Annotated in this window: 485 protein-coding genes, 5 tRNA genes, 5 pseudogenes, 3 riboswitches and 2 other annotated features (2 of these 500 running past the window's edge); of the genes and pseudogenes, 75 read left to right on the top strand and 420 right to left on the bottom strand. The window is 37.2% G+C overall.

Annotation, left to right across the window (positions count from 1 at the left end; all coding sequences use genetic code 11):
• From IGI80_RS14100 to IGI80_RS13980, 25 genes are all read right to left on the bottom strand, one after another.
• Positions 1-160 carry the 5' portion of a helix-turn-helix domain-containing protein gene (locus IGI80_RS14100; RefSeq protein ID WP_438723889.1) on the bottom strand. Its footprint begins 122 nt before the window's first position, so 160 of the gene's 282 nt are visible here — the first part of the coding sequence; its start codon is at positions 158-160; its stop codon lies off the left edge, out of view.
• Positions 161-192: 32 nt separating this feature from the next.
• The gene (locus IGI80_RS14095) at positions 193-465 is read right to left on the bottom strand and encodes an HU family DNA-binding protein (RefSeq protein WP_438723888.1); all 273 of its coding nucleotides are present in this window, start codon (positions 463-465) and stop codon (positions 193-195) included.
• Positions 466-559: 94 nt separating this feature from the next.
• Positions 560-2,062, bottom strand: a complete 1,503-nt coding sequence (locus tag IGI80_RS14090) for a relaxase/mobilization nuclease domain-containing protein (protein WP_438723886.1) — start codon at positions 2,060-2,062, stop codon at positions 560-562.
• The gene (locus IGI80_RS14085) at positions 2,063-2,449 is read right to left on the bottom strand and encodes a plasmid mobilization protein (protein WP_438723884.1); all 387 of its coding nucleotides are present in this window, start codon (positions 2,447-2,449) and stop codon (positions 2,063-2,065) included.
• Positions 2,450-3,093: 644 nt separating this feature from the next.
• On the bottom strand, positions 3,094-3,477 hold the full coding sequence (locus IGI80_RS14080) for a hypothetical protein (RefSeq protein ID WP_438723882.1): 384 nt from the start codon (positions 3,475-3,477) through the stop codon (positions 3,094-3,096).
• Positions 3,461-5,179, bottom strand: a complete 1,719-nt coding sequence (locus IGI80_RS14075; protein WP_438723880.1) for a hypothetical protein — start codon at positions 5,177-5,179, stop codon at positions 3,461-3,463. Before IGI80_RS14075 ends, IGI80_RS14080 begins: the two co-directional genes overlap by 17 nt.
• Positions 5,180-5,368: 189 nt before the next feature.
• Positions 5,369-5,716, bottom strand: coding sequence for a hypothetical protein (locus IGI80_RS14070; RefSeq protein WP_438723878.1), 348 nt, complete (start codon positions 5,714-5,716; stop codon positions 5,369-5,371).
• Between the two features lie 26 nt (positions 5,717-5,742).
• On the bottom strand, positions 5,743-6,192 hold the full coding sequence (locus tag IGI80_RS14065; RefSeq protein ID WP_438723876.1) for a hypothetical protein: 450 nt from the start codon (positions 6,190-6,192) through the stop codon (positions 5,743-5,745).
• Positions 6,193-6,343: 151 nt separating this feature from the next.
• Positions 6,344-7,714 carry a hypothetical protein gene (locus IGI80_RS14060; RefSeq protein ID WP_438723875.1) on the bottom strand — a complete coding sequence of 457 codons (1,371 nt, stop codon included), beginning with the start codon at positions 7,712-7,714 and terminating at the stop codon, positions 6,344-6,346.
• A 219-nt stretch (positions 7,715-7,933) separates the two neighbouring features.
• A complete protein-coding gene (locus IGI80_RS14055; RefSeq protein WP_438723874.1) occupies positions 7,934-8,284 on the bottom strand; it encodes a hypothetical protein in 351 nt (116 codons plus the stop codon).
• 9 nt (positions 8,285-8,293) lie between these two features.
• Positions 8,294-9,487: a CHC2 zinc finger domain-containing protein gene (locus IGI80_RS14050; RefSeq protein ID WP_438723872.1), complete on the bottom strand. Its 1,194-nt coding sequence runs from the start codon at positions 9,485-9,487 to the stop codon at positions 8,294-8,296.
• 203 nt (positions 9,488-9,690) lie between these two features.
• Entirely contained in the window at positions 9,691-10,083 is a 393-nt protein-coding gene (locus tag IGI80_RS14045) for a hypothetical protein (RefSeq protein ID WP_438723870.1), read from the bottom strand.
• A gap of 73 nt (positions 10,084-10,156) precedes the next feature.
• A complete protein-coding gene (locus tag IGI80_RS14040) occupies positions 10,157-11,449 on the bottom strand; it encodes a hypothetical protein (RefSeq protein ID WP_438723869.1) in 1,293 nt (430 codons plus the stop codon).
• On the bottom strand, positions 11,436-11,777 hold the full coding sequence (locus IGI80_RS14035; protein ID WP_438723867.1) for a hypothetical protein: 342 nt from the start codon (positions 11,775-11,777) through the stop codon (positions 11,436-11,438). Before IGI80_RS14035 ends, IGI80_RS14040 begins: the two co-directional genes overlap by 14 nt.
• Positions 11,755-12,516, bottom strand: a complete 762-nt coding sequence (locus IGI80_RS14030; RefSeq protein WP_438722327.1) for a hypothetical protein — start codon at positions 12,514-12,516, stop codon at positions 11,755-11,757. Before IGI80_RS14030 ends, IGI80_RS14035 begins: the two co-directional genes overlap by 23 nt.
• A 21-nt stretch (positions 12,517-12,537) precedes the next feature.
• The gene (locus tag IGI80_RS14025; protein WP_438722328.1) at positions 12,538-14,556 is read right to left on the bottom strand and encodes a CHAP domain-containing protein; all 2,019 of its coding nucleotides are present in this window, start codon (positions 14,554-14,556) and stop codon (positions 12,538-12,540) included.
• Positions 14,546-16,933 carry a VirB4-like conjugal transfer ATPase, CD1110 family gene (locus IGI80_RS14020; protein WP_438722330.1) on the bottom strand — a complete coding sequence of 796 codons (2,388 nt, stop codon included), beginning with the start codon at positions 16,931-16,933 and terminating at the stop codon, positions 14,546-14,548. Before IGI80_RS14020 ends, IGI80_RS14025 begins: the two co-directional genes overlap by 11 nt.
• Positions 16,863-17,246 (bottom strand): PrgI family mobile element protein, encoded by a 384-nt coding sequence (locus IGI80_RS14015; protein WP_438722331.1) that lies wholly within the window; start codon positions 17,244-17,246, stop codon positions 16,863-16,865. Before IGI80_RS14015 ends, IGI80_RS14020 begins: the two co-directional genes overlap by 71 nt.
• Positions 17,247-17,250: 4 nt before the next feature.
• On the bottom strand, positions 17,251-18,078 hold the full coding sequence (locus IGI80_RS14010) for a type IV secretion system protein (RefSeq protein WP_438722332.1): 828 nt from the start codon (positions 18,076-18,078) through the stop codon (positions 17,251-17,253).
• A gap of 25 nt (positions 18,079-18,103) precedes the next feature.
• A complete protein-coding gene (locus IGI80_RS14005) occupies positions 18,104-18,391 on the bottom strand; it encodes a hypothetical protein (protein ID WP_438722333.1) in 288 nt (95 codons plus the stop codon).
• A gap of 53 nt (positions 18,392-18,444) precedes the next feature.
• Positions 18,445-20,226: a VirD4-like conjugal transfer protein, CD1115 family gene (locus tag IGI80_RS14000; protein ID WP_438722334.1), complete on the bottom strand. Its 1,782-nt coding sequence runs from the start codon at positions 20,224-20,226 to the stop codon at positions 18,445-18,447.
• On the bottom strand, positions 20,223-20,954 hold the full coding sequence (locus IGI80_RS13995) for a hypothetical protein (protein ID WP_438722335.1): 732 nt from the start codon (positions 20,952-20,954) through the stop codon (positions 20,223-20,225). Before IGI80_RS13995 ends, IGI80_RS14000 begins: the two co-directional genes overlap by 4 nt.
• Before the next feature lie 220 nt (positions 20,955-21,174).
• A complete protein-coding gene (locus IGI80_RS13990; protein WP_438722336.1) occupies positions 21,175-21,486 on the bottom strand; it encodes a hypothetical protein in 312 nt (103 codons plus the stop codon).
• Positions 21,487-21,522: 36 nt separating this feature from the next.
• Positions 21,523-21,849: a YdbC family protein gene (locus IGI80_RS13985; RefSeq protein WP_438722337.1), complete on the bottom strand. Its 327-nt coding sequence runs from the start codon at positions 21,847-21,849 to the stop codon at positions 21,523-21,525.
• A gap of 89 nt (positions 21,850-21,938) precedes the next feature.
• A complete protein-coding gene (locus IGI80_RS13980; protein ID WP_438723866.1) occupies positions 21,939-26,516 on the bottom strand; it encodes a VaFE repeat-containing surface-anchored protein in 4,578 nt (1,525 codons plus the stop codon).
• 1,285 nt (positions 26,517-27,801) lie between these two features.
• On the opposite strand from IGI80_RS13980, the gene IGI80_RS13975 reads away from it, so the two are divergent.
• Positions 27,802-28,041, top strand: a complete 240-nt coding sequence (locus IGI80_RS13975; RefSeq protein ID WP_438723865.1) for a hypothetical protein — start codon at positions 27,802-27,804, stop codon at positions 28,039-28,041.
• Positions 28,042-29,315: 1,274 nt separating this feature from the next.
• Here IGI80_RS13975 and IGI80_RS13970 read toward each other — a convergent pair.
• Positions 29,316-30,227: a helix-turn-helix domain-containing protein gene (locus tag IGI80_RS13970; RefSeq protein ID WP_438723864.1), complete on the bottom strand. Its 912-nt coding sequence runs from the start codon at positions 30,225-30,227 to the stop codon at positions 29,316-29,318.
• A 196-nt stretch (positions 30,228-30,423) separates the two neighbouring features.
• Positions 30,424-32,259 (bottom strand): translation elongation factor 4, encoded by a 1,836-nt coding sequence (lepA, locus tag IGI80_RS13965; protein WP_010708102.1) that lies wholly within the window; start codon positions 32,257-32,259, stop codon positions 30,424-30,426.
• Positions 32,260-32,505: 246 nt separating this feature from the next.
• Here lepA and IGI80_RS13960 point away from each other — a divergent pair, with 246 nt between their 5' ends.
• Entirely contained in the window at positions 32,506-33,726 is a 1,221-nt protein-coding gene (locus IGI80_RS13960; protein WP_002356813.1) for a GNAT family N-acetyltransferase, read from the top strand.
• Between the two features lie 23 nt (positions 33,727-33,749).
• Positions 33,750-34,229 (top strand): nucleoside 2-deoxyribosyltransferase, encoded by a 480-nt coding sequence (locus tag IGI80_RS13955; protein ID WP_002362157.1) that lies wholly within the window; start codon positions 33,750-33,752, stop codon positions 34,227-34,229.
• A 34-nt stretch (positions 34,230-34,263) separates the two neighbouring features.
• Here IGI80_RS13955 and clpB read toward each other — a convergent pair whose 3' ends face one another.
• The 10 genes from clpB to IGI80_RS13905 all read right to left on the bottom strand — a co-directional run bounded on the left by clpB (position 34,264) and on the right by IGI80_RS13905 (position 44,990).
• On the bottom strand, positions 34,264-36,870 hold the full coding sequence (clpB, locus tag IGI80_RS13950; protein ID WP_002356811.1) for an ATP-dependent chaperone ClpB: 2,607 nt from the start codon (positions 36,868-36,870) through the stop codon (positions 34,264-34,266).
• A 271-nt stretch (positions 36,871-37,141) separates the two neighbouring features.
• The gene (locus IGI80_RS13945) at positions 37,142-37,513 is read right to left on the bottom strand and encodes a DoxX family protein (RefSeq protein ID WP_002359784.1); all 372 of its coding nucleotides are present in this window, start codon (positions 37,511-37,513) and stop codon (positions 37,142-37,144) included.
• 183 nt (positions 37,514-37,696) lie between these two features.
• Entirely contained in the window at positions 37,697-38,992 is a 1,296-nt protein-coding gene (gene purB, locus IGI80_RS13940; RefSeq protein WP_002356808.1) for an adenylosuccinate lyase, read from the bottom strand.
• A 42-nt stretch (positions 38,993-39,034) separates the two neighbouring features.
• Positions 39,035-40,150 (bottom strand): 5-(carboxyamino)imidazole ribonucleotide synthase, encoded by a 1,116-nt coding sequence (purK, locus tag IGI80_RS13935; protein WP_002382795.1) that lies wholly within the window; start codon positions 40,148-40,150, stop codon positions 39,035-39,037.
• Between the two features lie 327 nt (positions 40,151-40,477).
• Positions 40,478-41,797: a nucleobase:cation symporter-2 family protein gene (locus tag IGI80_RS13930; RefSeq protein ID WP_002382793.1), complete on the bottom strand. Its 1,320-nt coding sequence runs from the start codon at positions 41,795-41,797 to the stop codon at positions 40,478-40,480.
• Between the two features lie 2 nt (positions 41,798-41,799).
• Positions 41,800-42,381, bottom strand: coding sequence for a xanthine phosphoribosyltransferase (locus IGI80_RS13925; protein ID WP_002356804.1), 582 nt, complete (start codon positions 42,379-42,381; stop codon positions 41,800-41,802).
• A gap of 154 nt (positions 42,382-42,535) precedes the next feature.
• Positions 42,536-42,633: riboswitch (purine riboswitch) on the bottom strand.
• 146 nt (positions 42,634-42,779) lie between these two features.
• The gene (locus IGI80_RS13920) at positions 42,780-43,466 is read right to left on the bottom strand and encodes a hydrolase (protein ID WP_002356802.1); all 687 of its coding nucleotides are present in this window, start codon (positions 43,464-43,466) and stop codon (positions 42,780-42,782) included.
• 19 nt (positions 43,467-43,485) lie between these two features.
• Positions 43,486-44,127 (bottom strand): glycoside hydrolase family 73 protein, encoded by a 642-nt coding sequence (locus tag IGI80_RS13915; RefSeq protein WP_002366997.1) that lies wholly within the window; start codon positions 44,125-44,127, stop codon positions 43,486-43,488.
• A 99-nt stretch (positions 44,128-44,226) separates the two neighbouring features.
• The gene (locus IGI80_RS13910) at positions 44,227-44,406 is read right to left on the bottom strand and encodes a hypothetical protein (protein ID WP_002384259.1); all 180 of its coding nucleotides are present in this window, start codon (positions 44,404-44,406) and stop codon (positions 44,227-44,229) included.
• Between the two features lie 59 nt (positions 44,407-44,465).
• Positions 44,466-44,990: a hypothetical protein gene (locus IGI80_RS13905; protein ID WP_002382789.1), complete on the bottom strand. Its 525-nt coding sequence runs from the start codon at positions 44,988-44,990 to the stop codon at positions 44,466-44,468.
• Between the two features lie 166 nt (positions 44,991-45,156).
• On the opposite strand from IGI80_RS13905, the gene IGI80_RS13900 reads away from it, so the two are divergent.
• Together IGI80_RS13900 and IGI80_RS13895 are read left to right on the top strand one after the other, a co-directional pair.
• Positions 45,157-46,116, top strand: coding sequence for a Gfo/Idh/MocA family protein (locus tag IGI80_RS13900; RefSeq protein WP_002382786.1), 960 nt, complete (start codon positions 45,157-45,159; stop codon positions 46,114-46,116).
• A gap of 81 nt (positions 46,117-46,197) precedes the next feature.
• Positions 46,198-47,591, top strand: a pseudogene (locus tag IGI80_RS13895) (IS3 family transposase).
• 81 nt (positions 47,592-47,672) lie between these two features.
• Here IGI80_RS13895 and asnS read toward each other — a convergent pair.
• The 17 genes from asnS to rseP form a co-directional block, all read right to left on the bottom strand.
• Positions 47,673-49,025 carry an asparagine--tRNA ligase gene (gene asnS / locus IGI80_RS13890; protein ID WP_002391815.1) on the bottom strand — a complete coding sequence of 451 codons (1,353 nt, stop codon included), beginning with the start codon at positions 49,023-49,025 and terminating at the stop codon, positions 47,673-47,675.
• A 16-nt stretch (positions 49,026-49,041) separates the two neighbouring features.
• On the bottom strand, positions 49,042-50,241 hold the full coding sequence (locus IGI80_RS13885) for a pyridoxal phosphate-dependent aminotransferase (RefSeq protein ID WP_002359774.1): 1,200 nt from the start codon (positions 50,239-50,241) through the stop codon (positions 49,042-49,044).
• Positions 50,242-50,279: 38 nt separating this feature from the next.
• Complete coding sequence (locus IGI80_RS13880) at positions 50,280-50,798, bottom strand: cell wall elongation regulator TseB-like domain-containing protein (RefSeq protein WP_080280404.1); 519 nt, start codon at positions 50,796-50,798, stop codon at positions 50,280-50,282.
• 75 nt (positions 50,799-50,873) lie between these two features.
• On the bottom strand, positions 50,874-53,663 hold the full coding sequence (locus tag IGI80_RS13875) for an ATP-dependent DNA helicase DinG (RefSeq protein ID WP_002364421.1): 2,790 nt from the start codon (positions 53,661-53,663) through the stop codon (positions 50,874-50,876).
• Positions 53,664-53,843: 180 nt separating this feature from the next.
• Positions 53,844-55,220 (bottom strand): hypothetical protein, encoded by a 1,377-nt coding sequence (locus IGI80_RS13870; protein WP_002397162.1) that lies wholly within the window; start codon positions 55,218-55,220, stop codon positions 53,844-53,846.
• Positions 55,221-55,439: 219 nt separating this feature from the next.
• Entirely contained in the window at positions 55,440-56,897 is a 1,458-nt protein-coding gene (locus tag IGI80_RS13865; protein ID WP_002356790.1) for an amino acid permease, read from the bottom strand.
• A 211-nt stretch (positions 56,898-57,108) separates the two neighbouring features.
• Entirely contained in the window at positions 57,109-61,464 is a 4,356-nt protein-coding gene (locus IGI80_RS13860) for a PolC-type DNA polymerase III (protein WP_002382781.1), read from the bottom strand.
• Positions 61,465-61,707: 243 nt separating this feature from the next.
• On the bottom strand, positions 61,708-62,043 hold the full coding sequence (locus IGI80_RS13855) for a hypothetical protein (protein WP_368553380.1): 336 nt from the start codon (positions 62,041-62,043) through the stop codon (positions 61,708-61,710).
• Between the two features lie 3 nt (positions 62,044-62,046).
• Positions 62,047-62,337: a hypothetical protein gene (locus tag IGI80_RS13850; RefSeq protein WP_010818970.1), complete on the bottom strand. Its 291-nt coding sequence runs from the start codon at positions 62,335-62,337 to the stop codon at positions 62,047-62,049.
• A gap of 13 nt (positions 62,338-62,350) precedes the next feature.
• Positions 62,351-63,664 carry a hypothetical protein gene (locus tag IGI80_RS13845; protein ID WP_438723863.1) on the bottom strand — a complete coding sequence of 438 codons (1,314 nt, stop codon included), beginning with the start codon at positions 63,662-63,664 and terminating at the stop codon, positions 62,351-62,353.
• Between the two features lie 13 nt (positions 63,665-63,677).
• Positions 63,678-64,223, bottom strand: coding sequence for a hypothetical protein (locus IGI80_RS13840; RefSeq protein ID WP_016618577.1), 546 nt, complete (start codon positions 64,221-64,223; stop codon positions 63,678-63,680).
• 50 nt (positions 64,224-64,273) lie between these two features.
• Positions 64,274-64,615 (bottom strand): hypothetical protein, encoded by a 342-nt coding sequence (locus tag IGI80_RS13835; protein ID WP_010820168.1) that lies wholly within the window; start codon positions 64,613-64,615, stop codon positions 64,274-64,276.
• A 12-nt stretch (positions 64,616-64,627) separates the two neighbouring features.
• A complete protein-coding gene (locus IGI80_RS13830) occupies positions 64,628-65,164 on the bottom strand; it encodes a hypothetical protein (RefSeq protein ID WP_016632310.1) in 537 nt (178 codons plus the stop codon).
• A gap of 50 nt (positions 65,165-65,214) precedes the next feature.
• Positions 65,215-65,550, bottom strand: coding sequence for a hypothetical protein (locus IGI80_RS13825; RefSeq protein ID WP_016617422.1), 336 nt, complete (start codon positions 65,548-65,550; stop codon positions 65,215-65,217).
• A gap of 13 nt (positions 65,551-65,563) precedes the next feature.
• Positions 65,564-66,100 (bottom strand): hypothetical protein, encoded by a 537-nt coding sequence (locus tag IGI80_RS13820; protein WP_016626707.1) that lies wholly within the window; start codon positions 66,098-66,100, stop codon positions 65,564-65,566.
• A 515-nt stretch (positions 66,101-66,615) separates the two neighbouring features.
• The gene (locus IGI80_RS13815; protein ID WP_002359769.1) at positions 66,616-68,334 is read right to left on the bottom strand and encodes a proline--tRNA ligase; all 1,719 of its coding nucleotides are present in this window, start codon (positions 68,332-68,334) and stop codon (positions 66,616-66,618) included.
• A 71-nt stretch (positions 68,335-68,405) separates the two neighbouring features.
• Positions 68,406-69,674: an RIP metalloprotease RseP gene (gene rseP / locus IGI80_RS13810; RefSeq protein ID WP_002362168.1), complete on the bottom strand. Its 1,269-nt coding sequence runs from the start codon at positions 69,672-69,674 to the stop codon at positions 68,406-68,408.
• A gap of 415 nt (positions 69,675-70,089) precedes the next feature.
• Between rseP and IGI80_RS13805 the strand changes: the two genes are divergently transcribed.
• Together IGI80_RS13805 and IGI80_RS13800 are read left to right on the top strand one after the other, a co-directional pair.
• On the top strand, positions 70,090-70,869 hold the full coding sequence (locus IGI80_RS13805) for an SDR family oxidoreductase (protein ID WP_002378538.1): 780 nt from the start codon (positions 70,090-70,092) through the stop codon (positions 70,867-70,869).
• Between the two features lie 84 nt (positions 70,870-70,953).
• Positions 70,954-71,556 carry a YczE/YyaS/YitT family protein gene (locus IGI80_RS13800; RefSeq protein ID WP_002393123.1) on the top strand — a complete coding sequence of 201 codons (603 nt, stop codon included), beginning with the start codon at positions 70,954-70,956 and terminating at the stop codon, positions 71,554-71,556.
• 162 nt (positions 71,557-71,718) lie between these two features.
• Here IGI80_RS13800 and sufB read toward each other — a convergent pair whose 3' ends face one another.
• The 11 genes from sufB to IGI80_RS13745 form a co-directional block, all read right to left on the bottom strand.
• Positions 71,719-73,113, bottom strand: coding sequence for a Fe-S cluster assembly protein SufB (gene sufB / locus IGI80_RS13795; RefSeq protein ID WP_002356769.1), 1,395 nt, complete (start codon positions 73,111-73,113; stop codon positions 71,719-71,721).
• 18 nt (positions 73,114-73,131) lie between these two features.
• The gene (gene sufU / locus IGI80_RS13790; RefSeq protein ID WP_002410794.1) at positions 73,132-73,599 is read right to left on the bottom strand and encodes a Fe-S cluster assembly sulfur transfer protein SufU; all 468 of its coding nucleotides are present in this window, start codon (positions 73,597-73,599) and stop codon (positions 73,132-73,134) included.
• On the bottom strand, positions 73,586-74,821 hold the full coding sequence (locus tag IGI80_RS13785; RefSeq protein WP_002410793.1) for a cysteine desulfurase: 1,236 nt from the start codon (positions 74,819-74,821) through the stop codon (positions 73,586-73,588). The genes sufU and IGI80_RS13785 overlap by 14 nt, the downstream gene beginning before the upstream one ends.
• Positions 74,818-76,104 carry a Fe-S cluster assembly protein SufD gene (gene sufD, locus IGI80_RS13780; protein WP_002364433.1) on the bottom strand — a complete coding sequence of 429 codons (1,287 nt, stop codon included), beginning with the start codon at positions 76,102-76,104 and terminating at the stop codon, positions 74,818-74,820. The genes IGI80_RS13785 and sufD overlap by 4 nt, the downstream gene beginning before the upstream one ends.
• Before the next feature lie 14 nt (positions 76,105-76,118).
• Positions 76,119-76,889 (bottom strand): Fe-S cluster assembly ATPase SufC, encoded by a 771-nt coding sequence (gene sufC, locus IGI80_RS13775; RefSeq protein ID WP_002356763.1) that lies wholly within the window; start codon positions 76,887-76,889, stop codon positions 76,119-76,121.
• Between the two features lie 369 nt (positions 76,890-77,258).
• On the bottom strand, positions 77,259-77,816 hold the full coding sequence (gene frr, locus IGI80_RS13770) for a ribosome recycling factor (RefSeq protein WP_002356762.1): 558 nt from the start codon (positions 77,814-77,816) through the stop codon (positions 77,259-77,261).
• A 3-nt stretch (positions 77,817-77,819) separates the two neighbouring features.
• Positions 77,820-78,542 carry a UMP kinase gene (gene pyrH / locus IGI80_RS13765; protein WP_002356761.1) on the bottom strand — a complete coding sequence of 241 codons (723 nt, stop codon included), beginning with the start codon at positions 78,540-78,542 and terminating at the stop codon, positions 77,820-77,822.
• Positions 78,543-78,802: 260 nt separating this feature from the next.
• A complete protein-coding gene (tsf, locus tag IGI80_RS13760) occupies positions 78,803-79,684 on the bottom strand; it encodes a translation elongation factor Ts (protein WP_002356760.1) in 882 nt (293 codons plus the stop codon).
• Positions 79,685-79,789: 105 nt separating this feature from the next.
• Entirely contained in the window at positions 79,790-80,575 is a 786-nt protein-coding gene (gene rpsB, locus IGI80_RS13755; protein WP_002356759.1) for a 30S ribosomal protein S2, read from the bottom strand.
• Between the two features lie 183 nt (positions 80,576-80,758).
• Positions 80,759-81,196, bottom strand: a complete 438-nt coding sequence (locus tag IGI80_RS13750) for a GNAT family N-acetyltransferase (RefSeq protein WP_002359755.1) — start codon at positions 81,194-81,196, stop codon at positions 80,759-80,761.
• Between the two features lie 19 nt (positions 81,197-81,215).
• The gene (locus IGI80_RS13745) at positions 81,216-81,992 is read right to left on the bottom strand and encodes a TrmH family RNA methyltransferase (protein WP_002356757.1); all 777 of its coding nucleotides are present in this window, start codon (positions 81,990-81,992) and stop codon (positions 81,216-81,218) included.
• Positions 81,993-82,098: 106 nt separating this feature from the next.
• Between IGI80_RS13745 and IGI80_RS13740 the strand changes: the two genes are divergently transcribed.
• Together IGI80_RS13740 and yidC are read left to right on the top strand one after the other, a co-directional pair.
• Positions 82,099-82,374, top strand: a complete 276-nt coding sequence (locus tag IGI80_RS13740; protein ID WP_010706543.1) for an acylphosphatase — start codon at positions 82,099-82,101, stop codon at positions 82,372-82,374.
• Between the two features lie 166 nt (positions 82,375-82,540).
• Entirely contained in the window at positions 82,541-83,473 is a 933-nt protein-coding gene (gene yidC, locus IGI80_RS13735; RefSeq protein ID WP_002356755.1) for a membrane protein insertase YidC, read from the top strand.
• A gap of 33 nt (positions 83,474-83,506) precedes the next feature.
• Here yidC and IGI80_RS13730 read toward each other — a convergent pair whose 3' ends face one another.
• The 12 genes from IGI80_RS13730 to IGI80_RS13675 form a co-directional block, all read right to left on the bottom strand.
• Complete coding sequence (locus IGI80_RS13730; protein WP_425136590.1) at positions 83,507-83,698, bottom strand: DNA-directed RNA polymerase subunit alpha C-terminal domain-containing protein; 192 nt, start codon at positions 83,696-83,698, stop codon at positions 83,507-83,509.
• Positions 83,699-83,737: 39 nt separating this feature from the next.
• Positions 83,738-85,822: a glycine--tRNA ligase subunit beta gene (glyS, locus tag IGI80_RS13725; protein WP_438723860.1), complete on the bottom strand. Its 2,085-nt coding sequence runs from the start codon at positions 85,820-85,822 to the stop codon at positions 83,738-83,740.
• Between the two features lies 1 nt (position 85,823).
• Positions 85,824-86,732, bottom strand: a complete 909-nt coding sequence (glyQ, locus tag IGI80_RS13720; RefSeq protein WP_002379669.1) for a glycine--tRNA ligase subunit alpha — start codon at positions 86,730-86,732, stop codon at positions 85,824-85,826.
• Between the two features lie 646 nt (positions 86,733-87,378).
• On the bottom strand, positions 87,379-88,167 hold the full coding sequence (gene recO, locus IGI80_RS13715) for a DNA repair protein RecO (RefSeq protein ID WP_002359746.1): 789 nt from the start codon (positions 88,165-88,167) through the stop codon (positions 87,379-87,381).
• Between the two features lie 82 nt (positions 88,168-88,249).
• The gene (era, locus tag IGI80_RS13710; protein ID WP_002359745.1) at positions 88,250-89,152 is read right to left on the bottom strand and encodes a GTPase Era; all 903 of its coding nucleotides are present in this window, start codon (positions 89,150-89,152) and stop codon (positions 88,250-88,252) included.
• A 13-nt stretch (positions 89,153-89,165) separates the two neighbouring features.
• Positions 89,166-89,567 (bottom strand): diacylglycerol kinase family protein, encoded by a 402-nt coding sequence (locus IGI80_RS13705; protein WP_002382764.1) that lies wholly within the window; start codon positions 89,565-89,567, stop codon positions 89,166-89,168.
• Complete coding sequence (gene ybeY / locus IGI80_RS13700) at positions 89,551-90,030, bottom strand: rRNA maturation RNase YbeY (protein WP_002387079.1); 480 nt, start codon at positions 90,028-90,030, stop codon at positions 89,551-89,553. Before ybeY ends, IGI80_RS13705 begins: the two co-directional genes overlap by 17 nt.
• Positions 90,030-92,228 (bottom strand): HD family phosphohydrolase, encoded by a 2,199-nt coding sequence (locus IGI80_RS13695; RefSeq protein WP_002356744.1) that lies wholly within the window; start codon positions 92,226-92,228, stop codon positions 90,030-90,032. The genes ybeY and IGI80_RS13695 overlap by 1 nt, the downstream gene beginning before the upstream one ends.
• Positions 92,229-92,256: 28 nt before the next feature.
• The gene (locus IGI80_RS13690; RefSeq protein WP_002356743.1) at positions 92,257-93,279 is read right to left on the bottom strand and encodes a PhoH family protein; all 1,023 of its coding nucleotides are present in this window, start codon (positions 93,277-93,279) and stop codon (positions 92,257-92,259) included.
• Between the two features lie 134 nt (positions 93,280-93,413).
• Positions 93,414-93,863: a GatB/YqeY domain-containing protein gene (locus tag IGI80_RS13685; protein ID WP_002356741.1), complete on the bottom strand. Its 450-nt coding sequence runs from the start codon at positions 93,861-93,863 to the stop codon at positions 93,414-93,416.
• Between the two features lie 25 nt (positions 93,864-93,888).
• Entirely contained in the window at positions 93,889-94,065 is a 177-nt protein-coding gene (gene rpsU / locus IGI80_RS13680) for a 30S ribosomal protein S21 (protein WP_002356740.1), read from the bottom strand.
• Positions 94,066-94,230: 165 nt separating this feature from the next.
• Complete coding sequence (locus tag IGI80_RS13675; protein WP_002387080.1) at positions 94,231-94,671, bottom strand: Fur family transcriptional regulator; 441 nt, start codon at positions 94,669-94,671, stop codon at positions 94,231-94,233.
• Between the two features lie 98 nt (positions 94,672-94,769).
• On the opposite strand from IGI80_RS13675, the gene IGI80_RS13670 reads away from it, so the two are divergent.
• Positions 94,770-95,627, top strand: coding sequence for a pyruvate, water dikinase regulatory protein (locus IGI80_RS13670; protein WP_002382760.1), 858 nt, complete (start codon positions 94,770-94,772; stop codon positions 95,625-95,627).
• Between the two features lie 41 nt (positions 95,628-95,668).
• On the opposite strand, the gene thrB is transcribed toward IGI80_RS13670, so the two are convergent.
• The 12 genes from thrB to guaD all read right to left on the bottom strand — a co-directional run bounded on the left by thrB (position 95,669) and on the right by guaD (position 109,034).
• Entirely contained in the window at positions 95,669-96,532 is an 864-nt protein-coding gene (thrB, locus tag IGI80_RS13665; RefSeq protein ID WP_002359743.1) for a homoserine kinase, read from the bottom strand.
• Positions 96,529-97,584 carry a threonine synthase gene (gene thrC, locus IGI80_RS13660; protein WP_002356733.1) on the bottom strand — a complete coding sequence of 352 codons (1,056 nt, stop codon included), beginning with the start codon at positions 97,582-97,584 and terminating at the stop codon, positions 96,529-96,531. The genes thrB and thrC overlap by 4 nt, the downstream gene beginning before the upstream one ends.
• Before the next feature lie 2 nt (positions 97,585-97,586).
• Positions 97,587-98,879, bottom strand: a complete 1,293-nt coding sequence (locus IGI80_RS13655) for a homoserine dehydrogenase (RefSeq protein WP_002359742.1) — start codon at positions 98,877-98,879, stop codon at positions 97,587-97,589.
• Positions 98,880-98,930: 51 nt separating this feature from the next.
• On the bottom strand, positions 98,931-99,239 hold the full coding sequence (locus IGI80_RS13650) for an ArsR/SmtB family transcription factor (protein WP_002356730.1): 309 nt from the start codon (positions 99,237-99,239) through the stop codon (positions 98,931-98,933).
• A 116-nt stretch (positions 99,240-99,355) separates the two neighbouring features.
• Complete coding sequence (gene proC, locus IGI80_RS13645) at positions 99,356-100,138, bottom strand: pyrroline-5-carboxylate reductase (RefSeq protein ID WP_010819539.1); 783 nt, start codon at positions 100,136-100,138, stop codon at positions 99,356-99,358.
• A gap of 106 nt (positions 100,139-100,244) precedes the next feature.
• Positions 100,245-101,969, bottom strand: coding sequence for a phospho-sugar mutase (locus tag IGI80_RS13640; protein ID WP_002356727.1), 1,725 nt, complete (start codon positions 101,967-101,969; stop codon positions 100,245-100,247).
• Between the two features lie 120 nt (positions 101,970-102,089).
• Complete coding sequence (locus IGI80_RS13635) at positions 102,090-103,541, bottom strand: PLP-dependent aminotransferase family protein (RefSeq protein ID WP_438723859.1); 1,452 nt, start codon at positions 103,539-103,541, stop codon at positions 102,090-102,092.
• A gap of 134 nt (positions 103,542-103,675) precedes the next feature.
• Positions 103,676-104,704 carry a permease prefix domain 1-containing protein gene (locus tag IGI80_RS13630; RefSeq protein ID WP_033626428.1) on the bottom strand — a complete coding sequence of 343 codons (1,029 nt, stop codon included), beginning with the start codon at positions 104,702-104,704 and terminating at the stop codon, positions 103,676-103,678.
• Positions 104,701-105,033, bottom strand: coding sequence for a PadR family transcriptional regulator (locus tag IGI80_RS13625; RefSeq protein ID WP_002362678.1), 333 nt, complete (start codon positions 105,031-105,033; stop codon positions 104,701-104,703). Before IGI80_RS13625 ends, IGI80_RS13630 begins: the two co-directional genes overlap by 4 nt.
• A gap of 161 nt (positions 105,034-105,194) precedes the next feature.
• The gene (gene guaC, locus IGI80_RS13620; RefSeq protein WP_002356720.1) at positions 105,195-106,172 is read right to left on the bottom strand and encodes a GMP reductase; all 978 of its coding nucleotides are present in this window, start codon (positions 106,170-106,172) and stop codon (positions 105,195-105,197) included.
• Between the two features lie 141 nt (positions 106,173-106,313).
• Positions 106,314-107,645 carry a nucleobase:cation symporter-2 family protein gene (locus IGI80_RS13615; protein ID WP_438723858.1) on the bottom strand — a complete coding sequence of 444 codons (1,332 nt, stop codon included), beginning with the start codon at positions 107,643-107,645 and terminating at the stop codon, positions 106,314-106,316.
• Between the two features lie 3 nt (positions 107,646-107,648).
• Positions 107,649-109,034 carry a guanine deaminase gene (gene guaD, locus IGI80_RS13610; protein ID WP_002362676.1) on the bottom strand — a complete coding sequence of 462 codons (1,386 nt, stop codon included), beginning with the start codon at positions 109,032-109,034 and terminating at the stop codon, positions 107,649-107,651.
• A gap of 219 nt (positions 109,035-109,253) precedes the next feature.
• On the opposite strand from guaD, the gene IGI80_RS13605 reads away from it, so the two are divergent.
• On the top strand, positions 109,254-109,880 hold the full coding sequence (locus IGI80_RS13605) for an MBL fold metallo-hydrolase (RefSeq protein ID WP_010776006.1): 627 nt from the start codon (positions 109,254-109,256) through the stop codon (positions 109,878-109,880).
• A 40-nt stretch (positions 109,881-109,920) separates the two neighbouring features.
• The gene (locus IGI80_RS13600; protein ID WP_002359733.1) at positions 109,921-110,631 is read left to right on the top strand and encodes a histidine phosphatase family protein; all 711 of its coding nucleotides are present in this window, start codon (positions 109,921-109,923) and stop codon (positions 110,629-110,631) included.
• A gap of 49 nt (positions 110,632-110,680) precedes the next feature.
• On the opposite strand, the gene IGI80_RS13595 is transcribed toward IGI80_RS13600, so the two are convergent.
• The 5 genes from IGI80_RS13595 to IGI80_RS13575 all read right to left on the bottom strand — a co-directional run bounded on the left by IGI80_RS13595 (position 110,681) and on the right by IGI80_RS13575 (position 115,781).
• Positions 110,681-111,529, bottom strand: a complete 849-nt coding sequence (locus tag IGI80_RS13595) for a MurR/RpiR family transcriptional regulator (RefSeq protein ID WP_002404883.1) — start codon at positions 111,527-111,529, stop codon at positions 110,681-110,683.
• Positions 111,530-111,616: 87 nt separating this feature from the next.
• Positions 111,617-113,071 (bottom strand): PTS transporter subunit EIIC, encoded by a 1,455-nt coding sequence (locus tag IGI80_RS13590; RefSeq protein ID WP_002362674.1) that lies wholly within the window; start codon positions 113,069-113,071, stop codon positions 111,617-111,619.
• A 22-nt stretch (positions 113,072-113,093) separates the two neighbouring features.
• Positions 113,094-113,984, bottom strand: coding sequence for an N-acetylmuramic acid 6-phosphate etherase (murQ, locus tag IGI80_RS13585; protein ID WP_002356712.1), 891 nt, complete (start codon positions 113,982-113,984; stop codon positions 113,094-113,096).
• A complete protein-coding gene (locus IGI80_RS13580) occupies positions 113,959-115,068 on the bottom strand; it encodes a DUF871 domain-containing protein (protein WP_002364446.1) in 1,110 nt (369 codons plus the stop codon). Before IGI80_RS13580 ends, murQ begins: the two co-directional genes overlap by 26 nt.
• Before the next feature lie 152 nt (positions 115,069-115,220).
• A complete protein-coding gene (locus IGI80_RS13575; RefSeq protein ID WP_002380597.1) occupies positions 115,221-115,781 on the bottom strand; it encodes a PTS sugar transporter subunit IIA in 561 nt (186 codons plus the stop codon).
• A 115-nt stretch (positions 115,782-115,896) separates the two neighbouring features.
• Here IGI80_RS13575 and IGI80_RS13570 point away from each other — a divergent pair, with 115 nt between their 5' ends.
• Positions 115,897-116,727, top strand: a complete 831-nt coding sequence (locus IGI80_RS13570; protein WP_002356708.1) for an undecaprenyl-diphosphate phosphatase — start codon at positions 115,897-115,899, stop codon at positions 116,725-116,727.
• A gap of 38 nt (positions 116,728-116,765) precedes the next feature.
• On the opposite strand, the gene IGI80_RS13565 is transcribed toward IGI80_RS13570, so the two are convergent.
• From IGI80_RS13565 to IGI80_RS13555, 3 genes are read right to left on the bottom strand one after another with little or no spacing between them, the layout of a single operon-like run.
• Positions 116,766-117,551: a ChbG/HpnK family deacetylase gene (locus tag IGI80_RS13565; RefSeq protein WP_438723855.1), complete on the bottom strand. Its 786-nt coding sequence runs from the start codon at positions 117,549-117,551 to the stop codon at positions 116,766-116,768.
• Positions 117,552-117,570: 19 nt separating this feature from the next.
• A complete protein-coding gene (locus IGI80_RS13560; protein ID WP_002356705.1) occupies positions 117,571-118,194 on the bottom strand; it encodes a DUF47 domain-containing protein in 624 nt (207 codons plus the stop codon).
• Between the two features lie 12 nt (positions 118,195-118,206).
• Positions 118,207-119,241, bottom strand: coding sequence for an inorganic phosphate transporter (locus IGI80_RS13555; RefSeq protein WP_002356704.1), 1,035 nt, complete (start codon positions 119,239-119,241; stop codon positions 118,207-118,209).
• A 210-nt stretch (positions 119,242-119,451) separates the two neighbouring features.
• Between IGI80_RS13555 and rpsT the strand changes: the two genes are divergently transcribed.
• Complete coding sequence (rpsT, locus tag IGI80_RS13550; RefSeq protein ID WP_002356703.1) at positions 119,452-119,703, top strand: 30S ribosomal protein S20; 252 nt, start codon at positions 119,452-119,454, stop codon at positions 119,701-119,703.
• Between the two features lie 86 nt (positions 119,704-119,789).
• Here the strand turns inward: rpsT and IGI80_RS13545 are convergent, their stop codons facing one another.
• Positions 119,790-120,347, bottom strand: coding sequence for an acyl-CoA thioesterase (locus IGI80_RS13545; protein WP_002382741.1), 558 nt, complete (start codon positions 120,345-120,347; stop codon positions 119,790-119,792).
• A 168-nt stretch (positions 120,348-120,515) separates the two neighbouring features.
• Here IGI80_RS13545 and IGI80_RS13540 point away from each other — a divergent pair, with 168 nt between their 5' ends.
• The gene (locus IGI80_RS13540) at positions 120,516-121,457 is read left to right on the top strand and encodes a ketopantoate reductase family protein (protein ID WP_438723854.1); all 942 of its coding nucleotides are present in this window, start codon (positions 120,516-120,518) and stop codon (positions 121,455-121,457) included.
• A gap of 51 nt (positions 121,458-121,508) precedes the next feature.
• On the opposite strand, the gene holA is transcribed toward IGI80_RS13540, so the two are convergent.
• The 22 genes from holA to IGI80_RS13430 form a co-directional block, all read right to left on the bottom strand.
• On the bottom strand, positions 121,509-122,537 hold the full coding sequence (gene holA / locus IGI80_RS13535; protein WP_104845269.1) for a DNA polymerase III subunit delta: 1,029 nt from the start codon (positions 122,535-122,537) through the stop codon (positions 121,509-121,511).
• Positions 122,538-122,594: 57 nt separating this feature from the next.
• Entirely contained in the window at positions 122,595-124,859 is a 2,265-nt protein-coding gene (locus IGI80_RS13530) for a DNA internalization-related competence protein ComEC/Rec2 (RefSeq protein WP_438724255.1), read from the bottom strand.
• 34 nt (positions 124,860-124,893) lie between these two features.
• On the bottom strand, positions 124,894-125,397 hold the full coding sequence (locus tag IGI80_RS13525) for a ComE operon protein 2 (protein ID WP_002356697.1): 504 nt from the start codon (positions 125,395-125,397) through the stop codon (positions 124,894-124,896).
• A 122-nt stretch (positions 125,398-125,519) separates the two neighbouring features.
• Positions 125,520-126,128 carry a helix-hairpin-helix domain-containing protein gene (locus IGI80_RS13520; RefSeq protein ID WP_438723853.1) on the bottom strand — a complete coding sequence of 203 codons (609 nt, stop codon included), beginning with the start codon at positions 126,126-126,128 and terminating at the stop codon, positions 125,520-125,522.
• A 131-nt stretch (positions 126,129-126,259) separates the two neighbouring features.
• On the bottom strand, positions 126,260-127,330 hold the full coding sequence (locus IGI80_RS13515) for a SepM family pheromone-processing serine protease (RefSeq protein WP_438723851.1): 1,071 nt from the start codon (positions 127,328-127,330) through the stop codon (positions 126,260-126,262).
• Positions 127,317-127,808, bottom strand: coding sequence for a pantetheine-phosphate adenylyltransferase (gene coaD, locus IGI80_RS13510; protein WP_002356693.1), 492 nt, complete (start codon positions 127,806-127,808; stop codon positions 127,317-127,319). Before coaD ends, IGI80_RS13515 begins: the two co-directional genes overlap by 14 nt.
• 1 nt (position 127,809) lies before the next feature.
• Positions 127,810-128,403: a 16S rRNA (guanine(966)-N(2))-methyltransferase RsmD gene (gene rsmD / locus IGI80_RS13505; RefSeq protein ID WP_077932795.1), complete on the bottom strand. Its 594-nt coding sequence runs from the start codon at positions 128,401-128,403 to the stop codon at positions 127,810-127,812.
• Between the two features lie 59 nt (positions 128,404-128,462).
• The gene (locus IGI80_RS13500) at positions 128,463-128,813 is read right to left on the bottom strand and encodes a YlbG family protein (RefSeq protein WP_002359714.1); all 351 of its coding nucleotides are present in this window, start codon (positions 128,811-128,813) and stop codon (positions 128,463-128,465) included.
• Entirely contained in the window at positions 128,803-129,237 is a 435-nt protein-coding gene (locus tag IGI80_RS13495; protein WP_002356689.1) for a YlbF family regulator, read from the bottom strand. Before IGI80_RS13495 ends, IGI80_RS13500 begins: the two co-directional genes overlap by 11 nt.
• The gene (locus IGI80_RS13490) at positions 129,234-130,358 is read right to left on the bottom strand and encodes a CAP-associated domain-containing protein (RefSeq protein ID WP_002362207.1); all 1,125 of its coding nucleotides are present in this window, start codon (positions 130,356-130,358) and stop codon (positions 129,234-129,236) included. Before IGI80_RS13490 ends, IGI80_RS13495 begins: the two co-directional genes overlap by 4 nt.
• Before the next feature lie 16 nt (positions 130,359-130,374).
• Positions 130,375-133,803 carry a pyruvate carboxylase gene (locus tag IGI80_RS13485; RefSeq protein WP_002370447.1) on the bottom strand — a complete coding sequence of 1,143 codons (3,429 nt, stop codon included), beginning with the start codon at positions 133,801-133,803 and terminating at the stop codon, positions 130,375-130,377.
• 32 nt (positions 133,804-133,835) lie between these two features.
• Positions 133,836-135,044 (bottom strand): FtsW/RodA/SpoVE family cell cycle protein, encoded by a 1,209-nt coding sequence (locus IGI80_RS13480; RefSeq protein ID WP_438723850.1) that lies wholly within the window; start codon positions 135,042-135,044, stop codon positions 133,836-133,838.
• 3 nt (positions 135,045-135,047) lie between these two features.
• Positions 135,048-135,353 carry a YlaN family protein gene (locus IGI80_RS13475; protein WP_002356684.1) on the bottom strand — a complete coding sequence of 102 codons (306 nt, stop codon included), beginning with the start codon at positions 135,351-135,353 and terminating at the stop codon, positions 135,048-135,050.
• A gap of 226 nt (positions 135,354-135,579) precedes the next feature.
• The gene (gene recQ / locus IGI80_RS13470; protein WP_002381558.1) at positions 135,580-137,349 is read right to left on the bottom strand and encodes a DNA helicase RecQ; all 1,770 of its coding nucleotides are present in this window, start codon (positions 137,347-137,349) and stop codon (positions 135,580-135,582) included.
• Positions 137,350-137,666: 317 nt separating this feature from the next.
• Entirely contained in the window at positions 137,667-139,502 is a 1,836-nt protein-coding gene (typA, locus tag IGI80_RS13465) for a translational GTPase TypA (RefSeq protein WP_002356682.1), read from the bottom strand.
• 220 nt (positions 139,503-139,722) lie between these two features.
• Positions 139,723-140,505, bottom strand: a complete 783-nt coding sequence (locus IGI80_RS13460; protein WP_002379684.1) for an inositol monophosphatase family protein — start codon at positions 140,503-140,505, stop codon at positions 139,723-139,725.
• The gene (locus IGI80_RS13455; RefSeq protein ID WP_002356679.1) at positions 140,506-140,784 is read right to left on the bottom strand and encodes a UPF0223 family protein; all 279 of its coding nucleotides are present in this window, start codon (positions 140,782-140,784) and stop codon (positions 140,506-140,508) included.
• Between the two features lie 49 nt (positions 140,785-140,833).
• Positions 140,834-142,099 carry a voltage-gated chloride channel family protein gene (locus IGI80_RS13450; protein WP_438723848.1) on the bottom strand — a complete coding sequence of 422 codons (1,266 nt, stop codon included), beginning with the start codon at positions 142,097-142,099 and terminating at the stop codon, positions 140,834-140,836.
• A gap of 76 nt (positions 142,100-142,175) precedes the next feature.
• Positions 142,176-142,245: riboswitch (Fluoride riboswitch) on the bottom strand.
• A 117-nt stretch (positions 142,246-142,362) separates the two neighbouring features.
• A complete protein-coding gene (locus IGI80_RS13445; RefSeq protein WP_438723847.1) occupies positions 142,363-143,547 on the bottom strand; it encodes a glycosyltransferase family 2 protein in 1,185 nt (394 codons plus the stop codon).
• On the bottom strand, positions 143,544-143,687 hold the full coding sequence (locus tag IGI80_RS13440) for a hypothetical protein (protein WP_002356674.1): 144 nt from the start codon (positions 143,685-143,687) through the stop codon (positions 143,544-143,546). Before IGI80_RS13440 ends, IGI80_RS13445 begins: the two co-directional genes overlap by 4 nt.
• A 28-nt stretch (positions 143,688-143,715) precedes the next feature.
• On the bottom strand, positions 143,716-147,969 hold the full coding sequence (locus tag IGI80_RS13435; RefSeq protein WP_438723846.1) for an MSCRAMM family protein: 4,254 nt from the start codon (positions 147,967-147,969) through the stop codon (positions 143,716-143,718).
• A complete protein-coding gene (locus IGI80_RS13430; RefSeq protein WP_002359704.1) occupies positions 147,953-148,306 on the bottom strand; it encodes a hypothetical protein in 354 nt (117 codons plus the stop codon). Before IGI80_RS13430 ends, IGI80_RS13435 begins: the two co-directional genes overlap by 17 nt.
• A 97-nt stretch (positions 148,307-148,403) precedes the next feature.
• Here IGI80_RS13430 and IGI80_RS13425 point away from each other — a divergent pair, with 97 nt between their 5' ends.
• Positions 148,404-148,736 carry a helix-turn-helix domain-containing protein gene (locus IGI80_RS13425; RefSeq protein WP_002362215.1) on the top strand — a complete coding sequence of 111 codons (333 nt, stop codon included), beginning with the start codon at positions 148,404-148,406 and terminating at the stop codon, positions 148,734-148,736.
• 80 nt (positions 148,737-148,816) lie between these two features.
• Here the strand turns inward: IGI80_RS13425 and IGI80_RS13420 are convergent, their stop codons facing one another.
• The 7 genes from IGI80_RS13420 to pbp4 form a co-directional block, all read right to left on the bottom strand.
• The gene (locus IGI80_RS13420; RefSeq protein ID WP_002356666.1) at positions 148,817-149,317 is read right to left on the bottom strand and encodes an HD domain-containing protein; all 501 of its coding nucleotides are present in this window, start codon (positions 149,315-149,317) and stop codon (positions 148,817-148,819) included.
• 155 nt (positions 149,318-149,472) lie between these two features.
• Complete coding sequence (argS, locus tag IGI80_RS13415) at positions 149,473-151,164, bottom strand: arginine--tRNA ligase (protein WP_002359703.1); 1,692 nt, start codon at positions 151,162-151,164, stop codon at positions 149,473-149,475.
• Positions 151,165-151,235: 71 nt separating this feature from the next.
• Positions 151,236-151,439, bottom strand: a binding site (T-box leader).
• 42 nt (positions 151,440-151,481) lie between these two features.
• Positions 151,482-152,528, bottom strand: coding sequence for a tRNA (adenosine(37)-N6)-threonylcarbamoyltransferase complex transferase subunit TsaD (gene tsaD, locus IGI80_RS13410; RefSeq protein ID WP_002372207.1), 1,047 nt, complete (start codon positions 152,526-152,528; stop codon positions 151,482-151,484).
• Positions 152,525-152,989: a ribosomal protein S18-alanine N-acetyltransferase gene (rimI, locus tag IGI80_RS13405; RefSeq protein ID WP_002359702.1), complete on the bottom strand. Its 465-nt coding sequence runs from the start codon at positions 152,987-152,989 to the stop codon at positions 152,525-152,527. The genes tsaD and rimI (IGI80_RS13405) overlap by 4 nt, the downstream gene beginning before the upstream one ends.
• 7 nt (positions 152,990-152,996) lie before the next feature.
• A complete protein-coding gene (gene rimI, locus IGI80_RS13400; protein ID WP_002387121.1) occupies positions 152,997-153,551 on the bottom strand; it encodes a ribosomal protein S18-alanine N-acetyltransferase in 555 nt (184 codons plus the stop codon).
• Entirely contained in the window at positions 153,523-154,242 is a 720-nt protein-coding gene (gene tsaB / locus IGI80_RS13395; protein ID WP_002356660.1) for a tRNA (adenosine(37)-N6)-threonylcarbamoyltransferase complex dimerization subunit type 1 TsaB, read from the bottom strand. Before tsaB ends, rimI (IGI80_RS13400) begins: the two co-directional genes overlap by 29 nt.
• Positions 154,243-154,357: 115 nt before the next feature.
• Positions 154,358-156,400, bottom strand: a complete 2,043-nt coding sequence (pbp4, locus tag IGI80_RS13390; protein WP_002356658.1) for a penicillin-binding protein PBP4(5) — start codon at positions 156,398-156,400, stop codon at positions 154,358-154,360.
• Between the two features lie 207 nt (positions 156,401-156,607).
• Here pbp4 and IGI80_RS13385 point away from each other — a divergent pair, with 207 nt between their 5' ends.
• The 4 genes from IGI80_RS13385 to IGI80_RS13370 all read left to right on the top strand — a co-directional run bounded on the left by IGI80_RS13385 (position 156,608) and on the right by IGI80_RS13370 (position 160,861).
• A complete protein-coding gene (locus tag IGI80_RS13385) occupies positions 156,608-157,840 on the top strand; it encodes an SPFH domain-containing protein (RefSeq protein WP_002356656.1) in 1,233 nt (410 codons plus the stop codon).
• Positions 157,841-157,943: 103 nt separating this feature from the next.
• Complete coding sequence (locus tag IGI80_RS13380; protein ID WP_002359695.1) at positions 157,944-159,089, top strand: hypothetical protein; 1,146 nt, start codon at positions 157,944-157,946, stop codon at positions 159,087-159,089.
• Positions 159,086-159,895 (top strand): TPM domain-containing protein, encoded by an 810-nt coding sequence (locus IGI80_RS13375; RefSeq protein ID WP_438723844.1) that lies wholly within the window; start codon positions 159,086-159,088, stop codon positions 159,893-159,895. Before IGI80_RS13380 ends, IGI80_RS13375 begins: the two co-directional genes overlap by 4 nt.
• Positions 159,896-160,117: 222 nt before the next feature.
• The gene (locus IGI80_RS13370) at positions 160,118-160,861 is read left to right on the top strand and encodes a DUF3862 domain-containing protein (RefSeq protein WP_438723843.1); all 744 of its coding nucleotides are present in this window, start codon (positions 160,118-160,120) and stop codon (positions 160,859-160,861) included.
• Between the two features lie 360 nt (positions 160,862-161,221).
• On the opposite strand, the gene IGI80_RS13365 is transcribed toward IGI80_RS13370, so the two are convergent.
• A complete protein-coding gene (locus IGI80_RS13365; RefSeq protein WP_002362629.1) occupies positions 161,222-161,953 on the bottom strand; it encodes an HAD family hydrolase in 732 nt (243 codons plus the stop codon).
• A gap of 178 nt (positions 161,954-162,131) precedes the next feature.
• Between IGI80_RS13365 and IGI80_RS13360 the strand changes: the two genes are divergently transcribed.
• Positions 162,132-163,525 (top strand): IS3 family transposase gene (locus tag IGI80_RS13360; protein WP_438722946.1). Its coding sequence is split into 2 segments (ribosomal slippage): positions 162,132-162,672 and positions 162,672-163,525, totalling 1,395 coding nucleotides; the frame shifts between segments, so codons are not numbered across the junction.
• 84 nt (positions 163,526-163,609) lie between these two features.
• On the opposite strand, the gene IGI80_RS13355 is transcribed toward IGI80_RS13360, so the two are convergent.
• From IGI80_RS13355 to IGI80_RS13285, 15 genes are all read right to left on the bottom strand, one after another.
• Positions 163,610-163,837 carry a hypothetical protein gene (locus IGI80_RS13355; RefSeq protein ID WP_002356649.1) on the bottom strand — a complete coding sequence of 76 codons (228 nt, stop codon included), beginning with the start codon at positions 163,835-163,837 and terminating at the stop codon, positions 163,610-163,612.
• 87 nt (positions 163,838-163,924) lie between these two features.
• Complete coding sequence (locus IGI80_RS13350) at positions 163,925-164,575, bottom strand: diphthine--ammonia ligase (RefSeq protein ID WP_002370467.1); 651 nt, start codon at positions 164,573-164,575, stop codon at positions 163,925-163,927.
• A gap of 763 nt (positions 164,576-165,338) precedes the next feature.
• Positions 165,339-166,139 (bottom strand): phosphatidate cytidylyltransferase, encoded by an 801-nt coding sequence (locus IGI80_RS13345; protein WP_002380622.1) that lies wholly within the window; start codon positions 166,137-166,139, stop codon positions 165,339-165,341.
• Positions 166,136-166,951 carry an isoprenyl transferase gene (locus IGI80_RS13340; protein ID WP_002356646.1) on the bottom strand — a complete coding sequence of 272 codons (816 nt, stop codon included), beginning with the start codon at positions 166,949-166,951 and terminating at the stop codon, positions 166,136-166,138. Before IGI80_RS13340 ends, IGI80_RS13345 begins: the two co-directional genes overlap by 4 nt.
• A gap of 347 nt (positions 166,952-167,298) precedes the next feature.
• Positions 167,299-168,117 carry a MetQ/NlpA family ABC transporter substrate-binding protein gene (locus IGI80_RS13335; RefSeq protein ID WP_002359679.1) on the bottom strand — a complete coding sequence of 273 codons (819 nt, stop codon included), beginning with the start codon at positions 168,115-168,117 and terminating at the stop codon, positions 167,299-167,301.
• 14 nt (positions 168,118-168,131) lie between these two features.
• Positions 168,132-168,818: a methionine ABC transporter permease gene (locus IGI80_RS13330; RefSeq protein ID WP_002356640.1), complete on the bottom strand. Its 687-nt coding sequence runs from the start codon at positions 168,816-168,818 to the stop codon at positions 168,132-168,134.
• Complete coding sequence (locus tag IGI80_RS13325) at positions 168,811-169,848, bottom strand: methionine ABC transporter ATP-binding protein (RefSeq protein WP_002356639.1); 1,038 nt, start codon at positions 169,846-169,848, stop codon at positions 168,811-168,813. The genes IGI80_RS13330 and IGI80_RS13325 overlap by 8 nt, the downstream gene beginning before the upstream one ends.
• A gap of 113 nt (positions 169,849-169,961) precedes the next feature.
• Positions 169,962-170,209: a binding site (T-box leader), on the bottom strand.
• A gap of 53 nt (positions 170,210-170,262) precedes the next feature.
• Entirely contained in the window at positions 170,263-170,577 is a 315-nt protein-coding gene (locus tag IGI80_RS13320) for a glycine cleavage system protein H (protein ID WP_023894593.1), read from the bottom strand.
• Between the two features lie 5 nt (positions 170,578-170,582).
• Positions 170,583-170,942, bottom strand: a complete 360-nt coding sequence (locus IGI80_RS13315; protein WP_002359675.1) for an arsenate reductase family protein — start codon at positions 170,940-170,942, stop codon at positions 170,583-170,585.
• A 24-nt stretch (positions 170,943-170,966) separates the two neighbouring features.
• Complete coding sequence (locus tag IGI80_RS13310; RefSeq protein ID WP_002356636.1) at positions 170,967-172,154, bottom strand: FtsW/RodA/SpoVE family cell cycle protein; 1,188 nt, start codon at positions 172,152-172,154, stop codon at positions 170,967-170,969.
• A 243-nt stretch (positions 172,155-172,397) separates the two neighbouring features.
• Complete coding sequence (locus IGI80_RS13305; RefSeq protein ID WP_438723841.1) at positions 172,398-173,834, bottom strand: helix-turn-helix domain-containing protein; 1,437 nt, start codon at positions 173,832-173,834, stop codon at positions 172,398-172,400.
• Complete coding sequence (locus IGI80_RS13300) at positions 173,835-174,536, bottom strand: bacterial Ig-like domain-containing protein (RefSeq protein WP_002356634.1); 702 nt, start codon at positions 174,534-174,536, stop codon at positions 173,835-173,837.
• A 198-nt stretch (positions 174,537-174,734) separates the two neighbouring features.
• Positions 174,735-179,039 carry a bacterial Ig-like domain-containing protein gene (locus IGI80_RS13295; protein ID WP_438723839.1) on the bottom strand — a complete coding sequence of 1,435 codons (4,305 nt, stop codon included), beginning with the start codon at positions 179,037-179,039 and terminating at the stop codon, positions 174,735-174,737.
• Positions 179,040-179,214: 175 nt separating this feature from the next.
• The gene (locus IGI80_RS13290) at positions 179,215-180,546 is read right to left on the bottom strand and encodes a hypothetical protein (RefSeq protein ID WP_002380627.1); all 1,332 of its coding nucleotides are present in this window, start codon (positions 180,544-180,546) and stop codon (positions 179,215-179,217) included.
• Positions 180,547-180,658: 112 nt separating this feature from the next.
• Positions 180,659-181,210, bottom strand: coding sequence for a helix-turn-helix domain-containing protein (locus IGI80_RS13285; RefSeq protein WP_438723837.1), 552 nt, complete (start codon positions 181,208-181,210; stop codon positions 180,659-180,661).
• Positions 181,211-181,423: 213 nt separating this feature from the next.
• Here IGI80_RS13285 and IGI80_RS13280 point away from each other — a divergent pair, with 213 nt between their 5' ends.
• Positions 181,424-182,131, top strand: coding sequence for an AzlC family ABC transporter permease (locus IGI80_RS13280; protein WP_002359671.1), 708 nt, complete (start codon positions 181,424-181,426; stop codon positions 182,129-182,131).
• Positions 182,118-182,444, top strand: coding sequence for an AzlD domain-containing protein (locus IGI80_RS13275; protein WP_002359670.1), 327 nt, complete (start codon positions 182,118-182,120; stop codon positions 182,442-182,444). Before IGI80_RS13280 ends, IGI80_RS13275 begins: the two co-directional genes overlap by 14 nt.
• A 49-nt stretch (positions 182,445-182,493) precedes the next feature.
• Here the strand turns inward: IGI80_RS13275 and IGI80_RS13270 are convergent.
• Positions 182,494-182,566 (bottom strand) — tRNA-Thr (locus tag IGI80_RS13270).
• A 158-nt stretch (positions 182,567-182,724) separates the two neighbouring features.
• Here IGI80_RS13270 and IGI80_RS13265 point away from each other — a divergent pair.
• Positions 182,725-182,961, top strand: coding sequence for a hypothetical protein (locus IGI80_RS13265; protein WP_002381528.1), 237 nt, complete (start codon positions 182,725-182,727; stop codon positions 182,959-182,961).
• A gap of 73 nt (positions 182,962-183,034) precedes the next feature.
• On the opposite strand, the gene IGI80_RS13260 is transcribed toward IGI80_RS13265, so the two are convergent.
• The 8 genes from IGI80_RS13260 to IGI80_RS13225 all read right to left on the bottom strand — a co-directional run bounded on the left by IGI80_RS13260 (position 183,035) and on the right by IGI80_RS13225 (position 190,793).
• Positions 183,035-183,307 (bottom strand): membrane protein, encoded by a 273-nt coding sequence (locus tag IGI80_RS13260; protein ID WP_002356625.1) that lies wholly within the window; start codon positions 183,305-183,307, stop codon positions 183,035-183,037.
• 105 nt (positions 183,308-183,412) lie between these two features.
• Positions 183,413-184,042, bottom strand: coding sequence for a uracil phosphoribosyltransferase (gene upp / locus IGI80_RS13255; RefSeq protein ID WP_002356624.1), 630 nt, complete (start codon positions 184,040-184,042; stop codon positions 183,413-183,415).
• A gap of 131 nt (positions 184,043-184,173) precedes the next feature.
• The gene (gene glyA, locus IGI80_RS13250) at positions 184,174-185,412 is read right to left on the bottom strand and encodes a serine hydroxymethyltransferase (protein ID WP_002356623.1); all 1,239 of its coding nucleotides are present in this window, start codon (positions 185,410-185,412) and stop codon (positions 184,174-184,176) included.
• A gap of 75 nt (positions 185,413-185,487) precedes the next feature.
• Positions 185,488-186,510 (bottom strand): L-threonylcarbamoyladenylate synthase, encoded by a 1,023-nt coding sequence (locus tag IGI80_RS13245; protein WP_002407192.1) that lies wholly within the window; start codon positions 186,508-186,510, stop codon positions 185,488-185,490.
• 43 nt (positions 186,511-186,553) lie between these two features.
• Positions 186,554-187,387 (bottom strand): peptide chain release factor N(5)-glutamine methyltransferase, encoded by an 834-nt coding sequence (gene prmC / locus IGI80_RS13240; protein WP_002370481.1) that lies wholly within the window; start codon positions 187,385-187,387, stop codon positions 186,554-186,556.
• Complete coding sequence (gene prfA, locus IGI80_RS13235) at positions 187,380-188,453, bottom strand: peptide chain release factor 1 (protein ID WP_002356619.1); 1,074 nt, start codon at positions 188,451-188,453, stop codon at positions 187,380-187,382. Before prfA ends, prmC begins: the two co-directional genes overlap by 8 nt.
• Before the next feature lie 11 nt (positions 188,454-188,464).
• Positions 188,465-189,049, bottom strand: a complete 585-nt coding sequence (locus IGI80_RS13230; RefSeq protein WP_002356618.1) for a thymidine kinase — start codon at positions 189,047-189,049, stop codon at positions 188,465-188,467.
• Positions 189,050-189,275: 226 nt separating this feature from the next.
• Positions 189,276-190,793, bottom strand: coding sequence for a flavocytochrome c (locus IGI80_RS13225; protein ID WP_002356617.1), 1,518 nt, complete (start codon positions 190,791-190,793; stop codon positions 189,276-189,278).
• A 369-nt stretch (positions 190,794-191,162) separates the two neighbouring features.
• Here IGI80_RS13225 and IGI80_RS13220 point away from each other — a divergent pair, with 369 nt between their 5' ends.
• Positions 191,163-192,578 (top strand): Ktr system potassium uptake protein D, encoded by a 1,416-nt coding sequence (locus IGI80_RS13220; protein WP_002385738.1) that lies wholly within the window; start codon positions 191,163-191,165, stop codon positions 192,576-192,578.
• Positions 192,579-192,614: 36 nt separating this feature from the next.
• On the opposite strand, the gene nifJ is transcribed toward IGI80_RS13220, so the two are convergent.
• The 23 genes from nifJ to ssnA form a co-directional block, all read right to left on the bottom strand.
• Positions 192,615-196,148, bottom strand: a complete 3,534-nt coding sequence (gene nifJ / locus IGI80_RS13215) for a pyruvate:ferredoxin (flavodoxin) oxidoreductase (protein ID WP_438723834.1) — start codon at positions 196,146-196,148, stop codon at positions 192,615-192,617.
• Between the two features lie 20 nt (positions 196,149-196,168).
• On the bottom strand, positions 196,169-197,587 hold the full coding sequence (gltA, locus tag IGI80_RS13210; RefSeq protein WP_438723832.1) for an NADPH-dependent glutamate synthase: 1,419 nt from the start codon (positions 197,585-197,587) through the stop codon (positions 196,169-196,171).
• Positions 197,580-198,437: a sulfide/dihydroorotate dehydrogenase-like FAD/NAD-binding protein gene (locus IGI80_RS13205; protein WP_438723830.1), complete on the bottom strand. Its 858-nt coding sequence runs from the start codon at positions 198,435-198,437 to the stop codon at positions 197,580-197,582. The genes gltA and IGI80_RS13205 overlap by 8 nt, the downstream gene beginning before the upstream one ends.
• 37 nt (positions 198,438-198,474) lie before the next feature.
• A complete protein-coding gene (locus IGI80_RS13200; protein WP_438723828.1) occupies positions 198,475-198,939 on the bottom strand; it encodes a flavodoxin in 465 nt (154 codons plus the stop codon).
• 236 nt (positions 198,940-199,175) lie between these two features.
• A complete protein-coding gene (gene yqeB / locus IGI80_RS13195) occupies positions 199,176-200,006 on the bottom strand; it encodes a selenium-dependent molybdenum cofactor biosynthesis protein YqeB (RefSeq protein ID WP_002356611.1) in 831 nt (276 codons plus the stop codon).
• Complete coding sequence (gene yqeC, locus IGI80_RS13190; protein ID WP_002359659.1) at positions 199,970-200,725, bottom strand: selenium cofactor biosynthesis protein YqeC; 756 nt, start codon at positions 200,723-200,725, stop codon at positions 199,970-199,972. Before yqeC ends, yqeB begins: the two co-directional genes overlap by 37 nt.
• The gene (locus IGI80_RS13185; protein WP_002356603.1) at positions 200,713-200,970 is read right to left on the bottom strand and encodes a DUF3343 domain-containing protein; all 258 of its coding nucleotides are present in this window, start codon (positions 200,968-200,970) and stop codon (positions 200,713-200,715) included. The genes yqeC and IGI80_RS13185 overlap by 13 nt, the downstream gene beginning before the upstream one ends.
• A 20-nt stretch (positions 200,971-200,990) precedes the next feature.
• The gene (gene yedF / locus IGI80_RS13180) at positions 200,991-201,578 is read right to left on the bottom strand and encodes a sulfurtransferase-like selenium metabolism protein YedF (protein ID WP_002356602.1); all 588 of its coding nucleotides are present in this window, start codon (positions 201,576-201,578) and stop codon (positions 200,991-200,993) included.
• Between the two features lie 15 nt (positions 201,579-201,593).
• Positions 201,594-202,616: a selenide, water dikinase SelD gene (gene selD / locus IGI80_RS13175; RefSeq protein WP_002359657.1), complete on the bottom strand. Its 1,023-nt coding sequence runs from the start codon at positions 202,614-202,616 to the stop codon at positions 201,594-201,596.
• Between the two features lie 15 nt (positions 202,617-202,631).
• Complete coding sequence (sclA, locus tag IGI80_RS13170; protein ID WP_438723826.1) at positions 202,632-203,780, bottom strand: selenocysteine lyase SclA; 1,149 nt, start codon at positions 203,778-203,780, stop codon at positions 202,632-202,634.
• Between the two features lie 13 nt (positions 203,781-203,793).
• On the bottom strand, positions 203,794-204,375 hold the full coding sequence (gene mocA, locus IGI80_RS13165; protein WP_002356598.1) for a molybdenum cofactor cytidylyltransferase: 582 nt from the start codon (positions 204,373-204,375) through the stop codon (positions 203,794-203,796).
• Positions 204,376-204,388: 13 nt separating this feature from the next.
• The gene (xdh, locus tag IGI80_RS13160; RefSeq protein WP_002374261.1) at positions 204,389-206,962 is read right to left on the bottom strand and encodes a selenium-dependent xanthine dehydrogenase; all 2,574 of its coding nucleotides are present in this window, start codon (positions 206,960-206,962) and stop codon (positions 204,389-204,391) included.
• Between the two features lie 120 nt (positions 206,963-207,082).
• Positions 207,083-208,090, bottom strand: a complete 1,008-nt coding sequence (locus IGI80_RS13155) for an XdhC family protein (RefSeq protein ID WP_010707244.1) — start codon at positions 208,088-208,090, stop codon at positions 207,083-207,085.
• Complete coding sequence (locus tag IGI80_RS13150) at positions 208,087-208,446, bottom strand: LysR family transcriptional regulator (RefSeq protein ID WP_202577310.1); 360 nt, start codon at positions 208,444-208,446, stop codon at positions 208,087-208,089. The genes IGI80_RS13155 and IGI80_RS13150 overlap by 4 nt, the downstream gene beginning before the upstream one ends.
• Before the next feature lie 93 nt (positions 208,447-208,539).
• A complete protein-coding gene (locus IGI80_RS13145) occupies positions 208,540-209,859 on the bottom strand; it encodes a nucleobase:cation symporter-2 family protein (RefSeq protein ID WP_002356594.1) in 1,320 nt (439 codons plus the stop codon).
• 93 nt (positions 209,860-209,952) lie between these two features.
• Positions 209,953-210,333 carry a RidA family protein gene (locus IGI80_RS13140; RefSeq protein WP_002356593.1) on the bottom strand — a complete coding sequence of 127 codons (381 nt, stop codon included), beginning with the start codon at positions 210,331-210,333 and terminating at the stop codon, positions 209,953-209,955.
• A gap of 14 nt (positions 210,334-210,347) precedes the next feature.
• Positions 210,348-211,292, bottom strand: a complete 945-nt coding sequence (gene arcC, locus IGI80_RS13135) for a carbamate kinase (protein WP_438723824.1) — start codon at positions 211,290-211,292, stop codon at positions 210,348-210,350.
• Positions 211,293-211,532: 240 nt separating this feature from the next.
• Positions 211,533-212,726 carry a knotted carbamoyltransferase YgeW gene (ygeW, locus tag IGI80_RS13130; RefSeq protein ID WP_002359643.1) on the bottom strand — a complete coding sequence of 398 codons (1,194 nt, stop codon included), beginning with the start codon at positions 212,724-212,726 and terminating at the stop codon, positions 211,533-211,535.
• A 38-nt stretch (positions 212,727-212,764) separates the two neighbouring features.
• Positions 212,765-214,090 carry a YgeY family selenium metabolism-linked hydrolase gene (locus IGI80_RS13125; protein WP_002362247.1) on the bottom strand — a complete coding sequence of 442 codons (1,326 nt, stop codon included), beginning with the start codon at positions 214,088-214,090 and terminating at the stop codon, positions 212,765-212,767.
• Positions 214,081-215,274 (bottom strand): diaminopropionate ammonia-lyase, encoded by a 1,194-nt coding sequence (gene dpaL, locus IGI80_RS13120; protein WP_002356589.1) that lies wholly within the window; start codon positions 215,272-215,274, stop codon positions 214,081-214,083. The genes IGI80_RS13125 and dpaL overlap by 10 nt, the downstream gene beginning before the upstream one ends.
• A 23-nt stretch (positions 215,275-215,297) precedes the next feature.
• Positions 215,298-216,671, bottom strand: coding sequence for a dihydropyrimidinase (gene hydA, locus IGI80_RS13115; RefSeq protein ID WP_270284268.1), 1,374 nt, complete (start codon positions 216,669-216,671; stop codon positions 215,298-215,300).
• 29 nt (positions 216,672-216,700) lie between these two features.
• Positions 216,701-219,706, bottom strand: a complete 3,006-nt coding sequence (gene ygfK / locus IGI80_RS13110; protein WP_002362585.1) for a putative selenate reductase subunit YgfK — start codon at positions 219,704-219,706, stop codon at positions 216,701-216,703.
• Positions 219,707-219,736: 30 nt separating this feature from the next.
• Positions 219,737-221,071: a putative aminohydrolase SsnA gene (gene ssnA / locus IGI80_RS13105; RefSeq protein WP_025193883.1), complete on the bottom strand. Its 1,335-nt coding sequence runs from the start codon at positions 221,069-221,071 to the stop codon at positions 219,737-219,739.
• Positions 221,072-221,473: 402 nt separating this feature from the next.
• Here ssnA and IGI80_RS13100 point away from each other — a divergent pair, with 402 nt between their 5' ends.
• The 5 genes from IGI80_RS13100 to IGI80_RS13080 all read left to right on the top strand — a co-directional run bounded on the left by IGI80_RS13100 (position 221,474) and on the right by IGI80_RS13080 (position 226,565).
• Positions 221,474-222,112 (top strand): helix-turn-helix transcriptional regulator, encoded by a 639-nt coding sequence (locus IGI80_RS13100; protein ID WP_002381503.1) that lies wholly within the window; start codon positions 221,474-221,476, stop codon positions 222,110-222,112.
• Positions 222,113-222,771: 659 nt separating this feature from the next.
• On the top strand, positions 222,772-224,124 hold the full coding sequence (locus IGI80_RS13095; protein ID WP_002356584.1) for a Mur ligase family protein: 1,353 nt from the start codon (positions 222,772-222,774) through the stop codon (positions 224,122-224,124).
• On the top strand, positions 224,114-224,806 hold the full coding sequence (locus IGI80_RS13090) for a type 1 glutamine amidotransferase (RefSeq protein ID WP_002356583.1): 693 nt from the start codon (positions 224,114-224,116) through the stop codon (positions 224,804-224,806). The genes IGI80_RS13095 and IGI80_RS13090 overlap by 11 nt, the downstream gene beginning before the upstream one ends.
• A gap of 114 nt (positions 224,807-224,920) precedes the next feature.
• A riboswitch (PreQ1 riboswitch) is annotated at positions 224,921-224,965 on the top strand.
• Positions 224,966-225,042: 77 nt separating this feature from the next.
• Positions 225,043-226,023, top strand: a complete 981-nt coding sequence (locus tag IGI80_RS13085; RefSeq protein ID WP_002359623.1) for a nucleoside hydrolase — start codon at positions 225,043-225,045, stop codon at positions 226,021-226,023.
• On the top strand, positions 226,020-226,565 hold the full coding sequence (locus IGI80_RS13080) for an ECF transporter S component (protein ID WP_002359620.1): 546 nt from the start codon (positions 226,020-226,022) through the stop codon (positions 226,563-226,565). The genes IGI80_RS13085 and IGI80_RS13080 overlap by 4 nt, the downstream gene beginning before the upstream one ends.
• A 55-nt stretch (positions 226,566-226,620) precedes the next feature.
• Here IGI80_RS13080 and manA read toward each other — a convergent pair whose 3' ends face one another.
• From manA to licT, 10 genes are all read right to left on the bottom strand, one after another.
• Positions 226,621-227,592 carry a mannose-6-phosphate isomerase, class I gene (manA, locus tag IGI80_RS13075; RefSeq protein WP_002359619.1) on the bottom strand — a complete coding sequence of 324 codons (972 nt, stop codon included), beginning with the start codon at positions 227,590-227,592 and terminating at the stop codon, positions 226,621-226,623.
• A 41-nt stretch (positions 227,593-227,633) separates the two neighbouring features.
• Positions 227,634-228,677 (bottom strand): serine hydrolase domain-containing protein, encoded by a 1,044-nt coding sequence (locus IGI80_RS13070; RefSeq protein WP_002397094.1) that lies wholly within the window; start codon positions 228,675-228,677, stop codon positions 227,634-227,636.
• A 129-nt stretch (positions 228,678-228,806) separates the two neighbouring features.
• Positions 228,807-229,676, bottom strand: a complete 870-nt coding sequence (locus tag IGI80_RS13065) for a VOC family protein (RefSeq protein ID WP_002356578.1) — start codon at positions 229,674-229,676, stop codon at positions 228,807-228,809.
• A 162-nt stretch (positions 229,677-229,838) separates the two neighbouring features.
• Positions 229,839-231,707 carry an ABC transporter ATP-binding protein gene (locus IGI80_RS13060; RefSeq protein ID WP_002362577.1) on the bottom strand — a complete coding sequence of 623 codons (1,869 nt, stop codon included), beginning with the start codon at positions 231,705-231,707 and terminating at the stop codon, positions 229,839-229,841.
• Positions 231,704-233,431 carry an ABC transporter ATP-binding protein gene (locus IGI80_RS13055; RefSeq protein ID WP_002356575.1) on the bottom strand — a complete coding sequence of 576 codons (1,728 nt, stop codon included), beginning with the start codon at positions 233,429-233,431 and terminating at the stop codon, positions 231,704-231,706. Before IGI80_RS13055 ends, IGI80_RS13060 begins: the two co-directional genes overlap by 4 nt.
• Before the next feature lie 20 nt (positions 233,432-233,451).
• Positions 233,452-234,129 carry a TetR/AcrR family transcriptional regulator gene (locus IGI80_RS13050; RefSeq protein WP_002359614.1) on the bottom strand — a complete coding sequence of 226 codons (678 nt, stop codon included), beginning with the start codon at positions 234,127-234,129 and terminating at the stop codon, positions 233,452-233,454.
• A gap of 146 nt (positions 234,130-234,275) precedes the next feature.
• The gene (locus tag IGI80_RS13045; protein WP_010824830.1) at positions 234,276-234,845 is read right to left on the bottom strand and encodes a guanylate kinase; all 570 of its coding nucleotides are present in this window, start codon (positions 234,843-234,845) and stop codon (positions 234,276-234,278) included.
• A 181-nt stretch (positions 234,846-235,026) separates the two neighbouring features.
• Positions 235,027-236,472: a glycoside hydrolase family 1 protein gene (locus tag IGI80_RS13040; protein WP_002362575.1), complete on the bottom strand. Its 1,446-nt coding sequence runs from the start codon at positions 236,470-236,472 to the stop codon at positions 235,027-235,029.
• A gap of 24 nt (positions 236,473-236,496) precedes the next feature.
• Positions 236,497-238,377, bottom strand: coding sequence for a beta-glucoside-specific PTS transporter subunit IIABC (locus tag IGI80_RS13035; RefSeq protein ID WP_002388379.1), 1,881 nt, complete (start codon positions 238,375-238,377; stop codon positions 236,497-236,499).
• A 162-nt stretch (positions 238,378-238,539) separates the two neighbouring features.
• Complete coding sequence (licT, locus tag IGI80_RS13030; protein ID WP_002359608.1) at positions 238,540-239,382, bottom strand: BglG family transcription antiterminator LicT; 843 nt, start codon at positions 239,380-239,382, stop codon at positions 238,540-238,542.
• A gap of 300 nt (positions 239,383-239,682) precedes the next feature.
• Between licT and IGI80_RS13025 the strand changes: the two genes are divergently transcribed.
• Positions 239,683-240,309, top strand: a complete 627-nt coding sequence (locus tag IGI80_RS13025) for an FMN-dependent NADH-azoreductase (RefSeq protein WP_002367152.1) — start codon at positions 239,683-239,685, stop codon at positions 240,307-240,309.
• Positions 240,310-240,370: 61 nt separating this feature from the next.
• On the opposite strand, the gene IGI80_RS13020 is transcribed toward IGI80_RS13025, so the two are convergent.
• From IGI80_RS13020 to IGI80_RS12895, 26 genes are all read right to left on the bottom strand, one after another.
• Positions 240,371-241,540, bottom strand: a complete 1,170-nt coding sequence (locus tag IGI80_RS13020) for an AI-2E family transporter (RefSeq protein WP_002381494.1) — start codon at positions 241,538-241,540, stop codon at positions 240,371-240,373.
• A 4-nt stretch (positions 241,541-241,544) separates the two neighbouring features.
• Positions 241,545-241,913, bottom strand: coding sequence for a PTS glucitol/sorbitol transporter subunit IIA (locus tag IGI80_RS13015; protein WP_002356567.1), 369 nt, complete (start codon positions 241,911-241,913; stop codon positions 241,545-241,547).
• 127 nt (positions 241,914-242,040) lie between these two features.
• Positions 242,041-242,217 carry a DNA-directed RNA polymerase subunit beta gene (locus tag IGI80_RS13010; protein WP_002356564.1) on the bottom strand — a complete coding sequence of 59 codons (177 nt, stop codon included), beginning with the start codon at positions 242,215-242,217 and terminating at the stop codon, positions 242,041-242,043.
• A gap of 13 nt (positions 242,218-242,230) precedes the next feature.
• On the bottom strand, positions 242,231-243,532 hold the full coding sequence (murA, locus tag IGI80_RS13005; protein WP_002356562.1) for a UDP-N-acetylglucosamine 1-carboxyvinyltransferase: 1,302 nt from the start codon (positions 243,530-243,532) through the stop codon (positions 242,231-242,233).
• A 102-nt stretch (positions 243,533-243,634) separates the two neighbouring features.
• Positions 243,635-243,871, bottom strand: a complete 237-nt coding sequence (locus tag IGI80_RS13000) for a DUF1146 family protein (protein ID WP_002356560.1) — start codon at positions 243,869-243,871, stop codon at positions 243,635-243,637.
• 188 nt (positions 243,872-244,059) lie between these two features.
• Positions 244,060-244,479 carry a F0F1 ATP synthase subunit epsilon gene (locus IGI80_RS12995; protein ID WP_002356559.1) on the bottom strand — a complete coding sequence of 140 codons (420 nt, stop codon included), beginning with the start codon at positions 244,477-244,479 and terminating at the stop codon, positions 244,060-244,062.
• Positions 244,480-244,495: 16 nt separating this feature from the next.
• Positions 244,496-245,902, bottom strand: a complete 1,407-nt coding sequence (atpD, locus tag IGI80_RS12990; RefSeq protein ID WP_002356558.1) for a F0F1 ATP synthase subunit beta — start codon at positions 245,900-245,902, stop codon at positions 244,496-244,498.
• 73 nt (positions 245,903-245,975) lie between these two features.
• Positions 245,976-246,884 (bottom strand): F0F1 ATP synthase subunit gamma, encoded by a 909-nt coding sequence (locus IGI80_RS12985; protein WP_002356556.1) that lies wholly within the window; start codon positions 246,882-246,884, stop codon positions 245,976-245,978.
• Positions 246,885-246,899: 15 nt separating this feature from the next.
• Positions 246,900-248,456 (bottom strand): F0F1 ATP synthase subunit alpha, encoded by a 1,557-nt coding sequence (gene atpA / locus IGI80_RS12980; RefSeq protein WP_002356555.1) that lies wholly within the window; start codon positions 248,454-248,456, stop codon positions 246,900-246,902.
• Between the two features lie 28 nt (positions 248,457-248,484).
• The gene (gene atpH / locus IGI80_RS12975) at positions 248,485-249,027 is read right to left on the bottom strand and encodes an ATP synthase F1 subunit delta (RefSeq protein WP_002397092.1); all 543 of its coding nucleotides are present in this window, start codon (positions 249,025-249,027) and stop codon (positions 248,485-248,487) included.
• Positions 249,014-249,544, bottom strand: a complete 531-nt coding sequence (gene atpF / locus IGI80_RS12970) for a F0F1 ATP synthase subunit B (RefSeq protein ID WP_002365031.1) — start codon at positions 249,542-249,544, stop codon at positions 249,014-249,016. Before atpF ends, atpH begins: the two co-directional genes overlap by 14 nt.
• Positions 249,545-249,681: 137 nt before the next feature.
• Positions 249,682-249,903, bottom strand: a complete 222-nt coding sequence (atpE, locus tag IGI80_RS12965) for an ATP synthase F0 subunit C (RefSeq protein ID WP_002356552.1) — start codon at positions 249,901-249,903, stop codon at positions 249,682-249,684.
• A 48-nt stretch (positions 249,904-249,951) separates the two neighbouring features.
• Entirely contained in the window at positions 249,952-250,671 is a 720-nt protein-coding gene (gene atpB / locus IGI80_RS12960) for a F0F1 ATP synthase subunit A (protein WP_002356551.1), read from the bottom strand.
• 302 nt (positions 250,672-250,973) lie between these two features.
• Complete coding sequence (gene smpB / locus IGI80_RS12955) at positions 250,974-251,438, bottom strand: SsrA-binding protein SmpB (RefSeq protein ID WP_002356550.1); 465 nt, start codon at positions 251,436-251,438, stop codon at positions 250,974-250,976.
• 12 nt (positions 251,439-251,450) lie between these two features.
• Entirely contained in the window at positions 251,451-253,820 is a 2,370-nt protein-coding gene (gene rnr / locus IGI80_RS12950) for a ribonuclease R (RefSeq protein WP_438723822.1), read from the bottom strand.
• Entirely contained in the window at positions 253,820-254,593 is a 774-nt protein-coding gene (locus tag IGI80_RS12945) for an alpha/beta hydrolase (RefSeq protein ID WP_025186670.1), read from the bottom strand. Before IGI80_RS12945 ends, rnr begins: the two co-directional genes overlap by 1 nt.
• 145 nt (positions 254,594-254,738) lie before the next feature.
• Positions 254,739-254,975: a preprotein translocase subunit SecG gene (gene secG / locus IGI80_RS12940; protein WP_002356546.1), complete on the bottom strand. Its 237-nt coding sequence runs from the start codon at positions 254,973-254,975 to the stop codon at positions 254,739-254,741.
• Positions 254,976-255,142: 167 nt separating this feature from the next.
• Positions 255,143-255,418, bottom strand: a complete 276-nt coding sequence (locus tag IGI80_RS12935) for a GNAT family N-acetyltransferase (RefSeq protein ID WP_002356545.1) — start codon at positions 255,416-255,418, stop codon at positions 255,143-255,145.
• Complete coding sequence (locus tag IGI80_RS12930; RefSeq protein ID WP_010710643.1) at positions 255,408-255,692, bottom strand: (4Fe-4S)-binding protein; 285 nt, start codon at positions 255,690-255,692, stop codon at positions 255,408-255,410. Before IGI80_RS12930 ends, IGI80_RS12935 begins: the two co-directional genes overlap by 11 nt.
• A 91-nt stretch (positions 255,693-255,783) precedes the next feature.
• Positions 255,784-257,613 carry a heavy metal translocating P-type ATPase gene (locus tag IGI80_RS12925; protein WP_438723821.1) on the bottom strand — a complete coding sequence of 610 codons (1,830 nt, stop codon included), beginning with the start codon at positions 257,611-257,613 and terminating at the stop codon, positions 255,784-255,786.
• A 168-nt stretch (positions 257,614-257,781) separates the two neighbouring features.
• Positions 257,782-258,609, bottom strand: coding sequence for an ammonia-dependent NAD(+) synthetase (gene nadE, locus IGI80_RS12920; RefSeq protein ID WP_002356540.1), 828 nt, complete (start codon positions 258,607-258,609; stop codon positions 257,782-257,784).
• A 2-nt stretch (positions 258,610-258,611) separates the two neighbouring features.
• A complete protein-coding gene (locus IGI80_RS12915) occupies positions 258,612-260,096 on the bottom strand; it encodes a nicotinate phosphoribosyltransferase (protein ID WP_438723820.1) in 1,485 nt (494 codons plus the stop codon).
• A 77-nt stretch (positions 260,097-260,173) separates the two neighbouring features.
• The gene (locus IGI80_RS12910) at positions 260,174-260,584 is read right to left on the bottom strand and encodes a GtrA family protein (RefSeq protein WP_002356537.1); all 411 of its coding nucleotides are present in this window, start codon (positions 260,582-260,584) and stop codon (positions 260,174-260,176) included.
• A gap of 218 nt (positions 260,585-260,802) precedes the next feature.
• Positions 260,803-262,350 (bottom strand): glucosaminidase domain-containing protein, encoded by a 1,548-nt coding sequence (locus tag IGI80_RS12905; protein WP_438723819.1) that lies wholly within the window; start codon positions 262,348-262,350, stop codon positions 260,803-260,805.
• A 16-nt stretch (positions 262,351-262,366) separates the two neighbouring features.
• Positions 262,367-263,077, bottom strand: coding sequence for a hypothetical protein (locus IGI80_RS12900; protein ID WP_174113909.1), 711 nt, complete (start codon positions 263,075-263,077; stop codon positions 262,367-262,369).
• A 23-nt stretch (positions 263,078-263,100) separates the two neighbouring features.
• Positions 263,101-263,820, bottom strand: coding sequence for a response regulator transcription factor (locus tag IGI80_RS12895; RefSeq protein WP_002356534.1), 720 nt, complete (start codon positions 263,818-263,820; stop codon positions 263,101-263,103).
• 361 nt (positions 263,821-264,181) lie between these two features.
• Here IGI80_RS12895 and IGI80_RS12890 point away from each other — a divergent pair.
• A protein-coding gene (locus IGI80_RS12890) for an IS3 family transposase (protein ID WP_438723124.1) occupies positions 264,182-265,326 on the top strand; the annotation gives its coding sequence in 2 pieces (ribosomal slippage) (positions 264,182-264,455 and positions 264,455-265,326; 1,146 coding nt in all).
• A gap of 79 nt (positions 265,327-265,405) precedes the next feature.
• Here IGI80_RS12890 and groL read toward each other — a convergent pair.
• Together groL and groES are read right to left on the bottom strand one after the other, a co-directional pair.
• Positions 265,406-267,031: a chaperonin GroEL gene (gene groL / locus IGI80_RS12885; protein ID WP_002362559.1), complete on the bottom strand. Its 1,626-nt coding sequence runs from the start codon at positions 267,029-267,031 to the stop codon at positions 265,406-265,408.
• 57 nt (positions 267,032-267,088) lie between these two features.
• Complete coding sequence (gene groES / locus IGI80_RS12880; protein WP_002356531.1) at positions 267,089-267,373, bottom strand: co-chaperone GroES; 285 nt, start codon at positions 267,371-267,373, stop codon at positions 267,089-267,091.
• Between the two features lie 232 nt (positions 267,374-267,605).
• On the opposite strand from groES, the gene IGI80_RS12875 reads away from it, so the two are divergent.
• Both IGI80_RS12875 and IGI80_RS12870 read left to right on the top strand, forming a co-directional pair.
• Entirely contained in the window at positions 267,606-267,782 is a 177-nt protein-coding gene (locus IGI80_RS12875; protein WP_002356530.1) for a hypothetical protein, read from the top strand.
• Positions 267,783-267,800: 18 nt separating this feature from the next.
• Positions 267,801-268,454: a lysostaphin resistance A-like protein gene (locus tag IGI80_RS12870; RefSeq protein WP_438723818.1), complete on the top strand. Its 654-nt coding sequence runs from the start codon at positions 267,801-267,803 to the stop codon at positions 268,452-268,454.
• 42 nt (positions 268,455-268,496) lie between these two features.
• Here the strand turns inward: IGI80_RS12870 and IGI80_RS12865 are convergent, their stop codons facing one another.
• Complete coding sequence (locus IGI80_RS12865) at positions 268,497-269,147, bottom strand: redox-sensing transcriptional repressor Rex (RefSeq protein ID WP_002356528.1); 651 nt, start codon at positions 269,145-269,147, stop codon at positions 268,497-268,499.
• Between the two features lie 213 nt (positions 269,148-269,360).
• Between IGI80_RS12865 and IGI80_RS12860 the strand changes: the two genes are divergently transcribed.
• The 4 genes and pseudogenes from IGI80_RS12860 (at position 269,361) to IGI80_RS12845 (ending at position 275,047) form a co-directional block, all read left to right on the top strand.
• Positions 269,361-271,307, top strand: a complete 1,947-nt coding sequence (locus IGI80_RS12860) for an ABC-F family ATP-binding cassette domain-containing protein (protein ID WP_002404856.1) — start codon at positions 269,361-269,363, stop codon at positions 271,305-271,307.
• Between the two features lie 14 nt (positions 271,308-271,321).
• Positions 271,322-271,954 carry a GntR family transcriptional regulator gene (locus tag IGI80_RS12855; protein ID WP_002356525.1) on the top strand — a complete coding sequence of 211 codons (633 nt, stop codon included), beginning with the start codon at positions 271,322-271,324 and terminating at the stop codon, positions 271,952-271,954.
• A 201-nt stretch (positions 271,955-272,155) separates the two neighbouring features.
• A pseudogene (locus IGI80_RS12850) lies at positions 272,156-273,345 on the top strand (quaternary amine ABC transporter ATP-binding protein).
• Positions 273,338-275,047: an ABC transporter permease/substrate binding protein gene (locus tag IGI80_RS12845; RefSeq protein WP_010776044.1), complete on the top strand. Its 1,710-nt coding sequence runs from the start codon at positions 273,338-273,340 to the stop codon at positions 275,045-275,047. The pseudogene IGI80_RS12850 and the gene IGI80_RS12845 overlap by 8 nt, the downstream one beginning before the upstream one ends.
• Positions 275,048-275,330: 283 nt before the next feature.
• Here IGI80_RS12845 and IGI80_RS12840 read toward each other — a convergent pair whose 3' ends face one another.
• The 29 genes from IGI80_RS12840 to IGI80_RS12700 form a co-directional block, all read right to left on the bottom strand.
• Complete coding sequence (locus IGI80_RS12840; RefSeq protein ID WP_002384134.1) at positions 275,331-276,065, bottom strand: YcjF family protein; 735 nt, start codon at positions 276,063-276,065, stop codon at positions 275,331-275,333.
• Between the two features lie 119 nt (positions 276,066-276,184).
• Positions 276,185-277,087 carry a diacylglycerol/lipid kinase family protein gene (locus tag IGI80_RS12835; protein ID WP_002362556.1) on the bottom strand — a complete coding sequence of 301 codons (903 nt, stop codon included), beginning with the start codon at positions 277,085-277,087 and terminating at the stop codon, positions 276,185-276,187.
• Positions 277,088-277,209: 122 nt separating this feature from the next.
• Complete coding sequence (locus IGI80_RS12830) at positions 277,210-278,223, bottom strand: CdaR family transcriptional regulator (RefSeq protein ID WP_002370502.1); 1,014 nt, start codon at positions 278,221-278,223, stop codon at positions 277,210-277,212.
• Between the two features lie 140 nt (positions 278,224-278,363).
• Positions 278,364-279,512, bottom strand: a complete 1,149-nt coding sequence (locus IGI80_RS12825) for a glycerate kinase (protein ID WP_002370503.1) — start codon at positions 279,510-279,512, stop codon at positions 278,364-278,366.
• 21 nt (positions 279,513-279,533) lie between these two features.
• Positions 279,534-280,826 (bottom strand): GntP family permease, encoded by a 1,293-nt coding sequence (locus IGI80_RS12820; RefSeq protein WP_002359581.1) that lies wholly within the window; start codon positions 280,824-280,826, stop codon positions 279,534-279,536.
• Positions 280,827-280,935: 109 nt separating this feature from the next.
• Positions 280,936-281,619 carry a TVP38/TMEM64 family protein gene (locus IGI80_RS12815; protein WP_010823099.1) on the bottom strand — a complete coding sequence of 228 codons (684 nt, stop codon included), beginning with the start codon at positions 281,617-281,619 and terminating at the stop codon, positions 280,936-280,938.
• Between the two features lie 149 nt (positions 281,620-281,768).
• The gene (locus tag IGI80_RS12810; protein ID WP_002362278.1) at positions 281,769-282,842 is read right to left on the bottom strand and encodes an ABC transporter substrate-binding protein; all 1,074 of its coding nucleotides are present in this window, start codon (positions 282,840-282,842) and stop codon (positions 281,769-281,771) included.
• On the bottom strand, positions 282,839-283,675 hold the full coding sequence (locus IGI80_RS12805) for an ABC transporter permease (protein ID WP_002356512.1): 837 nt from the start codon (positions 283,673-283,675) through the stop codon (positions 282,839-282,841). The genes IGI80_RS12810 and IGI80_RS12805 overlap by 4 nt, the downstream gene beginning before the upstream one ends.
• On the bottom strand, positions 283,675-284,481 hold the full coding sequence (locus IGI80_RS12800; RefSeq protein WP_002356510.1) for an ABC transporter permease: 807 nt from the start codon (positions 284,479-284,481) through the stop codon (positions 283,675-283,677). The genes IGI80_RS12805 and IGI80_RS12800 overlap by 1 nt, the downstream gene beginning before the upstream one ends.
• 17 nt (positions 284,482-284,498) lie before the next feature.
• Positions 284,499-285,584 carry an ABC transporter ATP-binding protein gene (locus IGI80_RS12795; RefSeq protein ID WP_002356508.1) on the bottom strand — a complete coding sequence of 362 codons (1,086 nt, stop codon included), beginning with the start codon at positions 285,582-285,584 and terminating at the stop codon, positions 284,499-284,501.
• 25 nt (positions 285,585-285,609) lie between these two features.
• Positions 285,610-286,152 (bottom strand): helix-turn-helix domain-containing protein, encoded by a 543-nt coding sequence (locus tag IGI80_RS12790; protein ID WP_002356507.1) that lies wholly within the window; start codon positions 286,150-286,152, stop codon positions 285,610-285,612.
• Between the two features lie 725 nt (positions 286,153-286,877).
• The gene (locus IGI80_RS12785) at positions 286,878-286,964 is read right to left on the bottom strand and encodes a putative holin-like toxin (protein WP_438724254.1); all 87 of its coding nucleotides are present in this window, start codon (positions 286,962-286,964) and stop codon (positions 286,878-286,880) included.
• Between the two features lie 288 nt (positions 286,965-287,252).
• Complete coding sequence (locus IGI80_RS12780) at positions 287,253-287,456, bottom strand: cold-shock protein (protein ID WP_438724253.1); 204 nt, start codon at positions 287,454-287,456, stop codon at positions 287,253-287,255.
• 2 nt (positions 287,457-287,458) lie between these two features.
• Positions 287,459-288,097, bottom strand: coding sequence for a hypothetical protein (locus IGI80_RS12775; protein ID WP_438723814.1), 639 nt, complete (start codon positions 288,095-288,097; stop codon positions 287,459-287,461).
• Positions 288,091-288,312, bottom strand: coding sequence for a hypothetical protein (locus IGI80_RS12770; protein ID WP_438723813.1), 222 nt, complete (start codon positions 288,310-288,312; stop codon positions 288,091-288,093). Before IGI80_RS12770 ends, IGI80_RS12775 begins: the two co-directional genes overlap by 7 nt.
• 46 nt (positions 288,313-288,358) lie before the next feature.
• On the bottom strand, positions 288,359-288,913 hold the full coding sequence (locus IGI80_RS12765; RefSeq protein ID WP_438723812.1) for a hypothetical protein: 555 nt from the start codon (positions 288,911-288,913) through the stop codon (positions 288,359-288,361).
• Positions 288,894-289,448: a hypothetical protein gene (locus IGI80_RS12760; RefSeq protein ID WP_438723811.1), complete on the bottom strand. Its 555-nt coding sequence runs from the start codon at positions 289,446-289,448 to the stop codon at positions 288,894-288,896. The genes IGI80_RS12765 and IGI80_RS12760 overlap by 20 nt, the downstream gene beginning before the upstream one ends.
• A 161-nt stretch (positions 289,449-289,609) precedes the next feature.
• The gene (locus IGI80_RS12755) at positions 289,610-289,744 is read right to left on the bottom strand and encodes a DUF2292 domain-containing protein (RefSeq protein ID WP_438723810.1); all 135 of its coding nucleotides are present in this window, start codon (positions 289,742-289,744) and stop codon (positions 289,610-289,612) included.
• A 156-nt stretch (positions 289,745-289,900) separates the two neighbouring features.
• Positions 289,901-290,035 (bottom strand): hypothetical protein, encoded by a 135-nt coding sequence (locus tag IGI80_RS12750; RefSeq protein ID WP_438723809.1) that lies wholly within the window; start codon positions 290,033-290,035, stop codon positions 289,901-289,903.
• Between the two features lie 6 nt (positions 290,036-290,041).
• Positions 290,042-290,218 (bottom strand): hypothetical protein, encoded by a 177-nt coding sequence (locus tag IGI80_RS12745; protein WP_438723808.1) that lies wholly within the window; start codon positions 290,216-290,218, stop codon positions 290,042-290,044.
• 364 nt (positions 290,219-290,582) lie between these two features.
• Positions 290,583-290,993: a DUF3206 domain-containing protein gene (locus tag IGI80_RS12740; RefSeq protein WP_438723807.1), complete on the bottom strand. Its 411-nt coding sequence runs from the start codon at positions 290,991-290,993 to the stop codon at positions 290,583-290,585.
• A gap of 344 nt (positions 290,994-291,337) precedes the next feature.
• Positions 291,338-293,686 (bottom strand): phage/plasmid primase, P4 family, encoded by a 2,349-nt coding sequence (locus tag IGI80_RS12735; protein WP_438723806.1) that lies wholly within the window; start codon positions 293,684-293,686, stop codon positions 291,338-291,340.
• Positions 293,687-293,738: 52 nt separating this feature from the next.
• Positions 293,739-293,951 carry a hypothetical protein gene (locus tag IGI80_RS12730; RefSeq protein WP_438723804.1) on the bottom strand — a complete coding sequence of 71 codons (213 nt, stop codon included), beginning with the start codon at positions 293,949-293,951 and terminating at the stop codon, positions 293,739-293,741.
• Positions 293,948-294,175, bottom strand: a complete 228-nt coding sequence (locus IGI80_RS12725) for a hypothetical protein (protein WP_438723803.1) — start codon at positions 294,173-294,175, stop codon at positions 293,948-293,950. Before IGI80_RS12725 ends, IGI80_RS12730 begins: the two co-directional genes overlap by 4 nt.
• On the bottom strand, positions 294,176-294,334 hold the full coding sequence (locus IGI80_RS12720) for a hypothetical protein (protein WP_438723802.1): 159 nt from the start codon (positions 294,332-294,334) through the stop codon (positions 294,176-294,178). It lies immediately after the preceding gene.
• A 140-nt stretch (positions 294,335-294,474) separates the two neighbouring features.
• A complete protein-coding gene (locus tag IGI80_RS12715) occupies positions 294,475-295,179 on the bottom strand; it encodes a BRO family protein (RefSeq protein ID WP_438723801.1) in 705 nt (234 codons plus the stop codon).
• A gap of 3 nt (positions 295,180-295,182) precedes the next feature.
• Positions 295,183-295,431, bottom strand: coding sequence for a hypothetical protein (locus tag IGI80_RS12710; protein WP_438723800.1), 249 nt, complete (start codon positions 295,429-295,431; stop codon positions 295,183-295,185).
• An 84-nt stretch (positions 295,432-295,515) separates the two neighbouring features.
• Positions 295,516-295,827, bottom strand: coding sequence for a hypothetical protein (locus IGI80_RS12705; protein WP_438723799.1), 312 nt, complete (start codon positions 295,825-295,827; stop codon positions 295,516-295,518).
• Positions 295,828-295,865: 38 nt separating this feature from the next.
• Positions 295,866-296,057 (bottom strand): helix-turn-helix transcriptional regulator, encoded by a 192-nt coding sequence (locus tag IGI80_RS12700; RefSeq protein WP_438723798.1) that lies wholly within the window; start codon positions 296,055-296,057, stop codon positions 295,866-295,868.
• Positions 296,058-296,223: 166 nt separating this feature from the next.
• Here IGI80_RS12700 and IGI80_RS12695 point away from each other — a divergent pair.
• The 7 genes and pseudogenes from IGI80_RS12695 to IGI80_RS12665 all read left to right on the top strand — a co-directional run.
• Positions 296,224-296,436 (top strand): annotated as a pseudogene (locus IGI80_RS12695) (helix-turn-helix domain-containing protein); the annotation flags it as partial.
• 367 nt (positions 296,437-296,803) lie between these two features.
• Positions 296,804-298,120, top strand: a complete 1,317-nt coding sequence (locus IGI80_RS12690) for a DUF4041 domain-containing protein (protein ID WP_438723796.1) — start codon at positions 296,804-296,806, stop codon at positions 298,118-298,120.
• A 70-nt stretch (positions 298,121-298,190) separates the two neighbouring features.
• Complete coding sequence (locus IGI80_RS12685) at positions 298,191-299,336, top strand: tyrosine-type recombinase/integrase (RefSeq protein ID WP_438723794.1); 1,146 nt, start codon at positions 298,191-298,193, stop codon at positions 299,334-299,336.
• Positions 299,337-299,649: 313 nt separating this feature from the next.
• The gene (locus IGI80_RS12680; protein ID WP_002356506.1) at positions 299,650-300,642 is read left to right on the top strand and encodes a YhdH/YhfP family quinone oxidoreductase; all 993 of its coding nucleotides are present in this window, start codon (positions 299,650-299,652) and stop codon (positions 300,640-300,642) included.
• Between the two features lie 15 nt (positions 300,643-300,657).
• Positions 300,658-301,431, top strand: coding sequence for a phosphopantothenate--cysteine ligase (gene coaB / locus IGI80_RS12675; protein ID WP_002381480.1), 774 nt, complete (start codon positions 300,658-300,660; stop codon positions 301,429-301,431).
• Positions 301,428-301,982 (top strand): phosphopantothenoylcysteine decarboxylase, encoded by a 555-nt coding sequence (gene coaC / locus IGI80_RS12670; protein WP_002359573.1) that lies wholly within the window; start codon positions 301,428-301,430, stop codon positions 301,980-301,982. The genes coaB and coaC overlap by 4 nt, the downstream gene beginning before the upstream one ends.
• 3 nt (positions 301,983-301,985) lie before the next feature.
• Entirely contained in the window at positions 301,986-302,621 is a 636-nt protein-coding gene (locus tag IGI80_RS12665) for an ECF transporter S component (protein WP_002356501.1), read from the top strand.
• 55 nt (positions 302,622-302,676) lie between these two features.
• Here IGI80_RS12665 and IGI80_RS12660 read toward each other — a convergent pair whose 3' ends face one another.
• The 59 genes from IGI80_RS12660 to IGI80_RS12370 all read right to left on the bottom strand — a co-directional run bounded on the left by IGI80_RS12660 (position 302,677) and on the right by IGI80_RS12370 (position 342,384).
• Positions 302,677-303,882, bottom strand: coding sequence for an aminoacyltransferase (locus tag IGI80_RS12660; RefSeq protein WP_289867470.1), 1,206 nt, complete (start codon positions 303,880-303,882; stop codon positions 302,677-302,679).
• A 237-nt stretch (positions 303,883-304,119) separates the two neighbouring features.
• Positions 304,120-304,626: a QueT transporter family protein gene (locus tag IGI80_RS12655; protein WP_002356499.1), complete on the bottom strand. Its 507-nt coding sequence runs from the start codon at positions 304,624-304,626 to the stop codon at positions 304,120-304,122.
• Positions 304,627-305,080: 454 nt separating this feature from the next.
• Positions 305,081-305,154, bottom strand: a tRNA-Ile gene (locus IGI80_RS12650).
• A 456-nt stretch (positions 305,155-305,610) separates the two neighbouring features.
• Positions 305,611-306,453, bottom strand: a complete 843-nt coding sequence (locus tag IGI80_RS12645; RefSeq protein ID WP_438723793.1) for a lytic exoenzyme target recognition domain-containing protein — start codon at positions 306,451-306,453, stop codon at positions 305,611-305,613.
• Complete coding sequence (locus IGI80_RS12640; RefSeq protein WP_438722389.1) at positions 306,440-306,622, bottom strand: hypothetical protein; 183 nt, start codon at positions 306,620-306,622, stop codon at positions 306,440-306,442. The genes IGI80_RS12645 and IGI80_RS12640 overlap by 14 nt, the downstream gene beginning before the upstream one ends.
• Before the next feature lie 2 nt (positions 306,623-306,624).
• Positions 306,625-307,143, bottom strand: a complete 519-nt coding sequence (locus tag IGI80_RS12635) for a phage holin family protein (protein WP_438723602.1) — start codon at positions 307,141-307,143, stop codon at positions 306,625-306,627.
• A gap of 55 nt (positions 307,144-307,198) precedes the next feature.
• On the bottom strand, positions 307,199-307,324 hold the full coding sequence (locus IGI80_RS12630) for a CD1375 family protein (RefSeq protein WP_438723791.1): 126 nt from the start codon (positions 307,322-307,324) through the stop codon (positions 307,199-307,201).
• Positions 307,325-307,361: 37 nt separating this feature from the next.
• Positions 307,362-307,475 carry a CD1375 family protein gene (locus tag IGI80_RS12625; protein ID WP_438723600.1) on the bottom strand — a complete coding sequence of 38 codons (114 nt, stop codon included), beginning with the start codon at positions 307,473-307,475 and terminating at the stop codon, positions 307,362-307,364.
• Positions 307,472-307,786: a hypothetical protein gene (locus IGI80_RS12620; protein ID WP_438723790.1), complete on the bottom strand. Its 315-nt coding sequence runs from the start codon at positions 307,784-307,786 to the stop codon at positions 307,472-307,474. Before IGI80_RS12620 ends, IGI80_RS12625 begins: the two co-directional genes overlap by 4 nt.
• An 11-nt stretch (positions 307,787-307,797) precedes the next feature.
• Positions 307,798-308,946, bottom strand: coding sequence for a pyocin knob domain-containing protein (locus tag IGI80_RS12615; protein WP_438723788.1), 1,149 nt, complete (start codon positions 308,944-308,946; stop codon positions 307,798-307,800).
• Positions 308,927-309,217, bottom strand: coding sequence for a hypothetical protein (locus IGI80_RS12610; protein WP_438723787.1), 291 nt, complete (start codon positions 309,215-309,217; stop codon positions 308,927-308,929). The genes IGI80_RS12615 and IGI80_RS12610 overlap by 20 nt, the downstream gene beginning before the upstream one ends.
• Complete coding sequence (locus tag IGI80_RS12605) at positions 309,214-309,795, bottom strand: putative phage tail protein (protein ID WP_438723786.1); 582 nt, start codon at positions 309,793-309,795, stop codon at positions 309,214-309,216. The genes IGI80_RS12610 and IGI80_RS12605 overlap by 4 nt, the downstream gene beginning before the upstream one ends.
• Entirely contained in the window at positions 309,792-310,925 is a 1,134-nt protein-coding gene (locus IGI80_RS12600) for a baseplate J/gp47 family protein (protein WP_438723785.1), read from the bottom strand. The genes IGI80_RS12605 and IGI80_RS12600 overlap by 4 nt, the downstream gene beginning before the upstream one ends.
• Positions 310,922-311,302, bottom strand: coding sequence for a DUF2634 domain-containing protein (locus IGI80_RS12595; RefSeq protein WP_438723784.1), 381 nt, complete (start codon positions 311,300-311,302; stop codon positions 310,922-310,924). The genes IGI80_RS12600 and IGI80_RS12595 overlap by 4 nt, the downstream gene beginning before the upstream one ends.
• A gap of 3 nt (positions 311,303-311,305) precedes the next feature.
• Positions 311,306-311,608, bottom strand: a complete 303-nt coding sequence (locus tag IGI80_RS12590) for a DUF2577 family protein (RefSeq protein ID WP_438723783.1) — start codon at positions 311,606-311,608, stop codon at positions 311,306-311,308.
• On the bottom strand, positions 311,608-312,582 hold the full coding sequence (locus IGI80_RS12585; protein WP_438723781.1) for an XkdQ/YqbQ family protein: 975 nt from the start codon (positions 312,580-312,582) through the stop codon (positions 311,608-311,610). The genes IGI80_RS12590 and IGI80_RS12585 overlap by 1 nt, the downstream gene beginning before the upstream one ends.
• A complete protein-coding gene (locus IGI80_RS12580) occupies positions 312,579-313,256 on the bottom strand; it encodes a phage baseplate protein (protein WP_438723780.1) in 678 nt (225 codons plus the stop codon). The genes IGI80_RS12585 and IGI80_RS12580 overlap by 4 nt, the downstream gene beginning before the upstream one ends.
• Before the next feature lie 10 nt (positions 313,257-313,266).
• Positions 313,267-317,880 carry a tape measure protein gene (locus IGI80_RS12575; protein WP_438723779.1) on the bottom strand — a complete coding sequence of 1,538 codons (4,614 nt, stop codon included), beginning with the start codon at positions 317,878-317,880 and terminating at the stop codon, positions 313,267-313,269.
• Between the two features lie 9 nt (positions 317,881-317,889).
• Positions 317,890-318,060, bottom strand: a complete 171-nt coding sequence (locus tag IGI80_RS12570) for a hypothetical protein (RefSeq protein ID WP_438723777.1) — start codon at positions 318,058-318,060, stop codon at positions 317,890-317,892.
• A complete protein-coding gene (locus IGI80_RS12565; RefSeq protein ID WP_438723775.1) occupies positions 318,060-318,467 on the bottom strand; it encodes a phage tail assembly chaperone in 408 nt (135 codons plus the stop codon). Before IGI80_RS12565 ends, IGI80_RS12570 begins: the two co-directional genes overlap by 1 nt.
• 75 nt (positions 318,468-318,542) lie before the next feature.
• A complete protein-coding gene (locus IGI80_RS12560; RefSeq protein WP_438723774.1) occupies positions 318,543-319,007 on the bottom strand; it encodes a phage tail tube protein in 465 nt (154 codons plus the stop codon).
• Between the two features lie 15 nt (positions 319,008-319,022).
• Positions 319,023-320,330, bottom strand: a complete 1,308-nt coding sequence (locus tag IGI80_RS12555) for a phage tail sheath family protein (RefSeq protein WP_438723772.1) — start codon at positions 320,328-320,330, stop codon at positions 319,023-319,025.
• Entirely contained in the window at positions 320,330-320,524 is a 195-nt protein-coding gene (locus IGI80_RS12550; RefSeq protein WP_438723771.1) for a DUF735 family protein, read from the bottom strand. Before IGI80_RS12550 ends, IGI80_RS12555 begins: the two co-directional genes overlap by 1 nt.
• Positions 320,517-320,942 carry a phage tail terminator family protein gene (locus IGI80_RS12545; RefSeq protein ID WP_438723769.1) on the bottom strand — a complete coding sequence of 142 codons (426 nt, stop codon included), beginning with the start codon at positions 320,940-320,942 and terminating at the stop codon, positions 320,517-320,519. The genes IGI80_RS12550 and IGI80_RS12545 overlap by 8 nt, the downstream gene beginning before the upstream one ends.
• Positions 320,939-321,409, bottom strand: a complete 471-nt coding sequence (locus IGI80_RS12540) for an HK97 gp10 family phage protein (protein ID WP_438723767.1) — start codon at positions 321,407-321,409, stop codon at positions 320,939-320,941. The genes IGI80_RS12545 and IGI80_RS12540 overlap by 4 nt, the downstream gene beginning before the upstream one ends.
• Entirely contained in the window at positions 321,406-321,777 is a 372-nt protein-coding gene (locus IGI80_RS12535) for a hypothetical protein (protein ID WP_438723766.1), read from the bottom strand. The genes IGI80_RS12540 and IGI80_RS12535 overlap by 4 nt, the downstream gene beginning before the upstream one ends.
• 4 nt (positions 321,778-321,781) lie before the next feature.
• The gene (locus tag IGI80_RS12530; protein ID WP_438723765.1) at positions 321,782-322,156 is read right to left on the bottom strand and encodes a phage head-tail connector protein; all 375 of its coding nucleotides are present in this window, start codon (positions 322,154-322,156) and stop codon (positions 321,782-321,784) included.
• Between the two features lie 9 nt (positions 322,157-322,165).
• Positions 322,166-323,194, bottom strand: a complete 1,029-nt coding sequence (locus IGI80_RS12525) for a head protein (protein ID WP_438723763.1) — start codon at positions 323,192-323,194, stop codon at positions 322,166-322,168.
• Positions 323,195-323,196: 2 nt separating this feature from the next.
• Positions 323,197-323,778: a phage scaffolding protein gene (locus IGI80_RS12520; protein ID WP_438723762.1), complete on the bottom strand. Its 582-nt coding sequence runs from the start codon at positions 323,776-323,778 to the stop codon at positions 323,197-323,199.
• Between the two features lie 124 nt (positions 323,779-323,902).
• Positions 323,903-324,931 (bottom strand): minor capsid protein, encoded by a 1,029-nt coding sequence (locus tag IGI80_RS12515; RefSeq protein ID WP_438723760.1) that lies wholly within the window; start codon positions 324,929-324,931, stop codon positions 323,903-323,905.
• A complete protein-coding gene (locus IGI80_RS12510) occupies positions 324,918-325,112 on the bottom strand; it encodes a hypothetical protein (protein ID WP_438723758.1) in 195 nt (64 codons plus the stop codon). Before IGI80_RS12510 ends, IGI80_RS12515 begins: the two co-directional genes overlap by 14 nt.
• Positions 325,105-326,532 carry a phage portal protein gene (locus IGI80_RS12505; RefSeq protein ID WP_438723757.1) on the bottom strand — a complete coding sequence of 476 codons (1,428 nt, stop codon included), beginning with the start codon at positions 326,530-326,532 and terminating at the stop codon, positions 325,105-325,107. The genes IGI80_RS12510 and IGI80_RS12505 overlap by 8 nt, the downstream gene beginning before the upstream one ends.
• Positions 326,523-327,842 carry a PBSX family phage terminase large subunit gene (locus IGI80_RS12500; protein ID WP_438723756.1) on the bottom strand — a complete coding sequence of 440 codons (1,320 nt, stop codon included), beginning with the start codon at positions 327,840-327,842 and terminating at the stop codon, positions 326,523-326,525. Before IGI80_RS12500 ends, IGI80_RS12505 begins: the two co-directional genes overlap by 10 nt.
• Positions 327,823-328,674 (bottom strand): phage terminase small subunit, encoded by an 852-nt coding sequence (terS, locus tag IGI80_RS12495; RefSeq protein ID WP_438723755.1) that lies wholly within the window; start codon positions 328,672-328,674, stop codon positions 327,823-327,825. The genes IGI80_RS12500 and terS overlap by 20 nt, the downstream gene beginning before the upstream one ends.
• 51 nt (positions 328,675-328,725) lie before the next feature.
• On the bottom strand, positions 328,726-329,007 hold the full coding sequence (locus tag IGI80_RS12490) for a hypothetical protein (protein ID WP_438723754.1): 282 nt from the start codon (positions 329,005-329,007) through the stop codon (positions 328,726-328,728).
• A gap of 468 nt (positions 329,008-329,475) precedes the next feature.
• On the bottom strand, positions 329,476-329,559 hold the full coding sequence (locus tag IGI80_RS12485) for a putative holin-like toxin (RefSeq protein WP_438724252.1): 84 nt from the start codon (positions 329,557-329,559) through the stop codon (positions 329,476-329,478).
• Between the two features lie 222 nt (positions 329,560-329,781).
• Positions 329,782-329,855, bottom strand: a tRNA-Lys gene (locus IGI80_RS12480).
• A gap of 701 nt (positions 329,856-330,556) precedes the next feature.
• On the bottom strand, positions 330,557-330,973 hold the full coding sequence (locus IGI80_RS12475) for an ArpU family phage packaging/lysis transcriptional regulator (RefSeq protein WP_438723753.1): 417 nt from the start codon (positions 330,971-330,973) through the stop codon (positions 330,557-330,559).
• 403 nt (positions 330,974-331,376) lie between these two features.
• On the bottom strand, positions 331,377-331,556 hold the full coding sequence (locus IGI80_RS12470; protein WP_438723752.1) for a hypothetical protein: 180 nt from the start codon (positions 331,554-331,556) through the stop codon (positions 331,377-331,379).
• A 4-nt stretch (positions 331,557-331,560) separates the two neighbouring features.
• On the bottom strand, positions 331,561-331,863 hold the full coding sequence (locus tag IGI80_RS12465) for a hypothetical protein (protein ID WP_438723750.1): 303 nt from the start codon (positions 331,861-331,863) through the stop codon (positions 331,561-331,563).
• On the bottom strand, positions 331,864-332,385 hold the full coding sequence (locus IGI80_RS12460) for a DUF1642 domain-containing protein (protein ID WP_438723749.1): 522 nt from the start codon (positions 332,383-332,385) through the stop codon (positions 331,864-331,866).
• An 11-nt stretch (positions 332,386-332,396) separates the two neighbouring features.
• The gene (locus tag IGI80_RS12455; RefSeq protein ID WP_438723748.1) at positions 332,397-332,648 is read right to left on the bottom strand and encodes a hypothetical protein; all 252 of its coding nucleotides are present in this window, start codon (positions 332,646-332,648) and stop codon (positions 332,397-332,399) included.
• Positions 332,645-333,022 (bottom strand): hypothetical protein, encoded by a 378-nt coding sequence (locus IGI80_RS12450; RefSeq protein ID WP_438723746.1) that lies wholly within the window; start codon positions 333,020-333,022, stop codon positions 332,645-332,647. The genes IGI80_RS12455 and IGI80_RS12450 overlap by 4 nt, the downstream gene beginning before the upstream one ends.
• Positions 333,019-333,453: a YopX family protein gene (locus tag IGI80_RS12445; RefSeq protein ID WP_438724251.1), complete on the bottom strand. Its 435-nt coding sequence runs from the start codon at positions 333,451-333,453 to the stop codon at positions 333,019-333,021. Before IGI80_RS12445 ends, IGI80_RS12450 begins: the two co-directional genes overlap by 4 nt.
• Positions 333,454-333,468: 15 nt before the next feature.
• Complete coding sequence (locus IGI80_RS12440) at positions 333,469-333,801, bottom strand: hypothetical protein (RefSeq protein ID WP_438723661.1); 333 nt, start codon at positions 333,799-333,801, stop codon at positions 333,469-333,471.
• A gap of 6 nt (positions 333,802-333,807) precedes the next feature.
• Positions 333,808-334,329, bottom strand: coding sequence for a hypothetical protein (locus IGI80_RS12435; protein WP_438723659.1), 522 nt, complete (start codon positions 334,327-334,329; stop codon positions 333,808-333,810).
• Between the two features lies 1 nt (position 334,330).
• Positions 334,331-335,233 carry a tyrosine-type recombinase/integrase gene (locus IGI80_RS12430; protein ID WP_438723657.1) on the bottom strand — a complete coding sequence of 301 codons (903 nt, stop codon included), beginning with the start codon at positions 335,231-335,233 and terminating at the stop codon, positions 334,331-334,333.
• Positions 335,230-336,150: a hypothetical protein gene (locus IGI80_RS12425; protein WP_438723656.1), complete on the bottom strand. Its 921-nt coding sequence runs from the start codon at positions 336,148-336,150 to the stop codon at positions 335,230-335,232. The genes IGI80_RS12430 and IGI80_RS12425 overlap by 4 nt, the downstream gene beginning before the upstream one ends.
• 108 nt (positions 336,151-336,258) lie before the next feature.
• The gene (locus tag IGI80_RS12420) at positions 336,259-336,552 is read right to left on the bottom strand and encodes a hypothetical protein (protein WP_438723654.1); all 294 of its coding nucleotides are present in this window, start codon (positions 336,550-336,552) and stop codon (positions 336,259-336,261) included.
• A gap of 249 nt (positions 336,553-336,801) precedes the next feature.
• Positions 336,802-337,398 (bottom strand): hypothetical protein, encoded by a 597-nt coding sequence (locus IGI80_RS12415; RefSeq protein ID WP_438723653.1) that lies wholly within the window; start codon positions 337,396-337,398, stop codon positions 336,802-336,804.
• Positions 337,399-337,419: 21 nt separating this feature from the next.
• On the bottom strand, positions 337,420-337,938 hold the full coding sequence (locus IGI80_RS12410) for a hypothetical protein (protein ID WP_438723651.1): 519 nt from the start codon (positions 337,936-337,938) through the stop codon (positions 337,420-337,422).
• A 3-nt stretch (positions 337,939-337,941) separates the two neighbouring features.
• Positions 337,942-338,844 (bottom strand): Lin1244/Lin1753 domain-containing protein, encoded by a 903-nt coding sequence (locus tag IGI80_RS12405; protein ID WP_438723650.1) that lies wholly within the window; start codon positions 338,842-338,844, stop codon positions 337,942-337,944.
• Between the two features lie 82 nt (positions 338,845-338,926).
• Entirely contained in the window at positions 338,927-339,472 is a 546-nt protein-coding gene (locus IGI80_RS12400) for a DUF669 domain-containing protein (protein ID WP_438723648.1), read from the bottom strand.
• Between the two features lies 1 nt (position 339,473).
• Positions 339,474-340,142 carry an AAA family ATPase gene (locus tag IGI80_RS12395; RefSeq protein WP_438723647.1) on the bottom strand — a complete coding sequence of 223 codons (669 nt, stop codon included), beginning with the start codon at positions 340,140-340,142 and terminating at the stop codon, positions 339,474-339,476.
• A complete protein-coding gene (locus IGI80_RS12390; RefSeq protein ID WP_438723645.1) occupies positions 340,139-340,639 on the bottom strand; it encodes a hypothetical protein in 501 nt (166 codons plus the stop codon). Before IGI80_RS12390 ends, IGI80_RS12395 begins: the two co-directional genes overlap by 4 nt.
• Before the next feature lie 94 nt (positions 340,640-340,733).
• Positions 340,734-340,961, bottom strand: a complete 228-nt coding sequence (locus IGI80_RS12385; RefSeq protein ID WP_438723644.1) for a hypothetical protein — start codon at positions 340,959-340,961, stop codon at positions 340,734-340,736.
• Complete coding sequence (locus IGI80_RS12380; RefSeq protein WP_438723642.1) at positions 340,958-341,293, bottom strand: hypothetical protein; 336 nt, start codon at positions 341,291-341,293, stop codon at positions 340,958-340,960. The genes IGI80_RS12385 and IGI80_RS12380 overlap by 4 nt, the downstream gene beginning before the upstream one ends.
• 115 nt (positions 341,294-341,408) lie before the next feature.
• A complete protein-coding gene (locus tag IGI80_RS12375; RefSeq protein ID WP_438723744.1) occupies positions 341,409-341,600 on the bottom strand; it encodes a hypothetical protein in 192 nt (63 codons plus the stop codon).
• A gap of 13 nt (positions 341,601-341,613) precedes the next feature.
• Positions 341,614-342,384 (bottom strand): ORF6N domain-containing protein, encoded by a 771-nt coding sequence (locus IGI80_RS12370; RefSeq protein WP_438723743.1) that lies wholly within the window; start codon positions 342,382-342,384, stop codon positions 341,614-341,616.
• A 91-nt stretch (positions 342,385-342,475) separates the two neighbouring features.
• Here IGI80_RS12370 and IGI80_RS12365 point away from each other — a divergent pair, with 91 nt between their 5' ends.
• Positions 342,476-342,640: a YjzC family protein gene (locus IGI80_RS12365; protein ID WP_438723742.1), complete on the top strand. Its 165-nt coding sequence runs from the start codon at positions 342,476-342,478 to the stop codon at positions 342,638-342,640.
• 9 nt (positions 342,641-342,649) lie between these two features.
• Here the strand turns inward: IGI80_RS12365 and IGI80_RS12360 are convergent, their stop codons facing one another.
• On the bottom strand, positions 342,650-342,781 hold the full coding sequence (locus IGI80_RS12360; RefSeq protein ID WP_438723741.1) for a hypothetical protein: 132 nt from the start codon (positions 342,779-342,781) through the stop codon (positions 342,650-342,652).
• Between the two features lie 121 nt (positions 342,782-342,902).
• Between IGI80_RS12360 and IGI80_RS12355 the strand changes: the two genes are divergently transcribed.
• The gene (locus IGI80_RS12355) at positions 342,903-343,172 is read left to right on the top strand and encodes a DUF3892 domain-containing protein (RefSeq protein ID WP_438723740.1); all 270 of its coding nucleotides are present in this window, start codon (positions 342,903-342,905) and stop codon (positions 343,170-343,172) included.
• Here IGI80_RS12355 and IGI80_RS12350 read toward each other — a convergent pair.
• Entirely contained in the window at positions 343,162-343,338 is a 177-nt protein-coding gene (locus IGI80_RS12350; protein WP_438723739.1) for a hypothetical protein, read from the bottom strand. The two genes, IGI80_RS12355 and IGI80_RS12350, sit on opposite strands and share 11 nt — an antisense overlap.
• 123 nt (positions 343,339-343,461) lie before the next feature.
• On the opposite strand from IGI80_RS12350, the gene IGI80_RS12345 reads away from it, so the two are divergent.
• The gene (locus tag IGI80_RS12345; RefSeq protein ID WP_438723738.1) at positions 343,462-343,953 is read left to right on the top strand and encodes a DUF2321 domain-containing protein; all 492 of its coding nucleotides are present in this window, start codon (positions 343,462-343,464) and stop codon (positions 343,951-343,953) included.
• A 214-nt stretch (positions 343,954-344,167) separates the two neighbouring features.
• Positions 344,168-344,332: a hypothetical protein gene (locus tag IGI80_RS12340; RefSeq protein ID WP_438723736.1), complete on the top strand. Its 165-nt coding sequence runs from the start codon at positions 344,168-344,170 to the stop codon at positions 344,330-344,332.
• On the opposite strand, the gene IGI80_RS12335 is transcribed toward IGI80_RS12340, so the two are convergent.
• From IGI80_RS12335 to IGI80_RS12320, 4 genes are all read right to left on the bottom strand, one after another.
• On the bottom strand, positions 344,333-344,482 hold the full coding sequence (locus IGI80_RS12335; protein ID WP_438723735.1) for a hypothetical protein: 150 nt from the start codon (positions 344,480-344,482) through the stop codon (positions 344,333-344,335). It lies immediately after the preceding gene.
• A gap of 375 nt (positions 344,483-344,857) precedes the next feature.
• Positions 344,858-345,043 carry a helix-turn-helix domain-containing protein gene (locus IGI80_RS12330; RefSeq protein ID WP_438723733.1) on the bottom strand — a complete coding sequence of 62 codons (186 nt, stop codon included), beginning with the start codon at positions 345,041-345,043 and terminating at the stop codon, positions 344,858-344,860.
• Between the two features lie 61 nt (positions 345,044-345,104).
• Positions 345,105-345,419: a DUF771 domain-containing protein gene (locus tag IGI80_RS12325; protein WP_438723732.1), complete on the bottom strand. Its 315-nt coding sequence runs from the start codon at positions 345,417-345,419 to the stop codon at positions 345,105-345,107.
• A gap of 3 nt (positions 345,420-345,422) precedes the next feature.
• Positions 345,423-345,614: a helix-turn-helix domain-containing protein gene (locus tag IGI80_RS12320; protein ID WP_438723730.1), complete on the bottom strand. Its 192-nt coding sequence runs from the start codon at positions 345,612-345,614 to the stop codon at positions 345,423-345,425.
• Between the two features lie 281 nt (positions 345,615-345,895).
• Here IGI80_RS12320 and IGI80_RS12315 point away from each other — a divergent pair, with 281 nt between their 5' ends.
• The 5 genes from IGI80_RS12315 to IGI80_RS12295 all read left to right on the top strand — a co-directional run bounded on the left by IGI80_RS12315 (position 345,896) and on the right by IGI80_RS12295 (position 350,538).
• A complete protein-coding gene (locus IGI80_RS12315; protein WP_438723728.1) occupies positions 345,896-346,318 on the top strand; it encodes a helix-turn-helix domain-containing protein in 423 nt (140 codons plus the stop codon).
• A 12-nt stretch (positions 346,319-346,330) separates the two neighbouring features.
• Positions 346,331-346,774 (top strand): ImmA/IrrE family metallo-endopeptidase, encoded by a 444-nt coding sequence (locus tag IGI80_RS12310; RefSeq protein ID WP_438723726.1) that lies wholly within the window; start codon positions 346,331-346,333, stop codon positions 346,772-346,774.
• Positions 346,775-347,006: 232 nt separating this feature from the next.
• Positions 347,007-348,071 (top strand): type I restriction endonuclease, encoded by a 1,065-nt coding sequence (locus IGI80_RS12305; RefSeq protein ID WP_438723725.1) that lies wholly within the window; start codon positions 347,007-347,009, stop codon positions 348,069-348,071.
• Positions 348,072-348,139: 68 nt separating this feature from the next.
• Positions 348,140-349,267 (top strand): tyrosine-type recombinase/integrase, encoded by a 1,128-nt coding sequence (locus IGI80_RS12300; protein WP_438723723.1) that lies wholly within the window; start codon positions 348,140-348,142, stop codon positions 349,265-349,267.
• Positions 349,268-349,578: 311 nt separating this feature from the next.
• Positions 349,579-350,538, top strand: a complete 960-nt coding sequence (locus IGI80_RS12295; protein ID WP_002356498.1) for a diacylglycerol/lipid kinase family protein — start codon at positions 349,579-349,581, stop codon at positions 350,536-350,538.
• Positions 350,539-350,604: 66 nt separating this feature from the next.
• Here the strand turns inward: IGI80_RS12295 and recD2 are convergent, their stop codons facing one another.
• From recD2 to IGI80_RS12275, 4 genes are all read right to left on the bottom strand, one after another.
• The gene (gene recD2 / locus IGI80_RS12290) at positions 350,605-353,214 is read right to left on the bottom strand and encodes an SF1B family DNA helicase RecD2 (protein ID WP_033786484.1); all 2,610 of its coding nucleotides are present in this window, start codon (positions 353,212-353,214) and stop codon (positions 350,605-350,607) included.
• A gap of 26 nt (positions 353,215-353,240) precedes the next feature.
• Positions 353,241-353,885 (bottom strand): histidine phosphatase family protein, encoded by a 645-nt coding sequence (locus tag IGI80_RS12285; protein ID WP_002365042.1) that lies wholly within the window; start codon positions 353,883-353,885, stop codon positions 353,241-353,243.
• 217 nt (positions 353,886-354,102) lie between these two features.
• The gene (gene trmL, locus IGI80_RS12280; protein WP_002356493.1) at positions 354,103-354,609 is read right to left on the bottom strand and encodes a tRNA (uridine(34)/cytosine(34)/5-carboxymethylaminomethyluridine(34)-2'-O)-methyltransferase TrmL; all 507 of its coding nucleotides are present in this window, start codon (positions 354,607-354,609) and stop codon (positions 354,103-354,105) included.
• 314 nt (positions 354,610-354,923) lie between these two features.
• Positions 354,924-355,769, bottom strand: coding sequence for a methyltransferase domain-containing protein (locus tag IGI80_RS12275; protein WP_438723722.1), 846 nt, complete (start codon positions 355,767-355,769; stop codon positions 354,924-354,926).
• 129 nt (positions 355,770-355,898) lie between these two features.
• Between IGI80_RS12275 and cutC the strand changes: the two genes are divergently transcribed.
• The gene (gene cutC / locus IGI80_RS12270; RefSeq protein ID WP_002356490.1) at positions 355,899-356,528 is read left to right on the top strand and encodes a copper homeostasis protein CutC; all 630 of its coding nucleotides are present in this window, start codon (positions 355,899-355,901) and stop codon (positions 356,526-356,528) included.
• Positions 356,529-356,645: 117 nt separating this feature from the next.
• On the opposite strand, the gene mgtE is transcribed toward cutC, so the two are convergent.
• From mgtE to IGI80_RS12250, 4 genes are read right to left on the bottom strand one after another with little or no spacing between them, the layout of a single operon-like run.
• Positions 356,646-358,007, bottom strand: a complete 1,362-nt coding sequence (gene mgtE / locus IGI80_RS12265) for a magnesium transporter (RefSeq protein WP_002362548.1) — start codon at positions 358,005-358,007, stop codon at positions 356,646-356,648.
• Between the two features lie 30 nt (positions 358,008-358,037).
• The gene (locus IGI80_RS12260) at positions 358,038-358,931 is read right to left on the bottom strand and encodes an RluA family pseudouridine synthase (RefSeq protein ID WP_002362281.1); all 894 of its coding nucleotides are present in this window, start codon (positions 358,929-358,931) and stop codon (positions 358,038-358,040) included.
• Positions 358,932-358,938: 7 nt separating this feature from the next.
• Complete coding sequence (locus IGI80_RS12255) at positions 358,939-359,736, bottom strand: NAD kinase (RefSeq protein ID WP_438723721.1); 798 nt, start codon at positions 359,734-359,736, stop codon at positions 358,939-358,941.
• Between the two features lie 12 nt (positions 359,737-359,748).
• The gene (locus IGI80_RS12250) at positions 359,749-360,423 is read right to left on the bottom strand and encodes a GTP pyrophosphokinase (protein WP_002356484.1); all 675 of its coding nucleotides are present in this window, start codon (positions 360,421-360,423) and stop codon (positions 359,749-359,751) included.
• Positions 360,424-360,619: 196 nt separating this feature from the next.
• On the opposite strand from IGI80_RS12250, the gene IGI80_RS12245 reads away from it, so the two are divergent.
• On the top strand, positions 360,620-361,198 hold the full coding sequence (locus IGI80_RS12245; RefSeq protein WP_002356483.1) for a CYTH domain-containing protein: 579 nt from the start codon (positions 360,620-360,622) through the stop codon (positions 361,196-361,198).
• 63 nt (positions 361,199-361,261) lie between these two features.
• Positions 361,262-361,921: a ClpXP adapter SpxH family protein gene (locus tag IGI80_RS12240; RefSeq protein WP_104860082.1), complete on the top strand. Its 660-nt coding sequence runs from the start codon at positions 361,262-361,264 to the stop codon at positions 361,919-361,921.
• A gap of 91 nt (positions 361,922-362,012) precedes the next feature.
• Here the strand turns inward: IGI80_RS12240 and pepF are convergent, their stop codons facing one another.
• The 4 genes from pepF to spxA all read right to left on the bottom strand — a co-directional run bounded on the left by pepF (position 362,013) and on the right by spxA (position 366,543).
• Positions 362,013-363,824, bottom strand: coding sequence for an oligoendopeptidase F (pepF, locus tag IGI80_RS12235; RefSeq protein WP_002380671.1), 1,812 nt, complete (start codon positions 363,822-363,824; stop codon positions 362,013-362,015).
• Positions 363,825-363,871: 47 nt separating this feature from the next.
• On the bottom strand, positions 363,872-365,050 hold the full coding sequence (locus IGI80_RS12230; protein WP_438723719.1) for a competence protein CoiA: 1,179 nt from the start codon (positions 365,048-365,050) through the stop codon (positions 363,872-363,874).
• 89 nt (positions 365,051-365,139) lie between these two features.
• Positions 365,140-365,802 carry an adaptor protein MecA gene (locus IGI80_RS12225; protein ID WP_002356478.1) on the bottom strand — a complete coding sequence of 221 codons (663 nt, stop codon included), beginning with the start codon at positions 365,800-365,802 and terminating at the stop codon, positions 365,140-365,142.
• A gap of 342 nt (positions 365,803-366,144) precedes the next feature.
• Entirely contained in the window at positions 366,145-366,543 is a 399-nt protein-coding gene (gene spxA / locus IGI80_RS12220) for a transcriptional regulator SpxA (protein WP_002356477.1), read from the bottom strand.
• A 359-nt stretch (positions 366,544-366,902) separates the two neighbouring features.
• Here spxA and trpS point away from each other — a divergent pair, with 359 nt between their 5' ends.
• Positions 366,903-367,913, top strand: a complete 1,011-nt coding sequence (gene trpS, locus IGI80_RS12215) for a tryptophan--tRNA ligase (protein ID WP_438723718.1) — start codon at positions 366,903-366,905, stop codon at positions 367,911-367,913.
• A 43-nt stretch (positions 367,914-367,956) separates the two neighbouring features.
• Here the strand turns inward: trpS and IGI80_RS12210 are convergent.
• Positions 367,957-369,312 (bottom strand): annotated as a pseudogene (locus IGI80_RS12210) (ABC transporter ATP-binding protein); the annotation flags it as partial.
• Between the two features lie 89 nt (positions 369,313-369,401).
• Between IGI80_RS12210 and IGI80_RS12205 the strand changes: the two are divergent.
• A complete protein-coding gene (locus IGI80_RS12205; RefSeq protein WP_438723717.1) occupies positions 369,402-369,650 on the top strand; it encodes a hypothetical protein in 249 nt (82 codons plus the stop codon).
• Positions 369,651-369,883: 233 nt separating this feature from the next.
• On the opposite strand, the gene IGI80_RS12200 is transcribed toward IGI80_RS12205, so the two are convergent.
• The 59 genes from IGI80_RS12200 to IGI80_RS11910 all read right to left on the bottom strand — a co-directional run bounded on the left by IGI80_RS12200 (position 369,884) and on the right by IGI80_RS11910 (position 407,299).
• Positions 369,884-369,957, bottom strand: a tRNA-Ile gene (locus IGI80_RS12200).
• Positions 369,958-370,200: 243 nt separating this feature from the next.
• Complete coding sequence (locus IGI80_RS12195; RefSeq protein ID WP_438723715.1) at positions 370,201-370,410, bottom strand: hypothetical protein; 210 nt, start codon at positions 370,408-370,410, stop codon at positions 370,201-370,203.
• Positions 370,403-371,239: a lytic exoenzyme target recognition domain-containing protein gene (locus tag IGI80_RS12190; RefSeq protein WP_438723713.1), complete on the bottom strand. Its 837-nt coding sequence runs from the start codon at positions 371,237-371,239 to the stop codon at positions 370,403-370,405. Before IGI80_RS12190 ends, IGI80_RS12195 begins: the two co-directional genes overlap by 8 nt.
• A 2-nt stretch (positions 371,240-371,241) precedes the next feature.
• Positions 371,242-371,760 carry a phage holin family protein gene (locus tag IGI80_RS12185; protein ID WP_438723711.1) on the bottom strand — a complete coding sequence of 173 codons (519 nt, stop codon included), beginning with the start codon at positions 371,758-371,760 and terminating at the stop codon, positions 371,242-371,244.
• A 56-nt stretch (positions 371,761-371,816) separates the two neighbouring features.
• Positions 371,817-371,942, bottom strand: coding sequence for a CD1375 family protein (locus IGI80_RS12180; RefSeq protein ID WP_438722392.1), 126 nt, complete (start codon positions 371,940-371,942; stop codon positions 371,817-371,819).
• A 37-nt stretch (positions 371,943-371,979) separates the two neighbouring features.
• On the bottom strand, positions 371,980-372,093 hold the full coding sequence (locus IGI80_RS12175; protein WP_438723709.1) for a CD1375 family protein: 114 nt from the start codon (positions 372,091-372,093) through the stop codon (positions 371,980-371,982).
• Complete coding sequence (locus IGI80_RS12170; RefSeq protein WP_438723707.1) at positions 372,090-372,404, bottom strand: hypothetical protein; 315 nt, start codon at positions 372,402-372,404, stop codon at positions 372,090-372,092. The genes IGI80_RS12175 and IGI80_RS12170 overlap by 4 nt, the downstream gene beginning before the upstream one ends.
• An 11-nt stretch (positions 372,405-372,415) precedes the next feature.
• Positions 372,416-373,099: a pyocin knob domain-containing protein gene (locus tag IGI80_RS12165; protein ID WP_438723705.1), complete on the bottom strand. Its 684-nt coding sequence runs from the start codon at positions 373,097-373,099 to the stop codon at positions 372,416-372,418.
• 2 nt (positions 373,100-373,101) lie between these two features.
• The gene (locus IGI80_RS12160) at positions 373,102-374,166 is read right to left on the bottom strand and encodes a structural protein (protein WP_438723703.1); all 1,065 of its coding nucleotides are present in this window, start codon (positions 374,164-374,166) and stop codon (positions 373,102-373,104) included.
• Positions 374,167-374,172: 6 nt separating this feature from the next.
• Positions 374,173-375,273 carry a siphovirus ReqiPepy6 Gp37-like family protein gene (locus IGI80_RS12155; protein ID WP_438723701.1) on the bottom strand — a complete coding sequence of 367 codons (1,101 nt, stop codon included), beginning with the start codon at positions 375,271-375,273 and terminating at the stop codon, positions 374,173-374,175.
• 2 nt (positions 375,274-375,275) lie between these two features.
• Positions 375,276-376,175: a phage tail domain-containing protein gene (locus tag IGI80_RS12150; RefSeq protein WP_438723699.1), complete on the bottom strand. Its 900-nt coding sequence runs from the start codon at positions 376,173-376,175 to the stop codon at positions 375,276-375,278.
• Entirely contained in the window at positions 376,175-380,830 is a 4,656-nt protein-coding gene (locus IGI80_RS12145; protein WP_438723697.1) for a phage tail tape measure protein, read from the bottom strand. Before IGI80_RS12145 ends, IGI80_RS12150 begins: the two co-directional genes overlap by 1 nt.
• Before the next feature lie 206 nt (positions 380,831-381,036).
• Complete coding sequence (gpG, locus tag IGI80_RS12140; RefSeq protein ID WP_438723695.1) at positions 381,037-381,384, bottom strand: phage tail assembly chaperone G; 348 nt, start codon at positions 381,382-381,384, stop codon at positions 381,037-381,039.
• A 192-nt stretch (positions 381,385-381,576) separates the two neighbouring features.
• Complete coding sequence (locus IGI80_RS12135; RefSeq protein WP_438723693.1) at positions 381,577-382,170, bottom strand: phage tail protein; 594 nt, start codon at positions 382,168-382,170, stop codon at positions 381,577-381,579.
• Between the two features lie 33 nt (positions 382,171-382,203).
• Positions 382,204-382,599: a hypothetical protein gene (locus IGI80_RS12130; RefSeq protein WP_438723691.1), complete on the bottom strand. Its 396-nt coding sequence runs from the start codon at positions 382,597-382,599 to the stop codon at positions 382,204-382,206.
• Entirely contained in the window at positions 382,596-382,988 is a 393-nt protein-coding gene (locus tag IGI80_RS12125) for a hypothetical protein (protein ID WP_438723689.1), read from the bottom strand. Before IGI80_RS12125 ends, IGI80_RS12130 begins: the two co-directional genes overlap by 4 nt.
• Positions 382,985-383,371 (bottom strand): phage head-tail adapter protein, encoded by a 387-nt coding sequence (locus tag IGI80_RS12120; protein WP_438723687.1) that lies wholly within the window; start codon positions 383,369-383,371, stop codon positions 382,985-382,987. Before IGI80_RS12120 ends, IGI80_RS12125 begins: the two co-directional genes overlap by 4 nt.
• Positions 383,346-383,630 (bottom strand): phage gp6-like head-tail connector protein, encoded by a 285-nt coding sequence (locus IGI80_RS12115; protein ID WP_438723686.1) that lies wholly within the window; start codon positions 383,628-383,630, stop codon positions 383,346-383,348. The genes IGI80_RS12120 and IGI80_RS12115 overlap by 26 nt, the downstream gene beginning before the upstream one ends.
• A gap of 6 nt (positions 383,631-383,636) precedes the next feature.
• Complete coding sequence (locus tag IGI80_RS12110; protein WP_438723685.1) at positions 383,637-383,756, bottom strand: HeH/LEM domain-containing protein; 120 nt, start codon at positions 383,754-383,756, stop codon at positions 383,637-383,639.
• A 17-nt stretch (positions 383,757-383,773) separates the two neighbouring features.
• A complete protein-coding gene (locus IGI80_RS12105; RefSeq protein WP_438723684.1) occupies positions 383,774-384,952 on the bottom strand; it encodes a phage major capsid protein in 1,179 nt (392 codons plus the stop codon).
• Between the two features lie 4 nt (positions 384,953-384,956).
• Positions 384,957-385,661, bottom strand: a complete 705-nt coding sequence (locus tag IGI80_RS12100) for a head maturation protease, ClpP-related (RefSeq protein ID WP_438723682.1) — start codon at positions 385,659-385,661, stop codon at positions 384,957-384,959.
• A 1-nt stretch (position 385,662) separates the two neighbouring features.
• Entirely contained in the window at positions 385,663-386,817 is a 1,155-nt protein-coding gene (locus tag IGI80_RS12095; RefSeq protein ID WP_438723680.1) for a phage portal protein, read from the bottom strand.
• Complete coding sequence (locus IGI80_RS12090) at positions 386,814-387,014, bottom strand: hypothetical protein (RefSeq protein WP_438723679.1); 201 nt, start codon at positions 387,012-387,014, stop codon at positions 386,814-386,816. Before IGI80_RS12090 ends, IGI80_RS12095 begins: the two co-directional genes overlap by 4 nt.
• A 12-nt stretch (positions 387,015-387,026) precedes the next feature.
• The gene (locus IGI80_RS12085; protein WP_438723678.1) at positions 387,027-388,718 is read right to left on the bottom strand and encodes a terminase large subunit domain-containing protein; all 1,692 of its coding nucleotides are present in this window, start codon (positions 388,716-388,718) and stop codon (positions 387,027-387,029) included.
• Between the two features lie 2 nt (positions 388,719-388,720).
• Positions 388,721-389,275, bottom strand: a complete 555-nt coding sequence (locus IGI80_RS12080; RefSeq protein ID WP_438723677.1) for a helix-turn-helix domain-containing protein — start codon at positions 389,273-389,275, stop codon at positions 388,721-388,723.
• 132 nt (positions 389,276-389,407) lie between these two features.
• Positions 389,408-389,569: a hypothetical protein gene (locus tag IGI80_RS12075; protein ID WP_438723676.1), complete on the bottom strand. Its 162-nt coding sequence runs from the start codon at positions 389,567-389,569 to the stop codon at positions 389,408-389,410.
• A 4-nt stretch (positions 389,570-389,573) separates the two neighbouring features.
• The gene (locus IGI80_RS12070) at positions 389,574-389,885 is read right to left on the bottom strand and encodes an HNH endonuclease (protein ID WP_438723675.1); all 312 of its coding nucleotides are present in this window, start codon (positions 389,883-389,885) and stop codon (positions 389,574-389,576) included.
• The gene (locus IGI80_RS12065) at positions 389,878-390,141 is read right to left on the bottom strand and encodes a hypothetical protein (protein WP_438723673.1); all 264 of its coding nucleotides are present in this window, start codon (positions 390,139-390,141) and stop codon (positions 389,878-389,880) included. Before IGI80_RS12065 ends, IGI80_RS12070 begins: the two co-directional genes overlap by 8 nt.
• 7 nt (positions 390,142-390,148) lie before the next feature.
• Positions 390,149-390,463, bottom strand: coding sequence for a hypothetical protein (locus IGI80_RS12060; protein WP_438723672.1), 315 nt, complete (start codon positions 390,461-390,463; stop codon positions 390,149-390,151).
• A gap of 6 nt (positions 390,464-390,469) precedes the next feature.
• Positions 390,470-390,748 carry a hypothetical protein gene (locus tag IGI80_RS12055; protein WP_438723670.1) on the bottom strand — a complete coding sequence of 93 codons (279 nt, stop codon included), beginning with the start codon at positions 390,746-390,748 and terminating at the stop codon, positions 390,470-390,472.
• A 630-nt stretch (positions 390,749-391,378) separates the two neighbouring features.
• Positions 391,379-391,870, bottom strand: a complete 492-nt coding sequence (locus IGI80_RS12050) for an ArpU family phage packaging/lysis transcriptional regulator (protein WP_438723668.1) — start codon at positions 391,868-391,870, stop codon at positions 391,379-391,381.
• Between the two features lie 531 nt (positions 391,871-392,401).
• Positions 392,402-392,581, bottom strand: a complete 180-nt coding sequence (locus IGI80_RS12045; protein ID WP_438722506.1) for a hypothetical protein — start codon at positions 392,579-392,581, stop codon at positions 392,402-392,404.
• Entirely contained in the window at positions 392,582-393,193 is a 612-nt protein-coding gene (locus IGI80_RS12040; RefSeq protein ID WP_438722507.1) for a DUF3850 domain-containing protein, read from the bottom strand.
• Positions 393,193-393,648 carry a hypothetical protein gene (locus IGI80_RS12035; protein WP_438723667.1) on the bottom strand — a complete coding sequence of 152 codons (456 nt, stop codon included), beginning with the start codon at positions 393,646-393,648 and terminating at the stop codon, positions 393,193-393,195. Before IGI80_RS12035 ends, IGI80_RS12040 begins: the two co-directional genes overlap by 1 nt.
• Before the next feature lie 12 nt (positions 393,649-393,660).
• Positions 393,661-393,939, bottom strand: a complete 279-nt coding sequence (locus IGI80_RS12030; RefSeq protein WP_438723666.1) for a hypothetical protein — start codon at positions 393,937-393,939, stop codon at positions 393,661-393,663.
• Complete coding sequence (locus IGI80_RS12025; protein ID WP_438723665.1) at positions 393,927-394,259, bottom strand: hypothetical protein; 333 nt, start codon at positions 394,257-394,259, stop codon at positions 393,927-393,929. Before IGI80_RS12025 ends, IGI80_RS12030 begins: the two co-directional genes overlap by 13 nt.
• A gap of 12 nt (positions 394,260-394,271) precedes the next feature.
• Positions 394,272-394,481: a hypothetical protein gene (locus tag IGI80_RS12020; protein WP_317065494.1), complete on the bottom strand. Its 210-nt coding sequence runs from the start codon at positions 394,479-394,481 to the stop codon at positions 394,272-394,274.
• Entirely contained in the window at positions 394,474-394,830 is a 357-nt protein-coding gene (locus IGI80_RS12015) for a DNA topoisomerase (protein ID WP_438723663.1), read from the bottom strand. Before IGI80_RS12015 ends, IGI80_RS12020 begins: the two co-directional genes overlap by 8 nt.
• Positions 394,827-395,276, bottom strand: a complete 450-nt coding sequence (locus IGI80_RS12010; protein WP_438723662.1) for a Lar family restriction alleviation protein — start codon at positions 395,274-395,276, stop codon at positions 394,827-394,829. Before IGI80_RS12010 ends, IGI80_RS12015 begins: the two co-directional genes overlap by 4 nt.
• On the bottom strand, positions 395,269-395,568 hold the full coding sequence (locus tag IGI80_RS12005; RefSeq protein ID WP_438724250.1) for a hypothetical protein: 300 nt from the start codon (positions 395,566-395,568) through the stop codon (positions 395,269-395,271). Before IGI80_RS12005 ends, IGI80_RS12010 begins: the two co-directional genes overlap by 8 nt.
• Positions 395,569-395,583: 15 nt before the next feature.
• Entirely contained in the window at positions 395,584-395,916 is a 333-nt protein-coding gene (locus IGI80_RS12000; RefSeq protein WP_438723661.1) for a hypothetical protein, read from the bottom strand.
• A 6-nt stretch (positions 395,917-395,922) separates the two neighbouring features.
• The gene (locus IGI80_RS11995) at positions 395,923-396,444 is read right to left on the bottom strand and encodes a hypothetical protein (RefSeq protein ID WP_438723659.1); all 522 of its coding nucleotides are present in this window, start codon (positions 396,442-396,444) and stop codon (positions 395,923-395,925) included.
• Position 396,445: 1 nt separating this feature from the next.
• On the bottom strand, positions 396,446-397,348 hold the full coding sequence (locus tag IGI80_RS11990) for a tyrosine-type recombinase/integrase (RefSeq protein WP_438723657.1): 903 nt from the start codon (positions 397,346-397,348) through the stop codon (positions 396,446-396,448).
• Entirely contained in the window at positions 397,345-398,265 is a 921-nt protein-coding gene (locus IGI80_RS11985; RefSeq protein ID WP_438723656.1) for a hypothetical protein, read from the bottom strand. Before IGI80_RS11985 ends, IGI80_RS11990 begins: the two co-directional genes overlap by 4 nt.
• A 108-nt stretch (positions 398,266-398,373) precedes the next feature.
• Entirely contained in the window at positions 398,374-398,667 is a 294-nt protein-coding gene (locus IGI80_RS11980; RefSeq protein WP_438723654.1) for a hypothetical protein, read from the bottom strand.
• A 249-nt stretch (positions 398,668-398,916) separates the two neighbouring features.
• Complete coding sequence (locus tag IGI80_RS11975) at positions 398,917-399,513, bottom strand: hypothetical protein (RefSeq protein WP_438723653.1); 597 nt, start codon at positions 399,511-399,513, stop codon at positions 398,917-398,919.
• A gap of 21 nt (positions 399,514-399,534) precedes the next feature.
• Complete coding sequence (locus tag IGI80_RS11970) at positions 399,535-400,053, bottom strand: hypothetical protein (RefSeq protein WP_438723651.1); 519 nt, start codon at positions 400,051-400,053, stop codon at positions 399,535-399,537.
• Between the two features lie 3 nt (positions 400,054-400,056).
• Positions 400,057-400,959, bottom strand: a complete 903-nt coding sequence (locus tag IGI80_RS11965) for a Lin1244/Lin1753 domain-containing protein (protein WP_438723650.1) — start codon at positions 400,957-400,959, stop codon at positions 400,057-400,059.
• Positions 400,960-401,041: 82 nt separating this feature from the next.
• Positions 401,042-401,587 carry a DUF669 domain-containing protein gene (locus IGI80_RS11960; protein WP_438723648.1) on the bottom strand — a complete coding sequence of 182 codons (546 nt, stop codon included), beginning with the start codon at positions 401,585-401,587 and terminating at the stop codon, positions 401,042-401,044.
• Position 401,588: 1 nt separating this feature from the next.
• On the bottom strand, positions 401,589-402,257 hold the full coding sequence (locus tag IGI80_RS11955; RefSeq protein WP_438723647.1) for an AAA family ATPase: 669 nt from the start codon (positions 402,255-402,257) through the stop codon (positions 401,589-401,591).
• Positions 402,254-402,754 carry a hypothetical protein gene (locus tag IGI80_RS11950; RefSeq protein ID WP_438723645.1) on the bottom strand — a complete coding sequence of 167 codons (501 nt, stop codon included), beginning with the start codon at positions 402,752-402,754 and terminating at the stop codon, positions 402,254-402,256. Before IGI80_RS11950 ends, IGI80_RS11955 begins: the two co-directional genes overlap by 4 nt.
• A gap of 94 nt (positions 402,755-402,848) precedes the next feature.
• Positions 402,849-403,076, bottom strand: coding sequence for a hypothetical protein (locus IGI80_RS11945; RefSeq protein ID WP_438723644.1), 228 nt, complete (start codon positions 403,074-403,076; stop codon positions 402,849-402,851).
• Positions 403,073-403,408 (bottom strand): hypothetical protein, encoded by a 336-nt coding sequence (locus IGI80_RS11940; RefSeq protein ID WP_438723642.1) that lies wholly within the window; start codon positions 403,406-403,408, stop codon positions 403,073-403,075. Before IGI80_RS11940 ends, IGI80_RS11945 begins: the two co-directional genes overlap by 4 nt.
• Positions 403,409-403,523: 115 nt before the next feature.
• On the bottom strand, positions 403,524-404,276 hold the full coding sequence (locus IGI80_RS11935; protein ID WP_438723640.1) for a hypothetical protein: 753 nt from the start codon (positions 404,274-404,276) through the stop codon (positions 403,524-403,526).
• Between the two features lie 12 nt (positions 404,277-404,288).
• Entirely contained in the window at positions 404,289-404,732 is a 444-nt protein-coding gene (locus IGI80_RS11930; RefSeq protein WP_438723639.1) for a hypothetical protein, read from the bottom strand.
• Between the two features lie 254 nt (positions 404,733-404,986).
• Positions 404,987-405,181: a hypothetical protein gene (locus IGI80_RS11925; RefSeq protein ID WP_438723637.1), complete on the bottom strand. Its 195-nt coding sequence runs from the start codon at positions 405,179-405,181 to the stop codon at positions 404,987-404,989.
• Positions 405,182-405,194: 13 nt separating this feature from the next.
• On the bottom strand, positions 405,195-405,968 hold the full coding sequence (locus IGI80_RS11920; protein ID WP_438723636.1) for an ORF6N domain-containing protein: 774 nt from the start codon (positions 405,966-405,968) through the stop codon (positions 405,195-405,197).
• 277 nt (positions 405,969-406,245) lie between these two features.
• Complete coding sequence (locus IGI80_RS11915) at positions 406,246-406,416, bottom strand: hypothetical protein (protein ID WP_438723635.1); 171 nt, start codon at positions 406,414-406,416, stop codon at positions 406,246-406,248.
• Positions 406,417-407,047: 631 nt separating this feature from the next.
• Entirely contained in the window at positions 407,048-407,299 is a 252-nt protein-coding gene (locus tag IGI80_RS11910; RefSeq protein ID WP_438723634.1) for a hypothetical protein, read from the bottom strand.
• Positions 407,300-407,409: 110 nt separating this feature from the next.
• Here IGI80_RS11910 and IGI80_RS11905 point away from each other — a divergent pair, with 110 nt between their 5' ends.
• From IGI80_RS11905 to IGI80_RS11895, 3 genes are all read left to right on the top strand, one after another.
• Positions 407,410-407,700 carry a hypothetical protein gene (locus tag IGI80_RS11905; protein ID WP_438723633.1) on the top strand — a complete coding sequence of 97 codons (291 nt, stop codon included), beginning with the start codon at positions 407,410-407,412 and terminating at the stop codon, positions 407,698-407,700.
• Positions 407,701-408,205: 505 nt separating this feature from the next.
• The gene (locus IGI80_RS11900; RefSeq protein WP_438723632.1) at positions 408,206-408,379 is read left to right on the top strand and encodes a hypothetical protein; all 174 of its coding nucleotides are present in this window, start codon (positions 408,206-408,208) and stop codon (positions 408,377-408,379) included.
• A gap of 197 nt (positions 408,380-408,576) precedes the next feature.
• On the top strand, positions 408,577-408,921 hold the full coding sequence (locus tag IGI80_RS11895; RefSeq protein WP_438723630.1) for a hypothetical protein: 345 nt from the start codon (positions 408,577-408,579) through the stop codon (positions 408,919-408,921).
• Here the strand turns inward: IGI80_RS11895 and IGI80_RS11890 are convergent.
• Genes IGI80_RS11890 through IGI80_RS11880 form a run of 3 tightly spaced genes read right to left on the bottom strand, consistent with a single transcriptional unit; the run spans position 408,905 to position 409,617 of the window.
• Positions 408,905-409,087 (bottom strand): hypothetical protein, encoded by a 183-nt coding sequence (locus IGI80_RS11890; RefSeq protein WP_438723629.1) that lies wholly within the window; start codon positions 409,085-409,087, stop codon positions 408,905-408,907. The genes IGI80_RS11895 and IGI80_RS11890 overlap by 17 nt on opposite strands.
• A 52-nt stretch (positions 409,088-409,139) precedes the next feature.
• Positions 409,140-409,304, bottom strand: a complete 165-nt coding sequence (locus IGI80_RS11885; RefSeq protein WP_438723628.1) for a hypothetical protein — start codon at positions 409,302-409,304, stop codon at positions 409,140-409,142.
• A gap of 37 nt (positions 409,305-409,341) precedes the next feature.
• Positions 409,342-409,617, bottom strand: a complete 276-nt coding sequence (locus tag IGI80_RS11880) for a hypothetical protein (protein WP_438723626.1) — start codon at positions 409,615-409,617, stop codon at positions 409,342-409,344.
• Between the two features lie 149 nt (positions 409,618-409,766).
• Here IGI80_RS11880 and IGI80_RS11875 point away from each other — a divergent pair, with 149 nt between their 5' ends.
• The 4 genes from IGI80_RS11875 to IGI80_RS11860 all read left to right on the top strand — a co-directional run bounded on the left by IGI80_RS11875 (position 409,767) and on the right by IGI80_RS11860 (position 413,239).
• Positions 409,767-410,453, top strand: a complete 687-nt coding sequence (locus tag IGI80_RS11875; protein WP_438723625.1) for a LexA family transcriptional regulator — start codon at positions 409,767-409,769, stop codon at positions 410,451-410,453.
• 128 nt (positions 410,454-410,581) lie between these two features.
• A complete protein-coding gene (locus tag IGI80_RS11870; protein WP_438723623.1) occupies positions 410,582-411,229 on the top strand; it encodes a hypothetical protein in 648 nt (215 codons plus the stop codon).
• An 88-nt stretch (positions 411,230-411,317) separates the two neighbouring features.
• Positions 411,318-411,752, top strand: a complete 435-nt coding sequence (locus IGI80_RS11865; protein ID WP_438723621.1) for a hypothetical protein — start codon at positions 411,318-411,320, stop codon at positions 411,750-411,752.
• Between the two features lie 92 nt (positions 411,753-411,844).
• Positions 411,845-413,239, top strand: coding sequence for a recombinase family protein (locus IGI80_RS11860; RefSeq protein WP_438723619.1), 1,395 nt, complete (start codon positions 411,845-411,847; stop codon positions 413,237-413,239).
• Between the two features lie 25 nt (positions 413,240-413,264).
• On the opposite strand, the pseudogene IGI80_RS11855 reads toward IGI80_RS11860, so the two are convergent.
• Positions 413,265-413,642 (bottom strand): annotated as a pseudogene (locus IGI80_RS11855) (ABC transporter transmembrane domain-containing protein); the annotation flags it as partial.
• 331 nt (positions 413,643-413,973) lie between these two features.
• On the opposite strand from IGI80_RS11855, the gene IGI80_RS11850 reads away from it, so the two are divergent.
• Positions 413,974-414,687: an HAD family hydrolase gene (locus IGI80_RS11850; RefSeq protein ID WP_002356474.1), complete on the top strand. Its 714-nt coding sequence runs from the start codon at positions 413,974-413,976 to the stop codon at positions 414,685-414,687.
• 37 nt (positions 414,688-414,724) lie between these two features.
• Here IGI80_RS11850 and elrE read toward each other — a convergent pair whose 3' ends face one another.
• The 10 genes from elrE to IGI80_RS11800 all read right to left on the bottom strand — a co-directional run bounded on the left by elrE (position 414,725) and on the right by IGI80_RS11800 (position 429,436).
• Positions 414,725-415,750: a transmembrane protein ElrE gene (gene elrE, locus IGI80_RS11845; protein ID WP_129194977.1), complete on the bottom strand. Its 1,026-nt coding sequence runs from the start codon at positions 415,748-415,750 to the stop codon at positions 414,725-414,727.
• A 74-nt stretch (positions 415,751-415,824) separates the two neighbouring features.
• Complete coding sequence (elrD, locus tag IGI80_RS11840) at positions 415,825-416,601, bottom strand: WxL domain-containing protein ElrD (RefSeq protein ID WP_002362542.1); 777 nt, start codon at positions 416,599-416,601, stop codon at positions 415,825-415,827.
• A gap of 39 nt (positions 416,602-416,640) precedes the next feature.
• Positions 416,641-417,423 carry a WxL domain-containing protein ElrC gene (gene elrC, locus IGI80_RS11835; protein WP_002362540.1) on the bottom strand — a complete coding sequence of 261 codons (783 nt, stop codon included), beginning with the start codon at positions 417,421-417,423 and terminating at the stop codon, positions 416,641-416,643.
• A 1-nt stretch (position 417,424) separates the two neighbouring features.
• Positions 417,425-417,793: an LPXTG anchor domain-containing protein ElrB gene (elrB, locus tag IGI80_RS11830; RefSeq protein ID WP_002356469.1), complete on the bottom strand. Its 369-nt coding sequence runs from the start codon at positions 417,791-417,793 to the stop codon at positions 417,425-417,427.
• 3 nt (positions 417,794-417,796) lie between these two features.
• Complete coding sequence (elrA, locus tag IGI80_RS11825) at positions 417,797-419,968, bottom strand: enterococcal leucine-rich protein ElrA (RefSeq protein ID WP_126254666.1); 2,172 nt, start codon at positions 419,966-419,968, stop codon at positions 417,797-417,799.
• Positions 419,969-420,157: 189 nt separating this feature from the next.
• Entirely contained in the window at positions 420,158-421,063 is a 906-nt protein-coding gene (elrR, locus tag IGI80_RS11820; protein ID WP_002384093.1) for an Rgg family transcriptional regulator ElrR, read from the bottom strand.
• Positions 421,064-421,130: 67 nt separating this feature from the next.
• Positions 421,131-424,328, bottom strand: coding sequence for an SNF2 helicase associated domain-containing protein (locus IGI80_RS11815; RefSeq protein ID WP_438723616.1), 3,198 nt, complete (start codon positions 424,326-424,328; stop codon positions 421,131-421,133).
• A 19-nt stretch (positions 424,329-424,347) separates the two neighbouring features.
• Complete coding sequence (locus tag IGI80_RS11810) at positions 424,348-427,485, bottom strand: SbcC/MukB-like Walker B domain-containing protein (RefSeq protein ID WP_438723614.1); 3,138 nt, start codon at positions 427,483-427,485, stop codon at positions 424,348-424,350.
• 4 nt (positions 427,486-427,489) lie between these two features.
• Positions 427,490-428,758, bottom strand: coding sequence for an exonuclease SbcCD subunit D (locus IGI80_RS11805; RefSeq protein WP_173961587.1), 1,269 nt, complete (start codon positions 428,756-428,758; stop codon positions 427,490-427,492).
• Between the two features lie 51 nt (positions 428,759-428,809).
• Entirely contained in the window at positions 428,810-429,436 is a 627-nt protein-coding gene (locus tag IGI80_RS11800; RefSeq protein WP_002356461.1) for a lysophospholipid acyltransferase family protein, read from the bottom strand.
• A 188-nt stretch (positions 429,437-429,624) separates the two neighbouring features.
• Between IGI80_RS11800 and IGI80_RS11795 the strand changes: the two genes are divergently transcribed.
• Together IGI80_RS11795 and IGI80_RS11790 are read left to right on the top strand one after the other, a co-directional pair.
• Complete coding sequence (locus IGI80_RS11795; RefSeq protein WP_010821789.1) at positions 429,625-430,359, top strand: tRNA1(Val) (adenine(37)-N6)-methyltransferase; 735 nt, start codon at positions 429,625-429,627, stop codon at positions 430,357-430,359.
• Positions 430,349-430,615, top strand: a complete 267-nt coding sequence (locus tag IGI80_RS11790) for a GIY-YIG nuclease family protein (protein WP_002356455.1) — start codon at positions 430,349-430,351, stop codon at positions 430,613-430,615. Before IGI80_RS11795 ends, IGI80_RS11790 begins: the two co-directional genes overlap by 11 nt.
• Positions 430,616-430,681: 66 nt before the next feature.
• Here IGI80_RS11790 and IGI80_RS11785 read toward each other — a convergent pair whose 3' ends face one another.
• The 3 genes from IGI80_RS11785 to IGI80_RS11775 are packed head-to-tail and all read right to left on the bottom strand — an operon-like array spanning position 430,682 to position 432,270.
• Complete coding sequence (locus IGI80_RS11785; protein WP_002356454.1) at positions 430,682-431,377, bottom strand: 5'-methylthioadenosine/adenosylhomocysteine nucleosidase; 696 nt, start codon at positions 431,375-431,377, stop codon at positions 430,682-430,684.
• 15 nt (positions 431,378-431,392) lie between these two features.
• A complete protein-coding gene (gene macP, locus IGI80_RS11780; protein WP_002356451.1) occupies positions 431,393-431,689 on the bottom strand; it encodes a cell wall synthase accessory phosphoprotein MacP in 297 nt (98 codons plus the stop codon).
• Positions 431,686-432,270: an NUDIX hydrolase gene (locus tag IGI80_RS11775; protein WP_002356449.1), complete on the bottom strand. Its 585-nt coding sequence runs from the start codon at positions 432,268-432,270 to the stop codon at positions 431,686-431,688. Before IGI80_RS11775 ends, macP begins: the two co-directional genes overlap by 4 nt.
• A 402-nt stretch (positions 432,271-432,672) precedes the next feature.
• Between IGI80_RS11775 and IGI80_RS11770 the strand changes: the two genes are divergently transcribed.
• The 4 genes from IGI80_RS11770 (at position 432,673) to IGI80_RS11755 (ending at position 436,085) form a co-directional block, all read left to right on the top strand.
• Positions 432,673-433,353 (top strand): 5-bromo-4-chloroindolyl phosphate hydrolysis family protein, encoded by a 681-nt coding sequence (locus IGI80_RS11770; protein WP_002356448.1) that lies wholly within the window; start codon positions 432,673-432,675, stop codon positions 433,351-433,353.
• 19 nt (positions 433,354-433,372) lie between these two features.
• Positions 433,373-434,560, top strand: a complete 1,188-nt coding sequence (locus IGI80_RS11765; protein ID WP_002356447.1) for a toxic anion resistance protein — start codon at positions 433,373-433,375, stop codon at positions 434,558-434,560.
• 144 nt (positions 434,561-434,704) lie between these two features.
• Positions 434,705-435,544 (top strand): NUDIX domain-containing protein, encoded by an 840-nt coding sequence (locus tag IGI80_RS11760; RefSeq protein ID WP_002384084.1) that lies wholly within the window; start codon positions 434,705-434,707, stop codon positions 435,542-435,544.
• A gap of 16 nt (positions 435,545-435,560) precedes the next feature.
• On the top strand, positions 435,561-436,085 hold the full coding sequence (locus tag IGI80_RS11755; RefSeq protein ID WP_438723612.1) for a GNAT family N-acetyltransferase: 525 nt from the start codon (positions 435,561-435,563) through the stop codon (positions 436,083-436,085).
• A gap of 44 nt (positions 436,086-436,129) precedes the next feature.
• Here IGI80_RS11755 and IGI80_RS11750 read toward each other — a convergent pair whose 3' ends face one another.
• The 4 genes from IGI80_RS11750 to recX form a co-directional block, all read right to left on the bottom strand.
• Entirely contained in the window at positions 436,130-436,615 is a 486-nt protein-coding gene (locus IGI80_RS11750; protein WP_002356444.1) for a hypothetical protein, read from the bottom strand.
• 137 nt (positions 436,616-436,752) lie between these two features.
• Entirely contained in the window at positions 436,753-437,877 is a 1,125-nt protein-coding gene (locus IGI80_RS11745; RefSeq protein ID WP_002374081.1) for an LCP family protein, read from the bottom strand.
• A 180-nt stretch (positions 437,878-438,057) separates the two neighbouring features.
• Positions 438,058-439,242: an A/G-specific adenine glycosylase gene (mutY, locus tag IGI80_RS11740; RefSeq protein ID WP_002368823.1), complete on the bottom strand. Its 1,185-nt coding sequence runs from the start codon at positions 439,240-439,242 to the stop codon at positions 438,058-438,060.
• Entirely contained in the window at positions 439,232-440,032 is an 801-nt protein-coding gene (recX, locus tag IGI80_RS11735; protein ID WP_002379756.1) for a recombination regulator RecX, read from the bottom strand. The genes mutY and recX overlap by 11 nt, the downstream gene beginning before the upstream one ends.
• A 131-nt stretch (positions 440,033-440,163) precedes the next feature.
• On the opposite strand from recX, the gene rlmD reads away from it, so the two are divergent.
• Positions 440,164-441,534: a 23S rRNA (uracil(1939)-C(5))-methyltransferase RlmD gene (gene rlmD / locus IGI80_RS11730; protein WP_202563431.1), complete on the top strand. Its 1,371-nt coding sequence runs from the start codon at positions 440,164-440,166 to the stop codon at positions 441,532-441,534.
• Positions 441,535-441,740: 206 nt separating this feature from the next.
• Here the strand turns inward: rlmD and IGI80_RS11725 are convergent, their stop codons facing one another.
• The 3 genes from IGI80_RS11725 to IGI80_RS11715 form a co-directional block, all read right to left on the bottom strand.
• Positions 441,741-441,989 (bottom strand): GlsB/YeaQ/YmgE family stress response membrane protein, encoded by a 249-nt coding sequence (locus IGI80_RS11725; RefSeq protein ID WP_002356434.1) that lies wholly within the window; start codon positions 441,987-441,989, stop codon positions 441,741-441,743.
• 180 nt (positions 441,990-442,169) lie between these two features.
• Positions 442,170-445,292 carry a beta-galactosidase subunit alpha gene (gene ebgA, locus IGI80_RS11720; protein WP_438723606.1) on the bottom strand — a complete coding sequence of 1,041 codons (3,123 nt, stop codon included), beginning with the start codon at positions 445,290-445,292 and terminating at the stop codon, positions 442,170-442,172.
• A complete protein-coding gene (locus IGI80_RS11715; protein WP_002359464.1) occupies positions 445,225-446,724 on the bottom strand; it encodes an amino acid permease in 1,500 nt (499 codons plus the stop codon). Before IGI80_RS11715 ends, ebgA begins: the two co-directional genes overlap by 68 nt.
• A gap of 148 nt (positions 446,725-446,872) precedes the next feature.
• On the opposite strand from IGI80_RS11715, the gene IGI80_RS11710 reads away from it, so the two are divergent.
• Entirely contained in the window at positions 446,873-447,703 is an 831-nt protein-coding gene (locus IGI80_RS11710; protein WP_002356429.1) for an AraC family transcriptional regulator, read from the top strand.
• Positions 447,704-448,602: 899 nt separating this feature from the next.
• Here the strand turns inward: IGI80_RS11710 and IGI80_RS11705 are convergent.
• The 16 genes from IGI80_RS11705 to IGI80_RS11630 all read right to left on the bottom strand — a co-directional run.
• Positions 448,603-448,676: transfer RNA gene (locus IGI80_RS11705), tRNA-Thr, on the bottom strand.
• 558 nt (positions 448,677-449,234) lie between these two features.
• Positions 449,235-450,077, bottom strand: coding sequence for a lytic exoenzyme target recognition domain-containing protein (locus tag IGI80_RS11700; protein ID WP_438723604.1), 843 nt, complete (start codon positions 450,075-450,077; stop codon positions 449,235-449,237).
• Complete coding sequence (locus IGI80_RS11695) at positions 450,064-450,246, bottom strand: hypothetical protein (RefSeq protein ID WP_438722389.1); 183 nt, start codon at positions 450,244-450,246, stop codon at positions 450,064-450,066. Before IGI80_RS11695 ends, IGI80_RS11700 begins: the two co-directional genes overlap by 14 nt.
• Positions 450,247-450,248: 2 nt before the next feature.
• Positions 450,249-450,767, bottom strand: a complete 519-nt coding sequence (locus IGI80_RS11690) for a phage holin family protein (protein WP_438723602.1) — start codon at positions 450,765-450,767, stop codon at positions 450,249-450,251.
• A gap of 55 nt (positions 450,768-450,822) precedes the next feature.
• Positions 450,823-450,942 carry a CD1375 family protein gene (locus IGI80_RS11685; protein WP_438724249.1) on the bottom strand — a complete coding sequence of 40 codons (120 nt, stop codon included), beginning with the start codon at positions 450,940-450,942 and terminating at the stop codon, positions 450,823-450,825.
• A gap of 43 nt (positions 450,943-450,985) precedes the next feature.
• Positions 450,986-451,099: a CD1375 family protein gene (locus IGI80_RS11680; RefSeq protein WP_438723600.1), complete on the bottom strand. Its 114-nt coding sequence runs from the start codon at positions 451,097-451,099 to the stop codon at positions 450,986-450,988.
• A complete protein-coding gene (locus IGI80_RS11675) occupies positions 451,096-451,410 on the bottom strand; it encodes a hypothetical protein (RefSeq protein WP_438723598.1) in 315 nt (104 codons plus the stop codon). Before IGI80_RS11675 ends, IGI80_RS11680 begins: the two co-directional genes overlap by 4 nt.
• Before the next feature lie 11 nt (positions 451,411-451,421).
• Positions 451,422-452,126, bottom strand: a complete 705-nt coding sequence (locus IGI80_RS11670; protein ID WP_438723596.1) for a pyocin knob domain-containing protein — start codon at positions 452,124-452,126, stop codon at positions 451,422-451,424.
• Positions 452,126-452,395, bottom strand: a complete 270-nt coding sequence (locus IGI80_RS11665; protein ID WP_438723594.1) for a hypothetical protein — start codon at positions 452,393-452,395, stop codon at positions 452,126-452,128. Before IGI80_RS11665 ends, IGI80_RS11670 begins: the two co-directional genes overlap by 1 nt.
• A gap of 1 nt (position 452,396) precedes the next feature.
• Complete coding sequence (locus IGI80_RS11660) at positions 452,397-452,723, bottom strand: hypothetical protein (protein WP_438723592.1); 327 nt, start codon at positions 452,721-452,723, stop codon at positions 452,397-452,399.
• Positions 452,716-453,594: a phage baseplate upper protein gene (locus IGI80_RS11655; protein ID WP_438723590.1), complete on the bottom strand. Its 879-nt coding sequence runs from the start codon at positions 453,592-453,594 to the stop codon at positions 452,716-452,718. Before IGI80_RS11655 ends, IGI80_RS11660 begins: the two co-directional genes overlap by 8 nt.
• Positions 453,595-453,612: 18 nt before the next feature.
• Positions 453,613-456,417, bottom strand: a complete 2,805-nt coding sequence (locus tag IGI80_RS11650) for a phage tail spike protein (protein ID WP_438723588.1) — start codon at positions 456,415-456,417, stop codon at positions 453,613-453,615.
• Positions 456,399-457,133 (bottom strand): phage tail protein, encoded by a 735-nt coding sequence (locus tag IGI80_RS11645; protein ID WP_438723586.1) that lies wholly within the window; start codon positions 457,131-457,133, stop codon positions 456,399-456,401. The genes IGI80_RS11650 and IGI80_RS11645 overlap by 19 nt, the downstream gene beginning before the upstream one ends.
• Positions 457,123-460,020, bottom strand: coding sequence for a phage tail protein (locus IGI80_RS11640; RefSeq protein ID WP_438724248.1), 2,898 nt, complete (start codon positions 460,018-460,020; stop codon positions 457,123-457,125). Before IGI80_RS11640 ends, IGI80_RS11645 begins: the two co-directional genes overlap by 11 nt.
• Before the next feature lie 247 nt (positions 460,021-460,267).
• Positions 460,268-460,621: a phage tail assembly chaperone G gene (gene gpG / locus IGI80_RS11635; RefSeq protein WP_438723584.1), complete on the bottom strand. Its 354-nt coding sequence runs from the start codon at positions 460,619-460,621 to the stop codon at positions 460,268-460,270.
• Positions 460,622-460,818: 197 nt separating this feature from the next.
• A protein-coding gene (locus IGI80_RS11630; protein ID WP_438723582.1) for a major tail protein crosses the window boundary here: on the bottom strand, positions 460,819-461,373 show its 3' portion. Its footprint extends 48 nt past the window's final position; the window shows 555 of its 603 coding nt (coding positions 49-603); the start codon falls outside the window, past its right edge — the gene reads right to left on this strand; its stop codon occupies positions 460,819-460,821.

Raw genomic sequence — 461,373 nt, 5'->3', positions numbered from 1 at the left:
GTAGCTCTTCCTGTTCTTGTTTGGATAACTCGTTTAACCGGATTTCTTTGTCTATTTCTGGCTGATAAATCGCAAGTAGTTCGGTCATTGCTTGTTGATTACCCGCTTTTACTAATCTTACTAATTCTAGTAAATTAACGTTTTGTTCCTCTTTTTCCATTTCAAAACCTTCTCATATAGTTGTTTTCTTTGTTAATTCACCGCATCTTTTAACGGTTTTCCTGCTTTAAAAACTGGTGCTTTGGTAGCTGGAATGGTCAATTCTTTCCCCGTTTGCGGATTACGTCCTTTTCGTGCGGCGCGTTCACGAACCATAAAGTTCCCAAAGCCAACTAAGTTGACCGCTTCCCCCTTTGCTAAACTTTCTTGAATCGTATCTAGTAAGGCATTGATAACCCTTGTAGCTTCTTTTTTAGTTACTCCTGATTTTTTGGCGACAGCTTGAGCCAATTCTTGTTTATTCATTTCATTTACCTACCTTCAAAATTTATTTACTTTCATTTAAGCACATTTAAGCTCATGTTTCAATTTTCTTGAATAGGTTTTCATTCGTTTAAACCTACTTTTCAAAATCTTCTAGTTCCATCACTCCTTTTTCTGATAAAATGCCTACTGCTGCTTCATACGTCTTCAATTGTTTTTCGAATGCCTTAACGTGTTTTTCCAATTCTTTTCTTTCTGCTCTTAAAGCGGCTGCTTTAGCTTGTAGTTCCGGATTGTTGGGACTAAATTTCAACTTTTCATTGGCTTTAAATAGTTTTTCATTTAATATGGCCCGTGCTTCCTGAACTTCTTCGTAATTGTCATGAAAATCTTGTCCTAATACTTTAAGCACTCGATCATTTTTCACTTGTCGCGTTGAAAGAATATTTAAAGCCGTTACCATTTCACGCACATTTTGAATAGCAGAATTTTTTCTTTTCACTATTAACCCACTTTCACCCGAAAGATATTTTGCAACTGAGGATCCTTTTACAAATTTATTTTTTTGTGTACGATCATCATTCCAAAAATAAAATATATCTTTATATTTAAAGTGTGCCTCATATTTTCCATCAGTTCGTGTTTCTAACATATAGTCTGGAATTTTTATTACGCCTGTTTCATAGCGACCATAAGCTACTTCTACATAGATACCAGTCATAGTATCTTTTTGAATCTGCCACGGTTCAATAAGAAAGGTTAAATCCGGTAAGGATTCTTTTTCAGCTTTATGTTCTGCATACTTTCCGGCAATTTCTCCAATATGGTACACTGCTTCTGGATCATTCTTACTAGTACGTTCCAAAATATTTTCTTCATTATAGATTCGGTGTTTCTTATTTAAAGTGTAATCTCTTGCTGGCCGTTGTTGTGGCATATCTAGTAACTGATAATTAATGACTTTCCCATAATCTTTTGATTGGTGATCTGAATCAATGGCAATATTTAATAACCTGGCTTTCTTCACAAAATCTTCCCAGCTGATACTATGCTTTATCAAAAAATTTAAGCGCTCTTTTAATTCTATCCGATAAGCATATTTTCTTCGGTACTTTTGATACTTCGTATAAGAATTTTTCTTACCTGATTTTAAAAGCGTTACCCCATGGTAGTCAGCTACCTTGTCAGAAATATTTCTTAAGTCAGCTGCTGTTCCTCTTTGCCAACGAAATTTTTTCAAATCTACTGTAGAAGTTGTATTAAATATTATATGATTGTGCAAATTTTCTTTATCTGTATGTGTAGCGATCACAAATTCATAATCATTACCTAAAAACGCAAGCATAGTTTGTCGGCCAATTTCATGAACTTCTTCTGGTGTTAAATTGTCATTCGGATCAAACGATTGAATAATATGTCGAGCAATCACTTTATTATTTGAAATTTTGTTTGGCTGTACAAATATTTTTTCTGCCAGTTCTCTAGTCAAAGTCATTTCATAAAAAGCATTGTTCACTAAATTAATTTTGTACCCACTGGTTAACGTTTGGTTTTTCGTTTTTGCTGGATCAAGAATATAGTTAATGGCTCGTTTTAAATTTTTTTCCCGTTTAATAGTTAAAGTTTTAGTCGTTGGCATTTAATCCCTCCTTATAATTTTTTGAATACTTTTCATTAAAACTTCCTGGCTCTTAATATAATTGTTTTTGAGTTTAGTAAATTCAGAAACCAAAAATTGAACATCCTCTTTTTCCACTAGATCTGTTTGATTTAATTTATGGGCAATCTGATTTAAGTTATTTCCAATTTTATTTAGCTCATAAACATATTGGCCAGTTTCTGCTAGTGCTTCTCTTAATGTCACAAAATCATTTTTAACCACTTCTCCATGCAGAGCCATATTGCGCATGTAATTACTCATTTTTTGAAATTCTGCTTCTTTCATTTTTTCTAGAATTTTCTTTTTTTCGTCATTTGTCATATAGATTTTAATAATTTTACTGCGAAATAATTTTTTCTTTTTCATCCTTTTATCTCCCGATTTTTAATAAAAATTGTCGCGCAAGGCTTCACCTTGCGCCAGAGTTGACTCTAAAACGACTGCTTAAACAGCAGTGGGTCCCCTCTGGCAAGCATAGCAAGGTGGTCCCACCTCGCGAATCAAATAAAAAAGAGGAAATCGAAAATCTGCGATTTTCAATTTCTCTCTTTTTGTATTTTGAAATTTGGGGCGCACCCCAAACCCCCGTTTCGAATTTTTTTAGTCGTGATCAAATCTATTTTTTAATTTTTTTAGTCGTCGTCAAAAATTTTTATCAACTTTTTTCGCGACAATCAAATCAAAAAGATTTTTTGAATGTCGAATGGACGAAAAATGTTTAAAATTTTTCTGACAAAATTTATTTTTCCTGCAAAAAATTTCTATTACCAGAAAAAAGTGACCGAAAAAAATTCGAACACGCGGAAATTTTTTTGAAAAAATAAAAAGGCACCAACTACTTTTTGAATTTTTTTAGTCGTCATCAAAAATTTTCGTCAAATTTTTTTCACGGCCAACAAATCAAAAATATTTTTTTGAAATGCGAACATCCGAAAAAATGTTTAAAACTCTTCCGACAAAATTAATTTTTTGTTCAAAAAATTTCTCCTGCCAGGAAAAAAGTTAGCTGTTTATTTTTCAGTTTTTGTAAAAACACTATAAAAAAATTGGTGCGCAGCCATTTTTAATGAATGCATTTCATTTTTTTCAGGTTCACTTTTGTTACTATTTATCTTCTTAGAATACATAGTAGCTTGTAGCTCCTCTAGAAGCTGCTCAAATTCTAATTCTGACAAGGAACCCAATGTTTCTTCTAAAAAAGCTAAACAAACAATGTGGCTACTTAACCGTGCATCATTCACTTGTTCTAATTTTCTGCGAATCGCATTCACCTGACCGATTATTTGTTTAGAGACATAAGTATGATATTCTTCTTGATCTGGTTTTTTTATTTGTCGATACACTTGCCATAAATAATAGTGCGCTAGCGGGCGGTTTTTAATTATTTCTATCATCGCTCTCACCTTCTGCAGTTCCGCTTACTACTTCTTTTGATTGCTCGATTTCTTCATCTAAGTTGGTGGGATTGGTCGGGCGTTCATGGGATTGATTAGTTTTATTTTCTTGTACCGTAGCTAAGTTGGCTAACGCATTACTTTGTTTTTCCAGGGCTTCTTTAATTTCTTCTTCTAACGTTGGCCGTACTGCGTCTCCCGCTTTTATTTTTTGCATGGTCTGTAGTTGTTCCTTTAATTGCATTAAAAAGCGTTCACTGCGTTGAACAACTTGTGTAAACAATTGTTGGACATAGACCTTTCCGTTTTTTACTGTCTGTAGATTATCTAATACCGTATAATCCAACGGCAACAACTCTAACCCCAAGACCATTAAAATCACATCAGCGACACTCTGGTTTTCAAATCGCAGTAGCGGATCCGTCTCCGGTTTTTCTATCATTATTAATAGCACAATAAAATCAGTTAGTGTTTGTTTTTCATTTTTCCCGGTTCTTAAACGGATAGTATAGTCATCAAACGTTGCTTCTTCCAACGGCGCAAATACAACTTGCCTGGCAATCATTTTTTCTAACGCGACAAAAATTTCTTGGGGGCTAACTTCAAATGGTTCTGCGGTTCGACCTTCGGTATCACTTACTTCAAAATAAGGCACCAGCAATAATTCTTCCTGCATGAAAGCGAGTCTTTTTTCCTGTAAGATTTCTCCGGTTCTTGGCTCGATCGTATGCTCATTCGCTCCAAATAAAAACAGTGGTTGTGCCTGTTCTTTTAGATTGCGGTGTTCATTAGTCCAGCTATAGATTTCTTTGACGGGGACAACTTCTGAGCGCTGATACAACAAAAGCAATTGATTCAAGAGCGAGAGATTACTTGTTTTAGGGATACTACGTAAAAAGCGTTGATAAAATGCTTTCTGGATCCAATCCTGCCAATGGTCATGAATATAGGCCGCAATTTTTAGGCCTTGTTCCTTTTCTGGGTCTTGCTTTTGATTTAAAAGCTGTTGGAGTTCTTGATCGATGATAAACTGTTCTTCGGTTTTAGCTTTTAAGGCTGCGACTAAATAATCTAACAACATTTCTTGTGTTTCTTTCCGGTAATGTTTTCGATCATTACTGTAAAAATAAGACAAAAACATTTCTCGGGCCTGCATTAATTGCTTTTCTGGGGCGTTGCTTAACCCTTCTTTGACTTGTAGCCATACTTTTTCAAGTAATGCTTGAAACAACGCAGCTAAATCATACGCTTGTGGATCTGTGTTCACCAATAAAACATCTGGATAGTGAAACGATTCCCAAAAGGAAGCGGGTAATTCTTTAAAAAAGTTTTTAAGCATGGTTTCAAAATCAATCGTAATCTCAATCAATGGCCAGTCTGGTTGCTTTGGTTTTGGTGCCGCTGGATTATGAACACAGGACACCGCAAATAACGCCGCTTCGGTTAACGGTGTTTGTGTATAAAACGCTTCATCAATCACTTGATATGGCACGCCTAAGGCGGCCACTGCGTATTTAAAGGCGTCAACTAGTAGTTCATTGGGATTATCTGCCCCTTGTTGTTTTAAGTATGCATGAATATCATGGGCGTGTAAGGCGATACTCAATGCGGTTAGTTCATGCTCTTTTTTTAACCGTTGTGTTAGTTGATACTTTTGTGCAGTATGACTTGCCTCATAATCTTTAGGAAATATTTCTGCCACTATCTAAGTCCCTCCTTGCTAATTTTATAGTAACTATTAATCAAAAATTCTTTTGTTAAATAATTTTTATACTATAAAAAATTAAAAATAGTGATAGAACGTATAACATGGGAATTCTACTCGAATAAAAAAGGAAATCAGCTAGAACTGATTTCCCTTTTATTCGTATAAAATTGCATAACATTATTTTTAATTTATTATCTTGTTAAATATCAACTCATTACCAAGACGAGTAGTAATTAATCTAGGGTTTATTCTGAGTATCTCTGAATATAAAAATTGAGTTTCTTGGCTTATTTTTTTATTAATGATAAGAGGATAAATCATTTTTACAAATTCTAAGTTAACTTTATCATAGTAAATTTTATCGTCTAATAGTTTGTTTTTATACGTTACGAGGATACTTCGTTCTTGGTTACTTAAAAATTTACTAGCGTTATCTTTATCAAGAATATTCTGAACCTCATTTAGTAAATAGGAAACTATCTTTTTGGGAAATAATCTGCTAATTGGGGAACTAAATACTTGTTTTTTCATAATCTATCTCCTTTGTGAACTCTTAACTAACGTCGCGGTGGATTGTATGAAATATTCCAAGAAGGAGCCCCTGCCCATCCTCCAATCATTGTATTTACTAAATGATTGGTTGTGGACGTTACTTGTACCATTTTCCATTTCTTCGTTGTGGTATGTTGATAAAAAGCATAAGGTTCTGCGGTATATTTATATTTCCAATATCCTTTTGCTCTAAATAAAAGATAGGAATTATCTGCGACTTTATCTAGTTCATCGGCAATTTCTGGTATATCTATTTCTGATAATATTACTTCTGTAGCTCCAGACTCAATTGCTTCGGATAAAGACATTACAGGGACATTTGCATCATTAGTATCTAATAAAGCAGCTGGCATTTCACTACTCATATTTTCTTCTGCATGAGCATTATGAGTATCAATTAAACTAATTAAACCAATTGTCATGGAAATTAGCAATAATTTGCTTAAACGTTTCATTTTTAGCACCTCTTTTTATTCTATTTTTAACAACTAAAGCATAATTGAAAACGTTTTCCTTGACAATGTGATTTGACTCTCCTTTTTATTTTTTATGCTTTCAATAAAAGGATTAATCCCTAAACTCTTTATCTTTTTGCTCCATTTTTTATCATAATTCCAATCCCACTTCTTGATCAGGTATACTTTTACTTTGAGCCACTACTTTTGTTTCTAAGGATTGAATCAACGTTTTGATTTCAGCTGGTGATAACGCCGCAATATCCTGTCGATTTTTTTCACTAACTTCATAGCCCAGTTGTTGGCTCAAGCCTTTAATCTTAGTGAATTGGTGTTGCTGATATTCGTCGTCTACTGATTGTTCTTTGCCTGACGGTGTGTGATCTCCAGTCTCACTTTCTACCTGTTCATTCACTTCTTCATTTACTTCTTTTGTCGGTTGTTCTATTGGCTGATCCGTGCCTACTTGCTCCATAGCGGTGTTTTTTAATTGGGTTAATGGTTTTGTTGCATTCATAGCTTCAGACTCTGTTACGCCCTCAGAAACGTTCATTTCAGGGGTTGCTTTCACTTCGAACGACACCATCTGATCAATTTTCTTTGAGAAGTTTTTTAACGCCGTATTCATGTTTAAAATACGATAAGTGAGTTCATTTTTCACTCCTATCCGAATATCATCCAATGTATCTGATACGGCCAATACCGCCCGTTCTTTTTTGGTCGTTAAGTAGCTGGTTAGCTTCTCTTTACATTCCCGTAGAACCGTTTGAATGTCTCGTTTCAATTTTTGAGTAGCTAACTGAACCTGTTCATTCGTTGGTTCTTTGACCTCTATTAAAGCCGCGGTATGTTGTGCCATTATCGCTTCCATTCGGTCCATATGCTCGGTTAACAAGCGCTCAATTTCAGCTCTGGTAATAAATGGTTCTGTGGATTTTGGGACTTCACCCAATGTCTCATCTATTTCTTGTGTAAAATCAGTAAATAGTGTCGTAACTTCATACATAAACGGCTTATCATGGAGATCTACAATGAATTCTTCTGAACCTGGCCATTCTGGGCTAACCGTTTGAGTTTCTTCCTTTTCAGCGGATTCAGTTTCTAGTATGTTACCGATATGTGCATTTTGTTTTTCTTCTACTTGTTTGGGACCCAGCGTACTTTCTAGTATCTCAATACTGAATCCAGCTTCTTCTAATTGGTGAACCACTTCTAAGTGTTTATCAGTGTATTCATTCTCTTTTAAGAGCAGAACTATTTTAGTTTCAGGAATAACTTGTACCATTTCTTTTAGCGTTACAGACCAAAAGTCCTGGTGATAACGATCCATTGAATGATCGATTAAAAAGGCTTCAATCGATCCGTGGTCCACATCTCTAACGTAGCCATCCCCACCTTCTGAATAACCACTCCATAAAGAACCATCTCGAAAAATATAGATCGCTTGTTCGATCATGGTTGTTTTTTCAAAGCCTTCATCATAAAAATCAGTAAAATCAAAGCTTAATGTGTTTTCTGGCATATCATTCCCTCATTTCTACCTTTAGTGATAAAACAAAAAAAGTACGACTAAATTAGCCGTACTACACACTTTTCTATTCTGTTACACTGCTTCGTTCTTTTTATTCTATAAAACAAAAAAACAAGAACTCAACGTCCTTGTTTTTAATCTGCTACACTAGTTATATATTATTTGTGAGCCATCATATGACATCCTAGACTATAAACGTCTTTCCCCTCATCAATCTGCAAACAACCAACTTCTAACTCTTTTTTCTTGCCGAAGGAACTCATCAAATACACTCACTCCCGTAAACATAGTTTCTCCCCCGAGAATAGCATCTGTTGCTCTTCGACGCAATCGAATATTTATACCACTTACTAATTCGAGACGATCAATATCCAGTAAAAACTGTTCCATAATTGCCACAAATTGCTTGGCATCGTGTAAATTATCTCTTGCTACCCGAATAGCATAATAAAATAAGGTAAGATTTTGTGTGCGTAATTCATAGGGAATGTCTGAATAGTGAAGTTGATTAGTTAAAACCAGTTGTTCTACGATTTCTTTATAGCATTTCTCGTTTTCCATGGGTTCCTCCTAAATTTCTAATCCTGCTGTGCTTACTTCCCTAGTTTTTATTGGTACTTGAGCGATCTTAGCTTGTAACGTCTTAGTTTGCTCTCTCAATCGTTCTTTTTGATACTTTAATTCGTCATTCCAATCATTCTTGACTTGACCCGCATGACATTTTGGCATATGAGGAATCACGGAAATATTCTTTAAGCCAAAGCTTTGATAAAAATCTTTGCCTGGGGTCACTACGCGGGCCAGTTTAGGGTCAAATTTGGCCTCATCATCATCAACGGCTAAAACAATCCTTAATTTATCATTGATTTGGCCGGCTTTTCCTAACAAGTCATCATACGTTTGAAGCCACTCTTCAATCCGTACTTTTTTACTTATCGTTTCTACCTGCATCCGGGTCATAGCGAGCGCTTCCACTACTGCCCGGGAAACAATCCCTTTATTCAAGCCATTCATAGCGACTAAGCGGCAATTGGTTAGTTTTTCTTGGTGTAATTCGTAATAAGACATCATATCAATGGGGGCTTCAAAGGCATATACCGTAAAAGGTTGTTCTGGTGTGGCTTTACTGAATTGTTTTTTATCCCCAATATCTACCATGACCCCGCTGGAACTATTATATAAGGTCTTTTTTAAGCGGCCTTTCTCCGGATACAATTGTTGGTTAAACCAAATTCCTTGCCTTGCACCACCCACAATCTTCCCCTCTACGTCTAAGTGCTTAAAAACAATCATCGGTTCTGTTTTCCCCGTTTCATAATCGCGGTGAATAGCCTGGACCATTATCCCTTTTTGCCAAAAGAAATCAATTGTTTCATCAGATAGACCTCGTTCTGTTTTTAAATATTTCCGTGCATAATCAAAGGTTTTGACTTCTCGTACCCGATAGACAAAGGGCTCTTTTTTAGGTATCTTACGAGCATCAAACGTTCCTGCTTCTGTCCCTAATAGGTACCGGAGTGCTTCTTTAAAGGATACTTGTTGGACAACTTCCACCATTTTAATCACGTCGCAGCCTAAATACTCATTGCCTTTAGAAAACCAAGAAAAGTAATTTCTGGCCGGATTAATTTTAAAACTGGGGTGTTCTACCCAGGCATAATTTCGTCCTTCTCGTTTTAGTTCCATTCCTAGGGAATGGGCGACATCTAAAATATTTTTTTGTTTCGCTAAGTCTTTCAATCGGTTCGGGTTATACTTACTCATAAACTCCCTCCCAAAAAGAAAAAACAGACGTTGTTAATAAACAACATCTGCTTTTTTCTATTTTATTATATGTTCTACTCATGTATCCCTTAAACAAATATCTTAAGATCCTTGATTGGGGACAAGTCAAACTTGGAATAATTGATTACCTTAACATCTATAAAACTTAATTCCAGTGGTGGATTAATTCATCTAATAAAGTATCATGCATTATTTTCAATTCTTTTTTTCTTATCCCAAATAAATTCATCTAATTTTTTATCCATTCCCATTAGATCACTTGAACCGATAATCGCACTCTTTATCCGACATTCAAAATCATAAATTTGTCCAATGTCATTTTTTTTAGCATATTCTAAATCTAAATCAAGCAACTTAAATAACGCCAAATAGTCTGCTGGCTGTTTACGTTCTCTTGCTCTTCTAAACGCTACAACATACATCGACGATCCCTCCATCGATACTCGAATGTCCTGATTAATTTTAGATAATTCAATGCCCTCATGATAAATTAAGTCTATCATATTTTGTGAATATTGTTGCAACAGATACAAATCTGAATAATTATTTTTTAGTTGTGCAAAGTCTTCATGCATATTTCTTCGTTCCTTATATTCCTCTTCTAATGTGGTAGTCTATTAAAACAAATCCTATCCATTTAAATTAGTCTTACGCTTGTTTTAATCTCCGCCGTTCCACTAGATCAATCGGCGCACATTGCTTTTTTCTTTCTACCTCTTCAATTACTTGTCGATGTTCGCGGTTAAAATTGGCTAGTGCTGCTTTGAAATTCGCTTCTAAACCTACGTTCATAGCGTTTTGCCGTAACTGGAGTTCATCCATTTTTCCTTGCAGAATTCGTGCCAATTGTTTGGTTTGTTCTTCGTATTCTTCTTTAATCGCGGTCTCTTTCTGCTGGTTGAAATTATCTTGCAATGTAGTGCTTTGTTCTGCTAGTTGTGTCTGGTACGTCTGCTCAATCGCTTGTATCCTTTCTTCATGACGGCTTTGTTCAGCCTGCAATTCTTGTTCTTTTGTTGCTGAGAGACGCTGCTTAAGTTGTGTTAATTGTTCTTTTTGTTCCTTGTCAATCCGCTGTGCAACCGTGTTTTCAATTTGATCCCGTTGATCCAATTGTTGAATCTCCGCTTGAATTTTCTCCGTTTCATGCGTAATAAAATCTGTTAATGCTTGATTAAAGGTCTCTTTGGTGGAACTTAAAACAGTCTGCACCCCTTGATCATTGGACGCTTCATAAGAGAACGTCTGTAGTGAATCAACTATTGGTTCAGCTATCGGTTCTTTGCGTTGTTCTCCCTCGTTTTCTGCTTCTATAATAGGGGGTAGACTAGGACCACGATCGTTTTCATTGGTATTTTGTTGCCACTGGGCCATTTCTGAGCGTAATTCTTCTACTAGCGTTTGTTGCCGCGCCATTGCTTGTTTGAGCGCCTCAAACTCACTTTTAGTGAGCGTCACTAGATCTTGCTCTGCAGTAACCTTTTGACTTTGTTCTGTAGGAAGAATAGGGACTTCCTCTTGTGTGACTGCTTCTGAGGAAGTACCAAGATCCGCTTCAAAATCAGCCAAGGTATAGGGTGACTGATCAGGACGTGTTGAACTTGTTTCCGATGTCGATTTCTGCGTTGCTTTCGGTTCCATCAGTTCTTCTACTTCATATGCCAATGGCTTTTTGGTAAAAAAGTTAGTCAATTCTTCTAACCAGTCTACGTCTTCTCCTTGTGGTAAATGAATCCGTTGCGCATAATAAACGTGTCCTTTTTTATTGTTTCTTATTTTCGTAATTAGTAGGTCACCTTCATAATAGTCATTCTTAAAGCGATAATTTTCCTCCTGGATATGTTTAATTAAATCATAGGGATCACAAATCTCTTTCTCTTCAAATGCAGCACAACCTGAAAATTGATAAATAAACTTTGGTTTCCTGTTAAATCCCCACATAAGGCGCCTCCTCTGCTAACCCATCCATCACATTAGTCTCTGTCTGTTCTTCTATTTTTTCTTCTATTAGCTCTTTTGTTTCTTCCTCTAGTGCTACCAATCGTTCTTCCGCCTTCAGTGGCTCTTGAATCTTTGTTTGTATCCGTTCCAAAGCTTCGTCAAAGGATAGATCCAGCGCGGCCATGACATCCCGAAATTCCTTGATCTCTTCTTCGGCAATTTGTTCCTGTAAATCAGTCATCAATTTAGCTAAACTATCTCGTTTTTCCTTCGTTTCAGCTAGCTTCTTTCTTAACCTGGTTAATTTATTTTGCGTTGCTGCTTTCATCCTGTATCTCCTCCTTCGTGGCTACATTAAGCCGCTCTAATTGGGTCACTTTCCCTTTCTCAAAGCGGATGTGGTACACTTGTTGCCCAATAAATCCTTTCGTTTGATACGGTGCTTTTTGTTCGATCTTCACTTTAGCGGTATAAAGGGTGGGATCGGTGGTGGCTTGATAAATTTCTGATGCGAGATAGCGACTAGCTACCAGCTGTATCGCATTAGACGTATTAATCTCTTTCTTTTTTTCATACGTTTGAATGAGTTCTTGTAATGCCACACTGTCAGCGGCGATTTCTTGTCCGTCATAACAGTCGGGACTCATGAGTTCCTGCAATAATTGAGCGCGATCCGCTACCGACTTTTCTTTTAACTCCCAGGTAAAATAGACACTGAGAAATTTTTTCAATTGCTGGGTCTCGTCACTCGCTGATTCTGCTGCTGGTGTTTCTAGTGTTGCTGGTATTGGTTCTGTCGTGGCTGTTTCATTACTAGAACCAGGAGGAGTTGAGGAGGCAACTGTTCCTTCTGCCTCTTCAACTGTACTCGTTGTTTGATCTATTTGATTGGATTGTTCTGTGCTCTGATCAGGTGTCCCTTGATTAAATGTGGGGGCCGGAGAAAACGATTGTTGTGGGGCGTTTTCCCACCAATGCCACCCAATAAAAATCAGGCTGCTAATCAATAGGAGCACCACCAACAAGCCCAACCCCAACCATAAACGAATCTTTTTTTGATCTTTCATTTTCTAGTTTTCCTTTCACTTTTATTTAGGAGGGTGAATCACTGACGCTACATCCCCAGGAATATACGTAACCGTCCAAGTTTTTAATGGTCCGGGATTTTGATCGTAAATTAACAGTTGATTATGGCCAAGGAGTTTTCCAATCACCCCGGTATGACCGTATAAAGGATCAGTCAACCACGCCCCCATATTCGCTCCATTGCGGAAATTAATAATGTCACCCGGGCGCATGTCCCGATAACTTGGATTACGTACAACTTGCCAATGCCATTGTGCCCATGGATAATCTTCACCAATCGCACTGGCACTAATTCCATTACGTAAAATAATGGCCGGGTTAATACTATGGGCATAATACGCAGGAACCGCGTAGCACTCTCCCGGGTCACCACCAAACTCACCACTAACCGGTTGGCCTAACAGTTTATCTAATACTGCTAAACCAGCTCCCCCACCACCAATCGGGCCATAGCCCCCGGGTGGTTTCGGTGTGCCACCATGGGTATCAATCCAATGGTCTAGTTTTTCCGCCACTGTTGCGCGCGGTTTTCCAGCATTCAACGCGGTCCAATACACAAATTGACCTGGTTTTAAGCTGTTTTGGTGATAGGCCTGTGCTCGTTCATCCATAATCGCAATGGTTCGGTTACCAAAGTTATCAATTTGTGAATTTCGAAATTCTGTTACGGCCCGGGTATTATCCCAGGCCGCCCCCTGATTCGGATCATTATCCACTGCGCCATAACCAAATAAATTTGATTTAGGAAATTGACGCGCCACACCGGCAGTTCCAAACGAGGATTCCATTTGGGCAAAAGCCACTAACATCCGGACGTCGATCCCTGAACTTGCTTGTAAACGCAAAAACTCTTTACCGGTGGCGCGTTCATCAACGCTAAAACCTTCACTTTGAATAAAACTATCAATTTGTTCCGCTTTGATTCCATATCGTTGTGCCAACAGTGACGAATGATAGGCGTCTTTACCATCCCAATGTTCCACATACATCGTTCCCCCTTCTGATCCGGTATTGCTTTGACTAGTCATCATGAAGAGGATTCCCAAAAATAAAAAAAGAATCAAGACGAAGCCCGCGATCAACCATCCTAACGGATTACTAGTGGTAAAGGTACCGATTGCTCGGATAATTCCTTGTATAAATGCTTGTCGGACTTGGCGAGCCGTTTGAATGGCTTTTTGTCGTGACCAAAAATTTCTTTTTATCACTCGGTTAGTCAACTTTTGCGTTTTTTTTACCCCTTGTCCGCCGGAAAAACGCCAACTATCCAATTTTCCATGGGTTACCGACTGCGCATATTTTTGATTTTTCGTCACAAAGCCATGGACCTTTTGGGTCGTTTTAAACAGGTGCTCACTATTTTTTACGCCACTTTGAAATTGTTCTAGCCCTTCAGTATCTTCCTCTTGTCCTAGAATAGTAATGCTTTGATTGATTAACTGTTTTTTCCCGGCCGTTTTCAGCGAGGAGCCCCAAGAATTTCCTGGAAGCTCTTGTTTGTTCTTTTTCTTACCAAGTGGGCTACCATTCCTTACCAGCATTGGCTTGTTTGACCGGAGCTGCTGGTTTTGTTGCTCAATAACCTTGCGCTTATTGCTAGCTAATCTAAAACGCCTTGGGGATGATTGATTCTTATTCTTTAAAGGATTACTTGCTTTTTCATCTAGTGTGTATCGGATGTTTTTATTTTGTTGAAATTTAGCCTCGGACGGGTGTTTCGTCGGTTGAGTTTTTTGGTCAGCGGTCGTTTCTTTATCCGAAGCTAACGCTTGTTTCATGGTTGTCTCGTGGCCGGTTACTAAGACTTTTCCTGCTGCCCTTAAAGGGTTAACATTAGGCGTTAGTTTTTTAGCAGACTTCCCATTGGCACTTGCCCCTGGATAACGGGCTGAGCCATAGGCAGCTTTTTGTTTAAATTTCGCGATCGTCCCCGCCCGAATGGTTAACTGCTTACGTTCGACCTTAAAGCGTGGGCCTTGTTTCGCTGTAAAGCGCTCCTTCGTCGTTTCCCTAGTCTTCATAACTCGTATCCATTAACTCAAATAATTTGGTGTTTTGGGGAATCAGATTTGAAAAAGGAATCACCTGTCCACCCGCAATAATTAATCCTGTCCCAACCTTTGTATTTTCTAAATACATGGCTTGTTTTTCAGTCAATTTAAACCGCTCAACCAACGCTTCTAACACTTCCCCTTTTTGTTCAAGCAATACTAAAAAATCCGAATTAAACAGAATAGAACGTCCTTCTAAGGTCGATAACATCGTTTCCGCTGATTGCGTCATAAAAGTCGGACACCCTCTATACTTACGAATACGGGCGTAAATTTCGGCCGCTTGTGCTCGTAAAATGGTTGGTTGATTAGGATTAATAATTACTTGGAATTCGTCAATGTACACATACGTTTCTATTCCTTTGGCCCGATTCTCAACTACCTTATTCCAGACACGATCCAAAATAGCTAAATAACCAAAGGTCTTCATTTCATTTTTTAGTAAATACATGTCATAAATCGTTAAATTACTATTTGCATTCACGTTGGTTGCTTTCGCAAACATATTCAGTGACCCTTTAACATACAAACGTAATCCTTCTAACAATTCCTGTGCAGCACCACTTGTATCTCTACTTAACACGTCGTACCATTCCTGCAATGTTGGCGTCTCATATTCCTTAAAGGTTTGAATCGTGACCTCATCAATAATAGAACGTTGGGTAGACGAGATTGTGCCTAGTTGGTTTGTAATCAAGCTAATTAAAAAGTTTGATTTAATAGCCACTGGATCGTCGCCCACTTTCATCGCATCTGGATCGGCTAATTCAAGAATATTAATGGACGTATCACTCCCCGGCGCCACCGTTACAACTTCTCCATTTAAAAAATCTGCCAACGGCATATATTCCCGTTCAATGTCTAAAATAATAATCTCTGCTTTAGGGTTTCTTAACATGGTCGCAATGATCTCACTTTTTGCCGCAAAAGATTTCCCACCACCTGATACCGCCAAAAACCCACCATTGGCATTCTTCAGCTCACGCCCCATGCGATTGATTAAGATATTATTTTTAGAAAGCTGGTTAATGCCATAATACGTACCATTTTGATGGTGCACATCTTGGCTGGTAAAGGGACTATTAATGGAAATGTTCGGCGTAATTAAGTCCCGTAAAAACACCCGTTCAAAATCCAGGTAGTTTTTACCTAACGGTAAACTAGCATTTAAAGCCTGTTCTTGGGTTAAATACAAGGGCTCAAAGACAGCCCCAAATTTTTCTCCCACCGCTTTGACCTTATCCACTTGATAACGCAAAGCTTCTTTAGATTCATCCCACACGTACACTAAGAACGTAGACGCCATCTGTTTGTCGCCCGTTTCTTCTACAAATTCAATTTGTTCGTTCACGTCATTGTGCAGCTCTTTGATCGTTCGAGCAATTCGTTCAGGGGAAGAACCATTCCGACTGGCTTTTTGTTCTTGCTTGATCACATCAGCTTCAATGTTGGTCGCTTCCGTTCGTAATTTTTGGGTCGTTTTAGCAATGGAATAGGGGTGGGCATGAATGGTGATCACCATTTGCGTTTCAGCTTCTGTTAACTCTTTACACATTTTGTCGGAGAGATTGCGTGGGAAATCTCGTAAGTACAAGACTTGTCCATACTGTTCATCTAGTTGAAAATCTATTTTCCCTGGTTGTTTGAAATCCAATAAATTAGGCGCAATCAAATCTTTTGTGGTCCGACGACTGCGCGCAATATCTTGATAATTCCCATATAATGGTTTCCCTGGGCGCAAAATTTTGTTTAAGATTCGTAATCGTTCCATGCCATCTTGTCTCTCAAAGCTAGCTTTAATTCCCATTAGTTCATCCGCAAAGGCCTCACTAATATTTAATAGCTGTTTATTGGCACTTTGAACATTATCAGCAGTAGTTCCTAAGGTAATAAACCGTTCCACTTGCCAATTATTTCGACCAGCGTCATAGTTATCTGCTAGAATCTGATTTAATTCTTTTCTCAATACGTCCCCAGCATCGTTTTGTAAAGCATAGGCTGTTCTTTGCATGTACGCCCCCTTGGGGGTCTTCGTCACTAGTAACGTTAACTGAAATTGTTCCTTCTCTGATAACGAATTAATGGCTTTATTATACTGAGACAGAATATTCTTTTGTTGTTCGATATGAGCCGTTGTATAGTTAATCGCTCCTAAGGCGTAAGTTTTAGAATACTGCTGATCCACCACATGCATCAGTCCATCTTCAAAAAGTGCCGTATAGTACAACGAATTTTGCGTACTAGCAGCTGGTATTTTTTGTTTAGGTGGTTTTAACTTAGACTGTTTTAGTCTCTTTTGAGGTAGTTGCTTCTTTGATTTTTCGGTTTTTTTGGAAATCTTTCGCACGATATTTTTTCATTCCTTCCGCTTCTTTTTGATAGGTTCTAATTTGAATCGTCGTTTGAAATTTAATAAAAAGTTTCAACCAGGTGGGATAGGAGAAGCCATGCGGCTTATACATGGCATTACAAGCCACTAAACCTAACAATGGCAATAAAAGTAGCCGTAACAGCCACATGGGTAAAAACTGGAAAAAGATATTTGAAATATCACCGATTAAATAGAGCACTAGCCCCAGGATAAAGCCCCACTGCTTAAGGGTCAGTCCCCCGTAGGTATTTTCTTTTTTAGCAACATCTTTAAAAACTTTAATTTCCATTCTTTTACACTCCAAACATTTCCGAAGATTTTTTATGGGTCTGCCACAGAACAATGATAAAGACGATCGCTAAAATTAAGTTTTGATAAAACTGAACATCCGTATTCGTATCTAGCGGATTGCCTAACCCGGCTAAATTTATGGTGATTTGAGATAAGAAACGATACACCCCAAAAACCACCATGATTACAGCCGGCTGAAAGGCATACGCAGCCACCTTCTTTAAATAGGTTTTTCCAATATGGCTGTGTTCTTCTGACACAAAAGACGCCATCGGGATCGGCATTAAAGCCAACATCACATACAATTGGAAAAAGCGCAGTATCACGATTACCCACGTCATAAGAAAGGCTAACAAGGTGATTAAGGCCCCAATAATCATCAGTAAAAGTACCAAAATCCCCTTTCTTAAGGCCTCAGTTGGGTTCAAAAAGGCCCCCATTAAATCGCCAATCAAACTCATCATATCCGTTGACATTTCCACTTTGGGTAACACAAAGACATTAAAAGAATCATTGGCATGGTTGGCCACCAAATGGGCCAATCCCAAACCAATGACTAGAATAAAATGTAAAATGTAACTAGATAAGCCCACCATTAGGCCGCCTAAGGCCGCCCGAAAAGCCAAACCTTGAAACATTTTCAAGGTGACCAGGCCGCCATTGGAAGCATTGACTTTTTCAAACATGCGGGCAACTTCAATAATTAATAACAACCCCACCAGGTAATAGCCCACCGCACTAGTGGAACTCGTTACAATGGTATTGACCCAGTTCAATGCACTTTGGGAATATTCCCCCATACTCTGCGTCAGGGTATTGACTAAATCCATCGTTACTCGCCTCTTTCTTTCATGCTTATAATCCCGGAGGGTTCGCAAAGACGCCCGCAATCAACGTCCCAGCACCTAAGGTCAGGAGTAGTAACCCCCCGACAATTAACCAAGAGCCCTCCATTTTCCCAGTGGAATCTCCTTGTCGACCAGATTGAACCAGTTGGACAATGCCCCACACTGCCATTAATACGCCGCCGCCAGTAATCATCCATTGGATCCCACTAACAATCTTATTTCCAGCATCATTGGCATTCGTTTTCGTCGCTAATACTAGCGCATGTTGGGCAATATATAGTAAGTTTGTCTTCATTTGTTATTCTCCATTCATTGGTTTATTTTTGTCTTTTTTTCCTGTTCTTATCGCTAAGCCGCCCAATCAATATTGATGACTATAGGCGCTTCTTTGGACGTTTGTACATTGTCTTCAAACTTTTCTAAGCTATTTTTATAGCGTTTAATCTCATACCAGTTAGGGTCACCTTCTTTATGACCGAACTCCTTAGCATTTGGATGGTGCATATAATTGTATTTTGGGACTTTAAACATCGGAACCGAAGAAATCTTCACTAAGGCATACAGTCGATCTAATTCTCCCACTTCACTAACGGTTATCACTTCCCGTCCCATGGGTTCACTGCGAACCATGCCACGCTCGCGCTTCTTAACATAAATGGTCTTTTTTCCTGCCGCTTCAGAAAAATATTTCTGCGTAGTCGATTCCGTGGAACCCGATAGATAAACCCATGCATCACAATTACCAAAAAAAGATTCCCAGCTATCTTTATACATTTCCTTGATTTGGTTAATATTTTGAAGCATGATCGTAATACTCATTAATCGACTTCGAAAGACCGAGAGGGCTTGTTTAATATTGGGAACTTTACCGATATTACAAAATTCATCCATTAAGAATTGAATTGGGACAGTGGCTTCTCCGCCTAGTTCATTATCAATTTTGTATTCCAACGTTCGAAAGGCTAATAGGAAAATGAGTAGCGGTAAAAAATTAAAGGTATCATCTAGATCAGGAATTTTTAAGAAGACTGCGGTTTTTTCATCCACCCATTTTTCAATTTCCAAGTTATCATCTTTAATGAACTCTTTTACCTGAGCCAAATCAAATAATGAAAAACGAGTAATGGTAATCGCCAAGACACTATCCCGCGTTTTGCCTTCAAAGTTACGGAGGAAGTTTTGCCATTGCAGATACGCAAAATTTCCTTCACCAAATTCTTTGGCAAACTTTTCAAACATGAATTCCAACGGACTCGCAGCATTCGGATTTTCTCGTTTTAACAAGCGAATCAACATGCCAATTTGAGCCAAGTTCGGCATACCCCCGTCTCCTTTGACTTCTTCGGAACCTTTTTTTCCACCACGATAGCGATAATAGAGATAAGCAAATAACGCCGTAATTAACATTTCTTCGGAACGATCCCAAAAGGGCTCGCCTTTTTTCTCGTGTTCCGCATTGGTGGCTTCAATCAGGGCATTGATGACCTTTTTCAATGTGATCTCTTCTTTGACATACGCAAAGGGATTAAAGTGATCGGTATTAGTTAGCGTGTCAAAATCAAGCACTTTAATGGTATAACCATCGCTTTCCAACATTTTTCCCACCCGGTGGACGGTTTGTCCTTTGGGATCGGTTAAGACAAAACTTGAGTTTTTTTGGGCAATATTGGTCATAATATACGACGTGGTTTTCCAAGAGCCTGGACCACCAATAACAACGACATTGTTATTACGATTAAAACTAGGATTCTTCCCTACGTGAAAGTTTTTATAGCACCCGGCTCCAAGAATAATATTGTCTGCAAAGTTTTTTCGGTTACAAAAGCCTTTCATTTCTTTAGTAGTTCCCCAACGACCACTGCCATGTTCTTTGCCAGGCATATATTCTCGGGTATCCCGCACCAGATATGCCAGTCCTGCCGCTCCCATAACCATTCCACCAGCTAATAAAGCAGTGGAAGCGGTCGCGATATGAAACGGGTGCAACATCGTTTCTTGGGCTACTTGTAATGCCGCTATCAACCGTTCCCCTTCCGGGGCCTCAAGCGCTAGTTCAGCGGCACGATTAGCAATTAAGCCCCCCACACCGCCCAAAACTGCATACGGAAGAAAAGATTGTTTCTTCGTCATAATTCCATCCCATCCTTTAGGTCATCAAATAAAGAAATCTCTTTTAACGAATCTTGGGCCGTTTCAGCGACTTCTTTCGTTCCTTCCTTGATACTTGGGGCTCCTTGCTTCGTTTGAAGTTCTTCCTGTTTTTCTTGTATTTTTTCTTTGGTTTTATTTTGGGCCTGCTTGATTAATGCTTCAAAAGTTGGTTTCGTAACCGTCTCAGGATCCTCTAAAATCGTCTCCAGCGTCCGATTAATCGCTCGAGCGGCAATGTTGGCATCTTTCGCAAAAAAATGGAGCTCCCGCATTTGATCCGGAAGCTCCTTGATATGAAACTGTAAGCCATATTCAGTCATCATATTTTTTAATTGTTCGAGATTGAGGTCTCGATTTAATAGTTGGGGTTCAGCTAGCATTTTATTGGTTCCCATTAAGAACTCATACTCTTTTTCACCTGCTTGAATCAGTACTTTCTTCTCACAGTCACGAATAAGATCTATTCGTTGTTCACGTGGTAGTGCCATAAATTTTGTGGCTAATTCAGGTGCATCTGGTAAGCCTAGTTCCGCCCGTAAGTTAGAAAACTTCTGCCAATCATTCTCACGCAACGTTTGTTGATTTTTTTTGTGTTCTTTAGCTTTCGCAAATTGTTTCATCATAGAAAGCATTCGTACGACTTGATAGAGTTTTTGGGGCGTATTTTTGAAGATTATCTGATAGGCTTCTTGTTGGGATTGGCTCATTCGCTCGCCTCCTTGTAATTAGGAAAAGTTATTGCTTGATTAATAAATTTTCCTTGAAGTCTGTAATTTCTATGTTGATAAGTATTCCTGATTTCCGCTGCTATACTTTCAAATTGTTCTTCATCGCATTCGATCCTCCTTCCATAAGCCTAATAAAATAGGTGGGACACCTAAGTAATTTTAGTGTCCCACCTATAACTCATTCGCTTTCTTATTAAAATTATTTTTGTTGTGCTAAAAATTCTCTCAATGCATTGATTTGATCATTAAACTTAGCTATAAATACTGGTTGAATCATTCGTTCTTGTCTGATGGTCTCTTCTAAAAAATTAAGATAAGACTGAATGGCTAATTGTCCGTCTTCAGACTGGAGATTTTCACTTGGCAAGCGGTGAACTGCAGCCGCAAATTCGCCGAAAAACTGAATCTCATTCGGACTAATATCATCGAAAAAACAATACTCTCTAATGACTAGTGAAAAATCCTCATAAATTTGGCGAAACAATTCCTGACTCGTTTTAGCTTGCGTCATGTTTTTTCTTCCCTTCCTGCTACTTAAACGACATGCCTAAAAATCTGATGGTAATCGAACTGGGACCTGGTCTTCTTCGGTCTCATCTGTTTCGTTTGGTGGGACAACCCCTTCTAAATGCGCTTTTAACGCAATTAACAAGTTCTCTAGGGTCCGATTACTTAACGTCAGACCTTTTCCCATTCGTCCTTCTGGTGACCAAGAGCGTAAGTCATAGACCGGTTCACGACCATCATAGGACACTTTATTTAATTCAACGGTCCAACCTTTCCCATTACGATCTAACACGGCCAATTGTTCCGTCTTTTCAAACGCTAGTTTTTTCTGTTCCGTCGGTTGATTTTTTGTTAAGTCCAGTACCATCACCAATTCCTCCTTTGAAATAAGTACCAATTAACCGATAGCAGTGATCAATTGGCACTTTCTATCCTCTTTTAAAGCTGATTAAGCACTTATTTTCTTAATCTCCATCTACGGTAGTGTCGAAGCAACCAGTCACGCTTCCAGCAATAGAGCACGCCAACTAAAAGAACACCCCCTGCCATTCTTACCCACGGACGACTTAAATATTCTCCCGTTTGAGGTAGAATGGATGGGATTGGAACAGCAATGGTTAAAGTTTCTTTCTTATTGGTTAAGTCTGAATGATCGGCAATCACATGGCCTTTCTCATTCTTCAACTGTCCGGTCCATACGTAATACACACCATTGGTGTCTTTGGTAGTATCTATTATAGCCGTAACTTCTTTTTCTAACACGTTTTTTCCTGCTTTAAAGTCAAAATTATTTTTATGAACGACGGTGTCTTCTTTTCCTTCTATTCGGTGCAATTGATACTCATAGCGATACGAGCTACCCACTACCAATCGTTCCAATAAGATCTTATCCGCAACTTTGGTCTCTTTTTTGGCCTCAATACGTTGCGTCTTTCCATCACCGTTGTGCGCTTGGGTAGTAATGGTTGGAACGCTGACAGTTAGGGTTTCTTTTTTATTGGTTACATCCGAATGGTTGGCAACAACATGTTTTTTCTCATTCTTTAGTTGCCCGGTCCACACATAATACACCCCATCAATGTCTTTTGACGTATCAATCGTAGCCGTAACCTCTTTTTCTAACGACGTTTGTTTGGCGGTAAACGCAAAGTTAGCTTTATGAACAGTGGTATCTTTTTTCCCTTCTATTCGGTGCAACTGATACTCATAATCGTACTCACCAGCTACTACTAAACGCTCGAAATGGATCTTGTCTATTACTTTCGTTTCTTTTTGGGCTTCTATAATTTGTGTTTTCCCGTCCCCGTCACGAGCTTGGGTATCAATTACTGGGATACTTACCGTTAACGTTTCTTCTTTGTTGGTTAAGTCGGAATGATCCGCTAGGACATGGTTTTTATCATTCTTCAAGCGACCAGTCCACACATAGTATACCCCGTCAGTATCTTTTGACGTATCAATTGGCGCCGTGACTTCTTTTTCTAACGTCGTTTGTTCGGCTTTAAAATCAAAACTAGCCTTATGAACAATCGTATCCTTTTCACCATCCATCCGGTGTAATTGATAGTCATAGTGATAAGTTTCAGCTACTACTAAACGCTCGAACAAAATTTTATCTACTGCTTGGGCCTCTTTTTGGGCTTCTAGGATTTGCGTTTTCCCGTCCCCGTCACGAGCTTTAGTAGTAATCGTGGGAATACTTACCGTTACTATTTCCGTTTGGTCTTTTAAGTTGGAATGATCCGCTAATAAGTTGCCTTCATCGTCTTTCAATTGTTCCGTCCATACATAATAGACGCCGTCGGCATCTTCTGACGTATCAATGGTCGTCTTCACTTCTTTTTTCAACGTTGTTTTTTCCGCTTGAAATTCAAAGGAATCGTTATACAAGACTTGATCCTTTTCTCCCTCTATCCGGTGTAACTGTAAATCATAGTGGTAATGATCGCCAATAGTTAACCCAGTAAGAGAAAGTTGATCATAAACGAGCGTTCCTGGTTGCGCTTCTAAGACTTGACTTTTCCCGTTACCCGTATGGGTTTGGGTCGCAATGAGTGGTGTATCCTTCGCCACAACCATAATTGTTTGACTGGCATCATTGATATCATCATGTTTAATCACTAATTGTGTATGTTCAGGGTCTTGATAGACATATTCTAAATAAACTAACTCATGACCAGCCACTTCTTTTGTGTTTAACGCTTGTTTGATTCGCCAAGAATCAGCTGTACCCGCACTAGCCACTCGTTGTTTAGATTCTGTTTCTAAAAGAACTTGATTCGCTGTTTTATCCATTACTTTTGTGACCAGGTAATAAGGGCCCGCATGTAAATTTTGATAAAACACTTCTTCCACGGTCGTCACTTTTTCACCCGCATAGGCTTGTTTCTCCCCATTATCATAAGTAGCCGTACTCCAAAGAGCCGGATATTTTACTTTCATGGTTTGTTCAATACTGTCTGGTTCCTCATGGGTAACAATTACTCGTCCCTTATCATCAGAAAGACGCGCAAAAGAAGTCAGTTGTTTGACTGTAGCGGCATCTAATTTAGACGCATCAAATTCATAAGTCACATTGACAGTGCCTTTTCCTCTTTTCGGAGTAAATGTCGTGGTGGCTGTAATAGCTTTTTCATCTATTTGAACCGGTTCCCCATTTAAGGTTAAGGTGGCTTCCGCTTGAACGGTTTTACCAATAAAACTATCTAAGTGCCGATAGGAAAGCTGATCTGTCAATTTCACTACCCCGTCGGCATACAGAATTTTCCCTTCGTTTTCATCGGTTAACGTCGATTCCAATTCAGGAATCTGAATACTGTCATCAAATAAAAAGAGCTTGTTTAGGTTAATGATATTAGACCCCTTATTGATGGTATCCTCTGATACTGTCAGGGTTTTAATGGGTTCATTCTGACCTTTTTCTGTGATGGTAAATTGATAAGCTTGTAGGCCTTCATCATACGACGAATGTACGACTAATGGCGCAATTGTTTTGAAGCCCGCTGGGGCTTGAACTTCATTTAATTCATAGTCCCCATACACGATATTGTTAAACGAAAAAGCCCCGTCATACCCTTGGGCATCGGTGACTGTAGTCACTTTTTGTCGTTTTCCTTTGGTTGGTTCAAGCGGGGTTAAGGTGAAACCAAGGCCATTATAACCGCTTTGTGCCGAACCATTTTTAGACGTAACATACTTAAACCCACTAAAATTGAATTTAATGACGTTTTCTTTGGACGTAGCTTCAGCTACAACAACTGGGGTATCTTGATTCTGATACGTTAAAGCCACCTCATAAGGCGTTTTATCGATCTGATAACCAACTGGAGCTTTGGTTTCTTGCCAGCGATAATGGTTGAGGGCTAAATGATCCACTACAATAGCCGCTGTTTTTTCATCTAAACGTACCGTCACATGCTCATCATTCACTTTGGTTCCAGTCACTAGTTTAGGGTGATACGCTTCGCTCCATTTAACCGGTGTCCCGTCATCATGATACAACGTATATTCCGCTCCAGTAAACGTTGCTCGGCCTTGGGGTTCATTACCCGTTTCTGCATCTTGTTTGATAAGAGTAGTTCGTCCAGTCGTTTCTTGATTTTTACCAACTGCCGGTTTCACTACTAAGGGAACTGTTTGTCCGGCATAGGTTAAATCCACTTTGACTGGTTCAAAGCTTTTGACAAATCCGGGACTAGCCTTACTTTCAACTACAAAGTAAGTTCCTAGTTCTAACGCATTGGGACTATCCGCCGGCGTTTCAGCTTTACCATGGGCATCGGTTTTTAAGGTCTTTACAATTGGTCCAGTCACACTATCCTTCCGGATTTGGAATTCATTTCCAGCGAGTGTATAGTTACTGTTCCATAAAGTAGTCCCTGATTCTGTCCCTTGTTTTTCTAGCTTGATTTGGCCTTTTTGTCGTAAATTGTTTGACGTTACTTCAACAGTTTCACCCGCAATAATTTTGGCCTTTAAGGGGGTTTTATCAATCGTATACGGAGCTGGCACTGACTTTTCAACCACGGTTACTTCAGTATCATGAAGCGCTACGTCTTTCACCGTCACCGTACCGTCAGCCCCCGTGATAACGTCTCTATTGGGAGACTTGTCACTAAAAGACAGAGTAAAGGTCGTATTCGGTACCAACGCCCCGCTTTCCTTATCACGCTTAACAATTTTTAAGTCCCCCTTTTTTATAACTACCAGCTTAATTTGAAAAGCGTTAGGGTCATCAATTGCGCCAGCCACAACGGTTTGTTGGCCCGCTTTTTTATAAGCAACGGGTGTCCCTTTATCCATTGATTTACTAATACCTAAGGTGCCGTTTAAATTAGAGTCTTTCGTCGGTGTAATGGTTAACGTATTCCCACTAATTTTCCAATCTACATTAGCCGGATTTTTGACATTAGCTAATGTATCAAAACGAAACAGTCCCGCATCATTGGTATCTGTCAAAGTAACTGATTCGCCTAGTTTGGCTTTCACCGTTTGATTGTTAAAACTTGGTTGCTTTTTATAATTTGTCACGATCGTATTAATTTTTTCTTTGATTAAGCCGTAATTCGCCATCAAACTACCATCCGGCTTAGTAATAGAAGTGATCCTTTTTCCGTTCACTTCTTCCCACATAATGGCTTGCGCAACTACTTGCGTATCCATGTCTGTACCCGCGTATTTCCATAATACACTAGTAAATTTAGCTTTCGCATTCATGGCTGGTAATGGATTGGCCTCATAGCCTAGTGTTACTGGATTGTAAATGACAACGCCCGGCTCGATACAAAAAACTGGTTGTCGTACATTGTCATACACCGCAAACAAGCCCGTAGACACATCATAAAAGGGTGTGCCATCGGCATTCGCTCCTCGAAACGTATAGAGTTGGTTGATATCCCACTCAATTGTCACTGCTTTAGGAAAAGACAAGTCAGCGTGTGCTATAACGGGCATAAGTCCCACTAGCAAGAGTTGAATAACCGCTAGTAAGCGTAGCCAAACTCTCTTATTAAATTGCTTTTGTCTCTTATTCATGTGAACCTCCTTTTGATTCTTTGTTTTATGTTTTCATCAGGTGGTGCTCTGACTTTTCTCACATTTTAATCTGCCTCCTTTAGCAAAAAAACAGCCTCCAATTGGAAGCTGTTCCTCTCATTCGTTAATATTAAGTTTTAATATGGTTGAATATAGCCATTGTAAAATATCTAACCCATTAATTCTTCACTACCTACTGGAAACTATGCCTTGATCCAACCATTAGAAATGTCTAAAGTATGCGCTGATTGTGCTGGTGTTTCTTTTGATTTATATATGACCAAAGACCTTCGCAAAGTACATATTTTCGCCTTGCTATGAATCCATATCTGATGATATACCATGGGCTTAATCATAAAGCTAACAATCACCAACTTGTGCTAGGTTACTATTTCTTTAGATAAGTCCAAGTCCCCCAAAAGAAGTTACCTGCTTTCCCATTAGAAAAGTCTTGTAGTACTTGAATCTGGTAGTATGTTCGCCAACGAAACATTCTAGTCTCATTGGTTCGATATTTCTTTAATATAATCCTATCTCCTAGCCTCTCTTCATTTTTACTTACTATGTTCTTATTGTTATTAATAATATATTGGAAAATACTCTCTTATGATCTAAGTAAAATAAGAATATTTCCGTTACCACTAGAGTAATGACTATTAATAATTGAAGACTAAAACTGTATTTCAAGTTTTACTTTAAAAAATAACAACTACTATTGATGCTAAGACAGCCACTAGTACCACTATACTATTATTCAGTTTTATATCCTCAGAATTGTACATTACTTAAGCTTCACTATTTATCTAACTAATTAGAAGTTTCAACAGCCTTTTGTTCACTACTAAACGATCACATGCCTTTCATACAATTATATTAATATCTTTTTCAGTTGAAATCGTAGATGCTATCTCGATACACTGAATCCGTTTACTTAACACTAGACAAACTATGTGAGAAGTCTAAGTAACTTAGTAAAAATATTGCTTACCCATTTTTTGTTCATTGATTGCAGTTTCATATCGCGGTAGTTTTTTTATTTGGCATAATTCAAACGAGATAGGTCCTTCTTTTTAAAACTACATTAAACTGAAAGCATATTTCAATTATCTCAATAACTACTACTTTCATACTTTAGCGTCTTTTTTTACCTGCTTCCTTGGTTAATAACTTTTACCATTCCAAAGTTTAATAAACTTTCAGAATTATTCATATCAATTTTCTTCTAATATTGTTATAATTTTTCTAAATACTGCATGATTATAAAATTCATTAGGAGGTTACTATCTTGAAACTAACAACTATTCAAAATTGGACAATTGAATCAAAAAACTTAAACTTCTCCGTTTTAACTAGTAAAAATGAAGTGTGTATTAAATCTGTATCCGCAGATAAAAACGAACTTTTCTATGGAGAACTTAAAGAAAACTCGGTCTCAATTTACTCACTTGATTGTTATCAAGTTCATATTGAAATCGATACTGAGTACAAGACTATTAAATTATCTAGTATCGAATATGGGGAGTAATATTCATCGATAAACATTCACTATTGAGTTGGCTTTTTCATTTTATAGTGATGAAAAGACTATCAGTTGCTTTTTCTTAAAAGCTTTATTTCATCTAATTCTATCAGTGCGTACCTACTAAATATTAACAAGATTAGGAGTAGTTCACTAAAATTTCTTTTTTCTACAAATTTTTCTTCATATTTTACTAATAAGCTTTGCATGTGCCTAAAAGACCGCTAAATTTTGATCGACATGGCATCTCTTGGCGGAAAACAAGGGTTCTAACACTTGCAGCGTGCGGTCCGCTGCTTTTTACGTTATAGTTTTTGCTTGCTTAATAATTTATTAGACCATTTTTTTAATAGTTGTCTCTTTATCGATTCGGCGTCTGTTATGTTTAACCTAGCTACCAATGCTTGCTATTTCCTTCATTATTCTATGATATTTTTTTAGTGAGATTAATCGATTCTTTAGACAAGAAACGGCTCATGCAATCTACTAAAGTAATTTGAGAGAATCCTCTAAAATACCAAATGAAAATGGCTAATTATATTCTTTTTTAAACCCGCGTTGTCTCTACTTTCCACATTTTTCCTCGCGTGATAGGTAATATCAATCATTTAAGCTACATCCTCTATACTCGGACTTAAAACAGCGGTTTATTTTATGGGTTTGCTTTTTTACGTTCTTCAAAAGTAATGGAAAAATTATCATTTAGTGTATCTATATTTTTAGTATCTAATACTGAATTATTTAATTCACGTATTGATTTTCATATTGAATCATCAGTATTTTCACCGAATATTATTTTCATACCATTATTCCTATAAATGTTTCTAGCTCTTTTTAATAAATCACTGATCTTTTTGTAAAAGTAGACCGAAATCTCCTAGCTTTTTCTAATTGCAATTGCTTTCTGTTTTCTATAATTCAACATATTACATAATTCTAAAACTGCATAAGCTAAATGAACATTTCTCTGTTCGTTAACCTGCAAATCCCAGCCTATATTTTAAGAGCAAATAAGCAAATTTTGCTGAATTATTTATAATAACGTATTTATATGAAATGATACAAACTTTTGGAAATTGATAATATAATTCGTAATACACCCGATAAATTCTAAATAATTAAATTCTGTTATAGGATAACCTTTTTACTTATAAAAAAATTTATAGAGGACGAAAAAGACTTCATAGTGATTTAAAATGCATCACTTGAAGTCTTTTTGAGTCTATTAGTTAATATTATCCTTCTTCTTTTTTTATACATATATTTAGAAATCATCTAACTTAAATACCATAAACTAAAAATTCTAAGCGAATATTTCCGATATATGAGTATTGAACAATACGATTAGTATTTGGTATATCCTTACCATTTTCATATCTATTCATCGACCATTTTGTAATAGGCGGTGAAAAAAACTTTCCAAAGTCTTCTCTTTCTAAACGATAATCCCTTCGAATCTTCCTGAATCTTAGTCCCATTCGGAAAGGATCCAACTTTTCAAATTGGTTAATTGTATTTCCACTTTTCAACATCTTGCTAAAAGTCTCTCCATACAAAATATAAGGAACAGTCACTTTCCCAAGATAGGCAACATTCATTAATCTTTCGATATCAGGAATATTCTTACCTTTTTCCCATCTATTCACAACATTCTTACCGGCTGGTCGAGTAAAGTTCTTACCAAATTTTTCCAATGTCTCACCTCGATTTTTCCGAATCTCTTGGATTCGTTTTCCCATCGCTAATTTATCGACAATGGGTAATTTAAATGAACCATCACTTTGTTTTATATCCATCAAAATTTCTTTACCATCATTAGAGAGAAATACAGTAATTTTTTGCTGTACATCCTTTGATGGCTTTCGACTACCGCTCAATATACGACTCATCAAAGGTTCATCAATTCCAATCTTTTGTGCTAACTGTTTACTTGTTAAACTGTTCTTTTCTTTGAAAGACAACAATGGATTTACTGTAGTTGTTACTAATTCAGTTTGATCACTCAGAAGTGTATCTACATTGAAAATTTCACTCAACACAGTATCAATATCCTTTGAGATTTTTCTTGTTCCTTTTTCATACTTTACTAAAGCGCTTTGTGATATGCCTGCTAAATCAGCCAACTTCTTTTGAGATAACTTTCGATCTTTCCTTAAAGTTTTAAGCAAATCACCACTTATATTTTCAGACATGAAAAAAGCACCTCCTCATGAGATGCTTTCATCATACGCTGACGGTTAAAAACCTTCAAGGAAAATATTCCATTTTTGACAATTTTTTTCAATCCGTGACAACCATATGACAGTTTAAATTTTTTTAAACGGGTAAACCACAGATTTCACACCACTCGAAAAGGCTTGTTTAATAAGGTTTTTCGTTAGAAACAAGCTATTTCGCGTTGTCTTGGTCATCCATTTTCAGAACCGCCATAAAGGCTTCTTGAGGAACTTCCACGGATCCAATTTGTTTCATCCGTTTCTTCCCTTCTTTTTGTTTCTCTAACAATTTACGTTTACGAGAAACATCGCCACCATAGCATTTAGCCAGTACGTTTTTGCGTAAGGCTTTAATATCTGAACGAGCCACAATTTTTTGACCAATCGCCGCTTGAACTGGGACTTCAAACTGTTGACGTGGAATTAGTTTTTTCAGTTTCTCAACAATCGCTTTACCACGCTCAAATGCGAAATCTCGGTGAACAATAAAGCTTAAAGCATCCACTTTTTCAGCATTTAATAGAATATCCATTTTTACTAGACGGCTGGTACGATAGCCAGCCATTTCGTAATCTAAGGATGCATAGCCTTTTGTACTTGATTTCAATTTATCGAAAAAGTCAAACACGATTTCAGATAACGGAATTTCATAAACTACGTTTACACGATAATCGTCTAAGTAATCCATTGTAATGAATTCGCCACGTTTACGTTGTGATAATTCCATTACTGCTCCTACATAATCGTTTGGCACCATGATTTGCGCTTTAACATAAGGTTCTTCCACAGATTCAATCGTTACTGGTTCTGGAAATTCAGCTGGGTTGTCAACAACAACGGTTGTTCCGTCAGTTTTATTAACGTGATAGATTACGGACGGTGCTGTTGTAATTAACTCTAAATTAAATTCTCGTTCCAAACGTTCCTGAACAACATCCATGTGCAGCAAACCTAAGAAACCACAACGGAAACCAAACCCTAAAGCTTGCGATGTTTCTGGTTCAAATTGTAACGCCGCATCATTTAATTGTAATTTTTCTAATGCTTCCCGTAAATCATTGTAGCGCGACGTATCAATTGGATATAAGCCACAATAAACCATTGGATTCATTTTGCGATAGCCTGGTAGTGCTTCTGCTGCTGGATTGTCGGCCAAAGTCACTGTATCCCCGACCCGTGTATCTTGAACCGTTTTAATGCTAGCGGTGATATAGCCCACATCACCAACCATTAAATAATCACGAGCGATTGGTTTCGGTGAAAAAACGCCGACTTCTGTTACATCAAACGTTTTACCGTTACTCATCATTTGGATTTTATCCCCAGGACGAACGACACCGTCAATTACACGGATGTTTAAAACGACCCCCCGATAACTATCGTAAATAGAGTCAAAAATCAAAGCCTTTAAAGGAGCCTCAATATCGCCTGATGGAGCTGGTACATACTCCACCACTTGTTCTAAAATATCTTCAATCCCAATCCCTGCTTTTGCACTTGCTAAAACAGCTTCCGATGCATCAATTCCAATTACGTCTTCAATCTCTGTCCGAACACGCTCTGGATCAGCGGCGGGTAAATCAATTTTATTAATAACAGGTAAAATTTCTAAGTCATTATCCAATGCCAAATAGACATTTGCTAGCGTTTGCGCTTCAATTCCTTGCGCCGCATCAACAACTAGAACAGCCCCTTCACAAGCTGCCAAGCTACGAGAAACTTCGTAGGTGAAATCGACGTGCCCTGGTGTGTCAATCAAATGGAAAGTATAGGTTTCACCATCTTTGGCTGTATAGTTTAATTCAATTGCGTTTAATTTGATGGTAATGCCGCGTTCTCTCTCTAAATCCATTGAATCAAGTAATTGATCTTGCATTTCTCGACTGCTAACTGTATTTGTTTTTTCCAAAATCCGGTCGGCTAAAGTTGACTTCCCATGGTCAATGTGGGCAATGATCGAGAAATTACGAATTTTCTCTTGTCTTGCTTTCATTTCTTTATTGTTCATTTTTTGCCTCATTTCTTTTAAGAAAAGCTAGCTCCCTGCTAGCTTCATCAATCAATTGTTATATTTTAGTTGCCTTTTTTATCAAATTATCATGTTTAAAGGTCTAGGATAATCAGCACTTTTCATTATACCAATTTTTGAAGAAGATTTAAAGCACTTCCCTTTTATTCTTTTGGTTTCGAAAGGCTAACAGAGTTTCGAAAAATTTGGTATACTAAAAACAGTAAATTTATTGGAGATGGAAAAATGGATGAACAAGAATTTCGAAAGCAACTGACCTTAAAGCCTGTTGAGGAAGAACACATTGATCAATTTAATGAACTTCTTTCCTATGTTTTTCAAGTGACTGAAGCAGATATTGAAGAAAGTGGTTTTGAAAACAAACGCGCATTTATCAAATCAAAACAACCGATTTTAGAACTTTCAAAAGTATTTGGCTGGTTTCACGAAAATCAATTAATTTCACAAATTGCTATCTATCCATGCGAAGTCAATATCCATGGCGCTTTGTATAAAATGGGCGGCGTTACTGGTGTCGGTACCTATCCTGAATATGCCAACCACGGCTTAATGAAAGACTTGATTCAAACAGCATTAGAAGAAATGCGCCAAGATAAACAGTGGATTTCTTATCTTTTCCCTTACAACATCCCTTATTACCGACGTAAAGGTTGGGAAATTATGTCCGACAAGTTATCTTTTAAAATTCGGGATACGCAATTACCAAAAACCGTTCCTGTTCCAGGAATGATTGAACGGTTAGCTGTCGATCACCCAGATGTCTTTGATGTCTATGCGCGATTCGCTCGTCAAAATCACGGCGCGCTCATTCGTAGTGCCTTCAACTGGGAAGAATATTGGCGTTTCGAAAACGAGGAAGAACGGACTGCTGCTGTCTATTATGGTGCCAATCAAGAACCTTTAGGAGTACTTTTCTATTGGGTGGCCGATGAGGTATTTCATATTAAGGAAATGTTTTACTTGAACCAAGAAGCCCGAAATGGCTTGTGGAATTTTATTACTGCGCATTTTTCGATGGTTTATTGGGTCAAGGGCGATATCTATAAAAACGAACCATTAGCCTTTCTTTTAGAAGACAGCCAAATTAAAGAAAGCATTGAGCCCTATTATATGGCGCGAATTGTTGATGTCAAAGCCTTTTTAGAAAACTTTCCTTTTGAAAGTACAGCTAAGCCATTCCATTTTGTCGTTAAAGATCCTGTTGCTGAGTGGAATAATGGTATTTTTGGCTTAATTTGGGATGAAAATGATCAAGTAACCATTACGGATGAACCTCTAGGCACCGCCGTTCACTTAGATATTCAAACACTAACTTGTTTAGTCATGAATTACCGACGCCCTTCGTACTTACATCGAATTGAGCGCATTGATACAGATAAAGAAACTTTAAATTCTTTGGAACGGATTTTTCCTGACCAAGAAGCTTATTTTAGTGATTATTTCTAAACCCTTGGATTGGAGACAGACAAATGACAAAAATTTATTTTGCAGGACCTTTATTTTCGCAAGCTGACTTACGTTATAATGCCTATTTAGTCGAACAAATTCGACAATTGGATAAAACAATCGATCTTTATTTACCACAAGAAAATGCGGCGATTAACGACAAATCTGCTTATGCCGATAGCAAAATGATTGCCTTAGCAGATACAGAAAACGTCCTTGCTAGCGACTTATTGGTTGCTTTATTAGACGGACCAACCATTGATGCGGGCGTAGCTTCAGAAATTGGTGTTGCTTATGCCAAAGGAATCCCGGTGGTTGCCCTTTACACAGACAGCCGCCAACAAGGTGCTGATAATCACCAAAAGCTTGATGCTTTGAACGAAGTCGCTGAAAATCAATTCCATTATTTAAACCTTTACACAGTTGGTTTGATTAAATTGAATGGTCGGGTTGTTTCTTCAGAAGAGGATTTGTTGGAAGAAATTAAGCAACGATTGTCATAATAAAAAAGAACGAGCGAATTCGCTCGTTCTTTTTTTATACTTCTTCTATTGGTTCATTTTCAAAAACTAATTGATTGTCTAATAGACTAATCGTGACTTTTGTTTTTGGCATTACTCGACCAGAAACAATTTCTTTTGCTAATGGTGTTTCGACTTCACGAGTAATGAAACGTTTTAACGGACGAGCTCCATAAGCTGGCTCATACCCATTTTCAGCAATCCATGTTTTAGCTTCATCAGTGATTTCCAACACAATTTCTTGTTGCTCTAAACGATGAGCAAGTTGTGCGGTCATTTTACCAATGATTCCTTTCACATTATCCAAGCTCAATGGTGTGAATAAAATGGTATCATCAATTCTGTTTAAGAACTCTGGTTTAAAGTGTCCTTTTAGAATATTCATGACTTGATTTTCAACTTCTTCTGGAATTGTTCCTTCAGGTGTCACACCTTCCAATAAAAGCTGAGAGCCGATGTTACTTGTCATAATTAAAACCGTATTTTTAAAATCAACGACTCGACCTTTAGAATCTGTCAAACGACCATCATCTAAAACTTGTAATAAGATATTAAAGACATCTGGGTGCGCTTTTTCAATTTCGTCTAATAAGACAATTGTATAAGGGTTTCGACGAACAGCTTCCGTTAACTGGCCACCTTCTTCATAACCAACATAGCCTGGAGGGGCACCAACCAAACGAGACACGGCATGTTTTTCCATGTATTCACTCATGTCAATCCGTACCATATGATCTTCAGAATCAAACAAATCTTCAGCTAAAGCTTTAGCAAGTTCTGTTTTACCAACACCAGTTGGTCCTAGGAAAAGGAACGAACCGAGTGGGCGATTTGGATCTTGTAAGCCTGCTCTTGAACGAATCACCGCATCACTAACAGCATCGACGGCTTCATCTTGACCAATCACACGTTTGTGTAATGTTTCATTCAGTTTCATTAATTTTTCTCGTTCGCCTTCAACTAATTTTGTCACAGGAATGCCGGTTAAACGACCGACCACTTGCGCAATTTCGTTTTCAGTAACCGATTCTTGTACCATTTTGACGTTATCTTTAGCGTTCTTTTCTTCCAATTCTTTCAATTCATGTTCTAATTGTGGAATTGTTCCATGACGCAAAACAGCAGCTCGTTCTAAATCATAATTATTTTCAGCATCTTCTAATTCGTGTTTTGCTTTATCAATCTCTGCACGTTTGTTGGAAACCGCATTAACTTCTTCTTTTTCCGTTTCCCATTGCATTTTCATTGAGTTGGCTTCTTCACGCAAATCTGCTAATTCTTCTTGCAAGTTGGCTAACCGTTTTTTACTTGCATCATCTGATTCTTTTTTCAAGGCCGCTTCTTCAATTTCTAGTTGCATTAACCGACGTGTTACTTGATCGAGCTCTGTTGGCATCGAATTCATTTCCACTCGAATCGTTGCGCTTGCTTCATCGACTAAGTCAATCGCTTTATCTGGTAAGAAACGATCAGTAATATAGCGATCGGATAAAGTAGCGGCAGCAACTAAAGCATTGTCATGAATATTCACGCCGTGGTGAATTTCAAATCGTTCTTTTAAGCCACGCAAAATAGAAATTGTATCTTCTACTGTTGGTTCTTTGACTAATACTTTTTGGAAACGACGTTCTAAGGCTTTATCTTTTTCCATATATTGGCGATATTCATCAAGCGTTGTGGCACCGATTAAATGCAATTCACCACGTGCTAGCATCGGTTTTAATAAATTCCCGGCGTCCATACTGCCTTCAGTTTTACCAGCTCCGACGATATTATGAATTTCATCAATGAATAAAATGATTTTGCCATCACTTTTTTTCACTTCTTTTAAAACAGCTTTTAACCGTTCTTCAAATTCGCCACGGAATTTTGCTCCCGCAATTAAGGCACCCATATCTAAAGAAAAAATGGTTTTATCTTTTAAGTTTTCGGGAACATCTTTACGAACGATTCGTTGTGCTAATCCTTCAACAATCGCTGTTTTACCAACACCTGGTTCACCAATTAAGACTGGATTATTTTTAGTTTTTCTTGATAAAATCCGAATAACGTCACGAATTTCTTCGTCACGACCAATGATTGGATCTTGTTTTCCTGCTTTTACTTGTTGTACTAAGTCAACACCGTATTTTTCTAGTGCTTTATATTGTTCTTCCTGGTTTTGAGAAGTCACACGATCTCCTCCTCTCATCTCTTCAATATTTTTTCTTAACTCTTTTTCCGTAATGCCTTGTTGCATTAAATATTTTGTTAAACGATAATTTTTCAATTTCATTAAAGCTAAAAGTACAATTTCGGTTGATAAAAATTCATCTTGGAATTCTTCTCGAAGTGAATCAGCTTCTTGCAATAAATGGAACAAATTTTGACTTAAATTTTGACCATATTGCACATTACCGCCCGCCACACTTGGATATTCATCTAACGCGTTATCTACTTCTCGTTCAAATGCGTCAACATCTAAACCAGCATCTGTGTAAAAATTACGTCCAAAATGGTTTGGTTGAAGAAAAATTTTCCATAAATGTGCGATATCAATTTCTTGATGTTGCCGTGTCACCGCAACTTTTTGAGCTTCAGCAATCGCCTCTTGAAGCGTGGTTGTCATTTTTTCAATATTCATAAACGATCCCTCCCGTTTATTATTTTGTCTTTTTTATTTTAACATTCTTTACAATTATTATTATCCGACTTTTGATGGATTTCTTCAAAAGTTAAGGTATTCGTAAACCTTATAAATTTATTATACCCCATTGGTCAGTAAAGGTCAATAAATAAATTGACCTTTTTTGACCTTTTTTGATAAAAAAAACCTAAAACAACTAAATATCACTGTTTTAGGGCTTTTTTCGCAATCACAACTAGTTTGACCAACTCTTTATTGCTTTGATTTATTAAAAATAAAGTTTTAACGTAAGATACTTTTTATCGGCATAGCTAACCAAAATAGCCAAACTGGTTATCGCTAAAAATAATTCGTACTCATAACCACTAAAACCACTTGCCAAACCAAAAGAAAAAATAGCTCCGACTAAAACTGCTATGAATCCTACTGATACCAAAGGAATTAAAAAGCCAATAATCATAAATAATCCACCAATTAATTCAATTGCTGCTACACCATAAACAAAAAGACTTGGCAAACCAATACTAGCAAAAAACGCTAAAGTATCTTCCAATGACGTTACTTTCATCACTCCATGAATTAGCATCGTCACCCCTAGCCAAATTCTAATCACTTGAATGCCTCGCTGTTGTTTATCCATACTTCTCCTCCTTTGTTTGCATTAAATAGTTAATGTAACCATTTAAGTTACATTATAAAGGATAAATCGAAAAAAGTATAGAAAAAAACAAACGTATTTAACAATACGTTTGTTTTTTAATCCTTCAGTTTATAACATTATAAGAGAAAAGCGAGAAGAATCATCCTTCTTCTCGCTTTCTTGTTATCCTAAACCAACACGTTCAAAAATCGTGTCAACATTTTTTAAATGATAATGGTAATCAAAGGCATCATCTAGCTCTTCTTTTGATAAGACAGATGTAATTTTTTCATCCGCATCTAGCAACGGACGGAACGCCGTTTGATGATCCCATGCGTAAGCTGTTTTTGGTTGGACCAGATCATACGCTTCTTCACGTGTCATGCCATGGTCAATCAATTTTAACAAGACACGTTGGCTATAAATTAGTCCATAGGTCGCATCCATGTTACGCTTCATATTTTCTGGGAAGACCGTTAAGTTTTTGACAATATTACCAAAACGATTCAACATGTAATTTAGCAAAATCGTCGTATCGGGAATAATAATCCGTTCAGCAGACGAGTGAGAAATATCTCGTTCATGCCATAAACTCACATTTTCAAAGGCAGTAATGACATGACCACGAATCACACGTGCCAAACCAGTCATATTTTCAGAACCAATTGGATTCCGTTTATGCGGCATTGCCGAAGATCCTTTTTGTCCTTTTGCAAAAAATTCTTCTACTTCACGTGTTTCTGATTTTTGTAGACCACGAATTTCTGTTGCAAATTTTTCAATACTTGTCGCAATTAATGCCATGGCAGAAACATATTCTGCATGTAAATCACGTGGTAAAACTTGTGTCGAAATCTCTTGAGCACGGATCCCCAAATGTTCGCAAACATATTCTTCAACAAATGGTGAAATATTGGCAAAGGTACCTACGGCTCCACTGATTTTACCCGCTTCGACACCTTTGGCTGCATGTTCAAAACGTTCAATGTTGCGTTTCATTTCAGAATACCACAACGCTAATTTCAAACCAAATGTAGTCGGTTCTGCATGAACGCCATGCGTTCTTCCCATCATGACCGTATGTTTATACTCTTTGGCTTTGGCTCCGACAATCTCCGTAAATGTTTGTAAATCTTTCCGTAAAATATCATTCGCCTGTTTCAATAGATAACCATAGGCAGTATCCACAACATCTGTGCTGGTTAACCCATAGTGTACCCATTTTCGCTCTTCACCAAGCGTTTCTGAAACGGCACGAGTAAAAGCGACAACATCATGACGTGTTTCTGCTTCAATTTCTAAAATACGTGCAACATCAAATGATGCATTTTCTCGGATTTTTTGTACATCTTCTTTAGGAATCTCGCCAAGTTCTGCCCAAGCTTCATCCGCCAAAATTTCAACTTCTAGCCATGCCTTGTAGCGGTTCTCATCTGTCCAAATTGCGCCCATTTCGGGTCTTGTATAACGATCAATCATTGTGCCTTATCCCCTCTTTACTCCTCAATTTTTGAAAAATAATTACGACCAAATCTTTGTTTCTTTAATTTCTTCCAGTGTTTCATCGATTTCTTTGGTTAATATAGTAATATGCCCCATCGCTCGTTGCGCTTTTGCTTCACTATGGCCATAATAGTGGAAATGCCAATCTGGATGTTCATTAATAATGTCCATCGTTTCATAGGCTTCATTCCCAAGCACATTGACCGTAACCGCTTCTGACAACAGTTGAATCGTTGGCATTGGCCAATTACATAAACCACGAATATGCGTATCATATTGGCTAAAAGAACAAGCATCTATTGAAAAATTCCCAGCATCTTCTGGACGAGGTAAAATTTTATTTACATAAATCCCGCCTGTTTCTGTATAAAACATTTCAATTGAAAGGGTGCCGACTAAACCAACTGCTTTAGCAATCACCTTAGCAATTCGTTGCAACTCGCCACTGACTTCGTCATCAATTCGGGCTGGCGCAATCGTTTCATGTAGCTTACGCTCTTTTTTAATTGTTTCCACAACTGGAAATGTCGCAAATTCGCCACGACCATTACCAGAAATCAGAACAGATAATTCTTTTTCGTAAGGAATCCAAGCTTCCAAGACACAGGTTCCTTCTCTCAGAAGATTCATGGATGGCGCTAAGTCTGAAGTACTATGTAGTACATAACGACCTTCCCCTCGCGTATTCTTCAAGATACACGGATAACCAATGCCATCAATTGCTTCTTGAATATCAGTCGGACTAACAATCGTTGCATAAGGTGCAATCACAATATTATTATCTTCCAAGAAACTTTTTTCCATTAAGCGATCTTGCGTAATCGCTAAAATGTCTGTTCCTTGTGGTATATTCGCTAAATGTTGAATCGCTGTTAACGCATCAACATCTGCATGTTCAAATTCATACGTAATCACTTGGGCACGTTTTGCCAATTTCTCTAACGCTTCAGGATCATTATATGCTCCTAATAATTGCCAATCGGCAACTTGTGCAGCAGGACAATCAATTTGTGGATCTAGCACACCCACTCGAAACCCCATTTCTCTTGCACTAAGGGCCATCATTTTTGCTAAATGTCCGCCACCAATGATACCAATCACTTGACCAGGTAATAGTGGTTTATCCAAGTTCATCACAACTTTCCATCACAGTTTTATCCTTAAAATCCTTCTGCGGTTTCTCGTCGCAGTCTAGCCTTTAAGAGTGCTCTTTTTACATGATACAAGGAAAAAGGCTCAACTTCAAGTGCCAGCAGTGTTTCCCTTAGGTTTTCTCATCAGAATTTATTAACATACTTTAGGATAAAACAGCGGTAACTTACTACTCGTCTCTTTGTAACCAAGCTTTTTTCTCTTTTTCTCTTCAGATTGATGAAAACATTAAATTTTTCTAAACGATGATGAGGTCAAAAAAGTATGAAAGAAAAGCCACCTGACCTTATCTATCATACTTTTTTGAAACTATTCGTTACTTTCTGAGGTTTCTTTTAAACCATTGAATAAAAGATTTAAAATAATTGCGGTAATGCTGCTCATGACAATTCCATTACCAGTAAACATGCTAACAGTTTCTGGTACTTTATTAAAGAGCGTCGGCATAATATTAAAGCCTAAACCAAAGCCAATTGAGATGGCAATAATTAATAAATTTTTGTCATTTGAGTAGTCAACTTTTGACAACATGCGCATTCCTTGGACAGCCACCATTCCAAACATAACCAGCATTCCGCCGCCTAAAACTGGCTCTGGGATAATTTGGGCCATCGCACCAATTTTTGGTAATAAGCCTAAAATAATTAAGAAAAAAGCAGAAAAATAAATTGGTCGACGTGTTTTGATCCCAGATAATTGAACTAACCCGACATTTTGAGAGAAACCTGTATAAGGAAACGTATTAAAAATCCCCCCTAAAATGACGGCTAAACCTTCTGCATGATACCCACGACGTAAATCATCTTCGCCAATTTTCTTCCCTGTAATATCTCCTAAGGCAAAATAAACACCTGTTGATTCAACCATACTAACAATTGAAATAATAATCATCAACACAATAGAAGAAAGATCAAACGTTGGTTTGCCAAAATAAAATGGCTGTGGAAAATGAAACCACGTAGCTTGACCAACAGGAGATAAATCCACTAATCCCAGAAACGCAGCTAAAATTGTGCCGCCGACTAGGCCGATTAACACGGCAATTGACTTGATAAAGCCACGTCCCCAAACTTGCACAACAATGATTAAGGCAATTGTTACAAATGCGAGGAGCAAGTTTTTAGGATCACCAAAACTTTTGTCCGTTGCTAAGCCGCCACCCATTTTTTCAACAGCAACAGGAATTAAGGTCAAACCAATAACTGTAATGACTGTGCCGGTGACTAAAGGCGGAAATAGACGTTTAATTTTTGAGAAAAATCCTGCAATAAGAACGACAAAAATGCCCGAAGCAATAATTGAACCGTAAATTGCACCAACCCCTTTGTTCGTACCAATCATGATTAAAGGTGCAACTGCTTGAATGGCACAACCTAAAACGACTGGCAAGCCAATCCCAAAAAACTTATTCACCGTTAATTGTAAAAGTGTCGCAACGCCGCACATAAAAATATCGATTGAAATCAAATACGTCATTTGTTGCGAATCAAAATTCAAGCCGGTTCCGATTAATAAAGGTACGGCAACTGCTCCAGCATACATCGCTAATAAATGTTGCAATCCTAAAACGGCGGCTTTCCCATTTGGTGTTTCCGTCTGTTGTGGTGTATTCAATTGTTTTGTTTCCAAGATTATGCATCCTCCTCTAAAAACGTCACCGTTCCTTCACTTAATGAAGCAATACGTGCTAAAGAGACTACATTTAAGCCCATGTCTTCTAATAACTGACGACCATCTTGGAATGATTTTTCAATTACGATACCAATTCCTTCAACCTTTGCACCAGCCTGTTGGCATAATTCTACCAATCCTTTGGCAGCTTGTCCGTTAGCTAAAAAGTCATCAATAATCAACACTTTATCAGCATCAGATAAAAATTTTCTTGAAATGGAAATTTGACTTGTCACTTGTTTTGTAAATGAATAAACTGAAGCCGTTAAAAGCTCTTCATCCATGGTTAAACTTTTTGCCTTACGAGCGAAGATCATTGGCACGCCTAATTTTTGCGCTGCGTATAAGGCAGGAGCGATTCCTGATGCTTCAATTGTAATTACTTTGGTAATGCCTGCTTCTGCGAAAACCTCAGCAAAACGATTACCCATAGCCTCCATTAATTCTGGATCCACTTGGTGCGTAATAAAACTATCTACTTTTAAAACACCTTCACCTAATACACGGCCATCATTTTTAATACGTTCGACTAATTCCTTCACAATATGAACTCCTTTACTTATTTTTCGATAGATGCTTTGTTCTCATCCTGAGGAAAGGACGGTTCGTTAAAAACGAACGAAATAAAACAAAGTGCTATTTATATTCGTGTTCTAACAAAAGAAAAAAGCCCATTTTGCCAAAGCAAAAAAGGGCTATCCGCTCTTCTTCACTTATAGACCAGCATTTACGGTGCTGGGTAGAGACGGTCAACCGTATTTTGACCTTATACAAGCTTCTATGTTTCTCTAGGATAGTACAAAAATCTCTAACTTTCAATGGTTTAACAACTTTTTTTCATTAGAATTTTCAAATAATTGGTTCATTCTTCCATTGTTCCGTAAAAGCGAACATTAAATAGCCAAAAACGCTTTGGCAGGATCGGCTGCCAAAGCGTTTTTTATTCTTCATCGGTTGCTTTTTCTTGTTCACGATATTTTTTCATTTTTTTGCTGAATAATTCACCGTTACTAGGGGGCGTATATGTAATAGCATTCGCTCCGGCGATAATGGTTTCATGGATACTCGATTCAGTTGGTCCTCCTGTTGCAATAATCGGTAATTCTGGATACTTACCACGGAAATAGCGTACGGTGGCTGCAGTGTCTTTTCCTGCACTGATATTAATCATATCCACGCCAGCCGCAAGTTTTTCATCAATTGGCGTATGAATAGAAGTTACTGTGCTGATAATAGGAATATCGATTGCTTCATCCACCATTTTAATTGTTTCAATTGGTGTAGGACCATTCAAAACGACACCCATTGAGCCTTGTGCTTCTGCAAATAAACTCATATAAGCAGAACGCATGCCTTGCGTTAAACCGCCGCCGACTCCTGAAAAGACAGGAATATCCGCTGCTTCAATAATGCCTTTTGTAATCGCTGGATGCGGTGTAAAAGGATATACAGCAATCACTGCCTGTGCATCCGTATTGCGGATAATCGCAATATCTGTCGTAAAAATAATTGATTTTATTTTACGGCCAAAAATTTTAATGCCACTGGCTTGCCGAATAATCTCTGGCATTTTTACAATATCTTGTTTCAGCGGCGTCATAATTTCTGGAATCCACTTTTCGCTCATTGTCATCATTCCTCCATGCTTAACGGTCGTATTTATTTAAATTGTATTCTTCAATTACATGAATGATCTTATCAGCGTATGTAGGATCCGTTGCGTATCCAGCATCTTGAAGCGCTTGTGCAGCCTCTTTATAATTTTTGGCTAACAAGACTTTTTCATATAAATTTGGATCCCAATCGACCCCATCAACAAATAACTTGGTATGATCTCGCATGGATTCTTCCCAATTGTCATAAACTCGAAAATCACCCTGAATCGTAATCCAGACCTCATTGACATACTCTTTTGTTTCTAAATTGACTTTTGGTTGATTCCCATATGCTTTAATCCCAAAAAGATTGTTATATTTCGATGCTAATTGACTTTGTCCAAAATTTGATTCTAAAACTGCTTGCCCCATAATAATACTTGGTAATACCCCGTAAGATTCTTGTAATTCACGTGCATACGGTGTGATTTCAGCAACAAATTCTTCTTTTGAGATGTTTTCATTTTGGCGATTGACTGACTCGCTTTGTCCCTTATCTGAATCAGAAAGGACAGATAACGAAAAGACAAAGGCCAAACCGACGACAACTACGCCTAAGAATAACTTTGGCAAATTCAGCTGCTTTTTTCTTTTTTTCTGATAGTTGCTCACTTCATTAATTCCCCACTTCATCTTTTATTTTCCGATAAAATGTTTCACTATCTTTCACTTTCGTGATTGATTTCATTTGTTACTATAACCGAATAATTGTATCATTTTCACAGAAAATTATCAACTTTCATCACTGCTTACGCTCGTGATTTCAGTACTTGATTCAGTGGTAGCAGTTGAAGAAACTGTACTACTTTCAGAAATTTTAGTGGATGATTTCACTGTTGTTTCAGTTGATGTGTGAACAGATTCTTCAACTGGCTTTTTGCCAAAAAAGACAAAAATTACCGCACCAAACATAATAATCACAGATAAAATCCCAGCAATTGTGTATTTCAAAAGACCATCCTTCCTATTCGTTATTCACCTACGTAAGTATCCATCAGATTTTCATTGACCCAATCTAATAATTCAACTTTTGAACCTTCCAATTGTCGTTGAATCGTAGCTGGTAACCGGAATGTAATAATATCATCAAAACCCCATTCACCATAGGCCAGCGTCACTTTCAAATCAATATAACCAGCAGCAATTTCTTGTTCTTGTTTATTGTTAGGAATTAATTCTACAACGCCCAAATCAGATTGTAACCATTTTTTGGCAATTGTTGTTTTTAACCGTTTATATTCCGAAACAGCTAGGTTACGTTTTTCCGGAAATAAGATGGTTTGGCGGAGTATTTTTTGAGTCAGCATCCACTCATAATCCGTAAACAAATTCTTAATTTTTTGCATGACTTCATTGTCCAAACCAAATTGGCCTTCTTTCCAAGCTTGCCAATCGGCTGCTTGAATTTGATAAGCGGAGTAAAAATTTTCTTCTGTTTGGTACTGTTCAATAATTGCGTCAACAATAATATCTACATAAACTTGATGCATAATCATTCGCCTCCATTTTCTATTTTACTGAAATTCTCTAAAAAAAGCATCTTTTTATCTCTGGATTTTATCATATTTACAAAATTGTCCTTGTTTTCTAATTTCTCTTGCTTACAGTATAATAAATAATGAAGAAGATTTGAAGAAATTGCATAGATTAGGAGGACTTCTTTTGACAAAAAAATTATATCAATGGGGCATCGTAGGATTAGGTGGGATTGCCCACGAATTTGCTTCAACGTTTAAACAAGAAACTAGCCAACTTGCAGCTGTTGCTTCACGGACATTGTCTAAAGCAGAACAATTTGCCGCTGATTATTCAATCCCTAAAGCCTATGGTTCTTATGAAGAATTGCTAGCAGATGAAACAATCGATGTTGTTTATATAGCAGTGCCAAACAAACAACATGCTGAACACATTTTAAAAGCGCTCCAGGCCGGAAAACATGTGTTGTGTGAAAAAGCTATTACGATGAACGCGGCAGAATTAAAACAAGCCTTGGCAGTTGCAGAAAAAAATGACCTTATTTTAGCAGAAGCCATGACTATTTTTAACATGCCACTATACGACGAATTACGTCGCTTGATGGATGCTGGCAAATTTGGTCAGTTAAAAATGATTCAAGCACCATTTGGAAGTTACAAAGAACCCGATCCTAAAAATCGCTTTTTTAATCCTGACTTAGCAGGCGGCGCATTGTTAGATATTGGTACTTATGCGGTTTCGTTTGCTCGTTGGTTTCTCAGCTCACAGCCAGACGTTTTAGCTTCTAGCATGGTTCCCTTCTCTACTGGCGTTGATGAACAATCGGTGACATTGCTTCGGAATAAAGAAAATGAGTTGGCTACTATTTCATTAACATTCCAAGCAAAAATGCCAAAGCAAGGAATTGTTGCTTTTGAAGATGCCTATATTACCATTACAGATTATCCACGCGCAGATGAAGCGATTGTTCACTACAACGACGGTACGGTTGAGACCATCGTTTCTGGGTACTCAGCTGAAGCCATGAATTACGAAATCTACAATATGGTTGAAGCAATCAAAGGTACACAACCCAATCGCTCCTTATTTTTCACGACAGAAGTCATTGATATTTTGGACCAGATGCAAAAATTATGGCAGAATTAAAAAAAAGAACTTCGGCTTTTGCTGAATGTAGTGCGCCCCCAAAGTTAGACCAAAAAATCTAACTTTGGAGGCGTATTTAAATTGGCAAAATACGATTATGCATTCAAGAAAAAAGTAGTAGAAGCTTACCAAAATGGCGCAGGAGGTTATCGAATACTAGCGAATCAATTTGATATTGCTTCACTTTCGACTGTTCGTAAATGGGTTAAAACAGTCGAGAAATTTGGATTTAACGCACTTCATCGAAGAGTAAATTACCAACATTACTCTTCCAAATTCAAGCGGGATGTCATACACTATTATTTAACGAGTGGTGACTCTTATCTGACTGTCGCATTGAAATATGGTCTGCCAAACGATACCTTAGTCTTGGCTTGGCACCAGAAATTTCTAGAAACAGGCATAGAAGGGCTTTCACCAAAACAGAAAGGAAGACCTTCTATGTCAAAGAAAAAGAAACCCGTTCAGGTGAAAAAAACACGAACACGTGAACAAGAATTAGAACATGAAAATGAACTATTGCGAGCGGAACTAGCCTTCATAAAAAAGCTCCGCGCTTTAGGAATGAATATCCCGGAACGACTCAAGAACGAGATGCCCGAATCATCCACGAACTCCGAAAAAAATTCCGATTAACAATCTTACTGGAAGCAACCAAATTTCCTAAAGCGACGTATATGTATTGGCAAAAGCGATTTGAGCGAAAAAATCCCAATCAAAAATTAGAAGCCCTGATTAAGAAAATTTTTGACGAAAACAAAGGAAACTATGGCTATCGCCGTATTCAATTAGCTTTAAAAGAACAAGGATTGAACGTAAACCATAAAAAAATTCGTCGTCTTATGCGTAAACTTGGCCTAAAAGGGACAAAATTTATTCGTAAATCAAGAAAATATAATTCCTACAAAGGAACCGTTGGCTATGGCGAAAAAAACCGTCTACATCGTCGTTTCTACACTTCAGTACCCCATCAAAAGCTAACAACAGATACCTCTGAATTTAAGTATTATGAACGTGATCAAAGTGGAAAGATTCAAATAAAAAAACTCTATTTAGATCCTTTTCTTGATTTATTTAATGGTGAAATCTTGTCTTACCGTATTTCTAAACAGCCGAATGCCAAAGCAATTCTTGAGGCACAAAAAGAAGCCATTGATAAAACGCAAGATTGTCCATATCGGCGCACTTTTCATTCTGACCAAGGTTGGGGGTACCAAATGAAGCAGTACAAAAAGCAATTAACCAGTCACCAGATCTTTCAAAGTATGTCTCGAAAAGGCAATTGTTTTGATAATTCTCCTATGGAGAATTTCTTTGGTTTACTAAAACAAGAAACCTACCATGGCATTATTTATTCTAGTTTCGAAGAACTAGAACAAGCAATTGAGGAATGGATTGATTATTATAATCATCAACGAATAAAGACAAAACTAGGGTGCAGTCCCGTTCAATTCCGTAAACGGTTCGTCGCATAAAAATACCGACCAGATTTCTCCAGTCGGTATTCGGTCTAACTTTCGGGTCTCACTACAGAAGTTCTCTTTTTTATTTGTTCTCTATGGATAAATACGGTTTAACATACGTGGGAATGGAATCGCTTCACGAATGTGTTCATTACCAGTAATGAACGTAACAGCACGTTCTAAACCTAATCCGAAGCCAGAATGTGGCACAGAACCGTATTTACGTAAATCTAAATACCAGCTGTACTCTTCTTCTGATAAGCCAAACTCAGCTACTTTTTCTTTCAAATAATCATAATCAGTTGCACGCTCTGAACCACCGATAATTTCACCATAACCTTCTGGTGCAATTAAATCGGCACAAATTACAACATCTTCACGTGTTGGATGTGGTTTCATATAGAAGGCTTTAATTGCTTTTGGATAATTTAAAATGAATGTTGGAACGCCATAGTAATTTGAAATAAAGGTTTCATGTGGGCTACCAAAGTCTTCGCCCCATTCAATGTGATCATAATCATTGTTTGCTTCTTCTTTTTGTAATAACTCAATCGCATCATCGTAAGTAATACGTTTGAATGGTTCCAAAACATATTTCTCTAGTAACGCTGTATCACGTTCTAAAACATCCAATGGATATTGTTGATTTTTCAATACCGATTTAATTAAATGTTTTACATAGGCTTCTTGAATATCTAGTGATTCTTCATGAGTTGTGTATGCCATTTCTGGTTCAATCATCCAGAATTCCGTTAAGTGACGACGAGTTTTGGATTTTTCCGCGCGGAAGGTTGGTCCAAAAGTAAAGACTTTTCCAAATGCCATCGCACCAGCTTCTGCATATAATTGTCCTGTTTGTGATAAGAATGCTGGTTGTCCGAAGTAATCTGTTTCAAATAATTCTGTTGTGCCTTCTGGTGCTGAGCCTGTTAAAATTGGGCTATCAATTTTAATGAATCCTTGTTCGTTAAAGAACTCGTAAGTAGCACGAATAATTTCGTTACGAACTAACATGATCGCATGTTGTTTGCTTGAACGTAACCATAAATGACGATGATCCATTAAGAAATCTGTGCCGTGTTCTTTCGGCGTAATTGGGTAATCTTCTGAAGCGCCAACGACTTCTAAATCAGTGATATCCATTTCATAGCCGAATTTAGAACGGCTATCTTCTTTGATAACACCAGTAACCATGACTGATGTTTCTTGTGATAAATGTTTAATTTCTTGGAATTTTTCTGTACCAGCTTCTTCACCAAAGGCTTCAATGAAGTTTGGTTTGAACACGACACCTTGGAAAAAGGCTGTCCCGTCACGTAATTGTAAAAAGGCAATTTTTCCGCTTGAGCGTTTGTTAGCAATCCAAGCACCAATTTTTACTGTTTCTCCAACATGTTTGTTTGAATCAATAATTTGAATTTGTTCCACGTTTGTCTCTCCGTTCATTTCTTAGTTTATTCTTTTAGGCGTTGTGCTGAATTCGTTTCTTTTCTATAAAGTCGTTCATTCGCTCAATCGCTTTTTCTAACGTCATTAAATCTGTCGCATAGCTCATCCGCACATGTTCTGGTGCACCAAATCCCTCTCCCGTTACCAGAGCAACATGCGCTTCTTGTAATAAATCTTCCACCCAGTTAGTCACGTTATCATACCCACAAATTTCTAACGTTTTTTTGACATTCGGGAATAGATAAAAGGCGCCTTCAGGTTTTATTAGCGAAACGCCTGGCAAAGCTGCTACTTTTGGATAGATATGATTTAGGCGTTTTTCAAAGGCCTGACGCATGTCTTCAACTGTCGACTGTTCACCTGTTAAAGCCTCAATTGCCGCATATTGGCTAACTGCGACTGGATTACTGGTGGATTGTGAAGCGAGTTGTGTCATTGCTTGAATAATTTTTTCATCCCCGACTGCAAAACCAATGCGCCAGCCTGTCATTGCATATGTTTTGGAAACACCATTAATAATGATTGTCTGTTGACGAATTGCTTCTGAGATGGTTGCAATTGGTGTGAACCGATGTCCATTGTACACCAAACGACCATAAATATCATCTGCAATAATGAGGATATTATGAGCAACTGCCCATTCACCAATTTGGCGTAATTCTTCTTCCGTATAAATAACACCAGTTGGGTTAGATGGTGAATTTAGAATGATTGCTTTTGTTTTGTCCGTTCGTACAGCTTCTAATTGTGCAACTGACACTTTAAATGATTGCTCTTGCGTGCTTGATACAAATACTGGCTTGCCTTCTGCTAACTTGACTTGTTCACCATAACTTACCCAATAAGGGACAGGGATAATCACTTCGTCCCCAACGTTCAAAATGGCTTGAAATAATAGATACAGCGCATATTTGGCACCATCTGTCACAATAACTTGCTTGGGTTGATAACGAAGTTGATATTCTCGTTCCACATAAGAAACAATCGCTTGCTTTAATTCAGGAATGCCGCCAGAAGGTGTGTAATAACTTGCTCTTCCATCCTCAATTGAAGCAATTGCTGCTTTTTGAATATTTTTCGGGGTTACAAAATCTGGTTCCCCAACCGTTAAGCTTAAAACATCTACACCTTTTGCTTTTAATGCTTTCGCTTTGGCGGCAGCTGCTAATGTAACAGAAGGAGTCAATTGCTGTGCTCGATTTGATACGTTCATACACCTTTCACTCCCACTTTCATCAAAACCTATCTAAATTAAATATCTTTGACAACGTTGATCTCTTCGCCTTTATCAAAGCTCATCAGATAATACGTCAGTACTCCTTGATCATTTTCGGTGACCACTTCCCATGCAGGGCGCTTATCATAAAGCCCTAACGTAGCTTTCATCACCGATTCATCGGGATGGGCTTTAGCAACAATGTCTGTTATTTGTTGTTCAGTTTGACCATCTTTTTGATTTAAGACCGTGACTTTTTCTCCCGATTTAGGGACAATCACGACAATCTCTGTGCCTTTATCATTTTTGCCGGTTAAAGTAAAATACGTATTTTTGCGTGTAAACCAGTAAAATTTATCAACTGTTTCTAAATTAGCAGAAGTTTTGGCAATTGCGGTTGCTTCTTTTTTGGCTTGAGCCATTGGTTGATTGGTTCGTACAAAAAAGATAATTATTGTTACAAGAATTGCTAAAAGGATTGCCAATAGGGTTAAAAGGATAGTAATCCGTTTCTTCTCTTTCTTTTCTTCTAATTCCTCCAAAAATCCTTCCATCCTCTCTAAACTTACTGGGTCTTATTATAGCAGAAAAATAGCGGCCTTTCACAAATATGACCTAAAAATAATCAATTATTTGTTTAAAAATTCCTTTAATTCTTCTAAAATTTCAGGCATGGGCGCTTCTTTTACTGAGAGTCCCTTGGGAAACGCTTTGATTAATCGTTTGCCATATTTTGCAGTGACTAAACGACGATCCAGAATCAGCAATGCCCCTCTGTCTTCTTCAGAACGGATTAAACGGCCCAGTGCTTGTCGCAAACGTAAGGCTGCTTTCGGTACCGCTTCTTGAGCAAATGGTTGTATCCCTTCTGCTTCTAAATACGCATATTTTGCTTGCACAAGTGGTCGTTTCGGGTTTTCAAAAGGTAAACGCGTGACTATCAATAACTGTAAAGCTGTTCCTGGTAAGTCCACACCTTCCCAAAAGCTATCGGCTCCTAGCAAGACATTTGGTTTTCCATTAGAGAACCGTTTAAGAATTTTTTCACGACTGCCGCTAATCCCTTGGGCGAGGACCTCTTGTCCTTTTTCCAATAATCTTGGCTGGACTTGATGATACACGGTGGACAATAATTCATGCGAAGTAAAAAGAACCAACATCGAACGTTCCTCTTGCGCCATCAATTTTTCAATGGTATCTGAAATGTATTGACCCATTTCATAGGAAGAGGCATTTTGAATGGCTACTGCTTCTTCCGGTACATAGACTCGCGCATTTTCTGCATAGTTATATGGCGTTGGCAGGGTTTTGAACGTCACCTCTGTTAAACCTAACCGTTGCGGTAAATACTTTTTATTGTTGCCAAACTTCAATGTGCCGCTTGTATAAATAATTCGTTCATACCGCGGATACCACTTTGTTTCAGGAAGCAAACTAGCTTCTAAGTCATGAATTTCAATCAAGCCATGGTCTTCATTTTGTGGTAAATATTCTTTTACCCAACGTGGACGCCAATCATCAAGATAAATAGTAAAACAGTGATGAATACGTTCAATTTCATCAAAAAATTGAAATAAGCGAACAAAAACGATGCGATCAGCCAAACTAAAGGTTTCCAACTGACTCATAATTGTTTGCTGTAACTTACTTTGAATAGTCAACAGCTCCTGCAGTAAAAGCTGGAGCGTTTGACTATGTTTTTCTCCCGCAGCAGATAAATAATCAATACGTTCTTTGGTTAAAAGTAACTCCTGATGGTCTATCCGCTTCTGCGTTTTACTAAATAAACGATGCAATTCAAAAAGAAAATCTTGCCATTCATCCACAAAATCCAGTAAACCTTGCTGATAAATTTTTACAAACCGCTGCTCTTCAGAAAACTGTTGAAAAATTTGCTGTAAAGCAACAAAAAGTTGTTCTTTTTCAATAAAATGCGTGACTTGTTTTTTTAGTATCACACTGTTTACTCGTTCGCTTGCCATCCGACTAGCGATGTCTGGTAAATGATGTGCTTCATCAATAATTAGCCACGGACTTTCAGGTAATAACGGTTGTTTTCTTAGCGACTCTTGCGCCAAAAATGCATGATTAACAATCAACACGTTACTTTGAGCGACTTTTTTATACAGATGTCTTAAAAAGTCAACTTCATAAAGTTCATCTTTTTTTGAAAGAAAATCCAATCCGCGATGTGTAACTTCTTTCCAGAATAAATGATTTAAATTCGTCAATTGTAGTTCATCTAAATCGCCCGTTTCTGTTTCTAGCAACCAGACGAGAACGCCCATTTGATAAAGAGCGTATTGTTTTTGCGGAGTTGGCTGATTCAACGTTGCCTTAAAGCGTTGTAAATCAAGATAGTGTCGATGGCTTTTAATAACAATGCCTCGTAATTTCCCTTGGCAGATTTGATTGGCTAATGGTAAATCTTTTTCCACTAATTGATTTTGTAAAACAATCGAAACTGTTGAAATGATGACTGGTTTTTCTGGCGTTGCTAAATAGCTCATCGGCAACAGATAGCCTAATGTTTTTCCCGTTCCAGTCGCCGCTTCAATAAATAAATCTTTTGTCGTTCCTTCTGTAAAATGATCATAGACTAAATTCATCATCCGACTCTGTTCCGCACGATAAGCGAAACGTTCGCCAAACAGTTTTTCTTTGGCTTTTTTAGTTTTGGGATACGTGCTAGTCTGATAGAACGTTTCTTCAAAAAGAGGAACTTCTTTTTTGCGTAAAGCAATGCCACTGACCACTTGATAAGCTGGATTTAATGGTGTGACTTGTTTTTTCATTTGTTCATACGTTTGTTGAATAAAAGTACTGGTTTCCCGCGCTGTCTGTTGACTTAATTCCGCAATTTTTTCCATAGTGACTAATGGTAAAGATTTCATTTTTTCTTGAATTAATAACAAAAGTTCGGCTGTAACCTGCGCATCACTATCTGCTTGATGGGGATTCTCATGAGACAAACCTAAGCTTTCCGACAAATCACTTAAACGGAAACTTTTTTCTGTCGGTAAAAAAATCTGTGCCAATTCCACTGTATCAATGGCTGGAATAGTAAGTGGCGGCGTGCCACACCGTACCAGTTCACGAGCTAAAAAATTATAATCAAAGTGGACGTTATGCGCCACAAAAATAGTATCTTCCAGATAATGATAAATTGTATGTGCTACATCTTCAAAATAAGGCGCTTTTTGAACTTGCGTATTACTAATCCCCGTTAAACTTTGAATTTGTTTTGGTACTACTTGATTGGGATTCACATCTGTCGCAAAGTTCGCAATAATCTTTCCATCTTGAACGAGAACGCATCCAAACTGAATGATCCGATCACTTGTAGGATCTGTTCCAGTCGTTTCAAGGTCAACTACTGCATACACTTGTTTGTCTTTCAATGACTTCACGCCTTTCATTCATCTTTGAAAATTATACTACAATTTATAGGATTTTCACTAGTATTTCAAAAATTCTCTTGAAATCTTTTCCAGAAATAATAAGAAAGAGCCTGAAACAAAAATCCAAAGTGATTTTTGTTTCAGGCTTAAAAGCTGATAAACTGAATGGTTTTGTCTTACCTTCTCCTAAATAAACGATTAATAACAGTCAAGGATTTTCTGCATATACTGGTTTAATTGCCCATAGCCTTCCAATTCTCTGATTACTGGGAGCGGACAACGAACCTTTTTATTAAATAGTGTCCGCTTTTCAACATATTCTGTAACTTCGTCTAAAAATTTATCTAATCCTTTTTCTAATTTCATACAACTTAACTGATTGCAAATTCGCACGTCTCCTGCCTTTTTCTTTTGAACTTGTTTAAATGATTGTGAGAATGCTTTTGCTTCAAACATTTGTGCTTCTAACTGTCTTTTTTCAATCGTTATTTTCGGTACTGCTTGATTTCCATCAGTATCCTCTAACTGGCGACTCATAAAGCGACGATAAATTTCCTCTTCTAATTCGTCCAATTGTCGTTGAAAGTCCGCAGGAATTGTCCGACTTGATGAATTTTCTTTCTCACTTTCCATAGAGACAGCTTCTTTTTCTGGCTTCTGCTCCTCTTCTTTTTCGGCAGACTTATCCACTGAATTTAGCGAGCTTTTTTCTGTTTCTTGTGGAAAAGTAAATAAAGGTTTTGCCGCGGTACTCTGCTGGTTTTCTTGTTTTTTTTCTGGCAGCGCTTCTTTAATTGGCGCTGGTTCAGATAACACTGGTTCTTTCGCTGGTTCTTCAAGCACTAGTTTGTTAACGGGAAGCACTGCTTCACTTGTTGCTACAGTTGTTTCACCTTCTTGATTTTCCCGATTATCAGGCGAGAGATTGACGTCTGGTTGTTCCAGATTAGTATCCTCTGATACTTTCAGCGATGCCTGTTCTGCGGCTATCACAGGAGAAGCTCTTTTCAAATGGATCGTTTTTATTTGTCTAGAAATGACGGGATTTCTCGTTTGATTAACGGCTTCATTTAAGGAGGCTAAATTTTCTTTTAAAAGTGTCAACATTTCACGTAAGACAGCAATTTCACCAGCTAATTCCGTTAATTGATTTTCTTGCGGCACTACTTGCACATTGGTTTCATTCATACGGACTGTTTTTTTATTTTTAGTTGTCGGTATTTCATACATCCATTGTTTCAGTGCGGATCGTAAGTCACGAGTGGTCGGCTCAAAACTTCCAAAATAAACAGTGTAGTACATTAACTCCGTTTCAACATAGACATAAATCTTTTTAACAATTAACTCTTCAAACTGTTCTGATTCATCCCAACTTTCGCATAAAGCCTCAAAAAATTGTTCCCCTTCTGCTAAATTTTGATACTCTTTCGCTAAATAAAGCTTGCGAATTAAGTAAAAATTATACGGTGTTTCAACATTATCTGCATAAATTTCTCGTCCTAAAAAATCTGGATTCGTTTCTTTACAAAGAAAGACCGTTTTCTCTTCTGGTTGTGTTTCAAGTGTTTTAGTCATGAGATTCACTTCCTTTTTCTCCGTTAATAACCATTTTTTAATGATAGATACCTTTAGTATACAGGAGAAATTCTTCTGATTTTCTCATATTTTTAAGAGACAATAGAAATTTTAGAGAAAAATCGACAGAAAAAAAAACGTGAGATAAACAGTCCTATTGACCATTTATCTCACGTAAAATACTTAAACTGACTATTTTATCCTTGGACATGTAACCAATTATTCTGCTGAATCAATTGGCAAAATCGTGTCTTTTTTCTCGCGACGTGCAATTGCTGGTAAAATCATTCCTAATAGAATTAAGACGATTGGTGTCACAATGTTAGAAGCTAATTGGAACAACCAGCCTTGAGGGTCTGAAGCATACTCAAATTTAGGCACCATTCCTAGGATACAAGCAAAGGCTGTAAATAGGAAACACCAAAGACCAAACACAAAACCAATTTTAGGATTTTTAACAAATTTATATTCTGAATTAAATTGTTTGTATGCTTTGTTTAGAAGCATATAGGCAAAGAAGACCCACAAGTAACGCATTGGCATAACTACAGAATTTAAGTTAGTTAGCCATTTAACCACTTCGTTCATGTCCTTCAACCCAAACATTGGTAAAGCGATAATAATACTTACTAAAATACCTGTTAATAAGTAACCATTAATTAACGTACCTTTTTTCGTACGTTTACGTAACCAACTTGGAACAAATTCTGGATCTGCTTCAGCTAAAAGAATTTTCAGTGGAGCATCAATTGAAAAGGCTAACGCAGCCACTTGACCCACTGTATTCGTCAAAGCATAAACAATCATTAAGAGATTACCGACACCATAATATGCGCCTAATTTTTGGAAGGCACTGTAGGCACCATTTGCCATTAAATCTTTAGGAATATTGTCACTTGAGAATAACATTCCCATTGCAAATGAACCTAAAACAGCCGATAAACCAACCATTGCCGCTAGGAAAATCATTCCTTTAGGGAACTCTTTGGCTGGATTTTTAGTTGCATTTACGTAAGGAGAAATTTTTTCAGCGCCACCTACCGCAAAAACTAACATTGATACGGTTGTAAAATAACTAAAATCAAATTTAGGAATGTAGGTGCTGACTTGTGACATGTTTGGCGTCGCAAATTCAACCGTTGAATTAATAAATGGTGCGCCTACCGCTAATAAAATGAATAAAATAGACATCACAAACATGGCGGTTCCAGCTAAACCACCAATGACTTTTAAGGTGGTTAACCCTTTTGTTGATAATAACAAGAAAACCAAGAAAATTATTAATGAAATAAATGATACCGTTACGATTGGCATCGTATTGACTAGGTTTCCATTCCCTTGAACTGCCCAACCTAAGGCAATTAAAATTGCTTGTGGTTTTTGTGCCAAGTAAGGAATGTGCACTACCCAATAAGTCCATGCTGCATAATAGGCTAGACGTTTAGTACTGGTATTTTGCACCCACGAACTAACTCCACCATTACTGTCTTTAAATGTTGAACCTAACTGTCCTACGATTAACGCATAGGGAATAAAATATAAAACTAAAATCAAAAGCCATGAAGTGACCACTGAAATCCCTTGTTGTGCATAATTATTCACAACATTTCCAAGACCCCAGACCATGTTAAAGGCAATTAACCCGACGGTGAACCATCGTAATTGCTTTTTGTCCATATAACCAATTCCTTTCTTATTAAAAAAAATAAAGCTCTTCATTTATCATAAGCATTTTACTTTTTATGCACAAGCTCAACATAATTAAATAAAGATGGCTTTTTAATAAGTAATTAAAACGCTTCTAGCAATGATTTTCTAATTTATTTGATGACTAAAAAAGGCCGGTGAATAAGTTGCTTCACCAGCCTTTTTCTAAGAGATTTTTCTTTTATAACATATCAAATAATGATAATTGGTTTTCATCTGGCAAGTCTTTTAAGACACCATTTTCATTCATGTATTCAATTAACGTTTTAGAAACTTTGCCTCGTGTTGCCAAATCTTCTTTCGATAAGAACGGTTGCTCTTCTCGCGCAGCAACAATGGCTTTCGCTACGTTGAGGCCTAAACTTGGCACTGCTCGGAAAGGTGCAATCAAGGTATCCCCTTCAATCACAAAATTTTCAGCATCTGATTTGTACAAATCAATCATGCCAAATTTATAGCCCCGTTCCAACATTTCATTACATAATTCTAAAACCGTTAATAAGTTTTTCTCTTTAGTGGAGGCGTCCATCCCTTTGTCCGTAATTTCTTTCATTCGTGCTTTCACAGCTTCTTTTCCTTGTGACATTGCCACTAAGTCGAAGTCATCCGCCCGAACGGAGAAAAACGCACAGTAATATAAGATTGGGAAATAAACTTTAAAGTAAGCGACCCGCAACGCCATTAATACGTATGCTGCCGCATGGGCTTTCGGGAACATATATTTAATTTTAGAACAAGAATCAATATACCAGTCAGGGACGTTGTTTTCTTTCATCGCATTTAAATACGTATCCCGTAGTTCATCAGGAATCTTATTCCATTGTCCTTTACGTACCGTTTCCATAATCTTAAAGGCCATCCCACTGTCCAAACCAGCATGAATTAAATAAACCATGATATCATCCCGACAACCAATTACTTCAGCAAGATTGGCTTCGCCACGACGAATCAATTCTTCTGCATTCCCTAGCCACACATCGGTTCCGTGAGACAGTCCAGAAATTTGAAGTAATTCTGCAAAAGTTGATGGATGGGTCTGTTCTAACATACCTCGAACGAAACGTGTCCCAAATTCAGGAATTCCTAAAGTTCCTGTTTTAGAATAAATTTGCTCTGCATCCACACCTAGAACATCAGGTCCTTCAAAAATACGCATCACTTCTGGATCGTCTGTTGGGATGGTTTTTGGCTCAATCCCAGATAAATCTTGTAACATCCGAATCACGGTCGGATCATCATGTCCTAGAATATCAAGTTTTAAAATATTATCGTGAATGGAATGGAAATCAAAGTGCGTCGTTTTCCATTCTGCCTCTTGATCATCAGCAGGGTATTGAATTGGCGTAAAGTCATAAACATCCATGTAATCAGGAATTACAATAATACCGCCGGGATGCTGCCCAGTCGTCCGTTTAACCCCTGTTGAACCTTTGGCTAAGCGATCAATTTCAGCACCACGCAAATGTAAATTATGATCTCTTTCATATCCTTTAACAAAGCCATACGCTGTTTTGTCGGCTACTGTACCAATGGTTCCTGCCCGGTAGACATATTCTTCACCAAAAAGAACTTTCGTGTAGTTATGGGCTTCGGCTTGATAATCGCCAGAAAAGTTCAAATCGATATCGGGAACTTTGTCGCCATGGAACCCTAAGAACGTTTCAAAAGGAATATCGTGACCATCTTTAAACAATCGAGCGCCACATTTTGGACAGGCTTTTTCAGGCATATCAAACCCTGAACCATAGGAACCATCTTCATAGAACTCAGAATATTGACACTCAGGACAATAATAATGTGGCGCTAAAGGATTTACTTCAGTAATCCCTGTCATTGTCGCAACAAAACTCGAACCGACAGAGCCCCGTGAACCAACTAAATAGCCATCTTCATTACTTTTATGCACCAGTTTTTGAGAAATTAAATAAATGACCGAGAAACCATTCCCGTTAATCGAATTCAGTTCCTTTTCTAACCGTTTTTCGACAATTTCTGGTAAAGGATCGCCATACAATTCGCGCGCACGATTGTAGCTTAAATCAGTGATCTCTTGTTCAGACCCAGGAATTTTCGGCGTATACAAATCGTCTTTTACTGGAATAACTTCTTCACATAAATCAGCGACTTTGTTGGGATTTTCTACTACAATTCGCTTAGCGATGTCTTGTCCTAAAAATTGAAATTCCGTTAACATTTCATCGGTGGTTCTGAAATGAACCTTTGGTAAACTATGGCGATTTAACGGATTAGCGCCGCCCATAGACCCGACTAAAATTTTCCGATAGATGGCATCTTCTTCATTTAAATAATGAACATTTCCAGTGGCGACAACCAGCTTACCAAGTTCGTCACCGATTTTCACCAGATTACTAATAATTTCTTCCAAATCTGCTTCATTTTTCACCAATTCTTGTTCAATTAATGGCGCGTAAACTGGTTTGGGCATAACTTCAATATAATCGTAGAATTTGGCACGATTTTTTGCTTCTTCGACACCTTTTTGCATCATTGCTTCAAAAATTTCGCCGTTTGAACATGCGGAACCGATTAAAAGTCCTTCTCTTAACTTCGATAATTGCGAACGAGGAATCCGTGGTACTCGGAAAAAATAATCTACATTGGACATGGAAATCAATTTAAAAAGATTTTTTAATCCTGCTTGAGTTGTTGCTAAAATCGTTGCATGGAAAGGTCGAGCTCGTTTGTATGAGTCTCCTTCGCCAATATGACGATTCAAATCATCATGGAAATGCATATCATGATTCTCTTTCGCTTCTTTTAAGAAAATCCAGCACAAATGACCTGTTGATTCCGAGTCATAGATGGCGCGGTGATGTTGTTCTAAGTTGACGCCAAATTTTTTCGATAAGGTATTTAGACGATGGCTTTTGAAATGTGGATACAAGAATCTGGATAATTCTAATGTATCGATGACGGGATTAGCCGCTTCAGGTATTCCATGTTTGCCATAACTTGTATTTAAGAACCCCATATCAAAAGAAGCGTTGTGGGCCACTAAAATAGTTCCTTCTGAAAACTCTTTAAACATGCGTAAAACTTCTTCTTCGGATTTTGAACCGCGCACCATTTCATCTGTAATCCCAGTTAAATTGATTGTCGTTTGAGATAATGGATGGCCAGGATCAATAAACTGCTCAAAAGTCTCAATGACATTTCCTTTGTGCATTTTGACAGCGGCCAATTCAATAATTGTATCATAAACAGCGGAAAGCCCCGTTGTTTCCACGTCAAAGACCACATAGGTAGCATCTGTTAATTCAATATGTTCTTCGTTGTAAGCAATAGGTACACCATCATCAACAATATTGGCTTCCACGCCGTATAAAATTTTAACGCCTGCTTTTTTACCTGCAGCATGGGCATCAGGAAACGCTTGGGCTCCGCCATGATCCGTAATTGCGATGGCCTTGTGACCCCATTTCCCTGCTTGCGCCACCAAGTCACCGACTTTATTGGTCGCATCCATTGTACTCATGTTACTATGCATGTGTAATTCTACACGTTTTTCACCTTCTGGCGCGTAGTCTTTTCTTGGCGCATGGGCGACTTCCATCAAATCTTGAGCATTCATGACTAAATCACGCATGAAGGTATCTTCTTGTACACTACCACGAACACGAATCCAACTTTGCGGTTGAATCGCATCAAAAACTTGTTCATCTTTTTCCCCATTCGAAAATTTCTTCACCACGAAAGAGGAAGTATAATCAGTTATTTTCAAAATTAAAATTTTTCGTTTAGAACGCAATTCACGCACTTCTTTATCAAAAATAAAGCCTTCAATCGTTATCCGACGTTCTTCTTCCAGTATGTTTCCCATTGGCATAATGGGTTCATCATTGGGAATATTCCGCCCTAAACGAATTGGACCATCAAACGCAGGCGCTTGTTGTTGTTTTTCTTTTTTCATTTGTTCATGTTTAACAAGCGATTCAGCAGCTTGTTGTTGAAAGGCTGCGGCTTGTTCTAATTTTTGCTCTTCAAACTTTTTCAGCACTTCTGCAGCTTGCTGTTGATCCATTTTTGGTTCAATATGAAATTTAGGAAACCCATAAGAGAAATAAAGTTCCTCAATAATTGGTAAATATTGTTGCTTCAAATAAGGAATAACTGCTTCATTATCAACAGGTAAGATAATTTTCCGATCTTCAAATTGTGGTGTCTGTGTTTTTAAGACTTTCTGAACTAACGGCGTATTGCATTGACTATTTAACAAGGCCAACTGCCAATAATCCGTTAATTGTTCCTCTGTAAATGTTGTCTGATTTGTGGTTATTTGAACGGAAACCTGCGCAATTTGTTGAAAAGCTAGTTCCAATTGTTGCATAAATGTTTGATATAGCATCACTGGCATCAATTCATCAAAACTTAAATGAAATTCCCATAAGCGACTTTGTTGGTGAACAATGACCTTGTCAATCCGGCCATTTTGAATTAAGGGATGTTCTTTCGCTGTGTCATCTAACTGAATTTGCGTCATCAGTTTATCAAATAAATCGCGTGCTTTTTCTGTCACAAAATGAACCTCCTTCTATCATTGAAAAAAGGCCCTCAGACAAATCTGTCAAGTGCCTTTTTTCGGTTTCTCTGCATTCGCTTCTCTATTAAGTATACTCGTTTTTTGTAAAAAAACAATCTTGTTCCGTCAATGGCTTGCTAAAAATTAGAGAACAAGAATAATGTACTCCTGAAGAATTCCATTATTTGTTTGAACATATTGAACAAAAAGACATCTTGTCAATCCGTATTTACCAATCCCTTACAAATCCATTCTTGCCATTTCTTCCAATTTCTCAATCTCTTTTCGATAATTTTTTCGCATGGTTTGTTCTGTTTCTTCTAGGATTGAAACAAACCGATTTTCTGTTCGTTTCATTTCATCTAAACTGGCGGCTATTTGATGATGAAACATTCGTTTGTCCCAAGTATCATTTCTAGTAAAATAAGCCACCTTGTCTACTAGTTGGTTCGTTTGTTGTCTAAATCGCTGGATTTCAGCGGAAACATGTTGCTGTTGTTGATTGATTCTGCGCTTTTCTTGATAATAGTTGTCTTCAATCATCTGGTAACTGCGGCGTTTTTCTTCCGGTTTCATCTCCTAACCTCCTTTTGCTGGTGTTTTTAAATTTGCGTCAGGAATCGTTTTCAAATAATGGCTCGCTGCGTCCGCCACTTGCCCTTGAAAGGTACCTTTTAAGGAAGAAGGCAAGGTAGTTTTTGATTGTTTGCTCATCAATTCTGAAAGTTTCTTGATTGTATGTGTGGAGGTTTGTTTGATGGTTGCGATTCTGGTTTGTTTTGCTGTAATCACAGCTTGAATGGCTTGGCGTTCTTGTATCTTTTGTACGCGTTCTAATTCCAATTGAAGTTCTCTTTCCAGTTCATCCATGTGCAACATCCTTTCATTTCTGTGCAAATAACTGATTCCCTGCTTGGCGATCGTATTCTTGAATATTTTTAGCCGCAGTTGTTAACTTTTCACTAAATGTCATCAGTTTTTGATTATATTGTTTCACTTGTTTCCGATTGTGACTGGCCTGTGCCTCGTCCCACAAACGACTTTTTTCATAGGGTGCAATCATTGCTTGGACCTCAGAATAAGACAAATATTGTCTAATTTCATTGGCACTTGTTAAAATTTCCTTGGAAATTTCTGCTAACGCTTGTTCTGTGTCTTGCTGGCTTTGTTTCAGCAATTTCTCCGCTTCTTCACCGATTGTCCTAGCCTGATTAGCTACCTGTAATGCCAAGTCTGCTCGTAACTTGATTTTTTGACCGCCAGAAGCACTGGCAATTTTTGTATGTAAAGAACGAATAGCTTTATCAGTACCAGATTTTAATTTTTCCAAATTCGCATTCGTTTGCGCAAATTCGCCATAGAGTTCTAAGTACTCCTGCACTCGTTTTTTCGCTTCGGCTTCATTATTTGTGGTGGGATCCCAGTCGCCATTTTTCTTTGCCCAGACTTTCGCTGCTAACTTGACTTGCTCCAAAGTCATATTCGGTGCGAAAATGCCATCTTTGGCTAAACGATCCAAATCCAAGTCGTCTCCATCAAAATAGTTGGCTAAAGTATTATGTTCACCAACCCCTGAAATCGAAGAAATCGTGCCATATTTACTATCACGTCCTGACAGTGCTGCCCACGAATCATTTTGGTAGCGAATCAAAAATTCTGGATTTTCTTGTAGCCACTGTTTTTCACTCGTCGTTAAACGTTCAAATTGATTGCGGCCCCAATCATCAAAACTGGTGGTACGAAAGCCCATTTCTTGCCCGTATTTCCCTGCCATTTTCATCATGTAGCCACCTGATTGACTAAAGCCTGCAACATCGGTAATTGTGCCGTTTTGCGAGGCGATTTTTTGCTGCGTTTGTTTTAAAAATTTTTCAGCTTCCTGATATTCTTCAGAAAGTCCACCTACAAAAGCTGTCCCAGCTGTCTCAAAGCCTTTTTTACCTTCATCACCAAAGGAATTGGTACCAGCGTACACGACAGCGACGTTGTTATAGTCAGGTTTGCCTTGGTCATCTAAAGGGGCGATGGCCATGGCATTTAGTTGGCTGGATTTGGTGCTGGCGGCTTTGTTTATAAGGTAATAATCTTCCTCTAGCCCTTGAATAGATATTTTATTTCCATTTTCTCTATTTTGAACGATTTTTTTTGCTGAATCTATTGATTTTGCTAAAACTTCAGTAGTCATTTCATCACTCACTAAAACATGCCTCCTAATAAACTAATTCATGAATCTCTAAATTAGAGATTACTTTTGCATTTGAACTTCCTTCAGAAGATTTTTTAATTTTTTTAGACTCTGATATCTCTAATTTGTCTCCTATATTCAAGCCTTTTGTTGCATTTTCTACCTCCAACACTAAAATAGAATCTATTTTTTGAGGTCTTAGATAATCTAATTGAATATATTTTTCAAGTTTATCATCGTACTCAGTATTGTAATTTAACGTAAACGACATCGTAAAATAATTATCCTCAGATACATAAATTCTCACGTCACTATCCACATAATTCCCCAACAACGAAGGCCCATATCCTTTTGCATTCCGCCATTCCACGCCAACGCCTTGCCACTCAATCTTCTCAATGCCTTCATAGTTTTCTACTAAATAGTTCGATACATATTTTTGAATCAAATCGATTCCTTGTTGGTAATCTTTTTCTATTGCTTTTTTATCCATGTATTGTTTCCCTCCAATTCCTAAAATAATTAATATGATAGTAGCTAAGCTTATTAGCCACCACTTTCTTTTTTTCACTGACTCCCCTCCTTTCTTTTTATGTACACTAATTTTTTAAAACTTCTATGTTAAGCTATCTTCACTTCCTGATATTCTTCAGAAAGTCCACCTACAAAAGCTGTCCCAGCTGTTTCAAAGCCTTTTTTACCTTCATCGCCAAATGAATTGGTACCAGCGTACACGATAGCGACGTTGTTATAGTCAGGTTTGCCTTGGTCATCTAAAGGGGCGATGTCCATGGCATTTAGTTGACTGGATTTGGTGCTGGCGGCTTTGTTTATAAGTTGAAAGCTCTCCTTTCGTTGATTAATTTCTAACTTGAATTCTTCTCCGATTCTAATCTCTTTTACTCTATCTTTGGTGTCATCAATTGCTTTAGCTAACACTTCTGTTGTAATTTCATTGCTCATTACACTAACCTCCTAATACTTCAATTCATAAATATCTAAATTATAAATAATTTTAGGTATCGATAGCTTTACTGTTTTTTTCCTAACTTGCTGAAGTTTTATTTTTTCTTTGTCATTAAATCTTCTATTAGCATTCCGGATTTCCATTTCTAACATAGAATCTATGTTTTCAGAATTAAGAACATCACTTTGAACATATTTTTTTAATTCTTCGTTGTATTCTGTTTCATCAGTCAAGAGAAAATGTAATTTAATGTAACTATTTTGAGAAACAAATAACTTAACATCGCTTTTCACATAATTCCCCAACAACGAAGTCCCGTATCCTTTTGCATTCCGCCACTCTACACCAACGCCTTGCCACTCAATCTTCTCAATTCCTTCGTAGTTTTCCACCAAATAGTTTGACACATATTTTTGAATTAAATCGATTCCTTGTTGGTAATCCTTTTCTATTGCTTTTTTATCCATGTATTGTTTCCCTCCAATTCCTATTATGATTAGTAATGCAGTAGCTAAACCAATTAGCCACCATCTTCCTTTTTTCACTAGCTTCCCTCCTTTCTTTTTATGTACACTAATTTTTTAAAACTTCTATGTTAAGATATTTTTGCTTCCTGATATTCTTCAGAAAGTCCACCTACAAAAGCCGTCCCAGCTGTCTCGAAGCCTTTTTTACCTTCATCACCAAATGAATTGGTACCAGCGTACACGATAGCGACGTTGTTATAGTCAGGTTTACCTTGGTCATCTAAAGGGGCGATGGCTATGGCATTTAGTTGGCTGGATTGGGTGCTGGCGGCTTTGTGGATGATTTGATAGTCTGTTTTTTGTCTTTGAATATCTAAAGTCACAGTATCAGTTTCTTTTTGAACTGTCTTTTTAATGGCATCAATTGCCTTTGCCAATTCTTCTGTTGTAATTTCCTTTGTCAAAATCTTTTACCTCCTAATAAATTAATTCGTGAATTTCTATGTTATAAACTACTTTTGCATTTGGACTACCTTTATCGGACTTCTTAAATTTTTCAAAAAGTTTTTTTTCTTCTTGACTCAAACCATAGACTGCATTCTCTAGCCCTACCTCAATAGTACCATCTGTATTTTCAGGATTTAATGTTTTTGATAAAACATACTTTTTCAATTCGTCCTTGTATTCTCCTTTTTCACTTAAGCGAAAATCTGACATAAAATATTTATCTTCCGAAACATACACTTTCACGTCACTATCCACATAATTCCCCAACAACGAAGGCCCATATCCTTTTGCATTCCGCCACTCTACACCAATACCTTGCCACTCAATCTTCTCAATGCCTTCATAGTTTTCTACTAAATAGTTCGATACATATTTTTGAATCAAATCGATCCCTTGTTGGTAATCTTTTTCTATTGCTTTTTTATCCATGTATTGTTTCCCTCCAATTCCTAAAATAATTAACACGATAGTAGCTAAACCAATTAACCACCATTTTCCTTTTTTCACTGGCTTTCCTCCTTTCTTTTTATGTACAATCGTGTTTTAACATTCTACTGGATTCGTCCCATAAATCCCTTTCACTAGTACAGCGCCAATGCTACTGGATTCCCTTTACTAACCTAACTTCATTCAATCGTTTCTATTCTGAAAGAGTATTTTCTTTAATTTTCTAACCTATTTTTTATTGGTTATAACCTCCTCTATTTAATCTAATGAATTAGCCACCATTTTATAATACCATTAGCATATAATTACTGTAAATATAATTTTAAATTCTATATATATATGAAAAATTTGTTTAAAAACACAAAAATATCATTTAATCAGCTTAAATCACTTATTTATTTCCTTTGTTATTAAAAAAAATAAATGGAATAATTTTATATAGATTAATTTTTAAAATCGAATATTGTTTATAGCTTGAGACATTTAAGTTTTTTATTACATTAAAAAAGCTTAAAACAAAATCAGAGAAACTTTGATTTCGTTTTAAGCTTTATACTGTTATTAAGTTTGTTTATTTATTCCACTTCTGATGTTGTGTTCATCAAAATAGAAAGTGTACTTTCTAATTCTTCTTTGCGTACTTCCAACATTTCACCAGTACGTTTGATTTTGACTTCTACCACACCATCGACTGCTTTTTTACCGACTGTGATACGGATTGGACAACCAATTAAATCAGCATCAGCAAATTTTACGCCTGCGCGCTCGTTGCGGTCATCAACTAATACTTCGTAGCCCGCTTCGGTCATCATTGCTTCAACTTCTTGTGATAGTTTTGTTTGATACTCATCTTTCACATTCATTTGGACCACGTGTAAATCAAATGGCGCAATTCCTGTTGGCCAATTAATACCGCGCTCGTCTGCATTTTGTTCAACGATTGCTGAAAGTAAACGACTAACGCCGATGCCATAGCAACCCATGATCACTGATTTTTCACGACCGTTTTCATCTAAAACTGTTGCGCCCATAGCATCACTGTAACGCGTTCCTAATTTGAAGATATGACCAATTTCGATTCCTTTGGTAAAGGCTAAGACACCATTGCCATCAGGAGAAGGATCGCCTTCTTGAACAAAGCGTAAATCTTCGTAACTAATTGGTTGGAAATCACGATCTGGATTTACATTTGTCAAATGATAGCCATCTTCGTTAGCTCCAACAATGGCGTTGGCTAAATCTTGAACGGCTAAATCTGCATAAATTTTAACATCTTCGGAAACATTGACTGGACCAATTGAACCAAAGCCAGCTCCTAAGACACGGCGGGCATCTTCTTCCGTTGCTTCATCTAAGAAATCAGCGCCTAAGAAGTTTTTCAATTTGACATCATTGACATCATGATCGCCACGAACCAAGACCATTACTGGCTCTTCATCGGCAATAAATAGTACTGATTTAATAATACGTTGTGGCTCAACTTCAAAGAAGTTTGCCACTTCGGCAATTGTACCCACTTCTGGTGTTGCAATTTTTTCTAAATCTAATTGTGTTTCATGTGATTTTTTCGGCGTATAAAGACTTGTTGCCATTTCTAAATTGGCAGCATAATCACTTTCTGTTGAATAACAAATAGTATCTTCCCCAATTTCAGAAATCGCCATAAATTCTTTAGAATCTTTACCACCCATGGCACCACCGTCCCCAATAATGGCACGGAATTCTAGTCCACAGCGTTCAAAAATGCGTGAGTAAGCTTTTTCGTAATCACGGTATGATTGATCTAAACTAGCTTCATCGGCATGGAAAGAATAGCCATCTTTCATGATAAATTCACGGCCTCTTAATAAGCCAGAACGTGGGCGTTTTTCATCACGATATTTTGTTTGAATTTGGTATAAATTCAAAGGTAATCGTTTGTAAGAATTAATTTCATCACGAATTAATTCTGTGAAGGTTTCTTCATGCGTTGGGCCTAAGATATAGTCACGGTCATTGCGATCTTTTAAGCGATACAAGTTAGGTCCATAAGTTTCATAACGGCCTGATTCTTTCCAAAGTTCTGCTGGTAATAACGCAGGCATTAACATTTCAACTGCATCAATTTTCTCAAATTCTTCTCGCATAATCGTTTTTAATTTTTCTAAAACACGATTGGCTAAAGGTAAATAAGAATAGATCCCTGCAGCGACTTGACGAATATAGCCTGCGCGCAACAGAATTTGATGACTTAAGACTTCTGCATCATTTGGTACTTCTCTTAACGTTGGAATTAACATTTTTGACTGTTTCATTAAAACTCTCCTCTATTTTAAAATCAACTATTTTTGATTTCTTTACACACTTTTTTACTTAAGCTTTCTCCTTAAAAGAAAAAGCGTTGAATATCGTTCCAAGTAACTAACACCATTAACACCATGACAAACCCAAAGCCAATTAACGTAATGATGCCTTCTTTTTCAGGACTAATTGGTTTTCCACGTACACCTTCAATAATGTTTAAGACAATTTTCCCGCCATCTAAAGCTGGGATTGGCAACAAATTAATAATCCCTAAGTTCATTGACAACATGGCCATTAAGAATACAACTGTACTTACTCCAGCATTGGATGCTTCTTCCGATAATTTAAACATCATGACTGGCCCACCTAGTTTGTTTAAACTAAAGCCTGTGAATAGTGAGCCGAGTGCTTTAAAAATCTGTGTCGTACTATTCAAAGTATCCTGAATACCGCCCATCAATTTTGACGGTAAATCGGTTTTCATATAAGGATAAACGCCGACTTTACCAATCGTTTGTTTTTCCACTTTTTGTTTTTCTGGTGTCACTGTTAGTTGCTCTTCTTTGCCGTTACGCTCAACTACGAACGTTAACGGCTTTTCGGGGTTCTTCTGCACAATGGTTGTAAAATCTTCGTATTTTTTGATTTTTTGATTATTAATCGATAAGACTTTATCATTTTCTTTCAACCCAGCTTCTGCGGCTGGGCCATTAGGAATCACTTGTCCAATTTGATTCGTGTTTAAATCAGTAACGCCTCCTTGTAGAAAGACCGCTAACGTAAACAGAATAAACCCTAAGATAAAGTTATTCATGGGTCCCGCAAAGTTCGTCAAAATGCGTTGCGATAATTTCGCTGATTGAAATTGAACGTCAAGTGGCGCAATCCGCACCTCGGTTCCATCACTTTCAATAATCGTTGCATCATGGTCAACTTTATAAACGGTTTCTTCTTCCTCGTTTCCATTGACATAGCCCTTGATGAATAATTCTTTTTCAAGATCAAAATCAACGACTTCCATCGGAATACTATGAGGTAATTGTACTTTTTTACTTGTATTAATTTTAACCACATTACCCACGGCATTTAACTCAACAGATAGAGGCATACCTGGTGTGATTTCTGTCATGTCTTCGCCCATCCCAGCCATTCGCACATAGCCACCAATTGGCAATAAGCGAATCGTATAAGTGGTGCCATCTTTTCCACGATGCGCAAAAATCTTTGGTCCCATTCCGATTGCAAACTCACGAACTAAAATACCCGCTCGTTTTGCAAAATAAAAGTGGCCAAATTCATGTACGAGGACAAGAATACCGAAGACAATAATGAATGTGATAATTGTTTTCATAGATGTCCTTCTTCCTTCATTCACTGACGTTCAGTGCTTTTTATTATTACATGGGAAAGTCTCGTAAAACTTGCTCTGTTCCCTTCCCGATAAACCAGTGCAACTGTTTACTGAGAACAGTCGCCACTGTTAGTGAACAAATCTTTCCTTATGTAAGACAAGTTTTATTTTAGCATATTCACTCATAAATAACCATTGGACTTGACCACTTCGCCTAGATATTTTGTGTTTTTTTAGAAAACTCTATAAATGAGAGGAATTGATTACTACGACCAGTATTTTTTTAAAGACCTTCAACAATAGTAGCTAACTTTAGAGCCTAAACTTTTCCGACAGTTTGTCGTATTTTATCAACACGCTGATTGACATGTGCTACCATGAAAGTATTAATAGTAATTTTAGGGGGAATGAATCTATGTATGGAGAATTACATGGTAAAGTGGCCGTTGTCACTGGTGCAGCTACGGGTTTAGGATTATTTATTACTCTGCGTTATATCTTAGAGGGCATGAATGTTGTTGCTGACTATGTCGGTGAGCTGCCTAAAGAATTTGAAGATGTCCAAGCCAAGCACGCAGATCGCGTAAAATTCGTGAAGGCTGATGTCTCTAATGAAGAAGATATTAAAGCGTTAGCTGAAACCGCTTTAAAAGAGTTTAGTCATGTTGACATTTGGGTAAATAACGCCGGTGTGGAGGCTTCTTTTCCGACAATTGATATGCCATTAAAAGAATGGCAACGTGTCATTGATGTCAATTTAAACGGTGTCTTTTTGGGTTCTAGAGAGGCACTCCGAATATTTAGAGATCAAAAAATCAAAGGGTCAATCATTAATATGTCCTCCGTACACCAAAGAATTCCTTGGCCAACGTTCGCCCACTATGCGGCAAGTAAAGGCGCAACCGAAATGTTCACGAAAACAATCGCTTTGGAATATGCGGAATATGGTATTCGTGCCAACTGTATTGCACCTGGAGCGATTAACACACCTATTAATGCTGAAAAATTTTCCGATCCCGAACAGTTAAAACAAACAACGAGCATGGTTCCTATGGGCATTATTGGTAAACCAAATCAAGTAGCTGCTGCGGCCGCTTGGTTAGCTTCTGATGAATCCTCATACGTAACCGGAACAACACTCTTTGTAGATGGCGGGATGTCTCTATACCCTTCGTTCCAACACGGAGCTGGTTAAAAAGTAGTCTGCAACAAAATTCTCTATGAATTTTTGTTGCAGACTTTGTACTATCACACACAAAATCTATTCAGGAGGCTTACCATGAAACTAGTCAAAAATGTTCTTTTAATTTTAATTGGTTTAGTTATTATCGGGATTGGCGCATCCACTTTAAGAGTGGCAGGTTTAGGAGTTGATCCTTTCACTGCTATGAATATCGGACTTTCTTCAATGTTTGGTATGCAATTAGGCATTTTTCAAATTATTGTCAATGCGTTTATTTTATTCTATGTCTATTTAAAAAACAAAAAAGCCATTGGTCTAGGAACTATTTTAAATATGCTTTTAGTAGGGATTTTGATTCAACAGATTTCTACTTGGCTTCAACCTTACGCCGATAGTTTAGGAGGCTCAACAATTGGCAAACTACTTTCTTTATTCGTCGGAGTCCTGATTTTTACATTTGGCTGCGCCTTATACATGGCTACAGATCAGGGCGAGTCCCCCTATGATGCGATTGCGCCAACCATCTGTCAACAAATCAACAAACCTTACGCTTCTGTTCGAAAAGCACAAGATTTGTTGGTCCTATTAATTGGCTTTATTGCTGGTGGTCCAATTGGGATTGGTACAATTATTTGTGCATTTGGTGCTGGCCCACTCATTAGTTTCTGGAACAAGTTACTTCAACCTTTAGTAAAATAATTTTTTAACTAAAATATAAGAAAAAGCGATGACTCCATAGAGATTTTCTTCTCGAGTCATCACTTTTTTATTTGTGCTTCTTTGAAGAAGCATGATTAGTATGTTTCTTGTTTGGATTTCCGTTGTTATTTTGGTTGATTATTTTGTTGGTAGAGTGAAAAACTAGCCGACAGAGCCTTCCATCTCATAACTAATCAACCGATTCAACTCAACCGCATATTCCATCGGTAATTCTTTCGTAAATGGTTCAACAAAGCCCATAACAATCATTTCTGTCGCTTCGGCTTCAGATAAGCCGCGACTCATTAGATAATATAATTGTTCTTCAGAAATTTTTGAAACTTTGGCTTCGTGTTCTAAGGACACTTGGCTGTTATGGATTTCGTTAAACGGAATCGTATCTGATTTTGATTTTTCGTCCATGATAATCGTGTCGCATTCGATGTGGGAAATCGAGCCTGCGCTGTCTTTTCCAAAAGTCACTTGGCCACGGTAGTTAACTTCGCCGCCGTCTTTAGCAATTGATTTTGAAACAATTGAGCTAGAGGTATTCGGCGCATTGTGAATCATTTTGGCCCCAGTATCTTGGATTTGGTTAGCGCCAGCAAAGGCAATCGATAACATCGTGCCACGGGCACCTTTGCCATCTAAGTAAACGCTTGGGTATTTCATGGTTGTTTTAGCTCCTAGGTTCCCATCAATCCATTCGACAGTGGCACCTTCGTAAGCTTTAGCACGTTTGGTTACTAAGTTGTAGACGTTATCTGACCAGTTTTGAATAGTGGTATAACGACAATAAGCATCTTTTCTTGTGAAAATTTCTACGATGGCCGCATGCAAGCTGTTACTTGAATACGTGGGTGCCGTACATCCTTCAACATAGTGAACGCTGGCTCCTTCATCGACAATAATCAAGGTCCGTTCAAATTGGCCGGTATTTTCAGCGTTGATTCGGAAATATGTTTGTAATGGTACATCAACTCGAACGCCTTTTGGTACATAAATAAAGGTTCCACCTGACCAAACAGCTGAGTTTAAAGCGGCCAGTTTATTATCTGTTGGTGGCACAAGTTTTGAAAAATACTCTTTGAATAAGTCAGGATATTCTTTTAAAGCAGAGTCGGTATCTGTAAAAATGATGCCTAATTTTTCAAATTCTTCTTTCATATTGTGGTAAACAACTTCTGATTCATATTGAGCAGAAGCCCCAGCTAGATAAGCACGCTCAGCTTCGGGAATCCCAATTTTTTCAAAGGTTTCTTTGATTTTATCAGGTACATCATCCCAATCGCGTGCGGGTTTATCACTCGGTTTTTGGTAATATTTAATTTTACTAAAGTCAATATCTGACAGGTCTGGACCCCATTCTTGCATGGGCATTTTATTGAATTGTTCTAACGATTTTAAACGGAAGTCAAGCATCCATTCTGGTTCGCCTTTCACGCGAGAAATTTCGCGAACGACGTCTTCTGTTAGGCCGTCTCCGGTACTAAAGACTGGTTCCACATCGTCGTGAAAGCCAAATTTATATTCTTCTAATTCAGGTACTGTACTCAATTCGTCGTCACCCTTTCTTTATTTTTCACAATGTAAATGACCGGCTTCGCCTTGGCCGTTATTAGCAACAGCCTGCTCTAAGGCTTTCCAAGCCAGGGTTGCACATTTAATCCGAGCTGGAAATTTAGCTACGCCGCTTAACATTGCTGCATCGCCTAATTTTTCATCTTCGGCCACTACATTTCCTTGAACAAGTTGAGAGAAATCCTCTGCTAAGGCCGTTGCTTCGGCGATTGTTTTTCCTAAGACCGCATCAGTCATCATACTAGCACTTGCTGTACTGATAGAACAGCCACTTCCTTGAAAGGCGATATCTTTAATCACACCGTCTTCAATGGCCACATCCAGTTCAATCACATCTCCACAAGTAGGATTATTCAGTTCAATTGTTTGGCTAGACGCATCTAGCGTTCCGTGGTGATGTGGGTGGCTAGAATGGTCCAAAATGACTTGGCGATATAAGTTATCTAATTTAGAAAGTGCCATGCTGGAAAAACTCCTTTGTCGCTTTAATCGCTTCAACTAAGCGATCTGCGTCTTCTTTGGTATTGTATAAATAAAAACTTGCCCGTGCGGTTGCTGGCACGCTCAAATAGTTTAATAGCGGTTGCGCGCAATGGTGACCCGCTCTGACAGCGACCCCTTCCATATCTAACGCCGTAGCCACATCATGTGGATGTAAACCGTCAATATTAAAAGCAATCACACCTGTGTGGTCTTTTGGATTCTGTGGACCATAAATCGTCAAGCCCTCGATAGCTTGCAACTTCGGCAAAACATAGTGAACAAGGGCTGCTTCATGTTGATGAATGGCCTCTAAACCAATTTCTGTTAAATAATCAATGGCGGCACCTAAGGCAATTGCCCCAGCAATATTAGGTGTGCCAGCTTCAAATTTCCATGGAAGCTCTTTCCAAGTACTTTCTTGAAGATGAACAAAGTCAATCATTTCGCCACCAAATTCCACAGGTTCCATTTGTTCCAATAAATGACGTTTGCCATAAAGGACACCAATTCCAGTTGGTCCACACATTTTGTGACCACTAAATGCATAAAAATCAGCATCGATGGCTTGAACGTCCACAGGCATATGAGGAACTGCTTGCGCGCCGTCTACCACCATCACAGCGCCATTTTGATGAGCTAATTGTGTTAATTCTTCGATTGGATTAATGACCCCTAACACATTTGAAACATGAGCAATCGAAACAATTTTCGTTTTTTCTGTAATTTGTTGACGTGCACTTGCCATGTCTAAAAAGCCGTCTTCAGTGACGTCTATATACTTCAAAATGGCTCCTGTACGTTGGGCTAATTGTTGCCAGGGAATAATGTTTGAATGATGTTCCATGTAAGATATGACGATTTCATCCCCGGCTGTAACTGCCAAGTCACCATAACTTTTGGCAATCCAATTCAAACTGGTTGTTGTTCCTCGTGTAAATAAAACTTCCGCTGTTTCTTTGGCATGGATAAATTGGCGAACCTTTTCGCGGGAGGCTTCATAGTCCTTCGTTGCTCGTTCGGCTAACGTGTGCACCCCACGATGAACATTGGCATTATCGGTTTCATAATAATGTCGTAAAATATCTAACACTGCCGTTGGTTTTTGGGTTGTTGCAGCATTGTCTAAATAAACTAGCGGTTCATCATTAACTTCTTGAAATAAAATAGGAAACGATTGACGAATGGTTGCTGCATCCATCATGCGTTTAACTTCCCTTCAATTACTTCTACAAATTCATTTTGTACTTCTTTAACTGGAATTGCTGTAATGACAGAACCTAGGAAGCCACGAATCACCAAACGTTCCGCTTCTTCTTTACGCAAGCCGCGGCTCATTAAATAATACATTTCTTCTGGATCTACTCGACCAACGCTGGCTGCGTGTCCGGCAGTCACTTCATTTTCATCAATTAAAAGAATTGGATTGGCATCACCACGAGCTTTATCAGACAGCATTAAAACACGACTTTCTTGCTGTGCGTCGGCTCCTTTTGCTCCTTTTAAAATGTGGCCAATTCCGTTAAACGTTAAAGTACCACGTTCACGAATAACTCCATGTTGTAAAATATGACCAATTGAATGTGGCGCTTTATTTGTCACTCGTGTGTCGATGCCTTGTGTTTGTTTACCTGCACTAATTGCAACAACTTTAACTTCTGAATGAGCGCCTTCGCCAACTAAATCAGAATCAAAATCAGCAACAACATCGCCATCATTCATGACGCCTAGAGCCCAATCAACAGAGGCATCCCGCATAATATAGCCACGACGATTCATATAAGTCGTTACAGTTTGCCCTAATTGATCCACAGCTGAGTATTTAACTTTTGCGCCATCTTTCGCAATCACTTCCACAACGATATTTCCAGAAGCTTTCTCTGCGTGATGACCAGTTGATTGAAAACGTTCTAAATAACTGAATTCGCTATGATTATCTGCAACGATTAAAACATGTTTAAAGAAAGGTTGGTTGCTATCTGAATCCTGAATAAACAAAGATTCAATGGGCTCTTCAATCACTACGTTTTTAGGAACGTATAAGAAAACGCCACTATTCATGAAAGCTGCATGAGCTGCTGTCAGCTTATCTTCTTCTGGTAATACGGCTTTAGTCATATAGTATTCTTTAACTAATTCTGGATGCTCTTGTAAAGCAGTAAAAATGTCTGTAAAAATTACCCCTTGTTCCGCTAATGAGGCTGGCAATTGCTCAAAAGCATGAAAAGATCCTTGTTGAACAATTAAAGGATTGTCTTTCATTTGATCAAAACTTGCGACATTTCCTTCAGAAGGCACATAACTTTCCATGTGAACATTTAATAAAGGCCAACGATGAAATTTCACACGATCAATATGTGGTAACTCACTTTCGTCAGCGTTTCTTAAAGCCGTTGTTCGCAATTCAGTCATCCAAGCTGGTTCTTCATGTTCTAGTGAAAAAGCGGTGACTTCGTCAAGATAATCCATTAGATTTACTTTTTTCATTTATCTTGTCCTCCTTACGCTTCTTCTTTGTAATCAATACCTAATTCTTGGCTGATACCAGCATAGCCTTCTGTTTCTAAACGTTTTGCCAAATCAGCCCCACCGGTTTTCACAACGCGGCCTTCCATCATGATATGAACAACATCTGGCGTGATATAGTTCAATAAGCGTTGATAATGGGTAATAATTAACGCACCAAAGTTCTCGCCGCGCATTTCATTAACCCCTTTAGAAACAACTTTTAACGCATCGATATCTAAGCCTGAATCAATTTCATCTAAAATGGCAAACGTTGGCTCTAACATCAATAATTGTAAAATTTCATTTCGTTTTTTCTCGCCGCCAGAAAAACCTTCGTTTAAGTAACGCTCAGCCATTTCTTCAGGCATATTTAATAATTCCATTTTGCTATCTAATTTTTTTAAGAACTGCATGACTGACATTTTGTTGTCTTCGTCACGTTTTGCATTGATTGCTGCACGCATGAATTCAGCATTGGTAATCCCTGGAATTTCACTTGGGTATTGCATTGCTAAGAATAAGCCTAGGCGAGCGCGTTCGTCTACTTCTAAATCTAAAACGTTGACGCCGTCAAATAGAATTTCTCCTTCTGTGACTTCATAGTTGGGATTTCCCATAATTGCTGCTGATAAAGTAGATTTACCAGTTCCATTAGGTCCCATAATTGCATGGATTTCTCCAGTATTAATTGTTAAATCGACTCCTTTTAGAATCTTTTTATCTTCAATTGATACGTGTAAATTTTTGATTTCTAACACAGACATGTACAATTCCCTCCAACTTGTTTTAATCGTTTTTCCGTTCTCACTCATTTTAGCCTAATTGAGAATGAATCGCAAATTACAATTGCTAAAAATAACAACTCTTATCATCAAATTTTAGGATTCAATTTGTGAAGAAAAATTTTAAAAGGCTGATATTTCAAAGTTTCTTTATATTTTTAAGTGATCCTCCCTACACAAAGAAAAAAATTCTGGTAGAATAAAAAAATTTATTCAAGAAAGCGTTTTCTTAAATAATTACTTTAGAATGACTTTCGCAAAGAGAGCGTTGAGATACGCCTTCCTCATCTATACAAAAAAATCCAGAGCATTTGCTTCTCTGGATTCAATAATTTTTATTAGTGATTGGTTTTATACTTCTAAAAGTTCTTGTTCTTTTTCAGCAGTAATCGCATCGATATTTTTGATGCTATCATCTGTTAATTTTTGAACATCTTTTTCAAATGAACGTAATTCATCTTCAGTGATGTCGCCATTTTTTTGAGCTTTTTTCAACTCATCCATTGCATCACGACGAACGTTACGGACAGCAACTTTTGAGTTTTCCGCTTCTTTTTTCACGTCTTTGGCTAATTCTTTCCGACGTTCTTCCGTTAATTGTGGAATCACTAAACGGATGACATTTCCATCATTGGTTGGGCTAATGCCGATATCACTCATTTGAATAGCTTTTTCAATGTCAGCGATAGAATTTTTGTCAAACGGTGTAATCATTAATACACGTGCTTCTGGGATATTGATACTTGCTAATTGGTTAACTGGTGTTGGTGCACCATAATATTCTACTTGAATACGATCTAATAGACTTGCGTTCGCACGACCAGCACGAATTTGACCTAATTCACGGCGTAAGCTCTCTTCCGCTTTTGTCATTTTTTCTTTGGCTGTTGCTAAAACTTCTTTAGACATTCTTTATTTCCCCCTTACAGTTGTTCCGATATTTTCACCAAGGATGGCACGACGGATATTTCCTGCTTCATTTAGGTTAAAGACAACTAAAGGAATATCGTTATCCATACTTAATGAGCTTGCTGTTGAATCCATTACTTGCAGCCCTTTAGAAATAACATCTAAATGTGTTAGTTCTTCAAATTTTGTCGCTGTTTCATCCACACGTGGATCCGCAGAATAAACACCATCAACATTGTTCTTCGCCATTAAGATGACGTCCGCATCTACTTCTGCAGCTCGTAACGCAGCCGTTGTATCTGTCGAGAAGTAAGGATTTCCTGTTCCTCCGGCAAAAATAACAACGCGGCCTTTTTCTAAATGACGTTCTGCACGACGACGAATGTATGGTTCTGCAATTTGACGCATTTCAATTGATGTTTGAACACGTGTAGGCACACCAAGATTTTCTAATGTATCTTGCAATGCTAAGGCATTCATCACAGTAGCTAACATGCCCATATAATCTGCTTGTGCACGTTCCATGCCCATTTGAGCACCAATTTGTCCACGCCAGATGTTTCCGCCGCCAACCACGATGGCCATTTCGATACCTAATTCATGGACCTCTTTAATTTCTTGGACGATTTCTTTAATGACTGGTGGTTTAATGCCAAAACCGTCTTCTCCGGCTAGCGCTTCTCCACTTAACTTTAATACGACACGTTGATACTTAGGTTTAACCATCATAATTCCCTCCAAGATTCTCTAAAAATCATTCAATTCCTCATTTAGATGACTTTTCACCAAAATGATTTTTTAGACCAAGCAGTGCGATCCACTGGTTTTGCCTAAAAAAAGGGAGCGCATATCAAAGTTATGCGTTCCCAAATGGCTGAAAGACTGCCTTGAATCAAGCAGTAATCAATTTATGCAGCTTCCTTTGGGGATCGCTGTCTGTTTAGATACTTATGATTCACGGCTTTTCAACCGAGCGTTTGATGCTCTTAGTTTTTCATTTGGCTCATTACTTCATCCGCAAAGTTATCTTCACGTTTTTCGATACCTTCGCCAACTTCAAAACGTACGAATGATTTCACTTCGCCGCCTTTAGAAGCAACAAATTTTTCGACAGTCATATCTGGATCTTTAACAAATGGTTGGTCAACCAAAGCGATTTCTGCTTTGAATTTTTGTAGACGACCAACAACCATTTTTTCAACGATATTTGCTGGTTTACCTTCGTTTAATGCTTGTTCAGTTAACACAGCTTTTTCGTGTTCTAATTCTTCTTGAGGAATTTGAGATTCGTTGACATAGCGAGGGTTGATTGCCGCGATGTGCATAGCAACATCTTTCGCTACTTCTTCGTCAGTTGTGCCATCGATAACTGTTAATACAGCAATACGGCCACCCATGTGTAAGTAAGCGCCAAATGCAGCATTGTCAGCTTTTTCGACAACTTCAAAACGACGGAAGCTGATTTTTTCACCGATAACAGTTGTTGCTTCGATTAAATCAGATTCGATTGTGCCTTTTTCAGTTTTAATAGCCATTGCTTCTTCCATCGTAGCTGGTTTGTTTTCAGCAACTTTAGTCGCAATGTCTTTAACTAAATCTTGGAACATTTCGTTTTTAGAAACGAAGTCAGTTTCTGAGTTTACTTCAACGATTGCTGCAACGTTACCCACAGTTGCTACGTTTGCTAAACCTTCAGCCGCAATGCGGTCATTTTTCTTCGCTGCTTTAGCCATACCATTTTCACGTAAAAAGTCTACGGCTTTTTCCATGTCGCCTTCTACTTTTACTAATGCTTTTTTAGCGTCCATCATTCCAACGCCAGTCATATCGCGTAATTCTTTTACCATTTTAGCTGTAACGTCTGCCATTATTTGTGTCCTCCTCGGATATTATCAATTCTTTTTAAAAAAGCTATCTCAAAGGAGAATCAGGCTTTTTGTCGCCTAGCCTTTGAGACAGCTCCGTAATCATTATTATTCAGCTGATTCGTTGTTTCCTTCAACAACATCAACGATTTCTTCGATTGAAGTTGCTTCTGGTGTTTCTTCAACGAATAACTCTTCAGTTGCTTGGTCTTCCCCTTGGTTACCTTCGATGAAAGCGTCAGCCATTTTAGCAGTGATTAATTTCACAGCGCGGATTGCATCATCATTTGAAGGGATTACAACATCGATCTCATCAGGATCACAGTTTGTATCAACCATTGCAACGATAGGAATGTTTAATTTGTGTGCTTCTTGAACAGCAATGCGTTCTTTACGCGGGTCAACGATGTACATTACATCTGGAATTCTTGGCATATCAGCGATACCACCTAAGAATTTTTCTAAACGTTCACGTTCTTTGTTTAAGCCAGCAACTTCTTTCTTAGGTAAAACTTCGAAAGTGCCGTCTTCTTCCATTGCATTGATTTTTTTCAAGCGAGCAATACGTTTTTGGATTGTATCCCAGTTAGTTAACGTACCACCTAACCAACGATGGTTTACATAGTATTGACCAGCGCGGATTGCTTCATCTTTGATTGCTTCTTGTGCTTGTTTTTTAGTTCCTACGAATAAAGCAACGCCGCCTTCTTCTGCAACGTTTTTCATGTAATCGTAAGCTGCATCTACTAATTTCACTGTTTTTTGTAAGTCAATGATGTAGATACCGTTTCTTTCTGTGAAGATATATTTCTTCATTTTTGGGTTCCAGCGACGAGTTTGGTGACCAAAGTGTACGCCGGCTTCTAGTAATTGTTTCATAGAAATTACTGCCATGTTGTGTTTCCTCCAGTTTGGTTTTTATTTTCCTCTTCTTTTCGTCAACTCCTTGAAGAACTACCGTAGTAGCACCACTTCGCAGATGGAAAAGAATGTGGATTTCGTATGTGAAAATCACACCTTTAACAGTATAAGATATTTTCAGAAAAATAGCAAGCCTTAAAACTAGAAATGTCGCTCCTACTGCGCTTGCCAAACAAGATGACATTCTTCGTTTCCCGTTTCATCGATGGTTCGCTTTTGTTGGACAAAGCCTTGTTTTTGATAAAAGGCGTAAGCTGCTTGATTTTCCCTGTAAACAGCCAAAGATAAGACATCCTGTTCTTCTTTTGCTACTTGCAGTAATTTCTGACCGATGCCCTTCCCTTGAAACGCTTTTTTTATAAAAATTCCTGCGATATAGTTATCCATTAAGCCTAAAAACCCAATTATCTGACCCTCTTCTTCCGCTAAGATCAGTGTTGCTTTTGGTAACGCAGCGCGGACAAATGCCTTATTTTCTTGCCAATAAGTTGGTGCGACAAATGGATGAGCCTCTAGATTCGTTTGCAGCCAAATAGCCATAATGGTTTCTAATTCTTTTTCTGTTAACTGGGTTGTCTTTTTGATAGTCAGCATTTTTTGACACTCGTTTCTGTTATTGATTATTTTCAAAATAAAACATTAACACGCCCGCTGCGATAGCGACATTCAATGATTCTGCTTGACCTTTCATTGGAATATAAAGATTTTTCGTGGTTTCTGCTAACAATTCTGGCGAAACCCCGCTACCTTCATTGCCTAAAATCAACGCATAATTTTCCACTGCCTCTTGTTCATAATAAGCAATCGCAGCTTCATTTAGTTCTGTACCGAAAACTGGTAGACCTTGCTTCTTGAATGCCTGAACCACTTCAGTCAACTCTCGTTGGAGAACTGGTAAATGATAGTGGCTTCCCTGCATTGAGCGCAACACTTTTGTATTGTAAATATCTGCTGTGCCCTTACCTAAAATCACGCCTGCTAAACCCGCTGCATCAGCTGTGCGAATCATCGTACCAACATTACCAGGGTCTTGGATATTATCTAAAAGTAACCAACCACCTTTAAAAGAAAGCGACTGCTCTTGTTGCGTTTCCAAGGTGACAATTGCCAAAATTCCTTGTGAAGTTGGCAGCTCCGACAAGCTATTTAAAACCTCATCACTAACAAAAATTAATTTTTCTGTTTCTTGTTCAGCTAACCAAGTTCCCCATTCTTGTTGACCTCTTTGGTTAAACAAAATCCACTGGACATCGGCATTGGCCTTCACAGCTTCTTCAACTAAATGAAATCCTTCTATTATATATTGGTTCAGTTCTTCTCGGTACTTCTTTTTGTGTAATTTTTTCCATTCTTTTAATTGGTTATTTTTCGTTGATGTAATTTCTTTCATAAGTCACCTCGCCTTTGTATTATAGCATGCTTCTAGCTTGCTTGGATACTTGCTAGAACCAAGAAAAATCGCTATCATAAAGAAAAAAGCAAAGGAAGTGTCTCTCATGGAAAAACTAAGAATGAATGTACAAGGGCGTGTCCAAGGTGTTGGCTTCCGCTACATGACCAAAATGGTGGCAGATCAATTAGGTGTCACTGGTTCAGTGAGAAACGAAGACGACGGGTCCGTTTCAATCACAGCAATTGCACCTGAAGACATAATGGAAACATTTATCAAAAAAATCAAAGATTCTCCCAGTCCAGCGGGACGTGTAACGTATGTTGATATTCAAGAAGACCCTTTGTTAGAAGAAACGGAACAATTTAAAGTGATTCAATAAACTTACTTTCTAACGATTGATTTCTTTGGGAAGAAGCCTTGAACAGCAAGTAGTTCCTGCTTTTTATTGATTTTTGTAAGAGCTTCTTTTCGATTTTGATTGAAAAAGAGCGCTGTTTCAAGTATAGTTAACCATGTAAAAATTTTTTAGAAAAGGACCGAATTACATGCGTAAATTAAACCGATGGCTTTACGGCTCTGGCTTACTATTTTTAGTAATGTTTTTATCAGGCTGTGTGAAAACAGGAGCAGATGGACAACCAACTGGTGAAGGTTTTGTCTATAACTTCCTTGTTTTACCGATGAGTAATGCAATTACTTATCTTGTCGATAACTTTAATTGGAACTATGGTTGGGCGATTATTTTTATCACCATTATTGTACGGATCATTATTTTACCGTTAGGCTTACATCAATCGAAAAAAAGCTTTATCCAAACGGAAAAAATGCAAGCAATCAAACCCCAAGTGGATGTTGCACAAGCAAAAATGAAACAAGCAAGTACGCGTGAAGAACAAATGGCCGCACAAGCAGAACTACAAAAGATTTATAAAGAAAACAATGTGAGTATGGTTGGCGGAATTGGTTGTTTGCCTTTATTAATTCAAATGCCTATTTTCTCTTCTCTGTTCTTTGCTGCTCGTTATACAAAAGGTATTGCCACGGCAAGCTTCTTAGGAATGAATTTAGGGCAACCAAATATGATTTTAGTGGCATTAGCTGGTTTAGCCTATTTAGCTCAAGGTTATATTTCAATGATTGGTATTCCTGAAGAACAAAAGAAAACAATGAAATCAATGCTGATTGTTTCACCATTAATGATTGTTTTCATGTCCTTTAGCTCACCTGCAGGCGTAGCGCTTTACTGGGTAGTTGGTGGTATTTTCACATGTATTCAATCTGCCATCACAAATATCCTCTTACGTCCAAGAATTAAAAAACAAGTACAAGAAGAATTGAAAAATAACCCACCAAAACAAGTGGTTACTCCTATCAAGGATGTGACACCAAAAGAAACAAACAAAGTAACGCAAAAAACGAACCAACCAAAAGCAAACGGCAATAAAGGTCGTAATGCTGGAAAACAAAAACGTAAATAAAAAAAGGATCGCCTCTAAACGGCGATCCTTTTTTTACTTCAATTCTTTCCCAGTCATCTCTTCAATAATTCGAATAGACTTTGGACCAAAGCCATGCAACGAAAGTAACGCTTTTCGGCCTCGTGCATAGAGTTCATCCACACTGTTGATTTTTTCATTCGTTAGCGCACGAACAGCTGGCTTTGATAATTGTGTTAAAATTTTTTCAAATGTTGTTTCTAGCATGCTGTCGGTTCCTCCTTAGCGGTCGAAAAACAGCGCTTTTTATTTTACAATTAATAAATCTAAGCTAGCAATTGATAACGCCATTTTAGCAATTTGCATTAATTGTTTTAATCGGTTTTGTTTGACTTTTTCATCCTCAACCATAACCATCGTTTCATTGAAGTACGCATCAATTAACGGACGTAGATTTACTAGTGCTTCATAGTTTTCTGCAATCGTGCGTGTCGCAAAAGCTTCAGATAAATCGTTAACTGCTTGATACAGTTCTTTTTCTGCCTTATTTTCAAACAGACTTGGATCAATCCCTTCTTCAGTATCACCTAAAAGTTCTTGACCTTTTTTCGCTAAATTAATAACACGCGTTAAGGCTTCCATTGATGGTTTAAAATCTTGATCTTCAAAACGGCTTTTTAAAATATTCGCTGAAGCAAATAATTTCGATAAATCGGCTTGCTCAGCAGACACCACTGCATCGATAATGTCATGGCGAACATTTTTCGTCATTAATAATTGACGTAAGCGAGCTTTCACAAATTCAACGACTTCTGCTTGTCCTTCGTTTAGTAAAACGCCATATTTCTCAACATCTTGATTCACTGCTTCATCAACTTCTGTTTGTAATTGGACTAATGGGAAGGTCCAGCCTTTATCTTCAATAATTCGGATAACGCCATAGGTTTGACGACGAAGTGCATAAGGATCGTTAGAACCTGTTGGAATCATACCAACTGAGAAGAATGAAAAGACGCTGTCAAGCTTATCGGCTAAGGCCAAAACAGCCCCGATTGCTGTTTCTGGCAATTCACCTTCACTGGAAGTTGGTAAATAATGTTCTCGAATCGCCGTTGCTACGGCTGGTTTTTCGCCTTGTAATAAGGCATATTTTTCTCCCATAATTCCTTGTAATTCTGGGAATTCACCAACCATATTTGTTACTAAGTCAAATTTATAAATTTCAGAGGCACGTTTTAAATCTTCCAATTCCTCCTCAGATAAGCCAACTTTTCTACCAATGATTTGTGCAATTAAAGCAACCCGTTGCATTTTTTCATAAATTGAGCCAATCTTTTCATGGAAAGTCACATTTTTTAGTTTTTCAACACATGCTTCAATCGTTAATTTTTTATCTTCATTGTAAAAGAATTCTGCATCTTCTAAACGAGCAATTAACACTTTTTCATTTCCTTTAATCACGTTTTCAAGGTGAACATTATCCCCATTACGAACAGCGATAAAATGCGGCATTAATAAGCCTTGGTCGTTACGAACGTCAAAATAACGTTGGTGTTCTTTCATAGAAGTCACTAATACTTCATCTGGAACAGATAAATATTTTTCATCAAAACTACCTACAAATGCAGTTGGATATTCCACTAAATTCGTAACTTCTTCCAATAATTCTTCATCTAAAGCTAACTGCCAATTTTTTTCTGCAGCGAGTGCGTTCGCTTGATCAACAATCATTTGTTTCCGTTCATTCGGTTGAACCACTACAAATTGTTCTTTTAATTTTACTTCATATTCATTAGCATGTTGGAACGTCACATCGTCTCCCAAGAAACGGTGGCCACGAGAAGTTTGCCCCGTTGTCACATCTAACACTTTGAAAGGAATTACTTCATCATCAAGTAGTGCCACAATCCAATGAATTGGACGAATATATTCGAAATCATAGTTTGCCCAGTGCATTGTTACCGGGAAAGTTAGACTTGTAATCACGTCATTTAATTTTGTTAATACCTCTTTGGCACTTTGGCCTTTGGTAAACTTCGTCACATAGACATATTCGACACCATTTAGTTCTTTGAAAACAATGTCCTCAGTTGTAACTCCTTGGCCGCGTACAAAACCTTGTGCAGCTTTTGACCAATTTCCTTCAGCATCTAAAGCAATCTTTTTCGCTGGACCTTTTACTTCTTCTTCAACATCTGCTTGTTTTTCAGGAATCGCAGTTACTTTCACGGCTAAGCGACGAGGTGTGGCAAAGGATTGCACTGTTTCATAGTCTAAATGATGTTCATCTAAAAATTTGATTACTTTTTCTTCAAATTGGATACGGCTTGGTGTGACAACATGTGCGGGCATTTCTTCTAAGCCAATTTCTAATAATAAATCTTTTGCCATGTTATTCTGCCTCCTTGGATACACTTTGATCTTTATTTAATAATGGGAACCCTAATTTTTCACGTTCAGCCACAAAAATTTTCGCTACGGAACGAGCCATATTCCGAATGCGGGCTAAATATCCTGCACGTTCCGTTACAGAGACAGCGCCGCGAGCATCTAATAAATTGAATGTATGGCTACATTTTAAAATATAATCATAGGCTGGGTGAACTAAGCTTTCTTCAATACAGCGTTTAGCTTCTTTTTCAAATTTGTCAAAGTTTTCTAAAAGCATTTCTTGGTTACTAATTTCAAAGGAATATTTTGAATGTTCATATTCAGGTTGGACAAAAATTTCACCATATTTAACGCCTTGTGTCCATTCTAAATCATAGACACTTTCGACTTCTTGGATATATGATGCCAAGCGTTCTAACCCATAAGTAATTTCAGAAGTGACAGGATGACATTGTAAGCCCCCGACTTGTTGGAAATACGTAAATTGGGTGATTTCCATGCCATCTAACCAAACTTCCCAACCTAAACCAGCACAGCCCATTGAAGGATTTTCCCAGTTATCTTCTACAAAACGAATGTCATGTTCTAATGGATCAATTCCTAATAATTTCAAACTTTCTAGATAAAGTTCTTGGATATTTTCAGGAGAAGGCTTCATTACAACTTGGAATTGATGATGTTGGTATAGACGGTTCGGATTTTCACCATAGCGTCCATCAGCTGGACGACGAGAAGGTTCTACGTAGGCAGCATTCCATGGTTCAGGTCCAATGGCACGTAAAAACGTGTAAGGACTCATGGTGCCGGCTCCCTTTTCTGTATCATAGGCTTGCATTAACATACAGCCATTAGATGACCAAAATTTTTGCAAGGTTAAAATCATTTCTTGTACGGTTAGCTTGTTTTTCATTGTTTTCCTCCTTGGAATATTTTTTATAGACATAGGGATTGGCTTTGCTTCGGGAATGTAAATTTAAAAAGGGCTACAGAGAAACAATTTTGTAGAATGGGATAATTTTTATGCTGTTCATCATCTACTCTGTCGCCTTTGCGCCAATTGAGCTTTTTTGAATAAACGTTACTATTTTTTCTTTTGGTGTTAACTGTTTGCTTTTTTTATTCGGTTACAACGTTCCCTTTGGTCACCTTGTGCTGTTCATCATCTACTCCATGTTTTTGGCTAAGCAGTTTGTTTTAACATAGAGGAGACAACGTTCCCTTTGGTCACCTTGTGCTGTTCCACATCTGCTCTGACACTTTGTGTCAGTCGCAGTGAGGAACATGCAAAAAGTCCCCATGCCTATTAATAGACATAGGGACGAATAATTATCGCGGTTCCACCCTACTTCCGATGTGTTCATCGGCAGCTTCGTTTGTCGTACTCCAAAGTGCCTTTCAAAAGTTCCGTGTTTCTGGCTCCCACTCTCCCAGATTCGCTTAACAGAGGGTTCTTTTTACTTCTCTTTTTCTTCGTACGTATTTAACTTCTCTATCATAATACGGTGTCTGAGGGAAGTTGTCAAATTTTTTTTAGAAAAACGTCTGCTTGTTTATGTTTATTTTTCTTCCTTCTTTCGTGGCGGAATTTTTAACGTATTTTCCCACGTTTTCATTTGATCAATAAATTTTTTACTTTTTAAGTGCAAACCAACATATTCATCGTATAACATATCAATCGTTTCTCGAATACTCTTCTTAGTTTCTTCTTTTACTTGAATGTTTTGGACTTTTTCATAGGAGACTTGCGAAAATAAGCGAATAAAATGAATTGCTCTAGGATCTGCATGGTAGCGCTGTTCATCTAAATGCCAATGTTTTTCACAAAGCACACCGCTATATTTTGAGGAATAATCAAATTTCCCTTGTGTTTCGCCACAAGCCACACAATGATGCCATTCTGGTCGTACACCAAACCGTTCTAACAATTGAATTTCAAAAATATTTGTAATGATTTCCGGATCTTTTTGCTCATTTAAAGCGGATAATGCCATGTGGGTAAATTGAAATAAATTAGGGTCATAGTGCTGATCTTCAATTGCTGCATCGACTAAGTTTAAAATATATGTTCCATATGCGTTAATAAATATGTCTTGTTGAATGTTTCGAAAAGGTTGAACTTCTTTGCTGCTATTGAGAAAAGATAAGCCTTCTTCTCTAAAATTTCCGATGTAGACGGCTTCTGTAAATGGCAGAATCGCTGGCAAAAGAGGATTATTTTTTCGATGCGCGCCTTTCACAAAAAACATCAATTTTCCATAGGATTCTGTAAAAATTTTGACGAGTTTATCCTTCTCTTTAAAATCCTTCGTAAATAAAATAATGCCTTTGGTCTCCCCTAATGCCATTCAATTCACTTCCATTTCTTATGTAAATTAGTGTAGTGTTTGGAAAGTTCGTTTATACACTCGCTTCCCAAACACTACTTTCTTAATATTCTTCTTTGCGATAACCAAAATCTTGTAAATAGATTTTTTTGTCACGCCAGTCTTTTTGGACTTTTACCCACAGCTCCAAATACACTTTGTCATCTAATAAATATTCAATATCTTGACGCGCCTTGGTACCAATTTGTTTCAGCATTTTTCCGCCTTTGCCAATAATGATACCTTTTTGACTGTCCCGTTCCACAATAATGGTTGCTTGGACATGGACTTTATCGTTTTCATCCCGTTTCATTGAGTCCACAACGACAGCGACAGAATGAGGAATCTCATCTCTTGTTAAAAGTAACACTTTTTCACGAATTAATTCGGAAACGATAAAATATTCTGGATGATCCGTAATTTGGTCATCAGGGAAATACTGTGGTCCTTCTGGCATTTGCTCAACGAGAACATCCATCAAATGCTCAAAATTATTTCCTTCAGTGGCAGAAATGGGAATAATTTCTTTAAAGTCCATTTGTTTCGAATAGTCTTCAATGATACTCAATAAATCATCTGGATGGACTTTGTCAATTTTATTAATAATCAAGTAGACTGGACTATTATTATTTTTCAATCGTTCAATAATAAAGTCGTCACCTTTCCCGCGTTTTTGATCAGCACTTACCATAAATAAAGTAGCATCTACTTCACGCATCGCATTATAGGCACTTTCCACCATGAAATCGCCTAAGCGGTGTTTAGGTTTGTGAATCCCTGGAGTATCGATAAAAACAATTTGTGCTTCAGGAATTGTATAAATTCCTTGAATCTTATTACGAGTTGTTTGTGCTTTGTCACTCATAATTGCAATTTTTTGGCCGACAATTCGATTTAACAATGTTGATTTTCCAACATTTGGTCTGCCGACAATGGCTACGAAACCAGATTTATGTTCAGTTGTCATTGTATTTCTCCTCTTATTTCCACATTTGAATGATTTGTAAAATTTTTGGTACAAATAGAATTAGTCCTACTAGCACTGCGAAACCGGCTGTTAATAAAACAGCTCCTGCGGCCATGTCTTTAACTTTTTTTCCGATTGGATGAAAGTGAAAATCCGTAAACATATCTACGACATTTTCAAAAATTGTGTTGATAATTTCTGCCAACCAGACAAGAAAAACAGCCAATAACAACCACAGCCATTCAGCAAGTGTTAAGGAAAACAAGAAACCAAACACAATGGCCGTGACACCAAACGCCACATGTTTGCGCATATTACGTTCTTCTCGAAAAACTGTTTTGATTCCTTGCCAGGCAAATTCTAATGAATTAATAAAATGTTTATTTTTTCCTGTTTGCTCATCTTTTAAGGCCATACGCATCTAAAATCTCTTTCTGTAAACCAAACATTTCTTTTTCATCTTCAGGTTCCATATGATCGTACCCATTCAAATGTAAAAAGCCATGTACTGCCAAAAAGCCCATTTCTCGCTCCAATGTGTGCCCATATTCAACTGCTTGTTCTGCTGCTCGCTCTGTTGAAATAATTAAATCACCTAGATTCCGTGGTAGCTCTGCCAACTCTTCATCATCAAAAATAATTGGCAATTCGTCTTCCCCTTCATCCTCTAAAGCAAAACTGATGACATCTGTAGGCATATCTTTGCCCCGATAGTCACGATTAATCATTTGGATACCTGCGTTATCTGTAAAAGTCACCGACATCTCCGTATCTTCGGCAATTTCTAGAAAACCCGCTGCAAATTGCAGCAAGTTTTCGATTTCTTTGATTTCTTCTGTTGGTACTTTCTCGGTTTCATCAATGAAAGTAATATCCATTAGTCATCTCTCTTTTCTTGTTCATCTTTCATTTCTTCTGCTTCAGCTTTCATTTTTGGATACTTAATCCGTGAATGGAAGGTACTGCATAATCCATTAATTAATGATTTTTCAATGATGCGAATCTCTTTCATCGTTAACCCACATTCATCTAATTGGCCATCTGAAATTCTGTCTTGAATCACATTATGCACAAAGGCTTGAATTTTTTCGTTGGTCGGATGATCCATCGCCCGCACAGCAGCCTCACAAGTATCAGCAATACTCACAATCCCTGCTTCTCGTGTTTGTGGACGTGGTCCAGGATAACGGAAGTCGGATTCTTTAATTTCAGGATTGCGTTCTTTTGCTTTCACATAGAAAAATTTCATCAATGTTGTGCCATGATGTTGACGACAAATGTCAATCACCATTTGCGGCATATTGTACTCTTCTAAAATTTTGGCGCCATCAATTACGTGGCCAAAAATAATTTGTTTACTATCTTCTGGTAATAAAAAGTTATGTGGATTTTCTGCACCAGCAGGTAAGTTTTCCACAAAGAAATTGGCGTGTTTAATTTTGCCAATGTCATGGTAATAACAAGCAACTCGTGTTAATAGCGACCGCCCGCCAATCTCAGCAACAGCGTTAGCGCTCAAACTAGCCACCATCATGCTATGATGATAGGTACCTGGCGCTTCTTCTAACAGTTGTTTTAACAACGGATGGTTCGGATTACTTAATTCATTCAAGACAATCATACTATCATCGGTCACTAATAATTCGATATATGGATGCAAGCCCATTGTTGCTAAAAATGAAAGTACCGTTCCTGCACTTGCACAAATTAAAGCTGTCCACGTTTTACCATCTGTTAAACTCATCCCTTGATAAATCATTAAGACAACCGCCATGAAAACAGGAAAGACCACTACCCACATTAAAGCTGGGAAAACTTGCTCACTCATCCGTTTCCGTTTAACAACTGTTGCTAGAAATCCTGAGAATAAGTACATAATCAGAATAACCGTCAACGAGTTTGTGCCGATAGAATTATAAAAGATAAATAACGCAAAAACGACTTGGAAAATGGCAGCGATTATCCCTGAACGACGATTCACAAAATGATTTAGAATCAGCGGCGCAAAGGCTGCCGGATAGAACAAGGGAATATACATCAACTGCTCTGTTTGGAAAATCTGGAAGAATTTCATTAAAATAACACTGATTAGCATAGCACCCGTGTAAAAGATAATAAACGAGCGTTGTCGCGAAGGCTCAGTCACTTGTTTTGTAAAGAAAATTAACACTTCAACTTGAAGTAAAATAGCTAATGCTAATGCCACCATCGGAAAAATAGAGGTATTTTGACTAGTCATTCCTAGTAACTCAAGTTTTTCGACCGCTTTTGCATCAATTTGAGTACCTTCACGAACAATAATTTCGCCTTGATAAATCATTGCGGGTTGAACAGCATTCATCGCTTTTTGGCGTAGCTCTTCTGTTCGTTTTTCATTGGCAATATCGTTTACCACAATCCCTTGGTTAACAATGTAACGAATGACTTGTTGCATTGTACTCGTAATATCTAAGTATTGAATTTTACCGTTAGCTTCTTGGCGAATTTTATCCAAATCAGATTCTCGAACGTGATTTTGCATCGCGTCATCCACCAACATCAAACTTTCTGAACGAACCTTATCCAATTGCTCAGAGGTTAATGTAAAGATTGTTTGATAAAAAACATTAGGAAAACTTTGATAAAACGTAACTTCATCTTGCGGTAAAGATTCAAACAATGATTTTAAGCTAGCCACTCGTTCTTCCACGGTCGGCGCAGGAATCGTTTCTTCCTTTTTGGCCTTCGCTTGCTTGTTGCTGTACTCTTTGTCTACTTTTTCATTCGCAGAATCAATCAATTTAAATAATTTATCAATACGATTATGTTGGACAGATGCCGTATCTTCTTGATAAATATATTCGGGTGTGACAGCTTCTGCTGCCAATTTTTTTCTTTGTTCTGTTTCGTAGGTATTCTCGATATTTTTATTTGCACGAATGGTTTTCTCGGCCAGTTGACCTTCTTTAATTTCTACTCTTTTCTGATGGACACTGCCAAACATAATCATAAATAAAAGAAGAGAAAAAACGGCTAATAAAATAGGTAAATAGGCTTTACCTAAACGATCCCCTAACTTTGTAAGTACTTTTTTCAAAAGGTACTTTCACTCCTTCCCTAACTGCTTAGGAATGCTTTTGTTGTTCTTTTTCATAGGCTTGAATAATTTGCGCTACAACCGGATGACGCACAACGTCACTGGCTTCAAAATTTACAAAGGCAATTTTTTCAATGTCTTTTAACGTACGCTCGGCGTTAACTAAACCACTTGTTACACCACGTGGCAAGTCAATCTGACTAGTATCTCCATTAACAATCATTTTTGAACTAAACCCTAAACGAGTTAAAAACATTTTCATTTGGGCAACCGTGGTATTTTGTGCTTCATCTAGAATGACAAAAGCATCATCCAATGTACGACCACGCATATAAGCAAGCGGGGCAATTTCAATAACGCCGCGTTCCATTAAACGATTTGTATGATCCATACCAAAAATTTGATACAAGGCATCGTAAACTGGACGTAAATAAGGATCGACTTTTTCTTTTAAGTCACCTGGTAAAAAGCCCAAGCTTTCGCCAGCTTCCACCGCTGGACGAGTTAAAATAATTTTTTGTACTTCGCCTTTTTTTAAAGCTGCTACTGCCATCACCACGGCCAAAAAGGTTTTTCCTGTCCCAGCAGGTCCCACCCCGAAAATGACGTCATGAGTTTTAACTGCATCGATATATTTTTTTTGACCAACATTCTTAATTCGGATGGCCCGACCATGATGGTCCTTCATAATTTCTTCTTCATACATGGCAATAAACGCCTCTAAATTTCCAGCTTTGGCCATTTTTAAAGCAGAAACGACATCTGGCGTATGCACTTTGATGCCTCGTTGAATTAATGTTTGTAGCGCTCTTAACACGGAAGCGACTAACTCTACCTCTGATGATTCGCCAATTAACTGAATAACTTCGCCACGACTATTAATCGTTACGTGAGTATTCTCTTCTAAAAATTTGATATGTTTATCATGTGTTCCTAAAAGCATGTGTGCATCATCAGAATCAGTAAGTATTAATTCCAAAGATTTTGACTGATTATCTGTCAAAAAACGTCCATCTCCTTTATTATATAGTCCTTTACAATGATACCACATTCTTATCTGTTTAAAAAGAAGTCGTACCTGATTTGACTTTGAAAGTCAAAAAAGAGAAAACCGTAAAAAGCTACCGGTTTTCTCTTTGCATAAAAAAACTAGGACAGTATCCTGTCCTAGTTTCGATAACGCTCTTAGTTTTCTTGTAATAATTCTTTCACAATTGCGTTAACTTGGTTGCCATCGGCTTTGCCTTTGACTTTCGGCATCATAGCGCCCATCACTTTACCAAAATCTTTTGGTGAAGTGGCGCCAGTTTGCGTCATTACCTCTTGAACTAGTTGACGAATTTCTTCCTCCGTTAGTTGTTGAGGCATATATTTTTCAACAATTGCTATTTCAACTTTTACTTTTTCAACAAGATCGTCGCGTCCCGCCTTTTCAAACTCTGATAAAGAATCTTTTCTCTGTTTCATCTCACGAGACAATACAGTGAGTTCTTCTTCTCCGTTCAATTCACGGCCCGCTTTAATCTGATCATTTTGAATGGCAGTCTTTAACATACGAAGTACGGCTAAAGTTTCTTTGTCTTTAGCTTTCATCGCTGTTTTAATGTCGTCATTCAATGTGGTTAGCAATGACATACCACCAACTCCAATTCATTCAAAACTAGAATTTTTTACGTTTTCTAGCTGCTTCAGATTTTTTCTTACGCTTTACACTTGGTTTTTCGTAGAATTCACGTTTACGTGATTCTTGTAAAGTACCCGCTTTTGAAACGGAACGTTTGAAGCGACGAAGAGCATCATCAAGAGATTCGTTTTTACGAACGACTGTTTTTGACATGTTATTCCCTCCCTCCGAGCTTAAAAAGTAACCGTTTTTCTTATTTGTGTGAAAAACCCACAAATTAAAATACTGTCCTTGTTATATTATAGCTAAAGCATAAATAACCGTCAACCACTCTACTGATAAAATACGAAATTTTTGTTTGATTTTTCGTCTTATTCGCTATTTTTCGCAACAATCGGCACAACGACCAAGTATTTCAAAGCGATGTCCTTCAATTGAACAACCTTTTAACTGTTCTTCAAAAAAATTCATCGGACACATGTGAATTTCTTCCGTTTTGCCACAAACCGTACAAATAAAGTGATGATGATGTTCCACCTCTTGGCAACAACGGAAGCGAAACTTTTGCTCGCCATTTAATTCTGTTTTTTCTAGCAATTCTAAGCGCTCAAAGTCATGCAAGTTACGATAAACCGTATCATAACTGACTCCTTTAAAGGTTTCATTCATAAATTCATACACTTCACGTGCAGAAACATACCGATTTCGCTTAATCAAATAGCTCATCAGTAATTCTCGTTTTTTAGTATATTTTAATCCACTGGCTTTCATGGTTTCTAAGGCTTGTTCAATATTGGTTTTTACTGGTGCCATCGCCATTTCCTCCCTCACCAACCTAAATCAGAATCATTACGAAATAGATTCTGGACTTATGGTATAATAAAATTATTAAAAATGCAAGAAAGGACTTACCCTCTATGACTATTTCTGAAGAAAAAAAATGTGTGACGATTTTTGTCATCTCAGATTCTGCTGGCGAGACCGCTTCAAAATTGGCGGCTGCTTCAATGGCCCAGTACCCCACTGTTGATTTTACTTTGATTAGACGAACATTCGTTAAAGACGAAGATAAACTGGTGCAAGCGTTAGAAGATGCCAAAAAAGCAGAGGCCATGGTACTGCATACTATCATTAATGATCATCTCGTGGCGATTGCTAATCAATTTTTCAATGAGCATCAATTGTTCCATTTTGACATTTTGACACCACCTGTTGCGGAAATCGAACGATTAACAGGTGTCGCACCTATGCGGGAACCAGGTGCCTTACATCATCTGAATGAAAATTATTTTAAACGAATTGAAGCAATGGAATTTGCTGTCAAATATGACGATGGCAAGGACCCACGAGGCTTTTTAGAAGCGGATGTGTTACTTCTTGGTGTTTCCCGAACTTCTAAAACACCGCTAAGTCTCTTTTTAGCCAACAAGAACTTAAAAGTTGCTAATTTGCCACTAATTCCTGAAGCACATTTACCGAAACAATTATTCGAAATGGACCCTAAAAAAATTGTTGGCTTAACCAACGATCCCAATGTTTTAAACGGGATTCGTAAAGAACGAATGCGCGCATATGGATTGCCTGAAAATACTTCTTATTCAGATATTGAAAAAATTCGGCGAGAACTGGCTTTTGCTAATGATCTTTATCAAAAATTAGGTTGTATCGTTATTGATGTCGCTTCTCTTTCAATTGAAGAAACTGCCTCAATGATTCTTAATGCTTTGAACTTAGAAGATCATAGTTATTATTCCACGGAAACATCCGAGGATTAAAAAAAACGAGAAAAAATCACTAGTGATTTTTTCTCGTTTTTTTAAAAGACTTGAACGCCTTCTTGATCAATATTGAAAATTTGGATGCTCGCTTTGGTAGATAATTTCTCCAAACTTTGAACAATTTCGTTGGTTCGTTCTTCTGGCGACAAGATTAGCACAGTTGGACCAGCACCGCTTAAGAAAGAGCCATAAGCACCTTTTTGCTGAGTTAAACGACGAATTTCTTTTAAGTGAGGAACCAATGAACGACGATACGTTTCATGCCATTTATCTTGTTCCATCATTTTGCCTGCTAAAGGTAAATCCCCGTTTAAAATTGCGGCAATCATAACATTGGCAATTGAGCTGGCCGCGACCGCTTCTTTATAAGTCAATTTTTCGGGCAAAACAGCGCGACTTTTTTCGGTAAATAATGGTTCCTCTGGAATAAATGCAATGACATCACACATTGGAAAGTGATGTTTGACATGGTAGACTTGGTTTTCTACATGGCTAGCCACCACGAAATCTCCTAAAATAGCTGGGGCCACATTATCCGGATGTCCTTCCATCTCTGTGGCCAAACGGACTTTTTCTTTAGGGGACAAATTTAAATGTGCTAGTCGGTTAGCTAATTCAATGCCTGCTACAATCACACTTGAGCTACTGCCTAGTCCTCTTGCAAGGGGAATGTCAGAAACCATCCGAATAACTTTTGGTGTTAATTCTGGTGCAATTTTCAATGCCGTTTGAATTAATAAATTCTCTTCATTAGTAGGAATCTCTTCTCCCAGAGTATGTTGAATTTCCCAAAATTCACTTTCACCTAAAACGTTGATTGTTAAATAAGCGGATAATGCAATGCCACATGAATCAAAGCCAGGTCCTAAGTTGGCACTAGTGGCAGGTACTCTTATTTTCATAGTGTTGCGACTCCTTTTCGTAAGTGCAGACGCATTTCTTCCACGTCACTCATTTTTGAAATAGCTACTTCTGTCTCCATTGCTGTATCAGGATCTTTCAGTCCGTTACCAGTAAAGACTGCCACGACGGTTTCACCTGCTTTGATTTTACCGCTTTTAACATGTTGAATAACTCCAGCTAATGAAGCAGCCGAACCAGGTTCAATGAAAACCCCATCTTGAGCAGCAATTTTTCGGTAAGCCGTTAAAATTTCTTGATCTGTCACGGCATCAATGAAACCACCGGATTCATCCCGTGCCTGTTCTGCTAATTGCCAACTAGCAGGATTCCCAATCCGGATCGCTGTTGCCACGGTTTCAGGTTGCTCAATCACTTGGCCTTTCACGATCGCTGCGGCACCTTCTGCTTCAAAACCATGCATTCTTGGTAAAGTTGTTCCTTGTTTTTCATGCCATTCTTTAAAGCCTTTCCAGTAAGCGGAAATATTGCCGGCATTTCCAACTGGAATCGCTAAGACATCGGGCGCTTGACCTAATTGTTCACAAACTTCAAAAGCTGCTGTTTTTTGCCCTTCTAAGCGATAAGGATTCACTGAATTAACTAGCGCAACTGCCTCAGTTTTCGCAATCTCTCGCACCGCTTTTAATGCTTCATCAAAGTTACCTGGAATCGAAATAATGTCTGCCCCATACATAATAGCTTGCGCCAATTTTCCCAGTGCGATTTTCCCTTCTGGAATCACTACATACGCTTTAATGCCTGCTCTTGTGGCATACGCAGCAGCGGCGGCACTAGTATTTCCTGTAGAAGCACAAACAATCGCTTTGGCACCTTCTTCTACCGCTTTTGCTACAGCCATCACCATCCCGCGATCTTTGAATGAGCCAGTGGGATTTAAGCCTTCGTATTTTCCATATAATTGAATACCTAATTCTTTGGATAAATTAGGTAAAGGAATCAGTGGCGTATTTCCTTCGGCTAAAGAAATCATTGGTGTTTTTTCTGTTACGGGCAAATACGCTTGATACTGTTTTAACAAACCTTCATACATGTTTACTCATCTCCTATAACCTTCATTACATTCAATAACTGAAAGGCTTCCGTATTTTGAATAGCTATCACAACTTGTTGCATTTGTGCTTTTGATATCTGGTGTGTAATGGCAACAATTCTTGCTCGCTGTCCATCTGATTTCTGTTGAACTAATTGATCAAAGCTGACTTCTGCTTTAGTCATTAATTGCGTCAACTGCAAAAATTGTCCTGGTGTATCTGGAACATCTAATGAAAAATAGTACTGCCCAAATACATTTTCGGAACTCGTCAATTGGGTTTTATGTTGATACGAATTGAACATATGGCCAGTCGTTGCCAAGCGAATGTTTTTAGCAATCGTAATTAAATCACTGACCACACTGGTTGCTGTCGGTTTAGCGCCAGCTCCTGGACCGTAATACATTGATTCCCCCACGCCTGCACTTTTTATAAATACTGCATTGTACTCATTCCGAACAGATGCAATAGGATGCTTTTGATTGACTAGCATAGGCGCCACTTCCACCGAGATACTATTCTCATTTTGTTCAGCAGAGCCAATCAATTTGATTTCATACCCCAGTTGTTTAGCCATGGCGACATCATCTAAAGACAATCCGCGAATTCCACGAATATCAACTTGTGGTAATGAAACATTCATCCCAAAAGCAAATTGACTTAAAATAACCATTTTATAGGCTGCGTCAATTCCATCGACATCATTTGTCGGATCCGCTTCAGCAAAGCCCAACGCTTGCGCTTCTGCTAAAGCTTCTTCATAACTTTTATCAGCAGAAACCATTTGCGTAAGCATATAATTCGTCGTACCGTTCACAATCCCTAAAACTTGTTGAATATTGTCTGCCGCTAAGCTATTAGCAATTGTTCTTAAAATTGGAATCCCGCCAGCAACACTTGCTTCATAATATAAATCACAATGATGTTTTTGGGCTAACGCTACTAATTCACTCCCATGTTGCGCCAGTAAATCTTTATTAGCAGTCACAATATGTTTACCCTTTTCTAAAGCTTTCATGATATACGTTTTGGCTGGTTCAATGGTTCCCATTAATTCCACAACGATTTGAATCTCTTTATCTTCTAAAATATCATCAATTGAAGTTGTTAAAGAAAGACCGTATTCTTCCGCTTGCGCTTGTTTCGTTTCAAGATTTCGGACAAATGCTTTTTCAATGACTACATTCATTCCTGTCACTTGTGAAATTTTCTCTTGATGTTCTTTCAAGAGAGTTAAAACGCCAGTGCCTACAGTCCCTAATCCTAGTAACCCGATCTTTAAGGTATCCTTCATTTTTACCTCCATCAACAGCGCTATTCTAGTTACGCTATTTTTTCCTACTTTTTATCGATGTTCAATATGCTCAAAGGTCTGATTTAAAATATCTATTACATGATGATCATCCAATGTATAAAAAATCGTTTTTCCTTCGCGACGTGCCTTGACAACCCGGCTATCTCTTAATAATTTTAGTTGATGAGAAACGGCGGACTGTTCCATTCCCAATTGTTCACTAATCGCCGTTACGTTATGCTCGCCTTCTTTTAAAAGTAGCAAAATTCTTAAACGTGTTGGATCACTTAATACTTTATATAATTGACTTACTTGTTTGATTTCTTCCATTTGTTTCATTATAGTCGCCTCACTTTGCACTCATTATAACACAGAGTTTTTTAAAATAAGAACTGCGATTGTTCTTTCCTACGAAAAATATGGCACAAAGAAAGTTGGAAAAATGACAAACTTGTCGATTTTCCAACTTTCTTCATCTATTCGTGGTTGGCTTGCTGAACTGCATCCATCACGGCATAACGGAAGCCATTTTTTTCTAGAGCTACGACACCGCGAATCGTACTTCCTCCTGGAGAAGTCACTTCATCTTTCAATGCTCCTGGGTGTTTTTTCGTGTCTAAGGCTAAGGTCGCCGTTCCTTTTATCATTTGAGCGACAATTTCATAAGATAAGTCCCTTGGTAACCCTTCTAAGACTGCTGCATCTCCCAATGCTTCCATAAAGATATCAACAAAAGCTGGACTGCAACCAGCCACAGTACCAAAAGTTTCCAGTTGCGCTTCACGAATTTCTTTGACTAACCCTAAAGTAGCAAGAAGTTCCATTACCAGGTCCTTCGTTCGGCCTTCAATTGTTGGTGCCAAGGCTACGCCAATCACGCCTTGATTCACGCTAACTGGTGTATTAGGAATGGCATGAACAACTTTGGCTTCTTTATTGCCAAGAGCCATTTGTGCTTCTTCTATGGTATGACCTGTTGCAACAGAAATCAATAGACTTTCGTTGGAAAAATGAGGGGCTAATTCCTGAAGGACAGGTAACACGACCTTTGCTCCTGTCGCAATAAAAATAACCTTACATTCTTGGAAAAGTGCATAATCTGTGACAAGTTGAAAGCCCCACTCTTTTTGAAGTGCTTCTGCTGTTCCACTTGAGCCGCCTTTCACATATAAATGTTCCTTCTTGACTGCCTCAGCTTTCAGTAACCCTTTAATCATGGCACCGCCCATACTGCCAGCACCGATAAAGCCAATTTTCATAGCATTCCCTCCTTAGTTAAATAAAGTGTTTGCGCCAAAAGTCAATTAGCTTTTGACACAAACACTAACAGTCGTACTTTTTTCCGTACAGCTTGTTTCGTTTATTTTATTTTGTTAATTCATTAACGACTGCTTCAAACGCAGCAATTTTTTCAGAAGCTTCTGAACTACTTGTTGCTTTTGTTGCTAGATAGAATTTAATTTTTGGTTCTGTTCCTGATGGTCGGATAGCAATCCAACTGCCATCTTCTAAATGATATTTCAACACATCAGAAGGAGGCGTTTGTAATTGTTCTGTTTGACCATCTGCAAAAGTGCGTGTTAATTCTTTAAAATCTTCCGTTTGAGCAACTTGAATCCCGGCAAACTCAGTTGGCGCTTGTTCACGACATTTTGCCATTAAAGCTTTGATTTTACCGCTTCCTTCAATTCCGCTCATTGTTACGGAAATAGTTTTTTCTTCAAAGTAACCAAATTCTTCAAAGATATCTTGTAAGCCATCGTATAATGTTTTTCCTTGTTTTTTATAGAAAGCCGCTACTTCTGCTAATAAAACTAACGCTTGAATTGCATCTTTATCACGAACAAAAGGTTTCACTAAGTAACCATAACTTTCTTCAAAACCAAACATAAACGTTTGACTGTGGTCTTCTTCGTATTGTTGAATTTTTTCAGCAATAAATTTGAAACCTGTTAAAACATTAAACATCTTCGTATTATATTTCTCAGCAATCGCTGTAGCAAGTTCACTAGAAACGATTGATTTTAGAACCGCAGCATTTTGAGGCAACGTGCCTGCTTGTTGATGGGCTTCTAAAATATAATGAATCATAATTGAACCTAATTGATTTCCTGTTAATACTTGGTAGTCTCCGTTTGGCATCCGCACAGCAGCACCTAAACGATCAGCATCTGGATCTGTTGCAATCAATAAATCAGCGCCTTCTTTTTCCCCTAAACGAATCGCGTATTCAAAAGCTGAATGTTCTTCAGGGTTTGGTGACTTAACTGTAGTAAAGTCAGGATCAGCAACGGCTTGCTCAGGTACTAAAACAAATTTTTCAAAACCGGCTTGTTTTAATGCCTTTTCTCCTAACATTTTCCCAGTTCCATGTAAGGGAGTGTAAACTAATTTTAATTCTTTACCCATTTCGTTAATTAATTCTTGATTAATCGTAACTGTTTTAATTTCTTTCAAATACGCGTTATCGACTTCTTCACCAACAATGTTAATTAAACCGCTGTGGGCAACTTCTTCATCTGATAAGACATCAATTTTCAAAGGATTTTCGATACTACGAACATATTTAGTTAATGCATCTGCATCAGCTGGCGGCATTTGACCACCGTCTTCACCATAGACTTTGTAGCCATTATAGGCAGCTGGATTGTGAGAAGCCGTAATCATGATTCCCGCAAAAGCTTTAAAGTAACGGACCGCAAAAGATAATTCTGGTGTTGGTCGTAAGCTTTCAAACACAAAAGAAGGAATATCATGTTTAGCTAATGTTTTAGCTGCTTCCATTGCAAATTCTGGAGACATATGACGTGAATCATAGGCAATAGCTACACCGCGACGTTTTGTTTCAGGATCTTGCGTATCCATAAAACGTGCAAGCCCTTCTGTCGCTTGACGAACTGTAAAGATATTCATCCGATTAATACCGGCGCCTAAAATCCCGCGCATCCCGGCAGTCCCAAATTCTAATGGTGCGTAAAATGCATCTTCACATTTTTCAGGGTCTGTATTTAAGTCCTTTAATTCATTTTTTAAATTTTCTGGAATATTTTCTTCATTTAACCATTGTTGGTAAACTTGTTCCCAAGACATGGAAAACACCTCATTTGTTTTTTTGTTTTTACTTTTTAAGTATAGCATTGGATATTCGTTTAGAAAAGGGAAGTTGTAGCGTTTTCTCTCAGCAAATGATTTTTATAAGAAAAATCTTACTTAGTGTTCTATTTTTGTTTGTCTATTTTCAGAAAGCTGTCGTGTAATCCGTACCATTCGCTCACAAAAAAGAGGAATTTCTTCTGGTGAAATTCGGGAACAGTTCAAGCGAATACTTCCACGTTTTTCACTAAAAGCTACACTTGGTGCTACCAAAACACCTTCTCGTAAAAACACTTGCCAATCTTCTGGCTTAAGTGCCCCTTGACACCAATGTGCCCATAAATAAAAGCCGCCTTTTACTGGCGAAACTTCCCATTCTGACAACGATTTAAATACTTGATATACAGCTGTTGCTCGTTGTTCCACTTGTTTATTTAATAACGTAATTTTTTCAGAAAAAGAAGGATCTTCAATCGCCATTTTAGCGAGCATCTGCGGAAAAATACTCAACGAAACATCCATCATTTTTCTGGCTTCTGCAATTTGTTTCGTCACGGAGGCGGGCGCACTTAACCAACCAATTTTCGTGGTCGAACCTAAAATTTTTGACAACGAACCGATATACAAGACATTATCTGGATCTAATTTTTTTAAAGGAGGAATTTCTGTTTTCGGGATAAAACTTAGCTGCCCAAAAACATCATCTTCTAAAATAGGAACTTGATACGTTTGACAAACTTTCACGAGCTGTTCTCTTTTTCTTAAAGGCATCACTGTCCCAGTCGGATTTTGAAAGGAAGGATTAACCATAACCATTTTGATGCGATGTTGTCGGATTGTTTGTTCTAGCGCTTCAAGATCAATCCCTTCCTCTGTCATGGGCACACCAAATAAGCGCACACCAGCAGCTTGGAAAATTGGTAAGGCATAGAAGAAAGATGGATCTTCTACGGCAACACTATCTCCTTGTCTCAATAAAACTTGCAAAACTAAAAAAAGTGCTTGTTGCGCACCTGAAGTAAGCAATAAACTTTCACTTGGTAAATGAAGCTGATATTCCGTTGCTGTAATGGCTTGGATTTCTTTTCTTAACGGCAAATAACCTAATTCATCTTGTGCTTCCTCTTTTAAAAATTGTTTCCAATTTAATGCTGGAAAATCGAAACTGGGAATTAAATCTAACGGCAACTCGCCTGTATACATATCTAAGTCAGTCGGCAAATTTTGTTTAGCTCGTAACTCAATCTCTGCCACCAAGGGATGAACTTGTTTGAACACATTTTGTTCTAAATAACGATGCCAATCCGTTCGTGGCGTCATCATTACCCCCCATTTTCCTTCGTTGACAATCGTTCCGCTCCCTCTTTTTCGAACAATCCAGCCTAAGTCCACCAGTTCGTCTAATGCATGAACAACGGTTGAACGATTGACAGACAAGTATTCTGCCAGTTTACGTTCCGAAGGGATTTTTTCACCTGGTAATAATTCGCCTGTTTGAATCTTTTGAACAATCATTTCCATAATACTGCGATAAATGGGAACACTTTGTTCTTTTTTAAGTTGCCACATAGCAATCACCTCAACAATTGGATGAGTTAAAAGTAATCCAGTTTAATGCTTTTGTCAATCGAAAATACAAGAAAAGTGAGACAGCCGTTTTGACGAATGTCCCACTTTTCTGTTTTACTATTAACAGGTTTGTCTCAATGTTTGTGTAAAAATGCTTGGATGGTGTTATAAAAGATTCCTGCGAACATAAAGATTAACCAACTAAACCGCCAATCCCCTAAAACAAAACTAATAAATAGATAGAGTGCCACAACTAAGGGCCAATAAACGGATGCAATAATTGCACCGACAGGATTTCCCACAGGTCCTTCCTCTGTTTTTGTTTGTTGAGGGGCAAAATCAGGATGACCAACATGTTCTGAATAAAAATAAGTTTCATTCAACAATTTATTAAAACTTCCTTTAATTACTCCACCAAATATAAACAAGAAGACACCAACCGATACTAAAAAGAAGAGCCAACTAATCCCCATCGTTCCATTATAATATTGTCCGCCCATCATTTGATGCATGGAACGGCGCATCATCAGATGAAGGCCACTACTAAAGACAACAACTGGGATTAAACCCAAAATACAAAAAACGACGCCCGCTGCCATACAAAAAATAAATGATCGTTGAAAACTTTGTTCTCTTTGTGCAACTTCTTTTTTTAACTTAATCGGAATCAATCGTTGCCCCAGCTGTTTGTCCATTGCAACAAACCGATTACCAGCAACAATAAATAATGGAACGCCGATTGCCACACCTATGAAAAGACAAACTAAACCGAGACCGTTAGAAAGAACACCACGCATACCAACCAGCAAGCCAACACCCACCATGATTGCAACAACACCAAGACCAATTTGAATAGCACCTTTACGTTGGACAGCTAAATAGTCAAGTCCTTCCTCCACTGAAATTTCTGGCAAACCGTTCATTGAATCGTTTGTTTCATCCACTTGTTTATTTTCTAAATTCAATTCTTCCATTAATTCATCAATAGTACCAAATTCAGAAATAATTGTACCAATTGCTTCATTTTCCGATTTTCCTTGGCTGAGCAAATCTTCATAACGATCCTCAGCATTTGCTAATAAGTCCGCCTTTAATTGTTTTGTTTCAGTTGTTTCAACAACGCCTGAAAATAAGCTATCAATAAATTCTTCTATAATTTTCATTTTCCCATCTCCTTTACAAATGCTTCGACGACGTCTTTTGTTACTTCCCATTCTAGTAACTTTTCCTCTAAATAACGCTCTCCTGCATGGGTTATTTGATAATAGGTCCGCTTTTTGCCATGCGTTACTTCTCCTGGAAATGATTCAATGTAGCCATTTTTCTCTAAACGTGTAAAAGCAGAATAAAGTGTCGTTTCTTTAATCGAATATTGTTCATTAGAAATTTCACGAATGCGTTTAGAAATCGCATAACCATATGAAGCGCCGGATTGTAAGATTGAGAGAATAAAGGTATCGTTGTATCCTCGAATTGCATCACTACCAATCACATAAATTCCTCCCTCAAGTACTTCAACTATCGTACTACGTCTGTCGTTGTAATTATCTTAACACGATTACTACGATAGGTAAAGTAAAAAAAGCACGTAATGCAGAAATCATTTTAATTTCTGCACTACGTGCTGTCTTCTTTTCAGTCTATAGTTGAATGTTAAATGGTATCACCATTAAAAATAGAATTTTTTACAATCACATAATCAACTTTACGAATCGCTTCTAAATCGCGACCTCCCGCGTATGAAATGGAAGATTGTAAATCTTGTTGCATTTCGACTAAAGTATCTGCCAACTTCCCTTTATGGCGTAACCAGATTTTTTTGCCTTCAACGTTTTTCTTTTCGCCTTTTTGGAATTCAGAGGCGCTACCAAAGTATTCTTTGTAAACAACGCCATCTTCCACTTTTGTTTCACCTGGTGATTCTTCATGTCCAGCAAATAATGAACCAATCATGACCATAGTTGCCCCAAAACGCACAGATTTTGCAATGTCTCCATGGGTCCGAATTCCACCATCTGCAATAATTGGTTTCCGAGCAGCTTTGGCACACCAACGTAAAGCCGCTAACTGCCAGCCACCTGTCCCAAAGCCAGTCTTAATTTTAGTAATACATACTTTTCCTGGTCCAATCCCCACTTTGGTGGCATCGGCTCCAGCGTTTTCTAATTCGCGAACGGCTTCTGGCGTTCCAACATTGCCCGCAATAACGAACGTTTCTGGTAAAGATTTTTTCAAGTGTTGAATCATATTAATCACCGCATTTGAATGACCATGGGCGATATCAATTGTCACGTAGTCAGGAACTAAACCTTCTCGGGCTAACGTTTCAACAAAAGCGTATTCCCCTTCTTTCACACCCACACTAATTGACGTGATTAAGCCCTTTTGTTGCATTTTTTTAATAAATGGCACTCGCGCCTCTTCATCAAACCGATGCATGATATAAAAATAACCATTTTCAGCAAGGGTTTCCGCAATCGTTTCATCAATAATTGTTTGCATGTTCGCTGGAACGACAGGCATTTTAAACGAATGTTTTCCTAAAGTTACTGTAGTATCACATTCAGAACGACTATTCACGATACATTTATTGGGAATTAATTGGACATCTTCATAATCAAAAACTTTCATACTTACTGCCTCCTAGTTATTTACAAAAATAACGTAAAAACCGAACATTCGGTAATTTAACGTTCGTGTTTACAAACACCATTGTTAATTTACACTATTTACCGCCACTTGTCAAAGGCGTTTTAACGAAAATTAATCTTTTTACCCTTCTTGAACGTTTGGTAAAATGGCCTGCAATAAAATAGCAACAATTGAGGCAGTTGCCACGGGTGAACTAAATAAATATTGTAAAAATTGTGGTAGAGTTTCCAAAAACTCTTTTGGTAACAATGTCAACGCTAATGTTATAATAATCGGAACGGCAATTACATACATCTCTTTTTCATGAATTGTTACATCACTCATGACTTTCATTCCACTTACAGAAATGATGCCACAAACAACCACAAAAACACCGCCGATAACTGGTGCCGGAATGGCCGAAATCAAGGTGGAAAGTTTTCCAGATAAGCCAAATAAGACAAACCACGCACCTGCAGCCACAAAAACCTTGCGACTAGCAACTCCAGTGATTGAAATAATCCCAGCATTTGTAGAGTAACTAGTTACTGGCGTGCCGCCAATGAATGAAGAAACTAAGCAACCTAAGCCTTCACCAATTACGCCGCGATTAATTTTTTCTTCGGTCAAAGGTTCAGCGACAACATGACTCACAGCAAACCAAGTGCCTGTTGTTTCCGCCATTAAAACCAGATAAATAACTAACATCGTGGCAATGGCTGACCAATCAAATTGGAAAGAAAAGTTAACTAATGGTAACTGAGGCAAACTAAACCAAGCCGCTTCACTAACTGCTGATAAATCAAGTACCCCTAATAATTGTGCCGCGATGCTCCCAAATAATAATGCCAAAATGACAGAAGAAACGCGGAAAATCCGCCCTTTTTTCAAAGCAGAACCTAAGAGCGCAAAGAAGATCAACGTCCCCGCTGCTATAAATGCTAATAAAATATTTTGTCCTAATTCCCCTTTTGCATGGTAAATATTATCCGATAAAGCGACTGGCATTAACGAAAGCCCCACCACAAAAATAATTGTTCCTCCCACAATTGGTGGAACAAATTTAGTGATTAAACGATTAAAGATACCAGTAAATCCTAATATAATAACAACAATTGCCCCCACTAAACTAGCACCTAAAACTGCGCCCCAGCCATTTCCTTGTTGGTTATTGGCAAAATAAATTCCTGCAATTGCCCCGATTGGAATAAATGAAGGGCCTTGCGCAACTGGTAATCTCATACAAAAATGAGATTGAATAATCGTGGCAAGTCCTGCTGCTATGAATGTTGCTTGGATTAAAGAAGACATTTGTGCTGTGCTAATCCCAATAATTGAAGCAATGATCACAGGTACGACGTACACGTCCATTGCTAAGACATGCTGAATCCCTAACATAGTGGCCTGCCCAAAAGATACTGAATCTTCTGGCCCCACTGTTAAATGAAGATTATTTTGTTTCTTTTCACTCATTTTTTATACTCCTTTAGTTGCTGACATTAAATTTTTATCATGTACTTTTTCACCTTGTACCCAGACTTCTCGAATATTTTCTGGTCGTGCTAAATATAAGATTTTTTGGAAAATATCAAGCAATGATTCCCCTGGATTTTTAGGGATTCGTGCTTGTGACAAGCTTGTATTAATAATTTGAACATCCCAAGCATACCCTTTTTCTAATTTTCCAATTGGCAAACTTAGCGCTTGACCACCACCAGCAGTAGCTAAATAAAACGCTTCATTTACTGTAATCCGTGCTGTTTTAACACCTCGTACTTCTGGTTTTTTTGTAGCATCGACGCCATCTTCTAACATTCTAGAAGAAATAACCGCTTGCTTTAAATTGTCAAAAAGACTTGGTGAAAAACCACCTGAAAGATCACTACCTAAACCAACTTCTACTTGATGTTGATGTACTAATTTTGCAATCGGTGTTACTGCATTACCAAAATAAGCATTAGAGATTGGGCAGTGCGCCACAGCCGTCCCTGTTTCATGGAATAAATTCATATCTGCTTCTTCTAAAAAGCCTGCATGTGCCATCACTGCTTTTTCTGTCAATAAACCAAAATCATTCAATGCTTGAGTATCATTTTTTCCAAAACGTTCTTGAACAAATTGATGTTCCCAATCACTCTCACTACAATGACTTTGAACATGTACTTGATATTTCGCTGCTAATTCTCCTAATCCTTTAAGTGCTTCCTCTGTACAACTTGGAATGAAACGCGGAGTTACAACGGGATACACGCCTTGTTTTGTTTGCTGCGCTAATGTTTGAATTTCTTGAATAAACCGTTCCGTTTCTTCTAATGCTTGTTGCGTTGTTTGATCACGATAGTATTCTGGATTCTCATTAAGATCATCCATTACAACTTTACCAATTAAGCCACGCTGCCCTTTTTCCGCACAAATCTCTGCCAAACGACGGCTAGCTTCATAATGAATGGTTGCAAAATAAAGGGCTGTTGTTGTCCCATTAGCTAACAATTGGGTTACCAATTCATCATAGACTTGTTGGGCAAATGTTAAATCTGCAAATTTGGACTCCAAAGGAAACGTGTACGTATTCAGCCATTCATACAATGGAATATCCAAGGCGGTCCCAGATTGTGCCCACTGAGGTGCATGGACATGTAAATCAACAAAGCCAGGTAAAAGATAAGAATCTTGGGGCAATTCTTGAAAACGTTGCGCCTCTTTTTGTTCTGCTAGCACAGTTTCATACGCTTCAGCATCTGGTTCAATTATTTCCTGAATTACTCCGGCCTCATCTATACAAAAAAGTGTTTCTTCATAAACTTTAATCTCTTGCAAATTTTTACTAGAAAAACCTGTTCCTTTTATTACAAAATGAAACATTTAATACTCCTCCTTACTATCACATGAAGATTATACATAAACTTTCGCTTAATAACTATAAAAATGTGATTTTTTTTAAAAAAATACGTGTTGAAACAAGCAAAAACCGAACGTTCTAAGAATGATTTATTTTTTCTTTGGATAAACAAGAAAACTTTCTATTCTTAAGATTCTTCGGTATACTTGAAGAGAATCGTTAGAACTTTAGGAGGTCCTGAGATGATACAGATCGAACAAATTAGAACAGGTGTTATTCAAGAAAACTGTTATCTTGTTTATAATGAAGAAGCATTATTAATTATTGATCCAGGTGCAGAAGGAGCAAAACTAATTCAAGAAATTACCCGTTTAGGGAAGAAACCAGCCGCTATTTTATTAACACATACTCACTATGATCATATTGGTGCGGTAGAAGAATTGCGCCATCATTATCAAATCCCTGTTTATGTTAGTCCATTAGAACAAGCGTGGCTTTCCAATCCTATTTTGAATCTTTCAGGATTAGGCAGACATGATGATATAGCAAATATTATTGTTCAACCCGCCGAACATGAATTTAAACTAACCGATTATGAAATTGGCGGCATGAAATTTTCCGTAGTCCCAACACCTGGTCATTCAATTGGTAGCGTCAGCTTTGTCTTTGATGATTTTGTTGTTGTTGGGGATGCATTGTTTAAAGGTAGTATTGGTCGTACCGATTTACACACTGGTGATATGCAACAATTATTACACAGCATTATGACCTATCTATTCACTTTACCAGAAGAATTTCCTGTTTATCCAGGCCATGGTGATGCCACAACCATTCAACATGAAAAAGCCACAAACCCATTTTTTAATTAGAGATTTATTCACTATTTAAAGAAACTTAGGAGGAGTAGCAATGACTGAAGCAACGACACTTTATATTATTCGTCACGGAAAAACGATGTTTAATACGATTGGCCGAACCCAAGGCTGGTCAGATACCCCCTTAACCAAACAAGGAGAAGAAGGCATTTATCATTTAGGCTTAGGTCTTAGGGATATAGACTTTAAGGAAGCCTATAGTAGTGATAGTGGTCGTGCCATGCAAACCGCTCAGATTATTTTACAAGAACATCAAAACCACCAAAAGATTCCTTACCTAACCGATAAACGGATTCGTGAGTGGTGTTTTGGTTCTTTAGATGGTGGCTATGATGGTGAACTTTGGGGTGTGGTGCCACGCATTTTAGCTTTTAAAAGTTATGAGGACATGATGACCACGAAGATTACCTATCGTGAGCTAGCAAATGCTATTATTGAAGCCGATACGGCTGACTGGGCGGAGCCTTATGAAGTTATCCGTGATCGTGTTTGGTCTGGTTTCGAAGATATCGCTCATCATCGAGAAAAAAATGGTGGCGGCAAAGTCATGGTGGTTTCCCATGGACTAACAATTTCCTTTTTACTTTCCTTAATTGATGCAAGTTTGCCTATGCAGATGGCGCTGGAGAATGGTAGCGTGACGACCTTAACTTACGAAAAAGGAACATTTACCATTCAAGGAATTAATGATATTTCTTATATTGAAAAGGGAAAAAAGATCGCTGAAAAGCGCCGTTTGTTGTAAAAAAAGAGAAGGTTATCTGTCAAAATGACAGATAACCTTCTCTTTTTATTTATTCTTTTAAACGTTCTACGTTTTTTCTTGAAATTTGAATTTTTTCTAAGGTTTCCTTATAGTTTTTTGCTGCATAAGCAAAAAATAAAACATCGACTACATACAATTGTGCCACCAAGGAAACAGTAGCCGCACTTCTCAATGGCACGTCTTCCCCACTAGAGGTTTGGAGGACGATATCACTTTTTTCACCAATCACTGATTTTTCATCTTGTGTGATACTAACAATAGGAATCCCTTGCTGCTTCGCTAAATCAGCTAAAGTACTTGCTTCTTTATTCGTTCCAGAATTAGAAATAACAATAAAAACACTAGGCTTTTCTGTTGAGCCTAACATGGAAGCAAATAAATGATGATCCAATGTTGTAAATACCGTTCGGCCTAATCGCGTAAATTTTTGATAAATATCTTGAGCAACCAACGAAGAGGCACCCAACCCATAGACAAAAATTACTTCTGTTTTTTCCAACAAATCAACGGATTCATTCACTGCGACATCCTCTAATGTCTGACCGCTTCGCTCAACCACATGAACAAAGCGCGCCTGTAACTTTTGTTTAATGTCAGCTGTTGATTCCCCTTTAGTAACTTCAGTATACATTTGCTGCTTCATTTGGCCAAGATTTGCAGATAATAAAAGTTTCAACTCTGTGAAGCCATTCACATCCATAGAATGACAAAAGCGAATAATTGCCGCTGGACTTGATCCTGCTTGTTTCGCTAGCTCTTGCGCATTCATTGAAATAACTGTTTCTGTATTTTTTAAAATATATTCTGCGATTTTTCGTTCTGATTTTGGTAATTGTTGTAGACGATCTTGGATAGATAAGACAATATTTTGTTGCATAAACACCCCTCCTGATACACCATTTCCTACGCAATTAAATTTTAACAAAGAAAAAGGGAGAAGCCAAGTTCTCCTTTTTTCTATTTATTATTTAGTTGTTTGCATATCTTTAGGAATCCCAAAGAATAACGTTGCTACAAAACCACCTGCGTAAGCAGCCAATAAACCTAATACATATGCAAGCCATTGGTTGTTGGCAATTAATGGAATTAAAGCCACCCCACTTGGTCCAATAGCAATCGCACCAACATTACCGAAGGCACCAATCACCGCACCACCAATACCACCGCCGATACAAGCAGTAATGAATGGACGTCCTAATGGTAAAGTAACTCCGTAGATTAATGGTTCACCAATACCTAAAATCCCAACTGGCAAGGCACCTTTAATCATTTCAACTAATTTTTTATCTGATTTACAACGAATCCATAATGCTAAAGCTGCACCGACTTGTCCCGCACCAGCCATGGCCAGAATTGGTAATAACAAAGTCATCCCTGTTTGATTAATCATTTCAATGTGGATTGGCGTCAAAATTTGATGTAAACCAAACATTACCATTGGCAAGAAGGTTAAACCAAGAGTAAAGCCAGCAACCATGCCACCTTTTTCTAAGACAACATTGATAATACCAACTAAGCCATTAGAAATAGCTCCGGCTACAGGCATGATTAAGAAAATAGTTGCTAAGCCAATCACTAAAAGTGAAATGGTTGGCGTTACGATAATATCAATTGATTCTGGGACAATTTTATGCAATTGTTTTTCTAACAATGATAATAACCATACGGCAAAAATAACACCGATAATTCCGCCTTGTCCTGCAGATAATGTTCCCCCAGTGAAAATATTACTGATTGGAGCATCCGGATTCATTCCTGTTAACATTGTGACTGCCCCAATAACACCACCCAACGCTGGCGTTGCACCAAAAACGCTGGCACTGTTAATCCCAGTGTAAAGAGCTAAATAAGCAAAAATCCCATTTTTAATGATATTTAAGACATCAATATATTGTTGCCATGAAGCTGAAATATCACCAGCAACAACTAAGTTAGACATAACAGCTGCAATCCCGCCAATAATACCAGCCCCAACAAAGGCAGGAATCATCGGAACAAAGATACTAGAAATGGCTTTTAACACTTTTTTAAATGGTGAAGTGTTATTTTGTTTCGCTTTTTGTTGTGCTTTCATTTGAGCGGCTTTTTCTTCTACTAAATCTTTTCCAGATTTGCCTGCTGAAGCATCAGTTGTGGTGCCATGATTAAATGGTTCTCCCAATTTGACACCTGCTTGATCTACCATTTCTTGTGCAACCTTGTTAACAGTCCCTGGACCAACAACTACTTGTAACGTATCATCTTCTACGACGCCCATAACGCCATCAATTTTTTTCAATCCTTCAATATCTACTTTGTCATAATCGCGGATATCCATACGAACACGAGTCATACAATGAATGACTTTGTCCACGTTTTCTTGACCACCAACTTCTTTATAAATCCCATCAGCAATGCGTTTAATTCTTTCTTCTGCCATGTTAAAACACCCTCCTAATTCCTTAATTTAATGTATTCTTGATAAATTGATTCCCGTCAATTAATTTTTGTGTTGCTTCTTCTTTAGTACTATCAGTTAAAATCATTACAATTGCTAACTTCACATTTTCTTCTGCTTCTACAAATTTTAGTTCGGCAACTTCATAACTACAACCCGTTGCTTCCATAATAATCCGTTTGGAACGCTCCACTAATTTTTCATTGGTTGGTTTTACATCAACCATTAAGTTATTGTAGACTTTCCCAATACCAATCATGGAAATAGTTGATAACATATTTAAAATTAATTTTTGAGCTGTCCCAGATTTCAAGCGAGTCGAACCTGTTAAAAATTCAGGTCCTGCATCTACTTCAATCGGCATTTGCGCATATTTACTAATTTCGGCATTTTTATTACATGCCACAGTTGCGGTAGCTGCTCCCACCGTTGTAGCATATTCTAAACCGCCAATTACATAAGGCGTCCGACCACTGGCTGCAATCCCAACAACAATGTCATTTGCTGATAATTTTAGATCAACTAAATCTTGACGACCTAGTTCTTTTGAATCTTCAGCACCTTCTACTGCGACAGTCATTGCTTTTTGACCACCAGCGATGAGGCCTTGAACCATCTCTGGCTCGACGCCAAAAGTTGGTACGCATTCGGCTGCATCTAAGACACCTAACCGACCACTCGTACCAGCGCCCATGTAGATCAAGCGGCCGCCTTGATTGAAGCTTTTGATGATGGCTTCTACCACTGGTTCAATGGCTGCTAATTCTTGACCCACTGCCATTGCAACTTTTTGGTCTTCTTGATTCATTTTTTGTAAAGCTTCTTTGACACTCATCTCATCTAAACCCATTGTATTTTCATTTCTACGTTCAGTTGTTAAGTTTTCTAAATTCATTCTCTATCGTTCCTTCCGTGACTAGCGTAAATTGATTTCCTGCCTTGATTAACGGCAATATCGTTTGATCTTTTTCAATAATTCGTGTAATCGTATTGACTTTTTCATCTTTCGGCAAGTCCACAAGTGTGACTTGAATTTCTCCCATATAGCGACCATATTTTTCATTATCAATCGTTACGGTTCCCACTGGACGTGCTTCAGTCTGCTCTGACTCAATCGTTGCAATTTCATCTTTTCTGAACATTTCACTCGTTCTTGATAATTCACTTCGCAAAACATCTCTTGCAGCATCTAAACGATTGGTATGAGTCCCAAGTATTCGCTTCAAATAGCGGCTCTCGCTAGGTGCTACTTCTAAAAGAAATTGATTGGTTTGGTGATAATAACCAAATTGAGCCATGGTTCGCTCACTAATTGTGGGATCACCAATATAAACAGCATCGACATAAGGATCAGCCATCAAACCAACGGCAGCGGCGAAAGGATTTTGGCCCCGATGTTTTTCTAATGTTGGTAAACCAGCAAAAATTGGGCCTCTTGTTTGCCCATCTCCTGGCACAAAAGTAAAAACTTGTAAGCCTAATTCTTTAAGCCAGCGGTTCTTTTCATTAAAAAATGTTGTTCCAATGCCGGTTTCAGGTCTTGGATAATAATTATGCCAAGCTTCTAAGCGAGAAAAGTCCGCTTGGTGAGCCTTTAACTCAGCCACTTCTTCCAGTGTAATGGTACTAGCATTCAATCCTATATCAATCTTATGTGAAGCATGAGCCATTTGTTCTATCGTAATGCCATAATCCATCCGAAGGCCAGTTACGCCCAACTCGATTAAAGGCTCTAATTCATCGAAAGAAAAACCCGCTCTTTTTAACGCTTCACCTGAAATATCTACCATAATTTTCATTTTTTCTGCCTTAGCAATTGCCCCTAAATCAGTCAAGCGTTGGCGATAAAGAGAAGTATCATCTTCTGGAATGTGTAAAGAAGTGAAAATACCATCAAATCCAAGCGCTTTCATCTTTTTGATATAAATAATTGTATCGTTTGTAATCTCTTCACCAAGAAAAACTGAAATACCATACATCTTTTTAGCTCCTCTCTAATACGCTTTCATTATAACTTGTTTGAAATAAAATTTCAACTATTTTTCTAAATATTTTTTAATTCCAAAATAAAATTTTATTTATGTTCAAAAAAAAAACAGATATTCCTTTATAGAAATATCTGTCTAATGCATTAATTGGCTGTGGCAGAGCCAACTGGTGTACCAGCTGTAACCACGCCAGTTTTCTCTAACGAAAATTGTGCTACTTTATCCATGTTGGTAATAATGACAACCATTTCAGTTCCTTTACCAGCTGCTTTAATTGCTTCTAAATCAGCAATTGCGACCACCGTATCTGCAGTCACTTGGTCGCCTTCTTTCACTTTAATAGTGAACGGTGCCCCGTTTAACTCCACCGTATCGATACCCATGTGTAATAAAATTTCAAGACCGTTTGTCATTTTTAAACCAATGGCATGTTTTGTTTGGAAAACGCTTAAAACTTCTCCTTCAATAGGTGCATAAATTTCACCATTTTCTGGAACTACTGCATAGCCATCTCCCATCATTTTTTGTGAAAAAACAGGATCATTCACTTCACTAATTGGGATAACGGTTCCATTGGCAACGGCATACATTGTATTATTTTCGACAACTTCATTCTTTTTCTTCAAAAATCCAAACATTTCTCTTCCCCCATTTTTTAAAGTATCACTAGTATAGAAAAAAGTTTCATGAATTACAAGTGGCACCTTTGTATAATTCTAAAATTTATTTTAAAATAAGAATTTGCATTGGCATTTACTTTGTCAGCGGGTATACTTATACTTGATGTATTTTGCATTTATTTCAGAAAGGAATGGTGACATGCTTTTTGCTAACCTATGGAAAGCAATTATTCTTGGTATTATCGAAGGAATTACCGAGTGGCTTCCAATTAGTAGTACCGGACATTTAATTTTAGTGGATGAGTTTATTAAACTCGATCTAAGTAAAGATTTTATGGAAATGTTCAACGTCGTTATCCAATTGGGAGCAATTATGGCGGTTGTTATTTTATACTTCCACAAATTGAATCCTTTCTCACCAAAGAAAAATGGCGAAGAGAAAAAAGATACTTGGATTCTTTGGTCTAAAGTCTTAGTCGCTTGTTTACCAGCGGCAGTTATTGGTCTAAAATTTGATGATTATTTAGATGCACATTTTTATAACTTTTTAACAGTATCGATTATGTTAATTGTTTATGGGATTGCTTTTATTATCATTGAAAAACGAAATAAAAATGTTGCACCGAAGTGTACTAATCTAAAAGACTTCACTTATAAAGCCGCTTTAATCGTTGGTGCTTTCCAAGTACTGGCATTAATTCCAGGAACTTCACGTTCAGGAGCGACCATTTTAGGGGCAATCTTAATTGGGGCCTCACGTTTCGTTGCAACAGAGTTTTCATTTTTCTTAGGAATTCCAGTAATGTTTGGAGCAAGTTTTTTAAAAATCTTTAAATTCTTGGCCAAAGGAAATACGTTTGGGTCAGAAGAAATCATTATTTTATTAACTGGCTCTATTGTTGCCTTCGTTGTTTCCATCATTGCGATTAAATTCTTATTGAATTACTTGAAGAAAAACGATTTTACAGTTTTCGGTTGGTATCGCGTAATTTTAGGTGCGATTTTAATTGGCTACTGGTTATTCTCATAAAAATAAAACCGTTGCTTTCACTGTTGAAAGCAACGGTTTTATTTTTTTAAATCACCAAACGTTATTCGCTCAATCCCCTGTTCTTTAAACCACTGACGAACACGAGGATCACAAATCGTTGCTAATTCTTTGCAGCGTAAAGTGGTATATGAAGAATTATCTAACACAAATTGATCCAAATACCCAACATCAAAATGCATCTCAGCAATTGCCGATTCCGGCATCCGTAATAAACCAAAGTCATCTTCTAAAAAATTCTCCAATGATACGCCTTCGTGAATATAAGATAACGCCCCAGACTCTAACAAATGTGTCACCTGGAAATAACCTTGTTGCGGTGGATATTCTTTTTCCCCACTATATTTCAGGGTTGTATGAAGTCCGTACTCTTCTGCTAATTCTAAAAATACTTGATCAACCACTTCATCACCAATCGAATGGCAATCAAAATGTTCAGGATAATGTCCAGTTAGTTCCTTAAAGCGCGTCAATTGCGCAATCGTTTCAAGTCGTACTTCTTCATATACGAAGGTTACTTGCTTTTGTTGACGATAATAAGAAGAGCGATGAAAATTGCCTTGTTCATCTACCAGTGAAGGAATCATACATGGGTCCGCACAAGGTTTCCCTAATAAAAAATTCGTATGCTGACCTACAAATAAGCCTGGATAATTTTTTGCTAACGCAACGGCATGTTCTGCTGTTGGTAAATTGGGCATCAAAAGTGTCGACGTCGTTAAACCATCGACATAACTTTTGATAATGCCATGATTAATCGCTTCTGACATCCCAAAATCATCAGCATCAATAATTACTTTAACCAACAGCTCCCCCCTCTTTTCTTTACGTATTTTTGATGACAATTCCGACAATAATATTAACAGCTGATTCACAATCATTAATCGTGCGCTCAAGCTGATCATAAACATCTTTCCACTTGATAACTTTTAATAAATCTTTTTCGTTAGTCATCAAATCTTTCATGGCGCTACTGTATAATTTATCGCCTTGAGATTCAATCGTATTCACTTCATCAATCAATGAAACTAACGTTTTAGAATTTTTAAATTTTGCAAATTCCTTCGTTGCTGATTTAACGCCTTCTGTCGCTTTAACAATATAAGCAGTTAATTCTAGCGCGGGCGCAATCATTTCTTCGACAACTAAATGATCAAGTAAATAAGACAAACTATTAATGCTATCGATAATGTTATCTAAGTGATCCGTAATATCGACAATATCTTCTCGATCAATTGGCGTAATAAAGGAAATATAGAGTTCATTTAAAATTTTGCGAACAATTTCATCATTCTCTTTTTCCAATTGATGAATCGCTTCTGATTTTTTTACTAAGTTTTCTAATGAATAATTGTCTACAATTTCTTGCAAAACCTTTGCCGCTTCATAAGCATTTGTTGCTAACTGGTTTAATTCTCCAAAATAATCAAATTGTTTTTTACGTGCCATGTTTTTCTCTCCTTAAAAAATTGCAATAAATAATTTTGACATCACATAAGCGATCAGCCCACATCCTGGGAAAGTTAAAATCCATGCTATCAGCATTTCTTTCACGATACGCCAGTCAACACTTGAGATTCGCTTAGAAGCACCTACTCCCATAATCGCTGTCGTTTTTGTATGAGTAGTTGAAACTGGAATCCCAAAAGCCGATGCTAAAAATAAACAAATAGCCGTGCTTAAATCCGCAGTGAAGCCTTGATAGCGTTCGAGTTTTACCATATCCATCCCGACTGATTTAATGATTCTCATACCGCCCACAGAAGTTCCAATGCCCATTGTAATGGAACACAGAACCATAACCCATAACGGAATCACAAAACCGCCACCTGTTTTTTCGACTAAATTATTATAAAAAAGCACTAACATGAACACGCCCATAAATTTTTGCCCATCTTGCGCACCATGTAAAAAAGCATTAGCTCCTGCACCAAAGGCTTGTCCAACTGTAAAAAATTTGTTGGCTTTTCTTCTAGGCACAGCCGAGAAAGCTTTCACAACAAGTTTGGCAATTAAATAACCGCCACCAAAGCCCATAACGGTAGAAACAACTAGACCAACAAGCACTTTGATCCATTCCGAGCCATTGACTGCACCCAAACCACCTAATGCCATTGCCGAACCAGTCAAGCCAGCAATCAATGCATGACTTTCACTCGTGGGAATACCAAAATACCACGCAGCAACTGCCCAAACCACAATTGAAAAAAGCGAAGCAGCCAAAGCCACCTGTGAAGCGTTTCCATTTGCGTCAAAACTAACAATGTTGCTAATCGTTTCAGCTACTTGGGCATTAAAAAAGGTCATGACTAATGCACCTAAAAAGTTCATCACAACAGCCATCCAAATTGCGACATTCGGTTTTAACACCCGAGTCGAGACAGCGGTTGCAATTGCGTTCGGCGCATCCGTCCAACCGTTAACAAAAATTACACCCATTACCAAAGTAATCGTTACCAATAATGCAATACTCACAAAGACACCACCATTTTTCATTTATCTATTTTATCATAGCATGTTTTAAAAAAAATGTATGCTTTTTTCTTAAGGCTCTGGCAAATTTTCTTATTTTTTTCTTGAAATTGTCTGTTAAGGAAAAAAACTTGTCGTCTTTTATTGCAATGGAACAATGGATTAGGTATAATGATTACTGTTGAATTACATTGGCTGACCAGTGTAAAACCTAAATCATCGGAGGTGAAACAAATGCCAAATATCGAATCTGCAATCAAACGCGTACGTACAAGTGCTAACGCGAATGCGAAAAATTCATCTCAAACAAACGCAATGCGTACAGCAATCAAGAAATTTGAAGAAGCTGTAGCTGCTGGAGCTGATAACGTCGATGCTTTATACAACGAAGCTGTTAAAGCTGTTGATATGGCTGCAACTAAAGGTTTAATCCATAAAAACAAAGCTAACCGCGATAAAATTCGTTTAAGCAAATTAGCTAAATAATGTGAGATAGAAGTTAGCATTCATGTTAGCTTCTTTTTTCATCAAAAAATGTCCAAGTCTGTTTTCACAAAGACTCGGACATTTTTTTATAAAGGTGAATCAATCCACGGTAAATCCGTTGTGAGATGTTGACTAAATAATTTAGTCTCTTCTCGCAAAGCTAAACGTTGTTGTCGTCTCGTTTCATAATTGGAACAAATCAACTTTTCTTCTGCAGTTTCTGGGACGACTGCCGCTAATTGGAAGTCACTTTCAGGATTCATATGAGACGGAATGGCTACAAAAGTTGTAAAACAAGTCGCCGCTAAATAACGCTCTCCAGTTGTTAAATCTTCTCCTACAACTTTAACAAATACTTCCATCGATTTATGATGCACGCCAGAAACAAACGTTTCAACACACACTGAGTGATTTTCTTTTAAAGGTTTTAAAAAATTCAAGTTATCTAAAGATGCTGTAACTGCCCCTCTCCGACAATGCCGTGAAACGGAAATGGATGCGGCGTCATCAATTAAAGACATTAATTTCCCACCAAATAGTGCACCAAAGGGATTTAAATCAAAGGGAAATACACGATGTGTTTGAATCACTCGTGATTCTCGACAAAATTTTTCTTTCGTCATTAACGATTCCTCTACTTTCATTTATAAACTTTTCCACGCTTTACTTTAGCTTACTTTACCATTTGATGCAATCCTTACTTTTTAGGAAACATTTAAAAAATAACAAATTTGCAAGTCCCATTTATTCATTTTTAGGAAAGTTGCTGTATAATAATAACGGTTAAAGAACTTTTAAGGAGATGGATACACATGAAAATTGCAATTGCTGGTGCCGGCGCTATGGGCAGCCGTTTAGGAATTATGTTGCATCAAGGCGGAAATGATGTAACTTTAATCGATCAATGGCCCGCACACATTGAAGCCATTCGTAAAAATGGTTTAATCACTGATTTTAACGGAGAAGAAGTTGTCGCGAACCTACCAATCTTCTCACCAGAAGAAATTGACCATCAAAATGAACAAGTAGATTTAATTATCGCTTTAACCAAAGCACAACAATTAGATGCAATGTTTAAAGCGATTCAACCAATGATTACCGAAAAAACATATGTACTATGTTTATTAAATGGCTTAGGTCATGAAGATGTACTAGAAAAATATGTACCAAAAGAAAACATCTTGGTTGGCATTACCATGTGGACAGCTGGTTTAGAAGGACCGGGACGTGTTAAACTTTTAGGTGATGGCGAAATTGAATTAGAAAATATTGATCCTTCTGGTAAAGAATTTGCTTTAGAAGTCGTTGATGTCTTCCAAAAAGCTGGTTTAAATCCAAGCTATAGTAGCAATGTTCGCTACTCTATTTGGCGAAAAGCCTGTGTCAATGGCACGCTAAACGGTTTGTGTACAATCCTTGATTGTAATATTGCCGAATTTGGCGCACTACCTGTTAGTGAATCCCTTGTTAAAACATTAATCAGTGAATTTGCAGCAGTCGCAGAAAAAGAAGCCATTTATTTAGATCAAGCAGAAGTCTATACACATATTGTTCAAACTTATGATCCAAATGGCATTGGCTTGCACTATCCGTCTATGTATCAAGATTTAATTAAAAATCATCGTCTCACAGAAATTGATTACATTAATGGTGCCGTTTGGCGCAAAGGACAAAAATACAACGTAGCAACACCTTTCTGTGCCATGTTGACACAGCTTGTTCACGGAAAAGAAGAACTATTAGGAGCTAAATAATAAGAAAGTGCCAGAGACAATCGTTGTATGACGATTGCCTCTGGCATTTTCTTATTTTGCTTGTGCAGTCAATTTTAAAATAAATAATTGGAATAGTAATTCTTTATCCATTTGGCCCGTTTTCATGCGGTAATCATTTTCAACTAATTCATCATAAAGTCTTTCTAATCGAGACAATTCAAATCGTCGGACTTGTTGTAACGCTAACTTGACTCGATAAGGATGAACCTTTAATGTATCAGCGATATTCGCTTGTTGATAGCCCATCTTAGCCAAAATTTTTGTTTGTAGAAAAAGGCGAATCTGATTCAATAAGATTGCATTTAACTTAATGGTTTCTTCTCCTTGTAAAAGTAAATCTTCATACAATTGAACAGCTTTTTCACTGTTTCCAGAAAGTACTTCGTTGGTTAAGTCAAAAACATTATGTTCCAAAGACTTAGGGACTAATTCTTGAACCGCACTTCGTGTAATTGTCTTCGTTTCAAGGGCATATAAATACAGCTTCTGTAATTCTCCCATAATTTTTGATAAGTTCAAGTCTGTCAATTGAAGTAATAAATCAAAAGCATCGGAGCGAATAGTGTACCCTTCGCTCTCAATTGTTTGAGAAATGTACTGACGAATAGCCTTTTCATCCATTGGATTGACGTCAACTACTGTGGCATTTTTTTTCAATGCTTTGGTAATTTTTTTGCGTTCATCTAATTTTTCATAAGAGGCCATAAAAACAAGAACAGTTGTTGGTGATGGACTTTCCAAATAATTCAATAAAAGATTGACATCATGTTCCACACCGTTTGTTTTTCTTTCGGCAGTTAAAAAGTAAGGATTTTCCACAAAGACAAGGCGATAATCACCAAAAAACGGAATTGTTTCCGCTTCAGCAATCGCTGCACTTAAAGGTGTTTCCTCCATATCAAATGAGAAAAAGTTAAATTGATCATCCTCTTCCGTCAACAATTCTTTCATCAATGTTGTTTTAAATAATTCAGTTAAATAAAGTTCTGTTCCTATTAATAAATAAACTGGAGCGATTTTTTGCTCTCGCACTTCTTTCAAAGCTTTTTGTAACTCCATTGGCTCGCTCCTTTTCTCGTTTCTCTTGTTTATCCTATCATGTTACTTCTGGAAATACTAGTCTTGTTCTTTAACAAATTTGGCTTTAGAAAGCCCTTGCCAAGGTAACCATTGATAATAAATCATTCCTTGAAGATCGGTCCGATAATAATTTATTTTTTGCTCCTCCAGCGTCGCTAATGTCTCCTGATGAGGATGTTTAAAACGATTATTCAGTCCAGCTGAAATCAATGCTTCTCGCGGATTAAGCTGTTTGATAAATCTTTTAGTAGACGACGTTTTACTACCATGATGACCGACTTTCAAGATGTCGATTTTCAACTGGGGATAGCGAGCCAACACTTGTTCTTCTCCTTCGGCTTCCAAGTCACCAGTAAATAAAAAATGCCGTCCGCCTAATTGTGTGGAAAACACTATCGAGTCATTATTGCCCCCAATACTGCTCTTATTTGGTGATAAAATTTGAAAAGAAACGGGCCCATTAATTCGCTTGGGCGCTAAAATTGGCCGACAGTCTGTCCCGCTTTTTTGGAGTTGTTTCAAGACTTGGCGAAACGAAAAATTGGCTTCAGCTGCTCCTTTAGGAAAATAAAGAACAGAAATTGGAACCTTCTGCGCAATGGCTAATAAATCGCCAAAATGGTCTTCATGTGCGTGTGTGATGATCACTTCATCTAAACGTTTGACCCCTTGACTTTTGAGAAAAGGAATCACTGAATATTCCGCTCCTGATCGACTATTTTTCCGTTGCCGCCAAGCTTCTTTGTCAAAAGACAACCGACCACCTGTATCGATTAGTGTATTTTTTCTGTGAAAAGGCGCTTGGATAAACAAACTATCCCCTTGGCCTACATCGATCATTGCAACAATGCCAATTGGCGAAAGGTATTTACTATTTATCAAAACAATTAGTAGTCCGATTGAGAAAAAAATTTTTTTAGACTTGTCTGCTAAATAAATCATTGAAAATCCGATTAGTAATAACAAACTAATTTGTATCCAAGAATTTAAATAGCCGATGGTCAGCTTCGGATTTAAGTGAACTAGCACCCACTCAAATAAGCCATTCATTGTTAAAAATAGTGGTTCGAGCAAGGCTGCTAAATAACGTGCTGGCATAATAATCACTAGAAAAAAGCTCAACGTCAAAAGCGGTAACAAGAACCGTTCAAAAATTGGTAACAAGAGAAATGTTAAGAAACTTCCTAACAAGGGCCATTCATAAAATGATTGGACTAAAATAGGTAAGGAAGCCACAGCCAATAGGAAAGAGCCTAAACAATTTTTAATGAAAGGCGAAGAATAACCAACCAATGTTTGCTCTAAAAACAGCAGAACAAAGGAAAGTAAATAACTAAATTGACCGCCGACTGAAAAAAAGAGGGTTGGCTGAACAATCAAGTGCACTAAGAGAGTTAAACTCCAACAATCGAGGGCCGGAACCTGCCAATTAAACCGTCGATTGAACGTATTGAGGTTTGTTTGTAAAAGCGCCCGCATGACACTAACTGAGAATCCTGTTAAACCAGCATATATCAGAGAAAAACCGCATTGCCACAAAAAATAACTTTCTTGCGTTCGGCGAGCGATTCTTAGCATCAGCAAGCGAAATAAACGAAGGAAAAAAGAAACATGCATCCCTGACAAACTAAAAAGATGCAAAATGCCTAATGCTGAAAATTTATCGCTTATTTCAGCAAATTCTTCATTACGAAAACCTAAGAGCAACGCATTCATATACATTGCACTAGTATCAGCAAAATTTTTCTGAATATGTACCATCGCCCATTTCCGCCAGCCGCTAATGATTTCTTTAAACCGCCAAGAAAAAAAAGGACGCGGTTGTCCTATCTCCTCAATGAATAAAATAGCTTCGATTCCTTGATTCTTTAAAAATAGTTGATAATTGAAGCCATTTTTGTTGGTTTGACCTTGGGGCGAGTCTAAAATACCTACAGCGGTTGCCTGAATGGTTGTGGTTAGTTGTTGCCATTGCTGTTTTTCTTTCACACTTTTTAATTGATAAAATGCCATCACTTTCTGCCTTTTGCCTTTTACGATCCAATTGGCAGGAAATTTTACTTGATCACCATCTACTTGTATTTCATCTGGTAATATCGTTAGCTGTCCTGACAAGCGGACTTCTTTAGGCAACAAAGAGACTGGCTTTAACCACTGGAAAATCAATATGCCCCCTACTATTAAAAAACTGCACAAAAAACCTCCCAATATAACAGGAAAACTTTTTGTACAGACAATACGGATAACAGTGATAGAAAAAAGAAGAGCTCCTAATAGACTAGGTGCGAAAAAACACCACAGCCCACAACTAGTCAGCAGAGCTATGAAGAACCAATTATTCCTCAGCTGAGGAAGGATTGTCCTCAAGTGTGGCAAATTCTTCTCCCCATTGTAATTCGGCAAAATATTTTGGTACTAAAGTCACTTTTTCAACCGTGGCTCCTACTTGTTCAATTAAATTTAGGGCGTACGCATCATTACGGTAATCCTTTAAATAATAAATCTTTTTAATCCCTGCTTGTAAAATCATCTTTGTACATTGCAGGCAAGGGAAATGTGTCACATAAATTTCTGCCCCTTCTGTAGGGACGCCAAACTTCGCACATTGTAAAATTGCATTCATTTCTGCGTGGATTGTTCGAACGCAATGATTATCAACAACATAACATCCTTCATCAATACAATGCGTTCCGCCACTGACTGAACCATTGTAACCTCCTGCAATAATTCGTTTGTCGCGAACAATGGTTGCTCCGACAGTTAACCGTGTGCAAGTACTTCTTAATGATAATAAGACGCTTTGTCCCATAAAATATTGGTCCCATGGAATTCGTTCCATAATAAACCTCCTTTATTTTTAATGACTCCTGTGTTCGATTTGCCAAATCATTTAATCTTATTACAAATAGTATGTTATCCGCATCCCATAGTCAAGAATTCTCAGGAATTTTCTGTTAAAAGTTAGCCAGTCACTGTCAACATGTCTTTTAAACGTTCTACTGTTTTCTCTCCAATACCTGGAACATTTTTCAGTTCCTCGACGGTTTTAAACGGTCCTTGTTCGTCACGAAAACGAATAATCTCTTGTGCTTTTTTCGCACCGATTCCTGAAATCGTTTGTAGCTCTGCTTCTGTTGCCGTATTAAGGTTGATTTTTTCCTCCTGATTTTGCTGAGCAGTTGCTGATTCCTGCAGCGTTTCTAATGACTGTGGCACTGGTTCTCCTTTTTTGGGCACGTAAATAATCATTTGATCTTTTACTTTTTGAGCGTAATTGACCTGGGTAGTATCAGCTTCCTCGCTCACACCTCCAGCTAAAGCTAAAGCATCCCAAATCCGCTGCTGATTTTTTAGTTGATAGATTCCCGGCACTTTCACTGCGCCTTTAATATCAACATAGATCATTGTTTCTGCCCTTTCTTTTGTGGCATCTGTGGCGACCTCTGCCGTAGTGGTCAGACTTGTCTCCTCCCACATTGTGGTGTCTACTCGTGGCTCCTTATTAACCATCAAATAAATGCCCACTAATAGAGTTATCAAAATAACTATAGACGCGCCACTACCTAGCAATAGCTACTTTTTGGGTAACTGTTTCAACCAATCCATCGTTTGTCCTCCCTTCAAAATATAATTACGCATTTTTTAACAAAAAAATGCGCCTGGACCAAAAATCACTAGTAATTTTTGGCCCAGGCACACTTTTATTTTAATTTTTCTAGATAGTTCAAGGCATCTTGAACCGTTTTTACTGGGACAATTTTCATTTTTGTCCCAATTTTTTTCGCAGCTTCTTGTGCTTCTTGATAATTCGATTTGATTTTCGGCTCAACTTTTTTCATTTCTGAAGTTATTTCATCATCGGGTGCAAAGAAAATTTCTGCACCGTTCTCACTGGCTGTTACAACTTTTTTGTCAATACCACCGATTCTACCAACGATTCCTTGACTGTTCATCGTACCTGTTCCAGCAATTTCATGACCTTTACGTAAATCTTTATGACTTAATTGTTCATAGGTCTGCAAAGTAAACATTAACCCAGCCGATGACCCACCAATATCACCCGCTTCAATAGATACTGGGATAGAAGAATCAATTTCTGTATGATCGGTCAAACCAATACCAATCCCCGCTTTTTTATCTGTTGGCAATTCAATTAATTTGCCGGTCGCTTCTTTTGCTTTGCCATCTTGAATAAATTGAACAGTGACTTTTTGATTCACTTTTTGTGCTTTAATGTAATTCATTAATTCTTCACTGCTTTTAAAAGATTTACCATCCACGCCTGTCACGGTATCGCCAACTTCAATTTTTCCTTTAAAACTTGAGTTGTCTTCCATCGCTAACACATAGACGCCTTTAAATTTCATCTCATATGGAACCTTCGCTAATTTTAAGGCTTGCTCAATTGCGGCGTTTTTTGAGGAATCCATATAGTATTGTTGAATTCGATTATATTCGCTATTACTACTATCTCCCATTAATTCTTTTTTTGACATGACTTCTTGAAAATCCGAAAAGTTTGCTTTTATGGCAGAAAAAATAGTGGCCGAACAAATGCCCACCGTTGTTAAATAAAAAGCACCTGACTGCGTATCTTTTTTTCCATCAACAGTTACAAACTCTTTTAAATTTTCTGTCGTTCCTGGTCCTTCAATATAATAAGGAATTGGGACGATAAACAAACCAATTAGCAGCAATGCCAATACCATTGGAATGAGTGATTTAAACGAAAATTTTTCTGTTTTTTTATTCATTATTTTAGCTCCAGTCATTCTTCTTTTGTTTTAACGCATGATAAATATTGGGAGGAAGATAGTCAGACACATCGCCTCCAAAACGTAAAACTTCTTTTAGTAAACTGGAGCTTACATGTGCATATGGTTCTTCTGCTAATAGAAAAACCGTTTCAATTTCTGGCGCCAGATGTTGATTCATTTTAGCAATGTCTTTCTCGTACTCGTAGTCTTTGACGTTTCTAATGCCACGAATCAAAAAATTAGCCCCTAATGATTTTGCACTTTCCACAGTTAACTGGGTTTCTTGCATGATAACACGCACATTTGGCATTTCTTTAGTTGCTTCTTCAATTAAATATTTTTTCTCTTCTGGCGTAAATAATGTTTGCTTACTTGTATTTATAAAAACGCCAATGATGACTTCGTCAAATAACTTCGCACTGCGTTCAATCAAATTTAAATGACCATTTGTCATCGGATCAAAACTTCCGGGAAATAGAGCAATTTTACGCATCTTACGCCTCCTGACGATAAATCGTTACTTGAGTGATTCCGTAAACGGTTTCTCTTGTTTTTTCTAGTGTACCAATCGTTTCCGGTAATTTGACAGTTTTATCTGTTTCACAAACGATAACGGCTTCGTTTGTTAATAACTGCCGTTCTAACATCTTTTCTAATTGTGAAACAATTTCTTGTTTGGCATAGGGCGGATCCAATAAGACCAAATCAAATTGTAGCTTCTCTTCATAAAACTGTTCTAAGGCACGATTAGCATCCATTTTTCTAACTTCAAATTTTTCTGGTTCTTTTGTAATCGCAATATTTTCTTTAATTACTTTTAGTGCAGCAAAATTCTTTTCAATACAAATACTTTTGTCCATTCCACGAGAAACGGCTTCAATCGCTAACCCGCCACTTCCTGAATATAAATCCAGCGCCATTCCACCTTCGAAATATGGACCAATCATATTAAAAATAGATTCTTTTACTTTATCTGTTGTGGGCCTAGTATTGTCGCCATCTAACGCTTTCAGGCGCCGGCCACCATATTCTCCAGAAATAACACGCATTGTTTCGACTCCTTTATCAATCATTCTTTTATAATTCATTATAACAAAAAGAGTGAAAAATGTTTGAAATTTCTCATAACATTTCTCACTCTTTTGCATTAGACATTCTCTGCTAAGCGAATCTCTGTAGATAATTCCTCTACTACATAGCCGTCGTCTTCTTGTTCTTGATAAGCCGCTTTGGTACCAATTTTTTCAGCAAAATTCATTTCGACATCTGGTCGATACGATTTATCGACACTACGAACAAAATGTAACTGATTAATTTTTTCCATGTTACTTTCAATATTTTCTTCATTCATGTAAATCACCACATATTTCATTTTTCGTGAAACATAGTGAATCAGTCCATATCGGCGTAACTGTTTTAACGGTTTTAATGTGTATACCCAAACAATTAGGCAACGACGCTCTTGAAGCGTAAATTCTTTTTCTTCTTTAGCTTGCATGGCAGCTTCCTCCACAACCTGAATGTTTCTTTCCTCGTTCAAAGAAAGGATTTCCAGCATCTACTTTAATATCTTCAGAAATTAGTTGCGCAATCTTTAAACCAATTGTATCTAGCAACGTTTGAACGTTTGTCTCAGCAAAACGATAATTTGCAACGATTTCATTTAAATCAAGCGCCCGCTTCGCTTTACGTAGGGCTCGCTGTTTCTCCCGAAAATCGGGTGCATGAATTCCATAAGCCTCTACTCGTTCAAAGGCTGACTTAGCTTCTAAAAATGCTTTTTGTAACTGAGCAACTTCCGCCGAAGCATACATAGCTTTTTTTGTTTCTTTATAGTTTTGAACAGCATCACTTTCTAAAAGTGCTGAAATTAAGCATTCTGTTTGATCTTCAATTGCAAATAAATGTTCTGTTACAATCATAACTTTTCACTACTCTCCGTGATTTGCCTATTTTCTGGTCGTTTCTCTAATAAGACTAACACACCTTCATTGGAAAAGGCAACGCCCAATTCTGTCGTTTCTGACTCAGCAAAATAGCTATCATATTGCGGGTCCGAAAACCATGACAAAATAGTAAAGGTACTATCATAAACAGGTTCTTGGAAAATACCTGCTGGTTCTCTCAACGAAAGTTTGCTCGTTTTAACTAATAAAGAAAATTCGTCCTTAGTCAAATGAAAGGGATGAATGGCTGTATGTTCCTCTCTCGTTTGTAACAATTCTGCTTGTCGATTTGCCGACAAAATTGTTGGTGTATGGTTAGCCAGCGTTTGATACAATGTTTGGGCATCTTTTTGGCTTTGTGTAGAAACTGAAAAAGCAGCTTGATTTTCTTGCTGTTTAACCAGATTCATGACATAAATCGCTTGGTTACTTTGAACAGGATCGAAGGTCATTGACTGCGTTATATCAACTGGCAAAGGAGAACCTTCATTTAATTGATACGGCATTTCCGTGAGCAACGTTTCTTTATTGACATAATTAACTGCCATTAAACCGCCCGTCCGCTGATTAAAAAATAACACCGCAAAACTGCCATTATCAAAAGCAACCAGTGGTCGATAGTTCATATCTTCTTCCATCAGCTCGACATCGTAAGCTTCATGATGAAAATTAAATGCAAAATTCGAATAAATCGTCATTAAATCAGACAAGTCAGCAAGCTTCATATCTATTTTAAACGGTTCTATCATTTTGTCATTGTTAAAGGCCTTAATTGCGATGACTTTATTTTCTCGAACGTTGACTTCTAAGTAATCATTCATCGTCAAACCGAACGTCCATAATTCATACGTACGACCTGTTTTAATTTTTTCTTTAGGATTGCCAAACTGGCGGATAAAGGTTTCCACATCTTTCCCTATGTATGCTGCGTAGCCAGAAGCTGGCAATTCTTCATGAGGAACAGCGGTGTGAGCGCTGGATAAGCGCCCACTTTGAGCTGTTTCGGTTGGTTTTTCAGCAGGGAAAAAAACTGGCTCTAAATATCCAATGAGTAGAACTGTTAAAAAAACAGCAGTAAAGGCCCAAAATCGCTTCATTTTTTCCCCTCTCATCTTATTTTTCTTTCACTTCTAATAACAAATCACCTGAGCTGATTGCTTCGCCTTCTTCAACATAAATGTGATCAACCGTGCCCGCAAAACGTGCTTCGATAGTCGTTTCCATTTTCATGGCTTCTGTAATCAGCAACGGCTGACCTTTTTCTACTTTATCGCCACGTTTGACCAATACTTGTAGAACAGAACCAGACATCGTTGCGCCGATTTGTTCTTTATTAGTTGGTTCCGCCTTTTGTTTTACTTGAACAGCAGACTTAATGGAGGCATCTTTAACTAAAACCTCACGACGTTGCCCATTCAAATTGAAGAACAAGACACGGTTTCCGTCAATATCAGGTTCGCCAATTTCATCTAAACGAATAATTAACGTTTTTCCTCGTTCAATTTGAACTTCCAATGTCTCTCCTTGACGAATACCATTAAAGAATGTTGGCGTATCTAATAAGGTTATATCTCCAAAGGTTTCGTATTTTTGACGATACTCTAAAAATACTTGTGGATACATTAAATAACTTAAAACTTCTTCCAATTTAGGTTGATACCCAATTTTTTCGGCTAATTCTTCTTGTACTTTCGCAAAATCAACAGGTGCTGCTAAGTCACCTGGCCGCTCTGTGAAGGCTGGTCGACCTTTTAGAATAATTCGTTGGAGCTCTTTCGGGAACCCACCAACTGGTTGACCTAAATCACCTTGGAAAAAAGTCACAACTGATTCAGGAAAACTTAGTTCTTCACCACGCGCATAAACATCTTGTTCTGTCAGATTATTTTGAACCATGAAGAGTGCCATGTCTCCCACGACTTTTGAAGATGGCGTCACTTTTACAATATCGCCAAACATCAAATTCACTGTGTGATACATTTTTTTGATTTCATCCCAACGGTGCCCTAAGCCTACCGCTTTTGCTTGCTGCTGTAGATTAGAGTATTGACCACCAGGCATTTCATGCATATAGACTTCTGTTTGCGGGGCATTTAACCCATTTTCAAATGGTTGATAATACATGCGCACATCTTCCCAATAATGATTGATTTTCTGTGCATTATCAATGTTAATAGTTGGCGTCCGTTCACCATTGACTAAAGCATAATATAGACTGTTCATACTTGGCTGGCTAGTTGCGCCACTCATCGCACTCATTGCGACGTCAACAATATCAACGCCTGCTTTAGTAGCTGCTGAATAAGTGATGATCCCATTGCCACTAGTATCGTGGGTATGGAGATGAATTGGTAAATCCGTGGCTGCCTTTAATTCACTAATTAAACGATAAGCAGCTTGTGGTTTCAATAAGCCAGCCATATCTTTAATCGCAATGATTTGTGCCCCTAAATTTTCCAATTCTTTAGCCATATCAAGGTAATATTGAACATTATATTTTGCTCGGGCTGGATCATTGATGTCCCCAGTATAACAAATTGCTGCTTCCGCAATTTTTCCGGTATCCCGAACGACTTGAATACTTTTTTCCATTTGAGGAATCCAGTTTAAGCTATCAAAAATTCGGAAAACATCGACTCCTTGGCGAGCAGATTCTTTAATGAATTCTTCAATAACATTATCAGGGTAATTTTGATAGCCTACCGCATTAGAACCTCTGAACAGCATTTGTAAAAGTGTGTTTGGCATCAACTGACGAATTTTTCTTAAACGTTGCCATGGGTCTTCGGTTAAGAAGCGATAGGCAACATCGAACGTAGCGCCACCCCACATTTCACTAGAAAACAGCTCAGGCAGGGCTGCATCAGTTAGACCAGCAATTGCTTTAAAATCTTGTGTTCTCACACGAGTAGCTAATAAACTTTGGTGCGCATCACGGAACGTGGTATCTGTCATTAACACACTTTCTTGATTCTTAACCCAATCGATGACGGCGGTTGCTCCTTGAGCGTCTAGAATATTTTTAGCTGTGATCACTTTTTCTGGAACTTCAATATCTGTCGGCACGCGCGGGGCTTCAAAATATTTTTTCTCCGTTCGTTCAATGCCAGGGAACCCATTGACCGTTACTTCTCCAATGTATTTCATCGTTTTATTGCCACGATCGCGCATACGAGGAAATTCAAATAATTCAGGTGTATTATCAATAAAGGTTGTTTTGGCTTCGCCAGATTGAAACGCTGGATAGCTCACAACATTTTGTAAAAACGGAATATTTGTTTTCACGCCACGAATCCGAAATTCTTTTAAGCAGCGTTGCATTTTACTGATTGCCTGTTCAAAAGAGAAACCATGCGTACAGACTTTAACCAATAAAGAATCAAAGTAAGGCGTCACAGCGTAGCCAGAATAAGCATTTCCTACATCTAAACGCACACCAAACCCACCTGGTGAACGATACGTATCGATTTTCCCTGTATCTGGCATAAACTGGTTCAGGGGATCTTCAGTCGTAATCCGACATTGAATAGCCGCGCCTTTTAATGTCAATTCGTTTTGTTTTGGCAAATGCATATCTTTATGCAAATCAAGCCCTTGCGCAATTTGTAATTGAGAGATCACAATATCAATATCTGTAATCATTTCTGTGATAGTATGTTCTACCTGAACACGAGGATTCACTTCAATAAAATAAAACTGATCCCCTTCTACTAAAAACTCAACCGTTCCCGCATTCACGTAGCCGACATGCGCCATTAACTGCACAGCAGCCGAACAAATGGCTGCTCGTTGTTCTTCATTCATTGATACACATGGTGCGACTTCTACCACTTTTTGGTGGCGCCGTTGAACGGAACAATCACGTTCAAATAAATGCAAGACATTCCCATGATGATCGCCTAAAATTTGTACTTCGATATGTTTAGGATTAGAAATATACTTTTCAACATAAACCTCGTCAGAACCAAAGGCTGCTTTCGCTTCACTTTTTGCTCTTTCGTAACCTTCTCGTGCTTCCTTGGCATCGTGGGCAACCCGCATCCCGCGACCGCCGCCACCTAAAGCAGCTTTAATCATGATAGGAAAGCCATGCGTTTCACCAAAAGCTACGACCTCTTCCACCGTTGCTACTGGCCCATCTGAGCCTGGAATCGAAGCAATCCCCGCAGCTACAGCTGCTTCTTTCGCTTTAATTTTATCGCCAAAAATATCTAAATGATGTGTTTTAGGTCCGACAAAAATGATTCCTTCTTCTTCACAACGTTCGGCGAAGCGTAAGTTCTCAGATAAAAAGCCATAACCAGGATGAATGGCATCTGCTCCCGATTTTTTGGCAATTTGGATAATATTTTCAATGTCTAAATAGGCTTCAATTGGTTTTTTCCCCTTACCAACTAAATACGCTTCATCTGCTTTGAAACGATGAACAGAATACTCATCTTCTGCAGCATAAATCGCTACTGTACGGATATCTAATTCTGTACAAGCTCTAAAAATTCGAATCGCAATTTCGCCACGATTGGCAACTAATACCTTTTTCATAACGTCACTCCTACCATCAATTTCCTTCAAATTTATTGGTTCTGTTCTAAAGATAAATAGTACTCATTTTCTAATTTCTGACGTGTTTCATCTGCACTGATATTCAGGACAAAAGCCACAGCAATCGAAATAATCAGCAAACTATTCCCACCTTGACTCAAGAACGGGAAAGTAATTCCTGTTAATGGAATAATCCCAGTAATCCCACCAACATTAATAAAGACTTGAATCAATAACATTGTACCAATTCCAATACACATTAGTGAATTAAAAGGTTTCTTCGAGCGTACACCGACTAAAATAATTCGCGCAATCATAAACATCAACAATCCTAAAATCGCTAGACCGCCGATAATGCCTAACTCTTCTAAAGTAATCGCAAAGATAAAGTCCGTATGTGCTTCTGGTAAAAAGCCTTTTTTCTGAACACTATTCCCTAGACCTTTGCCAAACCAGCCGCCATTACTGATTGCATAATAAGAATTAGCTAACTGATGGCCTAAGTTCCGTTCATCTAAAAATGGATTTTTAAAAACAGCAAAACGATTATAAATATATTGGTAACGCGCTGGGAAAATTTTTCCTTTAGACATAATTAATAACTGAATAGCCGTGATACTACCTAAAATGCCCAAGCCACCGACCAAGTAGGTATACATATAATTAATCCCACTTGCTAAAACCATCACGATGGTAATTAATGTTAGAATGGCCGCATTCCCGAAGTCAGGCTGGATTGCAACTAGAGAAATTAATACAAAAACGAGCATCAACGGGCGCCCGGCAGCTTGTTTAAATTGATCCATGCCTCTATTAATTGTCTTTTGTCGCCGTGCTAAAATATAAGACAGATACCAGACAACCATAATTTTTAAATACTCAGCTGGTTGCATCGAAAATCCACCAATCTCAATCCAACCACGTGCGCCGTTAATTTCTTTCCCGATACCAGGAATCCGAACGGCTAAAACCATAACCGTAATTACTGCAATGGCAAACATGATAAAACTTCGATTCTGGAAAACGGATGTTTTCATCTTATAAATAAAAAACATTGCAACTAACCCTACTACCCAAAAGGCAACCTGGTTAATAACGAATGAGGTAGGTGAAAAACCTTTCATTACTTGTAATGCGGATGTGGAACTATATACCATAATCAATCCCACGATACTTAAAATTAAATATGGAATAAAAATACTATAGTCTAGCAAATGCCGTTTCTTTACTTTGTTTGGCAAAGCTTAACCCTCCTTGCCAATCTCGTTTTTTTCTTGTGTTTCTTCATAAACATCTGTATATAATTGATTCAATTCGCGTTCTAAATCACTTAGTAAGCGATGTCCTTCATCATTAGTTAAAATCCCCAAACGGGTCGCATAGGTCACTTGTCTTGAAAAACCATACATTTGTGTATCCACCACTTCTTCAAATGCTTTACATTGAGAAATGCACAAACTGTTTTTTTGATTACGAATAAGCATTTTAATGCGTTCTGCATCGTCTTCTAATAATTGAATGGCAAATTTCTTTGAAATTCCTTCGTCCATTTGTACAGAACCTCCCTATCTTAATTAAATAATTATAACATAATTCTCAGTTAGATACATGATGATTTCAGAAAATTTCCTTTAAGAAATTTTCTAAAACCAAGCGATATATTAAGTAAGAAATCTCTTTATATAACAAGCTTATTTTATCAATACAACAACAAATACATTAAAAGACTTTTTCCTTATTTTCTGCTTTTAATTTTAAATAAAATAACAAACTATATCATTTTTTTGTCTCTTGATATTCTTTAATTACTTCTAAAAAGGCGGTGCCATATTTATCTAATTTATTTTGGCCGACCCCTTTTATTTGCAATAATTGAATCGTTGTTTGCGGTAATTTTTCACACATTTCTTTAAGTGTACTATCGGAAAAGACTACATATGGCGGCACGCCTGCCTCTTGAGCCATGTCCATACGTAATTCGCGTAATCGTTCAAACAAGGCATCATCCACTGCTACTTTTCGAACTTTTTGGTCTTCTTTTCGGAAGACTTTCCGTTCCCCTAAAAGCACCTGAACACCTTCTGTCGAGACTGATAACAACGGAAATTGCCCATCAGAAGGAATTAAATAACGTTCTGCTGTCAAATAATCAATCAGTTGTGTGACTTCTTTTTGCGTGCGACCTTTCATTAGTCCGTATGTTGGCAAACGATCAAAATGCCATTGATCAATTTTTTGATCTTTTGAGCCAGTCAAGACTTTACCAACTAAGCCCTTACCGAAACGTTCTCCCATACGTTTTACACAAGACAAAACTTTTTGGGCATCGACCGTAATATCGACTAATTCTCGATTATCCAGACAATTCGAGCAGCGACCGCAGTCCGTCCCTTCTTCACCAAAATAGCGTAAAATATATTTTTGTAAACACATTTGTGCATTCGCATATTGTGACATTTCCCGTAATTTCAAGTACTCTTTCTGCTTATAATCAATGGTCATTTCAGATTGTTCAATAAAGTATTGTTGAATTTGCAAGTCTTGTGGAGCAAACATTAATACAGCATCACTAGGCAGACCGTCACGACCAGCTCGGCCGGCTTCTTGGTAATAAGATTCAATATTCCCTGGTACTTGTGCGTGAATGACAAAACGAACATTACTCTTATTAATCCCCATACCAAAGGCATTTGTTGCTACCATCACTTGCACTTGATCATACAAGAATGCTTCTTGATTCTCACTACGTAACTGTTCACTCATGCCCCCATGATACATCCCAGCTGCAATTTTTTTACTTTCTAATAAATGATAAATTCGTTCAACTTCCTTCCGCGTGCTTGCATAGATAATACCTGATTGCCCAGTATTCATCTTTAAATATTCCAAAAGAAAAACGTCTCTATTTTGATCCTTCACGACTTGAAAAGATAAATTTTCTCGAGCGAATCCTGTTTTGATTTCATTTTCTGATGGAATTCTTAATTGCTTGACAATATCCTCCGCTACTTGTGGCGTTGCTGTTGCTGTTAGTGCAATCACAGTTGGTTGCTGTTGAAATTGATCGATAATCTCTGCTAAACGCAAATAGCTTGGACGAAAATCATGCCCCCATTGTGAAATACAGTGTGCCTCATCTACTGCCAATAAATCAATCGGTACATGTGTCAGCATCTGTTGAAAATCATAAGATTCTAATCGCTCTGGCGCAACATACAATAGCTTGACTTCTTTGTTAACCGCTAATTGAATACGTTGATTCATTTCTTGATAGGAAATGGTACTATTGATATATGTAGCTGGAATCCCCATTAAATTCAGGGCATCTACTTGATCTTTCATTAAAGAAATTAATGGTGAAATCACCAATGTTAAATTATCCAGAAGTAAGGCTGGCAACTGATAACAAATCGATTTGCCTCCACCTGTTGGCATAATGCCTAAGACATTTTCTTGTCGCAATACATGACGAATAATCGTTTCTTGTCCTGGCCGAAAATCATCATAGCCAAATGTATCTTTTAATAATTCTTGTAATGCACTCATTTATTGCGCTCCAATCTTTGTTCTACAAGTCATTTTAACACGCTAATCTAACAGGAACAAGGTGTGTTAAAACAAGACACAATCGTGAAACACCAGTTAACGTGAAACATCAAAAAGAATGAAAAATTGTGAAAGCTTGCTATCAAAAGCTTTCAAAAATAGCGGCATTTGCTTGTTGTGGATAACGAGTAGTTATCCACACATAAAAAAATAACCTTATCTTAAAATACGCATTAATTCGTTTTTGCCATCAAAAAAACCAACTATTTTCGTAGTAAAACGAGCATAGTTGGTTTAAATGTTTATTTGTCGAAAAATTATTCAGCTTTTTTCTTTTTCTTGCTTGCTTTTTCGCGTTCGTTTTTGTTAAGAATTTGTTTTCTTAAACGGATGCTTTCTGGTGTTACTTCACAGTATTCATCTTCATTCAAGAATTCTAATGATTCTTCTAACGTTAATTTTTTCGGTTTTTTAATGACTGATGTTTGGTCTTTCGTTGCCGAACGAACGTTCGTCATTTGTTTAGCTTTTGTGATGTTCACAGTTAAATCGTTGTCGCGGTTGTTTTCCCCAACAATCATTCCTTCGTAAACTTCTGTCGTTGGTTCAACGAAAACTGTACCACGTTCTTCAATACTCATGATTGAGTAAGTCGTTGCCTTACCAGTATCGATTGAAACTAGTGCACCTTGATGACGGCCACCAATTGTTCCTTGAATCATTGGTAAGTATTGATCGAAGGTGTGGTTCATAATACCATAACCACGAGTCATTGATAAGAATTCTGTTGAATAACCAATTAAGCCACGAGCTGGCGCTAAGAAGATTAAACGCATTTGTCCGTTACCGGCATTAATCATATCTTGCATTTCGCCTTTACGTAAACTTAGGGATTCAATCACGCTACCCATGTATTCTTCAGGTGTGTCAATTTGAACACGTTCAAATGGTTCACATTTAACCCCATCAATTTCACGTTCAATAACTTCTGGACGAGAAACTTGTAATTCATAACCTTCACGACGCATGTTTTCAATTAAAATTGATAAATGCAATTCGCCGCGGCCTGATACAGTCCAAGAATCTGGGCCAATTGGATCAACACGTAAAGATACGTCTGTTTGTAATTCAGCCATTAAACGTTCTTCGATTTTACGAGCGGTGATGTATTTTCCTTCACGTCCCGCAAATGGAGAATTGTTAACTAAGAAAGTCATTTGTAAGGTTGGCTCATCAATGTGCAGAATTGGTAATGCTTCTTGATTGTGAACATCTACAACTGTTTCCCCAACGAAAATGTCTTCCATTCCGGAAACGGCAATTAAATCGCCCGCTTTTGCTTCATCAATTTCCACACGTTGTAAGCCAAAGAAACCTAAAATTTTCGTTACACGGAAATTTTTCACGCTGCCATCTAATTTCATCAACGCAACTTGGTCGCCGACTTTCATTGTGCCACGGAACACACGGCCAATCCCAATACGTCCAACGTAATCGTTGTAGTCTAGTAATGAGACTTGGAATTGAAGTGGTTCGTCTGAATTGTCAACTGGAGCTGGCACATGTTCAATAATTTTATCAAAAATTGGGGCCATTGTTGGCTCTTGATCTGCTGGATCATCTGATTCACTTGAAGTTCCGTTTAAAGCAGAAGCATAAACAACTGGGAAATCTAATTGATCGTCGTCTGCGCCTAATTCGATGAATAACTCTAAAACTTCATCTACTACGTGTTCAGGACGAGCAGAAGGTTTGTCAATTTTGTTAACAACCACGATTGGTGTTACTTTTTGTTCTAATGCTTTTTTCAATACGAAACGTGTTTGAGGCATTGTTCCTTCATACGCATCGACAACTAAAACAACACCATCTACCATTTTCATGATACGTTCTACTTCACCACCGAAGTCCGCGTGTCCTGGTGTATCTAGAATGTTGATACGTGTACCGTTATAATCTACGGCTGTATTTTTTGCTAAGATAGTAATTCCACGTTCACTTTCAAGTGCATTGGAATCCATTGCACGTTCTTGTAATTGTGTGTGTCCATCTAAAGTGTCAGATTGTTTTAAAAGTTCATCTACTAAGGTTGTTTTACCATGGTCAACGTGGGCGATAATTGCCACGTTACGAATATCATCTCTGTATTTCAATTTAATTGCTCCTTATCTATATACGCTTATGTTACTTAAGTCCATAAAAGCCGACTGCTTATTATAGCAAACTTTTTTCATTAAAAAAAGGCTTTCGCCTGCAAAAATAATGAAAGTTTTAGAAATTATTCGGCTTTTTCTGAAAACAAGGACATTTTTTTACAAATTTTTCTCTTTTAAAAAAGGAAGAGCCTTACCTTTCAGCAACGCTCTTCTTTGATTATTCCGATTCATTTAAATATCGGGTAAATACTTCATCATAGGTTTCAGGAGTTGCTGCAATAAAGTATTCACGACCCGCAAAAGTTAATGGTTTTCCTGTAATACCAGAGTATTTAAACCCAAATTCTTCCAAAAGTACTAAGCCTGCTGCATAATCCCAAGGACTTAGATTAGATAAATAGCCATGATGGTTGCCTTTTAACATAGCAATAATTTCCAAACCTGCACAACCGCTAATACGCACGCCCATGCTTGCTTGTCCGATTTCCGTTGCGTGATGAATATTTTTTCCATGCATGTAAGCATTCATGCCCCATAATCCATCTGCCAAGGCTTTCATAGTAGGCGCTTTTAATAATTGATTATTCCGATAAACGCCAAGCCCTTTGCCGCCCCAATAAAGTTCTTCTCGCATCACATCATAGATAAAACCTAATTTACCAATGCCGTCTTCATAAACAGCTAACATAATACAAAAATTTTCTCTTTCCATCACGAAATTCATTGTGCCATCAATCGGATCGATGATCCACACGCGACCAGCAAAACTTTTTAAAGTATTGTAGCCTTTTTCTTCCCCTAAAATTTGATCTTCGGGAAAATTTGTTTGAATTTTATTCATTAAAAATTCTTGGGTTTGTTCATCCATATTTGTCACTAAATCGGTGCGGCCATTTTTCTGTTGAACGGTTAACTCTGATTCCAAGTTCATTCGAATCACATCGGCTGCTTCAAAAAGCCAACTTTGAATTGTTTGAACAAATTTTTGCGTTTCAGTCATCTAATCATCCCCCAGCTTTAATTTACCGCTTCCCTGTTTTTTAGCTTGTTGAAGCGTACGATATAACGAATATCCTGAAGCATTTTCAAATTCACGACCTAAGCGTTTTTCTTCGCCGATACTTTTAACGACCGTTTTAAATTGTTGATAAGTTGTTAAAAATTTGTCAACAGGTAAGCCTGTTTCATTGGCTTGCTCAACTGCTGTCCACATATTAGTGACAATCACCATTTCCTCTGTCGTCCAATCTAAATCTAATGGATATTGATAGTCTTTCATGTCTTCACCTCATCTTCTCTAGTTTAGCATATTTTCATAAAAAAACATCTTATTTACGTCGATTTTTTAATGCGTTAAAGAGAGGATATTCTGCTGTTCCTTTACGATACAAACTTTGTTGCGAAGCATAAATACCGCTATTTCCTGAACACATAAAACTGATTAAGCAGACCATGAAAAAATAGACCGCCGCTTCACTACCAAATAGTTCAATGCCCATAATGAAACAAGCAATCGGCGTATTCGTGGCGCCAGAAAAAACACCAATAAATCCTAAACCTGCTAAAAAAGGAATTGACAGATGTAACAAAGGGGCCAAAGAACTACCTAACGTAGCCCCAATTTCAAACAATGGCGTCACTTCTCCTCCTTGGAATCCGGCACCCAAGGATAACACCGTAAAGAATAATTTCCCAACAAAATCAAAAGGCTGCGCATTGCCTGCAAATGCATCTTCTAATAAAGGTAAACTCAAGCCTAAATAACGTTGGTTGTTTAAGATGAGCACAAACAGAACAACAATGGACGCCCCAAGAAACGCACGAAGGTAGACATTAGCAAACCAATTTGCGTAGGTCTTTTTTAAAAAGACAATGGAACGACTAAAAACCCAACCTGCCAAGCCAAAACAAATCGATGCCAAAAATAGTTTTACGAATAGATCAACCGACCAAGTCGGAATTTTGCCCATCAGATAATGCGTATGTGTTACACCAAAACTTTCAGTCACAAAATTAGCAAATAAGCCTGCAAAAAAACTTGGGAAAAGTGCCTCTGCACGAACTTTTCCAATCGCCAAAACTTCTAATCCGAAAACGGTTCCCGCTAATGGTGTGCCAAAAACAGAACTAAAACCTGCACTAATTCCGCTGATAATAATTACTTGTCGTTCCAAAGCGGACAGTTTAAAGACTTTTCCTACAGCATTCGCGATTGCGCCCCCCATTTGCACCGCCGTCCCTTCACGACCAACAGAACCACCAAATAAGTGCGTAGTAATCGTGCCAAACAATGTTAAAGGAATTAAGCGCAAGGGAATATCTTCTTCCCCGCCATTGCCTTGTTCAATCACTAAGTTATTTCCTCGGCTAGCATTTTTCCCAAAACGCGTATAGAAATACGTAAAAACGACACCGCTAATGGGGAGGATAAAGAGTAACCAAGGATTTGCTAAACGAACATCTGTTACATAGGTAAGACTCTTTAAGAAAAAGGCGGATAACGCCCCCATAAATAAACCAATAATTGCGGTAATGAGCAACCATTTTGCCATATAACCGCCGATTGATAGTAGTTGCTTTGTTTCTTTTTTCACTTTACATGCTCCTTTACAATTTTCTTATCGCCAATCCTAGCGTACAGAAAAAGCCTACCAAAGGGTACACTTCTCCCGTTTGGTAGGCGTCATTAATTTATTCGTCCAATAAATAGTTCGTGGTGAACACCATCACCATGTTGCTATTAAACTATTAAAAATAATACCACGCAACTCTGGAAAGTGCAATAAAAAATCAATTGCGTTCCGTTTTTATCCACGTGCTATTACCTTTGATAAACCGATAATAAGCCATCACCACACTAACGAATAAAATTAAGTACATGTAGGAAATAGTAAAAGGCAAAAATAATCAGCCCCAGTTTTGCAGGTACTTTTAGTTGAAAATTTTTCAACTCGCGATAATAGTTGATTGTAAAAAAAATGCCGAAAACTAACGAAATACTGACGGCCAAAACAAAACTAATGACAAGCGATAACGAAAAGCCTAACCTATACAGGTGTTGCAGTTGAAGCCCAGTTAAGACAAAAACGAGCATCCCCGCTACGAGATTAATAAAGGGTTGCGCTAAAAAATAATAGATTCCACACTTCTGCCTTAGCGTTAATGACTTTGATTTAATCACCCTGGGTAAATACGCTAGGCAATCTAAATTTCCTTGAACCCAACGACTTCGTTGACGAATAAAACGTTTCACATCTCTCAGTGCTTCTTGAGCCATAAAGGCCTCGTCAATATAAGCAATCGATAACTCTTTCAGCATTAATTTAATGGTTAACTCATAGTCATCCAACAAAGCATTTCCCCAAGGCTGATAGCCTAAGTGTTCGGTAATCATTGATAACCGAAAAAACTGACCATTGCCACCAAGTCCGATGGTTTTTGTTGCTCGACGCGCCTTTTGAATAAAATTATTAATCGTAAAAAACTCAACATCTTGTGCAATAAACATAAAATTTGTGACATCTTTCATTTTGATTCTTGTTTGCGCAGCACAGACTGTTTTATCTGTGAAAACAGCAGTTAGCTCATTGACAATATTTTCACTAAAAAAACCATCTGCATCTACCACACCCACTAAAACTTGATCCCAAGAATAGTGTCCTTTTTCTGCATCTGTTAATACAATTTGGAAAGCGTGGTTCAAAGCGGCGCCTTTGCCTTGTTGCGCATTGGGAAATTGACGAGACAGAACTTGGATTGGACCAGCAATACTGTCCATCATTGCTTTGGTTTGGTCCGTTGATCCATCATCAATCGCAATTATTTTTTTCTTAATTGGTAAAGCAACCAGTTTTTTTAATGTTTCTCCGATGACTTTCTCCTCGTTTACACACGGTACAAGAAAGTAGCAGAAAAATTCTTCTGCTACTTCGACTTCTCTTCTTGTTTTTTTTCTTGTTCGAAAACTGAGAAATAAACTTGTAAATAAATAGGTTAAGAAGATGAACATAATTACTTTGTATAACTGATACAAATAAATCATGTAATTTGACCTCTTTTAAAAAAATAACGGTATAGAATGTAGGCAGTGACAATCGAAACTAGAATAACGCCAATTAAATCAACCACAAAAAAGGCGCCTGTTGAAATTACCCCAAGTTTCGGTAAAGCTGATTGGCTCATTAAATACCCCTTTCTCTCTATTTGTTTTTTACCAACACACCACCACGATGACCATCACACACCCCCTATAATAATACTTTGGAGGATTATAGTACACAGGTGGATTATAGTACGTAACTGGCGGAATATATCCTGGCCAATATGTTGGTGGTGGCGGATTATAAACCGGTATTTTTCGGTTTTCTCGAACAATTGCAATTGTTTGACCCGCATGATTTTGCGTCAGACTGACGCGTGTTGGCGTAGTATTTCGTGAATAATCAGCCGGCGCTTGAACTTCTCTAATTTCATATACCCGGTTGACAGATAGCCCACTAATAGTGACTGTACCATCCCAACCTGTTGTTACTCTTTGTGTATAGCCATTAGTTGTATCTTTCCATTCAAAAACAGCGCCCGCTAAACGTGCTTTTGTTTCAACATCTTGTTTAATAATTCTGATAGCACCATAGTTTGCTTTATTGTTTAACACTAACGTATACGTTTTTGTGCCTTGACCTCGTAAATCAATCCGATGGACCCTACTATCCAACGCATACCCAGTTGGCGCTTGTATCTCGGTGATTTCATAAATACGATCCGACGATAATCCTGGAATCAGTACTTCACCATTTCCATTTGCTGTAAATGTTGCCGTATAGTTATTGGTAGTATCGCGAAATCTGAATTTCGCTCCTGCTAAACGTTTTCTTGTATCCGTATCTTGCTTAATAATTTTGATGGCGCCTTTTTGTGCTTGATTATTTAAGACTAATGTATAGGTTTTACCACCTTGTCCACGTAAATCAACTTTATGAACACGTCTATCTATGATATAGCCATTCGGTGCTTTGATTTCTGTGACCTCATAGATACGATCACCGGCTAATCCAGTAATCAGCACTTCACCGTTCCTATTCGCTGTAAACGTTGCAGTATAATTATTGGTTGTATCTCGGAATTTAAATTGTGCGCCTGCTAAACGTTGTTTCGTATATCCATCTTGCTTAACAATTTTGATGGCACCTTTTTGTGCTTGATTATTTAAGACTAATGTATAGGTTTTACCACCTTGTCCACGTAAATCAACTTTATGAACACGTCTATCTATGATATAGCCATTCGGTGCTTTGATTTCTGTGACCTCATAGATACGATCACCGGCTAATCCAGTAATCAGTACTTCACCGTTCCTATTCGCTGTAAACGTTGCAGTATAATTATTGGTTGTATCTCGGAATTTAAATTGTGCGCCTGCTAAACGTTGTTTCGTATATCCATCTTGCTTAACAATTTTGATGGCGCCTTTTTGAGCTTGATTATTTTTGGTGAACGTGTAGGTTTTGCCAGCATAATTCGCAGGTAAAAGAATTTTATGCACCGTTCTGTCAAGTATATAACCATTTGGTGCTTTTATTTCTGTAATTTCATAAATCCGGTTGACGGAAAAATTATACAAAGTTGCTTCACCATTAGCATTAGCAGTTACTACGCCTGTATTCCCATTCACTGTGTCACGCCATCTAAATTGTGCGCCTGCTAAACGTTGTTTTGAGTAACCATCTTGTTTAATTAATTTTAAATTGCCACGTAGCGCAACATTTTCAATGGTATAATAACCAATCTTGTCAGCAAAATTAGTCGTTAGGGTAACTCGGTAAGTCTTGTTATTTAAGATATAGCCGTTTGGTGCTTTAATTTCTGTAATTTCGTATACACGATTGACTGGCAAATTCGTTATCAGGGCTTGTCCGTTTTTGTCAGCTACAACTGTTCCTTCTTTTCCTGTCACCGTATCACGCCATTTGAACTCTGCACCTGCTAGACGTTTTCTTGAATCTTTGTCTACTTTGATTATTGCTAGACTACCTTTTTGCGCTGTATTTTCAATGATTACTGTCACTACTTTATTTGCCTGTGCAGTTGTTAAAGTGACTTTATGCACGGTTTTGTCTAGTACATAACCTGTGGGTGCTTTCGTTTCTGTGAGTTCATACGTACGATTGACGGATAAGTTGGGAATTGTGATGGTTCCATCGGTTCCAACTGTCACTGTTCCTGTTTTTCCTGTCACTGTATCTTTCCACTGAAATTCTGCGCCTGTTAAACGTTTTTTGCTTTCTTTGTCTTGTTTAACAATTTTGATGGAGCCTTTTTGCGCTACATTGTCAACAGTTACAGTCACTACTTTATTGGCTTGTGCACTTGTTAAAGTGACTTTATGCACGGTTTTGTCTAGTACATACCCCACTGGTGCTTTCGTTTCTGTGATTTCATACGTACGATTGACGGATAAGTTGGGAATTGTGACCGTTCCATCGGTTCCAACTGTCACTGTTCCTGTTTTTCCTGTCACCGTATCTTTCCACTGAAATTCTGCGCCTGTTAAACGTTTTTTACTGTCTTTATCTTGTTTGACAATTTTGATGGAGCCTTTTTGCGCTACATTGTCAACAGTTACAGTCACTACTTTATTGGCTTGTGCACTTGTTAGAGTGACTTTATGCACGGTTTTGTCTAGTACATAACCTGTGGGTGCTTTTGTTTCTGTGATTTCATACGTACGATTGACGGATAAGTTGGGAATTGTGATGGTTCCATCGGTTCCAACTGTCACTGTTCCTGTCTTTCCTGTCACTGTATCCTTCCACTGAAATTCTGCGCCTGTTAAACGTTTTTTACTGTCTTTATCTTGTTTGACAATTTTGATGGAGCCTTTTTGTACTTGCTGCTTATTCTTCACCCGATATGTTAAAGTGTAGTCGGCTTTTCCAGCAAATGAAATAGGATGTTTAGTTTCGTCTAATTCATAGCCATTAGGCGCCTTCGTTTCAACTAAATAATATTCTCCATCAGGTGATAAATTTGAAAATAACAGCTCGCCATTTTCATTCGTGACACCTTTTTCTATTAGATTATTTTTTTGGTCATACAACGAAAATTCAGCACCTGCTAAACGTTTCGCCTCATTATTTTCATCTACTTTTTCTACTTTTAACTGGTTTTCTAAACGCGTATTTTCTTTTTTCAAGCGAATCGTCTGTGTTTGTTCTAACTTAATTTCAAATGGAACTGGCGTTGCATCTAACTTGTAACCAGTTGGTGCTTTTGTTTCAATGAATGCATACTGACCAGCTTCCAAACCAGCTAAACGAATTTGACCTGCTTGATTGGTGGTTAATGTTTCTTGAACAACTTGTTGTGTTTTTGTGTTCACGACTTTGAAAACAGCACCTTCTAAAACTTTAGCAGTTACTGCATCAATTTTTTCTAAAACGACACCCCCTCGACCTGTTCCATCACTACTCTCGTCTGCTGTGATGTAGGCAATATCATCATCTTCCCAAGCATCGAATCCCTCACTAGAAATACGCATATACGTGTAATTTGATAGCACGGCATCACTTGGAATATTTTCATTTGGAATCGTTTCTAAATAAATATAATAGGCATTTTTATTGGAAAGATAACTGCCCGTGGTCGTTGGTATTCCTTCAAATTTTTCTGCTTCATAATTAAATCCAGATTCAGAGGCATTTTTTTGGAAAAATTGACTGGCATCATAACTATATTCGTCATGTTCCAAATTCCGAATCATTTCACCATTTGTTTCTAAAATAGGCTGCTTGGTGAGATATGCAGCAATACTGTCAATAGCTAATGTTTGGTTTGGACCTACATTATCTAAAAATTTAAAGGTTGTTTTTTCTGAACCTGAAAGACCTGCTTGATTATAGTTAAAATAAATGACCCAGGCAATTCTTCCCTCTGAGGTAAATCCTAACGGGACTTTTCGAACCAGTTCAGTTGGCGGAACTTTCTCCACGTATTGCCCGATATTAATTTTGACAATTTTTTGTGAATCACCAAAAGTAAAAACGACTTGATCTTCAAAATCTTCTGATAAATTTTGATTATATCGTAGCTTCAGTTGCAAATCTGCTGAGTAATCTGTAAGCGTTTGTAAGGCTTTAATCGTCCAAGTACCATCATCGTTTGGAATCACTTGAAGTGCGTCTCCAATTTCAAAAGGTGTCATTGAATAGGAATATTTTTCGCTAGCCATCCTTAATGTCATCGTCTCTCCGCTTGCTAATTCAGAGATTCCTAATGACAAAGAAACTGTCGCCCAATCTTTTGTAGCAACAATTTCCGTTTTTTCCCCCGGATATTCAACAGCTATAGACCGGATTTGTGTGCCACTTTCATTATCCATTGCATAAGAAATAATACTTGTATTAGATCCTATAATAGTAAAGATAATTAAACAAATCGAAAATAACTTATTAATACTTTTTTTCATTCATCACAATCCTTTCAACACTAATATGTGTCTTTTTAGACACTAGCTCACTAAAAAAAATAGTCATAATTTCTTCATTATTCAAATCCAACAATTGTGAAATCAATTTAATATCCGATGCTTTGAAAACAACTTCTCCTTTTAATTTTTTGTAAATCGTTGAAGCGGATATTGGTTGCCCGTATGCAGTCATTTCATTTGCCAACCACTCAACATTTTTTCCTTTCATTTTCAATTTTGAGTGAATTAAATTTGATTCCATTTTACTCTCCCCCTTTTCAGTGTCTAATAAGACACTGAAAATTATATCATTTTGTGAAAAAAACGTCAATATCATTAAAAAACGCTGATTTTTCTATTATATTCGTTACTTTCATTTTGAAAAAAACATGTTTCTTTTGCGACACTTTTTGTGCTAGAATGTTTTTACGGAGGTGGTTTTTTTGAAAGAAAATTTTTTGAAGCAAAAAAGGATGGAGAAAAATCTTACATTAGAACAAGTTGGAAATTTTGTTGGTGTTGGAAAAAGTACCGTCAGGAAATGGGAAACTGGAATGATTGAAAATATGGGGAGGGATAAAATTGTCGCCTTATCTAAAGTTTTAGATGTATCACCTCTTGAAATCTTAGGTATTCCTGAAACGGAAGAAACGCCATTTGTTGTCCCAACCAATATTATGAACATTTACAAACAGTTAACAACTGAAAATCAAGAAGCAGTCTTTCGATACGCTCAAAAGAAATTAACAGAACAAAATTACTTTTAATATTTATTTTAAATAGATGAATGCTAGACTTTTTAGTCAACGTCAAACAAAAAAAGCTTATCCGTAAGGATAAGCTTTTTTTAGATTGACTGTTGACCAAAATACTGACGCCATTTGGTTTTCATGGCTGTCGTCATCGGCAACGCCGCTTCTTTCACAGCACAATATTTGTCAACAAAGGTTACAATGTAACTTTCTTTGTATTTTGGTGGTGCAATAGTTGCGCCCCACATATGTTTAATAATAATGTCTCGTTCTAAATCAGACAACTCTGTAATTTTTTCAGCATTTTTGGCTGCAATTCGTGGATGAACATAGGCATGAGAGCCTTCGTCAAACTTTGTTGTGCGCCAATCATAGTAAAACAAATCATGTAATAAACCAGCACGAGCTGTTGCACGAGCATTGCCGTTCCAACGCTTTGCTAATTTATAGCTATGATAGGAAACACTAATTGAATGTTCTAAACGAGTTGAATGCATATGTTGTGTGTATTCTGCTAATTTTTGGACTTCTTCGGTTGCTAATAAATCTTCTACATAAGAAAGATATTCTTCGTCTTCACGCCATTTTTCTGTCATATAATTGGGTGCCACCTTTTCTAATCCTTTTATAACTTGACTCGAGTATAGCACCCCAGCTATTTAATTACTATGAATTTCTCAATCTGTAACTTAACTTTAATATTTGCTTAATAAGTTTAGCGTTCAACGCAGTAAAATTTTCACAAAAACTTCTACATTTCTTCTGGTGCATGTAACCCTAGTAAACGTAAATCTTCTTTTAGAACAGTAGCTACTGCATAAACTAACGCTAAGCGTGCCTCTTTTTGAGCATCTTCATCCAAAATCCGAACATGGGCATAATATTTATTGAACGCTTGTGCTAAATGAATGCTATGTTTCGCAATAACAGATGGTTCATATTTTTCAGCAGCTTGCATCACAGTTTCAGGGAATTTTTGTAACAACTTCACGACTTCCCAGCTATCCTTGTCATTTAGTGCATAACGTTGTGTGGCGTCTGGTGTAAAGTTTGCTTTACGTAAAATACTCATCGCACGAGCATGTGTATATTGAACATATGGCCCAGTTTCTCCTTCAAAACGAACAACTTCATCTAATACAAAATCGAAATTATTTAGACGATCATTTTTAAGGTCATGGAAAATAACTGCACCTACACCTACTTGTTTCGCCACTTCTTCACGATTTGCTAAGTCTGGATTTTTCTCGTTAATTTGATTTCCTGCTAAAGTAACAGCTTCATTCAATACTTCTTCTAATAAAACAATTTTCCCTTTACGTGTGGATAATTTTTTACCGCCTTGAGTAATTAAACCAAACGGAATGTGTTCCATATCATCTGACCATTCAAATCCTAGTTCTTTCAAGACTGCTTTTAATTGTTTGAAGTGATTGCTTTGTTCGTTGCCGACTACATAAAGCGATTTGGCAAAATCATACGTCCGTTTACGGTAAAGCGCAGCCGCTAAATCCCGTGTGATATATAACGTCGCACCATCTGATTTACGAATAAGTGCTGGATTTAAATTATATTCTGTCAAATCAACAATTTCTGCACCTTGATTTTCTGTTAATAAATGTTTTTCTTCTAATAAAGTAACAATTTCATCCATTTTATCATTATAAAAGGCTTCGCCATTATAAGAATCAAATTCAACTTCTAACATGGAATAGATTTTATCAAATTCTTTTAGAGACTCGCTACGGAACCATTTCCATAATTCATTAGCTTCTTGGTCTCCTTCTTCTAATTTTTTAAACCATGCACGTGCTTCGTCTTCTAATTCTGGTTTTTCTTCTGCTTCTTCATGAAATTGCACATATAAGCGCAATAATTCATTAATTGGTTGTTGACGAACTGCTTCTTCAGAACCCCATTTTTTATAAGCTACAATTAACTTACCAAACTGTGTACCCCAGTCACCTAAGTGGTTAATCCGAATTGGCTGATACCCAATTTTTTCTAAAATAAAGGCAATTGAATTCCCGATTACCGTAGAACGTAAGTGCCCCATAGAAATTGGTTTAGCAATGTTTGGTGAAGACATATCAATAGGAACATTGCCATTATTACCAAAGGTACTGTTTCCGTAGTTGTTTTTTTCTTTGACTACTGCGCCAATGACAGCTTGACTGACTGCTTCTTTATTCATGAAGAAGTTTAAATAAGGTCCCACCACTTCAATTTTTTCAAAATTTGTGCCATCAATTTTTTCTGCTAATTCTGCTGCAATTTGTTGTGGTGCTTTACGATAAATTTTAGCTAATGAAAAGGCTGGAAAAGCCACATCTCCATGATCGACAGATTTAGGATTTTCCAATAATTGTTCGATTTGATCCATCGTTAATTCTTCATTTAAAACATCATGTAACGCTTTTGCTACGATTTCTTTGTTGTTCATAAGAACCCTCCTGATTAATTTGTAAGTATAAAAAACAAAAACGTCTCTGACAAAACAAAATGATTTGTTTTGTCAGAGACGAGAATTTACCCGCGGTACCACTCTAATTGTCTATACTACTTGGATAGACCTGCTTCATCGATAACGGTGATTGCCGTCTGCTTTCAGCAGAATTCTAAAAGTGCGCTTCCTCATTCCGATCACTCTTGGCTCCCACCTTCCCAAGATCGCTAAGCTGACGTTGAAATAAGTACTCTCTTTATCATCGAATGTCATTGTTAAACTGGCTTCATTATAGCAAATTTTTGTCTAGCTGGCTAGCCTTCTTCACTAATTGTCATAAAACTAACGCCAGGTTCTGCATTTAAGTTATACGAAGCGAAGTGATTCTTTTCAGCTTCGATAAAAGCAGCAGCGCCAATCATCGCCGCGTTATCCCCACAAAGTTTTAATGGCGGAATAAGTAATGTTACTGCTGGTAATTGTTCACTGATTGCATGTCTCATTGCTTCTCGTAATCCTTGATTCGCAGCAACTCCCCCAGCAATTAGCAATTGCTTAACAGGATATTCTTGACAAGCACGAATGGTTTTAGTCACCAATACTTCCACCACACTCGCCTGAAAACTTGCGGCTAAATCCTTTGTAGACAGTACTTCACCACGTTGCTCTGCATTATGAACCGTGTTAATAAACGCACTTTTCAAACCACTAAAGCTAAAGTCATAGTTATCCTCTTTTAGCATCGCCCGTGGAAATTGGTAGGTATCTGTGCCTTCATGGGCCAAAGCATCAATCTCTTTGCCACTAGGATAAGGCAACCCTAACACACGTCCGACTTTATCATACGCTTCACCAGCTGCATCATCACGTGTTTCACCAACAATTTTGAAAGAGCCATCTTCTTTCATGTAGACCAATTCCGTATGTCCTCCACTAACGAGTAAGGCCATCAATGGAAATTCGAGCGGTGCCACAAAACGGGCAGCATAAATGTGCCCAGCCATATGATTGACTGGAATAAGTGGTAATTGGTGCGCCCAAGCAAATGCTTTTGCTGCAGAAAGTCCTATTAATAAAGCACCGACTAACCCAGGCCCATAGGTCACAGCAACGCCACTGAGTTCTTCTGGTGTGACTTTTGCTTCTGTTAATGCTTCTTCAATACAGATCGTCACTTGTTCAACATGATGACGACTCGCAACTTCCGGAACGACTCCGCCAAAACGTTGATGGCTCTTAATTTGCGAAGCTACGATATTGGAAAGAATTTTGTCGCCATCTTCAATGACAGCCACACTTGTTTCATCACAGCTACTTTCCACAGCTAATAATAATTTACGTTCTTTTGTAAAAATTGTCATTGGGCTTCCTTCCTTAATTTCGCACACATTACAAAGGCATTTTCTTGAGGTTCTTTATAATAATTTTTTCGAACAGCTACTTTCCGAAAACCTGTTTTCTCATAAAGTTTTTGAGCTAATGTATTCGATTCTCTGACCTCTAAGAAAATTTGTGTAATGTCACGACTTTTAACATATTCTTTAAAAGCTTTCATTAACTGACAACCAATTCCTTGGTGTTGTTTCTGACCATTCACAACAACGTGACTAATTTCTGCTTCATCTAAAATAAAATGATAGGCAATATAACCTAACCACTGGCCATTTTCAACTAAAAAAAGATATTCGCTATTTTCCTGAGCAAAATCTTCCGCGAATTGTGTTTCTGTCCAAGGGGAGCCAGTTGTATAAGAAGAATTACTAAAACGCCATAATTCTTCACCAATATTTGCTACAGATATTTCTTTTTTTGTTACTAACATTTTTTCTTCACTCTTCTTTTAAATCAATTATCATTTCTAGTGCGTCTTCATTATTTTCGTCATAATAGCCTTTTTTCACCGTCTGTGAGACAAAGCCAATTTTTCGATATAAACGTTGGGCTTTAACATTACTCATTCGTACTTCTAGCGATAAGGTTTCACAACGATTTTTCTTGGCAAAAATTCGCGTTTCTTCTATTAAAGAACGACCTAAACCTAAGCCTTGGTATGCTGTGTGAACAGCGACATTCGTAATGTGTGCATCCGTTCCTTGAATCCGACAACCAATAAAGCCAACTGTTTTTCCGTTAATTGCCGCTAACAAATAGAGATGCGGCGCTTTTGAGCCAAGTTCTGCCATGAAAGCAGACATCGTCCAAGGAAGTTCCCCAGCATAAACTTCACGTTCAATTGCTAGTAAATCCTTAATATCTTGGTAGGTGATTTCACGCAATTGAAATTCTTGCTGGTTCATTGCAATGGTTTTAGTTATATACCGTTGCCGTCTTTTTGTAAAGTATTTTGTCACAAAATTAAAGTTTTTCCACATAGCTTTCTCCATTAGGCGTGTGTGTCTTCAACCAATTTTCTTCCGCTTCTACTTTTTTCAAATACGCAGGTAAGAACCCATGAACATTTTCAACAGGTTCAGCCACACTACCTAACGCAGCCAAAACTGCGGCATTAGGAATTTGCCATTGTGGAACATCACAAATTTCTCCATGAGGAATGATTTGAGCTATTTCTTCAGTGAATTTTTCAACATCTTCACCAACAAAAAAAAGATTTGGTTCATTTTTTAGTTGTTCTAATAACTCCCGCAGGGAAATATGTTGGTCCGGTAACTCATTTTGCCACACGCCATTGACAAACCGATAAGCACCAGCATAGACGTTTTTACGACGCGCATCAAAAAGAGGCACAATTAAACCAGTTTGTCCAACACAATTGGCAGCTAACGTTTGTAGACTGGAAATGCCTACTAGCTCTTTCTTTAAAGTATAGGCCAATGTTTTGGCAGTCGTCACGCCTAAACGTAAGCCAGTGTATGATCCAGGTCCTTCTGCTACGACAAAACGATCAATTGCCGTTGGCGCCAAGTTCAATTGACTCATCAAATAGTCAATTGCCGGCATTAATGTTAAGCTATGATTTCTTTTAACCGTTGCTGTATAACTTCCCAGAATTTTTTGATTTTCACACACAGCAATACTCAATGTTTGGTTAGATGTATCTATTGCTAAAATTCGCACACGAATCCCTTTCCTTCTACAATTTAGTCGCTTCATTGTAGCACACTTTCCTTTTTCTAAAAAGGGAAAACGAGGTTTCTTTTTACAGAAACCTCGTTTCGTTCATTTTCTCTTTTTATTTAATGGTTGCTTCTAAGTAATCAATTAATGGTTTACTGATATCTGTTGCAGAACCATTTTCTCCTGAATTTTCAACCATAATCATTGTTAAGAATTTATTGTTACTACGATCTAACGTTAGAAGGAAACTGTTTTCTTTGCCATCTGTATCTTGTTTATCTTTTATTTCAGCTGTTCCTGTTTTAGCAGCCAATGAGAAGTTCGGATTGTACATATTATAAACATAACCTGAAGGATCTTCCACACTACCTAAAAGATCTGTGGCAATTGTATTCGCTGCGTTGGCGCTGATTACATTGTCTTTTTTCTTCGTTTCTTTGTCTAAAACTAGTTTTGGATAGACTAATGTTCCATTATTTTGGAAAACACTATACATGGTAGCTTGCTGGATTGGCGAAATTAACAATTGACCTTGACCGTAGCCCGTATCTGCTAAAAGAATTTCAGAATTAAATTTATCTTCATTTGAAATTTGAGCAGGCGTCATGGCAATTGGTAAATCTAGTTCCTCACCGAAAATGAATTTATTAAGACCCGCTCTAAATTTGTCTTCTCCCATCCGTAATGTTTGTTGGGCAAAATAAATATTATCTGAATTAACTAAAGCGGTACGCAGATTGACTGGACTTGCTTCTTTTACACGTGTCGCAAAATAGCCGCCCCAAGATTTATCTTTTTGCCATTTCAAACCATTAATTTCTAGCTCTTCATCTGGCTTCAATGTCCCTGCATCTAAACCAATGGCACCGGTAATTGTTTTAAAGGTAGAGCCTGGTGCATAGCCTGTCGCAAAACGTGCTGTGAATGGTAAATCTTTGTTGTTATTGTAAGCATCATATTCTTTTTGAGAAATACCATTGGCCATTTTATTAGGATCATACGAAGGTGAACTAACCGTTGCTAATAAATCGCCTTTTTGAGGATCGGTAATGACCGCACTACCAGGACGTTTGTCAAATATAGCGAAGGCTTGTTGTTGTACGCCACTGTCAATCGTTAATTTAATCGTTTGACCATCTTTTTTCTCTTTGGTTTGTAAAGCTTTTTTGACATTCTCTTTGTCATCTAAAATAACTAGTGAGCCACCATCTTGCCCTCTTAATTCTTTATCAAACGCTCGTTCTAAACCAGTTTTACCAATTACGCCCGTACTACTTAACTCTGGATTTTTTTCAATATCTTCTGCAGTAATGGTGCCCGTATACCCGATTAATTGCGCAGCTGCTTCCCCCAGCGGATAATAACGTGACTCTGTATCTTTTGTCGCAGCCCCTGTTGGTAATTCTGTCACTGGTTCAGAAGCGACTGTGATTGGTACAAAGGAGTCTGCTTGGACCCATCCTTGGCTTAACTTTTGATTGATTTCATCAACAGAAACGCCGAATTTATCACTAAAAGCTTTGATATTGGCTGTTTTTTCTGCGCCAGAACCGAGTTTGCCAGGCACTACGCCCACTTCGTCAAACACTTTGTTAATTGCTAGCCCACTACCATTACGATCGACAATTTCTCCACGTTTGGCATTATCTACTTGAATCGAAATTTTATCATTTCCTGACATATCTGGAAAAATTAAAGACGGCTTCCAAGCGATTTGGTAGGTATCGCCTTTCTTGGCGATACTTGATTGATAAGACAAATCTTTCATTTCGCCTAAAGGAGTGCTCATCGATAATTTATAGGTAAATGTGTATTGATTGTCTTTCGCCTTTTTGACTTGAACATCACTAGCTTTGACTCCTTCTGCTTGAATCCCTGAATAAATTGCTTGGTATTTTTCAACAACAGATTTAGTATCATAGCCATTTTTCTTTAAGCTAGCTTCTTGAACAACGGACGGTAACTTATCAAATTCCTGTTTTGACAATACGTTTAAAAATGTAGTAGCTGTTTTCTTCGCTTCGGCTAATTCTTGTTTGGCTTGCCATTGACTATAAGCATAATACCCGCCACCGGCAGCAGCGATTAGAACCAAGGCAGAAACACCAAGAATAAGTGGTTTTTTTGAAGATTTTTTATTACGATTGCTTCGTTCCATTCAATAATCCCCTAACTATATAGTATGTCTTTTCTTCTATTATACGTAACTTTTTTTAAAATGCTTGTGTTTCACCTATACTTTTTTTAATTTCTTAATAAAGTTTGATCAATTTTTTCCATTTCATCAGGCTTTCGTTGGATTTCTCTGCATTCATTGTGTGGTATACTAGCTGTAACAATTAGTTTTTTATTAGGAGGAATGAACATGGGACTTATTAAAGCAGCAACAAGTTCAGTTGGCGGTGGCTTGGCCGATCAATGGCTAGAGGTTATTGAACCTGATAATATGGGAGACACAACCGTCATGACAAAAGGTGTTTTTGTACGTAAAGATGATAAACGTGGTTCTAATCGTAAAGGAACGGACGATGTTTTAACAGATGGTTCTGTTGTACATGTCTATCCCAACATGATGATGCTTCTTGTCGATGGGGGCAAAATCATCGATTACACTGCTGAAGAAGGCTATTATACAGTCAAAAATGATTCTGCGCCTTCAATGTTTAACGGTTCTTTAAAAGATGCGATTGCAGAGACCTTCAGTCGTTTCAAATTTGGTGGCGTAACTCCACAAAAACAACAAGTTTTTTATATTAACTTGCAAGAAATTAAAGGCATTAAATTTGGAACACCTGCGCCATTAAACTATTTTGATAATTTTTATAATGCCGAACTTTTCTTACGTGCACACGGAAATTACTCAATTAAAATTACAGATCCTTTACTATTTTATACTAATGCGATTCCTAAAAATCAAACGCAAGTAGATATTAATGATATTAATGAACAATATTTGGCAGAGTTCATTACAGCATTGCAAGCAGCCATCAATCAAATGTCTGCTGATGGACAACGTATTTCTTATGTTCCCTCAAAAAGTGTTGAATTAAGTAAATATATGCAAACTGCGCTTGACGAGGATTGGCGCACCAATCGCGGCATGGAAATTGTTTCTGTAGCAGTTGCGAGCATTTCTTATACAGATGATTCAACAAAATTAATCAACATGCGAAATGAAGGTGCTATGCTCAGCGATCCAGGTGTTCGCGAAGGCTATGTTCAAGGTTCCTTGGCTCGTGGTATGGAGGCTGCTGGTAAAAATGAAGGTGGCGCAATGAGCGGCTTTATGGGCGTTGGTATGGGCATGAATGCGAATGGCAACTACTTTGCGCAAGCATCTCAAACAAACCAACAACAAATGCAAGAAAAACAAAACCAGCAAAATGCACAAGGGGCTACAGACACTTGGACTTGCCCACAATGTGGGACTGAAAACACTGGGAAGTTTTGTTCAAACTGTGGTACACCAAAACCAACAAACGAAAAACCAAAATTAGAAATGAAATGTAGTGAATGTAGCGAAATTGTTGACTTAAGTAATGGTATTCCTAAGTTCTGTCCACATTGTGGTAAACCATTCCAAGGGGTTCCTTTATAAGCAAGTAGTGAACAATTAAAGAAAAGGGTCAGGCACAAGTCTACCCTTTTTCTTTGAATCAGATTCCTGTTATTTACTCACTCTATTAGAAAGGACGGTTGCAATGGAAACAACATTTACCCATAAATGCCCCAACTGTGGCGGCCCGCTCTTATTTAATCCCAAAGATCAAAAATTTCATTGTGAATATTGTTTAAATATTTACACGGAAGAAGAAGTGACTCGTTATGAGCAACAGCAACATGAGGCGCATTTAGAGAATCCCTCAACAACGACTGCCGAGGAAAATTTGACTTTCACAGCGGAAGAAGAATCCTCCGCTACGCAACAAACAGAGACCACTGAGAATGAAACAACTGCAGATGCAGGCACAATGGAAATTTTTAATTGTCCAAGCTGTGGCGCTCAAATTGTCACCGATGCAACAACGGCTGCCACATACTGTTATTATTGCCATAATCCAGTTGTCTTGGCTGGTCGATTAAGTGGCGAATTTTTACCAGAAAACGTCTTACCCTTTACAATTGAAAAAGACGAAGCGATTGAAAAATTTCTCGCTTGGACCAAGAAAAAATGGTTCATTCCCCGAGATTTTTTCAGCAAAAATCAAATCGATAAATTAACTGGGGTTTACTTCCCCTATTGGGTCGTTGATGCAGAAGTCGACGGACAACTGCAAGCTACTGGCACAAGTATTCGCATTTGGCGCGTAGGTGATATTGAATACACCGAAACAAAACGTTTCAATGTGGGACGTTCAGGAAAATTATCGTTTAAAGAATTAGTTAAAAATGCCTTGTCAAAAAACGTCCAACAAAAAATGGTGGAAGGCGTTCAACCATTTTTAATTGATCAAGCAGTGCCTTTCAAAAGCCAATACCTAGCAGGTTTTCAAGCAGAAAAACGCGATATTGAATATGAAGCAATCAAAAAACACGTCCAACAAGAATTACAAGATTATTCGGAATCATTGTTACGGGACTCTGCTTCTGGTTATACTACGTTGACAAATGTTCGCACGGATATTTCTCTAAACCAAGAAAATAATCACTATATGCTTTTGCCAATTTGGTTAGTCACCTATCGCAGTCAGGAACAATCAAAAAAAGTTTATTATTATGCCATGAATGGACAAACAGGTAAAGTAAGCGGTGTGCTTCCAATTAGTTACACTCGTTTAGGACTAGCAACGTTAGGCATTTTCGCTGGACTCTTAGCACTCTTTTTATTAGGAGGTTATTTCCTATGAAAAAACGACTTTTACCTATTTTTTTCCTAATACTTCTTGCTTTTGGCCTTGCCCTACCCGTTTCGGCGGCTGAAAATTCAATTGATGATGACGCACAATTACTGACACCTGATCAAATCAACCAACTAAAGCAAGAGATACAACCTTTAGAAGAAAAAACAAAAGCCTCTGTCTTTATTGTGACCACAAATAATAATACCTATGGCGATGAACAAGACTATGCAGATCATTATCTTTTAAATAAAGTTGGCAAGGACCAAAATGCGATTCTTTTTCTCATTGATATGGACTTACGGAAAATCTACATCTCTACTTCTGGAAACATGATTGATTATATGACAGATGCACGAATTGATGATACCTTAGATAAAATATGGGATAATATGAGTCAAGGAAATTATTTCGCGGCTGCTCAAACCTTTGTTCAGGAAACTCAAGCATTTGTTAATAAAGGGGTTCCTGGGGGGCACTATCGTGTGGACAGCGAAACAGGTAAAATCACTCGTTATAAAGTCATTACCCCGCTGGAAATGGTAATTGCTTTTGCTGCTGCGCTGATACTCAGTTTGGTCTTCTTAGGCATTAATATTTCTAAATATCAATTAAAATTTTCAAGTTATCAATATCCCTTTAGGGAAAAAACAACTTTAAACTTAACCTCCCGCACAGATCAGTTAACCAACTCTTTCATCACTACGCGTCGTATTCCTAAAAACAATGGCGGCAGTGGCGGAATGGGCGGTGGTGGTAGCACCACCCACTCAACTGGCGGCGGCACATTCGGTGGCGGCGGTCGAAGTTTTTAGATTTTTTATCTTTTTTAATTATTTCATAAAAATAATGGTGTTATTTTTATGAAATAATGATAAAATAAGTATACTGTGGTGTGTTATTTTTACACATGGCGGTATACTTATTTTCATTTAAACTAAGTGATTTGTAGTCCAAAGTTATTTAATTGGGGATTGTTTTCAACTATTTAGTAAGCGCTACAAATCATTAACTAAACTATGGGAGGGAAAGTGAAAATGAAAAAAAATGATTCAAATGAAGGAAAAGTAAAAAAACCATTTTATAAGAAAATTTGGTTTTGGGTTGTAGTAGTTATTGTACTGGGGATTGCTGGTAGTGGTCTTGGCAAAGAGGATAAAAAAGCAAGCAATGATACCAAAGAAGTGAAAACAGAAGCCTCTACTTCAAAAGCTACGAATAGTTCAAAAAATGATACAAAAAAAGAAAGCTCTGAAAAGAAATCAGAAGATAAATCGAAAGATAACTCTGATTTAAAAGCAACTTACGATAAAATTAATGTCGGTGATATTATGAACAGCAGCGAAGGCGGTTCTACAGAAGATGAAGTAAAAGCAATTTTAGGTGAACCAGCCTCTTCTTCTACAACAGATATCCAAGGCATCTCTACCACTACTCTATCTTGGACAAATGTCAAGGGTGGTGATCTTCTTGCATCTATTACTGTTTCATTCTCTGATGGCAAAGCAGCGAGCAAATCTGTAAGTGGCTTGAAGGTTGCAAAACATGATAAAGTTACTGCAGACCAAGTAAATAACATTGCTACTGATGGTTCATATTCTGAAGAACAAGCTAGAAAAGATTTAGGAGATCCAACAGGGATTACTTCTACAAATATCAATGGTGAAAAAAATGATACTTTAATCTGGATGAAAAACTTAGATGGTGATTTAGGTGCTACTGTTACGGTTTCTTTTTCTAATGGAAATGCAATTTCTAAATCAAGTTCAGGATTAAAATAAGAAAAACTTGTCATTGTAAAATATTAACAACGAAGTCAGGACAGAAGTGTTTAACTCCGAGCACCACGTAGGTAAGGATTAAGATATCCCGAACACTTGTGTGAGAAAGTCACTTTCGGCTTATTTCCGAAAGTGTTGCTTCTGTTCCCGCCGTTTATCAGTTTTTGAGCGTGGGACAAAAATCCAAAGTGATTTTTGTCCCACGCTCGTTTTCTATTTTAGTTGTAATTTTTTTCTTATTGAACAAAAATCTGTGAGCTGAAATTATAAAACCTATGAACATCATGGTATTTTATTGAAATACACTAGTATGCTTGCTTAGATACTCGAATAAAAGAAACGTTTTTCACAATACATATATCAAAAATAATAGATTTTTTTCTTCTTGGTATTTTCCCATAATTCTTGATAAGGTATTTCATGGATATCACGAAAATAAGCTACTTCAAAATTTTCAAAATCAGTTGACTGGCAGTTGCCGGTTAAAACACCAATTCCTGCTTTACCATGACAAGTTCCCATGAAAACATCCACGAGCGAATCACCTACCATAATTACTTCTGTCGCCTTCAATTGACATGACTGACAAAAGGCTTGGAGCATGTCCGCATCTGGTTTCGGTAAGTAACGATCTCCTGTCGCAATAAAATCAAACATTTCTGTTAAACCAAGATATTCCATAATCAACATAGTCGCTGGCAAAGTATCTGAAGTTGCTAATCCAATTTTATAGTTCTTCCGTTTTAGCTCAAGAAATAACTGTTTTAAATCACCAATTGGTTCAATCTTTTTCAGATTTTTTCGTAAATAATCATAAAAAAATTGCTCCAGCCATCGACTGCTGATTCCCTGTTCGACTAATTCCTCAAATTGCGCCAATTCCTGATAAAGTTCCTGATAAAGGACTTCATCAAGTAAATGTTTTTGCAAAAAACGTTGCTCCTGAATAGCTAATATCTTTTTTATTTCTGCTGAATGATGAGGGGCTAACATACTTAGTGTTTCAAAACAAGCTTGCAAACCTGCTTGCCAAAGAGTGTCAAAACGAATACACGTACCATCTTTATCAAATAAAATTCCTCGATTTTCCATGAAAGAACACCTCAAAACGTTTGCTTTGCTTCCTATTTGTTTCTTCAAGTATACTAATCATTTATTTGATTTTGATATTCTTTTTGTATCATTTGTGTAAAAAAATATAAAAAAGCAACGAATTGTAGTGCGCCCCCAAAGTTAGACCAAAAAATCTAACTTTGGAGGCGTATTTAAATTGGCAAAATACGATTATGCATTCAAGAAAAAAGTAGTAGAAGCTTACCAAAATGGCGCAGGAGGTTATCGAATACTAGCGAATCAATTTGATATTGCTTCACTTTCGACTGTTCGTAAATGGGTTAAAACAGTCGAGAAATTTGGATTTAACGCACTTCATCGAAGAGTAAATTACCAACATTACTCTTCCAAATTCAAGCGGGATGTCATACACTATTATTTAACGAGTGGTGACTCTTATCTGACTGTCGCATTGAAATATGGTCTGCCAAACGATACCTTAGTCTTGGCTTGGCACCAGAAATTTCTAGAAACAGGCATAGAAGGGCTTTCACCAAAACAGAAAGGAAGACCTTCTATGTCAAAGAAAAAGAAACCCGTTCAGGTGAAAAAAACACGAACACGTGAACAAGAATTAGAACATGAAAATGAACTATTGCGAGCGGAACTAGCCTTCATAAAAAAGCTCCGCGCTTTAGGAATGAATATCCCGGAACGACTCAAGAACGAGATGCCCGAATCATCCACGAACTCCGAAAAAAATTCCGATTAACAATCTTACTGGAAGCAACCAAATTTCCTAAAGCGACGTATATGTATTGGCAAAAGCGATTTGAGCGAAAAAATCCCAATCAAAAATTAGAAGCCCTGATTAAGAAAATTTTTGACGAAAACAAAGGAAACTATGGCTATCGCCGTATTCAATTAGCTTTAAAAGAACAAGGATTGAACGTAAACCATAAAAAAATTCGTCGTCTTATGCGTAAACTTGGCCTAAAAGGGACAAAATTTATTCGTAAATCAAGAAAATATAATTCCTACAAAGGAACCGTTGGCTATGGCGAAAAAAACCGTCTACATCGTCGTTTCTACACTTCAGTACCCCATCAAAAGCTAACAACAGATACCTCTGAATTTAAGTATTATGAACGTGATCAAAGTGGAAAGATTCAAATAAAAAAACTCTATTTAGATCCTTTTCTTGATTTATTTAATGGTGAAATCTTGTCTTACCGTATTTCTAAACAGCCGAATGCCAAAGCAATTCTTGAGGCACAAAAAGAAGCCATTGATAAAACGCAAGATTGTCCATATCGGCGCACTTTTCATTCTGACCAAGGTTGGGGGTACCAAATGAAGCAGTACAAAAAGCAATTAACCAGTCACCAGATCTTTCAAAGTATGTCTCGAAAAGGCAATTGTTTTGATAATTCTCCTATGGAGAATTTCTTTGGTTTACTAAAACAAGAAACCTACCATGGCATTATTTATTCTAGTTTCGAAGAACTAGAACAAGCAATTGAGGAATGGATTGATTATTATAATCATCAACGAATAAAGACAAAACTAGGGTGCAGTCCCGTTCAATTCCGTAAACGGTTCGTCGCATAAAAATACCGACCAGATTTCTCCAGTCGGTATTCGGTCTAACTTTCGGGTCTCACTACAAATTTAGAAAAATTCGTTGCTTTTTTATTAATCAATCACTTTTTTCACTTTGAATTCTTTTGTTTCAGTAGACGGTTCTGTTTGATCAGCTAATTCAAATAAAATATGGGTACCATTTTCTTCATCTTCAACGATAATCAGTTTTCCTGGAATCTTTCGAGTATCTTTCGCAATTTGGGCTTCTTTAATTAATTCTTTTTGGTCTCTTTTTGAAGCAAGGGCATTTCCTAAATTAAAAAAGACAGTTTCTTCCATAATTAACCACTCACTTTCTCTACTTTTCTTAAGTCAATTATAGCATATCCCTAGAAAAAGTGGCAGCTTGTGTCCTTTTACTTTCATTTAAGCATCAATAATCAAAGAATAAGCATAAGGACTTTCATAAATTCCTGAAGTATAATAATTGAGCCTCTTTTTAAATAGCGGGCCGTCAATTACCAACGTATGGTACTCCCCGTTTTCTCCGCAAATATCTAATTGATGCTCTTTAAGGTACGTGATAAATGTTTCATCTAACGGTTCTCCTAAAAATTTTATTGGAATACCTGCCTCTTTGCTGACCGTTTTGATAATTGCTGTGTACCCTTTTGCCAAGAATTCTTTCACAAGTGCTTCGCGATTCTCCTGCCAAAGAGGTAATTGTGGCTCAAGCCCAGCACTTAATGCAACTTGGCGATCCCAAGCACCATTTTGTTCAATATCTATATCGCCAAAACAAACCGTTTCTGCACCTAATTTTTTGGTTTCCTGCAGTGCCTCAACCACTTTTTCTGTGTAATTTGTTTCATTGTTATGTGATATAACAAGTGGTAAATCTAACGCTTCGGCTGCTGCTTCTAAGACGGAGATTGGTATGCCGTGAAACCAAGAACGATTAATTTCATCACTTAATGTTGTCACTAACGCAACTGGCTGATTTCCTGCTTGTACCAATCGATCCATCGCCAATAAACAATCTTTACCAGAGCTATAACTTAAACAAAATTTTTTCATAAACGTTCCCTCTTTTCTCTATGACTATACCTCAAAACAATACATCCGTATACATATTTATTATTTAAGTATAACTAATACTGAATAGTTATTTGAATCAAAACATGGTATAAAATAGAGGTAAAGCAAGCTTTATTCACTTCTTTATATCTCTTTTCAACGGATGATCAGCTGGCGGAAACCAGCTGATCTTTTTTTCAAAAAACACAGCTATCTTTTGCAGTTTTCTTTTCCTCATGTTATAAAGAGATAGTAGGAAGCATTTATTCACTTCTTTACAAATCTATCTTAATCTTAGACAGTCGGCGGAAAACGGCTGTCTATTTATCTGGAAAAATTATGAACTCGTCAGCTAGTGGTCAGTTGACGAGTTTTATGTTATAATATTTAGAACACGAAAAATATTTTTAAACGAACCATTCAATTGTTTTGATGATTTTATTCAAAACTGGCGTGTCTAGAGAGACACAAGGATGTATTAGAGGTAGGGAATACATCGCTTAAATGAAAAATACTTGAATACTAGAAATAGTCTGATCCAACTTTAAAATAATAATATTGATTCGTTAGATAGCCTTCTCTTTAAAGAGAAGGCTATTGTCAATTAAAGAGTAAAACCACCGAATGTTTAAAATTAAACTTATCTCAAACATACCCTGTCAGTGTTTCACGCATTATCTCAATAAACAGCAAAAATCCAGAAGAGAGACTCTTCTGGATTTTTGCTTATTTGACGATACTTTTTTAAATTTTGTTAATCAATTTAAAATAATCCACATAAGTGCATAATTGGGAAAACAAATAATAAACTATCAAAACGATCTAAAATACCACCATGTCCTGGCAAGATGTTACCAGAGTCTTTCACGCCATAATGACGTTTGATAGAAGATTCAACCAAATCACCGAATTGCCCTACTATAGAAAATAGAACCGTCAATATGAGCATCACCGGCATCGGATAAGGAAATAGCCCTTTATTAGCTGTGAAAACTAAAAACAACGCTGCTACAACGACGGCTGATAAAATACCACCAAGTGCACCTTCTATTGTCTTGTTGGGTGAAACATCTGGCATCAATTTATGACGACCAAATCGGCGTCCAAATAGATATGCACCAATATCCGTTGCCCAGACAATGAATAAAGCAAATAACAAGACTTCAAAACCTGCGGAACGGGCACTAATAAAGTTCTGGAACCCCATCCCTACATATAAACTGACAATAACTGGAAAGCCAGCTTCTTCAATCGTATATGTATTTTTAGAAATTACCGAAGCACCTAACAACAACATTACAGTGACATAAAATAAAATGAAATTTGTTTGCATTTCCGGCAAAAAGTTTAACCATTTAATTGTCGGGATAACTAAAAAAACGGCCCCTAATGCTGATAAAACACCTTCAAAACTTAATAACGTTAATCCTTTCATACGGAATAACTCGTACACGCCGACTACTGCCAAAGCAACAGCGGCAATCTCAATTGCAAAACCACCATACCAGATAATTGGAATAAAGATGATTAATGCGACGATAGCTGTGATGACACGTTGTCTCACTGCGGATCGCTCCCTTCTGTTTCTGTAGTTTCTTTTAGACCACCAAAACGACGATTACGATTTTGGAAAGAAGCAATCGCGGTTTCTAAAGTGTCTCCTGAAAAATCAGGCCATAATGCTTTTGTAAAAAACAACTCGCTATAAGCAATTTGCCATAGCAAGAAATTACTAATTCTCTCTTCCCCACTTGTTCGAATCAACAATTCTGGATCACGAAGTTCCGTGGGTAAAAAGCCAGTCATTAAGTGATCTGCGATCGTTTCTTCTGTAATCTCATCTGCCGTATATGTTTTTTCTGAAACCTCTGCAGCAATCTGTTTCATGGCAGTTAGTAGCTCCGCACGCGCCCCATAATTTAAAGCAAAGTTCAAAACCATGCCCGTATTGTCCTTGGTTTGCTCAATGGCGCGCTTAACAGCATCTTGCGTATGGCTTGGTAGAAACTCTTGGTAGCCCATTACATTGACTTTAACATTTTCCTTAATTAATTCAGGCACGAATGTATCAAAAAAATCAACAGGCAATTGCATTAAGAAATTGACTTCATCTGTTGGTCTCTTCCAATTTTCCGTTGAAAATGCATAAAGTGTTAAAACTTTAACGCCTAAATGACTAGCATGCTTCGTTATTTTTTTAACCGTATCCATGCCTTCTTTATGTCCAGCAATTCTCGGCAGTCTTCGATTCTGTGCCCACCGGCCATTTCCGTCCATAATAATGGCAATGTGCTGCGGAATTTGGCCTTCTTTATCAAAGGCGTACTGGCTTGCTTCTTCTACATATTTATTTTTTTGCGGAAAAAAACGTAACATCTTTTTCCCTCCATTCCAAAAAATCTATCTTAATTATTATAACAATAACTAATGCAAATGCCTATGCATAGTCCCTGAATTTTCCTGATAATTAAGAAATTCCTTGTAACTTTATCATTTATAGTCCTTTTTTAAAAGAAAAAAACTTAGACTTGGCAAGTAAATCAACATGATGTATCTGCCTAGCTCTAAAATTTTAAATAAACAACGGGACAGGAGCAGCTTCTTCGGAAATAAGCTGAACGTCCTTGAGAGACAAAAAGCATCTTTCAGAACTTTCTTCTTATTTCTTGAAGCTTAACATGCCTGTCCCGACCTCAAGTTTTTATTCTATTGTCTTTTTCTTTTTATTCATTGACTGGAACAATGGCACCGTTCCATTTTTTCGTAATCCAATCTTGGACTTCTTTGCTACGTAACACTTTGACTAATTTTTTTACATTTTCGTTGTTTTCGTCTTCTTTACGAACCGCAATAATATTGGCATAAGGTGAACTTTCTTTTTCTAAGGCAATCGCATCTTTTTTCGGATTTAATCCTTGATCCACGGCAAAGTTTGAGTTAATTAAAACCGCAGCCCCTTCTTCATTGTCATAAAGAGTGGTCATGATTGCTGGATCACTTTCATGATTGAATTTCAACTTTTTAGTATTTTTATCAATATCATCGAAAGTAGCAGTTGTCCGGTCTACCCCTTCTTTCAGCGTGATTAAACCAGCATCTTCTAAAATCGTTAAAACACGTGGCCAATCTGAAACGGAAGAGCTAACGTAAATCGTTGAACCATCAGGAATTTCTTGTAACGATTTGTATTTTTTCGAGTAAAGCCCAACTGGTTCTAAATGAATCGCACCTGCATTCACAAAGTCATAATCATTTTCTTTAACCGCTTCATTAAAGAACGGCACATGTTGGAAATAGTTGGCATCGATATCTCCACTTTCCAACGCCTTGTTAGGTAGCACGTAATCTGTATAAGTCGTCACTTCTAATTTTACGCCTTCTTTTTCTAATAAAGGTTTTACATGTTCTAAAATCTCTGCATGTGGAACTGGTGAAGCTCCAACTTTCAAGACCGAGTCATCACTCTTTTTATTGCCGCAAGCCCCTAAAACTAAGACAGCTACTGCTACAGTAATTACTGACCATAATGTACGTTTTTTCATCTTATTCCCTCCATTTATCGTTTATCTATTTTTTTAGCGACTGTATCCCCAAGCCATTGAATCGCAAAGACAATAATTAAGATACAAATCGTTGCTACTAAGGTAACTGTATTTTGACCACGTTGGAAGCCATCTTGATACGCCAAACTTCCTAAACCACCCGCTCCAATAGCAGCTGCCATTGCAGTGTAGCCCACTAAAGAAATGGTTGTAACGGTTAAGCCAGAAACAAGCGCTGGCAGACTTTCTGGTAATAGAACTTTCCAAATTATTTGGAAACGATTGGCCCCCATTGCTTTGGCTGCTTCAATCACGCCTTTATCGACTTCACGAAAAGCAATTTCGACCATGCGAGCATAAAAAGGTGCTGCGGAAATAATCAATGCTGGTAAGGAGCCTTTGACACCAGACATACTCCCTAAAATAATTTTTGTAAAAGGAATTAACAGAACGATTAAGATAATAAACGGAATCGAACGGAAAATATTTACAAAAATGGCCACTAGCCAATACAGTAATCGGCTCAAAATCCCTTTTCTGCCTGACGTTTCAAAAAGTAGTAGTCCTAAAATCAGCCCTAAAATGGCGACCACTATGATTGAAATTCCTGTCATATAAAGTGTTTCAATCGTTTTTTCTTGTAGTTTACTTATATCAATTTGGGAAAAATCAAAGAAACTTGCTAAGCCACGATTATTCATTTCCAATCACCTCTGTTTCTACACGAAGTTTACGTAATCCTTCAATGGCTGCTAGAATATTTTGCTCTTCGCCTAATAATTGAATATAAAGAGAACCCACTGCACCCTGCTTTGTTTGCTGAATGTTCCCTTGAATAATACTGACTTCTACTTGATATTCTTGGACAATATGCGAGATAATTGGCAATTTCGCTTGTTCGCCGTGGAAAAGTAGGCGAACAATTTTTCCATTCGGATATTGTTCCAACATTTCTTCAACAACCAGTTCCGTTTCTTCAATGTTTTTATCCGCTTCTTGTTGGATAAAACGTTTCGCAATTTCTGTTTGAGGCTTTTTGAAAATATCGATCACTTTACCTTCTTCAACAATTTCACCATATTCCATCACAGCTACGCGATTACAAATTTTACGAATCACGTGCATTTCGTGGGTAATTAATACAACCGTTAAATTTAATTCTTGGTTGATTTTTAGTAGTAATTCTAGCACTTCATCAGTTGTCTGCGGATCCAAAGCACTCGTTGCTTCATCACAAAGCAAAATATCAGGATTGTTAGCTAAGGCACGGGCAATCCCCACTCGTTGCTTTTGCCCACCAGAGAGTTGACTTGGGTAGGCGGTTTCCCGTCCTTCTAAACCAACCAACTTGATTAACTCTTCTGCGCGGCTTTTCCGATTTTGTTTTGGAACACCAGCAATTTCCAATGGGAGCATGATATTTTCTAGGACCGTCCGTGACCATAATAAATTAAAATGTTGAAAGATCATCCCAATTTTTTTACGGAAGTTTCGTAGTTCTTTATTTGGCAACAATGCAATATCTTGTCCTTGAATTTCTACTTCACCTTCTGTAGGTGTTTCAAGTCCATTCAATAAGCGAACCAACGTACTTTTTCCTGCACCTGAATAGCCAATAATGCCATAAATATCACCAGATTCAACCGTTAAATCAATATCTTTTAAAGCCGTGACTTTACCCGCTTTACCGGAAAACTCTTTTTTTACATGACGTAATTCAATTAATGCCATTTTGTTCTCCTCTTCTTTCTGTTCTACTTTCTTATTTTGAAGGTTTCGCACTTTTTATGAAACGAATTTGCTTAATAAAAACAAAAAAACTTCCATCCTTTTGCTATTACAGCAAAAAGGACGAAAGTTTGTCATTTCGTGATACCACCTTAATTCGCTATTATTTCTCAATAATAACCTCATACGGTACTTGATTCTTCGCATACCGTTGGCTGTAACGGGCGCCCCGTAGTAAGTTCACTGCTTCGCTCACTTACTCTGCTCAAAGACCATCTTCCATCTTAAATCTGTTACCCATTCTCAGCAAACAGGGCTCTCTTCAAACGTCCTTAACATGTACTCTTCTTTTCAAAGCTTTCTTTTGATTAGATTGAGAAAATTATAGCAATAATCATTGGCCTTGTCAACGTAAGACTAAAGATTTTCAAATTCTGTTGGTTCAACATCTGCTAAAACAGCAATCCAGGCATTTTCTTCATCTAATGCACTTGGCTCTTGATCAGCCGCTTCATTAATCGCAACTACCTTACCAGATAATGGACTACTGAATTCACTGACTGCTTTTTCTGCTTCTAATTCAATTAAAGAGTCACCTTTAGCTAATATTTGTCCAACTTTGGGAAATGTTGCAAAAGTAATCTTCCCTAAATCCTCTTGGGCTTCAGCGGTTAAACCAATTTTATAACCTGCTTCTGTTGGTAAGATCCATAATTGATCGATTTGTTTCATTTCACTCATTTTCCAAGCACTCCTTCGTAATCTGCTTCTTTAAAACCATTCGTTAGAAATGTATTGTCTTTTAAGAGAATTGGACGCTTAATCAACATGCCATCCGCAGCTAAACGCTGACTTGCTTCTTCAATAGAAAAACTGTCAACAAGATCTTTTAAGCCTTGTTCTCTATATAAAACCCCACTTGTGTTAAAAAAACGACGAACAGGCAAGCCGGTCTCTTTCATCCATTTTGCTAATTGTTCACTACTAGGCGGTGTTGCTTTAATATCAATTGCTTGGTATTTAACGCCTTGTTGGTCTAACCACGCTTTCGCTTTTTTACAAGTTGAGCATTTAGGATATTCATAAAGTGTGTACATTTCTACCCCTTCTTTCTTCTTTCTTTAACGACCACTTCTGGTACGAACCGTTTCTTGTTGGTAACGCATGGACATAATTAAGCCCACCCCAATCATGTTACCTAAAATGGAAGAACCACCTTGACTAATAAACGGTAATGGAATCCCAGTTAATGGTAGTAAACCAATATTCGCTCCAATGTTTTCAAAAACATGGAACAAAATCATCATGATAATTCCTGTGGCAATGTAGGCATAGAATTCATTATTTGTATCAAAACAAACGCGAATCATGCGGTAGATTAAAATAAAATACAACAAAATAATGAAACAGCCACCAATAAAGCCAAAGTTTTCACCAACAACTGTAAAAATCATATCTGACTCACGAACAGGGACATACACATCACTCACGTTAAAGCCTTTTCCGAAAAGGCCTCCAGAACCAATTGCTGTTAATGCTAGCGCTGGTTGGAATGAGCGATCTGGATCTGTATGGAAAGGATTTAGCCATAAATCAATCCGATCAAATTTATAGGCTTCGACCCCTAACTTAGACAATAAATCTCTACCTGTTTCTGTTGTAATCAAGTAAATAGTTCCTGCCCCCACTAGAGCAGCTAAAATAAAAACTGGCACAATAATTTTCCAAGTAATGCCAGACATTAAGAAAACTCCCCCAAAAATGGCTAAGAAAACTAACATCGTCCCGAAGTCTTTTTGTAAAAGTACTAAAACAATTACCGGAATCGCGACTAATAGCATTTTAGCGATTAGCCAAAAGTCGCTTTTGAGTGTTCGGTCCACATATTTAACATTATGCATGGTCACTATATAGGCCAACATCAAAATAAACGCAATCTTCATCAATTCCGATGGTTGGAATGTGGTGCCACCAAAGCGAATCCAGTTTTTAGAACCTGTTTGCTCTGCTAGCACGGGGTCATAGAATTTCAGTAGTAATCCCATTAATACTAATCCAAGTGCATAAAAAACGGGCGTTAACCGCCAGAGTAATTTTGAGCTAAAATGCATAATAATGACAATACTTAATCCTCCGACTAAATACCACAGTCCTTGTTTCATTAACAAGCTACCAATTTTAGGTTTGCTTGGATCATTGTAAAGCGCTACGTAAAGCGATAGCATACCAATTAGTGATAAAAGAAAAACTGGTAATATCACGCCGTAATCAATTCGACTATCTAAATTTGTTTTCTCTTTTCTATTCATTCGTCATCCCTTTTCCTTTGTTCATACGTTTTTTATTATATCTTTCTCACAGAAGAAAAGAAAGGAATTCTACTATATTTGAGAAAAACTTTAGAGAATTGGTCCTTCACTAGCAATTTTTTCTTTTTCTTCAATCCTATTTGGCTTTTATTTAAAATTTTTTACATCAGTGATAATGAGAAAGTTTACTATAAACATTCAGTAACAAAAAACAGTCGCAACTAAAACACGTTGCGACTGTTTTTATTCGCTTTTTCTTTGTTTCGTTTGTTGTAGCTCTTTATTAATTCGGACAATTTCGTTGCCAAAATTTTGCCAGTCACTGGCTCGCGGGGGCGCTAACCAAATTAAACATTTTACTGAAAATAACGTTTTTGGTAAATAATCCGAAACTACTAAATCAGTATCTGGTCGAATCGCTGAATGAAAGTGAATGCTGAAAGATTCGAATATTTTGATTTGTTCTTTGATAAACTGAGTATATTTTTCTCCTTGCGTAAAATTCACATAAAGATTGATCGTGCTTTTTTCATTCCTTTGGTCATAAAGACGGGATAACACTAATAGCAAATCAAAAAATAAAGAAAGCTTACTAAACTCAAACGCCGAGCAATCCAACGCAAATAAAAACTGACGACAGCTATTAAAAACAATTGGGTAGCGTTCCTGAAAAAATTCTAAATCCATAATTCGTAAGGTGATATCGATGAACGGCGTAATAAAACGATGTTGATAAATAATCGGAACAATTTCTTGATAAAATTCTTCGTCCGAAATTGTAAACGGCATATAAGAAAAGAATAATGTTTTCGTAGCCGTAATTGCCTCATTGTGAGAACTCAGCAAATGTTCCGAAATGAGTTCACTTTGATAGACCGATAAATTGCCGATAATTCCTTGAATTTCTGCGTTTTTCTCTGCATGAGTCGCCTTCATCACTTCGTTGATCCAACTTTGAATTTCTTGATAAATCGAACTTTCTTCATCAAAAGCGAATGGATTTTCTTCTTGGGATAAAAAATAATTAGCTTTTCTTTGCGTTCGTTCTAACACCACCAATACATAATGTTTAAATAAATGAAAATTAGTGATATTTTCATAAGAGCCTTTCAATTGAGCCAATAATTGGTTCACTGCGCGAAGATCTGTTTGATTATATAATTCTTCAGAATCTTTGTAAATTCGGTAATAGAGCATAGTAAAATATTGTCTAATCGCCATTTCATTGCCGCTAAGTTGTAAATTTTTGGATAACTTAATACCGTATTGACCTAATTCTTTCCGGATATGGTCAACAATTTTATATACAACCGTTCGACTCATCCCGTGCTTTTCACCATATTTTTTGATTGAGGTAAACTGATGAAAGAAAATCGTTTTTAATAGATTAAATTCTAACGAGTCTTTTAAATAATATTCTTCAATAATACTTGAAGAAATACGAAGGCTTTGAGATAACAAAATTTCATTATTTTTTTCACTGATTTCCATCTCATTAATCAGACCAAAGCGTTGCAAATCTGCATTGATTTCTGTTATGTTCCGTTCTAGCAAATAAGGAGAAATAGCTAATTGCTTACATAAACGATCTTTTCGTTCAGAAAATGAATATTGTTGCTCTAACTTTCTAATAATCGCTAATTTTAAATTTTCCCGATCATCTAATAACAAGAATTCCATTTAAACTCTCCTTGTTCCATACAAAAGTGAGCCTGACAGGAAGCTTAAAGTGGTGCCAAATTGAGAGGACCCACTTGCCGCTCCTCCAGTAATTTCCACTGGGGCTATCGTATCTATTTTTTTCAACAACTCATCATTTAACAGCACCTTTTTATTTACTCGTTCCTGTTCAATTTTATTTTTCTTTTTCTCCTGTTTTGTTTGTTGCTCCTTGTCCTGTCTCGAGGCAATAATTGGCCTTTCTGGGCCAATCATTGCTTGACTATAAGGAAGCTCTGCAAGCATATTCCCCTCTGCAGCAAAATTAGTAGGGTTGACATACACCTTCGCAATAGAAAGGTATGACTCGTAACGGAAGGTTACAAAATAAAGGCCTACTTTTTGAGTATTTACATTATTTTCTATAATTACATTTTCTAAATTTAAAGGGCGACCCTCTTTATCTTTTAGAAAAACGACATTGTCTAAGGGTGACCATGCTTGATTAACTCCTAAAAACGTGTCTTTTAATTTAAGTTCCGTTTGATTTTCTTTGACCGTAATGGTTGCTGTTTCAATTTTGCCATCCACTTCATAAGTCACGGTGTATTTGCCTGGTGTTGTCGCTTCGTTTGCATAGCTATTCACTGAAGCAATCAACATTCCTGAAGAAAGAAATAAGGCTGTGCCGATACTACCATAATAAATAGTTCGCTGGTTCATCTCGTTTATTATTCCTCCAAACTATTTCATAAAAATAACTATCTTAACAAAAAAACCTGCTAATAGGTGTTCTTAAAATAAAAGTCACTTGTAAAACTTCCTATTTTCCAAGGAAACAGCTACCCTCATTCATGCACTTATTCATCTTTTAAGCGTGGAACAAAAGTTACTTTAAACTTTTGCCCCACGCTCATTTAATTATTTTCGTTTCTTCTTGATGACTATACCACTAATAATCACAATAAGTAACACAACAAGTCCTAGCACACGATATAGACCATTAGTTTGTTCTCCCGTTTTTGGATAACGTCCTTGCTTGTCAGGTTTCACAATATGTGTGACATACTGACTACTTTTTATCGTGGTTTGATTCGTTGAGGAACTAGTCTGGTTGTTCTCATTTTTATCTGGTAGTGGTGTAGGATTACGATCAATCACATGAACAGTTGCTACTGTCGTCAATTGACGAGGTGTTTCGTTTGAAAACATTGAGAAAAGTCGTGACTGCACAGCTGGTTTGGTTTCATTAACTGGCTCAGTGGTATAGGAAATCTGGTACTCTCCTGTTTTCTTTGTATCAACTTCCCCTTTTACTTGAACCTTATCAAAGGATATAGCATGACCGTCACGATCTGTCGCTGAAACGAAATTATCTTCTGGTTTCCACGAATCACCAACATAAATCGTTGTATCTTTAACCTCTAACTTAGATTGGTCGGGTTTGACGGTCACATGGGCTGTTTCTTCTTTACCTTCGTAACTGTATACGATTGGATAAACGCCTGCTTTGCTAGTATCAACTTGACCTGAAACAGTGATTTTTTCGAATGGGACATCTTGACCTGTTTTATCTGTTGCTGAAACAAAGTTCTCTTCTGGTTTCCATGAATCGCCGACATAAATCGTTGTATCCTTGACTTGTAAACGACTATCATCACGGACATGAACGATTGCTTTCGCTTCTTTTGTGCCATTTTTATAGACAATTTCATAATCGCCTATTTTATCGACATTCACTGTTCCCTGAACGTCAATTTTTTCGAAGGGAATGTCTTGACCTGTTTTGTCTGTCGCGGAAACGAAGTTATCTTCTGCTTCCCATTTATCACCCACATAAATTGTTGTATCTTTGACCTCTAACTTAGACTGGTCGGCTTTGACGGTCACATTAGCTGTTTCTTCTTTACCTTCGTAACTGTATACGATTGGATAAACGCCTGCTTTGCTAGTATCAACTTGACCTGAAACAGTGATTTTTTCGAAGGGGACATCTTGGCCTGTTTTGTCTGTCGCTGAAACAAAGTTCTCTTCTGGTTTCCATGAATCGCCGACATAAATCGTTGTATCTTTGACTTGTAAGCGACTGTGATCAATTGTTTTAGTTAATGGAATTTTTAGTTGATTGTCTCCTTTGACCAGCTTAATGGCTTTTCCTGTCAAATACTCTTCATCCACGGAATATTCCTGCGGTACATTCGTTACTCGCAAAGTATAATCACCTGTCATGATGGCATCAAAGGAGTATTGACCTTTTTCATCTGTTGTAAATTCGGTTGCTGTATGCGTGACATTATCAATTAGTTCAAAAGAAACCTTCGCAATTGCTTGGTTTTCATCCTCTATGTTATGCGTATAGAATGTGGCAGTTGCTAAATAAACAATACCTTCCGCATCACCTTCTGAGAATTTCAATGTGATTGGTGCAGTGGTGACTTTTTTCTTGTTAGCAGACATCTGGTCCAATGTTTCAGAGTCGATTGTTGTTTCTGTATAGATTTGGCCAGCGTTTGCAGAGACAGTATTGTATTCAATCGTAATGTTTTCTGTCAATGTATAGTCTTTAAAAATAATTTTCGCACCGTTTGTAGTCTTCTCTAATGAATAAGCATCTTCTGGCACGCCTTTCACGGTAATAGAATTCAAATCGATTTGAGCATTGGTTGTGCCTTTGGGTGTTAATTCAATCGTTGGATTTTTCACACGATGTGTTTTATTATCAATATTTTTTGTTGTTACTGTCGTTTTTGTTACATTTTTTAATGTTGGATTCGCCGCTTGTGTTGCACTCAAAATGTCTAACGCTTCATTTTGAACAGAAACCGAAGCAGACCCTTCATTATTATTCGATTGTGGTTCTTTAGCTGTCCCTGTTATATAAAGAGTTGGCACGTCGATCCAGCCATTGGCGTTTTTATACTCAATAATGTAACGTTTGTTGGTTTTTCCAAAATCAAACGTGTAACTATTGGTATTTTCGTCAAAAGTAATCGTTGGGTATCCAGGACTGTCTGGTGACATTGGTTTATCAAAATAATAGCCACGATCCCAGTATTGTGGATAAATTGAATCTACCTGATCGTTTGAAACATCATAAATGTCAAAAAGAACATCGGCGCCAGCTGGAATTTTTGTACGGATGCTTAGTGAGTCAAAAGAATCATTTCGTGCATTGACAAGGAATTGATTTTTACTACTTTGAAGTGTTCGTTCAGAACCACGCTTACTATTAGTAGTTACTGTCGTATCAACTGGAGTTAAACCTTCAGCACTCATTGTTATCGGTATCGTATCGACTGGGATACTTTTATCTTTTGGCAAACTATCGGGCACATAATTAAAACCAATTGGAATTTGGATTTCGTTGGTTATTGGCGTAGTGAACTTAATAACTGAACCATCTGACGTTGGCGTTACTGTATAATCCGTTCCTAACTTGTAATAAAAATAAATTTCTTTTGTAGCTCGCAATGAAAGATAATTAGGATGCTTTACTTTAATTTCTAAATTTTGAATCGGTGTCTCTTTGCTTCCCATAACTGAGACAGTTGTTCTTGATGAATAGGCACCATTTTGATCATAATTACCCCAAGCAGTTTCAGCATTCAAAGGATTAACAACACTAATTGGTTCAATATATTGATCGGATACTAATTGAATGGCTTTATTGGGACCAATTACAGGTGTACTTAATGATAGATTAATGTCCTTCTTGTCAAAATCCATTGTTAAATCAGAAATATTTATTCTTAAATAGCTATCTTTTGTGGCCGTTAAGATGAGCTTGCCACCTTCAGTTTTAATATCAAAATAGTCTTCCAATTTTACATTTTCATATAAAGGACCATACGCCGTAAATTTAGGATTCTTAATTTCTTGACCGTTTGTACTCTCTAATACGATTTGTTGACCCACTTTTGTTTCTGTTAACGTGCCATAAATTGTTACATAATATTTCCCTTTGCTTTGAAAACTGATATAGGACATACTACGCATTTCACGATCAGCAATTACTTTACTTGTTTGACTCGTCTTAGCAGTAAAATCGGTTGTTTGTTTAGTTCCTGTCGTACTTTTCAAAGAAATTGACCCAATTTTTGTGGTTGGATACTGCTGCGAATATAAGTAGTTATAGTCCGAAGCACTCTCTAAATAAATTGTCCGATTAATCGATAAGGAATAGGCTTTTTGTTGATTCATGTTTGGAACAGTTACAGCAATCCGCCCGAGTGAATTATCGCTTAATGTATAATCTTTGCCAGGTGTTAACAGGGTTTGCGTTTCTGGTAAAATTTGACCATTAATGTCGACATCGTAACTGAAAACTTGAGGTTCCAAGTTATCTTGTTTTCCAAAGACAGCGCCTGGCGTCTCTGTTGTCAATAATTCTAATGTTTGATTGCCAGTTAACGTCCGGTCTAAATTATAAAAAATTTCGCCATCTAACCCCGTCGTTCTGGTTCGTTCGTTATATTGAATTGGTTCCACTTGTTCATATAAATCAAACGAGTAGGTTTTTTTATTTTTTCCTGGAGTTTCAATTTTGATTAATGGTTCCGCCTCTGTTGTTAGATAACTTTTTAGTTCTACTTTAAAGGAAGTATCTGAAACTCGTTGATTAAACGTAATACTTAATGTTTTGGTTGCCGCATCGACTGCCCAAGTTGCGCCAATGCCTGTCACTTCTCCGCTAACAGTTGAATAACCTAAATGTTCTGGTAATTGAACTGTATAAACTGATCCAGGTGCATAACCTGTGTTTCCAACAGCAAATTGGAACGTAGCGGTTACCGGTGTTGTATTTAATTCGCGGTGAACCTCTGTTTGACTGTATTCTGTTCCACCAATCGGCGCAAGACTCATACTTTCAAGTAGTTCATCTGTAATTGGCGCTTGAACATCTGGTAGGGCTTTTTCATTAAGTGAGTTGTCCTTGTCCTCCGTTGTTTGTTGTTCAGATGGTGTAGCAGCATCACTGGAAGCTGTTGTGCTCGCCTCTGTGGTTTGCGATTCAGTTGTTGCAGTTGGTTGATTCATTTCTGAAGTATTCGTTGTTGCTAAAGGTAAAGATGGTGTTGAGTTCGATAACTCTGCCTCTTTTTTTGCTGTATCAGTGGTCTCTGTTTGTGCTTCTGTCGTTGTTACAGCATAGGCATTTGCGGCAAACCCGAAATTTTGTGCGAGAAGTATACTCAACATCACAAAAGAAAAAGTTTTTTTCTTCATACTAATCCCCTTTCAATAAAATTCATATAACCTAATAATAGCTTGTTAAAAATGAAACAATTGATTAATTTTTTTTGAATCTTCGAAAAAAAAAAACAGCTTTTCATAAAAAAATACTTGGAAAATCAGCCACAATCACTGTTTTTCCAAGTATTTTTTTATTAATATTTGTAAATTATCGTTTCTTTTGACGAAAAACGACCACGAAATAAACTGCAATAAACAATAACACTAAGAGCGAGTTACTATTTTTAATGAAAGTTAAAAATTGACTTGTTTGCGTTGAAATACCTTTGCCGCCAGTCAATTCTAATAAAAATTGTGTCGTGCCACCTTTGCCTACTACAGTGACTAACATAAGCGCCATCAAAATAAATTGATGGAATAAACTCCCTTTTGTTTGTGTTGTATATTTGATAAGGATGCGGCTATCTTTTGGCAAATCTGTCTCTTGATAATATCGCCTAGCTAAAAAGCTATTCAATGTGCTTTTGAAAAAACTCAAGAGAAACAGGCCTAAAATAGTCCACGAGGTAAGAAGTAATATTCCCAAACTTCCCGCCAGACCAACCATTGGTATGTTGTTTGACCATTGTTTCGTTTTACTAGCTGCAATCATTGCAAAAATCATCCCTAAAACATAAGGTAAATAGAGATAGATGCCCATATGAGCTCTGCCATAAACCCCTGCAACATAAATGGAACCAAATAAAAATAAATAGTTCCCGACAATCCCGTTAATCAAGGTCGCAAGATTCATTTCTAGCGATACTTTATACGCGCCGCGTTTGCCATAATGACTAACGAAAAGGACAGCCACCACAAAGAAACAGCAGGCGCCAACAATCGCATAATCAAATTCCACCGCATTCGTTAATAAGCGACCACTTCTTAATAAAAGTAATAACACAAAAAAGATAACAAACAGAATTAATTCTTTTCGTGAAACTTCTGCTGATTCTTCTTCTAGCTCGTTTAATGAAACAGGATAGCTCTTGATTGCTACTAAAGCAAGCAGAAAATAGAGCGCGTACACCAATAACGCCAGTCCAATCTCAGTCGCTTTAAAAAATAAAGCGCCAAATAAAACAGCGGTCAATAAGACTGTCGTTAAAAGATTGCTGTGACTGATTTTTTGACCTTCTTCTTTCAAGAAAAAGCGAATTGATTGATTACTTGGTGGCAACAACGCCCCACTAAGTCCTAACAACATTCCTGAAATACTATAAAGCGGGAAAGAAAAAGCGCCGGCGATCCCAATTAAGGATCCTGCCAAGCCTAACAATAGAGAAATCTTTAGTAGACCTAGACTAGTCAAAGACAAATTAATTCCTCGAACTAGAAAAATGCCTGTCATACGCAATGTATAAAATAAGACAAATGGTAAAATTGTTAGAAGGTTGTGTCCATCACTCAATTGAATGTAAAGTAAATAAGGCACAACAATAATCGTATTACTTAGTAAACTTAATGCTGTATTACCAAGACTTTCAATTTTTTTATTCATTTTGACCTCTTCTTTTATCTTTCATTTTCTATTATTTTTAGGGTAGCATTGTTTACTTTTTTTGTCCATAAAATAACAGATGCAGCAATTTTCTAATGTTTATTTTCCACTGTTACGTATAATAGTTAATGACGACTGCTTGGACTTTCTCTGTTCCGTCATTTATATACGTGTGTACTTGATTAGCATCAAAATACATAGCAGCGTCTTTTGGAAGAAGATATCTCTGACCGCCCACTTCAAGAGCTAATGATCCTTGAATAACCATGACATATTCTGTCGAACGTTTTGAATGCCCAACAGCTTGATACTTTTTCCCTGGATCTAATTCAAACTGAAAGAGTTCAAAGTTTCTTTCCTGGTTGTCTGAGTAGTAATTAAAGACTCGATAGGAGTGATCTTCAGAATGTTGTGTTACCGTCTCAGTTTTTTTAACCACGGGATTTTCTTTAACATAGTCATCTTCTAATAAATACGTATATGGAACATTGAGTCCATTACTTATTTTCCAAATTGTATTTATGGTAGGATTGGTGGCTCCTTTTTCAATCTGCGAAAGCATCCCTTTACTCACTCCGGTTATCCCAGCTAGTTCATCTAACGTAAGTTTTTTTTCTTGTCTAATTTTTTTTAAATTATTGCCAATAATTGTATTAATCTCCAAAATAGTTGCTCCTTCTGTTTCTTTTTATCATCCAAAAGTTTAATATATTGAACAAAAGTATTCTTTATTGTATTATACAATATATATCTTAGTTGTTCAAAAGGAGTGGTTAATAATGAAAACGCTCATTCGCTCGTTGTGTCTTATTATCGAAGGTCTAGATTTTCAGACACACGTGTTTAAATTTTATACAGAAAGAAGGAAAAAAAGAGAATGAACCACCAATTAGATGCACGCACTGGCATTCGTGAAGCCTTGCCAACGGTTTTTGGCTATATTGGTATTGGCATTGCTTTTGGTATCGTAGGACAAGCAGCAGGTTTTTCCCCTCTGATTGTTAGTGCGATGTCGTTTTTTATTTTTGCAGGATCTGCTCAGTTTGTAACAGTTAGTATGTTGACTGGCGGCAGCCCTATCTTATCTATTGTGTTAGCGACTTTCTTAGTAAATGCGCGTATGATTCTTATGGGAATGACCATTGCGCCTTACTTTAAAGCCGAATCTCTCGGTAAAAATCTCTGGTTGGGAACCTTACTGACGGATGAAAGTTTTGCACTAGGAATGAATAAATTAAACCATACCAAAGGACGTTTAAGTTTTGAGTGGTTTAATGCTGCCAATTTGATTTCCTATGCGACTTGGGTTTTTTCGACGATCATCGGTGCCTATCTAGGGCGCTTTATTGCAAACCCTCAAGCATTAGGTCTTGAGTTTGCGGTCGTGGCTATGTTCATTGGTTTACTTTATCTGCAGATAATTAGTGATCGTTCCATGAAAATCGCTTTACAACTCATCATGGTCCTGATTACTTTTGGGTTGATGTCTATTGGTCTAATTTTTATTCCCAGTAATTTAATTGTCTTAGTTGTCACGTTAATCGGTTGTGGAATAGGAGTGATGATAAAAAATGCCTTCTTCTGAGTATCTCTTTTTAACAATTTTAGGCTGTACCGTTGCAACCTGGCTTTCAAGAATACTGCCATTTTTACTTTTAAAAAAAATCAGTCTGCCACAGAAATTATTAGAATATCTAAGTTTTGTTCCCATTGTGATTATGTCCGCCTTATGGTTTAGTAGCTTATTTGAACAAAGAATAGGACATTTACCAAGCCTCAATCTTCCTTATTTATTCGCTTCATTTCCTACCATTTTAGCCGCAATACTTACTAAAAACTTATTGCTTATTGTACTGGTAGGCATTGCTTCATTTGCACTAATCCAATATTTTATCTAAAAAAACAGACAGGCACTACCAGATGGTAGTGCCTGTCTGTTTTTTTAGATGCCAGCTGCAGGGATCGAACCTGTGACCTACGCGTTACGAGTGCGTTGCTCTACCAACTGAGCTAAGCTGGCCTGAAACAAATCTATTATAGGACTTTCTACTTTATTTGTAAAGTCTGTTTGTTATTTATTTATGCAAAATCTCTTTAAAATAAGCCAAATAGCGACTTTACAAACTTTTTTCTGAAAATGTGGTATAATAGAGATATCAAGAAAGGATGGTTTTTTGTATGTCAAATTTTAATGGTATGGTTACTCCTGTTGTTCCATCGGATGCTGGTAAGGATTTCGCCGTTGACACCCATGTTACTTTTCTTGTTCACGGACAGCCACAAACAGGCGTTGTTACGAAACAATTAAAAAATGCCGCTGTCGTCGAAATTGACGAAACGCAAAAAAACAATCACTTAATGGTGCACAGCAATGGTGTGATTGTTATTAATTACAAACAATTGAAAAAGATTTAATTCTTCAAGCGTGGGAAATTTCCCCCGCTCTTTTTTATGTACAGAATTGGAATACTTTCCAATTCGTCGGAAACTATAATGCTGTAATAAACGCAAAAAAACCAAAAATAATTCCAGGAACATTAGCAAAAATAATGGACTTATCACGTGTTTCTCCATCGTCTCCATATAGCCCGTGAATCGTCCAAAAAATACAATTAATCATTGCCACTAATGGTTGCGTCGGATTGCCTTTTTCCCCATGTAAATTTCCATAAATTTGTGGAATATATGAAACATACATCAAAACTGACATCACACTAGCAATCACAGCGATAGCGTGTAAGACTTTTTTATTCTTTTTCATAGCTACTCCTTTGTTTTTTTATTTTTTATTATACACCTAGAAAAGTTCTTTAAGCAAAAGAAAACCGTTAGTAACCATAATCGGTTACCTAACGGTTTTTTGTTATTATTTTGTTCCGAATAAACGGTCACCAGCATCCCCTAAACCAGGAACGATATAGCCGTCTTCGTTTAAGCGCTCATCTAAAGCTGCTGTATAAATATCTACATCTGGGTGCGCTTCTTGTAAAGCTTTCACACCTTCTGGAACGGCCACTAGACATACAAATTTAATGTTGCTAGCACCACGTTCTTTTAAGGAATCGATGGCCATAATTGCGGAACCACCTGTTGCTAGCATTGGGTCAACAACAAATAATTGACGACTTGCAATGTCTTCAGGTAATTTCACGAAGTATTCATGTGGTTGCAATGTTTCTTCATCACGGTAAAGTCCAACGTGTCCAACTTTCGCTGCTGGAATTAATTCTAAAATCCCATCAACCATGCCAATGCCGGCACGTAAAATAGGAATAATTGCTACTTTTTTCCCTGAAAGTGTTTTTTGTGTTGATTTACCCATCGGTGTTTCGATGACAACATCCTCTAAAGGCATATCCCGTGATACTTCATAAGCCATTAACATAGCAATTTCGTTGACAACTTCGCGGAAAACCTTTGTCCCACAGTTCTTTTCGCGAATCATTGTTAGTTTGTGTTGAATTAGCGGATGATCAATTACTTGAAATTTTCCCATATCTATTCTCCTTCATTATTTTATTCTTTCTTATTGTAAAACAAAAGAGCCTAGGACACAAGTTGAATTCCTTAAATCCTAAGCTCCGACTCTTATTTGTACAGAGAATCGCGCTTCAGCTATCCCTGATGTTAGTTATATAATGGATATTTTTTAGTTAGCGCTGCTACAGCTGCTTTGACTTCATCATGAACTGCTGTATTTTCTGGATCTTTTAAAACTTGGACGATTAATTTAGCAACTTCTACCGCATCTTCTTCTTTAAAACCACGTGAAGTAATCGCAGGCGTTCCAATACGGATACCACTTGTTTTAAATGGACTTAATTGTTCAAACGGAATTGAATTTTTATTGACAGTAATATTTACACTATCTAAAATAGCTTCTGCTTCTTTTCCATTTAAACCAAAACCTGTCACTTCAATCAGTAATAAGTGGTTGTCTGTTGCCCCACTAATTAAACGAGCTTCTGGCGCTTGATTGAAAACTTTCGTCATCGCTTGTGCATTTGCAATCACTTGCTGACTATATTCAGCAAAACTTGGATCCAAAGCTTCTTTAAAAGCTGCGGCTTTTCCAGCAATCACATGTTCCAATGGGCCACCTTGAATGCCTGGGAAAATACTACTATTTACTTTTTTCGCCAATTCTTCGCTATTTGTCAAAATTAAACCGCCACGAGGACCACGCAATGTTTTATGGGTCGTACTTGTTACGATATCAGCATACGGAACTGGATTTGGGTGCAACCCTGAAGCTACCAAGCCTGCAATATGCGCCATATCAACCATTAACTTGGCATCTACTTCATCAGCGATTTCACGGAAACGTTTGAAATCAATCGTTCGTGAATACGCACTTGCGCCAGCAACAATTAATTTTGGACGATGTTCTCTTGCTAAAATTCGCACGACATCGTAATCGATTACTTCTGTTGAAGGGTCCACTCCATAACTGACAAAATTATAGGTTTTTCCACTAAAGTTAACGGGCGAACCATGTGTTAAGTGACCACCAGCTGATAAATCCATCCCCAAAATGGTATCACCTGGTTCAACCAATGAAAGGTATGCCGCTGTATTGGCTTGAGAACCTGAATGGGCTTGTACATTCGCAAATTTTGCACCAAATAATTCTTTGGCACGATCGATAGCTAAATTTTCTACGATATCGATAAATTCACAACCACCATAGTACCGTTTACCAGGGTAACCTTCTGCATATTTATTCGTTAAAATACTTCCTTGGGCAGCCATAACTGCTTTTGACACAACATTCTCAGATGCGATTAGTTCCAAGTTATTTTCTTGGCGCTCTTCTTCTCTTGCAATTGCATTCCATAAATCTGGGTCATACGTTTTGTAATCCATTCAAACAACACTCCATTTTGTTTTCTTTTGTCTGATTGTATCATACTTCTGTGTCAGCTTCGTTACAAATACCTCTTATTTTTCAAAAAATTTTTGATTGGCTGATTTTTTCAAGCGATTCATGTAAGCAGTGCCTAAACCAGTTTCTGCAAATCCTTGCGCAAAAATCGTGGTAGCTCCTTGCTCATCTAACGCTCTTAACCCTGCAAATAGTTCTTTTGTGGCATTTTCAACCGTTTCTGCACCATAAGAATAAACAAACGCATTTTCTGTATCTAGTTGTGCTGCCTGTTCATCACTTAAAAATAAGCCGATTTTTTCCTGTTGTTCTTTTGCTTGCTGAATCGCCGCTTGCCATTCTGCTGTTTGACCGCTTATAATCCAAACTTCCGCATCAGGAGAATAGTGTTTGTATTTCATCCCTGGCGCTTTGGGTGCTGCATTTTCGCTAATTAAATGTGTATCGATTTTCACTTGGGGAATAATGCTTTCCAACTGCTCTTTGGTAATTGCTCCTGGTCGTAAAATAACTGGCACACCATCTTCCGCCGTTAAATCTAAGACCGTTGACTCCACCCCAATCTGCGTTGGGCCATCATCTAATATGGCAGCAATTTTCCCCTGCAAATCATGATAAACATGCTTTGCAGATGTTGGACTAGGCTTGCCAGAAGTGTTCGCACTTGGTCCGACCAACGGAACATTGGCTTGTTCAATCAAAGCTAAGGTCGCTTGGTTATCTGGCATACGAAAAGCGACTGTCTCTAAACCACCTGTTACTGTTTTAGAAAATGTATCGCTAGGCACATTAAAAATTAAAGTTAATGGTCCCGGCCAAAAGGCAGACACCAATTTTGTAGCGACTTCTGGTAAGGTCGCCACGTATTTTTTGACCATCTCAACGTTGTTCACATGAACAATCAATGGATTATCACTGGGGCGGCCTTTTACTTGGTAAACTTTTTTTACTGCCGCTTCATTTAAGGCATCGGCACCTAAGCCATAAACAGTTTCTGTTGGAAAAGCCACTAACTCGCCTGCTTGAATGGCTGCTGCTGCTTGGGCTATTTCTTGTTTGGTTAATTTTTTTGTTTCCATTGCAAATCGCTCCTTCTAGAAAAGTGGCGACGAAGAACCTTAGTTACTCGGCTATCGCGAGGCGATCGTTGCCAGATAAATCTTTTTCAATTTTAATTGTTTTTTGTGGATAGGCGGCGCTCAATAATTTTTGGAGGGCCGCGCCTTGTTGAAACCCTATTTCAAAATAAATTTTACCGTCTGCTTTAAGCATCGTTTGACTTTCATGAATTAATTGTTGGTATAAAGCCAAACCGTTATTTTCAGCGAATAAAGCGGTTTTAGGTTCATACGTTCGGACACTTGCATCCATTAAATACCATTCTTGTTCACTAATATAGGGCGGATTAGAAATAAGCAGATCAATTTTTTCAGAAGCAACTGGCTGTAAGCCATTCCCATGATAAAATTCGATGCCAGCACCTAATGCTTGCGCGTTTTGTTTAGCGACAGTCAACGCTTTCTCTGAAAGATCAATGGCAATAACTCGCCAGTTGGGCCGTGCCAGTTTCAAGCTAATCGCAATGGCACCTGTCCCTGTTCCGACATCCACGACCGTCAAAGGAGTATCTGGATTGGCTTTTAAGCAACGCTCGACTAATTCTTCTGTTTCTGGCCTAGGAATCAAAGTATGTTCATTAACAATAAAGGAATGTCCATAAAATTCAGCTTGTCCTAGTAAATATTGTGCTGGGTAATCTGTCAATAATTGGGCTAAATCCGTTTTTAATTGTTCCTCTTCTTCTTGGGGCATTTCTTCTTGCATATGCAGGAGCCACTGCGTTTTATCCCAACCTTTACGTTCTAAAAAAACATAGTGAATAGCGTAGCCTTCTTTGCCTTGCGCCTCTAAAAAAGAAGAAGCCCAGTTAAGGACTTCAAAGTAACGTTTAGCCATTTTGCATCTCTTCTAATTTCGATGTTTGATCATATAAGACTAATGCATCAATGATTTCATCTAATTTGCCAGCAAGAATCTGGTCTAGTTTTTGGATGGTTAAACCGATACGATGATCCGTTACTCGATTTTGCGGGAAGTTATACGTTCTGATTCGTTCTGAACGATCTCCGGTCCCCACCGCCGATTTACGGTTAGCATCATATTCACTTTGTGCTTCTTGTTGAATTTGGTCATACACACGAGCACGCAAAACTTTCATTGCTTTTTCACGGTTTTTTAGCTGTGAACGTTCATCTTGCATTGCGACTACGATTCCTGTTGGTAAATGGGTTAATCGAACAGCCGAAGCGGTTTTATTGACGTGCTGTCCACCAGCGCCACTTGCATGATAAATATCGACACGGATATCTTTATCAGCTAATTCGATTTCGACTTCTTCCGCTTCCGGCATAACTACAACGGTTGCTGTCGATGTATGAATCCGTCCTTGTGATTCTGTTGAAGGAACTCGTTGCACGCGGTGAGCGCCACTTTCATATTTTAATTTTGAAAAGACGTTATCTCCTGAAATCATCATAATTACTTCTTTATATCCACCGATTCCAGTGACGTTCGCTTCTAAAACTTCCGCTTTCCACCCTTGTGCTTCTGCATATTTTTGGTACATATTAAATAAGTCGCCAGCAAAAAGTGCGGCTTCATCGCCACCGGCTGCACCACGGATTTCCATGATGATATTTTTATCATCATTTGGGTCTTTTGGTAATAATAAAATTTTAATGCGGTCTTCTAACACTTCTTTTTCTTTTTTCAAATCAGAAAGTTCTTCTTTCGCCATTTCGGCCATTTCCGCATCTAAGTTTTCACTTAAAAGTTCTTCGGCATCGCTAATCCCTTCAACAACTTGTTTATATCGGCGATAAACCTCAACCGTCTCACGTGTATTAGCTTCTTCTTTCGATAATTCCATGAAACGTTTTGTATCGCTAATGACTGCTGGGTCACTTAATAATTCGCCCAATTCCTCATAGCGATCTTCAATAGATTGTAATTGATCGTACATAGTGTCTCTCCTTACTGTTCTTCATTCACTGTTTTTGGATGAAAATAATGTTTGCGACAAACAGGATAGTAGGCTTCATTCCCACCAATTTGGACTTGATCCCCTTCATAAACGGGTTTGCCATCAATATAGTGCAAGTTCATAGTTGCTTTTTTATGACAGAACCAGCAAATCGTTTTTAATTCTTCTAATTTGTCTGCATATAAAAGTAAATACTTTGAGCCTTCAAATAATTCATTTCTAAAATCATTCTTTAGCCCAAATGCCATTACTGGAATATCTAATTCGTCAACAATTCGTGCAAATTCAATGACATGATGCTTGTTTAAAAATTGACATTCATCGACTAATACGCAAAAAGGTTTGTAAGACAAATCATTAATCAAGTCAAAGACATTGGTTTCTTCAAAAATTGGAATAGCATCTCTGCGTAATCCGATGCGACTGGATACTTTCCCGACACCATCACGTGTATCTAGTCCACTGGTCATCAAAACAACTGGTTTGTCTTGTTCTTCGTAATTGTGTGCTACTTTTAAGATTTCAATGGTTTTACCACTGTTCATTGCGCCATACTTGAAAAATAATTGAGCCATGTTCACTACACCTTTCCGTTAGTTCCTTACGTATTTTACTATATTTTCAGCAAAAAAGCAGTATTTTTAGCTAAAATGGTCGTGCATTTTTCTGAAAAAAACAGAATCTACGCCAAAGTCATTTTAGCAGGGCTGTTTATACTCCAACTAATGATCCTGCTAGTATGCAATAAAAAAGCCCGAAATTGTAGTTATTTGACTACAATTTCAGACTTTTTAATGCTAGTTATTTTTGAGCAGAGGCAAATTCTGCTGATTGCGTACCTGCTTGACGACCATAAATGATAATATCGGCGATGGCATTGCCTCCGATACGGTTTTGACCATGTAAGCCACCTGTTAATTCACCAGCAGCATATAGACCTTTAATTGGTGTGCCATCTTCACGTAAAACTTCTGTTTTCGTGTTGATTTTCACGCCACCCATTGTGTGGTGAATCCCTGGTGCAATTTTAATTGCGTAGTAAGGCGCTGTGCTTAAGTCAGCTTCCATGCCAGTTGTCCGGCCAAATTGTTTGTCATCTTTGGCATTAACATCTTGGTTCCAAGTATCAATCGTTGCTTTCAATGTATCGGCAGGCATGCCAATTTTTTCAGCTAATTCTTCAATCGTTTCACCTTTTTCCACGAAACCTTTTTGATCATAGAAATCAATGGCTTTTGCACGGTCGCGAACGCCTTGGTCAAAGACTAAATAAGCTGATTTTTCTGGTAAGGCATTGATTGCTGCAGAAACTTTGTCACGTGTATCTAACTCATTAACAAAACGTTCTCCTTTTTGAGAAGCCAAGATTGCGCCTTCTCCACGAACTGCTTCACCAATTAAGAAAGCATCGCTTTGTTGAACAGTTGGGTGAATTTGAATTTCTTTCATATCTACTAACGCACCGCCAACTTTTTGAATCATTTGGATACCGTCACCTGTTGTGCCTTCTTGGTTCGTTGTAACATAGTTTTTCAATTCTGGTTTGTATTGTGTAATTAATTTTTCGTTGGCACCGAAACCACCTGTTGTGACAACGACTGCTTTTGCTTTAACTGTTTTTTCTTTATCATCTTTCATTTTCACTTTTACGCCATCGATTTGACCGTTTTCTTCAACTAAGTCTGTCACGTCAGCATCAACAAACAATGGAATTTTTTCTTCGCGAACGTTACGTACTAAACCGTCAACTAGATAGCCCCCAATTGCTGATCCGTCAGCAGGACGGTGTGTGCGTTTTTCGCTCATTCCACCTGTAATCGTTAAATTGCTCAATGTAATTCCTTTTGTATCTAACCAATCAATTGCTTCAGCTGAATGATCAACAAAATAACGTAGTAATTCTTGATCGTTGGTTCCTTTACCGCCTTTTAGTGTTTCTTCAAAGAATTTATCGTTGCTATCTTTAATGCCTTCTTTTTCTTGGAATTTTGTTTGTGAAGCATTCATTCCTGAAGACGATTTAATTGTATTCCCACCTGCAACAGGCATTTTTTCTAAAATAACTGGATTCATGCCAGCTTCTTTGGCTTGTAATGCAGCGGTCATCCCCGCACCACCTGAACCAACAATAACAACATCATAACTGTCTTTTAGTTCACTTGGATCTGTATAACCATTAGCAGAGGCACCAGATGTTGCTTCTGTTTTTTCAGAAGACGCTTTTGTTTTACCAGCGGCTTTTTCTTGATCGCTTGTACAACCTGTTGCTGCACCTAATAATAACCCTAGGGAAAGAACTCCCATTAACACTTTTTTCATTGTTTTCCCACCTTATAAACTATTGATTTCTACCAACACAATTTCTTATTTTTCATTTGAATAAAAATAACAGTTTGTTACATAAAGTGAACACATTCACATATCAACCGAAATAAAAAAGCTACCACTACTTTTTAAAGTTGTATCGTTAGACAAACTGACCAATTAGCAATAAGTTGTTTGGGGAACAACCTATTTTTCTATTCTTTCATAAAATATCATGTTCTCGCTTGTTTGTGGATGTTTTCCAATTATTTCTAACGAATTTCTTATTTTTATTTGTCATTTCAAGGATTTTCTGGCAGAATTATTCGTTTGAGGCGAAAAGTTTTGGTATACTTAGTTTAATTAGAATTGGGAGGTTATCTAGTGAACCATACACGTTTGCTGTGGCTGGCACAGCGAAAAAGCGATCGATTTATTCGCAAAAATTTTTCATCTATTCAAATCATCGTCGCTTACTACATATTAATGACGGTTATTTCTTATTTATTGTTTTGCCTCCCTATTTTCAGAGAACCTGACTCGCATGTTCCTTTTATTGATTTATTTTTCTTAGCAATCAGTACAGTCAGTGTTACTGGACTCACCACAGTCGATATTAATTCGGTTTTTAATGATCGTGGGATTGTCTTATTGGAGGTTCTTTTCCAAGTTGGTGGCTTAGGGATTATGATGATTTCAACGGTCTTTTTTATTTTATCAAAACGGCGAATCACATTAAAGCAACGTCAGTTAATTATGACTGACATGAATCAGCCGCGACTGAGCGGAATTGTTCGACTGATCCGCACCACTTTTTTGATTTTAATTTGGTTCCAAGTAATCTTCGGCTCGCTCTTTTCGCTTTATTTTTATATAAGTGGTTATTATACGAACTGGCGAGATGCGATATTTTATGGCTTTTATCAAGCTATTTCTGCAGTAACTAATTCAGGCTTTGATATTTCAGGTGATTCAATTATTCCTTTTGCTCATGATTATCTCTTTTTACTGGCAATTATGTTCTTAATTTTTATCGGCGGGATTGGATTTCCCGTTTTACTGGAAATTCATGAGTGGTTACATTTTAAGAAAAAGAACTTTCGCAAGAAGAAACGAGGCTTGCCTTTCCGCTTCTCATTGTTTAGTAAAATTGCTTTGCTAGCGTTTATTGTTCTGTTTATTGGCGGGACTATTTTGATTTACTTATTAGAAAAAGATCACCTATTTTTGACAATGAATGAAAGTGGCCGTTGGGTAAGTTCGATGTTTTATTCGATGACTACACGAAACGCTGGCCTCCAAATTAATGATTTAGGAGACTTCCAAATTACAACGTTGATTATTTTTTCTGTGTTAATGTTTATTGGTTGTAGTCCTAGCTCTGTTGGTGGTGGTGTCCGAACAACGACTGTTGCGATTATTGGCTTGTATTTGTTAGCCTTTTTAAAAAGTGAAGATGATATTAGCGTCTTTAGCCGTAAAATAGATGACGATGATGTCAAAAAATCGATTGTCGTCTTCATGTTATCTTTGATTATGTGCTTTTTCGCTGTCGTCTTTTTGTCAGCCACTGAAAATCTGCCCTTGATTTCAATCATTGTGGAAGTCGCTTCTGCCTTTGGGACAACCGGTCTTTCTTTGGGCATTACAGACGATTTAACAACAGTAGGTAAATTAATGATTGCCTTATTAATGTTTATTGGACGTATTGGTATGCTTTATACCTTAATGATTTTTGTACCAAAAGAAACACGTGACTTAGGCTACGAATACCCTTCAGAAAAAATTATTATTGGATAAAAAAACAAAGCCTCTCAAGTAAGAGGCTTTGTTTTTTTATTTTTTCATATGTGTGACTAGTTTGTTATAACTTTCAGAGCGTTCAATTGCATCTTCTTTAGTTTTATCAAGTAAATGTTCGACTACTTCTTGATTCTGTTTAATTGTATGCAACGCAGAGTAACGTGTTTGTTTTTCAAGGAAATCACGCATTTTGTCAAAATCTGTTTTCTTGTAGTCAATGACCATCGGATCTTTGCCTTTCTTAACTAACTCTGGATTATAGCGATAAAGTGGCCAATAGCCAGATTCAACGGCTTCTTTGGCTTGATCTAACGTCCGAACCATTCCACCTTTGACCCCGTGATTAATACATGGGGTATAACCAATGATAATTGATGGGCCTGGGTACCGCTCCGCTTCGTCAATTGCTTTAATCGTTTGCATTGAGTTTGCGCCTAAAGCCACTTGTGCAACATAGACATTCCCATAAGTGATTGCCATCATCCCTAAATCTTTTTTAGAGGTATGTTTCCCACCCGCTGAGAATTTGGCAATGGCTGAAGCTGGTGTAGCTTTAGATGTTTGTCCGCCTGTATTGGCATATACTTCGTTATCCATAACAAAAATATTAACATCTTCCCCACTAGCAAGAACATGATCAATGCCGCTAAACCCGATATCATAGGCCCAACCATCGCCGCCGACAATCCATTGACTCGTTTTCACTAATAAATCTTTTTGTTCGTAAATTTTTGTTAAAAGTGGATCTTCATCGGCTTCTTCACTTAATGCTGCCGCTAGTTTGGTTGCTCGCTGTTGTGTTCCTTCCCCTTCAGCCATGTGTTCCAACCAATCATTTAACAAGGCTTGAAGTGAATCTGATCCGACGTTTTTAGCAAGACTTTCTTCAACCAGACTAGCTAAATGTTGACGTTTCGTTCGATTGGCAATATACATACCATAACCATATTCCGCATTATCTTCAAACAGCGAATTACTCCAAGCTGGTCCTTGGCCACATTCGTTCGTTGTATAAGGCGTCACCGGTGACGAACCACCCCAAATTGATGAACAGCCTGTTGCGTTAGCAATCATCATTCGATCACCAAATAATTGCGTCAACAACTTAATATAAGGTGTTTCGCCACAGCCTTCACAAGCACCTGAAAATTCCATCAATGGCTGGTTAAATTGGGAACCTTTAACAGAAAGTTTTTTGACTGGGTTGGCTTTTTGTTTAAGAGTCATCGCAAAGGCCCAATTCATCGCTTGCTCTTTCTGAGTTTCATAAGGTTTCATTAAAATCGCCTTGTCTTTCACGGGACATGCCTGAACACAAAGACCACAACCTGTACAGTCTTCTAAAGAAACTTGGATACGATACATCAACCCATCTGTGCCACGCATTTCGCGCATGGCAAAACCTGCAGGTGCTTCTTTCAGTTCTTCTTCATCCGCTAAAAACGGTCGAATAGCCGCATGTGGACAAACAAAGGCACATTCATTACACATCGTACACTTATCCATTTGCCACTCAGGCACTTCTAACGCAATGCCACGTTTTTCATAAGCCGCAGTGCCCATAGGAATGGCACCGCCCTTCATTCCGTTTTCAATCAAATCTGAAACGGTCAGCTGATCCCCTTCTTGACGATTGATTGGTTCTAAAATATTTGTCACAAAAGCTGGAGCTTCCGACTCTTGATTTTCTGGCTCTAAAACAATGGTTGCCCAATCTTCTGGAACTACAATTTCTTGCAGCGATTCAAAGGTAGCATCAATCGCTTGGTAATTTTTTTCAACAATTTCCATTGATTTTTTTCCATAAGTCTTTTTCACTTCTTCTTTAAGTAACGGTAAATATTGCTCTTTCGTTAAAATATCTGTTACTTCAAAAAAGGCAGTAGACATCACTGTATTGATCCGACGGCCTAAGCCTACTTTGCGAGCTAACTCAACCGCATTGATAATATAAAATTTGATTTGGTGCTCCCCAATATATTTTTTTAACTTAGCCGGTAATAAACGATGAATCTTTTCTTGATCCCAAATAGTATTCAGTAAAAACGTTCCGCCATCTTTTAAACCTTTTAACAGGTCGTATTTATGCAAATAGGAAGCATTATGACAAGCGATGAAATCTGCTTGTTCAATTAAATACGTGGAAGTAATTGGCTCTTTACCAAAACGCAGATGCGAAACGGTTAAACCGCCTGATTTTTTAGAATCATAACTAAAGTAAGCTTGTGCATAAAGGTCGGTATGATCTCCGATAATTTTAATCGCTTGCTTGTTTGCTCCCACAGTTCCGTCAGAACCAAAGCCCCAAAATTTTGCTTGGAAGGTAGTATCTGGCGTTAAATCTAAAGTAGGTTCTTCTGGCAATGATTGATAAGTTACATCATCAACGATCCCCACCGTAAAGCGTTGTTTTAATTCTTTAAATGGCAATAACAAATGATCATAGATCGCTTTAATTTGATTAGGCGCTACGTCTTTAGAGCCTAACCCATAACGTCCACCAATCACAATTGGTCGATTTTCATGTTGATAAAGAGCGCTTTGAACATCTAGCAATAACGGTTCCCCTTCGGCTCCTGATTCTTTTGTTCGATCTAGAACAGCAACCTTTTCTACTGTAGCTGGTAATTTTTCAAGAAGGTTTTCGGTAGGAAATGGACGATATAAATGAATATTGATAAAACCAACTTTGCGTCCTTGTTGATTGAGATAATCGACTGTTTGTTTGATTACTGGTGAAGCCGACCCCATTGAAATAATGACTTCTGTTGCATCTTCACCCCCATAATAATCGGTTAAATCATACGTTGTTCCACGAAGATTGTTAATTTTTTTCATGTATTTTTGAACAATTTTTGGCATTTCTTCGTAATTTTTATTGACTGTTTCTCTTTGTTGAAAATGAATGTCAGGATTTTGAGCGGTCCCTGAAACAGTGGGATGATTAGGATTCATGCCTCCCATTCTAAAACGAGTTACAGCTTCCTGATTCACCATTTCTTTCAGGTCATCATAATCAATCACTTCGATTTTTTGTAGTTCATGGCTCGTTCTAAAACCATCAAAAAAGTTTACAAAAGGTAAACTACCTTCTAAGCTAGCTAAATGAGCAACTGCCGACAAATCCATCACTTCTTGAACACTTGATTCTGCTAACATACAAAAACCTGTTTGTCGGGTAGCCATCACATCGCCATGATCACCAAAAATACTCAACGCACTTGTCGTTACTGCCCGAGCCGCCACGTGGAACACAGAAGGCAGCAATTCTCCTGCGATTTTATACATATTGGGAATCATCAACAGTAAACCTTGTGAAGCAGTATAAGTAGTGGTTAACGCACCTGTTTTTAACGAACCATGAACTACTCCCGCTGCCCCAGCTTCTGATTGCATTTCAATAACTTGAACTTTTTGACCATAAATATTTTTTAAACCACTTTCCGCCCATTCATCTACCAACTCAGCCATTGTTGAACTTGGTGTGATAGGATAAATAGCGGCAACTTCTGTAAACGCATATGAAATATAAGCCGCTGCGGTGTTTCCATCCATTGTTTTTTTCATTTTTTCACCTTTTATCTTTCCTAAACATTGCTTGTGACTGTTGTTTTTTGTGTTTTGACATACTGATCAATTGCATTAGCTGCGATTTTCCCAGCGCCCATCGCTAAAATAACGGTGGCAGCACCTGTGACTATATCGCCCCCAGCAAAAACGCCAGGTATTGAGGTTGCTCCTGTTTTAGGATCAGCTTGAATGTAACCCCATTGGTTTAGTTCTATTTCTGGATATGTTGATAACAAGACTCGATTTGCCCCTTGGCCAATTGCCTCGATTACTGCATCAGCAGGAATGGTAAACGTGCTGTTTGGAATTGGTTCTGGCTGTCGTCTTCCAGACGCATCTGGTTCACCTAAAACCATTTTGACACATTCAACACCGGCTAGATTTCCTTGTTGGTCATCTAAATAAGCAATTGGATTCGTTAACCAATAATAGTTAATTCCTTCTTCAAGGGAATGGTGATATTCTTCAATTCTTGCTGGCAATTCTTCTAACGAACGACGATACACAATGTTCACATTTTCAGCGCCTAATCGTTTGGCTGAACGAGCGGCATCCATTGCAACATTCCCGCCGCCAATCACAACAACATTTTTAGCACGTTTAATCGGTGTATCATATTCTGGAAACTCATAGCTATGCATTAAATTGATTCGTGTTAAAAATTCACTAGAAGAATAAACCCCATTTAAACTAGTTCCTGGGATTCCCATAAAATTTGGTGCCCCTGCACCAACCGATAGATAACAGGCATCAAACTCTGACATTATTTCTTCCATCGTAATCGTTTTACCTACTACCACATTGGTTTCTATTGTTACACCTAAGGCTTCAATACTCGCAATTTCTTGTTTAACAATTTTTTTCGGTAATCGAAATTCAGGTATGCCATAGGTTAATACGCCACCAGCTTCATGAAGCGCTTCAAAAATAATTACTTCGTAGCCTAGCTTTGCCAAATCCCCCGCAACTGTTAACCCAGAAGGACCAGAACCGACCACTGCGATTTTCCCTTTTGTTGGTTCCGCTGTTTTCTTAGGAAACTTGTGATTTTCTAATGCCCAATCGGCAACTAAACGTTCTAATTTGCCAATTGCCACTGGTTCAAAGTTTTTGGCTTTCCCTAATTTACAAACTTGTTCACATTGTTTCTCTTGCGGACAAACGCGTCCACAAATAGCAGGTAAATTCGTATATTTACTTAAAATATCGGCTGCTTGTTCCATGTTTCCTTCACGAATAGCTAAAATAAATCCAGGAATATCAATCATCACGGGGCATTTAGCAATACAAGGTGCATTTTTACATTGTAAACAGCGAATCGCTTCTTCTTGCCCTTCTGCTAATGTATAGCCTAAGCAAACCTCTTCAAAATTATTCTTTCTGATAGTAGGTGCTTGTTCCGCAATCGGTGTTTTTATACGACTTTTTCTAGCCATTTTTCTCCACCTGCTCTTTCAAACGATCTGTAAAGCAAACTGCTTCTTCTTCCTGATATTGCTTCATTCGATTAATGAATTCATCCCAATTTACTTCATTGCCTTTAAACTCAGGTCCATCAACACAGGCAAATTTCATGGTGCCATCAACAGTGACCCGACAACCGCCACACATGCCTGTTCCGTCAATCATAATAGGATTCAAGGAAACATAAATTGGTAATTGATGTTTTTCAGCTGTCAAGGTACAAAATTTCATCATGATGCTGGGCCCAATCGCCCAACTGCACGCTACAGATTCACGTGCAATAACTTCTTCCATCGCTTCTGTTACTAAGCCCTTTTTACCTAATGAACCATCATCCGTTGTAATGATTAGCTCATCTGAATAACGACGGCATTCTTCTTGTAACAGAACTAACTCAGCTGTTCGTGCTCCCAAAATCGTAATCACTCGGTTGCCTGCTTCTTTTAAAGCCTTGATAATTGGATAAATAGCCGCGATACCAACCCCGCCACCGACAACCATCACCGTTCCATATTGCTTCACTTCTATGGGCATACCTAAAGGTCCAGTGATATCCAACAAAGAGTCTGAAGTTTTAAGTTGGGAAAGTGCAGCTGTTGTCTTACCGATTACTTGGAAAATAATTCGAATACTGCCTGCTTGTGGATTTGTCTCCGCAATCGTTAAGGGGATCCGTTCTCCCTTTTCGTCAATTCTTAAAATAACAAACTGTCCAGCCTGAGCATGTGTCGCTATTCTTGGCGCTTCCAGCCAAAAATCAAATGTATTACTAGATAATTGAGTCGATTGAAGAATATTAAACATTGAAATACCTACCTTCATCGTTCCTTTTCATTCTGACTCCTACTTTCTTAAACCCTTAGGCAACGCTATCAGATAAAGTTGTGGCGACACTTTTAACAAATGTTTTTAGCATTTCGATGTCTTCTTCTTCTGCATTGTTTTCAATTTCAACTGTTTCAGCTACTTTTTTAGCACCAGCTTTTTCAAAAGCTCCTACAAAATCATGCGCTGATTTACAGAAAAATTCACCATATTCACGATCACCGGAGCCAACAACACCAAATGGCTTACCTGCTAAATCCTTCTCAGTTAATTCATCAAAGAAATCTTCAAATTCAAAAGGCAGTTCCCCATCACCATAAGTATACGTTGAGATAATACAAGCATCTGCATCATCAAAGAAGTCTACATCAACTTCTGAACATTCTTCACGTTCTACTTCAACTCCAGCTTCTTGAAACTGTTTTTCCAAAATCTCGGAAATTTCTTCTGTGTTTCCAGTCATACTTGCATAAACAATTTTTACTAGTGCCATCTTCATTCATTTCCTTTCTTTTTTCCTAAATATTTCAATGCATTCAAATGCAATTGTAACCCCTTACATTAATTCCTAAAAAAATAACTTTTACAAATGATTTTATTCACAAACTAATCTAACTAAGTATGTACTCTTCCCCTTTCGAGATAGAGTATTTTTTACTACGTCTTTACTATACCACATTCCAAACCTTTTTAACAATATTTTTAAGGTAAAAAAAATATTATTTAGGTTCTTTTTTATAAAACGTTTTTCCTTCTTCCAATCATAAAAATTGCTTCTAAAACCGCTCCCCCTAATGCACGAGCTTTGTCGGAGATCGTCAAGCAATCGACTTTCTCAACTGGTCGAGGATCTACATCTGCACACTTCAACCCTTGATAACATGTTACCTTTTCTGAAATCAATCCTCTCAAAGTCCCTGTCAGAGGCGAATAAACTGGAACCTGATCGATTAAAAATAATGCTTCCCCTTTCAACACGAGATCCCCTATGTTTTTAAGGTGGGTAACTTGTCCTGAAGCAGGGGCATGGACAACTCGTTCCGCACTTTTTCCGCCAATTTCACCTGGAATACCTGTATTAGGTAAAGCTGTTCCTTCAAAGTATAAACGTCCCAACCTATGGCCACGCATTGTCTCAATCACAACATCGACATCTTGCGGTGCTGAAAAGCCTGGTCCTAAAGCAATCGTAATCGGTGCCATTCCTCGATGCGTACCTAAATTTTTCTTAGCCAAAATCGCATCGATAACAATCAGTGGTTTCAATTGTTGAATAGCACTTGCTGTTTGATCGACAAAAACAGGCAGCTTATTTTGCTGCCAACATTTCGCGCAATCCTTTAATGAAGTAATTCGAACAGCAACCAAATCTTCCACTCTTTGTTCTTTCTGAAAAATAGCATCACAAACTGAAACAGTCCGCCGAATGGCCAGAGGACATTCTGTTTCTAATACTAGTATTTTAAAGCCAACGTGCCATAATTTTTGGATAACACCTGTCGCTAGATCGCCCCCTCCGCGAACAATCACTAATTTTTCTTGGATGTTTTGACTGATTTCTCCCATAAAATAAGTCCTTTCTCTAATTCCATATTGCAAGCAATAATCTTGTCTAATTTTTCAAAACAGCTTTTGGGTAATTGAAGACAGACATTCATCGCTTGAACGAACTCTCTTCGCGTATGGGTTTGATTTAAACATAAAATTCGTTGGCCTTGGCTCTCTTTAAACAATCCTTTTGGATGATCAATCAGTTGAGCTAACAATGTTTCTGTGATTGGTTCTTGTAGTTGCGCATCGGTTAATTCCAAAAAAAGCGGCAACCGATGAATGGTCGTTTCATCTATCTTTTGACCAATCACAGAAATCGGAAGCACACCAATTGTGGTGGTTGTTTCTTTTAATATCACGGGTTCATAAGAGGACCAGCCTTTCAAAGGTCGTTGTTTGGACCCATCCGCTTCTAAAAAAACTTTCGTGAAGTGCTGAAACAATGTTTGAAACGAGGTCATTGCAGGCATCGTTAGTTTTGTTTGGTTGTTGATAGCGGTTCCTGCTAAAGTGATTCCGCAGATATTCGGCGTTATTTTTTCAAAATGGTTTGTATAAAAATAATCATACAATTGACGTTGGGGAAACCCAATTTTTGTGGTTGTACTAACCAGAACAGCTTCTTTTCGATATGTTTTTGCTAGCGCCCACATTAAGCTTGTTTTCCCACCACTACCAACAATTGACACAATCTCCTTTCCTTGTAAATCAAAACACTTTTTTAAGGACTCCACAGTTGGTACCTCCTTTCCCCAAGGTCATTTTTCACAGAAAAAATAGAGGCTACGCGTACTTTTGCTTCTTCTAAAAAACATACACTGTGAGTTATTTCCGCTTCATTAATGAGTAAACCGATCCCACAGCCATCCGTCAATGATGGTGGCAAAGTAAAGACGCGAACAGCCACCTTTCTTGCCAACAGTACTTGTTCTGCCAGAACAGCATAATGTGTATTCGGAAAGGTTAGCAAATACTCCATCTTTTCACCTTCTTTTTTTGTTAAAGCGTAATTACTTTAGCCGCTTGATTCATTGTTTCAACAATTTCGTACATATTAGTAATAGAGCCGATAGCTAAGGTGTCTGTTAAATGATAAAAATCTAAACAGGCCCCACACGTTTGAATCGTGGTTCCCTTCTCCGCTAATTGTTGCAAATCAGCTAAGGTATTCGCTGCTTGATTCGTTAAAAACGCCCCTCGATTAAAGAATAATAGCTGTGTAGGAACAGTTTCTGCTTCTGATAATGATTGAAGATAACTTTTCATTAATAGTCGTCCTAGCTGCTCGTCTCCAGTACCTAATTGATCGGAGCCAATCGTAATTACTAAATCTGTTGCTGACTGACTTGTTTGTTGAGTCGCTTCTTCAGGTACCGTAATTTTGACAGAGAAAACCGTGGCTTCTATCTGCTTCGCAGTCAAAGTGGCCTGTTTTTTAGTAGCTAATTTTTTTAAATTTTCAATGGCTACTTCGTTATCGACTAATACCTCGATAGTGCCTCCAGCTAAACCTAACTCCGCCAAAGCTTTTTTTGTTTCAATCACAGGTATTGGGCAAGGTTTCCCCAATGCATCTACTAATTTCATATTTGGCCCTTCTCTCTATAAAAGTACTACTGCTTGTTGTTCTTTTGGCAGAACCTCGCCAATAATTTTGGCAACAGGGTCCTCTTTTTGAATAGCTGCTAAACAGGCTGCCGCTTCGTCAGCAGCGACACTAATTAACAGTCCGCCAGAAGTTTGTGGATCAAACAAAAGTTCTTGCATTTCCATAGAAATTTTTGAATAATCGATTGTCGTTCCGATTGTTTGGCGGTTTCTTTGCCCAGCTGCAGTGACTAAACATTCTGCGGCGTAGGCCAACGCTCCTGTAATGGTTGGTAATGCTTCTGTATCAATCAGTAATGTTACCTGATTATCAGCCATTTCTTTTGCATGAATTAATAGACCAAACCCAGTCACGTCAGTACAAGCATGTACTGCGTAGGATCGAGCATTCGCAGCGGCATATTTATTTAAACGTTCCATCGAATCTTGTGCGATTTTTTGTTCCGTCTGCTTCGCCAATTGCCCCCGAACAGCCGCTTGAATAATTCCTACACCTAATGCTTTAGTTAAAATCAAGACATCCCCCACCTGTGGCGTATTATTATGCCACAAATTTTCTGGATGAACTTCTCCGGTTACCGCTAGACCATACTTGGGTTCATGGTCATAAATCGAATGGCCTCCCGCCAGTAAAGCACCCGCTTCCTTTAATTTTAAGCTGCCACCCAAGAGCATTTGTTCCAACCATTCTTTTGACATCTTTTGTGGAAAACAAACAAGATTTAGCGCATAAAGGACTGTTCCGCCCATGGCATAGACATCACTTAAAGCATTAGCGACCGCAATTTTTCCAAATGATAACGGATCATTGACCATTGGTGAAAAAAAATCTACCGTTGAAATCAAAGCTTTTTCAGACGTTATTTGGTAAACAGCGGCGTCGTCGGCATGTTCAAATCCGACGAGTAGCCGCTCATTTGCCGGTGTTTCGGGTAAGTGTTGCAACAATTGGTTCAGTACACGGGATTCAATTTTTGCCCCACAGCCACCTGATGTACATTGTGATAAAAAATCCATGCTGTCCGCTCCTTCTCAAATTAGTAGTTCTTGTAAAGCGTGAATTGTCCAAGTAATTTCTTCAGGCGTTGTCTGCCAACCAAAGCTAAAACGTAAGGTGCCAGTTGCTAAAGTCCCAGCTGTTTGATGGGCTAATGGTGCACAATGCAAACCTGCGCGCGTCATAATGCCATATTGTTCTGCTAGTTGCTGTGCCACTATTGTTTCTTCCTGATTCCACAGTGTGATAGAAACAACAGGGACAGTTTGTGCCACGTCCTTGGTTCCTAAAATTGTGACAGGTAACCCTGATAAACCATTTAAAAAATTCTGCATTAAGGTTCGTTCATGCTTTTGAATCGCTGCTAAACCAATTTTATTCAACTCTTTAATAGAACTATTTAAGCTTAGAATACCTAAACTGTTTAACGTACCAGCTTCAAATTTATCTGGTAAAAAAGAGGGTTGATCAAAGGAATTAGAATGGCTACCAGTGCCGCCCGCCATCAGTGGTTTGACCGCTTCAGCCCCTCGCTCACTAAAAGCTAACCCACCAATACCTGCTAATCCATATAAGCTTTTATGTCCAGTAAAGGCTAACACATCAATGGCCATCTGGGTCATTTTTATTGGTAGAAAGCCCGCCGTTTGAGCCGCATCCAAAACGGTTAATAATCCTTTCTGTTGGGTCCATTGAAAACATTTTTCAATGGGTAAAATGGTGCCTAAGACATTGGATGCGTGTGTCATTACCAAGGCTTTTGTATTCGTTCGCCAAGCTCGCTGAATATCTTCTACATCTAACAGGCCAGTTTTTTGACAAGCAACATACGTCACTGAAATGCCTCGTTCTTTCTCAAGTAAGTGAAGAGGTCTGGCTACTGCATGATGTTCTAACATAGTCGTAATCACATGGTCGCCAGGTTGTAAAATCCCTGCTAATGCAAGATTTAAGGAAGTTGTTGCGTTATTCGTAAACGTAATCTGAGCCGCACTGGGTGCCTGAAAAAAGTCTGCTAACAATTGACGTGTCTCTAAAAGAGGAAGCCCCTCTCTAAGCAAAGGGGCATTTCTTCCGTAATTCATGAACTGATTTTCTGCTAAATAGGCAGTCAAAGCCTCAATGGTTGCTGGAAATTTTTTATAGGAAGTCGCTGCATAATTTAAATAAACCAAATCCTTCATACGATTTTCCTCTCTAACTATTGGTTTCTTGAATTAATTTTCTGTACTCTTCTGGCGTATCGATATCTTTTAAACGGCCAGGAGTCGCTATTCTCAGCATCTGAACTGCTTCTGGAAAGCGTTCATAAATCATGCGTCCGCCTTTTTCACCAGTCAATGTTAATAGTTCTTGTCGAAATTGATTACCGAATAATACTGGACTACTAGGACAGCCATCTTTTTGTAATGGCACTACAATTTTATTTCTCTGACATTTATCTAACACGGGTTGTAGCATTTTAGGTGTTAACAATGGTTGATCACTAGGCAAGTATAAATAGCCAGCTCCCCGAGCTTGTTCGGTTCCTAAACGAATACTGCTACTTTGCCCTTCTTGCCATTGATGATTGAGAATCAACTGAATGTTCTTAGGTAAAGGAAACGCTGGCTGATTCTCAGGCGAAACAACTAAAATCCGTTCTAATACGTCTAATTGATTCACTAAGGTTAACGTGTGCTCTAAAAATGTTTTTCCTTGATATTTTAAGAACAATTTATTTTGGCCCATCCGTTGTGAATTGCCCGATGCTAGAATAATGACACTAACGAGTGACATGAGTTGTCTCCTTTTATCTTTTTTTCTTTTGATAAGGGGTATTTTCTAAAGGCAGACTTGGTCGGAGCTGACCATCCAAGGCAAAATATGCGCCTGCTAAAGCTGGTGCGGTAGGGATCGTTGCTAACTCACCTACGCCTTTAATTCCATAAGCTAAACCTTCGTGAAGATTGTCAGCATGAACCAAAATTGTTTCGATTGGTGGTACTTGAGTGGCGTTCACTAATCCTAGCGTTGCATATTTTGCTTTAACATAGCCTTCTTCTAAGGCAAATTTTTCAGTTAAAGCATACCCCATGCCCATCGCAATCCCACCTTCAATTTGACCTTCAGCAGCTCGTGGATTCACCACTTGCCCCATATCATACGCAGCCACAAATTTAGCTACTTTTCCTTTGTCATCTAGAATAGCTACTTCAGCAGCATAACCATAGCCAGCATGACTAACTGGACTTTTTTTATCATTAATTAATGGATCCGTTTTCGCTGAATATTCCCCATAAAATTCTTCGCCTTCCAAATCGCTTAAAGCACGTCCCATATCAAGCTCATACCGTAATTGCATTGCCGCTCTTCTAGTTGCTTCTCCTGTGAAGAGTGACTGCCTCGAAGCCGTTGTCGTTCCTGAATTCGGTGTTCTTCTTGTATCAGGGGCTTCCGCAACAATCATTTCTGGTGGTAAATTTAATGTTTCACAGGCAATTTGCGTCGTAACGGTTGCCATCCCTTGACCGATACAAGCAGCACTTGTGCGGACATGTATTTTTCCTTCTTCAACAGAAATAATACAACGCCCTGTATCAGGTAGCCCCACACCCACGCCACTATTTTTAAAGAAACTAGAAATTCCAGCAACTTCCGCTTGTTCATAGACGTCTTTAACCGCTAACAAGGCTTCTTTTAACGCCGCATTTTTCGAGACCAATTGTCCATTCGGTAAAGTATCTCCTGGGGCGACGGCATTTTTAAAGCGTATTTCCCATGGTGATAGTCCGACTTTTTCTGCTAACAAGTTTAAATTACTTTCAATTGCAAAAGCCGTTTGGCAAACACCAAATCCGCGAAATGCACCTGCTGGCGGATTATTAGTATATACAGCAAACCCTTCCACATCAATCGTTTGATACTTGTAGGGACCTGCCGCATGTGTACAAGCCCGTTGCAATACCGGTCCTCCTAAAGAAGCATAGGCCCCAGTATCCGCATAAATCACTGCTTTCATTGCAGTTAAATTGCCTTCTTCATCACAGCCGGTCGTAAAGTCCATTTCCATGCCATGGCGTTTGGGATGAACCATCAAACTTTCTTCACGGCTTAGCAGTACTTTTACTGGTTTCTTCAATAACCAAGCGGCTAAGGATGCATGATGCTGAACACTCATGTCTTCTTTTCCACCAAAACCGCCACCAACAAGTTTTGATTGAACATGAATTTTTTCCTTGTCCAGTCCTAACATCCGAGCCACTTCCCGTTGTTCATCATAGATACTTTGACCCGCACTAAAGAGTAAAATGCCCTCACCTTCAGGCTGTGCAATCGCACACTCGGGTTCCATAAAGGCATGTTCGTTAATTGGTACGGAATAATGTTCTGTCACTACAAACGCAGAATTTGCTAATACTTCCTCTGCATTGCCACGTACCAAGTGTTCATGAGACAAGATATTGCCCTTTTCATGAATAGCTGGTGCACCTTCTGCTAAAGCAGCTTCACAAGAAGTAAGCGGTATCATTTCTTCGTAATCAACTTCCACTAAATTTTTTATCTCTGGTAAGGTTTCTTTTCTTTTTGAAACAACGAGTGCCACTGCATCCCCAACATACCGTGTTATTTCTCCTTCTGGAATCATTACATCCCAATCGGAAATAAATTCTAAATGACCAATTTTATTATTTCCTGGAACGTCTTTAGCTGTGAACACAGCCACACAGTCAGGATGCGCCAATGCTTGGGTACTATCGATTGATAGAACTTTTGCGCGAGGATAGGCACTCCGCAAAGCAGATGCATGAAGCATTCCTTCTATGTTAATGTCATCTACATAAATCCCTGTGCCTAAGGTTTTCTCCACTGCATCGACCCGTTGGAAGTCTTCCCCTAATTTACCATTTGAATGTTCTTCTGGAATGCTCGTTTCTTCACAAAACATTTTAGCAGCTAACTGAATGGCTTCTATTATTTTCACATATCCTGTACAACGACAAATGTTTCCTCGTAAAGCTTTCTGAATGTCTTCTTTTGTGGGTTCGGGTTTCTTGTTCAATAATCCTTGTGCCGAAATAACCATCCCAGGGATGCAATACCCGCACTGAACTGCACCCGTTTTTGCAAACGCATAAGCATAGACATCTTTTTGCCGTTGGCTTAAACCTTCGATTGTCGTGACTTCTTTGCCAGCTAATTTTTCCAGAGTAAACAAACACGCTTTGGAAGCCTTTCCATTTACTAGCACCGTACATGCGCCGCAAGAGCCTTGGTTACAGCCATCCTTTGTTCCAGTTAGGCCCAGATCCTCCCGCAAAAAGTCCATTAATTTTTTGTTTGTTTCACAGGTTTCACTTTGACCATTTACAATAATTGAATACATTTCTTGCACCTCGATTTCTGATATAGTTTAGTGTTCAATCACCTAGATTATACCACAAATCTTCGTTCTAAAAATTATTTTTTAGCAAAAAAAGTTTTTTATTTAACTTAAAGGTCCTCATTATTGATAGCGCTGTTGAATTAATTCTCCCGCGATGCTAATCGCTAACTCTTCTGGTGTTTCGGCTGCAATGTCTAAGCCAATTGGCATGAAAATTCTTTCAATTTCATTCATTGTATAACCGACCTCTTTTAACCGTCGAACTTGTGAAGCAATTTTGTGTTTGCTCCCCATCACACCAATATATTTGGCTGGTGTTTCCAATAACTGTTTGGCAACGATGAAATCAAAATTGTGTCCTCTGGTAATTACTATACCATAATCGTCCGCCGTTATTTCAATAAACGCAGCTAAATTTTCTAAAGGAATCACCCGTAGTTCCTCAGCTTGTGGAAAAGCTTGTGCCGTCAAAAATTCTGGACGATCGTCCACTACAACGCAATAAAACGATAAATAGTTTAAAATAGGTACCAATGCGCGTGCGACATGTCCACTTCCAAAAATATATACTTTCCCTACTTGGAGGATTGCTTCTGTTAAAAAAGTTGTTTCCTCTTTTTGCACACAATGGATACCTTTAGGTAGCAAACTTAATTCCCCCTCCCAAGAAGTGGAACCAATCAATTCGCCTGTTTCACTATAAAAGGATACTTTTCCTAAATTGTTTTGATCTAGTTCAGTCATTAACCAACCTTGTTGGTTATTTTGAAAATGCGTTTCTATGGACTCACACAACTCTTTTAAAAATGGCGTTTCCCATGAAAGATAATGGAAAAAAATCGTGACATTCCCGCCACAGACCATGCCTAAATCAGCAATATTATTCGGGGCTAAAATAAATTGACGTTGTGCATTTTCTTTCTCAATAAGTAGCTTTTTTGCCACTTGTTCAGCCTGAAATTCAACCGCCCCACCACCAACAGTTCCGGCTATTCTACCTTCGGCGGAAACCAGCATTCTAGCCCCTTGACTTCGTGGTGTAGATCCTGAACTTGTACCAATCGTTAATAACATCGTGTCTTGCTTTTCCAATATTGCCTGTTTCAAACGCTGAAATACTTCTCTCATTTCAGTTCCTCCGATACTACATCCTGTTCTTTAAATATTTCTTCAAAGCATACCTCTACCTGTTGATACACTTTTTTCTCAAATAAAAGATATTGATCAATCAACTCTTTTCCTTGATCCGTAACAATTGACCCGCCACCATTACAACCACCAACACTTTTGATAATTAATGGAAAAGATAGCTCTTCTTCAGCTACCCGCACAATCCGCCATGCCTTATTATAAGACATTTTCATCTCTTTTGCCGCTAAGTTTAGTGAACCAGTTTGCTGAATTTTTTGTAAAACTTCGACAACGCCAGGACCAAAAAAGTTCCGATCTGTTTTTAATTTTAAGTTCAAGGAATACGTAAACATCTTCTCCTCCTTTATTCGTTCATTTTTTTATAGATAACGTAAGGGAAAAAGGATACGAAAGCTTACTCACTTTCGTATCAAAAAAAGCAATCTTCACTCAAGTGCTACGCGCTTTTTTGGTTTTAAAATGACATTTAAAAGGACTGCTACCAAAGTGGTTAAGATAACTTCCGAATTACCGAAAATCGTTGTTACCCAAGTTGGAAAACCAGCTAAGCTTCCAGTAGACAATGTGACACCAATTCCAAATGCTAGAGCTGTTCCGACAACCCCAGTATTTCGAGGAGTCATTTCCTGCGAAGCAATCATCCGAATACCTGTCATAGAAATAGAAGCAAAAACTGAAATCGTTGCGCCACCAATTACCGCGTAAGGAATCGTAGTTAATAATGCAGCTACTTTCGGAACAAAACCAGCAATTAATAATATAACTGAAGCGAAAACCAGAACATATTTATTAATCACTTTTGTTACCGTAACCAGACCAACATTTTGTCCAAAAGTTGCCACTGGGATTGATCCAAATAAACTGCCAATAAAGTTAGTGAAACCACTCCCCATAATTCCGCCAGATAATTCTTCATCCGTTGCATCCCGATCCATTGCCCCAACCGTTGTTGCTGTAAATTGACCGATGGCTTGAACAGCATCAACAATAAACATCACCACAAGAGTAAAGATTGGTACCAATTGAAAATCCAGTCCAAAGTGAAACGGGGTAATTACCTGAACGATTTTAGCATTTTGAACTGGCTCAAAACTAACCATCCCTAAAGCTAAAGAAATCAAATAGCCAATAACCATTCCGTTTAAAATTGCTGATAACTTCAAAAATCCTTTTGCAAAATAATTGAAGTAAAAGACAATCGCAAAGGTTAATAATGCAACTAACCAATTCCGGGCTGAACCAAAATCAGCACTACCAGCTCCTCCTGCCATATACTTAATCGCAACTGGAAACAGGGATAGTCCAATACTTAAAATAACCGTTCCCGTTACTAAAGGCGGAAACAACACACGGATTTTTTTAATGAACAAACCAACAATAATAACAAGAATACTGCCAACTAATTGGGAACCAAAAATTGCTGCAATCCCAAAATCAGCTCCGATGGCCATCAAAATCGGTACATACGCAAAACTTGCCCCCATCATAACTGGTAACCGTGAACCCACTTTTCCAAAAATAGGGAAAAGTTGAATTAACGTTGCAACTGCTGAAAAAATCAATGATGTTTGAATCAAAATAGTCGTATCACTAGGACTTAATTGGCAAACTTTGGCAATCATGATTCCCGGTGTGACAATCCCTACTACTGCTGCGACAACGTGTTGCAATCCCATCGGAATTGCTTCAGAAATTGATAGTTTCGCATCATATTCAAATAATGCTTGCTCTTTTTTTTCATTCATAGGATCGTTTCCTTCTTCTTTTTATTCTAAAAGGATTGTTCCCCTTAATCAGTAAAGAATGCAATCCTTTTTCCCTCAGAAACATCTTAAAAATTATCCTTTGACAGCAACTGCTTCAATTTCAAATAAACCATCTTTTGGCAACTTGGCTACTTCTACACAAGAACGTGCAGGCAAAACTTCTGAAAAGTAATTCCCATAGATTTCGTTAATTTTGCTAAAATCAGACATATGTTGTAAAAACACCGTTGTTTTCACAACATTATCATAGGTCATCTCGACCTCTTTTAAAATCGAACCTAAATTGATAAAAGCTTGTTTTGCTTGTTCTTCCACTGTAGCCTTCATTTCGCCCGATTGCGGATCTAATCCTAGTTGTCCAGAAATGTACAACGTATTTCCCGCTAAGACAGAATGTGAATAAGGTCCTACAGCAGCTGGTGCCTGTGCAGAATTAATCATTTTGTTTGTCATCGTTTTCCTCCATTCTATGATTCTTTATTTTCAATTAAAGTCCCTGTTTTTCCAGATAATCCTTCTTTGGCTTTTTCTAATAACGTAATCAATGTTTTTCGACCTGGCTTAGATTCAGCAAACTTAATCGCTGCTTCAACTTTTGGTAACATTGAACCTGGAGCAAACTGACCTTCTTGCGCATATTGTTTCATTTTTTCTGTTGAAACATTCCCTAAGGCTTCTTGATTTTCTTTACCAAAATTAATACAAACTTTTTCAACTGCTGTTAAAATCACGAGCAGATCAGCATCCACTTGTTCAGCCAGTCGTTCACTACAAAAATCTTTGTCGATGACTGCATTGACACCTTTTAGTCGGTTCCCTTCTTGAATGACTGGGATGCCACCACCGCCGCCAGCAATGACTGTTTGGCCAGCATCAACCAATGTTTGAATCGTGAGAAGTTCGACAATATTTTTTGGTTTAGGAGAAGCGACGACTTGGCGATAACCACGGCCAGCATCTTCCATCACTTGTATATTTTTTTCTTTGACTAATTGTTCTGCTTCTTCTTTTGTCATGAAGCGACCAATTGGTTTCGTTGGTTTTTTGAACGCCGGATCATTTTCATCCACGACCACTTGAGTGACTATGGTGGTGACGGCTTTACTTATATTTCGCTGACGCAACTCTTCTTGTAGCGCATTCTCTAAATCATAGCCAATGTAACTTTGACTCATGGCTACGCACATGGATAACGGAACAACTGGATATTGTGGATTATTAAAGTAAAATTCTTCCATAGCTAATTGAATCATCCCCACTTGAGGACCATTGCCATGAGATAAAATAACTTCATATCCTGCTTCAATCAAATCTGCAATCGCTTTGGAGGTCTGTTTTACGGCAGTCATCTGCTCCGTCAAATTATTTCCTAAAGCATTGCCACCTAAAGCTACTACGACGCGTTTGCCCATTGCTTCACCTCATTTTCTGTTTTATAAAAAGGACGATGCTTTTTCTTTTTCACAACGAGTTTTCGTATTAACTGTCTGTTGTCGTTGCATGAAGTCAACGCACATGACTAAGCGTTCTTGACTCGAGACAATCACACATTCATGAATAGACTTGGGAAGGTCTTATTTGTTCATGTTGAAGAGGCAACTTCTAATGATTCATTGTGTAAAGAAAAAGCATCTGTCTTCATGCCAAATTCATTATTTTACTTCTCTTGGTGTCGCTTTATCCGCTAAGTCTGTTAAGGTTTTTTGCGGATTTTTTACTTTACTTAAGAAAATCATAGCCGCAATAACATACGGTTTGTAGCTAGCTTCTTTGTAAAGTTCGACCCGATAACGATCGAAAACAGAAGCTTCCACTTCACCTTCTTCACAACTTACACCAGTAATATCAGCTGGTAGACAATGCATATACAAAGCTTTGCCGTCTTTCGTTGTTTTCATCAATTCTTCTGTACATTCCCAATCTTTGTGCTTTTTATTTTGAGAAAGTAATTCTTGTTCTAATTGATCAATTCCTGCTTGGTCACCATTGCCATATAATTCAGTTCGCTTTTCCATTGCCGCAAAAGGTGCCCAGCTTTTCGGATAAACAACATCCGCATCTTTGAATGCTTCTGCCATACTATTCGTTTTAGTAAAGTTTCCACCAAATTCTGCCGCATTTTTCTTCGCAACTTCTTCTACTTCTGGCATAATTTCATAACCTTCTGGATGTGCTAAGACGACATCCATTCCTAAACGGGTCATTAGACCAACAATTCCTTGAGGAACAGATAATGGTTTTCCATAAGATGGTGAATACGCCCAAGTCATGGCAACTTTTTTCCCTTTCAGGTTTTCAATGCCACCAAATTCATGAATTAAATGCAACGCATCCGCCATTGCTTGCGTCGGATGGTCAATATCACATTGTAAATTCACTAACGTTGGGCGTTGTTCTAATACCCCATCTTTATATCCTTCTTGGACAGATTCTGATACTTCGTGCATGTAAGCATTGCCTTTACCAATGTACATGTCATCACGAATACCAATGATATCAGCCATAAAAGAAATCATGTTTGCTGTCTCACGAACAGTTTCTCCGTGAGAAATTTGACTTTTTCCTTCGTCTAAATCTTGAACTTCTAAGCCCAAAAGATTACACGCTGAAGCGAAACTAAAACGTGTTCTTGTAGAGTTGTCGCGGAATAAAGAAATCCCCAAGCCACTATCAAAGATTTTAGTTGAAATATTATTTTCTCTTAAATAGCGTAATGTATCGGCAACTGTGAAAACAGCTTCTAATTCATCTCTTGTTTTTTCCCAAGTTAGGAAAAAGTCATTTTCGTACATTTTTTCAAATTCTAATTTATCTAATTTCTCAATATATTCTTTAAACGTTTCCATTCCATCTGCTCCTTTTTGCTTATCTAATAATCCTTTACTTAACCACAATAGACCGTTGGTAATGCCGCATAAACGGCTGCACAACGAACCAAATCATCTTTCCAAGTTTTTTCATTTGGTGCATGTGCTTGTGCTTCCGCCCCTGGCCCGAAACCAATACAAGGAATGCCATTACGTCCCATAATTGAAACGCCATTTGTTGAGAAGGTCCACTTATCTAACAATGGGCGCTCTTCACGCATTTCCACTGTTTCTACAGAGCCTTTCCGTGTTTCTCCATAGAGATTTTTATGCGTTTCCATCAAGGCTTTTGTTACATCATGATTTTCTGGAATTACCCATGTTGGGAAATAACATTCAATTTCATAAGTTAAATCAGTATAAGAAGGACGATCATAGTTGTACATTGAAACCGTCACATCATCTCCATATTTTTTAACAGCTGGTAAATTGCGAATTTCTTCCAAACAACTTTCCCAAGTTTCTCCAGCAGTCATTCGACGGTCTAGTGAAACGGTACAGCCATCCGCAACAGCACACCGACTTGGTGAAGAATGGAAAATTTGCGAAACAGTCACCGTACCACGACCTAAGAAACGGGCTTCTTGCCACTCTGGATTGTACTTAGGATCTAACATACGAACTAAACCACGAATCGCTGTGCTTTCTGTATCTCCATTGTTGTTTAAGGCACGAACATCTTGTAAGATATCCGCCATTTTGTAAATGGCATTATCTCCACGTTCTGGTGCTGAGCCATGACACGAAACGCCTTTGACATCAACTTTAATTTCCATTCGGCCTCGTTGACCACGATAAATCCCACCATCTGTTGGCTCTGTTGAAACAACAAATTCTGGACGGATACCGTCTTCTTTGATAATGTATTGCCAGCATAAACCGTCACAGTCTTCTTCTTGGACAGTAACTGTTACTAAAGCAGTGTATTTTTCTGATAATAGACCTAAATCTTTCATGATTTTAGCGCCATAAATAGCCGAAACAATCCCGCCTTCTTGGTCAGACGTACCGCGACCACCGATCTCAGTTTCTGTTTCATAGCCATCGTAAGGATCAAATTTCCAGTTACTCATTTCACCAATTCCGACAGTATCCATGTGCCCATCAAAAGCAATTAATTTTTCACCAGACCCCATATAACCAAGTAAATTTCCTTGAGGATCAATGTCAATTTTATCGAAACCTAATTTTTCCATTTCGGCTTTTGCTCGCGCAATTTTGTTGCCTTCTTCTGCACTTTCTCCTGGAATTTTGACAAGGTCTCTTAAAAATTTGACCATATCTTCTCTGTAACCTTCTGCTGCTGCATTTACTGCATTAAAATCCATTCCTTTTACCTCCATAAAATTTTTTTATAATTGTCTGGATCAGTGTCCCCTTCGGTAGAAAACATTAAAACGTTTGACGTCTCATCCAGTTGCAATGCCTCACGTAATTCTTGATAGTCGGGATCTTGCATCACTGTAGCTACTAAGCCCATTGCTACTGCCCCAGATTCGCCTGATACAACTTGCGGATCCCCTTTTAATGGCGCGCCCAACATACGCATTCCTTTTTCAGAAACCCAATCTGGTGCTGAAACAAAGAAGGATGTATGATTTTTTAGAATATCAAAAGAAATCGTATTAGGTTCTCCACATGCTAGGCCAGCCATAATTGTCTGTAAATCACCATCGACAAAGCGAATTTCTCCGTCTTTTTTAATTGCTGATTGATATAAACAGTCAGCCGCCTGTGCCTCAACTACGACCATAATCGGTGGGTTTTCTGGAAAAGCATTAGCAAAATAACCAATCACCGCCCCAGCTAAACTGCCGACACCAGCTTGAACAAAAACATGACTAGGTCGTTCAGAGCCAAATTTTCTTAATTGTTGAGAGGCTTCTAACGCCATCGTTCCGTATCCTTGCATAATCCAAGTCGGAATTTTTTCATATCCGTCCCAAGCGGTGTCTTGAACCATGACACCGTTTTCAGTTTCTTCGGCCATTTTATTAGCCATTCGTACACATTCATCGTAATTAACTTCTTCAATTGTGACGGTTGCGCCTTCTTTTTCAATATTTTCTTTTCTCGTCTGTGTTGAACCCTTCGGCATGAGTACAACTGATTTTTGGCCTAATTTATTCGCAGCCCAAGCGACTCCTCGTCCATGGTTACCATCAGTTGCTGTAAAAAACGTAGCTTGTCCAAAAGCTGATCGTAATTGATCAGAAGTTAATTCATCATATGTTAGTTCCGAAACATCTTTCTTTAATTTTTCGGCAATATAGTTAGCCATGGCAAAAGAACCACCTAAGACTTTAAAAGCATTTAAACCAAAGCGATAAGATTCATCTTTAACAAAGAAATCATTTAACCCCAGATAAGCGGCCATATGATTCAATTCTGCTAATGGTGTTTCTGAATACTGTGGAAAACTTTTGTGAAAAGCCAAAGCTTTCTCAATTTTTTCTTTAGACATCAGAGGTAAGTACTTATCCTCCGTCTTCGGCATTTCATTTGCTGTCCATTTAATTTTTTCCAAAAATACTTCTCCTCCTTCTATTTTTAAGTTGCTTTACGAAAAACAAATTTTCCTTGATTTGCCAAGATGACTTGCCCAGCTTCAGCAACTTTTTGACCTCTTAAATAAACCATTCGAGCCTGTCCTTGTGTTTCAAATCCTTCATACGGCGTATAATCGACATTTTGTAACTGCGTTCTCGCAGCAATCACGCCGGTTGTTCTAGGATCCCAAACAACTAAATCGGCATCACTGCCTTCTTGCACCACACCTTTTTGTGGATACATCGAGAATTGTTTAGCAATATTTTCAGAAAGCAGAGCAACCATTTTTTCCAAGGTGATTCGGCCCTTCGCCACACCTTCCGTGTAAATTAATTCTGGTCTCGTTTCAACACCTGGCATCCCATTGGGAATTTTACTAAAATCATCTTTGCCAACTGTTTTTTGTCCGTGAAAATTAAAACTACAGTGATCTGTCGATATTGTATTGATTGCCCCCTCTTTAATCCCTTGCCACAAAGCCTGTTGATCCTCTCGTTTGCGTAGTGGCGGTGAGCAGACATATTTTGCTGCTTCAAAATTAGGCGCATCATACAAGTGATCATCTAGTAAAAGATATTGAGGGCAAGTTTCTACATAGACTGATTGTCCTCTTTGACGAGCCCGTTCCACCGCTTCTAACGATCGATTTGTGCTTAAATGCACAATATTAACCGGCAAATCAGCCATTTCCGCTATCATCAAATATCTTGCTACCGCTTCTGCTTCAACCGCCGCCGGTCTTGATAACGGATGATAGTGCGGGGTTAGCTTTCCTTGAGAAACATATGATTGGATTAATTCATCTACTAAATCACCATTTTCACAATGAACGCCTAACATTCCATTAACTTTTTTTATTTCCTTCATCGCTTCAAAAATTTCCGCATCTGTGGTCCGTAAGTTATCATAAGCCATATACATTTTGAAGGAAGTAATACCTGCAGCAACCATTTCCTGAATTTCAGCAGCTATCGTTGGTTTCCATTCAATCATGGACATATGGTAAGTATAATCACATGAACTCTTGCCTTCAGCCAATTGATTCCAAGTAGCTAAACAGTCTTTCAATGAGCCGCCTTTATTAGGTGTAGCCATATCAATAACCGTAGTCGTACCTTTGGCCACCGCCGCTTGGCTTCCAGTGGTAAAGTTATCCGCCGTACTTAACGAACCTTTGCCATTATTTAATTCCAGATGCGTATGCGCATCAATAAAGCCTGGTAATACATAACACCCCGTAACATCCTCAATCTGAGAATTTTCTACTGGTAAATTTGCCCCCATCTCTACAATTTGCTCGCCGTCAATTCGAATATCCAATTGACGACGATTATATGCAGATACGACGGTTCCACCTTTGAGCAGAATAGACATTTATTTATCCCCCAGTCGTAAATTTCCTTTTATGCTTGCATACAATAAGCATATTCTTCAATCATAGTTACCATTAATGCAATTAAATCTTCTGGTACATCTAATCCTTGATCTGTTAATTGAATCGTTGACACCGTTCCCCATAGACGCAGTAAACAAATTTTATCCACAGGATTTTGAACATAGAAACCTGAATTAGTACTGTCATAAAAATCAGATTCACTATTAAATAAGGTAAATTTGTCTTTGTAAGGGGCACTTGCATAAGGGCAAAATGTTTCACAGTTACCACATTCGTTACACATCCGATCAACATGGACAATTTGTGGTTTTCCTTCGACGTACACAACAATATTTGCTCGGTTTGGACAGACATCCATACAAGATTCACAAATTGTGGAGCATTCTAAGCAACGACTAGCTTGACTACAAGACATCTCGTCTGTCACAAGGATACCCCGTTTGTTTCTAACAAATGCGACATCACTATTTAAATTATCTTTTTCATAGTGATGATTGTGGACAAGACAAATATTATTGGCCGCTTTGGTTGCATCAGCGATTGCTTCAACAATTGTAGCTGGTCCTAAATTAGCGTCACCAATGACATAGACGCCTGGTATATTTGTTTCCAATGTTTCTTTATTTGAAACGACTTTCCCATAGTTGTCCGTGTGAATGCCTAATGCTTGGTAAAACTCTGTATCTACTTTTTCACCAACAGCGGCAATCACTGTATCAGCAGGAATATCAATCATTTCTCCTGTACCAATTGGACGACGGCGTCCAGAAGCATCTCGTTCACCTAGGACCATTTTTTCACAAGTTAATTGTTGATTTTCATGTTTAATTGGCGAAAGTAATTCTAAAAAGTCAACGCCATCTTCTAAGGCTAAATAAAGTTCTTCTTCATCTGCTGGCATATTGCGTTTATTCCGACGATAAACTACTGAGACTTTTTTAACACCAGGCAATGTTGTGGCTGCACGAGCACAGTCCATAGCTGTATTTCCGCCACCAACGACGACAATCTGTTCTCCGTAAGGATTAATCGTTGGATTTTCTCGATTTGCTTTTAAAAATTCTAACGAGTTCAATGCTCGACCAGATTCTAAACGAAGGACCCCATGTTTCCATGCACCAATGGCATAAATAACATTCGTATAGCCTTGGTTTTTCAATTCCGCCAATGATGGCGCCTCTTGTCCTGTACGGAATTCGGCTCCCATAAATTCCGCTAACTGAACGTCTTTTTGAACAGATTCCATAGAAATTCGAAATTCTGGTACAATCTGGCTACAAACGCCCCCAATTGTCTCGGATTTTTCAAACACAGTAACAGGCATGCCTTCACGTGCTAATAAATACCCAGCAGAAATCCCAGCAGGGCCTCCACCCACAACAGCTGTTTTAGGTGCATTTTCTTTTGGCTGTGGCTTTTCTAGTGTCGTCAATAATTCATCATAAGCATGTTCAGCTGCTTCTAACTTCACTTCCCGAATATGAATAGATTCTTCATAAAATTGACGTGTACATTTAGTCATACAAGGATGTGCACAAATGGTTCCAGTAATAAAAGGCAATGGATTTTTATCGACAATTACTTGCAAGGCCTTTAAATAATTACCTTCACTTACATAACGAAGGTAAGCAGGAATATCCTGATTGATTGGACAACCACCGTCACTTCTACAAGGAGCAATATAACAATCTGTTAACGGAACTGTTTTTCTTAGTTTGGTACTTTCTGGTAATTTAATTGATTTTTGGTAACGTGCTTGTGTTTTAGCTTTCTCAACAACTTGAGCTAATTTATCCAAGTTGACATGAACCATCTGAGGATATTCTGCTGCGCTTAATACATTAGCAACTTGATTCATTCGTTGATAGCCACCAGGTTTCAACAGCGTCGTTGCCATAGTGATTGGCCAAATCCCAGCATCGAATATTTCTTTACTATTGAAAATATCTGCACCGCCAGAATAAGAAATTTGTAGTTTCCCATCAAATGCTTCTGATAATTTTTGTGCCAATGAAATACTAAGAGGAAATAGCGAACGTCCTGACATGTACATTTCATCACCAGGTAATTCATTTGCTGCAATCGTTACCGGGAAAGTGTTCGTAATTTTAACTCCGAAGCTTAGATTTTTACTATTAGCTAATAATTGCAGACGTTGTAACATCGGTACTGCTTCTTCAAATTGTAAATCTTCTTTAAAATGGTGATCGTCAAAAACCATATAATCAAACCCTAGCTCATCCATCGTTTGACGCGCATATTCATAACCTAACATGGTTGGATTACATTTAATAAAAGAATGGAGCCCTTTTTCACTTAATAAATAGGCCGCAATTCGTTCAATTTCATCTGATGGACAGCCGTGTAAAGTCGACAGCGTAATAGAATGACAGACTTTAGGACTAATTGCTTCGATATATGAGTCATCTACTTTTTTTAAATAAGATAGATATTTTTTAGCAGCTGCTTGGCATTCCGCCCAAATCGGCGTTCCTTCTGCGTTCTGCATTTCGTTAATATAACGATCAATTTTTGGCGATTGAATCCCTGCCAAATCATAGCCAACACTCATATTAAAAATGAAACCATTCGGGTCACCTAGCTCGAACTCTTTACTAAGTAACTTCAAAACGAACCATGCTTTGACGTATTCATCATAAGCTTGGGGGACGCGCAATTCTGTGGACCACTCAACGTTGTAACATTCATCCGCTGCTGCGATACATGGTTTACTAACTGGTAAATCTTCTCCATCCAGTATCTGGACTGTCTTAACTTCAAAAAAACGAGAACCTGTTAAATAGGCCGCAATAATATTTTGTGCTAATTGTGTATGAGGACCTGCTGCTGGACCACAAGGGGTTTCCATTTTTTCTCCAAATAACGAAATCGTTTTTGTAGGATCCGCATGATAAAATTTACGAATGCCAAAAATTGTGCCATCTTGTTGATACTCACTAAAAATCCAATTTAATAAAGCCTCAATTGAGATGGGATGCATAATATCACTCATTAACGTCACTCCTTTTATTTATAATGAAAGCTATTGATTTACTCGTTTCCAGAAAGATTGTGCTTGCGTTTGCGCATCATGCCAAACTTTCTCTTCATCAATTCCTTGAACTTCACGATTACGCATCCGAATTTCTCCATTAATCACCGTGTCAGTGACCATCCCACCATTCATGCCGAATAAAATGTGCATGTTATAATTCTCTTTTGTCATTGGTGTCGGGCCATGATAATCAACAATAATGACGTCTGCTGCTGCATTAGGTTCTAAAACGCCTAGCTTTGTTTTAAAATAACGATTAGCCATTTGCGGATTATTATCAAACAGCATTGTGGGAATTTCTGCCCAAGCCGCATTTGGATCAGCTAAATGATGTTTGTGGATAACATTTCCTACCTTATAAGATTCCGTCACATCATTCGTATAACCATCTGTGCCAAGACCCATCAAAATACCATACTCATTAAACATACGCATCGCAGGTGGGCAGCCGACCGCATTCCCCATATTCGACTCTGGATTCGTGACCACCATTGTGTCTGTTTCTCTTAGTAATTCCATCTCATGAGGGCCAATATGGATGCAATGGCCTGCCATTGTCTGTTTTCCTAAAATTCCTAAATCAAATAATCGGTTCACAATCGGCTTCCCATATTTTTTCAAAGAATCATGAACATCGGCTAAATCCTCTGCAATATGAATATGATAACCAATCCCATCTGGCGTATTGGCTGCACATAATTCTAAAGAAGCATCTGATAAAGTAAATGCTGCATGCATACCCATCATCGCTTTTTGCATATCATCATTTCTTAAGGAACTGGCTTTAATAAAGGCGGCATTTTCTTGAACTGCTTCCCGCATTTTCTGCTCACCATCGCGATCAGAAACTTCATAACAAAGGCAGGTTCGAATCCCTAACTCGTCCGCTGCATTAGATAATTGGGTTAAACTCCCTGTAATTTCTCCGTAACTAGCATGATGATCAAAGACAGTTGTAACGCCGTTGCGAATACTATCTAAATAAGCAACCTTACCACTTTGATAAGTGTCTTCTAATGTCAAGGCACGATCAATTCGCCACCATTGATCTACCAAAATATCCATGAAATTTTTAGGATGATAATTCGTTAAACTTAACCCACGTGCAAAGGTACTATAAATATGATTGTGCATGTTAATAAAGCCTGGCATAATCACTCCACCTTTAGCATCAATAAATGTCGCTTCTGGATAAGCTTGTTTTAATTCTTCTGTCGTTCCGACTTGTTTCACAACTTGACCATCAATCGCCACACACCCATTTTCAAAAAAATGATTCTGCGCATCCCGAGTGATTAAACGCCCATTTCCAATTAATAACATGTATTCTCCTCCTATTTTCCAACATATTCCCCACATGTAGCAAACGCTTACAAATCAATCGCTCAATCATTCACGAATATAGCTTGTCTATCTTTTCTAATCTATATTTCTACGAAAAGTATTTGAAGCGCTTGCATTTTTTTACTAACGAACTCATTAACTTGATTAAAGTATATCACCTTACCTTAAAAAAAACAATGCTACCTAAAAAATATTTTTTAGAATTTTGACAGCCGTTATCTTGTATTATTATTTTTATCATGCTATCATTATTTTTCAGAACAGGTAGTACGCGACATTAAAGGATTTAGCCCTGCCTATTCCATTTAAAAATATTATGTTAAATTTGACACAATCTTATAAAAACTGTTTGTGCCAGGCACATTAGAAAGGAGCTTATTTATGTTATCCGACGAAAAACTTACTTTTTTAACACAAATTGCTAAAGGTTTAGCTGGTCAATTTGGGGAAAACTGCGAAGTCGTTATCCACCAAATCAATGAAGACAATATTAACAATTCTATTGTTTCCATTGAAAATGGTCATGTCTCTTCTCGTCATCTGGGCGATGGACCTTCTCAAGTAGTCTTAGAAGCCTTAAAAAAAGATCCCAGTGAGTTGAATGATCATATTAACTATCTAACCCGTACCCATGATGGTCGTATTTTAAAATCTAGTACAATGTATTTTAAAGATGAGAATGGTCAACTCGATGGTATTTTTGCTATTAACTACGACATCACTACATTGATTGCTGCAGAGTCAAACTTAAAATCTTTGATTTCCACTGCAGAACCTGAAGAAGATAAAGACCCTGATTACATTCCTCAGGATGTTAATGAGTTGTTAGACGATTTAATTCACGAATCAGTCAAATTAGTTGGCAAGCCGGTCCCATTAATGACGAAGGACGATAAAATCAAGTGTATTCAATTTTTAAATAATAAAGGCGCCTTCTTAGTCACTAAATCTGGGGACAAAGTTTCTAACTTCTTCAATATTTCTAAATATACGCTATACAGTTATATTGATGCGAAATAAAAATGGAAATCGATGGAGGTCGGGACAGAAGTGTTTAACTCCAAGAACCACGTAGGTACTGTTCAACATCTATTTACTTTGCAAATAGTGTTTCTCAGCAATAAGATGGAATTTCCGAAAATTGTCATAAAACACAACGAGGTACGAGTTGATGTTGCATGATACCTACCCGGTGTTCTTTAATTTTTGGAGACCAAGTAGGTATTGTTCATCATCGAATCACTACGTTCTTCGTGATTCTCAACAATTTCGGCTTATTTCCGAAGGACCTTCACCAAGTAGGTACGATGATTTCATCTGTTCATTCTTCACAGTGAAACATCGCAACTCTTAGAGCTGTAGCTCTTTTGAAGGCTGTACTGTGACGAGACGCATGTCGAGAAAACACCTTAGAAGTTGTTGAGATCGAAGCAACGCGGAGTGTTGCTTCTGTTCCCGCCGTTTATCAGTTTTTTTAAGCCTGGGACAAAAATCCAAAGTGATTTTTGTCCCAGGCCCTATTCTTTTTTCCTTCACTATTCTACTTTTTCTAAAAGACTTTTTAAATAATAGTAAGAAAAAGTAAAAGGAATTAATTTTTTATTTTAGTTATGGTATGATAGATTGAGTTTAATTTAAAATAACGAAAAATTAAAGATATAGAAATTGGGGGACAACAAATGGGGATTCGAAGTCATTTAGCAATTGCTGCAGGAAAAACTTCGCAATGGGTTTTACAAACATTTTTTAAAGGCGGCAGTAGCTACCCAGGGAAATTAGCCCTAAAAATCGATCCTAAAATTTTAGATACATTGGCAAAAGACTATGAAATTGTCGTAGTCACTGGAACGAACGGTAAAACATTGACAACTGCTTTAACTGTTAACATTTTACGCCAAGAATTTGATGAGGTATTAACAAATCCAACTGGTGCTAACATGGAGCAAGGAATTGTCTCTACTTTTTTAAATGCCAAGGCGAAAAAAGGACAAAAGAAATTTGCGGTGTTAGAAATTGATGAAGCAAGTTTAAGCCGTGTCACTAAATATATTCAACCAAAATTATTTGTTTTTACGAATATTTTCCGCGACCAAATGGATCGCTATGGTGAAATTTATACGACCTATCGCTTAATTATGGAAGGCGCCGCCGCTGCTCCTGAAGCAACTATTTTGTGCAATGGTGATTCGCCAATTTTTAATTCAAAAGAAACTGTAAATCCTCGCAAATACTATGGATTTAATCATTTACCACCGAAAGAGCAATTGGCTCATTACAATACAGATGGGGTTTTATGTCCAAAATGTAATCATATTCTTCATTATAAAATGATTACGTATGCTAATTTAGGTGATTACTATTGCCCAAATTGTGGCTTCAAACGCCCTGAATTGGATGTGCAGTTAACGGAAATGGTCCGGATGGATAATACATCTGCTGATTTTGTGATTGATGGCGAAGAATACGGCATTGCTGTTGGTGGGATGTATAATGTTTATAATGCGCTAGCGGCCACAGCGGTAGCAGAATATTATCAGGTGGCACCAGATAAAATCCGAGCAGGCTTAGCTTATGATGAAAAAGTTTTTGGGCGTCAAGAAACCATTAAAGTTGGCGATAAAGAATGTACGTTAGTTTTAGTAAAAAATCCCGTTGGTTTAAATCAGGTCATTGATATGATGGGCTTAGCCCCTTACTCTTTCTCGCTGGTTTCATTATTAAATGCTAATTATGCAGATGGAATTGATGTCAGTTGGATTTGGGATGGTAATCATGAAGCCTTTGCTGATATGGACATTCCAAAAGTAATTGCTGGCGGTGATCGCCATGAAGATATGGCCTTGCGTTTAAAAGTTGCGGGTATTCCTGAAGAAAAATTACTAGAAATTGCTGATTTAGAGCAAGTAATTTCAGAAATTAAAACGTTGCCGACAGATCATGTCTATATTTTGGCAACCTATACTGCTGTTTTGCAATTAAGAAAATCATTAACAGCCCAAGGGTATATTCAAGGGGGAATGAATGGTGTCTAAAGAATTAGTCGTTTGTCATTTATATGGCAACTTATTAAATACTTACGGAGATAACGGAAATTTATTGATGCTTAAATATTTAACCGAAAAAATGGGCGTTACCTTCCGATCAGAAATTATCAGTATCTACGAACCGTTTGATCCCGAAAAATATGATTTAGTCTTTGTTGGTGGCGGTCAAGACTTCGAGCAACTGATCATCTCAGAAGACATTCAGAATAAAAAAGAAGCTTTGACTTCTTATATTGAAAATGACGGCGTCTTGTTAGCTATCTGTGGTGGTTATCAACTTCTAGGACATTACTATGTCGGCGCACAAGGCGAAAAAATTAAAGGAATCGGTGCATTAGATCATTACACTTTGAGCCAAGACAACAATCGTTTCATTGGTGATATCGAAATTTATAATGAAGAATTCGATGAAACGTATTATGGTTTTGAGAATCATAATGGCATGACTTTTTTAGGCGAAGGTGAACGACCTTTAGGAACAGTCAAACAAGGCAAAGGCAATAACGGTCAAGATAATGGCGAAGGCGTTGTCTATAAAAATGTGTTTGGCTCCTACTTCCACGGTCCAATCTTAGCACGCAACAAAAATCTAGGGATTCGGTTAATTCGGACCGCTTTAGAGAAAAAATATGGTGAACCGATCGCTATTCCTGAAACGCTTTATAAATAAAAGAAGAATCTAGTTCCTACATATAGGACTAGATTCTTTTTCATTTCTCCGACAACTATTTACATCTTTACAAAATATAGTAAGATAAAGAGGTGCATTTAAAATCGAGAATTTCTCGGACTGGTTCGGAAACTTCCCAGAATAAAAAACTAAGTATCTCTCAATACTAACTCAAGTCATAGCTTTTTTAACAAGAGTTATCATTTGTAGTTAACGAAAAAGGAGGATTGGAAAAAATGCAAAAAGTAATTATTGATTGTGATCCCGGAATTGATGACACGCTTGCTCTCTTGTATGCACTTGCTTCACCAGAGCTAGATGTCCAAGCGATTACCGTTGTTTGTGGAAATGTCCCTGTGGAGATTGGCGTGGAAAATGTTTTTAAATGTTTGGAAAAAGTTAATCGCTTAGATATTCCTGTCTACCAAGGGGCTGCTAGCCCTTTAAAACGGCCATTTGTTAGTGCACAAGATACACATGGCATGGATGGTTTAGGTGAAACATATTTCCCCAGAACTAGCAAAATCCAAGCACAAGCGCTTTCCGCTGCTGACTATTTAGCACAAACCTTTCAACAAGCTACCGATTGCTCAATCATTGCCCTTGGTCCTTTAACAAATATTGCTTTGGCTTTAAAAAAAGAACCTCTTCTGGGGCGAAATCTTCAACGTTTTGTCTCAATGGGTGGTACCTTTAAAAGCCACGGCAATTGCTCTCCTGTTGCAGAATTTAATTATTGGTGTGATCCTGATGCAGCAGCTTGGGTTTTTGAGAAATTAGGTGCAAAAATCGAAATGGTCGGCTTAGATGTCACACGAGAAATTGTTTTTACACCAACAATTCTCAATTATTGTCAACGACTCAACCCCAAAATGGGGAATTACCTCGCTGAGATTACTCAATTTTATTTTGATTTTCATTGGAAATATGAACGTATTTTAGGGTGTGTTATCAACGATCCCTTAGCGGTTGCTTATTTTATTGATCCTGCGCTCTGCCAAGGCTTTTCCAGTTACGGACAAATTGTTCCTGACGGCATTGCTATGGGGCAATCAATGATCGATCAGTATCATTTCCAGCAGCAACCAGCTAATTGTCATGTCTTGACTACGGTTGATAGTCAACAGTTTTTCGTGAAGTTTCTATCCATTCTTTTAAATGTACAAATAGATGAGATCGAAAGAGATTTCAAAAATTTAAGGATGGGACAACCATGAAAAAAATAACACCACGAATCATTACAATTATCGCTTTTAGTGTTGCTTTAAATTACCTTGGCAGTACCATTGCGTTACTCCTTCGTTTACCAATTTATCTTGATAGTGCGGGAACTATTTTTACAGGTGCGTTATTAGGCCCACTCTTTGGCGCACTGACAGGTATTTTAACAAGTCTACTAACTGGATTGACAACGGATATCTTTTCTCTGTATTATTCACCTGTCCAACTCTGCACAGGAATTTTAGCAGGTTTGCTCCTTCATCAGCAGTTAAAAGTAACCAAATTACCATTTAAAACGTTGTGGTTAACGATACCAGGAACAGTGATTTCTTCCTTAATCACAGTTTGTTTATTTGGTGGAATTACTTCTGCTGGCTCCAGCATAATTGTCCAATTTTTATATGGTTTAGGCTTAAATCAGTTAGCAAGCGTCCTGTTGGTTCAATTGATAACAGATTACGGGGATCGTCTGCTATCAGTCATCATCGTCACAGCTGTTATCGCTGCCTTACCTAAACGTTCCTTTATAACAAAATAAACTGTTTTAATGCCAAAAAATGAGGAAATCATCTGTTGATGATCTCCTCATTTTTTTAGCGACTGCCAGGTTCTGAAGCTATAATCGTTAAATCACCTTCAAAACGCCAGCTCGGAATATCTGTTGGAAAGATAAAGCTATCGCCTTTTTTCAAATCAAAAGTAGCCACATCTGCTTTTGTAGCATCTTCTGTAATCAATCGACCCACACCTTCAATAACTGTTGCTAATGTATAAGGTGCTTGTTTTTTGACTTTTAGAATCCCACTGACACGCCACTCATAGACATTAAAGAAATCTGTTTTTACATAAGTAACAATGCTTGATTGTCCTTGATTTTCTTGTTGAATAGAGAGGTCAGGATCCTTCGCCGGAACGGTTGTCACATCAATGGATTGTTGAATATGCAATTCCCGGGTCTTTCCTTGATCATCTGTTCGATCATAATCATAAACCCGATACGTAGTATCACTGCTTTGTTGCGTTTCTAAAATTAAAATACCCGAGCCGATGGCATGAATAGTGCCGCTTGGTACATAATAAAAATCGCCTTTTTTCACTGGTACTTTTCTTAAAAGATCGTCCCAACGACCTTCTTCAATCATTTCTGCAAGTTCTTCTTTTGTTTTCGCGTGATGTCCATAAATGATTTCAGCGCCAGGTTCTGCATCAATAATGTACCAACATTCAGTTTTGCCTAGCTCGCCTTCATGTTTTTGGCCATATGCATCATCAGGATGAACTTGCACGGATAAATCATCTTCAGCATCTAAAATTTTCGTTAATAATGGAAAGACAGCGCCACCTGCATGGCCGAATAACTCTTGATGGTCTGCCCACAATTCATCTAATTTTTTTCCTTTAAATTCGCCATTTAAAACAGTACTAACGCCATGTGGATGTGCACTGATTGCCCAATCTTCACCAATTTTATCGCTCGGTAAATCGAAACCAAATAGCGTGTGTAGACGATTGCCGCCCCAAATTTTTTCTTGAAAAACAGGTTGTAAAAATAATGGTTCTTGCATTGACTGTGACCTCCCAAATTGAATTCGCTCTCATTATATCACTAAAAACTAGTCATTTCATCTGAAACTGATGATTTCTCTTTTAAATAGGTTGCCAACAACTGATCTCTTTCTTCGATATAAGTGTTCCGGTGGTCCTCTGGATGGACTCGATTAGATAAAAAGATAAACGCTGATTGTTGTTGCACATCAATTAGCAAAAAAGTGCCTGTATAGCCTGTATGGAATAATAATGGCCGTTGCGTAGCTACATCATATTTAAAATCCCAGCCTAGAGAACGTGGTTTATCTGCAGCTGGCACTTGGTTAACTAGTAACAAATCAATTGTCTCTTTTTTCAAGAATTGGTGATTGTGATAACTGCCTCGATTTAAATACATTCGAACAAATTTTGTTAAATCATAGACATTGCTAAACAAGCCAGCATTCCCTGCATGTTCCCGTAAAACGAATGCCTTAGGATCATGGGTTGCACCTCGAATCAACCCTCTTTGTTCATGTAATTCTGTTGGCACACAGTTTAAAGGATTCTTTGGTAGAAACGTACTTTCGTTCATCCCTAAAGGAAGCAATACTCGCTCAGATAAAATTTCTATCATTGATTGTTGGAACATTTCTTCTAACATAAAGCCTAATAAAATAGTCCCTGCATCTGTATAGACGACTTTTTTACCTATTGCTTTGCCTGCGTGAAATGAATGATTGTAGGCGTCTTTTAATTCTTGGGCATTCAGCTGATCACGATTAGGAATATAGCCTTGTAAATCTGCCGTATGTGTCAACAAATGCCGGATTGTAATATTAGAATCTTGAAAAGAGGGATAATAAGTTTGTAATGATTGATCTAGAATAATTTTTCCTTCTTCCACTAATTGCAAAATAACGGTGGTGGTGCCGACTACTTTGGTTAAAGAAGCCACATCAAACAGCATGGCCGAGGTTAATTGTTCTTTGGTGGGTTTTACTTGTGCCAGTCCCCAACAATTGCTCTCCTCTTTTTCACCTTCAATGAAACAAAAACTAGCCCCCGAAAAAACACCTTTTTTCATCATTTTTTGAATTTTCCACTTTGTTTTTTCGTACATTTTTTCACCTTCTATTTTTAATATTAAAGGAAAAGTCTAGAATAAGTTCCGAACAAAAGTAGCGTTAAACTTTTATTCCGACTTTATTCCAGACTTGCTAAAACAAGCTTATTTTGTCTGTCTAAGCGTTTATTTTAAGACAAACCACCATTCCAAGCCAATTGGATCAAACACAGTGACAATTGCTTTTTTCTGGTCAATAAAGAACTCTTGATTTTTTGCCGTTAATTGTTGCTCTATTGCTAAAATATGGTCTTGATCAGAGAGCTTAATGGTAAAGAAATCTAAACCTAAGTGTGGATCAGGTAATTGATCCACTTCACTTGTTTCAGGTTTTTGGAATCCAATAGTTGCTTTGCCATCTTCTAAAACAAATTGATCTTTTTCATTGCGTTTTAAACCCAGAACTTCCTCATAGTATGCTTTTATTTCTTTTTGATTGTTTGTTTTTAATTGCACATGCGCTAAATATGAGCCAGCGGCTAACCCTTGATGTGGCTCTAAGTCCTCACTGATAAGATCTTTAAGCACAATTGGTTGCTTTTCAGAAGTCGAATTTGCTGTTGCTTCATCGTGAAAAATCTCAAATTGATTGCCTTCAAGATCAGTAATGAACATGCTTTGTCGTGTGCCAATTTGGAAACTTTCATCAATTGGGTAGTCTTGCTCAAGCACTCGTTGAGCAATTTGTAAAAATTCTTTTTCCGTAGGAACTTTAATTGAAAAATAAGCCATTTGCTTTTCTTCATTATGAAAATCTTCGGCTTTTCTAGTTTCTTCTAAAATTAATAATTGCGTTCCTGCTTCACGTGTACCCCAGATAGACAGGTTATTTTCTTCTGACTTTAAAACAAAACCCATTACTTTTTTATAAAAGTCGACCATTTCGCCAACTTTTTTCGCACGAATGGCAATTGTTTTTAATGTCGCAGCTTTTTCTAATTGAAATTCAGTCATTTTTTCTGTTACCTCCATTTTCTTCTCTCCCATTTTATACATCTCTTGCTATTTCATCAAGTAATATCCTGTTTTTCTCAAAAGAAAATAGAAATTTTTCAATTTCGCTAACTTTTTGTCAAAAAAATAAGGCTTTAGGAACCAGTCTTTACGACTATGGTTCCTGAAGCCTCATCATGAATTACTATTTTTTTGCTACGCCTTTTAGGCTACTTCTTCTGAAAACTGACTGTTATATAAGTCAGCATAAAAACCGTTTTTCGCCATTAATTCATCGTGGGTTCCTGTTTCTACAATTGAACCTTCTGCCATAACGATAATCGTATCGGCATCACGGATAGTCGACAAGCGATGAGCGACTACAAAGCTGGTCCGATTTTCCAATAAACGATTCATTGCTGCTTGAATCAGTATTTCTGTTCGAGTGTCCACACTTGAGGTGGCTTCATCCAAAATTAAAACGTCTGGATTTGCTAAGAATGCTCGAGCAATTGTAATTAATTGTCGTTGACCTTGAGAAATATTGCTGGCTTCTTCATTTAGAATCGTTTGATAGCCTTCTGGTAATTTTCTGACAAAATCATCCACATGGGCTGCTTTCGCCGCACGGATCACTTCTTCTTCGCTCGCTTGGTCATTACCATAATGAATATTGTCATAGATACTTCCAGTGAACAACCAAGTATCTTGAAGAACCATTGAAAAGTGTGCTCGCAACTCTTCGCGAGATAAATCGCGCGTATCTACGCCATCATATTTGATGCTGCCGCTACTAATATCATAGAAGCGTTCCAATAAGTTAATTAGGGTTGTTTTCCCAGCACCTGTTGGGCCCACGATTGCGACCATTTCCCCAGGTTTAACATTTAAATTGAAATCTTTCATTAATAATTTCTCTGGTGAATAGCCAAAAGCAACATGTTCAAAAGAAACACGATAAGGACTATCTGTTTCCACTGGTATGCCAGAAGGTTCATCCACCATTTCTTCTTCATCTAATACTTCAAAGACACGTTCTGCCGAAGCCACCGTAGCTTGGATTGTATTCATTAAATTAGCGATTTGAGTAATCGGTTGTGAAAATTGATTGGTATATTGAAGAAATGCTTGGACATCCCCTAAATCCATCATACCATTCGCTACTTTTACGCCACCAAGGACTGCAACAAACACGTAGCCTAGATTTTTGATAAAGTTCATTAAAGGCATAATGATCGCTGAAATAAATTGTGCTTTGCGACCAGCATGATATAATTTTTCATTTTCTTTTTCAAATACTTCTTGATCACTTTCTTCGTGGTTGAAACTTTTTACTACTACGTGACCACCGTAGGTTTCTTCGACTTGGTTATTCAATAATCCTAAGCTTTTTTGTTGAGCCGCAAAATGTTTTTGCGAGCGAGGCGCCACAACCATCACAACAATTAAACTTAATGGCACTGTTGCTAAGGCAATTAGTGTTAACTGCCAGCTAATGGTCAGCATCATCCAAAGTACACCCACAAATGTCACGATACTGGTAATTAATTGGGTTAAGTTTTGTTGTAAAGTACTCGCAATATTATCCATGTCGTTAATTGCCCGCGACATAATGTCCCCATTACTATGAGTATCATAATAGGAAATTGGAACTTTGTTCATTTTCGCTTCTAATTCTTGACGTAATTCATAAACTGTTCGCTGTGAAACACGTGTCATAATTACTTGCTGCAAGAAATTAAAGACAGCAGAAATAAGGTACATGGCAATAACAATTAATAAAATTTGACCGATTTTGTCAAAATCAATTGGAAAAGATGTTATTTTTAAGCCTTGTTTCATTTCAGCAGCGCCTTTCATGACGCCTTTAAAAATTTCAGTTGTCGCCTGTCCTAATACTTTTGGTGTTTGAATTTGGAAAACGACGGCTGCGATTGCTAATACTAAGACAGCAATAATTGACAGCATTCGTTTAGACATGTATCGAAATAAACGTTTCACTGTTTTCCAGAAATTTTTTGGTTTTGGCCCTTTTGCGCCAATGTTGCGTCCTGGTCCACCGCCCATTGGTCCGCCTTTTGGTCGACTACTCATGCAAGGTCCTCCTCTCTCAATTGAGAATGTACAATTTCTTGATACGTTTGGTTATTCGCTAATAACTCTTCATGCGTTCCTTTACCAACTAATTTTCCTTCGTCTAATACTAAAATTGTCGATGCTTCCATAACCGTACTTACACGTTGGGCCACTAAAACGACAATTGCATCCGTCATCTGCTCTTTTAAGGCTTTTCTTAAATTAGCATCTGTTTTGAAATCCAATGCAGAAAAGGAATCATCAAAAACATAGACATCTGCTGGTTTTACTAAAGCACGAGCAATAGCCAACCGCTGGCGTTGTCCGCCAGAAAAATTACCGCCGCCTTGTTCGACATGACTATCCAAACCTTCTGCCAATTCTGAAACAAACGCCTTCGCCTGCGCGATTTCTAAGGCTTGCCAAATTTCTTCATCGGTCGCATTTGGGGCGCCGTATTGCATATTTTCACGAATCGTTCCTGTAAATAAAACAGCCTTTTGCGGTACAAAGCCAATCATTTCTCGTAAATTATGCTGTGACGTATCTTTAATGTTTTTACCATTTAGCAAAATCTTGCCAGATTCAACATCATAAAAACGTGGTAAAAGATTAACTAGCGTTGTTTTCCCAGAACCTGTCCCACCAATAATTGCGACCGTCTCCCCAGATTTTGCTGAAAAATCTATATCTTCCAGTGCTAAGTTTTCAGCATGCTGGTAACGATAATTAACATGTTCAAACGCCAATGTTGCTTTGTCGCCTTTTAGAGAGAGTAGTTCTGGATTGGGTACATCTTTGATTTCTGAATCAGTATTTAGCACCTCATTAATCCGATCAGCAGAAGCTTGCGCCCGCGGTACCATGACAAAAATCATGGATAGCATCATGAAACTCATCAGAATTTGCATGGCATAAGTCATAAAGGCGATTAAGTTCCCTACTTCTAGTTGCATTTCCGCAATATAATGACCGCCAAACCAAGTGATTGCAATATTGGTACCACTCATAATGAGTGTCATTAAAGGAATCATCAAAGCGACAATCGTATTCACTTTAATCGCCGTTTGTGTATAATCCTTATTGGCTTCATCAAAACGTTGTTCTTCATAGTTTGCTTTGCCAAAGGCCCGAATCACACGAACTCCTGTCAGTCCTTCACGAAAAACTAAATTTAAACGGTCGGTTTTCTTTTGCATGCTCTTAAATAACGGAACCGCTAAAAACATGATACCTCCCACTAAAACAGCCATAATTGGTAAAACATATAGAAAAATTTTCGTTAATTGTGGGTCCTTGTTATACGCCATAAAACTTGCACCAATTAACGTTAAAGGTGCGTTAATCATTAAACGTAAAAACATTTGCATAACCATTTGAATCTGATTGACATCATTGGTTGTTCGTGTAATTAGCGAAGCTGTCCCAAATTTGTCAAATTCATTATTAGAAAAATTTTCAACTTTTCGATAAATATCAGTCCGTAATTTTTTACCTAAACTTTGTGATTCTTTGGTGGCAAAAAAGGTATTTCCAATAGAAGCGACAATGCTAATCAAAGAAAAGCCTAACATGACAACTCCTGTACTCCAAATATAGTTAATATCTCCTTTAGCAACACCGTCATTAATGATATTAGATGTTAATGTGGGCAGATATAAATCTGCGATAATTTGCACGATCATAAATAAAACCGCTGCAAAGACCGACCATAATGACATCCGTTTGACTAGTTTAATCAACTAACTTCTCCTCCTTTTTGCTACTTATAAGCGCCATTTTTCAACCAATTTAATTTCATTTTTAATTGTTTGACTGCTTCAGTTGAATCATAGGCGGTATTTTCTCTTTGTTGACGATACCCATCAACAATTGTTGAGAAAACGGCATGCATCGCCGTCTGCATGAACCATGTGAATTCTTTTGGCGTTTCAATGGTTAATTTCGAACGATCAATTATTTGATAAAGATGTTCTGCATAGGCAGCATGGCCTTTTCTTCCTCTATGCTTATGACAGTGCTGTTTCCTATTTTTTTCCTCTTCCCCAGTCGCTAAATTATCCGTCACCCGACGTGAAGCACGATAGTCCATGTTGACAAATAAATTCCGATAGAAAGAAGCATTCTCTCCAGTTAGCACTTCGACAATCATTTTGGAGAAATAGACATCCATGGCTTCGATTAAATCGCCATCTTCCGCAATAATTTGTTTCTCTAAATCTCGTTCACTATTTTTTCTTAATGTCGCAAAGTAATAAAAATACAAATCTTCTTTGTTCTCAAAATATTGATAAAAGCTACCGCGCGGAATTTCCGCTAATTTAACAATATTTGCAATTGACGCTTCTTGTAAAGAATGGCGCGAAAATTCAATTTGCGCAGCATCTAATAAGCGTTGTTGCTTTTCTTCTGGCAAATGAAAAAACGTATTCGTAGGCATATTTGTGTTCCTCCCTTTTATGACACATTGTCATATGACATCATGTCATTATAGCACTCTCTATTCAGAATGCAAGTTTTTTACAAAAAAATCAAGCACCTAGCAAGACAAAATTGATGTTAGATTCTGTCTCACCAGTTGCTTGATTAATAATAGTGTTTGATGCATTCTTGTAACAAGTCAGCGACCTCTTTTATAGGTCCATTGGCATCTATTCGTTGATAATTAGGATATTGTTCCAATTGGTTTTTGATAAGAATTTCTTGATCATAAAGGTTTAAACGTTCTTCAATAATTTTAGGATCAGATTCTCGTTGTTTTAAACGTTGATAAATATTTTCTTTTGAAACGTCAAAAAAAACTGGAATGACGGACTCGCCGAAACGCTCAAAGACCGCTTGAAAGCCTGGAAAAGTTAACGCATTATAGGCTGGATGCTCTTTCGTTGTTTCAACGATGGCAGCTACACCGACACCGTAATAGTTTCCATGGTAAAAATCATACTCCACTAACTGATTGGTTTCAATCAAGGTTTGAAAACTTGCTTTTGTTTCAAAATAGTAATCCACACCATCCACTTCATCCAATCGTTTTTTCCTCGTAGTATGCGAGATAACTTTATAGTTTTTCGGAAAAACCTTACTTGTAATTGCGGTCTTGCCAGAACCACTAGGACCCATAATAACAAAAAATGGATGTTGTAATTGCTTAATCATTAGAAACGCTCCTCTCAGTTGTTTCTATTATAACGTATTGTGCACTATTTTGAAAAATTGACAAAAAAGAGCTTGGGCCAAAAATCACTTTGGATTTTTGGCCCAAGCTTAAAAATTAATAAACGGCGGGAACAGAAGCAACAACCTACTACGCTTATCTTGTTTTGTTTAATTACAATAACTAGTCTAAGTTTTGTCCATTAGTTTCAATAACTTGTTTGTACCAATTAAACGATTTTTTTTCATAACGGTTTTTAGTACCATTTCCTTCATCGTCTAAATCAACGTAAATAAACCCATACCGTTTACTCATTTCACCTGTGGAAGCACTGACTAAATCAATACAGCCCCACGGCGTATAGCCCATTAAATCGACGCCGTCTGCAACTGCTTCTGCCATTGCTTCAATATGACGACGTAAATAATCAATCCGATAGTCGTCTGCCACATAGAAATTTTCGTCTACTTTATCAATTGCACCTAAGCCGTTTTCCACAATAAATAAAGGTTTTTGATAACGATTATATAATTCATTTAGGGCAATTCGTAAGCCTTCGGGATCAATTTGCCAACCCCATTCACTTGCTTCTAAGAAGGGATTTTTAACGCCGCCTAAAAGATTCCCATTTGCTGTATCGTTGGTAGTACCAGTAACATCGACAGCAGTCGACATATAATAACTAAAGCCAATGTAATCCACTGGGTATTCTTTTAATAATTCTAAATCTCCTTCTTCAATAACTAAGTCTTTCACAGCATATTTTTGATACATGCGTTCTGCGTATGCTGGATATTCACCACGAACTTGAACATCTGTACAATAATAATTAAACTCTTGGTTTTCAATCATTGTAGCAACTTGATTGACTGGATTCGAATCAATGCCATACGTTGTGGCATAAATAATCATACATCCAATTTGTAATTCTGGATTTAATTCATGGCCAATTTTTACAGCTTTACTACTTGCAACAAATTGATTATGCCAGGCTTGGAAAATGTTTTGATAATCATTGGCTCCATTGCTTTTCACCAATCCTTGACTAAGTGCTGGGAAATGGAACGCTGAATTAATTTCATTGAATGTCATCCAATAGTTAACTTTTTGGTGGTAACGTGTTAAAACAGTTTCCGCAAAACGTTCATAAAAGTCAACTAATTGACGATTTTTCCACCCGCCGTATTCTTTCGCTAAATGCAGTGGCATTTCATAATGAGAAATCGTAATTACTGGTTCAATGTTATAGCTTAAACATTCATCGATAACCGCATCATAAAATTTCAAGCCGGCTTCATTCGGTTGTGTTTCATCTCCTTGTGGAAAAATACGCGACCACGCAATTGAAAATCGATAACATTTGAAGCCCATTTTAGCAAACAACGCAATGTCCTCTTTAAAGCGATCATAGTGATCAATTCCTGTATGATTAGGGTAGCGATATTTCGTTTCGTCAATCGTCCAATCAAACGCTTCATCTCCTAAAATAGCGAAACGTTGTTTTCCTCCAGGCATCGCATCTGCCACAGATAACCCTTTACCATCGGCTAAGTAAGCCCCTTCTAATTGATTGGCTGCGGTTGCACCGCCCCATAAAAATCCTTTTGGAAATTTTGTCGTTGTTGTCATACTTGTTCCTCCTCCAATTGTCTTTTATTTAATAATGGCTAAAAAGTCTTCACCATGTAACACGTCTGTTTGGTTCATATCCAAAACATCTAAATAATCATTCGTATTCGTTACCACAATCGGTGTAACTACTGGATAACCAGCTTCTTTAATGGCAGCAATATCAAAAGTAACCAGCAAATCTCCTTTTTTAACAGAATCACCTTGTTTCACTGATAATTCAAAGCCTTTACCATCTAATTCGACCGTATCCATGCCAATATGCATTAATAATTCAACGCCCTCTGTTGTCGTCAAGCCAACAGCATGTCCTGTCGGAAATAATGTGGTGATTTCACCATCTGCGGGTGCATACAGTTTGCCTTCAGTCGGCTCAATTGCAACACCTTTTCCTAAAGCACCTGACGCAAAAACAGGGTCTTGTACTTTTTCTAGCGGTAAAATTTCACCTTGAAGTGGACTTGCTAAAATAATTTTGTCTTCTTGATTCGTTTTTACAGGTGCCACCACCTTATCAGTTGCTGTTTTTTCAGTTTCTGTTTCTGGATTAGGTTGATCTTCAAAACGTAAGACAAACGTTAAGACAAACGCAATGATAAAGGCAATTCCAGCACCAATTGCACCAGTAATCATCGGTGCAGTATCTTTTGTCTCTGCAGGAATAAACCCAGGTAAGCTCAACATACTAACCAAACCAAACGTAAAGTTTTTCACGTGATTCATAGCTACAAATGCACCACCGATACCGCCACCAATACAAGCTGCAATAAATGGTTTTTTCAATGGTAAAGTCACGCCATATACAGTTGGTTCAGTAATTCCAAAAATAGTTGTAATGCTTGAAGACAAAGCCAAACCTTTTAGTTTCACATTTTTTGTTAGGAAAAAGACAGCTAAAGCAGCCCCGCCTTGTGCAATAACGGCTGGTAATAACATTGGTACCATCGTATCGCCACCTTGTGTTAAGTTTAACATCATAATTGGTACAAAGCCCCAATGCATACCAAACATTACCAAGACTTGCCACAACGAACCCATTAATAACCCTGCGATAATTGGACTAAAAGCGTAAATTGCGTTGTATCCTTGTCCCAACCAATCGCCGATGACCGTCCCGATAGGACCAATAGCTAAGAAGGTAACAGGTGCCATAATAAGGAAAACAGCTAACGGAACGCAGATAATTTGTAGAAAACTCGGAATTACTTTTTTGAAGAAACGTTCTACATAACTTTGTGCAAAAACAGCCAAAATAATTGGTAAAACCGAAGAAGTATAGCCACTTGGCCCAATAATCACTGGAAGACCAGCAAAGCTAATTGTTTTGCCTGCTAAAGCAGTAATGCTGGGATGAACTAAGGCCATCGCCAAAGCAACCGCTAAAAAGGGATTAGTATTGAATTTTTTAGCAGCCGTAAACGCTAACATAATTGGTAAGAAAGTAAATAAACCATCTGCAATCGAAAAGAGAACAAGATATACGCCTGAAGTGTCAGCTAACCAGCCCATAGTTACAGCCAATGTTAAGAAGCCTTTTAGAACCCCAGCGCCGGCCATTGCACCTAAAAACGGTGTAAAAATAGAAGAAATAATATCAATTAAACGGTTAAAGATATTTCCGCCACTTTCTTTTTCTCTATTATCAGAATCATTACCTAGTCCACTGTTGGCCATCAAATCCTTATAGACATCACTAACGTGACTGCCAATAACCACTTGATATTGTCCTGCACTTTGAACTACCTGAATAACATCTGGGTCAGCATTCAATGCAGCAGTATCTGCTTTATTTTCATCTTTTAATTTAAAACGTAAGCGTGTAGCACAGTGAACAACACTATTAACGTTGCCTTCGCCCCCAACAGCTTTTAACACACGTGCTGCAATTTCTTGATTTTTACTCATCTCTAGATCCTCATTTCCATTAATTTTTAATATCAAAAAAACCTACATTGAAAAAGAGCCAGATCCTTCTCTTCACAGCTGCGCAGTCTGCGAAAATCGTTATCGGTTTTTTCAATCTAGGTTTTGCCTGCATTATCAGTAACAATCCGCGATTATTGGTTGTTATGCTTTTTTATCATTGACCACTCTTTGGATATGAATGGTTAAATAAATCATTTCCGCTTGATCAATTGGTCGATCATAGCTTTTTAATAAATACTCATTAATACGTTGGACCGCTTGAAACGCCTTAGGATACTTTCCTTGGACCAATGCAAAAAGAAATTCGTCCTCCTCATCATGCGCTTCTTGTTTTAAATAACGTTGCGCAAAATATTGAAGATGTGTAACAATTCGTTGATAGTTCAATGAATCTTCATCAAACACCTGTCCAAAGTAGCGACTAATAATCGTTAAAATATCACGAACCATCTTGGTTGCTTCCATGGTAACTTCCATATTGCCATTTCCTTGTTCAGCATTCACAATATGAAAAGCAATGAAGCCCGCTTCATTTTCTGAAAATTGAACTCCTAGCTTTTCAGCAATAATCGCTAATGCTTGCTTTGCGATTTCAAATTCTTTAGGATAAAATTTGCGTGTTTCGAATACAAGAGGATTCGGAATATCAATTCCTTCTTTGGCTCGAAGTAACGCATAGTGAATATGATCCGTTAAAGTTAAATAAATATTTGATGAAAGCTCAATCGCTAGCGTTGTTTCTGCTAAATCAACGATTTGTTTGACGACTTCTACTTCTTTGGTAGGGACGTCTTCAAACAGCTGCTGGAATTGCCCTGCCATAGCGGAGTCCTTTAACACGAATTCCTTTTCAACATAATCTGGATTGATCGTGTCTCCAATCTTCTTTTGAAAGGCTAAGCCGCGTCCCATATAAACAATTTCTTCGCCTTGCTCATTTCTTGAAAGCACGACATTATTATTTAAAACTTTTTCAATCCTCATGATGAATGCAACCTCACTTTTTTATAAAAAAAGCCCAGAATCCCTCCACTGATTGTGTTAATGGAAGACTCTGGTTTTGCCTGCAAAGCAGTAACAATCCTTATTTACAAAGTAATAATAGCATGCTTTTTTTTAATATGCAAGCCTTTCCAAAAAAATATTTTTATTTATTTTTTACTCTGTTGATCCATTTTAAAAAAAAGTTTACTAAAAGTAAAAAAAGACTTGCTTTCTCTTACTTTTTATTAGTAAAATAGAGATGTTGAATTTTTAAACTATTTATTTTAAGGAGATTACACAATGTCAAAATTATTAGTTGTTAAAGCACATCCATTAACAAAAGAAGAATCACGCTCAGTTCGTGCGTTAGAAACATTTTTAGCTTCATACCGTGAAACAAATCCATCAGACGAAATCGAAATTTTAGATGTTTATGCACCAGAAACAAACATGCCGGAAATCGATGAAGAATTATTATCTGCTTGGGGCGCACTTCGCGCTGGCGCAGCGTTTGAAACATTAAGCGAAAACCAACAACAAAAAGTGGCTCGTTTTAATGAATTAACTGATCAATTTTTATCTGCAGACAAAGTAGTAATTGCTAATCCAATGTGGAACTTAAACGTACCGACACGCTTAAAAGCTTGGGTAGATACAATCAACGTTGCTGGAAAAACATTCCAATATACTGCAGAAGGACCAAAACCTCTAACAAGTGGTAAAAAAGCCTTACACATCCAATCAAATGGCGGCTTCTACGAAGGAAAAGATTTTGCTTCTCAATACATTAAAGCGATTCTAAACTTTATTGGCGTTGATCAAGTTGACGGATTATTCATCGAAGGAATCGATCATTTCCCTGATCGCGCGGAAGAACTTTTAAATACTGCCATGACCAAAGCAACTGAATACGGTAAAACATTCTAAATTTTCCGAGTGATTTACATCAAAAAGAGACAAGCAGTTCGTTCACTGCTTGTCTCTTTTGTTACGTAGATTCTTGTTGATCTGGCTTATCTTCATCATACAAACCGGAAACGATTTGGTACCACTCAAAAATGTGTGTAATTATCACCTTAGCTGCGGCATAAACAGGAATTCCTAAAATCACCCCGACAATCCCAAATAGTTTACCAGACGTTAATAAAACAACCAAAATGGTGACTGGATGAATGGATAACTGACTGCCTAGGACAAGTGGTGAAATAAACCGACCTTCGACCGTTTGCTCAATGGCAAAAACAATCAAGACTTTAATTAACAAAGCTGGCCCACTGACAATTCCTAAAAAGACTGCTGGAATCATGGCTAAAAATGACCCTAAATAAGGGATTAAATTTAAAAAGCCTGCTGCAATACCTAAAGTGACTGCATAATCTAAGCCAATGACAGAAAAACCAATCATAAACATAATTGCCACTGCGAAAGCGACAGTTAACTGTCCTCTAATATAAGAAGAGACTTGATCATTGACTTCTGCAAGAACTTTTAAGGTTGGTTTACGCATCTTCACTGGTAAAAACTTCATTAAATATGGCGCTAAGTTTTTGCCATCTTTCAGTAAATAAAATAGAATAAACGGCATCGTAATGATGGCGACAAAGATCGTAGCCACCGCCCCAAAGAAATTACCAATTCCTTGTACTGTGAACGTTGAGACGTTTTTAATGATGGTACCTAACGAACTGACAACTTTATCGCCTGCCGCTTCAAGTTGTTCTCTAAATTGCGCGAAAAGTGGATCACTTAATATTTCCTGCGATTTTTGATCAATTGTATCAATATATTGAGGAAAATGATTCACAAAGCTGACAGATTGCTCACGAATTTTAGGAACGATTACAATACCACCCCAAATGAGTAGTGCCACAATTAAAATAAATAGGCCGATAATACTCCAGACACGTGAGATTTGTTTTTTCTCTAAATAATCGACAATTGGATTTAATAAATAATATAAAATCCCCGCCATAATTACTGGTAAGCCGACAACGCCGAAAAACTGCCAGACGGGCTTAAATAAATAAGAAACTTTCGTAAAAGTTAGAATAATTAACAGCACCAATAAGACAATCAGTAAGGCTGTTACTACTTGATTATTTAAAAACCAACGCCAAAACCAAGACAGGCGTTTATCAGTCGTTTGTTTTTTATCCATTGATTCACGCTCCATTTACTAAATAATCAATTGTTGTTCCAATGGTTATCTTTGGTAACTGATGGGGCGTTAAATAAACACCATTTCGGATAACATCATCCTCATCGGTTGGTGCATCAGCAAAGATTAAAGTGCTGTGAGCGATACTTTGCAAGTTACTATTGGCAAAAGAACCCACTTTTGTAATTGTATAGTTTGTATCGCCAATTTTCAGATGATCTCCTTCTGCCAAGGTAACTTGGTCTTTTTCTGGGAATGATTGAATAACTGCATGTTGCTTCAAGGTATCGGTAGCAGTTTCTCCAAAAAGAATAATCATTTTTTCTGAATCATCGATTGCATGTTTGCCTATTTCTGTTACGGTTGCTTGCATCTTCCATCCCACTCCTTCATTATCTTACTTCTATTATTATAGCATAGAATAAAATAGATATTCAGGAAAAAGAAAAGGCGGTGAACAATCGTCAATTGACTTTTGTTCACCGCCTTAAAATAAGTTTTTATTTAAAGAAGTTCATAATATGAGTCCAAATTTTTTCATCAAAGACATCCATTGGATTCCCATTTCCAATCAAACCATAACCAATCATTGTTCCCACAACAAATAAGATAATGACTAACGAAATGACCACTAGAATTTTCAATAATGTTACTAAAATATAACGAAATGAACTCATACGTTTGACTCCTTTAGATTACTGTCGTTGCTTGTTTTTCTTCAATTTTTTCATCATTGACACGTTCAACGTTCGCGCCTAATTTTTGAAGTTTTTTATGGAACTCATAATAGCCACGATCTAAATATTTCAAATTAGAGACACGTGTAATGCCATTTGCACGTAACCCTACTAAAATCAATGCGGCAGCTGCCCGTAAATCAGTGGCTTCCACTGCTGCTCCTTGTAACTCGTTGCCGCCATTAATAACGGCAATGTTGCCGTCAATTTTTAAGTCAGCGTTCATTCGACGCATTTCCTCTAAGTGTTGGTAACGATTTTCAAAGACTGTTTCTGTCACGATGCTTGTTCCTTCAGCAAACATTTGGATCGCTGTCATTTGCGCTTGCATGTCTGTTGGGAAACCAGGATGCGGCATTGTCTTAACATCTGTTGGTTTTAGATGTTTTGGTCCAATTACACGGATGCCGTTTTCTTCTTCTTCAATGATTGCACCCATTTCAGTTAATTTAGAAATTAGCGGACGATTATGTTCAGAAATTGCTTCTTCAATTAAAACATTGCCCTCAGTCATTGCTGCAGCTACCATGAACGTACCTGCTTCAATTCGATCTTGAACGATTGAATGCTCTACGGCATGTAATTTATCGACGCCTTCGATACGCATCGTTTCTGTTCCAGCACCGATAACATTGGCACCCATTTTGTTTAAAATGTTTGCTAAGTCAACGATTTCAGGTTCACGAGCAACGTTTTCAATGATAGTTGTTCCTTTCGCACGAACAGCAGCCATCATAATGTTTTGCGTAGCGCCGACACTTGGGAAGTCTAAGTAAATAGTGTTACCGATTAGTTCATCCGCAATTGCTTCAATATAACCATTTTTTTGGATGATTTTTGCACCTAATGCTTGGAAGCCTTTTAAGTGTAAATCAATTGGTCGTTTTCCAATGGCACAGCCACCTGGCATTGCCACTTTGGCATGGCCATTACGAGCCAATAAAGGTCCCATTACAACGATAGAAGCACGCATTTTACTAACGTACTCATAGTTTGCTTCGATCCCTAAAGGTTGTGTTGCGTCTATTGTTACTTCATTCGCGTCTTCATCAAAATCAATGGCTACATTCAAATGCTTAATTACTTGATTCATTGTAAATACATCAGATAAAATTGGTACATTTTTTAAAGTAGTAACGCCTTCTTCAGCTAAAAGAGTAGCTGCTAAAATTGGTAAAACAGCGTTTTTGGCGCCTTCAATTTTTACAGTTCCTTCTAATTTTGTATTACCACCATGAACAATAATTTGTTCCATTTTGTTCCCCCCAAAAAAATGAGAATAGGTATTCCTATTCAAAATCTTTACTATTATACCATTATTCAACTAAAAATTGTACCTTTTTTTATTTTTCAATTTTTAAGGAAAATACACAATGAAAAGATTTCGACAAAGCGCAATCAATTCTAAAGCAAACGAGCTAACTGTGTATCCGATAGCGATGGCGAAAAATACCATCAGCATTCTAATTTGCGGTGTAAATTGGGTTTTGAAAAATTGCTCAATACGCAATGATTGCAACGCCCAAAAACTTATGTAAATGAACATAAGATGACTAACGATTCGAACAATAGCATCTACTCCATAGTATTGCATAAGGAGCCTCCTTTTTTCTAACGTAGGAACATTTTATCACAAAATAATAAAAACCGATAATTAATCCACTTGAAATGCCAAAATTTGACACTATTTATTAAAAAATACGAAGAAATAGAGTTTAAGGCACCTGACTCAATAGCAAGCGCCTTAAACTCTACAAAAGTGACTGAATCCTTCAGCCTTTTTTACCCATGTTTCGATACGTTGATCCGGTTGATTGCACGATGCAAAGCAACAGTCGCACGACGTAGTTGATCGCGGTCGTCTTTTGCTTTGGCTTCTTCAATTAAACGTTCTGCTCGTTGTTTTGCTCGTTCAGCACGAGGTACATCGATATCTCGTTCACGTTCGGCACTATCGGCAATAATAGAAACGACATTATCACGGACTTCCATGATACCACCATTTACAGCTACCCAGTCAACATGTGTATCTGAATCGGTCCGTTTGATGCGGACTTCATCAATCGCTAGCGGAACGATGATTGGCGCATGTTTTGGTAAAATACCAATTTCACCATCTGTTGTTTTCGCCACAACGATTTTTGCATGGTGGTCATAAACTAGACCATTAGGCGTTACTACATTCACAGTAAGACTATCCATTGTGTTTGCCGCCTTTCTAGTAGTTTAATTGTTTCGCTTTTTCGATGGCATCTTCAATTTTACCGACACTACGGAAGGCTTCTTCTGGCAGATTATCATGTTTACCTTCAAGAATTTCTTTAAAGCCACGAACTGTTTCCGCAACTGGTACATAAGAACCAGGTTGACCTGTAAATTGTTCAGCAACGTTAAAGTTTTGAGATAAGAAGAATTGAACACGGCGTGCGCGACCAACAAGTACTTTTTCGTCATCTGATAATTCGTCCATCCCTAAAATAGCGATGATATCTTGTAATTCACGGTAACGTTGTAAAATATGTTGCACTTCGGTAGCCACTTCGTAGTGTTCTTCTCCAACAATTTCAGGAGCCAAGGCACTAGAAGATGAAGCTAACGGATCTACCGCTGGATAAATCCCTTGTTCGGTTAATTTACGTTCCAAGTTAGTTGTTGCATCCAAATGGGCAAACGCTGTTGCTGGCGCTGGATCGGTATAGTCATCGGCTGGAACATAGATTGCTTGAATAGAGGTAATTGATCCTTTTTTCGTTGAAGTAATCCGTTCTTGTAATTGTCCCATTTCAGTCGCTAAGGTTGGTTGGTAACCAACGGCTGACGGCATCCGACCTAAAAGGGCAGAAACTTCTGAACCGGCTTGGGTGAAACGGAAAATGTTATCAATAAATAATAGCACGTCTTGTCCTTCCACATCACGGAAATATTCAGCAATCGTTAACCCAGTTAAGGCCACACGCATCCGTGCACCTGGCGGTTCGTTCATTTGACCAAAAACCATGGCTGTTTTTTCAATAACGCCTGAATCTTTCATTTCATAGTACAGATCGTTCCCTTCACGTGTCCGTTCACCAACACCAGTAAAGACGGAAATCCCTCCATGTTCTTGGGCAATATTATGAATTAATTCTTGAATTAAGACGGTTTTACCAACACCGGCACCACCGAAAAGTCCGACTTTACCACCTTTTAGATAAGGTGCTAATAAGTCAATAACTTTAATCCCTGTTTCTAAAATTTCATTACTGGTACTTAATTCATCAAATGCTGGCGCTTTTTTATGAATCCCACTACGTTCAGCATCTGCAGGGAATGGCGCTTCTAAGTCAATTGTGTCTCCTAAAACGTTAAACACACGACCTAATGTATCTTTACCAACAGGAACTGAAATTGATTTTCCTGTATCGATAACTTCCATTCCACGTTGTAAACCATCTGTCGATTCCATGGCGATAGAACGAATCACTCCATCACCTAGTTCTAAAGCGACTTCAAGTACTACTTTTTGTTTTGCTTCGCCATTTTTATAAACGACTAAAGCGTTGTTAATATCGGGTAAGGATTGATCTAATGAAAATTCCACGTCAACAACGGGACCGATTACTTGAACAATCTTTCCTGAACTCATAATTTCTTTCCTCCAGTCTTCATAAAGTCACACGCTTTGAACGTTTTTATAAACGTTCAAACGTAAGACTAGATTATTCTAGTGCAGCTGCACCAGCAACAATTTCTGTAATTTCTTGGGTAATCGCCCCTTGACGAGCACGGTTATAAGAAATTGTTAAATCGCTAATAATATTTTGCGCATTGTCAGTGGCTGTTTTCATGGCGGTCATCCCAGCAGCATGTTCTGCTGTTTTCGCATCAATGATCGCCCCATAAATTAAGCTTTCTGCATATTGTGGTAATAATTGATCCAAGATTGCTTCAGGTGAAGGCTCTAAAAGATATTCTTGTTCGTAAGAGGTCGCCTCTGATGGATCTAAATCAGTAATTGGCAACATTTTTTCCACACGAAACTGACTCGTTAGTGAGTTAACGTGGTGATTATAACAAACATACAATTCATCAAACACTTCGTTTTGGTACATAGTCGTTGCCGTTGTCACAATCTTACGGACTTCTTCAAACGTTGGTTGATCCGTTAAGCCTCTTAGCTCATAGGAAACATCGATTCCGCGTGCTTTAAAGAAATCCGCCCCTGTACCACCAATGGCGATTAAGGCATATTCTTTATTAGAATCATGGTCTTCTTGAATCATACTCATGGTTTGTTTTAAGATTGAGCTATTGTAGCCACCAACTAACCCTTTATCAGAAGTGATAACGATATAGCCTGTTTTTTTGACAGGTCGTTGTGCTAACATCACATGATAGCTCCCTTCACTAAGAGAAGATTGTTCTGTTTCACGTAATTCACTTAACTGAGCAGCTACTAAATGCGTAACGACACTACGAATTTTTGAAGAATATTCTTGAAAGCTTTTAGAGGCGCCTTCTGACTTGGTCAATTTGGCTGCAGAAACCATTTGCATCGCTTTGGTAATTTGGCTTGTCTTTTTTGTTGATGCAATGCGTTGTTTGATTTCGTTTAATGAAGCACCCAATGTCGCTCACCTCTCTTATGCGTTATCGATTTTTTCTAAAGCTTCTTTGGCTGAATCTCCGCTATTGTTTGCCGCTGCAAACATTTCAGAAAACTCTGTAATCGCTGCATCTAATGCATCAGTATCTGGTAAGTCTTTCGTTGTACGAATGGTTTCCAATAAGTCTGCATGTTTGCCATCAAAATAATCGAATAAATCTTGTTCAAAGTGTAAAATTTTATCTACGCTCACGCTATCTAAAAAGCCGTGTGTTAACGCATATAAAATTAAGACTTGTTTTTCTACAGGCAGTGGCGCATGTAGTTTTTGTTTTAAAATTTCTACCGTACGACGACCACGGTTTAATTTAGCTTGTGTTGCCGCATCTAAATCAGAGCCAAATTGTGTAAAGGCTTCTAACTCACGGTAACTAGCTAAGTCTAAACGAAGCGTTCCGGCAACTTTTTTCATTGCTTTGATTTGCGCTGATCCTCCGACACGAGAAACAGATAACCCAGCATCAACGGCTGGACGAGTGCCTGCATAGAACAAGTCGCTTTCTAAGAAAATTTGTCCATCAGTAATTGAAATAACGTTTGTTGGAATATAAGCAGAAATATCGCCTGCTTGTGTTTCAACGAATGGTAAGGCTGTCATTGAGCCGCCACCTAATTCATCACTTAATTTAGCTGCACGTTCTAATAAACGTGAGTGTAAATAGAAGACATCCCCTGGATAAGCTTCACGACCTGGTGGACGGCGTAATAGTAGAGAAAGTTCACGATAAGCCACGGCTTGTTTTGATAAGTCATCAAAAATAATTAAGACATGTTTGCCGTTATACATGAATTCTTCACCCATTGCAGTTCCTGCATACGGTGCAATGTAAAGTAATGGTGCTGGTTGTGAAGCCCCTGCAGTCACAACGATTGTATAATCTAAGGCACCAAATTTACGAAGTGTTTCTACTTGGTTACGAACAGTAGATTCTTTTTGACCAATCGCTACATAAATACAAATTACATCTTGTCCTTTTTGGTTAATAATTGTATCAATTGCAATCGATGTTTTCCCTGTTTTACGGTCTCCAATAACCAATTCCCGTTGTCCACGACCAATTGGTACTAGGGCATCAATGGCTTTTAAGCCAGTTTGCATTGGTTCAGCAACAGATTGACGTTGCATAACACCGGGAGCTGTTGCTTCCACAGGACGTGTTTTGTCTGTTTTAATTTCGCCTAAACCATCTAATGGTTGACCTAATGGATTAACAACACGGCCAATCAAAGCTTCCCCAACGGGTACTTCCATGATTTTGCCTGTGCGTTGTACTTTATCTCCTTCACGAATGGTTTCAAAATCGCCAAGGATAATAATCCCTACATCATTTGTTTCTAAGTTTTGTGCCATTCCGTATGAACCGTTTGAAAACTCAACAAGTTCTCCACTCATGGCATTTTCTAAACCGTGGGCGCGGGCAATTCCGTCACCGACGTAAGTGACTGTTCCAACTTCTTCAACAGCAAGCTGTTGTTGATAGTTTTCGATTTGTTCTTTAATCAAGGCACTGATTTCTTCTGCTTTGATAGCCATTCAATTCACCTCTTTGTAGTCCTAAAGATTATTTTAATAACTTCTGCTGCATATGTTCTAATTGTTTGCGGATGCTGCCATCGATTACTTGATGGTTTGCTTCAATAACCACTCCGCCGACAATTGACGGGTCAATTAAATTGACTAAATGCGCTTGTTCATACCCTAATAATTGGGCAGCTTTTTCTTCCATTGCTTGATGTTGTTCTTTTGATAAAGGAATGGCTGTTGTCACTGAACCCAAAATTAGTCCTTGGTGCTCATCATAACGTCGTTCATATTCATCAATCATCAAGAGCAGATCATACATGCGACGATATTCGTAAACCACTCGCAAAAAGTTTTGCATCATTTCACTAAAACTTGTTACTAGTTTTTCCATGATGCTGTCTTTTTCATAAGGTTCTAAGCGATCATCACTTAAAATATCGCCAATACCAGGTACTTGGTGATAGACTTCGCGAAGCGTCAATAATTCTTGATAAATTGCTTCAGCTTGGTTCTTTTCAACTGCCAACTCAAACAAAGCCTTGCCGTAGCGTTTACCAACTGTATATTTATCTAGTTTCATTTGCTTTACCTAAACTTTCAATATAAGAATCAATCAATGCTTCATGTGCATCTGGTGTTAATTCTTTATTTAAAATTTTGGCTGCAATTTGAAGAGAAAGATCTGCCACTTCATTTTTTACTGAAGACAATGCTTCTTCACGTTCTTGAGAAATATCTGTCCGAGCTTTTTCGCGTAGGCGAGTAACTTCCGCAGTTGTTTCTTTTAATGTTTTTTGGCGAGTCTGTTCTCCACTTTCTTTCGCGTTTTTAATAATTTCAGCTGCTTCTGATCTGGAAGAAAGTAATTGTTGTTGACGTTCTTTTTCCATTTTCGCTGCTGCTACGCGAGATTGTTCTGCAGAGTCTAAATCGTTGGCAATTTTTTCTTCACGTTGTGTCAAAATATCTACGATTGCTCCCCATGCATATTTCTTTAATAAGAGCATCAAGATTAAAAATGCACCACTGACAACAATCATCGTGCCTAGTGTGGTACTAGGAGCCGTTTCACCGACTACCAATGTAGTAAGTAGCATGAAGTCTCAACTTCCTTTCCTGCAAAAATCGATTTAGCTTCTTCAACTGCTTTATCACCAGCTATTGAAAAGGCTAAAGATAGAAGAAAGCAGTGACGGTCCCGATAATAATCAGCGTCCTGCCTCCATTTTATTGCTTATCTGAATAAAAGTAATAAAGAAACAACGACACCTAAAATTGGCACAGCTTCGATTAAAGCGACCCCGATAAACATTGTTGTTCTTAATTGACCAGACATTTCTGGTTGACGAGTCATTGACTCGATTGTTTTTGAAATAACTTGTCCGTTACCGATAGCGGCTCCGATAGCTGAACCGAAAATTGCAATTGCTGCTGCGATAAAATTTAATCCTTCCATTGTGTAAAATCCTCCTAAAAGATAATTTTTGTCCTTCGTATTTCTTGATTATTCTTCTGTTTCAATTTTGTGTGACATATAAACCATTGAAAGTGTCACAAAGATAAACGCTTGGATACATCCAATAAAGATTGAGAATGCTACCCAAATCATTTCTAGCGGAATTGCTAGTGGGATAACCCATAATCCAACGCTTGCTACGGTTCCAGCAATCAAGCCCAATAGAACTTCGCCGGCAAAAATGTTTCCGTACAAACGCAAGCCTAATGTTAATAGATTCGTGAATTCTTCCATTAATTTTACCGGTAGTAAGAAACCAACGGGTCTTAAATAACTATTAACTAGATAGCCTTTAAAACCAAAGCGTTTCATACCAAAGAAGTGTGTTAAGACAATCATCATCATCGCTAACGTTAAGGTTACGATTGGATCGGCGGTTGGACTTTTCCAAACGCTGAGATCGTCGCCCACAACGATTTTTGTAACGAGACCCAAGATGTTTGAAACAAGCACAAACATGAAAAGGGTAAACGCCATTAAATGAAAATTGCTCACTTCTTTACGAGGTAAATTGTCTGTAATGATTCCACGAATAAAATCTACTAACCATTCGATGACCGTTTGTTTGCCTTTAGGTCGTAGCTTCATATTTCTCGTACAAGCATAGACAAAGGCGAAAACAATGATACACGTCAACAGCACCATCAAAACAATGGTTCCATCAAACCAAATTGGTCCGATATTGAAGAGTAATTTCTTCTCTTCCAAATCAATTCACCTCTTTTCCAACAATCTTTCAGAAGTTTCATCCTACTCCTGAGTGATAATCCCTGGCAAAGCTATCGTACCACCACTTGTTGATAATTTACAAATAGTTTACTTTTAAAATTTCATGTGTTGAAAATTGGTTGGAAAACCTTTTCCATAAACCAATCTAATGCAGGGTGGTACTGCTTTCCGAAGCGATTAAAAAATGAATCATTTACATTCATTTACTCAACACTTACCAGATTTTACACCTAATCCGAAGAAAGGCAAGCAAATATGCGAAAAAGAATAAATTTACATTTTTAACGTCGGTTATTTTTTAATGTTCGGCTGATTTGTCGGTCAACTTCCTTACGTTTCAAGTCTTCACGCTTGTCGTACTGCTTTTTCCCTTTAGCTAAACCAATCAAAACTTTGGCATAGCCGTCTTTAATATAGACCTTCAAAGGTACTAATGTGATACCTGTATTTTTGGTTTCGCCGATTAACTTATTAATTTGTTTTTTGTGTAATAATAATTTTCTGGTACGTAATGGGTCATGATTAAAAATATTGCCCTGTTCATATGGACTAATATGAACATTATACAAAAAGGCTTCTCCGTTTCGAATTCGTGCAAAACCATCTTTTAAATTGATACGACCATTACGAATAGATTTGATTTCTGTTCCTTGTAAAACAAGACCTGCTTCAACCGTATCGATAATTGAATAATCATGTCTAGCTTTGCGGTTTTGTGCGATTAATTTTCCTTCCCCTTTTGGCATAAGCGACCTCCTCTACTTCTTCTTTTTCCCTTTTTTATTTTTTTGTTTCATTGCTTCTTTATAAAAAGGTTGTTTTTTGCCTTTGCCTTTTTTCTTATTTTTCTTTTTCTTACCATCAAATGATTCATCTTTTTTATTTCTTCGTTGATTATTTGAACGAGTTGAAGAATTGGCTTTACCTTTTTTACGTCCTTTTGGTCCTTCGACTGGCGCGACTTCCTCAGCTGAAATCAATTCAAAATCAACTTCTCTTGTTTCTGGATCAGCTTTTTCAACACGGATTTGAACTTTCTGACCAATTTTCAAAGTCATTCCCGTCCGTTCACCAACTAACGCCATATGATTTTCAATAAAGTGGAAATAATCTTGTTTTAAGTTGTTCACGTGAATTAAGCCTTCTATTGTATTAGGCAGTTCCACAAAGATACCAAATTTTGTGACTGAGCTGATGATCCCGTCATACGTTTCTCCCACTTTATCTACCATAAATTCGGCTTTCTTCATGGCATCCACTTCACGCTCTGCATCAACTGCGCGACGTTCCATACTTGAACTATGATTGGCAATTTCTGGTAATGCTTCGTTCCATTTTTCTTGATTTTTTTCAGATTGATCTTGGCTATAGCTGCGAATCAAACGATGCACAATTAAATCTGGATAACGACGTATTGGTGAAGTAAAATGCGTATAATATTCAGCGGCCAACCCATAGTGTCCGTAGTTGTCTTCTGAGTATTTTGCTTGTTGCATACTTCTTAGCAACATCGTATTGATAACCACTTCTTCCGGCTTATTTTCAACTTGCTCTAAAACTTTTTGTAAATCTTTTGGTGAAATGTTTTCTTTTGTTCCTTTAACAAGAATGCCAAGTACTGCAGCAAAGTCAAAGAAACGTTGCATTTTTTCTTCTTTTGGTTGTTCATGAATCCGATAAATAAATGGCAGTTTTAAGTCATGATAATGACGTGCCACAGTTTCATTCGCTGCCAACATAAAGGATTCAATTAATCGTTCACCCACGCCACGCGTGCGTAAAAGAATATCTTGGGGATGACCATTTTCATCAACTAGGACTTTGGCTTCACGATCTTCAAAAGAAATCGCACCACGGCGCATACGCATCTCTTCTAATATATGGTGCAGCTCGCCCATCTCTTTAAACATGGGAACTAGCTCTTTGTAGCGTTCTAACGTTTCAGGTTTTTGCTCTTCTAAAATTTCATTGACTGCTGTATAGGTCATTCGTTCCGTTGTTTGGATTACACTTTGGAAAATTTCATGCGAAATAACTTCTCCTTCTGGTGTAATTTCCATCTCACAACTCATGGTTAAACGTGGAACATGTGGGTTTAGCGAACAAATCCCATTTGATAATCGCTGCGGAATCATTGGCACAACACGGTCTGTCAAATAGACACTTGTGCCACGTTCATACGCTTCCATATCCAATTGGCTTCCTTCAGTTACATAATAAGAAACATCTGCAATATGCACCCCTAAAAAGAAATTGCCATTTGCTAACTTTTGTACCGTTACCGCATCATCTAAATCTTTTGCATCTTCTCCATCAATCGTCACAATCAACTGATCACGTAAATCCCGACGACCGACTAAATCGCTTTCTGCAATAGTTTCTGGTACTTGGTCCGCTTCAGCTAAAACTTCATCAGGAAATGCTGTGGGAATTCCATGAGCCACCACGATTGATAAAATATCCATTCCTGGATCATTTTTATGACCAATCACTTGTTTGACTAGTCCTTCCATACTCGTTGGATATTCTTGATCTGGATAATAGGTAATTTCAGCAATGACAATGCTACCATCTACTGGCTTAATCCCTTCAGGTGCAATTGATACAGTATACTGATTCAATTTCTTATCTTTGGGAATCATGTAGCCATACAGTCCCATTTCTGCCATTTCTTCTTCACTATATGCCACAAATTCTCCGACAACTTGGCTCACTGCTCGCTCTTTAATTTCTTTGACTTTACCTTCTGCGCCGCGATCTGAAAAAGGATCCGCATGTTGGATCACATCGATTAAAACCGTGTCCCCATCCATTGCAAAGTTCGTTGCCTCTTTCGGAATATAAACATCTGGTTCTTCAGGATCGATGGTCACGAAACCAAAGCCTCGTTCATTTGCACGAAACGTTCCTTCTATTAATAAGTCTTTCATTGGTAACAAGACTTTGCCTTTTTTGTTGAAACTAACTGACTTTTCTCGTTCCATTTGTGCAATGGTTTGCACTAAAATTTTAAAATCTGAACTTTTTTCTAAATTCAAGCCTTGTGCAATTTCTTCGATTGAAAAGCTTTTCTTTTTTTGGCTTTCCATGAAATGTAAAATTTGCTCTTTAATTGTTTGTTTTGTCATTATTTCTCCTCATTCCAAGGTAGTGTTGCTAAAAATTGCACCACATCTTGCTCTAATTGTTTGTGTTCTCCACTCACCGTAATGACATGTCCGCTGTTTGGGTACCATTGTAAGGTCACACGTGCTTGTGTTAGCGCTTGGGCCGTTTGATAGACGCCCATTGGCTCAATCATTTCATCTTTGCCAGCTTGCGCTAAGAAAAGAGGGGTGTGGATTTTGTTTAGTTTGTCAGCCGTCTGACTAGCAATCGTTTCAATCGCTCCTAATTGTTGTTTGACTCGTTGCTCAATCGATTGCAACCGGCTTTGTTGTTCCTCTGCAGGAACTTCTGCGATTTTCATCACATTTTCTGCGTATAATACAAAATTTTCTGGGACTTTATTTTCGACAGGGTAGATCGGTGAACAGAAAAATCCACCACCAATTAATCCTGTTAATTGTTCCGTTAATGCATGCATACTGAAAATCCCGCCCATTGATAAACCAAAAATAGCAATTTCTTGGTAACCTCTTTCTCTCAAAAAAGCGACTGCTTCTTGTGTATCTTGCCACCATTGTTCCGTTGTTTGATCTAAAATATCTTCAGGAACTAGCGTGCCATGTCCTGAAAAATTAGGCGAATAGACAGTATAATTTTCTTTTTCTAAACGTCTGCTTAACATCCGTACATCATTACTGCTGCCAGAATAAGCGTGTAATAAAAGGACCGCCCGTTTTCCTTTTTCTGAAAATAACGGCTTCGGTAAATTGATTTTTTTTGCCACTTCGCTCACCTCAGCTTCATTCTATCATATTCTCAAAAGAAAACCTTCCGAAATGATAAGTTTCAAAGACTTTTTCAGAAAGAAAAAGAACAGAAAAATAAGTGTCCGCACTCATCTCTCTGTTCTAAACTTGTCTTTTTAAAAGATTACGTACTTATTTTGAAGATAAGAACGCCAAAACAAATAATAAAATCATCCAAATTGCGCCAAGAACTGCTGTTGAGCGTTGCATAACAGCTTCAAAACCGCGCGCTTTTTGCTTCCCAAATAATTTATCTGCACCGCCAGTGAAGGCACTTGCTGCACTGTTTTGTTTGCTTGGTTGCATCATAACAGTAATGACGATTAAAACAGATAAAATGATGACCAACGTTAAGATTAGATTATACATGCGTTAATTCTCCTTTTTATACAAATATGCGAAATTCATCTACTTTAATGTAGCATATTTTATCTGTAAACACCAGTGAAATTTAATGTCTTTCCTTATTTGTCTCTAATAGCAACAGCCGCAAGTAGGAATCAGATTTCTACTTGCGGCTGTTGCTAGTTTCTTCTTTATTTTCTCAATACGTCTCCGTATTCAGGTTTAGTATCAAATTCTTTTTTGGCAAATGGACATAGCGGAATAATTTTTTTATGCTCTTTTCTCGCTTTTTCAACACCGGCTAAAACAAGTTTTTCAGCTAATTTTTGTCCACGATAAGTTGGATCAACAAACGTATGATCAATAATCATCATGCTTTCGCCAGCATCTGACCAAGTCATTTCACCAATTTCTTGGTTTTCATCGTTATATAGAGCAAAACGATTGTTTTCTTCTTTAATTTGCATACTCGTTCCCTGCTTTCCGAATATATTTTAGAGCGCCACTTGGACATGAATCAACTACAATCATGTCATTTTCAACACTTCCGTTATCTGGAATAATCCATGGTTTCCGACCAACTTCAAAGACTTCTGGATTTCCGCGAACACAATTACCAATATGTTCACAAATATCTTTATTATAAAAGATATCAATTCCTTTCCCAGTATATTTACGGTAGCCTTCTTTTAATAGTTGTTCTTCCGTGACTGGTTGCCCATCTATTTGGTTTCCTTTCATTGCACAATCTCTCCCCTGTAACTTATTAATATTAAAAACGTACCTTTATTTTACCACTAAGCTGGACATTCAGGCAATTAATTGTTCCACCTTACTTGCCAATTCGACGAGCTCGCAAAGCAGATAAGATTGACACAGTGTCCACAACTTCTTGTAGCATAGCCCCGATTAGCGCTGGAATAATCCCGGTACTAGCAATTAACATTAGTAAAACGCAGATAAAAATTCCGATTAATACAGATTGTTTGGCAATTTTCATGGTATCTTGGGCAATTTCGACCGCTTGGCTGACTTTACTTAAGTCATCTTTTAAAATAACAACGTCAGCAGTTTCACTAGCCGCAGTAGCTCCATGAGCGCCCATAGCAATACCTACGTCTGCAGCAGCAAGCGAAGGTGCATCATTTACACCATCTCCTACCATGATGACTGGATGATTTTCTTTAGGCAATTCTTTTAGAATAGTTAACTTATCTTGTGGTAAACATTCCCCATGTACTTCGGTAATTCCTACTTCTGCAGCAATCGTTTCTGCGACGGATTCTTGATCCCCCGTCAGCATTAAAATTCGTTGAAGATGTAATTGGTGTAATTTTTCCATAGTCTCTTTTGCTTCTGGTCGTACTGTGTCTGTAAAAGTAATTCGGCCTAAATATGTGCCATTACGTGAAATATGAATGGTCGTTTTATCAATTTTTTCAGTTGTTTGAGACTCTTGTGTCACAAAATTCTTTTTACCTACCCGTATCTCAGCACCATCCACAAATGCCTTCACGCCAGCACCAGAAACTTCCGCTAGATCTGTAATATTTTTTAATGGGACATCTTGCTTTCTGGCATAAGCAACAATTGATCTAGCTAAAATGTGACTTGATTCTTGTTCCACGCTTGCTGCCAATCCCACTAATTCAGCAGCAGTTATTTCAGCATTGATTGGTTGGACTTGATCAACAGAAAGTTGTCCTTGCGTAATCGTGCCTGTTTTATCAAACGCAATCGTTTTTGCAGAAGCTAATTTTTCGACCATCGTTCCCGATTTAATAACGACCCCATGACGACTTGAACGACCCATCCCTGCCACTAAAGCAATTGGGGCAGATAGAATTAAAGGACACGGCGAAGCAACAACTAAGACTTCCGCAAAACGCGTCGGACTTTTTGAAACAAACCAAGCAACACCTGCAATTAGGTAGGCAACTAGTGTAAAAGGTACCGCATAGCGGTCTGCTAAACGTACAAAATGAGCTGGACGTGCCGCAGATTCTTTCACTAAGTTCACAATTGTTTGATATTGACTGTCGGCTACAGTTTTTTCAGCAACCATTTTCAAAGAGCCATCACCATTCACGGAACCCGACATTAATTCATCCCCAGGATTTTTTTCAATTGGTTTTGATTCTCCTGTTAATGAAGATTCATCGACTGTTGATGTCCCGGTTTTTACCAAGCCATCAACTGGAACTAGTTCCCCTGGTTTTACTACTAATTCATCGCCAACATTGATTTCCTCAACAGAAACAGCTTCTAAATTTTCGCCATTCAAGCGATGAGCTTTTTGTGGCGAGTTATCCAATAATGACTTCAGCTCTTGGTTAGCTTTTCCAGCGGCATAGTCTTCTAATGAATCACCACCAGTCAACATAATTAAAATCATCAAACTGGCCCAGTATTCTCCCACAGCTAAGGTTGCAACGATAGCGGTAATCGCTAAAATATCGACACCATATTTTCCTTCACGTAAGGTTTGAATCATTTCCCAGAACATCATTAACGCCATTACAGAACCTGTTATTAAAATAATGCCATACGCCCAATTCGGCTGATGTAAAATAAATTCAAATAATAATGCCAAAACTCCTGTTATAATTGTAATCCCCAATTTTGTTACATGCTTCATCTCTTTTTCTCTCCCATCATTCACTTTACATTATTGAGCGTACCTTTTCTGTTTTGAAAAAGAAAGTGAAAACACCTAAATGAAAACGACTTTCATTATCATAGGATAGTTGCTGTAGCAACGTTTACTTTCTGAAAAGTAGTTATGTAAAAAAAACACAGACCATCGTTCATTCGCCGATGGTCTGTGTTTTTATTTCCAAAAATCATCAAAAATTGTAATGGGTAAATGCCGTTTGTGTTGTCCTTTTTTATACCAGTTTTCAATTGTTTGTTGATCTGTTTCCGAGACTTTTTTGCCTTCCAAATAGTCATCAATGGCATCATACGTGACACCTAAGGCAACTTCATCTGCAACTAACGGTTTGTCATCTTCTAGATCAGCTGTTGGTATTTTTAGATACAAGGCTTCTGGTGCCCCAAGTTCTTTCAGCAAAGCTTTTCCTTGGCGCTTATTTAAACGAAATAACGGTAAAATATCCGCTCCGCCATCGCCATATTTGGTGAAGAAAGCTGTGACATTTTCGGCTGCGTGGTCTGTGCCAATTACTGCGCCAGCATTTTCGCCAGCTACTGCATATTGTGTAATCATACGTTGACGTGCTTTCATGTTCCCTTTATTAAAATCGCTAATTTGAACGCCAGCGTTTTCTAGCGAACCAACCATTGCATCCACTGCTGGTTTAATATCCACTCGTAAAGAAACATCTGGCTGGATAAAGGCTAGCGCGGCTTGTGCATCAGCTTCATCTGCTTGCTCACCGTATGGAAGGCGAATCGCAATAAATTGATACGACATATCTCCTGTTTCTTCGCGCATTTCAGTCATCGCTAATTGTGCTAAGCGCCCAGCTAATGTTGAATCTTGTCCGCCACTAATTCCCAAGACAAAGGTTTTTAAAAAAGGATGTTTAGTTAAATAAGCTTTCAGAAAATCAATACTTTTACGAACTTCTTCTTTTGGATCAATTGTCGGTAAAACACCTAACTCTTGAATGATTTTTTCTTGAAGTGTTGTCATTTCTAGGCCTCCTTATTCACCGTTTCCGTTAAATGTTTAACGTCTTTACGCACTTTTTCCAATAAATTCATTTTGTGGTTCCAACAATCTGTTGAAAGGTCCACTGGATATTTCTGCGGATTCAAGTCCCGCTTGTATTCTTCCCAAAGTGAATCTAAATTTTCTTTTGCATATTGTTTAATTTCATCTAAAGTTGGTAATTCGTACACACGTTTTCCTTCAACGAAAATATCTTGGAGTACTGGCCGTGCTTCAAAATCACGGACATACTTATTAATAAAGGTATGAACGGGATGGAACATATAAATTTCTTCTTCTTGGCGAGGATCTTCGTTCCAAAGTGTCACATAGTCCCCTTCTGACTTTTTATCAGATTTACGTGTAATGCGCCAGACTTGTTTTTTTCCTGGTGTTGTCACTTTTTCAGCATTGCTAGATAGTTTAATGGTATCTTTCATTTGACCATCTTCACCTTCAATTGAAACTAATTTAAACACCGCTCCTAAAGCCGGTTGATCATAGGCGGTAATCAGCTTGGTACCCACGCCCCATACATCAATTTTTGATTTTTGCATTTTTAGATTCAAAATCGTATTTTCATCTAAATCATTCGATGCATAAATTTTTGCTTCAGTAAAGCCAGCTTCGTCCAGTTGTTCACGAACTCGTTTAGAAATATAAGCCATATCGCCACTATCAATCCGCACGCCTAGGAAATTAATTTTATCACCCATTTCTCGAGCTACTCGAATTGCGCTTGGCACTCCCGCTTTCAAAGTATCATACGTATCAACAAGAAAAACGCAATCCCGATGTGTTTTGGCATACGCCATGAATGCTTCATAATCATTTCCATACGACTGAACCAATGAATGGGCATGAGTCCCACTAACCGGAATACCAAAAATTTTACCAGCACGAACATTACTTGTCGCGTCCGCCCCACCAATATAGGCGGCTCTTGTGCCCCAAATGGCAGCATCTAATTCTTGTGCCCGGCGTGTTCCAAATTCCAATAAAGGATCATCGCCTATCACGGATTTAATTCGAGCCGCTTTTGTCGCAATTAATGTTTGGAAATTCACCATATTTAGCAAAGCTGTTTCTACCAATTGACATTGTGCCAAAGGACCTTCAATTTGAATTAACGGTTCGTTATTAAAAACCAAATCCCCTTCTAAAGCAGAGCGTACAGTACATTTAAATTCAAAATTTGCTAAATACGTCAAGAAATCTTCTGGATATTCTTCAACTTCTCGGAGATATGCAATATCAGATTCTGTAAACGTTAAATTTTCGAGATAATTGACTAAACGTTCTAAACCTGCAAAAATTGCGTAGCCATGATTAAAGGGCATCTCTCTAAAGTAACATTCAAAAACAGCATGTAAATCTGCTTTCCCTAATTCCCAGTATGTTTGCATCATATTGATTTGATACATATCTGTATGCAATGTCAAACTATCATCTGCATATGTATAGTCCATCGTTTTCTACCTCTATTCTTTGTATTAAAAACTTGTTTATATTATAACAAAAAAATTTTTTTTAGCCTAAAATCTGCTTAGACCTCTTTTTCTTTAAAAATGAAAAATTTACTGAAGAAATAATTTAAAATCACTACTACAACTTGTGTAATCATTTTCGCCCAAAACGATGAAAAATGAATGCCATCAATTAGGAGAATCATTAAACCCATATCAGCCACAAAAGATAAAATTCGGTACCAATAAAATAAGCCCATTTCTTTAAAAAAACCAGCTATGCTTTCATGCTTACTTGCGAATACCCAATATTTATTCGTGAAAAAGGCAAATAGAACAGATAAAAACCAACTAATTGTGTTACTTATCTTGTAATCCAACCCTAACACATTTTGACAAACAAAAAACACAACTAAGTTAACGACAGTCGTTGCACCACCAAAAAATAAATAAGCCAGTACTTCTCGGTATTTACGAAATAATTCTTTCAATTTTCACGCATCCTTTCAACTAATCATTTTATCAAACTTCGGCAAGAAAACCTATCTATTTTGTGTAAAGACACAATTCTCTTGCTAATTTTACTATTTATTAAGTATTTATGAAAAACATAGTAAGAGTAGAGGAAAAGTTCATCCATGAATGAACTTTTCCTCTACTCTTCGTCTAATAATATATTGACTCTATCGACAAATAAGTTAAATCAGCATTAGTCCTTTAGCTTAGGAAGTGCTATCGTTTGTCCTTCGGTTAATACAGAATACGTTAAGTCATTTGCCTGCTTGAGGGCGGTTAAGGAATAGCCCGTTTTTTTTGCAATTTTTGCGAGTGTCTCTCCTCTTTTTACTTCATAATACTCAGTAGACTCTGTTTTTGAGTCATTCGCTTTACCATTTGATTGCTCTGCTGTTTTCAAAGCATTAGTCACCGATTTACTGATTATTAGTGATTGAAGTAACGCTTGTTCTTTCGGTTCTAGAGAAGTCGCCGCTGTATGCTGAGGAATCGTGATCTTTTGGCCAATATAAAACATTTCTTGAGTCTTTGAATTTTGCTTTAAAATGGCTGTTGCTGACACACCAAACGTCTGGCTAATGGTGGCGAGAGAATCTCCTTTGCTTACTTCATAGATGACTGCTTCTTTTTTTAGCTGTTCTTTGACTGCTTCCTTATCAAACGAAGGTTTCTTTTCTTCTGCCAAATTAGTCACTACTGGTTTCTTCTTTTCTTGATCGTATTCAGTTAATTGATAGGTTTCAATCAACGCGTTTAATTTTTTATCGTAATATGTATCCGTTGCATAACGACCTGTTAAAAATTTTGTTGCCTGCTGATAATTCGTCGTGTTTGCTTTCAAAACGCCGTGATAAAACGTTGGATTACCCGCCAGCCCATTGATGATTAATTTACTATAGTCTGTTAATGACTCTTTATAGGAAGGATACTGACGAAAATCGGCATGAATGGTGGTCATCTTCCCTTTACCATCATCTTCTTGTGTGGAAAAGCTGACACTTTGACCTTGATAAGCGCCTTTAATGCCAAACAAATTATAATTTGGCGGCGCCGCTAACGCACTATTGCCCGAGCCACTTTCTAAAATAGCTTGAGCTATCATGACAGAAGCGTATAGATCATGTCGCTGACCAATAACTCGTGCTTCTTCACCGATTTTTATAATAAACTCAGAAGTAGAAGCATTCTCTTGGACAACAAAATTTGCCTCGGCTTGTTGTTGAATTCCTGCTTGCTTTTCCTTTTCTTGACTATTGTCTACCTCTGAATGTACCAACGGCTCTTTGGTCTTTTCAGTTAATGTAGAATTTTGTGGTTCCTGATTATGAGGCGGCTTTTCAGTGAGTGCTTTACGCTCTTCAGACGCTGGTTGCTCACTTTGTAACGATTCGGTTGGTTTAGTACTAGCAATTGTCTTTTCTTGTGGCGGTAAACTATTTTCAGATTCTGAAGGTTCCACATTATTTTCCTGATGGTCACTGCTGTCATTTTGTGTTGAACTTTCTTGTTGTTCAGACGAACTTATTATTGTTTCGTTCAGCGTTGAAGAAGTAAGGGTTCCTTGATCTTGATTGGCTTGGTCCGCTCTTTTTTCTTCCAGCGATAGCTGTCGACTTTCGTCCCTCGTTTCGGTCTCTTCTTGAGCGATTAATGGTTCCGAATTGTAGTAACTGGCTCCCGCATAAATCCCTAAAATTCCAATACATACCAACTTCAAATATCTTGCCTTTCTTTTTTTCATCGCATTTCTCCTTCATTTACCTCTTTATTTCTGCTAATAACTGCTCTATCTGTTGGTACGTTCCTGTTGATTCATTCTTGATTGTCAGCATTTGTTCACAATAAGCTTGGTACTCTCTTGCCACTTGCTTCATGCGTGTTAAAGTTGCTAAACGTTGTTCCATTTCTTCATGAACTGTTGCAACTTGTTGGTTGGCTTGACTAATTGTTTCTTTTGCTTGACGTTTGGCTTCTAATAACACTTCGCCAATTTCTTTTTGAGAAAGCGTAACGGCTGTGTCTAAATTCTCTTCACTGGTCTGTCTCTGTTGCATCTTTTCTTCAGACAATTGTTTCTGTAAAGAAGTGATAGTTGTTTCTTTATCACTTAATGTTTCTTTAACATGTTTAAGTTGAACATCTTTTTCGACTACTTGTTTTTGTAATGCTTCCACTTCATTGGTTTGCATTAATAATTGCTCCGTTAGCTTTTTAATGGATTGCTGATATAGTTGATTTTCTTCTTCTAGTTTTTCAACAAAAGAAAATGACTCTTCTGACAGTTCAGTCGGCACTTGTTGCTGGACCTGTTTTACTTTTGCGGATTGCTCTTTTGCATAAACGACCTCGTCATCAAAGATTGCTTCTTCTGTTACCGTTGGTTGTGCTTTCATCGATTGTTCATTTTCAAAATCCGGCATCTTCTCATACTCCTCATCTTCATTGTTTTTAGTCAAAAATTGCCACATTTGTTTCTCCTCCTTCGTACCTTTTACACCGTTAACATATAGCCTTTTGAGCGAATTGTTTTGATATATTGTGGTTTGTTCACATCTTGTTCAATTTTTTTGCGCAAATGGAAAATCACATTAGCGACACGATATTTTCGTTCATTCGCAGTATCTTTCCAGACATTTTTGTAGAGTTCTTCATATGTAATTGTTTGTCCTGCGTGTTTGTATAAATACTCTATTGTGAAAAATTCCAATTTTGTTAAAAGAATTTCTTCTCCACTTCCCAAGCAAACACTCAAATTTGGCGCAATTAAATACAATCTCTCAGAAAGATTCTTAGTAACTGTTTGTTCCTCGTTTGCAATAGCTAATTTAGGATAAAAACGTCTTTTTACACGTTGCAATAAATTACTCATGCTTAACATGCATTCTTGACGATCATAAGAATGATCAAAAACGCCATCTGCACCTAATTGTAAATAAATAATTCGATTGACTTTACTAATTACTTCTGTCCGAGAAAATAACCAAATCGGTAAATCTGACTGCTTGCGAATCGTCATTAATAACTCACAACAAGTATTTACTTGCTGGTGGTCAGTAACTTCAATCACTAATCCATCAATATGGTGCAAATGAAGAAGTATATTTGTTCCTTGGATGATCTGACATTCTACTTGATTACTAACAAACCAATTTTGACAGTATTCTTTTGTTTCAATTGTCAAAGGAACGACACCAATTGTATATTTTTCCATTTTTCCACCTCAATCTTCCTAATATTCCCCTTCAAAATATAATAATTTTTATTTATATTCTATTAATAAATAAAAATTACCAACTACTAGTTTTCAAAAAATGATTGTTATTACTAAATTTTATCGAATAAAAACAAGGCTGTCTAGCTAAAACGAAGCCTTTAAATTATCATCTTTTTTGTTAATTGAGTAAATATTTGAGAAAACACCATAAGCAAAGATATTATTTAGATTATTTATTCTTTATGTAAAAAAAAGCTTACGATTTTTCTGAACTGACCCAATAAACTGAGACAAAATAAAAAAAGCACCTCTTGTTGAATTCACGTTAAAATGAATTTAACTAGGAGGTGCTTTTTCAATGGGAAATCGAGTGTCTTATCCGATCCACATCAAAGAAATGGCTATACAGATGAAAAAAGAGAATATTCCTGTAAAAACGATTATGGAAGAATTAGGCATTAAAAACAAAACACAAATTGAAACATGGTGGCGTTGGTACCGTAATGGCGAGAATCATCGTCTGGTTCAACCCGTTGGAAAACAATATGCTTATGGTAAAGGTCCAGAAATTCTATCAAATGAACAACAGCTTAGAAATGAAAATAACTATTTAAAAATGCATATTGAGGTGCTAAAAAAGTACAAAGAATTGGAAAGGACGTGGAGCCAGAAATATTTGTAGAATTAGTTAAAAAAATGAAAGGAAAAATAACCATTACTGCATTGTGTCAACTTTTCGGCGTTTCGCGAGCTACTTATTATCGTTGGACTCATCGAAAAGACGTGGGAAAGTTAACACCTCTTGAAGAAGCCGTTCGTCGACTTTGCTTCCAGCATAAGTTTCGATATGGCTATCGAAAGATTACTGCGTTGATTAATCAGGAATACAAAGTAAACAAAAACACCGTACAAAAGATTATGCAGAAATATCATTGGAATTGTCGCGTGAAAATGAAGAAACGCAGTAAAGTGGGACAACCTTACACGGTTGTCGAGAACAAGCTAAATAGACAATTTTCTTCAGACGCTCCTTTAAAGAAATTGGTAACAGATATTACTTATCTGCCTTTTGGTCAAAAGCAATTGTATTTGTCTTCAATTATGGATTTATACAATGGTGAAATTATTGCCTATACCATCGGTGATAAGCAAGATACGGCTTTTGTTCTGGATACACTTGATCAATTGCCCCAAACAACGGATTGTCTATTGCATAGTGATCAGGGCTCTGTTTATACTTCTTTTGACTACCAGAATCAAATAAAAACAAAAGGCATTACCATGAGTATGTCCCGCAAAGGGACACCTTCAGATAATGCCTGCATCGAATCGTTTCATGCCTCACTAAAGTCTGAAACGTTCTACTTAGATGGGCTCACAAATGAACCTACATCTATTGTAATAGAAATTGTAAAAAAATACATTACTTATTATAATGAAAGTCGAATTCAACAAAAACTAGACTACCAATCGCCGATAGACTATCGGAAATCAGCAGTCTAGGAAGATGCTTTTTTATTCCTGTCTCACAATCTTAGGTCAGTTCCTTTCAATCGTAAGCTTTTAGAATACTTTTTTATTTTTACATCATACCGCCCATGCCCATTGATGGATCCATCATAGGAGCTGGTGCAGCTGGTTCTGGTTTGTCTGCAACAACTGCTTCAGTTGTTAATAATAAAGCTGACACAGAAGCTGCATTTTGTAAGGCAGAACGAGTTACTTTTGTTGGGTCAACAATACCGGCTTCAACCATGTTTACCCATTCACCGTTAGCTGCATTGAATCCGATACCTAAGTCAACATTTTTTAGTTTGTCAACAATCACTGATCCTTCATAACCAGCATTTTCAGCGATTTGACGGATTGGTTCTTCTAATGCACGAACGACAATCTTGATCCCTGTTGCCACATCGCCTTCAGCTTCTAGCGCAGCGACTTTACCAATTACATTGACAAGTGCGGTACCACCACCAGAAACCATTCCTTCTTCTACAGCGGCACGTGTTGCGTTTAATGCATCTTCAATTCGTAATTTTAATTCTTTTAATTCTGTTTCAGTTGCAGCACCGACTTTAACGACAGCAACCCCACCAGCTAATTTAGCTAAACGTTCTTGTAATTTTTCACGATCAAAATCAGACGTTGTTTCGCCGATTTGGTTTTTAATTAAATGAACGCGGGCATCAATGGCTTCTTTTGAACCAGCACCTTCGACAATTGTTGTGTTATCTTTGTCGACAACTACTTTGCTAGCATTTCCTAAGTTTTCAATAGTTGTGTCTTTTAACTCTAACCCTAAGTCGTCAGTGATTACTGTACCACCTGTTAAAATAGCAATATCTTCAAGCATCGCTTTGCGGCGGTCACCAAATCCTGGCGCTTTTACTGCGACAACATTAAATGTACCACGGATTTTGTTCAATACTAATGTTGGTAGAGCTTCCCCATCAACATCATCCGCAATGATCAATAGTGGACGGCTTTGTTGTAGAATTTGTTCTAATAAAGGTAAGATATCTTGAATATTTGAGATTTTTTTGTCGGTAATTAAGATATATGGATTTTCTAAAACAGCTTCCATTTTATCGTTGTCAGTAACCATGTATTGAGATAAATAACCGCGGTCGAATTGCATTCCTTCAACCACATCTAATTCTGTTTCAATCCCTTTTGATTCTTCAATGGTAATTACGCCGTCGTTACCAACTTTTTCCATTGCATCGGCAATTAATTGGCCAACTTTTTCAGAACCTGATGAAACAGCAGCGACTTGTGCAATCGCTTCTTTTGAATCAACTACAGATGAAATATTGTGTAATTCTTCTACTGCTGTTTTTGTTGCTAATTCAATCCCACGGCGAATACCTAATGGGTTAGCTCCAGCAGTTACGTTTTTTAAGCCTTCACGAACAATGGCTTGTGTCAAAACAGTCGCTGTTGTTGTTCCGTCACCAGCAATATCATTCGTTTTAGAAGCAACTTCTGAAACTAATTTTGCGCCCATGTTTTCAAAATGATCTTCCAATTCAATTTCCTTAGCAATTGTTACTCCATCGTTAGTAATCAATGGTGAACCAAATGATTTTTCTAAAACAACGTTACGACCTTTAGGGCCTAATGTCACTTTCACTGTATCTGCTAATACATCTACTCCGCGTAGCATTGCTGCACGTGCATCTTCTGCAAATTTAATCTCTTTTGCCATGATTTCTTCACCTCATAATTTTTTTCTTCTATTATACTATTCTGTAAAAGTTGTTTATTATTCAACAGTGGCAATAATGTCTTTGGCTGATACAATTAAGTATTCTACGCCTTCGTATTTCACTTCTGTTCCTGAATATTTTTCAAACATTACTGTGTCACCAATTTTTACTTCCATCGGAACTTTTGTGCCATTTTCAAGCACACGACCTTCACCTACTGCGATAACTTCACCTGTTTGTGGTTTTTCTTTTGCAACGGATGCAAGAACAATTCCTCCAACAGTTTTTTCTTCTTCTTTCGCGACTCTAATTACGACGCGATCGCCTAATGGTTTTAACACAATAAATCCCTCCAAATAAAAAGTTTTCGCTTATTTTAGCACTCGATACACAAGAGTGCTAACTCACACTATTTATAATACTCATTTCACTCTAAAAATGCAAGTCTTTTCTCTCTTTTTCTTGTCAATTATAAGATACGCATTTTTTATTGAGTATTCTTTTTTCATGGAATGTTTTTCCAATCCTTTAATTCATGGTAAAATAAATTGACTACGATTGGAGGCGAATAAAATGAAACAACGTTTACTTACAGCACTAATAGCAACCTTCGTTTATTTTGTGATAGCGAATTTAGGAAATCTTGTTTTCAGTGTCACAGAAGGAATTGTTTCGACACTTTGGGAATCTCTTTTCTTTTTCTTATTCGTTTTTCTTTTATTAGGATATCGCAATAATCGTAAAAAATAATTATAGAAAGGATTAACCATGACCTTAAGAAAATCAAGTTTATTTATTTTAGTCACATACATTATCGCTTTTTTCGGGCCGTTACTTTTTTCGGGTATTTCCCCCAATGCAGCGATTAATGTGACAACTGCTCTCTACATTATTGGCGCCCTTGTAATGATTGGCATCTTTTTAAAAACAACAGAACCTTCTCCTTTAGAGGAAACAGCAACCTTGAAATCACCTATTTTTATTTTTTTACTAGGTGTTAGTGGGATTTTCATTGCCATGCTGATTCAAGGGGTTACTTTTGCCATTGAAGTAGCCATCACAGGAAAACAAGCTACTTCTCAAAATACACAAGCTATTGTAGCGGTGATTTTGGCAAATCCTTTATTTATTTTGGCAACTACTATCGGTGGTCCGATTATGGAAGAATTCGTCTTTCGTTATGCATTTATCCATTTAATCCAGCCTTTTACAAATTTCTGGATTGCGGCTACTGTTAGTTCGGCGATTTTTTCACTCGCACATGCCGATGGTCACTTTTTTGTTTATTTCTTTATGGGATTTTTCTTTGCTCTTTTGTACAAGCAAACTGGAAAAATTTGGACCTCAATTATTGCCCATTGCGGCATGAATACGATTGTGATTATTGTTCAACTACTTTTGCATAATGGTACAATTCAATAAGAAAAGGGCCTTCGTCTAAACGACTAGGCCCTTTTCTTTTGCTTATTCTTCTTCGTCAATCAATTCGTTGTCATGATGTAAGAAATAAATCAATGTTTGTAATTCGTTGGTTAAGTCAACATTTTGAATTAATACTTCAGGTGGCGCTACTAAACGCGCAGCCGTAAAGTTTAGAATTCCTTTAACCCCTGCTTCGGCAAGTTTGTTCACAACTTCTTGCGCTTTGCGAGCTGGAATAGTTAAAATAGCTACTTCGATTTGTTGAACACGGATTTGTTCCATCATATCTTCCATTGGATAAACCGGAATACCGTCAACAATGCGTCCCACAATATCTTCATTCACATCAAATGCGCAACTTACACGAATACTGTTGCTTTGATGGAATTTGTACTTTAATAAAGCACTTCCTAAATTACCAACCCCGATTAATGCGACATTGGTTAACTCATCTTCATTCAATGTTTTTGCAAAAAAGTTCATTAAGTTTTCAACATCATAGCCGTACCCACGTTTACCTAATTCACCAAAATATGAAAAGTCACGACGAATAGTCGCACTGTCTACTTGTACCGCTTCACTTAATTCAGTTGATGAGACTTTATTTTTTCCTGTATCATGTAACATTCTTAAGTAGCGATAATATAAAGGAAGGCGTCGCGCCGTTGCTTTTGGAATAACTTGATCTTTCACAATTGGACCTCCAATACTTTCACTTAAATCTTATCCATTAACATAATAGCAGTTTTTCACAATAAAAAGCAATTCTATGGCTCAAAAATAGCATTTTTCTTCAAAAGTTTGTGATAAAAGGTATAAACCTTCACAAAGCATTTTTTGATACGTGCTATTTTAGCAGATTTTATGCTACACTAAGGGCAATGAATTTAGAAATGAGGACTACTGATGATTTTATTACAAGCAAATCAAGTTGCCCGGCATTTTGGCTCGGAAACATTGTTTGAAAACATACATTTAGAAATTGCAACAAAAAGTCGGATTGCCTTAGTTGGTCGTAATGGTGCTGGAAAATCGACTTTTTTAAAAATCATTGCAGGCATTGATGCTCCCGATAGCGGAACCATTGCCAAAAATAAAACTGCTACGTTAGGTTATTTAGCTCAAAATACCGGCTTAGAATCAGATAAAACCGTTTGGGAAGAAATGACAAAAGCCTTTGCTGACATCCTAGAAATGGAACAGCGTATGCGAGAATTAGAAACCAAAATTAGTGAAATGGAGCCAACCACTTCCGTTTATGAAGGAATTTTAAAAGAGTACGATCAATTGCAACATACGTTTTCTGAAAAAAATGGCTACGGCTATGAAAATGAAATTCGCTCAGTCCTTCACGGCTTTGGCTTTGATGAATCCTTTTACACGAAAGATATTCAAACCTTATCTGGTGGTCAAAAAACCCGGCTTGCATTAGCGAGAATGCTTTTACAAAAACCAGACATTTTAATTCTGGACGAGCCTACAAACCACTTAGATATCGAGACGCTTTCTTGGCTGGAATCTTATTTGCCAAGCTATGCCGGCGCCCTATTGATTGTTTCCCACGATCGTTATTTTTTAGATAAGGTAGTTAATGAAGTTTATGAACTGAGCCGCAAAAAAATGACTCACTACAAAGGAAACTATTCCAAATACTTAGAGTTAAAAGCAGAACAATTAGCCAGTGAATGGAAAGCGTATGAAAAGCAACAAGAAGAAATCAATAAGTTAGAAGATTTCGTTGCCAAAAATCTGGTTCGTGCATCTACAACGAAACGTGCACAAAGTCGCCGAAAAGTATTAGAAAAAATGGATCGTTTAGACCGACCTCAAGGAGATGAAAAATCGGCGCATTTTCTTTTCGATAGTGAAAAAGTCTCGGGAAATGTTGTTTTACAAGTCGAAGATGCCGCCATTGGTTACGACCCAGAACATATTTTATCCGAACCTATTCACTTGGATATTCGTCGCAAAGAAGCCATTGCCTTAGTCGGACCGAACGGAATTGGTAAATCCACTCTCTTGAAATCAATTATTGACCGCATTCCTTTCATTAAAGGAAGTAAAACTTTTGGTACCAATGTTTCTGTAGGTTACTATGACCAAGAGCAAGCCAATTTACATGGCAATAAAACGGTCTTAGCGGAATTATGGGATGAACACCCAACCACACCTGAAAAAGAGATTCGAAGTATTTTAGGCGGGTTTCTCTTCAGTGGAGACGATGTTGAAAAAACGATTCCTTTATTAAGCGGTGGCGAAAAAGCCCGTGTGGCATTAGCAAAATTAGCGATGGATCGTGACAATTTCTTGATTCTCGATGAGCCAACCAACCACTTGGATATCGATAATAAAGAAGTTTTAGAAAATGCGCTGATTGATTATGAAGGAACCATCCTCTTCGTTTCTCATGACCGTTACTTTATCAATCGAATTGCAACAAAAGTTGTTGAGCTTTCTGAAAAGGGCAGCAAACTTTATTTAGGCGACTATGACTATTATTTAGAAAAGAAACAAGAGGAAGAAGAAATCGCTGCCCTCTTAGCTAATGAAGAAGCGGCGAAAAAACCCGAACCAGTTACAGCCAAAAATACCTTTTATCAAAACAAGGAGCAACAAAAATTACTCCGTACTTTGCAAAGAAAAATAACACAAGTCGAAGAAAATCTTGCTCAGTTAGATACGACAATTGCACAATTAGAAGCACAAATGAGTCAACCAGACATTCTAGAAAATCATGTTGAATTGCTGGCTTTAAACCAACAATTAGATTACGCTCGTCAGCAACAAGATGAACTACTTGAGCAATGGGAAAATTTCAGTTTAGAATTAGAAGAAATGGAAAATAACAATTAACGGAGGGATTCACTATGGCTTCCAAAAAAATCAGTTTAACGAAGCCCAAATATCAACAAATCGCCGTTGATGTTGCGGAAAAAATTGCAGAAGGCAAATTACATGTTGGAGATAAAATCCATGCCCGTTCCACCCTAGCTAACCAATACCAAGTGTCGCCAGAAACAGCCCGCAAAGCCATTATCGTTTTAGTTGATTTAGAAATCGTTAAAGCCAAACACGGCAGCGGCTTCTATGTGGCATCAAAAGAAAAAGCGCAGGACTTTGTGACACAATATCAAGACGTTCAAACGATTGCTGAAATTAAAGAAGAATTGCTAGATAGCGTAGCGAAACAAAAAGAAGAACTTACTCATTTTTCTAGCATTCTAGATACTCTTGTTGAACAAACAAAGCGTTTTGATTCTTTCAATCCAATGAATCCTTATTCATTAGTTTTAACAGAAGAAGCTGCTTATCTTGAGGCGACGATTAGCGAAATGAATTTTTGGCAAAACACTTCGGCAACGATTATCGCCATCAAACACAAAGAAGAACTTCTGGTCTCACCTGGTCCATATGCAAAGATTTCGTTGAACGACACACTTTATTTTGTTGGACATGACGAATCAACCTTACAACGAGTGCAGAATTTCTTTTATCCTTAAACAAAAAAGTGACTACTTATCTTGCGGTAAATAGTCACTTTTTTTTATTTATTATTTCTATTTTTCATAAAAAACCACTATAAAACCTAGTTAAAATGCTGTTTTTCTTCATTTTCAGAAAGATTTTCATCTAATTTGACAAAGTGACAACTTTATAGTAGTCTGATGTAGTCACTTTTTTTAATGAGGAGGAACAATGATTTGCCAAAAGTAAAAGTAAATCACCTTACCAAGATCTTTGGTAAGAAAACCAAACCGGCACTTGAAATGATTCGTGCCAACAAAAGCAAAACAGAAATTTTAGAAAAAACGGGTGCCACAGTCGGTGTTTATGATGTAAATTTCGAAGTTGAAGAAGGCGAAATTTTCGTTATTATGGGGTTATCAGGAAGTGGGAAATCAACATTAATTCGTTTATTAAATCGTTTGATTGAACCAACTTCAGGAAATATTTATATTGATGGACAAGATATTTCTTCTTTAGATAAAGAAGGATTACGTGAAGTACGTCGAAATAAAATGAGCATGGTTTTCCAAAACTTTGGTCTTTTCCCCCATCGAACTATCTTAGAAAATACGGAATATGGTTTAGAAATTCGTGGTGTTCCTAAAGAAGAACGCCAAGCAAAAGCTGAAAAAGCCTTAGAAAATTCTAGCTTAATTGCTTTTAAAGACCAATTACCAAGTCAATTATCTGGTGGGATGCAACAACGTGTCGGCCTTGCTCGTGCCTTGGCTAACGATCCGGAAATTTTATTAATGGACGAAGCATTCTCTGCTCTTGATCCGTTAATTCGTCGTGAAATGCAAGACGAACTATTAGATTTACAAGAAAATGTCAAAAAAACCATTATCTTTATCACACATGATTTGAATGAAGCTTTACGAATCGGCGACCGGATTGCCTTGATGAAAGATGGTCAAATTATGCAAATTGGGACTGGAGAAGAAATTTTAACCAACCCAGCCAACGAATATGTGCGAACCTTCGTGGAAGATGTGGATCGTTCAAAAGTCTTAACTGCCCAAAATATTATGGTACCTGCTTTAACTACTAACATTGAAATTGATGGCCCAACTGTTGCTTTAAAACGGATGCGTCAAGAAGAAGTGAGTATGTTACTTGCCGTGGATAAAAACGCCAACTAAAAGGCGTTGTACGCGCAGAAAAAGCTTTAGAAGCGCGTAAAAACGGGACTTCTCTTGTAGAATGTGTGGATCCAGAAATTCAAACAATCGACAAAGATATGTTAGTGAATGATATTTTTCCACTGATTTATGATGCACAAACGCCTCTTGCCGTGACTGATAACGGCAAACTATTAGGCGTGGTCATCCGTGGTAGCGTACTTGAAGCACTTGCAGAAACAGAGGTGAACGAACATGAATAAGTATCAATTACCTGTCGCGTCTTGGGTTGAAAGTTTTACTGATTGGTTAACTTCAACATTTGCTGGATTATTCAGCTTTTTACAAACAATTGGTCAAAGTGTAATGGACAACATTACTGCCTTACTAACAGCCGTACCACCACTTGTGCTGATTGTGCTATTAACGATTGCTGCTTTCTTTATTTCTAATAAAAAAATTGGCTTAAGTTTATTCACATTTATCGGCTTAATGTTTATCTATAACCAAAACTTATGGAACGATTTAATGAGTACCGTTACGTTAGTTTTACTTTCTAGTGTTATTTCCATTATCATTGGTGTGCCACTAGGGATTTTAATGGCGAAAAGCGAAAAAGCCAAGAGTATTATTACACCGATTTTGGACTTCATGCAAACAATGCCTGGTTTCGTTTACTTGATTCCAGCCGTTGCATTCTTCGGAATTGGTATGGTTCCTGGGGTCTTCGCCTCTGTTATCTTCGCTTTACCACCAACCGTACGCTTTACGAATTTAGGAATTCGACAAGTGCCAAATGAACTTGTTGAAGCAGCTGATTCTTACGGTAGTACTGGCTGGCAAAAATTATTCAAATTAGAATTACCTTTAGCGAAAAACACGATTATGGCTGGTGTTAACCAAACAACCATGCTAGCTCTATCAATGGTAGTTATTGCTTCAATGATTGGTGCGCCTGGATTAGGACGTGGTGTCCTTTCTGCTTTACAACGTGCGCAAGTCGGGAACGGTTTCGTAAATGGTGTGGCTTTAGTTATTTTAGCGATTATCATTGACCGTTTTACTCAACATTTAAATAATAAAAAAGCAGCCCCTAAAGCATCTGGTGCCACCTCTAAAAAGAAAAAATATGGGATTATTGCAGCGGTTGTTGTAATTGTTGCTGGCTTAGTTGGTGCTTCAATTTTTACAACAACAAATGATAAGCAAATTTCCCTTTCTTATGTGGAATGGGATACCGAAGTAGCCTCCACACATGTGGTTGCCGAAGTCTTAAAAGATATGGGGTATGATGTTAAAACGACTCCTTTAGATAACGCAATCATGTGGGAATCTGTAGCTAAAGGTGAAACAGATGCCATGGTTGGTGCGTGGCTGCCAGGAACTCACGCAGAGCAATATAAACAATATAAAGATAAATTAGACGACCTTGGTGAAAACCTTAAAGGCGCGAAGCTAGGAATTGTCGTCCCTTCTTATATGGATGTTGATTCTATCGAAGATTTATCTGATCAAGCTGGGAAAAAGATTACTGGAATTGAACCTGGGGCTGGTGTTGTTGCAGCAGCAGAGAAAACTAAAGAAGCTTATCCTAATTTGAAAGATTGGTCTGTTGAAACTTCTTCATCAGGTGCCATGACTGTCGCCTTAGGACAAGCAATTAAAAACAACGAAGACATCGTTATTACTGGCTGGTCTCCTCACTGGATGTTTGCAAAATATGATTTAAAATATTTAGCTGATCCAAAAGGCACTATGGGCGGCGAAGAAGCGATTCACACAATGGCTCGCCAAGGCCTAAAAGAAGATCAACCAGAAGCTTACAAAGTGTTAGATAATTTCCATTGGACCACTAAGGATATGGAATCTGTCATGTTAGAAATTAACGAAGGCAAAGACCCACAAGAAGCTGCACGTGATTGGGTTGATTCACATAAAGACCAAGTAGCAGAATGGAAAAAATAATTCTTAACAAATGACTTCCCCATCTATTAAAAGAGGGCGTTGAACAAATTGTTCAACGCCCTCTTTTTTCGCAAAAAAAACCACTCAGTTGGGTAGACTGAGTGGAAAGGAGTTATTTTTACTTGAGGAGTAAAAATGAAAAGTGTTTATGTTGGGTGTTTTGTTGGTATGCTTATATATTAACGAGAACCTGTGAATAATTTGTGACGAAAACCTTGGAAATTTGCTACGAATTACTTAAAAAAGTTTAAATGTGTCTCACCCTAGTTAATCGATACAGTGATTATTTCTTTTTAGCATTTTGGATGGCTTTAAATAATGTTGAAAATTGTCCTTTGAAAGACATCACATCATCAAAGATATCAACACCATCGTTTAACATTTTGACGGTCACCCAGCCAAGCGCTTCCGTAATTGCTACCGCAACTGAAGCATTGACCATGCCACCAGTCACAGTTCCGACAACAGGAATCACTTTTAGAATATTCCCGACTGCGCTCTTACCTAAACTAACCACTACTAATTCTTTGGTTAAACTTTTCCCTAAGCTTTCAGACCAAGACTGACCAAAAATTTTATGCAGCCGTGACATCATAGTTAATTGAACAGGTACCAGTAAAAAAGCATCCGAAAATGGAATTGGCGAAAACCCAATAATTGCTGCTGACAATGCAGCAAAATGAATCGTTTGATGACTTTTCTTTTTCACGTCAGGTGAAACACCAGCCAAAAATTCATCAAATACTTTGTCGAGTTGTGTTTGACTGTTCGTCACTAATTGTTCTGCTTTACCTTTAGAAGTTGCGAAAGCATTCATTATGGCCGTAGACGTTTTTTGTGGAAATTTTTTCAAGACATCTTGAAAAAAAGAACGAAATTCTGGGTCTTCGATTTCTTCATTCAATTGCTTAGTTTCTTGTTCTGCTAATTCTTGTTTTTCAATCTCTTCAAAAAGTTCTTGTTTCTTTTTGTTTTTATGTTTTTTTCTTCTCATCTCATTAACTCCCTTATCTATCAATATGTAGAAACAAAGTATAGCATAGCCCCTGATTGATTCTCTTTTAGATGATTTGAAAAGCCAGAACTTATCTGTTTTTTAAACAAATAGAAATGTTCTAGCTTTTCTCAAAAAATCAGCTATTTTGTTTGTTCTTCACCGCAATACACCGTCAAGTGTTTAGGTAAAATTTCCAGCGTAATTGGCAAAGCAGCTCCTTCATCACCATCCACATTAGTGGTTAATTCTTCTTGGTTTTCTAAGGAGATTGTTCCTTCTTTAAAGGTTAGGTAAACTAAATTATCAGTGGACTGGTCGACTCCTTTTAACAAATCTGGGACTGCTTTTACTGCATCCCACAATGATTGATCTTTTAAATAAACTAAATGAAGTTTGCCATCATCCACTTGGGCCTCTGGTAATAATGTTTCAAACCCACCGATTGAATTCGTTAAGCCAACTAAAACGGTACTACTTTCAATGGTTTGTTCTTTTTGATCCAATCTTAAATGAAAAGGATACGTTTGAGCATTCGCTAAATGTTTGGCACCTGAAATAAAATAAGCGAGTTTTCCTAACTTCGTTTTTTGTTCAACGTCCACGTCGTTAATTGACTCTGGAATCGTCCCAATCGCAACGACATTCATAAAGTAGTCGTCATTGATTTTCCCCACATCTAAAGCACTGGTTTTTTCTAAATCTAATTGTTGAATCGCTTCTTCAGGGTCCATCGGTAAATTCAAGGCTCGCGCTAAATCGTTCACCGTTCCTAAAGGAAAAAAGCCAAATTTTGGGCGGTAAGCTTGTTCTGCCAACCCGCTAATTCCTTCATTAACGGTTCCATCTCCCCCCATTACGAAAACACTGTCGAAGTGACTTTCCGCAGCTTCACGGGCAAATTGTTCTGCATCGCCGCCTTTTTCTGTTTGTTTCACTACAACTTCATCAAATAACTGCTTTAATTTTTCTTCTGCTAACGTTTCAAATTCTTTGGCTTTTTCACCACCAGAACTGGGGTTAACAATTAAAACTGCTTTTTTCACTGGTACCACTCCTCATTGATATCTAAATCGTTTGATTCCTTACAATTATTATAAAAGATATTTTTGATTCTGGCGAAAAATATGCTGACACTTGCTTAACAAACAAGCATCCCTGCTCCTCACTACTTTTCAAAACGTTCTTTAAAGCAATAGGCAAAATAATAGAACAATTTCCAAAAATCTTGCCAAACTTTTGGATCCATCCCCGTCAATTCATGAATTCGTTTCAAACGGTAATTCAATGTATTTCGATGGATATGTAATACTTGTGAGGTTTCATTGATGTTTAAGTTATGATTGGCGAAAAAAATAACGGTTTCATAGTATTCATCATAAATCGTCTGGATGGTTTCAAAAAAATCCAATTCAATATGAAAAGGAAAATTAAAAATTCCTTGAATAAAAAAATCTTCTGCTTGGTAAAACTTAGCCTTTTCTAATTGGAGAAACGATAGAAGTAAATACGTGTTTTGTGCCTCTTGGACCATTTGTTGAATCGTGGCTTTTTCCGAACTTATCACAAGATATTCTGTTACTGGCTTTGTTATCTGAGGTAGTTCAGAAGTAATCACCAGATAACAATTTTCCCATTCAAATATTTCATGGCCAAGATAAAAACTGGATAATAAGCGCTTGTCCTTGGTCAGTACACAATGATTCTGGTCGTCTAATTGAAGGTTATATAGTTCCAACGCTTCAAGTTTTAAGGCTTCTGAGTAAGCAGAATCAACATGCATTAAGTGCTGGATAAACTGATTTTTTTGTTTCTTCTTTTTTTCGCGTTCTTGTTGTGTATTTAATTCTTCTGTCAGTAAAAGAACAATCGAGCGCACAAGCTTGGTAAATTTGCGCACCTCGTCTGGTTCTCCTGAAATGCCTACGACACCTAAAATGTGATCATTCAAAATAATCGGTTCATTGGTGCCTTTTTTCTCTAAAGAAGTATCTTTATAAATTTCAATATTTTTTCGTTCATTGATGGCTCTTTCTGCACCACGATGGCGCTCCCCAATTCGAGCAGAATCTCCACTCGCAATAATTTTCCCTCGTTCATCCATAATATTGATGTTATAAGGAATATCTGCCATCAACTTTTCAACAATTTTATTTGCTTGGATTTTGTCTAATTTTAACATTGCTATCGCCAACTTTCTAAAAAACGAGTAGCGTTTGGGACATAAGCCGCAATGACTATGTCCCAAACGCTTAATTCTTCAGATCAACGACTGAACATTTTTATTTCAGCTTTCATTACTGATGATACCATGGTTAGTTCTTAGTCACAAGGCACCAGCTGTAATGTACGAGCAATATTTTCAACGGTTCTTTCTAAGTTAACTGGTCCATTTTTCAATGCTGCTTCCAATGGTTCGGCTTTGGCCAAAATTCCAAAAATAGCCGTCATCCCTTCTTCATAGAGGACATCCACATCTTTGCCGATATAGCCAGCACAAGCGAAAACCGGTTTTTGATACTTCTTGGCCAAACGTGAGACGCCATAAGGAGCTTTGCCGAATTTTGTTTGAAAATCCATCCCGCCTTCACCAGTAAAGACATAATCAGCGGCTTTTATTTTTTCTTCTAATTGATTCACTTCTACGACAATATCAATCCCTGGGCGTAACTGAGCTTTTGTGAATGCTAGTAACCCTGCACCCAAACCACCAGCGGCTCCTGCGCCTGGCATCATCTCAACATCAATGCCGATCTCTTTTTTGATGATCGCTGCATAATGGGCTAAGTTTTTATCTAATTGAGCCACCATTTCTTCTGTCGCACCTTTTTGCGGGCCAAAGACATGAGACGCCCCTGTTGGCCCTGTTAGTGGGTTATTCACATCACTTGCTACTAGAACTTCGGTAGCAAAAATACGTTGATCAAACTGTGTTAAATCGATCTGCGCCAGTTTATCTAATGCACCACCGCCACGTGTCAATTCTTGCCCTTCCTTGTCTAACAAACGCGCACCAAGTGCCTGAATCATACCTGCACCCCCATCATTTGTCACGCTACCACCAATGCCGATAATGATTTTTTTTGCCCCATGATTGAGCGCATGTTGAATCATTTCTCCTGTACCATAAGTAGAAGTGATCAAGGGATTACGTTCTGCTGCTTTGACCAATTCAATTCCGTTAGCTTTCGCCATTTCAATGACCACCGTTTCTTGGTCACCTAATAAGCCGTAATAGGTTTCAACGATTTGATCAGGAAGCGGTCCTGCCACACGCACTGGTATTCTTGTGCCTCCTGTTGCATCCACTAAGGAATCCACCGTTCCTTCCCCGCCATCTGCCATCGGGACATGTTGAATGTCTGCATCTTTAAATACAGCTAAAATCCCTTTTTCCATTGCCAGACAGGCTTCTTTTGCACTCATACTTTCTTTAAATGAGTCTGGAGCCAAAACAAATTTTTTCGTCATCTTTTCGCGCCTACTTTCCAACTAGTTTAAAATAAAGCCATATAAAATGGTTGCAACAATCGTCATTACCCCACCGACACACATTTCATAAGGAATCACTCGAATTCTTTCTTTAATCGTCATATTCATACTTTGTGCCGTAATATGGAAATAATTGCCTTGAGGAACACTATCAATCACAGTTGCCCCAGTATGCACCATGACTGCTGCTGAAAGTGAAGATGTGCCCATATCTAAAATCGCTGGTCCAAAAGAACCTGTCGCTAAAATAACCGCTGTGGATGTTGAACCAACTGCTAAGCCCATTAAAATACCAGAAATCGGTGCCAAGAAGGTTCCAGAAATTCCCATAACAGAAATTAAGTGGACAATTTGTGTTGATAAATCAGAAACAGAAATTAATCCAGCAATTGCACCTGCACCAATTAAAATTAAAACGGTATCGGTTACTCTCTTCAAGCCAGAAGATGCATAAAAGGCCAGTTGTTTTGTTTGCCCAATCGCAATTGTCCCAACAACTGAGGCGAACGGCAAAATATACAGAGCATCAATATTCAAACTTTTGATGAAAGAAATATTTAAAACGGCGCCAATCGGATTAAGTAATAATAAGACAATCGCTAACACTGGCGCGATCAACGCCTTTTTCAAAGGTAATAATTCTTTTGTTTGTTCCTCTACAAGATCCGTTTCTTTGACCATTGATCCTTTGCTTCTCATGATATTTGCAAGAACAACAGCTGTAATTAAACCAAATACGGCTGGAATAAAGCCAGCAATCATAACGTCACTTAGAGGTAAATCAAAGCCGTTCGCCGCTGCAATAGTATTTGGATTAGGCGAAATAATATTGCCCGCTTTGCCGCCACCTGATAAGGCAATCAATAATGATAACTTACTGATACCCGTACTTTTCCCAACGGATAGAGCAATCGGGGCAACAATCAACACTGCAACAGGAATGAATACGCCCACTGCTGTAATTACCATTGTAGATAATGCCAAAGATAAAATAGCTTTTTTCTCGCCAAGCTTTTGTACAATGGCGTTGGCAATTGATTCTGCCGCACCGGATTCCATCATCACACCCGCCAACATACCGGCTGCTAAGACACGGATTGCGGTTCCCATAATACTTTGTGTTCCGTTTAATAGAACAGCGACTGTATCTGACAGGGAAGCGCCTCCAATAAGACAACCAACAATTGCACCAAAAAACAAGGAATACACAGGATTAAATTTTTTCAAAATTAATACTATCGCTACAACTAATCCTAAAATTGCAGCAACCCAAGATATTGTAATATCTGGCATTCAAAATCAGCTCCTTAAATTGTTTACGCTTTCATTCTATCAAAGTCCTTTCTTTTTAAAATTGTAAATTTAACAGGATTTATTGTTCAAATGCACAAAAAAACCGTTCTTAAAGAACAGTTTTTTGAAATCTTTTTCTATCTTTCTCAATAATGACCACCAAGCCAACGAACAAAAGAACACTCACAATTAACAATACTGCCGTTTTATTATATCCATGAAATAGCGCTTCGCCTCCACATGCGTAAAGTATTGAGGAAGGAATTACACCAATGAATATCGCGGCTATTAAATTTTTTAATGGCAACTGCATAGTATCTGCAGCAAAATTAATCACAGAAGAAGGAATAATTGGAATCATGTAGCCCACCATAATCCCAATTTTTGGATGCTTCATCCGTCGAATGGACTGGACCCAATGATTGGTCTCCGTTTTTTTATCTAAAAATTTTATATGATGCATCAAAAAGATTGCAATTAAATTTCCCAAACTATTCCCTAAAACGTTAATGAGTGTGCCGCTGAAGGGACCAAAACTCAATCCTGCAATCACACCAATTACCGAGGTTGGAATCCCTGGTACTGCACACATGATCGCGGTCAAAAAAACTAACAACAGCGCTGCTGAAAAACCATGTGAACGAATTCGCTCTAATAATTGTGTCTTACTGGCTTTAGGATTCAAAAATAATTGAATATCTGTTTGATATTCTAGATACAAACGGTAACCTACCAGTAGGATTAAAATAAGCCCGCTACTGATTAGTAGTATTCGGATTGTTTTCCTTTTCATTTTCTTTGCTCCTTTTATGCTTTATACAAAGTGTAGCACAGGATTCTTTGTGCCTCAATTAGAAGCTTGTATGAATAAAAGCCGCCCCTAAAAGTTAGACTAAAAATCTAACTTTTAGGGGCGGCTCGAAAGTTACGAAGGTACTTTTTTTATTTCCGATACATCTTAAACTCCAAGAACAGATCGTTATAAATTCCTAAGTATTCTTGACCTAAATCTTGGTAAACTTCTAAATGTTTGATGGTTTCATCATCTGGATAAAATTGTTTATCTTCGGCAACTTCTTTTGGTAATAGTTTTTTAGCTTCTTTATTTGGTGTGGAATAACCAATATATTCTGCATTTTGTGCTGCATTTTCTGGTCGTAACATAAAGTTCATAAATGCATAGGCGCCGTCTTTATTTTTGGCTGTCTTAGGCATCACAATGTTATCAAACCAGAGATTAGAGCCTTCACTGGGAATCACATAATGTAGATGTTCATTGTTTTCTAGCATTTCAGCAGCTTCACCAGAGAAAGTTACAGCAACTGCACTTTCTTCATTAGCCATGTACATTTTGATTTCATCGGCAACAATTGCTTTGACATTGTTCGTTAATCGGTTTAACTTATCGGTAGCCTGACGTAATTGTTGGTCGTTTTTACTGTTTAACGAATAGCCTAAACTGTTCAAAGATAATCCTAACACTTCGCGAGCGCCATCAATCAGCATGACATTATTTTTTAATTCCGGGCGCCATAAATCATCCCAATGTTGGATCTGACGGCCGTCAATAAATTTATCATTATAAATAATCCCCAACGTGCCCCAGAAGTATGGAACGGAAAACTTATTTTGGGGATCAAAGGATTGATCTAAAAAGCGTGCATCAATGTTTTCTAAGCCTTTTAATTTGCTGTGATCAAGTGGTAAAAGCATCTTCGCTTTCATCATTTTTTGAATCATATATTCAGAAGGAATGGCAATATCATAGGCTGTACCACCTTGCTGAATTTTTGTATACATGGCTTCATTAGAATCAAAGGTTTCGTAATTGACTTTATAACCTGTTTCTTTTTCAAATTTCTTAATCAAGGCCGGATCTATATAGTCCCCCCAATTGTAAATGGTCAAGGTATCTGCTCCTGCCATGCCACTTGCTTTCTCCAATTGGCGCACGCCAAAAAACAAGATGACAATAATAGCGATAATTCCAATAAAAAGTGACTGTAATTTTTTCATTTTAACTTGGCCACCTCACTTTGTTCCCGACGCATTTTCTTTAAACGTTTTGGCGTATTGTCTTTACTGATAAAGTAATAACCGACAACTAGAATCATTGAGAATAGGAATACTAACGCACTTAAGGCATTGATTTCTAAACTAATTCCCTGACGTGCTCGTGAATAAATTTCAACAGATAATGTTGAAAAACCATTGCCTGTCACAAAGAATGTTACGGCAAAATCGTCCAACGAATAAGTAAAGGCCATAAAGTAGCCAGCAATAATTCCTGGCGCTAAAAAAGGCAAAATAATATTTTTAATCACTTGAACATTATTGGCCCCTAAATCCCGTGCCGCATCTACCATAGAATCGTTCATCTCTTGTAGTTTTGGTAAAACCATTAAAACAACAATTGGAATACTAAAGGCAATATGCGACAATAATACACTTGTAAAACCTAAACTGATAAACCCTACTGCCGTGAAGAAAATTAAGAAACTGGCTCCAATAATAACATCTGGTGAAACGAGTAAAATGTTATTAAAGCTAAGCAACGTGTTCCGGTTTTTACGACGTTTTGTATAATAAATCCCCATCGCACCAAATGTTCCAATGATGGTTGCTATTAAAGCCGATAAGAAAGCTAGCAAAAACGTATTCAGAACAATGGTTAACAAGCGTGTGTCTTCGAAAACGTTCCGATAATTATCTAACGTAAAACCAGTAAACTGATTCATCGTTTGCGTGTCGTTAAACGAATAAAAAATCAAATAAAAGATTGGTGCGTACAGTAGCGCAAAGACAACGAATAAATACACATAAGACCATTTAAACTTTTTCTTTTGCATTATTTGCCACGCCCTTTCTTCTTCTCACCCGTCAGCAACATCACAATAAACATGGCAACAATTAAAATCACACCAATTGTTGAACCCATGCCCCAGTTTTGCGTTACTAAGAAGTGTTCCTCAATCGCCGTTCCCAACGTAATCACCCGATTGCCGCCAATTAAACGCGTTAACATAAAGAGCGAGAGCGAAGGAATAAAGACAGCTTGAACGCCACTTTTCACACCGTTTAGGGAGAGAGGAAAAATGACACGGCGGAATGTTTCCGCACTGCTAGCTCCTAAGTCCCGACTAGCACTAATCAATGAAGGATTCATCTCTTCTAAGGCATTAAAAATCGGCATAATCATAAATGGAATTTCAATATACGTTGCGACAAATAAAAAACTGAAATCTGTAAACAGAATTTGGTGCGTACCCAAACCCATAAAACTCATAAACTGATTGATACTCCCATGAATACTGAAAATCCCAATAAAGGCATAAGCTTTTAATAATAAATTCACCCACGTTGGTAAAATAACGAGCATTAACCATAACTGTTTATGCTTGAGCTTTGTCAAAAAATAAGCAGTAGGATAACTTACCAATAACGTAAAAATGGTAATCAGAAAAGCATACCAAACCGAATTAATGGTCATACTTAAATACGTTCCTGATGTAAAATACGTTTGGTAATTCGCCAAGGTAAACTGGCCATTCATATCGAAAAATGATTGATAAATAATCATTAGCACTGGCGCAATGACGAATAAAAGTAACCACATTACATAGGGAATCGAATAAATTCGACGCATTGTTTTCATTTTATTTCCCCTTTCGTTTACTCGTCGTAACTTTCTAAACGGGCATCAAAGTCTTCTTCTGATTCATTGAAGCGCATCACGTGAATATCTTCTGGCTCAAAAGAGAGCCCTACTTGAGCGCCTTCTTTGGCTTTTCGAGTGGAATGCACCATCCATTCGTTTCCTTGTTCATCAAAACAAATAATTTCATAATGAACGCCGCGGAATAACTGTGTATCCACCGTTACGGTTAGCTTGCCTTTTTCAAGCGTGGTAATCGTTAAGTCTTCTGGACGTAAAACGACTTCTACAGGTTCATTTTTCCGCATGCCACCATCGACACATTCAAACTTTTTGCCCACAAATGAAACTAAATTATCTTCCAGCATCACACCGTCCACAATATTACTTTCCCCCACAAAGTCAGCAACAAAGTGATTAATCGGTTCATCATAAATATCGACTGGTGTGCCACTTTGCACGATATGACCTTTATTCATGACAAAAATTTCATCACTCATCGCTAATGCTTCTTCTTGATCATGGGTCACAAAAATAAAAGTAATTCCTAAACGTTGTTGTAAATCACGTAGTTCATATTGCATCGCTGTGCGTAATTTCAAATCTAAAGCGGATAACGGCTCATCTAAAAGCAATACTTTTGGCTCATTGACAATCGCTCGTGCAATTGCGACCCGCTGACGCTGGCCCCCAGACATTTCACTAATTTCACGTGTTTCGTAGCCGGGTAATTGAACCAAACGTAATGCCTCTTTCACTTTTTTTTCAATTTCTGCTTTGGATAGTTTTTTGATTTTTAAACCAAACGCAACATTATCAAAAACATTCATGTGAGGAAACAAAGCATAATCCTGAAACACGGTATTGACTTGGCGTTTATTGGCAGGTACATCATTTATTCTTTTACCATCAAAATAAACATCGCCAGAAGTCACGTCATTGAATCCCGCAATAATACGCAAAATCGTTGTTTTGCCACATCCTGAAGGTCCTAATAACGTATAAAATTTTCCTTCTTCAATTTCAAAGCTGACATTTTTTAATACTGGTTCATCGTCAAATTGTTTGACAACATTTTCAAATGAAATCACATGGTTTCTCACTGGATAAACTCCTCCATTTCGTCCTTTATAAATACGATTCTGTCGCCACAATTAACGCACGACTTTTTCCTCGACCATTGTTGCTAATTTGGTGAGGTTCTGTTGCTTGGTAATACATGGTTTGACCTTTTTTAGCAATATACGTGGCTTCCCCTAATGTCAAACGAATGGAGCCATCAATCACATAAATAAATGTTTCTGATAGAGAAGGTTCAAACGTTTTGTATTCGCCATTTTTATCAAAAGTAATAATGACAGGTTCCATTTCTTTTTCATTTGAGGCTGGAATTAACCATTTTAGTTCATAGCCATGTTCTTCATCATAATAGAGGGTACTTTCTTCTTCATTGTAGACAATTTTCTGTTCAAGCGGTTGCTGACTAAAAAACTGCTCTGGCGTCACGCCTAGTACTTCTAAAATTGAGAAAAATGTTTCCATTGATGGTGAGCTTAAATCCCGCTCCAATTGGGAAATATAGCCTTTGGATAAATCCGTTCTTTCGCCTAATTCTTCTTGTGTTAAATTTTTCTGAATGCGTAAATTTCTCAACTTCTCACCAATTTCCATGGCACACCTCGTTTCTATTTTCAGCTAATCTTTTCAACAAAAGTTTTGTAATACTAAACTTACAGTTTAACGAAGAATAATAAAACAAACACGAATAGCCCCATTTTACTTGATATAATAGGATTTTGCAACCTAGCCTATTCCATTAAATACACATAGTTTTGACTAAAGACACAGACCTTTGCACAGACAAATCCACCATGCCAATAGTCTTATAAAATCATGTTTTTTTATTGATTCTACATAAAAAATAAAACAAGCCCTCCTATCTAAAAATTCTGTCCATGGCATATGTCCTTTTAAAGACAATCAATAGTTTATTTGGTATATTTTTATCGGGTAGCAATTCCTTTGTAACTTCAGTTTGATATTTCTAAAGTATGGCTAAAATAAATATTACTACCCAGCCGCTAGTAGGCAACACTAGCGGTTTTTTTGCATAAAAATAGACCGCTCGAATGAGTGACCCGATCTAAAATATATTTTTCAAAAGTAAGTCAAAAGAATAATCCCCTATAAGTCAATGTTTATCACCTTTTTCAAAAGTAAGTCAAAAGTAAAAAGACCGCCTAAGCGATCCTGATTGAATTTATTTTGTTTCATGTTATAATGAACATAGAAAAAGGACGTGCTACGAACACGCCCCATGTAGAACCGTTAAAAAGACGGTGACTGTCATAAATTAGTTTTGATAACCATCTACGACCTGTCAAAGTGTTAGATGGTTATTTTTTTGTGTTCGTATGGTCTATAATCAGCAAAACTAACGTTGCAAATGCAATCATTAGCGTCAATGCTTCAAATACAGACATGCCTACTCCCTTCTAGGGATAAAGCTATGAACCATAGGCATCACCCCTTTATTCAAGAGATTAGCCGCCATCTTTTCACTTTTCTACATAGTTATTATACAAATAATCAAGCATTTATGCTATACTATTTTTGTAGTGTCAATGTGTCCTAATCCTATCATTTTCTGTGTCTGACCGAGCCAATTTTGGCTTGGTCTTTTTTAGGGTGTCTGATTTGTCAGAAAATAATTATACAAGCAAGATATACAAAAAAAGCTCAGCTAACCAGATGAGCTTTTACATCATTTACTATTTAACCACTACCACATTTGAGGCTTGTAGCCCTCGTTTTCCTTCCCCTACTTCATATTGGACTGTTTGCCCTTCTTCCAGGGTTTTATATCCTTCGGTTTGAATCGCTGTGTAATGGACAAAAATGTCTATCGCGTCCTCTGCAATAATAAATCCATACCCTTTTTTCTCATCAAACCATTTTACTGTTCCAGTTTCCATGTTTAAACGCACTCGCTTTCATCCGATTTATAGGTTAAATAAATTCTTTTTAAGGGATCGATAAGTCCCTCCTGTGGGGCAAATCTTGCATAAAATTTTGAATCCGAGAGATTAGCTAATAGATCGGGTAACGGCATATAGTCAGTTACTTCATTTAAAATATGATAACTATATGGCGGATTTCCTAAGGCCTCGATATAGGGGGTTACTTCTGTAATGTTTTCCCCTTGTCGTTGTCTAATGTATTGAGAACATTCATCGTAAACCTTTAAAAAATTATTTAACGCCAATGATAATTCTTTATTCATCTGAATAAGGTTTTGATCTTTTGAAAATAAATCTTGCGCAACTTGTCTTAATTCTCCGCGTGTTTCATTCGTGTCGATTGATGCAATCAATTCATCTAATGCTAGTTGATAATAGCTTACTACTTGATTTTGTTTTTCTAACGAAGCAGCTAATTTTTGTTTTTTTAATAAATCGGCTGCGGTTATTTTCTTTTTTAAAGAGAGTAGAACTTCTTTATAATTTGCTTCAATCTGTTTTAGTTGTTCTTCTTGCTTTATTAGATTTTTTCTTGCTTTAGTTAATTCTTTTATATAAGGCAATATAACACCTGAAATCGTTTGTTCTTTTAACATTCGCCCGTTGCTCCTCTCAGCACTGTTTGAATCTCTTTCCAGTTTTTATTGACCTGATCCGGCGTCATTTTAGCGATTTTTTCTAGTGTCAATTCTGTTTCAGAAAAAGAACCCTCTAGCGATTCAGCTAATGTTTCCGAAGCCTTATCAATGTCAAACTGCCCTTCTTCATCTAAAAATTCCTCTAAAACTTTTTTAATATCTTCTGCGGTCATACTTCTTACCTCTTTCATAATTTTTTATATATTTAGCTAAATATACCTAAACTAATCTTACTTTATGATCTACTGGCTCTATTTCAAATCCTAACTGCATAAGAGCTCTAATTTTATCTTCATTTTTATCGCTAAACACTTTAGCTTCGCTCTTATTTCCTAGAACTAACTGTTCTTTATACGTTCCTTCATGCATAAGCCTAACTAGGTATAAGCCTTTACCTATTTTTAAATGAAACGCTGTACTTATGGTTACTATAATTTTTTGCATCTCTTGCGCTAAATGTTCTAGTGCCTGTTGTCTCACTTTAGTTACTTCTTTTTTAGTGATACCGTATTGTTCGGCTATTGTACTATCTGAAATTGGTCTGACTGATTGATACATCCCTGTTTGCTGATTAAAGCTACAATATTCTTTTGATCGATAATAACTATCAGTTAAAACCTTTCTGTCTGTTTCGGATAGGTTTTTTAACCCATTGAAAAATATTTTTGCACTCTCAAGTTCTATCCCTTTTAACTCATATCGTGCTTTTTCATAATATTGCCATCGTTTGAGATGAAATTCAGGACGGATACGATCATAAAGCAAAAAAGTCACACACCCTTTCTAGTTTTTCTTCTACATCTTCAGAAAGCTCCTCTTCTTCTAATTCTAAGTCCTCTCTAAAACAAATAGCCGTTTCTATTTCTTTTATCTCATCTAACACGTGCTCAATAAGCTTATAAGGGCACTTAACCTCTTCTTTATACTTGAATTGGCTAATGAGTAATCGTTGCTCTAAAGGCTTAAGAGTAGCCCAAAAGCGCGCAAAATGTTTTTGTCGGAATAGTGTACGTTCTATTCGCTTATCAATTAGCTCTAGCTTTAGGATAAGATTTTCCACTTCTTTATCTGGTCGAAAACCTTTTGTCGTCATTCCTAATTCATCAAACACGATATGCGTGGTCATATTCTGACTAAAAAATTCGATACGCTTTAGTCTTTTTATTGAAAGCAACTTTTGCAGTACTAATGGAAATGAGAGGTAGTTTTTTATAACAATTTCATCAAATGGATCCATCAAATATTTTCCCCCCTGTGTTGCGTCACGTTGCAACGCTCCGAAACGTTCCGGAACGCTCCATTGAAACATTGCCTTTGAGAATAGCGCTGTTTCGCTGTTTTTGTAGTAAATCTACGTTGCATCATTGTGTTTGTTTCGGTAAAGAATCATTCTATTGTAGTAAAAAAGAGGACATAAGACCTAGCCCATATTAGAGCTAAAATCTTATGTCCTCTGGTTTTCCAGTCAGACTATTTAATTTGTTGCGATGCCGTTGTTTCGGTACGGATCACTTTGCCATCTTGCACGATCACTTTTACTGATCCATGCTGTGGCAGTTCTACAGTAACCGCCTTATTCTCACTATCTATATACAGTTTATCCATTTTCCTGCTCCTTTTCAAGTATTTCTATTAGGTGTGAACCTTAACTTTTCTTAACTCTTATCTTGGTTTTGAACCTCAACATTTCTCAACATTATAGAATTCAGGTTAACGATGGTTAACACCCTAAGTAATTCAAACAGTTAGCAATTGTTAGCATTATTTCCGCTTATTCTTTTTTGCCGCCTTGCGTTTTGCAGCACCTTTAGCCGTTTTCTTTTTGGTTGCGCTGCGATCTTTCTCTTTCACTTCGTATTCTTGTCTGAACCCGTACGGCGTTTTATCTCTTTTCATAGAAAATTACTCCTCATACCAAATAGAAATAGTTGTTAAAGATAAAATCTCCTCAGCATCCCCATAACTTTCTCCTGTTTGTTTAATGTGCTGTATTTCAATATGTGGGTTCTCCTCTAAAAAATCATTTAGCTCACGCTCTAATTTATTGATATTTCCACTTTGAAAAATTTTAACTTGCATAACTGTTCCTCTCCTTATCTAAAAAATGTAAAATTTGTAGTATTTTGTAGTATTTAAAATTTATATGTTACAAATCTAAGCACGCAAAAACACCTATATATTAGCGTTTTAGACACGTAGATTTAAATTTGTAACGTGTAACATATAATTTTCTAAACTATTCTCATATAGACGATTAGGAGGATTAGAGGGTATATAGCATACTCCCTATTCTCTCTTTTTCTAAAAGTTTTAAAATTTATATGTTACATGTTACAAAATGGCTGTATCCCTTGGCGCTGTACGGCTAAGAGTTGTAACATATGACCTTTTTATATGTTACATTCGCTACTCTCCTTATCTTAAAATGTACAATTTGTAGTATTTAAAATTTGGGTTGACTATCAAGATACGTTATAAACTCATCCGAACATAACAGAAGGAAGGTAAATTTATCAAAAAGATCTACGTACAAGCTCTCCTGATTCTCAGTAAGATTATCTTTTGCCAAGGCAAAGTAAAGCCGAATCAATCGCGCTAATTCCCCTTTAAGCTGTTCGATACTCGAAAAATTTTCATCTTCTAATAAAGACTGTACAATTACTCCTTGCATGCCTCCTGCAGCTTCTTCTAACCAATTAGGGTCTTTTTCCATTTCCGCTAAAACGATAGGGGAAAAATGAGAAATATCTCCTGTAAAATATCCTCGTGTAAAAGCCAGCATATTCGATAAAAAACTTCTTGTGATTTCTTCATATTTAAAATTCGGTTCTTTTTCTGTTGATACTATAAGCATAAGATTTCCTCTTTTCTTTATCTTTTTTGTTTTATTCGTTTGGTTCCTCAATTCTACAAAAATGGGGAACCGCTCAAAGCATTGGGGGAGTAAGGATAGAGCTATTTGGTTCTCGGTTCCCAATTCTTTTTACTATTCCTCAAACTTTTATTAAAACTTTATTTACAAATTTCAATAGAAAAAACTGGGAACTGGGAACCAAAACGCTAAACTCTTACTGTCCCAAGGGGTGGGAGTGGTTCCCAATTCAAAATAAATTGGGAACCATTTTTTTATAAATATCTCTTTCCTCTTACTCTCGCAAGGGATTTGGTCGGTTCCCAATTTATTTTTAAATCAGTAATTTAACTTATCAGCTTTAAATCGTTTCTTACTAAAGATTGGTAAGGCATTCCTTTTTCTGGCGGTTCTTCATAGTTGAAAAAATCCTCCAACGCTTTTATTTTTTCTATCTCATTCACGTTATATTTTGCTTTTTTATTTATCCAACTATCCCCTAATAAATACGTGAACTGTTTAGAAAATTTAATTTTGCTCAATGGTTTAAAATTATTTTCATTGCAAAACTCTTTATATTGAGAGTAAACCATATAAAAAGGGATTTTGTTTATTCCTAAAGGCTTGAATACTGTTTCTCTAAAATCAACTAGAGGGTCATTTTCTTGTTTATATTCTTCTAAAAGTTTTTTAGAAACATCAGGTACTATAAAACGTTCAAAATCCATATTTACCGCTTTATGCAAAACGTATTCGAGCACTTCTTTTCGGTTGATATACTCTTCTTTTATTCTCCAATCATCTTTAGCACCTTCAAATGAAGCGTTAAAAGGTACAATAAGCAAACGACGATACGTTCCGTTAGATTTATTACGAATTTTAGGCATCTCATTGGTAGACTGAATAACAGTCACATACATTCGAGCGCTATAGGGCATTCTGTTTTTAACTTCAATTAGTATAGTCTCATTAGTCACTACACTATTAAATTCCGAACTATCATCAATGTAAATTCCTGCTCCTACATCATCCCCAATAACTGCCACTTTTTCTACTAATAAAGCAAGTTTAAAACGTTCACTAAACTGATTTATTTTTAACGTTGCAATATTCTGCATGCCGATTAAGTTATACAATAATTGTTGATACGTTCCTTTTCCGTTTGATCCATCACCCATAAGCCAGATTGATTTTTTCCTTGAATAGTTCCCGTTAATCGCATCACTTATTACCTGCCATAACAAGGTAGTTATTTGTGCATCTCCGCAAGCGATTTCATTCAACCAGCTCTCTACATCCCAATCATTAAATTTAGGTAACGGCGGATTTTCTGCATAAGCTGTTGCAATTTTTGAAGTGAATACATAATTGGGCGTAAACGGTTCTAGTTGTTTCGTTTTAAGATTAAATACACCGTTTTTCACCGGTATAAGATATCTTGAGACCGTTTTAGGTTTTATTTTAGCTTCTTTCCAAATGTGAAAAATGACATCATTTACCGCTCTAGCATTGTGTTTCGGTTCAAGCCACCCAATCACTCGTTTTATTTGTGTTTCATTTTGTGTATAGATGCCTTCTTTTGGTTGATACATAGCTAAACGAGTATTTTCTTCCATATCAAATAAGCAAAACTCGATATATTCTTGGAGTATCCGACCACACTGTAACGCGGATAGAGATGTTGGTGGTTTACCTCTTCCACCGCTTTTTTCCCAACTTCTTTTAAGCTTTTTCAGTTCCTTTTTCCTTCGTTCAGCTAGTGCAAACTTTAACTCGTTCCCAAAATAAAGAATCTGCGTCTCTTCTAATGCTATTCCCTCAAATTCTTCGTAAGGATCGTTATACGCCCACCCGAAAAAATCCACAAACGGCGTTCCGTTCTTGACGGGCGAGGTATCATGCTTAAAATGTTCAATATTATGCGTTGCCCAATCGCTATTACCTAAAGCTAAAAGAGTTAGACATTCTTGAACGGTATCAAAATCTATCTCTCCTGTTTCAAAAGCGTATTTAATATTCATATAAGGGTTCAAATAATAAGCACGGTCCAGTAATTTTTCTCCTACGTTTTCGACATAAGCCTCTACCATTTTAATTGCTACTTCCTTGGTTAACTCCTTGCGAACAGTCTTTTCTTCTTTGTAGGTTTGTTGTTCTTCTGATACATCCAAATAATCATCTACCTTCAAAGGATTCGCTTGTTGACGAACAATAAGTGTTTCTGATGAAAATTCATTTAATATCGGTAGCCCCGCTACTTGTGAATATGTTTTACTAGCTAAATCAGCTTTCATACCAATTTTATTTACGATATTTTGCCAAAGGCAATCGTTTTCCTCTTTTGTATAGCTTCTGTCTGTATCTATAACTAACCGATATCTTAGACCAAAATCTGAAACATTATTTTTTATCGTAGGATAAAGAATATAACTAATTCCTTTTAGGGATTCAGCAATCTTTTTTATAAAATTTTCTAACTCTTTATCCTCTAGCTCGTCATAATCGATAGCGACTAACTCTTTTCTTAATAGATTATCGTTTGAGCGTTTCCCTATCAGCTCACCCGCAAGAAAATAACTTGCTTTTCGCTTAAATGGTTCTATCGATTCTTTGGTAGCATGTTCTCCTAAAGTTACTCTTTCGGGTACGTATTCCATAAGATAGTCAAAAGAGGAAACTCCTTCTACCACCTTCATTTTTTTACTAAATCCCTTACTTACATAGATACTCAATTTTTACTCACATCCTCTACTCTAATACCTGGTTACTTGCCATTTTTTCAATATATTCCGCTAATTTTAGTAAGCTAATTTGTACCATATCTTTTTGTTGCTTCCTAGCTTCATCACGTAAACAATTAATTAAAATCAGTCGTTCTTCTTTTGTAGAATGTTTAGCATAACGCAGGACTTCTTTTATTTTTTCTGCTATTTCTTCACCAAAAATCTTTCTTACGTTCATTGGCTCACTACCTCCATAAAACTGGCTACTTTAACAATCTCTTCACTGATGTCCTCAAGGTTGTTTGTTAGATTAGACAGTCCTTTCTCTCCAGATAAAGAGTAAATAACAAGTGTATTTTCACCTTGCGATAGTAGCCCTGATAAACAAGATAAATAATTCACCATTAAATCAATTCGATTACTTAAGCTTTCTAAATTCTCAACTTTTTCTTCTATTCTCATCTACTTACGTCCTCCATTTCTCACTTGATAAGCGTGTTCATCGTAAGCTATATATAAATACACCGTTAGACCTATGAATATAGTTAATTTTGCTAGTAATGGTAATAAGCCGAAAATTCCGCCGATTAATAGTCCTAATATAATTAAATTTCGTTTCATTTTGTGTTTTCCTCCAATTTTTGTTATAATTAGAGAAAAGAATCATAGGGAAGTTCCCTACGTTACTGCCTTTTACTCTGTCCGCCAAGACTATTTCGAGTAAAGGCTTTTTTCTTTTCTCTATTCATTGTATTTGCTCCTCAATTTATTGATACTGGCATTTTAAGTGTTGTTTGATAGATAACTACCCCAACATTCAGAATCAGCTTGATATCATCGTATGAGCGTCCTAATAAGATAAGACCTGTTGTCAGTTCTTCAATCTGATTGACTGCCGCCTGCTCTTTAGTAGTGAGAAAATCTAACGGTGTGGCTTTTGGCTTAGCCCCTCTAGCCTCACGTAGCTGTTTAGCATTGAAGCCCAATGCTTTTTTATAGACAAGATCAGTGAAATGCTTATAAAAATGAGCACTGAACCCCGCCCGTTTGATTGCGTCAGTCATAGTTACACGGATCGCTTTTCCTTGAAGACGTTTTTCTTTCCATTCAAGCTGACCATCCATAAAAGCAGTAAGTACTTTTCTAGCCCACGCTCTGAACTCACGAGCTTTTGGTTTAGGTGATAAGAAACCAATTTCCATTATTCCGTCTTTGGTGAAAACAATTGTTTCACGCTGAACGATTCGTTCACCTTCAACTACAGACAATTTGTGGGTACTTGAAAATTCCTCACTCCGTAAATATGGATTCCTCATAATTATATTTTCAATACCTGATTTACTTCTGTATTCCAATGCATTCGCTAATTGCTGAATAGTCATGTATGGATTCTTTTTACTATCCGTCCATAAATCACAAGGAATACCTTGGAACAGTTCTTCTTGTGCTAATACTAACTCATTCATTGTCTAACCCTCCGTTCCCTTCAAACTTGGAAGTTGATTTTCAAGCCATGGAATCAATATTGACAAATTATATCGTGCTTGTTCTTCAGTAAGATTAGCTATTTTATTTTGAAGAATCATCAAATCCGCATAAAGCTCAGCGTTTCGTTTTTCATGTTCTCTACACTCCTTTAAAATCGTTTCTGCTTCTTCTACGATTTCACTGATAGAAAAATTTTTGTACTTTTTAGGTACCCAAACTAGTTTTAGCATTGTTTTGCCTCCTTTAATTAATCTGTAGTAACTGAAATTTGACTATGTGCTTCTCTTGGCTTCTCTATTGGCGGGTGGATTTTATTATTCATTTTCGAGAAGCCAAGCGGTCATTTTTTTCTTCGAAAAAACCTGTTTACGCTCTGACAATGTTTTCCCTGTTGGCAGCCCTTTCGCTATCAATTCATCTAAATAAGCTTCTGAACAGTTGCCTAAGAAACGTCTTACTCCAACGCGTGTATATATGAGGTCATTATCAAGCTCATTTTCTCTACGAGCCCTCTCAATCGCTTCTAGCATCGTTTCGTACACTTGCTTACTAATTGCATTCAATTGTTTCTTATCAAGTGTATGGGATACCTGAACGACTACTGGCGGTGTTTCGACTTGTTCCATCGGTTAACCCTCCTTCCTTTTTATGGTTAAACCATAATTCAAGGCAAAAAAATAACATCTTCATAATTAACATTAAATGCAGATTCAATTTTCTTAACTATTAAAACATCAGGAAAAGTTTTAAATTTTTCGTAGTTTGCCCATGTTTCTGTAGATACACCAACTTTTTCTGCTGCCTCTTTTTGAGTTAAGTTTTCCATAACTCGTAAAGCTCTAAGCGTTACTTTCATTTCATCACCTCCAACAACCCTATTTTATTATGGTTTAACCATAATGTCAACACATTTATTTTATTTTTTTACGGTTAAAACAAAATAATTTTTAGAAAAACTTGATTTTATTACGGTTTAACCATATAATTTATTATAAAAAAGCTAGTGAGGAAGTGATAAAGGAATGAATATTTATGATAACAAACAAATTTTTGCCAGAAATTTAAAATTTCAAATGTCTAGAATTGGGGTGGACAGAAATAAGTTAGCGGATGATCTTAGCATCAAATACCCGACTCTATCAGACTGGCTTAACGCCAAGACTTATCCCAGAATTGAAAAAATTGAATTGTTAGCCAATTATTTCAAAATACCTAAGTCTGCTTTAATAGAAGATCATTCATTTGCAGAAATGCTTTATCAAGAAACACAATATGAAACTTTAAATTTAATAGAAGAAATGAACTACAAAATTATACCTGCTGGATATTCGATTACAGAAAAACTTGAGGAAGGGGATTTGTGGATGAATTCACCTAGAGGTACTTTCCCTATTGCTTTATCAGAAATAAAAGAACTCAACGGCGAATTAGATTCTTTTATACGTTTCAAACTAGAAGAGCTAAAAGACAAGCATAAAGAAGATTTTAAAGAATATCAATAATCCTCCCCCCTACACTTATCTATATTAATAAAGTACGACACATCTATAACTAGACTAAAAAAGCAATTTATTTAACATATATAAGAAATGAGGTAGACTAATGTCCATATTTGATTTTTTAAAAGTAAATACATTCAAAAAAGAAGCCGAGCTTTTAAGAAATGATTTAGAAATTTTAAGATCCACAAAGTTATCTGTGGAACAAATGAGCGTACTTGAGCTTCAAGAAGCAATTTTAGAAAAAAATAAAATCTTAGAGCAAGTGAGTGACAACATTGAAAAATTAAAATTAGAAGAAGAAAAATTAAATAAATCCTTGCAGAAAAAAACTAATGAAATAGCTTCCTTTAAAGATGAATTACTAAATATCGAAGAGCAAATCCAGATGCAATCTTATGGCTTATATCAACCTAGATATGATTTTGCCACTGCTATAGGATACAGAGAACATTTAGATTTAATCAGAGCTAGACAAAAACAGATGATAAAAGATAAGACAGCCGTGTCGTTCTTTGATAATTGGACCGTAGATGGAAGCAAAGCAAAAGGTAGAAAGATGAATAATGATAATATTAAATTAATTTTGCGCTCTTTCAATAACGAGTGTGAAGCAGGAATTAATAAAATAAAATTTAATAATATTCACGTTATCGAAAAAAGAATTCAAAAATCTTTCGAACAGCTTAATAAACTTAATGAATCTGTTCGTATATCACTAACCACACAATATTTAAAATTAAAATTGAGTGAATTATACTTAGCTTATGAATACGAACAAAAAAAGCAAGAAGAAAAAGAATTTTTACGTGCACAACGAGAAAAAGAGCGTGAAGAAAAGGCGCTGCAAAAAGAATTGCAAAATAAGAAAAAAATATTAGATAAAGATATTCACCACTATCAAAAAATGATTAATGAACTAACCGAAAAATTGAAAGATGCCTCCGGAGATGCAAAGATTGAATTAGAAAAAGAAATACTCGGATTAAAAACAAATATAGCTGAGAAAGAAAATGAAAAACAAGAACTTGATTACCGGGGAGCCCATGCATCAGCTGGCTATGTCTACATCATTAGCAATATAGGGGCATTCGGGGAAGATGTTGTAAAAATAGGGGTTACAAGAAGATTAGATCCTTTAGAACGAATCTCGGAATTGAGCAGCGCTTCTGTTCCTTTCAAATTTGATATACATGCACTAATTTTCAGCTACGAGGCTTATCAACTTGAAACTGAACTTCACAATCACTTTAACGATTATAGAATAAATAAAGTTAATCAAAGAAAAGAGTTTTTTAGAGTTCCTATTGAAGAAATAGAAATTAAACTTCAAGAATATAAAAATCTAACTGTTGACTTTAACAAAAATCCCGACGCAGAAGAATACTATCAATCTATTGCCTCGAGTAATAAACTTTAAATCTTAATGTGCAAAAAATCCTTTAACATCTACATACTATTGGCGTGGTGGTAGATAGGAGAAAAAGAAAATGACACAAATCAACAAATATACAAAAAAAGACGGGTCAACCGCCTATATGTTTAATGCTTATGTGGGACGTCATCCGAAAACTGGTAAAAACGTTTATCGTAAGCGACAAGGATTCAAAACAAAAAAACAAGCACAGATTGCGCTTGCTGACATTCTGAAAGATATAGACGAAAACGGACTGGATAATAAGCCCTCTGTTTTGACATTTAAGCAACTTTACGAGAAATGGTTAGCACAACAGCGGTTGACGATTAAACCCTCATCAGTTGCTTTAAATCGGCATTACGTAGAGGGACAGGTTTTGCCTTATCTGGGAAAATGCATATTAGAAGAAATTACCGTCACTCAATGTCAAGAATTAGTTAATAAGTGGTTTAATCAAGGCTACAAACAATACAATTACTTCCGAAAAATAACAGCTCAAATTATGCGATATGGTGAAGCAATGGAAATTATATCATCTAATCCAATGAGCAAAACTATTATTCCTAAGCGACAAGAAAAAGAAGAAAAACTAAAGTATTATACTAAAGACGAATTGAACCATTTTTTTGATTGTTTGAAGCAGTATGGCAATTTTAAACAGTTAGTATTTTTTAGGTTGCTAGCCTTTACTGGCTGTCGTAAGAGTGAAATTCTAGCCTTGCAGTGGAAAGACCTCGACATGACAAATAAGACCGTGTATATAGGCAAGACCGTAGCGAAAGATGAATTTAATAATATTCTGATTCAAACACCTAAAACATCATCTAGTACACGTTCTATCAGCCTAGACGATGAAACAATTAAAATTATGTCAAAATGGCGAACAATCCAAAGGAGCGACTATTTCCAAATGGGCTTTAATACATCTAGCGCAGAACAGTATATTTTTACTAATGATCTAAACGAGCTATACTGCCCTCAAATTGCAAATAATTGGTTGAATTACTTAATAAAAAAATACAAGTTACCAAGAATCACACCACATCACTTTAGGCACAGCCACGCTAGTCTTTTATTACAAGCTGGCATACCTATTAAAGAAGTTTCTGAGCGTTTAGGGCATAAAGATGTAAGAATAACCTTAGAAATATACTCCCACGTTATGCCTGAAGAAGCTGAAAAAACAGCGGATAAGTTCGCTCAATTCGTCGGTTTTTAATCAATGCACAGACAAAAGCACAGACCTTTATTATTTCTATGTATAAAAAAAGGATAGAATCCCTATTAATAAAGGTTTCTAGCTGTTCCTAAAAAAGGTAATACTAAACTTACAGTTTAGTTTTACCTTTTTTAGTATACGAACTTTTTGAAAAATTTCAACCATTTTTCTTTATTTTTCTAGTCTAATTGTCACACAATCTTTCTTTTCTGTATAACTTACTGTTTATAAGAAGAAAAATGATACGAAAAAATCAGAATATGATAAAATAAGACGAGTTGCTTTTTTACATAATTGGAAGGAGAGTTTTTATATGAATTCATTTCAAGCATTTACGTTAAGAGAACAAGATACATCTGTTATTGGTCAACTAGAAACCATTACTTTAGACGATTTATCAGAAGGCACTGTAGTAATCAAAGCAGCCTACTCCTCAGTTAACTTTAAAGACTCTTTAGCTTCAAAAAAAGACGGCGGTGTGATTCGCAATTATCCAATGATTCCAGGAATTGATGTCAGTGGCACTGTTGTCACATCGGAAGATCCTCGTTTCAAAGAAGGCGATAAAGTGATCGTAACAGGCTATCAATTAGGGGTTAGTCATACTGGTGGTTATTCTGAATATGTGCGTGTTCCTGGCGATTGGGTAGTTCCACTTCCTGAAAAAATGAGTCTCAAAGAAGCAATGATCTTCGGAACTGCTGGCTTTACGGCCGGATTATCTGTCACAGCTTTAGAAGACGATGGCTTACGCGACGACAAAGAAGCCCCCATTATTGTAACTGGTGCGACAGGCGGTGTTGCGACATTGTCTATTGCGATGTTGCATCAATTAGGCTACACTTCAATCACTGCATTAACTAGAAAGCCAGATTCTTTTGAGCTTTTAAAAGAGTTAGGTGTTAGTGAATGCTTATTAGTAGAAGATTTCTTAGCAACTCCTGTTAAAGCATTGATGAAACAGCGTTTTGCTTTTGCAATTGATACCACTGGTGGGGAAATTACTTCTGCTGTTTTACCACAACTTCGTTATGATGGCCGTTCAGCCATTTGTGGCCGCGCTGCTGGAATTACATTAGAGACAACCGTTTTACCCTTTATTTTACGGGGCGTTCATTTATTGGGCATTGATTCGGTTAATGTTGGTATGGACAAACGAAAAATAGTTTGGCAACGTCTTGCCACTGATTTAGACATCACTGAAAAAGCTGTGTATCAAGAGATTACTTTAGAAGAACTTCCCCCTGTTTTTGAAGCATTACAAGCAGGCCAACATATTGGACGGACCATTGTCCGAATTTCTTAAGGAGGCGTTTTGATTATGGATGTTTTAGTTACTGCTGGCGGAACGTCAGAACCGATTGATAATGTTCGTTCGATTACCAATCATTCTTCTGGCGGACTAGGAAAAGCAATTGCTGAAAGTTTTTTAGCTGCTGGACACACCGTAACCTACGTAACAACCAAACATGCATTACGTCCAACCCAACAATTGGACTTATCAATTAAAGAAATAGAAACAACGGTTGAATTAGCCACTACGTTAGAACAACTCTTTGCTGAAAAGCAATTTGATGCGATTGTTCACGCAATGGCAGTCAGTGATTTTACGACGGAAGCCGCGCAAACGGAAGAACAATTTATTGATTCTTTTGCTCAACAATTAAGCGAACAAACATTGCCAAAGACCAAAGAAGCCTTGGCAACTATCGTTCAAAACACATTGAATCAGATTGCTGATATTCCTCAAACAGCAACAAAAATTTCATCTGATACGGACCGATTATTAATTTTTCTAAAGAAAAATCCTAAAGTCATCCAAATGATTCGTGACAAGCAACCCCAAACTGTTTTAGTGGGCTTTAAATTACTTGTCGACGTTTCACAAGAAGAACTTGTCCAGGTTGCACAAGCCGCTTTGGTTAAAAATCGGTGTGACTTTGTCTTAGCCAATGACTTGATGAACGTTCATGAAACAGAACACGAAGGATTATTAATTAACGAAACGGGCATTGTCCAAGAAGCTTGTTCAAAACAAGGGATTGGTTCAATGATCGTTAAAAATGTTGAAAAGAAATGGAGAGAACAACAATGAAAACTATTTTATTAGGCGTCTCTGGCAGCATTTCTGCATATAAAGCAGCAGATATTACAAGTCAACTAGCTAAGCTTGGCTACAATGTGGAAATTTTAATGACTAAAAGTAGCACAGCGTTCATCACTCCGCTGACCTTACAATCACTTTCTAAGAATCCAGTGCATACGGATGTCATGATGGAAATTGATCCCAGTAAAATTAATCACATTGAGTTAGCTAAAAAAGCGGATTTATTTTTAGTAGCACCTGCTTCGGCCAATACAATTGGGAAATTAGCCCATGGGATTGCCGACGACTTATTATCAACAGTTGCTTTGGCACTTTATCCTGAAACACCCAAAATTATTGCGCCCGCGATGAATACGTATATGTACCAAAACCCCATTGTCCAACGAAATATTGGCATTTTAAAAGAAGTCGGCTATCAAGAAATAATCCCACGTGAAGCTCTATTAGCTTGTGGCGATTATGGTCGTGGCGCACTTGCCACTGTTGAAGATATCCTTCAAACAGTGATGAAAATTTTAGCATCTGATAACAAGGAGTAATTTATGAATAACACGAAAAAATTTACGTTAACAGCAATGTTCTTAGCTATCTTACTTTTACTGGCTTTAACCCCGCTAGGATTTATCACATTAGGTCCTTTAAATTCGACCACGATGCATATTCCTGTAATTATTGGTTCCATTGTTTTAGGGCCAAAAATCGGTAGTATGTTGGGCGGCACGTTTGGGATCATTAGCTTAATTAAAAATACGACAGCACCAACACCTTTGTCGTTTGTTTTTTCTCCATTTATTCCTGTGATCGGTACCGATCATGGTAGTTGGAAGGCACTTTTAATTGTGCTCATTCCGCGGATTTTAATTGGGGTCGTTCCTTATTTCGCTTACAAATGGCTAAATAAATTAACGAAGGAAAAAGCGCAACCTGTCTCCTTATTTGTGGCTGGTGTTTTAGGCTCAGCAACGAATACCATTTTAGTCATGAACATGATTTATTTTCTTTTTAATTCAGCTTATGCTGAAATTATTGGTAAAGCTGGAACTGCTGTTTACCTAGCTATTATTGCGACGATTTTCAGTTCTGGTGTGCCAGAAGCTCTTGTTGCTGGTGTAGCTGCTTCAGCAATTGCTAGCGTTTTGCTTCGCTTAATGAAACGGAATGCAACACAAAAACTATAGAAAAAAACACATGGACTAAAAATCAAGTTTGATTTTTAGTCCATGTGTTTTTTATTTATTTTTTTTGTTTTCGTAATTTATAGGCATATTCACTGGCTTTAAATAATAATTTATTAACCGGTAAATCGAATTCCCCAATAAATTCATTAATCGTTGGGTTGAAGTTCGCTTTAAACTTAATTAAGCCATCATTTAAACTACCTTCTAAGCCGCCCATATTACAGCTTTCGCAGCCACGGTTAAAACATTCTTGAATGGTATCTCGCCAAGTCACATATGTTGGCATGTAGCGTTTATAACGATCATCTAAGCCAGCATAAAGGATTTCACTTGTTGGACCAAATGTCACAGCCAAGGCGCCAGCAACCGTTACAATTTCACCAGCTTCTGCGATATTTTCTTCTAATTCTTTTAGTTCCCGAGTCAAGGAAGCATCTAATTCTTCTAAATTATGGCGCTTTTTCACTTGATTTTCTTTCAAATTACTCAAGTCTTTTTGATTTTTGTCATAGCGTTGTCGCGTGCTATCTAAGCGTTCCTTTAAATTGACTTGCGCCAGCATAATAAAGGAGTCTTCTGGGTAAATGTTCAACAGCTTCTTAAAGTAATCACTATTCCGTAAAGAAATATGTTGGCGTTCCATGGTTGATTGAATGACTTTTTCAAATTCATCAACAAAGTCAACATGCCCTTGCTGCACAACGACCCCTTTTTTTTCAGCTGTTTTAATCATTTTCTTGGTGCTTTTTGACAATTGTTCCTCACTAAAATCTTCACGATAAATATTCGCTTGGAAGCGGGGCTGGATGGTGGCCCCCATATCCATTGTCAGTCCTTGATATTTGGCCCCTGCTTCTTTCAAGGTCTCAATAATAGCTGTCGCTTCAGCATGCGGTTGATGTTCTTCTCCCAAATGAAAATCTTGATAGTGAACCGCTGGATCCATTTTTATAAATAAAGCTCGTTTTTTCTTGCCAAATTTTTTCAATTCAGCCATAAAGTAGCTGACCAAACGTTCATTTGTATAGTCCATTACTGGACCTCTTGGTGTATATAACATCGTAAAACCGGCTGGTAATGGTTTGATTAAAACTAAACTTGATGCGACTAATGTATCCTTTTCATAAACCCCAACAATTTCAGAACCCCAGTTATCCTTGACTTTTGCCCATGAAGATGACTGTAGTAAATTACATAATGGGTGATTTTTAACAAATGTATCGTGTACTTCTGCCGGAATACCGATTTTAAATGTGTACATGTTCAAACTCCTCTGCTGTGACTTTCCAATAGTCCGTTTATCTTACACTATCATAGTGTATTCCAACAGACTAGTAAAGTTTTACATGAAAATTTTTAGAAAAAATGTAGATCTTATTCTTTATGTAAAAAAGACGAGGTAGAAACAGTTCATTCTATCACTTAGCTCACTAATAGCAACGACACTTTTCTTCACTGCCATTCAAAGGATGAATCATTTCTATCCACATCTTTTCAATTAAATACGTGTTTCAAATTTTAATGACTTGTTGATAAAATACATGATTGGTGCTGAAATCGTCATAATAATCGCTTCACTTAATGCTAACCAACCATAAGTTGTCCAAAATGCTTGACCGCCACTTGGTACTAGCATAAAGGCAATAAAAAACATACTTACAGTAAAAAATAGACTATTTAGACACATTCTAACAGGAATACTTGGTACCTTTTTTTGTAAAAAAGCTGTTAAGCTCAACGCAAATAATGTTTGCGCTCCACCAAACAGAGCATCCATTACACCGAAACCAAAAAATAAGTTAAAAAAGATAACGCCGCCTAAAACACCCCACATCAATTTGCGATTGAAAACGACTAGGTGATTCAAACTTTCTGAAATTCTAAATTGAATCATACCAGAAGAAACTGGCCGAACCAATAAAGAGAGGACAATATATAAGCCCATAATGATACCATTGGCTAAGACTGTTCTTAGCTTTCGATTGGCTTGAAACGAATTTTGCATACTTTTTCCTTCTTTCTCCGAGTTTTTTTACAAGGGATGGTTGATGAACCTTGAACATTATTATATCATATTTCCCATATCTCATAAACGTTGATATATAAGCATTTTAATAGAAAAATAAGAAATCGTGTTCCCTTTAGTTATCCTAGTTTTACAAATTTTTGTGGCAAATTTGTGGCAAGAATCTCTTTTTTCGTAGTTTATTCAATTCCACACAAAAACAATCCCTGTTCTCAATGAGAACGGGGATTTCTAAATGGAAGTGTTACATGCATATGTCTGATTAGAATATATCACAATGCTATTTCTGTGTAAATAAAAAAAGCCCTCCGAAGAGGGCAAGCTCATTCCTTTAGAAAAGGAGCTAAAATGAAAAATTTTTGTATGGTATAATTATATTAACCCCTTTTACATATTTTGTAAATATTTTCTCAATCTGTTGGACAAATACTTATGGACCCTGATGGATTCGAACCAGCGACCGGACGGTTATGAGCCGTCTGCTCTAACCTGCTGAGCTAAGGGTCCGATTAAAAAAAGCCCTCCAAAGAGGGCCAACCTATTCCTTTAGAAAAAGGAGTTAAAATGAAAAAGTCTTTTTCGTATTAGGGTACTTTAATACTAATCCTTTTTTAATAAATTGTAAAGCCTTTTTATGCTATAAACAACAAAAAAACTGCCTTATTGGGGCAAGACAGTTTTTAAGTAACGTGAAAAATTGTGGTTGAGCAATTACATTCTAATACTTACCGCCTAAATTGTAAAGCGTTTTAATTTTATTTTTACTGTATAAAAAATTTTAGAGCTCCTATTATTACACTTATAACGGCTATAGACGTGCCTATAAACCATTTTATATTTGCGCTTTTTTGTTTTCTTAGTTCTTCTTTAAAAGTAAATATACTGGTCTCAATTTTATGATCAATGTTTGATAGCTTTGTCTTTAAATTTGATTCAGTAGAATCAAGTTTTCTTTCAATATTTTTACCCATAAATCAACTTTTCAATACTTGGCGTATACAACCAAATAAACTCATCGGGAAATTGAACATGAGATAATGTTTTACCTGCTGTGTTTACTTGTTCGGTAATAATCCCTACCGAAGCTGGCTGAAAAGCGAAATAATCCCCCACGTTTAACGTTTGGTCGGGCGTATTTTCTCCGGTTCCTGGATCAATTTTATCGATATAAGCGACATTAATCCCGTTATCCGTCCAGTCAAAGTCTGGTTGCCCTAATACATCATTTCTTACTTGCCAAATACCATTCAAAAACTGTAAATCGTCTACTCGGTAACCATAGCGACGTTTAGGTTTTGGTGCTGGTTTTTCTTGGGCTAATGCTTGTACTTGCAGTCCTGGTTGGCTATTATTAACTCGCCATACTTCAATATAATTAGGTTGCGTTACTGCGTAATACTCATTCCAGTTATGTTGTGTGATCGCTGTTCCTGGTTGACCACTCGTCCAATAATCACAACTAATAAAGTCAGTGGCGTTCACCATGACACCGACATGGCCGCCAGCTCCTCCACTTGTACTCATATCTTTGCCCCAGCTCATTAGAACTACATCACCCTTTTGGGCGTCCCAATCTTGGTTAACAGAAATACGTTGATAGCCATTTTTACCTAAATAATTTCCTAGTGTTACAGTTGAATATAGGTAGTCATAGTTTACTCCTCCAGAATCTTTAATAGACTGCGTCATTGATCCAGAACAATCCGCTGTGCCATCTGCTCCATTACGGGAACCAGTCATAGAGTAAGTCAATTTACCTATTCTAGCTAGAAACCATTCAACGGTTAATTGATTATTTAAGCCCATTGTATGCACCTTCAATCTCTTTTTCGATTTCTTCGTTTGAAACTTCTACTCCTTTGGCTAAGGCCCACTCATTCATTTTTGCGACCGCTGTTCTTTTTTTCGTTTGGTTAGAAACATTTTCTTTTTCTAATGCTAAAACGATTTCTTGGGCTTTTTCTGTTAGTGTCATTTCTACTTCTCCCCTTTATCATTGTTTTGTTTCTCCGGAAAATATTTATCTTTCTTTGCTTCGATTTCATCTTCTAACCATTTAAATAACCACATTGGAAAAAAATCACCCCAACCTAAGACCACGATATTAGCCATTAGGCTATAAAAATTATGATAGATAAACGCGCCGGTAAATACAGTGAAAATTAACGCCCCTGTACCTAGTAAATAATCAAAACCATACGCGATAAAACAACACAATAAAATGATAAAATCACGAATCGCAGAATCAATCATCGTCGTGCTATTTTTTCTCTTTTGCGTAGATTTTTTGGCCAGTCGGCCACCAACTAACCACTCAATCACAAATAAAGCCATTAAAATACCTAATAAAATCACATGCTCTAAGCGCAGCTCTTTCCCTGTCACCCAACCAGGTATGGCGAAAGAAATTCCCCCGGTTGCTGCGCCTATCAGCCAACTTTTATCCGTTACCATTTTGGTCCATTGCTGAAGCAACATTACTAATACATTATTCATTGGTTTCCTCCAACTAAATAAGCGACCGGTAGGTTGTCCCACCAGTCGCTATTTTTTATTTCGTTAATTCTGGTAAATCTAAGTCGAGTAAAATATCGATCACTTGTTGACGAAGTACTTTAGGTACATTTTCGATTTTACGTTTTCCTTTAATAATTAACGTTGCGTAAATCATAGCCATTTCAGCCACCTCCTTCCGCAATAAATAAAAAACAATCTTAGTCTGCAGCTTTTGCATCCAAGATTGCTTGTACTTGTTTTTGTAATTTTTTCGGGACATCATCAAGTGTTTTCTCTCCTTTTTCAATTAAGGCGACATATATTTTTATCATTCTGTAGTACCTCCCGCTATCATTTCATAAATTTCAGCGATTGCTAACTGTGCGTCGGTTGTTTCTTGTTTAGTCTCAATAATCTCGGCTTTCAATGCCTTGTTTTCCGCTTCTAACAATTCTAATTTCGTTGGTGGTGCTGGTTCAGGTGCTGGCACATTATCCGGATCATGAATGAGTGTTTGACCGTCAAAACGCCAATTAGGAAAGTCTAGCGGCTCTTGTTCTACTTCTAATTCTACTTGGTCTGGCTGCTCCATTAATGAATAGCCAGCTAAATAGCCTACTTTGTTTTCAATCCATATTTTCATTTGCTTACCTCCTAAACTTCCCATATTTTAACTAAAACATATTTTTTAATTCCAACACCTGTCGCAACTGTAGCCGGCGCATTTACATCATTACCAGTAATGGTAGTGTCATTAATATAAAGATATTTTCCATAAATTTCTTTACTTCCGTATCCTCCAACGTAACAGTTGGTTCCCCGTGCACCACCATTAGTAAGGTGTTGCTTAGGAATGTACGTAAAACTATATTGTGTATTTTGTACTGTGCTTGTTGTGCTATATTCTTGCCACTGTAAAATAATCCCGTTGCGGCATTTTGATAACGCCTTAGATAAAGTGATGATTATCGGACCGCCGCCATACCAGCCACCCATCCATAATGGCTTTTGTTGCGGCTCAAGCGCGACTGTTTGCCAAGCTAGCCAGTTTACACCATCAAATCGTCGGGTATTTAACTGTTCATTGCCTATGAAGAACTGGGTCAACGAGTTCATGTTTCCTGCTTGTTGTACCAGTAAATTGCCAGCAACAGCTCCCGCTGGTCGATTAAGCCCTGTTGCGGCGTTAACGGCATACATTCCTGGCGCTTTAATTGTGTTCCAATCTTGAGCGACAATTAGCTCTTTTTTCGCCACTAATGCATCAGCAAACAAACTATCTGTTTCTGTCTTAGAATAAACGTTCTCTAATTTAGCCTTATCCGTTGAAGACATTAAGCCACTAGTAACTGCTGTAGCATTCCCTGGATTCTTTTGAGCGCCAGCCTGAATACCGTTTAATTTTAATTTATCAAAAGCATTCATTAAACCATTCGATACCGTGCTAGCTAAACCCGGATTTTTCTGGGCGCCAGCTTCTATACCATCTAATTTTGCTTTATCATTACTACTCATAAGGCCATTTAATAACGTTGTTGCTAAATCCTTAGATGCTTTTTCGTTCCAACCTATTTTTTCTGCATCTGTCACAAACCGATGTGTAGCATCTTGTGTAATTATTGTGGCTGGATGACTAATTGGGTGAACATACTTATTAGCTCCCGTTTCTACTGTATCCAATTTTGCTTTATCTGAATGAGAGAGCAAGCCTTTCTTCGTTGGTGTTGCTAATGCATCTATTCCTTCTTCCCAGCGTTGCGCATCAGCTGGTGTAATGATATCCTCATTTTTCCACTCTTTCACCAAATGCACTCACCTCCACTTTGTATTTAAAAACTGTGTCCGTCACAATAGGTACGTACAATTGGTGCTCAGCTAATAAGTCAGTTGCTTCATAAAAACTGATCGTAGTAATTTCAGTGATTTCAGCTGGCACCTTAAATTGTATTACTAACTGTGTTTGCTCGATCACTTTAGTGAAATCAATAACCGTTATGTTGCCATTCAACACAATTTTATTTAATTTAACTTGGTACGCTTCAACTAAGCGTTGTTTCAAATTAGTCGTAATCATGACAAAGCAACCTCCTTATCTGAAGAACGATACACCAAAGGATCCCGTCCGACACGACTTTCTCCCAATCTGAAAAAAGTTAAAGTGGAAACTGAAGCCGTTCCTTTCATTTGAATAGTTTCCGTCAATACTGGTAAATGGGTATAAACTAGATTGGCAGGTTTTATTTTTTGGATCAGCGCTTGAACTTCATAAAACCAATTGGCATTTTTAATCGCTGTTTCTAAAATTAACTGATAGTGTTGCTCATCTATGTCTAATGTATAACGCTCATCACCAAAAATTTGATTTAACTGTTCTTTTAAATAGCCTAACGTAAAAGGCGGTCTTGTCTGCATACGGATTAATAATCGCTCTCTTCTAAATGCTAATGATTCAATAGCTGGATTAGGCAAAATATTTAATAATGCTTCTTGATAACAAATCGTCTGTTCATCAGCCGTTTGAATCCATTGATTCATTTTAACCTGTGTTAGTTTTTTGGCTACTGTAACCATCAGTTTATCTTCTACCTGCATCAAGCAATCAAATTCTCGTACCCCTTCGTAATAATCCGGTAAATATTTACTTAAAGTCATAGGATTTTCACCTCACCTAATACTGGCAATTCTTGTTGCTCATTCGTTAAAACCATTGCAATATCAGCCGATTGTCTATTTAGGGTTAAATTCTGAACATTTGCTACCCCTATTACCGATAAAATTGATGCTATCAACTGTGAACGATAAATCCAACAACTATAGCTATTATCTATGCGTTCATCCCATTTTTTACGAACACTATCAAAATAATGCTCAATTGCTGTCTGAACATTTGCTTCTACCTGCCCTAAAGTAACACCCGTATTTAAAGTTATTTGAAAAACGATGTTTACTATCTTTTCTGTTGGCGCCGCTACGGTAACCCTGTGACCAATTGGCGCATAGCCCAGACCTTGTCCGGTAGTTTCTGGGTCAATGATTTCTTGAACACGTTTTAACAGATTAGCCGACGCTATGTGAAACAAATGATTCAAGATTACCAATCGAACTGTTCCTCCACCTTGCCAAGTAGGATAAATTTGTACAGCCCCTACACCTTCAATTCGCGTCGTTAGCTGATAATAGTCAGTTATATTTCCGCCAAAAGCGACTACTTCTTTTGCCTCCAACACTCTAGTTCTTAGTTCTTCATCCGACTCAGTATCTCTTGCTGGTATAATAACTTCTAATATTTTTGCACTTCCTAAGCCATTAAAATGATCTAATGGCAATAATGAACCTATATAACCGTTACCCGATTCTCCAGCTATTTCAGCTTGTAACTGATACATACCAGGCTCAATGTCCCTTTGTATAACTGTATAATAAATCGGCTTTTCACCAATACTAGAAAAACGGCTACCAAGTGCTACTGTATAAGGTTGATCTTCTTCATTAGCAAGAAAAGCTTTAACTATAGCTTTAGTGGCTTGTCGCCGATTTAACCCTGCTTCTTCGGCACGATAATCTAAATATTGTCCAGTAGCGGTAACAACAAATGTTTCTAATAAGATATTTTTAAGCTGCATCATAAAATCCGCCATTTGATAACATGCTGGCGCTAACGCATCATAAATAATTGACCCTTCTCGAGTATCTATATCCTCGGGTACTTTTTCTAATGCTGCATTCAAAAAGTACGTATAATCATATTGCTCTAAATAACGCCCGATTTCTTCTGCTTTCATAACATCACCTCATTTTGCAAGGGAATTTTTCCGAAAATTGTATTCACTGTAAATTGAACCGTTACACACTCTTTTTTTACATCAGAAATAATAAAATCAGTGACATCTAATACCCGATCGTCTGTGATTACAGCTTCAGTAATTAAGCGGCTTAGTTCCAATTCAACTAAATCTAATGGTTCACCAACAAGACTTGTCAACTCACTACCGTAGCTATCGCTATAAATCGGCCAAGAAAACCGTTCTGTTTGTATTATTTTTTCAATCGCTTGTTGCGTAGCCGTTAAATGGTCCACCATGCCAACCACTCTATGATTGACCATTCGATACGTTTTAGAGGGTAGTGGCATTTCTTCTATACTCATTTCTTCCTTCATCCGCTACACCCTTTCTATAACATAATATTTCTGTGATTTTTGTGCACGTAACATCCGGACTTTATCCCCCACTTCTAAATCACGAAATACTGTGGCATAACCAATTTTCCCTTCTACATTCACAGCAATCGTTAAGTTTTTCACCATTTGGGATAACTCGATAAAAGGCGCACTTATTTCAAATCGATTCTCTAATCGAATATTTAAAGGATCTGTACTAATGACTTGACCATAAATTAAATCCGAAAACTCGCTCTCTTTAGGGCGTGATTGTTTAATTGCTCGTGCTAGTCGTTCCCCTGCCATTAACGAATCACCTCTACTTGTAAACTCATTGTATGACCATTCGCAAAATTATGCTTACAGTTCTTCACTAAAGCTAAATTATCATTTCCGATACTGTCACCGCCTAAATCCTTCATTCGTAAAATAAAGCTGTTCCCTGCACGAATCCCTAAATGACCAATCGCTTCTATTCGAAGTGTTTTGACTTCTTTATTTTTTTCACCTAATAAAATTTGTGCTTGTTGCTGTAATTGGGCGCTATTTAATTCAGCGTCATTGACGGTTTCTACAATTTGCAATTTCCCCCACTTATCAATCATTTCATTGTGTTGCGCAGTGAAAATTTCTCTTTTTCCTTGCTCTTTATCTTCTCTCATCACTTTGACAGAATTAGCCGCGTCATCAATTGACGCTTCATAATCATAATCAGTCATTAGAGAATTGTCCCCGATAACTAATTTTGTAATCATACGATTAAAATCGAAGAATTCTAATGTCCCCGCTCGATCCCAAAACCCATAGCGAATTTGGTGGTTTTTTCGGGTTTCTTCTAAGGCTTCTTCTAACATCGAATAATACGTATGCTTATCTTCAACTACTGGTGCGCAATTATAGGTCGCATGATCCAAAACTTTATGGGGGATTCCTTGCGTTTGGCAGATCGTTGTAAACCGATTAGAAGCAGTTGATGCTGGAAAAATTAGCGTATCTTCATTTTTTAAGTACCTAGTGGCATCGTACGCAATGATTCGCCAGGATTTTTCTTTTCCTTTGCTTCGATTAAACACTTTCCCTTTAAAAAAGACTTTCCCATCAATCCGTAATTCGATGATATCCCCGGCAAGTAGAAAAACTTTTGGATCCGCCAGCATCTCAAATTCTAGTGTCCCAGGTTGTGATTCGATCGACGTTGTCCAAGTTGGAAAGGAAACAATTTCCGAAAGGTCATACTGTTCACCGTTATTGATAGAGGTTTCTAATAATTGTAATTTCATAGCCGGCGAACACTCCCAGCTGTTACCCAACCACGCCAGCCGCCATCGAGCATCGTCACGTGATACGGACAAGGTTTGCCAGGGGCCATAAAATTCACCAAGCGATGGGCGTTAACTTCTGTTACTCCCGGGCCTGTGCCGTAACTATCCCGGTGTAATTGCCCATTGCAAATCACTTCACAACCAATGGTTATTGGTTTATTAATTGGTGGATTTGGACGAGGGCGGGGTGAAACTCTTTTTTTAACAGTCTTAACATATTTCGCCTGATAATTACGGTATTCTTTCAAGGTTAACGTATATTCTATATCTCCCGTTGCATCAACATAGCCCCATTCAAAAGATTCAATTACCATTAATGTATTAATGCCATAACCTGTTACAATCAATCGTACTCTTTGAGTATTATTTTTAGCCTTCTCTACTAGCTTTACCCATTGTATAGGAGGCTGTTTCTTTGCTTTGGGATTGACATAGTCGGCTTTTGTATTTTGTGGAAAAAAAGAAGAGAAGGACGTTTCAACTAGTGAACGTCCTCCTAAAACATTTACATCTCCTAATTTGATCACTTCTACAACAGTATTCTTCGAACCTGTCGTTAATTTTATTTCACCAGGATTTACCGGAAGAACTTGGCGTTTCCCCTCGATATCTAAATAAAACTGAACAGACATAGCACACCTCCTAATTCATATCTGATTCGAACATTTCCATCACTTTATCTTCAAATGTTTCAAGTAATGCATTCTCATCGATTGGCTCACTATTTTTATTTTCTACATAAATAGAAACTTGTGGCACCACTTGCTTATGATTCACAATAATTTTTTGATTCGCTGAAGCCTGTAGTTTAGAAATTTCTGTATCATCTAAATGAACACTACTTGATACACTTCCAGCAGTAGAAACGGTCATTAGTTGATTAGAAATAGTGGCTTGCGCCAATGAATCACTGGCTTTTGTCACTAGGTTTTGTGCTTGTAACATTCCGTTAGCTAAGCCACTAGTTATAAAATGACCTATTTTCATAAAGACTCGTGATGGGCTATGAATATCTAAGGCACTTCTAACCGTAGTTGCTACCCGATGAGCAACCGATTCAGCTGCAGCAATCGCTGATCCAGCTCCAGCTTGAATCCCGCTAGTTAAACCAGACATCGCCATCAATCCTGCTGAAAATAATTGTCCTCTCAAACCAGTAAATGTCGACATAATTTGTTGGTTACCATTTTGAACCGTCACTGCAGCTTGGCTCATCCCCATTGCTAAAGTTTGATTAAAAGTCAGCATACCAGCCATAGTATCGGCTTTGATTGCCGTCATAGTACTTATTACACTTTGTTTTATACGATCCATGTTGCTGGTAAAACCTTGCGAGATTTCCCCTAATTTACCAATATTTACTTCTGCCGCTTGCTGGAAGCCGTTTAATTCCTTCGTTAAATTAACAAATGTGGCACTCATTCCTTCCATGCCGGCAATTCCGGTCACTTCAGGTAAATCATTCATTTTCTGAATAACTTCTTTAACTTTTGCAATCTTCGTGTTAATCGATTCATCAATTGTTTCTTTGGCAAATCTATTAATAGGCTCAATTAAATCATAAAGTGCATCAATCGAATGTCCAACTTCACCTAATTCGTTGGCTTTCATCATTTGACCAACCCATTTACCTAAGTTAGCCGTACCTATTTCTTCAATTAATGCATTAATCGCCTTTATATTAGTCGTTGAGTTGATTGCTTTTACGTTTACTCCAGCCAATTTATTAATTGGTTCCACCAGGTTATACATCGCTTCAACAGCCGCTTTAACTTGCATTAATTCTGATTGCTTCAGCATTGTACCAATAATTTGATTTAAGCCTGCCGTCCCCATTTCATGAATGATAGTATTAATAGAATTAATTTTCTTAACAATGCTACCTTCATCAAAACTAATTTCTTTTAGCCGTTCGATGTTACGCCCTACTTGAATCAATGCTTCAAAAGCCTCATTCGCTGTATAGAAGACACCAATATCAAAGGAATTACCAAAAAATTGTTTGATTTTATCAAAAATCCCACCGCTACCAGTACTTAAATAATCAACGACTTCCTTAATTTTATCAATACTGGTTTTAATCGCTGCTGGATTAAATTTAATTTCTGCTAATGAGTCAAACTTTTTGCCAATATTGATTAATGCTTCAATAGATTTTGTTACTACTGCTAAATCCGCGGCTTGAATCATATCGGTAATTAACTTACTCAACCTTGTTCCACTAAAAGCTTGTAATACCGTTTCAAATTCTTTAATTTTCGCTTTAGTACCGGTTGGAACATTAACGTTTTGAAACTGTTCCAAGGTATCAGCTAATGCAATAAACTTTTGTATTCCTACGATTACAACTGCCGTATCAATTACACCAATAATGTTTTTAAAGGTATCTGCAATATTTCCTAAGTTCGATTCAGTGAAAGCTTGAATTACCAATGCAATATTTTTAATTTTTGTCCGAACAGCGGTTAGATCATCAGGAACTTTGTCATTAACCTGTTGTATTGCTTCAGCTACTAGTATTAATTCACCACAAATAGCAGCTATCGCCAATAAGCCAGCCCCAGCAATTAACGCCCCAATACCAGTAGTCATTAAAGCTCCCACTATGCCTACTAAGACGGACATACCGCCAATCGCTATCCCCATATTGGCCATCTTGCTAGCAAAATCACCAATATTACTTGGTACTTTATCATTAATTTGTTTCATGGCTTCCGCGGCTAACAACAATTCACCACTGATTAACGCAACAAATAAGAGGCCTGCAATGGCCGCCATTGGATTCTTTTCAGCCATCTTACCAGCAATAGCTACAAAGGTACTCATTCCTGTTAATGCGATTCCCATATTTAACAATTTAAGGCCTAACGTTGCTAAATTATCAGGAATTTTGTCATTGACTTGTTTCATGGCTTCGGCTGCTTCTTCGATTAATTTAATTACACCAAATATTAAGGCTAATTTAGCGGCCCCTTTAGTAAAACCATCAAATGTCTTCATAAGTGAGCCAAAAGGACTAATTGATTGCTCTTTTCCAGATCCTCCCTTATCACCTAACGGATTTTTCGGCATTTTAGGTATCTTCTTAAACAAACCAAAAAAGGCTTTTCCGAGTCCCCCACCTAATTTACCGGTTGCTTTGACAATTCCAAATAACCCAGCACTAAAATTAAATAACGGGCCTAATAATCCCTTACCAATTTTAAAGCCTATAAAAGCACCGGCTAATTTTAGTAATAAAGGAATGAATTTAACAATCGTATCTGAGTGTTTTTCAATAAATCCGGCAATTTTCTTCACACCGGCAACCATACTATCTAAAAAACTGGTAAAACTTTTTACGCTTTTTTGACCACCAAGGCCTCCCGTTAACTTGCTTAAGCTATCTTTAACTGCATTAAAAGCATCTGCAATTGGTTGTTTCATGTCTACAAAAGCTTTCTTTAATGCTTCAATATAAGGCTGAGCTTTTTGAATTAATCCTGGCAGCTTGTCTAATAAACCAGCTTTATCATTGGATCCATTAATGACTGCAAAAACATTTTTAATTTTTTGTTTTATACCATCTAAGCTTTTTGCAATAGATTTACCGCCCATTTTTTCAAATAAACTATCTAACTTTCTAATTGAGCCTTCTACGCCGTTAGTAACGGCTGTACGGATATTTTTGAAACTGGTTTTAATCCCTTCGGATCCGATTAAAGCTTTTTCTGCACCGGCTGTACCTGTATTATACAATTCAATTAATTTATCGTTAAATTGGTCAAATGTGAGTGTTCCTGCTTTTAAAGCATTGTATAAATCGTTTTGAGCTGATTTACCAGCAAATCCAAAGGATTCAGCTAATTCAGATAAAGCCGGTCCCATTGTGGCTTGAACAGATTGCCAACTTTGCATATCAACTTTTCCACGACTTAACATCTTACTATATTGGTAAAAACCATCAGCAGCACGTGCTGAGTCTGTTCCAGATGCCAAAAAGGCATTGTTCAAAGAAAGCGTTGTCTTTGTGGCACCATCGAGATCATGAGTGATTGTTGCTAGTTGTTGCGTGTTACTAACTACATCTCCTAAGGTCGTTGGTAACCCATCAATTCCTTTTACTAAAGCATCTTTAGCGCGTGCTGCATCATCTGTAGAAAAGCCGATTGCTTGCATCATTTTCGGGAACTGATTTAATGTATCAAAACGCTCAATAGCGCCTCCAACAGAGCTCTTCACCATATTGAAACTAGCACCTATAGCTTTAGTTACACCAATAGCTCCCACCATTGATTTAAAACCACCTGATGCAGAATAAGCAGATTTTTTCATTCGTTCAAAAGAGTTTTTTATATCGTTACCATATTGCTTAAAAGCATTCCCCGATTGTTTAAGAAAGCGGCCAATACGAGACACACCTTTTTTTACTGCATTTACTCCTGCTGAAAATCCTGACGATATTTTGGATTTCATAACATTTAACCCGTCGCCAACTTTCAACATTGCAGAATTGATTTTAGAAATACCTGTTGAAAAAGCACTAGTATTAAGTTCTATTCTTTTTTGGCTGAGGTTTTCAATTGATTTTTGCAAATCAGCTAAATGAGCTTTCGCTTTATCCAACTTACCAGCTTCAACCTCAAGAATAGCCTTCTTTGAGTTCAACCGTTGCATATGCTTATCCAATGCCGAGAGTCTCTTTTTTGCTACATCTGCATTCGTAACGTTTGCTTTAATATTCGCTTTTGCATTGGATAAACGTTTCAATCGTTGGTCTACATTTGCAATCTGTTTTTGCACTTGCGGCAGTTTTTCTACATTAATTTGTATTTTTGATGATTTGTTTTTAAAGCTGCTGATTTGTTTATCTATCTCAGCTAAGGCCGCAATTTTTTTGCCTCTGCCAGTAACAGTGTTGAATACTTTCCCAACGTCTGACTTTAAAGACGAAAACTTACTAGTTACTCCGCTAAAAGCTGATGACAATGTCCCCGAAATTCGATTCCCAAAACTCCCAAAAATTGATAGGATGCGTTCGACAGAAGATTTAACAACTGTTGTCGCCTGAGTCAATCCCGTACGTAAACTACTATTTAATTTACTAACACCTGTTTGCGCAGCAGTTCCTAACCGGCGTAATGCCTGTGCTGGACCAGTGGCCTTTTTCTTAAAATCGGCCATACTTTTCGTTGCTTGTTGCATACCGCTATCAATCTTTTTTAGCGTAGCAGTGAACTGATCACGCAATTTTAAACTAGCTGATAAGGACGACATTCATTTCACCTACTTCATCTTTTTACTTGCTTTCTCTTCCGCCTCAATTTTTAAATCAATAAAAGCCATAATCACGCCTTTTTCTCTTCGCGATAATAAGCTCCATTCTGATGGCCGCATACCGTTAGCATGATACGCATGATTCGCATACCACCAATCGCCATTTTGGCCATCCCGCATTATTTTTTTACTTCTTCTTTAATTACTTCTTCATCTTCATTAAAGCCGTTTAGTTCTAATACTTGGTTAGTTAATTTAGCGTATTCACCTGCTAATAACATAGCTTTTAATGTACCTGATGCGTCTCCTTCCGTTTTGTAAAAGGTTTGTAATTCTGTATTATGCAAATCGGGTGCTTTAACACAGCGTACTAATAATGCGTCACCATATTTATCTACATCCAAATCTTTTACACGATTTCCTGATTTGCTAATACGGGTCACAGTCGCGCTTTTCTTTAAACGATCATTCTCAGTTTCTGAAATTGTTTCAATTAAAAATGGTGATTTAAACCGTTCCATTTTTATTTCTTTTTCTTCTCCAACTACTTCTTGCATAAAATCTTTCATATTAACAATGTTACTCATGGGGAATTCCTCCTAATTTTTATTAAATAAAATAGGGATAACTTCCGTTTAAGAAATTACCCCTTATTTTCCTTTTTAGTCGATTGATGGAGCTGTCATCTTTTCTAGTAAATCCGCATCATTAAAAGTAAAATCAACATCTTCATCTAAAGTTTCTGTTTCAATATCCAATTTAGCAATCACTACTGCATCTAATGTAACTCCTTTAATTAAGGTAGACTGACGCCCCACAGATGAAGCTGGATCATCATTTGTCACCTTAATAGTAATCGCTGGCATTTTACCTGTTTTCAGAAAATCAATACCCATTTGCGCGAATTCACTCGTTACTTTATGGATTTTCATTGAACCTTTTCCGTTTACACCCGTTACTTTTTGTTGATTCATTCGACTGCCTAACACAGGAACTTCTTTTTTTACTAATTCTAGTTTAGCCTCAATGTTCTTCAAGAAAAACATTGGGACATTACGACCATTAATCGTCATAAAGGCTGTCCCTTCACGACCAGAAATGACATCATCAGCTTTTAAAAATGACATTTTTTATTCCTCCTCTTAGACGACTTGTACCGTCACATATAATTTTTCCATTGCATCTACCGGTTGCACCGCTACGTTTAATACAATCGCGTCACGTATTTCTCCAGGCGCTACTGTAATGTCTTCTGCCTTGAAATTAGTAATCGCACCTGCTGCTTGTAAAGCGTCAAAATATGCAATGCGATTAGCTTTAAATAACTCTAAGCCATCTTGATCAGTTGTTGTTTTTCCAAGAAAAATATCTTCGAAAGTTTGTTTTGTATTATTAGCGATATCATCTAAAATTCTTAAGACACGATTTTTTGCAAAAAGAGCCTCTTTTTCTGGTGTAAAACTATGCAAAGAATTGATATCTTGCTCCACAACCACTTCTCCACGTTTTTCGGTGAAAATAAATTCACCATTTTGTAAAGCGGCAATAATTTCTGAATTTAAAAAGCGCTGTGTCACAGTTACTGCCTCTTCATATTTCGTATAAGTTAAAGACTGCGCTACTCCTGCACCTGCAGTAGCACCCGCGACCCAAGCCGTGGCTTGTTCTGCACTAAGAGTTGTACCATTAGCTAAAATGACCCCGTTCTTCACATTGATTACCGATTCATGATCAGCACTATAACCTGCTACCACTATTTGACTTTTTTTGCCTTCTTCTTCTCGTAATCTTTTCATAAACGCAACCCCGGTAGCTTTGATTGTTTCATCTTTTACCGGTAATGCCAGCGTATTAAAATCGAATAGTTGGATCTCTTTGAAAAAATCAGCATAGTCTTGTCCAGTTGCAACACTAGTTGTACCTCCTGCTAATTCAACCGAGAAAGTAGTAACAGCTCCTTCTCCGGTAAAACTAACCAACTGATTTGCTTTTAAATCAGTCACTGCTTTAACTGTCTGTTGATCAATTTTACGACCAGCTAAAAAAGTAGTCACTTCATAAAAACCGGATTGATCCACACTTGCTTTAGCGGTTATTTGAATATCATTTCCACGAATCCCACTTGAATTAGCAGTGATAGCTATGGAGGTTCCCGCTGTAATAGTAGCTTTCCCACCACTATTTACTCGATACGCTAAAACAAGTTGTGCTCGTTTCAAAGCTTCTTTTATTAACAATAATTGTGGATTGGTTAAGTCATATCCCCATGCAGTTAAATCATCTTCAGATTGGATTTTAACAACTTTTTTTTCTGGTCCAAAGTCTAATTCTAATGGTAATGCTACGATACCTTTAACTGGTCCTACCGGACTAATAGTGCCATTAGTCGCGATGTTTATATAAGCTCCTGGTCTTACTTTATCTTGCTTTTCCCATGTTCCACCTGCCATTATTTAACAGCTCCTTTTAATGTTTTATCTAGTATTTTTTTAGCATCAGAAAGAGTATATTGTTCTCCTTCTTTTAATATAGCCATCAAGAAATCTTGTTCAACGTTTGAAAACGCCGATGAATTAATTAAATCTGCTTTGGTAAAACAAATTACTTCTTCAACTTCTTTAAGTTGTTCGTTTTTCCTAACCATATTTCAAACCTCCTTGTTGTTCTAATTGCGTTAATTTGCTATTTTCATTCACTTGTCGCATTCGATACCGAACTTTAAATGTTAGTTGCAGTGTACCGTCTACAATCCTAGCTTCTTTGTCCATTACTTTGAGTGATAAGTTCTCAATAAAGTTAAATTCATTAAAGAGCAAACTACGCATGTTTTCACATTGCTCTTTTATGCCGAATTCATCATTTTGGGAATCGGGAAACCACATTACGCAATACAGATGTTTCCGCATCTGTTGCTGCATTAATTCATCCTTTGAATCTGCCATAATTTCGTAAATATAAAAAGAAGATTCACTAAAACCTTGTTCTTGGTTTTCACGATAGATTATGGCTTCCGGAATAATCTTAGCGATCTGATTAGCTATTTCTACTGTCACATCTATCACGATAAGCCGAACCTCCTTAAATATTCTTCAAAAGCTGGTCCAACAATAGCTGGTAACTGTCCTATTATTTCTTCCATGGTAATTTTAAGAAAGAATTGACCTTCTACCCAGCCATTGTGGTCAGCTTTACGGTGTCCATTTTCTACATAAGACGCATACTCCGTATTATTAGAAATAGTGACTACATAAGCATCGCCGACTTTTTCAACACCATCAAGCACCCAATTACGCCGTAGTTCACCACCAGTACGTGCGGTTTTTCCACCTTCAAATACTAGTAACTTTCCACCCCTTACAAAAAAGACGGAATTATCGTATTGTCCGACTGGTGTTTTCATTTTGACTTCACGAATCATGAGATTACCTAAGCGATTCAGGACATCGATAACAAAATTTTCTTCTTGTAGTGTCTTATGAAAATTTTGGGCGAATTGGAGGAACTCATCAAAATAAAATCCCTCACTCATGCCTTAACCTCCCGTGATAAGAACACTTCTTGATGGGTTTTATAGCTAGAGAAGCCCTCTGATGCTCGCTTGTAGTGACGACTGACTCCGTGACTATCTATAACGGTAATCCGAGCGCCTGCCCTTATGTTTAAGCTTGGGTTACAATATAAACTGGTTGTATAACTTGCTTGCGCAAATTCTCCCTCACCAGCTGGGCTAATTGTGTTTTTTTGGGCAATCCGACAAGGTACATCTTGTAGGCCCTTAACTATCACCCAATGCGACTTAGTGACTGCTCCAACTTTGATAGGTTGATTCTCAGAAACAGTCATTATGCTGTCATACTGTTTTTCAAACTCTTTCCTAGCATATTCGTAGATGTCCACTTAATCACCCCAATTTTCTAAAGTTATTTAAATTACGGCAATAATTACGACTAAAGCTAGGGACGCTCATCATCTTTTGAAAGGCTTCTGCTTTCGTCTCCTTCGTGATTGAAAAATCTCCCTCACTAAGAGACTTAACTTCATTTTCGGCTTCTGCGGCGCTTAATGAGTAGCTTGTCTCATTGATTAGGTCAACAGTCATCAAAATCGTTGTGCTATCTAATGCTTCCGGCCAGTCATCAACCTTAAAATGACAGTAGTTGAGAACATCATAAACAGCTGTTTCTATAGCAAACAAAAAGACATCATCTGAGTTAGTGTCATCGATGCCTTTTAACTTTTTAATTTTTTCAAGCAGTCTTTGTTTTAGTTCATCCATATGAATCACCTAGCTAGCAGCTGGTGGAGTGATTTCAGTTAAATCAGCACTAATTTTATGGCGTAAACAAATTAACCCGATTTTCTTATCTTCATGAACTTTTTCCCAGTTTTTAGCAAGCGCTAAATCAGCGTTAGTTGGCGTAACTTTTGATACTTGAGTAGAATTGAATTTAAGACCAAATGGGTGAATAACACGAGAGCGACGTACATAAAGCATATTGTTACCTTTTGCTTTGTCACGGTCTGGCTCATAAGTCACCATATCGGCTGGTGTTGCCGTATTTCTACCAAATGCTCCGGTAGCATACAAGTAGGTTTCATACACTCCGTTAGCATCTGGTAATAAGGAATCATCTTCTACAACTCTCATACCCAAATAAGTATCGAATCCTGACTTAGAGTCACTTGCTGGGATATAGTGCTTAGTCTGTACGTTTTGTTTTTCCAACTCTGCTTTTACTTTTGAATGTAAAGCAATGACTGCTAGTTTACTACGAGACGTTCCTAAAATGGAGCGTGCATCAATAACCATTTCCGGACAAATAACAGGATTTTTTGCTCCCGATTGGTCTGAAACATGAGAATCTAACAATGCCCCCTTGTTTTGTCCGGTTCCCTTAGCAAACAAAGCTTTAATGATCTGTTGCATAATTTCTTGATCAGAGCGTAACGTATAGTCTGCAAAATCATTTAGGATTTGAGTTACTGGATTACTCCCTGCAATAATTGCTACCAAGTCCGTGTAAGCCGCACCTGTTCCACGATAAAGCACTGGAGCAATCTGTGCAGCACTTCCGTTTTTACCAGTTTCTAGGTCCGTGTCTTCTTCCAAAACTTGGTCAGTTAATCCGGTTTGTGTCCACTCTGGCATGGTTACATATTTACCACCTGCTATAATCATTTGATCTAATGCCGGTGTTGGTACCATAATTCCAGACTGAATGAAAGCTGAGTGCGCTTCTGCTTTTGTATTTGTATATTTTGTGTACTGCTCTGGTGTAATAGCATCTAATAATTTTGTCATTTCATTTGCCATTGTTAAATTTCCTCACTTTCTAATTGTTGACGTAAGAAGCCGTCTACATCATTTTTTTCCATCGCTTCTTCAAATGAAGCATAATTTATGACAGCTTGACCTGCAGACGGGTTGTATCCACCTGGTTTAGTTCCTAAATCAAATAAGTAACCATCTGATTTTTGCAGTGCTTCTAGCTGTTCTTTAGCCCCTGACAATTCACCGTCTTTGAAAACAATTTTATCATTGTCTAAAAGAGCTGCGACTGCTTTAGGGTTTTTAGCTTTGGTTTCAGTTAACAAGCTACTTAAAGCAGAGTCACGCTGAATTGCTACTAAAGACTCTTGATACTTCGTTTCTTGATTAGCGTTTTCTCTCTGCAAATCTTTAATTTGAGCCTTTAACTCCTCATTATCTGAGTTATCCTTCTGAATCTTTTTAAGGTCTGCATCACGTTTAGATACTTGGCTCTGTAATTCTTTTTCTGACTGTTGCAACGTAGCTACTTGAGTATTTAGTGATTGTACACTTTGGCCATGAGCGGTCATCACTGACTCAATCTGTTCATCTGTTAGACCTAAAGCTTTTAAATCTTCTCTTTTCATTTTTACTACATCCTTTCGAGTTTTAACGTGGCTACGACCACGATTGGATTAAACAGTTTAACGACTTGTTTAGGTCGATTTATTGCAAAATAAAAAGCCTAGAGAGCTAGACTTCGATAATTATCTAATTGGAGTGTCTTTTGATATGCTCTTTTTTCCACTCATTAAACGTCTGATACTCCTCAACACTACCTTTACCAGTGATTGGATCTCTATGCCATCTTGAATTAGATACCCAACCTTCAATGGCTGGTACACGAGTACAACGGCAATTCGGATGGTCCGGGCAATTGGGAGCTGAATCATCATCTGTCGCAAATTCTTTCCCGTCTAAGTCAGCACATCTAGCACACGTATGTGTTTCTAAGGTAGCTAGCCATTCCCAACGAGTGATTCCAGTCTCAGCCATCGACTTGTCACTAGCAACCTCAGCTATATGAGCTGACTCAGTTTGTACTAGCGTAGTCATACGATTACGCAAGCTCTTATCTATTCCTTCCATCATTGAGCTTACAGTTTTATCAACGCCCCAACCTTTGACGATAGCTTCTGAAAGCGACTTAGACAATTTATTGGGGATGGTTTTTAAATGATTTTTCCAAATCCTCCTAGAAAAGTTGCTGCCCATCCACGGTTTAGAGATAGCTAGTTGCAATGCGGTTGAATTAAACTTATCAAACGGCAAAGAAAAAGAGCCTCTATCTGTCAGCTCATAGATTGAGCGTAGATAAGTCTCGTTAAGTGTTTCTGTTAAATATTCAGCCAGCCTATTTTCTTCGGCATTAGCCATATCAGCCATTTCAAAATATATTTGCCGTTCAAGTTGTTCAAGTCGGCTAATACGTGAACGATAGTACTCACTGTTTAATTCTTGATCATAGCCGCCTTTGATAGCTTTCGCTCGGAACTGTTTAAGTGTCATTTTCCAACTCTTTTGTTCGTCCTTGCTGAGTAGCTTTCTAGTCTCTTCTGCGTTAATTCCCTCATTAGTGGCATATTTACTCAGCCACTCGTTTATACCCTTACGAATGGACCTAGATAGCTCTCTGTAACGTGATTGCATGCTAGAAATATATTTTAAGTCTTGTTTATCTCTATCAATCGCTATTTGTAGATAACGACGTTTCCAGTATGGCAGTTTATTCTTCGACATCCTCAGTCACATCCTCGAAGATATAATTATCTCTAATAGCTTCACTTGCGGAAATATGAGTTTCCAAAGCTTTTATTTGCAGCTCATGTTCTCGTATTTCTCTTGCGTCTCTTTTGTAGTTTAAGTAAAGCTGGTTAACTACTAATACAATTAACAACGCCAGAATAATAATATTAACCATATTCTATATCCTCCTTCTTTTCTTCGAGCTGTTTAGGTTTTCTAAAATCCTCCTCGCTCCGTGAATCATCTTCGCCCTCTTTTTTTAGAGCGGCTAATTCTTTGTCTGCATCCTCAACTAGTGGATTATTACGAGCAATGGCTTCTTGTGATGTACTAGAGGCTAATTTAGCGATAATATCTGCCATTGTGCCATCGTCTTTGATGGATGTACGTGTCCATTTCTGCTCAATGCTGCCATCGGCATCTTTACCAGAATATTTAAGAATGAAACGTACTAATTCAGCGAACCCCTGCCGAAACTCTGTTTCAAGCATAGATGCTTTGAGCTCTAATAGCGAGTACATATATTCAAGTGCTGCACCAGAATTATTTTGACCGATATTTTTTTGAGGATCTACTCCTTGTCCTTGAAGAAAGATTGCGTCATGCGTTACCTCAAGAATCTTGATTCGTGCCTCAATAGGAATCTCAACGGCTAACGTCTCCACGCCGCCTTTAGCACCTTGGCCGTCATCTTCAACTTTGACCATTTTATATTTTCGTAAATCATCAAGAAATTCTTTTTTGTCTGCTCCTCCATAATTAGTAAGAACGAAAATGATTTCTTGAATATCATCCAAATCATTAACACATCCCGAATACACCTTGTCATAAACATCTATAAGCTTCTTATATTTCTTAAGATCTGATAACTCAGACGGGTTATTACGAAACGGAATGAAAGGAATAGCTGCCCAGTCATGCGTATAAGTATTTGTTGAAGCAGCTTTTTCGCCGGTTCCTACATCATACATATCCACAATGGTATACTCTTCCAAATCGTCAATCGTCTTGTTTTTAGGTCTGCTAAAAGCATTGCACTCTTTATCGTTCCAATATTCATAGATGACAACAACTTCGCCGTTCTCATTGTAATCCTCGTAAATTCTAAGAATTCCCTCAAGCTTATTGTCTAATCGTTTAGAATAAACAGGAATAATCTGTTTACTGTCAATTACGGCGTACTTAAAGAAGTTTTTATGTTCCTCATCCTTCCAAATATGAAGCCAAGCGATACCAGCATTTGACGCATTAACACATAAATCTTTTGCGATTTTAGGAAAGCTATCACCTAAAAGCTTAGTAATTTCTTTGTTTAAATCGTTATTATCCACGTCGAACGCAGGCGGAACGGTCATCGTATAGGCTGCTTTTTGATCAACAAGTAGCCAGTGCCAGGGATGACTAATCCTATTATCAGCATTGCGCAACGGGTTATTTGAATCTTTCTCTTTTAACTTATCTTCTAATGGATTTTTACGTCTTAAAATGTCGTTCTCATTTTGATAATACTTTTCAGCTTTTTTTATTCGAGCTACTTTAGCTGGATAACCTCTTATATTTTCTTTAATTATTTTCTTAATCGCTGCTATTTCCAAACGCTCACACCTCCTTGTTTTGTCTTAAGTATCGTATAAATAAAATATCTATCTGCATCCATACAATGGTCATGATCTTTAACAGGTTCGTCTTTTCCACGGTCAGCCGCTTTCTCGTCCCAAATATAAGAACCAAATTCTTTAAAAGTATTCTTACATTTGCTAGACCACTTAACCTTCGCATTATCCATATGTGACATCATCGTTCTGATGCCGTCTAACACATCATTTTTAGCTGATTTAACAATAAATCCAGCTTGTTTTAACGCTGCTTTAAAAGAAGCTGCTGACGGGTCAAGAATAACCTTAACTTTCTTTTTGTTGAGGTCATGTTTAGAATAAAAATCTTCCATCTCTTGAACAAATTGAGTATCCGTCTTCTGTTTGCTACTTTCACGCCCTGAATAATAAAATTCATCCCGACAATACCAAAAGTCCATCTCATTACCGCCAGAATTGTACGGCAAACTCCACAGTTTGAAGACTGTTGCGTTTTGAGTACCATAGTCACAACTTACATAGCTTTGCTTATAAGTCGTCTCTGGTGGCAAATCAACCACCATTGTATCTTTATCAAAGTTATCAAAGATAATCCCCTCTGATAGAACCCATAACCCACGAATATATCGGTCATAGAATACTCCTGAATACATTCTTTTGTAGCGTTCAATCACTTTCTGACTCAAAGAAGGATTATCTGTCATCTCAAAGTGTATTCGTATTGCGTTTTTCTCTGTTAATTTGTCAATCCATTCAAGCTTAAACCAATGATGCGGTCCGGCTGGGTTGCAGTTGAACCACAGCTTACTATCATCTTTATCACATCGGGCGGTTGCCTGATTAACGAATGATTGCGGCATCAGTGCGACTTCATCAAAAAAGAAACCTGCTGCAGTTAACCCTTGTACTAAGTCCTGTGAACTTTCGTCACGACCACCAAATAAGAAAAAGTAATTTGTTTTTCCATTACGGCTAATCTCTAGAATATTGTCAGTCCGGTTATCTTTGACTGCGTATCCCCGACCACGTAGCATTTTCTTTAGTGGACGAATCACATTTCGCCTAAGCGATCCAATAGTTTTTCCAGCCATTCCGAACTGTTCTTCATCAAATGAGCACATAGCCCAAATAATAAACGATAGCGACATAATGACCGTCTTGCCTGCACGAACGGACCCATCGCAAATGATCGCTTCTTTGTCCTTATATTTCGGGTTCTCCCACCAAGACAAAACTTGCTTCTGCTTTTTTGAGAATGGTTTAAACTTAAAAACCACCTTCATTTTCGGCTTACGTTTCGATGTCGCCATCAGACCACACCTCCGGATCATTTGCTATTCCTTTGATCGCATCAACAAATCCGTCATCACCAATTTCATCCTGTTCAACTTCGCCATTCTGAATCTTTAGACGTCTAATTTCAGCATCTAATTTTTCAGTTTGACGACCAAATAGAACTTTTTTATCTTGATTCAGTGATAATTCATTCAGTTGCTTAATTGACTTAGTTAATTGATTACTAACACGAGTCAACGCATCTTCTATAGCTAAGATGTCATCTAACTTTCTAAAGGTCTTACGCGTTACTTGTACATCTTTTAAAACTTCTCTTTTGATAGTAACCACTTTTCCATCAATTACCGATGGCTCTTTGACTTTTCTCAACTGTTGCAAACGTTCAACTTCTTCATCATTTAAACCAGACTCGGCTTCTTTAATACGTTTAAGCATTCTATATTGACGAACTTTTAGTATTCTTATTTCTTCATCCAAAATAAAAAAAGGATCATCATTCAGAGTATAATAAATGTCCTTTTCTTCGTCTGATAGTAAGTCAGAAAATATAGTTTCGTATTCACCAGTTTTAACAGCATTCTTATTTCTTTTTGGAGGAGAGCCTCCTTTGTTCCCTTTAGCATTTTCATTGCCTGGCGGCGCTCCACCTTTATGGGTAACGTTACTATTCGATTTAGTAACGTTACCTTTTAATTCCTTCGCCCATTTATCGACAGATTTCCATTTCCTAATTTGAGAATCAGAAACATTTAGTTCACTAGCTAATTCTTTAAGAACCTTTTTCCCACCTGAATCTAGCCATATTTTTTTAGCTTCATCACGACGAGGGTCTCTTTTTCTAGCCATCCATTAACACCACCTCGCTTTTCATGTTGATAGTTGAGTTTGTTTTTGTAATTAACCCTTTACATACTTTCTCAAATACTTCTGTACATGCTTATCCTTCCAGCGCCCATGACCACAGTACACCAACTTGTAACGATCAATTTCAGCTGGCGTAGCTTCAGTGCCAAACTCGACAATCGTTGCGTTCGTTAAGCGTTGAATACTCTTAATCCGCGCACTATCAAGATGAATTTCATCTAAAGCTATGTACCAATAATTTCCCTGTTCAATGCGCTTTTCTGCTTCAAACTGTGTCGGGCTAGGATAGTGTTTTTCGTTGTAATAATCCGGCATGTTGTCCCTCCTTCTGTCCATGGCATATGTCCTTTTAAAGACAATCAATAGTTTATTTGGTATATTTTTATCGGGTAGCAATTCCTAATGCTTTATGTATCCCTACTTATGGTTCTTCCCCAGAAGTAACATGAGTTATCGCTACCCAACCACTAGCTCCCATAGTCTAGTGGTTTTTTTTGCATAAAAAGAGACCACTCAAATGAGTGACCCTTTCTAAAATATATTTTTCAAAAGTATTTCAAAAGAATAAGACCCTATAAGTCAACGTTTATCACCTTTTTCAAAAGTAAGTCAAAAGTAAAAAGACCGCCTAAGCGATCCTGATTGAATTTATTTTGTTTCATGTTATAATGAACATAGAAAAAGGACGTGCTACGAACACGCCCCATGTAGAACCGTTAAAAAGACGGTGGCAGTTTAATAGTTCTTACTTAAACCATCTTGCTGGCCAAAGCGAAAGATGGTTTATTTTTTGTTATTGTCATCTTTAATAGCTAAGACTAACATTGCAAATGCAATCATCAGACTTAACACTTCATAAGTTGACAACTCAGGCTCTCCTTTCTCTAGATTTGATACTTACATTCATAAGCACCACCTCCTAGACTTTGGATTGCCCCCATCTTTTCACTTTTCTACAAAAGCTATTATACATAATTTTTCATTCTTCTACCAGATAAAAAAGAGACACTTACAAGCTAGTGCCTCCTCGTGAAGGATAGAAACATCTATTGACGTTTCCTAATTTAGTTAAGCAGCAAGGGCTACTTATTGACGTGACAGGAGTCGAACCTGCATGTACTTGATTAAAAATCAACTGCTCTCACCAATTGAGCTACACGCCATACCAGAAGGAGCTACCTCCTAGCAATTGCTAATAAATCAAATTAACCTTTACACACTCTCGTCAGAATGTTTTCCCTTCAGGACGTAGCTTTCGCAGACTTTCACGGCTAAAATGATTATGTCACTGGCAAGGATTCGAACCTTGCACGATATAAGATAGGCGTGTGACGACGCCTCGTTTTACTTCCTGCTGAATCTGTGGGAACTCATTCCATCCACCGTATCTCCGCCATAGAGGTAACACACGTCATACGTGCCTGAATTTCAGGGAGAGTTTCTCGCTATCTCGTTCAGCCTACCCGTTACGCGGTCTCACCGAGACGGATCTCTTATATCTGATTAGCGTTACCCTTTCCGCCACAGTGACTAATCAATCAAACACCAGCAAAACAATTGATTAAGTTTATCCTAAACGTACCTAGCTGCTACTTTATGAGTTTAGGAATTGCTCTCGGTGCGTAAGCAGCTGCCGCAGAGATCTGGTTAATGTTCTTATCTTCAGATGCTGGGCTAGAATACCGCGCCTAACCTCGCTTACTATGCTTTATCCTGCATCAGGTAGTTACTGCATCTCTAGTAACTAACGGTGATTAAACGAGAAAGTGTGTAATGTGTCCATTTCTTTGACTTTCGATACTACCATAATAACATCTAAATATTGATAAAAACCGCCAACTTTCCGCCAAAAAACCGCCAAAAATTATTTATATGCAATTATTTTGCCATTTCGGTAAGCTTCCGCGAATTCAATCAAAGCTTCTGATTTCATACGTTGAATACTTCTTTCAGAATATCCAACTTCTCTAGCTATCTTGTAATTAGAATAATGGTCCTGCACACAGAAACTGTAGTGAAGAATTTGACGACTTATGATGCTTAATGACATCAAAGCCGTTAGGATTACATCACGCTCTACTTCGACATCAATCATCTGGAGCAACGCATCTTCTGCTTTGTTGCCATGCTTTGTACCTTTGGGCATGTCTGTAATGATTGGTGATCGAACATCTACTAAGGAACGACCAGCTATTCGGTCCAAACGTCTAAAATTCTTCAACACGGCTCTCGCATTGGCTCTAGTCTGATTGAAATCAACTTCTTTTAACAATTGAATCAAGTGGAATCGCTCCTTTTATGGTATAATATTCATGACGGGAATATTAACCATAGTCGGAGCGATCCGGCTTTTTTTATTTGCTGCTAATTTGTTGCAACAAAACATTTTACATGGCATAATTACATTAGTTGTCATTTGTATAGTGATCAACTCCTTTAATTAGCCAGCTGAGCAGTTCAGTTGGCTATTTTTGTTTTGAGCAACTTTTTTGAGAAGGAATTTTTTTCATGATAGTATGTTTTAATATAAAGGTCTTATCCACGGATTAATTAGCGGAAACTAGTTGATCTTTTCTGGTGAATATTCGCTTTCAATCATCTTGTAGTCAGCCAGTGGTCGGCTGGCTTTTTTATTGGTTGTGAAAATTATCCAATTATTGTAAAAAATAGAAAACGTTTATTTTCTAGTATCGATTAATCAAAAAAGCTAAACAATCAAGCCATCCTTTTTGATAGTCACTTGTAGGTAATTCTCGTTCATAGTTAAACGCAGCTCTCATCGCTTTAAGATATTTACGTTCACCAACAATGTAGCCTAACAAAAAGTAAGTTATTAAAGCCAGTATAATTAAGATATCTTCCATTTATTCAGTCTCCGCTTCCATATCTGTATTCCGAAATAAGATTATACAACCAGCCATAGTGCAACTCTTGAGCTTCGTCAAAGTCCTGTTTGCTAACATAAGCAGCAAAATCTACAACATTTTCGACAAGTTCCTCATCATAATGCCCCCAATCCCACGAAAAAGCTTCGATACGAACAATCTCTCCGTTTTCTTTTTTAAAAACGAAAACAGGTTCATTAACCATTTCAACACTCATACAAAGTTCGCAAGAACCCGTTTCTTCTTCGTGTGGATTAGTCTCAACATTAACTAACTTTAGTTTCATCTATTCGTCCTCCTTTACTTCCTCTTTAAACAGCCAATAGCGCTCATCAATTGCTTTGATTTCTTGTTCAGTGAATCTTACTTGCTCGTAGTTACCGACAACTTTTTCATTGTTGGACAAATAGAACTGGTTCGTCTCAACATTTTTAACTAAATACTTCTGCAAATATAAAATATCAAACTTCACATAATAAAGCGGCTCTGTCTCGACTTCGTAGCCGTTGACTAAACTTAATACAATTTCATAGTCCACAGACATAAGCCAGTCTTTAACAGGGCATTCTCTCATGAGCGAGTTGATACCTAAATACTTCTGATGTACTAAGAACGCTATTTTATCGTAATGGTTGCCGTCTTCTATAAAATCCGCCACGAACTTCGGAACAACGTCTTTTTTCGGTTCGTTTAGTTGTTTTGCTAAGTCAATAGCTGTATTTAAACCACTATTAACCCCGACTTCGCCAATATGTGACCCCATTGTTTTGCAGTTTTCTAATTCTTTAATCAATTCTTGTTTATTCATCGCTGTTCCTCCTAAAACTGTTCGTGAGTATCGTAACCACATTTTTTACAGTGTCCTGCCATTTCTATATCAGTGGGATATGGTCCAGTAGGATATGCGTAAACACTCCAGTCGTGATCACATGTTTCTGGATTTATTACCTGGAGTTCATGGATGAATAATATATATTTATCACCATCGTCATCCACATGGTAAACTTCACCAAGATTTGACACAAAATCCACTTCAACTGCTTTATTTTTGTTTTTATCAATTACTTTCATTCCGCTTCCTCCTGTTCCAAGGACCACTGGCTAAACGCATTTAAAACTTCCGCTTGTTGCTTTGAATTCAAACAACAATAAGATATATCTACGCTCCTAAGCTCTTTTGATCCTATTCTTGTCTGCCATTCCCCTAGGAGAAAGATAGCACACATTGGACTTGCGTTATCTTGTTCAACATTTGCTTTCAACCACTCAAGTACAATTTGCTGATTTTCGTTGAGCTGCAGTTGCTTAATTGATTGAACCGCAGTTCCATATGCTATTTTTAACAAGTCTCCTTCGAAGCTATTTGGAAATTCTATTGTTCCATCCGTCTGTAAATACATGTAATGGACCCGATCAATTATTTCTTGATGTCTTAATTCACTCATTCTGTTCCCTCCAATAGATCTTGGTTACCCCATACATTTCCGATAACTTCATATTCTTCGCTGTCAATGAATCTAACAGATGTTAATTTTCCATTTCTTAGCATTTTGGTGCAGAATGAACCCTTTTCAAATACAACAACGCTATTATTTATATGCGATTCGAAAGGAATGTAATATACTAAATCCCCCTCAAAAATTTCAACGCCGTTCTTGTCTTTCAAACCTGTAGATTGCATGATGACATAAGGAAATTCATCCCAATTAAAAGTTGTATCATAACTTCCTATCTCTATTTCAGACGTACCAGGACTGCCTTTAATCTGAAAATCCGTAATTATGGCCATCATACTATTCGAGTCATCAAACAAAGGTGTAACGTTTTCTAGCATTTCTTTCTCGTAGGTATCCCACGCTCTAAACTTTGGAATCATCTTCTTCACTCGCTTTCAAATTTTCCAAGGAAGTTCATCAGCTCTGAAATCGGGCATCCAGTCCTCTTTAATGTCAATTTTCCCAAAAACCTTTCTCACACCAGGAACGTCAAGATAGCTTTTTGAAACGATCACATTTTTTAAACAAAAACGTTCGCTAATGTCTTTTGCGCCAATCGGATCAAAAAACATATCCATCACATAAAGAGAAACATCTGTCCTAAGAATCGCTTGGTTAAAATATCTTTTTATCCAATCGATTGTTTTTTGATCAAGATTCAGCTCGATCACTCGCGCTCGATCACGATGATCAAGTTCATATTTTGTTAAAAGTAACGCTTTTTCCATTGATTTTCACCTCACTGCAAAACGTGCAGTCTCCATTTCTCTAAATTTCTTTTGATATTCTTCTTTTTCGACAGGCACATTCTTAACGCCTTGACGAGTGCAAAACTCTCTAATTACTTTTGGCGGCAAGTTTACGATGTTCCCAATTTCTTTACTGTTTAAGCCTTTAGCATTAAGTCGTAGTATTTCTTCTTTTTTCTCAATTGGTTTATGCAACTTCTCTAATCCTAGACGCCATGCCTTTTTTTGCACAGATATTTCTGATCTTCTCAATGCGACTGCTATTTCTTTGTATTTCATCGTTTGATAGTTACGTTTTAAAAATTCGATCTCTTTTTCTGAGTAGGGATGCCGTTTTTTAAGATATCTTTTATTTTTTTCAAGCTTACGCATTCTGTCTGCTTTTCCGCTAACACTTTTAACGCTTCGTCCTAAAAATTCTGCAACTGCTTTAAAATCTTGATCTGGTTCATGCAAAAAGTAATCAAGATAAATTTCTTCATCTTCACTCCAACGTCGTTGTTTCACATTAAATCGCCTCCATTAAATTAACGATATGCTCGTTGTCTTCTTGTTCTTGCGCTTTCATCAAGTGAATGTAAACATCTTGAGTGATGCTCAAGCTAGCGTGTCCAAGCCGCTTAGACACTGAAATCATTGGGATACCTTGCATCAAAAGCATGCTACCGTGAGTATGTCTTAGCCCATGAAAGCTTATTGGCTCAATATCATTTTCAGAGCACAGCTCAAAAAGCCGACGATTAAGCGTTGCTGTTGCTTTGCACCCAAAAATCGACTCGTCAGCTGCTACACCTTTAGAATTTGCAAAACGAATAACATTATCGCTTAAACGACTGTCGATTGAGATATCTCTGATACTAGAATTTGTTTTCGTAGTTTTAAATTGTTTCGTTTTTTTATAATCAAATGTTTTATTAATGGACATCATGCAGACATCACCTTTTTTGTAAAAATCATTTTTCGTAAGTCCTAAAACTTCAGCAAATCGAAGGCCTGTTTTTAGTGCAACATAGATCATCAAATCGTTATCATTTTTCAAATCTAAATGGCGAGACAACTCGTTTGCATCATCAACTTCAAGAAATTTCTTTTTCTTGTTTTTTTCAACACCAGAAAATCGGATGTTATTCATCGGATTTCGGTCAATTTCGCCATCATCGACGAGCGATTGATAAAACGCATGAACATGCTGATAATGTGTTTTAATTGTTCGTTTTCCGTAACAATCACTCAAAAAATTAAAAAACTTTTGCAGCTCTATGCGCTTTATTTCAGCTGTTGGTTTCGATCCAAAAAAATCTCTAATTATTTCAACCGTGCGCTCATATTTTAAAAATGTTACCTCTTGAATAAATGGCTTGCGATATGTTTCTGCCCAAAGCTGCAATTCTTCCCACATCACAAAAATCATCTCCTCGCCAATATTTTCATATTTCTTCCCAAATAATCCGTCTGCAGTTTTTCATAATTCACAACAACACCATCATCTAAATTAAGTTGAATATCCATTGCTGTTAACGGAAACAACCTTTTTTTAAATTCAGACAATTCTTTTAACTGTTTTGACAGTTTTTGCAGTTCTTCTTTATATTTTTTTTGATCTTTTTTAACTGTTGACAGCTCTTTTTGATTCATTCTTAATTCCGATCGGCGAAAATAGAAGCCTTCTAATTTTGAGATAATATCCGTTTGCAGATACATGAGATTTTCTGGTTGATATCGGTGAAGGTACATGAGAGCCTTCAAACTGTTTTCTTTACCAGAATCAAACTGCCAATAAATTGGGCGCTTTTTATACGTTTTTAAGTGATCTTTATAAAAGCCGTCTACAAAGTATTTACGTATCTTATCTCGACTTTTTCCACTTGCAGGCAACACATCGGCAATATAATCAAGATTTTCTTCAAGTGTTTCTTTTCCGTAAACAACCGTAATAAATTCAATAAATTTATTAACGATGTCTTGATCGTCATCGATATCGTACAAGTCATCAGTGATGTACAAGCAGTTTTTTTCGTTGGGTAAAAATTTGTGGTAACGAGACATGTCGAATTCTCCACCTGCAAATATTAATCCTTCTTCATCTAGTGAATAGCGTCCGAACATACAGCCAACTGCATAGCTAATAAGTGACTTGATATCACGTTCTCTATCTGCTAAGGACACCGAAACTTCTTTATCGTCAACGTGGTAGTCTAGTTCATCTTGTAATCCATAAAGTTCAATAAAAATTTTATTTAATTCTTCTTCATTTGCTTTTAACTGATCGAAACGATCCTGAGCTTCCTTTTGCCAAGCTTCGAATTTATCTTTAATTAATATAGACAAGTTGATCACCTCTGCATTCATTTATTTTTTCTGTTGTTAGTTTCATCGTTTTTTAAGGAGCAAAAAGCTTTTTAATGCGGCCGCAAAACTCCACTCCTTTCTGATTAATTAAATATTTTGAATAATAATCCAGCCAATAAACAACATAATTAAAGTTTTAGCCAAAGCTCCAACTATTGCTTCTATGGTCAAACGCCCATCTTTGTCGCCGCCTGGGATCATATAACTTATAAACACGTCTAAACCTGCTGCCTGCCAAAAATTTAATGTTACTAACCCAAAAGTAGAACTGATAAGCCCATTCCATAAATACATTGTTGTCCAACCGCTTATAGCTACTGCTATTGGTATGAACAATACTGTAGCGATACAACCAAGTGTTGTAGTTTCTTCTCTAGTCAAAGTTTTATACCTCCTCTGTTATTTGTTTAGTGTTTTTAATTCGTTCCTAACATTATTCCCTTCACGATTACATACTGGGCATGGTTTAGCTTTTACACGACCGTATTTGTCCTTGATCCAAATAATCCGTTCTCCCTTGCACTTTATACACACCATCGCTTTTACCTCGCTTATTGTATGTGCCGTTGGCAATTGTTGCATTTTTTCGTTTTCGATTTTGCTTTTTTATCCGTTTGCCTCTCTTACCCATTAATTTTTTACCGCCTTTGTTAAATCAAAACCAAGCGCAGTTGGATAGCCCTCCACTTCTTCTGGATCTACATAGTAACGATGATTTTCAATATCCATCTTGGCTACTTCTGCTACTGTTTTCAAAATACGCCCCTTCCAACTCTTGCGATAACCTGCTTTTTTATTGGGTTTAAGGCTCACGCAACTTCTTGCCCCTTCATCAGTGGCTTGGCATGGAAGTACAAAGAATGCTTGTTTTGCTTCGTCAAAGTATAATTGAACCCATTTCGGCTTGTTTAGTCGTCTTACCACTGAACCACTTAAAGCTACTCCGCTTTTTGAAATCACCATACATTCTTTTCCTTCTGCTCCAATTGTTGCTGGTAATAATAAAGTTGCTGTCTTTAGATTAAATTTCATGCGTTTTGTCTCCTCTGATTTTTTAGTTTTAATGTGTTTCAATACATATTTTTTGCTAATAATTGCTCGATCGTTTGTTTCCGGCAAATAGACCATTACACTATGCTCGTAGAGCTTTTCTAGTACCCCGTGAAACTGCTTGTTGTAACGTCCATGCGCTCTAAATTCATAGGTTTCCCCCAGATTCAGTTCCATAAGCTCATCCTTTCGCTTAATTCATTTTTTATTCATCCAAGACTGATTGCTCTTGGTTTTCTTTTTTGTTTCTTCTGGTGTGGGATTTGCTTTTTCTAGCGGTTGTTTTGACTTTTCTGGTGGAATTACTACGTTTACGACCTTTCCACCTGCCACTTCTGCAGCAAGATTCGCTAATTCATCGTCTGTATAATGCATTGCCTGCTTAATTTGATTAGTGATGTTACCATCTTTATCCAGGTACCCACTGCATTTCACAACTTTTACTTTTTCCACGAGATCACCTGCTCTGTTTTTGATATACTGCTTCATTTTGCGTATGCTTTTTCCTCGATCTTGTCCTTTGCGAACAACCCAAGTGCCATTTATCCCGAAGTAATCAATAACACCTATAGGCGTTTCAATCGCAAATTGGCAACTGGCTTTGAAGTATCCAAAAGGATAGCCTAGCTCATAAATATTTTTCATTGCTTCATGACGCATATTCGCCACATGTTTTTGGCGCCTAATTTTCGATTCTTGTGTCGGGTACTTTGTCATTCACTACCCTCCCGACAATTCTTGTATTTGTCGTTTTAAATCAGCTTGCTTTTCTTCAGAAACCTTTTCATCCTCGCGTGGCTTATCAAGCCATTCTGGCTTACTTTCTTGGCGGATTGGTTGCTGTCTATAATGTGTTTTTGGTTGTTTAGCACGTTCTTTTTCTTTTTTAATCTCGAATTTTAGTTTCTCGAACTGTGCTCTGAACTTTGAAGCGCTTCTGATGTTTCCAAACCAAAACTGATTTGTTGGTAACCAATCCAAAACATAATCAACGGCTTCAATACTTTGTTTGTCTTGTTTTTCAATCAATCGAAAAACATCAGCCCATTTTTCAATCTTCACTTTTTTCATTTCACTTGGAAAGTCATCGATTAAATTATTTTTTAACTTTTCAGCAAGTCGTAAATGTTCGTCAGAATATTTACAAGATGTTTTCTTTACTTTACTTTCTCTTTTACTTTCTCTTTCTCTTTGTGTATTATCGACACCCTTAACTACAGTTGAAGGTGGGTTATTTCCATCAATAACCAAATACTCTTCTTGCATGACTACTTCTTTCCGCTTAGATGTCATCAATTTATATCTTTTTTGAATACCATTTGATGTTAAGATTTTATATTTTTGATATTTATCATGATCAAAAAATCCCACTTGTACCGCTTTGGTTACAACTTCTTTTACTAGGCCCTCTTTCGCCCCGACATCGTCAGTAACTAAGAACGCCGAATCTTCATCCCACCGCAAGAAATATCCCATGTCTCCATAGATATAGCCCAGCAGGCAAAGTAGTATCTCACAAGTTTGTGGTCCACACGATTTTCGAATTTTTCGATACTTAATATCTTTCAAAAAATCAACATCTACTGAGTAGTAGTCAACGCCTTGTTTATATGGCCTTGCCACTTTATCGCCTCCTTAGATAAGAGGGAGAAAACTCCCTCGCTATAGTGGTGGATTCAGTGAATCAAATAGTGCTGTTTGTTGCTCAAAAGGGAAGGTCATCATCTGTGATTCCATTAAATGGATCTACTCCCGGAAACGATTGTTGCTGTGGTGCACTTTTTTGATTATTTTGTGCTTGATGATTATAGTCCGGACGTTTTACCCCATTTGATTTGCTACCTTCTTCATCAAATTTGTTATGGGCTTTAACAGATAAATTCCAGCGTTTGTTATAATCGCTTTGTTTCCAGCCGACTGTGATATTTAATGATTTTCCTTTCAGTCCGTTTACTAGTTGTTGAATACTGTTAATTGGTGTCCCATCTGGTATGCCCACAGCAGTTGTAATCGTATTAAATCTCTTTGCTGATAGTTCAATATCTGTCGGGTCCCATACAACATTGTTATAAAGAATTTTCCCGCCTTTATACGGTCCGTCTAAAACTTCATAATTGAACACTGCCATGTCATTATTTGTATCTTTTGTTTTTTTACACTCTGAATCTGAAAGAATTCTCACATTATATGTTCCTTCTTCTTTTACTGATTTACCTAAAACGTTTTGAGAATCTGTTATAAATAATGTCATTTTATATTCCTTCTTCCTGTTTATTATTGTTTAGTAGTTCGCTTGCTTCGGTGATTTTCCTTTCATCTAAACGGTTCTTTGCATGATTCCCATTCTCTGGGTCTAAATCAATGAAACGCTTGCCGCCGTCCATATAAATCCGCCCTACGACATCAAACATTGATGTAAAGGCATTGAACGTTTTCTCATTCATATCTGGACTGAAACGCCCTTTGCCGTCTAACCCATTTGTTCCATTGTCTACTTGGTGGGCCGTCGCATAAATCGTTTTGTTGCTTTCTCTTAATTGCATACCTAAACGTCTAAACCACAATTGTAATTTATGATAATTTTGACGATTATCTTTTGAAGCTCCGTCAATATTTTCTAACACTAAATTTTGTAATGAGGTGACATTATCTAAAATAATTACTTCATACACTGGATTAGTTAGCACTTTATGCATAGATTTTTCTACTAAGTTTTGAATAATAGGAGCGTCTTTTTCTTCTATTACTACTACCGATGTATCTTTGTCTAATCTAATCGGATTGGTAGATTTATCAAAAGTAATCATCCACTTATTCCCTTGAAATTGCTTTGTTAATGATGTTTTACCAGTGCCGCCGTCACCATAAATAAAATACATATTTGCCTGTTCTGGTACTGAACCATTCGGGTAAAACTTCATCCTTTTTTCACCTTCACTTTCACTTCAACGCCTTTTACATTTACTTTTAAATACGGGATCAGACAACCATTATCATCTATGACTTGATTGTCCGCTGTTAAATGGAAGACCCCATCAGCAATTAATTTCTTGAAGTCATTTTGAATGGGTTTGTATTCCGTTGTCGCTTTAATCAGCCCTGGATGCTCTTGCCGCAAGTAATTGATAAATGGTTCTCGTTCTTCCTTGTCTTTCGGTAGCTGTAACTTATAATTTGCCGGACGAGACAAATTGGGCTGTTTCTTGGTTAAAACGAAACTTTCTGTTTCTACTTTTTCATCGTCTGCCATTTGCTCAATCATTCGGTCTTGGATTGTACTGATTTTTTGTTGGTATTCTTGTTCCACTTTTGTTCGCAACCACTGTAATTCTTGAATACGTTGTGTATATTCCCGTAGCTTGAGCCCTTTTTCTTGTTCAAGTCGCTCAAGTTGTCTCGTTAGTTCTTCTAGGTTCATTACTCTTCCTCCTCGTCATATTCCCATCTGGGCTCTAACAGCTCTTTTTCTTCGGGCGGCTCTTGTCTAGCCCCTAATCGGTCAAATTCAGGCATTACAACCCCTCCCAAAATAGTTTTATTTTCTCATCTTCCAATTCGATATAATCGACACCTTGTATTTGTAATTGTTCTAAAAATGTTTTTGTAGCGCCTTTACTGCTTACCACACAGCTTTTATTGCCGTAAGATGCAGATGTTCGAATGGATTGGACAATGTTATTCTGTGCATTTACTAACATTAATTCGTAAATGTCATCGCCTAGACCTCTTACTTCAATCATTTCAACTCACCTCTTAAAAATGCTGCTAGTTTTTCGTCTAACGACTTATCTTCAGCCGTTTCAAATGTTTTTTCTACTTGCTCTTCCATAGCTGATATTAAAGCTTTTATTGCTTGGCACTTTACACAATCACAAGGGTGAGCTTTTGCTTTTCTTCTGAACTCTTCATCTATACGGCTTAAAATAGCTACTAGCTCGGATAAACTTCCTCCCAGCATAGTATGTTGTTCCTGTGTTGCCATATCTAATAAACCGCAAACAAAGGTAACCTCTTCCCTTTGACACTCATCTATTAATTCTTGTAATAATCTTTGAATTTTTTCGTTTTCCATGATATACTTTCCTCCTAATGTATTTTATTTTTTATCGCATTCAATCTCACTATTCTATGATTCATTTTTCAACGATTGCCTCCTGTAGCGGAAACTGCAGGAGGTATTTTTTGTTTTATTCATAATCAAACGCTTCAGGCTCTGGTGCTTTACTAGGATGTTTCTTAGTCTTACCTGGCTCTTTGATTAAGTCGAATACAGTGAATAAAATGATTAATCCCAATGCTACTGTAAAATTAATGGTCGCAATATATGCCACTGCTACTACTATTAAACTGGCTTCTAACGTGTTAACGATTTGTTTCATTCTTGACTTCCTCCTACTTCCAAATGCCATATTTAATAGCAAAATCTTTAACAACTGCTAAATAGATCTCTTTTAATCTCTTATCGCTATCAATTACATCTAATTTGTTCATTTTATCTCGTTTAGATTTGGAAACACCCTCGCCAGCCATGCGATTTTTTAAATTAGTCAAACGTGTTTTCAATGATGATCCAGCTCGACGGTCTACTTCGTCATAAATCGACGCTTGTATTTCTTGATAAGCGCCAAACTCACCTTGTGTTTTTGCCATCTTATTAACCAAGCTACGGCATTCTTTACGCCAATCAGTTGTATTTAAAGCGATAATATCTGTGATGTTATCTACCTTATTTTCAAGGCGTTTATTCGCCATTTCTTGTTTTGCGAGTGATTGAACTACACTATTCATGAATTGTAGTTCTGGACTTAAATCAGACGCATTAATTTGCGGTTTAGAATTAAAATAGTTTTCTTCCAACTCGTCGTACATATCCCACGCACGATCAGTATTTAAAATTTTTGAATGACGACTTGCCCCTCTTTTGGTCCACAAAATTAAAATATTTGCATTTTTTCCAACAAGGTTACTATCTGTAACTCTGTCCTTAAAGTCCTTTAATTCTTTCCCTTCCAATCTATAGAAATGTTTTCCTTCATTAAATTTATCTTTATTACGATTAAAGTTAGTTTTTATTTGTGTTTCACTAGCCCCGTAAAACTCTGCTAGTTGCTCTGTTGTTAATAACCGTTGATTATTTAATTCAATAATTTGTGGTTGGTTCATTCGAATCCTCCTTTGTCTTTAATTCCTTACATAACTTATCGATTTTTAAGCGCCGTTGTATAATTTCACTATGAAAGTGAGGTGAAACTATATGAGTAAACTTTATAAGCCGGGCGAAGACAATAAACCGGCCGGAAAATACAAGGAAGTAGGCCCTCGTGGTGGTAAGGTGTCTGGCGGACATAATGCAACCATTGATAAGGGAGATCGACTTCCTCCAACTTCTAAACCCAATAATAAGTGGGCAAAGAAATAATTTTTCAAGCTAGTCATTCTTTTGAATGGCTAGTTCTTTTTTAGAAAAGCAATAACAACGTCCGAATAAATTTATTTGAAGCCACGCAACGATTATTAAGTCACCTTTATCATTTTTATACTTTGTCATGTAATGCTTCATTTTCTTTCTCCTCTTTCTGTCTTTAATTTCCTACATAGCTTATTGATTTTCTGTCACCGTTGTATAATTTAATTATCAGCATGTGGTCTGCTGAAATAACTGATAAGGTGGTGAAAAATTTATGAGTAGAATAACTCACATCCGTTTAGCAGAAAGTTATGCAACTTCTACTGATCGAATAACTCATGTGAAAATTGATACAGGAGCTACAGAAACCGTTGATGAAGTAGTTAGATATATTGACAATATTCCTATGGAATACTATTACACTTCATCTAATGGTTCTAAAGCCGTTGTAGAGACAGTACACCCTTTTAATGGAAAGCCCTATATTAGGACTAAGGCAAACTACACAACTTCCGATAATTTATTAAGTTTGCCTAGATTTTAGTTGTTAGCTTCTGTTTCTCAGACAGGGGCTTTTTAAATTTAAATACCACTTCTGATTCGATATGTCCGTTGATTTCTTCGTTGGATTGTCTCCATTCGATAGGTTCTGAGCTCTTGTCATCCAATAGCTCGCGTAGTTTTTCGTGATATGTTTTTTCTTCCTTCATTTTGTGGCCTCCTATATCTATTTTTTTATTTTGTCCTTGGTACACCTATAATATTCTTGATTTTTAAGCGCCATCGTATAATTTCCTTATCAGCAAGTGGTCTGCTGAAATAAATTAAGCGAGGTGAGAAGCATAGCTCAAAAATTTCAAAAAATTTGTATGAATGGGCATCAACTAAGTGTTACATCAAATCGTTCCTTTGATCCAGATGAATTCTGTCCTAAATGCGGTGCAAGTGTAATCTCCACTTGCCAATCATGCCACGTACCCATAGAGGGATGGTACGAGAGTGAGGGTTTTGCATATATTGGTCCTAGAAACGCAGAGAAACCTTATTACTGTAAAAAATGTGCTGCACCTTATCCTTGGACCGAACAGATTTTAAATAATGCTACCGAGTTAATCGCTTTAGACGACAATCTGAGTGACGAGGACAAGCAACTAATCAAAACTGCTATCCCTGATTTATTGGTGGATACTCCTAAAACACAGTTAGCAGAAGCAAAGTTTAAAAAAGTTTTTCCTAAGGTTTCTACATTTGTAAAAGATTCAATGTATAATTTACTAGTCGATGTTCTTTCTGAGACGGCTAAAAAATCACTTTTTTCTGATTAGGGTTACCGCATTTACAACAATAGTTGTCTTTTTTCCTGATTACACGATTACACCAATTGCACTTGGTATAGTCGTGTTTTCTTTTTAAATATTTCAAATAGCCATTTTTGGTAATTGGCTTTTTTATTCTATATCTCAATTAAGATCCTCCTTTAAATCTGATATAATTTCCCTATCGGCTCATTTGTCGAAATAAGTTGAAAGGAGAATTTTAATGCGCGTCCATGATGTTAATGAATTTGCTCTCGCTGTTGTTCAATCATCCGATTCAAAGCTATCTGTTGATGAAAAATTAGCCTTGTATCTTGAAGCTGTTGAAAAAGCAAAAGAACACAACAAGAAAAATCCAATAAAAAGTTCTGTCAAAGCTTTTACGTAACTAATATCTAAAAACTACCTCCAAAAGCTCTGCGATGGCTGCAACCATTTCAGGGCTTTTATCGTCTGAAATCATCAATTTACAGACATAATTTGCTGCTTCTTGTCTTACATCGACTTCTTTCGGTGTATCTTCGATTAACTCGCTCATTCCTTTCCCTCCTTTAAGTCTTGAAAGTTTCTTTTAAAAAGATAACTCGCTATAATTAATCTGTTCAAATCTCTTACTTAGGGAGTGATGTCTTATGACAAAACTTTTGAACAACACTGTGTCTCAATAACCAAACGCTCGACGATATTTTTTCGCTAGGGAAATATCGACCACTCTTCCATGAGTCAAACTGGTGACCCTCTTTAATTTCGCTTTATCGATATTAAAGGGACTAGCGTAATAAAAATGAGTAGTGAATTATTTCAACAGCAGTGCTGGGGGACGATACCAGCGAAATGTTGGAGATAGGTCGACAACTATCTGTAGACTTCAAAATTTCGCAATCTGTTACGGTGTCGAACGTAACAGGTTTTTTTATTTGAAAAATTCATTTGTATCTACGTCGCTGAACACGTTATAAAGTCTTTCTATTACATCAAAACTTGGCTTAACGAATCCACCTTCTAATTTTGAATAATGTGAATGCGATATATTTAGGCGAGAAGCCATTTCTCTTTGGGTCATTTTTTCTCGTTTTCTCATAACCTTAAAGTAATTCACGTTCTCCCTCCTCTACATTGCTCTTATTTTTGGTTTAGTTCATTGATGCTATAGTTCTTTCTTAATAATCTGGCAAATCATGGAATAGTTTGTCTAGAAACGGACGAATCTTATCAGCATCAAATAGCCACTTTCCGTTTTTGCCTTCTTCTTTTTTCGCTAATTTGTTTCGTCTAACGTAAGGATCATCAACAACGAACTCCATAATCCATGCACGCTTATGACGAGTGATTTTTTCCATGTCAGCGATTGTTAACCATTGAGGTCTTAAAAAACGCTCAAATAACTCATCAATCCGCTCATCCGTACGTTTTTTAACATAGTTATCATCAACTTGTATGTTAACTACTACAGGTGGTTCAGATTGTGGGAACATAGATTACACCTCCTGTTTTTCGTCTAATTTAATATCAAGAAGTTCTTCAATTTGTTTTAGTCGTTCAACTGGCTTGCGATTTTCTAATAGGATATCTTGCAAGTAACTCATCGTAATATCCATTTGTCGAGCAAGTTCTCGTTGACTCCAATTCTTTTTAATAAGCGCAATTAATACCTGTTGTTTTAGGTTCATTTGTAGTCACCTCCTATTAATTGAATATTTTATCCACTTATATTCTTTTTACTCTTGACACTAAAAGGAATATAAGCTAATATGTAAGCATAAGAAATACAGCACACAAAAAGCGAGCTTTACTTATGTCTGGGGAGACTATTGTATTATTGCTTATATTTTTTGTATGCCGTAAATATCTTGCTTACATGAATACTATAACGGAATATTTTCCTTGTGTCAACTATTTTTAGTTTTTTTTCCTTATTTTATTTTTGTAAAGCTTTGAAAGGTTGATAATAATGAATTTGGTAAAAAGAATAAAATTGTTATCTGATGAAAAAAAAATATCGTTTGCTGAGTTAGAGCGAAAACTAGGTTTTGCTAATAGTTCGATCAGAAAATGGGATGAAAGAATTCCAGGTATCGATAAAATTCAAAAAGTAGCCGACTACTTTGATGTATCAACCGACTATCTTTTAGGACGTACCGAAAAACGCCGCTACTATGATTTAACCGAAAAAGACGAACGTGACATACAAAAAGAGTTAGAAAAAATTATAGAAAATATGGGTAATTCAGAAGCCATCGCTTTTTCTAAAGATACAGAAGAATTATCTCCAGAAGCACGAGCTGCTATCTTATCTTCTATAGAAGAGTCTTTACGTATTGGTAAAGCACTTGCTAAGAAAAAATACACTCCTAAAAAATATCGTGATGATTAAGGTAGGTGTATTATGCTTTTATCAGACGTACCATACAAAATCGAAAAACTCAAAAAAAAATATGGGACAGCCGATCCGTTTAAAATAGCAGAAAAAATAGGCATCATTATTCTTTATGGATATTTTGGAAATGAGGTTTATGGATTTTACAATAAATTTCGCAAACAAAAGTTCATTCATTTGAATATTGAACTTAGCTACCTAGAACAACGCTTTGTTTGCGGACATGAATTATTCCATGCTATTTTCCATCCTGACGAGAATACAGCGCGAATGACAGCAAGTAGCTTTTGTTCTACATCAAAAATAGAAGCGCAAGCAAACTGTGGCGCTACTTATCTATTAATTGACGGGTCCCATAGAGATGAGCTTTATCTACCAACAAAACAAGATATATTAAATTTTTATGGCCTACCTATTGAAATGGGAAAATTTTTATACTCTTCTGTTATTTAAACAGATACTTTTGAAAGGGCTTTTATAAATATAATAAGGAAGACTATTAAAAAGAAAGGTGGTGATGCAAATGAAAACATTATGGAAAATTGCTAAAATTTCTGCTACTGCTTACGTAGTATGGGAGATATATAAAAGAAAAGACATTATTCACAAATATTACAAAGAATGGCAACAAGTAGTCCAATAATTATATGTATTAAAATAAAAAACTATAGAGAGAAGGCAATTTATGGAATTAGATAAATTCAAAGATGATCTAAGAAAACTAGGCAAAAAAATAACTAGTTCAGAATATAGTATTGAAACTGAAGAAGCAACTAAAACCTCTTTAATTTTACCCTTCTTTCAGCTACTAGGGTATGATATTTTTAATCCTACGGAATTCATACCGGAATTCACCGCAGATGTAGGCATTAAAAAAGGTGAAAAAGTTGATTATGCAATTGTTTTAGAGGAAAAACCAGCTATTTTAATTGAAGCAAAATCTATTACTGAAGAATTAACTAAACATGATTCGCAACTATTTAGATATTTTGGTACTACCAACTCTAAATTTGGCATATTAACGAATGGTAAAAAATATAAATTTTTTACAGATTTAGATGAACCTAATAAGATGGACTCCACCCCTTTTTTAGTTATTGACATTACAAACATAAAGGAAAATCAAATTCCTGAACTAGCAAAATTCCATAAAGATAATTATGACATAGATAATATAACTCATAGTGCTTCAGAACTAAAATACTTAAATTTCATCAAAAATTTTTTAACTAAACAATTAGATTCTCCTTCAGAAAACTTTGTAAAATGTATAGTAAGTGAAATTTATACTGGTGTTAAAACAAAAGGTACTTTAGATAAATTTAAACCAATAATAAAAAAAGGCTTATCGCAATTTATTAATGAAAAAGTTAATGATAAATTATCTGCGGCTTTAAACACTTCCGTATCTTTGAAAGAGTCTGAAGATTCTAAAGATAAAAAAGGAATTGATTCTGAAGATCATGAAGTTACTACTACACCTGAAGACTTAGAAGCTTATACTACAGTTAAATTAATTTTAAAAGATATCATCGATTTAGATAGAATTTTTTATAGAACAAATAGAAGCTATTTCAATATATTAATTGATAATAGTATTCGTAAATGGGTTTTAAGGCTATTCATCTCTACTAAAAATATGAAAATTGTTCTTAATGATGAGGAAAAAACAACAATTGAAATTGATAGACCTTTAGACATAGCACTCCATAAAGATAAGATATTGATAGCAGTAAATAAATTTTTATGATAAAAGAAAAGCCTCAACGGCTTTTCTTTTATCATAAAAACATACATTCGAGAAAGCAGGTAGTTAAAATGGCCAGCATTAAACAGCAAGATAATGGTAAATGGCGTTATCGTGTCCGGTACAAAGAAAATGGTAAGTTCAGAGAGATATCAAAGAGCGGATTTAGAACCAAGCGTGATGCACAGTCTGCAGCGAATGAACTTGAATGTAAGATAGAATCTGGCTCTAATATCCACAGAGAAAATATATTAGTTCATGAATACCTTGATAATTGGCTTAAAATTAAAGAAAGACAAATAAAAAAATCGACCCTTGCCAAAACAAAAAGAGCAATACGTCTACACATATTGCCTAAATTTGCATACTATAAAGTAGCAGAAATACAGCGTATTGATTGTATAAACTGGGTAAATGAAATGTGTAATCATTTATCGGTTGATTCTGCTAAATCTTATTGCTCAACTTTTAGTAGCGCTCTAGAAGATGCAGTGAATGATTACAAACTAATAGATTCTAATCCGATGAAAAATATTAAATACCCAAGAAATCAAAGTCGAAAAAAAGATATCCATTTTTTTGAAAAAAACGATTTACAAAAGTTATTATCAACTGCCGAAACGTATAAAGGTACTAAATTTTTTATTAACCATCAATACTATGTACTTACTTTTATACTTGCTCGAACCGGTTTGAGATTAGGAGAGGCACTAGCTCTAAAATGGGAAGATATTATAGAAAATAAACTTGTTATTAACAAAACGCTCTATCGTGAGAACAATAATAATTTTATTACTGAACCGAAAACTACTTCAAGTTATCGAACAATTTTACTTGATAAAAAAAGTCTAGATCTTTTAAAGAAGTTTAAAATCCATAAGTTTGAATACTCAATGAAATCAAAAACCTATATTCTCAACAAAAATCAAATATTTACTGATTCAAGTGGAGACTTTCTAAAACAGTGTAACTACAGAACTTATTTTTCAACAATATGTAAGCTTGCTGGCATACCGAAATTGTCTCCTCACGCTTTACGGCATTCTCATGCAGTTCATCTTTTAGAAAGTGGTTCTAATATAAAATTTGTCTCTGAGCGATTAGGACATGGAACAATTAATATGACAGCAAATGTTTATTTACATGTATCTAAAAAAATGGAAGTTGATTCTATTTATAATTATGAAAATTTTTTGTAATTTTTTTGTGGCATTTTTGTGGCAAAACACTTTAATCATCACAAAAAAACCTTTTATTATAAAGGTTTTCAGCAATTTACACTATTCGGTTGATGAACCTTGGTTACAATTGCAACAGTTCACATTCTAATATGGAACGTCAAAATAGTCAATGAAAGCCCTGTTTTACTTTGCACTTATTTGCAGTTTTCACCTCTCATGCATTGTTTCGTGCCTTTTTCTAGTCATTTTTTACTTTTTTAAGCAATCTTTATTCGCAGAAGTTCCTCCCTCTGGTATAATGGACAATAGCGATTCAAAGGAGGAGCTCAATGAACATTCACTACTATCTTATTATCAACGAGCAGGCAAGTAGCGGCAATGGCCGAAAAGTCGCTAGAAAAGTGATTCAACAACTCAAGCAACAAGAACTTAAATATACGGCTCTTTACACTGATTACGCTGGACATGAAAAAGAATTGACGAAGGAACTTGCAGAAACAACTTTACTTCCTTGGTCTGAAGACTTAGACGTTTCAACTTTTCCAATCCTAGTCGTGCTAGGCGGCGATGGCACACTACATAATGTCATTAATTCATTACTTCCATATGATTCAGCTATTCCTTTAAGCTATATTCCATGCGGCTCTGGAAATGATTTTGCACGAGGGGTGGGATTATCAAGAAATATTGATAAAGCATTGCATCAAATCCTGCGCACCAGACGACCAAAAGAAATTCAAACAATTCATTATGTAGAAGCCAACCAAGAAGAAATCGGCTTAGCCACCAATAATGTTGGCTTAGGATTAGATGCGGCAATCGTGGAAAAAACCAACGAATCGTCATCAAAAAAAGCCTTAAATAAATTTAAGCTTGGCTCGCTTTCCTATATTTCTTCAATCATTCATGTCTTTTTTAAACAAAAAGGCTTTCCAATTTTAGTTGAAATGAATGGTAAACAATACACATTTAATCGTGCTTTCCTATGTACGGTCACAAATCATCCTTATTTTGGCGGGGGCGTATCAATTATGCCGACGGCCAATCCTCGCAAAGCAGTCGTGGACTTAGTTGTCGTGGAACGAATCAATATTTTTAAAATTTTGTGGCTTATTTTCCTATTGCTTCGCCAAAAACAAGGGAAATCTAAACATTTTCATCATTTTCAATCAAGTAAAATTCGAATTGTTTCGACGATTCCACAAACCATTCACGCAGATGGCGAGATTTTAGGCAAACGAAGTATTGATATGGTTTATACCACACAAAAACGTTTGTTTTGGTTTTAACTGAGTCCCTTAAGGTTGAAAAAGAGTGCCATAAGTCAAAACGACTTATGGCACTCTTTCCTTTTCTCACATAAATTGATAAGGCGTCGTATCCTTCATTCCAATCATTGGATCAACAGCATTTGTTTGGATAATTTCGACTGTTAGTCGTGGTTCTTTTGGTAATGGTTCTTCGACAACTTTTGTCGCTTTATTTGCTGATGAAGGGGTTGACTCTTCTCCTTCATCAGCAAATAGCGAAACTTCTTGTACCGTTGTGTCAACTAATTGATCGTCTGTTTCTTTGATCTGATTGGCTTTCGTTGATTGCTGTTCAGTTTCATAAGAGACAGCTTTTGTTTCCTTTTCAGTAAATGGATGGTCTGCCGTTAAACCTTCTTCATAGGCTTCTAACTGAGTTCTAGTCGTTAAGGTCATTTGTTCTGCGTTCACGATTCGTTCTTTTAGCATCGTCATGCGACTAGCCGATTCGTTTTTGACACATGTTTCAAAAGCAGAAACCTCACCTAGTAGAATTAATAATTCTTTACTACGTGTCACTGCTGTATACAGCAAATTTCGTTGCAGCATTCGGCTATACTGATGAACCATTGGCAGTAACACCATGCGGAATTCACTACCTTGCGCTTTATGAATCGAACAACAATACGATAGCGTAATTTTATTCCATTCATTTCTTTTATACGTTACTTCATTATTATCAAACTGTAAAACCAACTCGTCCACTTTGTCCTCTGAGTCTTTGGCTAAAGTAATTCCGACGATTTCTCCCATATCTCCATTGAACACATTTAATTCTGGCGTATTGACTAGTTGCAAAACTTTGTCCCCGATCCGATAGACGGTGTCATTCCACTTGACTTCTTTTTTCTTCCCCTCATTTGGATTGAAGATTTCTTGCATCATTTTATTCAAGGCATCAATGCCAGCTGCGCCACGATACATTGGCGCTAAAACTTGAATATCTTGTGGCGTAAACCCTTTTGCTTTTGCCTTTGTGACGATTTGTCGAATGTATTCTTCAATATGACCAATATCACTTGCAAAGAACGAGCGATCCTTTTGATTTTTTTGAAAATCAGTAGGCAACTTTCCTTCTTTAATTTCATGGGCAAGAGGAATAATACTTGAACCGTCTCCTTGACGATAAATTTCGTTTAGCTCACATTTGGGAATTTCGTTAATTTGCAATAAGTCATGTAAGACTTGACCTGGACCGACAGACGGTAGCTGATCCTTATCACCAACAAAAATCACTTGCATGTTTGTCGGAATAGCTTTTAATAACGTATTGGCTAACCAAGTATCCACCATGGACATTTCATCTACAATTAGCAAACCACCTTCTAATTCTTTGGCGGTTAAACTCGGATTTTTTTCACGACCTGTCAAGCCTAACAAACGGTGGATGGTACTTGCAGGTAAACCTGTCGTTTCGTTCATACGTTTCGCTGCTCGCCCAGTTGGCGCCGCTAGCAAGATTGGAAACATCTCCTGCGTATAGTCTTTGAGATCTAATGAAAGACCATTTAGTTCCGCAAACAACGAGACAATCCCATTAATAACAGTTGTTTTCCCTGTTCCGGGCCCTCCAGTTAAAATAAATAACGGTGATTTAATCGCTTCTTCAATCGCTGCTTGTTGCGAGTCGCCATACTGAATATTTAAACGTTTCTCAATCATTCGGATATTTTTTTGGACTTCTTCTTCCTCATAATGAATTTCTTTTTTACGAGAAAGTAAACGCTGAATCGAAGTACCAATGCCCCATTCAGAAAAATAGAGACTGTTCTCAAAAAGTTTAGTCTCTTCTTGTTGGATTTTTCCATGTTCGACTAACGTAATGATTTCATTGGCCACTTGATCAGGTGAGATTTCCACTGGGCGACTTGCTTCCAAGGTCCGAATTGCTTCTTCTAATAAAACATCTGCTTGAACATACGTATTGCCTGAGCGAATGGAGTGTTCAAACACTTCATGTAAAATCGCCGCTCGAATTCGAACAGCAGAATCCGCCTGAATGCCGATTTGTTCAGCAATATTGTCCGCTCGTTTAAATCCGACTCCCTCAATATCTTCAACTAACTGATAAGGATTTTCTTGAATCACAGAAAGGGTTTCTTCTTGATAGGTTTGATAAATTGAAAAAGCTAACTGACTACCGAAGCCGTATCGATTTAGTCCCACAATCACTTGCTCCATCCCGTGATTCAAGCGAATTGTTTCGACGATTACTTGACGTTTTTTTTCATTTAAAACAGTAACTTCTTCCAAAACACTCGGGTCATCAATAATTCGGTCAATCGCACTTTCCCCTAATACTTCAACAATTTTTTCAGCAGTTCGTTTACCAATGCCAGGAAATTTGTCACTTGATAAATAGTTAACCACCCCACTAGCCGAAGTCGGTCTTTCTTGCTGATAACTATCCACCTGAAACTGTCTGCCATAACGAGGATGGTCCACAAAATGACCAAAGAAACGGTAGGGTTCCTCTTCTTGAACTTGGCCAAAACTACCAGTTACTACAATTTCTTTTTCTAAATAATCTGTATTTGTATCGGTCACATTTACAAGAACGACTTTATAAAAATTACTGGGATTTTCAAAAAAGATTGCTTGTACAGTCCCAACAATAAAGGCTTTTTCTTCGTCCTCACCAAAAAGTGTTACCACTACAAGCCCTCCTTTCTGTTGTGCGCTTATTGTGCTTTTTCTTTAGCTAAAAAAGACGTATCATTCCATAACGTTAAGTCGTACGGCATGTTCCTTGATGCCTCTTTGGTTTCAAGGATTGAAAGGCTATTGTTTAACAGCCCGCCCATTGTCCGTAATTCTGATAATGGTTTACCAGCCATCGCTTGGATTGCCGCCGTCAGCGCTGCTCCGTGTCCGACAAATAGAACTGGACCTTCGTGCTGCTTCGCCGCTTCAGCAACTGTTTCTGAAATCCGTTGAATCGCTTGCTCGATTGGTTCACCATCAAAAATTGTTGGATCATACAAATCTAAACGATGCCGTAAATGATCTAATTCTTCTCCATAAAAATTACGCATTTCTTCAATATATTGTCCTTCTAAACGACCTAAACCTAATTCTTTTAAGCTATCTGTATAAACAATTTCAACTGGACGATTCAATTCTTGTTGAATTCCCCGCGCAGTATTTTTAGCACGTAACAGCGGACTAGAATAAATTTTTTCAAACGGAATATCTTGTAAATATTGGCCTAATTGTTTAATTTCGTCATAACTAGTTGGTAATAACGGCGAATCTCCTGTCATTCCTTGAAATCGTTTCTGTTGATTCCATTCAGTTTTTCCATGTCGTGTAAAATATAATTTCATGTAACTTCTCCAAACTTCTTTATCTCTTCATATGTCTTTCTAGTTTATCACTTCCCTGCGAAAATATCCATGGAAGTTTCTAGTAATCCAAGCAAAATAAGCCTAGAACAAAAATCTAAATTGTTTTTTGTTCTAGGCTCGGAAATTGGGCAACAGTAAAAATAAAACCACTTTCTCCTGACATTTTTGAAAAAAAGCGCTACTGTCTTAACTTTTTTTAATCTAATTTATCATTTTCATAATGATGCGTCAGTTCTAGGTTTGGAAAATTTTGCTGACGTAAGGCTTCATAAACAATTAGTGCGGCAGTGTTAGAAAGATTCAATGAGCGCACATGTTCATCATTCATAGGAATTCGGATACACTTTTCTTCGTTTTCTCGCATAAACGTTTCTGGTAAGCCCGTTGTTTCTTTTCCAAAAAGGAAATAATGGTCCTCGCCATCATTATAATTGACCTCGCTGTACGTTTGGTGAGCAAATTTGGTTACTAAATGCAAGTGTTTGCCTGCCACATGGGCTAAAAAGGCAGCCAAATCTTTATGATACGTAATATTTACATCATTCCAATAATCTAATCCGGCACGTTTTAAGTGTTTATCATCTGTTGAAAATCCTAAAGGTTCAATTAAATGCAACGGTGTATTCGTCGCTGCACATGTCCGTGCAATATTTCCAGTATTTGCTGGAATTTGTGGTTCAAATAAAACAATATGGTTCGTCAACTATCTTCAGCTCCTCAAATATCAATCGTGTTCATTTTAGCATAAATTCAAAATAAATAGCGCCCACAATACTTATTTTCAAAAAAAAACCGCATGACGCGATGATGTCAGGCGGCAGCTATTCTAACCAATAAAAAAAAAACGTACCGTCTCGGTGTCTAGCACGGCGAGTCGTTACGTTAGTGAAGGTCTCTTCACTAACTTTTATCAGAACAGGACCCTGATAAAAACCAATGAAAAAACAACTTGTAAGTAATATAACACCAATGTCACTTTATTGCAAGACTTTTTTAGGATTTTCTTCACAAAAAAGTCTATCTTTTACGACCTACTAACAAGCGGATGTCAATCGTGATTTTTTCCAATGGTCGCTGTTGTAGTTTGGCTTTAACTTCTTGAGAAACTTGCCACTCTAATGGCGACATTTCTAATAAATCCAACCGTCTTTCCTCGGGAATGTCAAAGCAATAAGTTATTCGTTCATCTACTTCCACTGCTAATTCCTCGGCAAAACGTTGGACTACTTTTTGATTGGAATAACTTTGTTTCTTTTCGTCATTGGGATAAAAAGCCGCTCGTAATTCCTTTAAGTAATTCTCTTCAGGAATAATTTTAATCACAGTCCCGTCAGCTTTTAGTACTCGCCGAAATTCTTGATAATGTGAAGGGGAAAAAATATTTAAAATCGTATCAAGCCCTTCATTCGCAAATGGCAAATTCGTTAAATCCGCCACACACCAAAACGCATCAATTGGCTGATTACTTGCTAAATAGATTCCTTCCTTTGATAAATCAAACCCGATTTTCAGTCCAGATAAGCCTGCTTGACTTAACTCAGCTAGAAAACTCCCTTCACCACAACCAACATCAACTACTGTTTTATTTTGAGGAAGATAGTACATAATTTTGTTTAAAACAGGCGCGTACATGCCACTTTGAATCATTTTTCCTCGAGAAGTAAACATTTTTTTATTATATTCTGTCTGAACGCCATGATTTAGAAAGTATAGCGTGCCTTTCTTGGATAAATCAAATTGATGCCTCTGTTGACAAATCAGACCAACCCCTTCTACATGCATTGGTTCATGACAAGTTGGACAGCGAAATACGGCTGCTTCTTTTTTCAATAATTGTTGTGCTCGTTCAATTTTCTTTAACATTTAAAACTCCTTACGTTCATTAAATGAACATTTTCTCTTATAAAAAGTTGCACTCTTTTTTTCAGGGCTATGGTAGTAAGCAGAATTATGGTACAATGCCTGTGAAGAAAAAGCAAGGAGCGATAAGAAATGATTAAAGAATTCTGTGCCGAAAATTTCACTAAGATTCCCCAAGCCATTCAAAAAGGTGCGAATCGCATCGAATTATGCGATAACTTAGCCGTGGGTGGAACGACGCCAAGTACTGGTGTTATTGAAGAAGTCTTAGCATACGCTGGCGAACATTCTGTACCAGTGATGACAATCATTCGTCCTCGTGGCGGCAATTTTGTCTATAATGATATTGAATTAAAAATTATGCATACCGATTTAATCGAAGCAAAGAAATTAGGAACCGACGGCATTGTTATTGGCTGTTTAACTGAGGACGGTTGGTTAGATGAAGAAGCTTTGGACTTATTCATTGAAACAGCTGAAGGCTTGCAAATCACTTTCCATATGGCTTTTGATGCCTTGTCGAAAGAAAATCAATTTAAGGCGATCGACTGGTTAGCTGAGCGTGGTGTGACGCGTATTTTAACTCATGGCGGGCCAGCTGGTACCCCTATCGAAGACAACTTTGATCATTTAAAAGAATTAATTGTCTACGCAGATCAACGGATTCTTATTTTACCAGGTGGCGGTATTTCCACAGAAAACGTTCAAACTGTGATGGACACTTTAAAAGTCACAGAAGTCCATGGCACAAAAATTGTTTAATTTCTTGTATCTAAAAAAGTGAGGTAGCCGTCGTATTAACGGCTATCTCACTTTTTTGATTTCAAGCAAACCAACGAATCCTTTTACCTCAGTCTCATGATAAATAAGTGCAATTTTTTAAACAAAATAACGCATAAACATGCTGGCAATATTGAAATAAATTAATACACTGGTTAAATCACTTAAGGTAGTAATAAACGGGCCACTGGCAACTGCTGGATCAAACCCTAATTTATCCATTAACATCGGGATTAAACTCCCTGCTAAATTCGCCACAGTAATTGCACAGAGCATTGCCATCCCAATCACAAATCCAAGCGGAAGATTATGTTGCCACACGCCAACCACAATCATAATGGTTAAACCTGTCACAGCCCCCGTCACTAGTCCCGTGAGCACTTCACTTAAGATTAAGCGACCAAAATTACTATCCTTTTCATCTTTCATAGCCAAACGGCGTACCGCGACCGCCAATGATTGTGTCCCGGCATTGCCGGCTGTTCCGGTAATTAAAGAAATAAAAACGGCTAAAATACTCGCTTCGCTAACTAACGACTCATAATTACTGATTAACGAGGCCGTAGACATCCCTAAAAACAGCAGCGTAATTAACCAAGGTAATCGTTTAGAAGCGGCTTTTAAAGGGTTCTCACTAACTTCTTCAACGTCGACCCCGGCTAAACCAGAGTAGTCGCTAGCGGCTTCATCATCGATAACATCAATAATATCATCAACTGTTACAATCCCCAACAAATGATCATCATAATCTGTAACTGGCACAGCTAAGAAGTCATAGTCACGAATTGTTTGCGCGACATCTTCTTGGTCATCGCCAACATGAACTGAAATAACCCGTTCATTCAAAATATCAGCAATCAAGGTATCATCATCATTAACAATTAAATCCCGCAACGAAATAACGCCGACTAAATGATTTTCTTGGTCGACTACGTAAACGTAATAGATTGTTTCCGCCATGTCCGCTTGATTCTTTAAGACGTACATCGCAGAACGCACTGTTTGATTCGCCACAATCGAAACAAATTCGGTGGTCATAATCGCCCCAGCAGTTTCATCTTCGTAATGAAGTAACTCTTTAATTTCGCCTGCTTCTTCACTACTTAACAAACTAAGATATTTCGCCTTTTGACTCTTATCTAACATATTTAGTAAATCCACCGCATTATCGGTATACATCTCAGCTAACATATCGGCTGCATAACTTGGACGCATTTCAGCTAAATAATCTTTCATATTCTCATTATCTTCTTCGATAACATCAAACATATCCGCTAGTTCTTTCGGAGATAGGTAATTGTATAAATGTTGTCGGTCTTTTTCATCTAACGATTGGTAAAATTGTCCTTGTTCATAAATGTGTAACGCTAAAAATAGCTCACGAAATTCGTTCATTTGTTGATTTTTTAGCGTTTCTAAAAGAAGGGCAAATTGCTCTTCCATTTCTTGGCCTTCATTCATCTTACACTTTCCCCTCCTGCCTCTTTATTATTATAACGTATCATCTACACTTTTCATATCCTCCGCTAGTGGGGAAATCAGATGAACCGTTTCTTTGGTAAAAGGATGAGTAAAAATTAGTTCCATGCAATGCAACGCTTGCCGCTCAATTCCTTGATCCATCTTTCCATGATACATCTCATCCCCTAACAATGAACAGCCAATTGCTTCAAAATGTACCCGAATTTGATGTGTTCGTCCTGTATGGAGCTGAATGCGCACAGCTGCTGCTTGGGCTCCTCTTTTTGCGAGCCAATATTCTGTACTAGCAAATTGACCTGTTTCGATAACTTGGCGTTTTAATAAAGAGGACAAGTCGCGCCCAATTGGCTTTTCAATCAATTGATGCTCGTTTAACTGCTCAATCGCTCCACCAACAAGGGCATAATAAATTTTTGTCACCTTTTTTTCTCGTAATTCTTGATCAATTAAAGCATGAGCAAAGCCGTGTTTCGCAAATAACATCAGCCCAGAAGTATCTCGATCTAAACGAGTCACGACATGAATAACTTGATTCACGTAATTTTGACGCTTGTAATAGCCCTTAACACGATTCGCCATCGTTCCTGAAGGATGATACTGAGCAGGTATTGAGGCAATGCCAGCGGGCTTATTAACTACTAAAAAATGATCATCTTCAAACACAATTTCAATCGGTTCATCATCTGTTAATAATGTCTCATGTTCCGCTTCATCTGGAATCGTCATTTTAACGACATCGCCAGTTTGTAAAGGATAGATGGCATTTTGAACGGTCCCATTCACTTGAATTTTACCACCCTGAAATTTAACCTTAGCTAATAACCCTTTTGAAACGCCTTGTTCCTTTAAAAAATATTTCACTTGTTGTGTTGTTTCTTTGTCATATGTCCATTGAAATTCCATCGTTTAATTAATCCTCACCAATAAAGGCATCTTTCACTCGATGCCAAAAATGCATGTGCCGATAAGAGGCAAAATGAATCCGTTCGTCTGCAATTCGATAGCAGACAGAAGCGATATTTTCTTGATAAATATCTAATTGGTCCACCGTGACAAAATAATCATCACTTTCCTGTAATTTAATCTCCAGCCACTCCGTATGTGCGATTACAATCGGTGACCCCAATGTTCGAAAGACACGATTGTTTAAGGAGGCGATTTCGGTTAACTGAAACGCATTAATGCTAGGATGCAAAACAGCTCCACCAATACTTTTATTATACGCAGTAGAGCCGGTTGGGGTCGAAATCGACAACCCATCACCACGAAATCGTTCAAACAGTTCGTCTTTAATAAACACATCGCCCACCATCGTCCGGTTTCCTCGTTTAATTGTCGATTCATTTAATGCTAAAAAATGTTTATCCGGTTTCCCATCTCTAAACCGAATCCGCACATCTAATAATGGATAACTCGTACTTTTTTCATGATGAATACACAAACTTTCAACTAGTTCTTTTAATTCATAATCACGCCAATCTGTATAGAAACCCAAGTGTCCGGTATGTACACCTAAGAAACTTACTTCGTTTAACAGATGATTAAATCGATGAAAAGCGGAAAGAAGCGTACCATCTCCGCCGACTGAAATCACAAGTTCAGGTTGACGATTGTCTATTTGAATTTGGTTTTGCTCTAATAGTGTTGTCAGTTGTTTTGTGACTTGTTTCGATTTTTCTTCCGAGTTATGAACAATCGCCACTTTCATAAGCAGACTCCTTTACTGATTTTCTGGTGTTTCGTTTTTAATTTGCTTATAGTATTCGTTTTCTAGCAATCCACGGCCATGAGAGAAGTAATGTTGTGCTTCTTGAATTTCTTCACGAATAGATGACATTTCTTCATCTAATAAATAGGCTGCCTCTGCCGCTCGCTGAAGGCGTTCTTTCATTTCTTCAGGAAAGACACCTTGATATTTATAATTCAAAGAATGTTCAATCGTTGCCCAAAAATTCATGGAAAGTGTCCGAATTTGGATTTCGGCCAAAATAATCTTTTCCCCGGTGACTAATTGCACAGGATATTCCACCACCACATGGTACGAACGATAGCCACTTTCTTTTTTATTTTCAATGTAGTCACGTTCTTCCACAATTTTTAAGTCTTTACGATTTCTTAAAAGTGCGACTACCTGGTAAATGTCTTCCACAAATTGGCACATAATCCGCAAACCAGCAATGTCTTGCATTTCTTCTTCAATCCGATTTAAAGGAATATGCCGAATAGCCGTCTTTGTCAAAATACTATCTACTGGTTTCACACGTCCTGTAACGAATTCAATTGGTATGTGTTTATCTTGCTCCCGAAATTGTTTACGAATACCTCGTAGTTTTACTTTTAATTCGCTGACCGCCTGTTCATATGGCGCTAAAAACAGCTCCCACTCTCGTTCCATGGTAGATCCCTCAATTTCCTTGAATTTCATTCACTGATTATTTTACCACAGTCCTCCCTAAAATAGGGTGTTATTCGCTATTTGATTTCCAAACGCCTTTCATTAGAAAAAATTTTCACAGAGAAGACCACTTTTCTTGACGGAAACCTATATAATATGTGAAAATTGGAGTGATTTAAGAAAGAGAGAGAACCCCATGAGTGAGCACTTAGAAATTGAATTTAAAACATTAGTTAGTCCGCAAGATTTCAAACGATTAATCGACCATTTTGCTATTCAAAAAACGGACTTTTTTACGCAAACAAATCATTATTTTGATACGGACGATTTTCAATTAAAAGCACAACGAATGGGCTTAAGAATTCGCGTATTAGCAGATCGTGGTGAGTTAACCTTAAAAGTTCCTGCGCCAGAAGGATTATTAGAAATCAATGACCCTTTATCGCTTGAGACGGCGAACCACTTTATCAAGAGGAATCACCTCCCTACTGAGGGGGCTGTGGCGAAGAAATTACAAGAATTAGGTATTGAAATCGCCTCGATCCATTTAATTGGTTCATTAAAAACAGCACGTGCAGAAAAACAAATTCCTCAAGGACTACTTGCGTTAGACGAAAGTTGGTATAACCAACAGCACGATTTTGAATTAGAGTTAGAAGTTACTGAAGCTGAAAGCGGCAAGCAAGCGTTTCAAACATTAATGGCTGATTTGAACATTCCCATTACGCTTGCACCTAACAAGATTCAACGCATGATGCGGACCACTGCCCCTTAGTATTCGAAGCACTGACGTTCTGGCACCTGTATTTGAAAAAGCATGGCATTGGAGGAAGTATGAATGGTTGAAATTTATTTGTTCGTCAATCCTTTAGGCGGCGTCTGTTTAGAAATTGAAAAAGAAATTATACAATTGTCTGTTAACGACAAGAAAAAAATACAATTACGCTTTATTCCTTTATTAAACATGAAAACGATCAATGAATTTTTAAGTCGTCAACATATTCCGATTAATGACATTAAACGACGGAATCGAATTTTTGAAGATTTATACTCAGCCGCTCTTGACTATAAAGCAGCACAGTTACAAGGCCGAAAAAAAGGCCGAAAATTGTTGATTGGCTTACAAAAAGCAGTAGCTGAAGACGGTCTAGCTTACTCTCCTGAGTTATCAGAAGAACTACTTCTAGCAGCCGGCGGGGATATTGATATGTATCGTAAAGACCGACAATCCGATTTTGTCAAAGAATCTTTCCAAACCGACCAAAAAGTTGCTCGAGAAATGGGGATTAAACAACACCCTACCGCAGTCGTTTACAACTATACTTGCGAGAACGATTTCGGCATTTTAGTCGAAAATTTTGAAAACATGGATGAAATTAAACAACTTTGTCGTGTCCATCCACATAACGAACCGTTGCTAGACCAAGGTGACGCAACCTTTGAATTTAAACGTCGCTCCAATTATCATTTTCCAAATGGACATTTACATTTATTATAAAAAAGATGCTGCGACAAAAGCTGTTAACCAATTATCTTAAGAGTTAAAAAGTGGGATATAAGTCATTTGGACTTATATCCCACTTCTTTGTCTATAATTTTTCAACCAAAGCTTCTAATTCCGTTAAACGTTCTTCAAAAACTTTCATTGCATCTTCGATATACGCGGCTTGTGTCATATCCACGCCCGCTTTTTTCATCACTTCAATTGGGAAGTCACTACTTCCTGCTTTCAAGTAGTTAAGGTACTTCTCTAAAGCTCCTTCTTCTCCAGCTAAAATATGTTTAGACAATGCCGAAGCGGCTGAGAAGCCAGTTGCATATTGATAAACATAGTAATTGTAATAAAAATGTGGAATTCTCGCCCATTCGTAACTGATTTCTTCGTCTCTAACTACTTCTGGTCCATAATATTTAGCATTGAGCTCGCCATAATACTCACTCAAATATTCACTTGTTAATGGCGTGCCTTTAGCATCTTCCGTGTGAATAAAATGTTCAAATTCCGCAAATTGGGTTTGACGGAAAATGGTTCCCTTAAAGCCGTCTAAATAGTGATTTAAGACATACGCACGTACTTTAGGATCTGTTTCTGTTTGTAATAAATATTCTGTTAAAATATTTTCATTTGTGGTTGAAGCAATCTCAGCTAAGAAAATTGAATAGTCGCCATAAACATACGGCTGATTATTTCTTGTATAGTAACTATGAACACTATGGCCCATCTCATGGACTAATGTAAATAGTTGATCCAAACTATCATGCCAATTCATTAAAATGTATGGGGCTGTGTCATAAGCTCCTGAAGAATATGCGCCGCTTCGTTTTCCTTGATTTTCAATCACATCAATCCAGCGACTTGAAAAAGCTTCTTTAACAATAGATAAATAGTCTTCACCTAGTGGTTTTAAAGCCTCAATTGCTTTTTCTTTTGCTTCTTCATAGCTGTAACGAATTGGTGCTTCACCTAGCAAAGGCGCATACAAGTCGTACATGTGTAATTCTTCTACGTTTAATAATTTTTTTCTTAATTTTACATAACGATGTAGCAAAGGTAAATGTTTATTTACTACAGCTACTAATGTTTCGTGAACACTTTCAGGGATATGATTACTTGCTAAAGAGGCTGCTCGAGCAGAATCATAATTTCTAATTTTTGCTTTATAATTATGTGTTTTAACATGTGCACCTAAAGTTGAGGCTAATGTATTTCTAAATTGTTTGTATACTTTGTACAAACCTTTAAATGCTGCTTCACGAACAGATGGATCGACACTTTCCATTAACTGACCATAAACGCCATGAGAAAGTTGAATCGTTTCGCCTTCAGCATTTTGCACAGTTGGAAATTCTAAGTCTGCATTATTTAAAATTGAAAATGTATTACTTGAGGCACCAAAAATTTCACTAGCCCCCGCCAGTAAAGCTTCTTGTTCCATCGATAAAACATGGGGACGTTCATCTAAAATATTTTGAATATAGTGACGATAAACAGCTAATTTGGGCTGCTCTTCAAAATATCCCCAGATTTGTTCATCACTTAATGTTAAAACCTCTGGGTCAAACCAAGAAACAGCTTCACTAACTTGTGCATATAAAGAACTAGCTCTGGCATATAAAGCTTGGTAAGCTGTATTTGTAGTGTCTTGATCATTTTTTAAATGAGAATAGACATATAATGTTTCCACTTTTCGATAGACATCTAAAACGTATTCTAACGCAGCTAGAAAAGCTTCTGCACCATTCCCTAAGGTTCCTTTAAATGATTCTGCTTGATTTAGCTCTTCTGTCAACTGATTATACGCAACATCAAAAGCAGCATCATCTTTAAAAATTTTGGTTAAATCCCAAGTCAATGGAGTTGGAACTTCATCACGTGTTGGTAATTGTTTAATTTCGCTCATAGTTTACTCTCCTTTAAGAAACGTTTTACTCATTATACTATCATAATTTAACACGTGTGACTAAAAAAATGTTGTTTTTTCACTTTTTTTAGCCAATGAATGAGCTTTTCTGGATCTTCTCTTAGGAAAATACTAGTTATTAGGTACTTATTGTTTACTTTAATTAACACATAACATTCTTGTAACCATCTCAATAAGTTATTTCCCACAATTTTAAAAAGCTTTTTTAAGCCAATATTCGGCAGTGGCTGCCAAACAAAGTTCCCTTCTTCCAAAAAAACAGCTTCCAAGATACGCCATAGTTCCTGTTTGGTCACTAAACGCTCTTCTTCGGTTTTTAGTGCTTCCCAAACAAGCATTTTTAAATGAATATCTTCTTCAGAAGAAGGTAATAGCTTCAATCCAGGATAGTAAAACCAAGGAGGTAACTGGAGAAGGTGACAACCTTTCGTGTATAAAAAACTCTGTGTTCTAAGCAACTGAGCATTTCTGTAACCAAGTTGTTGCGTCAATTTTTGATAATAATCATGCATCAATTGGCCAGTGTGCCGTCTATCTGGCAGTAAATTTAAATTAGCGGTCGGTAGTCGGAAGATTTCTAGTAATTTTTTTTCGTAAAAATCCCATGATTGTTTTCTTCTATAAAATTGTTGACATTGACTCTCTTCAATATGACAAAGTAATTCTATTCGTTCTTGCTTCTTATTGGCCGTCCATAAATAAAATCCCAAGGACTCCGAAAAGTAAAGGAATTGTTTCGTTAATTGCGTGAGCTTGTCTTTAGGCACTAATCGTTCACCTAAAATCCAAACAACTTGATAGCCATGAGCTTGATAAGTCTCCGTCCGTTCCACCAAACGTTTAATTGGCAATGGACTACATTGAATTTCAATGGCTATCTTCCCAATGAGTAAATCTGGGCGTTGCTTCAAGGTGGGTAAGTATGCCTCAACTTGAAAGGACAGCTTTTCGCGTAAACACTTTTCCGCAAAAAGCTGCTTCAAGCGGAGGTGTTCTTCTGTTTCAGCTTCTGCTTCGTACCAACAACTATTCTTTTTACGATGAGCAAAATGGGGTATTTTAATGGGGCCTGCCTTCAAAATGACCGATTGATGACACATTGGACACACAAAAGCTTGTTCGCTTCGTATCTGTGTTAATTCATCAATCGAGCAATCGATTAAAGAAAATAATTCTTGGTTGTCTGCCGTTAAAGCTGTTAACATGATTTTCACCTCTCATAAATAAACTACGCAAAGTTTCTTAATTTTCATCAAAAAAAAAAGCAAAAACTCGAAAGTTTTTGCTTTTTTGCTTAATCATTAAAGTAATAACGTGTTAATTCCAACGCACTGCGTTCCATAATACAAGTGCCATATTCGACTAAAGTATCCTGAGTGACAGTTGTTTTATGAGCAAATTCTAAAATCTGTGCAATTTCATTGTCAACATTTGTTTTTTCTAATTCATCGGTTAAGAACAAAACTTGTAAGTAATAACGATCGTTGTACGTGTATAAGTTAGTCAAAACAGATTGCATGAAGACTTCTTTGGATAATTGGATCATCGCTTCAAAATTATCTAATTCAAAGATTACATTTCTGTTTGTTTCATCTGTGGCTTCCATCTCATCAAGTTCATCGGCGGCTGCTTTGTCTGCTTCAATTTGTTTGCGAATTAATTCGCTAACATCTGCATTGACTTCGCTCAGACCTTCTAAGGAAGACAAGTCGTCCATAGCGACATTTTTACTAATAAACAGTTCTAAGCCATCATTTTTAGGCAAGACTTGGAAAGTGACTGCTTCACTACCTTGGAATTCATCTTCGACATCAACTTCTTCTAAAATACTATAAAAGAAATTTTCAACATCTTTGTGGTTTCCTAGTAAGTCAAGAAAAGTAATCCCTCTATCCGCCAGGTCTTCGTTGCCAATTAACACACGAATCGTATTTTCATTAATATGTTCCATTTCCATAGCGCTACACCTCTCTTTGCTTCAATCAGGAAACTTCTTACGTTCATTGTAGCGAAAACTACACAAAAGTAAAGTGGAAAGTCTGTAAATCCTCGAAAACTAGCGAACGTTTTATAAACTTTGAACTTTTTTAACGATTGGTTTTTCGCTCCTTCTACCTCTTCATCTTAACGCAGTCTCTCCAAAAAAGATACTATTTTTCCTTGACCACGTTCTGCCAAATCAAATGAATACAAGTTCTAAATATGTATTAAAAAGCCAGAGATAAAAATCCCTGGCCCTAAATTCATATGAATCGTTCTTTATTACAATTAACAAATAAAGAACAAAATTTTATATTTTTTATAAACCTGCCATTAATTGTGCTTGGCGCAATTCCAGTTGTCGAACATCTCTTGGTAAGAATCGGCGAATTTCATCTTCGTTAAAACCGACTTGTAATCTTTTCTCATCAATCATAATTGGCCGACGCAACAATCCAGGGTTTTCTTGAACCAACTCTAATAAATCTTGAAGTGGAAGCTCGTCCAAATCCATATTTAATTTTTGGAAAACTTTAGAGCGAGTAGAGATAATCTCTTCTGTTCCATCTTCTGTCATGATTAAAATTGCTTTTAATTCCTCAATATTTAAAGGTTCAGAAAAAATATTTCTTTCTTTAAAAGGAATTTCGTGCTCTTGCAACCAGGCTCTAGCCTTACGACATGACGTGCAACTTGGGGAAGTATAAAGTGTCAACATTGTGCATCACTCCTTTTCGCGAATCATCGCGTTTCTGAAACAGGGAACTGTACTGTTCCTCTATTTAAAACCAGTATACCTAATTTCTAATAAAAATACTAGGGGTTTTTAAACATTTTTTATTAACTTTGTTTATTTTTCCTTCATTACATCTGTGTAAAATTAGGGTTAATTTTTATGAAATTTTATGGATATTCGTTATGATTCTGTAAAAAAGTAATACAGTTTTCTATTTTTATGGTTGCTGTTATAATTTACTTCTCTTGGTGATTTTTCAAGAAGTTCCCATGTATTTTTTTCTAATAAAATGTATAATAGAACTATTCACTATCTTAAGTCTAAAGTCAGGTGGTTATTTAATGAAAACAATTTTTTCTGGTATTCAGCCCAGTGGTACTCCGACAATCGGAAATTACATTGGTGCGATGAAACAATTTATCGAATTACAAAATGAATATAATTGTTATTTTTGTATTGTGGATGAACATGCCATTACCGTTCCCCAAGAACCGCAAAAGCTACGCCAGCAAATTCGTAGCTTAGCAGCTCTTTACCTAGCGGTTGGTTTAGACCCACAAAAAGCAACAATTTTCATACAGTCTGAAGTGAGTGCCCATGCAGAAGCTGGTTGGATCATTCAGTGCAATACTTCTATTGGTGAGTTAGAGCGAATGACACAATTTAAAGATAAATCTCAAAAAAATGGTCGTGCTAGCGTAAGCGCTGGTCTTTTAACATACCCTCCATTAATGGTTGGTGATATCGTGTTGTACAACGCTGACTTAGTGCCAGTCGGAGATGATCAAAAACAACACTTAGAATTAACACGTGATTTTGTGGAACGCTTCAACAAACGTTACGCCCAAAAAAATCAAGAAATTTTAACGATGCCTGAAGTAAAAATCGCTGAGCAAGGTAGTCGAATTATGAGCTTACAAGAACCAACGAAAAAGATGAGTAAGTCTGATACAAATGTGAAGGGCTTTATTTCAATGCTTGATGGGCCAGCAGTGATTCGCAAAAAAATCCGCTCTGCTGTAACTGATTCAACTGGTGTAATTGAATATAATAAAGAAGAAAAACCTGGCATTACTAACTTACTAAATATTTATTCTGCTGCGACAGGTCAAACTGTTGAGGAACTTGTTCAAGCATACGAAGGCAAAGGCTATGGAGACTTCAAAGCAGATTTAGCAGAAGCAGTAGTTGCCTTATTAGAACCTATTCAAGTGCGCTACCAAGAGCTTCTAGCTTCAGAAGAATTAGATATGATTTTAGATGAGGGCGCAGAAAACGCTCGCCTGGTAGCCAACAAAACACTTCAACGAATGAAAAATGCTGTTGGTTTGGGAAGAAAAGTTCGGCGCTAACTAAACATAATAAAAACCCGCGAAGTTTTATTCGCGGGTTTTTTTATGTTCTAAATTGAGCATCGTACAGCCGACGATAGTGACCTCTTTGCGCGTACAAAGTTTCATGTGTTCCATCTTCTAAAATTCCTTGGTCACTCACTACGATTATTCGATCAGCATGTTTAATCGTTGCCAGTCTGTGGGCAATAATTAATGTTGTTCGCCCGTCAGCTAACGAGTTTAATGACTCTTGAATCACTTGCTCTGTTTCTGTATCTAATGCAGAAGTCGCTTCATCTAGAATTAAAATCGGCGGGTTCTTCAAGAACATTCGCGCAATTGCCACTCGCTGCTTTTGACCGCCCGATAATTTCACGCCACGTTCGCCAATAATTGTGTCCAAGCCATCTGGCATTAGCTGAATTACATGTTCTAAATGTGCTAATTTCACCGCTTGTTGAATGTCTATTTCTGTAGCATTTAAATTCCCATAAGCAATATTTTCTCGTAATGTTCCAGGGAATAAAAACACATCTTGTTGAACAATTCCAATCTGCTTACGTAATGAAGCCAAGGTCATTTTCTGGATATTTCTACCGTCAATCGTAATTTCACCACTACTGACTTCATAAAAACGAGGCAACAGATTGCACAAGGTCGTTTTTCCTGAACCACTTTGTCCAACGAAAGCAACGGTTTCACCAGGTTGAATTTTTAAATTGATATGGTCTAAAACTTTTGTGCCATCTTCATAAGCAAATGAAACATCTTTATAGGCAATCGTTCCTTCTAAATGCGAAACAGCAACAGCTCCTGGCAAATCTTTGATGGACGGTTGTTTGTCCATTTCTTCCGTAAAACGTTTAAAACCAGCAAATCCTTTGGGATAACTTTCAATCATATTGTTGACTTTTTCAATCGGCCGAATAAAAATATTGGCTAATAAAATAAATCCTACAAACTGACCTTCTGTAATTTCTCCTTTAATTGTATAATACGCACCAAAAATTAATGAAAATAAATTTATCAGACGAATTAATAAGTAATTATAGGCGGAACTGACACCCATCACCTTATAAAAATATAATTTCGATTTTCGATACATTTGATTTAAATAATTAAACTGTTTTCGTTCAAATGGTTCATTTGCAAAAGATTGCGTGACACGTATCCCACTTACTGACGCTTCAATCCCAGCATTAAATTCACCTAAATTATCGTAAATATCCGTATTCGCTTTTGTCATTTTTTTATTAAAATAGCCTAGCGCAATCGTGATAAATGGCAATAAAATAAACGTAGCGATGGCTAATTTCACGTGAATGGTTAACATTAATAAAAAAGAACCTGCTAACGTCATAACCGTAATAAAGACGTCTTCTGGACCATGATGCGCCACTTCCGAAATTTCAAATACAGAATAATGTTGTCTAATATATTCTTGTTTTTCGCCCTGGACAAAACGAACATATATTCGTATAATTGTGTTACTAGGAGGACGATATTATGAAAACTAATTATGTAGGAGTAGTTGAAAAGATTAGAATGCTAAGTGTGTATCCAAAAATACTAGTTCGATTTTCATTGGTAACACAGGACGAAACTATAAATTGTATCGTCTCAAAACCCGAACTGGCGAACACCGTACTGATGTTACCTGAACAATCTGAGTTAGCTATCTATGGTCACTTGAATAAACGAAATCAACTCGTCATTGATAAAATGCTTGTAAGGAAATCTTTGATTAGTGTATAAAAAACAATCCCCGCTCTCATTGAGAACGGGGATTTTAAAATGGAGGTGCAACATTACTAACCCACCTAAAATATATCACAATGCTAGTTATGTGTAAACAAAAAAAGCCCTCCGAAGAGGGCAAGCTCATTCCTTTAGAAAAAGGAGTATCTTATAAAAAAATAGGTTACATTTATATTAACCCCTTTTACATATTTTGTAAATATTTTCTCAATCTGTTGGACAAATACTTATGGACCCTGATGGATTCGAACCAGCGACCGGACGGTTATGAGCCGTCTGCTCTAACCTGCTGAGCTAAGGGTCCGATTAAAAAAGCCCTCCAAAGAGGGCATACATCCTTAAAAAAGGAGGCAATAAATGAAAAATTTTTGTTGTGGTACACTCATACTAATCCTTTTTTAATAAATTGTAAAGCCTTTTTATGCTAAAACAACAAAAAAACTGCCTTATTGGGGCAAGACAGTTTTTAAGTAACGTGAAAAATTGTGGTTGAGCAATTACATTCTAATACTTACCGCCTAAATTGTAAAGCGTTTTAATTTTATTTTTACTGTATAAAAAATTTTAGAGCTCCTATTATTACACTTATAACGGCTATAGACGTGCCTATAAGCCATTTTATATTTGCGCTTTTTTGTTTTCTTAGTTCTTCTTTAAAAGTAAATATACTAGTCTCAATTTTATGATCAATGCTTGATAGTTCTGTCTTTAAATTTGATTCAGTAGAATCAAGTTTTCTTTCAATATTTTTATCCATAAATCAGCTTTTCAATACTTGGCGTATACAACCAAATAAACTCATCGGGAAATTGAACATGAGATAAGGTTTTACCTGCTGTGTTTACTTGTTCGGTAATAATCCCTACCGAAGCTGGTTGAAAAGCGAAATAATCCCCCACGTTTAACGTTTGGTCGGGCGTATTTTCTCCGGTGCCTGGATCAATTTTATCGATATAAGCGACATTAATTCCGTTATCCGTCCAATCAAAGTCTGGTTGCCCTAATACATCATTTCTTACTTGCCAAATACCATTCAAAAACTGTAAATCGTCTACTCGGTAACCATAGCGACGTTTAGGTTTTGGTGCTGGTTTTTCTTGGGCTAATGCTTGTACTTGCGGTCCTGGTTGGCTATTATTCACAACACTTGCCCGATAAATATAATAATAGGGGTATCCGTTGGCTCGAGCGATTTCATCGACATTATTAATCGTTACACCATTATAGCCGTAATTACAGTGAATAATATTTTCTTGGTCATCATAAAAAATACCAGTGTGTCCAAAAGCACCTGAACTTTGACCTTTTTCTCCCCAAATAAAAATATCCCCTTTTTTAGGTTCATAGGTTGGTTGGTTTTCGAAAATTAATTGATACCCATTTTCAATAAGGTACGCATGCATACTATCAGTATTGTATAGCCAACCTGGCTTAGTTCCTCCTGCTAACTGAACAGCACGAACAACCGTTCCTGAACAGTCACCGGTACCGTCAGAACCATCCCGACTACCCGTCATAGAATAACAGATATCCTTACGCTTTAATTCCAACATGTAATCAATCGTTTTTTGTATGCTCACAGTCATTTCTACTTCTCCCCCTTACCATTGTTTTGTTTCTCTGGAAAATATTTATCTTTCTTTGCTTCAATTTCATCTTCTAACCATTTAAATAACCACATTGGAAAAAAATCACCCCAACCTAAGACCACGATATTAGCCATTAGGCTATAAAAATTATGATAGATAAACGCGCCGGTAAATACAGTGAAAATTAACGCCCCTGTACCTAGTAAATAATCAAAACCATACGCGATAAAACAACACAATAAAATGATAAAATCACGAATCGCAGAATCAATCATCGTCGTGCTATTTTTTCTCTTTTGCGTAGATTTTTTAGCCAGTCGGCCACCAACTAACCACTCAATCACAAATAAAGCCATTAAAATACCTAATAAAATCACATGCTCTAAGCGCAGCTCTTTCCCTGTCACCCAACCAGGTATGGCGAAAGAAATTCCCCCGGTTGCTGCGCCTATCAGCCAACTTTTATCCGTTACCATTTTGGTCCATTGCTGAAGCAACATTACTAATACATTATTCATTGGTTTCCTCCAACTAAATAAGCGACCGGTAGGTTGTCCCACCAGTCGCTATTTTTTTATTTCGTTAATTCTGGTAATTCTAAGTCGTTTAAAATATCGATCACTTGTTGACGAAGTACTTTAGGTACATTTTCGATTTTACGTTTTCCTTTAATAATTAACGTTGCGTAAATCATAGCCATTTCAGCCACCTCCTTCCGCAATAAATAAAAAACAATCTTAGTCTGCAGCTTTTGCATCCAAGATTGCTTGTACTTGTGTTTGTAGTTTTTTCGGGACATCCTCAATTGTTTTCTCTCCTTTTTCAATTAAAGCAACATATATTTTTATCATTCTGCGCTACCTCCCCCCATCATTTCATAAAGTTCAGCGATTGCTAACTGCGCGTCCGTTGTTTCTTGCCTAGTCTCAGTGATCTCGGCTTTCAATGCTTTGTTTTCCGCTTCTAACAATTCTAATTTCGTTGGTGGTGCTGGTTCAGGTGCTGGCACATTATCCGGATCGTGAATAAGTGTTTGGCCGTCAAAATGCCAATTAGGAAAGTCCAGCGGCTCTTGTTCTACTTCTAATTCTACTTGGTCCGGCTGCTCCATTAATGAATAGCCATCTAAATAACCTATTTTGTTTTCAATCCATATTTTCATTTGCTTACCTCCTAAACTTCCCATATTTTAACTAAAACATATTTTTTAATTCCAACACCTGTCGCAATTGTAGCCGGCGCATTTACATCATTACCAGTAATGGTAGTGTCATTAATATAAAGATATTTTCCATAAATTTCTTTACTTCCATATCCGCCAACGTAACAGTTTGTTCCTCTACCTGCATTCTGGAGATGTTGCTTAGGAATATACGTAAAACTAAATTGTGTATCTTGTACTGTGCTTGTTGTGCTATATTCTTGCCACTGTAAAATAATCCCGTTGCGGCATTTTGATAACGCCTTAGATAAAGTGATGCTCATCGGACCACCATACCAGCCACCTACCCATAATGGCTTTTGTTGCGGCTCAAGCGCGACTGTTTGCCAAGCTTGCCAGTTTGTACCATCAAATCGTCGGCTGTTTAACTGTTCATTGCCTATGAAGAACTGGGACAGCGATCCCATGCCTCCTGCTTGTTGAACTAACAGATTGCCATTAACAGCTCCCGCTGGTCGATTAAGCCCCGTTGCGGCACTAACGGCATACATTCCCGGTTCTTTAATTGTATTCCAATCCTGGGCGGTAATTCGCTCTTTTTTGGCCACTAATGCATCGACAAATTCCGAAAAATTCTCATTAATTGGTTCATGCCATAATGGATCACCGGCATTAATTTTTTTAATCGTTGCCAACTTTAAATCCCTCCTAAACTAATTTCTATTGTTTTAAAGCCAGAAATAAACCGATGATGTCGTTCATCGATCTTTGTATATGTTGGATTAATTAATCCATATTCCAGCGGAACGTGTACTTTTAATGCTTTTCTACTCAAGTATTCTACGTTTACCGGAATCGTGATCGGGTGTCCCCCTCCTGCCCCGGTAGTTTCTTGCCCTACTGGTGCGACCCCGGCCCCATAATCCCAAGCCAAAGCTCGGACCATAGGAAAATCTGTTAAGGTATGTTCGATAGTAGCTAATTCGGTATCGGCCGTTAACAGTTGAATTTGATTTTGTAAATTTATTGCCTGGTTACTACTTAAATCATTTTTTAAGTGAGAAAACCAGTCTTGAATCGCTATATCAAAAGCACTAATCTTACTTTTTTCAGTGCGAATAATCTCACCTATTGTTGCATCTGTTTCAGTTCGAGTATTGGCAATATACGTTTTAAAGTCTGTCAACGCTCGTTCAGAATCTGTTTGATTTGCCTCCACAATTTTTTTAAGTATCGCTTCATATTGCGCTTCTAGTCCAGAAACTGAAACCTCGGCAAAGGGTGTCGCATAACCACATACTTTAGTATCAGAACGTTTATCAGTAATTAAGGCTGCTGTAATGGCTGATTCATTTCTTGGTATCCTGATTGTAGCCAATTGAATCTCAAAAATATCTGGGGTGCGTTCCACCGTTAGATTGCCTTTTTTTACTGCAACATACGCACTTCTTTTATTCAAATCATGACGGATTACGATTGAATCGGTTCTATCTTGAGTAGAAGAAGCAACTTCTATTGGTAACGTCAACGCCGCTGTATTAATGTATTGATACCCTTTTAAATTGGCTGCTCCAGCCCTTACGATTACACGCATTCCAACTGCATCTGCTGCTGTTACCCTTAAAGCTTCTCCTACCGACATCATCACGCCATTACGGAAAATGTTCGCAAAGTATTGCGCCCAGTCCGCCGCTGTATATGCACGGTCATAGGTGCCATCATCTTGTAATACACCTTCATAAAATAAACTTACTTCGGACAAAAATCATCACCTTCCTCTTCTTCTGATTACATCAATAATCGTTTTACTTTGATTACCAAACTCCCCATCTATATGATGGCCTTTTTCATCCCATGTTTGTGTAATAGCATTTAATACCGCTGTATCTGTATAACCAAAGGAAGAAATCCGTTTTATACGATCGCCTAATTGATAGTCCCGACCATAAACAAAGAGACTATCTTTTAAATTAATTATCCCGTTCAACGCAAATACTTTGGGTTGTTCCGCTAATTTTTCTTTCCCTCGTGATTGTAAGGTGGCCTCATATTGCCTAGTAGGCATTTTTACATCATCAACTGTTTGTTGCAAATCTCTAGCATCTACATAAATTTCTTTTCGCTCTAAGCCCCTTAAATTAGCATTGACTGCTGTATGTTGCCGTGCAGTTCCTTCACCTTCACCGTAAATTAAAGCCGTGGTGGCTTCGTCATAGTTATTTTTTTCAAGGGATTCGTTGGTAATATTTTCAAATTCAGCACTAAACTCAACAATTTGAGAACGGTCTTCACTTTTTCTAAAACGGATAATCGTTCCGACTTGCCCAGTTGTGATTGGCACTTCATCAAAGCCAAAATTATAACTCTCACAGAGCTTTTCTATTTCTTCCTCTACGTTCCCATAGCTATTTTGATAACTAATTGATGTGGTCGTAATGATTGGAGGCTCATCAACCGTTAGATAATTAATTTTTCTTTTTATATCTGTCGGTGTTACGACTTCATTTTTTAAATGGTCGTAACAAATTAATTCTGGCCTTTTCGTTTGATTATAAATCCGATAGATAATTCTACTATTGGTTTTGCCGAAGAGTGATTTTCCTGATATTGTTACTAATCCACTACTTAAATCATCAAAAGTAACCGTATCAATGTAGTAGAAGCAATTATTAATCAGTAAAACCGTCTCTTCTTCCAATAATTCTCGGGGAATATATTTAAGTAGCACAATAGCTTCAAAAGTATTCGCACTTTTAAAGTTTTCTTTTACACTTAACGATTGCCAAATATCTAAAACGGCTGACGATTCATAAGTAAAGTTTGATTTTCTACGAAATACTTCAATAAACGGTAATGACGTAAAATCCATGGCTACACCCCACTAACTAAGGGAGTAAATTGCATTTCACAAGTAATCCCATTTTGCGAATGGTTCGCTGCTTTTAGTTGTAAGTAATTATCACCTTTTGATAGGCGGAAGAAATTACTACCACTCATTCGCTCTGGCACTGCGTTAGTTTCAACACCATTAATAATTTTCTTAGCGTATAAATGACCACGAACCGTTGACAGTTCAAATCTCGTTCCGGGTGCATAGGTCCCTTGAAAACCAAAAAAAGTTTGTTTGGTAACATCATAAATTTGTGGGTTAGTCACAGTTGCTACGCATTTTAAATAAAAAATTGCTCCCACTTGAACATCGCCATTATTACAAATCTTTTCAATGTTTCCTGATTCAAAACGTCCAAAAGTATGTGTTTGCCCGTGTATAAAAACCAGCGGAAAAATTAGTGTTGGTTTTAATGTGGCTAAAGGTACTAAAGAATTATAGAAAGAAACATCCCGCAAGTAAGCCGCAAAAGATTCAAACTGTAAGGAAAATAGATTCAACTCATCCACTTTCTGCGGTGAATCTTCATATAATTTAAAACTCGGGGCTTGAATTGGTAATACGTCCGTTTCATATTCTTTACCATAAATTTTTAGTGTTAGTTTACCTGGCTGTTTTAAATCTATTTTTTGTATCATATCGCGCCGTAATTGAAAAATTTCTTCTTCTGTTTTTCCAACTAACGTTCCTTCGATCAGAGGCTTTCTAGTGCTTAAACGAATACCTACCACCTTCGCGCCGTCTTCACCGAATACTTCTTCTGATAAAATAATATTCTCAGGTGCTTCTAGCCCTTCAATGTTTTGTAAAAAATAAGGGGCCTCCTCTTTGAACACCAGTTGCTCCTTATTTCGGTTGGTATAAATTAGTTCTAGCTCCATTAGTTAAGCCCCCTTGCTAAATTTCTTAATTGACGTCTATTTTCAATCGCGGCTTCACGTGCTGTTTTAGTATCAGATACAATAAAACTTTGGTTAATCTCCATGCCATTAAAATTACCGCCTTTAAAATAAGTTACCAATTCACGCATCAAACCGGCTAATTCACTGAAATCATGTTCATTACTAGTTTCTTGCACAGAAATTAAGTTTTTGACAACCGAAGAATTTTTCGGAACTCCTACACCGTTTTCGTAATGAGGAATCAGTTTTTTTGTTTCTGAGGCTTTAATTACTTTTGATCCTCTCGGCAAATTAGGCAAGAATACATTTCTACCTTCAGGAATGAAAGGCATGCCACCTTTAGGAATAACCAGTTCTTTATAAGTAGCTCCTCGTTGGTCATTTACGATTGCTGGACCACCAATATGATTATTAGTTCCTGTTTCAAGCCCTAAAATTTTTGCAACGCCAGCGCCTAGATTAGCTACTACGTTCAGGGTTTTGGTAATTACAGAAGGACCAGAATTGAAGTCGCTTACGGCATTTTTTGCTTGTACCGCTGGGCCACTTGCTTGATCATTAGCCCGTAGTAGTTTTTCTACTGGATTGTTTGCAGCGAAAATATTTAAGCTACTATTACCACTTGAAGCTGCACCGACAACCCCACCTGCATTCCCTTGTAGATTTTTAGTTTTAGGATTATTGGCATTGTAGGTATTCAGCGCATTGCCACCTTGGCGAGCTGCGGCTTGCGTATTGGAAGAATCCCCAAGTAGTTTTTTTAATTGCGGCTTTATTTGGTCATAGGTTTGTAAACTTAACGTTCCATCAGCTATTTTAGCTTCTAAGTCTTCATTATTACCAAGCATCTTTTTAACTGGATCAGGTAATACCTTCCACGCATTAAAGCTTTCTTCCGATGCCATAACTTTTGTTAATAAATCAGTATTGTCTCCAAGCATTTTTTTCTGATCAGCTGGTAAGGCATTCCATTGTTCTAAACTAGTATCAGAAGTCATAATCTTTTGTAGTACATCAGAATTGTTAGCTAGAAGTTTTTTCTCAGTATCTGGTAAATTTTTCCAACGATTATATGATTGTTCTGATCCATATATTTTTGAAAGTAAATCGTAATTATCACCAAGAATTTCCTTTATATCTACTGGAACTTGCGACCAGTGTATAATTTTATCTTGAGATTGACTCAACACATCAAGAAAAGATTGGTTTTTAGCTTCTAGCTCTTTAATTTGTGGATTATACTCATCCCACAATCCCAAATTAAGCATTGTTTCAGCCATTACCTCTGGTGTATTTGAATAAAGAACAGCTTTTTTCTCTTCGAAATTCAATTCACCCCAACTGCCTTTTGCTTGTAATGCTTGTGTCATTGTTTTTGTAACGTTACTATCCAACAAGGCTTGTTGTTCGGTAAACGTCATTTTTTCCCAACGTCCATTAGCGATGGCAGCTTCTGCAATCATTAATTTTGCATTACTTTTCAAGTCAGCATTTTTAGAAGCATAAAGAAGTTGATTCCACCCTTTTTCAGAGCTTGCCGCTTCATTAACAGCTTCTTGTGCATTTGTTTTTACTTCACCAGTTTTCGTGTCTAAGATTAATTGATTCCAGAATTCGCCAAACTCATTTGCTTCGTCTGCAATAAGCTCTATTTTTTTTGCATTTTCTCCGGCCGTTTTTGACACTTTGTCTGCCATATCGGTAAAGGAATCCATCATTTTTTTGTTTTGACCAACTGCCGCTTGACCCGCGTCACCCATCGAACTAATCAATTGCCCGTTGGCTAAAAATACTTGGTCAGCCAATTCTGGATATTTAGCTAGAATAGTTGACATCTGATCTTCTGTAATCTGCGTGGCACTGTCGCCACTTTCTTTTAATAAAGACAACATTTCTTTGGCAAATTTACTGTTTAGATCATACTGGCCTTTTACTAATTCTGCTTTCAAATCGTCCTGCATCTTAGTATATTCTATTTTGGATTGTTGCCGTTGCTTTCCTAAAGATTGCAACCACGTTTTTGCTTGCTCTTCTGATGCTTCTGCTACATTTCCAGTCATTGCAGATAAAATTTCTTTGGTTTCAGTTTCGCTTTTACCTAGAGAATTAACATAAGATTCGGCGCTTTCTTTAGCTAATGATTTAATTCTTATCGCTTCTTCATAACTTATTTTACGGTTATTGTTTGAAGCTTCTTGTTTAATTTGAGTGATTTTTTGATTATTCTCTTTCACTACAGCTAAATATTTTTCCTGATTGAGCACTTCTTCTTTGGTCAGCTCGTCTCCCGCTTCTTTTATATCATCGGGTAACTTATTAACGAGCCCTTTCAGTGTCTCAATCTTCTTCGTCATATTTTCTTCGATTGATTGACCCATCTTAGAAAAATTATTAACGATAGTTTCTGTGTTCCCAGAAACACCTTTTTCTAGCAAATCTAGTTCTCCGTTAGCTCCTCTGCTGTATCCTTGAAATTTAGTTAAGGCTTCATCAGTTGCTTTTCCTACATCAGTTCCCCATCTTTGTGTCCGTTGGGAACTATTCCAGGCTTCTTCTCCCCATAACTTCCATGCAGCAATCCCTGCACCAACTAGGGCCGTCGTTCCTAATACCCAAGGATTTAACAGACTAAAGCCAGTAGTTAAAGAACCAATTTTAGTCGTAGTTCCTCCTATTTCTGTGGCTAAACCACCTAATGCTGAACCGGAAGAACCAATACCTTTGCTAAAGTCACCAGCTACTGAGCTACCTTCAATTAATGCTTTAGTCACATCTTTAATCGCACGCTTTTTCGACATAGCCGCCATCGTATCTACGAAACCTTTACCTAAAAAGCCAAGTCCTTTGGTCAGCGTACCTACTTTACTAACAACTGGTCCAGTAACCGCCGCAAACGCTAATAATTTTAAAATCGTTTGTTGGGTTTTGGGGTCCGCTTTAGAAAATGAATCAGCTAAATCCGTTAGCTTTCTAATAAATGGTTTTGTTGCTTTTAAACCATCTCTTAGCGCCGCTACTAATGGTCCTCCAAAAGTAATAGCCATATCTGTCGCTTCATTTTTTAGCATTTTGATTTGCGATTCAGTGGTCGCATAACGTTTGTTGGCTTCCTCACTTAAAGCGGTATTTTCATTCCACGCTTTCGTCCCGCGGCTAACAGCATCTTTAAACACATCACTCGCTCCCGCTGCACGAAGTAGGCTATCTCGCAAACGTACTTCAGTAATGTCCATACCATCTAAAACCGCAATAGCAGATTGACCGTTTTCTTCTGCTTTACTTAATCCTTCAATAAATTGGATAATAGCCCCAGAAGCATCTTCTTTAAAAGCTTTTGCGAATTGATCCGCAGACATTCCAGCTACTTCAGCAAAATCATTTAATTTACCAGAAGCTTTGCTTGCTTCTTTATGCATATTTTTTAATTCTGTGCTTGTTAAGCCCATTGAAGCAGCAGTATTTTTTAATTCTTTCCCACCATTACGGACTGCGTTTGATACATCGTCCATTGAAACACCAGTTTTTTGACTTAAACTTTCTAATCCCGCAAATGCATTAGCTCCGTTTTCTACCGCCAATTGCATCTGGACCATGACTTTAGAAAAGGCCGAACCACCGGCTTCAGCTTGGATACCAACTGAACTTAAGGCCGCCGCAAAACCCATAATTTGAGCTTCACTCATTCCGACTTGGTGACCAGCCCCTGCAAGGCGTAAACCCATGTCAGTAATTTCTGATTCAGTGGTCGCGAAGTTATTTCCTAAATCAACAATAACTGAACCTAATTTATCAAACTCTGTTTGTGGCATGCCGGTAATATTGGCTAAACGAGCCAAAGCAGTTGCCGCTTCTTCGGCGCTCATATTGGTAGATTCACCCATGTCGATCATGGTTTTAGTAAAGCTAACCACATTTTCGGTTTTAATCCCTAATTGTCCGGCAGCTTCAGCTACTCCTGCTATTTCAGTATGGCTAGCGGGTAATTCTTTCGCTAAACCACGCAAGCCGTTCTCTAAATCTTTATAGGAATAAACCACTTTTCCAGTGGAATCAACCACTTCATCATTTGTTTTCTTTACCCCAGTAAAAGCTGATTCCCATTTAATCGATGCAGTTACAACCGCAGCGGCACCCGCTAAAATTGGTAAAGTGACACCTTTCGTTAGAGCACCACCGACTTGTTCCATGCGTTTACCACTAGAAATCATTTTTTCGCTGGCCTTATAAATAGCTCCTGTTGCACCAGTCGTTTTGATTTGTGTTTCCGCTAATTGTCCAGCAGTTTGAATAAGTTGCGCGCGATAATTGGCAAGTTTTCCGTTAGCGTCTTGCAATTGAGTAGCTAGCCTTTTAGTAGATTCTGTCACTTTTCCATCTACGAAAGATTCATCATAAGCTTTTTTCAAAGCAGCAACTTGTTTTTCTTGGGCCCCGATGATTTTAGTTAAACCATCAAATCGAGTGCCTGATTTACCCATCTGATTTCCAGCCATATCGGCAATTCTGGTATTGGCTTGCATTTCTTTGGCTAAATATCGAACCTCTTTTTTAGCATTTGCTACACCACGACCAAAATCAGAACTATCCAAGCCCAACTTAATGACCATATTTCCTAACGGCGTTCCGCCACTCATCTAATTACCTCCTTCCTTTTATGCTCCCTGGCTTTTAACCAACTCCGATAACGGGCGCACATTTTGTTTTTTCTTTTTAGGTGCTTTCAATAAAATTTCATCAATATCTAAGCAATCCGTGCACATAAAATCTCGAATGGTCCACCCTAATCGTGTGACAGCATCCCGGACAAAACTAACTTGAATAGCATAAAAAGCTGCCCAAGTTAAATTTCCTCCGCCATTGCTTTTTTTAGGGCTTCATCCTCTTCTTTTGAAAATCCTAAAACCCGATAACGAATGATTTCCCAAATTTTGTCAGCATCTAAAACATCGATTCCGTTCATGATAGCTTCTTCGGTCACTTCTTTTTCAGCAAATAAATCTGCTACAAATTTAGTTTGCACGACCCAATATTCTTCTTGCGTCACTTTCCGGCCGGCTTTTTTGGCATTCTCTTGCAATTCTTTTTCTAAACGGATATAGTCCATGCGTTTAGAAAATGGTACAAATGTTTGTGTGAACGTTTGTATTTTCCCGTTAATCTGTAAATTCAATTCAATGTTACGTTCCATGAAAATTCCTCCCTCATAATAAAAAGACTAGTCAATTCGACTAGTCTTTAGGTATTAATGCTAATAAATCAGCCTTTAATGTTTTTCCTGAAAAATCAATGCCCTGCATCGTCAACCAATCTTTTATTTCAACGACGGTACTGACTTCTGTTGGTTTTTCTTGGTTACTTATCGCCCCGTTATTGGGGCTGGCTACTTTTCCAATGCAGAAGCTTCCGGACCGAATAATTCAATTTTTAATTCTTCCACCGCGGCGGCATCATCAGCGAAGCCTACGGTAACCTTTTCATCACCAATCTTTTTAGAAATGGCCGCATAAACATATTCGCCGGGTTCAGGTGTAAAATCTTCATCCGTAAGAGTATTAGCTTTAAATCCGTCACATGAGAATGTTCCCGCGTACATACCAAACCCTACGCTACCACCATATAAATCTTTAGATTCCACCAAAACAGCATAATAAGGCGGCTCTGTATTTTCACCCACATGATGAACTTTACTTGTCTCACTAGTTTTGGTATGTCCCAACATTTCGTGCTCGATCAAAGCTGGGATATCTAAAATACCAAAGTTTGCTGCCACTTCCCCATGTCCTTTACGTGCCACGTAATAAGCAACATTCGAACCAAAAACTTTTTTAGGGGCTTTGGTTAAGCCCGTTAAATCAAAACTGGCCGCCGCTCCTTCTTTCGGGGTCCCATTAATCACTACCTTTGTACCTGGTATCGGTTTTAGCGTTGCGTCTAATTGCATAATTGTCATTGAATCAAAGCCATAAGTTTGCATAACTATTTTCCTCCTAAAAAATAGACCCCCACTTTAGTAGTCGGTGTCATGAATTTTTGTATTTTTTCTATAACGTCTTGCGTCTACAAAACGTTTTGTTTCACTAAAATAATGATCCAAGCCACCCTCAAGACGACCGAAGCCCATTTGTTTCATGGTTTCTTCAACGGCTTTAGAAATTTTCTTGGTTATCATTCTATCCGTAGCTTCCACGTTGATTTGGTAATTAACCCGAATTGACAAAGCTTTATTGTTGGCAAAATAAGCGTTGGTTTGTGGTCCAAGAAAGTTATCAACGAGAATAAAAGGCTGGGTAGTATCCAAAGTTTCAGGTACTTCATAAAACTTAATTCGTTGGGGGGTGACTAGTTCATTAATTGTTTCATTTTTAATCAACGCATTGTAAACTTCCATCATCATATCTTTCATTTGGCTAATTCCTCCATATCCGCTTTCATGTCTTTGAATGCTTTCGCTTGGATTTCATCAGCTGCGGCTTGAAGTTTTCCCATCCCGCGAGGACGTACATAAACGCCATAGCGTGTATAACCAAACTCATTTAAATGGACAATCGGCGCACGCTCTTTTGAAGCCCAGCCAGTTTCAACTCGTTTGGGATTACTTTTTACACCGCTACTTATAACTAAATCATGCGTTTTTCCTGAATCAATATAACTAGCCATATATTTCTTTACAATTTGCTTGTTTCTTTCGCCTTGCTTTTTTAAAGCTTTATTGGCAATTCTATTTACTCGTGCTTGTCCTAGTTTATCTTCCATATTTTTGAGAATTTCTTCTAAACCTGTTACTTCACTCATGACGTCCCCCCTAAAACCATTTTAATAAAACGATTATCTTCAAAATCAGGTGCTACGTCGATGATTTCCCACTCTTTATCAGCCGGCAAAATCCTGTAATCATCAATAATTACTTTATGTTTGTTTGTTGGAATATAATCTTGATGCGGATCGCGAATTTTAATTGTTAAACCTTCTTGTGTTCCTTTAACGTGTAAAATTTCCCTGTCTTTAATGGACGGGTTGTACACAAGCGCCGTACATTCGTAAAGAATCTTCTTTTTTACTTCACCAGGCTCGGGACCATTTTCAGGAGTAGACTCAAAAAAAGTAACGGGCATATTTAAATCACCCGCTACTACTTGTGGTCTTTTATATTTATGATGGATTGACAAACTTCTCACCTGCCAAATCTATGGATGCATCCATAATCATCGTCTGAAAATTCCCGTAAAAATATTCAAGTGCCTCATTCCTCAAATAACGAGTACGCTCAAATACTAATTCTTTACCTTTTCGGTATTTTTTTGGATCAAACAAGCCAATAAGTGATTGAATATCTTGATAAGAATCTTCTAATTGTTGTCCGATTTCTTCATCTTCAGAAGTATTAAAAATACGAAAACGCTTTTTGAATTCCGTAATATATACTTGTGTGTTCATTCATCATCACCCCAATAAATCGATTAGCTCTTGTTTTTTAGCGTTGCTTGGATAAGTTACTCCGCGCTCGCCTAACAACGCTTTAAGTTCAGCTATTGTAAGACTAGAATAATCTACAGTCGCCATACGAGCGTTAGGCGTTGTTACTCCCCCAAACCACCACTAGTTGGAATAGCAATGTCATAGATTTGTGCTGCGTAATTATCAACAGGTTTACCGTTGCCCAACATGTCGATTGCATAAAGAGTTGCACGTTTCATCGCAAACGTTTCTTTGTATTCATAAATTTTTTCAGGCTGTGACTGAGTAGCGTCATACCCATTTTCGATAAATACAATTAGTTTGTTCACAGGAACATCTACTGATTGGATAATGTGATCAGGAGCAATGAATGGCATGTTCGTAACAAATACTCCATTTGCATTTTGGATCGTTAGCCGCGCAACAATATCGTAGTAGTTGACTGGATTAATGATTAAGTAAACTTTACCATCAACTACACGTGTTTCATCCGTTGCATTTGTGTCACCAGTACCAATTGAATGTTTATAAGAAGCCATTTTTTTCATAACAGCGGCAAATTCAGTGACCATTGAAGGTGCATCTTTGAATGTCAACGTGCCAACGCTGGCTTTATCCGGATAAACCCCACCAACAACAGCACCGTCTAAATCTTTCAACAAACCGATTGGTTCGTCTTTACCGGTACCAGTAACGATTTTAGTTGCCCAAGCGTCTTTAACCGCTTCTGTTAAGCAAAGACGTACATAACGGTTAATCCATCGAGCGCCTAAGTGTAGTGTGTCATTTGAAATTAAGAAGAAAGCAGTTAAGGCAATTTGTGTTGCTTCTTCTACTCCGAATTCAGCATCCAATTGTCCTTCTACATCTTTATGCAATGGACCAAAAACTGCAACGCCTTTGCGGCGGGAACGAATCGTTTTAGTTAAACCAACAGTAGGTGTGAAATTCACCAAACGTAAAATAGGATGTTCCTTTTGAAGATCTTCAAATACACGTTCAAAAATGGTTACTGGCCATGTAATGTCCTTGTCGAAACCGCCAGCTTTTTCTACTTCATTGTAGAATTTTGTTTCTTCTGCTGTTAAAACTGGAATGCCCCGAGCTTGAAGAATTTGATTATCAGTCACATTTTTTAACTCTTCATACTCAGCACGGACTTGTTTTCCCGCATCTTCTGCAATAGCAGTTACATAGGCTTCTAATGCTGCATTAACTTGTTCTGGTGTTGCATCTTCTTTGGCCGAAATAGCGTTAAAAGCCTTCTTTGCATCTGCCGTTTTATCAGTAATTTTTAACATATTTTTATTCTCCTTTTCGTAATCTTGCGATTAATGATTTTTGTTTTGGTTTTTGTTCCGATTGATTAGTAACAGGTTGTTGTAAATTAGCCATCGCAGTGGCAACCGCACTTTGAATCATTGCAGCAACATTTTGGGGTTCTTCTTGCTGCTGTTCACGCTTAATTGAATTAGCAAAACCATATTCTACCGCTTCATTTGCTGTAAAACGCTTTTCCACTTTCATCCAATTTTCTAATTGTTCCTTTGTTTGACCCGTCTTTTCAGAATAAATATCAAGTATTGCTTCATCAATTGTTTCCAACGAATTCAACACTTTTTGTACCGCTTGTTTATTCCCCCAGGCAAACGTTGAAGCTTCATGGATCAATATAGTCGTTCCTACATTCATAATCACTTCATCTGCTGCAGATAAAATAAATGTTGCCGCACTTGCGGCTTGACTAGTTACTTCCACGGTTACTTTTGATGGATGTTCTTTTAGATAATTATAGATTTCAATTCCTTCAAACGCATCACCGCCAGGGCTATTCAACTTAATGACAATATCATCATTAACTGAATCAAGCGTTGAACGAATCGTTTTTGCATCTATTACATCTTCATCAGACCAATACTTTTTCCGTATAATTCCTGATAAAGTAAGAACGTATTTCCCTTCTTTTACTTCATTAGAAAATTCAAAAGGTACACTTTTAAGTTTAGGCATTTTATTTTTCACCACCCTTCACTAAATGATAATTTTTAGTCATAATCAAGTTTTTCCCTTCCCCATTCGGCAAAGGTTCGTAGTCCGTTTCCGAACGAACTTCATCACGTAGAAACGTTCCGGAAGAGACTAACTTATCAATTTGAACTGCATTTTCTAATATGCTAGCTGGCAAGACCTTAATAACCTGAATTCGTTCACCTTGCACATATTCCCGTCGGGTAAGAATCTTGGCAGTCAATTCATCTTGTAGCTTCTTCATTAAAGGAATAACACATAATTTTCTAAACGCTTTAATATTAGAATCAAGTTCAGCTTTTTCACCATAAATAAGCGCCGTAGGAACTCCTATGGCGTTAGCAATATCATCAATTAATGAGGATTTCATTTTATTTAATTCATCCAGTGATTGATTGGATACCCCTTGTTTGTTGGTGTATTCCTCGTATTCGAATCCTTTGATCTTTGCCACGATCGCAACTGATTTCGTCTTAAAGGCTTGATAAACTTTGTCAATGTACGCTTGTAGCCGTTGCGTTCTTGTTTCACCCTTCCCATCTGGCGTTTCATTGACCCCTCCTGAACTATCAATTGTTACTGATCCTCTAATTTGGTTATTTCGCATCGCTACTTCAATAATTCGGCCGAATAGCTTCGAATAATCATCAAATAGGCCCTCTGTAAAGCGGCTTAACTTACTGTTGTTATATTCAATATAAATTACATCCGACATCTGCCAAGTTTTTTGAAATACATAGTCTTTAACCGTTACATTCGAAAATGTATCATCATATATTGCATACTCATTACGAGTAAAGTTATCTGCAATTAATAATTGATTATCTTCAGTGAAAATCACTAAAACTTCATTATCATCTAATAAACAATAAAAAAATTTTTCCCAAAAAGTAGCCGCTGACATATCAGAATTAGGCCTTACGTTTAAAATATACTCCCAATCTGCCGTATCATGCTTATTCTTAAATTTAATCTCTAATGTTGCCATGGTTCGTGCGACAAAATCTAGCACCGTATTTTTGGCCATAATTTTTAAATAAGAACGCGCCGAATCTTCATCGCCTAATACAAAGTCTGGAATCCAATCAGAGGGCGTTTCTTTTTTTATTGACTGCTTAAAAACATCAAATAAACTCACATATTTTCACCACCTCTCAAAAAATAATTCATTTGATTTTCCCTAAAAAATGACGCCCCGATTTGTTTTCTTTTTTTGCTGGTGCCCCCCCACTTATAGCCATTGAGGGTAACAAATGTCTTTGCGAAATAAGCAATATTATTACCATAAGCAGATTTAGTTGTTCTAACAATATTTAGGTACTGCGGTTTATACATAACTATCACCCCTTAAAAGTCTAATTCATCTAAAAGATCAAAGGCATTATCGTAATCAATCTGATCATCTAACTCTGCAGCCTTATACAACGCATGTACAAATGCCTGGAAACCATCCACCTTACGCTTAACTTCCTCTTTTTTCAAAAATTGTTTTCCCACTTGTGTTTCCTTAACATATACATTATTAGTAAACCAGCGCATTAATGGGTTATCTCCGAAGATAAATTTGTGGTTTGCAAACCCATCTTCTACACGAGGAGCTAGTAAGGGATGCAAGTTAGACGGTCTTCTCAATCTAATTACTTCAAATCCTTCTTTTTCAAGCATAGGACCTAAAATATCTGCCTTGTAGTTATCCATGACTATAATCCGTACACCATATTTTTCCCTAGCATCTATAAACCAATCCACTATATGTTTAGGATTCAGGGAAGGTTCATCAATAACTTTCATTAAACCCATTTTTTCCCATGTTTTTATTGGCGCTCGCTTCTCACTACCGACTAACTCCTCTTTTAAAGAGTAGCCGTAATGAACATCACAAAAATGCTTCATAGCAAATGTAAATGTTTTAAAGGCATACTCATCTGTTTTACGATTTTTAAACAGCAAGCCATTTGTTGCAAAATCTCGAACACTGCCAAAGTCGATTGAACCAATCGGTACTGTATCTAATTCAAAGAAAGGGCGATTGGTTGCCATCATCTCTTCTCTCGTAGCAACAGAATTCTCCATATTGTCTTCCAAGAAATTCATTCGTTTAGTAACAAATGCAGCACGTCCAGAAGGTTCCGTAGATAACTTCTTGTACTTTTTCATCACTTCATTAAAAAGACGTTTCCCTCGCTTATTCAAAGGTGGCTGCAACGCTGGATTTGCTTTCGCCCAACATTCTGGATTATCCATTTCTTCAATAGCATCCAACTCACAAATGTAAGGAAACACACCTTTAAATTCAGTTAAGCCGTTCAAAATATCTTCACACTCACGGTACTTAATATCAAAATATCCTTCCCGAACAAACCCTTTGGTACCAATGAAGAATTGTCGGCCATGATCTACTTTTCCAAGTCCACCTGAAAATACATCAACAATATCCGTATTTTCCATCTCATGATATTCGTCATAAATAACCGCCCCTTCACGGCCACCATCTTGAGAACTTGCATTGCTAGTTTTATATTCAAAAACAGATTGTGTTTCTAATCCTGTTAGGCTGCTTTTATAAGCTTCAAACTCTTCTTTCAAATCTTCATTGCCTTTTTTATTAATTACTCGAAAGCATTCTTGAAAACTTCTTTTTGCTTGTTTTTCGCTATTGGCTACAATCGAAACATCATAATAATCAATTCCATGAAGTGAACTAACAAAATAATTTGCTAGCGTTGAAATAAACCCATTCTTACCTCCACCGCGTCCCATGTTAATGACAAATTCATCAAAAACAACTTCATCCTCTTCTTTGTAAAACAAAAAAATGAATGCGGAAATAAATTTTTCCCATTCATCTAATTCAAAATACCAAGCCTGACTAAACTCAATGTAATTGTCAATTTTCTCTTCATCGAAGTAATATATATCGTCACGAGGTAAAATTTCTTTTTCAATTAAATTTAAAAGTTGTATTCTTTTTTCGTTAAGGATTAACTCACCAGATTTCCATTTGCGAATATATTGATCGACATACTTGTTGGAGAGCATCTCTATTTCCTACCGAGTAACTTACTTTTTTTGTCAGCTTTTACATTTTGAGGTAATAAATCGGTGAGTTGCTTAATAATTGCTTGGTATGTTTTATCTCTATTATCATAATTTTCGACAATAGGTCTTTTTCTATCATAAGCTATTTGGTTTTCGCTTTGTCTAAACTTTTCATATTCTCCATTTTCGATAATATCTTTCCAATTATCATCTAATAAAATTTTTAATCGGGCTGCTTGAATGATTAGTCCTTCAACCAAATTTAGGCTGTCACGAGGAATTTTATTAAAAATTTTTTCAAGACGGTCTTTTTCTAAAGTTACACGATTTTCCATATCATCCATGCGATCATTTAGTAAGAAATGTAAACTGCATCCTAGCACTTTTGAGATAGCACTCAGCTTTTCAATACTAGGTGAATTTTTCCCATTTTCAATGCTTGCATAGTACTTACTAGAAATACCACTTTTTGTTGCTACATCAAGCTGTGTCATCTTTTTTTCTATTCTTTTTTTCTTCATTCTCGATCCAACTAATGTAGAATCCAAACTAATCACCTTCCTTCTAATTTCAACATATATCAGAGGAGGGGGGAGGGGGTAAAAAAGTTTGTTGCATTTGAAGAATTGACCCCATCCACCGGTTCCCGCAGTCCCCACTTTAGGGTAAAATATTTCGACGGGGGTATGTTAGCCCCCACTTTTGGTTGATTTTTGCTGTACTTCACCCACCACTTTATATTCCATCCCTTTTATGAATCCTCTATGGTATGCTTCACTCTTATCCTCAACCTTTATGGATACGTTTGTTATTAAACCAATTAAGAATGCTATAACAACTTGCCACGTCATGCGATTACCACCACTCATCATCCCACTTTCTTTTTCTTTTCGATTCTCTATAGTTAAATCTACCGTGCCGTTTATTATGACAGTCCTTGCACAATGTTCTTAGGTTGTCTATATCCAAGGCATGCTGTGGATAATGTTCCAACTCTTTAATGTGATCCACTTCAAGAATAGAATCATATTGAGTTGTTAACTTACCTTCTTCTTTACACCACTGGCATTCGTAATGGTCGCGCTTTAAACACTGCTGTCTTAATCTTCTCCATTCTGATGAACCATAGAACTTCGCTCGCGCTTGCTTTGATGTAACATCAATCATTAGTTAATTTATTGTGTATACAAGTTATTTCTTCTAAGTTATCGCAATATTTAACTCTAACTTGGGCATCACCTAAACTATCCGCTGTTTTTGTTCTCCAATAAAAATATACATCTACTAATCCTTTTGGCATCTCGTCTATACGTTCGCCTTTATAGTAAACTTCTGGAACTGAATCAGTATCTTTCAATTTTATTTCTAGTAAATTATTCGTTTGATCCGATGAATTATTTAATGTATCTTTATTGAATTCCATAATCCAATCACTTCCCTTTCTTCAATCCATCTATATAAGTACTAACCAACGCACGTTGTACTTGTAACACTCCTTCGATACCTAGCGACTTAACATCAAGTTTCAATCTTTCGTTTAAGAACTGTGCATTGTGATCTGCTTCAAGTGTTTCTTTCTGGATGTAATAAAGTAATGCTGATGTCTCATCCATCTTCAGCCCATATACTGAAATGATTTCAAGAAACAATTCTGCGATTGCATCTATATCTTTCTCTTCACGAACCTTCTTCATAATTTCTAAGAACTGCGCTTGTTGCTTTTTAATTTGTTCTTTTTTATTCATGAACTATCACCTCGTATACTTTCTCAAATGCTTCTGTACATGCTTATCCTTCCAACGACCATGCCCACAGTAAACCAACTTGTAACGATCAATTTCAGCTGGTGTGGCTTCAGTGCCAAACTCGACAATCGTTGCGTTCGTTAAGCGTTGAATACTCTTGATACGCGCACTATCAAGATGAATTTCATCTAAAGCTATGTACCAATAATTTCCCTGTTCAATGCGCTTCTCTGCTTCAAACTGTGTCGGGCTAGGATAGTGTTTTTCGTTGTAATAATCCGGCATGTTGTCCCTCCTGTCTAAAAATTCTGTCCATGGCACACGTCCTTTTAAAGACAATAAATAGTTTATTTGGTATATTTTTATTGGGTAGCAATTCCTTTGTAACTTCAGTTGATATTTCTAAAGTATGGCTAAAATAAATATTACTACCCGGCCGCTAGTAGGCAACACTAGCGGTTTTTTTGCATAAAAATAGACCACTCAAATGAGTGACCCTATCTAAAATATATTGGCACTAAATCATTACTAACTCTAAATTTAATGGTTTTATTCTTTTCAATTCTTTGAAATGTGTGGTACTTTTTCGTTTTCTTAATCACTTCACATTCCATTCCTGGTAAACAAAACGTGATATTATTCAGGACTAATCGTTTCTTTGCAATCATCAGCGTCACCTCTTTATGATTTTATGTATAAAAAGAGACACCCTGCAAGCGGATGCCTCCTCGTGAAGGATAGAAACATCTATTGACATTCCTATATCATTATTCGGTCGCCCTTAACGGTGGCGAATCACCGGATCAGAATATAGCCCTCGAAAAGCCCAACTGAATGTCTCTCTCGGAATCTTCCGATGATACCATAATAACATGGATTTCCGATTAAAAACCCTAAATAAACCCTAAAAAAACCCTATTTTTTTTGAACAATCAAATTTTCGTAATGATACGCCTCTGCAAATTCGAGTAATGCATTGTTTTTTAACTTTTCAATATTCTTTATACTATAAGTGATTTCTTCTACTTGGCCAAACTCGTTTTCGCGGTATACTTTTATAATTGTACTTAACTTAGCCATACTGTAGGGATCAGCCACACAATAAGAATAATACAAAATTTTTCTAGAAACCTCTGATAATGACTTTAACGCGGTATCGATCGCTTGCAGTATTTCTCTAAACTTCTTATTTTCGTTAATATAAAACTTGTTGACGTTGCCAAGCCACTTGATCATTGAATGTTCTACATTATTTCTATTGCTACGATAACGCGGCATATTTGATAACAACGGTGATTCAAGGCTCACAACTATACCGCTTCTACGTTGTAAAGTACGACAGCTTTTTAAAACTCTTCTAGCGTTGTCTCTCGTCTGCTTAACGTCAATTTCTGGAACTAAATTCATTTGCCTCGATCCCTCCGCTGTAGTATAATATCACTAGTCAATAATATTATCCCGTTAGCTGGAGCAATCCAGCTTTTTTTATGCCGTTTGTTGAGGTGCATCATTTTTTATGTTATTATAAAGATAACTCAATTCATCCTGAATGATGTCATCTGAAAAAACTCGACTAGAAAAAACTGGTTGAGTTTTTTTGTTTGCTGCTAATTTGTTGAAACAAAACATTTTACATGGCATAATTATGTTAGTTGTCATTTGTATAGTGATCAACTCCTTTAATTAGCCAGCTGAGCGGTTCAGTTGGCTATTTTTGTTTTGAGCAACTTTTTTGAGAAGGATTTTTTTTCATGATATTATGTTTTAAGGTAAAGGTCTTATCCACGGATTAATTAGCGGAAACTAGTTGATCTTTTCTGGTGAATATTCGCTTTCAATCATGTTGTAGTCAGCCAGTGGTCGGCTGGCTTTTTTATTGGTTGCAAAAATCAGCTAATTGTTGTAAAAAAGTTGCAATTAATTAAAAACGTTTATTTTTTAGTATCGCTTCATTACAAAATATAAACAATCAAGCCATCCTTTTTGATAGTCACTTGTAGGTAATTCTCGTTCATAGTAAAACGCAGCGCTTATTTTTCTATGATATTTACGTTCACCAACAATGTAGCCTAACAAAAAGTAAAGTACTAATGCCAGTATAATTAAGATATCTTCCATTTATTCGTCCTCAAACAATTCAATACCTAAAACGACATAACCATCTTGTTGGGCATAATCTGTAATATAAGTTATTTCTGCAATATTGACATTACCTGTATATTGTCCATATTGGTATTCATTCAAGCGTAAGATATCGCCTTTTTGATAGTTACGGTCATTCTTACGGATTTCAAAACGTTTATTACCTGAAACAACCGCTTCAAAGTATTCTGGTAAAATTTTAAGCTCGTGAATGGTTTGCTCTTCCTCTACTTCGTAGCCATGAATCCAAGCATCTAAAAACTCTTCTAAATTATTTACAATCCAAGCTAAAGCTTTGCTATCCATGGTGCCTTTATCAACTTTGTTATGCCAGCCTTTAAAATATCTCATTAAATATGCTAAACTGATTTCTTTTTCTCGGTAGGTTTCAATCATTTCAGCCACTGATCGAGGCAATACGACTTTTTTCGGTTCGTCTAGTTGTTCAACTAACTTTCTTGACTTAGAAAAGCCAACATACATTCCTTTGTAGTATTCACGCTTTAAAATATCTGTACTTTCTAACTTTACCACACCAGCACTAGTTGTCTTTGCCGCTAAATTTATTAATAAACTTTCTTTATCCATTACTTTCCACCTTCCAATACCTTAAATGTACTTTTACGCTCATCTTTCAACGCTTTATTTAGCTCATGCTGATTCCAAGGAGCAATCATTTTAACTGTGTATTCAACAACCAGATCCACAAACTCATAGTGAATACTATTAATTGAAATTACTTCATAAGCAATTTTCTTATCCACAATTATAATATCGCCGATTTTTGCCATTCGTTTGCTGTCTTTGCTTTGGTCATAACGATTGATTAGCTGAGCCTGTTTTTTATATTCGTTATAATTAGTTGGCTCTCCTACTTTTTGAGCCAAAATTCTTACTTCTAACCTTATAGATTTGCTAAAATACAGTTTTTTTATTTCAAGTATGCGAATAATAATATACTTATCGCCCGCATACTCAATAGAATCACCAATTCGAATCTTTTCGTTAAACCCTTCTTTGTATACTTTTAGAGTAGTTAGCAATGATAATGCCTCCTATTCCCATGTATTAAAAACAGCTTGAATATATCCTACTAAAATTTCTTCATGACCAGGTATTACGACCCATGAATCAATCAGTGGATCATGACAGCTTGTTAAGTAAAAATCAACTTCTGCTGTTTCACTATCAAGCCTTTCTTTACATTCAAAAACGACTTCTTCCGCAATTTGTTGAGCAGTTGTAGTTCCATCTGCCTTATTTGGCAAGATTACTTCATCAATCCATTCACAAATTAATTCTGGGCAATATTGAACGCAAACTAATTTATCCATTCCGTTTCCTCCTGTTCCAACACCCAAACTTTTAAAGTATATAACACTTGAAAGAACTCTCTGGCAGGTAACCCCCATCTTTTTTCATAATCAACTAAACTAAAGAAGATGGCGTCATGCACATTGCCAAATTTTTCATAAGCACATTTTAATAGTTTGAGGTATTTCTGCTGATTTTCGTTGAGTTTCGGTTGCTTCATTGATTTTAGATATTCAATATATGTTATAACTTCCTGATTATGCCTAGTATAATCAGGTGTTGGTTCGCTTACTGTTAATTGTTCTTCAAGAAAACCAATTAATTGATTCAATTCACTCATTCCGCTTCCCCTTTACCAAATGTCTGTAATATATAGAATTTTTGCAATCATGAACATGACTAAAATCGCGGTAACAGCTAATGCTATTAAAATTAACAGCTTAGTCCACCATCTATATTTTTGATTTTTCAATATTTTGTGCTCAAAGATACTCATTGCTGCTTGCATAGGAAGATAGCCTACTGCGAACGGAAAAACATACTTAATAAAGTATTCAATCATTTGCTTCCTCCACTCTGAAAAGTTCCTCTTCTAGTCCAGCTTTTTGATACTTCAAAAATTCAGTAATTATGATCGGTTGTTTATTACGCCATGAAATTTCAGTAATATCTGTATTTCTAAGAACCACGATTGATGGCAATGCACCTTGTGCATTTTCATTAACATATCCCCACGATTCTAGTTCCATATATTTTTTAGGCTTCAAGGAAAAGAAGGAAAGATACTCGCTGTCGCAGTCTCTGACCACATATTTAAACCCTTTTTTTAAAGATTCTTCCATAACCTCTAGAGCTTCGGCTCTTGATTTAAGCTCCATTATCTTTTTTATTCGATCTAAATAATCACTCATTCTGCTTCCTCCTGTTCAATATCCCACTGGCTAAATACTTGGATAACTTGCGATAATTCAACCTCATTTAAATCAGCATATGCATAAGCTACTTGCTTATACTTCATTTTTCCACCAGTAGTTGGCAAAAATCCTATGATTTCAATAACTTCACGTAATCCGTATAATTTGCATGATTCTTTCAACCAATCAAGTACAATCTGCTGATTTTCGTTGAGTTCTGGTTGATTGCTTTCAGAAGCTCTTTTATTCCAAAGGACTGATAATTTTTCAAAACAAACTTTATCGTGCTCTTTTTCATCCATATCATCCCACGGAACAGAAATTTCAATGCTTACATTGCACTGTTTGCATAATACATAAGCATCTGGTGAAATACTAAATGCATTGAAACTAATTTTTTCCGATCCACAAAACGGACATGGCTTCACATAAACTTCACTCATTACTTGCCCTCCAATAACTTTCGTGTTCAGCTACTTTTCGCTCATAAATAGCTATCTCTTCACTAGTCGCTTTAGCTAAACGATTAACTTCAAAGCCAGCTCCATGTAGGCAATAAACTTCTTCTCCTACCCACTGATACCAATCGCTCCATGCTAAATTTGGCAACTCAATAATATTCAAATAATCTTCATCCCAAACTTGTTGTTCTGTTACTTTGTTAATTTTTCCAAATGAGGGCGGATTTGAACCGACTAGTTTATAAACCTGTCCGACTTCGACCTTTGGAATCATCTTCTTCACTCGCTTTCAAATTTTCCAAGGAAGTTCATCAGCTCTGAAATCGGGCATCCAGTCCTCTTTAATGTCAATTTTCCCAAAAACCTTTCTCACACCAGGAACGTCAAGATAGCTTTTTGAAACGATCACATTTTTTAAACAAAAACGTTCGCTAATGTCTTTTGCGCCAATCGGATCAAAAAACATATCCATCACATAAAGAGAAACATCTGTCCTAAGAATCGCTTGGTTAAAATATCTTTTTATCCAATCGATTGTTTTTTGATCAAGATTCAGCTCGATCACTCGCGCTCGATCACGATGATCAAGTTCATATTTTGTTAAAAGTAACGCTTTTTCCATTGATTTTCACCTCACTGCAAAACGTGCAGTCTCCATTTCTCTAAATTTCTTTTGATATTCTTCTTTTTCGACAGGCACATTCTTAACGCCTTGACGAGTGCAAAACTCTCTAATTACTTTTGGCGGCAAGTTTACGATGTTCCCAATTTCTTTACTGTTTAAGCCTTTAGCATTAAGTCGTAGTATTTCTTCTTTTTTCTCAATTGGTTTATGCAACTTCTCTAATCCTAGACGCCATGCCTTTTTTTGCACAGATATTTCTGATCTTCTCAATGCGACTGCTATTTCTTTGTATTTCATCGTTTGATAGTTACGTTTTAAAAATTCGATCTCTTTTTCTGAGTAGGGATGCCGTTTTTTAAGATATCTTTTATTTTTTTCAAGCTTACGCATTCTGTCTGCTTTTCCGCTAACACTTTTAACGCTTCGTCCTAAAAATTCTGCAACTGCTTTAAAATCTTGATCTGGTTCATGCAAAAAGTAATCAAGATAAATTTCTTCATCTTCACTCCAACGTCGTTGTTTCACATTAAATCGCCTCCATTAAATTAACGATATGCTCGTTGTCTTCTTGTTCTTGCGCTTTCATCAAGTGAATGTAAACATCTTGAGTGATGCTCAAGCTAGCGTGTCCAAGCCGCTTAGACACTGAAATCATTGGGATACCTTGCATCAAAAGCATGCTACCGTGAGTATGTCTTAGCCCATGAAAGCTTATTGGCTCAATATCATTTTCAGAGCACAGCTCAAAAAGCCGACGATTAAGCGTTGCTGTTGCTTTGCACCCAAAAATCGACTCGTCAGCTGCTACACCTTTAGAATTTGCAAAACGAATAACATTATCGCTTAAACGACTGTCGATTGAGATATCTCTGATACTAGAATTTGTTTTCGTAGTTTTAAATTGTTTCGTTTTTTTATAATCAAATGTTTTATTAATGGACATCATGCAGACATCACCTTTTTTGTAAAAATCATTTTTCGTAAGTCCTAAAACTTCAGCAAATCGAAGGCCTGTTTTTAGTGCAACATAGATCATCAAATCGTTATCATTTTTCAAATCTAAATGGCGAGACAACTCGTTTGCATCATCAACTTCAAGAAATTTCTTTTTCTTGTTTTTTTCAACACCAGAAAATCGGATGTTATTCATCGGATTTCGGTCAATTTCGCCATCATCGACGAGCGATTGATAAAACGCATGAACATGCTGATAATGTGTTTTAATTGTTCGTTTTCCGTAACAATCACTCAAAAAATTAAAAAACTTTTGCAGCTCTATGCGCTTTATTTCAGCTGTTGGTTTCGATCCAAAAAAATCTCTAATTATTTCAACCGTGCGCTCATATTTTAAAAATGTTACCTCTTGAATAAATGGCTTGCGATATGTTTCTGCCCAAAGCTGCAATTCTTCCCACATCACAAAAATCATCTCCTCGCCAATATTTTCATATTTCTTCCCAAATAATCCGTCTGCAGTTTTTCATAATTCACAACAACACCATCATCTAAATTAAGTTGAATATCCATTGCTGTTAACGGAAACAACCTTTTTTTAAATTCAGACAATTCTTTTAACTGTTTTGACAGTTTTTGCAGTTCTTCTTTATATTTTTTTTGATCTTTTTTAACTGTTGACAGCTCTTTTTGATTCATTCTTAATTCCGATCGGCGAAAATAGAAGCCTTCTAATTTTGAGATAATATCCGTTTGCAGATACATGAGATTTTCTGGTTGATATCGGTGAAGGTACATGAGAGCCTTCAAACTGTTTTCTTTACCAGAATCAAACTGCCAATAAATTGGGCGCTTTTTATACGTTTTTAAGTGATCTTTATAAAAGCCGTCTACAAAGTATTTACGTATCTTATCTCGACTTTTTCCACTTGCAGGCAACACATCGGCAATATAATCAAGATTTTCTTCAAGTGTTTCTTTTCCGTAAACAACCGTAATAAATTCAATAAATTTATTAACGATGTCTTGATCGTCATCGATATCGTACAAGTCATCAGTGATGTACAAGCAGTTTTTTTCGTTGGGTAAAAATTTGTGGTAACGAGACATGTCGAATTCTCCACCTGCAAATATTAATCCTTCTTCATCTAGTGAATAGCGTCCGAACATACAGCCAACTGCATAGCTAATAAGTGACTTGATATCACGTTCTCTATCTGCTAAGGACACCGAAACTTCTTTATCGTCAACGTGGTAGTCTAGTTCATCTTGTAATCCATAAAGTTCAATAAAAATTTTATTTAATTCTTCTTCATTTGCTTTTAACTGATCGAAACGATCCTGAGCTTCCTTTTGCCAAGCTTCGAATTTATCTTTAATTAATATAGACAAGTTGATCACCTCTGCATTCATTTATTTTTTCTGTTGTTAGTTTCATCGTTTTTTAAGGAGCAAAAAGCTTTTTAATGCGGCCGCAAAACTCCACTCCTTTCTGATTAATTAAATATTTTGAATAATAATCCAGCCAATAAACAACATAATTAAAGTTTTAGCCAAAGCTCCAACTATTGCTTCTATGGTCAAACGCCCATCTTTGTCGCCGCCTGGGATCATATAACTTATAAACACGTCTAAACCTGCTGCCTGCCAAAAATTTAATGTTACTAACCCAAAAGTAGAACTGATAAGCCCATTCCATAAATACATTGTTGTCCAACCGCTTATAGCTACTGCTATTGGTATGAACAATACTGTAGCGATACAACCAAGTGTTGTAGTTTCTTCTCTAGTCAAAGTTTTATACCTCCTCTGTTATTTGTTTAGTGTTTTTAATTCGTTCCTAACATTATTCCCTTCACGATTACATACTGGGCATGGTTTAGCTTTTACACGACCGTATTTGTCCTTGATCCAAATAATCCGTTCTCCCTTGCACTTTATACACACCATCGCTTTTACCTCGCTTATTGTATGTGCCGTTGGCAATTGTTGCATTTTTTCGTTTTCGATTTTGCTTTTTTATCCGTTTGCCTCTCTTACCCATTAATTTTTTACCGCCTTTGTTAAATCAAAACCAAGCGCAGTTGGATAGCCCTCCACTTCTTCTGGATCTACATAGTAACGATGATTTTCAATATCCATCTTGGCTACTTCTGCTACTGTTTTCAAAATACGCCCCTTCCAACTCTTGCGATAACCTGCTTTTTTATTGGGTTTAAGGCTCACGCAACTTCTTGCCCCTTCATCAGTGGCTTGGCATGGAAGTACAAAGAATGCTTGTTTTGCTTCGTCAAAGTATAATTGAACCCATTTCGGCTTGTTTAGTCGTCTTACCACTGAACCACTTAAAGCTACTCCGCTTTTTGAAATCACCATACATTCTTTTCCTTCTGCTCCAATTGTTGCTGGTAATAATAAAGTTGCTGTCTTTAGATTAAATTTCATGCGTTTTGTCTCCTCTGATTTTTTAGTTTTAATGTGTTTCAATACATATTTTTTGCTAATAATTGCTCGATCGTTTGTTTCCGGCAAATAGACCATTACACTATGCTCGTAGAGCTTTTCTAGTACCCCGTGAAACTGCTTGTTGTAACGTCCATGCGCTCTAAATTCATAGGTTTCCCCCAGATTCAGTTCCATAAGCTCATCCTTTCGCTTAATTCATTTTTTATTCATCCAAGACTGATTGCTCTTGGTTTTCTTTTTTGTTTCTTCTGGTGTGGGATTTGCTTTTTCTAGCGGTTGTTTTGACTTTTCTGGTGGAATTACTACGTTTACGACCTTTCCACCTGCCACTTCTGCAGCAAGATTCGCTAATTCATCGTCTGTATAATGCATTGCCTGCTTAATTTGATTAGTGATGTTACCATCTTTATCCAGGTACCCACTGCATTTCACAACTTTTACTTTTTCCACGAGATCACCTGCTCTGTTTTTGATATACTGCTTCATTTTGCGTATGCTTTTTCCTCGATCTTGTCCTTTGCGAACAACCCAAGTGCCATTTATCCCGAAGTAATCAATAACACCTATAGGCGTTTCAATCGCAAATTGGCAACTGGCTTTGAAGTATCCAAAAGGATAGCCTAGCTCATAAATATTTTTCATTGCTTCATGACGCATATTCGCCACATGTTTTTGGCGCCTAATTTTCGATTCTTGTGTCGGGTACTTTGTCATTCACTACCCTCCCGACAATTCTTGTATTTGTCGTTTTAAATCAGCTTGCTTTTCTTCAGAAACCTTTTCATCCTCGCGTGGCTTATCAAGCCATTCTGGCTTACTTTCTTGGCGGATTGGTTGCTGTCTATAATGTGTTTTTGGTTGTTTAGCACGTTCTTTTTCTTTTTTAATCTCGAATTTTAGTTTCTCGAACTGTGCTCTGAACTTTGAAGCGCTTCTGATGTTTCCAAACCAAAACTGATTTGTTGGTAACCAATCCAAAACATAATCAACGGCTTCAATACTTTGTTTGTCTTGTTTTTCAATCAATCGAAAAACATCAGCCCATTTTTCAATCTTCACTTTTTTCATTTCACTTGGAAAGTCATCGATTAAATTATTTTTTAACTTTTCAGCAAGTCGTAAATGTTCGTCAGAATATTTACAAGATGTTTTCTTTACTTTACTTTCTCTTTTACTTTCTCTTTCTCTTTGTGTATTATCGACACCCTTAACTACAGTTGAAGGTGGGTTATTTCCATCAATAACCAAATACTCTTCTTGCATGACTACTTCTTTCCGCTTAGATGTCATCAATTTATATCTTTTTTGAATACCATTTGATGTTAAGATTTTATATTTTTGATATTTATCATGATCAAAAAATCCCACTTGTACCGCTTTGGTTACAACTTCTTTTACTAGGCCCTCTTTCGCCCCGACATCGTCAGTAACTAAGAACGCCGAATCTTCATCCCACCGCAAGAAATATCCCATGTCTCCATAGATATAGCCCAGCAGGCAAAGTAGTATCTCACAAGTTTGTGGTCCACACGATTTTCGAATTTTTCGATACTTAATATCTTTCAAAAAATCAACATCTACTGAGTAGTAGTCAACGCCTTGTTTATATGGCCTTGCCACTTTATCGCCTCCTTAGATAAGAGGGAGAAAACTCCCTCGCTATAGTGGTGGATTCAGTGAATCAAATAGTGCTGTTTGTTGCTCAAAAGGGAAGGTCATCATCTGTGATTCCATTAAATGGATCTACTCCCGGAAACGATTGTTGCTGTGGTGCACTTTTTTGATTATTTTGTGCTTGATGATTATAGTCCGGACGTTTTACCCCATTTGATTTGCTACCTTCTTCATCAAATTTGTTATGGGCTTTAACAGATAAATTCCAGCGTTTGTTATAATCGCTTTGTTTCCAGCCGACTGTGATATTTAATGATTTTCCTTTCAGTCCGTTTACTAGTTGTTGAATACTGTTAATTGGTGTCCCATCTGGTATGCCCACAGCAGTTGTAATCGTATTAAATCTCTTTGCTGATAGTTCAATATCTGTCGGGTCCCATACAACATTGTTATAAAGAATTTTCCCGCCTTTATACGGTCCGTCTAAAACTTCATAATTGAACACTGCCATGTCATTATTTGTATCTTTTGTTTTTTTACACTCTGAATCTGAAAGAATTCTCACATTATATGTTCCTTCTTCTTTTACTGATTTACCTAAAACGTTTTGAGAATCTGTTATAAATAATGTCATTTTATATTCCTTCTTCCTGTTTATTATTGTTTAGTAGTTCGCTTGCTTCGGTGATTTTCCTTTCATCTAAACGGTTCTTTGCATGATTCCCATTCTCTGGGTCTAAATCAATGAAACGCTTGCCGCCGTCCATATAAATCCGCCCTACGACATCAAACATTGATGTAAAGGCATTGAACGTTTTCTCATTCATATCTGGACTGAAACGCCCTTTGCCGTCTAACCCATTTGTTCCATTGTCTACTTGGTGGGCCGTCGCATAAATCGTTTTGTTGCTTTCTCTTAATTGCATACCTAAACGTCTAAACCACAATTGTAATTTATGATAATTTTGACGATTATCTTTTGAAGCTCCGTCAATATTTTCTAACACTAAATTTTGTAATGAGGTGACATTATCTAAAATAATTACTTCATACACTGGATTAGTTAGCACTTTATGCATAGATTTTTCTACTAAGTTTTGAATAATAGGAGCGTCTTTTTCTTCTATTACTACTACCGATGTATCTTTGTCTAATCTAATCGGATTGGTAGATTTATCAAAAGTAATCATCCACTTATTCCCTTGAAATTGCTTTGTTAATGATGTTTTACCAGTGCCGCCGTCACCATAAATAAAATACATATTTGCCTGTTCTGGTACTGAACCATTCGGGTAAAACTTCATCCTTTTTTCACCTTCACTTTCACTTCAACGCCTTTTACATTTACTTTTAAATACGGGATCAGACAACCATTATCATCTATGACTTGATTGTCCGCTGTTAAATGGAAGACCCCATCAGCAATTAATTTCTTGAAGTCATTTTGAATGGGTTTGTATTCCGTTGTCGCTTTAATCAGCCCTGGATGCTCTTGCCGCAAGTAATTGATAAATGGTTCTCGTTCTTCCTTGTCTTTCGGTAGCTGTAACTTATAATTTGCCGGACGAGACAAATTGGGCTGTTTCTTGGTTAAAACGAAACTTTCTGTTTCTACTTTTTCATCGTCTGCCATTTGCTCAATCATTCGGTCTTGGATTGTACTGATTTTTTGTTGGTATTCTTGTTCCACTTTTGTTCGCAACCACTGTAATTCTTGAATACGTTGTGTATATTCCCGTAGCTTGAGCCCTTTTTCTTGTTCAAGTCGCTCAAGTTGTCTCGTTAGTTCTTCTAGGTTCATTACTCTTCCTCCTCGTCATATTCCCATCTGGGCTCTAACAGCTCTTTTTCTTCGGGCGGCTCTTGTCTAGCCCCTAATCGGTCAAATTCAGGCATTACAACCCCTCCCAAAATAGTTTTATTTTCTCATCTTCCAATTCGATATAATCGACACCTTGTATTTGTAATTGTTCTAAAAATGTTTTTGTAGCGCCTTTACTGCTTACCACACAGCTTTTATTGCCGTAAGATGCAGATGTTCGAATGGATTGGACAATGTTATTCTGTGCATTTACTAACATTAATTCGTAAATGTCATCGCCTAGACCTCTTACTTCAATCATTTCAACTCACCTCTTAAAAATGCTGCTAGTTTTTCGTCTAACGACTTATCTTCAGCCGTTTCAAATGTTTTTTCTACTTGCTCTTCCATAGCTGATATTAAAGCTTTTATTGCTTGGCACTTTACACAATCACAAGGGTGAGCTTTTGCTTTTCTTCTGAACTCTTCATCTATACGGCTTAAAATAGCTACTAGCTCGGATAAACTTCCTCCCAGCATAGTATGTTGTTCCTGTGTTGCCATATCTAATAAACCGCAAACAAAGGTAACCTCTTCCCTTTGACACTCATCTATTAATTCTTGTAATAATCTTTGAATTTTTTCGTTTTCCATGATATACTCTCCTTAGCATATTTTATTTTTTATCGTATTAAATCTCACTATTCTATGAGTTATTTTCAACGATTGCCTCCTGTAGCGGAAACTGCAGGAGGTATTTTTTTTTTTATTAAGCAATTACTGTTAATTTATTTGCTGCTATTAATTCTTTTAAAGCATCTTCTAAAAATGCTTTGATTGATTCCATTGCGTGGTATTTCCATAAGCCGCCGTCTGCTTCAAATAATGCACAATTGCCTTGTTCATTAATGCGGAATATAAATTGGCTTTCTGGTTGTGGTACTTCTAAAAATGTTCTATAAGGTTGTAGATCGGCAGGACTAGGTACTCTACCTTCCCCTACTGTAGAAGCACCTGTTTTCACAGTCGCTGTTTGAGATACTCCGTTATCATTAATGGTTGCCCCATTATCAATTCTGACCGCACTTGCAAATCTTAAAATCGCTTCTGAATCTTCCGTTCTATCGAATAATGATTGTAAATTGATAATAAATTCTTCCGTATTCATGAAATACCCATAGTTAAACTTATCTAAAATTGCTGTTGCTTTAATTAGACTTTCTCGTTTTCTATCTAACTCATTTAATCGGCCATATACTTTCACTGACGTAGGACTTTCTACGTGAACAAGTAACTCGTCTGGATCATCAGTAGTTTCTTGATCAAATTTAGATAATAGGTACTGCACCAGTCCAGTCAATGAATTTACTGTTAATGTATCCGCGTATTTCGTTGGGAAGAGTTCTCGCAAAGAAGCTTTGTTAGCATCATAAAATGTTCGATCATTTTCTTGATAAATAACCTCTTGTCCTTCTCGTAATGCTACTCCGTATTCAATGGCTGCTTTAATATTTTCTGTCATGGATTTATCCTCCTAAAATTTTGAATTTGTCGCTTTCTGTCTAAAATCAATTACTTCGCTTTCTTTTTTTGCTTGTTCCTGTTGTTCGATTTTCTCTACTGATTCACCCGTATCGGTTTTCACTTGTAAATCTTCGGGATCCATATACATTTGGCCACGAACGCCGGACTTTAACTCGTTTGCTTCAATATAACCAGTATCGATATTACGTCCGAAAAGAACTTTCGTTTCGCTTTCGTCACGTGGTACCAATTTTGATTTACTTTTACAAACCATAGTTAACAATTCACGGTTCTTATCTGCCACTACTTCAACTGTTAAGGTTACTAATCTTTTTTTCGTCGGATCCGTGTTCAAGTCTAGAATATTTTCCATGACTTGCTCCATTTCATGATCAAACTGTTCTTGCATCGCTCCTTCATTGATCTCGGCTAAATTCAAATTAATATTTTTCATTGGTTCTATTGCTCCTTTCATTCTTTTATGATATATTTCCGGTAGCATAGTTTTTCGTATCCCTTGCCTAACTTCGTCTGCTAACGAGGTAGGCTCTTTTTGTTTTATTCATCGGCTTCCGTAGATTCTTTTCATCTGCTCTAACAATTTTCGCTGTCTGTGAATATGCTCTTAATCGACAATTCTTGGAACAATACATCTGATCACTTCGGGTAGGATAATACTTTTTCCCACAATGCCAACATGTTAATAAGTCATTCATGATAATCAAACGCTTCAGGCTCTGATGCTTTACTAGGATGTTTCTTAGTCTTACCTGGCTCTTTGATTAAATCGAATACAGTGAATAAAATGATTAATCCAAATGCTACTGTAAAATTAATGGTCGCAATATATGCCACTGCTACTACTATTAAACTGGCTTCTAACGTGTTAACAATTTGTTTCATTCTTCATTTCCTCCTACTTCCAAATGCCATATTTAATAGCAAAATCTTTAACAACTGCTAAATAGATTTCTTTTAATCTCTTATCGCTATCAATTACATCTAATTTGTTCATTTTATCTCGTTTAGATTTGGAAACACCCTCGCCAGCCATGCGATTTTTTAAATTAGTCAAACGTGTTTTCAATGATGATCCAGCCCGACGGTCTACTTCGTCATAAATTGCTGCTTGTATTTCTTGATAAGCGCCAAACTCACCTTGTGTTTTTGCCATCTTATTAACCAAGCTACGGCATTCTTTACGCCAATCAGTTGTATTTAAAGCGATAATATCTGTGATGTTATCTACCTTATTTTCAAGGCGTTTATTCGCCATTTCTTGTTTTGCGAGTGATTGAACTACACTATTCATGAATTGTAGTTCTGGACTTAAATCAGACGCATTAATTTGCGGTTTAGAATTAAAATAGTTTTCTTCCAACTCGTCGTACATATCCCATGCACGATCAGTATTTAACATTTTTGAATGGCGACTAGCTCCTTGCTTGGTATACAGAATAAGCTGACTAGCAAACTTGTTTATAGGCAGGTCGAAATTTTCGACTTGGCTCTTAAAAGCCTTTAGTTCTTGCCCCTCTAATCTGTAATAGTGTTTTCCTTCAACAAATTTATCTTTGTTATTGTTAAAATTCTGTTTGATTTGTGTTTCACTAGCCCCGTAAAACTCTGCTAGTTGCTCTGTTGTTAATAACCGTTGATTATTTAATTCAATAATTTGTGGTTGGTTCATTCGGTTTACTTCCTTTCTGGTATAATTTTCTTATCAGCAAGTGGTCTGCTGAAATAATTTAAGGTGGTGAGAATGATGAACGAATTAATTAATGCTCGTGAATTTGCTATTGCAGTAGTTTCGGCTAACCCTCAAAACGGTACAACCGAAGAAATTGTTTAAAAAAGTCTTGAGTTATACAAACAATCTTATGATGCAATACTCAAACACAATGACCCAATTCATCAAAAACAACACGAAGAACAAAATAAAAATACAGATGCTTTTTTAGACGCATTCAGTTAGTAGTTTTATCGTTAATTAATAGGAAGATTTGGCACGCTATTGCTAGGTCTTCCTTATTTATTTCTTCTTTTTTCATCCACTTAATTAATTGTATATATGTTGCTATTGGTGATGTTTCTGGGAACAGTTTCATTGAATCAAGATATCCTTTTTCTTCTTCCATTTCCTTTCCTCCTTGTCTTTAATTTCTTGTTTAACTTATTGATTTTTGAGCGCCGTTGTATAATTTCACTATGAAAGTGAGGTGAAACTATTCATGATTAATGACTTAAAAAACTGGATTATACCGATAACTTCTTTAATTTTTTCTACCGTAGCCTTTTTGTTTACCTTGAAAAATGAATGGTCTAAACGATCGTCTATTGATATTCTTTTATTAGATCAACCCATAGAGTGTTTAGTTGATAGGTACAGTGATGAAAATCCAGACATATATTATTTGGATAAATTTAGACTATTTATTCCAGTAGTAATCACTAATAAAAGTTCTCTACCATGCACTATTACAGAACTAAGTATCCTAGATAATTCAACAATTAATATCTTTTCAAAATTTGGTTCTTCTTATGAAACTACTTATAAAGTTGACTATAGAGAACGTTCTGGCCTTATTGTTACCTGTGCAGACCCGGAAGAAGTAATTGGTTTCTCTTTTGAAGAATTAACTCCTTTACAGCCTGTATTTACTGTGAAGCCGTTTGAATCCGTTTCAGGAATACTAGTTTTTCCATACAGAGAAAGTTTGACTGGTAAGAAACACAAATTAACCATTACAACTTCTCGAGGGACTATTTCTAAGGAAATAATTGTTTCGAAACAGTATATTTCCCAAAAGATAACTGGCTACGTCCCTCCGCAACAAGACTTATTTTCTCAGGACTAACTCCATGAGTATTTTGGTAGTATTCCTTTATAGCAGCCAATTCGTCTGCCAACGTTTTGGTTTCTTTTAGTAATTGAACATAGCGTTCTAATTTTTCTGTTGCTTCATCGATGCCTTGTAGTCTTAGCGATACTGTTATTTCATTTTGTTTCTCTTCACTCATTGTGTTCTACCTCCTCATTTATCCCGTCTGTATTTGTTCCATTGCCCGTATTTATATATTTTTGTCCGCTTTCACCTCGTTTGGTATACTTGATCCGAGGAGGTGGAAATTTGAATTCATCTATTTATTTGAAACTATTGATTGCTAATATATTCAAAAAAGTTAAAATCTCTGAAAAGTATAAACATTTAGATTTATTACTTAATGAGAGGTTAGTTGAGCAACTACCTGATGGGACATGGGGAGAAGTTGCTGGATTTCCGGCAATGAATTATGGAAATTATTACGCAATTACCATTGAAGGTAAAAAAGCACTATTTACTTTTCAGAGTAGTTTGATTACTAGAATACTTTCTGTAATTGCGATAATTATCAGTGTTTTATCCTACTTAAAAAAATAAACAAACAAAGCAATCGCTAATGCTACTATACTAATGACCAAATCCACAAAATTGGACCGTTTAGTAGCTTCTTCAATGCTAGGATATGGTTTAGAATTATAGTCTGTTTTTTTTGGTAGTTTCATCTCACTGTTCCTTTCTTAAAAATCTTTATTTTCTATAAATTGAAGAAACACCAAGCCTTTTTTAGTTTCAAAAGTTTCATCATTAACAACAGTTAACATGAAGGACGTGATGCCATCGACTAAAGAAATGTTTAAACCGTTTAGTATCGGAAAAGCAATGGGTCAAGTTCAGGCAAATGCCATTGGTAAATGAAAATGATTAGTCTGCCGTCTACTTAGTAGGCGGTATTTGTTATTGTGTAATTGCACATTACATTCTCCTAGGTTGGTTGTTTAATTTTGTCCTTGGTACACCTATAATATTCTTGATTTTTAAGCGCCATCGTATAATTAGTTATCAGCACTGGCATGCTGAAATAATTTAAGGTGGTGAGAATATTATGAGTAAAACTGACAAAGAACTTGCTGTTGAGTTAACTGTTGCAACTTTAGAAATGATTACTTATCATAAATTACAAAACGGACAACCTAGTCTTGAGCCTCTTAATCAACAACAAACAATAGATGTGTTCAAACATTTTTATACTGCTATTAAAGATGCTGATAATTCATAGTTTTTTCTTGCTCCTTGCTACTCTCAATAGCTTGGAGCATTTTTGCTATCTCTTCTGGTGTTCCTTCGATTGTTATTTTCACTTTAGCTCCTCCTTTCTCTTTAATTCCCTACATAGCTTATTGTCCTTTGATGACTGTTGTATAATTTTCTTATCAGGGTGACAGACTGAAATAACTGACAAGGTGGTGAAAATTAATGGATAATTTAACTAACGAAGCAAAATATCTATTATCTTTGATGTACAAAACATATTTACAACGTAGAAAGTCTGGCATTTTAAGAAGATATGCTATTCAATTCGGTTCACTAGAAGAAGTACATTCTGAATTAATGTCTAATAAACCAATTGAAGACGTAAAATCCATTTGTTTAGAATTAATAAAGCAAAAATGGATAAATGGGCGACCAGCAGCTACTACGATTAGGTATATTTCCTTGACTAGCGAAGCTATCGCTTCACTAGAAACGACTTTCAAAGATAGAATGGATGATGTTTTAGCATTCTTAACTAAAATCAAAAATGCTACTCCTTTTCTTTAATACCAAAAGGATCTTCTGCTAAATCATTAACTTTATTTTCAAGCTCACTAAATATTTTTATATTTTTTTCTCTCAATTCGCGATTAGCTTTAACGTCTTTTGCCAAAGTGCTAAGGCTTTTTGCAATGCTTTCCAGTGCAATCACTGTTCTTTTATCTGTGTTCATAAATTTTTCACCTCTACATTGCTCTTATTTTTGGTTGATTTTTTTATATTTCCTAAGTTTTTTCTAACAAACCTTGCTGTTTAAGAATCCCATCTCCCAAAGCTTCAGCAATCATTTTTCTGCGTTCTGGCGACCATTCTTTTTTTGAAATATCTTCGCAAATAGTACCGTCTGCATTTCTAATGATTACTTTTAACGGCTCTTGTTTTTTTGGCATTGCGGTCTCCTCCTCTACATTGCTCTTATTTTTTGCGTTAGTCATACTTCATTCTTATATTTGACTCATCCGAATAAGTTGCATTTAAATCAACTTCTTGTGCAAATTTTTTTGTAAGTTTATAAATAACAAAAAAGTCAACGCCTACTATTTCGCCAAAAAGTTCCATTTGTTTCACACTCATTTTGTCAGGTTCAACTCTTAATTTCCATAAAGTAGATGGTGTTATTCCCATCTTATCAGCAAAATAGCTAATTCTAAACCCTGTTTTTTTAATCAAATCATCAATTGGTTTGTATGTTTTTGTTTCCATTAATGATAACCTCCTCTTTTATTATAAATATATAATAACATTCAGTTGCAAAAAAATCAACAATAAAATTGCAAAAAAATCAACTTTTCCGTTTACTTATATGAATTGTACATATATAATATAAGAAACTAAAGAAATGAGGAAAAGTCATGACTAGTAAAATCGTTTTTGGAGAAATGCTTGATTATTTTAGGAAGCAAAAAGGATGGACAATGGATGAATTAGGTAAACAAGTTGGAAAAACTAAATCAGCAGTGTCTCGATGGGTATCCGGTGAAAATTATCCAAAAATGGATGAGGTAGAACGTCTAACTAAATTGTTTGACACAGATGTTGAAACTTTGATTTTTGGTGCTAATTTTTCTAAAAACACTGAGGATACAGAAAAAAAAATCGACACTTGGTTATATGATTTTTATGACGTAGGAATAGCTGCAGGAAGTGTCGAAACAGTCGAATGCATATATAAAGAGTATGACGATGTCGAACAAATCGAGATAGCAGATGAAATTATGGGTAGATATGCTGGTAGATGTGATATATTTTTCACAAGAATTAATGGTGAATCTATGAATAAAATCATACCCGATTGTTCTTTGATTGCAGTAAAAAAATTACATTATTTTACTGAATATCGTAATGATGATTTAGTTCTATTTTCTTATGATAATGGATATTCCGTAAAACGTTTTTTTAATGATGAGGAAAATAAACAACTTATTTTTAGACCAGAATCAACTGTAAAAGAATTTCATGACATAGTTGTTCCTTACGAAGAAGCAAACGATTTATCTTTTTTAGGTAAAGTTATCCTCTATATTGTTAGTATGGATTAAAAGTGTCTGTTTACAACCTTTTTACTAATCGAGAATATAAGTTTGTATTATACAAACTTATAGGAATAGCAATAAATATTACAACTTAAAATTTTTAAAAATAAACATTAACTAATCAGGAGTTATATATGAATAAAATACATTTATTGGGCATATTCTTCATTATCACAGTAATTCTTTCATCTTGCTCAAGTAGCAATTCCGTAAAGATAACTGAACAAAAAAAGTCTACTGAATCATCAGTAGACTCAAAATTTAATAATAACGAGGATAATATCAACGATGTCACATCTGATTCTTCAGCTATAAATTATATAGAGAAAAATGGAATGAGTAGTAAACAATCTAAAAACTATTATGGTTATGTAAATAGTTTAAGATTACTTCTTGTTTCTCTTTCAGATATTGATGAAAGTATAGCTGAAAGTAAAAAAATAGACTTTGAGTTGGAACGCACTAAAATTAATGCATCTTTAAATATTGCCTCTTCGTACTATCAAGAAATAGTTAAAGACTATGAAGACGGAGTGAAATTTTTAACATCTACCGATAGCTTTAGCCCATTGTATATCTTAAATAATATGAAATCATATTATAGAGAAATGAGTACAGCAGAAAAAGGAATTATCATTACTACACTGAATAGTATGACTAAAAAATCACTTAAAGAACTCAACCTTTCTATAAAAGAACGCCAAAATCTTTATAGCTATTTTAAAGAAACATGCTATTCAAATAATGTAACATTTAAGTATTTAAATAAAGCATTAGAATAGTAAATCCAAGCTATTGTTAGGCTTTAACACAGTTTACTTTATTATTCACGCTAGAAATTTTTACAACTTATAAGGAGTATGTTTAAAAATGAAAAAATCACTTCAAAACAAACAAAATTTAATTGCTCTTGGTATTATTACAGCAATAGTTATTGGTACTATATTCTTTTTTTCTTTTAAAGGAGTAGTTACAAAAAAAGAATGGGATTCATTACAAATCGGGATGAGCATTCGAAAAATAGAAGAACGGATAGGTAAGCCTAAAAAAGTGGAAACAAAGCTTTCAAATATTTCTGATAACTTATATTCAGAATATGAAAAAATGTATGAACTAAATAGTATAGTTTCTGACAACAACTTGGAAAAAAGGATGGAACGTTTGAATAGTATAAGTAATGCAGTGGATGCAAAGAAAAACGTCAAAGAATATACTTATATTGAAAAAAGCTCATCTGGAAAACGAAACGTTCAGGTCTATTTTGTTAATGGTGCAGCACTATATTTTAATAGGGAGAAACAATAAATAGGTTTATGCACTACACGTTCCCCTCTTTGGTAAGTTATAGCATGTTCGATTCGTGCTAGGGGATTAATACTGTGAAAGGAGAAAATAAATTGAATAAAAAAGCAGCTATCTATATACGTGTATCCACTCAAGAACAAGCAACAGAAGGATACTCAATTCAAGCCCAAACTGATAGACTTATAAAATATTCAGAAGCTAAAGAATACATTTTGTATAAAAAATATATTGATGCTGGTTATAGTGGCTCAAAGTTAGATAGACCAGCAATGCATGATTTAATACAAGATGTACAAGATAAAAAAATAGACATCATTATAGTCTACAAACTTGATCGCCTCTCTCGTTCTCAAAAAGATACTATGTACTTAATCGAAGACATTTTCAAACCTAATGATGTTGAACTAATTTCAATGCAAGAAAGTTTTGATACATCGACTGCTTTTGGAGCTGCTACTGTAGGTATGCTTTCAGTTTTTGCTCAGCTCGAACGCAAGTCAATATCAGAGCGCATGATTACTGGTCGAGTTGAACGTGCGAAAAAAGGTTTATATCACACAGGAGGACAAGACAGACCCCCTGCTGGTTATCAGTTTAATAGTGACAACCAACTTATAATTAACGAGTATGAAGCAGCAGCGATCAAAGACTTGTTCAGGCTTTATAATGATGGACTAGGAAAAAGCTCTATATCGGAATATCTTAAAAAAAATTATCCCGGCAAAAACAAATGGCTGCCTAGTAGTATTGATCGCATGCTAAAAAATTCATTATATATTGGTAAGGTAAAATTTTCAGGGGTCGAATATGATGGCATTCATGAACCGATAATTGACGAAGTCACCTTCTATAAAACTCAAAAAGAGATAGCCCGGAGAAAACAAAGCAATACTAAGCGATACAACTATGTTGCATTGTTGGGCGGATTATGTGAATGTGGCATTTGTGGCGCTAAAATGGCTAACCGAAGAGCTGTCGGCCGTAAAGGAAAAGTCTATAGATATTATCGTTGCTACTCAAAAAAAGGTAGTCCTAAGCACATGATGAAAACAGATGGTTGTTCTTCTAAAGCGCAACAACAATTCATCATTGACGAAGCTGTTATAAACAATTTGAAAAACATTGACGTTGAAGCAGAATTAAAAAGGAGATCTGCTCCACAAACGAATACATCCTTAATAAGTTCGCAAATCGAGAGTATCGACAAGCAAATAAACAAGTTAATTGATTTATTTCAGTTGGATTCAATGCCACTCGATGTTATTAGTGAAAAAATTGATAAATTGAATAAAGAAAAGCAAAGTATGGAAAAATTACTGGAACGAAAAAATAAACTAGATAAAACAGAACTACAACATCGATTTGATATTTTAAAATCTTTTGATTGGGATAATTCAAGTATTGAAAGCAAAAGAGCAGTTATCGAAATGTTGGTTCAAAAAGTCATTATTCATGACAATTCCATAGAAATAATACTTATTGAGTAGTGTTGTATCCTGATGTACAACATTGCTCTTTATTTTCAAAAAGATCAGTGGTCAAACGGCTCATTAATTTCCCTGTTTTTTGATTATCATAATACTCAAACGGTTGTGTTTGCAGATGTTGATATAATTCTTCACGCATATCTGTTTCAATATTCACGCCTAACATATGACCAAAATAAACCACAATAAATTGTAAAAACGTATTGATTATATAAAATGCAAATAAGCCCGCACTAGCTAATGCAATGAGGCGAAAATCTCCTTTTGGCATAATCTTATCAATTACTTGGTTGACTGCTACTGGAAAAGCCAACTCTAACAGCCCCGCAAAAACGGCACACCCAAAATCCAAAATAAATAATCGACGATACGGCCGATAATACCCAAAAAAACGCTTTAACATAACTCCCTCCCTAACTCTCCCCCTTCATTCTCATTCATTATACGGAAAAAGACTGTCTCTTGCAAAATTCTAACTTCTATCAGAACACGTGTTATTTAAGTAACTTTGACTCAAAATCATTTTCACAAACTTTTCATTATCAGAATATTTTTTCATTTATCGTTTCCATTTTTTCGGTAAAAATAACTATAATTGTCTTTTCCCGCAAGGCTTTGATTTCTGTACAAAACCTTGAAATACAGTGAAAAATACTCTATTTATTTGTGAAAATATCGGCTACAATATAACATATGAAAAGTTTTGTAAAAAAGTTAAGAGGTGCACTTGTTAAATGAGAACCATTGTTTTTGATGTTGATGACACGCTGTACGATCAGCAACAACCCTTTCGAAATGCGATGACTAAAATTTTCCCGAACGTTGCGACAGAGGATATGCATGAATTGTATCTTCGTTTTAGACACCACAGCGATGAAACGTTTCCGAAAGTTTTAGCCAATGAATGGTCCCTAGATTTCATGCGGTTTTTCCGGATGAATGAAACATTAAAGGATCTAAACTATCCAGGAATTTCACAAGAAGAAGGAAAAATTTTCCAACAAGTTTATGAAGAAGAATTGGATAATATTACGATGCATCCAGAAGTTACTAAGCTTCTTGATACTTTACAAGAGAAAGAAATTCCGATGGGGATTATTACAAATGGTCCAACAGACCATCAATTTAAAAAAGTTAAACAATTGAATCTTGAAAAATGGGTTCCAAGCCAAAATATCATTATTTCTCAAAGTACGGGTTTCCAAAAACCTGAAAAGGAAATTTTTGATTTAGCCTGTAATCAATTTTGTATGGAACCTGAACATACTTTATATGTTGGTGATAGTTATGACAATGATATTGTAGGCGCACGTAATGGTGGCTGGCATTCTCTTTGGTTTAACCACCGCTCTCGTGAACTACCAAGTTGCCAACCTGCATCACACCTTGCAGAAGTCACTTGTTTCACCGAACTTTGTCCGACTGTGGAGAAATTATTTAATCTTTAAAAAAAAGCCGCTCTTCAAATTGAAGAACGGCTTTTTTTTATTTATTTTTTTGTTTTTTCAGACGTAAAATGATGAACAGGCAGATTATCAGTAAAAGGAGCAATAAACCGATTAAGAGATAAATAAGTTTAGATTCCGTTTTTTTGACGGTTACATCTTTCTCATTAAATATTTTTGCTTCCTCTTTTGAGATCGTAAATTCTTTCGTAAATTGCCATTTTTTTCCTGAGCCTTCCACAGTCATTGCCAATACATACGTTCCAGCTTCCATTTCATTTTCTTCATAAGGAATAGGGAAATTAAAAATTGAATTGGGCGCCATTTGCATATCTTCTTGTTCTTTCTCTAAAATAACGTTATTTGTTTTCTTATTTTTAACATTTGCCGTTACTTTCATTGATTGAAGATAGGCTGCTTCATGGTTTAGTAGTGTTGCAGAAATAACACTGCGCGCATTTCTTTGCGTCGGTTCAACTTTCTCTAAAGACAATTCTGGTTGTACAACTGTTTCATTTTCTCGAAGTAAAACAGCTACTGTATAGGCATAGCGATTTTCAATTGCTAAGCCGTTTGTATTTTCTTTTTGCTTGTCTTTCGTTTCATCGACTTTTTCACTAAACGTGATCCCGCCCGCTAGTTGCCCTGAAAACTCTTCTTTAGGCATCTTCACTCGCAATTCAACTACTTTTTCACTTTTAGCAGGCAATTCAACACTCTCACCGCCGTCTTTCAGTTGAATGATTTCTGATAAATCTGCTGGTGCAGATTTATCTAAAGCTGTCAACGACTCACCATATTCAATCACTCCGTTGCTGTTTGTTGTGGCCGACTTCACACTAACATCAATCACTAAATTTTCATCTGTACTATTGGCCGCTCGAACTTTCAAAATTTGTTCTTGGTCTGGTTTCATCATTAAATCAAAATATGTTTTTGTTTTATCTATTTGGTTTTCTGGAATTTCTGTTTCAACACTAAATCGTAATTCTGCTGCTGAGGTTTCAATCCCAAAAGCAAAGAAATAAAAACTTAGGATCATCAGAATAAAATATCTATTTTTCATTTCGCTCTACACTCCATTTCTATGTAAAGGAGAAAGGCTGAGTTCCCCTCTTCCTTTCTCCAAAAAGGTTCTTTTTATACTGGCGTATTAGCTAATGTCCAAGTAATTGTTGTTTTGTAGGCATCGTTTAATTTAACTGATTTACCTGGCACTTTTAATTGAACATCTTTCATTACTTGACGGCCGTCAACTTCAGCAATTGAACTAGCATTGCCGTATAAGTATGACCATTTCCCAGCACCTTGATCTGTTGCGGCTACCATCACGTTATGACTTTCACCAACTGTACCAAAAGTTACGCTCGCTAAACTTGTTGGTGCAGCGCTTTGTCCTGCTGTCACAGCTGAAGCGTTTTGAAAGACAATTTCAGTTCCTTCAAGCGTCTGACCTTTTGTAGCAGAAGTAAATGCAGAATTTTGTTTTGCAGATAAAGTCCAGCCTTCTAAAGTTCCACGATTATCTGTAATTTGAGCAAATAATGGGCCCGTTTTTTCAACATTATTTTTATCTTTTAAAACTTGTGCTGATGCAAAATAGATTTCATCTTTTGTGCTGATGATATTTTCACCAAAGTTTAAACTTGAAGCATAGTCCAAGGTTAAGGGGCCTGTAGAACCTTCATCAACTGGTTTGTCAGGATTTACTGGGTCGATAGGTGTCACAGGATCTTTGCCGTCTTTGTCTTCTGGATCCACTACAGGATTTTTGCTGTTGGGATCTTTTTCATCTGGTGCTTTAAATTTTACAATAGCATCTGTGTCGCGATTAGCCACTTCCTCTGCTTGAACTGGTAGTGTGCCTACCGCGATGGTTGCTAAAATTAAGCTGCTTGCGATGGTCATTTTTTTCATGTTAGTGCTCCTTCTCTTCTATTGTTATAGTTTCAATAATTATACGCTTGGTAAATCAGCGATTGTCCATGTTAAAACAGTTTTGTATTGAACAGCATCTTTTGGTGTTGCTCCTGGTACAGTTAATGTGATCGCTGTATTTTTATCTACGCTTTCACCGTCAACTTCCACTTTTTCAATCCCACCGAACGCACTAAGCCAAGTTCCAGAACCTTGACCTTCAGCGGCAGACATCACATTTGATGAATCGCCAGCTACTAAAGTTACTTCATGCGCAGTTGGTGTGACTGCTTTGGAATTAGACACTGCTTTGTTTTGACTTAATTTAATTTCTGAACCGTCTAAAACTTTATTTAATGTTTCTTTTGTCGCTGTTAATTGTGTTTCTTGTTTAACTGTTAAGGCCCAACCGGCATTCGTTCCGCGTTTGTCGGAAATTTGTACATAATTTGGTTTAGGATTAGTCAAATCAGGACCAGAACCGTCTGCCAAGAAAAAGTATTGTGGATTTGCATAATATTTTTCATCTTTATTTGAAATTTTATTTTTGCCAAAGTCTAGACTAGAAGCATAATCGATACTTAGTGGACCAGTTGTTCCTTCATTTGGCTTATTGCCTGTGTCTGGTGTCGTTGGGTCAAAGGGTTCAACAGGTTTTTCGGTATCTGGATTCACTGGATCGACTGGTTTGTTGATAGAGGTATCCGGCGTAAATTCTACGATGGCATTTGATTCATAGTTTTTTTCTTCTGCATTCACTTCTGGTGCAATAGCCACGCCTAAAGTGATAGCGGGGATTGTTGATAAGATAATTTTTTTCATTTTATTGTTCCTTCTTTCTTTTTTTTAAAATAAAACTAGCCATAAAGATGACTATTATTCCGAGATAATTAAACATTTGTTGCTGTTTAGTACCAGTTCGAGGTAAGAAGCCTGAGCCTTTTTGATCAACCGTTTTACTTGTTGAATGCTTCAATGATTCTCCACTCACTGCTGGTATTGCTTCCGACTGCTTGGGGAAACGCTGTGGTATCTTACCATCTGGTTTTTCTTTGTTTGCTGGTGGCTCATACTCGCCATAAAAAGAAACTTCTGCATTTGTCGGATAGGCATTTGTTTCAGCAAATACATCAACTGATGAAATCAATCCTAATAGCAATACACCGCTAACTATTTTTTTGATAAGACTCACCCCCTATTTTGCACTGCCATCAGGTACGTCCATCAAGTGCCAAGTTAGTTTTGCTTCGTATTCTTCTGCTTTGGCCGTCCCTCCAGGAACAGATAATAACAACTCTTGGTCATTTTCTTTCCATTGATCAGAAATATTTGTTTCTTGATGTCCATTGACTTGGTTGTGAACAAGAATCGATTGGCCTTCTGGAATGTCCTGTAAGCGATGGTTGGTTCTAAATTTTAAAATATTCGGCAACGTAGCACCTGATTCAGATTTGAAATCAGAAGTAACGGTTAGTGCAAGCGACCAATTATTCCCTGTTTGACGAGTATCCCGTATCACTAATGGTTGATCCATGGAAACAATTGGATATTGGGTCGTGCTACTAGCGATTTGCAGCTCATTCCCAAAGGAAATCGCTGTGGGTACCGTTTTGAACCTGACAGAGCCAACCACAGTGACTGTTAGCGCTAATTCGTCAATCTTGTAGCCTTTATCATAGACTTCCACGACCAACTGCTGTTTTCCATAAGTTAGTTCTGGTAATAACAAGGCTTTTTCCTTAAATGTTTTAGAATTAGTGGTTGTTTCATCTGCTAATTTCTGGATTTCTTGGCCCTCTTTTTTGACAATAAATTGTAATCTATTCCCAGCATCGACATCTTGCCAATAAAAAGGCAGGGCTGTTTTTTGAAAATCATCAATATCGATTGTTTTTTCCATCGACTTTTCTATACGCTCTTTTGACCAAGATAGTTTCGTTTCACTTAAGAAAACTTCTTTGACAGGTTGGACGACTGTTCCAGAAAAGTTCCCTAAGTATGCTTTATCTGTTGATTCCCAGATATAAGAAACGCCTTCATGAGCTTTGGGTAAATTCCATTCAAACAGTCCTTTTGTGGCATCGTAACTTCCATAAGGGCTAATCGTCAGCGGTGGAAATAGTTGACCATCACGAGATACCACCTTATTTTTTAATTGCAGTGGTTTCCCAGCAATATAATCGACAGAAGATAAGATAATCATTTGATTAGATACATCTAGCCCTGTAATGGCCGTTAAGCCTTTTAACGGACTGATATCTGAAATTTGATTTTCTCCCACATCTAAAACTGTTAGATTGAGTGTTTTCTCTAACGGTGCCAAGGAAGAAATTTGATTGTTTCTTGCATACAGTACACGCAGATTAGGAACAGTGCTTAAAGCTTCCAGACTAGCAATCGTTTGATTCATAATACTCAACTCTTCTAGACGTGGCTTATTCGCCAAGGGCGCAATTGTTTTTAATTGATTATTTTCCACATAAAGACGGAGTAGGTTATTTGCTTCCGTAAGCCCATCTAAAGTAGCAATCTGATTATTGGCAGCCCAAATGGTTTCTAAATTACGAAGAGAACGAAGCGGGTCGAAGGAAGTCACTCGATTATTCGGCGTGATTTTTGACGGATGATCTGTCGTATTTTGGATACTTAAATTTTTTAAAGCAGCCATTCCTTCAAGTCCATTTAATGTCGTTAATTGATTGTTCTCAACATACAAGCCTTCTAAACTAATTAATCCTGCTTGACCTAACGGACTAAGATCAGCTATTTTATTGTTTCTCATATATAAAAAACGTAATAGCTTAAATTCACCTTTAGCAAAAGGACTCAAATCTGTTACATTGAGTGAATCTTGAAAAGATAATTCTTCTAAGTTTCTTAGGTATTGAACTCCTTCCACATTAGAAACAACGACATTTTCTAAAATAACTTTATTCAGTTTATCCAATTCTGCTTGGGTGACAGTATTAGAGGTCCGAGATTTGCTTAACTGTTTTCTGATATTTTCCGCAAAGGCTGGATCAGGAAATAGTGTACTGATAGGCGTCGCTTTATCTAAGACAGCACCTGCGTATAATTGGGGCATCATCAGTTGTGCTTCCGTTATCGCTAGTGCTTCATTTGGCGGCTCTTCACTTGTTTCAACAGTCGTTAACTCTTCTGATTGGGGAATCTCCGAACTACTGGTTGCTGAATTTTGCTCTTCTGCCGATGAAGTTTCTGGAATCTTTTCTTCTGAAACAGATGAAACATTTTCTTCACTGGAGGATGCGATTGTTTCGGTCGTTTCGGCGAAAGTTGTTACAGGAAGTAGCAAACTATTACCCAAAAGTAAGGCACTAACTGCGGAGATGCACATTTTTTTCATAAACTTCACCTCCTGATATTTTCTTAATTATAGTGAATATCAACTGAAAATGGGTTCAATTACGACAAACTGTCCAAATTAATTTGTATAGACAAGGCAAAGAGCGCCAAATAGGGTTTTCTACCCCTATTTGGCGCTCTTTGTCGCTAAACACAACCAGAATTTATTATGACAAATTCTCAATTATGCCTAGTTTTCTTTTATTTCTTTTAAACTATCCTCTATTTTTTCCAATTGCCCAGCAAAAAATTCTTGTTTGGCTTTTGGTAAAAACAATGTGATAGATAAAAGGATTTGTTCTTTAAAGATTGACCAATCTGCGAATATTTCTTCATTGGTTAAAATCATTTCTATTTTTTCTGCTATTTTTTTCCAGAGGATCATTCGCCAGTTATTTTCACCCACTTCATATTCTTTAAACATGCTTAATACATGAAGAATATGGGGAACATTTTGGCTGACAATCGCCGCAAATAAAAAATCAATAATTACTTGCTCGATAATTTCTAGCGAGCGAATATCAATAATTTCCCGCTCATTGACAGATTGTAGTACACGAAAAAGTAACGAAGTTGGAAACGGCTGCAAGCCAACGTTTTTTTGTAATGCTAAAAATTTCAAATTAAAAATAGTATACACATCGGCATTAATTAATCGTTCCAGAATCTGATTTTCTAATGCAATAATCTCTTCTTTTGTCACAACTGTTTGAGGGTTAAAAAGATATTCCAACGCCAACATCGAATACATTACTTCTTGCTTTCCTAAAGCAAAAGACGATTTATCATAATACGCTCGATAATCTGCAACGATTCGACTACTTTCTTGAAAATTTTTACTAAAGATTGCTTGATTAAACTGCTCCTTAGCTAAAACTGTTTTGGACATTGGCGTTAATTTTTCTGTCATTTCCATCGGCGAAATAGACAAGATTTCGACAATAATAGCTAAATCCGAAATACGCAATTCACTATTTCCTTGGACAAAGCGTTGATAACTTCGACTAGAAACACCATTTTCATCAAAGACACGCAGAGGAATATTTTTCCCTTTACGAATCCGTTCAATTTCTTCACCTAGCGGCCGATATTCCATATATTCTTTTTGTTTCAAACGAATTACTCCATTTCTCTTTAAATAAGATAGCAACTAAGTTGAACGGCTATTCTCCAATGCTTAAAATTGTGCGAATATCTTCTTCCGTCATTTTCGCTAATTGCTCTTCATTTCCTTGAATCACTTTTTGGAACAGCTCGCGTTTCTCTTGCTGTAAGGAATTCATTTTTTCTTCAACCGTTCCTTCTGCAATCATCCGCCACACTTCAACAACTTTTTTTTGTCCCATGCGGTGCGCCCGACCAGCCGCTTGTTCTTCGACTGCGGGATTCCACCATAAATCGTATAAAATAACTGTATCTGCACCAGTTAAATTTAGTCCGGTTCCCCCTGCTTTCAATGAAATTAAGAAGACATCTTTTTCTCCTTCATTGAAGGCATTCGCCATCGTTAACCGATCTTGAGGCTTCGTACTTCCTCGTAAATAAAACGTCTCTAAGCCTAATTCATTCAATTCTTTTTCTAAGATAGAAAGCATGCTTGTGAACTGAGAAAATAATAGGACACGACGATTGTTTTCTTTGGCAGCCACTAAAAAGTCTTTGACTTGCTCCACTTTGCCAGAACCTCCCGTGTAATCCTCAATAAACAAACGCGGATCGCAACAGATTTGTCGTAAACGGGTCAAGCCTGCTAAAATACTCATGCGATTTTTCTTGAAGGTCGCCTGATCCATTTGACTGACATCTGCTTGCATTTGTTTTAGATAGGCCAAATAAACCGTTTTTTGTTCTTCTGTTAAGACACTGTACATATTATTTTCAATTTTTTCTGGTAAGTCTGCGAGCACCGTTTTCTTGTCTCGTCGTAAAATGAATGGTTGAATCATTTTGGCAATTTCTTCCGGCTTAATTTCTCGAAAGGCTTTTTTGCCTGGGAACAATCCCGGTAAGATCATTTGGAAAATTGACCACAGTTCATCTAAATTATTTTCAATTGGTGTGCCACTTAATGCAAAACGTTGCGGTACTTTTAAACTTTTTAAGGCTTGCGCCGTTTTAGTCCCACTATTTTTAACCATTTGGGCCTCATCTAAAATCAAATAGCCGACACGCATTTCCTGATAAAGCTGAACATCTTGTCGCATACTTGCATAAGAAGTAATCAGAATATCTTCGGTGCTATTTTGTAAAAGCGCTGCTCGTTCTTGGCGATTGCCAGAAACCACTTGAACATTTAAGGTTGACGCAAAACGTTTGACTTCGGCTAACCAGTTATAGGTTAAACTTGCAGGAGCGACAATCAAAGCTGTCCCTTTCAAGCGCTCTTCTTCTTTTTCCGAAAGTAAATAGGTAATGGTTTGCAGTGTCTTCCCTAAACCCATTTCATCAGCTAAAATACCGCCAAATTGATAATGGCTAAGCATTTTCAGCCATTTATACCCTGTTTCTTGGTAATGGCGTAACGTTGCTTGTAAGGTTTTGGGGACTTGCGCTTCAAAGTTTTCTGGATGTGTTAAATCCGTGACCATTTTTTTAAAGGAATCTGAAAAATGTGCCCGCTCGTTGTCTTCTAATAAACTTTCGATCATGAGACCTTGATTTTTGGGCACATGAATGACATTGTCTTCTTGATGCATATTTTTTCGTAGCTTCGTTAAAATTGCACTTGTATGGAAAAATTCCTCTGAGTCAAAAGCAAGAATTTCACCACTTTTTAACGTATAAAAAGCATCATTACGTAGCAGACTAGTCAATACTGCATCGATTTCGGTTTCATCAATGCCAGTGACATCAAACCGAATATCCAACCAAGAATCCCCTTCCGCAACTTCAATCGTTGGTTGATGATGCTGGGCATCTAAATACAATTCCCGTAATTTCCGTCCCATCCGAACTTCTCCTAATTGACGGAAAGCTGGTACTTCGGCTTTAAAGAAATAATACAAGGACTCCCCAGCAGGTAAGACTTTTTCAAAGCCTGTGGTTGTTTGCTGATAGGCAAACTGTTGAAATTGCTGCTTAATTGCTGTTTCTTTTGCTTTATCTCGAACGATTTCTTGATTGACTTCAGGTAATTGAGCATATTTCGGGTTTGTCGAGAAAATGACTTCTCCATAGTGATAGTCAATTCGAGCATTAATCCGACCTTTAATTTTCTTAAAAATAAAGACTGCTTTTAAAGGATGATGGACGACTAGTTCTTCAACTGATTCTTCAACAGACACTCGACCAATTTTTTCCAATAATGGTAACACTTCACTAAATAAATCAGAAACTGTTTCTTTTTCATAAATAATTGACGGCTCTTCCAAGCGTTTCATTAATTGAAGTAACGTGGTGTAGATGGCTTCCTGCTCTTCTGTTAGTAAATAAACCGTTTGATCCGCAATCGCCCAGTGATAGTGGGCTAGAAACGTTGTAATAGGATTCTGAATAGTTAATTTGAAGCTTTGTTCCTCGGTTTTTTGGACTGTAAACGTAAGTGGCAAACTGGTTTCTTTGAACGTTAGATAGCGATACTTATGAGTTTGATTGGTCAATATAAACTGACCCGTTCGATTCATTTTTTCAACTAACGATTGACTGCGATCAATTGGTAATAATAGATAACGTTTGTCGATTTTCCCTTTAACTTGAATACCGTTTGCACCTAATAATTGGCTGGTATGATAAATTGCCGCAAGTTCTGTTAAAATTTCTTGAATCTCCATTGAAAAAGAATCATGTAGCAAAGTAAATTGGTGTTGTTTATTCACCATAAAAGTCATTTCCTTTTCATATGCTTGTAAAAAATCACCAATATTTTTCACAATATATGTTTTAGGTTTGGTGCCTTCTAAACCAATTTTTAAAGAAAGACCAATCGTTGATAATTCTGGATAGTAATTATTCGTTTCGATCACATCTAAATGAAATTCTAAACGTAAAGGCTGCAAGGGAACTTCGGCAGAAGCTTTGCTTAATTTGGCAAAGCCTTTGGTAAACATTTCAGCTGTTGATCGATTTGTTTTCTCAAAATTGACTGTTTGATTCGCTTGAATAATTCTTGACACGCCTCGTTGTTTCAGTGCCAGTTCAACTGCCACTGTATGCTTGCAATAGCCATGTTCCATCCAATATTGACATTCACAAACATCTTGTTCTTTGGCGGTACCATCCAATTCAACAAGATAAAGTTCTTCCCCTAAAACCTCAGACAACCAGATCCTTTTTTCTGGATTTTGAACGATAGATAAGACCCGGCCTTCTTGCATATATTCGCGCCCTTGTTCAACGATTCGCTCTGGAATACTCCATTTCATCGACTCACCTCCTCTTCTACTAAGCTAGCTGATAGTGAACGGTACTTTGACCATTCCCATTGCTTTTTATTTGTAATTGTTGTGGAATTCGTGCTTTTAATTCGCCAATATGACTAATAATCCCAATCATGCGGCCTTCATTTTCAATCGTTTCTAACGCCTCCATTGCCATTTCCAATGCTTCTTCATCTAAGGAACCAAAGCCTTCATCAATAAACAACGCATCAATTAAGACTCCGCCTGCTTGTTCTTGAATCACTTCTGCTAAAGAAAGTGCCAAAGCTAACGCTGCTATAAAACTTTCCCCGCCTGATAACGTGTGAGCGCTGCGCACCGTCCCTGAATTGTCATCATAAATATTGATTTCTAGCCCCGTTTGATTCCGATAACTACCTGCTTCGTGATTCAATTCAAATTGATAACGACTATTGGTCAGGCGGTCTAAACGCTGATTAGCGACTGTCAGCACTCTTTCTAAATACGTTTGTAACATATACCGTTCAAAACTAATTTTTTTAGGATTATTGCCATTCACCGTATCTGCCAACTGCTGTAGTGCAGCAACTTCCTCAAACTTGTCTTCAATTGTTGTTCTTTGCGCATTAATTTCTTGAACCAACTGTTGATTGTTCAGCATTTTTTCATGCAGTTGATAGTATTTTTTTTCTTGTTCTTCAATTTGTTGTGTTATTTGTTCAATTTCTGTGGTGATTAAAGATAATTCTGGGAACGTATCACTAGATAATTTTTTTTCAATTTCAGCGAGTTGGATAGTCAGTTGGGTTTGCTCTTGTTCAAATAAAGCAATTTGTTCTTGCTGACTTTCTAGTGTCGGTACCTCTTTCAACCACTCCGTCAATTGGTCCTCTGTCACTCCTTGTTCCGTTAAAACTGCCTTTAACTGACTCTCAAGTTGTGCGACTGTTTGTTGAAGTGTTTGTTGTTCTTTCTCCAAATGCGTCAACGTACTTTCAAGGATCATTTCTTCTTTCTTCAAGGTTTCTCCTTGTGTCGTCACGTTTTCTTTTTGACGTTCAAATGCAGAGAGTTCTTCTTGAAGCAAAGCTTGTCGTTTAGTCATTTCTTCGTATGTGACGGTTGCATCCAATAATTGGCTAGCAATCATTTGCTGCTGGATAGTGATTCTTTCCAGACTTTGTTGCATTGTTTCTACTTGTTGTCGGAGCACTTCAAAGCGTTGAGAATTTTCAGCTACTTGTTCTTCTAGTTCCGCCAGACGGTCCTTTTCGACTGAAATTTCCGTTAGTTTTTGTGCTATTTGTTGTTTTTCTTTAGCTAATTGCGACTCAACTTCCGCAATTTCTGCAGGTGTTACTTGTGAAAAAGTTAGTCCTGTTAACGGCAACTGCAAGTCAGCAAACTGCGCTGCTAATTGTTCTTGTTCCTCAGTATACGCAGCTTCCTGTTCTTGTAATTGGCTTTCTTTCTGTTGCTTTTCCGCCCCTAATGCAGAGAGCGTTTCAGTAAATCGTTGAACCGTTTTTTCAACTTCCGTTAATTCCCGTTCCGCTTGATCAATCTCTTCTAAGGAAACTTCTTGATGTGTTTGTTGCTTTGGATGTTCTAAAGAGCCACAAACTGGGCAAGGTTCTCCCTCTTCAAGTAACAAGCTTAATCGTTGGATTTGTAAAGAGGCCCATTGACTTTTCTTTGTCTGCAACTTCGCTTCTTCGGCGCTTTTTTGTTGCTGTTCAACAGCAAACCGTTGTGTCAACTCGTGCAATTCCACTTGGTTTTGACTAATTTTTTGCCAAGCTTTTTGATTTTTTTGCCAACGTTCTACAAAATTTTGCCAATGATCTGCTACACTAGAACATTCAAAATTTGCTTTTTCAAGTGTTCCTTCTTGTTCAATAAATTGTTTGGCTGTCGCCACTTTATCCGCTAATGTTATTTTTTCCTGTTGGCAAGATTCATACTCTTTTTGAATGGCTTGATAATTGGCTTGTTCTGCTATTTGTTGTTGGGCTAACTGTTCATATTCTTGGTATTGTGGTAATTGACGTTGAATCGTTTGAAGACGTTCTTGTTTTTCAGCAATCAATGGTTGTTGTTCTTCCAACTCACTCATGATTGCTTGCCAATCTGTCAATGCTTGTTGCGTTTCCATAAGAGCTTGTTGTTTGGACTTTGTTTCTTGCTCTTTTTGTTGTTTTTCGCTTCGTTTTTCAAAGACTTTTTCAGCTAAAGATTGCTGTTTTTGGCTCCATTTTAATTGCTGAATCTGTTCCTTTAACCGCTCAATGACGGTTTCCTGTTCAGCTTGTTTTGCTTTCTTTTCCAGTAATTCTTCTTTTTGCTGTTGCAAGTTTTGTCGTTCTTCAATAGCATAACGAACTTGCTCTTTTGCTTGTTTGGCTTGTTTTAAGGTTGCAATTTGTTCTCTTTCAACTAATAGTTGTTGCTGAGCCTCTTGTTGTTGGCTTTCTAATAATTGAAGTTTTTCAAAAAGTGTCATTGTCGGTTCAGGTTCTTCTGACCAATGCAACTGTTCTGTTTTCAGTTCAATTTTTTGCTGGGTTTCTTGAATCTCTTGATTGGCAATTTTTAAGCGTTCTTTTAAATTTTCGCTGAACAACTGATACAATTCTGTTCCGAATAAATTACGCAAAACCTTTTCTTTTTCATCACTTTTAGCAATTAAAAAAGTCCGAAACTCTCCTTGTGGTAACAATACAATTTGAGCAAATTGATTGGCATTTAAATGCAATAATTCTTGAATGAGTTCGTCCACTTCGCGTCTTTTAGAATAGGATCGTAGTTCTTTCCCTTGAGCATCTTTGACAATTAAAGAAATTTTGGCACTTTGTTTACGGACTCCTGTGCCACGTTTTTTAAAAAGTTCTTGTTCGGGAAGGCGGTTCAGTTCATAGAGATACTCGTTATGTTTAAAAAGCAAAGTAACTTCAGTGGCTTCTGAGGGGTCAGCAAATGTGGAACGCATTTCTTTGCCTAAACGTAATTTCCCAGAACTTTCACCAAACAAAGCATAGCTCATTCCATCAAAAATCGTTGTTTTCCCAGACCCTGTTTTTCCACTAATTAGAAAAAGTGAAGAATCTTCAAACTTCGTAAAATCAATGGTTTCATTAATATACGGTCCGAAGTTTTTCAATGTTAAAGATAATGGTTTCATCCTGTTACTTCCCTCTTTCTAATTGATTAAGTGTACTCAGTTCTTCTTGGACCCATTGTGCTTGTTGTTCTGTCAAGGCCTCTCCTGTCACATCGTTAAAAAAGTCATGCAGATGTTCTTCTGGTGAACGTTGTTCTATTTGTACCACTTTTTTCTGATTTCCGTTGCTTGTTTCTCGACCATTCAAACGTTCCAACCCAATAATTTTGGGGTAAATTTTTCGCAATTGATTCATCATGTTGGGAATGATCGCTCGGTCAGTTAATTGGACATGTAAATAATTTTCCCGATTCACTTCTTGATAGAAAGCGGGATCCGTTAACTGCTGAAACGAGCCCGTCAATTGTTGAATGTCTCGCAATGGTTTCAAAGTACGGAATTTAAAATGAACTTCAGCTTCTGTTTCAACAAGCCAAACACCCTTTTCTTGTGTCATTTCTGATAAAGAAAATTTTACAGGCGAGCCACTGTATCGAGCATTAGGTGCCTGCAACGCATTTTTTCCATGTAAGTGGCCCAACGCGACGTAATCAAAAGGCTCTAACAAAGCCGTCGGTACAACATCCAAACCACCCACTGTTAATTTTGTTTCAGAATCAGTTTTTTCACTGCCAGCGACAAAAAAATGACTAACTAACACCTGTTTTTTGTTGGGAAGAAAAGATTCCTGCATTTTCGCGACAACTTTTTCCATCGCCGCCTGAATCGTTCGAATCGTTTCATCTTCAAAATATAAGCGAGCCGCAATCGGTTCAAAATAAGGCAACAAATAAAATTGGGTATTGTCGATTTCAATTGGTTGAAAGGCTTGTTCTAAACGCGTATTCAAATGAAATTGCGTTTGGTTAAACCAAGGGCCTCCTGTTTCTAAACGAGTGCTGCTATCATGGTTTCCCGAAATAGCTAACACGGGTAAATGCTCTTTGAGATTCATTTGAATCATCATTTCATTAAAAATCTCGACTGCTTCAACCGCTGGAACAGAGCGATCATACAAATCTCCAGCGATCACAACAGCATCCACTTGCTCTTCTTTCGCAATTGCTAAGATTTGTTTAAAGGCTTCCTTTTGTTCTGCCAATAAATCAAAACCATGTAATTTTTTGCCAATATGCCAATCTGCTGTATGTAAAAATTTCATTTTTTCACCGCCTAAAAAAGTCCTTCTTATTATTATAACAAATTTCTGGTATTTTTTAAGAAAATCGGACAGAAGAATTAGATTTTTAACAAACTTTTTTCTTAACACAAGAAAAAAGACAGGGAGCATCATCTTTTGATGAGACTACCTGCCAGTAACATTCCTATTTTGTAGCGGTTTGTTTTATTCTTTTTCTGTTGATTCATATTTAAAAGTTGGATCAATTTCTTTATCTAACTGATCAAATGCTTCTTGCATCCGACGTTCCACTTCAGCTAAACCGTCTTTATCCATTTTTTTAATATCGCTAATATCGATTGGCTCCCCAAAACGAACCGTTACTTTTTTACGTTTAAACAACTCTTTTAAAGTTAACGGACCTTGATAAACAGATGGCACGATAGGTACTCGCCCCATTTTAGCAATCAAGGCTACCCCGCCTTTTAATTCTGAGGAATGACGCGTGCCACTAGGGAACATAATCAAACTTAAATCAGAATTTTTTAAAATTTTGACAGGTGTTTTAATCGCGCTGGGACCGGGCTTCTCACGATCCACTGGAAACGCATTCGCATGTTTTAAAATGAAACGTAAAACAGGATTTTTAAACAACTCTTTTTTTGCCATAAAGCTAAACTTCTTAGGACTGCCAGCAACAGCTAAATACAGCGGTTCCCACCATGTTCGATGCGGCGCAACTAAGACATAGTTTTGGTCTTTTGGTAATTTTTCTTTATTTTCATAATGTGCATTTCCATTAATCACAAATAAAATGACGCGAACCACGCCACGCATAAATGTAAAAAACATAATTTTCTTCCTTTCTTCTCTCCGCTTTCTAGTATGCCGAAAGCTCTACCTTTTGACAAGCTTTTTTTACTTCTATCAATCAGAGAAATAACATGTCCCCACTAATCTAGGGAACAGATTTTGTCATACGGGTTTAAAAGTAGTATAATACATGAACAATCAGATGAAAAGTTGGAGGTTCTTAATCTATGTTATTATCCGGCGAACGGATTGATCAATTATATGCGGATGATATTCAAATTATTCAAAGCAAAGAAGTCTTTTCTTTTTCCATTGATGCAGTCTTATTGGCTAATTTTCCGCAACTACCAAAAAAAGGCAAGATTGTCGATTTGTGTGCTGGCAATGGCGCGGTCGGCCTCTTCGTTAGTCGGAAAACAGCTGCAATGATCGACCAAATCGAATTACAACCTCGTTTGGCGGATATGGGTCAACGAAGTATTCTATTAAATAAATTGGAAAAACAAGTAACGATGTATGAACGTGATTTAAAACAAGCGACAGAGGTCATCAAAAAAGATTCTGTTGATTTAGTACTATGTAATCCCCCATACTTTAAAGAACGACCAACTAGCCAAAAAAATCCAAACCCGCACTTAGCGATTGCCCGTCATGAAATTCACACGTCTCTTCAAGAAGTGGTCACTGTGTCGGCGGATTTATTAAAAACAAATGGTCGCCTCGCAATGGTTCATCGTCCTGATCGTTTCCTGGATATTTTACATGCCATGGAAAACGCCAATATTGCGCCGAAAAAAGCTCGGTTTGTTTATCCGAAGCCAGGCAAAGAAGCCAATGTTTTACTAATTGAAGGCATTAAGCAAGGCAAAAAAGACGGTTTTCGTGTGTTACCACCTCTTTTTACATACAATGAAAAGAACGAATACGAAGCAGAAATGAAGGCTATGCTGTATGGAGAATAAGAAATCCCATTATTTTTATGTTTTACTTTGCCAAGATGGTTCCTTTTACGGTGGCTATACAACTGAGCCAGAACGTCGATTAACCGAACATAATAGCGGAACTGGTGCAAAATATACACGGTTAGCCAAACGCCGCCCAGTCAAAATGATTCATACAGAGAAATTTGAAACACGTAGCGCGGCCACCAAAGCCGAAGCCGCCTTTAAAAAATTAACGCGTAAACAAAAAGAACAGTATTTAAAAACCTTTCATTAAGTGACAATAAGCAAAAAGAAACAGCCATCATTTCATTGATGAAATGATGGCTGTTTCTTTCTCTTTTTAAACTAAGTTCTCGACAAAATGAATAACCATTTCGGCTGATTTTTTCCCAGCTTCATCGATGAATTCGTCAAAGCTTTGAGTTGCTTCGCCATCTGCTGTATCACTCATTGCCCGTACAACTAAGAATGGAATATTGAACTGTGAAGCCGCTTGGCCAATTGCTGCGCCTTCCATTTCGCAAGCTAAGGCTTCAGGAAACTCTTTCTTAATTTTGGCGATTTTCTCAGCGCTGTCCACAAAAGTATCTCCAGTAACAATCAATCCTTTACGAATAGCTAAACCAGTTTTTTCAGCGGCTTTCGCAATTTCCATCCGCAAGTATTCACTTGTTTCAAAATACAAAGGCACACCACCAGGCAATTGTCCATAGGCATAACCAAAACCAGTGACATCAACATCAAAGTAAGCTAATTTGTCTGCAATGACTAAATCGCCGACTTTTAGTCCTTCACCGATACCACCAGCAGAACCGGTATTAATCACCATATTTACGCCATATTGATGAATCAATAAAGTCGTGGTCACAGCTGAGGCCACTTTACCAATTCCTGAACGAACCACAATCACCTCATGTCTTCCTAACGAACCAGAAACAAATAAAGCACCTGCTCGTTCCCATGACATCGTGTCTGTCAATTTTTCTTTTAGAATTTTGACCTCTTGATCCATTGCTCCAATAATTCCAATTTTCATAGTGATTCCTCTTTTCTATAAATTCAAAACGATATATGCCACAACGGCTAATAAAATCGCTACAATAATAATTGCCTTGTTTAACCAAGTACTCCGTTCTCGACGCTTCGAGTATTCTCCTACTCGTGACTTGTTGATCGGTTTTTGTTTTTTCTTTTCTTTACGATAAAACGTCGAAATTTCTTTTTCTTTTCGCTTATACGCTTTTTCCGCCAGCTTCTGCTCTTCTTGCTGACGACGTTCCGCTTCTTTTTCTTCTGCTTCTCTGCGTTTGCGAAGCTCTGTCCGAGTGACTAACGGACCTTTGCTCATTGCGTGTCCTCCTTAAACTGTCTCTGCAGTAAATACAATTCCCAGTATTGTATAGCAAAAAGTGTTTTGGCATCACAAATCGTGCCTTTTGCCACCTCTGCTTTGGCTTCAGCTATTGTTAGCTCGTAAAGTTCCAAGATTTCATCTTCATCTTGAGGACGCGGATTTTCGACTTTCTGCAAATCCGTTGCCAAATAGAGAGCCAATTTTTCATTAGCAAATCCTGGTGACAGATACATTGAATTTATGTAGGTAAGCTGACCTGCACGATACCCAGTTTCTTCTTCTAATTCCCGCATAGCCGTCGTTTCCAGTTGGTTTTCTTCTCCAGGATCAATTTTTCCCGCTGGAATTTCTAAAATCACTTGTTCCAAGGGTTTTCTAAATTGTTTAACTAAGACGATTTTTCCTTCTGCGGTTAACGGAATCATAGCTACTGCGCCTGAATGAAAAACCAATTCGCGTTTAGCAGTGCCGCCTGTCGGTAAAGCCACGTCATCCAAAAAAACATCAATAATCTTTCCTTTAAAAATTTCTCGACGTTGAAGTGTTTTTTCTTCGAAGTCCTCATAATTTAACATATCTTTCACCAACCTTTCTTGTTTATCATACCCTAAAATGATAAAAATCGCACCCCTTCTTCTCTAGTTAAACCCTTTTCAAAGAAAAAAATTTATTGCTTTAGAAAAAAATTACATTTTCGAAAAAAAATAGACATAAAAAATTCACAACTTCCTTGTATTATTTAAGCATACCAACAAACAACCCTAACAAAACACTTTTTCATTTTTAACTCCTTTCCCGTCCTACCCCCAATTAGGACGGGTCTTTTTTTGCGTTTTATACTTTTTTTCTTAGGATTTCACTAAATCATAAAATACATCTTCCGCTGTATGTCTTTTCTCTCACAGAGTATGCTAAAATAACTATTGTAACGAGAGCTGACTCTTTCGAGGATTAGATAGATAGGAGGAACTATATAAATGAACAAATTAAATACAAAATTACTGATTGGCTATATTCTTTTAGGAGCCTTAATCATTGCTGTCGCTAGAGAATATGGCTTCTTCGCTTTTGTGATTCTGGTAGGCTTTTTAGTATTCGTTCTCTATCGAAAAAAGAAAAATGCCGCCGACAAAAGCGATCAAATGCCTTACTTAACGAAAGATAAAGAAGCCCATTATCGTGAGTTGGGGTTATCTCCACAAGAAATTGATTTTTTCAGAAGTACAATGAGCACAGCCAAAAAACAAATCATACAATTACAAGAAAACATGAATCGTTCAACTAAATTACGGGCGATTGACTTACGTAATGATACTACGAAGGTTTCTAAAGCTCTGTTTAAAGAGTTAGTGAAAGAACCTAAAAAGTTACACTTAGCCAATCACTTTCTCTATACACATTTACCAAATATCGTTGACTTAACAAGTAAACATTTAGAAATAGAACAACATGAAGTAAAAAACAAACAAACGTATGAAAAATTAGAAGAAAGCGCACAAATCATTGACCAATTGTCAAAATTAGTTAAAAATGATTATGAGGAAATCGTTTCCGATGACTTAGACGATTTAGATGTCGAAATGTCGATCGCTAAAAGCAGCTTGTCGCAAAAAGCTGCAACTGAGGAATCACCTCAAGTAAACGAAGACCAGCAATAATCATTAGGGAGGAAAAAAAATGACTGAGCAACAACCCAAAGAAACAACATCTGTAACCAATACATTGGATGATTTATTAAGTAATCCATTTTCATCAATGGATGAACTAACACCAACGCAACAAAATGAACTATCTGAGTTAAAAGAACAGCAAGCAGCTCCTCGTTTAATTGATAAATTACCACAAGAACGTCAAGCCCAAGCAAAAGAATTAGCTTCAAAAATTGATGTCCAAGATTCACAAGCAGTAATTACCTATGGTTCAAATGCCCAAATCAAACTCGGCGAATTTTCGCAAGCGATGTTAAACCACGTTCAAGCACAAGACATTGGTCCTGTTGGTGATTCACTGACCGATCTAATGTTTCGTTTAAATGAAGCCAATCCCAATGAATTACGTGCTGGCGAAGGCAACTTTATTCAAAAAATGTTAGGTAAAGTCAAACAATCCGTTTACGAAATTACCGCCAAATATCAAAAAATTGGTGCGCAAATTGACAAAATTGCTGTCAAATTAACCCATGAAAAAGATGGTCTTTTAAAAGATAATGCCATGTTAGATCAATTGTATCAAAAAAATAAAGATTATTTTGATGCCTTAAACATCTATATTGCCGCTGGGGAATTAAAAGCAGAAGAACTACGGACGCAAATTATCCCTGAAGCCATGAAAAAAGCGGAAGAATCTGGGGATCAAATGGATGTCCAAATTGTTAATGATTATAACCAATTCCTAGACCGTTTAGAAAAAAGAACCCATGATTTACGCTTGGCTCGTCAAATTACGATTCAACAAGCCCCACAAATTCGTTTAATTCAAAATACTAACCAAGCTTTGGCTGAGAAAATTCAATCATCGGTGAATACGGCGATTCCGTTATGGAAAAACCAAGTAGTCATCGCCTTAACCTTACTCCGTCAAAAAGATGCTGTGACTGCTCAACGTCAAGTCTCTGAAACCACCAATGACTTACTGAAGAAAAATTCAGAAATGCTAAAAATTTCTGCAATTGAAACAGCAAAAGAAAACGAACGTGGCCTAGTCGATATTGAAACATTACAAAAAACACAAAATGATTTAATTGAAACTATCCAAGAAACATTACGTATTCAACAAGAAGGAAAAGAAAAACGCCAAGCTGCCGAAATCGAACTTGGCCATATGGAAGAAGATTTGAAAAATAAATTATTAGAATTAACACAATAAATAACGTCTAGAACAAACTTCTTATAGTACAAGCCTGGGACAAAAATCCAAAGTGATTTTTGTCCCAGGCTTGCTTTTCTTTTTACGCTTGAATATTGTATTTCAGCCACTTAATGATACAATAAAAGAAAACCATGTTTCTTTTTGAAAGGAGGAGCAATTGTGCCACAATTTGCTTCTAAAGCCGAAGAAAAAAATTATTATGAACGCCAAGCTAGCTTAGCAGAGTTTTTAACTTGGTATCATCAACAAGAATTACCTGAATATGAAAAACCCTCTTTAACCGTTGATATGGTTCTTCTTTGTTACAACAAGGAAGCCGATCAATTGAAAGTCTTACTGATTCAACGTAAAGGTCACCCCTTTAGAAACTCATGGGCACTTCCTGGCGGTTTTGTTAATCGCAACGAATCTACTGAAGATAGTGTTTTAAGAGAAACAAAAGAGGAAACTGGTGTGGTGATTTCTCAAGAAAATATTGAACAATTACACAGCTTTAGTCGCCCAGATCGAGATCCTCGTGGCTGGGTCGTGACAGTCAGCTATTTAGCTTTTATTGGTGAAGAACCTTTAATTGCTGGCGACGATGCCAAAGAAGTCCACTGGTTCAATCTTGAACGGCATGGTCAACACATCACGTTATCTCATGAAGATGTGGAAATTACTTTAGACTTGAAAACAGCGGCCTCTCTTGGTAAAGATACATTAGCCTTCGACCATAGTGAAATTATAATTAAGGCGTTTAATCGTGTTGTTGATAAAATGGAACATGAACCGCAAGTGCTTCAAGTCTTAGGAAAAGATTTCACCATTACGGAAGCCCGTAAAGTTTTTGCGAAGTTCCTCGGCGTTGATTATCGCAGCATTGACCATTCAAATTTTAAAAAAGCCATGACACAATATTTTGAAGAGTTAGGTGAACGTCCCGTTGGCATTGGCCGCCCTTCAAAAATTTACCAATTGAAAACAACAACAGGTTTCTAAGAGGAGGGAATATTTTTTGACTGTTTACTTAAGAAAAGCAGAACCTTCTGATTTGCCTGACATCCTTGCTATCATTGAAGATGGACGCCGCACCTTACAAAAAAGTGGCATTCCCCAATGGCAAAACGGCGATGGCCCGAATCAAGAAATTTTAGCAAAAGATATCGACCAGCAAACTTGCTATATTTTAATGGTTGAGGATGCCTTGGCAGGCGTTGGTGTTTTATGTTCGGAGATTGATCCTGCTTATGAAGCGATTTTTAATGGTTCTTGGCAACCTCATTCTCAAACTACGTATACGGCAATTCATCGTGTTGCTCTAAAAAGTTCCTTTCAAGGTCAAGGACTGGCCTTGGTGCTTTTGCGCTCACTGGTTACAGCCGCTCGTTTGCAAGGTGCTACTGATATTCGAATTGATACACATCCACAAAATCTCGCTATGCAGCACCTGATTAAAAAAGCTGGCTTTGTTTATCAAGGTGACGTGATTTTAGATGTTAACGATGGCGAACGTTATGCTTATCAGATAATATTGAAATAAAAAAGTTAGGGATAACTGCCAGATTGACAGCTATCCCTAACTTTTTACATCTTATGAACACTATGAGCGCTTTGAATGCCCTCACAGGCTTCTTTACAAGCTTGATTAATTAATAAATAAGAGGATTCTTTTTGGCGGATTCCTAATTGATATTTCAATTCATCTGTCACTTGGCAAGATTCACTTAATGCCTCTAACCAGAAAAATACTCCTTCTTTATACGTATCTAATCCTTCTAGCAAGATTTTCGTTGCTTCTTTATCATAATACGGCTCTAAATTTTTACGAAACATCATTTCTTCTGTAAAAAAACGATTCACATTATTTCGGCAAAACATATAAGTGTCACGGCCTCTCCGATGTGCAGCCTGATTACAACCGTATTCTTGAACTTCTTTAGAGATGGCTTTGAAAATTTCGTTGTATACTTCAATTCTTTGCATAATTGACAAAATGGTATCTGTATAACTAAACATAACTCCTTGCTCCCTTCCCCTTCTAAGTAACAAAAATTTGCTTGTTACTTTCATTATAAAGGGAATGTTGGGTTTATATCAAATGATACGCTGTTTCCTTGCTAAAATCCTTCGTTTTTTCCTTAGAAGAATAATAAGTAAGCGGATTATTTAATCTGTTATGTTCGGATTTTCTACACTTGGAAAATAAATTATTTTATAAAGCCATTTTCCGTTTTAACTGATGGCAACGGGCCGGTCTGTGTATTGCCAGGAACACCAATATACGTATTGCCGTTGATGGAAGTCATTTCGTTTTCCTCAGCTGCTTCATCTTGAACGGTATAATCACTTTGATATAAAAATTCACCGTTCGTATGGAAGACATAGCCGTCTTGATCTCGTTCATCTGGCTTTTCTAAATTTAAAGACACACGTAATTGATGACGGACATTTTCAATACTATCTGGATATAGTTCAACCATACTGCGCCCTTCATTACTAAAAGTGCGCCAGTCAAAAGAAAGCTGTTGTTTATCATAATTGGTCCAAGTCAAACCTTCTTTGACTAAATGAGTCAATTCATTGGAATCCACATCAGTTTGAATGTTTCCATTTAACGAATCAATAATGTCCATTATTTTCATGATTGATTGACCAGATTTCAACTTGTCTTCAACTGCTTGAATAATTTCTTGTTGTCGGAATCCACGCATAATATCGTTATCGCTATGTCTTTCACGGGCATAAGATAAAGCTTTCGTACCATCTAAATGCTGTTTCCCTGCATCAAAATGAATGGATCCTGGCCCGTCTTTGGTGACACCATCAAACGCCTGCTTGACATTGACATCTATGCCACCAACCGCATCAATTAACTTAATAAAAGATAAAAAGTTAAACACAACGTAATGATTGATTGGAATATTCAATAATTTCTCAACTGTGTTAACAGAAGCTGTTGGTCCATCGTAGGTATAGGCGGCTTCAATTCGCTGCATCCCTTGGTAATTTTTCGCATCAATTTGAACAAAACTATCCCGTGGCAAACTTAAATAGGTTATTTTCTTCGTCTTGTTATTCACGGTAATCACCATCATAGCATCAGTCCTAGTTGTGCCTAATTTCCGTTCAATTGTATTGTCTAGCCCCATAATCAAAAACGATTGACTATCTTTATTTTGCGCTTCATTATAATCATTTTTTATGGGAACATAGCCTTTATCAATTGTTTTCTTTAAATAGCTACCCGCTACAGCAAAGTATGCTGAGCCGACTGTGACAAAAAACAAAATGATGACTAAACTAATTAAGCTGATTTTTCGCTTCCTACTCATTGGCTGTACTTCCTCTCTCTTAAAAAGTCTCCACCATCATTACTACTCCTCTAAGCAGACAAGAGACAAGTCTATCTTACCAGTCCCCTTCAAAACTAAACATAGCAGAATTTATATAGGGGTATAACCTAGAGGGAACGAAAAAGAGAGGCTTATTTGTTTATAAGCCTCTCTTTTTTGTTATTTATTTTTGTGTTCTTTTTTGAACAATTCCACCATTTTTTGCTGTGGTTTTGGAAAAACATAGTCCGAAAATTGTTGTGCTGCCACCCATCGCTGCGACTCTAGTGTGGCTAATTCGCCTGTATTTCGGCCATAAAAGACTAAGATATGCCATTTTAAATGACTGAAAATATGAACGACTTCGCCTAAGGCACGTTTTTGCCAGACAACTGTTTCATAGTCCGTAAAAAAGTTGACAGGTTCTTCAGCGACCAAAGGCTCTGTTACAGGCTCTAACTCTAAAGTTAATTGTTTTTCCGTTTCTGCTGGTTGCGCCAGTTTTTGCAATTGTTGAAATTGTTTTTTGCTAATTTCTTCAATCGGAAACAGCCACATATTGGCTAACAAACCGGTTTCAGGGCGTTGTTCTAATAAAAATTCTTGCTTTTTATTTTCAATAATAGTGCCGACATAATACACATCTTTCGGCTTAACTTTTTTTGATTTGACTGGATAAGCGGTCATTTTATCTGCCTGATAGGCCGCACAATATTGCTGAAGCGGACAACTTTCACACTTAGGGGAAGTTGGGGTGCAGACGGCTGAGCCTAGATCCATTAAAGCTTGATTAAAATCCCCTGGACGCTCACGATCGATGATTTTAAGCATCGCCGCTTCAAATACTTTACGACTACTCGCTTTTGCAATATCTGCATCAATTTCAAATAAACGGCTCACTACCCGCATGACGTTACCGTCAATTGCTGGTTCGGGGAGATTAAAGGCAATACTGCCAATCGCACCAGCCGTATAGGGGCCGATTCCTTTTAAACTCCGAATATCTTCGATTGTGTCAGGCATTTTCCCACCAAATTCTGAAACAATCTGTTGCGCTGCCACTTTTAAATTACGCGCTCGTGAATAGTAGCCTAACCCTTCCCAAGCTTTCAACAACTTATCATCTGGCGCTTCCGCTAAATCTTGAATCGTCGGAAACCATTCCATAAATCGATAAAAATAATCAATGACTGTATCTACGCGAGTTTGTTGTAGCATAATTTCAGAAATCCAAATACGATATGCATCTGTATTCGCTCGCCAAGGTAAATTGCGTTTTTCTCGTTCATACCAAGCTAAAAAATCTTCCTGGAATGAACTAACTTTTTCGGGACTCCACGCCTCCCAAGGCTCTTTATTCGTCATGTTCTACTTCCTTTTCGCTAATAAATTGCTGAATCAAATCATAGTCAAACCCTTTTTGAAATAAGCTTTGTTTGACTTTTTGGACTTTTTTAGAAAAATCAAATCGCTGATTGGCACGCCATAAACGTTCGCCTTCCTTGTCTAACGCTTGTTGTTCTTGTTCTTCGTCCTTTTCAAAAGCTAAAGATTCCAAAGCTAGATCAATGATTTCATTTGTAAAGCCCTTTTGCATCAGATGCAGACGCGTTTTCTGAAGTGCATCTTTAAAACTTTTAGTTCGATAGCGTTTCATGGCTTTTTCTGCAGTTGCTGTGGCAACATTAAGCTGTTCATCTAACGTATAAAAGGTCAAGCCATGCTGAATATCTTCTTCACTAATGCCTTTTTGCTTTAATTGTTGTGCCACATTTCGTGGTCCTTTATCACTGGTTCGCATAGCTGTCCGTACGTAACTTTCACTAAAAATTGCATCATCCAACAACCGCAGCTCTTCTAAACGTTGAACGATTTTTACTCGATCTTCAGGTACAATTTCTTTCTCTTTTAAATAAGTAAAAATCTCTTTCTTTGAACGTAATTGATAGCTTAAATAATTCATCGCCATTTGTAACCCGACATCATAAGAACTGGCTTTTTTTATTTCTTCTATTAAAGTATCTGATAACTCTTGGCCTTTTAGCAGACGCTGCCGTACTAAAATATCTTCCGAGACACGCAGTTTTTCGCCTGAAGATAGCCAAAGTAGATAAAATTCACCTTTATCTTTACTAATTCGTGTGATTGTTGTCATCTTATTCTCCTGCCCCTCTAAATCAGAACATATATTCTACTATACCATAGAATCCTTGGAAGCCAAATAAATAAAAATGTGCTAAAATGGGAGGAAGTGAAAAATGTGAGATGACTAAAGGATGAAAGAATATGACCCAACAACTAGTAAAAAAAGGCCAACAAATTTCTTTAAAAATTAAACGATTAGGAATTAATGGCGAAGGTATCGGCTATTATAAAAAATTAATTATTTTCGTTCCTGGGGCGCTACCGAAAGAAGAAGTGACTGCCACGATCACAAATGTTACACCAAAATTTGCTGAAGGAACCCTTCAATCTGTCAAAAAAGCTGCTAAAGATCGCGTGGTCCCTCCTTGTCCTGTCTATGAAACATGTGGCGGCTGCCAACTACAACATTTAGCCTACAAAGCACAATTAGACTTTAAAAAAGATTTATTAAAGCAGGCGCTTAACAAATTTAAACCAGCCAATTATCAAAACTATGAACTACGAAAAACAATTGGGATGGAGAATCCTTGGAATTATCGAAATAAAGCCCAATTCCAATTACGCCAAATCGATGGACAAGTAGAAGCTGGTCTCTATCAAGCTGATTCACATCAATTAGTACCGATTGATAACTGTTTGGTCCAACAGCCTACGACAACCAAGGTGATGAATACATTAGTTGATTTATTGAATGACTTTCAATTACCAATTTATGATGAACGTAAAAATAGTGGTATCTTTCGAACATTAATGGTTCGAGTGGGCATCCAAACTGGCGAAGTCCAAGTAGTGTTCATTACACAATCGCAGAAATTTCCACAAAAAGAAAAAATGGTTCGCGCAATTAATGAACAATTACCAGAAGTTGTTTCTATTATGCAAAATGTCCAAAATAAAAAAACCTCTCTAGTAATGGGTGATGATACCCTTCACTTATGGGGCAAAGAAAGCATTGAAGAACACATTAACGACGTTGTCTTTGATTTATCGCCGCGAGCATTTTTCCAATTGAATCCAGAACAAACGGAAGTTTTATATAATGAAGGAATCAAGGCCTTAGATTTACAACCAAATGAAACTGTTGTTGATGCTTATTGTGGCGTCGGGACCATTGGCTTAAGTTTAGCGAAACAAGCGCATCAAGTTCGTGGTATGGATACCATTCCCGCCGCAATTGACGATGCTAGATTCAATGCAAAACGACTTGGTGTTACGAACACACATTATGCTGTTGGAACAGCTGAAGACTTATTACCTAAATGGTTCAAAGAAGGCTTTAAACCTGATGCCATTGTAGTTGATCCCCCACGGACTGGTTTGGATCGTAAATTATTAACGGCCCTTTTGAAACAACCACCTAAGAAAATGGTGTATATTTCTTGTAATGTATCCACGTTAGCACGTGATTTAGTTCAATTAGCCAAAGTATATCAAGTAGACTATTTACAATCTGTTGATATGTTTCCACAAACCGCTCGTTGTGAAGTTGTCGTAAAATTAACGAGAAAATAAAAAAAGGAGCGTGGGACAAAAATCACTTTGGATTTTTGCTCCACGCTCAAAAACTGATAAACGGCGGGAACAGAACCAACTCCTTCGGAAATAAGCCGAAATTATCCAAAAATTAAAAAGCAATTTTCGGAAATTTCTTCTTATTTCTCGGAGCTAAACGGTTCTGTCCCGACCTCCTTTAACTAATTAAACAATTATTTACTTAATTAGCTATTTTTTCGTCCGAAGAAGAATGAAACCACAGCAACTAAAATTACTGCCCCAATAATTGATGGCACAATTGCCATACCTGCTACGTGAGGACCCCAGCTACCTAAGATTTTTTCTCCGATAAATGAACCAACTAAACCGGCAACGATATTCGCAATCCAACCCATTGATTGACCTTTGCTTGTAAGCGCGCCAGCGATAGCACCGATAACAGCACCAACGATTAAAACCCATAAAGTATGCATAAAATAATTCCTCCTAAATGCTTTATCTAGCGAATAATTCGCTATGTTACTATTATGGACTACTTTTATTAGATAACAAAATAGTTTGCTTATTTCCATGAAAAAAAAGCAATAATTTCTGATAATTTCATTAAAAAAACTCAGAACAGGAGACCGAAGTGCACTGTTCTGAGCTTTTATTTAAGAAATTGTTGGTCGTTTTACTCGTTCATGTGCGACATCCGCTGCTTGAATCTCTTTATTATTAAAAGGTGTTAAGCGGAATGCCAATTGGAATTCTTCAAACGTAGTTCGGTATTTTTCTAATTGCCACTGGCCACAAGAGTAGCTACCTAGGGCGTTTTGTTTGTAATCGATATTTAAAACAACATACTCACTTTCTTGTAATTCATTGGTATGCTTAGCAACATCTAGCGCTTGTTCTTCAAAATAAGAAACACTAAAATTATATGAATCAGCCGCTGTTGCTACTACCCCTTGGCCGCGATCATCCGTGAATGCGGACCATTTAGTCGCCATGTGGTTACCATTGGCTTGTGGAACAACATAATTAGTGAACATTTCCGCCACTGTAGCATCATAAACGCCAAGTAAACCAGCTTCTTGTGAATCTACATAGTTTTCTCTCGGCCCTTTACCGAAATATTTTACTTCTGATAGAGACTTGTCTAAATGGAGAGTCACACCCAAACGTGGTAACATATCTGGCGCATTTTCAATTTTACCAGCAGGACTACCTTTTAAGTCGAAGAAAATTTCGCCATTTGGTGCAATTAAATACTGATAGGTACATTGATAATGCCAAGCACTGTTAGTCGTTCCGTTAATTGTTTTTACGATGACTTGGATAAAATCATCAACTTTTTTCCACTCAAAAGAACGGACAATTTCATGCTCTAAATGTAAGAAATATTTCTTCTTCATTTCATCAATAATTTCCATATCATTACTGATCGGTGCCCGCCAAAATGTAAATTTCGGCCCTTTATGCAATAATTTTTTACCATCTCGCGTCACATTCGTTAAGGCACCCTTCACTTTATCAAAATTAATTGAAAAGTTTGGTCCTTCAATGTATAAATGAGGGCCAATTTCCTTTGCCATTAGCGAGCCAACTGGTGTGATCTCAATCCCTGGTGTTGCAATTGGCAATTCAAACTGTGCGGTAGCTAATTCATGACCAGCAGATGCATAGGCAGTCGTTTCTTTCAATTGATATGAAAGAGTTAAATAATAGGCGGCTCCTGCCTTTTTAGGAAAATCTAAATGATAAGGTAAGTGCAGTCTTCCTTCTGCTCTAGCAGCAATTGCTGGCACTGCTACTGTCCCTGATTGAATCACTGTTTGATCTTCAGTAATTGTATAAACCAGCTTAAAGATAGCCAAGTTTTCAAAGTCAAACCGACTCAATAATGAGAATTCACCTGACAGAACGTCAATAGCGCTAGTTGTAATGGGTTCAATGACTTTTTTGTATTCATACAAGCTAGGAGATGGCGTACGGTCAGGCATCAACATCCCATCAATACAAAAATCTTTGTTACTTGGATCATCGCCGAAATCGCCGCCATAACGATAATAAACTTCACCGTTATCTGTTACCGATTCAATGCCATGGTCAAACCATTCCCAAATAAAGCCACCTTGTAATTTATCATGAGCATAAAATAGCTCTTGGTATTCTTTTAAATTCCCAGGGCCATTCCCCATCGCATGACAATATTCACATAAAATATGCGGTTTTTTTGAATTTTCAATAATCGTATTCATCAGTAATTCTCTAGTTGGGTGTTCCAACCACGTATACATTGTAGAATAGACATCCGTGACCTCTGCCTCAAAATCACCTTCATAATGAACCAAACGTGTTGGATCCATTTCTTTTGCAATACGAGCCATTTCAATAAAGTTATGACCAAACGCAGATTCATTTCCTAACGACCAAAAGAGAATTGATGGATGGTTTTTATCCCGTTGAATCATCCGTACCATCCGAGAAACATAAGCCGTTTCCCATTCTGGATCGTTGCTAATCCAATCATATTCTCCGGTTAATTCAAAGCCGTGACATTCCAAATCAGTTTCATCAATCACATACATTCCATATTCATCGCATAAATCATAGAAATAAGCAGATGCTGGATAATGACTGGTTCGAATGGCATTAATATTAAATTGTTTCATTAAACGAATATCTTTTTCAATTTCTTCACGACTAACCACTCGACCATTTTTCGGATTATAATCATGACGATTCATTCCTTTTAGTTTAATGGCCACACCATTGACTAAGAAAGTCTCACCAGATACATGAATATTTCTGAAACCAACTTTTTGCGGAATAACTTCGACGACTTCCCCTTCACAAAAAACAGTGATAAATAGTTGATACAAGTATGGTTTTTCAGCTGACCAAGCAGTGACAGACGGTAAACTTGCTGAAAATTCAACTGTACCTTGATTTCCTGCGACAGTCTCTTTAAGAACCGTTTTTCCCTGCTGATCCATCAACTCCAATTGAACTTGTTGTCCTTTGTCTTGCCAAAATTTACCCGTAATTGCCAAGTGGCCATTTTGATACGAATCATCTAAATCGGAAATAATAAAGAAATCTTCCAGCCCATTTTCTGGTACACCGAGTAATTCAACATCACGAAAAATACCACTTAACCACCACATATCTTGATCCTCTAAATACGTACCATCTGACCATTGATAGACTCGCACCGTTAAATCATTTGTTTCACCAATTTTAGCGTAAGGCGTAATGTCAAATTCTGCTTCATTTCGTGCACCTTTACTGTAGCCAACTTCATGGCCGTTCACCCAAACATGATAAGCTGAATCTACGCCACAAAAACGTAAAATGATTTTTTTATCGTGAAATGTTTCATCTATAGCAAATGTCCGTTTGTAAATACCTGTTGGGTTTTCCGTTGGTACATACGGCGGATTAATGGGAAAATTGTACCATAAATCAGAGTAATGCATTTTGCCATATCCTTGGACTTGCCAATTTCCAGGAACAGTGATTTGATCCATTTGGCTTGTATCAAAGTCCGTCGCAAAAAAGTTTTCTGGGCTGTATTCTGGCGCTTCTAAAAAGAGAAAATGCCAGCGTCCGTTTAAATTTTTGTATGCTTGTGTATATTTATTTTCATTTAATAACGCTGTTTCTTTCGAAGGAAAGCTCGAAAAATGTGCTCGTCCAGGCAACCGATTAATACTATCTACTTTATAATTTTCCCAAGTCTTCATAATCCATTTCTCCTTTACCAACTTCATTTTTTTCTTTTGTTTCATATCGTTTCCAACAAATCCAAGCAAAGCCCATAAAGACAATTAACCCAATAATGTTATACGCCAACATGCCCAGTGGACTAGCGGTTCCTTTCGGTAACGTGCCATTGATTTCTTCCATGATTAATTTTGGATCCGGCACAGTTGACATAAAGAATACAAAGATAAAAATGGCTAATAAGAAAATTCCCGCAATTAAGCCAAAGGTTCGATTACCAAAGCGGAAACTTCTCGGCATTGTTTCTTTTTTCCAACGAAGCCCAATATAGGCGATTAACAAGAACAAGACAGGCACTAATGACGTAGAAGCTGTCATATTAATTAACGTTTCTAAAAAGCTATCCATATTTCCAATTCCTAATGCTGGAATGGCAACTAAAATCGTCACAATAATTCCTTGAACTAACAAAGCATTGGTTGGATTTCCCTCTTCGTTCGTTTTCACTAGCCACTTACCGAAGACCCCATCTGGAATTTCTGAGAAAAATACTTTAACTGGTGCTGCCGTCCACAGAGCCAAAGAACCAAGACTTCCGACAAATAAGATAATTCCTACTAAGCGCACCATCATTGCTGCGGGAATATGGAAATACGTACCTAAAATTTTAAAGATATCAAAAATACCATTTGAAAAATTTCCTTTTAAGACGTCCGTTGGCACTACCAAACCTACAGCAACGGCACCAAGAATATACATGATACCGACCGCAATCGTTGCACCAATCATCGTGCGGACAAACGTTTTATTGCCGCCTTTAACATCCTTAATATATACACCGATACTTTCACCACCGCCAACAGCTTGTAAAATCCACGCCATCGTCATGAAAAAAGTCCAATTAAAAGTTGGCATAATTGACGTCGTGGTAAACTCTTGTGCTGGTTCATTGCCAAAACCAAACACGACGACAAAGGCTAAAACCACAAAAGCTACGCCCATAAATAAACGAGCACCACCCGCTAAGCTAGTCACTTTCGAAATCCACGAAACCCCTTTAATACAAACCCATGTCATTAACCAAAATAACAGGATAGAAATCACTGCAATTATTTTAGTACTATGGTTTCCTTGAAAAACGTTTTGACCTAAAAAAGCGTATGAACCATAAATCAATGTATTCGGTAGTAATGAACAGAAGAAAAACAAGTTGACAAAGAAATACGACCAAGCGCCTAAAAATGCCCATTTAGGTCCTAGCACAGATTCCAACCAACTGTGAACACCTGATTCATTTTCAGAATTAGCAGAAGCAAATTCTGCAATCATTAGAATAAATGGTAAAAAGTAAAAAATAGAGCCGAATAAATAGCCTGGAATAGTTGCTAGGCCAATCTGAATACTGTTGTTAACAATGCTGGGAAAGGCAAAAACCGCTGAAAAAGTCATGAGCATCAATGCGACAGAACCTAATCGTTCCCGTGAATGTGTTGCCATTTTACTACATCCTCTCTTTATCAAATTAATTAGTACTCACACATTGTAAAACGCTTACAGTTTTTTAAAAATAAAAAATGTTGCCTATTTCTTGTAAAGATGTTGACTTTTAGAAAGCCTTTACATACTCTTATAAAGAGGTGATAGCATGCAAAATGTTTTTACAAATAATGTCAGCATCCTGATTAATGATCAACCTATTAGCCAAGAATTTCATCTTTATGAAGCTGGCTATGAAAAATGCCGCCCGACAAAACCAACTGAGTTTGCCCCCATTAATTATTGGGTTTTGCATTATTGTAGCGATGGTGAAGGCTATTTTTCAACACCCTTTATGGAAAAACAACACATTACCGCTGGCGATTTGTTTATGATCCCAGCCAATTGTCGCAATATTTATTATCCTAATCGGCAAAATCCTTGGACCTATCATTGGGTCGGTTTTGTTGGAGATCTTTCGTCTCAGTATTTAGAAAAAATAGGCCTGACTACCGAAAATTGTATTTTAAAAGGAACTGTTGATAAGAAATTAGAAAGTTTATTTAAAAATATTTACCAAGAAGCGAAGAAACATAATCATTTTGGCAGTTTAAGTGAAAGCTTTCAATTGTTGAATTATCTAGAGCATCATTCCGTTACACAGCACGAAAATCAAAGCCAACAATTATTTAACCAAATTAAAATGGCTATTCACGAAAATTTTTCAAACAATCTTTCAATTAGTCAATTAGCTTCTGAGTATAACATTGATCGTAGCTATTTATTTAAGCTATTTCAGCGTTATGAACAAACAAATCCTAGTATTTATGTACAAAACTTAAAATTGCAAAAAGCCTGTTCTCTGTTAAGAAAAAGTTCCTTAACCATCACGGAAATCAGTTTTGAAGCAGGTTTTTCTTCACCTTCTTATTTTTCAAAATTTTTCTTCCAGAAAAAAGAGATGACACCTCGACAATATCGTCAACAGTTTTTGACTTAAAATAAATTGTTGCTTATCTGTAGTTAAAGAAAAAAACAATTTATTTAATAATTAATTAGGGTTTTATTATAGGTGGGAGTGTGATATATAGATTAATCAAAACCAATAAATAATTTACAAGTTTTAGCAAATAAACAATATTGGAGAGAAAGTGGTAGATGATTGTATTGTTGTTAATTTGTCAAAGTAGACAATTAAATTTTATAGATATTTTACTAGCGGTAGTTGTTTTAGCAAAAGACAACTACCGTTTGCTATAAAAAAAGAACCCTTGTAACACAAGGGTTCTCGAACATTCAAAAGTTGAATGAATTATTTTACTGTTATGATTTTTGTACTTTTTGACGAACCCTAATTAATTTTAAACGCTTTAATACCGGTACTTCTTTGAATTTATCTTTTCTGTTAATCCCTGTTTTTTCCTAAAAAGTATGGTCAAAGTATGGTCATTTTTTACTTTACATTTTTAAAATTCAGTAAATATTTTTGTCTAAATTTTCTTTTATATAGTATACTGTAAAAAAGATTTGGAGTGAATTACTTATGAGAAAATTTCTTAGTGGTCTCTTTACTTTCATATTATTCGCTGTCCTAACTATTTTAATAGCTGCTATTGTTGTTCTAGTCGCATTCTTTTTTTCGTAGTCTATTCAATTCCATACAAAAAAATCCCCGTTCTCAATGAGAGCGGGGATTTTTAAATGGAAGTTTTACATGCATCTGTCTGATTAGAATATATCACAATGCTAGTTATGTGTAAACAAAAAAAGCCCTCCGAAGAGGGCAAGCTCATTCCTTTAGAAAAGGAGTTAAAATGAAAAATTTTTGTATGATATAGTTATACTAACCCCTTTTACATATTTTGTAAATATTTTCTCAATCTGTTGGACAAATACTTATGGACCCTGATGGATTCGAACCAGCGACCGGACGGTTACGAGCCGTCTGCTCTAACCTGCTGAGCTAAGGGTCCAATCACAGAACACCACTCACTATCAACTAGAATAGTGAGTGGTATTCTGTATGCATCATTTTACGATACATAATATATCATAAAATTAACTAAATTCACAATAAAAATAGCTTTGCATGGACAAAGCTATTTTCTCGGGGTGAACACAAAACTATTGGTAGTTATTGAGGTAATTTTATTTTAAACCTATTGAATAAAATATGTAAAGTTTTCCTCAATAATTTAGACAAAAAAAAGCCCTCCGAAGAGGGCATACGTCCTTTTGCAACAAAGGAGGTTATAAATGAAAAAGTTTTATTGTGACATACTCATAATAATTCTTTTCCAATAAATTGTAAAGCGTTTTCATGCTAATTTTACTGTATAAAAAATTTTAGAGCTCCTATTATTACACTTATAACGCCTATAGACGTGCCTATAAGCCATTTTATATTTGCGCTTTTTTATTTTCTTAGTTCTTCTTTAAAAGTAAATATACTAGTTTCAATTTTATGATCAATGTTTGATAGTTCTGTCTTTAAATTTGATTCAGTAGAATCAAGTTTTCTTTCAATATTTTTACCCATAAATCAATTTTTCAATACTTGGCGTATACAACCAAATAAACTCATCGGGAAATTGAACATGAGATAATGTTTTACCTGCTGTGTTTACTTGCTCGGTAATAATCCCTACAGAAGCTGGCTGAAAAGCGAAATAATCCCCCACGTTTAACGTTTGGTCGGGCGTATTTTCTCCAGTTCCTGGATCAATTTTATCGATATAAGCGACATTAATTCCGTTATCCGTCCAGTCAAAGTCTGGTTGCCCTAATACATCATTTCTTACTTGCCAAATACCATTCAAAAACTGTAAGTCGTCTACTCGGTAACCATAGCGACGTTTAGGTTTTGGTGCTGGTTTTTCTTGGGCTAATGCTTGTACTTGCGGTCCTGGTTGGCTATTATTAACTCGCCATACTTCAATATAATTAGGTTGCGTTACTGCGTAATACTCATTCCAGTTATGTTGTGTGATCGCTGTTCCTGGTTGACCACTCGTCCAATAATCACAACTAATAAAGTCAGTGGCGTTCACCATGACACCGACATGGCCGCCAGCTCCTCCACTTGTACTCATATCTTTGCCCCAACTCATTAGAACTACATCACCCTTTTGGGCGTCCCAATCTTGGTTAACAGAAATACGTTGATAGCCATTTTTACCTAAATAATTGCCTAGTGTTACAGTTGAATATAGGTAGTCATAGTTTACTCCTCCAGAATCTTTAATAGACTGCGTCATTGATCCAGAACAATCCGCTGTGCCATCTGCTCCATTACGAGAACCAGTCATCGAGTAAGTCAATTTACCTATTCTAGCTAGAAACCATTCAACGGTTAATTGATTATTTAAGCCCATTGTATGCACCTTCAATCTCTTTTTCGATTTCTTCGTTTGAAACTTCTACTCCTTTGGCTAAGGCCCACTCATTCATTTTTGCGACCGCTGTTCTTTTTTTCGTTTGATTAGAAACATTTTCTTTTTCTAATGCTAAAACGATTTCTTGGGCTTTTTCTGTTAGTGTCATTTCTACTTCTCCCCTTTATCATTGTTTTGTTTCTCCGGAAAATATTTATCTTTCTTTGCTTCAATTTCATCTTCTAACCATTTAAATAACCACATTGGAAAAAAATCACCCCAACCTAAGACCACGATATTAGCCATTAGGCTATAAAAATTATGATAGATAAACGCGCCGGTAAATACAGTGAAAATTAACGCCCCTGTACCTAGTAAATAATCAAAACCATACGCGATAAAACAACACAATAAAATGATAAAATCACGAATCGCAGAATCAATCATAGTCGTGCTATTTTTTCTCTTTTGCGTAGATTTTTTGGCCAGTCGGCCACCAACTAACCACTCAATCACAAATAAAGCCATTAAAATACCTAATAAAATCACATGCTCTAAGCGCAGCTCTTTCCCTGTCACCCAACCAGGTATGGCGAAAGAAATTCCCCCGGTTGCTGCGCCTATCAGCCAACTTTTATCCGTTACCATTTTGGTCCATTGCTGAAGCAACATTACTAATACATTATTCATTGGTTTCCTCCAACTAAATAAGCGACCGGTAGGTTGTCCCACCAGTCGCTATTTTTTATTTCGTTAATTCTGGTAAATCTAAGTCGATTAAAATATCGATCACTTGTTGACGAAGTACTTTAGGTACATTTTCGATTTTACGTTTCCCTTTAATGATCAACGTTGCGTAAATCATAGCCACTTCAGCCACCTCCTTCCGCAATAAATAAAAAACAATCTTAGTCGGCAGCTTTTGCATCCAAGATTGCTTGTACTTGTTTTTGTAATTTTTTCGGGACATCATCAAGTGTTTTCTCTCCTTTTTCAATTAAGGCGACATATATTTTTATCATTCTGTAGTACCTCCCGCTATCATTTCATATAGTTCAGCGATTGCTAACTGTGCGTCCGTTGTTTCTTGCCTAGTCTCAGTGATCTCGGCTTTCAATGCTTTGTTTTCCGCTTCTAACAATTCTAATTTAGTTGGTGGTGCTGGTTCAGGTGCTGGCACATTATCCGGATCATGAATGAGTGTTTGACCGTCAAAACGCCAATTAGGAAAGTCTAGCGGCTCTTGTTCTATTTCTAATTTTACTTGGTCCGGCTGCTCCATTAATGAATAGCCAGCTAAATAACCTACTTTGTTTTCAATCCATATTTTCATTCGATCGCCTCCTAAACTTCCCATATTTTAACTAAAACATATTTTTTAATTCCAACACCTGTCGCAACTGTAGCCGGCGCATTTACATCATTACCAGTAATGGTAGTGTCATTAATATAAAGATATTTCCCATAAATTTCTTTACTTCCGTATCCTCCAACGTAACAGTTGGTTCCCCGTGCACCACCATTAGTAAGGTGTTGCTTAGGAATGTACGTAAAACTATATTGTGTATTTTGTACTGTGCCTGTTGCGCTATATTCTTGCCACTGTAAAATAATTCCCCTGCGGCATTTTGATAACGCCTTAGATAAAGTGATGCTTGTCGGACCACCATACCAGGCACCTGTCCATAATGGGGTTTGTTGTGGCTCAAGCGCGACTGTTTGCCAAGCTAACCAGTTTACACCATCAAATCGTCGGGTATTTAACTGTTCATTGCCTATGAAGAACTGGGCCAACGATCCCATGCCTCCTGCTTGTTGTACCAGCAGATTGCCACTAACAGCTCCCGGTGCTCGATTAAGCCCCGTTGCGCTAACAACGGCATACATTCCTGGCTCTTTAATTGTATTCCAATCCTGGGTGGTAATTCGCTCTTTTTTCGCCACTAATGTTTCATTTTTTAGGTAATCCTCTAATCCCTCAATAGCGGCAGTATGTGTTTTAAGATACTTTGCTACGCCTTTTTCTTTTAACTGAACGATATCAACCATTATACTTCACCCACTTTCTCAAAGGTAATAGCTGGTAATGCATCTAACTTAACTTTATCTGCGGCAGCCATCAATCCTTTGCTCGTCGATGTGGCAACTAGAGTGGTAGTCGCATTTTGTCCGGGATCACCCTTCGGTCCTTGTGGACCTGGTACTCCCTGATCTCCAGGATCCCCTTTCAATAGCGTCGGTTTTCCTTCTACTGCTTCCCAATGGGTTTGTGGATACACTTGATCCACACCTTGCTTAACTTTAACAATATCTGTCATTTTATATTTCCCCTACTTTCTCAACAGTTATATGCGTGGGCGTGTCACTTTCAGCACCCCTATCATTTAATTTTCCCGCCTCATAATCCGCTATAATTTGCTTTAGTATTTCGTATTCTTCTTTAGAAATCAAAACACCATCTGTGGATAGCCCTAAATCTTCTTTAGTAATGATTACTGGTCCCGTCTTGTTATTAACAGATACTACGTTTGATTGACCCGCAATAATTTTTTCTAATCCTCGAACAGCAGATACGTCTGTAATCGGATAACACTGACGTTTCACGCCATTTTCATCGGTTTCCATCATTCGTTTTACTTTAACCACTTATTTCACCCACTTTTTCAAACATATAAGTGTTTTGTTTGGGATCATCAATCGTTGCAATAACCAATGCGCCATCAGTAATAGCAGCGTCAACCGTTCCAACTATTTCTGTTTCATGATTCAACGAAAAAGCATCATCTTGTAAAAGAACAACATCGCTTATTTCGCCATATTCTAACGTATATAAGCGTTTCTCTAATTTCTGATACAAATATTCCATATCCGTCAATAAGCGTTCAGAAATTGAATTGTGGCGCACTCCTTGAATATCTACCCGTGCATCCATTAGCTCGGCTAACATCGTACCACCGGGATCAATAGTTTTCAGAATCTCTTTAACTGTTTCAAACCATGAAGTGAAATCGTTTTTTTGCGCATCTCGCCATGCTTCGAATTCTTTTTTTCTAGCATTCATCCAATCAGTAAAATCACCCTTGTTTTCTTTGATAAAAACGGTCATATCTGCTATTAAGTCTTCAATTGATTGCCAATAGGGACCCATTTCACCTTCTGTTTTCGAAGCGGTATTCACCACGAAATAAGAGAAATTCTGCGTTGAACCGATTAAATTGTCGCCTTTGTAAATACTAAAATAAGCTTCTTGTCTGTGTAACGACTGCATAGAATACTCGTCGAAAATATACTGAATAATCCCTTTTTGGGCATCCACAATTTTAGCTGGACGTTGAATTGGATATTTATTCCCTATTAAGGATTCAAAAAAAACCTTGCAATTAGTTAAATCTAACGGCAAAGCATTTTCAATTAGTATCGCTTCTAAAACTTCGGTATTCTTGTTTCCTTGCCGAACATTAATAATGCCAACATAATTGTGCTCGGTAGTGCTTAGCGTTGCATGCCATTTAACCATAAAAAAAGCCTCCTTTCGTTATTTTGGTGGTATAACAATTGATTGGATAGAACCGTCAAAATAAAGACGATCGTATTTGGTGACAATTTTCCCTTGTTCAGCGTTCTGTTCTATACATTGAATACGCCCATTATCTAAACCATAAATCACCACGGTATGTCCATAGTTTGGATCAGCTAACCAATTCCCCCAACGGCCATTACGTTTTATATTCGCAATGGCACCTACAACTAACTCTTGATACGTTGGATTTTGAATTACTTTCCAGCCTATCGCGTTCCAATCATAAGCTTCACCAATATCAGCCGCCGCTGACGTATCACCAATTATGTGTGAAAATCCGTAGATGGTTCCTGCACCTAAACCGCAACCACCTAAAAAGCCTGAATATTCAGCGGGAACAGCGTAACACTCCTGGTTCCCTAATGGTTGCCCTATCAATTGTTCCAAGTGGGCAATCCCAGCTTTCCCTGTAGCGGTTGAAGCGGTTAAATCTTTGAATTTATCGTACCATGTTTGGGCGTACGTTTGTCTTTCTGGGTGTGCAGTAGCTGGACGCTCAAAATTTAATTCAAAAGCATAAGCGGCTGTTTTAGGTGAACTAACTACTTTATATTCATTCACGGTTAATGGACTAACTTGGCCTAACCATTGTCCATTAAACATACACCAGTTAATTAATTGTGCTTGCGATAATGAAGTTCGGTAGTCTTGTTTGATACCTGCCGCGGCAATTAAACGTTGTACGTATTCTCTACCGTTCCAAGTTGGTGTACCTACCAATGGATACGCTGATCCGTCCCATTGAACCCACCCGTAAGCTGGACCGCCTATTTGTTCGGTGTCGGGATTCATACTTGAGCCAACTTCTCCTTGTACATTGCCGAGAATACCTGCCGCCGCTGCTTTACTATAGCCGTTGGCTAATAGATAACTCCATAAGTCCCAAGCAAATTTATCCGCATCATTTGTAACTTCTGACGGATAACCACCTGTGCCAGCTCCAGAACCGCCACCACCATTTTGGCCAGGGATAAGTTCTTGGCCTTTTAAAATTATTTTATCGGCATGTATCGTAGAAGGGTTACCCTCTTTACCAATAAAATAAAAATGATTGCCCAAATGAAACTGATTTTTACCTGATAAAACAAGGCCGGTACTTTTTTCGTTAGATAATCCGATGGTATTATAGGAACTATCACCAACTAGCAATAATGCTTTACCATCTGTAACTACTGGATTCCCATTAACATCGTGTAATTCAGGGAAAGGATTGCCTTTTGTCCCCATGGTGCCAACATGACTATCGCCATCCCAAAACTCCATCCCTTTTTTGGTTAGTTCCATAATTTTTGTCTTACCATTCCAAGCTTGTAAAACGCCATTAACTAAACGTAAAATGTCTCCATATGCATTGAATGACGTTTCGAAAATATCCCCTCGCATTTTACCTGCTTGAAGAAAGTCAGCATTTAAAATTCCATCAATAGTCCAAGCATTTCTAAACGGTCCTTTCCATCCTGTAGTTGAAAAGCCGATACCTTGATTATTAATTGCGATAACATTCTTTGCAGTATCTGTGGAATCTGTATCCATAAAATAAAGCGTATGCGGCCTATTTTTAGGATATTGAAGAATGCTACCACCCCTAACCCCATTAATTAAATCGGTAATGTAATCAATGAAATCACTCATATAATCTTTCTTAGTCAACGTTTTAATAAATTCTTGAAAATCTTGACTTTGCTGTTTATAAAAAGCAACTTGGATATCTCCCGCAGTGATTTTTATTGTTTTTTCTGCTAAAGCATCATAGACAATTCCTGTAACTTTCGTTTGAATGTCAATATCATAAAGCTTATGATACACAGTGAACGTATCGAATAAATTATAGTTTCGCATTTTCGCAAATTCTTTTGCTTCTTCGGAATCTGTGAGTTTCTCAATTTCTAATTCAATAGAAACTTTAGGCTTATCACTTCCGGGATATAGTGTAGTAAAATATTTTTCTGCCACTTTATTTAAGCTAGCTAAATCTTTGACCCCTTGATCTTCAGTGAATTGGACATATTGGGCATAAACATCTGGATAGTTATTAATGTACTCACTTTTAACTGCATTACCATAAATCCGTTGAGACGTACCATCCGATCCGCTTTGAAGTTCTGCAAATGGTAAAACTTTAGTAACAATTGATTGCCAATCAAATTTGATGGTTAATCCCTTTAGGTCTTTACCGTACCGAACCGTACCAACGTTATCTCTTCCTCTACGTCTTAGCAAAGATAATTTAAAAGGTTCCCGTTTGATTTCTCCGCCCCAGTATTGAAGCAAAGAACCTTGTTCCCCTGCAATACAATTAAGTACATTTCTGGCTTCAAAGATAGTGCTAGAAGCTGTGTTTATGTCAGAATGTAGTTTGATATCACAAGGTTCATCCATGTTCTGTTCGATTAATTTCATTGCTTCTGCACCATTACGATTATCAACAGTCACTAGTCTTACTTGCCTGTTTCCTAATTTGTAAGTACGCGATTGAGCATAAATGACGATGCTATTAGTAAACGTATCTTTAAACGTTTGTTTGATCTCGAAAATGTGATATTCTTCTAAATCATTGGGCTTGGCTTTAATTTGATAGCCATTTTCAAAATAATCACTAAAACGGCTAATCGCTGGATAATCCATTTCTAGTTCATATTTTCCATTTACTTCTTCTGTGATTTCGCAACGTGTCGCATCAATAAGACGTCCTAAGCCGTTGGTTGTAAAATCTTTTTCTCCAGGTTTAAAAATAACTGGAATCAAACCTTTCGCCTCCAATTAGGCTGAACCTTAAACTCTGTTACTTTTCCAGTCCAGCGAAAATTATTTTCTCCACTTTTTAAAATTGGGTAATCTTTGAAAAGTGTTTTATGATCCAATATTTCAAAAGCACTATCTGATTTTCTGTAAGCTTCTTGTTTTTCTGAATCAATAATGATTTCTCCAGCAATCGCTTTTAATGCGTATTCCTGATTATTAATAAAAAGAGAAATATCCCCAGACCCCAAAATCTGAATAATGGGTTCTGAAGGATATTTTTCTGTATTGATTAACTGATTAGGATTACTTATCCAATATTGGCCAATACGATTTTTCTTAAAAGGTCGGATACTTACAGTAAATTCAAAAGGAATTAAAATTCCATTTTTTCTTGTTCCCGTGAATTTAGGCGGACTAGTCACAATGGCTTGATAAATATAATGTTCATCAAAATAGACGATAAAGTCCGAGTAATTGCCCATGTCGAGCCAAAAAGATATTTCATCTTCTAAGAAAGCAACTTCTTGTAAACTTCTTGCTTTTGCATAACAAGAAATTGTTCGTTCTACGTTCTTGTAATAGGCAAAATCAACAGCGATGGAATCATTGCCCATTCTTTCTCTTAACTCAACCACTCGACCAGCAGAAAGGCGCTCTGGCCTTTCTCGCATGAAAACATTGAATTCCGAACTATGTTTTCCATTAATGAAAAACTGGCCTCTTCTAAATTCCACCAAAAGCACCCCCTACTGCAGCACTATCTCTATTTTTAACAACTTGAATATATTTAACAAGTTTTTGCGCGATACTCATTAGTTGCTTTTCATCTAAGTCACCCATTGCTTGTAAGTGAATATTGAAGGTATCACCACCAACATTAGTCGTTGTCTTACCACTATTTTTAGCTAAGCTTTCTGTTGGTACTCCTTGTTGATTGCTATATCTACCACTAATAGAAAAATTGGGTAACTCTGTTGGTAAATCAGTCATGTTTTTAACTGATCTATCCAAAGTTCCTTTTTCTTGGTCAATGCCAGCTACAACACCTAACACAATATTTTTACCAATCATGTCGCGCATCCAGCGTGATGGAGAATGAATCCCTAAAGCCCCTTTGATCTTATCTTTAATATTCCCGGCAACTTCTTTAATTTTCTTACCCACTGCACCAATCATTGAGCCAATACCGTTAACTAATCCTTGAATAATATTTTTACCGATTTCAAATAAGTCGATATGACGCATATCATTAAAAATTCGTTTCACACTATCAACCGTATCACTAACACTTCTTTTAAGGTTACTCCATGCGTTTTTAGCCCCTTGGACTAAGTTGTTGAAAATATTGATTGTCCCCTGTTTCAAGCTTTCCCAACCGTTAATGATACCATCTTTTATACCTGTCACAAGATTAACAATCCATTGTTTAAAATTATTCCAGGTATCTTTTGCCCATTGAACAGTAGCGTTAAATGTATCAACAGTTCCTGTTTTAAGAGCATTCCAGCCATCAATTACGCCATTTTTTATGTTTTCAACAGTAGTAAAGAACCAATTTTTTAGACCTTCCCAGATTTCAACAGCTTTAGCTTTGATATCATTCCATATTTCGATTACTGAATACTTAAATTCAATCCAACTATTGATTGCTCCGTATTTTATATCGATCCATAGCAAAGTGAAAAATAGCTTCACATCAATCCAAATCTTTTTAATCGTCAACATCAATCCATTAAAAATAGAAGTAACTGAATAGGAAATAGTTGTGACAGTATTGTAAAAGATATTTTTAATACCGAACCAAATGGTTTGAGCCGCCTCAGTAATATTATTCCACACGGCTATCATATTCTCTTTTGCCTCTTCCCATCCACCAGTAATCATTGATGTAATGAAAAGAATTGGAGCTAATAGCACATTTTTTAGAATGGTAACGACATTTTCAGCGATCATTTTGACATTTTCAATGTTCGCTTTCATAGCGTTAACAACCATCTTAAACGCATTTTTGATTCCTGTTATATATGGTCCGATGTATTTCCATACAAAATCAAATGTTGTTGTGAAAACATCTGATATTGATTTTCCAACACCCTTAAACCAATCTTTCGCATTATTAAAGCCATTTTTAAAACTTTCTCCAACACTTTTAGCACTATCAGAAGCACCCTGCTTGATGTTTTCCCAGGTGTTTTTTGAACCTTCTTTTGTTGAATCCCAAAGTCTACCAAAGAATTCTTTAGTGCCATTCCATTTATTTTTAACCCAGTCGGCTGCATTTCCAGGTGCTTCTTTCATCCATGTTCCGGCATTTGAGAAAGCTTCTTTTGTTCCATCCCACATATTGCTAAAAAATTCCATTGTGGAATCCCAAGCTTTAACAACTGCATCCGCTGCATTGGAGATAAACTCTTGTATATTTTTCCAAATGCTTTTAACGGCATCTCTAAAACCTTCATTTGTCTTCCAAAGATAAATAAAGCCTGTAACTAGCCCTACAACAGCAGCTAATATTGCAACAAAGGGATTCGCTAACATTGTTGAGTTGAGTATCGCTTGCGCAATAGATAATCCTTCCGTTGCTTCCCGCCAGACTTTGAAAGCCGTGCTCACTTTTTTAGCAAGCATAAGTGTTCCAATACTACCTGCTAAACCAGCAAGCAATGGCGCATAAGGTGCTAAGGTATCGTATAATTCTTTGACGGTTTTGATCATTGGCGGAATCATCTCAGCAAACTTAGATAAAGCTGCTTCCATTTTTGCTCCTTTATCCGCAATAATTTCACTTACGCTTCCAAAGCCAGCTCCTTTTAAGCCTTCGTCAATTTTAGTAATCACGTTGGCTACCCCACGAACAATCGCTGTTTTCATATTAGCTAAACCAGTTTTAATCCCTGCAGTAGAGTCTTTAGCAATTTGTTCTAATGATTTAAGACCTCCGCCACCTTCTTTATTCAATTTAATCAAAGAATCTTGAAACTCTTCAACTGAAATTGAACCATCTGAAAGCCCTTTTTTCATCTGACCGGCGGTTAAACCCATCTGTTTTGCTAAAGCATTTAGTGTTGGGCCTAGTCCGCTATTAATCATTGAATGCCATGTTTGTGCATCTACTTTCCCATCTGAGAACGATTGTGATAACTGAATAATAGCGTTATCTACCATTTCGGCAGAACCACCAAAACCGAGAATACCATTATTTAAAGCCGCGAAAATCTGTTCTGATTTTCCTAGGTCGTTTGTTGATGAAGCAATTAACTGAACACCTTTGATAGCGCCGTCAAGTGGTGTAGGTAAACCTTGAATACTCTTCTTTAAGTTTTCCATTGTCTTTTTAGTTTCACCAACTGAAAAACCCATGTTTTCAAATACACGATTTGCGTTATTTAATGTATCCACACGATTGATAGCCCCATCAATGTTACTAGTAATTAAACCAATGCCTTTAGAAATAATCTTGGACGCTCCACTGGCTAAAAAGTTACCAACGAACGACGTCCATATGTTCCCAAGAGAGCGTCCGCCTTTTTGTCCAGTTCTATCAACTTCACCGTCAAAACCTTGTAACTTTTTTACTGCTGAATTTAATCCTTGGGAAAAGCCTGATTCATCCAGTATCATTTTTAAGACTAAGTCTTCATTGTTCAATAAGTACCCCCTCCCCTCTAGAACATTGTGTGCTCGTCAAGGAATTTACGATCTTCAAACTCTTTCACAGCATCTCGAAATGCATAAAGCTTCATAAGTTCGTTCAAGTCTGTGTTCTCAATTTCGTTTAGTGTCCAACCATTTTCAAGCAGTGCAATTTTCAACTCTGCTTCTCGGTATTGGGGACTAAATTTAAAATGAGGGTGATAAAGGAGATCTGTTACTTTTTTTTCTGGTCAGAATAAACGGCATCATAACCGCTAGAGACAGAACCTAAAAGTTGACCCGTAATTTTTAAAATTTCACGTGCATCCATTCCGTCAAGAAATTCTTGACCCGTAAATTGACCTTCAAAAATAACATTTGCGATAAAGTCATAACACTTACGTAAAACAGGCCGAATCTCCTCCATGTCGTTCGTTTTGACAATTTCTTCTAGCTCTACTTGCAATTCTGTTGCATCTTCCATAACCGATCCTGGTAACATTTCAGCCGACTTAAATCGTTTAGTTTTATATTTTCCTTCGTCGTCTTTCACATAAAGTTTAATTGTTGTTTGTAAGTTACTTGCCATTTTTAATTCCTCCATATAAGTAGGACGACACTTGGCCGTCCTTAAATTTTATTAAGCGTTAACTGTTACGCTGCATTCTGCTGTATGATTGCCATCTTCAGTAGTAACGACAATTTTTGTAGTTCCTGCTACTACCGTAACTTTTCCTGCACAACTGTTATTGTTGTAATCGAAGTGTCATTCGATTTTATCTAAAGTTACACCACTACAGAAGTTGTAGTTTCATCTCGAGGATCAGTTACTTTAATGAACCAATTTTTAATCATTTCTCGATCTACCTTTTCATCGTCTTCATCCACAGAATACATATATCCTAAGCCGGGAACATCTACAAAAGAACCTGTCCATTCTGGATGAGCATACGTAACCGAACTTCCTTCACGAGTTGAAGTTTCATCCGAAGTTAGAGCGAATTTACCTTTATAAAAAATTGTGTAGCGATACTTTCCGTTAGATTTTAGGCGTCTATAGGCAAAGGCTCCATCTGGTGCGACATCTTCTCCCGAACGCAACACTCCGCCTTTTAATATTTTTGCTCCTGTAATTGTTGCTAAAACTTGATTTTCATATCCGTTCGTTTCCATACCGATTTCAACACCACCAAAAGCTACCATTGAATCTTGCGCAACACTATCACCATAGTCTGTTATCGTTTCGGTACTTACATCAGGTTTAACATTTACTGCCGTCCCGATTGTTGTTGGTTTATCGTAAGTGGGGAAATTTCCTGATTCATCTACCAATGGAAACCA

The sequence above is a fragment of the Enterococcus sp. DIV1420a genome, from assembly GCF_051712165.1.
GTDB lineage: Bacteria > Bacillota > Bacilli > Lactobacillales > Enterococcaceae > Enterococcus > Enterococcus faecalis.
The sequence above is the reverse complement of the archived record's forward strand: the minus strand, read 5'-3'. Positions and strand labels throughout refer to the sequence as shown.

Coding starts and splice junctions, on each gene's coding strand:
- IGI80_RS14095 (WP_438723888.1), bottom strand. CDS start 465: ATGAATAAACAAGAATTGGCTCAAGCTGTCGCCAAAAAATCAGGAGTA.
- IGI80_RS14090 (WP_438723886.1), bottom strand. CDS start 2,062: ATGCCAACGACTAAAACTTTAACTATTAAACGGGAAAAAAATTTAAAA.
- IGI80_RS14085 (WP_438723884.1), bottom strand. CDS start 2,449: ATGAAAAAGAAAAAATTATTTCGCAGTAAAATTATTAAAATCTATATG.
- IGI80_RS14080 (WP_438723882.1), bottom strand. CDS start 3,477: ATGATAGAAATAATTAAAAACCGCCCGCTAGCGCACTATTATTTATGG.
- IGI80_RS14070 (WP_438723878.1), bottom strand. CDS start 5,716: ATGAAAAAACAAGTATTTAGTTCCCCAATTAGCAGATTATTTCCCAAA.
- IGI80_RS14065 (WP_438723876.1), bottom strand. CDS start 6,192: ATGAAACGTTTAAGCAAATTATTGCTAATTTCCATGACAATTGGTTTA.
- IGI80_RS14060 (WP_438723875.1), bottom strand. CDS start 7,714: ATGCCAGAAAACACATTAAGCTTTGATTTTACTGATTTTTATGATGAA.
- IGI80_RS14055 (WP_438723874.1), bottom strand. CDS start 8,284: ATGGAAAACGAGAAATGCTATAAAGAAATCGTAGAACAACTGGTTTTA.
- IGI80_RS14050 (WP_438723872.1), bottom strand. CDS start 9,487: ATGAGTAAGTATAACCCGAACCGATTGAAAGACTTAGCGAAACAAAAA.
- IGI80_RS14045 (WP_438723870.1), bottom strand. CDS start 10,083: ATGCATGAAGACTTTGCACAACTAAAAAATAATTATTCAGATTTGTAT.
- IGI80_RS14040 (WP_438723869.1), bottom strand. CDS start 11,449: ATGTGGGGATTTAACAGGAAACCAAAGTTTATTTATCAATTTTCAGGT.
- IGI80_RS14035 (WP_438723867.1), bottom strand. CDS start 11,777: ATGAAAGCAGCAACGCAAAATAAATTAACCAGGTTAAGAAAGAAGCTA.
- IGI80_RS14030 (WP_438722327.1), bottom strand. CDS start 12,516: ATGAAAGATCAAAAAAAGATTCGTTTATGGTTGGGGTTGGGCTTGTTG.
- IGI80_RS14025 (WP_438722328.1), bottom strand. CDS start 14,556: ATGAAGACTAGGGAAACGACGAAGGAGCGCTTTACAGCGAAACAAGGC.
- IGI80_RS14015 (WP_438722331.1), bottom strand. CDS start 17,246: ATGGAAATTAAAGTTTTTAAAGATGTTGCTAAAAAAGAAAATACCTAC.
- IGI80_RS14010 (WP_438722332.1), bottom strand. CDS start 18,078: ATGGATTTAGTCAATACCCTGACGCAGAGTATGGGGGAATATTCCCAA.
- IGI80_RS14005 (WP_438722333.1), bottom strand. CDS start 18,391: ATGAAGACAAACTTACTATATATTGCCCAACATGCGCTAGTATTAGCG.
- IGI80_RS14000 (WP_438722334.1), bottom strand. CDS start 20,226: ATGACGAAGAAACAATCTTTTCTTCCGTATGCAGTTTTGGGCGGTGTG.
- IGI80_RS13995 (WP_438722335.1), bottom strand. CDS start 20,954: ATGAGCCAATCCCAACAAGAAGCCTATCAGATAATCTTCAAAAATACG.
- IGI80_RS13990 (WP_438722336.1), bottom strand. CDS start 21,486: ATGACGCAAGCTAAAACGAGTCAGGAATTGTTTCGCCAAATTTATGAG.
- IGI80_RS13985 (WP_438722337.1), bottom strand. CDS start 21,849: ATGGTACTGGACTTAACAAAAAATCAACCGACGGAACAGAAAAAACTA.
- IGI80_RS13980 (WP_438723866.1), bottom strand. CDS start 26,516: ATGAATAAGAGACAAAAGCAATTTAATAAGAGAGTTTGGCTACGCTTA.
- IGI80_RS13970 (WP_438723864.1), bottom strand. CDS start 30,227: ATGTCTGAAAATATAAGTGGTGATTTGCTTAAAACTTTAAGGAAAGAT.
- lepA (WP_010708102.1), bottom strand. CDS start 32,259: ATGAACAATAAAGAAATGAAAGCAAGACAAGAGAAAATTCGTAATTTC.
- IGI80_RS13960 (WP_002356813.1), top strand. CDS start 32,506: ATGGATGAACAAGAATTTCGAAAGCAACTGACCTTAAAGCCTGTTGAG.
- IGI80_RS13955 (WP_002362157.1), top strand. CDS start 33,750: ATGACAAAAATTTATTTTGCAGGACCTTTATTTTCGCAAGCTGACTTA.
- clpB (WP_002356811.1), bottom strand. CDS start 36,870: ATGAATATTGAAAAAATGACAACCACGCTTCAAGAGGCGATTGCTGAA.
- IGI80_RS13945 (WP_002359784.1), bottom strand. CDS start 37,513: ATGGATAAACAACAGCGAGGCATTCAAGTGATTAGAATTTGGCTAGGG.
- purB (WP_002356808.1), bottom strand. CDS start 38,992: ATGATTGATCGTTATACAAGACCCGAAATGGGCGCAATTTGGACAGAT.
- purK (WP_002382795.1), bottom strand. CDS start 40,150: ATGAACTTGGATAAACCACTATTACCTGGTCAAGTGATTGGTATCATT.
- IGI80_RS13920 (WP_002356802.1), bottom strand. CDS start 43,466: ATGAGCGAAAAGTGGATTCCAGAAATTATGACGCCGCTGAAACAAGAT.
- IGI80_RS13915 (WP_002366997.1), bottom strand. CDS start 44,127: ATGAAGTGGGGAATTAATGAAGTGAGCAACTATCAGAAAAAAAGAAAA.
- IGI80_RS13910 (WP_002384259.1), bottom strand. CDS start 44,406: ATGTTTGGTGCGGTAATTTTTGTCTTTTTTGGCAAAAAGCCAGTTGAA.
- IGI80_RS13905 (WP_002382789.1), bottom strand. CDS start 44,990: ATGATTATGCATCAAGTTTATGTAGATATTATTGTTGACGCAATTATT.
- asnS (WP_002391815.1), bottom strand. CDS start 49,025: ATGAACGGAGAGACAAACGTGGAACAAATTCAAATTATTGATTCAAAC.
- IGI80_RS13885 (WP_002359774.1), bottom strand. CDS start 50,241: ATGAACGTATCAAATCGAGCACAGCAATTGACTCCTTCTGTTACATTA.
- IGI80_RS13880 (WP_080280404.1), bottom strand. CDS start 50,798: ATGGAAGGATTTTTGGAGGAATTAGAAGAAAAGAAAGAGAAGAAACGG.
- IGI80_RS13875 (WP_002364421.1), bottom strand. CDS start 53,663: ATGAAAGGCGTGAAGTCATTGAAAGACAAACAAGTGTATGCAGTAGTT.
- IGI80_RS13870 (WP_002397162.1), bottom strand. CDS start 55,220: ATGACTAAAACACTTGAAACACAACCAGAAGAGAAAACGGTCTTTCTT.
- IGI80_RS13865 (WP_002356790.1), bottom strand. CDS start 56,897: ATGGACAAAAAGCAATTACGATGGTTCACCGTCGGGTTAATTGCCTTT.
- IGI80_RS13855 (WP_368553380.1), bottom strand. CDS start 62,043: ATGAAACCGGAAGAAAAACGCCGCAGTTACCAGATGATTGAAGACAAC.
- IGI80_RS13850 (WP_010818970.1), bottom strand. CDS start 62,337: ATGGATGAACTGGAAAGAGAACTTCAATTGGAATTAGAACGCGTACAA.
- IGI80_RS13835 (WP_010820168.1), bottom strand. CDS start 64,615: ATGAGCAATGAAATTACAACAGAAGTGTTAGCTAAAGCAATTGATGAC.
- IGI80_RS13815 (WP_002359769.1), bottom strand. CDS start 68,334: ATGAAACAGTCAAAAATGTTAATTCCAACGTTAAGAGAAGTACCAAAT.
- rseP (WP_002362168.1), bottom strand. CDS start 69,674: ATGAAAACAATTATCACATTCATTATTGTCTTCGGTATTCTTGTCCTC.
- IGI80_RS13805 (WP_002378538.1), top strand. CDS start 70,090: ATGTATGGAGAATTACATGGTAAAGTGGCCGTTGTCACTGGTGCAGCT.
- IGI80_RS13800 (WP_002393123.1), top strand. CDS start 70,954: ATGAAACTAGTCAAAAATGTTCTTTTAATTTTAATTGGTTTAGTTATT.
- sufU (WP_002410794.1), bottom strand. CDS start 73,599: ATGGCACTTTCTAAATTAGATAACTTATATCGCCAAGTCATTTTGGAC.
- IGI80_RS13785 (WP_002410793.1), bottom strand. CDS start 74,821: ATGATGGATGCAGCAACCATTCGTCAATCGTTTCCTATTTTATTTCAA.
- sufD (WP_002364433.1), bottom strand. CDS start 76,104: ATGAAAAAAGTAAATCTAATGGATTATCTTGACGAAGTCACCGCTTTT.
- sufC (WP_002356763.1), bottom strand. CDS start 76,889: ATGTCTGTGTTAGAAATCAAAAATTTACACGTATCAATTGAAGATAAA.
- frr (WP_002356762.1), bottom strand. CDS start 77,816: ATGTCTAAAGAAGTTTTAGCAACAGCCAAAGAAAAAATGACAAAAGCG.
- pyrH (WP_002356761.1), bottom strand. CDS start 78,542: ATGGTTAAACCTAAGTATCAACGTGTCGTATTAAAGTTAAGTGGAGAA.
- tsf (WP_002356760.1), bottom strand. CDS start 79,684: ATGGCAGACGTTACAGCTAAAATGGTAAAAGAATTACGCGATATGACT.
- rpsB (WP_002356759.1), bottom strand. CDS start 80,575: ATGGCAGTAATTTCTATGAAACAATTACTAGAAGCCGGCGTACACTTT.
- IGI80_RS13750 (WP_002359755.1), bottom strand. CDS start 81,196: ATGCTGACTATCAAAAAGACAACCCAGTTAACAGAAAAAGAATTAGAA.
- IGI80_RS13745 (WP_002356757.1), bottom strand. CDS start 81,992: ATGAAAGAAATTACATCAACGAAAAATAACCAATTAAAAGAATGGAAA.
- IGI80_RS13740 (WP_010706543.1), top strand. CDS start 82,099: ATGGAAAAACTAAGAATGAATGTACAAGGGCGTGTCCAAGGTGTTGGC.
- yidC (WP_002356755.1), top strand. CDS start 82,541: ATGCGTAAATTAAACCGATGGCTTTACGGCTCTGGCTTACTATTTTTA.
- IGI80_RS13730 (WP_425136590.1), bottom strand. CDS start 83,698: ATGCTAGAAACAACATTTGAAAAAATTTTAACACAATTATCAAAGCCA.
- glyS (WP_438723860.1), bottom strand. CDS start 85,822: ATGGCAAAAGATTTATTATTAGAAATTGGCTTAGAAGAAATGCCCGCA.
- glyQ (WP_002379669.1), bottom strand. CDS start 86,732: ATGAAAAACAAGCTAACCGTACAAGAAATGATTTTAACCTTGCAAAAA.
- recO (WP_002359746.1), bottom strand. CDS start 88,167: ATGGCATTAGGGGAGACCAAAGGCATTATTTTATTTACGAAGGATTTT.
- era (WP_002359745.1), bottom strand. CDS start 89,152: ATGACAACTGAACATAAATCTGGTTTCGTAGCCATTGTCGGCAGACCA.
- IGI80_RS13705 (WP_002382764.1), bottom strand. CDS start 89,567: ATGGCCTTAAAAGATGAGCAAACAGGAAAAAATAAACATTTTATTAAT.
- ybeY (WP_002387079.1), bottom strand. CDS start 90,030: ATGGATATTACTTTCATTGATGAAACCGAGAAAGTACCAACAGAAGAA.
- IGI80_RS13690 (WP_002356743.1), bottom strand. CDS start 93,279: ATGTGGTATCATTGTAAAGGACTATATAATAAAGGAGATGGACGTTTT.
- IGI80_RS13685 (WP_002356741.1), bottom strand. CDS start 93,863: ATGTCATTGCTAACCACATTGAATGACGACATTAAAACAGCGATGAAA.
- rpsU (WP_002356740.1), bottom strand. CDS start 94,065: ATGTCAAAAACAGTCGTTCGTAAAAACGAATCTCTTGATGATGCTCTT.
- IGI80_RS13675 (WP_002387080.1), bottom strand. CDS start 94,671: ATGGCGATGGCACCAGTAAAAACCAATATTGAACAAGCCTTAGAAACC.
- IGI80_RS13670 (WP_002382760.1), top strand. CDS start 94,770: ATGACTATTTCTGAAGAAAAAAAATGTGTGACGATTTTTGTCATCTCA.
- thrB (WP_002359743.1), bottom strand. CDS start 96,532: ATGAAAATAAGAGTACCTGCCACTAGTGCCAACTTAGGACCTGGCTTT.
- thrC (WP_002356733.1), bottom strand. CDS start 97,584: ATGTATGAAGGTTTGTTAAAACAGTATCAAGCGTATTTGCCCGTAACA.
- IGI80_RS13655 (WP_002359742.1), bottom strand. CDS start 98,879: ATGAAGGATACCTTAAAGATCGGGTTACTAGGATTAGGGACTGTAGGC.
- proC (WP_010819539.1), bottom strand. CDS start 100,138: ATGAAAATTGGCTTTATCGGTGCTGGCAGTATGGGCGGTGCCATGATT.
- IGI80_RS13640 (WP_002356727.1), bottom strand. CDS start 101,969: ATGTCTTGGGAACAAGTTTACCAACAATGGTTAAATGAAGAAAATATT.
- IGI80_RS13635 (WP_438723859.1), bottom strand. CDS start 103,541: ATGTGGCAACTTAAAAAAGAACAAAGTGTTCCCATTTATCGCAGTATT.
- IGI80_RS13630 (WP_033626428.1), bottom strand. CDS start 104,704: ATGAAAATTATAGAAGAATTTATTGATAGCTTATTTTCAGGCGTTGTT.
- guaC (WP_002356720.1), bottom strand. CDS start 106,172: ATGAAAGTTTTTGATTATGAAGATGTCCAATTAATTCCCAATAAATGT.
- IGI80_RS13615 (WP_438723858.1), bottom strand. CDS start 107,645: ATGAGTGAAAAGAAACAAAATAATCTTCATTTAACAGTGGGGCCAGAA.
- guaD (WP_002362676.1), bottom strand. CDS start 109,034: ATGTTTCATTTTGTAATAAAAGGAACAGGTTTTTCTAGTAAAAATTTG.
- IGI80_RS13605 (WP_010776006.1), top strand. CDS start 109,254: ATGATACAGATCGAACAAATTAGAACAGGTGTTATTCAAGAAAACTGT.
- IGI80_RS13600 (WP_002359733.1), top strand. CDS start 109,921: ATGACTGAAGCAACGACACTTTATATTATTCGTCACGGAAAAACGATG.
- IGI80_RS13595 (WP_002404883.1), bottom strand. CDS start 111,529: ATGCAACAAAATATTGTCTTATCTATCCAAGATCGTCTACAACAATTA.
- IGI80_RS13590 (WP_002362674.1), bottom strand. CDS start 113,071: ATGGCAGAAGAAAGAATTAAACGCATTGCTGATGGGATTTATAAAGAA.
- murQ (WP_002356712.1), bottom strand. CDS start 113,984: ATGAATTTAGAAAACTTAACAACTGAACGTAGAAATGAAAATACAATG.
- IGI80_RS13580 (WP_002364446.1), bottom strand. CDS start 115,068: ATGTATGGTATTTCAGTTTTTCTTGGTGAAGAGATTACAAACGATACA.
- IGI80_RS13570 (WP_002356708.1), top strand. CDS start 115,897: ATGCTTTTTGCTAACCTATGGAAAGCAATTATTCTTGGTATTATCGAA.
- IGI80_RS13560 (WP_002356705.1), bottom strand. CDS start 118,194: ATGGCACGTAAAAAACAATTTGATTATTTTGGAGAATTAAACCAGTTA.
- IGI80_RS13555 (WP_002356704.1), bottom strand. CDS start 119,241: ATGAAAAATGGTGGTGTCTTTGTGAGTATTGCATTATTGGTAACGATT.
- rpsT (WP_002356703.1), top strand. CDS start 119,452: ATGCCAAATATCGAATCTGCAATCAAACGCGTACGTACAAGTGCTAAC.
- IGI80_RS13545 (WP_002382741.1), bottom strand. CDS start 120,347: ATGAAAGTAGAGGAATCGTTAATGACGAAAGAAAAATTTTGTCGAGAA.
- IGI80_RS13540 (WP_438723854.1), top strand. CDS start 120,516: ATGAAAATTGCAATTGCTGGTGCCGGCGCTATGGGCAGCCGTTTAGGA.
- holA (WP_104845269.1), bottom strand. CDS start 122,537: ATGGAGTTACAAAAAGCTTTGAAAGAAGTGCGAGAGCAAAAAATCGCT.
- IGI80_RS13525 (WP_002356697.1), bottom strand. CDS start 125,397: ATGGAACGAATTCCATGGGACCAATATTTTATGGGACAAAGCGTCTTA.
- IGI80_RS13515 (WP_438723851.1), bottom strand. CDS start 127,330: ATGACTGGAGCTAAAATAATGAATAAAAAAACAGAAAAATTTTCGTTT.
- coaD (WP_002356693.1), bottom strand. CDS start 127,808: ATGCGTAAAATTGCTCTATTTCCCGGAAGTTTTGATCCGATGACAAAT.
- rsmD (WP_077932795.1), bottom strand. CDS start 128,403: ATGAATTATAAAAGAATGATTGATAAAGGAGTCGAAACAATGCGTGTT.
- IGI80_RS13500 (WP_002359714.1), bottom strand. CDS start 128,813: ATGCAAGCTAAAGAAGAAAAAGAATTTACGCTTCAAGAGCGTCGTTGC.
- IGI80_RS13495 (WP_002356689.1), bottom strand. CDS start 129,237: ATGATTGTAACAGAACATTTATTTGCAATTGAAGATCAAACAGAATGC.
- IGI80_RS13490 (WP_002362207.1), bottom strand. CDS start 130,358: ATGAAGCGATTTTGGGCCTTTACTGCTGTTTTTTTAACAGTTCTACTC.
- IGI80_RS13485 (WP_002370447.1), bottom strand. CDS start 133,803: ATGAAAAAGGTATTAGTTGCCAATCGTGGCGAAATTGCGATTCGAATT.
- IGI80_RS13475 (WP_002356684.1), bottom strand. CDS start 135,353: ATGGACGAAGGAATTTCAAAGAAATTTGCCATTCAATTATTAGAAGAC.
- recQ (WP_002381558.1), bottom strand. CDS start 137,349: ATGAGTGCATTACAAGAATTATTAAAAGATACATTTGGCTATGATGAT.
- IGI80_RS13460 (WP_002379684.1), bottom strand. CDS start 140,505: ATGACTGAAACGCAAAAATTTGTTCAAACAATTCAAAGTTGGCTTTTT.
- IGI80_RS13455 (WP_002356679.1), bottom strand. CDS start 140,784: ATGAAAGACTATCAATATCCATTAGATTTAGATTGGACGACAGAGGAA.
- IGI80_RS13445 (WP_438723847.1), bottom strand. CDS start 143,547: ATGATTTATTTGTATCAGTTATACAAAGTAATTATGTTCATCTTCTTA.
- IGI80_RS13440 (WP_002356674.1), bottom strand. CDS start 143,687: ATGAGCCAATCAGCTTTACCGAAACTTGGGGTAATTTCAACAGGCGCC.
- IGI80_RS13435 (WP_438723846.1), bottom strand. CDS start 147,969: ATGAAAAAAAGTATTAATAAGTTATTTTCGATTTGTTTAATTATCTTT.
- IGI80_RS13430 (WP_002359704.1), bottom strand. CDS start 148,306: ATGATATTGACGTTTTTTTCACAAAATGATATAATTTTCAGTGTCTTA.
- IGI80_RS13420 (WP_002356666.1), bottom strand. CDS start 149,317: ATGACAGAAAAATGGCGTGAAGACGAAGAATATCTTTCTTATGTAGAA.
- argS (WP_002359703.1), bottom strand. CDS start 151,164: ATGAACAACAAAGAAATCGTAGCAAAAGCGTTACATGATGTTTTAAAT.
- tsaD (WP_002372207.1), bottom strand. CDS start 152,528: ATGACAATTTTTACAAAAGAACGTAAATTATTATTAGCTGTGGAAAGT.
- rimI (WP_002359702.1), bottom strand. CDS start 152,989: ATGTTAGTAACAAAAAAAGAAATATCTGTAGCAAATATTGGTGAAGAA.
- rimI (WP_002387121.1), bottom strand. CDS start 153,551: ATGGAGAAAGCTATGTGGAAAAACTTTAATTTTGTGACAAAATACTTT.
- pbp4 (WP_002356658.1), bottom strand. CDS start 156,400: ATGGAACGAAGCAATCGTAATAAAAAATCTTCAAAAAAACCACTTATT.
- IGI80_RS13385 (WP_002356656.1), top strand. CDS start 156,608: ATGGGACTTATTAAAGCAGCAACAAGTTCAGTTGGCGGTGGCTTGGCC.
- IGI80_RS13380 (WP_002359695.1), top strand. CDS start 157,944: ATGGAAACAACATTTACCCATAAATGCCCCAACTGTGGCGGCCCGCTC.
- IGI80_RS13375 (WP_438723844.1), top strand. CDS start 159,086: ATGAAAAAACGACTTTTACCTATTTTTTTCCTAATACTTCTTGCTTTT.
- IGI80_RS13370 (WP_438723843.1), top strand. CDS start 160,118: ATGAAAAAAAATGATTCAAATGAAGGAAAAGTAAAAAAACCATTTTAT.
- IGI80_RS13365 (WP_002362629.1), bottom strand. CDS start 161,953: ATGGAAAATCGAGGAATTTTATTTGATAAAGATGGTACGTGTATTCGT.
- IGI80_RS13355 (WP_002356649.1), bottom strand. CDS start 163,837: ATGGAAGAAACTGTCTTTTTTAATTTAGGAAATGCCCTTGCTTCAAAA.
- IGI80_RS13350 (WP_002370467.1), bottom strand. CDS start 164,575: ATGAAAAAATTTTGTTTAAGTTATAGCTCTGGTAAAGATTGTTTATTG.
- IGI80_RS13340 (WP_002356646.1), bottom strand. CDS start 166,951: ATGTTACGTTTTTTTCCGCAAAAAAATAAATATGTAGAAGAAGCAAGC.
- IGI80_RS13335 (WP_002359679.1), bottom strand. CDS start 168,117: ATGAAAAAACGTACATTATGGTCAGTAATTACTGTAGCAGTAGCTGTC.
- IGI80_RS13330 (WP_002356640.1), bottom strand. CDS start 168,818: ATGAATAATCGTGGCTTAGCAAGTTTCTTTGATTTTTCCCAAATTGAT.
- IGI80_RS13325 (WP_002356639.1), bottom strand. CDS start 169,848: ATGGCATTAATTGAATTACGTCATGTAAAAAAAGAGTTTTCCGGTAAA.
- IGI80_RS13320 (WP_023894593.1), bottom strand. CDS start 170,577: ATGAAACAAATCGATCAATTATGGATCTTACCAACAGAAGCAGGTTAT.
- IGI80_RS13315 (WP_002359675.1), bottom strand. CDS start 170,942: ATGTACACACTTTATGAATATCCTAAATGCTCAACTTGTAAAAAAGCG.
- IGI80_RS13310 (WP_002356636.1), bottom strand. CDS start 172,154: ATGAATAGAAAAGAGAAAACAAATTTAGATAGTCGAATTGATTACGGC.
- IGI80_RS13305 (WP_438723841.1), bottom strand. CDS start 173,834: ATGGAATTCTTGTTATTAGATGATCGGGAAAATTTAAAATTAGCGATT.
- IGI80_RS13300 (WP_002356634.1), bottom strand. CDS start 174,536: ATGAACCAGCGAACTATTTATTATGGTAGTATCGGCACAGCCTTATTT.
- IGI80_RS13295 (WP_438723839.1), bottom strand. CDS start 179,039: ATGAAGAAAAAAACTTTTTCTTTTGTGATGTTGAGTATACTTCTCGCA.
- IGI80_RS13290 (WP_002380627.1), bottom strand. CDS start 180,546: ATGAATAAAAAAATTGAAAGTCTTGGTAATACAGCATTAAGTTTACTA.
- IGI80_RS13280 (WP_002359671.1), top strand. CDS start 181,424: ATGAACCACCAATTAGATGCACGCACTGGCATTCGTGAAGCCTTGCCA.
- IGI80_RS13275 (WP_002359670.1), top strand. CDS start 182,118: ATGCCTTCTTCTGAGTATCTCTTTTTAACAATTTTAGGCTGTACCGTT.
- IGI80_RS13265 (WP_002381528.1), top strand. CDS start 182,725: ATGTCAAATTTTAATGGTATGGTTACTCCTGTTGTTCCATCGGATGCT.
- IGI80_RS13260 (WP_002356625.1), bottom strand. CDS start 183,307: ATGAAAAAGAATAAAAAAGTCTTACACGCTATCGCTGTGATTGCTAGT.
- upp (WP_002356624.1), bottom strand. CDS start 184,042: ATGGGAAAATTTCAAGTAATTGATCATCCGCTAATTCAACACAAACTA.
- glyA (WP_002356623.1), bottom strand. CDS start 185,412: ATGGATTACAAAACGTATGACCCAGATTTATGGAATGCAATTGCAAGA.
- IGI80_RS13245 (WP_002407192.1), bottom strand. CDS start 186,510: ATGGAAACAAAAAAATTAACCAAACAAGAAATAGCCCAAGCAGCAGCA.
- prmC (WP_002370481.1), bottom strand. CDS start 187,387: ATGGCTAAACGTTACTTTGAAGTCCTTAACTGGGCTTCTTCTTTTTTA.
- prfA (WP_002356619.1), bottom strand. CDS start 188,453: ATGTACGATCAATTACAATCTATTGAAGATCGCTATGAGGAATTGGGC.
- IGI80_RS13230 (WP_002356618.1), bottom strand. CDS start 189,049: ATGGCTCAATTATTTTTCAAGTATGGCGCAATGAACAGTGGTAAAACC.
- IGI80_RS13225 (WP_002356617.1), bottom strand. CDS start 190,793: ATGAAAAAAGTGTTAATGGGAGTTCTTTCCCTAGGGTTATTATTAGGT.
- nifJ (WP_438723834.1), bottom strand. CDS start 196,148: ATGAAAAAAACAATGGATGGAAACACCGCAGCGGCTTATATTTCATAT.
- gltA (WP_438723832.1), bottom strand. CDS start 197,587: ATGGCTAGAAAAAGTCGTATAAAAACACCGATTGCGGAACAAGCACCT.
- IGI80_RS13205 (WP_438723830.1), bottom strand. CDS start 198,437: ATGAAGGTAGGTATTTCAATGTTTAATATTCTTCAATCGACTCAATTA.
- IGI80_RS13200 (WP_438723828.1), bottom strand. CDS start 198,939: ATGAAGATGGCACTAGTAAAAATTGTTTATGCAAGTATGACTGGAAAC.
- yqeB (WP_002356611.1), bottom strand. CDS start 200,006: ATGGGAGAAATCAGTCAAAACATCCAAGAAAAATTAGTGATTGTTCGC.
- IGI80_RS13185 (WP_002356603.1), bottom strand. CDS start 200,970: ATGGAGTATTTGCTAACCTTTCCGAATACACATTATGCTGTTCTGGCA.
- yedF (WP_002356602.1), bottom strand. CDS start 201,578: ATGAAATTAGTAGATGCATTGGGGAAACCTTGCCCAATACCTGTGATT.
- selD (WP_002359657.1), bottom strand. CDS start 202,616: ATGGATTTTTTATCACAATGTACATCAGGTGGCTGTGGGGCAAAAATT.
- sclA (WP_438723826.1), bottom strand. CDS start 203,780: ATGAAGGATTTGGTTTATTTAAATTATGCAGCGACTTCCTATAAAAAA.
- mocA (WP_002356598.1), bottom strand. CDS start 204,375: ATGTCACTCGTTAGTGTCATTATTCTAGCATCGGGCAATTCACAACGG.
- xdh (WP_002374261.1), bottom strand. CDS start 206,962: ATGTATTCAATTATTGTAAATGGTCAAAGTGAAACCTGTGAAACAAAC.
- IGI80_RS13155 (WP_010707244.1), bottom strand. CDS start 208,090: ATGAGAGAAGTATTTCAGCGTTTGAAACAGGCAATATTGGAAAAGCAA.
- IGI80_RS13150 (WP_202577310.1), bottom strand. CDS start 208,446: ATGTTTACGTATTCCTTGAACTTAAAATTAAAAACAGATCGGAACTTT.
- IGI80_RS13145 (WP_002356594.1), bottom strand. CDS start 209,859: ATGAATGAAAAAAAAGAGCAAGCATTATTTGAATATGATGCGAAACTA.
- IGI80_RS13140 (WP_002356593.1), bottom strand. CDS start 210,333: ATGACAAACAAAATGATTAATTCTGCACAGGCACCAGCTGCTGTAGGA.
- arcC (WP_438723824.1), bottom strand. CDS start 211,292: ATGGGCAAACGCGTCGTAGTAGCTTTAGGTGGCAATGCTTTAGGAAAT.
- ygeW (WP_002359643.1), bottom strand. CDS start 212,726: ATGGAAACGTTTAAAGAATATATTGAGAAATTAGATAAATTAGAATTT.
- IGI80_RS13125 (WP_002362247.1), bottom strand. CDS start 214,090: ATGGAGGTAAAAGGAATGGATTTTAATGCAGTAAATGCAGCAGCAGAA.
- hydA (WP_270284268.1), bottom strand. CDS start 216,671: ATGTCTATTCTGCTCAAAGGTGGAACCGTCGTATCTGCATATAATCGT.
- ygfK (WP_002362585.1), bottom strand. CDS start 219,706: ATGAGTGATATTATGCATCCCATCTCAATTGAGGCTTTATTAAATTGG.
- ssnA (WP_025193883.1), bottom strand. CDS start 221,071: ATGTTATTAATTGGAAATGGGCGTTTAATCACTCGGGATGCGCAGAAT.
- IGI80_RS13100 (WP_002381503.1), top strand. CDS start 221,474: ATGTTATCCGACGAAAAACTTACTTTTTTAACACAAATTGCTAAAGGT.
- IGI80_RS13095 (WP_002356584.1), top strand. CDS start 222,772: ATGGGGATTCGAAGTCATTTAGCAATTGCTGCAGGAAAAACTTCGCAA.
- IGI80_RS13090 (WP_002356583.1), top strand. CDS start 224,114: ATGGTGTCTAAAGAATTAGTCGTTTGTCATTTATATGGCAACTTATTA.
- IGI80_RS13085 (WP_002359623.1), top strand. CDS start 225,043: ATGCAAAAAGTAATTATTGATTGTGATCCCGGAATTGATGACACGCTT.
- IGI80_RS13080 (WP_002359620.1), top strand. CDS start 226,020: ATGAAAAAAATAACACCACGAATCATTACAATTATCGCTTTTAGTGTT.
- manA (WP_002359619.1), bottom strand. CDS start 227,592: ATGCAAGAACCATTATTTTTACAACCTGTTTTTCAAGAAAAAATTTGG.
- IGI80_RS13070 (WP_002397094.1), bottom strand. CDS start 228,677: ATGTACGAAAAAACAAAGTGGAAAATTCAAAAAATGATGAAAAAAGGT.
- IGI80_RS13065 (WP_002356578.1), bottom strand. CDS start 229,676: ATGTATAAAATGGGAGAGAAGAAAATGGAGGTAACAGAAAAAATGACT.
- IGI80_RS13060 (WP_002362577.1), bottom strand. CDS start 231,707: ATGAGTAGTCGACCAAAAGGCGGACCAATGGGCGGTGGACCAGGACGC.
- IGI80_RS13050 (WP_002359614.1), bottom strand. CDS start 234,129: ATGCCTACGAATACGTTTTTTCATTTGCCAGAAGAAAAGCAACAACGC.
- IGI80_RS13045 (WP_010824830.1), bottom strand. CDS start 234,845: ATGATTAAGCAATTACAACATCCATTTTTTGTTATTATGGGTCCTAGT.
- IGI80_RS13040 (WP_002362575.1), bottom strand. CDS start 236,472: ATGACAACAACGACAAAATTTCCAAAAGGATTTTTATGGGGCGGTGCA.
- IGI80_RS13035 (WP_002388379.1), bottom strand. CDS start 238,377: ATGAGTAAAAATCAAGAAATTGCAGCACGTGTGTTAAAAGCTGTTGGG.
- licT (WP_002359608.1), bottom strand. CDS start 239,382: ATGAGGATTGAAAAAGTTTTAAATAATAATGTCGTGCTTTCAAGAAAT.
- IGI80_RS13025 (WP_002367152.1), top strand. CDS start 239,683: ATGTCAAAATTATTAGTTGTTAAAGCACATCCATTAACAAAAGAAGAA.
- IGI80_RS13020 (WP_002381494.1), bottom strand. CDS start 241,540: ATGGATAAAAAACAAACGACTGATAAACGCCTGTCTTGGTTTTGGCGT.
- IGI80_RS13015 (WP_002356567.1), bottom strand. CDS start 241,913: ATGCAAGCAACCGTAACAGAAATAGGCAAACATGCAATCGATGATTCA.
- IGI80_RS13010 (WP_002356564.1), bottom strand. CDS start 242,217: ATGAGTTCATTTCGTTATATTTTAGTAACATTATTGAAAATTCTAGTG.
- murA (WP_002356562.1), bottom strand. CDS start 243,532: ATGGAACAAATTATTGTTCATGGTGGTAATACAAAATTAGAAGGAACT.
- IGI80_RS13000 (WP_002356560.1), bottom strand. CDS start 243,871: ATGCAATACTATGGAGTAGATGCTATTGTTCGAATCGTTAGTCATCTT.
- IGI80_RS12995 (WP_002356559.1), bottom strand. CDS start 244,479: ATGGATAGTCTTACTGTGAATGTAGTAACGCCTAATGGTCTAGTTTAT.
- atpD (WP_002356558.1), bottom strand. CDS start 245,902: ATGAGTTCAGGAAAGATTGTTCAAGTAATCGGTCCCGTTGTTGACGTG.
- atpA (WP_002356555.1), bottom strand. CDS start 248,456: ATGGCTATCAAAGCAGAAGAAATCAGTGCCTTGATTAAAGAACAAATC.
- atpH (WP_002397092.1), bottom strand. CDS start 249,027: ATGAAACTAGATAAATATACAGTTGGTAAACGCTACGGCAAGGCTTTG.
- atpF (WP_002365031.1), bottom strand. CDS start 249,544: ATGCTACTTACTACATTGGTAGTCGGTGAAACGGCTCCTAGTACCACA.
- atpE (WP_002356552.1), bottom strand. CDS start 249,903: ATGGAAGGATTAAATTTTATCGCAGCAGCAATTGCAATTTTCGGTTCA.
- smpB (WP_002356550.1), bottom strand. CDS start 251,438: ATGCCAAAAGGGGAAGGAAAATTAATCGCACAAAACCGCAAAGCTAGA.
- rnr (WP_438723822.1), bottom strand. CDS start 253,820: ATGACAAAACAAACAATTAAAGAGCAAATTTTACATTTCATGGAAAGC.
- secG (WP_002356546.1), bottom strand. CDS start 254,975: ATGTATAATCTAATCTTAACGTTGGTCATCATTTTATCTGTTTTAATC.
- IGI80_RS12935 (WP_002356545.1), bottom strand. CDS start 255,418: ATGCAAATTAAAGAAGAAAACAATCGTTTTGCTCTATATAACGATGAA.
- IGI80_RS12930 (WP_010710643.1), bottom strand. CDS start 255,692: ATGAAAGGAAACCAAATAGATGGGCAACCAGTCACGGAAGAACAACTA.
- nadE (WP_002356540.1), bottom strand. CDS start 258,609: ATGACAACACTTCAAGAAAAAATCATTCAAGAGTTAGGTGTTTTACCG.
- IGI80_RS12915 (WP_438723820.1), bottom strand. CDS start 260,096: ATGGACTATACATATGCAGATGATAGTTTGACATTGCATACAGATATG.
- IGI80_RS12905 (WP_438723819.1), bottom strand. CDS start 262,350: ATGAAAAAAAGAAAGGCAAGATATTTGAAGTTGGTATGTATTGGAATT.
- IGI80_RS12900 (WP_174113909.1), bottom strand. CDS start 263,077: ATGTGGCAATTTTTGACTAAAAACAATGAAGATGAGGAGTATGAGAAG.
- IGI80_RS12895 (WP_002356534.1), bottom strand. CDS start 263,820: ATGGAAAAATATACAATTGGTGTCGTTCCTTTGACAATTGAAACAAAA.
- groL (WP_002362559.1), bottom strand. CDS start 267,031: ATGGCAAAAGAGATTAAATTTGCAGAAGATGCACGTGCAGCAATGCTA.
- IGI80_RS12875 (WP_002356530.1), top strand. CDS start 267,606: ATGAAACAACGTTTACTTACAGCACTAATAGCAACCTTCGTTTATTTT.
- IGI80_RS12870 (WP_438723818.1), top strand. CDS start 267,801: ATGACCTTAAGAAAATCAAGTTTATTTATTTTAGTCACATACATTATC.
- IGI80_RS12860 (WP_002404856.1), top strand. CDS start 269,361: ATGATTTTATTACAAGCAAATCAAGTTGCCCGGCATTTTGGCTCGGAA.
- IGI80_RS12855 (WP_002356525.1), top strand. CDS start 271,322: ATGGCTTCCAAAAAAATCAGTTTAACGAAGCCCAAATATCAACAAATC.
- IGI80_RS12845 (WP_010776044.1), top strand. CDS start 273,338: ATGAATAAGTATCAATTACCTGTCGCGTCTTGGGTTGAAAGTTTTACT.
- IGI80_RS12830 (WP_002370502.1), bottom strand. CDS start 278,223: ATGTTAAAATTAGACAAAATCCAAGCAAATAAAATTGTTGAAAAGTTG.
- IGI80_RS12825 (WP_002370503.1), bottom strand. CDS start 279,512: ATGACGAAAAAATTTGTTTTGGCTCCAGACTCATTTAAAGAAAGTATG.
- IGI80_RS12820 (WP_002359581.1), bottom strand. CDS start 280,826: ATGCCAGATATTACAATATCTTGGGTTGCTGCAATTTTAGGATTAGTT.
- IGI80_RS12815 (WP_010823099.1), bottom strand. CDS start 281,619: ATGAAAAGGAAAACAATCCGAATACTACTAATCAGTAGCGGGCTTATT.
- IGI80_RS12810 (WP_002362278.1), bottom strand. CDS start 282,842: ATGAAAAAATTACAGTCACTTTTTATTGGAATTATCGCTATTATTGTC.
- IGI80_RS12805 (WP_002356512.1), bottom strand. CDS start 283,675: ATGCAAAAGAAAAAGTTTAAATGGTCTTATGTGTATTTATTCGTTGTC.
- IGI80_RS12800 (WP_002356510.1), bottom strand. CDS start 284,481: ATGAAAACAATGCGTCGAATTTATTCGATTCCCTATGTAATGTGGTTA.
- IGI80_RS12790 (WP_002356507.1), bottom strand. CDS start 286,152: ATGGAAATTGGTGAGAAGTTGAGAAATTTACGCATTCAGAAAAATTTA.
- IGI80_RS12785 (WP_438724254.1), bottom strand. CDS start 286,964: ATGTCTGTATTTGAAGCATTGACGCTAATGATTGCATTTGCAACGTTA.
- IGI80_RS12780 (WP_438724253.1), bottom strand. CDS start 287,456: ATGGAAACTGGAACAGTAAAATGGTTTGATGAGAAAAAAGGGTATGGA.
- IGI80_RS12775 (WP_438723814.1), bottom strand. CDS start 288,097: ATGTTAAAAGAACAAACGATTTCAGGTGTTATATTGCCTTATATAAAA.
- IGI80_RS12770 (WP_438723813.1), bottom strand. CDS start 288,312: ATGACCGCAGAAGATATTAAAAAAGTTTTAGAGGAATTTTTAGATGAA.
- IGI80_RS12760 (WP_438723811.1), bottom strand. CDS start 289,448: ATGTTTCAATGGAGCGTTCCGGAACGTTTCGGAGCGTTGCAACGTGAC.
- IGI80_RS12755 (WP_438723810.1), bottom strand. CDS start 289,744: ATGGATAAACTGTATATAGATAGTGAGAATAAGGCGGTTACTGTAGAA.
- IGI80_RS12750 (WP_438723809.1), bottom strand. CDS start 290,035: ATGAAAAGAGATAAAACGCCGTACGGGTTCAGACAAGAATACGAAGTG.
- IGI80_RS12745 (WP_438723808.1), bottom strand. CDS start 290,218: ATGCAAGTTAAAATTTTTCAAAGTGGAAATATCAATAAATTAGAGCGT.
- IGI80_RS12740 (WP_438723807.1), bottom strand. CDS start 290,993: ATGCTTATAGTATCAACAGAAAAAGAACCGAATTTTAAATATGAAGAA.
- IGI80_RS12735 (WP_438723806.1), bottom strand. CDS start 293,686: ATGAAGGTGGTAGAAGGAGTTTCCTCTTTTGACTATCTTATGGAATAC.
- IGI80_RS12730 (WP_438723804.1), bottom strand. CDS start 293,951: ATGAACGTAAGAAAGATTTTTGGTGAAGAAATAGCAGAAAAAATAAAA.
- IGI80_RS12725 (WP_438723803.1), bottom strand. CDS start 294,175: ATGAGAATAGAAGAAAAAGTTGAGAATTTAGAAAGCTTAAGTAATCGA.
- IGI80_RS12720 (WP_438723802.1), bottom strand. CDS start 294,334: ATGAAACGAAATTTAATTATATTAGGACTATTAATCGGCGGAATTTTC.
- IGI80_RS12715 (WP_438723801.1), bottom strand. CDS start 295,179: ATGAATGAGTTAGTATTAGCACAAGAAGAACTGTTCCAAGGTATTCCT.
- IGI80_RS12710 (WP_438723800.1), bottom strand. CDS start 295,431: ATGCTAAAACTAGTTTGGGTACCTAAAAAGTACAAAAATTTTTCTATC.
- IGI80_RS12705 (WP_438723799.1), bottom strand. CDS start 295,827: ATGGAACAAGTCGAAACACCGCCAGTAGTCGTTCAGGTATCCCATACA.
- IGI80_RS12700 (WP_438723798.1), bottom strand. CDS start 296,057: ATGAAAGTAACGCTTAGAGCTTTACGAGTTATGGAAAACTTAACTCAA.
- IGI80_RS12690 (WP_438723796.1), top strand. CDS start 296,804: ATGTCCATATTTGATTTTTTAAAAGTAAATACATTCAAAAAAGAAGCC.
- IGI80_RS12685 (WP_438723794.1), top strand. CDS start 298,191: ATGACACAAATCAACAAATATACAAAAAAAGACGGGTCAACCGCCTAT.
- IGI80_RS12680 (WP_002356506.1), top strand. CDS start 299,650: ATGAATTCATTTCAAGCATTTACGTTAAGAGAACAAGATACATCTGTT.
- coaB (WP_002381480.1), top strand. CDS start 300,658: ATGGATGTTTTAGTTACTGCTGGCGGAACGTCAGAACCGATTGATAAT.
- coaC (WP_002359573.1), top strand. CDS start 301,428: ATGAAAACTATTTTATTAGGCGTCTCTGGCAGCATTTCTGCATATAAA.
- IGI80_RS12665 (WP_002356501.1), top strand. CDS start 301,986: ATGAATAACACGAAAAAATTTACGTTAACAGCAATGTTCTTAGCTATC.
- IGI80_RS12660 (WP_289867470.1), bottom strand. CDS start 303,882: ATGTACACATTTAAAATCGGTATTCCGGCAGAAGTACACGATACATTT.
- IGI80_RS12655 (WP_002356499.1), bottom strand. CDS start 304,626: ATGCAAAATTCGTTTCAAGCCAATCGAAAGCTAAGAACAGTCTTAGCC.
- IGI80_RS12645 (WP_438723793.1), bottom strand. CDS start 306,453: ATGGGCTTAAATAATCAATTAACCGTTGAATGGTTTCTAGCTAGAATA.
- IGI80_RS12640 (WP_438722389.1), bottom strand. CDS start 306,622: ATGACACTAACAGAAAAAGCCCAAGAAATCGTTTTAGCATTAGAAAAA.
- IGI80_RS12635 (WP_438723602.1), bottom strand. CDS start 307,143: ATGAATAATGTATTAGTAATGTTGCTTCAGCAATGGACCAAAATGGTA.
- IGI80_RS12630 (WP_438723791.1), bottom strand. CDS start 307,324: ATGGCTATGATTTACGCAACGTTAATTATTAAAGGAAAACGTAAAATC.
- IGI80_RS12625 (WP_438723600.1), bottom strand. CDS start 307,475: ATGATAAAAATATATGTCGCCTTAATTGAAAAAGGAGAGAAAACACTT.
- IGI80_RS12620 (WP_438723790.1), bottom strand. CDS start 307,786: ATGAAAATATGGATTGAAAACAAAGTAGGCTATTTAGCTGGCTATTCA.
- IGI80_RS12610 (WP_438723787.1), bottom strand. CDS start 309,217: ATGATTACGACTAATTTGAAACAACGCTTAGTTGAAGCGTACCAAGTT.
- IGI80_RS12605 (WP_438723786.1), bottom strand. CDS start 309,795: ATGACTTTAAGTAAATATTTACCGGATTATTACGAAGGGGTACGAGAA.
- IGI80_RS12600 (WP_438723785.1), bottom strand. CDS start 310,925: ATGAAAGCAGAAGAAATCGGGCGTTATTTAGAGCAATATGATTATACG.
- IGI80_RS12595 (WP_438723784.1), bottom strand. CDS start 311,302: ATGAAGGAAGAAATGAGTATAGAAGAAATGCCACTACCCTCTAAAACG.
- IGI80_RS12590 (WP_438723783.1), bottom strand. CDS start 311,608: ATGGCAGGGGAACGACTAGCACGAGCAATTAAACAATCACGCCCTAAA.
- IGI80_RS12585 (WP_438723781.1), bottom strand. CDS start 312,582: ATGAAATTACAATTATTAGAAACCTCTATCAATAACGGTGAACAGTAT.
- IGI80_RS12580 (WP_438723780.1), bottom strand. CDS start 313,256: ATGTCTGTTCAGTTTTATTTAGATATCGAGGGGAAACGCCAAGTTCTT.
- IGI80_RS12575 (WP_438723779.1), bottom strand. CDS start 317,880: ATGTCGTCCTTATCAGCTAGTTTAAAATTGCGTGATCAGTTCACTGCT.
- IGI80_RS12570 (WP_438723777.1), bottom strand. CDS start 318,060: ATGCGGGATGGCCAAAATGGCGATTGGTGGTATGCGAATCATGCGTAT.
- IGI80_RS12565 (WP_438723775.1), bottom strand. CDS start 318,467: ATGAGTAACATTGTTAATATGAAAGATTTTATGCAAGAAGTAGTTGGA.
- IGI80_RS12560 (WP_438723774.1), bottom strand. CDS start 319,007: ATGTCATTTTTAAAAGCTGATGATGTCATTTCTGGTCGTGAAGGGACA.
- IGI80_RS12555 (WP_438723772.1), bottom strand. CDS start 320,330: ATGGCAGGTGGAACATGGGAAAAGCAAGATAAAGTAAGACCAGGAGCT.
- IGI80_RS12550 (WP_438723771.1), bottom strand. CDS start 320,524: ATGGTTAGGAAAAACGAACAACTTAAAGAAGTTGAAGAAGTAATTTGT.
- IGI80_RS12540 (WP_438723767.1), bottom strand. CDS start 321,409: ATGAGTGAGGGATTTTATTTTGATGAGTTCCTCCAATTCGCCCAAAAT.
- IGI80_RS12530 (WP_438723765.1), bottom strand. CDS start 322,156: ATGGATGAACTAAAACAAAGACTGCTTGAAAAAATTAAAAAGTTAAAA.
- IGI80_RS12525 (WP_438723763.1), bottom strand. CDS start 323,194: ATGGCAAATGAAATGACAAAATTATTAGATGCTATTACACCAGAGCAG.
- IGI80_RS12520 (WP_438723762.1), bottom strand. CDS start 323,778: ATGAAAAGAGAAGATTTAAAAGCTTTAGGTCTAACAGATGAACAGATT.
- IGI80_RS12515 (WP_438723760.1), bottom strand. CDS start 324,931: ATGTCGAAGAATAAACTGCCATACTGGAAACGTCGTTATCTACAAATA.
- IGI80_RS12510 (WP_438723758.1), bottom strand. CDS start 325,112: ATGGTTAATATTATTATTCTGGCGTTGTTAATTGTATTAGTAGTTAAC.
- IGI80_RS12500 (WP_438723756.1), bottom strand. CDS start 327,842: ATGGCGACATCGAAACGTAAGCCGAAAATGAAGGTGGTTTTTAAGTTT.
- terS (WP_438723755.1), bottom strand. CDS start 328,674: ATGGCTAGAAAAAGAGACCCTCGTCGTGATGAAGCTAAAAAAATATGG.
- IGI80_RS12490 (WP_438723754.1), bottom strand. CDS start 329,007: ATGCCGGATTATTACAACGAAAAACACTATCCTAGCCCGACACAGTTT.
- IGI80_RS12470 (WP_438723752.1), bottom strand. CDS start 331,556: ATGGAAGATATCTTAATTATACTGGCTTTAATAACTTACTTTTTGTTA.
- IGI80_RS12465 (WP_438723750.1), bottom strand. CDS start 331,863: ATGAAACTAAAGTTAGTTAATGTTGAGACTAATCCACACGAAGAAGAA.
- IGI80_RS12460 (WP_438723749.1), bottom strand. CDS start 332,385: ATGAATAAACAAGAATTGATTAAAGAATTAGAAAACTGCAAAACAATG.
- IGI80_RS12455 (WP_438723748.1), bottom strand. CDS start 332,648: ATGAAAGTAATTGATAAAAACAAAAATAAAGCAGTTGAAGTGGATTTT.
- IGI80_RS12450 (WP_438723746.1), bottom strand. CDS start 333,022: ATGAGTGAATTAAGACATCAAGAAATAATTGATCGGGTCCATTACATG.
- IGI80_RS12445 (WP_438724251.1), bottom strand. CDS start 333,453: ATGATTCCAAAGTTTAGAGCGTGGGATACCTACGAGAAAGAAATGCTA.
- IGI80_RS12440 (WP_438723661.1), bottom strand. CDS start 333,801: ATGGAAAAAGCGTTACTTTTAACAAAATATGAACTTGATCATCGTGAT.
- IGI80_RS12430 (WP_438723657.1), bottom strand. CDS start 335,233: ATGATTTTTGTGATGTGGGAAGAATTGCAGCTTTGGGCAGAAACATAT.
- IGI80_RS12415 (WP_438723653.1), bottom strand. CDS start 337,398: ATGGAACTGAATCTGGGGGAAACCTATGAATTTAGAGCGCATGGACGT.
- IGI80_RS12410 (WP_438723651.1), bottom strand. CDS start 337,938: ATGACAAAGTACCCGACACAAGAATCGAAAATTAGGCGCCAAAAACAT.
- IGI80_RS12400 (WP_438723648.1), bottom strand. CDS start 339,472: ATGACATTATTTATAACAGATTCTCAAAACGTTTTAGGTAAATCAGTA.
- IGI80_RS12395 (WP_438723647.1), bottom strand. CDS start 340,142: ATGAAGTTTTACCCGAATGGTTCAGTACCAGAACAGGCAAATATGTAT.
- IGI80_RS12390 (WP_438723645.1), bottom strand. CDS start 340,639: ATGAACCTAGAAGAACTAACGAGACAACTTGAGCGACTTGAACAAGAA.
- IGI80_RS12385 (WP_438723644.1), bottom strand. CDS start 340,961: ATGATTGAAGTAAGAGGTCTAGGCGATGACATTTACGAATTAATGTTA.
- IGI80_RS12380 (WP_438723642.1), bottom strand. CDS start 341,293: ATGGAAAACGAAAAAATTCAAAGATTATTACAAGAATTAATAGATGAG.
- IGI80_RS12375 (WP_438723744.1), bottom strand. CDS start 341,600: ATGAAACAAATCGTTAACACGTTAGAAGCCAGTTTAATAGTAGTAGCA.
- IGI80_RS12370 (WP_438723743.1), bottom strand. CDS start 342,384: ATGAACCAACCACAAATTATTGAATTAAATAATCAACGGTTATTAACA.
- IGI80_RS12365 (WP_438723742.1), top strand. CDS start 342,476: ATGAGTAAACTTTATAAGCCGGGCGAAGACAATAAACCGGCCGGAAAA.
- IGI80_RS12360 (WP_438723741.1), bottom strand. CDS start 342,781: ATGAAGCATTACATGACAAAGTATAAAAATGATAAAGGTGACTTAATA.
- IGI80_RS12355 (WP_438723740.1), top strand. CDS start 342,903: ATGAGTAGAATAACTCACATCCGTTTAGCAGAAAGTTATGCAACTTCT.
- IGI80_RS12350 (WP_438723739.1), bottom strand. CDS start 343,338: ATGAAGGAAGAAAAAACATATCACGAAAAACTACGCGAGCTATTGGAT.
- IGI80_RS12340 (WP_438723736.1), top strand. CDS start 344,168: ATGCGCGTCCATGATGTTAATGAATTTGCTCTCGCTGTTGTTCAATCA.
- IGI80_RS12335 (WP_438723735.1), bottom strand. CDS start 344,482: ATGAGCGAGTTAATCGAAGATACACCGAAAGAAGTCGATGTAAGACAA.
- IGI80_RS12325 (WP_438723732.1), bottom strand. CDS start 345,419: ATGTTCCCACAATCTGAACCACCTGTAGTAGTTAACATACAAGTTGAT.
- IGI80_RS12320 (WP_438723730.1), bottom strand. CDS start 345,614: ATGAACCTAAAACAACAGGTATTAATTGCGCTTATTAAAAAGAATTGG.
- IGI80_RS12315 (WP_438723728.1), top strand. CDS start 345,896: ATGAATTTGGTAAAAAGAATAAAATTGTTATCTGATGAAAAAAAAATA.
- IGI80_RS12310 (WP_438723726.1), top strand. CDS start 346,331: ATGCTTTTATCAGACGTACCATACAAAATCGAAAAACTCAAAAAAAAA.
- IGI80_RS12305 (WP_438723725.1), top strand. CDS start 347,007: ATGGAATTAGATAAATTCAAAGATGATCTAAGAAAACTAGGCAAAAAA.
- IGI80_RS12300 (WP_438723723.1), top strand. CDS start 348,140: ATGGCCAGCATTAAACAGCAAGATAATGGTAAATGGCGTTATCGTGTC.
- IGI80_RS12295 (WP_002356498.1), top strand. CDS start 349,579: ATGAACATTCACTACTATCTTATTATCAACGAGCAGGCAAGTAGCGGC.
- IGI80_RS12285 (WP_002365042.1), bottom strand. CDS start 353,885: ATGAAATTATATTTTACACGACATGGAAAAACTGAATGGAATCAACAG.
- IGI80_RS12275 (WP_438723722.1), bottom strand. CDS start 355,769: ATGTTAAAGAAAATTGAACGAGCACAACAATTATTGAAAAAAGAAGCA.
- cutC (WP_002356490.1), top strand. CDS start 355,899: ATGATTAAAGAATTCTGTGCCGAAAATTTCACTAAGATTCCCCAAGCC.
- mgtE (WP_002362548.1), bottom strand. CDS start 358,007: ATGAATGAAGGCCAAGAAATGGAAGAGCAATTTGCCCTTCTTTTAGAA.
- IGI80_RS12260 (WP_002362281.1), bottom strand. CDS start 358,931: ATGGAATTTCAATGGACATATGACAAAGAAACAACACAACAAGTGAAA.
- IGI80_RS12255 (WP_438723721.1), bottom strand. CDS start 359,736: ATGAAAGTGGCGATTGTTCATAACTCGGAAGAAAAATCGAAACAAGTC.
- IGI80_RS12250 (WP_002356484.1), bottom strand. CDS start 360,423: ATGGAACGAGAGTGGGAGCTGTTTTTAGCGCCATATGAACAGGCGGTC.
- IGI80_RS12245 (WP_002356483.1), top strand. CDS start 360,620: ATGAGTGAGCACTTAGAAATTGAATTTAAAACATTAGTTAGTCCGCAA.
- IGI80_RS12240 (WP_104860082.1), top strand. CDS start 361,262: ATGGTTGAAATTTATTTGTTCGTCAATCCTTTAGGCGGCGTCTGTTTA.
- pepF (WP_002380671.1), bottom strand. CDS start 363,824: ATGAGCGAAATTAAACAATTACCAACACGTGATGAAGTTCCAACTCCA.
- IGI80_RS12230 (WP_438723719.1), bottom strand. CDS start 365,050: ATGTTAACAGCTTTAACGGCAGACAACCAAGAATTATTTTCTTTAATC.
- IGI80_RS12225 (WP_002356478.1), bottom strand. CDS start 365,802: ATGGAAATGGAACATATTAATGAAAATACGATTCGTGTGTTAATTGGC.
- spxA (WP_002356477.1), bottom strand. CDS start 366,543: ATGTTGACACTTTATACTTCCCCAAGTTGCACGTCATGTCGTAAGGCT.
- trpS (WP_438723718.1), top strand. CDS start 366,903: ATGAAAACAATTTTTTCTGGTATTCAGCCCAGTGGTACTCCGACAATC.
- IGI80_RS12205 (WP_438723717.1), top strand. CDS start 369,402: ATGAAAACTAATTATGTAGGAGTAGTTGAAAAGATTAGAATGCTAAGT.
- IGI80_RS12195 (WP_438723715.1), bottom strand. CDS start 370,410: ATGGATAAAAATATTGAAAGAAAACTTGATTCTACTGAATCAAATTTA.
- IGI80_RS12190 (WP_438723713.1), bottom strand. CDS start 371,239: ATGACTGTGAGCATACAAAAAACGATTGATTACATGTTGGAATTAAAG.
- IGI80_RS12185 (WP_438723711.1), bottom strand. CDS start 371,760: ATGAATAATGTATTAGTAATGTTGCTTCAGCAATGGACCAAAATGGTA.
- IGI80_RS12180 (WP_438722392.1), bottom strand. CDS start 371,942: ATGGCTATGATTTACGCAACGTTAATTATTAAAGGAAAACGTAAAATC.
- IGI80_RS12175 (WP_438723709.1), bottom strand. CDS start 372,093: ATGATAAAAATATATGTTGCTTTAATTGAAAAAGGAGAGAAAACAATT.
- IGI80_RS12170 (WP_438723707.1), bottom strand. CDS start 372,404: ATGAAAATATGGATTGAAAACAAAATAGGTTATTTAGATGGCTATTCA.
- IGI80_RS12155 (WP_438723701.1), bottom strand. CDS start 375,273: ATGGATTTTACGTCATTACCGTTTATTGAAGTATTTCGTAGAAAATCA.
- IGI80_RS12150 (WP_438723699.1), bottom strand. CDS start 376,175: ATGGAGCTAGAACTAATTTATACCAACCGAAATAAGGAGCAACTGGTG.
- IGI80_RS12145 (WP_438723697.1), bottom strand. CDS start 380,830: ATGAGTGGCGGAACGCCGTTAGGAAATATGGTCATTAAGTTGGGCTTG.
- gpG (WP_438723695.1), bottom strand. CDS start 381,384: ATGGAACGTAACATTGAATTGAATTTACAGATTAACGGGAAAATACAA.
- IGI80_RS12135 (WP_438723693.1), bottom strand. CDS start 382,170: ATGCAAACTTATGGCTTTGATTCAATGACAATTATGCAATTAGACGCA.
- IGI80_RS12130 (WP_438723691.1), bottom strand. CDS start 382,599: ATGAAAGATATGATGATGGAAGTTTACAATGCGTTGATTAAAAATGAA.
- IGI80_RS12125 (WP_438723689.1), bottom strand. CDS start 382,988: ATGAGTGAAGTAACAGGTTTAGAAGAAATTCTCAAAAATATGGAAGAT.
- IGI80_RS12115 (WP_438723686.1), bottom strand. CDS start 383,630: ATGAACACACAAGTATATATTACGGAATTCAAAAAGCGTTTTCGTATT.
- IGI80_RS12110 (WP_438723685.1), bottom strand. CDS start 383,756: ATGGCGACTGTAGATTATTCTAGTCTTACAATAGCTGAACTTAAAGCG.
- IGI80_RS12105 (WP_438723684.1), bottom strand. CDS start 384,952: ATGTTAAAAATTACTGATAAAACGGCAGATGCAAAGAAGGCTTTTAAC.
- IGI80_RS12100 (WP_438723682.1), bottom strand. CDS start 385,661: ATGCCTAAACTTAAAAGTGTACCTTTTGAATTTTCTAATGAAGTAAAA.
- IGI80_RS12090 (WP_438723679.1), bottom strand. CDS start 387,014: ATGTATAAACCGCAGTACCTAAATATTGTTAGAACAACTAAATCTGCT.
- IGI80_RS12085 (WP_438723678.1), bottom strand. CDS start 388,718: ATGCTCTCCAACAAGTATGTCGATCAATATATTCGCAAATGGAAATCT.
- IGI80_RS12075 (WP_438723676.1), bottom strand. CDS start 389,569: ATGACGTGGCAAGTTGTTATAGCATTCTTAATTGGTTTAATAACAAAC.
- IGI80_RS12070 (WP_438723675.1), bottom strand. CDS start 389,885: ATGATTGATGTTACATCAAAGCAAGCGCGAGCGAAGTTCTATGGTTCA.
- IGI80_RS12065 (WP_438723673.1), bottom strand. CDS start 390,141: ATGGAATTCAATAAAGATACATTAAATAATTCATCGGATCAAACGAAT.
- IGI80_RS12060 (WP_438723672.1), bottom strand. CDS start 390,463: ATGAATAAAAAAGAACAAATTAAAAAGCAACAAGCGCAGTTCTTAGAA.
- IGI80_RS12055 (WP_438723670.1), bottom strand. CDS start 390,748: ATGCCGGATTATTACAACGAAAAACACTATCCTAGCCCGACACAGTTT.
- IGI80_RS12050 (WP_438723668.1), bottom strand. CDS start 391,870: ATGAATTTAGTTCCAGAAATTGACGTTAAGCAGACGAGAGACAACGCT.
- IGI80_RS12045 (WP_438722506.1), bottom strand. CDS start 392,581: ATGGAAGATATCTTAATTATACTGGCATTAGTACTTTACTTTTTGTTA.
- IGI80_RS12040 (WP_438722507.1), bottom strand. CDS start 393,193: ATGGATAAAGAAAGTTTATTAATAAATTTAGCGGCAAAGACAACTAGT.
- IGI80_RS12030 (WP_438723666.1), bottom strand. CDS start 393,939: ATGGATAAATTAGTTTGCGTTCAATATTGCCCAGAATTAATTTGTGAA.
- IGI80_RS12025 (WP_438723665.1), bottom strand. CDS start 394,259: ATGAGTGAATTGAATCAATTAATTGGTTTTCTTGAAGAACAATTAACA.
- IGI80_RS12020 (WP_317065494.1), bottom strand. CDS start 394,481: ATGATTGAATACTTTATTAAGTATGTTTTTCCGTTCGCAGTAGGCTAT.
- IGI80_RS12015 (WP_438723663.1), bottom strand. CDS start 394,830: ATGAGTGATTATTTAGATCGAATAAAAAAGATAATGGAGCTTAAATCA.
- IGI80_RS12010 (WP_438723662.1), bottom strand. CDS start 395,276: ATGAGTGAAGTTTATGTGAAGCCATGTCCGTTTTGTGGATCGGAAAAA.
- IGI80_RS12005 (WP_438724250.1), bottom strand. CDS start 395,568: ATGATTCCAAAGGTCGAAGTCGGACAGGTTTATAAACTAGTCGGTTCA.
- IGI80_RS12000 (WP_438723661.1), bottom strand. CDS start 395,916: ATGGAAAAAGCGTTACTTTTAACAAAATATGAACTTGATCATCGTGAT.
- IGI80_RS11990 (WP_438723657.1), bottom strand. CDS start 397,348: ATGATTTTTGTGATGTGGGAAGAATTGCAGCTTTGGGCAGAAACATAT.
- IGI80_RS11975 (WP_438723653.1), bottom strand. CDS start 399,513: ATGGAACTGAATCTGGGGGAAACCTATGAATTTAGAGCGCATGGACGT.
- IGI80_RS11970 (WP_438723651.1), bottom strand. CDS start 400,053: ATGACAAAGTACCCGACACAAGAATCGAAAATTAGGCGCCAAAAACAT.
- IGI80_RS11960 (WP_438723648.1), bottom strand. CDS start 401,587: ATGACATTATTTATAACAGATTCTCAAAACGTTTTAGGTAAATCAGTA.
- IGI80_RS11955 (WP_438723647.1), bottom strand. CDS start 402,257: ATGAAGTTTTACCCGAATGGTTCAGTACCAGAACAGGCAAATATGTAT.
- IGI80_RS11950 (WP_438723645.1), bottom strand. CDS start 402,754: ATGAACCTAGAAGAACTAACGAGACAACTTGAGCGACTTGAACAAGAA.
- IGI80_RS11945 (WP_438723644.1), bottom strand. CDS start 403,076: ATGATTGAAGTAAGAGGTCTAGGCGATGACATTTACGAATTAATGTTA.
- IGI80_RS11940 (WP_438723642.1), bottom strand. CDS start 403,408: ATGGAAAACGAAAAAATTCAAAGATTATTACAAGAATTAATAGATGAG.
- IGI80_RS11935 (WP_438723640.1), bottom strand. CDS start 404,276: ATGACAGAAAATATTAAAGCAGCCATTGAATACGGAGTAGCATTACGA.
- IGI80_RS11930 (WP_438723639.1), bottom strand. CDS start 404,732: ATGAAAAATATTAATTTGAATTTAGCCGAGATCAATGAAGGAGCGATG.
- IGI80_RS11925 (WP_438723637.1), bottom strand. CDS start 405,181: ATGAAACAAATTGTTAACACGTTAGAAGCCAGTTTAATAGTAGTAGCA.
- IGI80_RS11920 (WP_438723636.1), bottom strand. CDS start 405,968: ATGAACCAACCACAAATTATTGAATTAAATAATCAACGGTTATTAACA.
- IGI80_RS11915 (WP_438723635.1), bottom strand. CDS start 406,416: ATGGAAGAAGAAAAAGGATATCTTGATTCAATGAAACTGTTCCCAGAA.
- IGI80_RS11910 (WP_438723634.1), bottom strand. CDS start 407,299: ATGAGTGAAGAGAAACAAAATGAAATAACAGTATCGCTAAGACTACAA.
- IGI80_RS11900 (WP_438723632.1), top strand. CDS start 408,206: ATGAGTAAAACTGACAAAGAACTTGCTGTTGAGTTAACTGTTGCAACT.
- IGI80_RS11895 (WP_438723630.1), top strand. CDS start 408,577: ATGGATAATTTAACTAACGAAGCAAAATATCTATTATCTTTGATGTAC.
- IGI80_RS11890 (WP_438723629.1), bottom strand. CDS start 409,087: ATGAACACAGATAAAAGAACAGTGATTGCACTGGAAAGCATTGCAAAA.
- IGI80_RS11885 (WP_438723628.1), bottom strand. CDS start 409,304: ATGCCAAAAAAACAAGAGCCGTTAAAAGTAATCATTAGAAATGCAGAC.
- IGI80_RS11880 (WP_438723626.1), bottom strand. CDS start 409,617: ATGGAAACAAAAACATACAAACCAATTGATGATTTGATTAAAAAAACA.
- IGI80_RS11875 (WP_438723625.1), top strand. CDS start 409,767: ATGACTAGTAAAATCGTTTTTGGAGAAATGCTTGATTATTTTAGGAAG.
- IGI80_RS11870 (WP_438723623.1), top strand. CDS start 410,582: ATGAATAAAATACATTTATTGGGCATATTCTTCATTATCACAGTAATT.
- IGI80_RS11865 (WP_438723621.1), top strand. CDS start 411,318: ATGAAAAAATCACTTCAAAACAAACAAAATTTAATTGCTCTTGGTATT.
- IGI80_RS11850 (WP_002356474.1), top strand. CDS start 413,974: ATGAGAACCATTGTTTTTGATGTTGATGACACGCTGTACGATCAGCAA.
- elrE (WP_129194977.1), bottom strand. CDS start 415,750: ATGAAAAATAGATATTTTATTCTGATGATCCTAAGTTTTTATTTCTTT.
- elrD (WP_002362542.1), bottom strand. CDS start 416,601: ATGAAAAAAATGACCATCGCAAGCAGCTTAATTTTAGCAACCATCGCG.
- elrC (WP_002362540.1), bottom strand. CDS start 417,423: ATGAAAAAAATTATCTTATCAACAATCCCCGCTATCACTTTAGGCGTG.
- elrA (WP_126254666.1), bottom strand. CDS start 419,968: ATGAAAAAAATGTGCATCTCCGCAGTTAGTGCCTTACTTTTGGGTAAT.
- elrR (WP_002384093.1), bottom strand. CDS start 421,063: ATGGAATATCGGCCGCTAGGTGAAGAAATTGAACGGATTCGTAAAGGG.
- IGI80_RS11815 (WP_438723616.1), bottom strand. CDS start 424,328: ATGAAATGGAGTATTCCAGAGCGAATCGTTGAACAAGGGCGCGAATAT.
- IGI80_RS11810 (WP_438723614.1), bottom strand. CDS start 427,485: ATGAAACCATTATCTTTAACATTGAAAAACTTCGGACCGTATATTAAT.
- IGI80_RS11805 (WP_173961587.1), bottom strand. CDS start 428,758: ATGATGCTCCCTGTCTTTTTTCTTGTGTTAAGAAAAAAGTTTGTTAAA.
- IGI80_RS11800 (WP_002356461.1), bottom strand. CDS start 429,436: ATGTTTTTTACATTTATGCGTGGCGTGGTTCGCGTCATTTTATTTGTG.
- IGI80_RS11795 (WP_010821789.1), top strand. CDS start 429,625: ATGTTATTATCCGGCGAACGGATTGATCAATTATATGCGGATGATATT.
- IGI80_RS11790 (WP_002356455.1), top strand. CDS start 430,349: ATGGAGAATAAGAAATCCCATTATTTTTATGTTTTACTTTGCCAAGAT.
- IGI80_RS11785 (WP_002356454.1), bottom strand. CDS start 431,377: ATGAAAATTGGAATTATTGGAGCAATGGATCAAGAGGTCAAAATTCTA.
- macP (WP_002356451.1), bottom strand. CDS start 431,689: ATGAGCAAAGGTCCGTTAGTCACTCGGACAGAGCTTCGCAAACGCAGA.
- IGI80_RS11775 (WP_002356449.1), bottom strand. CDS start 432,270: ATGTTAAATTATGAGGACTTCGAAGAAAAAACACTTCAACGTCGAGAA.
- IGI80_RS11770 (WP_002356448.1), top strand. CDS start 432,673: ATGAACAAATTAAATACAAAATTACTGATTGGCTATATTCTTTTAGGA.
- IGI80_RS11765 (WP_002356447.1), top strand. CDS start 433,373: ATGACTGAGCAACAACCCAAAGAAACAACATCTGTAACCAATACATTG.
- IGI80_RS11750 (WP_002356444.1), bottom strand. CDS start 436,615: ATGAAAGTAACAAGCAAATTTTTGTTACTTAGAAGGGGAAGGGAGCAA.
- IGI80_RS11745 (WP_002374081.1), bottom strand. CDS start 437,877: ATGAGTAGGAAGCGAAAAATCAGCTTAATTAGTTTAGTCATCATTTTG.
- mutY (WP_002368823.1), bottom strand. CDS start 439,242: ATGACGAATAAAGAGCCTTGGGAGGCGTGGAGTCCCGAAAAAGTTAGT.
- recX (WP_002379756.1), bottom strand. CDS start 440,032: ATGACAACAATCACACGAATTAGTAAAGATAAAGGTGAATTTTATCTA.
- rlmD (WP_202563431.1), top strand. CDS start 440,164: ATGACCCAACAACTAGTAAAAAAAGGCCAACAAATTTCTTTAAAAATT.
- IGI80_RS11725 (WP_002356434.1), bottom strand. CDS start 441,989: ATGCATACTTTATGGGTTTTAATCGTTGGTGCTGTTATCGGTGCTATC.
- ebgA (WP_438723606.1), bottom strand. CDS start 445,292: ATGAAACAAAAGAAAAAAATGAAGTTGGTAAAGGAGAAATGGATTATG.
- IGI80_RS11715 (WP_002359464.1), bottom strand. CDS start 446,724: ATGGCAACACATTCACGGGAACGATTAGGTTCTGTCGCATTGATGCTC.
- IGI80_RS11710 (WP_002356429.1), top strand. CDS start 446,873: ATGCAAAATGTTTTTACAAATAATGTCAGCATCCTGATTAATGATCAA.
- IGI80_RS11700 (WP_438723604.1), bottom strand. CDS start 450,077: ATGGGCTTAAATAATCAATTAACCGTTGAATGGTTTCTAGCTAGAATA.
- IGI80_RS11695 (WP_438722389.1), bottom strand. CDS start 450,246: ATGACACTAACAGAAAAAGCCCAAGAAATCGTTTTAGCATTAGAAAAA.
- IGI80_RS11690 (WP_438723602.1), bottom strand. CDS start 450,767: ATGAATAATGTATTAGTAATGTTGCTTCAGCAATGGACCAAAATGGTA.
- IGI80_RS11685 (WP_438724249.1), bottom strand. CDS start 450,942: ATGATTTACGCAACGTTGATCATTAAAGGGAAACGTAAAATCGAAAAT.
- IGI80_RS11680 (WP_438723600.1), bottom strand. CDS start 451,099: ATGATAAAAATATATGTCGCCTTAATTGAAAAAGGAGAGAAAACACTT.
- IGI80_RS11675 (WP_438723598.1), bottom strand. CDS start 451,410: ATGAAAATATGGATTGAAAACAAAGTAGGTTATTTAGCTGGCTATTCA.
- IGI80_RS11670 (WP_438723596.1), bottom strand. CDS start 452,126: ATGGTTGATATCGTTCAGTTAAAAGAAAAAGGCGTAGCAAAGTATCTT.
- IGI80_RS11665 (WP_438723594.1), bottom strand. CDS start 452,395: ATGACAGATATTGTTAAAGTTAAGCAAGGTGTGGATCAAGTGTATCCA.
- IGI80_RS11655 (WP_438723590.1), bottom strand. CDS start 453,594: ATGGTTAAATGGCATGCAACGCTAAGCACTACCGAGCACAATTATGTT.
- IGI80_RS11640 (WP_438724248.1), bottom strand. CDS start 460,020: ATGATACTGGATGAATCAGGCTTTTCCCAAGGATTAAATTCAGCAGTA.
- gpG (WP_438723584.1), bottom strand. CDS start 460,621: ATGGCAAGTAACTTACAAACAACAATTAAACTTTATGTGAAAGACGAC.